General features: G+C 34.0%; 427 protein-coding genes, 12 tRNA genes, 5 rRNA genes, 11 pseudogenes, 6 riboswitches and 2 other annotated features (1 of these 463 running past the window's edge). Of the genes and pseudogenes, 91 read left to right on the top strand and 364 right to left on the bottom strand.

The genetic code is table 11. The features are described 5' to 3' along the window. Positions 1-325: 325 nt before the first annotated feature. Positions 326-886 (top strand): annotated as a pseudogene (locus J0J69_RS11470) (transposase). Positions 887-1,041: 155 nt separating this feature from the next. After that, positions 1,042-1,632, top strand: a pseudogene (locus J0J69_RS11465) (transposase); the annotation flags it as partial. Positions 1,633-1,831: 199 nt separating this feature from the next. On the opposite strand, the gene J0J69_RS11460 reads toward J0J69_RS11465, so the two are convergent. The 4 genes from J0J69_RS11460 to J0J69_RS11445 form a co-directional block, all read right to left on the bottom strand. After that, on the bottom strand, positions 1,832-3,076 hold the full coding sequence (locus J0J69_RS11460) for a conjugated bile salt MFS transporter (protein WP_212726060.1): 1,245 nt from the start codon (positions 3,074-3,076) through the stop codon (positions 1,832-1,834). 78 nt (positions 3,077-3,154) lie between these two features. Next, entirely contained in the window at positions 3,155-4,144 is a 990-nt protein-coding gene (bsh, locus tag J0J69_RS11455) for a choloylglycine hydrolase (protein WP_212724479.1), read from the bottom strand. Between the two features lie 597 nt (positions 4,145-4,741). Further along, positions 4,742-5,938: a DUF927 domain-containing protein gene (locus tag J0J69_RS11450; protein WP_212724480.1), complete on the bottom strand. Its 1,197-nt coding sequence runs from the start codon at positions 5,936-5,938 to the stop codon at positions 4,742-4,744. 12 nt (positions 5,939-5,950) lie between these two features. Continuing rightward, the gene (locus tag J0J69_RS11445) at positions 5,951-6,544 is read right to left on the bottom strand and encodes a hypothetical protein (protein WP_212724481.1); all 594 of its coding nucleotides are present in this window, start codon (positions 6,542-6,544) and stop codon (positions 5,951-5,953) included. Between the two features lie 259 nt (positions 6,545-6,803). On the opposite strand from J0J69_RS11445, the gene J0J69_RS11440 reads away from it, so the two are divergent. Continuing rightward, complete coding sequence (locus tag J0J69_RS11440) at positions 6,804-7,196, top strand: hypothetical protein (RefSeq protein ID WP_212724482.1); 393 nt, start codon at positions 6,804-6,806, stop codon at positions 7,194-7,196. Positions 7,197-7,834: 638 nt separating this feature from the next. On the opposite strand, the gene J0J69_RS11435 is transcribed toward J0J69_RS11440, so the two are convergent. The 7 genes from J0J69_RS11435 to J0J69_RS11405 all read right to left on the bottom strand — a co-directional run bounded on the left by J0J69_RS11435 (position 7,835) and on the right by J0J69_RS11405 (position 10,624). Continuing rightward, complete coding sequence (locus J0J69_RS11435; protein ID WP_006783875.1) at positions 7,835-8,119, bottom strand: DUF960 family protein; 285 nt, start codon at positions 8,117-8,119, stop codon at positions 7,835-7,837. 17 nt (positions 8,120-8,136) lie between these two features. After that, a complete protein-coding gene (locus J0J69_RS11430; RefSeq protein WP_256637876.1) occupies positions 8,137-8,268 on the bottom strand; it encodes a hypothetical protein in 132 nt (43 codons plus the stop codon). A gap of 1 nt (position 8,269) precedes the next feature. Then, positions 8,270-8,632, bottom strand: coding sequence for a hypothetical protein (locus tag J0J69_RS11425; RefSeq protein ID WP_212724483.1), 363 nt, complete (start codon positions 8,630-8,632; stop codon positions 8,270-8,272). A gap of 128 nt (positions 8,633-8,760) precedes the next feature. Beyond that, entirely contained in the window at positions 8,761-9,285 is a 525-nt protein-coding gene (locus J0J69_RS11420; protein ID WP_195985082.1) for a DUF1643 domain-containing protein, read from the bottom strand. 21 nt (positions 9,286-9,306) lie between these two features. Continuing rightward, positions 9,307-9,672 carry a hypothetical protein gene (locus J0J69_RS11415; RefSeq protein WP_212724484.1) on the bottom strand — a complete coding sequence of 122 codons (366 nt, stop codon included), beginning with the start codon at positions 9,670-9,672 and terminating at the stop codon, positions 9,307-9,309. Positions 9,673-9,881: 209 nt separating this feature from the next. Next, positions 9,882-10,055 carry a DpnD/PcfM family protein gene (locus J0J69_RS11410; protein ID WP_212724485.1) on the bottom strand — a complete coding sequence of 58 codons (174 nt, stop codon included), beginning with the start codon at positions 10,053-10,055 and terminating at the stop codon, positions 9,882-9,884. A gap of 62 nt (positions 10,056-10,117) precedes the next feature. Beyond that, positions 10,118-10,624: a JAB domain-containing protein gene (locus tag J0J69_RS11405; protein WP_237252698.1), complete on the bottom strand. Its 507-nt coding sequence runs from the start codon at positions 10,622-10,624 to the stop codon at positions 10,118-10,120. A 119-nt stretch (positions 10,625-10,743) separates the two neighbouring features. Between J0J69_RS11405 and J0J69_RS11400 the strand changes: the two genes are divergently transcribed. Then, positions 10,744-11,472 (top strand): M48 family metallopeptidase, encoded by a 729-nt coding sequence (locus tag J0J69_RS11400; protein WP_006783869.1) that lies wholly within the window; start codon positions 10,744-10,746, stop codon positions 11,470-11,472. Between the two features lie 62 nt (positions 11,473-11,534). Here J0J69_RS11400 and J0J69_RS11395 read toward each other — a convergent pair whose 3' ends face one another. The 4 genes from J0J69_RS11395 to J0J69_RS11380 all read right to left on the bottom strand — a co-directional run bounded on the left by J0J69_RS11395 (position 11,535) and on the right by J0J69_RS11380 (position 18,032). Then, positions 11,535-12,257 (bottom strand): hypothetical protein, encoded by a 723-nt coding sequence (locus J0J69_RS11395; RefSeq protein ID WP_212724486.1) that lies wholly within the window; start codon positions 12,255-12,257, stop codon positions 11,535-11,537. A 60-nt stretch (positions 12,258-12,317) separates the two neighbouring features. Then, entirely contained in the window at positions 12,318-15,248 is a 2,931-nt protein-coding gene (locus J0J69_RS11390; protein WP_212726061.1) for a type I restriction endonuclease subunit R, read from the bottom strand. Positions 15,249-15,325: 77 nt separating this feature from the next. Then, complete coding sequence (locus tag J0J69_RS11385; RefSeq protein WP_212726062.1) at positions 15,326-16,552, bottom strand: restriction endonuclease subunit S; 1,227 nt, start codon at positions 16,550-16,552, stop codon at positions 15,326-15,328. Then, positions 16,545-18,032, bottom strand: a complete 1,488-nt coding sequence (locus tag J0J69_RS11380; RefSeq protein WP_212726063.1) for a type I restriction-modification system subunit M — start codon at positions 18,030-18,032, stop codon at positions 16,545-16,547. Before J0J69_RS11380 ends, J0J69_RS11385 begins: the two co-directional genes overlap by 8 nt. A gap of 255 nt (positions 18,033-18,287) precedes the next feature. Here J0J69_RS11380 and J0J69_RS11375 point away from each other — a divergent pair, with 255 nt between their 5' ends. Beyond that, the gene (locus tag J0J69_RS11375; protein ID WP_212726064.1) at positions 18,288-19,319 is read left to right on the top strand and encodes a hypothetical protein; all 1,032 of its coding nucleotides are present in this window, start codon (positions 18,288-18,290) and stop codon (positions 19,317-19,319) included. 86 nt (positions 19,320-19,405) lie between these two features. Here the strand turns inward: J0J69_RS11375 and J0J69_RS11370 are convergent, their stop codons facing one another. The 5 genes from J0J69_RS11370 to J0J69_RS13560 all read right to left on the bottom strand — a co-directional run bounded on the left by J0J69_RS11370 (position 19,406) and on the right by J0J69_RS13560 (position 22,194). Then, positions 19,406-19,633, bottom strand: coding sequence for a DUF3791 domain-containing protein (locus tag J0J69_RS11370; RefSeq protein ID WP_009606337.1), 228 nt, complete (start codon positions 19,631-19,633; stop codon positions 19,406-19,408). Beyond that, positions 19,633-20,112, bottom strand: a complete 480-nt coding sequence (locus J0J69_RS11365) for a DUF3990 domain-containing protein (RefSeq protein WP_055277130.1) — start codon at positions 20,110-20,112, stop codon at positions 19,633-19,635. The genes J0J69_RS11370 and J0J69_RS11365 overlap by 1 nt, the downstream gene beginning before the upstream one ends. Beyond that, positions 20,112-20,336, bottom strand: a complete 225-nt coding sequence (locus J0J69_RS11360) for a DUF3791 domain-containing protein (RefSeq protein WP_238581308.1) — start codon at positions 20,334-20,336, stop codon at positions 20,112-20,114. Before J0J69_RS11360 ends, J0J69_RS11365 begins: the two co-directional genes overlap by 1 nt. Before the next feature lie 685 nt (positions 20,337-21,021). Then, positions 21,022-21,975, bottom strand: a complete 954-nt coding sequence (locus J0J69_RS11355) for a phosphotransferase (protein WP_212726065.1) — start codon at positions 21,973-21,975, stop codon at positions 21,022-21,024. A 21-nt stretch (positions 21,976-21,996) separates the two neighbouring features. Next, the gene (locus J0J69_RS13560) at positions 21,997-22,194 is read right to left on the bottom strand and encodes a GNAT family N-acetyltransferase (RefSeq protein WP_212726066.1); all 198 of its coding nucleotides are present in this window, start codon (positions 22,192-22,194) and stop codon (positions 21,997-21,999) included. A 374-nt stretch (positions 22,195-22,568) separates the two neighbouring features. Between J0J69_RS13560 and J0J69_RS11350 the strand changes: the two are divergent. Next, a pseudogene (locus J0J69_RS11350) lies at positions 22,569-23,746 on the top strand (IS3 family transposase). 464 nt (positions 23,747-24,210) lie between these two features. Here the strand turns inward: J0J69_RS11350 and J0J69_RS11345 are convergent. The 6 genes and pseudogenes from J0J69_RS11345 to J0J69_RS11320 all read right to left on the bottom strand — a co-directional run. After that, the gene (locus J0J69_RS11345) at positions 24,211-24,513 is read right to left on the bottom strand and encodes a hypothetical protein (protein ID WP_212726067.1); all 303 of its coding nucleotides are present in this window, start codon (positions 24,511-24,513) and stop codon (positions 24,211-24,213) included. 895 nt (positions 24,514-25,408) lie between these two features. Next, complete coding sequence (locus J0J69_RS11340; RefSeq protein WP_256637875.1) at positions 25,409-25,537, bottom strand: JAB domain-containing protein; 129 nt, start codon at positions 25,535-25,537, stop codon at positions 25,409-25,411. Further along, the gene (locus J0J69_RS11335) at positions 25,500-25,652 is read right to left on the bottom strand and encodes a JAB domain-containing protein (RefSeq protein ID WP_256637874.1); all 153 of its coding nucleotides are present in this window, start codon (positions 25,650-25,652) and stop codon (positions 25,500-25,502) included. Before J0J69_RS11335 ends, J0J69_RS11340 begins: the two co-directional genes overlap by 38 nt. Before the next feature lie 193 nt (positions 25,653-25,845). Further along, on the bottom strand, positions 25,846-27,156 hold the full coding sequence (locus J0J69_RS11330) for a conjugated bile salt MFS transporter (protein WP_055243240.1): 1,311 nt from the start codon (positions 27,154-27,156) through the stop codon (positions 25,846-25,848). Positions 27,157-27,502: 346 nt separating this feature from the next. Further along, positions 27,503-28,837: pseudogene (locus tag J0J69_RS11325) on the bottom strand (IS3 family transposase). A gap of 79 nt (positions 28,838-28,916) precedes the next feature. After that, positions 28,917-29,739, bottom strand: a pseudogene (locus J0J69_RS11320) (ABC transporter ATP-binding protein); the annotation flags it as partial. Positions 29,740-30,367: 628 nt separating this feature from the next. Between J0J69_RS11320 and J0J69_RS11315 the strand changes: the two are divergent. After that, positions 30,368-32,347: a penicillin-binding transpeptidase domain-containing protein gene (locus J0J69_RS11315; protein WP_212726068.1), complete on the top strand. Its 1,980-nt coding sequence runs from the start codon at positions 30,368-30,370 to the stop codon at positions 32,345-32,347. A gap of 145 nt (positions 32,348-32,492) precedes the next feature. Here the strand turns inward: J0J69_RS11315 and J0J69_RS11310 are convergent. Continuing rightward, positions 32,493-33,924 (bottom strand): annotated as a pseudogene (locus J0J69_RS11310) (6-phospho-beta-glucosidase). Between the two features lie 451 nt (positions 33,925-34,375). On the opposite strand from J0J69_RS11310, the gene J0J69_RS11305 reads away from it, so the two are divergent. From J0J69_RS11305 to J0J69_RS11290, 4 genes are all read left to right on the top strand, one after another. Further along, positions 34,376-35,560 (top strand): M20 metallopeptidase family protein, encoded by a 1,185-nt coding sequence (locus J0J69_RS11305; RefSeq protein WP_055243252.1) that lies wholly within the window; start codon positions 34,376-34,378, stop codon positions 35,558-35,560. Positions 35,561-35,567: 7 nt separating this feature from the next. Then, a complete protein-coding gene (locus J0J69_RS11300) occupies positions 35,568-36,218 on the top strand; it encodes a helix-turn-helix transcriptional regulator (protein WP_055277248.1) in 651 nt (216 codons plus the stop codon). 368 nt (positions 36,219-36,586) lie between these two features. Continuing rightward, the gene (locus J0J69_RS11295; protein ID WP_212726069.1) at positions 36,587-36,865 is read left to right on the top strand and encodes a CD3324 family protein; all 279 of its coding nucleotides are present in this window, start codon (positions 36,587-36,589) and stop codon (positions 36,863-36,865) included. Positions 36,866-37,001: 136 nt separating this feature from the next. Continuing rightward, positions 37,002-37,652, top strand: coding sequence for a FusB/FusC family EF-G-binding protein (locus tag J0J69_RS11290; protein ID WP_055243255.1), 651 nt, complete (start codon positions 37,002-37,004; stop codon positions 37,650-37,652). A 72-nt stretch (positions 37,653-37,724) separates the two neighbouring features. Here J0J69_RS11290 and J0J69_RS11285 read toward each other — a convergent pair. The 4 genes and pseudogenes from J0J69_RS11285 to J0J69_RS11270 all read right to left on the bottom strand — a co-directional run bounded on the left by J0J69_RS11285 (position 37,725) and on the right by J0J69_RS11270 (position 40,402). After that, a pseudogene (locus J0J69_RS11285) lies at positions 37,725-38,393 on the bottom strand (nitroreductase family protein). A gap of 38 nt (positions 38,394-38,431) precedes the next feature. After that, positions 38,432-39,202: a sulfite exporter TauE/SafE family protein gene (locus J0J69_RS11280; RefSeq protein ID WP_055243256.1), complete on the bottom strand. Its 771-nt coding sequence runs from the start codon at positions 39,200-39,202 to the stop codon at positions 38,432-38,434. Between the two features lie 2 nt (positions 39,203-39,204). Beyond that, positions 39,205-39,570 carry an ArsR/SmtB family transcription factor gene (locus tag J0J69_RS11275; protein WP_055277252.1) on the bottom strand — a complete coding sequence of 122 codons (366 nt, stop codon included), beginning with the start codon at positions 39,568-39,570 and terminating at the stop codon, positions 39,205-39,207. A gap of 10 nt (positions 39,571-39,580) precedes the next feature. Beyond that, positions 39,581-40,402: an N-acyl homoserine lactonase family protein gene (locus tag J0J69_RS11270; RefSeq protein WP_055277255.1), complete on the bottom strand. Its 822-nt coding sequence runs from the start codon at positions 40,400-40,402 to the stop codon at positions 39,581-39,583. Between the two features lie 437 nt (positions 40,403-40,839). Here J0J69_RS11270 and J0J69_RS11265 point away from each other — a divergent pair, with 437 nt between their 5' ends. Then, entirely contained in the window at positions 40,840-41,526 is a 687-nt protein-coding gene (locus J0J69_RS11265) for a GerMN domain-containing protein (protein WP_055277256.1), read from the top strand. Positions 41,527-41,807: 281 nt separating this feature from the next. On the opposite strand, the gene dapF is transcribed toward J0J69_RS11265, so the two are convergent. The 8 genes from dapF to lysA form a co-directional block, all read right to left on the bottom strand. Further along, a complete protein-coding gene (gene dapF / locus J0J69_RS11260) occupies positions 41,808-42,641 on the bottom strand; it encodes a diaminopimelate epimerase (RefSeq protein ID WP_212726089.1) in 834 nt (277 codons plus the stop codon). Positions 42,642-42,822: 181 nt separating this feature from the next. Continuing rightward, on the bottom strand, positions 42,823-43,533 hold the full coding sequence (gene dapD / locus J0J69_RS11255) for a 2,3,4,5-tetrahydropyridine-2,6-dicarboxylate N-acetyltransferase (protein WP_212726090.1): 711 nt from the start codon (positions 43,531-43,533) through the stop codon (positions 42,823-42,825). A gap of 14 nt (positions 43,534-43,547) precedes the next feature. Continuing rightward, complete coding sequence (gene dapB, locus J0J69_RS11250) at positions 43,548-44,309, bottom strand: 4-hydroxy-tetrahydrodipicolinate reductase (protein WP_055243261.1); 762 nt, start codon at positions 44,307-44,309, stop codon at positions 43,548-43,550. Positions 44,310-44,325: 16 nt separating this feature from the next. Beyond that, on the bottom strand, positions 44,326-45,195 hold the full coding sequence (gene dapA, locus J0J69_RS11245; RefSeq protein ID WP_317452382.1) for a 4-hydroxy-tetrahydrodipicolinate synthase: 870 nt from the start codon (positions 45,193-45,195) through the stop codon (positions 44,326-44,328). 12 nt (positions 45,196-45,207) lie between these two features. Next, positions 45,208-46,188 (bottom strand): aspartate-semialdehyde dehydrogenase, encoded by a 981-nt coding sequence (locus J0J69_RS11240; RefSeq protein WP_055243263.1) that lies wholly within the window; start codon positions 46,186-46,188, stop codon positions 45,208-45,210. 12 nt (positions 46,189-46,200) lie between these two features. Beyond that, complete coding sequence (locus J0J69_RS11235) at positions 46,201-47,331, bottom strand: M20 metallopeptidase family protein (RefSeq protein ID WP_055243264.1); 1,131 nt, start codon at positions 47,329-47,331, stop codon at positions 46,201-46,203. A 14-nt stretch (positions 47,332-47,345) separates the two neighbouring features. Next, positions 47,346-48,542 (bottom strand): aspartate kinase, encoded by a 1,197-nt coding sequence (locus J0J69_RS11230; protein WP_055243265.1) that lies wholly within the window; start codon positions 48,540-48,542, stop codon positions 47,346-47,348. Positions 48,543-48,555: 13 nt separating this feature from the next. Next, complete coding sequence (gene lysA, locus J0J69_RS11225) at positions 48,556-49,851, bottom strand: diaminopimelate decarboxylase (protein WP_055243266.1); 1,296 nt, start codon at positions 49,849-49,851, stop codon at positions 48,556-48,558. A gap of 129 nt (positions 49,852-49,980) precedes the next feature. After that, positions 49,981-50,158: riboswitch (Lysine riboswitch) on the bottom strand. Between the two features lie 319 nt (positions 50,159-50,477). Here lysA and J0J69_RS11220 point away from each other — a divergent pair. Next, positions 50,478-50,651, top strand: coding sequence for a hypothetical protein (locus J0J69_RS11220; protein ID WP_156343916.1), 174 nt, complete (start codon positions 50,478-50,480; stop codon positions 50,649-50,651). Between the two features lie 117 nt (positions 50,652-50,768). Here J0J69_RS11220 and J0J69_RS11215 read toward each other — a convergent pair whose 3' ends face one another. Continuing rightward, the gene (locus J0J69_RS11215; protein ID WP_212726091.1) at positions 50,769-51,713 is read right to left on the bottom strand and encodes an L-lactate dehydrogenase; all 945 of its coding nucleotides are present in this window, start codon (positions 51,711-51,713) and stop codon (positions 50,769-50,771) included. 146 nt (positions 51,714-51,859) lie between these two features. Between J0J69_RS11215 and J0J69_RS11210 the strand changes: the two genes are divergently transcribed. After that, complete coding sequence (locus J0J69_RS11210; RefSeq protein WP_055305484.1) at positions 51,860-52,366, top strand: GNAT family N-acetyltransferase; 507 nt, start codon at positions 51,860-51,862, stop codon at positions 52,364-52,366. Positions 52,367-52,413: 47 nt separating this feature from the next. Here J0J69_RS11210 and J0J69_RS11205 read toward each other — a convergent pair whose 3' ends face one another. The 3 genes from J0J69_RS11205 to J0J69_RS11195 form a co-directional block, all read right to left on the bottom strand. After that, entirely contained in the window at positions 52,414-53,010 is a 597-nt protein-coding gene (locus tag J0J69_RS11205) for an ATP/GTP-binding protein (protein ID WP_055243269.1), read from the bottom strand. Positions 53,011-53,175: 165 nt separating this feature from the next. Continuing rightward, positions 53,176-53,691, bottom strand: a complete 516-nt coding sequence (locus tag J0J69_RS11200) for a YehS family protein (RefSeq protein ID WP_055243270.1) — start codon at positions 53,689-53,691, stop codon at positions 53,176-53,178. Positions 53,692-54,031: 340 nt separating this feature from the next. Continuing rightward, a complete protein-coding gene (locus tag J0J69_RS11195; protein ID WP_055243271.1) occupies positions 54,032-54,295 on the bottom strand; it encodes a hypothetical protein in 264 nt (87 codons plus the stop codon). A gap of 188 nt (positions 54,296-54,483) precedes the next feature. Here J0J69_RS11195 and rluF point away from each other — a divergent pair, with 188 nt between their 5' ends. Further along, positions 54,484-55,191, top strand: coding sequence for a 23S rRNA pseudouridine(2604) synthase RluF (gene rluF, locus J0J69_RS11190; protein WP_212725198.1), 708 nt, complete (start codon positions 54,484-54,486; stop codon positions 55,189-55,191). Positions 55,192-55,224: 33 nt separating this feature from the next. On the opposite strand, the gene J0J69_RS11185 is transcribed toward rluF, so the two are convergent. The 5 genes from J0J69_RS11185 to J0J69_RS11165 form a co-directional block, all read right to left on the bottom strand. Next, on the bottom strand, positions 55,225-55,656 hold the full coding sequence (locus tag J0J69_RS11185) for a relaxase/mobilization nuclease domain-containing protein (protein ID WP_172676272.1): 432 nt from the start codon (positions 55,654-55,656) through the stop codon (positions 55,225-55,227). A 106-nt stretch (positions 55,657-55,762) separates the two neighbouring features. After that, positions 55,763-56,452 carry a DNA alkylation repair protein gene (locus tag J0J69_RS11180; protein WP_055243274.1) on the bottom strand — a complete coding sequence of 230 codons (690 nt, stop codon included), beginning with the start codon at positions 56,450-56,452 and terminating at the stop codon, positions 55,763-55,765. Beyond that, complete coding sequence (locus tag J0J69_RS11175) at positions 56,442-56,915, bottom strand: methylated-DNA--[protein]-cysteine S-methyltransferase (RefSeq protein ID WP_212725199.1); 474 nt, start codon at positions 56,913-56,915, stop codon at positions 56,442-56,444. The genes J0J69_RS11180 and J0J69_RS11175 overlap by 11 nt, the downstream gene beginning before the upstream one ends. A 12-nt stretch (positions 56,916-56,927) precedes the next feature. Beyond that, the gene (locus tag J0J69_RS11170; protein WP_055243276.1) at positions 56,928-57,563 is read right to left on the bottom strand and encodes a pentapeptide repeat-containing protein; all 636 of its coding nucleotides are present in this window, start codon (positions 57,561-57,563) and stop codon (positions 56,928-56,930) included. Between the two features lie 676 nt (positions 57,564-58,239). After that, a complete protein-coding gene (locus tag J0J69_RS11165) occupies positions 58,240-58,917 on the bottom strand; it encodes a YybI family spore inner coat protein (protein WP_212725200.1) in 678 nt (225 codons plus the stop codon). Positions 58,918-59,106: 189 nt separating this feature from the next. Between J0J69_RS11165 and J0J69_RS11160 the strand changes: the two genes are divergently transcribed. Next, positions 59,107-59,601, top strand: a complete 495-nt coding sequence (locus J0J69_RS11160; protein WP_055305490.1) for a GNAT family N-acetyltransferase — start codon at positions 59,107-59,109, stop codon at positions 59,599-59,601. A 576-nt stretch (positions 59,602-60,177) separates the two neighbouring features. Here the strand turns inward: J0J69_RS11160 and J0J69_RS11155 are convergent. After that, a complete protein-coding gene (locus J0J69_RS11155; protein ID WP_147614363.1) occupies positions 60,178-60,450 on the bottom strand; it encodes a thioredoxin family protein in 273 nt (90 codons plus the stop codon). Between the two features lie 70 nt (positions 60,451-60,520). On the opposite strand from J0J69_RS11155, the gene J0J69_RS11150 reads away from it, so the two are divergent. Further along, complete coding sequence (locus tag J0J69_RS11150) at positions 60,521-61,435, top strand: glycoside hydrolase family 73 protein (RefSeq protein WP_212726092.1); 915 nt, start codon at positions 60,521-60,523, stop codon at positions 61,433-61,435. A 461-nt stretch (positions 61,436-61,896) separates the two neighbouring features. Here J0J69_RS11150 and J0J69_RS11145 read toward each other — a convergent pair whose 3' ends face one another. Then, a complete protein-coding gene (locus J0J69_RS11145; protein WP_212726093.1) occupies positions 61,897-62,784 on the bottom strand; it encodes a LysR family transcriptional regulator in 888 nt (295 codons plus the stop codon). A gap of 107 nt (positions 62,785-62,891) precedes the next feature. Between J0J69_RS11145 and J0J69_RS11140 the strand changes: the two genes are divergently transcribed. Further along, positions 62,892-63,896, top strand: coding sequence for a YeiH family protein (locus J0J69_RS11140; RefSeq protein WP_055245088.1), 1,005 nt, complete (start codon positions 62,892-62,894; stop codon positions 63,894-63,896). A gap of 528 nt (positions 63,897-64,424) precedes the next feature. Here J0J69_RS11140 and J0J69_RS11135 read toward each other — a convergent pair. From J0J69_RS11135 to J0J69_RS11120, 4 genes are all read right to left on the bottom strand, one after another. Beyond that, positions 64,425-64,763: a four-helix bundle copper-binding protein gene (locus tag J0J69_RS11135; protein WP_055245090.1), complete on the bottom strand. Its 339-nt coding sequence runs from the start codon at positions 64,761-64,763 to the stop codon at positions 64,425-64,427. Positions 64,764-64,891: 128 nt separating this feature from the next. Then, positions 64,892-65,158 (bottom strand): hypothetical protein, encoded by a 267-nt coding sequence (locus J0J69_RS11130; RefSeq protein WP_055245092.1) that lies wholly within the window; start codon positions 65,156-65,158, stop codon positions 64,892-64,894. A gap of 265 nt (positions 65,159-65,423) precedes the next feature. Then, entirely contained in the window at positions 65,424-68,666 is a 3,243-nt protein-coding gene (locus J0J69_RS11125) for an FtsX-like permease family protein (protein WP_070100355.1), read from the bottom strand. 2 nt (positions 68,667-68,668) lie between these two features. Beyond that, positions 68,669-69,373, bottom strand: a complete 705-nt coding sequence (locus tag J0J69_RS11120; RefSeq protein ID WP_055245095.1) for an ABC transporter ATP-binding protein — start codon at positions 69,371-69,373, stop codon at positions 68,669-68,671. Between the two features lie 155 nt (positions 69,374-69,528). On the opposite strand from J0J69_RS11120, the gene J0J69_RS11115 reads away from it, so the two are divergent. Together J0J69_RS11115 and tnpC (J0J69_RS11110) are read left to right on the top strand one after the other, a co-directional pair. Further along, positions 69,529-70,104 carry a TetR/AcrR family transcriptional regulator gene (locus tag J0J69_RS11115; RefSeq protein WP_055245097.1) on the top strand — a complete coding sequence of 192 codons (576 nt, stop codon included), beginning with the start codon at positions 69,529-69,531 and terminating at the stop codon, positions 70,102-70,104. A 770-nt stretch (positions 70,105-70,874) separates the two neighbouring features. After that, a complete protein-coding gene (gene tnpC, locus J0J69_RS11110) occupies positions 70,875-72,284 on the top strand; it encodes an IS66 family transposase (RefSeq protein WP_256637873.1) in 1,410 nt (469 codons plus the stop codon). Between the two features lie 164 nt (positions 72,285-72,448). Here the strand turns inward: tnpC (J0J69_RS11110) and J0J69_RS11105 are convergent, their stop codons facing one another. After that, positions 72,449-72,922: a hypothetical protein gene (locus J0J69_RS11105; protein ID WP_055277460.1), complete on the bottom strand. Its 474-nt coding sequence runs from the start codon at positions 72,920-72,922 to the stop codon at positions 72,449-72,451. Positions 72,923-73,170: 248 nt separating this feature from the next. Here J0J69_RS11105 and J0J69_RS11100 point away from each other — a divergent pair, with 248 nt between their 5' ends. Further along, on the top strand, positions 73,171-73,710 hold the full coding sequence (locus J0J69_RS11100; RefSeq protein WP_212725047.1) for a DNA-3-methyladenine glycosylase I: 540 nt from the start codon (positions 73,171-73,173) through the stop codon (positions 73,708-73,710). Positions 73,711-73,773: 63 nt separating this feature from the next. Next, positions 73,774-74,601 (top strand): AraC family transcriptional regulator, encoded by an 828-nt coding sequence (locus J0J69_RS11095; RefSeq protein WP_055245165.1) that lies wholly within the window; start codon positions 73,774-73,776, stop codon positions 74,599-74,601. Here the strand turns inward: J0J69_RS11095 and J0J69_RS11090 are convergent, their stop codons facing one another. Next, on the bottom strand, positions 74,602-75,222 hold the full coding sequence (locus tag J0J69_RS11090) for a YczE/YyaS/YitT family protein (protein ID WP_055277411.1): 621 nt from the start codon (positions 75,220-75,222) through the stop codon (positions 74,602-74,604). A gap of 325 nt (positions 75,223-75,547) precedes the next feature. Here J0J69_RS11090 and J0J69_RS11085 point away from each other — a divergent pair, with 325 nt between their 5' ends. Further along, positions 75,548-77,362 (top strand): carbohydrate-binding domain-containing protein, encoded by a 1,815-nt coding sequence (locus J0J69_RS11085; protein WP_212725928.1) that lies wholly within the window; start codon positions 75,548-75,550, stop codon positions 77,360-77,362. A gap of 573 nt (positions 77,363-77,935) precedes the next feature. Here J0J69_RS11085 and J0J69_RS11080 read toward each other — a convergent pair. From J0J69_RS11080 to J0J69_RS11040, 9 genes are all read right to left on the bottom strand, one after another. After that, positions 77,936-78,625 (bottom strand): DUF4956 domain-containing protein, encoded by a 690-nt coding sequence (locus tag J0J69_RS11080; protein WP_055305414.1) that lies wholly within the window; start codon positions 78,623-78,625, stop codon positions 77,936-77,938. After that, complete coding sequence (locus tag J0J69_RS11075; protein ID WP_055305415.1) at positions 78,619-79,374, bottom strand: polyphosphate polymerase domain-containing protein; 756 nt, start codon at positions 79,372-79,374, stop codon at positions 78,619-78,621. Before J0J69_RS11075 ends, J0J69_RS11080 begins: the two co-directional genes overlap by 7 nt. A gap of 127 nt (positions 79,375-79,501) precedes the next feature. Then, positions 79,502-79,966 carry a HugZ family pyridoxamine 5'-phosphate oxidase gene (locus J0J69_RS11070; protein WP_212725929.1) on the bottom strand — a complete coding sequence of 155 codons (465 nt, stop codon included), beginning with the start codon at positions 79,964-79,966 and terminating at the stop codon, positions 79,502-79,504. Positions 79,967-79,975: 9 nt separating this feature from the next. Continuing rightward, positions 79,976-81,184, bottom strand: coding sequence for a nitrogenase component 1 (locus tag J0J69_RS11065; RefSeq protein WP_055305417.1), 1,209 nt, complete (start codon positions 81,182-81,184; stop codon positions 79,976-79,978). Then, complete coding sequence (locus tag J0J69_RS11060) at positions 81,171-82,460, bottom strand: nitrogenase component 1 (RefSeq protein ID WP_212725930.1); 1,290 nt, start codon at positions 82,458-82,460, stop codon at positions 81,171-81,173. The genes J0J69_RS11065 and J0J69_RS11060 overlap by 14 nt, the downstream gene beginning before the upstream one ends. Before the next feature lie 10 nt (positions 82,461-82,470). After that, complete coding sequence (locus tag J0J69_RS11055; RefSeq protein ID WP_212725044.1) at positions 82,471-83,256, bottom strand: ABC transporter ATP-binding protein; 786 nt, start codon at positions 83,254-83,256, stop codon at positions 82,471-82,473. A 2-nt stretch (positions 83,257-83,258) separates the two neighbouring features. Next, complete coding sequence (locus tag J0J69_RS11050; RefSeq protein ID WP_212725043.1) at positions 83,259-84,239, bottom strand: FecCD family ABC transporter permease; 981 nt, start codon at positions 84,237-84,239, stop codon at positions 83,259-83,261. 2 nt (positions 84,240-84,241) lie between these two features. Then, positions 84,242-85,165, bottom strand: a complete 924-nt coding sequence (locus J0J69_RS11045; RefSeq protein WP_212725042.1) for a helical backbone metal receptor — start codon at positions 85,163-85,165, stop codon at positions 84,242-84,244. Between the two features lie 29 nt (positions 85,166-85,194). Further along, the gene (locus tag J0J69_RS11040) at positions 85,195-85,938 is read right to left on the bottom strand and encodes a nucleotide-binding protein (RefSeq protein ID WP_212725041.1); all 744 of its coding nucleotides are present in this window, start codon (positions 85,936-85,938) and stop codon (positions 85,195-85,197) included. Between the two features lie 166 nt (positions 85,939-86,104). On the opposite strand from J0J69_RS11040, the gene J0J69_RS11035 reads away from it, so the two are divergent. After that, positions 86,105-86,830, top strand: coding sequence for a helix-turn-helix transcriptional regulator (locus J0J69_RS11035; RefSeq protein ID WP_055305423.1), 726 nt, complete (start codon positions 86,105-86,107; stop codon positions 86,828-86,830). A 26-nt stretch (positions 86,831-86,856) separates the two neighbouring features. Here the strand turns inward: J0J69_RS11035 and J0J69_RS11030 are convergent, their stop codons facing one another. After that, positions 86,857-87,669 carry a DUF4037 domain-containing protein gene (locus J0J69_RS11030; RefSeq protein WP_212725040.1) on the bottom strand — a complete coding sequence of 271 codons (813 nt, stop codon included), beginning with the start codon at positions 87,667-87,669 and terminating at the stop codon, positions 86,857-86,859. A 73-nt stretch (positions 87,670-87,742) separates the two neighbouring features. On the opposite strand from J0J69_RS11030, the gene J0J69_RS11025 reads away from it, so the two are divergent. Further along, the gene (locus J0J69_RS11025) at positions 87,743-88,303 is read left to right on the top strand and encodes a 5-formyltetrahydrofolate cyclo-ligase (RefSeq protein ID WP_055241810.1); all 561 of its coding nucleotides are present in this window, start codon (positions 87,743-87,745) and stop codon (positions 88,301-88,303) included. A gap of 26 nt (positions 88,304-88,329) precedes the next feature. Here J0J69_RS11025 and J0J69_RS11020 read toward each other — a convergent pair whose 3' ends face one another. The 6 genes from J0J69_RS11020 to J0J69_RS10995 form a co-directional block, all read right to left on the bottom strand. After that, entirely contained in the window at positions 88,330-89,124 is a 795-nt protein-coding gene (locus J0J69_RS11020) for an AAC(3) family N-acetyltransferase (protein ID WP_237252620.1), read from the bottom strand. A gap of 164 nt (positions 89,125-89,288) precedes the next feature. Then, positions 89,289-89,771, bottom strand: coding sequence for a HugZ family pyridoxamine 5'-phosphate oxidase (locus J0J69_RS11015; RefSeq protein ID WP_070100313.1), 483 nt, complete (start codon positions 89,769-89,771; stop codon positions 89,289-89,291). A 155-nt stretch (positions 89,772-89,926) separates the two neighbouring features. Next, positions 89,927-90,265, bottom strand: coding sequence for an RpiB/LacA/LacB family sugar-phosphate isomerase (locus J0J69_RS11010; protein WP_237252623.1), 339 nt, complete (start codon positions 90,263-90,265; stop codon positions 89,927-89,929). 101 nt (positions 90,266-90,366) lie between these two features. Next, positions 90,367-90,747 (bottom strand): desulfoferrodoxin family protein, encoded by a 381-nt coding sequence (locus J0J69_RS11005; protein ID WP_055241815.1) that lies wholly within the window; start codon positions 90,745-90,747, stop codon positions 90,367-90,369. A 286-nt stretch (positions 90,748-91,033) separates the two neighbouring features. Then, entirely contained in the window at positions 91,034-92,413 is a 1,380-nt protein-coding gene (locus J0J69_RS11000; protein ID WP_055277399.1) for an MATE family efflux transporter, read from the bottom strand. A 157-nt stretch (positions 92,414-92,570) separates the two neighbouring features. After that, positions 92,571-93,899: an FAD-binding oxidoreductase gene (locus J0J69_RS10995; RefSeq protein WP_212725039.1), complete on the bottom strand. Its 1,329-nt coding sequence runs from the start codon at positions 93,897-93,899 to the stop codon at positions 92,571-92,573. A gap of 443 nt (positions 93,900-94,342) precedes the next feature. On the opposite strand from J0J69_RS10995, the gene J0J69_RS10990 reads away from it, so the two are divergent. Beyond that, the gene (locus J0J69_RS10990) at positions 94,343-95,218 is read left to right on the top strand and encodes an AraC family transcriptional regulator (RefSeq protein ID WP_068759370.1); all 876 of its coding nucleotides are present in this window, start codon (positions 94,343-94,345) and stop codon (positions 95,216-95,218) included. A 26-nt stretch (positions 95,219-95,244) separates the two neighbouring features. Here J0J69_RS10990 and J0J69_RS10985 read toward each other — a convergent pair whose 3' ends face one another. The 11 genes from J0J69_RS10985 to J0J69_RS10935 all read right to left on the bottom strand — a co-directional run bounded on the left by J0J69_RS10985 (position 95,245) and on the right by J0J69_RS10935 (position 107,053). Then, positions 95,245-97,476, bottom strand: coding sequence for an alpha-galactosidase (locus J0J69_RS10985; RefSeq protein WP_055277393.1), 2,232 nt, complete (start codon positions 97,474-97,476; stop codon positions 95,245-95,247). A 390-nt stretch (positions 97,477-97,866) separates the two neighbouring features. Continuing rightward, complete coding sequence (locus J0J69_RS10980) at positions 97,867-98,658, bottom strand: HAD family hydrolase (protein WP_070099787.1); 792 nt, start codon at positions 98,656-98,658, stop codon at positions 97,867-97,869. A gap of 224 nt (positions 98,659-98,882) precedes the next feature. After that, complete coding sequence (locus J0J69_RS10975) at positions 98,883-101,312, bottom strand: glycoside hydrolase family 31 protein (RefSeq protein WP_212725931.1); 2,430 nt, start codon at positions 101,310-101,312, stop codon at positions 98,883-98,885. 611 nt (positions 101,313-101,923) lie between these two features. Continuing rightward, positions 101,924-102,175, bottom strand: a complete 252-nt coding sequence (locus J0J69_RS10970; RefSeq protein ID WP_212725036.1) for a ferritin family protein — start codon at positions 102,173-102,175, stop codon at positions 101,924-101,926. 51 nt (positions 102,176-102,226) lie between these two features. Then, positions 102,227-102,385, bottom strand: a complete 159-nt coding sequence (locus J0J69_RS10965; protein ID WP_212725034.1) for a ferritin family protein — start codon at positions 102,383-102,385, stop codon at positions 102,227-102,229. 165 nt (positions 102,386-102,550) lie between these two features. After that, a complete protein-coding gene (locus tag J0J69_RS10960; protein WP_212725033.1) occupies positions 102,551-103,138 on the bottom strand; it encodes a hypothetical protein in 588 nt (195 codons plus the stop codon). Positions 103,139-103,414: 276 nt separating this feature from the next. After that, positions 103,415-103,792: a VOC family protein gene (locus J0J69_RS10955; RefSeq protein ID WP_212725932.1), complete on the bottom strand. Its 378-nt coding sequence runs from the start codon at positions 103,790-103,792 to the stop codon at positions 103,415-103,417. A gap of 71 nt (positions 103,793-103,863) precedes the next feature. Further along, on the bottom strand, positions 103,864-104,787 hold the full coding sequence (locus J0J69_RS10950; RefSeq protein WP_212725933.1) for a ribonuclease Z: 924 nt from the start codon (positions 104,785-104,787) through the stop codon (positions 103,864-103,866). A 352-nt stretch (positions 104,788-105,139) separates the two neighbouring features. Then, a complete protein-coding gene (locus J0J69_RS10945; RefSeq protein WP_212725934.1) occupies positions 105,140-106,402 on the bottom strand; it encodes a helix-turn-helix transcriptional regulator in 1,263 nt (420 codons plus the stop codon). Positions 106,403-106,597: 195 nt separating this feature from the next. Continuing rightward, positions 106,598-106,861: a spore coat protein gene (locus J0J69_RS10940; RefSeq protein ID WP_055241839.1), complete on the bottom strand. Its 264-nt coding sequence runs from the start codon at positions 106,859-106,861 to the stop codon at positions 106,598-106,600. 12 nt (positions 106,862-106,873) lie between these two features. Next, on the bottom strand, positions 106,874-107,053 hold the full coding sequence (locus J0J69_RS10935; protein WP_055277181.1) for a hypothetical protein: 180 nt from the start codon (positions 107,051-107,053) through the stop codon (positions 106,874-106,876). Positions 107,054-107,211: 158 nt separating this feature from the next. On the opposite strand from J0J69_RS10935, the gene J0J69_RS10930 reads away from it, so the two are divergent. Further along, positions 107,212-107,472 (top strand): alpha-helical endospore appendage domain-containing protein, encoded by a 261-nt coding sequence (locus J0J69_RS10930; RefSeq protein ID WP_055277182.1) that lies wholly within the window; start codon positions 107,212-107,214, stop codon positions 107,470-107,472. A 26-nt stretch (positions 107,473-107,498) separates the two neighbouring features. Here the strand turns inward: J0J69_RS10930 and J0J69_RS10925 are convergent, their stop codons facing one another. From J0J69_RS10925 to J0J69_RS10905, 5 genes are all read right to left on the bottom strand, one after another. Beyond that, positions 107,499-108,299: a sugar phosphate isomerase/epimerase family protein gene (locus J0J69_RS10925; RefSeq protein WP_212725935.1), complete on the bottom strand. Its 801-nt coding sequence runs from the start codon at positions 108,297-108,299 to the stop codon at positions 107,499-107,501. Between the two features lie 27 nt (positions 108,300-108,326). Continuing rightward, positions 108,327-108,797 carry a nucleoside deaminase gene (locus J0J69_RS10920; protein ID WP_272875238.1) on the bottom strand — a complete coding sequence of 157 codons (471 nt, stop codon included), beginning with the start codon at positions 108,795-108,797 and terminating at the stop codon, positions 108,327-108,329. Positions 108,798-109,137: 340 nt separating this feature from the next. Then, complete coding sequence (locus tag J0J69_RS10915) at positions 109,138-109,338, bottom strand: cold-shock protein (protein ID WP_055241847.1); 201 nt, start codon at positions 109,336-109,338, stop codon at positions 109,138-109,140. A 298-nt stretch (positions 109,339-109,636) separates the two neighbouring features. Next, positions 109,637-110,998, bottom strand: a complete 1,362-nt coding sequence (locus tag J0J69_RS10910) for an MATE family efflux transporter (RefSeq protein ID WP_212723854.1) — start codon at positions 110,996-110,998, stop codon at positions 109,637-109,639. Between the two features lie 2 nt (positions 110,999-111,000). Beyond that, entirely contained in the window at positions 111,001-111,459 is a 459-nt protein-coding gene (locus J0J69_RS10905) for a MarR family winged helix-turn-helix transcriptional regulator (RefSeq protein WP_055241850.1), read from the bottom strand. Positions 111,460-111,598: 139 nt separating this feature from the next. On the opposite strand from J0J69_RS10905, the gene J0J69_RS10900 reads away from it, so the two are divergent. The 3 genes from J0J69_RS10900 to J0J69_RS10890 all read left to right on the top strand — a co-directional run bounded on the left by J0J69_RS10900 (position 111,599) and on the right by J0J69_RS10890 (position 113,446). Further along, complete coding sequence (locus J0J69_RS10900; protein ID WP_055277192.1) at positions 111,599-112,354, top strand: threonine/serine exporter family protein; 756 nt, start codon at positions 111,599-111,601, stop codon at positions 112,352-112,354. Positions 112,355-112,364: 10 nt separating this feature from the next. After that, complete coding sequence (locus J0J69_RS10895) at positions 112,365-112,820, top strand: threonine/serine exporter family protein (RefSeq protein ID WP_212725249.1); 456 nt, start codon at positions 112,365-112,367, stop codon at positions 112,818-112,820. A 275-nt stretch (positions 112,821-113,095) separates the two neighbouring features. After that, the gene (locus tag J0J69_RS10890) at positions 113,096-113,446 is read left to right on the top strand and encodes a DUF5658 family protein (RefSeq protein ID WP_055241856.1); all 351 of its coding nucleotides are present in this window, start codon (positions 113,096-113,098) and stop codon (positions 113,444-113,446) included. Between the two features lie 44 nt (positions 113,447-113,490). Here the strand turns inward: J0J69_RS10890 and J0J69_RS10885 are convergent, their stop codons facing one another. The 13 genes and pseudogenes from J0J69_RS10885 to J0J69_RS10825 all read right to left on the bottom strand — a co-directional run bounded on the left by J0J69_RS10885 (position 113,491) and on the right by J0J69_RS10825 (position 130,208). Further along, entirely contained in the window at positions 113,491-113,694 is a 204-nt protein-coding gene (locus J0J69_RS10885) for a heavy-metal-associated domain-containing protein (RefSeq protein WP_055241859.1), read from the bottom strand. A 20-nt stretch (positions 113,695-113,714) separates the two neighbouring features. Beyond that, positions 113,715-116,147 carry a heavy metal translocating P-type ATPase gene (locus J0J69_RS10880; protein ID WP_212725936.1) on the bottom strand — a complete coding sequence of 811 codons (2,433 nt, stop codon included), beginning with the start codon at positions 116,145-116,147 and terminating at the stop codon, positions 113,715-113,717. 16 nt (positions 116,148-116,163) lie between these two features. Further along, entirely contained in the window at positions 116,164-116,430 is a 267-nt protein-coding gene (locus J0J69_RS10875; RefSeq protein ID WP_212725937.1) for a metal-sensing transcriptional repressor, read from the bottom strand. Between the two features lie 122 nt (positions 116,431-116,552). After that, positions 116,553-117,377 (bottom strand): ZIP family metal transporter, encoded by an 825-nt coding sequence (locus J0J69_RS10870; protein ID WP_237252625.1) that lies wholly within the window; start codon positions 117,375-117,377, stop codon positions 116,553-116,555. Between the two features lie 151 nt (positions 117,378-117,528). Continuing rightward, positions 117,529-119,757 (bottom strand): bifunctional diguanylate cyclase/phosphodiesterase, encoded by a 2,229-nt coding sequence (locus J0J69_RS10865; protein ID WP_212725938.1) that lies wholly within the window; start codon positions 119,755-119,757, stop codon positions 117,529-117,531. Positions 119,758-119,815: 58 nt separating this feature from the next. Continuing rightward, the gene (locus J0J69_RS10860; protein ID WP_212725939.1) at positions 119,816-121,102 is read right to left on the bottom strand and encodes an MATE family efflux transporter; all 1,287 of its coding nucleotides are present in this window, start codon (positions 121,100-121,102) and stop codon (positions 119,816-119,818) included. Positions 121,103-121,176: 74 nt separating this feature from the next. Further along, a complete protein-coding gene (locus J0J69_RS10855; protein WP_212723847.1) occupies positions 121,177-121,968 on the bottom strand; it encodes a hypothetical protein in 792 nt (263 codons plus the stop codon). A gap of 66 nt (positions 121,969-122,034) precedes the next feature. Further along, positions 122,035-122,703 carry a DUF2726 domain-containing protein gene (locus J0J69_RS10850; RefSeq protein ID WP_212725940.1) on the bottom strand — a complete coding sequence of 223 codons (669 nt, stop codon included), beginning with the start codon at positions 122,701-122,703 and terminating at the stop codon, positions 122,035-122,037. Positions 122,704-122,779: 76 nt separating this feature from the next. Then, positions 122,780-123,655 (bottom strand): ribokinase, encoded by an 876-nt coding sequence (locus J0J69_RS10845; RefSeq protein ID WP_068759353.1) that lies wholly within the window; start codon positions 123,653-123,655, stop codon positions 122,780-122,782. A gap of 156 nt (positions 123,656-123,811) precedes the next feature. Further along, positions 123,812-126,196 (bottom strand): sensor histidine kinase, encoded by a 2,385-nt coding sequence (locus J0J69_RS10840; protein ID WP_237252627.1) that lies wholly within the window; start codon positions 126,194-126,196, stop codon positions 123,812-123,814. Continuing rightward, positions 126,171-126,870 (bottom strand): annotated as a pseudogene (locus J0J69_RS10835) (response regulator transcription factor). Before J0J69_RS10835 ends, J0J69_RS10840 begins: the two are co-directional and overlap by 26 nt. 189 nt (positions 126,871-127,059) lie before the next feature. Continuing rightward, positions 127,060-129,273, bottom strand: a complete 2,214-nt coding sequence (locus tag J0J69_RS10830; protein ID WP_237252629.1) for a heavy metal translocating P-type ATPase — start codon at positions 129,271-129,273, stop codon at positions 127,060-127,062. A gap of 296 nt (positions 129,274-129,569) precedes the next feature. Further along, positions 129,570-130,208, bottom strand: coding sequence for a Crp/Fnr family transcriptional regulator (locus J0J69_RS10825; protein WP_055305999.1), 639 nt, complete (start codon positions 130,206-130,208; stop codon positions 129,570-129,572). 94 nt (positions 130,209-130,302) lie between these two features. Between J0J69_RS10825 and J0J69_RS10820 the strand changes: the two genes are divergently transcribed. The 4 genes from J0J69_RS10820 to J0J69_RS10805 all read left to right on the top strand — a co-directional run bounded on the left by J0J69_RS10820 (position 130,303) and on the right by J0J69_RS10805 (position 134,313). Then, positions 130,303-131,649 carry an MATE family efflux transporter gene (locus tag J0J69_RS10820; RefSeq protein ID WP_256637872.1) on the top strand — a complete coding sequence of 449 codons (1,347 nt, stop codon included), beginning with the start codon at positions 130,303-130,305 and terminating at the stop codon, positions 131,647-131,649. A gap of 15 nt (positions 131,650-131,664) precedes the next feature. Next, a complete protein-coding gene (locus J0J69_RS10815; RefSeq protein WP_212725192.1) occupies positions 131,665-132,825 on the top strand; it encodes an AI-2E family transporter in 1,161 nt (386 codons plus the stop codon). Positions 132,826-133,049: 224 nt separating this feature from the next. Then, entirely contained in the window at positions 133,050-133,913 is an 864-nt protein-coding gene (gene fba, locus J0J69_RS10810) for a class II fructose-1,6-bisphosphate aldolase (RefSeq protein ID WP_055241894.1), read from the top strand. 121 nt (positions 133,914-134,034) lie between these two features. Then, a complete protein-coding gene (locus tag J0J69_RS10805; RefSeq protein WP_237252631.1) occupies positions 134,035-134,313 on the top strand; it encodes a hypothetical protein in 279 nt (92 codons plus the stop codon). A 215-nt stretch (positions 134,314-134,528) separates the two neighbouring features. On the opposite strand, the gene J0J69_RS10800 is transcribed toward J0J69_RS10805, so the two are convergent. The 3 genes from J0J69_RS10800 to J0J69_RS10790 all read right to left on the bottom strand — a co-directional run bounded on the left by J0J69_RS10800 (position 134,529) and on the right by J0J69_RS10790 (position 138,394). Then, positions 134,529-135,425, bottom strand: coding sequence for a M15 family metallopeptidase (locus J0J69_RS10800; RefSeq protein ID WP_237252633.1), 897 nt, complete (start codon positions 135,423-135,425; stop codon positions 134,529-134,531). Between the two features lie 177 nt (positions 135,426-135,602). Then, complete coding sequence (locus tag J0J69_RS10795) at positions 135,603-137,012, bottom strand: flotillin family protein (protein ID WP_055241898.1); 1,410 nt, start codon at positions 137,010-137,012, stop codon at positions 135,603-135,605. Positions 137,013-137,113: 101 nt separating this feature from the next. Continuing rightward, on the bottom strand, positions 137,114-138,394 hold the full coding sequence (locus J0J69_RS10790; protein ID WP_055241900.1) for an L-cysteine desulfidase family protein: 1,281 nt from the start codon (positions 138,392-138,394) through the stop codon (positions 137,114-137,116). Between the two features lie 377 nt (positions 138,395-138,771). On the opposite strand from J0J69_RS10790, the gene trhA reads away from it, so the two are divergent. Further along, positions 138,772-139,419 (top strand): PAQR family membrane homeostasis protein TrhA, encoded by a 648-nt coding sequence (gene trhA / locus J0J69_RS10785; protein WP_055241902.1) that lies wholly within the window; start codon positions 138,772-138,774, stop codon positions 139,417-139,419. A gap of 259 nt (positions 139,420-139,678) precedes the next feature. Here the strand turns inward: trhA and J0J69_RS10780 are convergent, their stop codons facing one another. The 5 genes from J0J69_RS10780 to pdxS all read right to left on the bottom strand — a co-directional run bounded on the left by J0J69_RS10780 (position 139,679) and on the right by pdxS (position 142,748). Next, on the bottom strand, positions 139,679-140,164 hold the full coding sequence (locus tag J0J69_RS10780; protein ID WP_212725942.1) for a hypothetical protein: 486 nt from the start codon (positions 140,162-140,164) through the stop codon (positions 139,679-139,681). A 41-nt stretch (positions 140,165-140,205) separates the two neighbouring features. Then, the gene (locus J0J69_RS10775; protein ID WP_055241907.1) at positions 140,206-140,493 is read right to left on the bottom strand and encodes a hypothetical protein; all 288 of its coding nucleotides are present in this window, start codon (positions 140,491-140,493) and stop codon (positions 140,206-140,208) included. A gap of 294 nt (positions 140,494-140,787) precedes the next feature. Further along, positions 140,788-141,195 (bottom strand): rhodanese-like domain-containing protein, encoded by a 408-nt coding sequence (locus J0J69_RS10770; protein WP_055304859.1) that lies wholly within the window; start codon positions 141,193-141,195, stop codon positions 140,788-140,790. A gap of 91 nt (positions 141,196-141,286) precedes the next feature. Continuing rightward, positions 141,287-141,868, bottom strand: a complete 582-nt coding sequence (gene pdxT / locus J0J69_RS10765) for a pyridoxal 5'-phosphate synthase glutaminase subunit PdxT (protein WP_055304857.1) — start codon at positions 141,866-141,868, stop codon at positions 141,287-141,289. Position 141,869: 1 nt separating this feature from the next. Continuing rightward, complete coding sequence (gene pdxS, locus J0J69_RS10760) at positions 141,870-142,748, bottom strand: pyridoxal 5'-phosphate synthase lyase subunit PdxS (protein ID WP_055304856.1); 879 nt, start codon at positions 142,746-142,748, stop codon at positions 141,870-141,872. Positions 142,749-142,889: 141 nt separating this feature from the next. On the opposite strand from pdxS, the gene pdxR reads away from it, so the two are divergent. From pdxR to tnpC (J0J69_RS10735), 5 genes are all read left to right on the top strand, one after another. Then, entirely contained in the window at positions 142,890-144,353 is a 1,464-nt protein-coding gene (gene pdxR, locus J0J69_RS10755; RefSeq protein WP_212725943.1) for a MocR-like pyridoxine biosynthesis transcription factor PdxR, read from the top strand. 156 nt (positions 144,354-144,509) lie between these two features. Further along, a complete protein-coding gene (locus J0J69_RS10750) occupies positions 144,510-145,727 on the top strand; it encodes an HD domain-containing phosphohydrolase (protein WP_212725944.1) in 1,218 nt (405 codons plus the stop codon). 122 nt (positions 145,728-145,849) lie between these two features. Next, entirely contained in the window at positions 145,850-146,029 is a 180-nt protein-coding gene (locus J0J69_RS10745) for a hypothetical protein (protein ID WP_212723809.1), read from the top strand. Continuing rightward, the gene (tnpB, locus tag J0J69_RS10740; protein WP_256637871.1) at positions 146,019-146,375 is read left to right on the top strand and encodes an IS66 family insertion sequence element accessory protein TnpB; all 357 of its coding nucleotides are present in this window, start codon (positions 146,019-146,021) and stop codon (positions 146,373-146,375) included. Before J0J69_RS10745 ends, tnpB begins: the two co-directional genes overlap by 11 nt. Positions 146,376-146,438: 63 nt before the next feature. Then, positions 146,439-148,037: an IS66 family transposase gene (tnpC, locus tag J0J69_RS10735; protein WP_256637870.1), complete on the top strand. Its 1,599-nt coding sequence runs from the start codon at positions 146,439-146,441 to the stop codon at positions 148,035-148,037. A 90-nt stretch (positions 148,038-148,127) separates the two neighbouring features. On the opposite strand, the gene surE is transcribed toward tnpC (J0J69_RS10735), so the two are convergent. The 6 genes from surE to J0J69_RS10705 all read right to left on the bottom strand — a co-directional run bounded on the left by surE (position 148,128) and on the right by J0J69_RS10705 (position 154,113). Further along, positions 148,128-148,844 (bottom strand): 5'/3'-nucleotidase SurE, encoded by a 717-nt coding sequence (gene surE / locus J0J69_RS10730; protein ID WP_212726075.1) that lies wholly within the window; start codon positions 148,842-148,844, stop codon positions 148,128-148,130. Positions 148,845-148,855: 11 nt separating this feature from the next. After that, positions 148,856-149,797: a DHH family phosphoesterase gene (locus J0J69_RS10725; protein ID WP_055241928.1), complete on the bottom strand. Its 942-nt coding sequence runs from the start codon at positions 149,795-149,797 to the stop codon at positions 148,856-148,858. A gap of 81 nt (positions 149,798-149,878) precedes the next feature. Beyond that, positions 149,879-151,192, bottom strand: a complete 1,314-nt coding sequence (locus tag J0J69_RS10720) for an ABC transporter substrate-binding protein (RefSeq protein ID WP_055241930.1) — start codon at positions 151,190-151,192, stop codon at positions 149,879-149,881. Between the two features lie 98 nt (positions 151,193-151,290). Next, complete coding sequence (locus J0J69_RS10715) at positions 151,291-152,133, bottom strand: carbohydrate ABC transporter permease (RefSeq protein WP_055241931.1); 843 nt, start codon at positions 152,131-152,133, stop codon at positions 151,291-151,293. Between the two features lie 12 nt (positions 152,134-152,145). Then, the gene (locus J0J69_RS10710; protein WP_055276051.1) at positions 152,146-153,063 is read right to left on the bottom strand and encodes a carbohydrate ABC transporter permease; all 918 of its coding nucleotides are present in this window, start codon (positions 153,061-153,063) and stop codon (positions 152,146-152,148) included. Between the two features lie 9 nt (positions 153,064-153,072). Continuing rightward, complete coding sequence (locus tag J0J69_RS10705; RefSeq protein WP_055304847.1) at positions 153,073-154,113, bottom strand: ABC transporter ATP-binding protein; 1,041 nt, start codon at positions 154,111-154,113, stop codon at positions 153,073-153,075. A 348-nt stretch (positions 154,114-154,461) separates the two neighbouring features. On the opposite strand from J0J69_RS10705, the gene J0J69_RS10700 reads away from it, so the two are divergent. The 3 genes from J0J69_RS10700 to J0J69_RS10690 all read left to right on the top strand — a co-directional run bounded on the left by J0J69_RS10700 (position 154,462) and on the right by J0J69_RS10690 (position 157,177). Beyond that, complete coding sequence (locus tag J0J69_RS10700; protein ID WP_055304845.1) at positions 154,462-155,487, top strand: ABC transporter substrate-binding protein; 1,026 nt, start codon at positions 154,462-154,464, stop codon at positions 155,485-155,487. A 129-nt stretch (positions 155,488-155,616) separates the two neighbouring features. After that, a complete protein-coding gene (locus J0J69_RS10695) occupies positions 155,617-156,375 on the top strand; it encodes an ABC transporter ATP-binding protein (protein WP_055241940.1) in 759 nt (252 codons plus the stop codon). After that, positions 156,359-157,177, top strand: coding sequence for an ABC transporter permease (locus J0J69_RS10690; protein ID WP_082411216.1), 819 nt, complete (start codon positions 156,359-156,361; stop codon positions 157,175-157,177). The genes J0J69_RS10695 and J0J69_RS10690 overlap by 17 nt, the downstream gene beginning before the upstream one ends. A gap of 56 nt (positions 157,178-157,233) precedes the next feature. Here J0J69_RS10690 and J0J69_RS10685 read toward each other — a convergent pair whose 3' ends face one another. The 35 genes from J0J69_RS10685 to J0J69_RS10515 form a co-directional block, all read right to left on the bottom strand. Next, entirely contained in the window at positions 157,234-158,355 is a 1,122-nt protein-coding gene (locus J0J69_RS10685) for a DHHW family protein (protein WP_212726074.1), read from the bottom strand. A gap of 14 nt (positions 158,356-158,369) precedes the next feature. Continuing rightward, on the bottom strand, positions 158,370-159,782 hold the full coding sequence (locus tag J0J69_RS10680; protein WP_212724411.1) for an MBOAT family O-acyltransferase: 1,413 nt from the start codon (positions 159,780-159,782) through the stop codon (positions 158,370-158,372). A 70-nt stretch (positions 159,783-159,852) separates the two neighbouring features. Beyond that, entirely contained in the window at positions 159,853-160,377 is a 525-nt protein-coding gene (locus J0J69_RS10675; RefSeq protein WP_068759335.1) for a DUF4358 domain-containing protein, read from the bottom strand. Between the two features lie 214 nt (positions 160,378-160,591). Next, positions 160,592-160,993 (bottom strand): hypothetical protein, encoded by a 402-nt coding sequence (locus tag J0J69_RS10670; protein ID WP_212724412.1) that lies wholly within the window; start codon positions 160,991-160,993, stop codon positions 160,592-160,594. Between the two features lie 75 nt (positions 160,994-161,068). Continuing rightward, entirely contained in the window at positions 161,069-162,529 is a 1,461-nt protein-coding gene (locus J0J69_RS10665) for a phytoene desaturase family protein (protein ID WP_237252709.1), read from the bottom strand. Between the two features lie 99 nt (positions 162,530-162,628). After that, complete coding sequence (gene smpB, locus J0J69_RS10660; protein ID WP_055241956.1) at positions 162,629-163,096, bottom strand: SsrA-binding protein SmpB; 468 nt, start codon at positions 163,094-163,096, stop codon at positions 162,629-162,631. Positions 163,097-163,119: 23 nt separating this feature from the next. Further along, a complete protein-coding gene (locus J0J69_RS10655; RefSeq protein WP_212724414.1) occupies positions 163,120-164,616 on the bottom strand; it encodes a CapA family protein in 1,497 nt (498 codons plus the stop codon). 29 nt (positions 164,617-164,645) lie between these two features. Then, a complete protein-coding gene (gene rnr, locus J0J69_RS10650; protein ID WP_055276028.1) occupies positions 164,646-166,988 on the bottom strand; it encodes a ribonuclease R in 2,343 nt (780 codons plus the stop codon). 399 nt (positions 166,989-167,387) lie between these two features. Next, positions 167,388-167,618, bottom strand: coding sequence for a preprotein translocase subunit SecG (gene secG / locus J0J69_RS10645; RefSeq protein ID WP_055241961.1), 231 nt, complete (start codon positions 167,616-167,618; stop codon positions 167,388-167,390). 52 nt (positions 167,619-167,670) lie between these two features. Then, positions 167,671-168,642 carry a sodium:calcium antiporter gene (locus tag J0J69_RS10640; protein WP_212724415.1) on the bottom strand — a complete coding sequence of 324 codons (972 nt, stop codon included), beginning with the start codon at positions 168,640-168,642 and terminating at the stop codon, positions 167,671-167,673. Positions 168,643-168,758: 116 nt separating this feature from the next. Beyond that, a complete protein-coding gene (locus J0J69_RS10635) occupies positions 168,759-169,862 on the bottom strand; it encodes an AI-2E family transporter (protein ID WP_212726072.1) in 1,104 nt (367 codons plus the stop codon). Positions 169,863-170,325: 463 nt separating this feature from the next. Beyond that, on the bottom strand, positions 170,326-171,615 hold the full coding sequence (gene eno, locus J0J69_RS10630; RefSeq protein ID WP_006785196.1) for a phosphopyruvate hydratase: 1,290 nt from the start codon (positions 171,613-171,615) through the stop codon (positions 170,326-170,328). A 266-nt stretch (positions 171,616-171,881) separates the two neighbouring features. Further along, positions 171,882-171,955: transfer RNA gene (locus tag J0J69_RS10625), tRNA-Thr, on the bottom strand. A 741-nt stretch (positions 171,956-172,696) separates the two neighbouring features. Beyond that, positions 172,697-174,238 (bottom strand): 2,3-bisphosphoglycerate-independent phosphoglycerate mutase, encoded by a 1,542-nt coding sequence (gpmI, locus tag J0J69_RS10620; protein ID WP_055276022.1) that lies wholly within the window; start codon positions 174,236-174,238, stop codon positions 172,697-172,699. Between the two features lie 247 nt (positions 174,239-174,485). Next, complete coding sequence (whiA, locus tag J0J69_RS10615) at positions 174,486-175,445, bottom strand: DNA-binding protein WhiA (RefSeq protein WP_055276020.1); 960 nt, start codon at positions 175,443-175,445, stop codon at positions 174,486-174,488. A gap of 4 nt (positions 175,446-175,449) precedes the next feature. After that, a complete protein-coding gene (mgfK, locus tag J0J69_RS10610) occupies positions 175,450-176,430 on the bottom strand; it encodes a gluconeogenesis morphogenetic factor MgfK (RefSeq protein WP_055304832.1) in 981 nt (326 codons plus the stop codon). 12 nt (positions 176,431-176,442) lie between these two features. Continuing rightward, entirely contained in the window at positions 176,443-177,312 is an 870-nt protein-coding gene (gene rapZ / locus J0J69_RS10605) for an RNase adapter RapZ (protein WP_055276016.1), read from the bottom strand. A 31-nt stretch (positions 177,313-177,343) separates the two neighbouring features. Further along, positions 177,344-177,817 carry an NUDIX domain-containing protein gene (locus J0J69_RS10600; protein WP_055241975.1) on the bottom strand — a complete coding sequence of 158 codons (474 nt, stop codon included), beginning with the start codon at positions 177,815-177,817 and terminating at the stop codon, positions 177,344-177,346. A 174-nt stretch (positions 177,818-177,991) separates the two neighbouring features. Then, positions 177,992-178,819, bottom strand: coding sequence for a putative manganese transporter (locus tag J0J69_RS10595; protein ID WP_055304830.1), 828 nt, complete (start codon positions 178,817-178,819; stop codon positions 177,992-177,994). A 157-nt stretch (positions 178,820-178,976) separates the two neighbouring features. Next, positions 178,977-179,906 (bottom strand): thioredoxin-disulfide reductase, encoded by a 930-nt coding sequence (gene trxB / locus J0J69_RS10590; protein WP_055241979.1) that lies wholly within the window; start codon positions 179,904-179,906, stop codon positions 178,977-178,979. A gap of 1 nt (position 179,907) precedes the next feature. Next, positions 179,908-180,555 (bottom strand): pyrophosphatase PpaX, encoded by a 648-nt coding sequence (gene ppaX / locus J0J69_RS10585; protein WP_068759330.1) that lies wholly within the window; start codon positions 180,553-180,555, stop codon positions 179,908-179,910. 47 nt (positions 180,556-180,602) lie between these two features. Then, positions 180,603-181,469: a prolipoprotein diacylglyceryl transferase gene (gene lgt / locus J0J69_RS10580; RefSeq protein ID WP_055241983.1), complete on the bottom strand. Its 867-nt coding sequence runs from the start codon at positions 181,467-181,469 to the stop codon at positions 180,603-180,605. Positions 181,470-181,527: 58 nt separating this feature from the next. Continuing rightward, the gene (gene hprK / locus J0J69_RS10575) at positions 181,528-182,466 is read right to left on the bottom strand and encodes an HPr(Ser) kinase/phosphatase (RefSeq protein ID WP_055241985.1); all 939 of its coding nucleotides are present in this window, start codon (positions 182,464-182,466) and stop codon (positions 181,528-181,530) included. Positions 182,467-182,556: 90 nt separating this feature from the next. Beyond that, positions 182,557-183,096, bottom strand: a complete 540-nt coding sequence (locus J0J69_RS10570; RefSeq protein WP_055241987.1) for a phage holin family protein — start codon at positions 183,094-183,096, stop codon at positions 182,557-182,559. Between the two features lie 465 nt (positions 183,097-183,561). Further along, positions 183,562-184,599, bottom strand: coding sequence for a 3D domain-containing protein (locus J0J69_RS10565; protein ID WP_237252705.1), 1,038 nt, complete (start codon positions 184,597-184,599; stop codon positions 183,562-183,564). Between the two features lie 545 nt (positions 184,600-185,144). Then, a protein-coding gene (locus J0J69_RS10560) for an IS3 family transposase (RefSeq protein ID WP_370456843.1) occupies positions 185,145-186,475 on the bottom strand; the annotation gives its coding sequence in 2 pieces (ribosomal slippage) (positions 185,145-186,071 and positions 186,074-186,475; 1,329 coding nt in all). 115 nt (positions 186,476-186,590) lie between these two features. Further along, positions 186,591-189,425, bottom strand: coding sequence for an excinuclease ABC subunit UvrA (uvrA, locus tag J0J69_RS10555; RefSeq protein WP_212726041.1), 2,835 nt, complete (start codon positions 189,423-189,425; stop codon positions 186,591-186,593). A gap of 25 nt (positions 189,426-189,450) precedes the next feature. Further along, positions 189,451-191,331 carry a sensor histidine kinase gene (locus J0J69_RS10550; RefSeq protein WP_212726042.1) on the bottom strand — a complete coding sequence of 627 codons (1,881 nt, stop codon included), beginning with the start codon at positions 191,329-191,331 and terminating at the stop codon, positions 189,451-189,453. Between the two features lie 24 nt (positions 191,332-191,355). Next, a complete protein-coding gene (locus J0J69_RS10545; RefSeq protein WP_055275997.1) occupies positions 191,356-192,543 on the bottom strand; it encodes a CamS family sex pheromone protein in 1,188 nt (395 codons plus the stop codon). Between the two features lie 10 nt (positions 192,544-192,553). Further along, positions 192,554-194,542 (bottom strand): NAD-dependent DNA ligase LigA, encoded by a 1,989-nt coding sequence (gene ligA, locus J0J69_RS10540; RefSeq protein WP_212724420.1) that lies wholly within the window; start codon positions 194,540-194,542, stop codon positions 192,554-192,556. A gap of 30 nt (positions 194,543-194,572) precedes the next feature. Next, entirely contained in the window at positions 194,573-196,792 is a 2,220-nt protein-coding gene (pcrA, locus tag J0J69_RS10535; protein ID WP_068759327.1) for a DNA helicase PcrA, read from the bottom strand. 609 nt (positions 196,793-197,401) lie between these two features. Then, positions 197,402-199,054, bottom strand: coding sequence for a glutamine--tRNA ligase/YqeY domain fusion protein (locus J0J69_RS10530; RefSeq protein WP_055241284.1), 1,653 nt, complete (start codon positions 199,052-199,054; stop codon positions 197,402-197,404). Positions 199,055-199,157: 103 nt separating this feature from the next. Next, complete coding sequence (locus tag J0J69_RS10525; protein WP_055275992.1) at positions 199,158-199,817, bottom strand: B3/B4 domain-containing protein; 660 nt, start codon at positions 199,815-199,817, stop codon at positions 199,158-199,160. Positions 199,818-199,887: 70 nt separating this feature from the next. Then, positions 199,888-200,253, bottom strand: a complete 366-nt coding sequence (locus J0J69_RS10520; protein WP_055241288.1) for a hypothetical protein — start codon at positions 200,251-200,253, stop codon at positions 199,888-199,890. A 229-nt stretch (positions 200,254-200,482) separates the two neighbouring features. Continuing rightward, positions 200,483-202,708: an Ig-like domain-containing protein gene (locus tag J0J69_RS10515; protein ID WP_212726043.1), complete on the bottom strand. Its 2,226-nt coding sequence runs from the start codon at positions 202,706-202,708 to the stop codon at positions 200,483-200,485. 161 nt (positions 202,709-202,869) lie between these two features. On the opposite strand from J0J69_RS10515, the gene J0J69_RS10510 reads away from it, so the two are divergent. Further along, positions 202,870-203,499 carry a VanZ family protein gene (locus tag J0J69_RS10510; protein ID WP_212723575.1) on the top strand — a complete coding sequence of 210 codons (630 nt, stop codon included), beginning with the start codon at positions 202,870-202,872 and terminating at the stop codon, positions 203,497-203,499. A 169-nt stretch (positions 203,500-203,668) separates the two neighbouring features. Here the strand turns inward: J0J69_RS10510 and J0J69_RS10505 are convergent, their stop codons facing one another. The 16 genes from J0J69_RS10505 to J0J69_RS10430 all read right to left on the bottom strand — a co-directional run bounded on the left by J0J69_RS10505 (position 203,669) and on the right by J0J69_RS10430 (position 225,473). Then, on the bottom strand, positions 203,669-204,559 hold the full coding sequence (locus tag J0J69_RS10505) for a diacylglycerol/lipid kinase family protein (RefSeq protein WP_256637869.1): 891 nt from the start codon (positions 204,557-204,559) through the stop codon (positions 203,669-203,671). A gap of 147 nt (positions 204,560-204,706) precedes the next feature. After that, complete coding sequence (gene metK, locus J0J69_RS10500) at positions 204,707-205,897, bottom strand: methionine adenosyltransferase (RefSeq protein WP_055275982.1); 1,191 nt, start codon at positions 205,895-205,897, stop codon at positions 204,707-204,709. A 470-nt stretch (positions 205,898-206,367) separates the two neighbouring features. Continuing rightward, positions 206,368-206,469: riboswitch (SAM riboswitch) on the bottom strand. Positions 206,470-206,542: 73 nt separating this feature from the next. Continuing rightward, positions 206,543-207,724: a DNA recombination protein RmuC gene (locus tag J0J69_RS10495; RefSeq protein WP_055241298.1), complete on the bottom strand. Its 1,182-nt coding sequence runs from the start codon at positions 207,722-207,724 to the stop codon at positions 206,543-206,545. 86 nt (positions 207,725-207,810) lie between these two features. Further along, positions 207,811-209,076 (bottom strand): hemolysin family protein, encoded by a 1,266-nt coding sequence (locus J0J69_RS10490; RefSeq protein ID WP_256637868.1) that lies wholly within the window; start codon positions 209,074-209,076, stop codon positions 207,811-207,813. A 194-nt stretch (positions 209,077-209,270) separates the two neighbouring features. Beyond that, positions 209,271-210,686: a M23 family metallopeptidase gene (locus J0J69_RS10485; RefSeq protein ID WP_237252689.1), complete on the bottom strand. Its 1,416-nt coding sequence runs from the start codon at positions 210,684-210,686 to the stop codon at positions 209,271-209,273. A 340-nt stretch (positions 210,687-211,026) separates the two neighbouring features. Then, a complete protein-coding gene (locus J0J69_RS10480) occupies positions 211,027-212,664 on the bottom strand; it encodes a glycoside hydrolase family 13 protein (protein WP_055241302.1) in 1,638 nt (545 codons plus the stop codon). 147 nt (positions 212,665-212,811) lie between these two features. Continuing rightward, positions 212,812-213,990, bottom strand: coding sequence for a sugar ABC transporter substrate-binding protein (locus J0J69_RS10475; protein WP_212726045.1), 1,179 nt, complete (start codon positions 213,988-213,990; stop codon positions 212,812-212,814). A 218-nt stretch (positions 213,991-214,208) separates the two neighbouring features. Next, on the bottom strand, positions 214,209-214,868 hold the full coding sequence (locus J0J69_RS10470; RefSeq protein WP_212726046.1) for an ECF transporter S component: 660 nt from the start codon (positions 214,866-214,868) through the stop codon (positions 214,209-214,211). A 114-nt stretch (positions 214,869-214,982) separates the two neighbouring features. Next, positions 214,983-215,097, bottom strand: a riboswitch (FMN riboswitch). A 79-nt stretch (positions 215,098-215,176) separates the two neighbouring features. After that, positions 215,177-215,884, bottom strand: a complete 708-nt coding sequence (locus J0J69_RS10465; RefSeq protein ID WP_055304806.1) for a GntR family transcriptional regulator — start codon at positions 215,882-215,884, stop codon at positions 215,177-215,179. A 55-nt stretch (positions 215,885-215,939) separates the two neighbouring features. After that, positions 215,940-216,773, bottom strand: coding sequence for a RecX family transcriptional regulator (locus tag J0J69_RS10460; RefSeq protein WP_237252694.1), 834 nt, complete (start codon positions 216,771-216,773; stop codon positions 215,940-215,942). Further along, positions 216,754-217,890 (bottom strand): MGDG synthase family glycosyltransferase, encoded by a 1,137-nt coding sequence (locus J0J69_RS10455; protein WP_055241311.1) that lies wholly within the window; start codon positions 217,888-217,890, stop codon positions 216,754-216,756. The genes J0J69_RS10460 and J0J69_RS10455 overlap by 20 nt, the downstream gene beginning before the upstream one ends. Positions 217,891-218,460: 570 nt before the next feature. Next, a complete protein-coding gene (locus tag J0J69_RS10450; protein ID WP_055275970.1) occupies positions 218,461-220,350 on the bottom strand; it encodes an N-acetylmuramoyl-L-alanine amidase family protein in 1,890 nt (629 codons plus the stop codon). A gap of 255 nt (positions 220,351-220,605) precedes the next feature. Continuing rightward, a complete protein-coding gene (locus tag J0J69_RS10445; protein WP_055304802.1) occupies positions 220,606-221,766 on the bottom strand; it encodes a pyridoxal phosphate-dependent aminotransferase in 1,161 nt (386 codons plus the stop codon). A gap of 82 nt (positions 221,767-221,848) precedes the next feature. Next, the gene (locus tag J0J69_RS10440) at positions 221,849-223,249 is read right to left on the bottom strand and encodes a sensor histidine kinase (protein ID WP_055241317.1); all 1,401 of its coding nucleotides are present in this window, start codon (positions 223,247-223,249) and stop codon (positions 221,849-221,851) included. A gap of 2 nt (positions 223,250-223,251) precedes the next feature. Next, positions 223,252-223,932 carry a response regulator transcription factor gene (locus J0J69_RS10435; RefSeq protein WP_055241320.1) on the bottom strand — a complete coding sequence of 227 codons (681 nt, stop codon included), beginning with the start codon at positions 223,930-223,932 and terminating at the stop codon, positions 223,252-223,254. A gap of 542 nt (positions 223,933-224,474) precedes the next feature. Beyond that, positions 224,475-225,473 carry a LolA family protein gene (locus tag J0J69_RS10430; RefSeq protein ID WP_055275964.1) on the bottom strand — a complete coding sequence of 333 codons (999 nt, stop codon included), beginning with the start codon at positions 225,471-225,473 and terminating at the stop codon, positions 224,475-224,477. A 134-nt stretch (positions 225,474-225,607) separates the two neighbouring features. On the opposite strand from J0J69_RS10430, the gene J0J69_RS10425 reads away from it, so the two are divergent. Beyond that, positions 225,608-225,811, top strand: a complete 204-nt coding sequence (locus J0J69_RS10425; protein WP_055241323.1) for a DUF378 domain-containing protein — start codon at positions 225,608-225,610, stop codon at positions 225,809-225,811. A 36-nt stretch (positions 225,812-225,847) separates the two neighbouring features. Here J0J69_RS10425 and acpS read toward each other — a convergent pair whose 3' ends face one another. The 8 genes from acpS to J0J69_RS10385 form a co-directional block, all read right to left on the bottom strand. Further along, positions 225,848-226,189 (bottom strand): holo-ACP synthase, encoded by a 342-nt coding sequence (acpS, locus tag J0J69_RS10420; RefSeq protein ID WP_212726047.1) that lies wholly within the window; start codon positions 226,187-226,189, stop codon positions 225,848-225,850. An 86-nt stretch (positions 226,190-226,275) separates the two neighbouring features. Beyond that, positions 226,276-227,895 (bottom strand): chaperonin GroEL, encoded by a 1,620-nt coding sequence (groL, locus tag J0J69_RS10415; protein ID WP_055275962.1) that lies wholly within the window; start codon positions 227,893-227,895, stop codon positions 226,276-226,278. A gap of 51 nt (positions 227,896-227,946) precedes the next feature. Next, the gene (locus J0J69_RS10410) at positions 227,947-228,234 is read right to left on the bottom strand and encodes a co-chaperone GroES (RefSeq protein ID WP_055241328.1); all 288 of its coding nucleotides are present in this window, start codon (positions 228,232-228,234) and stop codon (positions 227,947-227,949) included. A 234-nt stretch (positions 228,235-228,468) separates the two neighbouring features. Then, on the bottom strand, positions 228,469-229,131 hold the full coding sequence (locus J0J69_RS10405) for an ECF transporter S component (RefSeq protein ID WP_055241373.1): 663 nt from the start codon (positions 229,129-229,131) through the stop codon (positions 228,469-228,471). Between the two features lie 249 nt (positions 229,132-229,380). Further along, positions 229,381-230,148, bottom strand: a complete 768-nt coding sequence (locus tag J0J69_RS10400; RefSeq protein WP_055241331.1) for a type III pantothenate kinase — start codon at positions 230,146-230,148, stop codon at positions 229,381-229,383. Continuing rightward, on the bottom strand, positions 230,142-231,353 hold the full coding sequence (coaBC, locus tag J0J69_RS10395; protein WP_212726048.1) for a bifunctional phosphopantothenoylcysteine decarboxylase/phosphopantothenate--cysteine ligase CoaBC: 1,212 nt from the start codon (positions 231,351-231,353) through the stop codon (positions 230,142-230,144). The genes J0J69_RS10400 and coaBC overlap by 7 nt, the downstream gene beginning before the upstream one ends. Then, a complete protein-coding gene (locus J0J69_RS10390) occupies positions 231,354-231,983 on the bottom strand; it encodes an ECF transporter S component (protein ID WP_055241337.1) in 630 nt (209 codons plus the stop codon). Positions 231,984-232,240: 257 nt separating this feature from the next. Beyond that, on the bottom strand, positions 232,241-232,900 hold the full coding sequence (locus J0J69_RS10385; protein WP_055241339.1) for a redox-sensing transcriptional repressor Rex: 660 nt from the start codon (positions 232,898-232,900) through the stop codon (positions 232,241-232,243). 218 nt (positions 232,901-233,118) lie between these two features. Between J0J69_RS10385 and J0J69_RS10380 the strand changes: the two genes are divergently transcribed. Beyond that, positions 233,119-235,032: an ABC-F family ATP-binding cassette domain-containing protein gene (locus J0J69_RS10380; RefSeq protein WP_212726049.1), complete on the top strand. Its 1,914-nt coding sequence runs from the start codon at positions 233,119-233,121 to the stop codon at positions 235,030-235,032. Positions 235,033-235,315: 283 nt separating this feature from the next. Further along, on the top strand, positions 235,316-236,293 hold the full coding sequence (locus J0J69_RS10375) for a GNAT family N-acetyltransferase (RefSeq protein ID WP_212726050.1): 978 nt from the start codon (positions 235,316-235,318) through the stop codon (positions 236,291-236,293). Positions 236,294-236,317: 24 nt separating this feature from the next. Here J0J69_RS10375 and tsaD read toward each other — a convergent pair whose 3' ends face one another. The 11 genes from tsaD to J0J69_RS10320 all read right to left on the bottom strand — a co-directional run bounded on the left by tsaD (position 236,318) and on the right by J0J69_RS10320 (position 244,923). Continuing rightward, positions 236,318-237,337, bottom strand: a complete 1,020-nt coding sequence (tsaD, locus tag J0J69_RS10370) for a tRNA (adenosine(37)-N6)-threonylcarbamoyltransferase complex transferase subunit TsaD (protein ID WP_055277697.1) — start codon at positions 237,335-237,337, stop codon at positions 236,318-236,320. Positions 237,338-237,352: 15 nt separating this feature from the next. Then, a complete protein-coding gene (gene rimI, locus J0J69_RS10365) occupies positions 237,353-237,781 on the bottom strand; it encodes a ribosomal protein S18-alanine N-acetyltransferase (RefSeq protein WP_055277694.1) in 429 nt (142 codons plus the stop codon). Between the two features lie 2 nt (positions 237,782-237,783). Next, the gene (tsaB, locus tag J0J69_RS10360) at positions 237,784-238,482 is read right to left on the bottom strand and encodes a tRNA (adenosine(37)-N6)-threonylcarbamoyltransferase complex dimerization subunit type 1 TsaB (protein WP_055241346.1); all 699 of its coding nucleotides are present in this window, start codon (positions 238,480-238,482) and stop codon (positions 237,784-237,786) included. 2 nt (positions 238,483-238,484) lie between these two features. Beyond that, complete coding sequence (gene tsaE / locus J0J69_RS10355) at positions 238,485-238,931, bottom strand: tRNA (adenosine(37)-N6)-threonylcarbamoyltransferase complex ATPase subunit type 1 TsaE (protein ID WP_055241348.1); 447 nt, start codon at positions 238,929-238,931, stop codon at positions 238,485-238,487. 191 nt (positions 238,932-239,122) lie between these two features. Then, positions 239,123-239,722: a sporulation membrane protein YtaF gene (gene ytaF / locus J0J69_RS10350; RefSeq protein ID WP_055277692.1), complete on the bottom strand. Its 600-nt coding sequence runs from the start codon at positions 239,720-239,722 to the stop codon at positions 239,123-239,125. 108 nt (positions 239,723-239,830) lie between these two features. Further along, a tRNA-Gly gene (locus J0J69_RS10345) sits at positions 239,831-239,904 on the bottom strand. Positions 239,905-239,915: 11 nt separating this feature from the next. Next, positions 239,916-240,024 (bottom strand): 5S ribosomal RNA (gene rrf, locus J0J69_RS10340). A gap of 52 nt (positions 240,025-240,076) precedes the next feature. After that, positions 240,077-242,967 (bottom strand): 23S ribosomal RNA (locus tag J0J69_RS10335). Between the two features lie 108 nt (positions 242,968-243,075). Next, positions 243,076-244,592, bottom strand: a 16S ribosomal RNA gene (locus J0J69_RS10330). The 16S, 23S and 5S rRNA genes sit together here with 3 tRNA genes alongside, the layout of an rRNA operon. A gap of 170 nt (positions 244,593-244,762) precedes the next feature. Beyond that, positions 244,763-244,839, bottom strand: a tRNA-Glu gene (locus tag J0J69_RS10325). An 8-nt stretch (positions 244,840-244,847) separates the two neighbouring features. Beyond that, positions 244,848-244,923, bottom strand: a tRNA-Asp gene (locus tag J0J69_RS10320). Positions 244,924-246,208: 1,285 nt separating this feature from the next. Here J0J69_RS10320 and J0J69_RS10315 point away from each other — a divergent pair. Beyond that, on the top strand, positions 246,209-247,504 hold the full coding sequence (locus tag J0J69_RS10315; protein WP_128446202.1) for an ISL3 family transposase: 1,296 nt from the start codon (positions 246,209-246,211) through the stop codon (positions 247,502-247,504). 235 nt (positions 247,505-247,739) lie between these two features. Here the strand turns inward: J0J69_RS10315 and J0J69_RS10310 are convergent. The 20 genes from J0J69_RS10310 to J0J69_RS10215 form a co-directional block, all read right to left on the bottom strand. Next, positions 247,740-247,816 (bottom strand) — tRNA-Arg (locus tag J0J69_RS10310). A 41-nt stretch (positions 247,817-247,857) separates the two neighbouring features. Beyond that, a tRNA-Leu gene (locus tag J0J69_RS10305) sits at positions 247,858-247,943 on the bottom strand. Positions 247,944-247,979: 36 nt separating this feature from the next. Next, a tRNA-Gly gene (locus J0J69_RS10300) sits at positions 247,980-248,053 on the bottom strand. Between the two features lie 9 nt (positions 248,054-248,062). Beyond that, a tRNA-Pro gene (locus tag J0J69_RS10295) sits at positions 248,063-248,139 on the bottom strand. A 10-nt stretch (positions 248,140-248,149) separates the two neighbouring features. After that, positions 248,150-248,225, bottom strand: a tRNA-Asp gene (locus J0J69_RS10290). A gap of 7 nt (positions 248,226-248,232) precedes the next feature. Then, a tRNA-Glu gene (locus J0J69_RS10285) sits at positions 248,233-248,309 on the bottom strand. Positions 248,310-248,340: 31 nt separating this feature from the next. Next, a tRNA-Ser gene (locus tag J0J69_RS10280) sits at positions 248,341-248,431 on the bottom strand. A 143-nt stretch (positions 248,432-248,574) separates the two neighbouring features. Next, positions 248,575-249,534, bottom strand: coding sequence for a M23 family metallopeptidase (locus J0J69_RS10275; protein ID WP_055244741.1), 960 nt, complete (start codon positions 249,532-249,534; stop codon positions 248,575-248,577). A 67-nt stretch (positions 249,535-249,601) separates the two neighbouring features. Then, the gene (locus tag J0J69_RS10270; RefSeq protein ID WP_212725986.1) at positions 249,602-250,381 is read right to left on the bottom strand and encodes a histidinol-phosphatase; all 780 of its coding nucleotides are present in this window, start codon (positions 250,379-250,381) and stop codon (positions 249,602-249,604) included. A 461-nt stretch (positions 250,382-250,842) separates the two neighbouring features. Then, positions 250,843-251,268, bottom strand: a complete 426-nt coding sequence (fabZ, locus tag J0J69_RS10265) for a 3-hydroxyacyl-ACP dehydratase FabZ (protein ID WP_055244745.1) — start codon at positions 251,266-251,268, stop codon at positions 250,843-250,845. 46 nt (positions 251,269-251,314) lie between these two features. Continuing rightward, complete coding sequence (gene fabF / locus J0J69_RS10260; RefSeq protein ID WP_055277317.1) at positions 251,315-252,553, bottom strand: beta-ketoacyl-ACP synthase II; 1,239 nt, start codon at positions 252,551-252,553, stop codon at positions 251,315-251,317. Between the two features lie 18 nt (positions 252,554-252,571). Further along, positions 252,572-253,315, bottom strand: coding sequence for a 3-oxoacyl-[acyl-carrier-protein] reductase (gene fabG, locus J0J69_RS10255; RefSeq protein WP_055244748.1), 744 nt, complete (start codon positions 253,313-253,315; stop codon positions 252,572-252,574). Between the two features lie 12 nt (positions 253,316-253,327). After that, positions 253,328-254,257 carry an ACP S-malonyltransferase gene (gene fabD, locus J0J69_RS10250; protein ID WP_212724371.1) on the bottom strand — a complete coding sequence of 310 codons (930 nt, stop codon included), beginning with the start codon at positions 254,255-254,257 and terminating at the stop codon, positions 253,328-253,330. A gap of 20 nt (positions 254,258-254,277) precedes the next feature. Continuing rightward, positions 254,278-255,207, bottom strand: a complete 930-nt coding sequence (gene fabK / locus J0J69_RS10245; RefSeq protein ID WP_212725985.1) for an enoyl-[acyl-carrier-protein] reductase FabK — start codon at positions 255,205-255,207, stop codon at positions 254,278-254,280. Between the two features lie 27 nt (positions 255,208-255,234). Continuing rightward, entirely contained in the window at positions 255,235-256,203 is a 969-nt protein-coding gene (locus J0J69_RS10240) for a beta-ketoacyl-ACP synthase III (RefSeq protein ID WP_212724370.1), read from the bottom strand. A 26-nt stretch (positions 256,204-256,229) separates the two neighbouring features. Continuing rightward, the gene (locus tag J0J69_RS10235; protein WP_212724369.1) at positions 256,230-257,168 is read right to left on the bottom strand and encodes an acetyl-CoA carboxylase carboxyltransferase subunit alpha; all 939 of its coding nucleotides are present in this window, start codon (positions 257,166-257,168) and stop codon (positions 256,230-256,232) included. Beyond that, entirely contained in the window at positions 257,168-258,010 is an 843-nt protein-coding gene (gene accD, locus J0J69_RS10230) for an acetyl-CoA carboxylase, carboxyltransferase subunit beta (RefSeq protein WP_212724368.1), read from the bottom strand. Before accD ends, J0J69_RS10235 begins: the two co-directional genes overlap by 1 nt. A 3-nt stretch (positions 258,011-258,013) precedes the next feature. After that, positions 258,014-259,369 carry an acetyl-CoA carboxylase biotin carboxylase subunit gene (locus tag J0J69_RS10225; protein ID WP_212724367.1) on the bottom strand — a complete coding sequence of 452 codons (1,356 nt, stop codon included), beginning with the start codon at positions 259,367-259,369 and terminating at the stop codon, positions 258,014-258,016. Positions 259,370-259,402: 33 nt separating this feature from the next. Beyond that, positions 259,403-259,909 (bottom strand): acetyl-CoA carboxylase biotin carboxyl carrier protein, encoded by a 507-nt coding sequence (gene accB, locus J0J69_RS10220; protein ID WP_055277305.1) that lies wholly within the window; start codon positions 259,907-259,909, stop codon positions 259,403-259,405. Between the two features lie 133 nt (positions 259,910-260,042). Further along, on the bottom strand, positions 260,043-261,110 hold the full coding sequence (locus tag J0J69_RS10215; RefSeq protein ID WP_068759311.1) for an NAD(P)H-dependent flavin oxidoreductase: 1,068 nt from the start codon (positions 261,108-261,110) through the stop codon (positions 260,043-260,045). Positions 261,111-261,411: 301 nt separating this feature from the next. Here J0J69_RS10215 and J0J69_RS10210 point away from each other — a divergent pair, with 301 nt between their 5' ends. From J0J69_RS10210 to J0J69_RS10200, 3 genes are all read left to right on the top strand, one after another. After that, positions 261,412-262,278: a DUF4438 domain-containing protein gene (locus tag J0J69_RS10210; protein ID WP_212725984.1), complete on the top strand. Its 867-nt coding sequence runs from the start codon at positions 261,412-261,414 to the stop codon at positions 262,276-262,278. Positions 262,279-262,403: 125 nt separating this feature from the next. Then, positions 262,404-262,625, top strand: coding sequence for a hypothetical protein (locus J0J69_RS10205; RefSeq protein WP_055244773.1), 222 nt, complete (start codon positions 262,404-262,406; stop codon positions 262,623-262,625). Between the two features lie 80 nt (positions 262,626-262,705). Beyond that, positions 262,706-263,320, top strand: coding sequence for a sugar O-acetyltransferase (locus J0J69_RS10200; RefSeq protein WP_055244776.1), 615 nt, complete (start codon positions 262,706-262,708; stop codon positions 263,318-263,320). A 27-nt stretch (positions 263,321-263,347) separates the two neighbouring features. Here the strand turns inward: J0J69_RS10200 and J0J69_RS10195 are convergent, their stop codons facing one another. Then, entirely contained in the window at positions 263,348-263,962 is a 615-nt protein-coding gene (locus tag J0J69_RS10195) for a PH domain-containing protein (protein WP_212724365.1), read from the bottom strand. A 253-nt stretch (positions 263,963-264,215) separates the two neighbouring features. Further along, positions 264,216-264,719 (bottom strand): annotated as a pseudogene (locus tag J0J69_RS10190) (Pr6Pr family membrane protein); the annotation flags it as partial. Positions 264,720-264,888: 169 nt separating this feature from the next. Here J0J69_RS10190 and J0J69_RS10185 point away from each other — a divergent pair. Together J0J69_RS10185 and J0J69_RS13555 are read left to right on the top strand one after the other, a co-directional pair. After that, positions 264,889-265,632 carry a hypothetical protein gene (locus J0J69_RS10185; protein WP_055305311.1) on the top strand — a complete coding sequence of 248 codons (744 nt, stop codon included), beginning with the start codon at positions 264,889-264,891 and terminating at the stop codon, positions 265,630-265,632. Between the two features lie 114 nt (positions 265,633-265,746). Next, on the top strand, positions 265,747-265,986 hold the full coding sequence (locus J0J69_RS13555; protein WP_212725987.1) for a GNAT family N-acetyltransferase: 240 nt from the start codon (positions 265,747-265,749) through the stop codon (positions 265,984-265,986). 88 nt (positions 265,987-266,074) lie between these two features. Here J0J69_RS13555 and J0J69_RS10180 read toward each other — a convergent pair whose 3' ends face one another. The 10 genes from J0J69_RS10180 to J0J69_RS10135 all read right to left on the bottom strand — a co-directional run bounded on the left by J0J69_RS10180 (position 266,075) and on the right by J0J69_RS10135 (position 278,032). Continuing rightward, positions 266,075-267,448, bottom strand: coding sequence for an immunoglobulin-like domain-containing protein (locus tag J0J69_RS10180; RefSeq protein ID WP_212724362.1), 1,374 nt, complete (start codon positions 267,446-267,448; stop codon positions 266,075-266,077). Between the two features lie 99 nt (positions 267,449-267,547). Next, positions 267,548-268,147: a sugar O-acetyltransferase gene (locus tag J0J69_RS10175; RefSeq protein ID WP_212724361.1), complete on the bottom strand. Its 600-nt coding sequence runs from the start codon at positions 268,145-268,147 to the stop codon at positions 267,548-267,550. A gap of 132 nt (positions 268,148-268,279) precedes the next feature. Beyond that, on the bottom strand, positions 268,280-269,446 hold the full coding sequence (locus J0J69_RS10170; RefSeq protein WP_212724360.1) for an AI-2E family transporter: 1,167 nt from the start codon (positions 269,444-269,446) through the stop codon (positions 268,280-268,282). Positions 269,447-269,594: 148 nt separating this feature from the next. Beyond that, positions 269,595-270,725 (bottom strand): M20 family metallopeptidase, encoded by a 1,131-nt coding sequence (locus tag J0J69_RS10165; protein ID WP_212725983.1) that lies wholly within the window; start codon positions 270,723-270,725, stop codon positions 269,595-269,597. A 12-nt stretch (positions 270,726-270,737) separates the two neighbouring features. Then, complete coding sequence (locus J0J69_RS10160; RefSeq protein WP_055305307.1) at positions 270,738-272,165, bottom strand: YfcC family protein; 1,428 nt, start codon at positions 272,163-272,165, stop codon at positions 270,738-270,740. A 243-nt stretch (positions 272,166-272,408) separates the two neighbouring features. Further along, a riboswitch (Lysine riboswitch) is annotated at positions 272,409-272,583 on the bottom strand. A gap of 442 nt (positions 272,584-273,025) precedes the next feature. Next, positions 273,026-273,232: a hypothetical protein gene (locus J0J69_RS10155; protein WP_055277279.1), complete on the bottom strand. Its 207-nt coding sequence runs from the start codon at positions 273,230-273,232 to the stop codon at positions 273,026-273,028. Between the two features lie 97 nt (positions 273,233-273,329). Beyond that, entirely contained in the window at positions 273,330-274,577 is a 1,248-nt protein-coding gene (locus tag J0J69_RS10150) for a helix-turn-helix domain-containing protein (protein WP_212724358.1), read from the bottom strand. A 479-nt stretch (positions 274,578-275,056) separates the two neighbouring features. After that, complete coding sequence (nagA, locus tag J0J69_RS10145; RefSeq protein ID WP_212724357.1) at positions 275,057-276,193, bottom strand: N-acetylglucosamine-6-phosphate deacetylase; 1,137 nt, start codon at positions 276,191-276,193, stop codon at positions 275,057-275,059. Positions 276,194-276,505: 312 nt separating this feature from the next. Further along, positions 276,506-277,714, bottom strand: coding sequence for a TolB family protein (locus J0J69_RS10140; RefSeq protein WP_212724356.1), 1,209 nt, complete (start codon positions 277,712-277,714; stop codon positions 276,506-276,508). A 9-nt stretch (positions 277,715-277,723) separates the two neighbouring features. Continuing rightward, entirely contained in the window at positions 277,724-278,032 is a 309-nt protein-coding gene (locus J0J69_RS10135; protein WP_212724355.1) for a cupin domain-containing protein, read from the bottom strand. Positions 278,033-278,134: 102 nt separating this feature from the next. On the opposite strand from J0J69_RS10135, the gene J0J69_RS10130 reads away from it, so the two are divergent. Beyond that, positions 278,135-278,575, top strand: a complete 441-nt coding sequence (locus J0J69_RS10130; protein ID WP_212724354.1) for a staygreen family protein — start codon at positions 278,135-278,137, stop codon at positions 278,573-278,575. Here J0J69_RS10130 and J0J69_RS10125 read toward each other — a convergent pair. Next, a complete protein-coding gene (locus J0J69_RS10125; RefSeq protein ID WP_055277268.1) occupies positions 278,572-279,144 on the bottom strand; it encodes a GNAT family N-acetyltransferase in 573 nt (190 codons plus the stop codon). The genes J0J69_RS10130 and J0J69_RS10125 overlap by 4 nt on opposite strands. 138 nt (positions 279,145-279,282) lie before the next feature. Further along, positions 279,283-280,632 (bottom strand): branched-chain amino acid transport system II carrier protein, encoded by a 1,350-nt coding sequence (gene brnQ, locus J0J69_RS10120; protein ID WP_212725982.1) that lies wholly within the window; start codon positions 280,630-280,632, stop codon positions 279,283-279,285. 255 nt (positions 280,633-280,887) lie between these two features. Further along, positions 280,888-281,146: a binding site (T-box leader), on the bottom strand. A 321-nt stretch (positions 281,147-281,467) separates the two neighbouring features. Here brnQ and J0J69_RS10115 point away from each other — a divergent pair. From J0J69_RS10115 to J0J69_RS10105, 3 genes are all read left to right on the top strand, one after another. Further along, on the top strand, positions 281,468-282,949 hold the full coding sequence (locus J0J69_RS10115) for a YjjI family glycine radical enzyme (RefSeq protein WP_212724352.1): 1,482 nt from the start codon (positions 281,468-281,470) through the stop codon (positions 282,947-282,949). After that, positions 282,949-283,782, top strand: coding sequence for a YjjW family glycine radical enzyme activase (locus J0J69_RS10110; RefSeq protein ID WP_055305299.1), 834 nt, complete (start codon positions 282,949-282,951; stop codon positions 283,780-283,782). Before J0J69_RS10115 ends, J0J69_RS10110 begins: the two co-directional genes overlap by 1 nt. A 135-nt stretch (positions 283,783-283,917) precedes the next feature. After that, a complete protein-coding gene (locus J0J69_RS10105; RefSeq protein ID WP_212724351.1) occupies positions 283,918-284,301 on the top strand; it encodes a hypothetical protein in 384 nt (127 codons plus the stop codon). Positions 284,302-284,755: 454 nt separating this feature from the next. Here J0J69_RS10105 and thiD read toward each other — a convergent pair. Both thiD and aac(6') read right to left on the bottom strand, forming a co-directional pair. Then, positions 284,756-285,175: pseudogene (thiD, locus tag J0J69_RS10100) on the bottom strand (bifunctional hydroxymethylpyrimidine kinase/phosphomethylpyrimidine kinase). A gap of 21 nt (positions 285,176-285,196) precedes the next feature. Then, positions 285,197-285,649, bottom strand: coding sequence for an aminoglycoside 6'-N-acetyltransferase (gene aac(6') / locus J0J69_RS10095; RefSeq protein ID WP_055245245.1), 453 nt, complete (start codon positions 285,647-285,649; stop codon positions 285,197-285,199). A gap of 327 nt (positions 285,650-285,976) precedes the next feature. On the opposite strand from aac(6'), the gene J0J69_RS10090 reads away from it, so the two are divergent. Beyond that, the gene (locus tag J0J69_RS10090) at positions 285,977-286,807 is read left to right on the top strand and encodes an AraC family transcriptional regulator (RefSeq protein ID WP_055245244.1); all 831 of its coding nucleotides are present in this window, start codon (positions 285,977-285,979) and stop codon (positions 286,805-286,807) included. 13 nt (positions 286,808-286,820) lie between these two features. After that, complete coding sequence (locus tag J0J69_RS10085; RefSeq protein ID WP_055277512.1) at positions 286,821-287,459, top strand: nitroreductase family protein; 639 nt, start codon at positions 286,821-286,823, stop codon at positions 287,457-287,459. Positions 287,460-287,746: 287 nt separating this feature from the next. Here J0J69_RS10085 and J0J69_RS10080 read toward each other — a convergent pair whose 3' ends face one another. Beyond that, positions 287,747-288,331: a helix-turn-helix domain-containing protein gene (locus J0J69_RS10080; protein WP_055245189.1), complete on the bottom strand. Its 585-nt coding sequence runs from the start codon at positions 288,329-288,331 to the stop codon at positions 287,747-287,749. Between the two features lie 546 nt (positions 288,332-288,877). After that, positions 288,878-288,936, top strand: a riboswitch (Fluoride riboswitch). A 39-nt stretch (positions 288,937-288,975) separates the two neighbouring features. Between J0J69_RS10080 and J0J69_RS10075 the strand changes: the two genes are divergently transcribed. Then, positions 288,976-290,208, top strand: a complete 1,233-nt coding sequence (locus J0J69_RS10075) for a cation:proton antiporter domain-containing protein (protein ID WP_256637863.1) — start codon at positions 288,976-288,978, stop codon at positions 290,206-290,208. A 45-nt stretch (positions 290,209-290,253) separates the two neighbouring features. On the opposite strand, the gene J0J69_RS10070 is transcribed toward J0J69_RS10075, so the two are convergent. The 4 genes from J0J69_RS10070 to J0J69_RS10055 all read right to left on the bottom strand — a co-directional run bounded on the left by J0J69_RS10070 (position 290,254) and on the right by J0J69_RS10055 (position 293,620). Further along, positions 290,254-291,228 carry a NupC/NupG family nucleoside CNT transporter gene (locus tag J0J69_RS10070; RefSeq protein WP_212725981.1) on the bottom strand — a complete coding sequence of 325 codons (975 nt, stop codon included), beginning with the start codon at positions 291,226-291,228 and terminating at the stop codon, positions 290,254-290,256. Between the two features lie 18 nt (positions 291,229-291,246). Next, positions 291,247-291,897, bottom strand: a complete 651-nt coding sequence (locus tag J0J69_RS10065; RefSeq protein WP_237252655.1) for a deoxynucleoside kinase — start codon at positions 291,895-291,897, stop codon at positions 291,247-291,249. 883 nt (positions 291,898-292,780) lie between these two features. Then, positions 292,781-293,269 (bottom strand): YbhB/YbcL family Raf kinase inhibitor-like protein, encoded by a 489-nt coding sequence (locus J0J69_RS10060; protein WP_212725980.1) that lies wholly within the window; start codon positions 293,267-293,269, stop codon positions 292,781-292,783. Positions 293,270-293,365: 96 nt separating this feature from the next. Further along, positions 293,366-293,620, bottom strand: a complete 255-nt coding sequence (locus J0J69_RS10055; protein WP_055277502.1) for a hypothetical protein — start codon at positions 293,618-293,620, stop codon at positions 293,366-293,368. Between the two features lie 436 nt (positions 293,621-294,056). On the opposite strand from J0J69_RS10055, the gene J0J69_RS10050 reads away from it, so the two are divergent. Genes J0J69_RS10050 through J0J69_RS10040 form a run of 3 tightly spaced genes read left to right on the top strand, consistent with a single transcriptional unit; the run spans position 294,057 to position 296,681 of the window. Beyond that, positions 294,057-294,749 carry an ABC transporter ATP-binding protein gene (locus J0J69_RS10050; RefSeq protein ID WP_055245238.1) on the top strand — a complete coding sequence of 231 codons (693 nt, stop codon included), beginning with the start codon at positions 294,057-294,059 and terminating at the stop codon, positions 294,747-294,749. Between the two features lie 2 nt (positions 294,750-294,751). After that, positions 294,752-295,558: a hypothetical protein gene (locus J0J69_RS10045; protein WP_212725979.1), complete on the top strand. Its 807-nt coding sequence runs from the start codon at positions 294,752-294,754 to the stop codon at positions 295,556-295,558. Between the two features lie 13 nt (positions 295,559-295,571). Further along, a complete protein-coding gene (locus J0J69_RS10040) occupies positions 295,572-296,681 on the top strand; it encodes a hypothetical protein (protein WP_212725978.1) in 1,110 nt (369 codons plus the stop codon). A gap of 1,206 nt (positions 296,682-297,887) precedes the next feature. Here J0J69_RS10040 and treR read toward each other — a convergent pair. The 4 genes from treR to J0J69_RS10020 all read right to left on the bottom strand — a co-directional run bounded on the left by treR (position 297,888) and on the right by J0J69_RS10020 (position 304,983). After that, entirely contained in the window at positions 297,888-298,643 is a 756-nt protein-coding gene (gene treR / locus J0J69_RS10035; protein ID WP_212725977.1) for a trehalose operon repressor, read from the bottom strand. A 152-nt stretch (positions 298,644-298,795) separates the two neighbouring features. Next, positions 298,796-300,451, bottom strand: a complete 1,656-nt coding sequence (treC, locus tag J0J69_RS10030) for an alpha,alpha-phosphotrehalase (RefSeq protein WP_212725976.1) — start codon at positions 300,449-300,451, stop codon at positions 298,796-298,798. 114 nt (positions 300,452-300,565) lie between these two features. Further along, complete coding sequence (gene treP / locus J0J69_RS10025; protein ID WP_212724342.1) at positions 300,566-301,972, bottom strand: PTS system trehalose-specific EIIBC component; 1,407 nt, start codon at positions 301,970-301,972, stop codon at positions 300,566-300,568. A gap of 779 nt (positions 301,973-302,751) precedes the next feature. Next, on the bottom strand, positions 302,752-304,983 hold the full coding sequence (locus J0J69_RS10020; protein ID WP_212725975.1) for a glycoside hydrolase family 3 C-terminal domain-containing protein: 2,232 nt from the start codon (positions 304,981-304,983) through the stop codon (positions 302,752-302,754). Between the two features lie 278 nt (positions 304,984-305,261). On the opposite strand from J0J69_RS10020, the gene J0J69_RS10015 reads away from it, so the two are divergent. The 5 genes from J0J69_RS10015 to J0J69_RS09995 all read left to right on the top strand — a co-directional run bounded on the left by J0J69_RS10015 (position 305,262) and on the right by J0J69_RS09995 (position 310,833). Then, positions 305,262-306,644: an IS4 family transposase gene (locus tag J0J69_RS10015; RefSeq protein ID WP_370456870.1), complete on the top strand. Its 1,383-nt coding sequence runs from the start codon at positions 305,262-305,264 to the stop codon at positions 306,642-306,644. 40 nt (positions 306,645-306,684) lie between these two features. Beyond that, complete coding sequence (locus J0J69_RS10010) at positions 306,685-307,233, top strand: hypothetical protein (RefSeq protein ID WP_212724340.1); 549 nt, start codon at positions 306,685-306,687, stop codon at positions 307,231-307,233. 277 nt (positions 307,234-307,510) lie between these two features. Further along, positions 307,511-308,446: an aldo/keto reductase gene (locus J0J69_RS10005; protein ID WP_237252495.1), complete on the top strand. Its 936-nt coding sequence runs from the start codon at positions 307,511-307,513 to the stop codon at positions 308,444-308,446. Positions 308,447-308,466: 20 nt separating this feature from the next. Further along, a complete protein-coding gene (locus tag J0J69_RS10000; protein ID WP_212724338.1) occupies positions 308,467-308,955 on the top strand; it encodes an LURP-one-related/scramblase family protein in 489 nt (162 codons plus the stop codon). A gap of 687 nt (positions 308,956-309,642) precedes the next feature. Beyond that, on the top strand, positions 309,643-310,833 hold the full coding sequence (locus J0J69_RS09995; protein WP_055244437.1) for an IS701 family transposase: 1,191 nt from the start codon (positions 309,643-309,645) through the stop codon (positions 310,831-310,833). 382 nt (positions 310,834-311,215) lie between these two features. Here the strand turns inward: J0J69_RS09995 and hflX (J0J69_RS09990) are convergent, their stop codons facing one another. From hflX (J0J69_RS09990) to J0J69_RS09980, 3 genes are all read right to left on the bottom strand, one after another. Further along, positions 311,216-312,460, bottom strand: a complete 1,245-nt coding sequence (gene hflX, locus J0J69_RS09990) for a GTPase HflX (RefSeq protein ID WP_237252498.1) — start codon at positions 312,458-312,460, stop codon at positions 311,216-311,218. Positions 312,461-312,615: 155 nt separating this feature from the next. Then, the gene (locus tag J0J69_RS09985; RefSeq protein WP_068759600.1) at positions 312,616-313,494 is read right to left on the bottom strand and encodes a methyltransferase domain-containing protein; all 879 of its coding nucleotides are present in this window, start codon (positions 313,492-313,494) and stop codon (positions 312,616-312,618) included. Positions 313,495-313,949: 455 nt separating this feature from the next. Further along, positions 313,950-314,996: an IS1595 family transposase gene (locus tag J0J69_RS09980; protein WP_074099375.1), complete on the bottom strand. Its 1,047-nt coding sequence runs from the start codon at positions 314,994-314,996 to the stop codon at positions 313,950-313,952. Between the two features lie 151 nt (positions 314,997-315,147). Between J0J69_RS09980 and J0J69_RS09975 the strand changes: the two genes are divergently transcribed. Continuing rightward, entirely contained in the window at positions 315,148-315,804 is a 657-nt protein-coding gene (locus tag J0J69_RS09975) for an NAD(P)H-dependent oxidoreductase (protein ID WP_212725719.1), read from the top strand. A 26-nt stretch (positions 315,805-315,830) separates the two neighbouring features. On the opposite strand, the gene J0J69_RS09970 is transcribed toward J0J69_RS09975, so the two are convergent. Together J0J69_RS09970 and J0J69_RS09965 are read right to left on the bottom strand one after the other, a co-directional pair. Next, positions 315,831-316,295, bottom strand: coding sequence for a hypothetical protein (locus J0J69_RS09970; RefSeq protein ID WP_212725720.1), 465 nt, complete (start codon positions 316,293-316,295; stop codon positions 315,831-315,833). A 98-nt stretch (positions 316,296-316,393) separates the two neighbouring features. Continuing rightward, complete coding sequence (locus tag J0J69_RS09965; RefSeq protein ID WP_212725721.1) at positions 316,394-316,777, bottom strand: DUF3887 domain-containing protein; 384 nt, start codon at positions 316,775-316,777, stop codon at positions 316,394-316,396. Positions 316,778-317,022: 245 nt separating this feature from the next. Between J0J69_RS09965 and J0J69_RS09960 the strand changes: the two genes are divergently transcribed. Then, complete coding sequence (locus J0J69_RS09960; protein WP_212725722.1) at positions 317,023-317,955, top strand: nucleoside hydrolase; 933 nt, start codon at positions 317,023-317,025, stop codon at positions 317,953-317,955. Positions 317,956-318,247: 292 nt separating this feature from the next. Here J0J69_RS09960 and J0J69_RS09955 read toward each other — a convergent pair whose 3' ends face one another. Continuing rightward, on the bottom strand, positions 318,248-318,415 hold the full coding sequence (locus J0J69_RS09955; protein ID WP_156344108.1) for a hypothetical protein: 168 nt from the start codon (positions 318,413-318,415) through the stop codon (positions 318,248-318,250). A gap of 161 nt (positions 318,416-318,576) precedes the next feature. Here J0J69_RS09955 and J0J69_RS09950 point away from each other — a divergent pair, with 161 nt between their 5' ends. Next, the gene (locus J0J69_RS09950; protein WP_212725723.1) at positions 318,577-319,134 is read left to right on the top strand and encodes a thermonuclease family protein; all 558 of its coding nucleotides are present in this window, start codon (positions 318,577-318,579) and stop codon (positions 319,132-319,134) included. Between the two features lie 35 nt (positions 319,135-319,169). On the opposite strand, the gene J0J69_RS09945 is transcribed toward J0J69_RS09950, so the two are convergent. Together J0J69_RS09945 and J0J69_RS09940 are read right to left on the bottom strand one after the other, a co-directional pair. Then, on the bottom strand, positions 319,170-320,102 hold the full coding sequence (locus J0J69_RS09945; RefSeq protein ID WP_237252500.1) for a patatin-like phospholipase family protein: 933 nt from the start codon (positions 320,100-320,102) through the stop codon (positions 319,170-319,172). Positions 320,103-320,213: 111 nt separating this feature from the next. Continuing rightward, complete coding sequence (locus tag J0J69_RS09940; RefSeq protein ID WP_055305377.1) at positions 320,214-320,876, bottom strand: TIGR01906 family membrane protein; 663 nt, start codon at positions 320,874-320,876, stop codon at positions 320,214-320,216. Between the two features lie 573 nt (positions 320,877-321,449). Between J0J69_RS09940 and J0J69_RS09935 the strand changes: the two genes are divergently transcribed. After that, a complete protein-coding gene (locus J0J69_RS09935; RefSeq protein ID WP_055244223.1) occupies positions 321,450-322,055 on the top strand; it encodes a class I SAM-dependent DNA methyltransferase in 606 nt (201 codons plus the stop codon). Between the two features lie 44 nt (positions 322,056-322,099). Here the strand turns inward: J0J69_RS09935 and J0J69_RS09930 are convergent, their stop codons facing one another. From J0J69_RS09930 to J0J69_RS09905, 6 genes are all read right to left on the bottom strand, one after another. Continuing rightward, positions 322,100-322,879, bottom strand: a complete 780-nt coding sequence (locus J0J69_RS09930) for an alpha/beta hydrolase (RefSeq protein WP_055244226.1) — start codon at positions 322,877-322,879, stop codon at positions 322,100-322,102. Between the two features lie 257 nt (positions 322,880-323,136). After that, on the bottom strand, positions 323,137-324,105 hold the full coding sequence (locus J0J69_RS09925; RefSeq protein ID WP_212725725.1) for a D-alanyl-D-alanine carboxypeptidase family protein: 969 nt from the start codon (positions 324,103-324,105) through the stop codon (positions 323,137-323,139). A 103-nt stretch (positions 324,106-324,208) separates the two neighbouring features. Continuing rightward, positions 324,209-324,655, bottom strand: coding sequence for a MarR family winged helix-turn-helix transcriptional regulator (locus J0J69_RS09920; protein WP_055244234.1), 447 nt, complete (start codon positions 324,653-324,655; stop codon positions 324,209-324,211). Positions 324,656-324,845: 190 nt separating this feature from the next. After that, the gene (acpP, locus tag J0J69_RS09915; RefSeq protein WP_055275572.1) at positions 324,846-325,070 is read right to left on the bottom strand and encodes an acyl carrier protein; all 225 of its coding nucleotides are present in this window, start codon (positions 325,068-325,070) and stop codon (positions 324,846-324,848) included. Between the two features lie 68 nt (positions 325,071-325,138). Further along, complete coding sequence (locus tag J0J69_RS09910) at positions 325,139-325,858, bottom strand: peptidylprolyl isomerase (protein ID WP_336511272.1); 720 nt, start codon at positions 325,856-325,858, stop codon at positions 325,139-325,141. Positions 325,859-326,180: 322 nt separating this feature from the next. Further along, positions 326,181-326,648, bottom strand: a complete 468-nt coding sequence (locus J0J69_RS09905) for a hypothetical protein (RefSeq protein ID WP_212725726.1) — start codon at positions 326,646-326,648, stop codon at positions 326,181-326,183. 106 nt (positions 326,649-326,754) lie between these two features. Between J0J69_RS09905 and J0J69_RS09900 the strand changes: the two genes are divergently transcribed. Next, positions 326,755-326,916, top strand: coding sequence for a hypothetical protein (locus tag J0J69_RS09900; protein ID WP_156344107.1), 162 nt, complete (start codon positions 326,755-326,757; stop codon positions 326,914-326,916). 80 nt (positions 326,917-326,996) lie between these two features. Here the strand turns inward: J0J69_RS09900 and J0J69_RS09895 are convergent, their stop codons facing one another. After that, on the bottom strand, positions 326,997-329,186 hold the full coding sequence (locus tag J0J69_RS09895; RefSeq protein WP_272875218.1) for a Tex family protein: 2,190 nt from the start codon (positions 329,184-329,186) through the stop codon (positions 326,997-326,999). Positions 329,187-329,637: 451 nt separating this feature from the next. On the opposite strand from J0J69_RS09895, the gene J0J69_RS09890 reads away from it, so the two are divergent. Together J0J69_RS09890 and J0J69_RS09885 are read left to right on the top strand one after the other, a co-directional pair. Then, entirely contained in the window at positions 329,638-330,147 is a 510-nt protein-coding gene (locus tag J0J69_RS09890; protein WP_055244245.1) for an NUDIX hydrolase, read from the top strand. A 164-nt stretch (positions 330,148-330,311) separates the two neighbouring features. Continuing rightward, positions 330,312-330,953, top strand: coding sequence for an HAD family hydrolase (locus tag J0J69_RS09885; RefSeq protein ID WP_212725727.1), 642 nt, complete (start codon positions 330,312-330,314; stop codon positions 330,951-330,953). 327 nt (positions 330,954-331,280) lie between these two features. Here the strand turns inward: J0J69_RS09885 and J0J69_RS09880 are convergent, their stop codons facing one another. After that, positions 331,281-332,081 carry a Cof-type HAD-IIB family hydrolase gene (locus tag J0J69_RS09880; protein ID WP_212725728.1) on the bottom strand — a complete coding sequence of 267 codons (801 nt, stop codon included), beginning with the start codon at positions 332,079-332,081 and terminating at the stop codon, positions 331,281-331,283. Between the two features lie 195 nt (positions 332,082-332,276). Here J0J69_RS09880 and J0J69_RS09875 point away from each other — a divergent pair, with 195 nt between their 5' ends. After that, a complete protein-coding gene (locus J0J69_RS09875; RefSeq protein WP_172676264.1) occupies positions 332,277-332,423 on the top strand; it encodes a hypothetical protein in 147 nt (48 codons plus the stop codon). A gap of 69 nt (positions 332,424-332,492) precedes the next feature. Here the strand turns inward: J0J69_RS09875 and J0J69_RS09870 are convergent, their stop codons facing one another. The 7 genes from J0J69_RS09870 to J0J69_RS09840 form a co-directional block, all read right to left on the bottom strand. Further along, complete coding sequence (locus J0J69_RS09870) at positions 332,493-332,843, bottom strand: SdpI family protein (protein ID WP_055243376.1); 351 nt, start codon at positions 332,841-332,843, stop codon at positions 332,493-332,495. 112 nt (positions 332,844-332,955) lie between these two features. Continuing rightward, a complete protein-coding gene (thiT, locus tag J0J69_RS09865) occupies positions 332,956-333,543 on the bottom strand; it encodes an energy-coupled thiamine transporter ThiT (protein ID WP_212724329.1) in 588 nt (195 codons plus the stop codon). A 69-nt stretch (positions 333,544-333,612) separates the two neighbouring features. Beyond that, positions 333,613-333,712, bottom strand: a riboswitch (TPP riboswitch). A 43-nt stretch (positions 333,713-333,755) separates the two neighbouring features. After that, the gene (mutY, locus tag J0J69_RS09860; RefSeq protein ID WP_212724328.1) at positions 333,756-334,835 is read right to left on the bottom strand and encodes an A/G-specific adenine glycosylase; all 1,080 of its coding nucleotides are present in this window, start codon (positions 334,833-334,835) and stop codon (positions 333,756-333,758) included. A 244-nt stretch (positions 334,836-335,079) separates the two neighbouring features. Next, entirely contained in the window at positions 335,080-335,454 is a 375-nt protein-coding gene (locus tag J0J69_RS09855; RefSeq protein WP_055243373.1) for a PH domain-containing protein, read from the bottom strand. A 126-nt stretch (positions 335,455-335,580) separates the two neighbouring features. Further along, a complete protein-coding gene (gene pyrR / locus J0J69_RS09850; protein ID WP_055243372.1) occupies positions 335,581-336,111 on the bottom strand; it encodes a bifunctional pyr operon transcriptional regulator/uracil phosphoribosyltransferase PyrR in 531 nt (176 codons plus the stop codon). A gap of 85 nt (positions 336,112-336,196) precedes the next feature. Beyond that, positions 336,197-338,551, bottom strand: coding sequence for an ABC transporter permease (locus J0J69_RS09845; protein WP_212725729.1), 2,355 nt, complete (start codon positions 338,549-338,551; stop codon positions 336,197-336,199). Further along, the gene (locus J0J69_RS09840) at positions 338,551-339,255 is read right to left on the bottom strand and encodes an ABC transporter ATP-binding protein (protein WP_370456856.1); all 705 of its coding nucleotides are present in this window, start codon (positions 339,253-339,255) and stop codon (positions 338,551-338,553) included. Before J0J69_RS09840 ends, J0J69_RS09845 begins: the two co-directional genes overlap by 1 nt. Positions 339,256-339,459: 204 nt before the next feature. Here J0J69_RS09840 and J0J69_RS09835 point away from each other — a divergent pair, with 204 nt between their 5' ends. The 4 genes from J0J69_RS09835 to J0J69_RS09820 all read left to right on the top strand — a co-directional run bounded on the left by J0J69_RS09835 (position 339,460) and on the right by J0J69_RS09820 (position 346,168). Next, positions 339,460-341,187 (top strand): B12-binding domain-containing radical SAM protein, encoded by a 1,728-nt coding sequence (locus J0J69_RS09835; protein ID WP_055305365.1) that lies wholly within the window; start codon positions 339,460-339,462, stop codon positions 341,185-341,187. Between the two features lie 242 nt (positions 341,188-341,429). Continuing rightward, positions 341,430-342,794 (top strand): TrkH family potassium uptake protein, encoded by a 1,365-nt coding sequence (locus tag J0J69_RS09830; RefSeq protein WP_212723273.1) that lies wholly within the window; start codon positions 341,430-341,432, stop codon positions 342,792-342,794. Positions 342,795-343,284: 490 nt separating this feature from the next. Next, complete coding sequence (locus tag J0J69_RS09825) at positions 343,285-344,013, top strand: GntR family transcriptional regulator (RefSeq protein WP_055243367.1); 729 nt, start codon at positions 343,285-343,287, stop codon at positions 344,011-344,013. Positions 344,014-344,503: 490 nt separating this feature from the next. Beyond that, positions 344,504-346,168 (top strand): ribonuclease J, encoded by a 1,665-nt coding sequence (locus J0J69_RS09820; RefSeq protein WP_212725731.1) that lies wholly within the window; start codon positions 344,504-344,506, stop codon positions 346,166-346,168. Between the two features lie 27 nt (positions 346,169-346,195). On the opposite strand, the gene J0J69_RS09815 is transcribed toward J0J69_RS09820, so the two are convergent. The 6 genes from J0J69_RS09815 to gap form a co-directional block, all read right to left on the bottom strand. Further along, complete coding sequence (locus tag J0J69_RS09815) at positions 346,196-346,987, bottom strand: hypothetical protein (RefSeq protein WP_055243365.1); 792 nt, start codon at positions 346,985-346,987, stop codon at positions 346,196-346,198. A gap of 240 nt (positions 346,988-347,227) precedes the next feature. Then, positions 347,228-350,062, bottom strand: coding sequence for a hypothetical protein (locus J0J69_RS09810; protein ID WP_212725732.1), 2,835 nt, complete (start codon positions 350,060-350,062; stop codon positions 347,228-347,230). Positions 350,063-350,208: 146 nt separating this feature from the next. Next, complete coding sequence (gene tpiA / locus J0J69_RS09805) at positions 350,209-350,955, bottom strand: triose-phosphate isomerase (protein ID WP_055243363.1); 747 nt, start codon at positions 350,953-350,955, stop codon at positions 350,209-350,211. 92 nt (positions 350,956-351,047) lie between these two features. Next, positions 351,048-352,259, bottom strand: coding sequence for a phosphoglycerate kinase (locus J0J69_RS09800; protein ID WP_055243362.1), 1,212 nt, complete (start codon positions 352,257-352,259; stop codon positions 351,048-351,050). A gap of 78 nt (positions 352,260-352,337) precedes the next feature. Continuing rightward, the gene (locus tag J0J69_RS09795) at positions 352,338-353,561 is read right to left on the bottom strand and encodes a competence/damage-inducible protein A (protein ID WP_212725733.1); all 1,224 of its coding nucleotides are present in this window, start codon (positions 353,559-353,561) and stop codon (positions 352,338-352,340) included. A 143-nt stretch (positions 353,562-353,704) separates the two neighbouring features. Then, positions 353,705-354,712, bottom strand: coding sequence for a type I glyceraldehyde-3-phosphate dehydrogenase (gene gap / locus J0J69_RS09790; protein WP_055243360.1), 1,008 nt, complete (start codon positions 354,710-354,712; stop codon positions 353,705-353,707). Between the two features lie 312 nt (positions 354,713-355,024). Between gap and clpP the strand changes: the two genes are divergently transcribed. Next, positions 355,025-355,636, top strand: coding sequence for an ATP-dependent Clp endopeptidase proteolytic subunit ClpP (clpP, locus tag J0J69_RS09785; protein ID WP_055243359.1), 612 nt, complete (start codon positions 355,025-355,027; stop codon positions 355,634-355,636). 187 nt (positions 355,637-355,823) lie between these two features. Here clpP and J0J69_RS13545 read toward each other — a convergent pair. The 7 genes and pseudogenes from J0J69_RS13545 to J0J69_RS09755 all read right to left on the bottom strand — a co-directional run. After that, positions 355,824-355,973 (bottom strand): annotated as a pseudogene (locus tag J0J69_RS13545) (helix-turn-helix domain-containing protein); the annotation flags it as partial. Positions 355,974-356,353: 380 nt separating this feature from the next. Beyond that, positions 356,354-357,565, bottom strand: a complete 1,212-nt coding sequence (locus J0J69_RS09780) for a D-alanine--D-alanine ligase family protein (protein ID WP_055275553.1) — start codon at positions 357,563-357,565, stop codon at positions 356,354-356,356. Positions 357,566-357,684: 119 nt separating this feature from the next. Continuing rightward, positions 357,685-358,287 (bottom strand): NUDIX hydrolase, encoded by a 603-nt coding sequence (locus tag J0J69_RS09775; protein WP_055243357.1) that lies wholly within the window; start codon positions 358,285-358,287, stop codon positions 357,685-357,687. 42 nt (positions 358,288-358,329) lie between these two features. After that, entirely contained in the window at positions 358,330-359,964 is a 1,635-nt protein-coding gene (locus tag J0J69_RS09770; RefSeq protein ID WP_068759276.1) for a UDP-N-acetylmuramoyl-tripeptide--D-alanyl-D-alanine ligase, read from the bottom strand. Between the two features lies 1 nt (position 359,965). Continuing rightward, positions 359,966-360,724: an alpha/beta fold hydrolase gene (locus tag J0J69_RS09765; RefSeq protein ID WP_055243355.1), complete on the bottom strand. Its 759-nt coding sequence runs from the start codon at positions 360,722-360,724 to the stop codon at positions 359,966-359,968. A 212-nt stretch (positions 360,725-360,936) separates the two neighbouring features. After that, a complete protein-coding gene (locus tag J0J69_RS09760) occupies positions 360,937-361,593 on the bottom strand; it encodes an LURP-one-related/scramblase family protein (protein WP_055243354.1) in 657 nt (218 codons plus the stop codon). Between the two features lie 66 nt (positions 361,594-361,659). Continuing rightward, positions 361,660-364,038 carry a YfhO family protein gene (locus J0J69_RS09755; protein ID WP_237252505.1) on the bottom strand — a complete coding sequence of 793 codons (2,379 nt, stop codon included), beginning with the start codon at positions 364,036-364,038 and terminating at the stop codon, positions 361,660-361,662. A gap of 134 nt (positions 364,039-364,172) precedes the next feature. Here J0J69_RS09755 and J0J69_RS09750 point away from each other — a divergent pair, with 134 nt between their 5' ends. After that, on the top strand, positions 364,173-364,862 hold the full coding sequence (locus J0J69_RS09750; RefSeq protein WP_055243351.1) for a radical SAM protein: 690 nt from the start codon (positions 364,173-364,175) through the stop codon (positions 364,860-364,862). 625 nt (positions 364,863-365,487) lie between these two features. Here the strand turns inward: J0J69_RS09750 and J0J69_RS09745 are convergent. From J0J69_RS09745 to ilvA, 58 genes are all read right to left on the bottom strand, one after another. Continuing rightward, positions 365,488-366,069: a DUF2087 domain-containing protein gene (locus J0J69_RS09745; RefSeq protein ID WP_212725734.1), complete on the bottom strand. Its 582-nt coding sequence runs from the start codon at positions 366,067-366,069 to the stop codon at positions 365,488-365,490. A 65-nt stretch (positions 366,070-366,134) separates the two neighbouring features. Next, positions 366,135-366,821, bottom strand: a complete 687-nt coding sequence (locus J0J69_RS09740) for a queuosine precursor transporter (protein WP_055275591.1) — start codon at positions 366,819-366,821, stop codon at positions 366,135-366,137. A 756-nt stretch (positions 366,822-367,577) separates the two neighbouring features. Further along, the gene (locus J0J69_RS09735) at positions 367,578-367,787 is read right to left on the bottom strand and encodes a heavy-metal-associated domain-containing protein (protein ID WP_055275545.1); all 210 of its coding nucleotides are present in this window, start codon (positions 367,785-367,787) and stop codon (positions 367,578-367,580) included. Positions 367,788-367,827: 40 nt separating this feature from the next. After that, a complete protein-coding gene (locus J0J69_RS09730; protein ID WP_055275543.1) occupies positions 367,828-369,237 on the bottom strand; it encodes an MATE family efflux transporter in 1,410 nt (469 codons plus the stop codon). A gap of 70 nt (positions 369,238-369,307) precedes the next feature. Continuing rightward, entirely contained in the window at positions 369,308-369,751 is a 444-nt protein-coding gene (locus J0J69_RS09725; protein ID WP_055305355.1) for a MarR family winged helix-turn-helix transcriptional regulator, read from the bottom strand. A 116-nt stretch (positions 369,752-369,867) separates the two neighbouring features. Further along, the gene (glmS, locus tag J0J69_RS09720) at positions 369,868-371,652 is read right to left on the bottom strand and encodes a glutamine--fructose-6-phosphate transaminase (isomerizing) (RefSeq protein WP_055275542.1); all 1,785 of its coding nucleotides are present in this window, start codon (positions 371,650-371,652) and stop codon (positions 369,868-369,870) included. A gap of 375 nt (positions 371,653-372,027) precedes the next feature. Continuing rightward, positions 372,028-373,365 carry a phosphoglucosamine mutase gene (gene glmM / locus J0J69_RS09715; RefSeq protein ID WP_055242979.1) on the bottom strand — a complete coding sequence of 446 codons (1,338 nt, stop codon included), beginning with the start codon at positions 373,363-373,365 and terminating at the stop codon, positions 372,028-372,030. Positions 373,366-373,382: 17 nt separating this feature from the next. Continuing rightward, the gene (locus J0J69_RS09710; RefSeq protein ID WP_055242981.1) at positions 373,383-374,789 is read right to left on the bottom strand and encodes a CdaR family protein; all 1,407 of its coding nucleotides are present in this window, start codon (positions 374,787-374,789) and stop codon (positions 373,383-373,385) included. 31 nt (positions 374,790-374,820) lie between these two features. Beyond that, a complete protein-coding gene (gene cdaA / locus J0J69_RS09705; RefSeq protein ID WP_237252509.1) occupies positions 374,821-375,600 on the bottom strand; it encodes a diadenylate cyclase CdaA in 780 nt (259 codons plus the stop codon). 486 nt (positions 375,601-376,086) lie between these two features. Continuing rightward, positions 376,087-376,449 carry a 50S ribosomal protein L17 gene (rplQ, locus tag J0J69_RS09700; protein ID WP_055242982.1) on the bottom strand — a complete coding sequence of 121 codons (363 nt, stop codon included), beginning with the start codon at positions 376,447-376,449 and terminating at the stop codon, positions 376,087-376,089. Positions 376,450-376,503: 54 nt separating this feature from the next. Further along, complete coding sequence (locus J0J69_RS09695) at positions 376,504-377,448, bottom strand: DNA-directed RNA polymerase subunit alpha (RefSeq protein ID WP_055242984.1); 945 nt, start codon at positions 377,446-377,448, stop codon at positions 376,504-376,506. 58 nt (positions 377,449-377,506) lie between these two features. After that, entirely contained in the window at positions 377,507-377,896 is a 390-nt protein-coding gene (gene rpsK / locus J0J69_RS09690) for a 30S ribosomal protein S11 (RefSeq protein ID WP_055242986.1), read from the bottom strand. A 16-nt stretch (positions 377,897-377,912) separates the two neighbouring features. After that, on the bottom strand, positions 377,913-378,278 hold the full coding sequence (rpsM, locus tag J0J69_RS09685; protein WP_055242988.1) for a 30S ribosomal protein S13: 366 nt from the start codon (positions 378,276-378,278) through the stop codon (positions 377,913-377,915). A 19-nt stretch (positions 378,279-378,297) separates the two neighbouring features. After that, positions 378,298-378,411: a 50S ribosomal protein L36 gene (gene rpmJ / locus J0J69_RS09680; RefSeq protein WP_006784454.1), complete on the bottom strand. Its 114-nt coding sequence runs from the start codon at positions 378,409-378,411 to the stop codon at positions 378,298-378,300. Between the two features lie 36 nt (positions 378,412-378,447). Further along, positions 378,448-378,666 (bottom strand): translation initiation factor IF-1, encoded by a 219-nt coding sequence (gene infA, locus J0J69_RS09675; protein ID WP_006784453.1) that lies wholly within the window; start codon positions 378,664-378,666, stop codon positions 378,448-378,450. A gap of 19 nt (positions 378,667-378,685) precedes the next feature. Then, the gene (gene map, locus J0J69_RS09670) at positions 378,686-379,432 is read right to left on the bottom strand and encodes a type I methionyl aminopeptidase (protein WP_212725735.1); all 747 of its coding nucleotides are present in this window, start codon (positions 379,430-379,432) and stop codon (positions 378,686-378,688) included. Further along, complete coding sequence (locus J0J69_RS09665) at positions 379,432-380,082, bottom strand: adenylate kinase (protein WP_055242991.1); 651 nt, start codon at positions 380,080-380,082, stop codon at positions 379,432-379,434. Before J0J69_RS09665 ends, map begins: the two co-directional genes overlap by 1 nt. Positions 380,083-380,095: 13 nt before the next feature. Next, the gene (gene secY / locus J0J69_RS09660) at positions 380,096-381,376 is read right to left on the bottom strand and encodes a preprotein translocase subunit SecY (protein WP_055275540.1); all 1,281 of its coding nucleotides are present in this window, start codon (positions 381,374-381,376) and stop codon (positions 380,096-380,098) included. Beyond that, positions 381,376-381,816 (bottom strand): 50S ribosomal protein L15, encoded by a 441-nt coding sequence (gene rplO, locus J0J69_RS09655; RefSeq protein WP_055242995.1) that lies wholly within the window; start codon positions 381,814-381,816, stop codon positions 381,376-381,378. Before rplO ends, secY begins: the two co-directional genes overlap by 1 nt. A gap of 21 nt (positions 381,817-381,837) precedes the next feature. Then, positions 381,838-382,020 (bottom strand): 50S ribosomal protein L30, encoded by a 183-nt coding sequence (gene rpmD, locus J0J69_RS09650; RefSeq protein ID WP_055242997.1) that lies wholly within the window; start codon positions 382,018-382,020, stop codon positions 381,838-381,840. Positions 382,021-382,033: 13 nt separating this feature from the next. Then, entirely contained in the window at positions 382,034-382,537 is a 504-nt protein-coding gene (rpsE, locus tag J0J69_RS09645) for a 30S ribosomal protein S5 (RefSeq protein ID WP_055242999.1), read from the bottom strand. A gap of 20 nt (positions 382,538-382,557) precedes the next feature. Next, on the bottom strand, positions 382,558-382,920 hold the full coding sequence (gene rplR, locus J0J69_RS09640) for a 50S ribosomal protein L18 (RefSeq protein ID WP_055243001.1): 363 nt from the start codon (positions 382,918-382,920) through the stop codon (positions 382,558-382,560). Positions 382,921-382,939: 19 nt separating this feature from the next. Beyond that, entirely contained in the window at positions 382,940-383,482 is a 543-nt protein-coding gene (gene rplF, locus J0J69_RS09635) for a 50S ribosomal protein L6 (RefSeq protein WP_055243003.1), read from the bottom strand. 27 nt (positions 383,483-383,509) lie between these two features. Beyond that, complete coding sequence (gene rpsH / locus J0J69_RS09630) at positions 383,510-383,908, bottom strand: 30S ribosomal protein S8 (protein WP_055243004.1); 399 nt, start codon at positions 383,906-383,908, stop codon at positions 383,510-383,512. 39 nt (positions 383,909-383,947) lie between these two features. Further along, positions 383,948-384,133 carry a type Z 30S ribosomal protein S14 gene (locus J0J69_RS09625; RefSeq protein WP_055243006.1) on the bottom strand — a complete coding sequence of 62 codons (186 nt, stop codon included), beginning with the start codon at positions 384,131-384,133 and terminating at the stop codon, positions 383,948-383,950. A gap of 22 nt (positions 384,134-384,155) precedes the next feature. Continuing rightward, the gene (gene rplE / locus J0J69_RS09620; RefSeq protein WP_055243008.1) at positions 384,156-384,695 is read right to left on the bottom strand and encodes a 50S ribosomal protein L5; all 540 of its coding nucleotides are present in this window, start codon (positions 384,693-384,695) and stop codon (positions 384,156-384,158) included. 32 nt (positions 384,696-384,727) lie between these two features. Continuing rightward, on the bottom strand, positions 384,728-385,033 hold the full coding sequence (rplX, locus tag J0J69_RS09615) for a 50S ribosomal protein L24 (RefSeq protein WP_055243010.1): 306 nt from the start codon (positions 385,031-385,033) through the stop codon (positions 384,728-384,730). 36 nt (positions 385,034-385,069) lie between these two features. Next, positions 385,070-385,438: a 50S ribosomal protein L14 gene (rplN, locus tag J0J69_RS09610; RefSeq protein ID WP_055243011.1), complete on the bottom strand. Its 369-nt coding sequence runs from the start codon at positions 385,436-385,438 to the stop codon at positions 385,070-385,072. Between the two features lie 43 nt (positions 385,439-385,481). Continuing rightward, the gene (gene rpsQ / locus J0J69_RS09605) at positions 385,482-385,739 is read right to left on the bottom strand and encodes a 30S ribosomal protein S17 (RefSeq protein WP_068759272.1); all 258 of its coding nucleotides are present in this window, start codon (positions 385,737-385,739) and stop codon (positions 385,482-385,484) included. 23 nt (positions 385,740-385,762) lie between these two features. Next, entirely contained in the window at positions 385,763-385,957 is a 195-nt protein-coding gene (gene rpmC, locus J0J69_RS09600) for a 50S ribosomal protein L29 (protein ID WP_055243015.1), read from the bottom strand. Continuing rightward, the gene (gene rplP, locus J0J69_RS09595; RefSeq protein WP_055243016.1) at positions 385,947-386,378 is read right to left on the bottom strand and encodes a 50S ribosomal protein L16; all 432 of its coding nucleotides are present in this window, start codon (positions 386,376-386,378) and stop codon (positions 385,947-385,949) included. The genes rpmC and rplP overlap by 11 nt, the downstream gene beginning before the upstream one ends. A gap of 1 nt (position 386,379) precedes the next feature. Continuing rightward, entirely contained in the window at positions 386,380-387,042 is a 663-nt protein-coding gene (gene rpsC / locus J0J69_RS09590) for a 30S ribosomal protein S3 (RefSeq protein WP_055243018.1), read from the bottom strand. An 18-nt stretch (positions 387,043-387,060) separates the two neighbouring features. Beyond that, complete coding sequence (gene rplV / locus J0J69_RS09585) at positions 387,061-387,396, bottom strand: 50S ribosomal protein L22 (protein WP_212725736.1); 336 nt, start codon at positions 387,394-387,396, stop codon at positions 387,061-387,063. A 21-nt stretch (positions 387,397-387,417) separates the two neighbouring features. Next, positions 387,418-387,696 carry a 30S ribosomal protein S19 gene (gene rpsS, locus J0J69_RS09580; RefSeq protein WP_055243022.1) on the bottom strand — a complete coding sequence of 93 codons (279 nt, stop codon included), beginning with the start codon at positions 387,694-387,696 and terminating at the stop codon, positions 387,418-387,420. A 46-nt stretch (positions 387,697-387,742) separates the two neighbouring features. Then, entirely contained in the window at positions 387,743-388,573 is an 831-nt protein-coding gene (gene rplB, locus J0J69_RS09575) for a 50S ribosomal protein L2 (protein ID WP_055275534.1), read from the bottom strand. Between the two features lie 28 nt (positions 388,574-388,601). Beyond that, positions 388,602-388,886 carry a 50S ribosomal protein L23 gene (gene rplW, locus J0J69_RS09570; RefSeq protein ID WP_006784432.1) on the bottom strand — a complete coding sequence of 95 codons (285 nt, stop codon included), beginning with the start codon at positions 388,884-388,886 and terminating at the stop codon, positions 388,602-388,604. Then, entirely contained in the window at positions 388,886-389,509 is a 624-nt protein-coding gene (gene rplD, locus J0J69_RS09565; RefSeq protein ID WP_055243025.1) for a 50S ribosomal protein L4, read from the bottom strand. Before rplD ends, rplW begins: the two co-directional genes overlap by 1 nt. A 29-nt stretch (positions 389,510-389,538) precedes the next feature. Continuing rightward, complete coding sequence (rplC, locus tag J0J69_RS09560) at positions 389,539-390,168, bottom strand: 50S ribosomal protein L3 (protein ID WP_055243027.1); 630 nt, start codon at positions 390,166-390,168, stop codon at positions 389,539-389,541. 26 nt (positions 390,169-390,194) lie between these two features. Next, positions 390,195-390,503: a 30S ribosomal protein S10 gene (gene rpsJ / locus J0J69_RS09555; RefSeq protein ID WP_055243029.1), complete on the bottom strand. Its 309-nt coding sequence runs from the start codon at positions 390,501-390,503 to the stop codon at positions 390,195-390,197. Between the two features lie 1,352 nt (positions 390,504-391,855). Beyond that, positions 391,856-393,040, bottom strand: coding sequence for an elongation factor Tu (gene tuf, locus J0J69_RS09550; protein WP_055275531.1), 1,185 nt, complete (start codon positions 393,038-393,040; stop codon positions 391,856-391,858). 125 nt (positions 393,041-393,165) lie between these two features. Continuing rightward, complete coding sequence (gene fusA, locus J0J69_RS09545) at positions 393,166-395,238, bottom strand: elongation factor G (protein WP_055275529.1); 2,073 nt, start codon at positions 395,236-395,238, stop codon at positions 393,166-393,168. A gap of 80 nt (positions 395,239-395,318) precedes the next feature. Then, on the bottom strand, positions 395,319-395,789 hold the full coding sequence (gene rpsG / locus J0J69_RS09540; RefSeq protein ID WP_006784426.1) for a 30S ribosomal protein S7: 471 nt from the start codon (positions 395,787-395,789) through the stop codon (positions 395,319-395,321). Positions 395,790-395,827: 38 nt separating this feature from the next. After that, positions 395,828-396,250 carry a 30S ribosomal protein S12 gene (gene rpsL / locus J0J69_RS09535; RefSeq protein WP_055243034.1) on the bottom strand — a complete coding sequence of 141 codons (423 nt, stop codon included), beginning with the start codon at positions 396,248-396,250 and terminating at the stop codon, positions 395,828-395,830. A gap of 198 nt (positions 396,251-396,448) precedes the next feature. Further along, entirely contained in the window at positions 396,449-400,174 is a 3,726-nt protein-coding gene (rpoC, locus tag J0J69_RS09530; protein ID WP_055243036.1) for a DNA-directed RNA polymerase subunit beta', read from the bottom strand. Between the two features lie 26 nt (positions 400,175-400,200). After that, entirely contained in the window at positions 400,201-403,731 is a 3,531-nt protein-coding gene (gene rpoB, locus J0J69_RS09525; RefSeq protein ID WP_055305251.1) for a DNA-directed RNA polymerase subunit beta, read from the bottom strand. Positions 403,732-403,866: 135 nt separating this feature from the next. Beyond that, on the bottom strand, positions 403,867-404,460 hold the full coding sequence (locus J0J69_RS09520) for a class I SAM-dependent methyltransferase (RefSeq protein WP_055243040.1): 594 nt from the start codon (positions 404,458-404,460) through the stop codon (positions 403,867-403,869). Between the two features lie 176 nt (positions 404,461-404,636). Then, complete coding sequence (gene rplL / locus J0J69_RS09515) at positions 404,637-405,002, bottom strand: 50S ribosomal protein L7/L12 (protein ID WP_055243042.1); 366 nt, start codon at positions 405,000-405,002, stop codon at positions 404,637-404,639. Positions 405,003-405,065: 63 nt separating this feature from the next. Next, entirely contained in the window at positions 405,066-405,629 is a 564-nt protein-coding gene (gene rplJ, locus J0J69_RS09510) for a 50S ribosomal protein L10 (RefSeq protein ID WP_055305253.1), read from the bottom strand. Positions 405,630-405,653: 24 nt separating this feature from the next. Continuing rightward, positions 405,654-405,801 (bottom strand) — a sequence feature (ribosomal protein L10 leader region). Between the two features lie 11 nt (positions 405,802-405,812). Continuing rightward, entirely contained in the window at positions 405,813-406,508 is a 696-nt protein-coding gene (gene rplA, locus J0J69_RS09505; RefSeq protein WP_055243046.1) for a 50S ribosomal protein L1, read from the bottom strand. Between the two features lie 79 nt (positions 406,509-406,587). Beyond that, entirely contained in the window at positions 406,588-407,013 is a 426-nt protein-coding gene (rplK, locus tag J0J69_RS09500; protein WP_055243048.1) for a 50S ribosomal protein L11, read from the bottom strand. A 122-nt stretch (positions 407,014-407,135) separates the two neighbouring features. After that, positions 407,136-407,672, bottom strand: a complete 537-nt coding sequence (nusG, locus tag J0J69_RS09495) for a transcription termination/antitermination protein NusG (protein WP_055243049.1) — start codon at positions 407,670-407,672, stop codon at positions 407,136-407,138. A 12-nt stretch (positions 407,673-407,684) separates the two neighbouring features. Then, positions 407,685-407,864 (bottom strand): preprotein translocase subunit SecE, encoded by a 180-nt coding sequence (secE, locus tag J0J69_RS09490; RefSeq protein ID WP_055243051.1) that lies wholly within the window; start codon positions 407,862-407,864, stop codon positions 407,685-407,687. A 22-nt stretch (positions 407,865-407,886) separates the two neighbouring features. After that, entirely contained in the window at positions 407,887-408,036 is a 150-nt protein-coding gene (gene rpmG / locus J0J69_RS09485; RefSeq protein WP_081448230.1) for a 50S ribosomal protein L33, read from the bottom strand. A 71-nt stretch (positions 408,037-408,107) separates the two neighbouring features. Then, complete coding sequence (locus J0J69_RS09480; RefSeq protein ID WP_055243052.1) at positions 408,108-408,710, bottom strand: sigma-70 family RNA polymerase sigma factor; 603 nt, start codon at positions 408,708-408,710, stop codon at positions 408,108-408,110. A gap of 18 nt (positions 408,711-408,728) precedes the next feature. Further along, positions 408,729-409,583 (bottom strand): 23S rRNA (guanosine(2251)-2'-O)-methyltransferase RlmB, encoded by an 855-nt coding sequence (gene rlmB, locus J0J69_RS09475; protein ID WP_082417956.1) that lies wholly within the window; start codon positions 409,581-409,583, stop codon positions 408,729-408,731. After that, positions 409,583-409,975 carry a Mini-ribonuclease 3 gene (locus J0J69_RS09470; RefSeq protein ID WP_055243087.1) on the bottom strand — a complete coding sequence of 131 codons (393 nt, stop codon included), beginning with the start codon at positions 409,973-409,975 and terminating at the stop codon, positions 409,583-409,585. Before J0J69_RS09470 ends, rlmB begins: the two co-directional genes overlap by 1 nt. 221 nt (positions 409,976-410,196) lie before the next feature. Continuing rightward, entirely contained in the window at positions 410,197-411,537 is a 1,341-nt protein-coding gene (gene cysS / locus J0J69_RS09465; RefSeq protein ID WP_212725737.1) for a cysteine--tRNA ligase, read from the bottom strand. Between the two features lie 63 nt (positions 411,538-411,600). After that, entirely contained in the window at positions 411,601-412,815 is a 1,215-nt protein-coding gene (gene ilvA / locus J0J69_RS09460) for a threonine ammonia-lyase (RefSeq protein ID WP_082411201.1), read from the bottom strand. A 176-nt stretch (positions 412,816-412,991) separates the two neighbouring features. On the opposite strand from ilvA, the gene J0J69_RS09455 reads away from it, so the two are divergent. After that, on the top strand, positions 412,992-413,366 hold the full coding sequence (locus J0J69_RS09455; RefSeq protein ID WP_055243058.1) for a RidA family protein: 375 nt from the start codon (positions 412,992-412,994) through the stop codon (positions 413,364-413,366). Positions 413,367-413,413: 47 nt separating this feature from the next. Here J0J69_RS09455 and J0J69_RS09450 read toward each other — a convergent pair whose 3' ends face one another. Continuing rightward, positions 413,414-413,554 (bottom strand): hypothetical protein, encoded by a 141-nt coding sequence (locus tag J0J69_RS09450; RefSeq protein WP_172676261.1) that lies wholly within the window; start codon positions 413,552-413,554, stop codon positions 413,414-413,416. Positions 413,555-413,737: 183 nt separating this feature from the next. On the opposite strand from J0J69_RS09450, the gene J0J69_RS09445 reads away from it, so the two are divergent. Continuing rightward, entirely contained in the window at positions 413,738-414,925 is a 1,188-nt protein-coding gene (locus tag J0J69_RS09445; protein ID WP_055243059.1) for an MFS transporter, read from the top strand. Positions 414,926-414,947: 22 nt separating this feature from the next. Here the strand turns inward: J0J69_RS09445 and gltX are convergent, their stop codons facing one another. From gltX to J0J69_RS09420, 5 genes are all read right to left on the bottom strand, one after another. Next, positions 414,948-416,384, bottom strand: a complete 1,437-nt coding sequence (gltX, locus tag J0J69_RS09440) for a glutamate--tRNA ligase (RefSeq protein ID WP_055243062.1) — start codon at positions 416,382-416,384, stop codon at positions 414,948-414,950. A gap of 201 nt (positions 416,385-416,585) precedes the next feature. Beyond that, positions 416,586-417,071: a 2-C-methyl-D-erythritol 2,4-cyclodiphosphate synthase gene (ispF, locus tag J0J69_RS09435; RefSeq protein WP_055275520.1), complete on the bottom strand. Its 486-nt coding sequence runs from the start codon at positions 417,069-417,071 to the stop codon at positions 416,586-416,588. An 18-nt stretch (positions 417,072-417,089) separates the two neighbouring features. Next, on the bottom strand, positions 417,090-417,281 hold the full coding sequence (locus tag J0J69_RS09430; protein ID WP_055243067.1) for a hypothetical protein: 192 nt from the start codon (positions 417,279-417,281) through the stop codon (positions 417,090-417,092). A 17-nt stretch (positions 417,282-417,298) separates the two neighbouring features. Then, positions 417,299-417,796: a DUF1700 domain-containing protein gene (locus tag J0J69_RS09425; RefSeq protein WP_055275518.1), complete on the bottom strand. Its 498-nt coding sequence runs from the start codon at positions 417,794-417,796 to the stop codon at positions 417,299-417,301. A 7-nt stretch (positions 417,797-417,803) separates the two neighbouring features. Next, entirely contained in the window at positions 417,804-418,115 is a 312-nt protein-coding gene (locus J0J69_RS09420) for a PadR family transcriptional regulator (protein ID WP_055243069.1), read from the bottom strand. A 254-nt stretch (positions 418,116-418,369) separates the two neighbouring features. On the opposite strand from J0J69_RS09420, the gene tnpC (J0J69_RS09415) reads away from it, so the two are divergent. Then, the gene (gene tnpC, locus J0J69_RS09415) at positions 418,370-419,800 is read left to right on the top strand and encodes an IS66 family transposase (protein ID WP_256637860.1); all 1,431 of its coding nucleotides are present in this window, start codon (positions 418,370-418,372) and stop codon (positions 419,798-419,800) included. A 113-nt stretch (positions 419,801-419,913) separates the two neighbouring features. Here the strand turns inward: tnpC (J0J69_RS09415) and J0J69_RS09410 are convergent, their stop codons facing one another. The 4 genes from J0J69_RS09410 to J0J69_RS09395 all read right to left on the bottom strand — a co-directional run bounded on the left by J0J69_RS09410 (position 419,914) and on the right by J0J69_RS09395 (position 424,669). Next, the gene (locus tag J0J69_RS09410; RefSeq protein WP_055243070.1) at positions 419,914-420,684 is read right to left on the bottom strand and encodes a PepSY domain-containing protein; all 771 of its coding nucleotides are present in this window, start codon (positions 420,682-420,684) and stop codon (positions 419,914-419,916) included. A 185-nt stretch (positions 420,685-420,869) separates the two neighbouring features. After that, a complete protein-coding gene (gene ispD / locus J0J69_RS09405) occupies positions 420,870-421,547 on the bottom strand; it encodes a 2-C-methyl-D-erythritol 4-phosphate cytidylyltransferase (protein ID WP_055243073.1) in 678 nt (225 codons plus the stop codon). Positions 421,548-421,607: 60 nt separating this feature from the next. Next, positions 421,608-422,618: a class II fructose-bisphosphatase gene (glpX, locus tag J0J69_RS09400; RefSeq protein WP_055243076.1), complete on the bottom strand. Its 1,011-nt coding sequence runs from the start codon at positions 422,616-422,618 to the stop codon at positions 421,608-421,610. A gap of 470 nt (positions 422,619-423,088) precedes the next feature. Then, positions 423,089-424,669 (bottom strand): FUSC family protein, encoded by a 1,581-nt coding sequence (locus J0J69_RS09395; protein ID WP_212726170.1) that lies wholly within the window; start codon positions 424,667-424,669, stop codon positions 423,089-423,091. 269 nt (positions 424,670-424,938) lie between these two features. Here J0J69_RS09395 and J0J69_RS09390 point away from each other — a divergent pair, with 269 nt between their 5' ends. Further along, the gene (locus J0J69_RS09390) at positions 424,939-426,159 is read left to right on the top strand and encodes a cation:proton antiporter (protein ID WP_055305260.1); all 1,221 of its coding nucleotides are present in this window, start codon (positions 424,939-424,941) and stop codon (positions 426,157-426,159) included. 32 nt (positions 426,160-426,191) lie between these two features. Here J0J69_RS09390 and J0J69_RS09385 read toward each other — a convergent pair whose 3' ends face one another. Genes J0J69_RS09385 through radA form a run of 3 tightly spaced genes read right to left on the bottom strand, consistent with a single transcriptional unit; the run spans position 426,192 to position 429,481 of the window. Beyond that, positions 426,192-427,211 (bottom strand): DUF3221 domain-containing protein, encoded by a 1,020-nt coding sequence (locus J0J69_RS09385; RefSeq protein WP_256637859.1) that lies wholly within the window; start codon positions 427,209-427,211, stop codon positions 426,192-426,194. Between the two features lie 15 nt (positions 427,212-427,226). Continuing rightward, positions 427,227-428,060 (bottom strand): DUF4349 domain-containing protein, encoded by an 834-nt coding sequence (locus J0J69_RS09380; protein ID WP_212724562.1) that lies wholly within the window; start codon positions 428,058-428,060, stop codon positions 427,227-427,229. Positions 428,061-428,092: 32 nt separating this feature from the next. After that, on the bottom strand, positions 428,093-429,481 hold the full coding sequence (gene radA / locus J0J69_RS09375) for a DNA repair protein RadA (RefSeq protein ID WP_068759265.1): 1,389 nt from the start codon (positions 429,479-429,481) through the stop codon (positions 428,093-428,095). 232 nt (positions 429,482-429,713) lie between these two features. Here radA and hflX (J0J69_RS09370) point away from each other — a divergent pair, with 232 nt between their 5' ends. Then, positions 429,714-430,979, top strand: a complete 1,266-nt coding sequence (gene hflX / locus J0J69_RS09370) for a GTPase HflX (RefSeq protein ID WP_055275505.1) — start codon at positions 429,714-429,716, stop codon at positions 430,977-430,979. A gap of 39 nt (positions 430,980-431,018) precedes the next feature. Here hflX (J0J69_RS09370) and J0J69_RS09365 read toward each other — a convergent pair whose 3' ends face one another. The 10 genes from J0J69_RS09365 to lysS form a co-directional block, all read right to left on the bottom strand. Further along, a complete protein-coding gene (locus J0J69_RS09365; RefSeq protein ID WP_055275503.1) occupies positions 431,019-431,576 on the bottom strand; it encodes a hypothetical protein in 558 nt (185 codons plus the stop codon). Positions 431,577-431,579: 3 nt separating this feature from the next. After that, positions 431,580-432,089, bottom strand: coding sequence for an RNA polymerase sigma factor (locus J0J69_RS09360; RefSeq protein ID WP_055243497.1), 510 nt, complete (start codon positions 432,087-432,089; stop codon positions 431,580-431,582). A 276-nt stretch (positions 432,090-432,365) separates the two neighbouring features. Further along, complete coding sequence (locus J0J69_RS09355; RefSeq protein WP_055243496.1) at positions 432,366-432,695, bottom strand: hypothetical protein; 330 nt, start codon at positions 432,693-432,695, stop codon at positions 432,366-432,368. Between the two features lie 96 nt (positions 432,696-432,791). Continuing rightward, on the bottom strand, positions 432,792-435,029 hold the full coding sequence (locus J0J69_RS09350) for an EAL domain-containing protein (RefSeq protein ID WP_212724561.1): 2,238 nt from the start codon (positions 435,027-435,029) through the stop codon (positions 432,792-432,794). Positions 435,030-435,574: 545 nt separating this feature from the next. Next, positions 435,575-435,808: an LUD domain-containing protein gene (locus tag J0J69_RS09345; RefSeq protein WP_237252772.1), complete on the bottom strand. Its 234-nt coding sequence runs from the start codon at positions 435,806-435,808 to the stop codon at positions 435,575-435,577. Positions 435,809-435,890: 82 nt separating this feature from the next. Then, a complete protein-coding gene (locus J0J69_RS09340) occupies positions 435,891-436,604 on the bottom strand; it encodes a CBS domain-containing protein (protein ID WP_055243494.1) in 714 nt (237 codons plus the stop codon). A 3-nt stretch (positions 436,605-436,607) separates the two neighbouring features. Further along, entirely contained in the window at positions 436,608-437,144 is a 537-nt protein-coding gene (thpR, locus tag J0J69_RS09335) for an RNA 2',3'-cyclic phosphodiesterase (protein ID WP_212724560.1), read from the bottom strand. Positions 437,145-437,268: 124 nt separating this feature from the next. Next, on the bottom strand, positions 437,269-438,570 hold the full coding sequence (locus tag J0J69_RS09330; RefSeq protein ID WP_212724558.1) for an alpha-amylase family glycosyl hydrolase: 1,302 nt from the start codon (positions 438,568-438,570) through the stop codon (positions 437,269-437,271). 132 nt (positions 438,571-438,702) lie between these two features. Then, positions 438,703-439,074 carry a hypothetical protein gene (locus J0J69_RS09325; RefSeq protein ID WP_212724557.1) on the bottom strand — a complete coding sequence of 124 codons (372 nt, stop codon included), beginning with the start codon at positions 439,072-439,074 and terminating at the stop codon, positions 438,703-438,705. A 239-nt stretch (positions 439,075-439,313) separates the two neighbouring features. Then, positions 439,314-440,801: a lysine--tRNA ligase gene (lysS, locus tag J0J69_RS09320; RefSeq protein ID WP_055305277.1), complete on the bottom strand. Its 1,488-nt coding sequence runs from the start codon at positions 440,799-440,801 to the stop codon at positions 439,314-439,316. Between the two features lie 348 nt (positions 440,802-441,149). On the opposite strand from lysS, the gene J0J69_RS09315 reads away from it, so the two are divergent. After that, entirely contained in the window at positions 441,150-441,398 is a 249-nt protein-coding gene (locus tag J0J69_RS09315; protein ID WP_055305278.1) for a TIGR03905 family TSCPD domain-containing protein, read from the top strand. Between the two features lie 21 nt (positions 441,399-441,419). On the opposite strand, the gene J0J69_RS09310 is transcribed toward J0J69_RS09315, so the two are convergent. Together J0J69_RS09310 and folD are read right to left on the bottom strand one after the other, a co-directional pair. Continuing rightward, positions 441,420-441,608, bottom strand: coding sequence for a hypothetical protein (locus J0J69_RS09310; protein WP_055243488.1), 189 nt, complete (start codon positions 441,606-441,608; stop codon positions 441,420-441,422). A gap of 73 nt (positions 441,609-441,681) precedes the next feature. After that, the gene (folD, locus tag J0J69_RS09305) at positions 441,682-442,530 is read right to left on the bottom strand and encodes a bifunctional methylenetetrahydrofolate dehydrogenase/methenyltetrahydrofolate cyclohydrolase FolD (RefSeq protein WP_212726169.1); all 849 of its coding nucleotides are present in this window, start codon (positions 442,528-442,530) and stop codon (positions 441,682-441,684) included. A gap of 417 nt (positions 442,531-442,947) precedes the next feature. On the opposite strand from folD, the gene J0J69_RS09300 reads away from it, so the two are divergent. Next, entirely contained in the window at positions 442,948-444,189 is a 1,242-nt protein-coding gene (locus J0J69_RS09300; protein WP_212726240.1) for an IS110 family RNA-guided transposase, read from the top strand. Positions 444,190-444,497: 308 nt separating this feature from the next. Here the strand turns inward: J0J69_RS09300 and glyA are convergent, their stop codons facing one another. Further along, the gene (gene glyA / locus J0J69_RS09295; RefSeq protein WP_055243486.1) at positions 444,498-445,730 is read right to left on the bottom strand and encodes a serine hydroxymethyltransferase; all 1,233 of its coding nucleotides are present in this window, start codon (positions 445,728-445,730) and stop codon (positions 444,498-444,500) included. A 335-nt stretch (positions 445,731-446,065) separates the two neighbouring features. Here glyA and J0J69_RS09290 point away from each other — a divergent pair, with 335 nt between their 5' ends. After that, positions 446,066-446,404 (top strand): DUF3784 domain-containing protein, encoded by a 339-nt coding sequence (locus tag J0J69_RS09290; RefSeq protein WP_237252796.1) that lies wholly within the window; start codon positions 446,066-446,068, stop codon positions 446,402-446,404. A 1,013-nt stretch (positions 446,405-447,417) separates the two neighbouring features. Beyond that, the gene (gene rbr, locus J0J69_RS09285) at positions 447,418-447,960 is read left to right on the top strand and encodes a rubrerythrin (RefSeq protein ID WP_212723994.1); all 543 of its coding nucleotides are present in this window, start codon (positions 447,418-447,420) and stop codon (positions 447,958-447,960) included. Positions 447,961-448,344: 384 nt separating this feature from the next. Here rbr and purB read toward each other — a convergent pair whose 3' ends face one another. From purB to J0J69_RS09215, 14 genes are all read right to left on the bottom strand, one after another. Further along, entirely contained in the window at positions 448,345-449,640 is a 1,296-nt protein-coding gene (gene purB, locus J0J69_RS09280; RefSeq protein WP_055305288.1) for an adenylosuccinate lyase, read from the bottom strand. 191 nt (positions 449,641-449,831) lie between these two features. Then, on the bottom strand, positions 449,832-451,139 hold the full coding sequence (locus tag J0J69_RS09275) for a sensor histidine kinase (protein ID WP_256637858.1): 1,308 nt from the start codon (positions 451,137-451,139) through the stop codon (positions 449,832-449,834). Between the two features lie 48 nt (positions 451,140-451,187). Beyond that, the gene (locus J0J69_RS09270; RefSeq protein ID WP_055245009.1) at positions 451,188-451,880 is read right to left on the bottom strand and encodes a response regulator transcription factor; all 693 of its coding nucleotides are present in this window, start codon (positions 451,878-451,880) and stop codon (positions 451,188-451,190) included. 61 nt (positions 451,881-451,941) lie between these two features. Continuing rightward, positions 451,942-452,526 (bottom strand): thioredoxin domain-containing protein, encoded by a 585-nt coding sequence (locus J0J69_RS09265; RefSeq protein WP_055245011.1) that lies wholly within the window; start codon positions 452,524-452,526, stop codon positions 451,942-451,944. 50 nt (positions 452,527-452,576) lie between these two features. Then, a complete protein-coding gene (locus J0J69_RS09260; protein WP_055245012.1) occupies positions 452,577-452,858 on the bottom strand; it encodes a hypothetical protein in 282 nt (93 codons plus the stop codon). 900 nt (positions 452,859-453,758) lie between these two features. Beyond that, positions 453,759-455,039, bottom strand: a complete 1,281-nt coding sequence (locus J0J69_RS09255) for an adenylosuccinate synthase (protein WP_055245016.1) — start codon at positions 455,037-455,039, stop codon at positions 453,759-453,761. A gap of 86 nt (positions 455,040-455,125) precedes the next feature. Further along, positions 455,126-456,541 carry an NAD(P)/FAD-dependent oxidoreductase gene (locus tag J0J69_RS09250; protein ID WP_055245018.1) on the bottom strand — a complete coding sequence of 472 codons (1,416 nt, stop codon included), beginning with the start codon at positions 456,539-456,541 and terminating at the stop codon, positions 455,126-455,128. Between the two features lie 197 nt (positions 456,542-456,738). Next, the gene (locus J0J69_RS09245; protein WP_212726193.1) at positions 456,739-457,440 is read right to left on the bottom strand and encodes a GGDEF domain-containing protein; all 702 of its coding nucleotides are present in this window, start codon (positions 457,438-457,440) and stop codon (positions 456,739-456,741) included. Between the two features lie 131 nt (positions 457,441-457,571). Then, entirely contained in the window at positions 457,572-458,192 is a 621-nt protein-coding gene (locus J0J69_RS09240) for a transporter substrate-binding domain-containing protein (protein ID WP_212726192.1), read from the bottom strand. 24 nt (positions 458,193-458,216) lie between these two features. Continuing rightward, entirely contained in the window at positions 458,217-458,819 is a 603-nt protein-coding gene (locus tag J0J69_RS09235; protein WP_212726191.1) for a transporter substrate-binding domain-containing protein, read from the bottom strand. A gap of 160 nt (positions 458,820-458,979) precedes the next feature. Continuing rightward, positions 458,980-460,584, bottom strand: coding sequence for a CTP synthase (gene pyrG, locus J0J69_RS09230; RefSeq protein WP_212726190.1), 1,605 nt, complete (start codon positions 460,582-460,584; stop codon positions 458,980-458,982). Positions 460,585-460,799: 215 nt separating this feature from the next. Then, positions 460,800-460,873: transfer RNA gene (locus J0J69_RS09225), tRNA-Gly, on the bottom strand. Positions 460,874-460,884: 11 nt separating this feature from the next. Further along, positions 460,885-460,993, bottom strand: a 5S ribosomal RNA gene (rrf, locus tag J0J69_RS09220). A 52-nt stretch (positions 460,994-461,045) separates the two neighbouring features. After that, positions 461,046-461,373: ribosomal RNA gene (locus J0J69_RS09215) — 23S ribosomal RNA — on the bottom strand; it runs 2,563 nt beyond the window's last position.

Raw genomic sequence — 461,373 nt, 5'->3', positions numbered from 1 at the left:
ATAATTCCTGCCTATCGTTTTTACTAGTTTGTATTAATGACTAATACTATAATAAATTCAACATTAATGAGAAGTTATTGAAAATCACTGTACACCTCTAAATATCTGCCTAACAATACTATCTTATACACAAATTCAAGTAAAATTTAATTTAACCTGAATTATTCACCATAAAAATGTAAAAAGCGTTGAGTCCTTAGTGGAATCAACGCTTTTTCTCTATTTTTTATTTCACCTTTTAAGTGAAGCATTTTGCTATGAAAATAACCTCTCATTTGATATCGTTTTAATCGCCAAACCAAAACTAAGGAGAGATTACATTTTTATGATACATCAAGAGCGACTTCATTTCCATAAAAAGATTAAATTTAATTTCGAGGGTGGAGATTTAACATCTGATGCAGGACTTTTATTAATTCAAGAATTTATGCATCACGTGAAGTTTCCAGAACTATTGCAACAACATTTTCATTTAGAAACTGATCAAGCGATTCGAACTCATACGAATCACGACCTTTGTCTCCAACAAATTTAACAAACCATTGCTGGTTATCACTGTGCTGATGATGTGGATGAATGACGAGTTGAACCTTTATTAACAACTTTGCTTGATAAGCCCTCGTTAGCTTCTCAACCGACTTTATCTCGTTTTACTCATCGATTAACGAAGGAAACAAGCAAGCAATTTGAACTCATCCATCAAAAACTACTGTCGCAATTTTATCAAGTCGAAGCTCCTAATCATTTTATTTTTGATATGGATTCCACTCATTTTCAGACATATGGTCATCAATATGGGAATGCCTTTAACACCCACTATCAAGCACAAGGCTTTCACCCTCTCATGGTTTTTTTATGGAATAACTGGAGACGGTTTAAAAGTTGAGCTTCGTGCGGGGAATGTATATACTTCAAGGAATATCGTTTCTTTTATCGGTCCCTTATTATCATGGTATCAAAAGGAGTTTACATCGAGCTATCGACTCGTTCACGGAGGTTGGATTTGCTCATAAGGAACTTTATTAGTTATGCGAAACGTTAAACACAAACTATGTGATTCGTTTAAAGGCAAATTCCACTCTCTATCGTTTAGCTAAAACAGTAACGGATGAGTTTTTAGAAGATTATTCGCTTCAATATTCTCAACAATTCTATGGGGAGTTTACCTATCAAGCAAAGAGTTGGAATCAACCCAGACGTGTCATCGTTCAAGTGAGACGAAAAGCAGGTGAACTTATTCCTAACTATTTATTTTTAGTGATGAACATGGAAACAAGACTAGAGATGGTTATCAGTCTATACGCTAAACGTGGGACGATGAAAAACGATATCAAAGACTGTAAAAATAGATTCAGAATGGATAAAGTCAATCATAAGCACTTGATGACAAATGTTAACCGAATTCAACTGGTCGTGTTAGCCTACAATCTCTTCAATGGATTCAGACGATTAACATTAGCTCATGAGTTTTCTAAGATGCAGATTGAAACCTTACGGACAAAACTCATTAAAATCGCTGCTAAGCAAGTGAAACACTCACGAAGAATCATGTTCAAACTCTGTAGTCACTATCCCTACAAAGAAATTTTCCATCACTGTTTAAAAAGGATTCAGTTGATTCAGTTAGTGTAAGTGACTCGATTCGTTCTTTGAAAATAAGATGTCTTTTAGAGTAACACATCACCGAGGGAGAGTCTACCCTTTTTTAGGGAGTTGAAGCATCGATTGACTCAAATTTAAGATAAAAACGATAAAAAGCTGTGGTTTAGACTAAATCTTAGTCTAAACCACAGCTTTTTTGAATGATCATGAATAATTCAGTTTTATTATACTATGATAAAGATTTATTTTTATATCCTTTAATTCCAGTTAATAGTAAAGAATATCCAACAATTGTACATCCGAGTAAAGTAATCCATGCAGCAGTAAAACCTGATCGATCTACAATCATTCCAAATAAACTTGATCCTGCAGCAAATCCAACCGCAAATGCTAAACTAATAATTCCAAGCTTAACGCTAGCTTCTTTTTTACCAAAGACATCACTTGCCATAAAAGCAGGGGCAGACATATATGAGTAAACATTTAATCCATAACCGATTGAAAATAAGAAAGCTGCCATTGGGATATATTCTGCTAATAACATCGCGAGAATAGCAATAATTTGTAAAAGCATGGCAATAAACATTGTTTTGAAAGTTGCAAATCTATCAAATAAAACTCCACCACCAATATTTCCGATTAAACAACAAGCCGCAAAGACAGAACCAAGTGTTCCAACTAATGTTGGGCTAAAATGTAGTTCTCCTGTAAAGTAAGTCGCATATTGTGTACTTAATGCTGAAATAGCAATCGCCATAATGGCATATCCCACAACAAAAATCCAAAAATATTTACTTTTTCTTACTTCTGCTGCACTTAATCCTTCATCTTCAACTAAAGGATTAACTGCTTCTGTTTCATTTTTAGATTCTTCTACTTCTTTAGGTAAGCGGATAAAGAATAAAATAACAGGTAAGCTAACAATTAAAGAAAGAAGTCCGAACATGATATATGACGCTGAAGGACCTTTAGTCGCTAATGATTGTGAGGTTAATTGTTGTAAAAAGATATTACCGATTGATCCACCAGAGAAGGCAATTCCTAATGCTTTCCCGCGTCCTTTATTTGGAAACCAGTTATTAATAACATAAGGAACTCCTAACCCTGAAAATAGGACACATCCTACTTGTTGAATTCCAGAATATAAATAAAACTCAGGTAGAGTTTTTGCAAAACCAAAACCAACAAAGGCTAAGCTTGATAAAGCTGTCCCGATAATAAATAATAATTTAATATTAACTTTTCCAAATAGTTTCCCTAAAAATGGTGAGAAAATGGCAGCTGCCACTGCACCAAATGTAAAAATTAAACTAAAAGAAGCTAATGAAAAATTAAATTTTTCAACCACATATGGAATAAAAAGTGGTTGAATATTTTGAGCAATTCCAAAAGGAATCGCTTGAATAAACATACAGACAAAAATAATAAAATATTTTTTTCTATCTATTGATGAGTTACTGATTGTTTGTTCCATAAAAATCGACCTTTCTACATGACTAATTAGAGATGCTCCTTAAACTTAAGGAGCATATTTTTGATAAACAAGTTTTTATTAATTTTGTAAAGTCACAGCAAATTCATCATTAAATTTAAATGATTTAATTTCTTTTGCGTCTAAATCTTCATTATGCATATTAATAGCTGAAATCGTATGATTTGTATAAGTATTATAATAATAAATTCCACGTTCTTGATCCATACAAGATGTATATAACGTAATGTCATTTAAATGTTGAGGAGTAACGACTGCTCCTCGAACCATTGCCACTCCATTTAAGATGTGGAAGAATTCACTGATTCCAGAGTAATTAACATTTGCATAATCGATATTATTACGTAAGAAAGCAGCTTTAACAAAGCGTGATGGTGATGAATAATCTCCTGGTAATGAGAAAGCACCAAGCCCTTGTCCTAATGGATGTAATTCTTGTTCTCCGAGTGTTGTATCTTTTGGTTGTGTCGACGTTAATCCCATGTATTGAGTTAAGTTTGTTAAATGCCAATCAAAAGTTGGCGCATTCGTTAAAACTCCTACTTTATTATCCATAACACTTAAACCATTAACTGTTTTTTCTACAACGATACTTTCACCTGTTTTATCACAAATCATCCAGTGTAAAGGAGCAATTGGAGTTTGCTCATTGACAGGAACATCAACTAAAACAACATCTTTTAAAGCTTCTTTTACCTCTTGAACAGTTTCAAAGTTTGCAGTCACCCATAAAACTAAATCATAAGGAGGAATATTTGTTTTTCCTTCGATCGCTTTTTCATCCCAGTGTGCGTAGTTAGGGAAGTTTAATCCCGCTGCTGCTAATCCTTTTTCATTAAAAAGCTCTGCGTAACATGGATGTTCATCAATAATGGTTCCCATTCCAATGACTGCATACTTTGTTTGATTCATTTCACCTGTTGCACGATTTTTATAGTCAAAGCGACGTGGTGTTAATAAAATTGACTGATTAAATGAATATTCAATATCCATATTTCTACCGAATAAATGTGAACCATCTTTTGCTGTTAATGATAATGCTGTACACATATGTTAAGTCTCCTTTCGATCACCTTACAAAGTAATTTGATCTCCTTTTATTTTTGATAATTTTTTTAGAAATGTTGATAGATAATAAAACTAACATTGAAATAAATTATACTAACTAACTAGTTATTAAAAATCTTTATTTCAACCGCTCTAAGTTTCAAAGTAACGGTCTATTCTTATGATGTCTATTTTTTCACGACTTAACCCTATAATCTACTTTGTATCTTTAGTATCTATTGACTCAAGTAACTTATATCTCAAAAACTCATGTCATTATTAGCTAAAAAATTAGATTATTTAAAATGTTTAATCACCATGAAATAAACATATAAATTGATTAAGCCTAAGTCGCTCTTATTTTTACTGTTATGGATTATATTTTTCAATCAGTCTCTTTTTATTCATTATGTCAAAACCTCCTAATGAATTTCACACTTATAGTTTAATCCCATCGCAACCATAAGTAAAATAAATTATTATTATAAAATCTATAATATATACTTATAACAAAATATTAAATCTCTTGCATTAGACAAAAAAAACAATCAATATTTTTCAATCCTAAAAGATAACTTAATAATCAAAAAAAATTTTAATTTAAATCGTTTTATATCGAATTTCACTTCTCCAATGTAATATTCCTTCTACAATATGATTTTTACCACGTCTCAAAAGCTCTTCAGCATACATGTAGCCCGCAAAACCATAATGATTAGATATAATTTGCTTTATTTTTTCAGAATTCTCTGCTGATTTGGTCCAGACAATATGACTCAACTCAATCAATCTTACTTTTAAACCGGAATTATTGTTTGAAGCCTCAAATAAAGATTTTTCCCCGGTAGAAATAATAAGCGTATTCCACACCTTTGATTGCTTGACTACTCCATCCTTCTGCATACGGGCAGTTTCTTTTCCTTCTGCTAAAGAATAAATAGCCTTAGTAAAATCATCATTTCTAGCCATACTTGCTTCATCAAAGACAACGACAACCCCTGTATTTCCTGCTACTTTGTTTTGTAAGGCATTAAATGTAGAATTCCAACTCATGACCAAACCATTATCTTTCAAGATGGGTGAACCAAAGACTGAGGCAGCTAATTGGCAAGCCGTCGTCTTTCCAGTAGAACTATCATTTACTAGATTAACAATTAAGTTTTCAACAGATAATTCTTTTGAGATAAAGCCAATGGTTGCAGAGGCTAATCCCATGATTACTGCAAGTTCAAGAGGCGTATACCCTTGAACTTCTTCCTTAATTAATCTATACCACTCTTGATGAGAACCTTTAGGCTCAATTTTTAATTCACCATTATAGTTAGAAGTCTGCTTTTTACCTAAACTGATGAGTTGATGGTGCTTAAACACCATCTCATTATCAACTAAAACAAATCCTAAATCGGAATGATTGTTAATACATGGTATTGATGCTTTACAATTTCGTAAATGCTTTAATATGTCACCCTTGTTATAGCTATTAATATCAACACCATATAAAGACAAACGTTCAATTTTATTCAAAGTTGCAATTTCATCCCCTGAAACACTTATCTCCTTAAGAGTGTTACAACCTTGGGGTAGGTACTCAATTGTGACTTCATGCTGATTTGTTTCAAGATTTAATGAATGTTCCTTTAAATTGATATAATTTGATATCCAATGATGTTTAGGTTCTTCATCTTTAAGCTCTTCTTTTCTGAAAACACCCCTGCTAGTCAGATAAATATTTGGATATGGCAAGTACGTTTTCTTCTTTTCTTTCTCCATTTGTGGCCTTTTTATTACATTTTTCATTATGTCTCACTCCTAAAACAATTGATTCACTACTTTAGCATAATAAGATTCATCTAACTCATCCCAATCATCAACGTAATCCTCTAATCTAATTGCTTCTAATTGATTAACCTTAGAATTAGGATCTAGTAAATCGCAATCTGCTTTGTCTAATATAGCAGGTTCATCTAACTTTCCTAAATGAGTGACTACTTTATCATTTAAACTAGAATTGTGTCTAATTAACCAGGCATCCATAATAAAACTTTGATTTTCATCAAGCCACGTTACTTCAAAACTTAATTCACAACCTACTAAACGTTCAAATTGTGGAACAAGTGGATCATTAAATGTCATCTCAAGATTTTTTAATAACTTCTTAGTGTATTGATTAGATTGGTCTAAATAAAGTACAAGTGGATGACTTGTCTTTTCATTAAGGAAGTCTTCGCATTCAATTCGAATAATACTTATTGGTATCATTTTTGAATAATCGATATAAAAATCAATTTGATTGACAACCCCTGTATAACGGCTTGGAGTTTCATTATAGTAACAAGGACCAGCATTTATTAATTCATTAATCATCTCTTCATTTAAAACTTCATTCAGATAATTCACACACATTTAAATCACCTCTAAACTAATCTCGTTCCGGAACAATTAGAAGTTTAGCACGGCAATTTATTGATGTCAAAACATCAAAATTCATTAAATTAACTAATTTTATTGACTTTAATATCTATTTTATTGTATTTTATTGACATAACTTAAGTTAGCGGGCCGGCAGGCTACGGTTCAAATTTATACCTGTTTTTTTATCCACTTAAAACCTATAAAATGGATATTATGGTAATTTATTCTTTGTGAGAAATGAGGTTATTTTATGATTAATGAACACCAAACTAAACGTCCAAGAAGACAAAAAGATACTATGAAGAAAGTTCGTCAGACACTTATCAATCTGATACTAGATTCAATTGGTGAAGATGATGGTATCGTATTTGCAGATATCAAATCTGTCTTTGATGAATTTGGTCTAAATCATTTATCAGATGCATCTATCCGACGTGATCTAGAATTAGCTGGTATTGAATATAATGGCCATCACTATGTATTAAAAGGAATGAAAGCTCCTCAACAAACCTCTTTACAGCTATCTAAGCTAATAAAAGATTTCGATATTTTTGAACCAGTTTGTTACCGAAAAGTAAAAAAAAAAAAACTTTATACCTTTATCTTTAGTTCATATATATTTACGACTAAAACCAGATGTTGAATCTGAAAGAATATTACAATTCAAAGAGTTACTTCAAGAATACTTAAATCAGGTGAATAATTTATATATGGAGGAGACTCAAAACTATCCATTAGAACGTTATTTCTTCGATGTTACCGAATCTAATCAAACACTTTGTTTCTTAATCAATAAGAATAATTCTTTGAATCTATTCTATGAGCTACTGACTACAATTAGTGAATGTGATCCAACTAAATCGCATAAACGTGTTAAGCTATTTCATATCCTCCCGGAATAGAATTCCCTCTTCCCTTTACATCTTTTGAGTCTCCCTTTGGATTAGGGAGACTTTTTTTCTTGGTCTTACTTACTTTGAGAGCTACTTTCCCTATTTCCCTCATTTTTTTAAACGTCAATCTTATTTTTATTCATTAGATTTGATTAGATCTTTTATTTATTTTTTATTTCTAAAGGGAAACAGGGAATTTATTTATTTTTTATTGATTTCACTTAGTTTCTACACTCCCTTTTTATCTCCCTCCGTTTTTATTCATATAGGGAAAGAGGGAAAAAAAAGACATAGACCTATTGTTTTAATGGAATTTTATTAATGAATAAATGATTTAAATTCATTAATGAAATTCTAAATTAAATAAGATAGGCTATGTCTTTTTTGATTAATATTCTTCTGCTAACAACATCGTGGCATATTCTCCTTCATCAATGATGAAGATCTTCTGCTCGATTGGATTAATTGACTTTAGTTGATAAACTTGATTGTATTCTGGTACTTCTTGTCTATGTTCAATTTGTTGTGTATCTTCTCCAACCGTTTTCAATTCAAACACTTGTAGGTAGTCGTATTTACCTGTCGCTTTAACTACCTCATAGCAGTACCAGCAAAACAGTTGTATGTCTATTGAGATTTGTTCATTGACTCCACTTGTTATGTATCGTTGCATTGTTTCCTCCTCCTTTATTACATCCAACGTTTGATTTCTTCTGGATCTAGTCCTAATCGTTCAGCCACTCGATGGATAACTTCTCCTTGACTCAAACCTTCCATGATAAGTTCTAGAACTAATGCAATGACTTTTAACCAATACAACATCCTACTCACCTCCTTCTAATGCTTCATACTGTTTAACTAATGCGGGATAATCTTGATCCAATGTTTCTTTTAACAAGTAAAGTACGACATGATCATCACTTGATAACATAAACAGGACTTCCACATATTGATTTGAATCTCGACCTTCAAAGGATTCAATGTATTCAGGAATTAATGTTGAATGTTGATTAATGAATGTATGAATTTCTTCTATATCCAACAAGATATAGCCACCTAAATCGGTCACTAATCTGTCATCCCCATAATGAACATTTAAAACTTTGAGAATCTCTTCTGCCTTCGCTAAGACCATTTCATCTACCTTCGGTTGTTGCTTTAATTGTTCTAATTTCCAAATTTTCATTGCTTATTTCATCCTTTCTTTGTTCCTATGTAAAAGACCTAGCCTTGTTGGCTAGGTCTTCTAATGGATTGGTTTAAGTATTAAATCATAATTAATACTAATTGAATTTAATTTTGAATAATTAATGATTACTCCTTATACATCTTAACTAAACGCCACTGATTCTTAATTCGTGGACATAAGGGATGCATCGGAATACTCCGATAAGGATCACAGATAACATACATCTTATTTCTAAATGGTTTTAGTTTCTCCAGTAACTCTTCTTGTCGGCCTGTAATTTTCTTACTTCCTTCTCCTATAGAACCCCAAGCAATGATAACTATATCTGACTTTAAACATGACTTCTCTATATAGACATCATTTTCCTCCTCAACTAATTCACCAATTGATTTTCTGTAACTTATCTTAGGGCAAATCAATGAGAATAAGTTAGTAATATCTACAGCTCCATACTCTAATCGATTCAGATTATTAATCACATTCATAGTGGTATGATCAATTTCTACTTCATTAGCACTTGATGGATTAATCATGATAATGGTAGCTTTAGGTTTATTTTTATCCCACTCTTTCCTTATTATATAGCGATGTTTCATATCATCACTATATACCACCTCTGTTCTTAGACTCATTCTATTTACAATTGCCATCTTTAAACCTCCTTCATTTGTTTAACGATAATAAACAAAGATATGACTATATTCACCTCTTACAGGTTTTAAGCGAATGAAGAAATTGAAATCACTTGTTTCAACTTTGAATGTCTGTTCATAACTATATCCTTCACCTCCACATTGTTCGATGACTTGATTAAATACATTTAATTGATTAAAGATTAATTCATTTAACCCTTCTTGTAACGATTGAATAGAGATATCATATTTTGTGATAACTTCATCAAACTGTTGTGATGGATACCACTGATTACAAACTTCATCTATCCTTGATCCTGACCAATCTAATCTCATAATTCCTAATGACTTTGATTCATCTAAATGCAATCTCTTAAGTTCCTTCACATTAATACACTTTAACATTTCAAATTCCTCCTATTAACAAGGTAAATAAAAAGAACCAAGCAAACTCTATGTTCACTTGGTTCTTCTATCTACTTAATTCAATTTTATCATCGAGTAACTACGTCACTCATCATCTTCTTCATAATAAACATCAAACATTGTATATACCTCCATAATTCTTGTTGCCACTTAATTATGGAATATATTGTCGGTTGATGTCAACTAAATCATTCACGTATTCTAAATTCAGTATCAACCAAATCTGATGAATCTAAGATGATTTCTTCATCAAGATATTGTTGTCTGATATATTCAATCGGATCATAATTAATGTCATCACCCTCTACTTCAATCAGACGTTCCAATGTTTCAGTAATACAAATCGTTAATTTATGGCTCATAAATTTATCCTCCTTATTAAATTACGACATAATAAAAAGAGCTAAGCGACTTTAATGCTCACTTAGCTCCTTATAAATAACCTTTTTCTTTTAATGATGTAAATGTTCCATACCCTAGCAGCGGAGGATTGTTCGCTTTGCTCACTGCCAGGGGACCCATCTCCGATAATGAGATGATCTAACAACTTGATACCGAGTAACTCGCCCGCTTCATATAAGCGGTTGGTTAATTGAATATCTTGTTGTGATGGCATTATTTCTCCTGATGGATGATTATGAAATGCCATAATACTCGCTGCATTCGATAGGATTGCTGTTTTAAAGACTTCCCTTGGATGAACGATAGCCTTATTTAATGAACCAACTGATACCACTGTGATATTAGTTGGTTCATTCTTTGTATTCAAACAAGCAATAATGAATTGCTCCCGATCCAATCCTTCTAGTTGTTCTTTAATCATTTCATAGGCATCCTTAGGTGATGAAATCGTACGTGTTTGATAAAGGAAGCTAGCTTCCTTTATCATTTTAATCGATACAATATTAATACGTTTTGCGACATTCGACATGTATATTACCTCCTGAGTAACTATTCAAGGAAATAATATATGTTTATAATTTACTTTAAAACGATCATATGTTTGTTATAATGGTTATATTCAATTCATTTATAAAGGCGGTATTAAAGATGCCAAGTATTCAATATGGAACAACGGTGATTGATTACCAAATTACTTACAAAGAAGGTAAGAAAGATATTTCAATCTTAATCGAATATCAAATAGGTGTAACTGTTGTAGCACCACCTCATACAAACGATGAACAAATTGCTGCTATTATAAAAAAGAAAGCTCCTGCTATCCACAAGCAACTTAGAAAGTTAGCTGAAATTAAATCAGAAGAAAGTTCACGTCAATTTAAGAGTGGAGAAAAGATTCCATACTTAGGTCGTCAGTATCGTTTAAAAGTCATCAAAGATGACTCTTTAACAGATTGTCAGATTCAATTCCATCAAGGTAAATTTACAGCCAAAGTACCTACTCATTTCAATGACACTGAGCGTATACAATCTCTCAATCATTTATTTAAGAAATGGTATATTGAAATGGGGTCTAAAAAATTAAAACAACGTCTTAAACTTTATGAGAACAAACTTAATCTATCACCTAGTCAATTAACCGTCAAAGAACAAGAAAAATCATGGGGGACATGTACGCCATCAGGAAATATTCATATTAATTGGCGTATCTTCACTGCTCCTATGCGATATGTGGACTATATCCTTGTTCACGAACTCTGTCATTTGAAATACATGGATCATAGTGATGACTTTTGGAATCTCATCAGCAGCTTACTCCCCGACTATGAAGATCGTAAAGAGTGGTTACGAATTCATGGTCCAAATTTAAAACTATAACAAAAGGAGCTTTGATAAGCTCCTTTTCATTTCTCTAATACTTTTCATCTTTATTTTCATCATTAATGTAATTCTGAATAATCTGCTCTTAAATAAATTTTATAACTGTTCATTGGAATTTTATATTGTTTTAAGACTTTTATAAGTAGGTTTCGAATTCCATTTGCACTTAAGTTTGTTTCCACGTAAATATCTGTACCTTCAATTTTCATTGGCTTTCTCATTTTGGAATTCTGATGTTTAGAGAAGTATGGGACTTTCTTCCCCTGCATTTCAGGTAACGTTGTAAACATATCTAAAGTTTTAATATCTTTTTTAGCAACAACAGCTAATGTTTTAAGTAAGACTTCTTTCCAATCTTTTGCTAACTCTTTTTCATTATTTAGCTTGAAAGCTGCTGGACGCTTATGTGTAAAATCGTCATATAATGAATACTCAATATTTTGATCTACGTAATAATCTCGATAATTAGGAACTTCTCGCTCTATTTTTTCAACTTCAGCATCACTTTCCATCATCTCAATGTTTTCGCAATGATCTAAGACTTCATCTAATTGTGTCACCATCATTTGAATCTGTGTGTCAATTTCTTTTATTTTTTTACTTTGTTGACTAATTTCGATGGAACGCTCAAAATCTGCATTGTTATGTGCCTTTAGTATTTGTTCTCCTAGCTGCTCTAAACACATATGAATTGAACTGGATAATAAATCTAATGATTCTTTAATATCACTTGCTGTATTCGGCACTTCTTTTCCGATAAATGTTAACAATTCCATGTCCATAAATATCCCCCCTAGTTTTGATTATGCTCTAAATTGAATCATCTCTGTAACTCTGATTCTCTAATTCCCATAATGAACTTCTGCTAGTTCCGCTAATCCTTGGACGGTTTTCTTGAATGGACCACGTGCATTAAGTGTGTCATTGATTTCACGTCGAATGGCTAGTCGCATCTCTCGTTTCGTATCTTCCTTTTTCGTCCACTCGACAATCTGTGCATACTCTTCAATGACTTTTGTGACATTGATGGTTAATTGCTCAATGAGTTTCTTATCTTCAATTAACGCTTCGATGGCTTCATCTTGTTCTAAGAAACGATAGAATGGCATTTGTTTTGCATCTAAGCTTCCTTTCGTTTGCTTTCCAACTTGACTGGCTTGTTTAATTAAAGAACCTAGCTCTTCCATATATTCAGCAATTTGCAATTGATGTTCACGTCGTCTTCGGATTAACTCTTCTAATCGTTCCATTAACGTTTGATAAATGGGATCACTTCCTAATTTGACACGAATTTCATGTTTTAGAGCATGTTCCATTTCGGCCGCTTTCGTTTCTGGTGTCTTAGCTGCCTCTAATCGTTCATTGAAATAATCCGACATTAAGTTAATCGGTTCATGTAAGACTTCAATATGATTAACTACTAAGAAATCTTCGACGACTTTTCGGACTTTCTCCCCGTAATCGGAGATATCCATTCCAGGATCACGATATAGATTTTTGGCAGCTTGTCTAATCTTTCCAAACTTCTTCAAATCTGAGATGTAAGGATTCGCTTTTGGATTCGGCATCACCATATCCATGTCTTTCACAAATCGTTTAAACTTTTCTTCAAAGATTTGTCGAGTATCTTCTGGCTCTAAAACTTTCACACAGGCATCAAAATCATCTAAACTAACGGTATGAAAAACATTTAAAACGGCTTGATGATGCATTTGAAGTCTTGGAATCACCGAATCAATATCACTTAATGCTCCTTCAACATCGGTATTACTGAACTTTTCTAACGCTTCATCTAAGAAACGAGATACTCCAAAATAGTCCACTAATAAACCATAAGTCTTCTTATCATAGGTACGATTCGTACGAGCAATCGCTTGAAGTAAGTTATGTTCCTTAATTGGTTTATCTAAATACATGACCTGTTCAATGGGAGCATCAAACCCTGTTAGTAATTTATCCACGACGATAATGAAGCTTAATGGATCATTTGGATCTTTAAATCGTTTAATGATTTCTTTTTCCTGTTCTTCCTCTAAACGATACTTCCAAATCAGTTCATTATCTTTATCTTTGGCTGAGGTTGAAAAGACAACCGCAGATTCTAAATCCGTAAATTGGTCAATGTATTCTTTATACATCACAGCAGCACGACGATTAATCGCAACGACCTGTGCTTTAAATCCATTGGGTTTAATATATTCTTCATAATGCTTCACGATATCCATCGCAATATGTTGAATTCGTTTTGGAGTGGCAACAATAAGTTGATCATTGACATACTTCTTCTTCGCACGTTCTCTTGCTTCATCATCAAGTTCACGTGTCACCATATTGAACATTTCTTCAAGTGATCCTCCTTGAATTTGGACATCTGGTAAACGTGACTCATAGAAAATTGGAACCGTTGCTCCATCTTTGACTGCTTCTTCAATCGTATACGTATCAATGTAAGTCCCGAATGTTTTCGTCGTATGTTTATCATCTTTATCAATTGGCGTTCCAGTAAATCCTAAGTAAATGGCATTGGGTAAAGCCGTTCTCATATTCACACTCAAAGTCCCATACTGTGTTCGATGAGCCTCATCGACCATGACAATAATGTTTGATGCTTCTGAAAGAAGTGGGAATGATTTTTCTTCTTCACTTGTTTGGAATTTATGAACTAAGGTCATCACCGTTTCACCGACGGCATTGTTTAATAACTGACGCAAATCTGAGACAGATGTCGCTTGTTTTGGATTAGGGAAGCCACATCTTCTAAAGGTGGCTGTAATTTGATCATCTAAATCTTTTCGATCAGTTACCACAACAATCGTCGGATTTTCTAATTGTTTTAATCGTCTTAATTTGACAGCTAAAAAAACCATAGAAATGGACTTACCACTACCTTGTGTCGCCCAAATGACACCACCACGTTCGGTATCATATTTTGCATTCTTAATTCGATCAATGGCTTTATTAACGGCACGAAATTGTTGATATCGAGCCACCTTTTTAATGATTCGTTGTCCTTCACCTTCAAAGACAATAAACGTTTGAATTAAATCCAGCAAATTCGAACGACTTAACATTCCAAGTGTTAAAATTTGTTGAGGTTCCATCCCCTCTTCTAATGGATAGGGATAAGGATCTTTCCATGCACTGTAATGTTGTGGACGTGCTCCAATGGTTCCGACCTTTGCTTGATACCAACTGGCTGCAATACAAAGTTGATTATAGTGGAATAAAGTCTCAACATCCTTTTGATAACGTAACATTTGATGAATCGCTTGCCCCATTTGTTCATCTGGGTTTAACATCGGACTTTTACATTCAATCACAACAAGTGGTAAACCATTCACATAAAGAACTAAATCAGGACGAATAGTTGCTTTAGCCGTCTTAATAATTAATTGTTCAACTACTAAAAACTCATTGGCTTCCATATCCTCAAAATCAATTAATTTGACCGTTTGATGTTTCTTTCCTTTTCCTAGATCTTGTTGAACTGAAATCATATTCACTAAGTAACTATAAAACTCTTGGTTCGCTTCCATTAAAGACGTTGCAGAAATATGTGATACCTTACGAATGACTTGGGTAACATTACTTTCATTAATCCAAGGATTCAGTCGAATAATTGCCGATTCTAATCGTTGTTTTAATAATACATCAGATTCTAATCGCTCATTTACAAGATCAGAACCAATCACATGGGTATAACCTAACCCAACTAATTGCTCAATCAAACGATTCTCAACTAACTCCTTCTCGTTCCAAGCCTCATGACTCATTTAAACACCCCATTTCTCCTAAATCATAAATTTATCATTTTATAAAATAGTATCTCCTAATGAGATACTATTTCCATTTAATCCACTTTCACTCGTGTTTTTCCTGTTAATAAGTGTTGCATAAGACCTGTTTTCACAGCATTAAGTTTAGAATATTTAATTTTTTCAGTATGTATCTTATTCTCTATATTCCTAATTATCTTGACTATTTCCATTTGTTCTTCTAATTGTGGAAGAGGGAAACCAAAATTGTTCAAAGCTTCCATATCTATCCCCGTTTGGCCAGAACTGCGCTGAGATAAATGATCAATTAAATTAAATAAATCTTGACGTTGTAAAAAGTAATATAAGTAATCTTTATTTAAATATATTTCATCTGGGATAGCTTTAATTAAAGCTACATTATAAGCTCCCTCAATTCCTCTTAGAATCTGAAAGATTGGAGGACCATATCTCCCAATCATAATATCTGTTGCGTCACATAATTTTTTTGCTAATTCTTTTGGAATATATGTTGCATACTTATCATTTTTATAATCTCGAATTTGTATTAAACGTATGTATCCCTCTCTAGGTTCAAAAACAAACTCCTTACGTGGTGGTTGCGCCCCTCCAGAGAAGCTTACTAAATCTTTAATACGTTTAACAGACCATGCAATAGGGATTTCTCCTATTTCCGTTTGTTTAAATTCTGTATGACCAATCCCTTTAGTAAGGAGTTGTTGCATTAATCCTTTTTTGACTTCCTCTGTTTTAGCAATCACTTGTTCTGTCTTTTCAATCACTGCATCAACAGATGAAAGAATATCCGCAATTTTTTGCTGTTCTTTTATAGCAGGAATAAGTACACTAACTTCTCTAAGAGATTTAATAGGTAATTGTTTTAATGCCGTCCCCGTTTGTTTTTCGTTAAATTGTTTTATAACATTGGGAGTATTCAGACTATAAAATAAAAACTTGTTATCTAGCTTACTCCTATCATAAACTCTTAATAGAGCAATCTGGGCATTTATATTAGCGTCAATGAAATCTCTTGGCACGATCGATAACTTCCCAATATCCCCTCGAACAGTAATCAAAACATCCCCTTCTTCCAGATGTCCTTTTTGAAGTTCTTCATGTTTTTCTGAAGAAATATATTTCATATCTTCCCAAATTACTGTTCCATTTTTTAAATTATTTGCTCTAATAAATGGAACACCATGAGATACCATTTCATCAGCACGGGGATATTTACTAGAGTAATTACCGTCTGATATATGCAAAGGTAAATCAGAGATTTTAATATTTTTAAAATTATTCACAATATCCCAACTCCTTTAAGAAGCTGTACATCGTGGCTTCGATTTCATTACGTTCAAGTTCTAATTGTTTTAGTTCTTGGATGGCTTGTGTCACATCAATTTGCTCTTCCTCTTCAGTTGTATCAATATAGCGTGAGATATTTAAGTTATAATCATTTTCTTTAATTTCATCTAATGTGACAATACGTGAATACTTTTCAATTTCTTCATAATTATCAAAGGTTGAAACGATTTTTTCTACATCTTCATCACGTAACACATTTTGGTTTTTCCCTTCTTGGAAATCACGTGAGGCATCAATAAAGAAGATCTTATTTTGACGTGCTTCTTCTTTATCCTTATTATATAGGATAATCGTGGCTGGAATTCCAGTTCCATAGAATAAGTTAGAAGGTAAACCAATAATAGCTTCAATTAAGTCTTCCTTCACTAATCCCTGACGAATCTTTCCTTCTGCTCCACCACGGAACAAAATCCCATGAGGTAAGACAACTCCTGCTTTCCCTGTATGATTTAACGTCGCTAACATATGTTGAACAAACGCATAGTCCCCTGCATTCGCAGGTGGTAAGCCAAAACAGAAACGTCCAAATTCATCAGCACTTGCCTCTTCACGTCCCCAATTTTTTAAACTATACGGAGGATTTGCAATCACTCGATCAAATAACATTAATTCTCCATTTTCCGTTAACTTTGGATCACGAATCGTATCTCCTTTTTCAATACGGTGGTCACTTAATCCATGTAACAATAGGTTCATCTTACAAATGGCCCATGTATTTAAGTTTTTCTCTTGTCCATATAGTGATAAGTTATTCGGATTTCCACCTTTTGATTTAATGTAATCGACCGATTGAATGAGCATCCCACCTGATCCTGATGTTGGGTCGCAGATTCGCATGCCTTCTTCTGGTTTGATTAATTTAACAAGTAATTCAACGACTTTCGTTGGCGTATAGAATTCTCCACCTTTTTTACCTGCATCATCGGCAAATTGTTTAATCAGATACTCATAAGCACGACCTAACATATCAGGTTCTTCTAATGACTTATTACTTAAATTAATTTTTGAGAAATGTTGAATTAATTGAATTAATAATGTATCTGGTAACTTTTCTTTATCATTAAAATCAATTTGCTTAAATACACCTTCTAATGATCCATTCTCTTCTTCTAAACGTTCAAACGCATGATTTAAAGCAGGTCCAATATCAGTCGTTAATGATTGTAAATAAGACCAACGAGCTTCCTTTGGTACAAAGAACTGATACTCATCACGTTCTTCTTCTGCATCTTCTAAATCCCATCCTTCATCATCAACTAAATGATGACAAATCTCTTCAAATACATCATTGACACGCTTTAAGAAAAGTAATCCAAAAATATAATTTTTATAATCAGATGAATCAATCGATCCACGTAAGATATTAGCTGATTCCCATAAATGTGATTCTAACTCTTGTAACGTAATGCTACTCATCATCATTTCCTCCTAAGACACTTTTTTACAATATATAATTCTATTTTAGCCTTATTAATATAGAAAGACAAACAAAAAAAAATACACTGAAACAAGTTACTTCTTGTATGACACAGACTAAGTATCAAGATATCCTTCTGTATAAATTTATAGCTATTAACCATCTAAAATTCATACATTATAACATCAGGTTATCTACTTCTTCTATCAATCTCCTGATATAATGGAATCATCTAATCATTTAGGGGGATAGATATGGCTGACATTCATTATTTTCCAAGGTATTCTCAAAAAGAGAATATGGTGACTAATAATACGTTACTATTATTTAATCGACTTTATCAACATCATACACATCGATTTAAGCAGTTTATTAATCTAATTTTAGAGGATTCAGATTTAGAGTTAGATACAACAGTGAAGTTTTCTCAACAAGTAAAAGCGACTGGTAGTATTCCTGATGCTGTTGTTGAACAAGAAAGCTTTAAAATCGTGATTGAAACAAAACTTTATGGTCAACAAAACCTTCCACAATTAATGGGACATCTTACTTCATTCTCTGATGAAGATAAACAAATCTTACTCTGGATCAATACTGATCCAATTAGTCAGATGTATCGTGAAGAAATCGAAAAGGAAATTAATATTTATAATCGGGCTCACAAAACTTCGATTCAGTTTGCCTTTACAACATTTAAAGAGATTGGTAAGAAATTCAAAGAAGTTCTTAATCCGTATGAAGTTGAAATGATCGATCTCATTAATGACTTTGAAGCGTTCTGTTACGATGCTAATTTAATTCCACATCATGAAAGTTTGATGCGATCACTTTTAACTAGTAAAACATTAGAACGAAACTTTAAATATAATCTATACTACGCACCTCGTACACGTAACTACCGACTGCATAAATATATCGGTCTATATGGAGCAAAAGCGATTCGTGGAATTGGTGAAATTAGTTGTATCATTGATGCCGATTTTAATCAGGATACACAAGAACTTGATATCATCAATACCTTACAAGGTCATCTAACACCACAACAAAAACAAAATATCATTGATGTCATCAAAGAAGTTTTAGAAACTGAAGGACAGGACTTAGGGGGTGGAGATCAAAGATTCTTCCTTGTAAAACAATTCATTCCATGTGAATTCAAAAAAATTACTAAAGGAGCTCCTCAAGGAACTCGTTATTTTGATTTAACACAATTCATCGAAAACTTCACTGATGAAATGTCAATTGAAGAAATCGCCCAACAATTAAATCAAGCTACATGGAATTAAAAAGAAGCTAGCCACTATCTATGGCTAGCTTCTTTCATCATCATTCAATATAATGCTTTATTATATTGAATCTTACCATTTCATCTTTAATAATAACCAATATCTTTTTTCAGATGATATTCTAACATAAGTTCATCTACTAAATATCCATCAGCATAACAATGTAAATCACTAATTCCTTGTGAAATTAGTTGATATGTTTTTGATGTATAGAACAATCCCATTGCTTCTTCTTCAGTTATATGAGCCTCTTTAGCTAAGCTTTCAATAATTCTTGCAAATTTCCGTTGTAATAAAATTTTATTAGCTTCCATTAAACATCTCTACTTTCTTTATATGTCAAATAGTTATCAATGACTTCTTGATTAACGATACAGATTTGAAAGTTTGGTTTATAATATTTTAATCTTCCTAGAGCCTCTTCTTTACTAATTAACTGATCCAAGTAAAGCTCAACCGTATTAAACACTTTATCATCTGCAATACCGCCTGCTATAACATCATAATCCTGATAAATCAATTCACCATTGCGACACTTAATAATAAAATCTAACCACTCAGTGTTATACTCCTCAAATATCAGGATACGTAAATCTTGCTTTACTTTCTCAAAATCAAACTCATACACATTAACAATACCTGGTTTTCCTAATCTCTTAAATCTGGATACCCAACTAACCGCTTGTTCTTCAATTGGCGTGACATAAAACCCTTTTCCAAAATCTAATTTATTTCTTGAATATTTAATATCTGGATTTACAATTTCACAATAAGAACCATGATAAACTAGCATTAGATCAACTCCTTCTGCTTCATCATATCTACAATCTCATTTATAATATATTCCTTACTTTGTGTATGTAATGGCTCATAAGACGGCACAATATAGTCAAATAATAACCTACTTTTAACACCTAGTAATTGATAAATATCCTGTGCATTCATCTTTAAATAATCAGCAATGTTTTCCACACAAAATACAGCAAACTCAATTTCTTTTTGGCTCAAACAAAACACCTCCAAATTACAATTTATATCTATCATTATACTCCTAAATCTCTTTAAACTCTTTACTTACATTATAAATTATTTTTCACTCACAATCTATATTATAAGGATAATACAATAGTTATATCCTCTAATCGCTTGATTGTGAGACGTGGATACTAACCGGTACGCCCCATCTCCACCAAAAAATTCTCTTACGCAATATTTATGAAAAAAAGAATTATCTGAGTTCAGTTAAAACTGAGTTGAGATAATTCTTTTTTTATTAACTTCAAAAATGACCCTACTAGTGGAGGATAGCTAAGAGTTCGTGACCTCACTACTTAGCGCAGGGAACCCATATCTAATTACAGAAGTTGATTCTGATTTTAGATATGTTTTTTTGTTTATTATCAATGGTTTCAAGCATTTTTATAAAATATTTGATTGATATAAACTCCTACTATAAAATGTAATCTTATGATGAATGGTGTCCATGGTGGCAGTCACCTCCACCATGAGCACAATGATTATTAAAATTAGCAAAAAAAGAGCTAAGTGACTTTAATCATAATCACTTAGCTACTTATAAATAACCTTTTCCTTTTAATGTGGTAAATGTATCATACCTTACCAGTGGAAGATACTTGCTTCGCAAGGCAGGGATCCCATATCCACCATAAAATTCTCGTACGTAATAATTAAAATCAACCTTTTAGTTTTCCCAAACAGAGTTTATATAATTAACCATTTTAATATTGGTATTCGCTATTTCTGGATAACCTTCTCTAGCAAAATACGCAATCATAATCATTTCTATCGCGTACATCATATACTTGAGACTTTGCTTTTCCTCAAATGTTAGGATACCTTTACTATCATATCCTTTAATAACAGATTTGAAAAACAGTAACCAAAGTTTCCTCTTTCCTACTTCATTAAAGATAGTGGCTAGAGACCCTGTTCCTAAATAACATAGATCGAAGATTCTTGCGTTAACTTGGCTTAGATCAAAATCAATATATCCCACGAGCTTATTCTCATTAAATATCATATTTTCACCATGGACATCTCGATGAATCACTTGCTTAGGTAATTTATCATAAAGTACTGGAAAATGATATTCTAAGTCATATTTGACATGTACGAAATCCTCAATTTCGTGCTGATTTAGATTACAATTTGGTAAGTAATTAGTAATTTCATCCTCTACCCACCCGAATAATTCTTCAATCATATTATTGTTCCAAATGTTATAGTTTTCTTTTAATTCCTCTGTAATTTTTTTCAATCCATCATGTAAATTAGCAATGCATTGTCCTAAATAAAAGCCTCTATCTAAATAATTACCTTCGTAATAATCTTTTAAAACTACACCTTTAATCTTTGTAAATAAACCATAATATTTGTTATCTATTTGAACATAACTTGTTTTGTCTAAAGTATAGACAACCTGTTGAACTGGTATACTCGCCTTATGTAGTAAATTTAAAAGACAAATATTGTTTACCATTTCTTCTTTTGTATACGTCATTTTCAAGAGATAATCTTCATTGATTGTCCAAATATGAGACTCACGATTTGGTTCATATGAGATATCTTCTACTTTAACATCTAAATTTTCAATAAATCCCCAATGAGATAAAATAGATTTTAATTGCTCTCTCACCTTTAATTTCCCTCCCCCTAATCAAGCATAACTTCTAGTAAATCCTGTATTGGAAAATCCAGTCTTTTGATAGTATATTTGCGCAATATCATTATTATGAGCAGTATGTAAATCTATTCGCTTATACCCTCTTTCATTCAGAAGGTGACAAATAAGTTTCATATATTTTGTTCCTAATCCTTTATAAGCATGATTTTGATCAATCCAAATGATTTTCATATAAATCAGTTTAAATTAATCAAAATATCAAAACTTATCCCCCTACAACTTTCATCATATGTAGCTGAATAATTTCTTTCTAGCAATCTTTGCTCTTTTTATATAATTTCGATATTCTTTAATTCCATCAATCAACTCTTTAATATTATTGAATGTATAACTGATTGTACCAACAATAACTACTAATATTAAAATTATTTTCCACCATGAAAATCGATAAAAAATTATTATTACTAAAGATGCTCGAGGGTGATAAAGAACAATTCCTAACATTACACACAAAAAGCATGAAATTGGATAGGTTACAATTAATTAGACAGTTTTTTTAAGGTCATGTAGAATTATAAATAATATCAATCTAAAGGAGCTTTAACATGACCCAAACTAAAACTCGTAGAACTCGCCGTACATATACGGATGAATTTAAAAACCAATTAGTCCAACTTTATTTAAATGGTAAACGTAAATGTAATATTGTTCGTGAATACGATCTCTCATCGTCTTTACTCGATAAATGGATTAAACAGTCAACTTCTACCGGTTCTTTTAAGGAGAAAGATAACCGCTCAGAAGAAGAACAGGAGCTAATCCAACTTCGTAAAAAAGTTAAGCAATTAGAAATGGGTCACCTAGCATGCGAAGCATAAATCCTCCACTGCTAGGGAATGGAAAATGATATTTTAAAGCAAGCTGCGCTGATCTTAGGACGAAGATAAATGTGATTAAAAACAATACCCACAAATATTCAGTTTCAGCGATGTGCAAAGTCCTTAATGTGTCTCGTAGCACTTATTATTACGAATCTAAACCGAAGAAAGATGAGACTCAACTAGTCACTGATATCGTTGAGATTTTTCGTCGAAGCCGAAACAATTACGGAACTCGAAAAATTAAACACGAATTAAACAAAATGGGGCAACAAGTCTCACGCCGTCGCATTGGTCGTATCATGAAACAAGAAGGTCTAGTATCAAATTATACGGTCGCTCAATTTAAGCCACATACAGCTAAATGTAACGAAGATAAAATTGAAAATATCGTGGATCGTAAATTTGATGAACAGCCCTATTTAAACGTGGTCGTCAGTGATTTAACGTACGTACGAGTTGGTCATCGATGGCATTATATCTGTGTCCTTGTAGACCTGTTTAATCGTGAAATTATTGGTTATAGTTCAGGGTCAAATAAGGATGCAGCATTAGTTAAGAAGGCATTCAGCACGGTCCAAACTAACCTAAGTCAAATCAAGATTTTCCACACGGACCGTGGGAACGAATTTAAGAATCAAGTGATTGATGAAATCTTAGAGGCATTCAATATTAAACGATCTTTAAGTATGAAAGGATGTCCCTATGATAACGCAGTAGCTGAAGCGACTTATAAAGTCATTAAAACTGAATTTGTAAAGAATCAAAGGTTTGAAACACACGAACAATTAGGCTATGAATTAGCTGATTATGTGAACTGGTATAACAACCATCGAATTCACTCTTCACTAGGGTATTTATCCCCAGTTGAATATCGTCAAAATACCCTTAAAAAAGTTGTTTAGTTTAGTGTTGACAATCCAAATTATAGTTTTGATAGTATGGCTGATAATTATGTTTTTGAAATTATTCAATTCAGTATGTGATTCTAATTCCTTCTTTATTTCATTAATCCGATTGTGTAATTTATTATGAACTTTTGAAATAATATCTTTATTTACATTATAAATTATCTTTTACTCACAATCTATATTATAAGGATACTACAACAGTTATAACCTCTAATCGCTTCATTTTGAGACGTGGATACTAACCAGAACGCCCCCTACTCTACAAAGGATGATTAGATTTCCTTTAACAATCTGCCAGGGAAGCCATCTCCACCATAATATCCCCTAACAAGCACAGGCTTGCATCGACAACTATTACAGAGAAATTGGGCAAAATAAAAACCATTATCTGAGTTCAGATTAAATCTGATTTGAGATAATGGTTTTTGTATATTAGGAACTACGGAAATTTATTATGTTTAGTAATATCCTTTTTCACATAATAATTCATAACAATAATTAACTTGTTCATCAGTGAATAATTCGGCATATTCACCTTTAACAATCGTCGCCTCCATCGTCAATTCAAGATGTCCAGCTTCTGCTAATTTATTAAAACAATCCGATGTTCTACCTTTTCTAAAAATTTCTTGTGCCGTTCTAACGATTCCAAATCTCTCTATAGTTTGTAGAAATCTTGTCATTTTGCATCCATACTCTTTTTCGGCTAGTTCACAGTTTCTAATAACTTCCTGTTGTAGTTTTTTCTCTAATGCTATCATTTTTACACTCCAGTATTATTATCTGATTTGAGATAATGGTTTTATTTTATTATGAACTGTTAAAGTCATTTATTTCAATTTTGTGACATACCTTTTTAACATTAATCACTTTAAATAGTAATACTAAAAGTATTATATCATAAATATGACTATCTATTTATCAGATAAATGGCTATTTACTAACCTATTTGACCTATTCCCTAACGTGTATACTAATAGGAACGCCCCATACCCTACCAGTGGAGGATAGCTAAGAGTTCGTAAACTCACTACTTAGCGCAGGGGACCCATACCCTACCAGTGGAGGATAGCTAAGAGTTCGTAAACTCACTACTTAGCGCAGGGGACCCATACCCTACCAGTGGAGGATAGCTAAGAGTTCGTAAACTCACTACTTAGCGCAGGGGACCCATACCCTACCAGTGGAGGATAGCTAAGAGTTCGTAAACTCACTACTTAGCGCAGGGGACCCATACCCTACCAGTGGAGGATAGCTAAGAGTTCGTAAACTCACTACTTAGCGCAGGGGACCCATACCCTACCAGTGGAGGATAGCTAAGAGTTCGTAAACTCACTACTTAGCGCAGGGGACCCATACCCTACCAGTGGAGGATAGCTAAGAGTTCGTAAACTCACTACTTAGCGCAGGGGACCCATACCCTACCAATAGAGGATAATTGCTTCGCAAGGCAGGGAACCCACCTCAACCAAAAAATTCTCGTACGTAATATTTAAAAAGAACAGACATATCTAAGGGCAGAAATTAATTCTGAGTTTAGATATGTTTGTTTATTATCAATGGTTTCAAGCATTTTTATAAAATATTTCATTTATATATTCGCCTACTATAAAATTAGCAAAAAAGAGCTAAGCACCTTGAATCATACTTAGCTCCTTATAAATATCCTTTTTCTTTTAGTGAAACGAGGCAACCATCCCCAATAATAAGGTAATCTAATACTTTGATATCTAATGACTGACCAGCTTCATATAGACTGACTACCTTGTTCAGATGGTGTAACATCACTGCTTGAATGATTATGAAAAGGCATAATACTGCAAGCATTTGATAGGATTGCTGTTTTAAAGATTTCTCTTGGATGTACGATAGCTTTATTGAGTATTCCTACTGATACCACTATGATATTATTCAGTTCATTTTTAGTATTCAAACAAGCAATGATAAATTGCTCACGATCTAATCCTTATTTTACATATTTCAATTCAATAAATGAATATTCACTTTATTTAGAATATTATTCCAGATAGCACAATAGATTAATTACTTAAAAAAATGGGTTATTGATTCATAACAGCCCATTTTTTATATTATTAAGAAATCCTTTTAGTTTCTTGAACATTGTTTTCTTTATTCATTTTAAGGATAGATAAAGAAGCAGTTAATAAACCTGCGTAAGCAATGACAGCAAATATTACCGAAGATGTCCACGCCATTGCCCATCCTGCTTTTTCTAAAATAAGACTGAATATTGGCGTCCCGATAGCAAATCCTGCAGCAAAGAATAATTGGATAAAACCAAGAATTGCTCCATAGTCTCTATCGCCAAATAGGGCCCCTGTCATATAAGATGGCCCCATGACATAAGAGAACATTGAGATACCAAAAGCAACAGTGAATACATATCCAAGTACATTTATCTTACCGACAAATAATAAACATAAACCTGCTAAAACAACTAAAATTCCAGCTAGAATAAATGATTTTGATAATCCTAGTTTATCGAAAAGAACTCCACCAAATACGTTACCAAAGATTGAAAACAATCCAAACATTGATGCTAATGTTGCTGATGAAATTAATAATATTTTTTGTTGTTCTAAGCTTTGGAAATATGGTATAAACTGTAGCGCAAATCCACTAACGTAGAATCCGATGAATATAAATGACGCCGCTATTAGCCAAAATTGAGGCATTTTAGTTGTTTCACCCATTGTATATCCCCAACTTACGTGATGAGCTACATCTTCTTGTCCTTCTAACTTTTTCTTAGGCTTATTTGCTGCTAACTCATCCGCTGATTTTGGTAATCTTACAAGGAATATTGCGATTAATAATGTTCCAATTAATGCAATTAGACCAAATCTAAAATAGGCTCCTTTATATCCGATATTAGGATCTGTTAACCATTTACCAGCTAACGTTTGAAGAATTATATTCCCTATTCCTCCTCCACAGAAGGCAATACCTAGAGCTATCCCTTTATTAAACTTAAACCAAGCATTTATAAGTGTCGGCACTCCTATTGCTGAAACAATTGCATTCCCTACTTGAACAAGGGCAGCAATTATATAATAAGCAAATAACTTATTCCCTGCTAGTGAATACAACATGAATCCACCACCGACCAATATTGCACCAATGATAAATAATAATTTAACATTTACCTTAGTAAATATTTTCCCAATAAAGGGAGAACAAACAGCAGACACAATAGTACCTATAGTGAATATAAGTGTAAATGACGCATAACTAAAACCTTCTCCATTTACAACATAGTTTGTAAAGGTAGGTGGTAAATTCGCTGCTACTCCAAACGGTATGGCTTGAATAAGTAAACACGCTGCAACAATTACCCACCCATAAAAAAATTTATTTTGTTTGTTGTTATTAGGTGTACTCATAACTTAATTTCCTCCTTAATTTAAACTGACATACTTTTCATGAAGTAAATATGATATCTATTGAAACATTTATTACATGAATAAATTATTTCAATTACATATAGGTTTAACAATAATAGTAAAAAAAATGTATTTTTAATGGACAGATTGTATTATTAAGTTCGAAACATAAAAAAAATCATAAATAGAAGCTTTGCTATAGAATAAAGTTACCACACTAAATTCTTAACAAGGAAATCTATTTATGAGTTATAACCGTCTGAGTACATTTAAACATACACGTATAAAAATTATTCAAAAATAGCCGATTCGCTCAACAATTAAATCATGGATTGTCAACACTAAACTAAACAACTTTTTTAAGGGTATTTTGACGATACTCAACTGGGGATAAATACCCTAGTGAAGAGTGAATTCGATGGTTGTTATACCCATTCCCTAGCAATTGAGGACGGTGCTTCGCACTGCTAGGGGACCCGTTAACATAATCAGCTAATTCCCTAATTGTTCGTGTGTTTCAAACCTTTGATTCTTTACAAATTCAGTTTTAATGACTTTATAAGTCGCTTCAGCTACTGCATTATCATAGGGACATCCTTTCATACTTAAAGATCGTTCAATGTTGAATGCCTCTAAGATCTCATCAATCACTTGATTCTTAAATTCATTCCCTACCAGAGGAGGATACATTTACTTCTTAAATGGCAGGTGACCCATTCCCACGATCCGTGTGGAATATTTTGATTTGACTTAGGTTAGTTTGGACCGTGCTAAATGCCTTCTTAACTAATGCTGCATCCTTATTAGGCCCAGAGCTATAACCGATAATTTCACGATTAAACAGGTCTACAAGGACACAGATATAATGCCATCGATGACCAACTCGTACGTACGTTAAATCACTGACAACAACGTTTAAATATGGCTGTTCATTAAAGTTACGATCCACGATATTTTCAATTTTATCATCGTTACATTTAACAACATGTGGCTTAAATTGAGCGACCGTATAACTTGATACTAGACCTTCTTGTTTCATGATACGACCAATGCGACGACGTGAAACTTGTTGCCCCATTTTATTTAATTCGTGTTTAATTTTTCGAGTCAACTGCCCATCAAAGGAGGATACCTTTCCTTCGGAAAGGACGGGGACCCTATAGTTATTACGGCTTGACGAAAAACCTCAACGATATCAGTAACAAGTTGAGACTCATTTTTCTTCGGTTTAGATTCGTAATAATAAGTGCTACGAGACACGTTAAGGACTTGGCACATCGCTGAAACTGAATATTTGTGGGTATTGTTTTTAATCACATTTATCTTCGTCCTAAGATCAGCGCAGCTTGCTTCGGCGTACCCCTTGCGGGTATAAAATATCATTTTCCATTCCCTAGCAGTGGAGGATTTATGCTTCGCATGCTAGGTGACCCATTTCTAATTGCTTAACTTTTTTACGAAGTTGGATTAGCTCCTGTTCTTCTTCTGAGCGGTTATCTTTCTCCTTAAAAGAACCGGTAGAAGTTGACTGTTTAATCCATTTATCGAGTAAAGACGATGAGAGATCGTATTCACGAACAATATTACATTTACGTTTACCATTTAAATAAAGTTGGACTAATTGGTTTTTAAATTCATCCGTATATGTACGGCGAGTTCTACGAGTTTTAGTTTGGGTCATGTTAAAGCTCCTTTAGATTGATATTATTTATAATTCTACATGACCTTAAAAAAACTGTCTAATTAATTGTAACCTATCCAAGATCAATCCCTTGTTGAGAAATGGTAATAGGATAAGATGCTAAAGTATCCTCCTCAACACTAGAAATATATTCTTGCATCCCACTTGATAAAGATAAGATTAATGCAATTCCAATACTACTCGCAAATACAGTTAAAATCGTACGTCCTTTTTTTGTTCTAAGATTATTAAAACTTAAAGATAATGCTGTTAAGAATGACATCGAAACTTATTTTGTTTTTCCTTGTTCTATTTTTGTTAAAGATTCTTCAGCTACGACAAGTGGACGTGTATCATCTTGAATTTTTCCATCTAATAACTTGATGATTCGTGTTGAATATTGCTCAGCCACCTCTGGATTATGAGTAACCATAATCACTAACTTTTCTTTTGCAATTTCTTTTAATAAATTTATCACCTGTATACTTGTCTCAGTATCAAGTGCTCCTGTTGGTTCATCTGCAAGTAAAATATCGGGATTATTAATTAAGGCACGTGCAATAGCTACCCTTTGCATCTGTCAACCTGACATTTGATTAGGTTTCTTATATAAATGATCTTCAAGTCCTACTTTTTTTAATACGGAAATCGCACGATTTTTTCTTTCCTTTTTAGAAACACCCGCTAACGTTAACGCAAGTTCAACATTCGCCAACACCGTTTGATGTGGAATAGTGATCTAATCCTCCAATAATATTAAGAAGTGTTGTCTTTCCTGAACCACTAGGTCCTAAAATCGAGACAAACTCATTTTCACGGAAATTAATATTCACTCCTTTTAAAACATGTTGTTCAATATCACCTATCACATAATTTTTAAAGATACTTTTTAACTGTAACATTTTCCTCCTATTCGTTATGAAGAGATTCTAACATATGAAAATAAACTACAGGTAAACTCGACAAAACTTTCTATTATATGACATATTGTTACGTTTAAATCGATTTATAATGATGTAACTACATTACTCTATAAACATACAATAAATGAAATGTGAGTCAGTCATTTTGCTTAATTTTTTTTCTGGGATGAATCATGTATTAGACAACTATCCTGATAAGATTCTCCATCTCTATAGGAATAAAAAAGTATTTTATAATATTTGAATGCCCCCAGTATCTAAGCCTCTTTAGTACTAATGACAACTATAGTCCAAGGGTCACCTACCATTTCCAACGGAAATTTATCCTCCACCGGCAGAGCTTTAATTTTCAATTGTGAAAAACTTATCTGGACTTATATCTACTAAAATTCCCTTTAAAAATTGTTTAGTTTAGTATGAACCACTCGAGTCATAAATAGGACTATTCCTCTAAAAAATCATATCGTTCTGAATAGGAATAAAATGTATGTATTATAAATACCTTTATATAAGATTAGGAAGATGATTAAGTAAATATCGTTTAATTCCTTTTCTAAAAATGGTATAACTTTACATAATAAAGAAAATTAACAAAAGGAGGATTATAATGAGAGTTCTAGGAATTATAGCATTTTGTGCCTTACTCTTAACCGGTTGTTCATCAGATGCTGAAAAATTGTTATTTGAAAGCTTTGAAGAAAAATTGGTAAATGAAGATTATGAAGGTTTATATCTTTTATTAAGCAGTGAGTCACAACAAGCAATAACAAAAGAAGATTTTATAACTAGATATACAAATATTTATTCAGGAATTAAGGCCTGCAACATTGACCTTGAAATGGGAGAAATTGATACTGAAAATAAGGTGATTCCTTTCTCATTAACAATGGATACTGTTGCAGGAGAAGTCAATCGTTCTGATTTTGAACTTCCTTTTATAAAAGAGGATAAAGAGTTAAAAGTCATTTGGTCAGAGAGCTTAATTTTCCCGATGATGGAAAGTGGTGATAAGGTCAGAGTCAGCACTCAAACTGCAAATCGCGGAAGCATCCTTGATCGAAATGGAGAAGCACTCGCATCAGATGGCACACTGATTACAATTGGAATCCATCCTGCTATTTTTGATGAGGAGAACAGAGATAATAAAATTAAAGAGTTGGCTAATGTATTAGATATTAGCGAAGAGACCATTACAAAAAAATTAGCTGCGAATTCAAATCCAGACTATTTTGTCCCTATTGTGGATTTACTTCCAGATTCCCCTAAATTACAATCATTAGAAAATCGTCGTACAGAAGGAATCTTAACGCAGAGCAAGCAAGGTCGAGTCTATAAAAATGATGAAGCATTCGGACGACTATTAGGATATATTCGACCGATTAGCGAAGAAGAACTAACAGCTGATGAAGAGGGTATCTATACGATGACCTCAATGGTTGGAAAAGCCGGACTTGAACAAGTATATGAAAAAACACTAAGAGGAATTAACGGGGTTGAAATTTATATTGAACGAGATGGCACCAAGATTGAAACCCTTGCCTTAAAAGAAGCACAACATGGTGAAGATATCACACTTTCAATCGATTCTCATTTACAAACAATTGTGTATGAGAAAATGAATGGTGAAAAAGGTTCAGCAACAGCAGTAGATCCAACAACCGGTGATATTTTAGCCTTAGTTAGCTCACCGTCTTATAATTCCAATTGGTTTACAACTTATATGACAAAGAGTGAACAACAACATCGTGAAGATATCGAGTTTGCCGATGAAAAAAATCGTTTCGCAAGCTTATATTCACCAGGTTCGACATTTAAACTAATCACAGCAGCAACAGGACTTGAAAATGGAACACTCAATCCAAACGAAGTGAAAACAATCAATGGGATGGAGTGGCAAAAAGATAGCTCCTGGGGAAATTATCATATTAGACGAATTAATGCTCAGACAAACGTTGCTTTAAAAGAAGCTGTTAAATACTCAGACAATATTTATTTCGCGATGAATGCTCTTGAAATGGGAAGCGATACACTGATTAAAGGAGCTGAGCAATTTACAATTGGAACAGACTTAACGATTGGCTATCCAATCAAACAGAGTCAAATTTCTAATAATGGAACGCTTAATCGTGATATTTTACTTGCAGATACGGGCTATGGACAAGGAGAAATCATGGTCTCGACGTTAAATATGGCGCTTGCTTACAGTGCTTTATCAAATAACGGAAATATCATGAACCCAACTCTTATTTTAACCGATAGTTACCAGGCAAGTGTTCTTAAAGAGTCAGTCATTTCAACACAAAATCTTTCTATCCTACAAGATGCCTTTAGTGCAGTTGTTGAAGATAGTGATGGAACTGGACATTTAGCTAAAATTGATGGAATTAAATTAGCTGGAAAAACAGGAACAGCTGAGATCAAATCATCTCAAGGTGAAACAGGAAGCGAAAATGGATGGTTTATTGCAACAGATTTAGATTCATCTAACGTATCCATTGCTATGGTTGTAGAAGATGTCCAAGAAGGACTTGGAACACTCGGCGTTGTCTCAATGGTTAAAGAAGTCCTTGTCGATTATTTAAAATAAATGGTTTTTGATACATAAAAAGGGCTACCTCATTTTTAAAAGAGGTAGCCCTTTTCCCTTATTCTAGGTAATTTTATTATTTCAAGCTAAAATTATAATGAATGATTTTTATTTTTCATGGTTTATGGTTAATTAGGTTAATAAATTATAATTCTTCGCCATTTGTTTCAATAACTTTTTTGTACCAATTAAAACTTTTCTTTTTCATACGTTTCATCGTTCCTGTCCCATCATCATGTTTATCAACATAAATGAATCCGTAACGTTTTTTATACTCACCTGTTGTGAATGAGACGCAATCAATACATCCCCAAGGTGTATATCCCATTAGGTCTACACCATCTAATACTACTGCCTTTTTCATTTCCTCAATATGAGCTCTTAAGTAATCAATACGATAGTCATCATTAATTGAACCATCTTCTTCAACTGTATCGATAGCTCCAAACCCATTTTCTACAATAAATAAAGGCTTTTGATAACGTTCATATAATAAGTTTAACGCATATCTTAATCCAATCGGGTCAATTTGCCATCCCCAATCCGATGATTTAACATGTGGGTTTGGTACACTTCCTGGGAATCCAGATAATCCATTTCCTTCTACGACATTGTCCGCTTTAACTGCATTTGTCATATAATAGCTTAATCCAATATAATCTACTGTTCCATTTTTAAGGATTTCTTTATCTTCTGGTTCCATATGAATATTAAATCCTTTACGTTCCCACTCCTTAATTGCATAAGTCGGATACTCACCACGTACATGAACATCACTAAATAAATAACGATCATGCATTGATTCAACAGAATACATCATATCTTCTGGTTTACAAGAGTATGGATATAATGGAACACACGCCATCATACATCCAATTTGGAAGTCTGAATTAATTTGATGTCCTAATGCTACGACTTTAGCACTTGCCACTAGTTGATGATGAACGACTTGATACATACATTGTTCAGGATTCTCATCATGATTAAAAATAACTCCAGAACATGTGTAACCGAATAATGGATACTTATAATTTTTTTGATTATTAATTTCATTAAATGTCATCCAATATTTAACTTTATCTTTATAACGTTTCATCACGACTTCACTGTAACGAACAAAGAAATCAATAACCTTACGATTTTTCCATCCCCCATATTCTTTAACTAAGTGATATGGCATTTCAAAGTGAGATAACGTAATAACGGGTTCAATATTGTATTTTAATAACTCATCAAATAAGTCATCATAGAATTTTAATCCTTCTTCATTAGGTTCTAATTCGTCACCTTTCGGAAAAATTCGTGTCCATGCAATAGATGTTCTAAAGCACTTAAATCCTAATTCAGCAAATAGTGCAATATCTTCCTTATAATGACCATAAAAATCAACGGCTTCATGATTAGGATAATATTTACCTTCTTCAATTGAATCGGTAATCACTCGATCGACACCGTGAGCTCCACCTGTTAAAACATCGACGATACTGATTCCTTTACCACCTTTATTATAACCTCCCTCTACTTGGTGAGCTGCAACAGCCCCCCCCCCATAAAAACCCCTTAGGTAATTGATTCATAGCAGGACCTCCTAATCTAATTTTTTTAATAATTTTCTGTTTCAAAATGGTAAAGAAGCAATGAGTCGATCATTGCTCTTTAACTCCACTATCTATAAACAGTTAAGTATTCTACATCTAAGGTAGCAAATAAAAAAAATACTGATTTCTTTTAGCTATCGAGACATCCTATAGTCCAGGGATTTACTAGCATTTTTGAAGAATATTTATTCTCAACTGCTAGGGAATAGGTTACCTGCAAATCTCTCAAAGAAATCTAATCCCACGCTACTAAGGCATTTAAAATTTTTACGATGTAAAAAAACTTATCTGGGCTTATATTCTAAAAAAACAAAGAAAAAAATTTTTTATTATGTATAAAAAATAATTTTAATGTAGACTATATATGTCCTATTTATTTGTTATGATAGACATTAATTAAATAAAATTTAGAAAGTAAAGAGGGATAATTATGAATCCATTTATTGAACAAGCCTTATTAATCAAAGATGAATTAATTAATTACAGACGAATCATTCACGAAAACCCTGAAGTCGGAGCTGTTCTTCCAAAAACAAAAGCATTTGTTATGGATAAATTAAAAGAGTTTGGATATGAACCAACAGAAATTTGTGAGAGTGGAATTGTTGCGACAATTTCAGGTGAAAAACCAGGAAAAACATTCTTATTAAGAGCAGATATGGATGCTTTACCGATGAAAGAAGAAACAAGTTGTGATTTTAAATCAACGAATGGATGCATGCATTCTTGTGGACATGATATGCACACAGCCATGTTACTTGGTGCTGCTAAGTTATTAAAACAAAATCAAAGTCAAATTGAAGGAACGATTAAACTTGTTTTCCAACCTGATGAAGAAGGTTTTACTGGTGCTAAAAAGATGATCGCAGCTGGTGTCCTTGAAAATCCTAAAGTAGATGCAGCAATGGCGATGCATGTCCATTCTGGAACACCTTCAAACCTTGTCTTATGTGGATTAGGAACGACTATTGCAGGGTGCAATCGTTTTAGAATCGTCGTTAACGGACAGGGATGTCATGGAGCAATGCCGGAAACAGGTGTCGATCCAATCAATATTGCCGCACACATTTATATTTCTTTACAAGAAATTATTGCCCGAGAAATTGCTACTACTCAGCCAGCCGTTGTAACTATCGGTAAATTTGTAGGTGGAGATGCTCCTAATATCATTCCTGGACAAGTGATTATGGAAGGAACTATCCGAAGCTTAGATAAAGAGGTTGGAGAATTTATTTTTAATCGCATCAACGATATCGTTGTATCCACAGCAAAAATGTTTAGAGGAGAAGCCGAATTAATTGAGTTATCATCAACTCCACCACTAGCTAATGACAATAAACTTGCGCACGAAGTAACTTCATATGTAAAAGATTTAGTAGGCGAACAAGCAGTTATTTTATTCGAGCAAGGTGGTATGGGATCAGAAGACTTTGCCTCTTACTCTTATGAAGTACCAAGTGTTTATTTAATGTTAGGCGCTGGTACAAAGAATGAAAATCCTTTATTTGGTCAACCAATGCACAATGAAAAGGTACAATTTAATGAGGATATTCTTGTAACAGGTGCCGCTATGCATGCCTATAGCGCTATTATGTGGTTAAAAAATAATAAATAACAGTAGCATGAGATTATTAGATTTAATATTTTATCTATTAAAATGCAGCTCAAAAGTGACAATCAAAGAGCTAGCTAAAACGTTCAATGTATCGACCAAAACAATTCAACGAGATTTGGATAAATTATCTATTTTAGGTATTCCTATTATTATTTATCGTGGAAAAGATGGTGGCGTTGAAATAGATAAAAACTATATTATTGCTAAACAAGTTCTTAAACAGAGTGATTACTGTGCGTTAATCACCTCCTTGTATATTGGAGAACATCTCAGTGAAAGTATTCATGAAGCTTCTTTGATCGATAAATTTCGACTCATGGACCCTAATAAATGCTCGGACATCATCAATCATCTTCAAAAACATTTAATTATTGACTTACCTTCTCCTACTTTTGATTTAGAAACCGAACTCTGTCAAACAATCAATCAGGCTCTAGACAATCAAGTCTTCATTAAATTAAAGATAAATCATGAAGTGATGGAGGTCCTTCCAATCTCCTATGTTTTAAAACCTGAAGGGTTATGTCTATATTGCTATACAGGTGAATATTTCCTAATCCAATTAGCTCAAATCTGTGAAGCGAATCTTTCACCTAAAGTTTGCACCGATATCATCATTGATTACAATGATAATAAAGAAAAAATAAAATTCATTTAATTTAAAAAGTCATTGAAATAGCATACAACTATTCAATGACTTTTTTTATTGAACTTTTTCGCTTAATACCTAACAAAACTAGTATTCATTACGCTGCTATTTTAAACTATATTTGAGCCTACTATTATATGCTATAATAACTCTATCTTTTTATCTTTTGGGAGGTGATTTTTTTGAAAGTTTTAGATACCTTCAACTTTATTTCGACTTGCTCCTTGCGAAGAACCTCAGAATCAGCTATGCTTTGTTTGGAGCCTAATCAATTAATCAAATAGCTGAGAAATGGACATGATTTGGCTCTGTAACACATGCTTTCTGAGAATTCTTCGCTTTACGACTTAAATTTTTAATCGTAAAGGAGTAAGAAAATGAGGTATGTAAAAGAACAAGATGTGTTACCAGAAGACATTTTAAAACTGATTCAAGAATATGTGGATGGCGAATATCTTTATGTTCCTAGAAAAAAAGGTAATCAAAAATCTTGGGGTGAAAAAAGCGGAATCAAACGCACCCTCCAAGTTAGAAATCAAGAGATTTATCAAAGGTATTTAAATGGAATAACTATCCCTATCCTAGCTGAAGAATATTATTTATCAGAAAAAAGCATTCGACGAATTATTAGTGAACAAAAGCGTCAATGCTCATAATTAATATAGAATTATTTATTGGATTGCAGTCAGGTTTTTCCCCATGCTAAACTGTTAATAAATCCAATGCCATTGGATGATTATATTGGATATAATCATCTTTTTTATAGAAACAAATAGAAAGGAGATTCTTGTCATGAATGCATTCTTAAAGAAAGAAGAATTTAATTATATTAATAAACGTCTACAAGACTTAAGCAGTGCGCTTCGTAATTGCAACGATTACAATACTCGCGATGCTAGCCGTGACTATATTCAAGATAAAATTCTCAGCCACCTAAGTCATTTATCATCAGAGGAGAAACTGTTACTAGATATTAAAGATTTAAAGGATTCAAAACAGATTAATAAATTTTTAGAAGAACTTGAAAATTACGTTTATGGTATGCAACCTGTATCAAATGCAGAAATTAGTAAACTCTTTAAAAAAGAGAAAAAATTAAAATTACCTCCTGCAGAGGCTCAAGACACCCCCTTAGTGTATCTTGGCTGGTTTGATCAGGCTACAAAAAAATTATTTGTTATCTATCCATTAAACGGCAAGTTACTCGGTATGTCTTGTCGTTTAACTGAAGCAAAAGTTAAACAAACGAATATTTGTGCTCTTTGTAATCACATAGGACCTAAAAATGAAGTAGCTTTCGTTTCTCCAATCTGTAAACGAAAAGATACTTATCGCTCAATCGGTTTTTATATGTGTTTAGATAGTAATAAGTGCAATGAACGCATCACTTCAACAAAGAAACTTGAAAGTATTTTAAAAGACGTTAATAATATTAAATCTTAATCTTCTAAAACATCGCTTTTCTATAAGATAAAACCCCATTCTAAAAAAGATGGGGTTTTATCTTATATTCTATTATTTTTTCCACTGCCACCCGGCACCCTGTGCACCAATTTTAAAATGAGCTTTTACAATTTCAAAATCAAGTTTCGTATAAAATCCTAGTCCTGCTTTCGCTATGACTGTATTCCCCTCTAAATTGAAAAAGAATTTTTGTTGATTCAAAGAAGTAGGAGCTAAAAGTGCTGCTTCCATTCCTTTTTAAAACCAATCTAGCATGGGTTTATCTGTTTTACATAGACTTTCCATTGGTTTATTTTTATGAGGAACTCCTTGTGTCTCACCATAACCAAGTGCAATAACACAACATAATTTTTCACCTTTTTCCACCTGATAGACAGTTTTTCCTTTACTGAATGTTAACGCAACCCAACAAGTATTAAGCCCAAGCTGTGTTGCTTTTAAAACAACTTTCTCACCCCAATAGCCACACTGCTCCTCAAAATCTTTCCCCTTTTTACCCACAATCGCAATATAGTTTTTAACATTTTTAAATGAGCCGTAGTGTGCCATAAAGCTATCAAAAGCATTTGGTTCATCTAGACATAACTGAATATGCATTCCGCTTTTTTGATTACACTCCTCAATATAAGCTAATAATTCATTAGCAATAGAGTCTTCAATCTTCTTATCTACATAACGACGTACTGAATGACGTTTTTTCATTGCTTCAAAAATATCCATGATCATCTCTCCTTTTTAATATTTATTTTATTCTTTTCTTAATTTAATAAATCCATGATAATCATTAGTCCACTGATGATAGTCAAGACAACTCCTAGTGTTCGATTTAAAACCTTAGCTGATGCCTTATTCGCAAATCTTGCTGAAACCCTTGCTCCAACCAATGTAAAGAGCATACATAAAAATAAGATTTCCAAATTAGGGATACCACCAATAACAAAATGTGAGACCCCTCCTGTTAAGGCAGTAAAAGTCATAATAAAAACACTGGTTCCAACAGCTGTTTTTAATTCATAGCCGAGCACACTCGTTAAAATTAAAAGCAACATCATTCCGCCACCGGCACCCACAAATCCACAAATAAACCCGACTAGTACGCCACATAAAATAGACTGAATAATTTTTGTACGCGTAGGCTTTTCTTCTACTACATCTGGAGCTGTCATAATCGGCCTAACTATAAATTTAATTCCCACAAGAAGGGTCATATACATTGAAAAATTCCCCATCATTTGATTTGGGACCAATTTTGAAAGATAACTTCCAATCATGGTAAAGATTAAAACACTTCCCATCATAACTAAGCCATTCTTGATATCAAGCTTTTTATTTTTTCCATACGTATACGCTGAAATGGCACTGGCTAATACATCTGAAGAGAGAGCAATTCCAACAGCTTGATAAGCTGGCACTCCAAGAAAACTAATTAACATCGGTGAAATCACTGCTGCTGCACTCAATCCTGCTAACCCAGTTCCAATCCCTGCCCCTAAACCAGCAATTAAACAAACTAATAACTTAACTAACAATACTAATCATCTCCCTTCCTTGTATCAATGGGTGCGAAATCCTTTACCACCTCGTAAATATGATTTACAAGTTGGGCAATCTGCCCCCATTGAGTTTCATTCGCATCCATATAATAATAATTTTTCGTTCCCTCCCTTCTCATATTAATCATCCCTGCTTCTTTTAAAATCTTTAAATGATGAGAAACAGCAGGTCTGGAAAGATGCGTTTTCTCTGTAATTTCACCGACACGAATTCCATTACAATCACTTTCTAAAAGCGTCATAATAATAAGTTGCCTCGTTTCATCACCAATAGCTACTAGCGCATCATGGCAAACTTCAAATTCTTTTATAATACGCTTAAGCCTATATTGACACTCCTTCATCTCAGACCTCCTACAATTCAATAACGTGAGGGATAACCTCTGGATCATGCGTCGCTAAAACTTCCACACATCCTTCTTTTTTTGACATTTCCTGAACCCATTTTAATGTCTTTCTCATCTTTTCTTTATCATCAACAGGCCCCGGAAGACGAAGCTCTTCCCATGACTCTTTAGCATAGCCCGTATCTCCTGTTAATAAAACAAATTGTCCTTGATTCTGAACCATTACTAGACTTGTCCCTTTTGTATGTCCTGCTACATCAATAAGTAAGACACTTTCATCACCAAACACATCATAGCTTCTACCAAATGGACCATAACTTGAAACTTTCATCTCAAATGGTTCTAAATTAACACCATTCCAAAAGCGATCTGAATATCGAATATCACCTTTTTGAGCTGCTTCTAGTTCTTCTTTACTTGTCATAATATGCTTAGCCTCTTTCACTAGTTCAAGTCCACTTGCATGATCAACATCTAAATGAGTTAAAAATACATAGTCTAAATCTCTTGGTTTAATTCCTAGCTTTCCAAATTGTTCATCAATTGCCTCTCCTTCAGGTAATCTTGCCTTGCTTGCAAAATTTAATTTCCAAGACATATGCTTTATTTGATCAATTCTAACATCACGATGCCACCCTGTATCAATTAAGACCAATCCTTTCGGATGTTCAATTAAATAAGCAGATACAGGAAGCAAAATTCTCCTTTTTTTACTTCGAAATAACCCTGTATAGGCAATTGGATTACGAGAAACATCTCTAAATGGAACCGCAGGATCAACCCCTACTTCTCCGGTGTGAAACACATGAATTTTAATCTTCTTTTCCATCGCTTAATCACCTCTTTTAGTTTTTATATTCTCTATTAGTTAATTTCATTATTCGTTTATTCTTTTAAACCATGACTAATATAACACATCAAATGTTACATAGTTCAATGGTAAAGAAAATCGAGACCATTAAAAACACTTATTGTCTTAAGCATAAAACCTAATACTAATAAGTGGCATTTAACTTCATTATGACCAAACATCTTCTATATCATTAGACACTTAAATACTTATATTTGCGATATCAGAATGATGTCCTCTTACAAAAAAGGCAATCATAATCAATTTAATCCTATCTTTCTCCACCTCTGTTCATTAATTATAATTATCACCCGCACAAAACTTTTTATAATTATTTTAACCCTACCATAATACATCATTTTTTTACATTTCTTCTTGTTATAATACTATCGAATCGAATTATTAGGAGGGGTCTTATGAAGAAATTTATTGTAGCAATGATGACATGTTTGTTTATGGTTTTTAGTTTATTTGGCTGTTCACCAGCAAATGAACAGGAATCAGATAGCAATCAAGCAGCACAATCTGAAAACGATTCTTCTACAAGTGATCAAGAAGAGAACCAAACTTCCATACCTGAAGATAATAATTCCGATTCTAACACTGATTCAACTAATAAAACTGAATCTGATGATTCTAATCAAGACGATAATTCAGATTCAAATCAAACACCTAACACTCAACAACGGATAAGTCGACTTTATTACTATGATATAGAACAGAATCAAATGTTTTATGTCGATAAGGAAGTAGACGTCATCGAAAATGCCTATGTTAATGCTTTAACTGAAGCACTTAAAGAGAACCAAGACAATAAAGACTTTGTAACAATAAATGAAGATACCTTTGTTACCTCAGCCACACTCGATGAGGAAAGTGGTATCTTAAATATTTATTTTAACGAAAGCTTTCATCTCTCAACTAATCTTGGTTCAGGTATTGAAGCAGGCTTCATTGATGCTTTAGTTAATACATATGGCTACAACTACAATGTCGATAAAGTCGCCATTTATGTACAAAACAAGCTTTACGAAGACCAACGTGGCCCAATGCCAGATGGTTATTTCAAAGTAACAGCAGAAGACGCTGTAAAATATGAATAAAAAGGATACTTGATGTATCCTTTTTTCTTACTCTTGTCTATTCTTTTGTTCCTCAATTCTCCTTCCTTCATATATTATTAATGAAGATAGCAATTAACATTTCATCTATTTAACGTGCTATCTTAACTTAATACTAGGGAGACCTAGTTTGATCGAATAGATAAAATTAATTAAACCTTCTAAAGTGAGCTCGCAAACCTAAGTACTTTAGAAGGTTTTTTCTATGTTATAAGTATATCTCAGAATCAGTCTTTTTGATAGAAAGACCAACTATAGTAGCGCTAATTATATAGGTACTGTCCTTTACAAATCAATGTTGCCGGTCCCGTCATATATATTTCCTCACCTACTCGTTCCATAAGTAAGTTACCACCTTTAACATGAACGGTAACGCTAGTTTCGCAATCATAAAGATCTTGACTTAATAAGGCGCAAGCCGCTGATCCAGTTCCACAAGCGAGTGTAATTCCAACCCCCTTCTCCCATGTTAAAACATCGATATTTTTCGAGTCTACTACCTTACATAAATTTACATTCGTTTTGTTCGGATATAGTGGATGATTTTCAATGGCTGCTCCTATTCGTGCCGCCGCCTCTTCATCAATGTTATCCATAAATAATACGGTATGAATCGTTCCCATGACTAAACTACTCACAGTATACGGTACTCCATCAACTTCAAGCATTTGATTAATAAACTTATCTCCGTCACCTGGGAGCGGAACTGATTCATGTTGATAAATAGCACTTCCCATATTTACACGCACTAAACTAGTTAAATCATCACTTTCAATTATTTCAAGTGTCAAAATGCCAGCTAATGTTTCTACCGTAAAAACTTTCGTTTTAACTAACTCATGATCAGTGGCATACTTTGCAAAACAGCGAATCCCATTTCCACACATCGTCGCTATACTTCCATCTGCATTATAAAAAATCATTTGCATTGTAGCTACTTTAGAAGGCGCAACAACAATCATTCCATCTGCACCAATTCCAAAACGTCGATTACAAACCTTTTGTGCTAGTAGAGAATGTTGCAAACCATCTAACTCAGACATCTCAAAAATAACAAAATCATTCCCCGTTCCTTGGTATTTTTCAAACCTTAACATTAAAAATCCCCCTTTATTAAAAAAGGCATATCTAGTTGATATACCTCTTTTTCTTATTCTCTAACAACATTCGCATCATCTTCATAAACTCTGAGCCACTCGCCCTACCAGTGGAGGAAAGCTACGACTTTAATCTTTCGATTAAATCACGTAGCGCAGGGGTCCACTGTTGTTTTTCTTACTATCTTAAATCTTTTAAAATTTGCGTTTTGTCAGCTGTTTGTTCGTCTTTTTCTTTAATGACACGGGCTGGCATTCCAGCAACAACTGTATTGGGTGCAACATCTTGTGTAACAACAGCTCCAGCTGCAACAACGGCACCCTCTCCAACACGAACACCTTCTAAAATAACCGCATTCGCCCCAATCATCACGTTATCTTCAATAATAACTGGTGTTTTGCTAGGTGGTTCTAACACACCTGCAATAACCGATCCTGCTCCAATATGAACATTTTTTCCAATCGTTCCACGTGCACCAACAACGGCATTCATATCAATCATTGTATTCTCACCGATTTCAGCACCAATATTGATAACCGCCCCCATCATAATAACTGCATTTTCACCAATGCTAACTTTATCACGAATAATTGCTCCAGGTTCAATCCGAGCTTTAATTTGTTTTAAATCAAGCATCGGAATGGCTGAATTACGACGATCATTTTCGATTTCATAATACTCAATTCGCCCTTTATTTTCAGCAAGTACCGATTGAATTTCAGTATACTCACCAAAAACAACTAAAGAACGGCCTTCCCCAAACACACGACAATTTGGAAATTGTACACCGTCTAAATCTCCTTTAACATAAACTTTAACAGGTGTACTCTTTTTTGCTTCTTTAATATATCGTGCAATCTCATATGGATCTGTTAAACTAATTTCACTCATTTCTCTTTTCCCCCTTAATTTGCATGCATCATATCACTCATGTTATATAACTTCGCTTCTTTATGTGTAATAAATTCTGCTGCTTTAATGGCTTGCTCGGCAAAAATCTTTTTCGATAACGCCGTATGCTTAATTTCAATCATCTCATCCGGTCCTGCAAAAATAACCGTGTGCTCACCTGGAATCGTTCCTCCCCGAACAGAATGAATCCCAATCTCTTTTTCATTTCGTTTCATATGATTACCTTGACGACCATAATTATAATCCATCGCTTGATTAAGCTCCTCATTAATTGAGTTAGCAATCATAAAAGCTGTTCCGCTTGGGGCGTCCACCTTTTTATTATGATGCTTTTCAATAACCTCAATATCAAAGTTATCATTCAATAAACGCGTTGCTGTTTTTACTAAGTCAAGCAATACATTGACTCCAAGTGATGTATTACTTGAACGGAAGATTGGAATCTTATGCGAAGCTTCAATAATTTTGGCTTCCTGTGCTTCGCTAAGTCCAGTCGTAGCAATCACAACTGCTGTCTCATGATTCACACAATAATCTAATAAATGATCAATATTTTCTGGCTTTGAAAAATCAATAATCACATCACAATCTACATTAATTTCATATGGATCTGTGAATACTGGATAATCATTCTCATAGCGTTCCGGCTCAATATCAATCCCAAAAACGACTTGAACATTTTCTTGTTCTAATAATAAATCATGGATGATTCGTCCCATCGTTCCATTACATCCACTTAGACCTACATTCAACATCTGATATCACCTCGTGCTATAATCCGTACTTCGTTAGTTCGTCTTGTAAAATTGCTAAATTTTCTGCTGCCATTTCTGTTAAAGGAAGGCGGAGGTTTCCTACATTCATCCCCATGAGATTCATGGCTGTTTTAACTGGAATTGGATTTACCTCAATAAATAAAGTATGCACAAGTCCATTCACACTTAGTTGTAAATCACGTGCTTTATTTACTTCGCCCTCTAAATAGCTACTTACTAAATCATGTGTAACTTTTGGTAAAATATTCGCTAAAACTGAAATTACTCCTTTTCCACCAAGTGATAAAACTGGAATAATGATATCATCATTTCCACTATAAATTGAAAAATCTGTTCCACATAAGCGAGCTATTTCGGCCACTTGTGAAATATCACCACTTGCTTCCTTAATCCCAATAATATTCGAAATCTTTGCTAACTTTGCAACCATCTTTGGTGTTAAATTTACCCCTGTACGTCCCGGCACATTATATAAAATAATTGGTAAATTGACATGACTTGCAATCAACTCATAATAATTCAAAAGCCCCTTCTCTGTTGCTTTATTATAATAAGGCGTTACAACTAACAAGCCATCGACACCAACCGATTCACAATATTGACTCAATTCAACCGCATACGCCGCATTATTACTTCCACTTCCTGCAATGACAGGAATCCGTTTATTAACAACCTCAACCGTGAACTTAATAACCGATTTTCGTTCAGCATCACTCATCGTTGCAGATTCACCCGTTGTTCCACAAATAATAATCGCATCTGTCTCATTAGCAATTTGCCACTCTAGCAGTTCTCGTAATTTTTCATAATCAACTCGATCATTTTTAAATGGTGTTATAATCGCTACTCCTGATCCACTAAACATCTTTCCCATCTCCTACAAATAATCTAACAGTAATTCAGCAATCTGAACGGTATTCGTTGCTGCACCTTTCCTAATGTTATCGGCAACCACCCATAAATTTAAACCTGAATCGACACTAAAATCACGTCTAATTCGGCCAACATGAACTTCATTATGCCCTTCAACATCAATAGGCATTGGATAATCGAGCGAATTTTCGTGACCATGTACTACTAAGCCATCCACGCTTTGTAGTAGCCTATAAACCTCTTCTAACTCAAACTCACGCTCAAACTCCAAATTCATCGAAACAGAATGTCCATACTTAACAGGCACTCGTACTGTTGTTGCTGTTACTTTAATATTTTGATCTCCTAAAATTTTTTTCGTTTCCTCAATCATTTTAACTTCTTCTTTTGTATAACCATTGTCTAAAAAGACATCGATATGGGGTAAGCAATTTCCAACAATCGGATACGGATAAAACTCAGTTGTTCCCGCTTCTAAATCATGAAGCCCCTTCACCCCTGAGCCAGATACAGCCTGATAAGTCGAATACACAATGCGTTTAATTCCAAATGCCTCATGTAACACTTTTAATGGAACGACGGATTGAATCGTTGAACAATTTGGATTCGAAATAATGTAGTCATTATGACTTAAAACATGAGGATTCACCTCTGGTACAATAAGTGGAATTTCGGCTTCCATGCGCCAAGCGCTAGAATTATCTACTACTCGTACTCCTTTACTAGCCGCAATCGGAGCAAACTTCTTACTAATTCCACCGCCTGCTGAAAATAAAGCAATATCAATTTCTCGATCAAAAGATTGTTCTGTTAATTCTTCAACAACATAAGTTTTTCCTTTAAACTCAATCGTTTTTCCAGCTGAGCGACTTGATGCAAAGCAATATAACTCCTTAATTGGAAAATTTCGTTCCTCAAGTACTTTTAAAAAGGTTTGTCCCACTAAACCAGTAGCCCCTACAATTGCAACATTAATCCCATTCATTTTACACACTCCCTAATAAACATTTAATAAACGACACATTTCATCATACAGTTCAACGCCATTTAATAAAACATTGTCACTAAAATTAAATTTCGAATGATGCAGTGGATTTGTAAAACCAAGCGCATCATTACGAGATCCTAGCATAAAGAATAATCCTGGAACCTCTTTTTGATAATAAGAGAAATCTTCTGCAATCATCATCGGATCAATTTCAATCATTTTCTCACCGAGTGTTGAGTGACACACTAACTCAAATAATGATTTATCATTCACAATACATGGATACATATCAATAAATTGCGTCTTTACTTTGGCATTAAACATCGTCTCAAGTCCAGTATTGATCTCTACAATACGTCGCTTAATCGTTTCATAAACTTCTTCACTAAATGCGCGAATCGTTCCTGTCAGTTCTACTTTTTCAGCAATAATATTTCGACGCTCTCCACCATGAATCGTACCAATGGTAAGAACGCCCCCATCAATTGGATTCAAATTTCGACTCACAATGCTTTGATAACTATTGATTAACTGAGCCATTATAATGAGCGCATCATTTGCTTTATGAGGAATCGCTCCATGCCCACCTTGACCTTGAATGACAATATCAACCTCTCCAGTTTGAGCTGTCATCACACCTGATCGAAGCCCAAACTTTCCCTCCTCAATCTCTGGATATAAATGTAGACCAAATATAAACTTCACCTTATATTTTTTTAATACTCCTTCTTTGACAATAACCTCAGCTCCGCCTGGACCTTCTTCTGCCGGTTGTAAAATGAATAATACGCTCTTTTTTAACGGTTCAATCTTTGATAAATGAGTCGCAAATCCAAGTAAAATAGCCATGTGACCATCATGACCACATCCATGCATTTTTCCCTGATGTTTAGATGTAAATGCAACGCCAGTCTCTTCTGCTAAACTCAATCCATCCATATCTGAGCGAAAAGCAATACATTCATCACTTTCACCTTTTCGATAAGCTAACAATCCTGTTTTTGCGGTTGATTCAACCTTGTATCCTAAAAGTTCTAATTGTTCTTTTAAATATGCTGATGTTTTAAACTCACAAAATCCAAGTTCGGGAATTTGATGTAAATACTCTCGATGCGTTGTTAAAATTTCTTTTAAATCCATACGCCGTTCCCCCTTTATAAATTCAACTCATTCGATAAGGCACGAACCGCTTTTTCTTTATCTTTTTTATCAATTGTGTATGAAATACTAATTTCTGATGTTGTCACTTGCCTAAAGGAAATCCCGTTATCCGCTAAAATTCTAAATAAGCGACCACTTACTCCACTTTGATTTCTCATTCCAATTCCAACGACTGAAATTTTTGTAATTTCATCCTCTATACTAATCTCAACTCTACCCTCTAGATCCCCCATCACCTTTTCAATTACAAATAAATCATCTTTTGGTGCAGTAAAAGAAACATTAATATACCCATCAACTGGTGCTGTTTGACTAATCATATCCACATTTACATTTTCAATCGCTAGTTTTTCAAATAAAGTCGCAACATGATCTAAGTTATATAAAATATGACTAACTGTTACCATTAAAATATCATCACAAACACTTAACCCCGTTACTATATTCGCTTCCATTTTCTCATCATACTCCTTAATATAAGTTCCACCCACATCATTTATACTTGAAGCTACATAAATTGGAATATTATATTTACATCCAATTTCAATAGCACGTGGTTCCATCACACCTGCACCAAGGCTTGCCATCTCCATCATCTCTTCATAACTAATAACATCAAGTTTTTTCGCCTCTTTATACAGTCGTGGATCGACGGAATAAATGCCATCAACATCTGTATAAATATGACATGGACAACCAAGTTTCGCTGCTATAGCAACTGCTGTTGTATCTGACCCTCCTCGACCAAGTGTTGTAATATCGCCATTTTCATTCACCCCTTGAAACCCAGCAACAACTACAACTTTCCCTTCTTTTAAATAATTCTTAATTTTCTCATCATCAATATCCAAAATTTTATTTTTAGTATGCGGTCCATATGTTTTAATTCCAGCTTGAAACCCAGTTAGAGCAATAGCGTCATATCCAAATTCCTGAAAGGCCATCGACAACAACGCAATGGACACTTGTTCTCCAGTGGATAAAATCAAATCCATTTCTCGTTTATTGGGATTTATCGCAATCTCTTTTGACATCTCCACTAAATGATCCGTCGTTTTCCCCATCGCCGATACGACAACCACCATATCATTTCCCTTTTCCTTTTCCGCAATGACTCGTTTTGCAATCCGTTTAATCTTCTCAGTTGTTCCAACTGATGTCCCACCATACTTATGAACCAAAATCCCCATATTCTCATTCCCCCTATAAAACTTCTAAAGCTAGTAATTCCTCTAACGTTTGTCGTTTACAAATCACTCGACTTTTTCCATTTTGAACCGAAACAACCGCAGCCTTCGGAATCTTGTTATAATTTGATGACATCGAATATCCATACGCACCGGTTGAGGCAATAATCAAGATATCACCTGTTTCAATACCCTTAATATCAACATCTGTGATAAGAATATCACCACTTTCACAACATTTTCCTGCGATCGTTACTTGCTTTTGATCCCCTGTTCTCATTTTATTCACAATCGCACACTCATAACGTGCTTGATATAACGAAGGTCTGATATTATCAGTCATTCCACCATCTACACTGACATAGGTTCGAACATCTTTAATATCTTTCATCGATCCAACTGTATATAGCGTACTTCCAGCATTTGCGACAATGGAACGTCCTGGTTCAACGATTAACGTCGGTACGTTAATCCCTAATTTCTGACAAGATTTTTCTACTTTTTCAATCATAGCTTCACAAAATTGTTGAATGGTTTTTGGTTGATCATTTTTCGTATAATAAACGCCAACTCCTCCTCCTAAATCAACTTCTCTAATTTGAATGCCGTATGTTTCCTTAATCTCCTTAACTAAACTCATCATAATATCTACTTCATCTAAAAAAGGTTCTACATCAAAAATTTGTGATCCAATATGTGCATGTAATCCAACCAGTTGTAGATGCTCATATCGATGAAAACTGGCTAAACACTCATATAAATCCCCATTAGTCAAAGTAAATCCAAATTTCGAATCAATTTGTCCCGTTTTTATATAATCATGTGTATGTGCTTCTATACCAGGTGTAATTCTCAAATAAATCGCTTGCGATGTGCCTCTTTCTTTACAGAACTGTTCTAGCAAATCAAGTTCATAATAGTTATCAACAACAAATCGACCTACTCCTAACTCAAGACCCATTTTAATTTCATCAATGGTCTTATTATTTCCGTGAAACAGTACATTTTCCATTGGGAACTGAGCTTTATGCGCCGTGTATAATTCCCCACCAGATACCACATCTAAATATAATCCTTCTTCTTTAATGAGTTGACACATATGAAGGGGTAAAAAGGCCTTCCCAGCATAAGCGACTCGATTTCGATGTTCTTTCACTTTGAAATGTTTCACATATTCGCGGCAATTCTCTCGAGCAAGTTGTTCATCAAAGACATATAAAGGGGTTTTATACGTCTTAGCAAGTTCTAAACAACTAATTCCTCCGATATAAAGTTCATCATTTTTTACTGACATCGTTCCTTGTAATTTCATTTTGTCGTCCTTCCTTTTCGTCATAAAGAGGCTCACATTTACAAATAAAAGCTCCCTCATTTGAATCATACTAAGGGAGCTTCGAAAAATACTATCCTAAAATAGATGATAACAGGATAGTCTCTATTTCTTAAATGTAGCTCAACACAAATTTGCATTTGTGACAGTGATGCATATCTTCTATACACCCCCAGGTCTATAACCTTAAAGCTTCAGTTATAGCCTTCGGCGGTTATTCCTTTCTTCATACTTCATTGCGCTTACCTCATTATGAATACTCTTAAGAACCGCAGCCTCTACCTTAATTATTTTTTATTAAGTTATTAATCATTTTAAAATATTTTCCATTATTTGTAAATAAATTCAAACAAACTTAGTATATTCAAATCATTTAACCTAATATTTCACTAACTCTACAATTAAAACTATATTCAATACCTAATAAATTTATACGGTACATTTCAGTTTTAATTAATTATTTATTACTAACCCAATCAGCCTATCTCATATTATATTAAACCCTAGGTTCTTTTGATTAAGGTTATTAGGGATTTTATTTTGTCGTTGATTAAGATATGATATAAATGATATAGTCATTTTTATCTATAAAGAAATGAGGTGACAAGATGTTTGAAGAGTTTGTGATGCAACCTTTATCTATGCTTTATGAAGATGGAACTTACGATGAAATCCCTTATTGTGCGAATTGTAATCTAGAAGTTGGACCAGGTGGGCGTGTCGATTCACGTTTCCCAATGCAGGATGATTATAATCGTTGTCGTGAATGTGTAGGGAAATAATAAAAACCACTTGCCGCCCTTGAAACGGTAAGTGGTTTTTTTTGTTATGACAGATTGTAATATGAAGTGCGATACATAAAAAAACCTCAATACTAGATTGAGGTTTCTTTTATTCAATTAACGCACGGTATCTAATGTTTCTTTTAAAATTGAGACGGATTTAGTTAATTGTTCGAGTTCTTCTGAACTAATATTTAAGTTAAAGACTTCGCGAATTCCGTTACGATTGACAATCGCAGGCACACCGGTAAAGATATCATGAAGACCATATTCACCATCTAAATAAGCTGACACTGGTAAGACTGAGTTTTCGTCATTTAGGATGGCTTTAACAATACGCGTGATACACATCCCAATTCCGTAATAAGTGGCACGTTTACGTTCAATAATATGATAAGCAGCATCACGGACGTTGACATAGATTTCTTCTAAATCTTCTCTTTTGTATTCTGGATGATCTTTAATAATATCGAAGATTGGTTTGACACCGACGCTTGTATGTGACCATAATGGCGTTTCAGTATCACCATGCTCACCGACAATATAACCGTGAACGTTACGAGGATCGACGTCTAAATATTTACCCATTTGGTATCTTAAACGAGCGGTATCAAGTGTTGTTCCGGTCCCAATGACACGATGTTTTGGTAAACCTGATTCTTGCCAAGCAATATAAGTTAAGACATCAACAGGGTTACTTGCAATTAACAGAATTCCATTAAATCCTGATTGCATAACATTTTTAATAACATCACGCATGATTTTCGCATTTCGTTCAACTAAGGCTAAGCGTGTTTCTCCGGGTTGTTGATTAACACCAGCTGTCACAACAACGATATCGGCTGTTTTACAGTCTGAGTAATCTCCAGCCCAGATTTCAATTTTTTCTGGGCCAAATGGAATCCCGTGATTTAAGTCCATGGCTTCACCAACAGCTTTTTCATGATTAACGTCAATTAGAACTAACTCCTCAGCTCCACCTTGGTTTACCATTGAATACGCAAAGCTCATTCCAACAAATCCTGTACCAACTAATACAACACGTCTAGTTCCAGTCTGCATAGCGACTACCTCCTTTAGTTTTACTTCATTAGTATGTACGAATTAGTCATTTCTAATCGCGAAATTCGTCGAAAACATTAGAGTTATGTTATAGAACTTGGTGATATAATGATTAATAATTATCCACTTTTGAAAGGAGAATAAAGATGTTAGCATTAAGATATACTAAACTAGAAGATATTGAACGTGTCATGGAGATTATTAAACAAGCTCAACAATATTTCAAAGAAAAGGGAATCAATCAATGGCAAAATGGTTATCCAAATGCTAAAGTCATTGAAAATGATATTAAAAATGGACATAGTTTTGTCTTAATAAAAAATAATGAGATTGTTGGAACCATCGCTATTTCTTTTGAAGGAGAAGCTACTTATAATAAAATTTTTGAAGGGGATTGGAAAAGTAATGATAACTATGCCGTCATCCATCGGATTGCAGTTGATCATGAGTTAAAAGGAATCGGGCTCTCATCTGAAATGATTAAACAAACTGAATTAATGTGTAATAAAAAAAGTGTTGGTAGCATTAAAGTCGATACACATGAGGATAACCAAGCGATGCAACGCTCTCTTATAAAAAATGGATTTGATTATTGCGGTGTCATTTATCTAGCTGATGGCAGTAAACGTGTAGCTTTTGAAAAATGTTTATAATGAAATAAAGCCTATATCGAAAATTGATATAGGCTTTATTTTATTTATTATTCAGCTAATTCTTCTACTGGTTGCGGTTTAACAATTTCTTTTTCAATTCCAACAATATTTAAGATTTTTTCTGAGCGTTCTCGCGTTGAACCTGTGATAACTTCATACTTCACATTCTCTGCATTTAAGAAGTTTAAGATTGCATCATCCACCATTTGAGCAACTTCTTCATCCTGCCAACGAACTCCATCTTTTTTATATCCAAATTCACGAGGTACAAAGAAGATATAGTCGTACTGAGGTAAGTCACGAATTGCTAAACTATATAAGTCATTTAAAATCTCAATTTCTTTTTTAGTACGTTTTTTATCTCCAAGCATTAAGCGTCCATAAATATATGGAACAAATGTTGCGTAATCCGTAACTGCATATTCATGTCCATCTAATGCTTTTTCTAAATGTAATTGTCCTAAATAAATTCCGTATTGCTCTGAAATTGATTCGATCATTCCTTTATCACGTAAATAATCGGTACTATATTCAGTCGCAACCCCGACATTAATATCACGGATTTTCATATCCACATATAATTGTTGAATTAACGTTGTTTTACCACATCTTGGTCCACCTAGAATTGCAATTCTTACTGTCATTTTTCACTTCTCCAATGTATAGAAATTTTTCATCATAAGCAGCTCTTTTGAAGTTAAATTATATCAATAAATGAAACTTTTTTCAACGACAATTTGTTTCAAATTAAGACATAATATACCAATTAAAAAGTAAAAAACCTTATCATAAGGATAAGGCTTTATTTATTATTTTTGCGTTGTACGGTATTGAATGGCTAATCCTTTTAAGAAATTACGTAAGTAACGATCGCCACACTCTTTATAATTTTTATGTCCTTCTTTACGAAGTACGGCACTTAATTCGCCCTTTGAAATTTTAACACCCGCTAATCCTAAAATATCAATAACTTCCTCTGACGTTAAAGATAGTGCAATTTTTAATTTCTTTAGTACGATATTATTAATGTTATTACGTCTTGTAATACTAACTGGATTTTCAGGTTGTCCAGATTTCTTTTCTTGTGGACCACGTTTAAACGTAATTAATCCATTTAAGAATGCATCTAACATTTTATTGTTACATGGTAAGGTTTCATTACTGTCAGCATCTTGAAAACCAAATTCTTCTTTTACTTTGGTTAACATTTTTTTTACTTCTTCCTCTGTGACTTCTACTCCACCAAGTTTGAAAATTTTAACCATTTGTCCATCTTTTAAGTTTAGTGCATATCGAATACGAATTAAGATATCGTTATTATTCATGTTAGAACCTCCGTTTTTTGATACATCTTTTTTATTATACCAAATTATCTATATAGAAACAGAAATGTATTTTATAATTCTACATTGGTCTCAATTAGAGGCATCTGTTTATTATTTTGAATCATACTAATACTAAATCTATACCTTTCGAAATTCGTTAATTTAATCCCATATTATTTGTAATACTTTTTTAATTTATCGTCCCCTGTTAAAAAATTAATATTCCCCCTAATATAAATAGCTTCTTCTAGCTGCTATATAAAATAAAAAAAGTTATTATAGCCTATTAATGATTCTTTGGACAGTAAAAAGCACTTATCTTTTAGATAAGTGCTTTTTACTATAATGATTTTGGTGTGACTAATTCTAAATGATAGAAATCTTCATAACCATAATCTCCAACATGATTTAAGTAAACACGAATAATGGCACGAATATTTGTACCACAGCTACGAAGTTCATCCTCTAATTCATCACTGTTATGATAGTCAATTAAACGATCTACCACTTCAGCAATTGTTGAGCGATCCAGCTCTAAAAGCTCCACATTAGACTCAATATAACTTCCTTCACGTAAGAACATCACTAAATAATGTTGATCCATCTTCTAAACCTCCTGCTGTCATATTTCCTTTATTATATCATAACTCATATTTTCTTAATCAGTTGAACAATATATTAATGAAACGACTTTTTTCGACACTATTTTCTCTTTTTAGTCGACAAGTTATGTAAATCACAGTATACTTAGAAAGATTTGCAACAAGAAATCTCGCTAAAGGGTGTGAAAATATGCGCTTAAATAAATTTATTAGTGAATCTAGAAAAGCTTCTCGACGTGGAGCTGATAAACTAATTGAAGAAGGACGCGTGAAAATTAACGGTCGTAAAGCTAAAATCGGTGATCAAGTGAAGCCAGGTGATGAGGTTATGGTTAATGGGCAACGTATTCGTTTGGCACGTAACAATGTCTATCTTGCTTTAAATAAACCTGTTGGAATTACATGTACTACTGAGAAAAATGTTAAAGGAAATATCGTTGACTTAGTTAACCACCCATTACGCGTGTTTAATATCGGTCGTTTAGATAAAGATTCAGATGGTTTAATTTTATTAACAAATGATGGTGATATTGTTAATAAAATTTTACGTGCTGAAAACAATCATGAAAAGGAATATATTGTATCTGTTGATAAGCCAATCACACCTGAATTCGTTGAAAAAATGTCTAAAGGCGTTCGTATCCTTGGAACAAAAACATTACCATGTAAAGTTGAACAACTTTCAAAATATGAATTTAAAATTATCTTAACTCAAGGATTAAATCGTCAAATTCGTCGTATGTGTGAAGCATTAGGATATGAAGTTTATCGTCTTCAGCGTGTTCGAATCATGAATATTCACTTAGGTAACTTACCCGTTGGACAATGGCGTGACTTAACTAAGAAAGAAAAAACACGTTTATTCCAAGACTTAAATTATACACCGCAAGAATGGTAGTAAAAACTCGCACCTAATATTAGGTGCGAGTTTTTATTTATATTGAATTGTTGATAGCCCATGCTTAGCACAACAATCATTAGTAATCTTAACGACAAGTTGATGAAGTTTTTCTTCATATAGCTTACGATACATTTCATCTTCTTTCATTGAACTTGAAACAAAAATAATGTGATTATGTAAAACCTTTGAATGTGTGTGTGTAGCAACCACATAATCAGAGTAGTCTTTTAAAAATTGAGTGGCAAACTCGATTCCAATTTGGTGAGCTACCTCTGGTTTAACATACTCATCAACAGGAAATCGTTGCATAATATGATAAGCTGACTCTAGTTGATGAATAGGTTCATTTGTCGTTGTGAATTTATAAATAAGTTCACTATCCCCAGTTTTTTTCTTATCTATGATGGCATCAATTTTCTTATGGTAGTCTTTGGTGATCTTATAAATCTTGATGAATGCCATAGGCTCACTCCCTTTATCAACATGATACATACTTCTACATTATAATACTCCTAAAATTTCTAATTTTCAAACAAATTACGACTTTTTCTCCACTTCGTGTTATTTTTTAATCTGCTTCATTTCGCTTCATTTGTTTCATTAATTCTTTTGTTTTTATATCGCTTTTCATCGATTCACTAATTTTTTGTAAAGCTTTATTGTAAGTAAATGTATCCAGTTGTGTCTGCTTTAAATAACTTAAAGTTAGATGAGGATAACTCACATAGCAAGCGGATATTGCCCATGCGATTGCCATACGAACGTAGTACCCTGAATGCTGAACCTGATCTAATTCCCGAAGAACATCTGTTACATATTGGTTATCTACATAGTAAATTAACAGCATAACAACAGCAAATCTCACTTCAAACTCTTGATCCGACGAAAGATAAGAGGTAATCATAGGCCAAAATTGTTTTTGATACTGCTTCGTAATCTTGAGTCCAGAACAAAAACTATCACAAACAGACCAATTATTAATCTGAGGCACAAAAATTTGAATGTGCTTCATCACTTCATGAATAGAAATATCTTTAATATAGCCAATGACCATCCCTCTTAGCATAATTTCTTCAAAGTAAATATCATCATTTTGGTTCAAAAATTCACGCCAATTTTCTTTTGCAATTTGCTTTGCCATTTTGCGTAAAATTGGTAAACGGACACCTAAAATATCCGGTGTTCCTGGAAGCAAACGAGATGAAAACTGCTGATAGCTTGGTTCTGCTAATTCTAAAAGTTGTGCTTTAACATTCATATGAAGTCCCCTCTAAAGTTAGTAAATGCTTTTTAACCTCTAGCCCCGCTGCAAAACCGACGAGTTTTCCATTGCCACCAATCACACGATGACAAGGGATGAGAAGTAAAATAGGATTTTTATTATTCGCCATTCCTATCGCACGCGAAGCTTTTGGGTTGTCAATCTGTTCTGCGATTTGTTTATAACTATAAGTTTTTCCACAAGGAATATTTCGAAGGGCTTGCCAAACTTTCTGTTGAAAATGAGTTCCTGCTAGAGCTAATGGTAAGTCGAAAGATTGGCGCAGTCCATTGAAGTATTCATCAAGCTGCTTGACTGCTTCTTTAATTAAGTCCGTCTCTTCTTGAATGGCATTTTCAATTTGTAAAAGATGTGCTAAGTATAAATTTGTAATTCCTCGATCATTGTGTACAATAACTAATTTTCCGATTGGACTTTCATAATAGTGATAATACTTCATTTCTTTCACCTCTTATACAATCTTTAATCCCAAGAGTTGTGCTAATTGAACAGCTTGTTCTGTTGAGACAGTTAACCCCTTTAACTGTTCCATCGGAATGATGACTTGATGAATCTCACACGTCGAGAAATCTAAAGTAGCTAATGAGGTATTAATAAATTCACTTTCAGATAAATTACAAGTATCATAACTTACCTTCCTGTAACTACACTCATTAAAACTACTATTCATCATTTGATTATTAATAAAATTCACCGACTTAAATTTACTGTATGAGAAGTTTGCATAACGTGCAGTATTATCCTTAAATAATGTATTCTGAATACTACTATTTGAAAAATCACTTCCAGTTAAACGACAATTAATAAACTCACAACGATGAATTGTTCCATCCATCAATTTAAGATGAGATAAATCACAGTTATCAAATGTCGTATCTGTTAAATCAATTCGGTCGAATTGACAACTTTCAAAGATTACATTTTTAAAATAACATTTATTTAAATACAATCGATCAATACATTGATCTGTAATCATTGTATTTTCAAATAGAGCTCCTTCAAGATACGGATCATCCATGATGGCTTCCTCAAAAATCAAATCTTCTTTGGAATATTTCATTCGCTTTGGCTTCTGAATTTTTTGCATACTTTCCTTTTCCCCTATGTTATTGTTTATTCCATCATACCATGCACTATCATGATAAAGAAGAAATTCTTTTTTAAAGACAAATTTATCTTTTCCCACACAGTATATCAGTCATTTTCTTTATAAAAATCCGTGCATATTATCTCCTCTAATATAACAGATTTTTTATACCCTCATATTTTCTATATTTACTATTACAAACTAAATGTTTGAAGTTTTTATCATTCCCCCTCCTATAGTCTCAGTAAATTTTTTGTAATGAACAAAATTTACTAAGATTTACATCTTTCTGATTGTTGAATGTTTACAGATTGATTTTCTGCTATACTAATTAAAAAATTAACTCCTTTTTGCGATTATGAGTTAGCTTATATTGTATATCTGCTTTAAAATCACTGAATAACATAACATTCAATCCCTTTTCTTAAAAAAATCCTCTCAATACTGATTGTTCCATCCTTTCATCTCGCCTCTCCTATCTGTTAAAACAATGACATTTACCACATTATAGAATCTATGACAACTTATTTTATTGAATATCTTCCCCGTATCCACTGCCATTATTAAATGATGATTGTACACAATAAAAGGGGTTATCTGTAAATAACTAAATCTATCTAGTTATTTTTAAGATAACCCCTCTATTTCAAGCCTGTATCAAAATTAAATAATTATTTTATGTATTTGGAAACTTAACAAGTGCCTGACTTTTTATCATTGGAGCTTCCTGTGTTACCTGAATAACCGATTGTATCAATCCTAATAAATCAGCATTGTTGACTCCAATGATTCGTTGTTGAATTTGCAGACTATAATAGTTTTCGTAAGGCTGTTGAATCGGATAAATGGTATTAACAGCTGTAATCATTGGTTGAATTGGATCTTGTCGCATACCAGCATACGGATTAAAATGTCCTCGACTTTCTAGCATAAATGTTTGCCCCGTGGCAGGACACGTCACACCCAATGTTCCGTTCATATTAATATATCCTGCTTGACAGGTTAGTTTTCTTGAGAGGTCTTCTTCATCTAAAATGAGTTTAAGTTTGTTATTTTCTAAGTTATAAAGACGAGCAATGGCATAGTCTCCACTTCCGCCTGTCCGTCCCGTAATAAGAATTTGACTATGATTTGTTTTTAAAAAATCTCCTAAAAATAAGCGAATATCATATCCCGTTAAATCTAATTGAAATCTCAATTTTCTATCATCCATATAATGAATCAACAATTCCAATTGTTGAATGTAAGATTGACTTGGACTATAAGGTGTCCCAAATAAAACGACTTTTTCACAATTATAATCCCCATCTACATCACCATATTGAATACTAATTACAGTTTGGTCAACTTGCATATCCCCCATTCCTCCTCTCATATCTTTAAATTATATGACAGGATTTTGAGAAACATGTTATAATGTGAAAAAATCCATATAAAAGGAGTTGTTTGTTTGAAGCAAACATTATTACTGCAATCCGTCCAATAAGGGAGGATTGACATGCATCCTCCCAGACCTATAACTAATTAGTAGGAGGAACTGAAAATGACATTAATCATTAAATGTGAAGAAAAAACTGAATTTGAAATGATTTATCACTTTATAAAAGAAGCTTTTGAAACAGCGGCTGTTTCTGACGGTACTGAACAAGACTTCGTTAACATGCTTCGCGTGAGTGAAAACTATATTCCTGAACTAGCATTAGTCGCAACAGACAACAAACAATTAATTGGACATATCATGCTTACAAAATTTGCGTTTAAGGGAATGCTTCTTTTAGCCCCACTCACTGTTAAATTAGATTATCGCCATCAAGGAGTTGGAACAAAACTCGTTCAAAAAGCTTTTGAGTTAGCAAAGGAAATGAACTATACGTCAGTCGTTGTATTAGGTGATCCTGATTATTATGGTCGATTTGGATTCAAACCTTCTGTGAACTTTGGTATTACTTGTACAAATGAGATTCCTTCAGAGTATGTTCAAATCGTTGAACTACAAGAAGGAGCACTAGATTCGGTTAATGGAACAATTTCATTCTAAACACGAGAAAAGGGAAATCAATATGATTTCCCTTTATATATATTTTGGATTAATTAAACTACTCGGCTGTTGAATGAACTTTTAATTAAATCTTTGATTTGAACTCCACCATTGGATTTTCTAAATGCTGATTTACAATATAGCCTCCTTCTTCATTTGGCTTTGAAGATATCGCTTTAATACAATATACTCATCCTCTTTTTAAAATCTCAACTCTATTTTAAAAAAGTTATTCACCGTAGCCCATCTCTACGACAAATAACTTTTACTCATATACTATGATTAAAAAAACGATCCACTTGTATTAGACATACACTTCCCACTTAGAGAGTAGTAATTTAGAATAGAACCATTCATCAATGAATGTGAATGTTAGGGTACATCGGGTAATGTACATTCATATCATTTAAAAATAGTAATCTATTCTATATTCACTCTCTCTAGTTACAGTATATCGAACACTGTCGAATTATCCAAGTGTGCAAACGCACACAATGAGATGAATTATCGATATAAGAATCCATTATCGCATACTTCTAAGATTTAAGCTATATTTTTTGCTAATTTTTGCTATAATTAATAGAATAAATGATATAAACGATGTATCTTTTCATCTAATGTTTGAACACTAAAGATCCCTGCTTCTTTAATATATGGTTTTTCATCAATCGTTACCACGATAGCTGGAACAGAAAAAATATTAAAAGATGCTGCAAGTTCTGCTTGTGTATCTACATTAATGAGATGAAGTTTAATTTCAGGATACTGTTTTAATAATTGTTCCACTTTAGGAAATAGTGCAAGACATGCACTACACCTAGAACTTTTAAAATAGTGCAGAGTCATCATAAAATCATCCTTTCTTTTTAAATTTATGCTATCAATTTCTAGTGTTATTAATATCAAATGGGGGACCTGTATGAAAGTCAAATATTTAATCATTGCTGCCATTACAACTTTTTTAATTATTAAATTACCACTCAAGCCATATGTTATTGTTCACCAATATGATAATTATCTTGACATAGCACTAGAACATATCGATTTAACTGGGGTGGATATTCCTTTCATAGTAGAGACAGTTGATACTGCAGGTGGATATGAGGTTCAACTCAACTGGAAAGAGGTTTTAACACTAATTGCGATTAATCGAGAGAATAATTTATATAATCTTGATGAAACGATAATCAAAACAGCAGCTTCTCGATTCATTGATGGAGAGAGAGTAAAATCCCTAGATGAAGTGTTAGTCGATTCTCTTTACACGAATGAAGAACGTGAGCGTGCTAAGACATATATGGAGGACTTAAAATATGAAGGTTATACCCCTCATAAATTACAGCCTTCTGCGAAGGAAACTTTATTTATTAATCAGTTAGTTAATCCCGCTAAAATCAATTATAGAAAAACAGGGATTTTACCGTCAATTACAATTGCTCAAGCTATTCTAGAATCTAACTGGGGCCAATCTGAATTAAGTCGTAATGAGTATAACCTCTTCGGAATTAAAGCGGATGATTCTTGGGATGGAGATTATGCTACTTACACAACGACAGAGTATGATAATGAAGTAATTGATGCAGTTTTCCGTGAATATGATAATTGGCTGGCTTCAATCGAGGACCATGCGAACTTCTTATTAAATAATGAATGTTATCATGAAGCAGGTGTATTTGATGCCAAAAATTATCGCATTCAAGCTAAAGCAATTGAAGTGGGGGGATATAGTACAGCTGTGGACATCGCTGGAAATCCTGAGTATGCAAAACGACTTTGCGAACTAATCCGTCAATATAACTTACAACTTCTTGATCATGAAGTTATGCATGATTAAATGTATCGATTATTTATTACAGGAGATGTTTAGTCGACTGATTATTAATTACTTTTCCTATTTCAATGAAATTTTTTAAAGCAAAAAAGGAACCGATTTTTAAATCAGTTCCTTTTTTTGCTTTAGTCGCTAAATACAAACAGAAATAATTTCTACATTTACGATAGCAATCTAAATATTTGATAGTTATACCCCTCAAGTCAGACTATAGCCTGGGGGCCACCTATGCTACGGAGTAAGTTTACGAACTCGTAGCTTTCCTCCCCTGATAGGGCTTGGGTCACCTAGCGATTTCTGAAAGAAATCTAATCCTCCACTACTAGGGCTTTAGTTTTTATCGTGCAAAAAACTTAAATAGACTTATATAAATTATTTTTCGTTTTATATATAAATCGCTTTTGATAAGATGAGACACTTTTAAAATCCTACTTTGCACCAGTGATATTTTTATGTTTAAATAGTTACTCCCCTATTTGACTCTTAGCAAATTTTAAAAAGTTTAAATATTTTTCTTTTTGTAAAGATGATTTTAAATAGATAAAATTGAATTCGCGATTGAGATTAATTCCTTCAACTTGAATTTGTTTTAATTCTTTTCTTTCTAATTCCTCTTTAACGGCTTCTTTATAAATAAACGTCACACCATGATTTTGTTTGATTAGATACTTCAAAAGTTTTAAATTTCCAATTTCATCAAGCTGTTTAAATTGGTTAAGTGAACTATTCGTATTAGCTAGCAATTTCTCTAAGATGTCTCGACTTCCTGATCCAACCTCACGGATAATGAGTCGTTGCTTTTTTAATTCCTCTAGTGTGATGACTTCATCTAAGGGGCTATTAGCTGATGCAACTAAAATAAAATCATCCTTCTTAAGTAAATGATGCTCGAATTGCTCTTTATCAAAATATCCTTCGATAAAGGCAAATTCTATTTTACCTTTTAAAAGAGCATCGATTAAATGAGTTGTATTTTGAACTTTAAAGTTAAGTTGAATATCTGGAAACCTCTTTAGATAAGCATCTAAGATGGTCGGCATGACATAGTCTGCTATCGTTAAGGTTGCCCCAAAATTAAGTCGCACTTGTTTTGTTTTTAATTCATACATCTCTGTTTCGGTTGATTTTAATAAAGCCTGTGTTTTTAATGCATACTGTAAAAGAACCTGTGCTGATTCTGTAAGTCGCATCTTCTTCCCTTCATAAACTAATAATTTAGTATTATACGTTTCTTCTAAATATTTAATATGCTGGGTTACTGCGGGTTGGGTTAAACAAAGATACTGTGCTGTTTTCGTTAAACTTCTTGTTTCGCACACATCAATAAATGTGAGCAATCGATAATCAATCATACTCCACCTACTATAAGAAATATTTATATTTGTATAAAAATGTATAATTTTTATTATATCAATTTACATGGTATTGTAAAGATACAATAAAAATTAGGAGGAGTTTTATGAAAAAAATTTTACCTGGTGTACTTCTTTCATTAGCAATTGCAATTATTGCAACGATTTTAAATCAATATGTTCATATCATTGGGGCGAGTGTATTTGCACTTTTAATGGGGATGGCTATTAACTTTTTCATGAAAGACACTACGACATACAAAGCTGGAATTACTTTTAGCTCAAAAAAACTTTTAAAAGTTGCCATTGTCTTATTAGGAACAAGCTTAAGTGTTAGCCAAATTATTCATGTTGGTAAATACTCACTTGTTGTTATGGTCTTCACTTTAGCGGCAGCATTTGGATTCGGTTATCTATTCGGAAAACTATTTAAAATGGACTGGAAACTTAGTTCATTAATTTCAGCTGGAACGGGAATTTGTGGTGGAACAGCAGTTGCCACTTTATCACAAGTTATTGATGCAGATGATTCAGACGTCGCATATGCTATTTCTGCAACATTTATTTTTGATGTTGTCATGGTTATCTTATTCCCTATTATGGGTGCGGCTCTTGGGCTAAGTGATATGGCCTTTGGATTATGGGCTGGTACAGCCGTAAATGATACATCTTCAGTTGTTGCAGCGGGATATGCCTATAGTGATGCAGCGGGTGATTTCGCAACGATCGTAAAATTAACACGTACGTTATCAATTATTCCTGTCGTATTAGCATTCTCATATTTAAATGAAAAATTAAAAATGAAACAAAATGCAGGTGCAGCAGTTGAGCAAAAGAAAGTTAACCTCAAAAAGATTTTCCCTTGGTTCATTTTATTATTCTTAGGAGCTGCTTTATTAAATAGTGTTGGTATTATTCCAGCAGCATTAAGTTCAACTCTTTCAACATTAAGTAAATTCTTTATGGTTATGGCATTAGCTGCAATCGGATTAAAAACAGATATTCGTGATGTAACAAAATCTGGTTTCCTTCCTATGCTTCATGGATTCATTATTTCAGCCATTGTTGTAATTGTGGCATTATTAGTTCAAGTTTTATTAGGACAAGTCTAATAACATAATTTAAAACCTCACTGATAGTATTCTGATTTTCACATTCAGTACTATCTTGTGAGGCTTTTTTTATTATTTGAGGTAATCTATTTTACAATTGATCTAAACTCTTCTATGCTATTAACCATCTCAACTGAAATATGAGCAGAGCAGAATACAGATAAATCCATTTTCACCCTCACTCATTCAAATCACTTTTTCTGATAGTCAATTAAAATAATCCGCTAATTATTTAACAGGCTTCCCATGCGAATTTCCTTGTTTCATCATTTCAAAATGATCATACTAAGAAAAAACAATCTTAGGATTAAAGAAACTAATTTTTTATTTAATTTTTCACTTCAGTGATTTTCATATATCCTAATCAATACAAACACCTTAAAAGATTCACCTTTACATGACTCTAATTTCTCCATCAAATGACTACTTCCTAAACGAACCTTTTCTTCCTCAATTAACTTCTTATTGAATACTTTATAATTTTTTGTCTCTGATAGCTCTTTTATTTAAAAATTCATCTGACACAAATCAATAAACCTCTAGTACTTTATCGCAAGCAATAGCACATGATTCACAAGCTTGTGCACAACGTAAACAATGTTGATAAGTATGTGCATGTTTCATACATTCGACACTACAAACACGACAGATCTCTGCGCACACTTGACAAAGTTGATTCTTAAAGTTTGTTTGTGACGATAAAGCTTTTGCAACAAAAGAACAAATATCAGCACAATCTTTTGTTAAATGAATACAATGAGCAAAAGGCTCCATATGATCATCAATTAAACACGCATTAAAACAAAAGTTACACGCCTTCATACATGCTAAACATTCATCTACACATTCTTGATAACGAGTTGACATTTGATTTCCTCCGCACTCAAACAATTTTCTGTTATTTTAGTATGTGCGACTCTCTACAATCTCTATACGCAAAATTAAATGTTAATCATACAGTCTTTGCTGATTTAGTCACCTAACTATATTTAATACTAAATAAAATCTAGCTTTAAAAGCTCATGATCTTTTCTAATTTTAGTGAAGTATATATTAAGCAATTGAGGATATTTAACCTGAATAATCGCTTGAATTAATGCCTTTATGTCGACGTTTGGTATCGGTGGCATAGTTACCCTAATGACAATAGAATTTGGTTTAGGAATGGCAAGACTCACCATAGCAAGAATAGTTGCTGTAATCTTTTTCTGATCAACTTCTAACATTTGATTATTTTTTACTACTAAATAGCAGATTTTCACTTTTATCGCCCCTGTTCTTCAATTTACCTTTAGAATTAAATGACACTATTTATTATCATTCTATTAACTATCCCTTTGTCTGTTTATATGAAAAGTTTATGTTCTTAATAAACAATTATGCTGATAAAACTACAATCAATTGGATTTAATACGTTTTCTTTCCAAAAACAGATAAATTGTATTATATACCGGCAAAATAGTTCGATAAAATTAGTCGGCATAAAAAAGAGAGCCTATATTTTTATAAGCTCTCTTTCTTATTCAATTAATCCACTGATTTTAGGGACTCAACCATTTCTACTCGTTTTAATTTATAATACATCGCGAAGTTAACAAGTGCAGCAAATACAAAGGTTAATCCCGCTGCATACACATAACTTAATCCACGAATTTGGCGACCAAACATCATCATATCCATTTCAACTGTTGTCATAACAAATAGATGTAGCAACACCCCTAATCCAAGCCCAACGAACGTTCCAATTAAGGTTAAAATAATGTTCTCACGATAAATATAAGCAGATACTTCATTATCATAAAATCCTAACACTTTAATTGTGGCAATTTCGCGCATACGCTCAGAAATGTTGACATTCGTTAAGTTGTATAATACGACAAAAGCTAAAGCTCCAGCTGAGACAATCAATAAGATAATGACGTAGTTCAAGTTGTGAATCATATCATTAAAGCTTGATTTTAACGTTGAAACCCAACTAATACCGCTGACTTCCTCTAAAGCCATTAGCTCACTTGAAAGATCAGATTGTATAGCCTCATCCTCTAGAGAAGAAATAGCAACTAACTGATTAAAGCTTAATTGTTTATCAAATAATTGCTCATAATATGATTTTGATAAATAAATGTAATGAGAAATATAGTTCTCAGTAATTCCTGAAATTAAAACCTCGACTTTTTTTCCATCAGCATTTTCAAGTGTAATGTGATCGCCAACTTTAACATTTAACTGTTTGGCTATCTTTTCTGTCAAAATAGCTCCTTCATCAGTTAAACTAAAATCCATCGCTGTTTTACGATTTTGGAAATGAATAAACTGACTTAAGTCATCCAAATTCTCAGGAATAAAAATCGTAATATCTTTTTCTTCATCGTTGGCCAATAGTTTACCATTTTCACTCGTTGTTAAAAGTGACCCGACAATGCGTTCATCCTTGTTTAAAGAGCTTACTACATTAGCTTGATCCTCTTCCGTACTTTCACGATTAAACGTTAATGTCATATCATATAGGAATAACGTTCCAAATTGTTTATCCACAATCGTACGAATCGAGTCTTTTAGACCAAATCCTGTTAATAATAGAGCTGTACATCCTGCAATTCCAAACACTGTCATAAAGAAACGTTTTTTATAACGGAAAATATTTCGAACCGTTACCTTTCCAATAAAGCTCAGGCGATTCCAAATAAATGGAATACGTTCAAGTAAAATACGTTTCCCCTCTTTTGGAGCTTTTGGCCTCATTAAGATAGATGGGGTTTCAACAAGTTCTGAATTGACAGCAAAATAAGCTGATAAGGTTGTGACTCCAACTGCAATTAACAATGCTGTTAAAATAAGTGACCAACTAAAGACAATAATCGTTTCTGGTAACACATACATCATTGAATACGCATCAATTACAACAGTTGGAAAAACATAGTTTCCAACAACTGCTCCAATGATACTTCCGGTTACACTTGCTAAACCAGCATAAATTAAAAACTTAGAAGCAATTTTCCACTTACCATATCCTAATGCTTTTAACGTTCCAATATTCATTCGTTGCTCATCAACCATTCGTGTCATCGTTGTTAAACAAACGAGCGCAGCAACCATAAAGAAGAAAACTGGAAACACTTGAGAAATAGCATGGATACTTTCAGCTGCTCCTTTATAATCAACAAAAGAATAATGTTTATTACGGTCTAAAACATACCATTCAGGATGAGCAATATCTTCAATCTGTTGCTTGGCATCAGCTAACTTTTCTTCAGCTTCGGCAAATCCTGCTTCAGCCTCTGCTTTAGCTTCCTCATACTGTTTCTGACCTTCAGCTAAGTCAGCTTCTCCTTTTGTAAGCTCCGCTTCAGCCTTGTCAAATTGTTGATTCGCTTTAGCTATTTCATCTTCAAGATTAGCTTTTTGCGTATTTAATTCCTGACGAGAAGCCACAAGTGTTTGCTTCGTTGTCAACAACTGTTGTTCCCCGTTAATTAAAGCTTGTTCATTTTGCTCAAGTTCTGCTTTTCCAGCTGCTAACGCAGTTATTCCACTTTGATACTGTTCTTCAAGTGGCGTTAATTGAGCCTGAATACCAGCCTTTTGTTCTTCAGTGAGCATCGGACTTTCTAAACTAGCTTTCATTTGATCAATGGCTGTTTTTAATTGATTTAATTGTTCTTCACGTTGACTAATTTCTTGTTTGGCTTCCTCAATTTTTGCCCAAGCACTCTCCTTATTGGCATAAAACTCATTATAAGCTTGATTAAATTCAGTTTCACCTTTTATTAACTGCGCTTCTCCATTGGCGATTTGTTTTTTAGCGTCAGCAATGGTTTGTTCAAATTCTGCTTTCTTTAAAGCAAGTTCCGATTTTCCTGACTCAATCGTTGTTTTAGCTTCCTCTAACTCATTAGCAGCTTTTTGTAATTGTTCTAAAGCCTCTGATTTTTTCTCTTCATATTCTTGACGATTTTTATCTAATTCCTCATTAGCCTCAGTAAAAACTTCATCGTAACGTTTTTGAGTTTGCGTATCTGCTAATGTTTCAATAGAAGAAATAAGTGGTTTCAGCGCCTCCTCATATTTCTTACTAAATGTATCAAGTGCTAAAACATCACTTGCTGTGACAAAGATTTCAGTATAAATATCTAATTTAAAATCTTCCTGTGGAATCATAATGAAACTTGAGATCTCACCATTTCCGATTGTCGTACTTCCTTTATCAAATGATAAATAATAGGGCGTCTCAACAATTCCGACAACGGTATATTCTGTTGTTTTCAAGTTATCACTTAATGCTGTGTCTGTTCCTGATTCAAGGGTAATGGTTGAACCAATCTCGATTGATTCAAAATAGGCATTTCGTTCAACAACCGCCTCTCCTGATTTCTCAGGTAGTCGCCCTTCAATGACACGGACTTGATTAATATAATTCGGATCATCTAAACTTAAGTCAATTGGCAATGCATGAACTTTTAAAACTAACTCTTGATTATGATAGTTCGTTAATACATCTTGTGAATAAGTTGGAAAAATCCCTTCAATTCCTTCTAACTTGGCAAGGGCATTGACATCTTCTTGTGTAAAACCAAAGGTTGAAACAAGTCTTAAATCCATCATATTATAGTCATCATAATATTGATCAACCGTCTTTTCCATAGATAGCGGTGATGATTTAATTCCCACGAAAAAGGCAACCCCTAAGGCACAAATCATGAGAATAGATAAGAAACGACCTATCGATTTCTTAATATCACGAATGGTATCTTTTGTTAAACTCTTACTCATGATTACCACTCAATCCTTTCGACTGGAGTTGGATTTTCATTGATTTCAATACTTGAGACTTTTCCATTTCGAACATGGATTACTTTATCTCCCATTGGTGCGATGGCTAAGTTATGGGTAATCATCACAACGGTCATCCCCATATTACGACATGTATCCTGTAATAATTTCAAAATTGCTTTCCCGGTATTATAGTCTAATGCACCTGTTGGTTCATCACACAGTAATAATTTTGGATTTTTAGCGAGTGCCCGTGCAATTGCGACACGTTGTTGTTCTCCACCTGACATTTGTGCGGGGAAATTATTTTTACGATGACCAAGCCCAACTGCTTCTAATACTTCATGCACATCTAATGGATTTTCACAAATTTGTGTTGCTAACTCGACATTCTCAATCGCGGTTAAGTTTTGAACTAAGTTATAGAACTGAAAAACGAATCCAATATCATGACGACGATAAGTGATTAACTCTTTATTATTATAATTACTTATCTCATTCCCACCGACTGAAATTGTCCCACTACTTGCAGTGTCCATTCCACCTAAAATATTAAGTACCGTACTTTTACCGGCTCCGCTGGCTCCAGCAACAACGACGAATTCACCTTTATCGATTGAAAAATTAACACCACTTAAGGCTTCAATCTCAACCTCGCCCATCTTATAAACTTTCTTTACATCTTTAAAAGTAATATAGTTCTTCATCTCACCCACTCCTCTTTGTTGATTGACTTTTATCATTAACTCTATTATGATGGACTTCAAAGTGAGATACAATACTCAATGTTCATTTTCGTGTCGATTAATCAACAATAAGGCAGAATCTGTTGATTAATATTATTGGGAGGAAGGATTGAAGCATGAAATTAGAAGATCGCCGTGTACGTCGCACAAAGCAATTAATTAAACAAAGCTTAATTGAGTTGATGCACGAAAAACCATTTAAAGATATCACCGTTAAAGATATCACAGAACGAGCAGACTTAAATCGAGGAACCTTTTATTTACATTATGTTGATATCTACGATCTCCTTTCTAAAATTGAAGACGAAACATTACAAGCCATTGAAGAGATGATGCTAGATTATCGATGCAAAATCAATATGCCATCCTGTTATGAATTATTAGATGAATTATTCTCATATATTGAAGATAACCGTGACTTATTTGAAGTTTTATTACACTCACAATCAGAAGGAATTTTTCTCAATAAACTTCAATATTTAATTAAAACAATGGGACTTGATTTAATGAATATGATTTATAAGGACACTTCACGTCCTCATTACTGTTACTTTTTATCATTCGTTTTAAATGGTGTTTTAGGGGTAACTGAACAGTGGTTTAATAATGGAATGGATATGAGTTCAACTGAAATGGCAACCATGATTGATCATTTCATCATGGATGGAATTTCTATTTTAGCCAAATTATAATTTTTTCATTTTTTATATTGTTTAATCTATCAAAACATGATATTCTATTCACTCAACCCCTTGCGTTAAGACAAGGAATGTTTCGAGGTTGAAGGAAAGAACAATTTCCACGTACTGTTCTTTATGTGTTGTTAAGATTATCGTCGGGAATGATAATCGCCGGAAGCATTCACAAAAAGAAAGTAATTACCATATAAGTTAATTACGAGCGCTTTTTCATAAATAGAGCTCAGATTGCAAACATAAATGATGAGATAAAACTCTTCACAGAAACCAATATGAAGGCTAATTTCTCACCTTAATGAGAAAACGCGGCCACTAGGCTCTGTTTATTTTTCTTGTTTAAACGCAATATGCGTTTTATAGGAAGAAGGCCTGTAAAACCTTTGGGGTTTAATAAACACCAAAGGAGGAATTTGAAATGAAACAAATTCAAATGTTAAAAGATGCAACAAAAGGATTAGTAATTGGAACAGCTTTATTCTACATTACCCCTCAAGTCATCGAAGTCATTGCACACATGACTGCTGTTAAATAATAAAATAAAAACCTGATGAATTCATCAGGTTTTTATTTTCCCCCTCTCTTTAAATTTTTAAAGAAAAAAATTTAGTTATAGTTCATTTGTAACTATTCAGCCACCAAGTAAACGAATTCCGTTTCTTGGTGTTTTTGTTAATGATATGTAGCTCTCGTGAATAACTTACCTATTTGTAAGATTTACGTTATAATATCCTTACTATTCCAACTTTAGAAGAAGGTGTCATCTCATGTCAGAATCTGAAATCATCAAAGTTTATCAGGAGGGGATTCAATCCGTTATTAGTTTAGTTCAAGGACTTTCCACTCAAATCTCTGAGTTATCTCAGACTGTTTCAGATTTAGATGCTCGCCTTAAGAAACTTGAAAAACAATCAAATCAAACCAGTCAAAATAGTAGCTTACCTCCGTCAACCGATGGTTTTAAAAAGACAAAAAGTTTGCGTCAACCTTCAAATAAAAAAACGGGTGGTCAAGTCGGGCATCAAGGTTCAACCTTAAAAATGGTAAAAGATCCGGATCTTGTCGTCACACATCATCCGAAAACTTGCCAAGGGTGTGGGTGTTGTTTAGAAAACGTTGAACCTCAAAAAACGATTCGACGTCAAGTTTTTGATTTACCGAGCTTAAGGCTTCAAGTGACTGAGCATCAATCCCAAATTAAAGTCTGTCCTAACTGTCACTTTAAAAATGAAGGACTATTTCCGAAACATGTCACACAACCGACACAATATGGGCCACATTTAACAAGTGTATTAACTTATTTCAGTCACTATCAATTGATTCCTTTCAACCGTCTGAAACAATTGACTCAAGATATTTTCAAAGCGACCATCAGCCAAGGAACACTGGTGAATATGACGAAACGATGTGATGAGTTATTAGAAACGACTGAAGCTTCAATCAAAGAAAATCTTTTGGCATCAAATCATCTTCATTTAGATGAAACAGGCTGTTATGTCAATGGAAAGAGACACTGGCTTCACGTGACTTCAAATCAAAAATTCACGCATTACTTTGTTCATGAAAAGCGTGGCTCTCAAGCAATTGAAGCCAATGGCATTCTTCCCTCTTTCAAAGGAACCGTCATCCATGACCATTGGACCCCGTATTTTAAATATGATGATTGTACGCATGCTTTATGTAACGTTCATCATTTAAGAGAGTTTAAAGGAATCATCGATTTTGAGAACCAACAGTGGGCAAAAAACATGACGAAATTATTACTTGAAGCTAAAACTTATTCAGAAGAGACGGAATATCCTTTACCCTTATCTAAAATACAGGAGTTTGAGAAACGATACCAACAAATCATCGAAGAGGGTTACCGTGAGAATCCTTTAAAACTGCATGAAAAGAATACGGATTCCGTTCGATTACTCAATCGTTTATCGAAACGACAAGAAGAAGTATTAGAATTTCTGTATCAAGTTGAAGTTCCGTTTGATAATAATTTAGCTGAGCGTGATGTCCGAATGACTAAAACTAAACAAAAAATATCCGGATGTTTCCGAACAGAAAAAGGTGCTCATTGTTTCGCCCGAATCAGAGGTTTCATCTCTACTTGTCAAAAGCAAGGATTAAATATTATCGAAAGTATTAAAACCATTTTAATGGGAAATACGATTCAATTTTCATAACATTCACAAGGAGTACTTCACTAAATGAGCACTCCTTTTTGTGATACTCTTTTCTACTAGGCTGAATAGTTACGTTCATTTTACTAAAATAGATTTTTTATCAGAAAAAATCACTATTTTTACGATAAAAGTAAAAGGCTACCGCTTTGCGATAGCCTTTTTTACTATTGTTCAAGATGATCATTTGGGTGTCGGATTTCATCAACAAATTCTTTTGCTTTATCAACAATTTTTTTTGCTCCATGTTCAATTTTTTCACCGACATGTTCAATACCTTCTGCTGTTTCATGGATTACTTTTTCAGTGCCCTCAGCAACATTTTTCATTCCTTTAGCAATACCATGAGCCACATCTTCTGCCACATCTTCTGCACCATTAACTACTTTTTTAGCACCATGAGCAATATCTTCTGCAACGTTTTTAACTCCATGTGCTGTTGCATGAACTGCTTTATTCGCACCATATTCCACATCTTTAGCTACATTTTCCACACCATGAGCCACTTTTTTTGCTCCGTGTTCAACATCTTCTGCTATGTCTTTGACTTCATGTGCCATTTTATGTGCAACATGTTCGGTACCTTTAACAACTTCTTCACCAAACTCTTCTTGATGAGTTGATTTATTATAGGTAGACATCTTAAATACCTCCTTTAAATCTCAACAATTGTTTCAACTTAATGAAACCAATATTAGTATTCTCAAATTCTCATCAAAATACATTCATTATAGATTTTTCTTCCAAAAATCAATCTTTATTAAAATACATTCCTAAAACTACTATCTTTACTAATCTTTCGTTCCAATTTATCCTTACCTCAAACTTCAGAGACATTCATTTTCATCAAATTGAAGATAATAAGAGAAAATCAAACTAGGTGATATTTATGCGTCAATGTACAGGATGTAAAAAAGAATTGTATCAATTATCTCGTGAATCATCATTTGGAACTCCAATTTATGATGATGAGCAGCTATTCAGAGTTCTTTGTTATAAAATTTTACAAACAGGGCTCAATGAAAAAGTGATTGCTAATAAAAAACGTGAGATAGAAAAAGCTTTTGATCAATTTAATATTAAAAAAATCGCTCAATATGATGAGTCTAAAATCTTAGAGTTATTAAATAACAAAAATATGATTCGCCATGAAGGAAAGATACGCGCAATCATTCATAATGCGAACCAAATCATCCGTCTTCAAAATAATTATCAAAGCTTTTCGACTTACTTATGGCAGTTTAGTAAGAATCAAACGTTAAATTATGATATAGACGCTCATTTATTATCGCCATTACAATTTGCTACGATGATTTCTAATGCTTTAAAAAAAGAAAGCTTTAAGTTTGTCGGTCCTAAAACGATCCTAAGCTTCATCCATGAAATAGGAATTATTTATGCTAAAAAAGTTTGTATTTATAAAGAATAGATGTTTTTCATGCGCTTTCAAATGTGTTATAATAACATACATAAGGCATTGGGGGATATTTTTATGTCACATATTAGTTTAGAAGTTAACCATAAACATTTTCGTGATTTATATTTATGTTTTTGTGGAATTCATGATTGCGAACCTTCTCACTCATTTGGTCCTGCCATTCGACCTAATTATTTACTTCACTTCGTTATTAAAGGAAAAGGAAATTATTATTTAAATGATAATTGTTATGAAGTAAAGGAAAATGAATGTTTTTTAATTCGGCCAAATGAACTCACTTTTTACCAAGCAGATAAAGATGACCCTTGGACTTATGTTTGGGTTGGTTTTGATGGGGAAATGGCTCAGAAATATTTAGAGGCAGCAGGTTTTTGTGACGATCGATTAGTTCGCCAATATGAACACTGTGAGGAACTCAAAGACTATGTGACACAAATGCTAAGTTATAATAGTTTAACTCAAGCTAATGAATTAAAATATCAAGGATTATTATATTTATTTTTAGCTAAGTTAGCCGAGTCATCAGATATTAAAGTAACAACCGAGCATAAAAATGAAAATCATTATATTAGTAAAGCGATCGAATTTATTCAAAATAACTATTCTAACTATATTAAAGTAAGTGATATTTCTAATTATTTATGTTTAAATCGTACGTATTTAACATCATTATTTCAAAAATATTTAGGAATGTCTCCCCAACAATTTTTAATTCAATTCCGTATTACGAAAGCGGCTCAGTTACTAGTTGAAACTAATCTTTCAGTTGCTGATATTTCTCGATCTTGTGGATATAATGATTCACTTGCTTTTTCAAAATCATTTAAGAAAATTAAATCATTATCTCCAACAGATTTTCGTCTTCAAATGAAAAAAGTGTAGCTAGACTACACTTTTTTCATTTGAAGACGAAGCACATTTATCAATTAATGAATTAGCTAGATTCACAGCTGGTCCTATTAATACCGTCATTAAAATAGTTCCAATTCCAATTGGTCCTTTTAATAATAGAGCTATAATAATAGCTATTAGATCAATTAAAAGTTTAGCCGTCCCAATTTTCAGTTTAAAAACCTCATTTAAAGCAACGGTAATATCATCATTTGGATTAGCTGGAAATTTCGGTCTTAAATAAATAGCAATTCCAACCGAAGCACAAAAAATGGCTACAGTAAAAATAATAATTTGATGAACAATTGTATCTACAGTAATCATATCTACGACTTTTACCCATCCCTCAGTAAAAATCGCCATAAATATAGCAGTCATTAATGGTTTGAAATTCGGTTTTCCACGACGAATAACTGTTGAAATTATAATAGCCACAAACGCCATGAGAAGAATAATAATCGATAAATTTAATCCTGTACGATCAGCTAAAGCAAAGTTAATAGAGTCTAACGATCCTGTTCCTAATCCTGCCTTTGAACTAAAAGCAACCCCTAGTGTTAATAACACAATACCTCCAACATATTGAACATAATCCATTTTATTTCGTTTCACATCTACACCTTCTTCTTTCCTTTTTATCTATTGTCATTATAAGTCCTGAGCCGAATATAATACATTTCATGATGTTAGATAGGTATGGTTAAATGTCTGTTTTTTAATATCATTTATAAAGCATGTTACTTTCATTACCTTTAGAAATTTAAGGATATTTTAAGAATCACTTGTTATATTAATCTCAGATAAGGCAATCATTAGCGTAGAGATCGTGTCCCCATTCCTAAAAGCTATCATTTAGGCGTTTTCTACCTAGGTTTGTCTTATCTTCTTTATATTAAAAATCAAAAAAAGAGAGAAAATTAAACAGGAGGCGTTTACAATGAAAAAGCAACTGACTTTTTTCATTTCAGCTTTATCAATTTATAGTACATTAATCGGGTGCTCTAAGCAGCAACCTAACACCTCTGATGAGGCAATACAAGAAAATATCGTTGAATCAACGAATCAAGATCATTCAGCTGCCGATACAACGATTGAATTTGGATCAAGTATTACAGTCAATGGAACTGGTGTGACAGTCGATGAAAACATAGTCACTATCACTCAAGGCGGGACTTATAGTTTAAGTGGAACACTAGATGACGGGCAAGTTATTGTGAATGCCGGTGATTTAGATCAAGTTGAAATCTTATTAAATGGTGTTCATTTAACGTCTTCAACAAGTGCTCCTATTTACGTTATGAATGCTGATAAAACGACTTTAACATTAGTTGAAGGAACAGAAAGTGTCATAACGGATGCAGAATCATATGTTTATGAAGATGCAACAGTGGATGAACCAAATGCCGCTATTTTTAGCAAAGATGATTTAAAAATTAATGGAACAGGTTCTTTAATTGTGAATGCAAACTATAACAATGGAATAGCGAGTAAAGATGACTTAGATATCAAAAATGGAGATATTACAATTAACGCTGTTAACAATGGATTAAAAGGAAAAGATTCTATTGAAATTGATAACGGAACCTTTGTGATTAACAGCGGTGGTGACGCTATTAAATCAGATAATACAACAGATACAACTAAAGGATGGATTACAATCAATAATGGAACCTTTAATCTAACTGCAACAGGTGATGGTATTCAAGCTGAAACAGATTTATTAATTAATAGTGGAACTTTTACTATCGAAACAGGTGGTGGTAGTGAAAACAGTAGTTCGAAATCATCGAGTTGGGGCGTTTGGGGAATACCCGGACATGCTCAAACTTCATCTTCTAGTAGTGAAGAAACAACAAGTGCAAAAGCATTAAAAGCAGGTGTTAACTTAACGGTTGAAGATGGAAGCTTTAATATTGACTCTTCCGATGATTCAATTCATACAAACGATAGTATCGTCATTAATGGTGGATCATTCACTATAGCTAGTGGCGATGATGGGATTCATGCGGATACAACACTAGACATTAATGGTGGAACAATCGATATTACAAAATCATATGAAGGATTAGAAAGTACAACGATTACGATAAACGATGGAACAATTCATCTCATCGCAAGTGATGATGGAATTAATGCAGCGGGTGGAAATGATGGTTCTGCCATGAATGGACGTCCTGGACAAAATAACTTCTCATCGACTTCAGGTATGATTTACTTTAATGGTGGATATGTCTATGTCAATGCTTCTGGTGATGGACTTGATGCAAATGGATCGATTGAAATGTCAGGTGGAACCGTTATTGTTGATGGACCAACTGATGGCGGAAATGGTGCATTAGACTATGACGCAACGTTTAATATTAGTGGGGGATTATTAATTGCATCCGGAAGTAATGCTATGCTTCAAACCCCAAGTTCATCATCTAGCCAAAATACAATCGTCGTGAGCAGTAATACTTCAAGTCATACATTGGTTAATATTCAAGACAGTACGGGAACAGATTTGATTACTTATGCACCTTCTAAATCATCACAAGTTATTATGATTAGTTCTCCTGAATTTAAAACAGGTGAAACATACACGATTTCAACGGGTGGTACTTCAACTGGAACAGAAATAGATGGCTTATACAAAGGCGGATCATATAGTGGGGGCTCAAATGTAGCGACCTTAACTATCTCAAGCTCTATCACAAGCAATGGAAATTTAAATAATGGTATGGGTGGTCCTGGTGGTATGGGGAGACCTTAAATAACCTTCAAGCAATTAATTAATAAAAAAAGGGTATGAAATCTAGATTTCATACCCTTTTTATTTTGAAGATTTGGATTGCATAAGAAAAGTATCTCATAATAAATATTAAAGCAGTTGTATCAGAGAACGTGTTCTCACCTTCATTTTTATCTACTAAAGAGTTACTGCATTCAGGAACCTTACTCTTCATTTAAAGATGAGATGAATAAATACTAATGATATCAATTATAACTAGAAAAAGATAAGCCAATAACAAACAAACTAAAACAACAAAAAAACTTTTATTAAAAACTCTAATAGTCCCCCCTCAAAAAGTAACAGTGGCTTATAATTTATAATAACAAAGCTACATTATCGAAAACTGTTAAAACCAAGAGGCTTCTTAGAATCATATTTCAGCACCTGAAATGACGCCCCCTTTGGGTATATCTTAAATCTCATAAATGAGTAGGACTGATTGTTTAGTTAGGAATAAACAGCTTGAAGAATTTATGTTATTCTCTCTTAGTCAACAGCCACTTAATTACATAGTAAAAGCCAGCAAATTTTCAGAACTTGCTGGCTATATTTTTAAACATATACTTTTTCATTTTGAGCATTTAAAGTTAATGTAATATTTAAGTTTCCATTTCTACATCTTAATTCATCAATTAATTGTTTTTGATTCGCTCCTTCAAGCAATTGAATTGAATAATTTAGTTCAAAAAGAGCACCAAAATCACGAGTACGAATTGTTTCAATATGATAGTTGCTTGAATATTTATTTAAAACTTCATCAAAAATACCTTCATAATTTAAATCTTCTGGGACAATAATTTTTAAATTCATAGCTTTTGTTTTAGGCATTGCAAATTTTGTAGCATCTAATATTAGCATAACTAGTGATAAACAGATAGTAAAAATAACGGCGTATCCAATATAGCCCATCCCACAACATAAACCTACTGCTAAAGTAAAGAAAACATATGCAATATCTTTTGGTTCCCCAGGGGCACTTCTAAATCGAATTAATGAAAAGGCTCCTGCTAAACTAAATGCCCGAGCAACATTATTACCAACTAATAAAATAATGATTGAAATAATAACTGGCAACATAATCAAAGTAATCGTAAAGCTTGGGCTATATCCAGCTTTTTTAGTTGTCCTCATATAAACTAAACTGATCACGAACCCTAAAATGATTGCAGCTGCAATGACAATTAACGTATTAAGTAATGTAAATGAACTTCCATCTGTTGATTGAATAATTGTTTCTAACATGCGATATCTCTCCATTTCTCTTCTATTTCATCCTTATCTTGGGCACAATACTTCATAAATTCTTGACCGTATTTTGAAAAATGAGTATTGTAAATCTCTAATTCTGATAAAATCTTCGTAAACCAAACCGGGATGGCACCTAAAATTTTAACTTCCATTAAATATTGATTTTCTTCAAGAATATCATCCCCATAATATCCCCCTTCAAGTGTTAAATTTTCACGTCTTGTCAGTATTTTTGAATCAAAGGTTAAACGAAATTCCGGATCATCTTTAGCAAAAAATGCTTTACGAGTATAGCCAATATAAACAGATGGCTTTACAGATTCATGACTCAAATAATAAGCTATTTCATTGATGACTTGTTCACTCATATAGTCACATGTTTCAGGTCGTATTCCTTGCTCAACAAAATCTCTTGCTTCCTCTAAAGTTAAAATCACACGGCGTTTATTGACGATTCCATTAATCTTTTTCTTTAATTCTAGAAAAACTTTATCTGTTGGCTTTTTAGGAATTTTATAACTTCTCAACCTTAGCTTTTCCTTATAATAAGGTTTTGAAATTGAATGACGAATGACATCAGAATGAATCGTATCGTAATAAATGTTATAGATGCTGTAGTTCTTTCCATCTAAACAGTGATGATCCGGTTCCATGTAATCTAACAACTTAGGAATTAGTGCATCATATTGTTGATTCGTTAATAAAAATTTTTTCTCATACCGTTTAAATGATTTAATCGCCATTATAATAACCTCCAATTAGATTGAATAAATATCTTATACTTCCATTATATTGATACACCTTAAACCAATCTTAAGGATTGTTAACTTTTTGTTAATTTTAAAAAAATCACCAGTTAAACTGGTGATTTTATTTCATCTTATGTCCCATGACAGATCCTTCACTAATTATTAATTGATCGTCACAAATAGTAATATCATATGCTTTTCCAAATCCTTTAACTAATCGTCCAGACTGGATATTTAATTTAAATATATCAAAATCTAGTTTCTTTAAAATACTCATTATTGATGCCCCATGGCTAGCATCAAATTTTTTAAAGATATCCTCCTCTACTTCTTTCATCAAATCTACCTTACAATTAAAAGAAAGTCGTTCCCTCGCAAAAATATTTTTCGCATCTTTTTCATCTTCAATCAGCATAACTGAACAGTTTGGATTCATTAATAAATGGTGATAATGAGCAGCAGCCTTACTTATATAGATATACAAATCAATTCCATCTCTTATAAATGGTGCATAGCTGATTTCCGGTAATAATTGATGATTTAATGAACTAATCATGAGACTTTTTTGTTCTAATAACTTCTCCATTTTAAGCTCCTATAAACTAATATTTAAAATTTTCTCTATCCAATACAACATCCCTCTAAATCCAATAAAAGGCGTATATGGATAAATCATTATATGATGTAAATTAGGATTGCTTACTTGATGACTAGATTTAGCGGTATAATCCATCTCAATTGTTGCGCCATCACCTAATAGCAGCAATAAAGATTCTTGCTTTAAATACTTCATTCGGTCAAATTCAGTCCCACCTGCTACTAATGGTTCCTCTACCTCTGTCTGATATAAAATCTCAGCTCGATTAACTTCTAATCCTAACTCTTCAAGTAGTTGCTTCATTCCGACTGCAGTATCATAATCACCAAAGACAGCACATTTTTTTGTTTCTTTATAGAAAAAGAATTTTCGTTTCACTGTAAACATTTGTTGTTTAATTTGAGTAACTTCTTCTTCATATTTTTCTTCATTTAATTCATATCCCTCAAATATAGCTAGTTTTTGAATAAATTTCATCGTATTCTCTAACCCATGTAATGAATGATAAATATACGGAATTCCATATGTTTTTTCTAAATACTGTGCAGCCTTTAATGCTTCGCGTCGGACAACAATATTTAAACTAGCGGTTGCAGCATTCTCTAAATCCTCAACGCTAGTTTCACAAGTAAAAACAGCGTTTAATTGTTTATTAAAAAATAAAGTCATCATACGCTTTAGTTCTTCTACATCAGATAAATAATTATATCTATCCATTGTAAATCCTAGAATATTGTATTTCATTGGATCTTTTTGAGCAGGCTTGACTAAATTCTTAACAAGTAATAACAATGTTTGTTCAACACCAATATGATAATGGTGTTTTAATCCCCCTGTTGTTATTGGAATTAATTGAGCACTAACTTTAGACTCTAATTCAAAACAAACACTTTCTACATCTGCTCCAATAATAGATGAAATTGAAGAAGCCATAACAAAAATATATTTTGGTTTAATATTTTCATCAACTTCCATAATTGCTTGTTCGAGACGATCATACTTTCCAAAAGTCACATCACTTTGATCCATATGAGTGGAATAGATATTAGCTTCATGTTTTCCATTTAAACTTCCAATTCCTTCAATTGCATAATGAGTAGTTCCGGCCGGTCCAAATTCAATAACACATGCTCCTTTAATAGATGCCAGTGTCCAAATTGCTCCCATCCGATCATTAGCGATAGGATAATATTTACATAGCTGCATGTATCATTCCTCCCATTGGCATTGATTCCATTTCAAATAACTTAATCATATCCTTCATCATTCCAATTGAAAGTTCATATCCAATTTTTTGTGCATGAACATCAAACGTTATTTGTAACATACCTTTTTGCTTTAATAACATTGGACTTTCATGACCAACATATAAGTCTGCGCTAATCGTGTCATATAGCTTACGTAATGGGGCAATATTTGCAATACGACTAATATATGGATCATATCCTTTACTTAAAAGATTGTCTTTAAATTTAATATCTTGATCATATAATTTACGTAATTGAACAAATACAGGAACTAGCCCTAAATCACTTAAGAAATCTACTGTTTCAAATGCCATCATTGGCGTATTCCCATAAATTAATTTCTTCCCTGTTAACAGTGTCTGACATCGATTAAACAATTGATGATATTCTAACTTAACCTGCTCTAGATCTTCTTGTAATGAGATTCCAAATAATCCTTCAATTTGTTTATAATTTTCATCAATAATCTTATGATTTAAGTGTTTATCAAAATAAATATAATCAATATTAAAGCGATGCTTCATTTCTTTTGCTAGGTCAAGAGCAATCATATCAGTCACAATATTTAATTTTGCACGAGGTGCTTCTTTAATTTGTTCAATTGTACATTTTGATGGAATAACTGTATTAATCGTGATTCCATGCTTAGTTAATAACTGCACTAACTCTGTTTCATCTACTTTATCTTGTCGATGTCCTAAAATATTGATACTATCATTTTGAGCACATGGCTGCATTGCTTGTGCAAATGATTTGAGCGTTCGCGACATTCCTGGAATATGAGAATTACATTTAAAATGTTCGGTTTGTACAACAAAAATAGGAATATTACCCTCCTGCTCTAAACTGTACTTAACTCCTGTATAATCTTCTCCAATTAATTCTGGAACACACGTTGTTACTAACATAATCGCATCTGGATTTTCAATTTCAATAATTTCTTTAATTGCTTTTTCAACTTGATTTACTGCACCAAATACAACTTCGTTATCGTCAAGAACTAATGAATAAACACTATCCTTTCCCTTTTGGCGATGATAAGCAAAGTTTTTTGTATAATAAGTGCATTCACTTGTTCCTATAACAACGATTATCATATTTTGAATATATGAGGCAGTTAAAGCAACGCCAAATAGTGGACAATGTGTTCCTGGAAAGATTGCATGTGATAAACTTTTAATATCTTGGTCACTTTGAATCTCACTCAGGCGATTTAAAGTTTCTAATGTATACATACCTTACCCCCTATGCACTTTTAATTGTTTGAATTGGGTGAATACGTGGTTTATTCGAAATAGGATCTAAATCAATCTCACATTGAATTTGATAAACTGATTCAATTGTTTGTTGGTCAATAATTTCATTCGGTGCCCCATCTGAAATAATGGTCCCTTGTTTCATAATAATAAGTCGATCACTGTAGCGACTCGCTTGATTTAATTCATGTAAAACCATCACAACTGTAATATTTAATTTTTTATTAATCTCTTGAATGAGTTCCATTAATTCTAATTGATATGAAATATCTAAATAGGTTGTTGGTTCATCTAGTAATAAAATCGTTGGTTTTTGACATAAAGCTTGTGCAATATAGGCACGTTGTCTCTCTCCACCAGATAATGACCCAATCGGTTTATCTTTATATCGTGTTAACCCTGTTTGTTCAATAGCCCAATCAATAAATAATTTATCCTCTTCACTTTTATGTTCATACCATTTTTTGTGTGGTAGACGTCCATAATAAACAAGTTGTTCAACAGTTAAATCATTTGGTGCCTGATTATGTTGAGATAATAAACAAATTTTTTGAGAAATCAATTTATTTTTTAAATATTTTAATTCAGTTCCTTCTAAATACACCTTACCAGATATCGGACTAATCATACGAGATAATGTTTTTAATAGTGTTGATTTTCCACATCCATTAGGACCAATAATCGAAACAATTTCACCTTGTTTAATTGATAAATTTAAGTTATCAATGATAATTCTATCCTCATATCCTACTTTTAAATCCTTTGCACAAAGCATGACTAGTTCCCTCTCTTTCTTAATAAATATAAGAAAAATGGTCCACCTACAATTGATGTAATAACACCAACTGGGATTTCAATCGATCCCCCAATAGTTCTTGCTAATGTATCTGCAATTAATAAAACAATAGCTCCTAGTACCATACTAAAAGGAATTGTGTATTTATGATCACTTCCCATTAGCAGACGTGCAATGTGAGGAACAATTAATCCAATAAAGCTAATAATTCCAACAACAGCTGTTGAAATAGCTGCTAAAAAAACAGCCACTGCAGAAATAACAAGCCTTGTACGACTTACATTAAATCCTAGATTTTTTGCTGATTCATCACCAAGTTGTAAGACGTTCGCACTACGAATCAAAAATAATGAAAGTCCTAGACCAATTAATGAATAGAGAAACAGCATATCTACGTGTGACCATGTTTTAGTTGCAAGACTTCCGTTTAACCATAAAATCGCACTCTGAATTCTGTCACTAAATAGAGTTGATAATAAAGAAATAAATCCACCTAAAATTGTGTTAATCGCAACACCAGCTAAAACAATGCGCTCTGGTCTTAAACCATTTTTCCACGCCATTATAAATACAAGTGCACATGCAATTGCTCCTCCAACGAAGGCGAATAAGGGTAAAGCGCCTGAAAGTTGAGGCATTAATAACAAAATAATAATTGCTGCCACACTAGCTCCACTTGAAACCCCGGTAATTCCAGGGTCAGCAAGTGGATTTTTCATAACAGATTGTAATAAAACACCAGATACGGCTAAATTAGCGCCAATCAAAACCGCTAAAATATTTCGTGGTAGTCGCATTTTGTAGACAATTGTCATGACCATACTATTATCTTGATGAATTAGCGGACTAATAATTTCACCTAAACTTAAGTTAACACTTCCAATAGTTGAAAATAATACCACCAAAATTACTAAAACAAGTGCTGTTCCTCCAATAATAAGATATTTTCTATCTAAACTCATGATTAGTTACCATAAAAAATTTCTCCAAGTGTTTCAATTGCCGTTGTAATTTCTAAATTCGCTGATACATTAAAAACTGATGGATCTAAATCATAAACTTTTCCACTCTTTACAGCATCTAATTCTTGATAAGCGTCATTAGCATCAAATGCTTCATCAAACATTTTTTTTGTTTGTTCAATATTTCCGTGTGCAAAACGTAGAACATAATCAGGATTCTCAGCTAAAATTTGTTCTAAACTAAATTGAACATAGCCTGAACTCATATCTCCATCAAGTTTCGATGTAATATTTGTTGCACCTAATGTCTTCACTAAATCTCCTAAATACGAAGTATCTGTTGCTAGCATAAAGTTCTCACCTGCTCCAAAAATTACAGCCACTGTTGGCGATTGATCTCCTTTTTTCTCTAAAGCTTTTGTAACTGATGCTTCAATTTCACTAACTAGCTTTTTAGCCTCATCCTCACGGTTAATTTCTACTCCTAATTGTTTAATACTGTTTACAAAATCAGAATAACTTCCTGTCTCAAAAAAGAAAGTATTTAATCCATATTGTGATAAACTCTCTTCTACACTAGCTTGAAAATTAGAATCCATAATAAATAAATCTGGCTCTAATGAAGCAACTATTTCTAAATCTGGACTCATTGCTTGACCAACCTCTGGTAAATCAGCATATTGTGCCGGTAAGGTTTGTGTTGTGGTTGGTACCCCTACTACCTCAGCATCTAATTTCGCTAATACATTCGTTGCAGATACAGTTGCAGATACAACTTTTACCTCCTCAACTAGAGTTTCTTCTTGAACTGCTTGATCTGGTTGTGGATTTTCTGTTGATTGATCAACGTCTTGCCCGTCATTTTGACATCCAACTAACATCATCCCTGCTACTAAAATCATACTTAATAAATTTTTAACTTTCATTTTCTCTTCCTCCTACTTTTTTTACTTAACTAAGCAATTATTTTCTTTGCTAACTCTAAATATACATTTGCCATCTCACAGCTACTCTCTTTTTCAATAACAGTTTTTCCATCATTTTCGGATAATTGTACGACTTTATCACGTGGAATATAATGATAAATTGTTGAATTTATTTCAGTAGCTAATTTTTGAACAAGTTCATATTCATTCTCCACATTTTTAGCATTTAAAATCAAACCTTTTAAAGAGGCATATCCTCGATTTTTAAATTGATTAACTGCTGTTGAAATATTACTTGCGGCATACATTGACATCATTTCCCCCGAAGTCACAATATAAACCTCATCAGCATATCCATTACGAATTGGCATCGAGAATCCACCACAAACAACATCACCTAGCACATCATAAATAACGATATCTGGCTGGTAAACTTCAAATGCATTTAATTCAGCTAATTTTTCAAAGGCAGCAATAATTCCTCTTCCTGCACAACCAACCCCTGGAGTAGGTCCGCCAGCTTCAACACATAACACCCCATTAAATCCTTCAAAAACAATATCTTCTAATGTAATGTTATCCCCTTTTTTATTCATTACTTCTAAAACAGTTGGTATAAAATTTCCTCCCATTAAATTTTTAGTTGAATCTGCTTTGGGATCACATCCAATCTGCATAACTTTGAGCCCCAACATAGATAATGCAGCCGATAAGTTAGATGTCGTTGTTGACTTTCCAATCCCACCTTTTCCGTAAATTGCTAATTTTCTCATTGCTTTTCTCCTTTATTTGTAACATAATAGAGTTATCAATTGATAACCATTATCAATGGGTATATTATAGTCAATAATGAAACTGAATGCTTAAACTATATATTGTTTTTCTATAACGATATTCGCTTCCTTCACTAAATCTATTTCAATACAGGAGATGAAATTTATGAAATCAATTGAAAATGTATTACTAGATTTTTATACTTGTGTCCACATCCCCGTACAATTTCTCGATCAAACCTTTAACTCTATTTTTAATATTGATATTCAGGAGTCTATAAAAGATTTTATTAACTCAACTTCTTTGTACCACGATCTCAAACAAGGAATAGATGCTTTAACCACACTGACTTATTTTGAAAATATCCATTTTATTGTTCTTCCTTTGCAAAATTATCGCCAACTAACAGGTTATTTTATTGCGGGTCCTTTTCAATCTATTAATCTAGGTAAGGACAATCAATTCGCTTATAAACCTTTTGATTGCCTCTCTTATCTTGGAAAGCTATTTGAAAATATTATGAGGCAACATTTATTTTCAGCCCCTAAATTTAACACCTATGTTCGAGAAGGAATTTACTATATTCATAAAAATTATGACAAAAACATTACACTGACAGATGTATGTAAAGATTTAAACGTAAATAAAAGTTATTTTTGTTGTATTTTTAAAAACGAGACAGGAATGACCTTCTCAAAATTTTTGAATCGACTACGCATCGAAAAAAGTAAGCAATATCTAATTCAAAATAATGAGTCGATTTTATCAATTGCACTTGCTGTTGGATTTAATAACCACAACTACTATACAATGATGTTTAAAAAATTAACGGGATTTACTCCAATTGAATTTCGTCAACAACATCAAATAAAAAAAGAAGCTCTCTCCTAATAGAAGCTTCTTTTTTTGCATCTTCATTACTGTCTATTATCTAACAATTCATTGGGTAACATGTTTTGTAGTTCATCTACTAACTGATTCATTGTCTTTAATACAACTTCATCATTAATTCCTATATTTCTAATTAATTGCTCAATTTGTTTCTGAGCGTCAGGTGGATAAATAGGACAAGAATGCTCAATAATTGACAGTAATCGTTTCTCACCCGGATGCAGCATTTCATTAATTGCGAATATAATATCATAATAGCTAGCTAAAAATGCAGTCACTCGGTGATTCAGACTATTTAAATCTTGTCGCTTAATCGCCTTTTCGACTTGATGATAGTAAGATGAAAAAGCATCTCTTAAAATCGGATAATTCATGTTAATAATATTTTGTTTGAGTTGATGTGGATAGCGTCGATGATACTCTTTTTGTAACTGTTTGAGTAAGCCATTACGATCATATAAAAGCTTAGCATTAACAACATTATGAACAAAACAAGTTGTATACCCTGTACTAGCATGATACTCATTCATCACCGAATGAAGGTTATTCACAATGTCTTCTAAATTAAATAGACAAATATCTATATCAATGTTAAAATCTCTTAAAATATATTCATCAGAACTTCCAAAAAACTCATTTCCAATTTCCATTTGATCAGCAAATTTTAATGCGATGCTACGACGTTTCTCAATTGAAATTGGGCATGTAATAAATAAATCCAGATCAATATCAGATTGCTGATCATTTCGGCCTGTTGCTCGTGAACCAGCTAATGTAATGGCCTCCACTTCATCAAGTTTCTTATATTCTGAAATAATTTCCTTTATTATCTCTTCCATCCTATCCCTCCTACTTACATTATACGAACTGATTGAACATAAAATGAGCATAATCAATTTTTGAGGTGAGAATATGAAAAGTAAAAAGCAACTACGCCAAGAAATTATCTCTCAACGTCTCCAATTAAGTGCAACTGAAATCTTAGAAAAAAGTAAACAAATCCAACAAAAGGTCTGCCATCATCCTTCTTTTTTGAATGCACCAATCGTTTATACTTACATCGATTATCGTCATGAAGTATCCACAAGATTAATCATCGAAACAGCCTGGAAATTGAATAAAATCATTGCTGTCCCTAAAATTATTGAAGGTGAAATGAAATTTTATCAGATTCACACCTTTGATGATTTAGCAACTGGTACATTTGGAATATTAGAGCCTGTGACGAATGAGTGTATCTCTAATAACGAGGGTCTTATGATTATGCCAGGTGTCGTATTTGATATTAATTGTCATCGAATTGGTTATGGAAAAGGTTTTTATGATCGTTATTTAAATCGTTATCCTACTTTAGATAAAATCGCACTAGCATTTGATTTACAAATCGTTGATCAAATAGAAACCGAATCACACGATGTAAATCCGCAATTTGTCATAACAGAATCACAAATTTATTATAAAAAAAAGGAGTAAGACATTTCATGTCCTACTCCCTAATTTTAATTTAATTTTAAATAATCCGTAGCAAAGTCTATCAATGATCGATAATCTAGTAAGAAGCAACTTCCTCCACCAACTGAATACTTTTGTACATTAGTTATTTTTTCATAAGCCGCTCCTAGCTCATTAAATTGACTAGAATCTAACGCTAAATCTTCAAACTCTACTAATGCACGTTTTCCATTTTCAAGAATTACTGCTTCATGAGTTGTTTTTGTACGACAATTAGCTAAATATTCAGCTAAATGAAGTGCTGTTAACTGAGTATAATCTACACCTAAACATAAAATTTTGGCATCTTGTGCATATAATTTTTGTAACGGTGAATTTTCCCCAAACATTGATTGTAATTGATGATTAGCCATAAACCAATCTGCTTTTCTTCCTGACGCTAAATAAGAAGCAATTGGATGTTCACTTCGACAAACGTTTCGATTTCTTGCGAAAGTTTCTGAAACATCTCCTGCTAAAATCGGTGACACTTCCGAATCAAAGGCTGGTGTGTGTTTATAAATAGTCGATTTCCATTTCTTTGGTAATGATTCATCAAAGAAAGTTGGACATGTTTGGTTAATTGAATGAGCCGGCATAATAATCGTTGTATGATAACCTGCCACCTCATAAATTGCTTCGATAATGGTTTGTGCTCCACCAATAACGTAATCAAATGATTTTAAATCTGTATAAACAATTAATAACTCTTCACTAGCAAGATTTAATTGTTTTAAAAGCTTTAACCAATCTGCCTTTGTCACTGGCTTTGTTGTTTTACTAATTACGTCTATCGATTTCATGATGACTCCATCCTTCCCTTGTGATGATATGATTAAAATACCATCACCTTTAATTCTCTTCTCTTCTAAATCTTAATCCATCGATAAGTTTAGCTAATACCCCACTGCTAACTTATTACTGTTATTTTACATAAAAAATTTTTAATTGAAAAGAGTCTAATTACTCACAATTTTTGGAGATGTACTTGATGAGCGGTCCCTTCTCCACCGACTGGACTTAAACTTGGGATACCATTTGAATAATTAATATCAAAAGCTTGTCCAAATCCTTTGACTAATCGCCCTTTTTTTAATGTTAATTTGAAGAATCCAAAATCCATGGTACGAAGACGCTCAATCATTTTATGATCATGGGCTTCTTTAAACCATTCATAAACTTCCTCCTCCTCTTCTACTAAAGTTGCAGAAGCAACAAAAGAGACGCGTTGTCTTGCAAAAATAGTTTTTGCCTCATGTTCATCTTCGATAATCATAATAGCGCAGGCTGGATTAGCCACTAGATTATGATAATGTTCTGCTGTTTGACTAATATAGATGTAGATATCATGGCCTCTCATAATATAGGGCGCATAACTAATGAATGGACTGTGATTACTCGTTAATGTACTTAACATTAATGTCTTTTGACGTGCTAATAATTCTTCCATTTAATTATCACCTTTCTTTAGTTCATCACTTCTTATTAGCCTCGCACATGTTTTTGATTAATCTGGATGACTTTCTCCACACGTGTTGTATATTTTTTGATGTTCGATAAATAGTCAGTAGAGAGCTAGGTCTTAACAATCTCGAGAGCAAGGGCCTAGCTAATAAATTTACCATCAAGGCAAATAACGTTGGGATTTGAATGCGAACGTGCCAAGCTCGTACAAAAGGGATCTTGGCAGACAGCTGCAAAAATTCCAGGAAGTTTATTTACAATCATTGCACTTCCATAGCCTAAGCCGTCTACTAAAATTTTACGCTCTACTTGCCCTTCACTAACAGCCACTGAAGCGGGATAAACGTAATCTGGTAAATCACATGATTCTTCATGATTCGTTTCAAAATCAATAACCTCATGTCCTTCATTTTGTAAATAGATTTTAATCTCTTCTTTTAATTCGATACCTGCATGATCACAGGCCATCCCTATCTTCATAAAAACACCTCACTTTAATTTCTGTCTTAGACTTTGTATTTTACAAACTTTTATACAAAAAAAGAGCCGGATTCAATCCGACTCTCATCTATTCATGAAAATTATAATGTGATTGTAGCTTTCCAGATTCCGTGTAAATTACACCAAGCGTAAACTTCAACTTCTCCTTTGAAATCTCCTAATGGGAAGATTGCTTCTGGTTTTTCAGTTGCGTTGATTGAGCGACGTAATACTAAATCTCCAGCTTTAACAGCTACAAATGGGATCCAGTGTTTTTCGATACTTGGGTGTTCAACTTCACCAACACATACTTTTAATACTCCATTTTCAGCTGATAAAACTGGCATGTGTTTTTCAACAGCAGCATTAGTTGAGTTTGGTACTAACTCTTCCATTGGTTTTCCATCACAAGTTAACGGTGCAGGTTGTCCCGCTACTACTTCAACAACTGTTTGACTTTCAGGGCAAATATAAAATTTCATTGTTATTCCTCCATTCAATTTTGAAACTCTAAATATACTTATATTATAACCATTAACTATCTCTTCTTCAAACATAATGCACTTTATTTTCCAATCTAATAGTCAGGGATTCACGAAAGTTTAAATCATGAATATATAAATCATGGTTTATTATTGGAATCATCTGTTTACTTTTATCCATTTAAATAATAAATCACATCATATTTAGGTTTCCTTTTTTATTATAAACATTTACCTTAGAAAAAATCCAACTTCGAAATAAGAAGCTGGACTTACATCTATTTTATTAACTGTTCTCTAATTTCAATTCTTTTAATTCTATTGATTGAGCGGCATGTTTAGCTTGCAGCTTTGGCATCGTTTTAAAGTATGACCATAGTAACCAAACAGTGGCTCCTATCCATGCGAATGGACTAGCCAAACAAACCCCTTGATAACCTAATAATCCTGGTAAAGTAAAGGCGACTAATGTACGCATAATTAATTCCATGACCCCTGCAAACATTGGAACAACGGTATTCCCAATTCCTTGTAATGTAAAACGATACAAGAATAATAATCCTAAAATTGGGAAGAAAATCGAAACAGTGTTTAAATATTGTTGTGATAATGGGAGGGCATCCATATTTTCAGATGGGATAAATAATTGGACGATATAACTACCAAATAAAACAACGATTACCCCAGCTAAAGCATTTGTAATTAAGGTAATCCATGTACATTGGCGAACTCCTTGACGAACACGTTCAATTTGTCGTGCTCCTAAGTTTTGCGCTGAATATGTTGCCATTGTCATTCCCAGTGCAATCCCTGGTTGAACAACTAACTGCTCCACTTTACTTGCTGCCGTAAAAGCTGCTACTGTTGTTGATCCAAAACTATTCACAGCAACTTGTAAAATCATTACTCCAATCGCTGTAATCGAGTATTGAAGTGCCATTGGTAATGATACAAACATTAGCTCTTTGACAAGTAATGGATCATATTTAAAGTGTTCTTTTTTCAATGCCAAAATGTCAAATTTCTTTAACATGTAGAGATAGCATAAAAAGCCGGATAGTCCTTGTGAGACAACAGTCGCAATGGCAGCTCCAGCTACTCCCATCTTAAAATTAATAATTAAGATAAGGTCTAAAACAATATTGGTAATTGATGCTAAGATTAAAAAATAAAGCGGCGTTTTACTATCTCCAAATGCACGTAATAATGAAGCTAGTAAGTTATAAACAATCGTCGCTACTAATCCCCCAAAGAAAATGATGACATATAATGAGGCCTCGTCCATAATATCGGCTGGCGTATTCATCAACTGTAAAATAGACTTAGCCCCAAGTACACAAATAATCGTTAAAACAACAGTTGCAATAGCCGATAAATAAATCGACGTTGCTGTTGCTTTTTTTATTCCTTCTTCATCATTCGCTCCATATCGTTGAGAAACAATCACTGAGAATCCATGGGTTAATCCATTAACAAATCCTTGTACTAAAAAAATTAACCCGCCTGTTGATCCAACAGCTGCTAAAGCCTGCACCCCCACAAACTGCCCAACAATCGCTGTATCAACCATACTATAAAGTTGTTGAAATAAGTTCCCAATTAAAATAGGAACCGTAAAAGCAAGAATTAACTTTGTTGCATTTCCTTTAGTCATATCCGTCATCATGACATTTATCTCTCCTTTTTAGCGTTAAAATGATTAAACTTTACACTTCAAAATTCCTTATCATCTTATCAGTCCAAGGGATGAGTGTCAATGTGATTTTGTCTTATTTTAAAACTATCATTTTGACTCAAAAAAAGCGGATACTTTATCCGCTTTTTTATGGTTTTATGGCTTGTTCAAAGTTAAAAATCCCTTCAGGATCATACTTTCTTTTAACTGCTTTTAAAGCTTCTAAATTATCTCCATAATAGTTCTTTTCATAATCACCCGGTTGCACAATCGGGAAGTTAATGAATGATCCTCGTGTATAGGTTGCTAATACATTAAAACGTTCTAATACCCATTCATTATTAATAGCTCGGTACTTTGGATCTTCCCATACCGATTGGAAACCAAGAATAAAGGAAGCATCACGATAATAAAAAGCTGTCTCATCTTTTTCTATATCAGCAATGGCACCACCTAATCCATAGAACGTAATTGCTGTATATAATGAACCTTGTGCACGTTCATCAATTAAATCTAACATGGTTAATAATTCATCGGCACTATAATCACGATGAATAAAACGTCCACCTGAACGGTACATTTCAAACTCTGGATGGCTATCTTGAATCTCACGATTCGCTTGTAAAACAGTCATATAGTCAAAATCAAAATCAGTAGCATCTTGGAATAAGGATAGCAAGTCTTGAGCTTCTTCTTTTGAACCATAGAAAAGTCCTGTTAACTTTACGCCTTTTCCTTTCGTTTCAGAATTATACATCGCCATCTTTAAATTCAAACGACGATCTAAATTTTTAAAGAATCGTTGATAACGAAGCGCGACATCAACCACTTTGGCAAATCCAACGTGTTTATAATCAATATTGATTAATGTTGCCATTTCTATTTTTTCTGGTAAGCGATACGTTAATGACGTCACCACTCCAAAGTTTCCGCCACCGCTACCGCGAAGCGCCCAAAATAAATCTTCATGTTGATTAGCATTTGCCACGATTAATTGCCCTTCTGCAGTAATAACCTCAGCTTCAATTAATTGGTCACAGCCTAATCCAAATAATCGGCTAGAATATCCCCAGCCACCACCAAGTGTATAGCCAGCAACTCCTACCGTTGGACACCCACCACCTGGAAAAGGATAACCCGCTCCACAAACAGCCTCATACAATTCACGATTACGAACGCCACCTTGAACTTTAACGGTTGTTTCATTTAACTCAATGCGGTTCATACAACTAACATCAATGACTAATAATTGATCCCCTGTTGAATAACCTTCATAATGATGAGTTCCTGAACGAATTCGAAATGGAACTCCGTATTGCTTTGCCCACTTGATTGCCTGAATAACATCTTGATTCTCTTGGCAGTACACAATAACTAATGGGTGTTTCTCAATCGCACGATTCCAAGATAAACAACATTCTTCATAATTAGGACTTTCCTTAGTGACAACGACTCCACTCAATGCATTAAAATCCATATTTAATACCTCTCTTTAACTATGTTATAAGATTCTAATAATCATTACTCTAATTAACGTAATTAAACTTAAAATCTATATACAAACAAAAATAAAATCTACATTTACTACGACAACCTAAATATTTCATAGTTCTGCCGTGGGTACCCTGCCATGCGAAGCATGTTTCCTCCACTAGTAGGGCTTGGGTCACCTGCCATGTGAAGCATGTTTCCTCCGCTAGTAGGGCTTGGGTCACCTAGTGATTTCTGAAAGAAATCTATTCCTCCACTGCTAGGGGGTTAACTTTTTGCAATGTAAAAAACTTAGATGAACTTATATATCTTTGTTAAGCATATCATAATCATATTTTTTTCTCCAATTTTATTGTTATTTTTTATCTATTTACCATCTTTTACGCTATAATCTTAGTAAAGATGTCTTAGTAATTATGAGGGGATTGTATGTCACTAAGTTATTCATTTTTAAAATTTAAGGATCAAACATTTGAAGATTTCTATTTATTATATTGTGGACATCAAGAGTGTCCATCTTCTTATTCTTTTGGACCGGCAGTTCGACCTAATTATCTCATTCATTATGTATTGAAAGGAAAAGGCTATTACTATGTAAATGAGCGTAAGTATACGATTGAGGAAAATCAAGGATTTTTAATTCGACCAAAGGAGTTAACATTTTATCAAGCGGATGAAGAGGAGCCATGGACTTATTTATGGATTGGATTTGATGGTAGTAAAGCTGAAACGTATCTAAAATATAGTGGATTGGACGAAAAGACTTATACTTTCTCTTGCAATGATTCTGATTTGTTAAAGTCTTATCTCGATCAAATGATGAGGCACGATACATTGAGCCACTATAATGAATTTTCCTTACAAGGATTATTATTTTTATTCTTTGCTGCTCTTGCCAAATCAGCTGAAATTCCATACGAAGAAGATGTAGAAATTGATAATCTCTATATTAGTAAAGCCATTGAATACATTCAAAAAAATTATCAGAACCCTATTTTAGTTGCAGATATCGCAAATTATGTTTCACTTAGTCGAACCTATTTAACAACCATTTTTCAACAAACGATGCATCTGTCACCTCAACAATTTCTACTTAAATTTCGTATTACGAAAGCTTCCGAATTATTAATGAATACGACTCTTTCAATTAATACTATTGCTCATTCTTGTGGATACACAGACCCACTTGCTTTTTCAAAAACTTTCAAAAAAGTGACTGGCTTAACGCCAACTCAATATCGGAAATCTAATACCGAAAACTATTATAAACGAGATACAGATCCTCACCAAAAAGAAAAGATGTAGAAAGTAAATCCTTCTACATCTTTTTATTATTCCGCTGTTAAAACGTAGATACGTGATTGGTAGTCTCCATTTGTCCCATCGTATGGATTTTTATTTTCACCACATGAACCATCTGATGTAATTAAACCAGCATTCATTAACTCATCACCGTAGTGAGTTGTCTCATTAATTGAAACATGGTATTTAAAGTCAGGATTTAATCCTTGTAATTTCACACGACGGAATCCAACATTCACTTCATTTAGTGGACGATAATATCCAACTAATGCTGTTTTTTGGTCTGGTGAAACCATCATCCAGCATGTTTCATTACCTTCAAACGGACTTACTAAGCGATAGAATGTTCCATTGAAGATTGTTTCCCGGTATTCTTTAAAGAATTTAATTTGTTCTTTTACTTCTTCTTTTTCTACATCTGTTAACTTATTTAAGTCTAACTCATATCCGAATGTTCCAAAGTAAGCGACATTTGCACGCGTCGATAATGGTGCATGACGATATAATTGGTGGTTCGGAATAGCTGACACGTGTGATCCCATACTGCTGATTGGGTATACCATTGATGTTCCGTATTGGATTTTTAAACGTTCAATCGCATCTGTGTCATCACTTGTCCAAGTTTGTGGTGCATAGTATAACATACCTGGATCAAAACGTGACCCTCCGCTTGCACATGATTCAAATAAAATTTCAGGGAATTTTGTCGTTAAACGATCATATAAATCATATACTCCTAAAATATATTTGTGGAATACTTTCCCTTGATCGGCAGCATTAGCTACTGCTGAGAAACATTCTGTAATGTTACGGTTCATATCCCATTTTACATACGAAATTGGAGCTTCCCCTAATACCTTTGCCATGGCTTCATAGATATAGTCTACAACTTCTTGACGTGAAAAATCTAAAACGTATTGGTTACGTCCATGACAGGCACGACGGTTTGGTGTTGTTAAAATCCAATCTGGATGGGCACGATATAAGTCACTATCTTTATTTACCATTTCTGGCTCAAACCATAATCCGAATTTGATCCCTAATTCAGTGACACGATTTGCAAGTCCCGTGATTCCGTTAGGTAACTTTTCAAAATTTTTAACGTACCAGTCACCTAATCCTACTGTATCATCTTCACGGTTACCAAACCATCCATCATCTAAGACGAATAATTCAATCCCTAAATCTTTTGCATCTTTGGCAATTGACACAATTTTATCTTCATTGAAATCGAAATATGTGGCTTCCCAGTTATTCACTAGAATTGGACGCACACGATCTCGCCAATATCCACGGCATAAACGTGTACGATATAACTCATGATAAGTTTGACTCATTCCATTTAAACCATTTTCACTATATACCATGACAACTTCTGGTGTTTGAAACTCTTCACCTTGACTTAGTACCCAGTTAAAACGATTTGGATGTAATCCCATCATTACACGAGTTGTGCCATATGTATGAACTTCTGCTTGTGCTAAGAAGTTTCCACTATAAACTAAGCTAAACCCATAAACTTCTCCATCAAATTCAGTTGTATGTGGACGTTTTAAGGCTAGAAATGGATTATAGTTTGAACTACTAGCTCCACGCATACTATACACAGCTTGGATTCCATGTTCTAATTTACGATTTTTAACATAACGCTCTCTTGACCATGCCCCTGTTAATTCAATCATTTCATAATCATAGTCTGGTAAATCAACAGATGCGCTCATCGCACTTGTTAATGTGATTTGCTCTTCTCCTAAATGTTTGAAGCGGGCATTACGAGTAATAACCGGACGTGTTTCGTAAATAGTATAAGTTAATACTAATTTAGTTTGAATTAGTTCATCTTTTAATGTAACTTCTACTGTTGTTGCTTCTTCATCAACTTCAACATATGTTGCAGGTAATTTATCTGAAAGTCTTGGTTTTCCATTATAAATACAGTGTGAAACATATTCAAAGTTTGTAATGTCACTTCCGTTTTGTTGTAAGATTTCATAGGCAGGATATTTGAAATCACCTGTTCCATAGCAAGGATACTCTTGTTTAATATGCTCCATTGAGAAGCTCATATTTCCTTCGAACGCACAGGCTGATAATGGACGTGGACGTTCTTCTAATAAATGTGCAAATGAGTCATTATGACGAATTTTTTTACCGTAGTATAATTGCCCTAATTGGTGATTTGGTAAGATATTCATGATATAGCTTACTTCATCATTGTATAAATGAAACTCTTTCGTTTGCTCGTTAAATAAAATCGGCATGGTTCCCTCTCCTTATTCTTCATTCATCTAATCTTTCAGATTGTCCTGAACATGCCTTCATTATAAACGAGGAACCGTTTTCTTACCATGTTTAGATGTTATAGATATATGGTTAAATGTATGGTCTTTTATAGTAAAATTTACTTTTTTACACAATTCCAAGCCAATATCTTTAAGAACAAAAAAAGATCCAGTTACAAAAGGTAACCGGATCAAGTTTTTGAGGTTATTAATAATTATTTGAGGGGGTAATTATTAAATACTCTTGAGGGGATAAATTACTGTTTAAAAAAAGTCTTGGCAAGGACTTTATTGTATTGTTTTACAGTTGTCTCTCTGAGACATTTTCATTATCTCACACGACTTTTTTTTAGACAAATAATATGCTTTTTATTTTTTTAAAAAATGTTCTATTGTCGTAATCACTCCAAATTCATCATTGGATGGGGCATTGAAATTACAAATAGCTTTTAAATCTTCATGGGCATTTTCCATAGCATAACTATAATAACAAGTTTGCATCATCTCATAATCATTTAAGTAATCTCCAAAAGCCATTGTCTCATCATAAGAGATATTATATTTCTTTTGGATTAGACGCATGGCTTCACCTTTATTAACCGTCGGATTCATAATATCTACCCATTGATGTCCTGATAGCGAAACTTTAAAGCTATCATTCAAATGTTTAACATGCATGTAAGTATTTATTTGCGCATCCTCTGTATCAAAAATAGCTATTTTACAAATTCTATCTCTCTTTGCAGCTTCAAGTAAATCATCCACACGTTCACAACGAGCATAATACATATCTGCATTTTCATTAAATTCTTCATGAGTATCCTCAATATAAGCTGATTCTACTCCACATAGAATTGGATAAGCATTTTTGATTTGACGAATCATTTCAATCAATTTCACAATATCTTCATATGCCATTGCATCACAGAAAATATTTTCTCCTTTATCAAAGACAAGCGCTCCATTCTCACAAATAAATGTTACTTCATCTTTTACAGACTCGAAATCTTTTAATAACGTATAGTATTGACGTCCACTAGCTACCGCAAATTTAATCTCACGTTCATGCAACTGATCAATTATATTAAACATATGTGGAGGAAACTTCTTTTCACTTGTTAATAATGTTCCATCCATGTCTGTCGCAATTAATTTAATCATTCTTATTCTCTCCTTTTTTATGAATCCTTCTCAATCAAACTGTATACCCTTTCTCTTTATACCATTTTTTTATAACGAATTGTCAAGATAAATGCGACAGTTTTTGCGATAGTTATACATGAAATTAAAGTCTCATGCTATTTTAGAGGGAAAAACACCACAATTTAATCGTGAAATCAAAAAACCTTAGAAATGAATTTCACTTCATCTCTAAGGTTTTAATCTTATTTTTCGTCATCCATTTTTGCTTTCAATAAGATAGATAGTACAGCTTGTTTGACTTCTTCATGAATTGGCATAGCTAGTGTACGTATCATTCGTTCATTGATCGTCAAGTTCTCATCTAAAATTCCGTAGAAATATGGTTCAAACTTTTGTTTATCCGTCATTGGGATCGTTGAATCTTGAACTAGCTCAATAATTGCTTCATTCACATCATGATGATAACCATATAAATCTTCACTTGTGATGAAAACTTCAACTACATCCGTATACGAATAATTTGGTAACTCTACACTTAGTGTTGAAGTGACTTTATCGTAAGAGGCTTCCGCCTTGATGATTTCATCATTGATCTTAACGACAATATCTGCCTCTTGACTCACACCTCTAAATTTTAAACAATATTCACGCTGTGTTGGTAAAACGGATACGTCTCCCGCTACCGGTAAGATCTTAAATGTTAAATCATTTCCTTTTGCATCCACAGCAAACGTTGTCATTGCATAAGCCCCTTGTTCGTATTCACGACTTTCTCCATCATCTTCATATAAGTTAAATGAATTTTGACCTTTTCCAAAAATTAAGATATCCATCTTAGCTGGATTTTCAATGGAATTATCATCATGTTTTGCTAACGGAATAATCGCTCCTGCTTTCGCAAATACAGGCATCTCCTCTAATTTCCCATACATCGGATAAATATTATTTCCTTTATAAGGCTCTCCTGTAAAGAAGTTAAAATATTCTCCACTTGGTAACCAAACTTCTGTATAACTACGATTTGTCACATTTGAGCGTTTTGTTAAGTGTGGAGCTACTAATAACTCACTACCAAAGTAATACTCATTTTTATAATCATATGCTTTTTGCTCATGTGGATGATCGTAATAAAGTGGTGTAACTAATGGAAGACCTTCTTGTTCATTTCGCCAAGCCATTGAATAAAGATACGGCACTAATTGATGACGTAGATTTAAATACTGTTTAGCCGTCTTGAATGCTTCATGAGAATGTTTCCATGGTTCACGGCGATTGAAAATCCCACTTGACGTATGCAGGCGGTTAATTGGACTAAAGACTCCATATTGAACCCAACGCGCATAAAGTTCAGAATCATCTAACCCTTGCATATGTCCACCAATATCATGACTCCACCAACCGTAACCTACATTAGCAGCGGTTGCTGTAAAGTATGGCTGATATTGAAGAGATTCCCATGTTACAATCGTATCGCCTGAAAACCCAATGGGATAACGGTGTCCACCAAGACCTGGCCAACGTGAAAAAGTAAAACCACGTTTAGATTGGTTACGTCCTAAATCAAGATAATGTAAATGATTTAAAAAGAACAGTGGATCTAACCCTTTCATACTTGAATTTTGACCTTGTTGCCAGTCAATCCACCAAAAATCAACACCATCGGCTTCCATTGGTTGATGAACTTTATCAAAGTAAGCTTTCATAAACTTTGGACTTGAAATATCAAACTGAACGGCTTGTTCTTCCTCAACATTCACGCCCATAAATTCAGCCACATCTTTATAACAATCTTCATGGCCTCGAATTCCATCGGCTGGATGTAAATTAAGAGACGTTTTTAACTTTTTATCATGTAATTGTTTTAAAAATTGCGTTGGATTTTTAAATAAGTCACGATTCCATGAATAACCGGTCCAGCCACTTCCGTATTTCGGATCAATGGCAACTTGATGCCAATCCATGTCGATAATACAAACCGACAATGGAATTTCTTCCGTTTCAAAGCGAGTCATTAATTGTAATAACTCTTCATCAGAATAACGCCAATAACGACTCCACCAGTTTCCAAGTGCAAAACGTGGAATTAAAGGAGTTTTTCCTGAAACTTTGGCATAATCTTTTAGACATCCTTTAAAATCTGTTCCGTATCCAAAGAAATAACAATCAACTCCTGATGCGGTGCGTGGCTGTAGCCAACCTGATTCGTTAAAAACAAGTGATTTTGAATCATCAATGATGACATAACCATCTCTTGACATTAACCCTTTTTCAAGTTGTAACATCCCGTTCACTTCATCTAATGTTCGAGCCGTTCCTTTTAAATTTTGACCTTCTTCCGTTCCATAACGCCAAATTTTACATGAATATTTTAACTCAATTGATAAAGTATCCCCGCTAAAAGGTTGATTTTTCACATATCGTAAACGTAAATGTTCAGTTGATGCTTCAATGATATCTTCTGTTTCTTTAATCTTTAATGTTGGTACCTCTTGTTCACGATACCAAAACGCTTGACTGGCATGATTTTCAAAACATCCATTCTCCTCATATTCTAATCGAACTAAACGCGAGGTTAAAAAAGAAATTCGATATCGCTCTCCTGCGATGACTGCCCCTGAATTTGCCATCGGTTTAAACGTCACTCTGAACTGCTCACTAATGTACTGTTCCATTTTTACTCTCCATTCTTTATATTCAATCTCTCTTATTTAACAGCTAATACCGCTATCCCTCAAATAAATTGTTGTAGTAATAAGTCGTCACATGATCTATTTTTTATCGTTCATTAACTAATCGAATTGCAATATTTTTCTTCAGTATTCCATAAAGATGTTTATCAATGATGATTATATCAACGACTTAAGGTAATAAATCCTTCTTTAAATCTTAATTTATTTATCCCCTCCGATTTCATCCTAATTAAAGTTTAATACCATACCTAATAATATCATTTAGTCTAACTTTTGCAAATAGCGCTTTCGAAAAATTTTCCACTTAACACCTAGCTTATATTATTGAGTTACATTAGCATTAAAAGTATTTTCTAACAATAAAAAGACATCGATGCTCCCCCTCATTCATTATCAACTAAACGAAAGGGGGAACATCCATGTCTTAACCTCATCTTAACTTATGAAAGATAGATACAATTACTCATAAAAAATGAAATAATAATAAACTGCTTTAGGAAACTATCAACTAAAACAACTGTAAAAAGTAACGTGATGAGATGCTTTGGGTTCAATGAGTTCGTTTACAATAAATTAACATATAAAACTAAAGCTTATTTTTCTAGAGAGCTTCTTAAGAAATATAGAACTTTATCATAGTAAACCACCTGTGCAGTAAAAACATCAACAATATCCCAATATTTATTTTCATCGGCATAAGTAATAATATTATTTGTAAATGCTTTTAAATACTCAAGATTCGAAATTGTAATAGTAATCGCTTCTTGGCTAGAATAAGTACGATTTGAGTCAACTCTATTTAAACGAGTATGGGAATTAGCCTCTTGTAATGTTCCTTCGGGCAATGCTTCTTGAAAACGGATTTGTTCAGCGGTAATATCAATATACTCAAAAATTTAATTATAAACATCCCCCAAATAAGGATGTAAATAGATAAAACCTTCAGCAATTAAGTTCCAGTGAAGAATATGAATATTTCGCTCTGCCACAGTTAAATCTTGTAACAGTTGATTCAGTGCACGATAAAGATTTTGATCTATTTTAAATCCCTCCATCTAATCAATTAAATAACCCAATTTATCTTATGTTTAAAAGTAAATTTGGTGATTCTCAATATATTTACCCAGTTAAATGAGCTTTTTTATGTGTTACATTTAATATTACAATCTATCCTATAAAAAAGCTATTTTGATTGTTATCATCAAAATAGCTTTTTATTTCTACTGAACTTCACGAAGTAGATGTTCGAATGTAATCTCATCAGATTGATATCCCATAACCGCTTTAAAAAAAGCTTCATTATCCTCTAGTACCCAAATTCCGTCTTGTTTATGAAGTGTTAGTTCAATATCTTGGCTGACATATTCTTTTTTAATCGATGGATCATCAATTAGATTAACTAATAAACTAATCTCAAAGTCATCAATCTGTGCAGTTGACTGTAAATTTTGATCTTGCACAGGTTTCAATGTTTGTTTAACTAAACTAGCTTGATAATCATTAAGCAGATGATCCAAATTAATATTACTTATTTGTAGAGAAACGATTGCTGTATCTCCATCAACATGACTCTCTAAAATTTTATAGTTCATGTTTGGTAACACTTTATTTAAAAGAACTGTTTCAACTGATGAATCAGTAGATAATCTAATTGCAACATTTTCTGAATCATAGTGTAATGATTTATAATTATCCAATAACTGCATTACATTTCTTTGTGGAAGATAATTTTGATAAGTAGTAGTAAATAAAACAAATAATACTGCTGGTACAATAATAGCACTAATAAGTCGCACTTTTTTTTCCATATAATCTACCTCCTCAAACGATACCTTATTAGAATTACCAACTTATCTACTTATATTCCAAATACTAAAAATATATTATGCTTTTCTCCTAACAAATTGTAAGAAAATAAAAAAGACTAGCACCCTTTAAGATAACTATATACAAACAGAAATGTTTTCTACGTTTAATACAGCAACCGAAATATGGGATGATCATGCCGTTCAAGGCAGACTATAGTCCAGCTAAAAGTTTTTACGATGTAAAAAACTTATCTAGACTTATATAGTCTATATAAATTATTTATCTTCACGAAGTAAATAAGTATTCCCATCTTGATCTTTAAATGAGAACATTTTACCATATGGCATGACTTGTAATTCACCGACTTCTACTCCATTTTCTTTCATTTGGTCATAAGCTTTTTCAATCTCTTGAGTGCTTAAAATAACATTTGGATGTCCTACGTTAGCAGTTGGATTTTGTTTTTGCATTAATTCTTTTTCATAAATAATGAATGATGTAAATGCTCCTTCATTTGGACGAACTTCCATCCATTTGAAATTAGGCCCCATTGGTTGTTCATGACAAACAAATCCCATCTTCTCTGTCCAAAATTGCTTTGCTTCTTCTTGATTGCTTACATAGATTGTAACTTTTCCAATATAATTAATCATTAATCTAACCTCCATCATTTGGAATATCTATTATTTTACCATATTTATTTCAGAAGAAACAAACAGATGTTCTAGTTTTTGAAATTTAATTGTATGGAGTAGTGATCTTCTCCTATAATGGTTTGTTCAAAAATTGAAGTCGCATTTTCTTTGTAATCCGCCGGATCAGTCATAGCAGCGCCAAAGTGTGTCAGTAATAGTTGATCAACTTCCGCTTTTTTAGCTAAAGTTGCCGCTTCTTCAAAAGTCATATGCTTATTTTTAATGGCTTTATCAATATCTGTTAAACTTCCATATGTTCCTTCACAAATGAATAAGTCACTTTTTTGGATAAAAGGAATAATTTGATTAATTGGACGAGTATCAGTAACTACTGTCACTTGAATGCCTTTTCGTTGTTTACCTAGCACCATCTCTTTAACATAAGTTACTCCTTCATATTCAATCATCGCTTCCCCTTTCTGAAGCCGATTCCATAATAGACGAGGAACTTGATTCTTTATTGCCTTTTCGACATCAAACTTTGGCTGTCTTTTAATATAAATTTTATAAGCTAAACATGGAGAAGAATGTTCAACTTCTAGTGTTTCAATGATCACTTGTCCCTTCAATTGATCTGTTAATCCTTCAATAGATGTTTGAGGATTTTCAATTACGATGACTTCATAAGGTAAATATTTAGCAATAACTCTCGCTGCTGCAACAGCTTCTTTAATTCCCTCTGGTCCAATAATATATAATGGTTGTTGACGACCACTATTTCCAATCGTACCCAATATCCCAGGAAGACCAATTATATGATCACCATGAATATGCGTAATACAAATAATATCTATTGATTTAAAACCACTATTAATTTCTCGCATTGATACTTGTGTACCTTCTCCACAGTCAATTAAAATCTTTCTTCCTTTATATTGAAGCAATATTGCTGATAAATATCGAGTTGGTAAAGGCATTCCTCCTCCACAGCCTAACAGTGTCACCTCAAGCATAGTCGCCCTCCAAAATCAATCTAAAAGTTGTTAATCATATATAGTTTCTCCTTTAAAATAAAAAAAATCCGTTTAATTCCCACATTAAACGGATTTTTAGATTCAACCAACGTACCCCTACGATGATTTAAATTTTATAAAAAGAATGAGAACAATCTCTACCCATATATAACTTATTTAAAATTCCCACCTTTTAAATAAGTCTACTTATCTAAGCTATTTACTCCCAAATTAAATAACTCAGAATTAGTCCCTGTGTACATTACCCTTTGTACATGTCTATAATACTATATAACTATAGTAAAAGAAACAAAAAAAATATCACATAATTATGTGATATTTTGTGATATTTTTAAGGGGCAAAGAAATTATATAAAAAAAGATATTCTTCTCTTCGAAGGGGTGATAACCCTTCAAATCTTTTATACATACTTGTCTTTAGCTCATATAACATTGATTCTGGAAACTTATCAATATCTACTAAGGACTTTAACTCAATAAACAATTCTTTAACTTGATGGATTTGATTTAGTTTGCAATATAAATCTAATTGTTCATCTATCCATAATCGCTTCGTACGAAGACTTTCTGATAGTAGAATAGTCTCTTTCGTTTCACTATAATATTTTTGTGCTTCTTCATACTGACCTATTTCAAAGTAAATACGACCAATTAATAAAGTTGTTATGGCCTTATCTAATTGTTTAGGCCGCAACGGTAATGCTTTTTGCAAAGCCTCCAATGCTTTCTCATATTTTTGAGACTCAAGATAATTCCATCCTAAACTATGATACACATAATGAGAGAAACTAGGAAATTGATTTAGTATATCAGAATCTAATAACTCATATAAGTATTTTCTTGATTTTTCTGCACCTTCTAAACGTCTCATACATAACTCTTTAACAATCAAAGTTCCTACATATCGACCTTCTTTTAAATTATCTTTATTCTTCAATAACTCATTAACAACTTCAAGTCCTAATCGGTATTCTTTGAGGCGATGATATGTTAGAGCTAAATAAATGTGTGCATCACAAACTAACACAGAATCCTCAGTTAATTCTTTCGCTGTTGTACATGCTAAACATAAATTCACTACAGCTTCATCATACTTTCCAATCTTTCTTAGACATCTTCCGAATTTGAAATATAAAGAAGCTGGATTTTGTCTAAACTTTAATGAATTACCAATTGCACGGCGATAATAATAGGCCATCATTGAATAATCTTGGGCTTTAAAATAATATTCACCCATTCGCTCATCAATAAATATCATATACTCGCCTAATGAATATTTTTCAACAATTAGCATAAGTTCTTCATACCTTTGTGGTAATGTTTCTGAATTCAATTGTTGATCTAACCAACGGCTAACTTGTAGTTCAATAGGTAAACAAAATTCTTCAAAGGTATAAAAAGATTCTATTTCACCGTTCGTTAAATTGATGAAAGCATCATAGATATCCCTTAGCGTCTGCTCTGGTGCTTGACGCTTATTTGTTTCAATCATGCTCAAATAATGTTGCGTAATCCCAAAATTACGAAAGCTCCCCTGTTTCAAATTAAATTGTTGTCTAGCTTGACGTATTTTTTCTCCAACTGTTAAGAACAACGAATTCACTCCTAAACTATTTAATTTTTCACTAGGTTGTTTCTATATCATTAATAAAAATAACATACTTTCTAAATTTTTACCAACAATTATTCTTATATTTCCATTTTATTAGACAATATAAATAATCAGATTAAAACTATTATTTACTCTTTATGAAAAAAAGATTCATCTTAATTCGATGAATCTTTTTTATTAATTTTGACCTTGTCCAGCAGCTTGAGCATATTTTTGTTTAACTTGATCAATTTGTTGTTGCTCAGCAGATTGTGTCGGATACCAACCCTTTTGTGCCATTAAGTTATAAATTTCATTTTGCATACATAATGTATCATTTAAAACTTTTTCGAATGTTGAATGAACATTTAATGTTGATGACTCAATTGTTCCGTGTAAATAAAGGTCAGCTGCACCCTTTACGACTAAAAGTACATCTTCCATTAAATCACGATCGTTCATACTAATCCCTCCTTACTGATTTAATAGTTGATAAAATTGATCAAAGATCATTTTATGTTTATTAGCTAAACGCTCTACTACTACTTTTAACTCTTCATCTTGAATTTGAGTCGCACATTGACGACATTTTTTCTCCATATGCTGAGCATGTCCTAACGCATCTTGAATATATAAAAGTTCTTTTGGACTCATTGTTTCACCTCCTCATGGATTATCTTCAGTATTTATCAAATAACTCTAGTTATACGCGATAAAATCATTGTCTTTCAATAACACCTTAGATTCTCCTCGCATAACATAAAATATAAGTATCTTTAATTTTTAACAATCGTAATAAGGAGGAAATTTATATGTTATCGTCTGATCAATCAAATCACAATCAAGCAATTAATAATTTGATTGCCTCTATCGCTTTACAAGAATCCTTTTTTTCAGATGTCATTTATAATGAATCACAACGATTAAATAATATCGTTAATTCCCAGGGGATAACCCCAGATGAGTTATACAATGCAAAACTTTGCTTAGATGAGATTTCTCAAGCAATTTCGGGACTTGAACGAATTTTACAAGCTAAAATCGAATTTTTTGAATCAGAATTTTCACAATGAAAAAAACCTCCAATATGGAGGTTTTATTATTTAAAAATATGCTTTTCTTTTAACTTCGCCACTGAATGAATTAATGACTCTTTTGTCTTAACCTCGATTAAAACACTTGCCTGATTTTCACTCGCTATTTGTAATTTTTCATTTAAATCAACTTCTCCTGTATAAAGTTCTAAGTGATCATTTCTCCCTTTTGCGTCATGAAGATGAATATGCTTAATAGATGAACGATGATTTAACATAAATTCTCGATCCGCGTGTGATGAAATATAATCATGACCCACATCCCATGTTAAACAAAAACGCCCGCTTTTAAGCAATTGATTGACAGCTGTTTGAATGTGAGGCCGATGTAACAAACCGGTATTCTCAATTGAGATATGAACGCCTGTTCCCCCTAGCCAAATATCAATCAATTCTAGACTAGATTTAATATTAGATAAATATTGCTGTTGATATTTACCGTATAACTCAATTTTTTCTGTTGGAAGTGTAAAATGGACGCCTGGATTCATATGAATATTTAAAATTTTACATCCTAAGCGATCAGCAACCCCAATCGCCTCCTCTAAAACTTTCAAATGGGCTTCACGGACATGACGATTAAAATGTCCTAAGTCTAAATCTTCAGGTAAATGCAGAGTAAACTCTATCCCATACTGATCTTTCAATAAGTTTAGATAATGAACATTCATCGTTTCAGGTTGGCACGATGGTAAATTACAATTTAACTCAATAAAATCAAGCCCCAATTGTGAGCAAAGTCGAACATTTTCTTCAACCCAGTTTAACTCGATGAGTTGGGGCATACCATAACTCACCCTTTGCATAAGATAGCTCCCCTCCTTTATACCTCCTTAATAGGGCACTTTATCTTCTTTTTGATACCAAATTTTAAAGGCTTCTAGTGCTTCATCTCTTAATAATTCTTCAAGAATAATAGGTGGTTCAGTTAGTGATTTATTTTTTAGATAATGATAAATAAATTCATCTGCGAATCCTATTTCTTTTGCGTCATGAACATTACATCCGTAATATACCTTTTTAATTCCTGCCCACATAATAGCAGATAAACACATCGGACACGGCTCTGATGAGGTAACTAAAATACAATCACTTAAATCAAACCTTTGTAGTTTTTGTGAAGCTTGACGAATCGCATTGATTTCAGCATGTGCCGTTGGATCATTTGTTTTTATGACCGTATTATGAGCGACTGCTATCAGTTCGCCATCTTTTAAAATAACGGCACCAAATGGACCTCCTTCACCTTGATTAACGCCGTTCACCGCTTCTTGAATACATAATCTCATAATATTTTTCATCATTTTCTCTGTTCCTTTAATACATAGACATCTCTATTTATCGAAAGTTGTCACTAGTAGCCCTTTACAAGTTAACGATTCACTTATTCAGCTCATTTAAAAGAGTTTATTTCCCTTTCGTCAATCATCAAGGAACAGCCCCTCCCCTCTCTTTGTTATCTTATATAATGAAAATAAAGCTCCATTATTTTCAATCCCATCAAATCTTCCAATATCTATCACTGTATTTATTGCCCTATATTAAATATATACACATAACTCCAATTTTAGACTAACCAAATCAAATAAAAAAAGGCTGTGAATAGATTCTCTATTCACAGCCTTTAAGCTAATGAGTTAAAAATTATAATTTAACGATGTTAGCTGCTTGAGGTCCACGGTCACCTTCAACGATTTCGAAAGAAACTTTTTGACCTTCTTCTAAAGTTTTGAATCCTTCACCTTGGATAGCTGAGAAGTGAGCGAATACATCGTTTCCACCTTCAACAGTGATGAATCCGAAACCTTTTTCTGAGTTAAACCATTTTACTGTACCTGTAGTCATAGTCAAGTACCTCCTGAGATATTTTATTTCTTAATGCCATATTTCAAAAAATTTCAATCAATGTTCGAGTTCAACACTACCACAGTGGTTCAAATTTAAATAAAAAAAGACTATTAAGTTAAATTAATTGTATCATACACAGAAAAAATAAGCAATCTAAAAAGATTTCCTCAACAATAAAGCGACCGTCATTTTTCGACAACGGTCGCTTTTAATTAATCTCTTATCCACTTTATATATTCTATATATTATATGTCCATTCAACTGATTGGTACCTATAACACTCACAAGCTTAATCTTAAGATTGCCCTGATTCTTGTTGATCTAACTCTTTAAACGTTGCTCTTAAAAGAATAGTTGACATCAGTAAAGTAATTAGATCACTAATAGGTTGAGCAAAGAAAATCCCTTCTACTCCAAAGAAAATTGGTAATATAATAATAAATGGAACTAAAGCAATCACTTGTCTTACAAGCGTTAAAATAATAGAAGGTTTAGCTTTTCCAATCGCTTGGAAAAAGGTGATGCATAAGAGCACAAATCCCACAATCGGAATCAAACTAAAGTTCACTCTCAAGGCTGTTACCCCTAAAGACATTAAATCTTCATTTTGTCCACCACCAAATAAATAAACAAGTTGAGATGGGAACAGTTGAACCAGTATCCAAATAATCGTTGTAATAACGATGGAAATTAAGCACCCTGTTTTCATCATATATTTGACACGAGGATATAATTTAGCTCCATAACAATATCCTAGAATCGGTTGCATCCCTTGACTTAGTCCACTCGCTGGCATAAGAACGAAAGTCATAATACTTGAGATAATCGCGTAAACAGAAATGGCTAAATCTCCGCCATACTTTCCAAGATACACATTATAAATTAAACTAATGAATCCAAAGGCAAACTGTGCAATGAATAAAGCAACCCCTAATTTCGTAATTTCTTGAATGATTGACGGATCTAATTTAAAATCATTTTTTTTCGGCTTTAAAATCGTCTTTCTTCCAAAGATGACCCATAATCCAATTAAAGTCGAGATAACTTGTCCAATGACCGTTGCTAATGCAGCGCCTTGAACACCCCATCCAAAACCAATAACGAAAATCGCATCTAGAATAATATTAACAATCGCGCCACTTCCAGTAATCAATAAGGCTAAAAAAACTTTTCCTGAAACACGAGTAAAATCATTCAATACAAATGTTAATCCTTGAAAAACAGACCCAAAGACAACAATGTCATAGTATTGTTTAGCCATTGGGTACACAACATCACTTGCACCAAGTAGTCGTAAAAATTTTTGACCTATTAAAAGTAATAAAACAGTCACAACTAATTCTAAGATTAACACATAGCTAAAGGCATTTCCAAATGCTCGATTTGCCCCTTCCATATCTTTTTCTCCAAGTTTTAAAGCAAACAATGTTCCACCACCGGCACTTGCTAAAAGTCCAATTCCAATCATAATAAAAGTTATCGGAAAACAAACTGATAAGGCGGCTAAACCTAAATCTCCAACATAATTTCCAACAAACATTCGATCGACAATGTTATAAATCGCACTAATCAATAATGCAATAATAGCTGGTGTAGAATAAGTCATAATAAGAGGAAATGCTTTACTTTCCTCCATCGGATTATTCATTACCTTCATTTTTATTCCTCCCCAAATTTAATTGAAGCTTGCTTCATTTCTTTTGATATTTCCTTCATGGTTTCAATCGTTAATTGACAACGTTCAGCTCCAACCTTCTCAATCAATTGATCCAAGTGCTGATGATAATTCATCACATAATGTGTCAATGTCTCCTTCCCTCTTTCCGTTAAGTCAACTTGAACAATACGTTTGTCTTTTAGAGATGGACATTTAGTTACCATGTTCATTTCCTGAAGCTCATTCACCAATTTCGTAATATTAGGTGAACTAATCTTTAATCGCTTACTTATATCAGTTACTTTGACTTCCTCCTGAGTGACTTTTAACTTTTCAATCATTTGTAAAACTTGCAAATGACTTTTTCGAAGAGTTCCTGGTAACGTTGGTAAATACTCAACAATTTTTTTAGCTTCGAAAAACATATCAACTAAATCACTGATTAACTGTTCATTTCTCATCAAGTTTCTCCTATTTTATTTAATCTAAATATATATGTAACATATATATTTTATATAATTAATTACTAGATTTGTCAATTTCAAAGATTTTTGTCATTATTTCGTTTGCTTGTGTTATACTTTCCGTGAGGTGTTAAATATGGATTTTAATAAATTATTAAATGTAAGTACTCAATTAGGAAAAATGCTTCTTGAAAATGGAGCTGAAATATATCGCGTCGAAGAATCGATTCAACGGATGGGACTAGCTTACGGTGCTAAAGAGGTCGATGTCTACGCTGTGCCAACGACCATCATTATCACGATTACAACGCCAGAAAATATTAATATTACAAAGACAAAAAGGATTCATGATCGCTCAACTAACTTAGATAAAGTTGAACGATTAAACAATTTATGTCGACAAATTTGTCAAACAACACCAGAGTTGAAATTAGTTAGAGAAGAATTAGAAGTCATTGCAAATCGTCCTATTTATAGCTTCAGAGTTCAATTATTAGCCTATGCCATCACGTGCTCAACTTTTACCCTCTTTTTCGGTGGAACACTTCTGGACGCTTGTTGTGCACTTTTAATTGGACCGCTCATTAAGATTGTTTCATCTCATCTGAGTCGATTCCGAACAAATCCATTTTTCATTACCATCTTGTGTAGTTTAATGTGCGCTTTTTTAACAACATTTGCTTGTGATCTTGGAATAGGACAACAAGTGGATAAGATTATTATCGGTCTTGTCATGACATTAGTTCCGGGAGTAGCGATTACTAATTCAGTTCGTGACGTCATTGCAGGTGACTTTATTGCTGGCCAAACAAAAATGACAGAAGCGTTACTAACAGCTACCTCTATTGCACTCGGAACTGGGATCGCTTTATCTTTAGCATCATACTTCTAGGAGGAATTCGATGAAAATCTTGCTATCTTGTTTATATTCATTCATAGCTACCATTGGTTTTTGTGTCATCTTTAATATTCGTGGAAAAATGGTCTTCTTTGCCTCATTTGGTGCAGCTTTAGGGTGGCTTGCGTTTGAGCTATCAGCATTTTTTGGAACTGATTTAAGTCAATATTTCATCGCAACCGTTGTAATTGCTCTTTATGCTGAAATTATGGCTCGTCTGCATAAAGTACCTGTCACAGTTTACTTAATTGCCGCATTAATTCCACTCGTTCCAGGTAGCGGAATTTATTATACAATGGAACACTTTATTGATGGAAACATTGACGCCTTTTTATCCACATTTGTCCACACGATTGCTATTGCAGGATGTTTAGCCTTTGGTATTCTACTCGTATCATCACTCGTTCGTCTAACTAATCGAATCAAATTAGATAAAAACAAAAGAAAAGTCGCTCGTTAATTTAACGGCGACTTTTTTTCGTATTTAATAAAATTACATGTTTTTTTATATATAAGAAGGTGTCATTATTTAACATAACACAATACTAAAGAGAGAATCTAATCGTTTTCAAATAGTTAAATCAAATGGTTATCTAAATTTAAAAAAGGTGAATTTATTCAAAGGTAAATCATATATACACTTACTTCAAATTATTATAAATAACTTATCTCCCAGAATAATATACTGATTTATAACCCAAAACAAAGAAAATAATAAAAAATAGGTGATTAATCATGTTTAACTTTATTCGGCGATACCAACTCTCAAATTTAAAAATCAAACTCCTACTTCTGTATCTTCTGAATATTAGTGATATTAGCTTAACAATTATTCTGGTCAATACGGGGCTCATTATTGAAGCCAATCCATTAATGGCAAATATTATTACGAATTCTATAGCCACATTTTTTATTAAGGTTCTTTTACCTGCGGTCCTATTTATATATCTTTACATTCGTTTAAAAACAGCAACAGTAAAAATGATTAAACTTACTAACTACTGTCTCATTGGCTTACTTGGATTTTATCTCATTATTAATGTTCTTCATTTAGTTTGGTTTCTGATGTTACCTTTCTTTGTATAAAAAACAAAGCTATCTCATTCGAGATAGCTCATCAGTTTCTTCTATTAGTCAATTCCAAGTACTGTATATCCAGCTTCATCAATGGCTTGTCTGATTAATTCATCAGTTGCACCTGTCTCAACTAAAACAGATTGAGTTCCTAAATCAACTTGGATATCTGTTGTATTTTCTAATGCTTCTAAAGTCTCTTTAACATGTGCGACACAATGGCCACAACTCATACCTTCTAATTGAATTCTCTTTTTCATTTAAATACCTCCTTTTAAGTTTATGCTTTAAATCGGCGTAATCGTAAAGCATTTAATAAAACAGAAACTGAGCTTAAGCTCATGGCAGCTGCTGCAATCATTGGATTTAATAATGGGCCACCAAATAAGTGTAATACTCCCATCGCAACTGGAATTCCTAATACATTATAAGCAAATGCCCAGAATAAATTCTCTTTAATATTACGAATCGTTGCTTTACTTAACTTAATAGCTGTTGAGACATCCATTAAATCACTCTTCATTAAAACAATATCAGCTGATTCAATCGCAACATCTGTTCCACTACCAATGGCGATTCCAATATCAGCTTGTGCTAAGGCTGGCGCATCGTTAATTCCATCTCCAACCATTCCGACTTTCACACCAGTTTCTTGTAACTTTTTCACTTCATTTGCTTTATCAGCGGGTAAAACTTCTGCTAAAACTAAATCTATTCCAACTTGACGTGCAATAGCATCTGCTGTTTTTTGATTATCACCAGTAATCATAGCAACTTTAATTCCCATTTGATGTAGCGTTTCAATTGCTTTTTTACTGCTCTCTTTTACTGTATCTGCCACTGCAATAATTCCTGCTAACTGACCATCGATTGCCATATACATTGGTGTTTTCCCATCATAAGCAAGCTGATCTGACGTTTCACTTAATGAGGATACATCAATAGTCTTTTCAATCATTAACTTTTTATTACCAAGTAACATCTGTTTACCTTGGATACTCACTTCAATCCCATGTCCAGGGATTGCATTGAATGATTCTAATTCACATAGTTGATATCCACGATCAATAGCTGCACGTACAATTGCTTCTCCAAGTGGATGTTCAGAACCCTTTTCAGCACTCGCCGCATAAATTAATAACTGTTCTTCTGAAAGATTTGTGGTCACGATATCCGTTACCTTCGGTTTCCCTTCTGTGATTGTGCCTGTTTTATCAAAAATGAGTTTTGATAATTTATGAGTCGTTTCTAACGCTTCTCCACCTTTAATTAAAACACCATATTCAGCACCTTTTCCTGTCCCAACCATAATGGCTGTAGGAGTTGCTAATCCTAACGCGCATGGACAAGCGATGACTAATACCGAAATAAAAATCGATAAGGCAAAGACACCTGTTTCACCAGCTAATAACCATGCAACGGATGAAAGAATTGCTAACCCAATAACAATCGGTACAAAGTAAGCTGAAATAATATCAGCCATTTTTGCAATCGGTGCTTTTGAACCTTGAGCATCTTCTACTAACTTGACGATTTGTGATAAAGCTGTATCACGTCCCACTTTAGTCGCTTTATATTTAATAAATCCAGTTTTATTAATACTTGCTCCAATAACTACGCTACCAACTGTTTTCTCAACTGGAATGCTTTCTCCCGTTAACATTGATTCATCAATCGCTGTACTTCCTTCAATAACTTCACCATCAACCGGTAACTTTTCACCTGGTTTCACTAAAACAAGGTCCCCCACCACCACTTCTTCAATTGGAACTTCTAACTCACGACCATTTCGCTCAATCGTGGCTGTTTTTGGTGCTAATCCCATTAAAGCTTTAATGGCTTGTGAAGTTTTACCTTTTGAGACCGCCTCTAAGTATTTTCCTAGTGTGATTAAGGTAAGAATAACAGCAGCTGATTCAAAGTATAAATGCATCGCATAGCTTGCATCACCTTGTGTAATCTTATAAATTCCAAACACACTGTAGAAAAAGGCAGTTAGTGTTCCAATGGCAATTAACGAATCCATATTTGGACTTAGTTGAATTAAATTTTTAATTCCAACTTGATAAAACTTATAGCCTGCCATAACAACTGGTAAAGTTAAAATCAATTGCACTATCCCAAAGTTAAATGGATTCATCATTGGATCAATCAAATGAGGAAGTGGCATTCCGACCATATGTCCCATCGAAATAATTAAAAGTGGTACAGCAAAAATTAATGAAATGATAAAGCGTATTAGTAACTTTGAAGCTTCATCATGCTTTTTCTCTTCTCCTTTAATCGTATCTTCTTCTGAAACTAATTGAAAGCCAGCCTTTTCAACTGCTGCTTTCACTTGCCCATAACTCGCTACATCTGCATCTAACTTAATGGTTAATTTTTCAGTCGCAAAATTAACAACAGCTAATTCAACACCCTCAATTTTTTGTGTCACTCTCTCCACTCGATTAGCACAAGCTGAACAGGTCATTCCTTCAACTTTGAAGGTATAATCTTTTATATTTTTCTTCACTTTAAAACCTGCTTTTTCAATAGCCGCCTCTACTTGTCCTAACTCAACCGCTGATTCATCATATTCAAGGGCTAACGTTTCTGCCGCAAAGTTCACTGCGCCTTTTTCGACTCCATCAAGCTTATTAACGATACGCTCAATGCGGTTCGCACAAGCAGAACAGCTCATTCCTTCGATTTTCATCGACACTTTCTTCATTCTAAAACCTCCCTTTCTATTTACTCATTGCTTTTTCTAAAATTGCCATAATCTCATCAATCTTCTCTTCACTTCCACCATTTAAACAAGCCTGTGTAACGCAATGATTTAAATGCTGCTTTAAAATTAATAAATTCGCACGTTTTAAAAGAGCTTGTGAAGCGACAATTTGATTTGAAATATCCATACAATATCGTTCATCTTCTATCATTTTTACAATCCCATCAATTTGTCCTCTGGCTGTTTTTAATGATTGTAATGATTTTTTTCGTTCTTCATTCATATAGTCATACCTCCTGCCCCCCGAGGGGGGGTGTATAAGGATATTATAGTCGTAATTTTAGTGTTGTCAATTATCCTCTTTTTACAAATTCAAAAAAAACTTGATTTATTCAATCAAGTTTTCTAACCTAAAGCAATATCTAAAATCATCATAATAAGAAATCCTATCATAACCCCTAATGTTCCTGAATCCGAGTGTTCTCCTAATTGAGCTTCTGGAATTAATTCCTCAACTACAACATAAATCATTGCACCTGCGGCAAAAGCTAAGAACCATGGCATAATACTAATAATTGATCCAACTAAAATAGCACCTAATACCCCCGCAATCGGTTCTACAATTCCTGATAAGGCACCAAAGGCAAAAGCTTTTTGACTACTAACTCCTTGTTTACGCAATGGCAAAGAAATAGCAGCCCCCTCAGGTAAGTTCTGTAAGCCAATTCCAATCGCCAAAACAAGTGCCGCACTTAAACTAAGTGAGCTTCCTTCTCTAGCGGCTAAAGCAAATGATAGACCAACAGCTAACCCCTCTGGAATATTATGTAAGGTCACAGCTAAAAATAATAGCGTCGATTTCTTTAATTGAGTCGAGGGACCTTCTGTTAATTCACTCATTAGATGCAAATGAGGTAACATTTTATCTAATATATATAAAAATAACCCACCTAAAATAAAACCACCCGCTGCAGGAATCCATCCAATCTTTCCCTGTTCTTCAGCCATTTCAATCGCAGGAATCAAAAGTGACCATACTGAAGCAGCAATCATCACCCCAGCAGCAAAACCTAAACAAATTCGTTGATAAAACGGACTAATTCCATTTCTAAAAAAGAAAACAAAAGCTGAACCTATTACTGTAGCTAAGAATGTAATCATTGTCCCTATAAAAGCTAATAAGATAGGATTCATTTTCTTATCTCCCTCCTCTTCAACTACAGTTCGCATATACTAGCTACTTATTTTTATCATAGCAGATGATTATTAGATCCACAACCGCAACAGGAATAAAATGGTAACTATTACTTTAAAAAATCCTTAGAAAAGTAAGCAGCATTAACTTACCTCTCTAAGGATTAGTAATTATAAACGTTGATTCTTAAAGAAAATCATCTCGTTGGATTTTATCTTCAAATTCTGATCTTGGCATTGGCTTAGCATAAACATATCCTTGAATGAGGTCACAACGCATTTCTTTGAGAATCTTAACTTGTTCTTGAACTTCTACTCCCTCACAGACAACAGCAACACCAATTCGCTTAGCTAAATCAATGATTCCATGAACCAATTCCTTACTTTTAAAGTTCGTCTCAATATCACATAAAAATGATCGATCAATTTTTAAAATATCAATATCAACCTGCTTTAGGTTACTAAACGTTGAACTTCCAGTTCCAAAGTCATCCATTGATACTTTCATACCAAGTTCATGAATAGCTTTAATTTTTTCATTAATTAATTCTACATCATTTAATGCAGTTGTTTCTGTAATTTCAACTTCAATTAAACATGGATCGATTTGATAACGAGAAATGACTGATTTTAAAAATAAAATTAAATCCGACTGATATAACTCGACACGAGATAAATTAATTGAAATAGGAATACTCTCAATACCTTTTTGCTTTTGTTCAGCTAACATCGAGCACACTTCATTAAACACCCATCTTCCAACAGTAATAATATCTCCCGTTTTTTCAGCAATAGGAATAAACAATGCTGGACTAATAAATCCCCGATCTGGATGGAACCAACGAACTAGTGCTTCAGCACCTACGATTTCCTCTGTACAAGGATTTACTTTAGGTTGATAAAATACTTGGAAATGTTTAGAAATTAATGAAGGTTTTATCTCTTGCTCAATTAATTTTAAATCCATTTTATTTTTAAATAATTTATCATCAAATAAGTAGTAACGCTTAGATAAACTTTTCTTAGCATGTAAACGTGCCATATCTGCATGGTCAATTGCACGCTGGATATTTAATTCACTATTATCAAAATAATACATCCCTATACTTGCATTCAATGGATTCTCTATAATCTGTTGACTTGCTAAATTAACAATACTTTGAATTGTAGCTGGAATTAATTTCTCTTCATATTTAATTCTTGTATCAAGCATTAAAATAAAAACATCATTAGATAATCGTCCAAAAATAGTTGATGGATGAAATTCCGCCTTTAACCGAAAAGCAATTTCTTTTAAAAGTTGATCCCCTTTACTATAGCCATAAATTTCATTGATTAATTTAAAAGATTCTAAATCAAACACCACTAATGAATAATACGTTTGGTTTGAACGCTTTAGCACAGATTCAACTTTCTTCATAAACCCATTGTTATTTAATAATCCTGTCACTGAATCATAAAATGCTAACCGTTTAATATACTCTAAGTTATCTTTCTTGATCTTTATAACATAATAATAAATACATAAAAATAATATATTAATTAAAATGACGACACACCATGTCAGTTGTTTCATGTGTTGAATCTTAGTAGCCAATACTTCTGAATTAGCCGTCGTTAAAATATACCAATCACTTACATTATCAATTTTCTGATAATTAATATAGCTAGTGTTTCCATAATTATCTTCCCACTCAATACTTTGACTATGATTAGTCGACAGAATATACTGTGAATTACTAGGAGCAGGTAAATTAATATAATAGTCATTAAAGGAATTTACAACAAAATTATTATTATAATTATTAGAAAGAATAACTTCACCGTTATCACCCACAACATAAACGTCCGTACTTGATCCATACATTTGACTTAAAATAATTTTATTTAATTCTTCAACTGTATTTCTTCCACATAAAACTCCAATGACTTGATTATCTTTTTGAATAGGAACGGCATAGACAATGATTCGCTTACTGTCAAATTGACTAGTAATTGGGTTTGAAATATTACTTCTTCCACTCATTGCAAGTCGGAAAAAGCTTCGATCACCGTAATTTCTCTCTATTCCATCCGTTGATCGAACAGTTCCATCAGCCTTAGCTAAATATAAAGCATTAAATATTTCTGAACTTAAATCTTGATTTAAAATATCAAACTCAAATGTTGAATCATCTCCAACCTTTTCAACTACAACACCTGCTAAAAACTCTAGCTCTTTTATCTTCGAAGTTAAATGTTCGTCAATTGCCTTTGCCATATGACTTGAAACTTCAAGGCTTTCTTTTCGATAATCACTAACTAGCATCTCTTCAAAATATCGCTCAATAGTTGCTCCTATTAAGCTAATTATCGTCATTACAAGAATAACAACAATGATAAAATTTTTCTTTACTGATTTATAACTCTGACCCACTTCTTATCATCCACCTAGCTACCAAAATCAAAAACCTTCATACCTGGTTCCTATTTTACTATAAACATGGTGGAATTTGGAGATATTTGTCTAGATTTATTTTAAGTTTTAGTTTCATGATCCTTGATAATATAAAATAAATCATAGCAAGGATCACGTAAACAATCCATAAAGATTTATACAATTGAGCAAACAAATAGATAAGTAGATATCCTATACTATAAATAAGTAATGTAGTTTTTAAAATCCCCTTCTGTTCTCCTAAAGTCTGAAGTGTATATTGATAAATTGTTAACATATTATTAAAAATAAAAAGAATAATAACCATTGGAAAGTACTTACAAAAATACTCTAATAATAATTTTTGATTAGTAATTAAATTAATAATAAAATTCTGATTTAAAACAAGAAAAACTGAAATTAAAGCATATAATCGAATGGACCTAGTAATCGCTTGCTGATGAATTGGAACAATGCATTTTGGATTCTCACTGACAATCGTCAAGGTTGCCTGTGCATAAGCATACATTGGCATCCATGAAATCTGTAATAAATTATTAATTAGTTGATAAACCGAGACCTCAAGAAGCCCAATACGTGAGATTAACGCTCCTAATACTACAATTAAAATGGTATTTTCTAAAAATTCTTGAACCATCATTGGAAAGGCATATTGAAGATTTTCTTTAATTAAAGAAAATCTAAATAATGGTACCTCCCATCTGATTTCACATTTCAATAAAACAAGGTATATAATAAGATTTAAAATGAGTGCTAAAACAGATCCAACTGCATTTCCAATCATCCCCAAACCTAAACCATAAACAAAGAGCAAATCAAGAATAACATTACTGATTGTGGCGACTGTATTCCCAATTAAAATATATTTAGTTCGATTTATTATTTTTAAATAGCTTGAACAAGTGAATAATAACAGATTTAATCCAATAGAACTACTGAATATATACGCATAGTTCAATGATTCTTCTAGCACTTGCGCATTTAATTGATAAATCTGTTGAAAGATAAACTTTCCACCAAAGGTTATAAATCCAAAACCTAGTAGTCCTATTAATAAACTTAATATGACCTGAGTTTCAAGATATTTTCGAAACAATGATTGATTCTGATAAACTCGTGCTCCTAAAATATTGAAGCTAATTGATGTTGCACCTAATACCCCTGTCACACTATTAATAAATCCAGCTACAATTCCAACTGCAGCAAAACTTGTTATTGATAAATGGCCCATAACAGCTTGATCACAAAGACTAATAACTAGTGATACAACATTACTTAAGATTAATGGTAAAGCTAATTGATTTAATTGATCTTTCTTAAACATATAAGTCCCCTTCTTTTCAATTTTCTAGAAAAGAAGGGTTAATTCATCCAGCAAATTCATTTTAATCCGCCTCCTTAATGATGTTTACTGTACTCCAGAAAACTTCGACTCATTTCAATGACTAAACTAACAACAGAGATAACGATTAACACTCGACTCGATACATACCAATCGATTGTCCAGTTTGAATGACTAAAAGAAAATAACGTTGTAAAGAATCGTTCATTAAATAGCGTTTGATTTAACATCATCATACAAAATAAGAAACAGGCTGACACTTTATACACTAATTGAAATATAAGCAGTTTGAATGACCATCGTCCTAACATTAACTTACACCAATAATAAAGTAGACCAAATCCATAAATAATAAAAATTAACGGGTGATAGCCCCTTAAAACAGAGACATTGAATAATGGCTCCATTATTTGTAGCTGTCCGTCCAAAACATGATAACTCGCAATCCATTGAGGTTGAAAACAGATGAGCCAAATCAAAAAGACAATTCCAATCATGTTAAAAAGACAATCACTTTTAGAAATATATCCATGATTTTTATCCCTTTTTAGGACGAGATTTTCTAATGAATCAATATCAATCCCATCAATCGGAAATGAGCAGATCTTCAGCAAAAAGAAAACAACAGTTACCCAAATAAATGAGATGATAAGCGCATGAATTAAAGCTATTAATATGTGAATACATAGACCTATGATTTGAGAGAAAATCCCTTCCAATCCAAGCTCAAAATGAGCTAATTGAACAAAGAAAGTAATCGTCACCAGTACAGTTGGTACTATCGTTAATACAAGCTTCAAAATCACTTTATACAAACGATACAACTGCTCTCCTAAGAACTCCTTCATTTAAAGTATCCCCCTTCATCGTATGATGACTTCATTTAATACTATATGAAGAGAGTTATTTAATTATTATAAGAAAGGTTCTGTTTGTTTACAACGAGGATAATTCACACAACCATAGAACTTTTGTCCTTTATTCATTCCTCTCCTAGTTTTACGAACTACCATCTCTATTTGGCACTTCGGACAAACTGGAACACTCTCATTAACCTTTGATACCTTTTTAGACTCATCTGCTTGATTAAGATATTTTTTTAATTCCTCCTGTAATGTTGAAATAATATACGACTGACTGACCTTAATATGTATAAGTGGCAATTTTGCTGCTGTGAAAATCTGATTAACAAACTCATCTCTCAGTTGTCGATTTTCTCGTGCATGTGTCGAATCATCTAATTCAATTGCTACAATTGGTTTTAGTGTATCGCGATCACAAATTAAGAAATCAACATGCTTACGATTAATTTTATTCCAATATTTCGTTCTTTCTTTATAATCTCTAATATTCACAAAAAACAAATCCCCTAAAGATACCTTTGTAAAAACTGTAACTGATTCATTCTCTAAAACTAACATAAGTACTTTATAAAATGATAATTCTGCAGATGATAAAAAATCGTCCCTTAACCGATAAGGTAGCTTTATCTCACTTGCCTGCCTCATTTGTGGACTAACCTCTTTAGGTAAAATCCCAAATATCCGTAGTATACTTCCTAAACATCCTATATTTTGATTCATCACATATCTCCTCTCTTCTTGAATAGAATCTTACATTTTTTTACATATCATTGCAATAAAAGACCATGATGGTCTTTTATTTTGCAACTTCCTCTATTGTTGGAATTGATGATGATGATCCTTTACGAGTGACTGTAATCGATGAGGCACGAGAAGCTAACTTTAAAGTCTCTTCCATATCTAATCCTCGAACGAGCCCTGAAATAAAATACCCGATAAATGTATCGCCAGCTGCCGTTGTGTCAACTGCTTCCACCTTATATGCTGGTTGCTCAATCATTACCTCCTGATAAGTATATAAAACACCTTTACTCCCTCGCGTTAATAAGATATGTGTATTTGGATAATTAACTTTTAATGCCTCTAACACTTTGAAATCATTTGTTTCTTTTGTTAAATCTTGTCCTTCAATCTCATTTAAAATTAAATAATCCACAAGGTGTAATGGAATATCTTTAATTTGTTCATTAAATGGTGCTGGATTAATAGCGATTTGAAGTCCACGTTCATGAGCCTTCTTCACAATTAACGGCATCTCATTAACTTCATTTTGAAGTAATAATAAATCTCCTGATTCAAAGTGGCTTAAAATCTCATCAATTCGTGCTTCATTAAACTGATGGTTCGCACCTGGATAAACAAGAATACAGTTTTCTCCATGAGCATCAATTTGTATAATCGCATGACCACTTGGTCCTTCTACTTCGTATAAATAATCGGTCTTAGCTCCATGTATTTCTAAGGCCTGACGAAGAATCATCCCATCTTTTCCAATTAATCCTGCATGATAAACTTCCACGCCTGCTTTAGCTAAGGCAATCGATTGATTTAGCCCTTTTCCACCACTAACGATTTCTAAATTATGAACCGTTTGGGTTTCACCAGGTCGCACCATATGGTCGACATCATAAATATAATCAATATTACATGAACCAATATTTAAAACTTTCATCTTTTCACTTCCTATATTAGCGACATATTCGTTTTATTCTAATAGTTGAAACAATACTTCATCATCTCAATTATAAAGGTCTCATCATTTATTAATCAATAACTTTTACCAACTATTATGCACGTAAAAAGCACTGAAAAATCAGTGCTTTTTAGATTATTTATTAAACGTTAAAATAACTTTAAATAAGTCTCCATCAATGTGAATATCTAATGTTCCACCTTGAAGTTCAACAAAGCTTTTTGCAATCGCTAATCCTAATCCAGAACCTTCTGTATGACGGGCTTGATCGCCGCGCACAAAGCGTTCTGTTAACTCATCAACGTCTACATTGATTTCATCGGCTGACATGTTTCTAAATATAATTTGAACCGATTGTTCTAGATCAACAATATCAATATAGGCACGCGTATGTGGCATTGCATATTTTGTCATGTTTAAAATTAGGTTATCAAACACTCGGAATGTCCGCTCACTATCAAGCATCAATAGTACTTTATGTTCTGGGAAATTCGAACGAATCATTAAATTTGCTTCTTCAATTTTATCTTCAAGCTCCAACAACGTTTGCTTCATAAGAGAAGTGAGTTCAACTTCTTGTAAATTCATCGTAATATTCCCGCTACTTGCTTTACTCATCTCAAATAAATCTTCAATTAAAACTTTTAAGCGTTGTGCTTTTTGATCAAGTGTTTCTAAATATTGTGCTCGCTTTTCTTTGTCTAAATCTTCATCTTTTAATAAATCGGTGTATGTGATAATAGACGTTAACGGTGTTTTTAAATCATGTGAGACATTGGCAATTAAGTCTGTCTTCATTCGCTGACTGCGCACCTCAGCCTCAACTGCCTTTTTGAATCCACCTTGAATATGCATCACTTCCTCTTTAAACGCATTGAAGATTCCAAGATCTTCATCAATTTCAACCTCAAGATTTCCCTCTGCTAATTGTTCAGTCATTTCAAATAATTGTACATAATCTTTTTGCGTCTTCATGAGGTATTTGCGAAGTAGCACATATAAAACAATACTGTAAATAAATACTCCTATAATTCCGAAGAACCACCCTAAACAGAATAATGATAGTAGTATACATTGAATGCCTACTAAGAAGAATAATTTCTTTGTATTTTTCTCTTTCAAATCGACTTTTAAGAACTTTCTTAATTTTCTAAATAAGAAGCGGCATCCACGGTACGTCCAACATCTTTCTGTAAACATCACTTTCCATCCTTGTTTAAATAGGCTTTTAATATATAGGAACAAAATGAACATCCACGTAAACACTGCAAACCACACCACAAGATTGAATGTAACGGTAAAGATAGCTTGAGCTTGCTCTGGAATACCAGTAACCAATCGATTCTCAATGGTTGAATAGATTATGCTTGGAAGTAGCTCAATGAAAAATGCGAATGGAATACTGGCCGTTAATAATAACGATTCAATTGGCCATTTAAGAATTCGCTTAATGAATTTAACATTTGAAATAGATTTTAAAGGGATGATTAAGGCAAACAGGGCTAAAGCTACAAGAGCAATACCATCATAGAAGAAGCTCATTTCTTGAATGTTATAAAAAGTCATCACATAATCGTCTCGATAAATATCATCATGATACAATAACTGCGCTGGAACACCGTAAACAAAGGTCATATTTTTAATGGGTGCAAATGCAACAACTTGATTATATCCTAAACTTCCTGAATCCAGCCTAATTGAAACTTCTTTTTCAGCATTAATGGTAGATAAATCTCCAGATGTAGAATATCGCGATGTGAAATTCACTCCATAAAGATTAGAAACGGTTAAATCTCCCTCTGCATCATAATCTAAGACAACAAAATATTGATAGTCTTCTTTTAACTGAGCGAGTGTGTCTTCCGTTGAATTATTTAACAACAAAGATAACTCTGATAATTGAGGACCGGAATAGCCGCTATATGAATATGTTTGATTGTTCGTTTGATCTACAGCAAAGTAATATAAATTTTCAAGGTTATATTCATATCTGAGCTCATCAATATCACTCGGCATGAATTCGACTAATAAGTCTTTAATTGCTGCTAGTTGTTGTTCATGACTTAATTGTGAAAACTTCATACTTTGCTCTACTTGTGAATTATTTTCAGAAGCTGCATTTAAACTAGTACTCGTTTCAACTGTGACTCCATTCAGAATAGAAAATGAAACATTTTGTTCTACATCATCATACTCTTCATCATAGCCATATCTATCATAATACTGATTTAATAAGTCTTTATAAATGCTTTCGAAGTCTTTGGTTGGAACATCATATAATTTCTCAACGATATTTAACGAATCACTATTTTCATTTTCAAGTGCTTCAACATATGTTAAATACATTTGGTATCGCATTTGTTCATAAAAAGAATAAGACTCCAAATAATTATCTTTATTTTTTTCCACGTATGCTTCAATATTAGGATAAGTCATATACATTCCGACTGATAATCCGACTAACACTAAACATGAGATTATCGTTACAAGGAGTTTATTGTTTTTCAATTTTGTAGCCAACGCCCCACACCACCTTTAGATATTTTGGATTTTTTGGATTAATTTCAATTTTTTCTCGAATGTTACGGATATGAACCATGATAGTGTCCGTATTCACCGCATTTTCATTCCAAATGCGTTCATAAATTTCTTCAGCAGGAAAGACCCTTCCCGGATGTTTCATAAGTAAATTTAAAATTTTGTACTCAATTGGCGTTAACTTGACTGGTATTTCATCTACCGTAAATTCTTTTGTTTCGGTATTCATCTCAAGCCCCCCCAATTGTCATGAGATGATGATTCTCTTCTTGCTTGATGGCGGAAAATCTTTTATAGCGTCTAAGTTGAGAGTTAACGCGTGCTAATAATTCAAGTGGACGAAAAGGCTTAGTCACATAGTCATCCGCTCCCATATTTAACCCCATAATTTGATCTACCTCTTCCGATTTAGCAGATAACATAATGACTGGAAAGTGATAATTTTCTCTTAATTTCATTGTAAATGTAATCCCATCCATCTTCGGCATCATCACATCGACAATGGCTAAATCAATAATAGTTGATTCAACAATCTCTAATGCTTCAATGCCATTTCCGGCAATACTTACTTTATACCCCTGATTACTTAAATACGCTTCAATGGCAACTGCGATATCTCTTTCATCTTCAACGACTAAAATATGTGATTGATTCATAACATCCATCTCCCTAAGCTGATATTTGCTACTATTATACCATTTAGGAATAACTCACCCCACTCTCTTTGATTTCATATTGCTATCATAGCAACAATTCCTAAAGGAAAAATTGAAATAAAACTTAAGATTTTCTAAAGAAATGAAAAAGGATCTCTTCATAAACTGAAGACATCCTTTTAACATTTTTTATTTTTTAGATTTTAAAGCACGTGTACTATTCATAACAGCTAGAATTGTCACACCAACATCAGCAAAGACTGCTGCCCACATGGTTGCTAGTCCACATGCAACTAAAATCATGACTAAGATTTTAACGCCTAAGGCAAAGATAATATTTTGATATAAAATCGTACTTGTTTGTTTGGCTTTGTTAATCGCTTTAACTAGTGCCATTGGATCATCTTCCATTAAAACGACATCAGCTGCTTCAATCGCCGCATCCGATCCGATACCACCCATTGCAACACCGATATCCGCACGAGCAAGAACTGGTGCATCATTCATTCCATCCCCAACAAAGACTACATTTTTATCTTTTGTTTTATGTGCTAATATCTCTTCGACATGTTCAACTTTTTGATGAGGTAATAACCCAGCGTAAACTTCATCCACCCCAAGCTCTGCTGCCACTTTTTTAGCAACCCCTTCGTGATCACCCGTTAACATCACAACTTTTGAAACACCATGTTGCTTTAATTTTGCAATGGCAGCTTTTGAATTTTCTTTGATTTCATCCGCAATAACCATATATCCAACATATTGTTGATTCACAACCATATGAATAATCGTTCCGATGGCGTCAACCTCAGCTACATTTAAATTTGCACGTTGCATCAGTTTTACATTTCCGATAAGTACTTCTTTATCCCCAACAAATACTTTTATCCCATGCCCTGCTATTTCTTCATATTGTGATAAAACCGTTGTATCTATCACTTGAGTATAAGCATCGACAATTGATTTTGCAATTGGGTGCGTTGACTGACTCTCTGCATAAGCTGCTAATTCAATGAACTCTGATTCATTCATATTCACAGGTTTGATTTGGCTTACTTTAAATACCCCTTTTGTTAATGTTCCTGTTTTATCAAATACCACCGTTTCAACATGATTTAAAGCTTCTAAGTAGTTTCCACCTTTAACTAACACCCCTTGTTTGGATGCGCCACCAAGACCAGCAAAGAATCCAAGTGGAATAGAAACAACTAAAGCACAAGGACAAGACACGACTAAGAAACTAAGCGAGCGATATAGCCAAGTTGAGAAATTCACTTGGAATACGAATGGAGGGATGATGGCAATAAGCACCGCTAATAAAACAACAATCGGTGTATAGACACGAGCGAATTTCGTAATAAATTTTTCAGTTTGTGCTTTCTTAGATGAAGCATTTTCGACTAATTCTAGAATACGCGCGACTGTTGACTCTCCCGCTACTTTAGTGACACGAACTTTAACTAACGCATTCGTATTAATACATCCGGCTAAAATTTCTTCTCCTACAGAAATAAGACGTGGTATTGATTCACCTGTTAACGCTGATGTATCTAAATAACATTCTCCTTCAATGATTTCCCCATCAAGTGGAACACGTTCACCAGGTTTAATCACAATCAAATCACCAATTGAAACAGCTTCTGGGGCAACTTCTTTTGTTCCTGATTCAGTGACTAAGTTCGCATGATCGGCACGAATATCAAGTAGACTACTAATAGATTTACGTGAACGATTAACGGCATAACTTTGGAATAGTTCACCGATTTCATAAAATAACATCACGGCAATTGCCTCTGGATACTCACCAATGGCGAATGCTCCCACTGTTGCCACCATCATTAAAAAGTTTTCATCAAAGATTTCACCACGCGTAATGTTACGAAAGGCGGTTAATAATACTTTTCCACCAATCAATAAATAGCTGACTCCATATAAAACAACTTCTAATATCCCTACTGGTTTAAAGGTATGAATAGCTAAGAAAATAATGACACCAAGTAATAACCAAGCATTTTCTTTAATAAAACTAAACACTTTCGATGAAGATTCATTATCTAACGTTTTATGGGAATGTTCATGACTATGTCCTGCTTGACCATGATGAGACTCTGTATGTGAAGAACAACTTCCTCCACAACAGCTACTTTTATGAACGACCTGTGTTGAGACACGTTCTTCAACAACAACATGTGGCTCTAATTGCTTCACAATACGCTTAATTTCAGTGATGACATCTGTTTTAAGCGCTGATTCTTTTATTAATACTGTTAACTGACTCGTTGAAAAATTGAGATTAGCTTCTTCAACTAATTCTAGACGATTGACACGATCTTCAATTTTATTGGCACAATTGGCACAATCTAAACCAGATAAAGTTAATTTAAATGTTCTATCATTCCCCATAAGGTTCGCCTCCCATCTATCATATGAATGATTATTCATATATTCATATTATCAGTATATGCTTAAGGGGAATAATTGTCAACTCAATTGCCTACTTAAAATACTACTTTCTTCCTGTCTATATATACAAAGTAAAAAGTACTCTATCTATCTCAATTCACCCTTAATTCTTAAAATACTTTGATAGTGGGTTCCCTACGCTAAATAGTGAGTTTACGAACTCTTAGCTATCCTCCACTGATAGGGTAAGGCCAAATAGAGTCACTATAAATTTTCTCTCTAGAAATTTATCGTGACTAACATAATTCGTACTGACTCATCATCGTCAAGACTAAATTAAGATCTTCAATTTTTATCTTACCACTCAGATTAATAATAATTCCTTCTTCAGCTAATTGTTTTAAAATGCGATTAATACTTCGAATATTGGATCCTAATTCCTCAACAATTAACACTTTTGGAATACAGTTATTCTTATATTGGCTAACATATTTCCAAATATAAAGTAACACTTGGTATTTTAATGGATAACTAACTGCCGATCGCATCTTAATACCCGTATTAATCAATTTTTCAGCTAATTGTCTGACAATATATAATGAAATATTGAAGTCATGTTCCATCCATTTTAAAAAATGCTCACGTTTAATCACATACATTTCCCCATCTTCCATCGCTTCTACAAAACAAATTACTACACTATCAGTGAACACTTCAACATCACCAAGCAATCCTCCTGCTTCGTAAATTCGCATTAAATGTTTTGCCCCATTTTCTGATAAGGAATAGGTCTTCAACTTTCCGCTCTTTAAAATAATAATCGAATCTAGCCGATCCTCTGCATTTAAAATAATCTCCTCTTTTCGAAATGATTTCACTTCATACTTACCTCTTAAAAATGAACTCGTTTCGAGTTCTTTCATCAATAATGACACGTCCTGCCTCCTTCTTAAACTAAACTGGACAAATGTCCTCGCTCCTTAAGATTTATTTTGTTATTATAGTCTACAATATTAATCTAAACAAGGAGTGTTAATTTTGAACGATTCATTACAAACATCCCCTATTCACAAATTATTACTAAAATATTGTATCCCAGCCATCGTCAGCATGATGACTGTTTCACTCTACAATACGGTTGATCGTGTTTTCATTGGTCACATTCCTAATATTGGATCACTCGCTTTAACCAGCCTCGGAACAGTGATGCCATTTATTACGATTATTTTAGCTTGTGAGCTTTTAATTACTTATGGAGCCATTGCTAATCTTTCAATTAAACTAGGAGAGAAAAATCAACTAATGGCAGAAAAAATATTAAATCAAGTCCCTGGTCTTGGAGTAATGATAAGTTTACTTCTCATGATTATCTTCTTTATCTTTAAAACACCACTTCTAGAACTCTTTGGAGCAAATAAAATCATCTTACCACTAGCATCAGAATATTTAAATGTGATAATTCTCGGAATCCCATTCTATATTATTGGTTTTTCTTTAATGGCTACGATTCGATCAGAAGGTAACCCAAAAAGAGCAGCTCTCATTCTAATAATGAGTTGTGTCATTAACATTGTTCTAGATCCTATCTTTATCTTTGGGCTAGGATTAGGAATTAAGGGGGCTGCTATTGCTACCGTCCTCTCCTATCTTGCTGTTTTTATTTATGTCTTTTACTACTATAGTATTGGAAAGTCAAATTTAAAGTTAAAATGGGCTTACTTAAAACCTGAATTATCACTTATCAAGCCTATCTTACTATTTGGGTTATCTACTTCTCTTGTTCAGTTAATAACAGCTTTAATTCAAGTTTTATTTAATCGTTCATTAGCCTATTACGGTACACCTTTATCTATCGGTGCGTTTACGACGGTAACAACGATTACAAATTTAGCGCTAATGCCTGCTGTTGGAATTAATCAAGGGTCAGTTCCTATTATCGGTTATAACTACGGTCAGAAACGTTATGATCGTGTAAAATTAACATTTATTCAAGGAACTTTAGCAGCGACTGTTATTTTTACGATTGGATTTATTTTAATTCAACTGATTCCAGATATTTTAATTCGTTTCTTTAATTCAGATGACTCACTGCTACCCTCTACATCTGAGGGACTTAAACTTTACTTATTTAGTCTGCCTCTTTGTGCGTTAACAACAACCGCACCAAACTTCTTTCAAGCAATTGGACAATCTAAACTTTCGATTTGGCTTGTTATTCTTAGACAGATTATCTTACTAATTCCACTAATTTTAATTTTACCCAAATTTATAGGGTTAAATGGGGTCTGGTTAGCACAACCTATTACTGATTTAATAATTGCCATCATTTCTTTCTATCTAATTAGAAAGGAGTTTAAGCGATACTCAAGTGTTTAAGGAGTGACCCTTTGAATGTTCGATAAATTAAAAATCAATAAAAAATATCTTAATATAGGTCTAATTACGCTAATGATTGGAGTCCTTTTACTGTTCGTTTATCAAGTCTCCCGTCATTCAGTCGATATCTTTCTATTTTTTAAAAATTTATTTTTTAATTTTTTAGCTGTCATTTCTCCAATTATATACGCCTTTATTATTTCTTATATTTTATATCGTCCCCTATTATTTATCGAACATTACTTTAAAAAACTATGGGATAGATGGACAAAGGTTAGCTTATCATCTAAGACCTATCGCTTAATCAGCCTTCTTATCCTTGTCATTGTAGTATTTGGAACAATTACTTTATTGATAAAATCTATCGTACCACCATTATTCCAAAATCTCCTGACTATTGGAGAAGATATTCCAAATTTTCAAACAATTTTAACAGAATGGCTTTCAAAGTTAGCACCTTACTTTAAATTGATTCATATTACAGAGAATCAAATTCATCAATTAACGACTTATATTACGGGCTTTTTGAGTGGATTTTTAACTAAAATTTTTGCCTCAGGAACAGGGATGGTCACAAATGTTGCTACCTTTTTTATTAATCTTTTTGCGACACTCATCTTAACTTTTTATTTTCTAAAAGATAAGGAGTCCATTTTTATCGCCATTGATAAAATTGCAACTGTGACTCTTTCAATCAATACCAAACTTAAAATAAAGAGATTTCTGAAGGATGTCCATGAAATATTTGGCGGCTTTATTTTAGGTCAACTATTAGATGCTCTGATTGTTGGTATTGCTTCAACGATTCTTCTTTTAATTATTGGGCATCCATTTGCTTTATTAATTGGATTCATCGCTGGTATTACAAACGTGATTCCGTATATTGGTCCTATTATTGGTGCTGTTTTAGCCTTCATCTTAGGATTATTTACAAGTGTTAAGCTGGGACTTTTAGGTGCTCTGTTATTAATTATCTACCAACAGATTGATGGAAACTTTGTACAACCTAAAATTCTTGGGGAAAGCGTCGGACTAGCGCCAGTATGGATTTTCATGGCGATTTTAATTGGAGGAAATTACTTAGGTGCTTTTGGGATGATTTTAGCAGTTCCGATTGTCGCCTTACTAAAACTTTACATTGAAAGACGTCTTGTTAAACTTCAGGGTAAGAATTAAATTCCCTATCAAAAAGGCTACCAAATGGCAGCCTTTTCATTTAAATAATCTGAAATATATGACTTTAAGACAATTGTTTCTCTTCATTCGTCAATTGGAAAATGAAACATTTTTATTTATTTTTTTCACAAATTCCGTTATAATTACTGTGAGGAAGAGAAGACTAAGCAAGAATTTGCAGAGTTCTCAATCCAATAATTTAATAATACAATGGAGGTAACAACATGTTAGTTTCTGCTAAAGATATGTTACAAAAAGCCTATGAAGGTAAATACGCTGTTGGTCAATTCAACATCAACAACTTAGAGTGGACTAAAGCTATCTTATTAACTGCTCAAGAAAACAACTCACCAGTTATCTTAGGTGTTTCTGAAGGTGCTGCAAAATATATGTGCGGTTACGAAACAATCGTAGGTATGGTTAACGGAATGATGAAAGAATTAAACATCACTGTTCCTGTTGCATTACACTTAGACCACGGAAGCTACCAAGGTGCTTTAGACGCTATGGCAGCTGGATTCTCTTCAATCATGTTCGATGGTTCTCACTATGCAATCGAAGAGAACATCGCTAAAACAACTGAAATGGTTAAATTAACTGCTGAAAAAGGATTATCTTTAGAAGCTGAAGTTGGATCAATCGGTGGAGAAGAAGACGGTGTAGTTGGTAAAGGTGAAGTTGCTGACCCAGCTGAATGTAAACAAATCGCTGACTTAGGAGTAACTATGTTAGCTGCTGGTATCGGAAATATCCACGGTAAATACCCAGAAAACTGGGCTGGATTAGCATTCGATGCTTTAGAAGCAATCAACGCTTCAACTGGAAATACTCCATTAGTATTACACGGTGGAACAGGAATCCCAGAAGAAATGATCAAAAAAGCAATCTCTTTAGGTGTTGCTAAAATCAACGTTAACACTGAATGCCAATTAGCATTCCAAGAAGCTACTCGTAAATACATCGAAGCTGGAAAAGATTTAGAAGGTAAAGGATTCGACCCTCGTAAATTATTAAACCCAGGATTCGAAGCGATCAAAGCTACAGTTAAAGAAAAAATGGAATTATTCGGATCAATTAACAAAGCTTAATTATCTGTTCCATCTTAAAAACGTCTACGAAAGGTAGACGTTTTTTTATTTATTCTTCATAAATTCATAACTAACGTTTAAATTAATAAAGTAAACATCTTTATGATAGGAAAGTTATGTTATGAAAAAGAAAATAACTATTCTAACACTTTTGACATTAATAGCTTTAGTTAGTACTTGTAGTCATAAAAATACTAATATGACTAATCAGTCTCTTGATAAAGTAGTAAAAGAAAGCTGGATTGTTATCATTACTAAAGATTTAAAAACTGATCGTGAATTAGTCTTTGAAGGTGCATTTAAAAAAGGTGATGAAGTGGTTCCACGTCTACTGGCTTTATATAACCAAGATGAAAATCATGTTAAAACTACTTCTTACACTTTAACGCCTCCTAACTAAAGCTACATTCAAACAAGATGGCTCTCGCATCAAAGGTGAAACATTCAAAGGAGATGTTTACGTGGAATATAATAACTTTGAATTAGTTGATGGAAATATCTACTTCAAAACACAACAAGCTAAAGATAGTCTTAAGCTAGATAATACATCAAAAGTAATGGGTAATACAGAAGTTAAATAATCATAAATAAAAGAGCTATGAAAAAATAGCTCTTTTATTTATTTAAGTATTGTTCTAAAATCCAATTATTTTCATAAATTTCCGTTGCAGCTTCAACACCAACATAACGAATATGCCAAGGTTCATACTGATATCCAGTTTCAGATTCTCGCCCTTCTAAATAGCGAATAATATAGCCAAATCGATGTGCATTGTCTTTTAGCCAAATTCCCTCAGCTGTTTTACCAAATTCCGTTGTTAATTGTCCATTGACACTATCAGCTGTCACATCAATCGCTAAACCTGTTTGATGCTCGCTATGACCTGCTCTTGCACTAAAACGATCCGCAGCTTCTTGCCCATTTTGATCAACATATCGTTGATATAATGAAACTTGTGTTTCGTATGAACGATAACCACTTCGTGCTAAAAAGATTAATCCCGCTTCTTGTTCTGCTGCACTGAATAATTGTTCAAGATGTTGTGATGCTTCTTCACGTAAATAAATAGTTTTATTTTGTTCATGCCCAAGTGCCAAAACATTTGGGAGCACTAAGTCACTTGGAGCATAACTTGAATCTAATGCATAATTTTTATTCACTAATACGAGTTTTGAATCTCCATTTGAGACTGTTATAACATTTTCATAAAACGAACTTTCCAAGTCTAACTTAGCCTGTTGTTGTGCTAGTCGTTCCTCTTGTCGTTTTTCCTCGGCTAAACGTTCTTCTTCTAAAAGCTTTTCTTTAGCCAGTTGATCTAAGTGTGCTACAGTTGCTGCCTGATTCGTTTGATAGAACGATTGTGAGTATAATTGTTTTCCGACTGAATCTTGACGACTTTGTCCAGAAATCGTCATGTTCTTACTTAGACTTATTCCAATTGTAATAATAAACAATCCCAAAAGAGATCCAAATTTAATCATTTTTTTCTTCAACTTCATACGCTCCATGAATTAATAACCCTATCCCATATATATTTTATATAATTTTAGTATATCACAATTCTGTTTAAATCGTTCAAATTATCCAATAATCAGACAATTATTCAGAGCGAATTTCGATAAAAATATCGTTTGATATCGTTCTATCGACATTGCATCATAAAAAGGGAGCTATATTAGCTCCTTTTAGTTCAGATTATTTTCTTCAATCTGATCTTCATTAGTCGATGGTTTTTGTAAAGAAGAAATTAAATCAATTAAATTAATTCCTGTTAAAGATTCTACCACCTCTGGAACTTCTGAGATCATCTTAGTTACATTTTGAGTCACTTTGGCTGCTCCGTGCCCCCCACCATTATCAATGATGACCATCTTCTCAGTTTGCGATAATGGATCTGCGATATTTTTTGCAATATCAGGTAACTTCTCAACAATCATCTGTACAATTGCTGCTTCTCCATATTGTTTATAAGCTTCAGCTTTTTCACGCATGGCCTCTGCCTCTGCTTTCATCGCTTCCGCAAGTGCCTGACCTTTTACACGAGTCGCTTCTGCTTCAGCAGCACCTTTAATTCGAATTGATTCTGCCTCCGCTTCTGCATTTTTGATGATAGCATAACGTTGTGCATCCGCTTCTTGTTGTTCTTTATATTTTTGAGCCTCTGCAACTTTTTTAACAGTTGCTTCAAGTTCTTTTTCTTGTTTGATTGCTTGTTGCATCGCGATTTCCGTTTGACGTTGCTCTTCAAATAACTGTGTATTTTTTAATGCTTCAATGACGCTCTTTTTCACAATATTTTGTTCCACTTCATAAGCATAATCAGCTTTCGCTTGGGCTTTTTGCTCCTCTTCTTTATAAGCTTGGACACGTAATTCTTTTTCTTTTTTTGCTAATGCAATCTCAGTTTCAGCTTTTAATTGTGCCTCAGTCCCTAGTCGTTTTGCTTCTGATGTTTTTTGCATACGATCTCGTTCAGCCTCTGCTTCAGCAATCGCTGCATTTTTCTTCACTTCAGCAATTTGTTTTGCTCCTAATGCTGTTAAATATCCTTTGGTATCATCAATGTCACGGATTGTAAATGTTTTAATCTCAAGCCCCATCTTATCGAGATCAGCCTTGGCAACATTCTCCACTTCATTTGCAAACATTTCGCGATCTTTATAAATTTCCTCAATCGTCATTTTAGAGACAATTTCACGTAGTTTTCCCTCTAATACATCTTGTACCGTTTCTTTAATGACATTAATCGTTTCTTTTTCACGACCCGTGTTAAACTGCTCTACGGCTAATAAAACACTTTTAGGATCCGAATTGACTTTAATAATAGCGACCCCATCTGTATCAATTGGAACCCCATTACTATCTAATGATTCATGTGTTTTAACTTCTACCTTAATATTTTCTAAAGAAATACGTGACGTTTGTTCAAGATAAGGAATGACAATTCCTCCACTCCCACTAATCACACGACGCTTTAATCCAGTGACAACAATCGCTTTATCCTGTGGTGCCTTTTTCCACAACATCAATAAAATAATGATAGCTACAGCTGCTAGCACAATCCACCCGATATAAGGTAATAAGGCATTTAACATTATATGTCCCCCTCCTATATGTCCTTACAATAATCATATGACTTTTTTACTTAAATAGAACAAAAGGACACTAAACTTATTATTTAGTGTCCTTTTCTTATTTATTTTTCTAGCATGATATTTAATACTTCAATATCCGTTTGTTTCATTCCTTCTCGTCCTAAACGTCCATATGCTTCAATGGTTTGTTCAATTGTTGATTGAACCATTCCACATTTCTCATCAAAAGCAACCCCACGCATTGCTAAATAATGGCCCATAATTGCAGCATCTAAACTTGAGGCAATTTTAGCTGCGCATGAAGCCTTAGCCCCATCACAAACAATTCCTGCGATATTCGCTAATGTATTTGTAATCGTATTTTCGATTTGTTCAAGTGTTCCACCTTTCATGTATGTTAAAGCCGCGCCACTTCCACAAGCTGCACTTACAGCGCCACAATAGGCGGATAAACGACCAATAAATGTTTTTTGATGAATGGTTACTAAACTCGCTAAAATTAATGCACGATACATCTCATCCTCTGTTAATCCTTTATCCTTAGCATAAATGATTGTTGGTAAGGAAGCTGTCATTCCTTGATTTCCACTTCCTGATGTCGTCATAACTGGTAAACTACATCCACACATACGAGCATCTGATCCCGCTGCCGCATAAGCTTTCATTTTAGATTTGACGTCATCACCGTAGCAATCTAAAATCATTTGCCCCACATTGACACCATATTCATTTTTTAATCCTTCTTCAGCAATCGCTAAATTATAGTTAATTTGTTGTTCTAACATATCCTTTAAGTCTGTTAAATCAACGGTTTGCGCAAATTCTAAAATATCTGCAATATTTAAAACGGAACGGTCAGCTAAGGCAGAATTAAAATCTTCTTTATTAAAAGATTTTTCTAGTAAGACTTCTCCATTTTTCTCTAAACGACTAATATTAGTATGCGTATGAATTAACTCAACTAATGACGACTGATCGCCGTTTATCATCTTTACAATAATATGTAAATTTGCATCATTTTCAATTAATTTAACTTTACATAACTTAGCTTCTAATAGTGATGCAACTTGTTTAATTTGTTCTTCATTAACATTTTCAATAACTTCTAATCCTTTTGATGAATCTCCAGCAACTGCGCCGGTAATGGCACTTGCTTCAATCCCTGTTAAGTTTCCGGTATTTGGTACGACAACTGATCTAGCATTTTTAATTATATTCCCACTACATTCAATAATAATCTGCTCTGGGAAATCACCTAAAATTTCTCTTGCTTTTGCACTGGCATAAGCAATTGCAATCGGCTCTGTACAACCTAAAGCAGGAACTAATTCTTCTTTTAAAATTGTAAAATATGCTTGATAAGTTTCCTTTGTTACGGCCATAGAATCCTCCACTCCTACCTATTAGGTATTATGTCTAAAAGTCTACCCTACTCCCCCATTTTATCAAATTATCCTTTTATTCTCCACTTATAAATCACAGGACTTTCGCTAAAAACGGTACTATTTTTCCAAATAAATGTATTCACATTTTTTGCTTATAATACTTTGATTCTTTGTAAAAATTATGATTAATATTTCCCTTTTCATCGGTCATTCTTTTGCCTATGAGATTATGAAATGAACAATTAATAAATCAATTACTTCTCTTTAAATATTTCATACGAAAGATTGTTGACACCCCTTTAAGTTAGGCATATAATTTTAATATCTCATTATCTAGTTTGAAATACTATATAATACAGTTTGGAGGATTAGTTATGAACAATTTCATTAGGGAGCCAATTAATGGATTGACCCATTTAGCAGGAGCTATTTTATCTTTGATCGCCTTAATTGCGATGATTGTTAAGGTCGCATTGGATAATCCAACCGTTATTGGATTAATCGCGGTTACCATTTTTGGGGTTAGTATGATTTTACTTTATGCAACATCAGCTACTTATCATATGGTCATCTCTTCAGATACAGTCATTAACTTTTTACAAAGGCTTGACCACAGTATGATCTTTGTTTTAATTGCTGGTTCATATACTCCTTTTTGCTTAATTGCATTGAATGGGAAATCAGGATGGATTCTATTCAGTATTGTCACTTTAATTGCGATTTGTGGGATTATTTTCAAGCTTGCTTGGTTTAATTGTCCTCGTACACTATCCACATCTATCTATATTGTTATGGGATGGCTAGCTGTATTTGTATTTAAGCCGCTGCTTACTTCATTAAGTGGTCCTGGCCTATTCCTCTTAATTATTGGAGGCGTTCTATATACGATTGGCGGAATCATCTATGCCATTAAACCAAAATGTCTTACTTTTAAGCATTTAGGTTTCCACGAGATTTTTCATATTTTCATCTTGCTCGGTAGTCTCTATCATTTCCTTTGCATTTATCTATATGTTATCTAGCAAATGGGGATTCCATTTGCTTTTTTTATTAGGAAGATAAATTTAATACTATCTATATAGAAACAGATGAATAGCTTCCATTTACCACATCAGAATTAAAAAATTTACACAGTCTCACAATAAAACCAACCAATTTTTCAAAATGGAAAAAATTGATCCTTGCTTATATATTAATCAAACCAAATGAATGACTTTTTAATTAAACAAAAGAAAAGACTGAACCGAGTCGGTCCAGTCTTAAATTGAATAAGAGAGCAGATTATTCGCAATCACAATCGTCTTTACGATCGTATTCGCGTTCACGTTCACGGCCACATCCAGCAAGTTTACACCAGTCTTCATTGCGACGACCATGATCATAACGATTTTTTTCTTTAATAACTTTTTTCTCAATTACATATTCATGATCAAAATGATGATTTTCAACTTCTTTGCAAACAACTGGTACAATGTGTTTTACACAATGACGGAAAGATTTTTCTTCTTTGCAATAAACAGTCGGTTCAACAACAACTTTGCATCTTTCTTTGCGTTCGCATTCTTTTTCACGACGTTGTTTTTTGCATTGACATTTTTCTTCTTCGAAGTAGTCATCTTCTTTGTCAAAGCATTTTTCTTTTTTATCAAAACATTTTTCTTTTTTATCGAAGTAGTCATCGTCTTTTTCGAAGTATCTATCTTCTTTTTCTTCTGGATACCATTTTTCTTCTTTATCCATGCAACGTGAATAACCATATTGTTTCATAATTTATGTCTCCTTTAATGTCAATAATATATTTTCTGCGATTATTGCTCATCAATAAATTGACCTTTCTGACAAAGATTTTTCATTTGCCGTTGACCATGATGATAATAATGTACCTCTCTTTGTTTGATTGGTTTGTAAATATACTGATGATAGTAATAATGATGTTCAACTCTTGTTACGATAACTGGAATGTCACATCTTATAGAGTCAGAATGTTTGACTTCTAGTAATTCATTCTGAGTAGGCTCAAATGTTTGAACGGAAGGATCAAATGTTTTGATTTCGTTCACATTATTTTCTACATTATAAGAATTCCATCTTTCCATTTCACCGCCTCCTTTCCTTTTCCTTTGAGCTTACAGTATAATATATTAATAACTTCAAATTTTGTTAGGGTTATTTTCTTATTTTATTTAAAAAGTTAAAACCTAAAAAAAGCACCTCTTACATAGAGGATGATGCCAAAGAGTATACCATTAAGTTTTCATCTTAAAAATCATAAAAACATAAAAAAACCTGAGTAAAAAACACCAAAGTGGCCTATTTTCTCAGGTTTTTTTAGTCTTTTAAATTCGATAAGAATTACCTCTTCAATCCCTTCTTTAAACAAAGAGATACTTTTATCCAATACCATCCTCTATAACATATAACCTTTTAAAGCCTAAAGCTTCTAATTGAATGGCTACAGTTTTACTACGATAACCTTTATCACAATAAATAACAATAGGTTTATCTTTATACTTTTCCAATTCAGGAAGGTGCTCATTAAGTTCTCGCATTGGAATATTAACTGCATTTTCTAAATGAGATTGAATGTATTCCGTATTATTTCTAACATCAATAATGACAATCCCTTTTGTCTTAGTAATTAACTGTTCAGCCTCTTTTTGAGAAATATACTGGATTGAAGGAAATTCTGAAACAGCCTGACTCATAACCGGTTGAATCGCTTCATGTTCTAAAATAGCTAATATCATTAAAAAAATAAAAACTAAACAAAACGCAAGCTTCCCAACAAATTGTCTCATATTTGTCACTTACTTTCTTTATAGATATTATTAGTATTTAGTTATCTTTCAAATCTATTCTCCAATCTAAAAAAGCCTAAAGATTATTTCTCTAGGCTTTTTGCTTAATCATATTTATAAAATAGCGATGAAAACTTGTATCTTTTGTTAACTCTGGATGAAATGAAGTTGCTAACATTTGCTTTTGTTGACAAGCTACAATATGATCATTGACTTCTAATAAAATGTCAACATCAGATTTTACCTGAGTAACATATGGCGCTCGAATAAAAACTAAAGGGATTTTATTCGAAGAAATCTTTTCTATCTCAACTTCTGTTGTAAAGCTTCCTAATTGTCTTCCATACGCGTTTCGCTCAACAGTAATATCCATGACTCCAAGATGAACGGTCGGGTCATTTTCTAAAGATTTAGCCAATAAAATCATTCCCGCACATGTTCCCCACACAGGCATTCCATTTAGTATTCGCTCCTTTAATGGTTGTAATAAGTTAAAATCTCTTAATAACCGTCCAATAGCCGTACTTTCTCCACCTGGAATAATTAAGCCATCGATTTCATTAAGTTCATCAAGGTATTTAACTTCCTGAGCACATACATCTGGGATTTGATTTAATAACTCGAGATGCTCAGCAACAGCCCCTTGAATTGCTAATACTCCTACCTTTATCATCTTACCATCCTCGTTTTGCATATTGCTCATGTTCTGGTAATTGACGAACATCAATTCCACTCATTGCTTCTCCTAAACCTTCTGAAACCTCTGCAATCACTTTAGGATCATTATAGTAGGTTGTTGCTTTCACAATTGCCTCTGCACGTTTTTGTGGATTATCAGATTTAAAAATCCCAGACCCTACAAAGACACCGTCACATCCTAATTGCATCATTAATGCTGCATCGGCAGGTGTCGCGATTCCTCCCGCTGCAAAGTTTACAACTGGTAACTTTCCATGTTCATGAACGTAGCAAACTAAATCATATGGTGTCCCCATATTTTTAGCAATAGTCATTAATTCTTGCTTACTAGCTGCTTGAATTTCACGAATTTCTTTATTCATTGTACGCATATGACGAACCGCTTCAACAACATTTCCTGTTCCAGCCTCACCTTTTGTACGAATCATTGACGCACCTTCCCCAATACGTCGTAATGCTTCTCCTAAGTTTTTAGCTCCACAAACAAATGGAACATCGAATTCAGTTTTATCAATATGGAATTCATCATCTGCTGGTGTTAAAACTTCACTTTCATCAATATAGTCAATTTCTAACGCTTCTAAAATTTGCGCCTCAACCAAATGGCCAATACGTACTTTCGCCATAACAGGAATACTAACTGCTTCCTGAATTTCACGAATCATTTTAGGATCTGACATTCGTGCAACTCCACCTTGTTTACGAATATCAGATGGAACTCGTTCTAAAGCCATAACAGCCACTGCTCCTGCTGCCTCAGCAATTTTTGCTTCTTCAACATTTACAACATCCATGATAACTCCACCCTTTAACATCTGAGCCAAGTTTTTATTTAATTGATAACGATCATTCATTTTTCAAACCCCTTTACATTATGTTTACTATCTCCTATAATAACTGTATCGAAACAATTTCGAATAACGTTAGATAGTTCACTTAATTTATACCAATTTTATCCTATTAGTGTCAATATAAAATAAAAAGGAATGATAACAATGTTCCCTGTACCGATACACTTAGATAAAAATAATGCTAATCCAATGTATATGCAATTAGCTAATCAAATAACTCAAATGATTCATCAAAAACAACTAGTTGCTAATACTCCACTCCCTTCAATTAGAAAACTGGCTTCTCACTTAGGCGTTAATACAGTTACGATCGTCTCTGCCTATAAACAGTTAGAAACGAACGGTCTAGTTCAGGCTAAAAAGGGAAGTGGCTACTTCATCATTGAAAAAGCACCCAAAACTTCAACTCATGTTCTAGATATACCAATGAAACAAATGACTCAGCAACAGATTCATTTACGTGCAAATGAAATTAACTTTGCAAGCGCCACCCCAGATCCAAGTATCTTCCCTATTACTGCTTTTAAAAATTATTTAAATATTGTTTTAGATCGTGATCAAGGTTATGCCTTTGGGTATCATGAAAGTAATGGATATGAACCATTACGAGAAAGCTTAAGTCATTACATGAAACGCCATCATATGATTAATATTGCTCCTGAATATATTCAGATTGTATCTGGAGCGCAACAAGGAATTGATATCATCGGGAAAGTGTTATTAAATGCTGGTGATACTATTATCGTTGAAAATCCAACCTATACAGGAGCCCTTGCTGCTTTTAAATCACGAGGTGTTCTAATCAAAGAAGTCTCTCTTGAACAGGATGGATTAAATCTTGAAGAACTTGAACACCTTCTTCAAACACATCATCCTAAATTACTCTACCTGATGAGTAAGTTTCAAAATCCATCGACTATTTCCTACTCTGAAGAAAAGCTTAGACGAATTATTAAACTAGCTGAACAATATGATTTCTATATTGTTGAAGATGATTCAATGGCTGAAATCTGCTATGATTCATCTATAGCTAAACCCAACTTTATATCACTTGATACTTATCATCGAGTAGTTTATATTAAAAGCTTTTCTAAACTCATGATGCCCGGCCTTCGAATTGGGTTTATCGCAGTTCCACCTCAATTATCCACATTGATTATGAATGCTAAACATCATACCGACATTTCATCATCTGGTTTAATTCAGAGAACTGTTGATTTATATTTACGCGAGGGAGATTGGGATCAACACATTGAACAAATGAAAGCAATTTACAAAAGAAAATATACACTTATGTTAAACGGTTTAAATTCATTAAAAAAATATGGGATTAGTTTTTTAGAACCAAATGGTGGCTTACATTTTTGGATCAAATTACCTTCTTATATTCAATCAAAAGATTTTTGTAAAGCCTGTCAAAGGCAATCTTTATTAATTATGCCAGGCTCTATTTTCAACGCTAGTCAAGACACTTCAACCGAACAGTATATTCGTTTAAGTTTTGCTGCCTGTAGTGAAGAACAGATTGTGCAAGGAATATCTATCTTGGAGCAGATTCTTGATTCATTCAATTTACCTAAAAAGATGACAATTCTTCCTCTAATATAATTTCTTATAAAGTGATGACACTTTTCTTTATTGACAACACATTAAATTATTGTAATAACAAAAAACAGATACTTTTATTACAATAATTGGATTTATCATCAACATATCTCATTCGTTTCGTATTAATATATAAGAAAAACACTATGAGGTATAGTTATGAATCAAATTACACTTGAAAATATTATGTTAATCTGTCAAAAATGTTTTTCCTACCTAGATGCTAGAATAGATGATCACCCGTCTCAAGTAGCCTATTTATATTGGCGATTACTAGATAATAGAGGGACTTATTCTAAAAAAGAATTATATGATCTAGTTACCATTGCTTTACTTCATGACATTGGTTCTTATAAAACCAAAGATTTTGATAAATTTCTAAATATTGATTCACCTTCATATGATCATGCTATTTATGGAGCATTATTCATTAAACATTTTTCCCCCATCTCGCATTTATCTGATATAATTTTATATCATCATTCAGATTACGAGAGCTACGAATCTCCATATAAACCTGAAACATCCCTTCTTTATTTTATCGATCGAATGAGTATTTTCTTTAATTATAGCTGGCAAATTGAAGATTTCTTTCTCTCACTAAATACAGAAATCGATAGTCAATTCATTTCAGAATTTCACGAAATTAATCGAAAGGAAAACTTAATAGACAATATTCAAACAGGTTATTTTAAACAATTGCTTCGTAATTTTTTTGCTAAGTCAATTCAATCACCCGAAAATGCCATTAAATATTTATCTATGATTAGTTATACGATTGATTTACGTAGTGAGTGTACGGTCTTACATACGATTATGGTATCAGCTATTTCAAATTTTTTAGCCCAAAAGATGAATTATAATCATAGTATGGTTCAAAAAATTTCATTAGCAGCAATGCTTCATGATATTGGAAATATTTCTACACCAATTAATATTCTCGAGAAACCAGGAAAGTTAACTAATGAAGAAATGGAGATTATGCGAGAACACGTTACTATTACGTACGAGATTTTGGAAAATTTAGGAATCCAAGAGGTTCAAGAATATGCCTCTTATCATCATGAAAAATTAGATGGGACAGGCTATCCTTTTGGTTTAAAAAAAGACCAACTATCTATTCCAGCTAGAATTATTATTGTTGCTGATATTATGGGAGCATTAATGGCCGCTAGAAGTTATAAAGAAAGCTTCCCAAAGGATAAAATTATTAATATATTATCTGAATTAGCAGCTCAATCAAAGATTGATCAATCGTTAGTCGATCTTGTAATTGATAAATATGACGATTTTTGTCAATATCTCTCATCTCTGTCGAATCCATATCACAAATTCAAAAATGAGTATATGAGCATCGTTACAAAGATGTCCCCATAAAAAAATTCCCGGAGAATTATTTCCCGGGAATTTTTTGTAAGCGGGTAATATAAACCTGTCTATTTTGACCTCCAACTTTGAGCTAAAATGAAGCTATCAAAGAAAAGGAGGTCAATTTTTTTATGAAAGAAAATCCGATCATTGTTCCTGTTCAGTTGAATCAACCTTCATCTGATCAGCGCTATACCGATATCCCTTCATGTTACTTCAAAATAAACGGTGCTGAAGCGACGTTTTATAACGGAGTTGATAAACATATCTTACATGCCGTTTTAGCGGAGATGTCTAAATATGCTCGTTAATTTCTCGAATGTTCAAAACATATTTATCGTTTGCGGTCACACCGATATGCGCTGTGGCATTGATGGACTAGCAGGTATCATTACGAACAAGTATAATCTTGATTTATTTAACGATGCCCTTTTCCTATTTTGTGGACGAAAAAAAGATCGATTCAAAGCCCTTTATTGGGATAAAGACGGTTTTATCTTATTATATAAACGGATTGAGAAGGGTAACCTTCAATGGCCACGAAACCAAGAAGAAGTCAAAAAATTAACGAGTCAGGAGCTTCGTTGGCTACTTGAAGGCTTATCTATCCAACAACCTAAAGCCATTAAACCAGCTCAAACAGGATGTCTGATTTAAATCATTATAAAATGGTAATAAAACCTGTATTTTCTATCTACTTTTGGGCATACTAAGCCTAACATGAATCATTTAGAAAAAGAGGTGGCACCGTTGAGTACGTTTGAATCAAAACTAATCAAAGAAAATCAGAACTTATTAAAAAAACTGGATCAACAAACTCAACGAATCACTCAACAAGATCAACAAATCACTGAGCAGACTCTAAAAATTCAACAATTAACGGAACAAGTAGAATTTCTAACAAAAAAGCTTTTTGGATCCTCAAGCGAGAAAACTAAAGTTGATCCCAATCAACTCTCACTTTTTGAGGATCCTCATTTAGAAAACCACGAAACAAAGACTGAACCCACAGAAGAAATCACGTATCGTCGACGTAAGGTATCCGGTCGTAAAGCCGAGTTAACCAAAGATTTACCGATTGAAGAAGTTCACTGTGAGTTACACGATGAAGCTTGCCAATGTGAGTCTTGTGGTGAAAAGATGAAACCGATAGGAAAGAAAATTATTCGTGAAGAGGTTTGTTTTATCCCAGCCAAGTTATATAAAAAAGTGTACTATTCACACGCTTATAAGTGTGATTGTCATGATGATTTCTATGAACCACAGCCCATTCAATGTGCTGAAGTCCCTAAAGGACCGATCCAAAGGAGCTTAGCTGGGCCTAGTGTTCTAGCCTGGATGATTCATCAAAAGTATGAATTAAGCCTCCCCCTTTATCGTCAAGAGAAAGAATGGAAGACGTATGGTTTAGAATTAAGTCGACGCACCATGGCGAACTGGATGATCAAAGTCGCCAATGATTGGTTACGCCCACTTTACGATTATTTCGCCAAAATCTTAGTAAAAGAAGAAGTTCTTCATGCCGATGAAACACACTATCAAGTGTTAAATCGAACGGATGGACGTGACCCAACCTCTCAAGCACGAATCTGGTTAATTCAAACAGGTAAAGAATGCGAAACACCCATCGTTTATTATCACGCAGATTTAACTCGTGCAAGAGTCGTCGCTGAACAATTACTCGATGGATTTAAAGGCTACCTGCATTGTGATGGTTATTCCGGATATAAGAACTTACCGAATATTGAATTAGTGGGATGTTGGGCGCATGCCCGTCGCAAGTTCAAGGATGTGCCAGGGAAGAATGGGAAAGCAAAACAAGCCATTGACTACTGTAACCAAATTTTTAAGATTGAACGAGAACTCCAGGAATTATCGCCTGAGGAGCGTTATGAGCAACGTCAGTTACAGGTCAAGCCAGTGATCGAAGCTTTTTATGACTTTCTAGGGAGCTTCATTCCCATGAAAGGTAAGTTACAAACTGCGGTTCACTATGTTTTAAATCAAAAGAAAGAACTGATGGCATTTTTGAAAGATGGACGATTAGAAGTATCGAATAATCGTGCCGAACGTGCCATCAAAACCGTGGTGATTGGACGGAAAAATTACTTATTTTCAACAAGCTTATCAGGGGCTGAAGCCAATACGATCATTTATAGCGTCATCGAAACGGCTAAGGAACATGGCTTAAATGTCTATAAGTATTTAACTTATTTATTTGAACACCTACCAAATGTTGAGTTTTTAATGAAACCAAAGCTCTTGGAGGACTTTTTACCATGGGCAAAAAATGTTCAAGAATATTGTAAAGGAATCTAAAAGAAAAGAGACCTCATCTGTACTTTCAGTCTACAGGTGAGGTCTTCTTTTTTCTATACGTGTTATTATTACCCGCTTACAATTTTTTTATTAAAATAACTTACTTAATTCAAAAATTTTATCGTCATCATATAATTTAAATTTTAATGGTGTAATCGTAATATAACCATTCTTAATCGATTTAACATCAGTCTCTTCTGGTTGATCAATATCGATTAATGGACCTGATAAACGATGTCCTCCTTGTTCTTCGACATAACACTCATCATAACGACTAATACCAACAGTTGCAACTTTGATCCCTTTAGGTTCTTCTAATGAGGGAAAATTAATATTAATTGTCGTATCTGTTAATAATGTTTGTGATAATAACTTTTCAAAAATGGCTGGAAAATATGACTTCACAATATCAAAATTTGAGTTAGTTGTTGAAATTGCCATGGCAGGATAACCACATAAATTAGCTTCAATAGCACCTGAGACCGTTCCAGAATATAAAACATCTGTCCCCACATTTCGCTCATCATTAATTCCTGATAAAATTAAATCAGGCTTTATTTTTAAATGTGCTAAAGCATACTTTACACAATCAGCAGGCGTACCATCTACACCAATCGCTAAAGTAGCTCCTTTAATCGAATCAGGATAAGACTTTAATGGGCGACGCATTGTGATTCCATGACCAACAGCACTATTATTAGTATGTGGAGCTACAATATAAACCTCACCATAATTAGAAACAATTTGTGCTAATGTATGAATTCCTGGAGCTTTAATACCATCATCATTTGTAATTAAAATCTTCATTTTATCATTCCTTAATGTTTTTTTGCCAATTCATCTAAGTCTTGAATCATTTGATCAATCATATCCCAACTATTTACACGAGCACCAGCGGCTTGAACATGGCCACCTCCACCATATTTTTTTGCAACCTCATTTACAGCAGCTCCACTCGAACGTAAATTTACTCGAATATCATTATTTTCTTTATCTTCTACAAAGAATGCCCAAATTTTTATTCCCTCAATATTCGCTAGTGTATTAACTTGTGAAGAAGCTGAATTTTCATCTATATTAAGTTCTCTTAATTTTTCATCTGTTAATTTAAGATAACCAACACCCTTATCTGTTTCTTCAAAGTTTAATAAAGCATACCCTTTAAAACGTACCATCGACTTAGATTGTGTGTACATATTTGAATATAAGTCAATCATATCAAAATCATATTTTAATAGTTGTGCTGCATAACGTAAAGTTTGCTCACTTACTCCACGGAATAAGAAGCGCCCTGTATCCGAAACAATTCCATTAAATAGGCAACGTGCCCCATTATCATTAATTTCTAAATTATTTTCAATTAATAAGCTTGTAATCATCTCACAAGTTGATGTATATGATGTATCAATCCATTCAATATCTGCATATTCATCTGAGAATGGATGATGGTCAATCTTAATCTTAAATGCTCCTAACTTCCAACGTTCATCTGAAATGCGTGCTGCATTTGATGTATCAGTAATAATAACTAATGAACCCTCATAAACTGAATCTTCAATCTTATCTGTTGTCCCTACATATTTTAGGTAATCTAATTCTTCACCAACTACATATACCTTTTTTTCTGGAAAACTTGTGCGAATTAATTCCGCTAATCCAAATGATGAACCATATGCATCTCCATCAGGAATAACATGACGATGAATAATAATTGTATCAAATTCTTCAATTTTCTTAATAATTTGTTGTTGAATTGTCATAGTTTTAATCCTCCTTATTTTAAATTATAAAGAAAAATAGAGGTAGAAGTCCACCTCTATTTTGTGCATTAAAAATAGTAATTATTTCAAAGAGTTAACAGCTTCTTGAATCGCTTGTTCTGGAGATACTCCACTTAATACAACCGCTTCAACAGCTTTTTCAGCTGCTGTACGAACATTGTATGAAGAATATGTATCTTTGAAGAATGAAGGATCATAGAAGTAATAATCAGCTTGTTCTGGTCCAACTACTTTTGTTTGATCATTAGATTCAGCTACGTATTTTTGATATGCATCAGAAGCAATAACTGATTCACGAATTGGTAAATAAGAAGTTGCTGTTGCAAATGCTAAGTTTCCTTCATATGAAGATAAGAATTTAGCAAACTCATATGCTGCATAAACCTCTTCTTGTGATTTATTTTGATTGAAAACAACAACATTTGTACCTTGTTGGATAACCGCACCTGTTTCTTTAGAGATTTGAGGAATTGGAGCAATACCAACTTCAAAGTCAGCTGTTGCAATATGTGAGTATCCAGCAGATGATCCAGTGTACATATAAAGCAATTCACTCATGAATGGTCCTGAAAGATATTTATCTTCACCTGGTAAACGCCAGTAACCAGCATCAGCATTACGTTTTAATAACTCTAAAGCTTCAATCGCGTATTTAGCTCCATCTTCAGCGAATAAGATGTCTCCATTAGAGTTTGTATACTGTCCACCGAATTGTTGTACCATTGTAATGAAGTAGTTTGCTGGTGCATCAATACCAAATGCAGTTTTTCCAGTTAATTCTTTGATTTTAGCAGAAACTTCTTCTACCTCATCCCAAGTTGTTGGTACTGTTAAGTTATTTTGATCAAAGAATGTTTTATTGTAGTATAGAACTTCTGTTGATTTATTGAATGGTAAAGAGTAGAACTTTCCACCTTCATATTGGCTATTTTCATCACGATAAGATTTAATGATATCATCAAAATCATTAATTCCAACTTCTTCATTTAAGATATAAGGATCTAATTCTACTACATTTCCTGATTGTAAATACTCAGCAACCCAGTCAGGATATGCTTGAGCAATAGCTGGAGCTGAACCTGATTTTAAAGCAGCTGTTGTTTTCGTTTTTAAATCTGTGTATTGACCTTGATATACAGGTTTAACAGTAATTCCTTTATCAGCCCCAATTGTTGTATTGAACTGATTTACTAACGCATCAACAGCTTCTTGATTTGTTCCTGCCATAGCATGCCAAAATTCGATTGTTACAGGACTTTCAATTGTTGTTACAATCTCAGTTGATGATGGTGCCTGTTCTTTTTTATCACTTGAACAAGCTGCTAATGTTGTTACACCAGCAACAAGTGATAAAGATGTCATTAATTTCTTCACTTTTTAGTCCTCCTATTCAATTAGCATTGAATTATGTATGTATAAAAGGATTATTTCCTTTAATACCCGCTATTAGCTCTTTTTTTCTTAGCATATCATTACCCTTTTAATCCTCCACGAGTAACTCCACTAATGATATATTTCTGTAAGAATAAATAAATGATGACAACTGGAATAATGATAATTGTCGCTGCTGCCATTTGTAAATGAACTTGTGAACCAGATTCATTCGTAAAGTGAGTTAATCCAATAGTTAAGACACGCATTTTATCATTATTTGTAATTAATAATGGCCATAAGAATGCATTCCAACTTGCAATGAAGTTTAAAATTGCAATTGTTACAATCGCACTAATGGTATTTGGAATCATGATTTTCCATAAGTATTTCCAATCACTACATCCATCAATCTTCGCTGCTTTATATAGCTGTTCCGGAATTTGCATAAAATATTGTCTTAATAAGAAGATATAAAAGACATTTGCAATATAAGGAATAATTAATCCTTGGAACGTATCAATCCATCCAAAAGCTGATACCGTTTGATAGTTTTGAATAATTAACATTTCACCTGGTACCATCATTGTTGCTAACAATAACGTAAAGATTGTATTACTTCCATAGAATTTATAACGAGTAAATGCAAAAGCTGCAAAGATCGTAACAAATAATGTTAAAACTGTATTTCCAACAGCTGAAATAACTGTATTTTTGAAATAAATATCAAATGGAGCCATCTCCATTGCTATTTTATAGTTTTCAAACTGAGCCACATTTGGTAATAACTTTGGTGGCACAGCGATTGATTCTGAATAAGTTTTTAAAGACGTTAAAATCATGAAAATAAATGGGAAAAGCATAATAATTGCTCCAAGTGATAGCGCAACGTAAATTAACACTTTAGCCCATACTGATGTAACCTTTTTTGTATTACTTTCCATTGAGCACACTCCCTATTTATAATGAACTAATTTTTTACTTACTAACATCTGAATTCCTGTGATAATTAAAATAATCACAAATAAGATGATAGATGCAGCGGCTGCTTTATGAACTTGAGATGATCCGTAGAACATGTCATAAATGTAATATACAACGGTCATACAGCTGTTAGCAGGTCCTGGCTTCCCACCGAATAAAGCGAATACTTCATTGTAAACTTTAAAACTTCCGATAACTGATGTAATCGTTAAGAAGAATACTGTTGGTGATAATAAAGGTAAGGTAATACGAGTGAACACTTTCCATTTTGGTGTCCCATCGATTTGAGCCGCTTTATAATATTGTGGATCGATATTTTGTAAACCTGATAGGAAAATAACGATTTTAAATGCTAGTCCACTCCAAATATTAAAGATAATTAATGCCCAAATCGCCATGTTTGGATCATTTAGCCATTGAATAGGCTCTATACCAAACATACTTAAAAATTGATTAATATAACCAAAATCACTATGGAATAGCCAACTCCATACAATCCCAATTGCAATTACTGATGTGACATAAGGTAAGAAATAAATCGCTTGGAAGAACTTACTTGCCTTAATCCCAGAATTTAATAATAAAGCAATAGCCAATGCAATAACCATTGATACTGGTACGGCAATAACAACAATTAAAAAAGTATTCAATAATGCTTTTTGGAAGTTTGGATCAGATAATACAAACTTGAAGGTTGATAATCCGAATCCAGTTCCTTCATCTGTATAATAGTTATATTTTTCATAGAATCCCATACGGAATGACATTATTAATGGATAAACTACGAAAATCAAAGTAATGACTAAAGTTGGTAATAAATATAAATACCCTAAGAAATTTTGTTTAATCGTAGTTTTAGTCGCATTTGATAGATTGGTTTTATTTTTCATAATTTCCACCTACCCTAAACGATGACCTGAAGTTGTATCAAATACATGGATTGCTTGTGGTTTCACAGTTAATTTTACAACATCTGAAACATTAACTTCATTATCAGAATCAATTAAGCAACGGACACTTTGTCCCTCGATGTCAACTGTCATTAACTTATCGCGTCCAATAACTTCTACCATTTTCACTGTTGCATTAATTCCTTCTTCTTGTGATAGGCGCCATGATTCTGGACGAACTCCGACAACTACATCTCCATTAGCTACTTCAGCGTCTCCTAAGATTGACGATCCAATGAATACCTTTCCATTTTCAACTTTTCCATTCATGAATCCCATAGGTGGTGTTCCCATAAACGATGCCACGAATTGGTTAGCTGGTTTACGATACATTTCTTGTGGAGCTTCTTTTTGCTGTAATACTCCATCTTTCATTAAAACAATGGCATCTGTAATACTCATTGCTTCTTCTTGATCGTGTGTTACGAAGATAGTCGTGATTCCTGTTTCTTGTTGGATACGACGAATTTCTTCACGTGTTTCTAAACGTAAGCGAGCATCTAAGTTAGATAATGGCTCATCTAATAGTAAAACGCGTGGTTTTTTTGCAATAGCACGAGCAATAGCAACACGTTGTTGTTGTCCACCAGATAACTCTCCTGGCTTACGATCCATTAAATGTCCGATTTGTACTAAATCAGCCATTTCCTGTGCAATCTTTAATGCTTCAGCTTTAGGAACTTTGGCATTCTCTAATGGGAACATAATATTTTGACGTACTGTCATGTGTGGATATAAAGCATAGTTTTGGAATACTAAACCAATTCCACGTTTTTCAGCTGGTAAATCTGTAACATCTTCATCACCAAAATAAATACGACCACTTGTTGGTTTTTCTAATCCCGCGATCATATAAAGTGTTGTAGATTTCCCACACCCAGATGGTCCTAAAAGTCCTGCCAGTGTACCATCTTCAATTGTAACATTCAAATTGTTAACTGCTGTAAAATCGCCAAAGCTTTTCGTAATGCCCTCTAATCTTACTTCCATCGAACTAACCTCCAAAAATTATGCATCCTTTTACGACTCATTTTATAGGGATACGTTTAAAATTTTATTGTTTTTTTGCATGATAGATTTTTTTGCATTCATTTAGTATTCTAAAGAATAATGTTAGTTTAAGTCAATGAAATTCCGGTGAAAAATTAAGATATTCATCAACTCCTGTCGAATTCTGTTAACTAATACCACTTTCTCTTACAATTATGTCCAATATCTCGATTATTATGAGGTTAGCAAAAAATTTTATTAACTCTTTTTCAAGACTCACACTTTCGCCTAAAAGTAATAGGATATCTTAGACCGAGAATTAATAATTCGGCGATAAGGAGGTTTCCTATGAAAAGTTTTAAACGCTTGTTTACATTTTTTAGTTTAGTGTTTTTATTCACTGGTGTTCTAGTTGGGTGTCAGCAATCATCGGAAGAATTAACAAAAATAAAAGTAGCCGAAGTCACTCATTCTGTTTTCTATGCTCCACATTATGTCGCTATTAGCGAAGGATTCTTCGAAGAAGAAGGACTTGAAATTGAATTAATCAATGCTGGCGGGGCAGATAAAGCAATGGCAGCTCTAATTTCTGGTGAAGTACAAGTTGGATTTATGGGGCCTGAAGCTACTATTTATGTTTATAATGAAGGCGGAAAAGATCAACCGATTAACTTTGCTCAAGTGACTCAACGAGACGGTAGTTTCCTAGTTTCCAAAAATCCAAATCCTGATTTTAAATTTAGTGATTTATCCGGTTCTGAAATTATCGGTGGACGTAAAGGTGGCGTTCCCGAAATGACACTTGAATATGTGCTTAAAGCAAACGGTCTTGATGCACGTCCGGATGATGAAACGGCAGAAGTCAATGTTCGTACAGATATTTCATTTGATGCTATGGCAGGTGCATTTACAGGTCTTGATGCTGAATACGTTACTTTATTTGAACCATTAGCTACAACAATGGAGCAACAAGGTAAAGGTTATATCGTTGCTTCAATCGGTGAACAAACTGATAACATTCCTTACACTTGCTATAGTGCAACTACGTCTTATATCGAGGCAAACAGCGACACAATCCAGGCTTTTACTAACGCTATTTATAAAGGTCAACAATGGGTAGCCTCTCATACAAGTGAAGAAATCGCCGAATCAATTCATGAATTTTTCCCTGATATGGAACTAAAAGATTTGGTCACTGTAGTTGAACGTTATCGTTCAATTGACGCTTGGGCTGAGGATCCTGTTTTAGCAGAAGAGAGTCTTAATAACTTAATGGACATTATGCAACTTGCAGGACAATTAGATAATCGTGCACCTTATGAAGCAATCGTGGATACGAGCTACGCTGAAAATGCTATTGCCAACATAAAATAATAATTTAGTAAAAGATTTAGTTCTTACTATACAGAGCTAAATCTTTTTATTTTACCGGCATTAGGTACAGTTTCTTAGTAGATTAATATTATATAGTATGACATATACGCAAAATGGAGGTGGCTTTATATGTCAACGATATTGGATATGAATCATGTGTATAAGGATTTTTATTCATTAGATGAAGAACGACAAATTCTTAAAGATATTAATTTCTCTGTGGAAGAAGGAGAAATCTTAGTTTTACTTGGACCTTCAGGATGCGGGAAATCAACGATCTTAAATATCATTTCTGGTTTACTTGAACCAACTCAAGGTTCAGTTGATACTCATGGAAAAAAAATCGGATATATGTTTCAAAAGGATCATTTATTCGAATGGCGGACTATCATGAAAAACATCACATTAGGACTTGAAATTCAACATAAATTAACCAATGAAGCACAGGAAGAAATTAAACGACTATTAGAGATTTATGACTTATGGGATTTTAGAAACAACTTTCCAAGAGAACTTTCGGGAGGAATGAAGCAGCGGGTTGCTTTAATTCGGACACTTGCGTTAAATCCAGACATCCTATTGTTAGACGAATCATTTTCTGGTCTGGATTATCAGACACGTCTAATTGTGACCGATGATATTTATAAAATTATTAAAAATGAAAATAAAACAGCAATCTTAGTGACACATGATATTTCAGAAGCCATTTCTTTAGCCGATACAGTTGCTGTTCTAAGTCATCGTCCAACAACGATACAAAGCGTCCACAAAATTACTTTAACCCTTGAAGGGGATAAAACACCTTTAACAGCAAGATTAGCTCCTGAATTTAAAGATTACTTCGACTTGTTCTGGAAGGAGTTGCAAAATGATGAAGAAAGAATTTAAAGGATCTCCTGGATATCTTAATTATTTAAAAGGAATAAAAAAAGAAGCGTGGCACATTCACTTGCTTCAAGTCTTATTTTGTATTGGTTTTTTAATCTTATGGGAGCTTTTAGCGAGCTACGGATTTATCGATGACTTCTTTTTTAGTAAACCATCAGCTATTTGGAACTTACTAATTAAGTATATCGAGAATGGAGAAATCTTTAGACACTTAGGAATCTCATTATATGAAACACTCGTTGGATTAATAATAGGGACACTTGGTGGACTATTTATTGCCATTTGTCTCTGGTGGTCTGACAAATTAGCAAAGGTTCTTGATCCATTTCTCGTTGTCTTAAACGCTCTTCCTAAAACTGCCCTTGCTCCTATTCTAATTGTTTGGGTTGGGGCCAGTGTAAAAGGGATTGTTGTGATTGCCGTAATTACTTCAATTACAGTTACCATTATGTCTGCTTATAATTACTTTACAACTGTTGACGAAGAAAAGATCAGATTAATGAAAAGTTTTGGTGCAAACAAGTGGCAAATTCTAACTAAACTCGTTCTTCCTGCTAACGGTATCAATATGATTAATCTTCTTAAAATTAACATTGGGATGACTTGGGTTGGGGTGATTGTTGGGGAATTTATCGCCTCACGTGCCGGAATTGGTTACTTAATTGTTTATGGTGGACAAGTCTTCAAACTTGATATTGTTATGATGGGAGTATTCGTTTTAGCTATCTTTACACTCATTATGTACCAAGGTGTTAGTATGCTAGAAAACTATTTAAGAAAAAAACAAAGTGCTAAGAAATAACTAAAAGGGTGATTCCCTATACTGAATCACCCTTTTTATTAACGAACTTAAAATTACTACTTAAAGGCTTTTAATTTAACAAAAGTAGAATCCGTTCCGAATGTTGATAAGTTATATAAAAACAAAGCACGATCAAAATCATGTTCACGAATATACTCGTATGGATTCATATTAAAGTATCTTAAATCAATAAGATGGATTTCTTCAAAGTTCATCGCTAGAAATGGAATAAAGTTATGAGCATATGAATCTTTAAAAACAATGAGTTTCTTTCCATTTTTTATACTACTTTTTACAATAGTCAATGGATGATTACCATTGATAAACATTGAATACTTATCTTTCTGGTTTAAGTAATCATAGTTGTACAATCCATCTAAAACTTCATTTTGAGTATCCCAAGTAACGGAGAACTCAACTTCATCGTTTGGAATATAAAGCTGAATTGTATCAGGTTTTAAATGATGATTATTAGCTTTTGAGTAATATGTTCCGTAAAACTCAGTTGACACTGTTTCAACTCGATAATCTAAATAAGGGGTCATTCCCCACTCATTCATGAGTTGTTGATACACATAATAAGCACCTAGGGTTGTCCAATGATGATCGGTTTTATAATAGATATACTCATTTCTATGCTCATTTAACACATTATATGCATTCATAAAGTCAATGGTTAACTCATTTTTTGCGGTTTCTAACATCCTGGCTTGATCAAACGTTGGAGCAAATAAAGGAAGCTTATCCTCATATATTTTCACCGCAGTAGGAACTAAAAGAGCCGTTGTGTTTAAGTTAGGCATCTTATCATGAAAGATATTAATCGCTTGTAAATTCTTTTCAAAGTATGAACCCTCCTGCTTAAAAGCTTCTAATAAATAACCATCCTTTCCAAAGTAAACTCCATTATTCTCACCCTTTTGTAATAAACGTTCCATATCAGACTTTAGTCCAACCCACTCATCCTTCATGACAAATTGATCAGTCATATACTTATCAAACTTCTGTGTATAGCTTCCCGATAATAAGCTTTCAAAAGAAAACTGTGGGAACTGTTGAAGGGGGCGATTTTCAGTTTCAGAAATCTCACGATCTTTATCAACCACGTTTGCGATTGATAAACCAAAAATAAAGATTAAAAATATGCTAATCATAACTTTATTTTTTATAGCTTCCATCTCACCTACCTCCTTTAAAACCTAAAATATAAAAATGGATTATACGATGAATCTACTAAATATGCTGTGGAAAGAGTTAAAATTAAGAGACATGCCATTGGAATAATAATTAATTCAATAACCGAAGAGTATTTAGAGCGAATTAATTTATAATAAATCACTTTTAATAATGGAGTTGAAGCAATAACTAAAATAATCAATAAAATCATATTTGAGGTGAAATAGTAAAGTGTCGTTTGATTATACAGTGCGACATCTTCTAGGCTAAACATGACCTTGAAATAGGCCTTTAAGTGTGTAAAGTTATCAAATGCAAATAACCCCCAACCGATCAGTAATAAAAATAACGTATAAATATGTCGGATGATTGTTGGAAACTGATTTAACCACTTCATTAAAAAGGCTTTTTCAAGCGTAATAATCACACCAAAGTAAAGTCCCCATAAAACAAAATTCCAACTTGCGCCATGCCATAATCCAGTTAAAAACCAAACAATAAAGACATTAAAATAAGTGCGCCACTTCCCTTTTCGATTGCCACCTAATGGGATATAAACATAATCTCTAAACCATGTACCAAGGGAAATATGCCAACGACGCCAAAACTCAGTAATACTTTGTGAAATATACGGATAATTAAAATTTTCTAATAGTTCAAATCCAAACATCTTTCCAAGTCCAATAGCCATATCTGAATAGCCACTAAAGTCGAAATAAATTTGAAGTCCAAAGGCAATCACACCAAGCCACGACGTTAAAACTGAAAGATTTGACGTCTCTGTTGATGAAATTTGATCCCACAACAAACCAATATTATTTGCTAACAAAACCTTCTTTCCAAGTCCAATGATAAATCGTTGAACCCCATCAGCAAATCGGGCTTGAGTCTCTACTCGATTGTTTAATTGATCGGCAACAGTCTGATATCGAACAATCGGTCCTGCAATTAACTGTGGAAACATCGTCACATAGGCGCCTAAGCTAATAATATTTCGCTGCGCTGGTGCATCCTTTCTAAAAATATCGATAGTATACGACATTGTCTGAAATGTATAAAAGGAAATTCCAATTGGTAGAGCAATAGAAGGAATATTAAACTGTGCCCCTAATAATTGATTAATATTAGAAATAATAAAGCCTGAGTATTTAAAAAACATAAGCAATCCTAAGTTAATAAATACTGATGATAAAACAACCCGCTTTGCTTTCTTTGGTTGATCAGCATAATATTCAACCAATAATCCATGAATAAAGTCCACCACCGTAGAAAATAACATTAATAAAATATAGATAGGTTCTCCCCAAGCATAAAAGATGAGGCTCACTATTAATAAAATAAAATTACGACAGTTACGTGGAACAATAAAGTATAAGACTAATGTTAAAGGTAAAAAAACAAATAAGAAAACTAAACTACTAAAAACCAATGATTCTCATCTCCTCTCCTATTATATAAAAAGAAGATTGAGCAAAACCCAATCTACTTTTCTTTATTTATTATTTTACTTGCTCTTCGAAAACCTTAACAATTTCTTCCACTTGTTCACTTGTTACGTATAACACATAATTTCCTTGAGTTTGAATCTTATTTGCTTTTACTAACTCATATTGATCTGGTAAATAACGAGACCACATTTCATCTTGATCTGATAAAACTTTTTCATATGAAGCCTTAATATTTTCAGTTGACTCAGCATCTTTAGCTTCTGCAACAATGATTAATTCAGACTTAACATTCATCATAGGCTGTAAAATATATCCTGACTTGATATCTTCTGAATTAAAAATCCCTTCATACATTAACATTTCTTCTTCATTTGTCATGTCAGTTAAAAAATATCCAGATAATACCCCATCTTCTAAAGGCATATCATAAGCTTTTGATAATGTTTCTTGAATTTTTGTTATGATTTGTTTTGGTGATGTTTCACCTGTTTCTCCACCTTGTTCTGAACCTTTACTACATCCAACAGCTAAAACTGTGATTAATAAAGTCATCATTAATAATTTAATCTTTTTCATTTTAACTTCCTCCATTATTTAGTTCGTTTTTACTTAGAAACTTTTCTTCGTTTACATTAAATTAGACGACTGTCTTATGTATATTGTTCCATAATTTCATAAAATAATTAAATTTATGATTAAATAGTAACTTAAAACCTCTAGCTATGTTAAAAATATGACGTATAAAAGAGACTCCTTCATGAACAATTAGAGTCTCTTCCTGATGAGATTATTAAATTTGATAGGTCTTTAAAGCCTGGGCTAACCTAATAGGGCTAACACTTTGTTCATCCCCATCGACATAATATTCATAATTTTTAAAAAGCCTTAATAGATTAAAAAATAAATCTAAATCATCATCCAAGACATAAGTCGAATATAATTCACCATTAACTTTCACAGTAATTCTTTGGCGAACTAGATGTGTAATTTTAGCATCAGCAACCTCATAATATAGCTCAATCGTTTCGAACTGTTCCGGTAAGCTTTTAAGGAAACTAATTAATTTCAAGGCATCTTCATCATAAGGTTGTGATTCATTCGAATTAATGACAATAGTATATCTGATTAAAACTGGCTTTTTTAGCTGACCATTATTAAATTCGATAATGTTAAGTGTTTCAGTTTTTAACATATTATCCCCCCTTAATTTCTGACGATGCACAATCAATCATAGGCACTACCTCAAAAAGTATATGTTCGATGATTTTCAGATATGCTTACATATTTGTTTAGAAAGTTGTCTTGCAGATTTTAAAACGAGGGAAATTCCAGTTCCGGGATGTGTACAATCACCTACAAAATATAATCCCTTTAAATCATCACTTTGATGGTGGGGTCTAAAGTAATTCGTTTGAGTTAAATCATGACTCAATCCAAATGCAATCCCTTCATAACAATTAAAGTGTGTGGCTAAATCTACTGGGGTTAAGTATTTTTCTACTTCTACTAACTCTTTAAAATGTTCAATCTTTGTTACCTGAGCTAAAGCTTTATAAATTTGTTCTTTTAATAACAAGATAGTCTGCTCATTCCACTCAACATTTTGTGCCTTTAAGTTAGGCACTCGAATAATAACATTAATCACCTCACCATTAGTTGGAGCCATCCCTTCATCCATACGACTTGGAACATAAAAATAAAAAGAGGATTCTTTTGGTAACTTTCCATCAAAAGCAGATTGAATATTTTCTTTAAATGCTTGATTAATATAAATATTATGAATATTTAACATGGGAAGCCTTTGTTTAAGTCCTAAGTATAAGATAAAAGCAGAACATGATAAATGATATTCTTTTGGACGTATAATTGACTGTAATTCATGCATCACATAAGGTACCTGTGCATTGGCAATAATATAATCTCCTTTATCAATTCGATCAGATAACTGTATACCCAAAACACATTTATCTTCAATTACTAAACTTTCAACAAGTGAATTCGTATGAATAATTCCTCCCCACTCTTTAATCAGTTGCTCCATGACTTCCACAAGACGATACATCCCTCCCTTTAAATGCGGTAATCCATAAAATTGTGACACACCTGGTAATAAAGTATAAATAATTGAACAATCATAGGGCGACATTCCAATATACATTGTTTGAAAGCAGATATACTCTTTTAATTTTTCATCCTTAATAAATTTAGAAACATAATCATAAACATTACTCAATGGTTCTAACTTAAAAATTTCTTTTAAATGTTTAAATGTAAAAAATGATGAAGCTTGATCACACGATTGACTTAAAAACGCTTGATTAGCAAGTTGATATTTCTCATAAATATCACTCATTAATTGAAAATAGCCTACTGCATCTTTAGTAGAAATAGATTCTAATTGCCTATTTAATTTAATTAAATCAGTAGAAAAATCATAATAGGTTCCATCTTTAAAAAAGGTATAATATAGCGATTTAGGATAGCTTATTTCTATATAGTCTTCTAATCTCAATCCTAACTCTTCAAAAAGCAAATAAAACTCTTGAGGCATCATAGAAATCGTGGCGGTTAAATCAAATGTATATCCCTTTTCCTGAATACGATTAACTCTTCCTCCTACCTTATCTTCTTTTTCATATATAACTACTTCATATCCAGCATTTAATAATCTCAAAGCAGTGGCTAATCCTCCAATCCCTGCCCCAATAATAATGACTTTTTCCTTCATTAAAATCACATCCTATTTTTATTAGCAACAAACACCCATTAATATATCCCTAAGCAAAAAAGGTAATACATCGGAATCCAATGTATTACCTTTTTAAAATTAATATTTTTGACGATCACGTAATGCTTTTTCAATTTGACGATTAGCATCTTTTGCTTTTAAATCTTGGCGCTTATCATAATTTTTCTTACCTTTAGCAATCCCGAATAATAGCTTCGCATAACCATCTTTAATGTATAACTTTAATGGGATTAAAGAGTATCCTCCCATTTTTTGAACTCCAATTAAACGAGCAATTTCACGTTTATGAAGTAATAACTTTCTTGTACGAAGTGGATCGTGATTAAATCTATTTCCTTGCTCATAATGAGAAATATGCATATTGTGAACAAAAGCCTCATTACGCTCAATTCGAACGAATGAATCACGTAAATTAACTTTCCCCGCGCGAATTGACTTAATCTCTGTTCCCTGAAGAACTAATCCCGCTTCAAAGGTATCTTCGATGAAATAATCATGCCCAGCTTTTTTATTTTGAGCAATTGTTGATCCCACACCTTTTGGCATCTCTTCACCACCTTTTAAAAACTTTATTTTTCTAATTCACCATAAGTAATATAGTCAACAACATCGACATTTGGTGAGTAAGTCTCCATTAACGCTTTGATAGATTCAAAATACTCTGCTTGTGCAGAGTCAATCAATGGTACTAATCGATAACCTTTAGTTGAAGCTTCAGCATAATTATAAGTCGGCATAAACTGAGGTTGACCTATTTCAATTTTGACCCCATCACCAATTGTTGTTTTCTTAATATCAATCTTCATGATACCACCTACTAGGCGTTCAAGTCCAACCTGACCTGAAATAAAATTACCTAATGAATAAGCAACAACTGTTTCATTTCCATCTTTCCCAATTAAACGATCCATCGGTTGTAACACATGAGGATGGCTTCCGATAATCACATGAACACCTTGATCGGCTAGCCATTGAGCTTGTTCAATTTGTGCTTCACTTGGAGTATTTGAATATTCCACTCCCCAATGCATCGAAACGACAATCACATCAGAGACACTTTTTGCTTTTTCAATATCAATCGCAGCTTGTTCATAATCAAACTCATTCGCTAAATAAGATTTATCGTCTGGGACACGATAACCATTAAATCCATAAGAATAGGCCAATAAAGCTAATTTAATTCCGTTCTTTTCAATGACAGAAATCTGATCACGTTTTTCTTTAGAATCAGTTGATCCAGCCGTAATAATTCCCTCGAACATTTCCCAATTTTTCTCGGCAGCTAAAACTCCAGATTCCCCTTTATCTAACGTATGATTATTAGCACGAGCAAACATATTGAATCCAACATTAATTAAATCTCTTGCAATTTCATAAGGACTGTTAAAATTAGGATAAGAAGATAATCCAACTTCAACACCTCCAATATTTGTTTCTTGATTGGCAAACCCAAAATCTGCTGGCTCAATATATGGTTTTACATTTTCCAATAACGGGCTGAAATCGAAGGTATCTTCTTCTAAGCGAAAATCATTATAAACTGTGTCATGAAGCAAGATATCACCAACTGCTACCATTGTTGCATCATAGACGTGAATTTCTGGCCCTTGTGAAAAAGTAATTTCAATGATACCTTCATAAGGATTAGCATCATAACTGATAGGATAGCCTTGATTCACATCATTTGAATATTGTGGCTCATTATACACAATTTCTTTAGGATTAATTAGTTGTTCTTCCACTAACTGATTTAAGTAAGCTTTAATCTCAGATTCCGATTGACTTGAAACATCTTCTCCTTTAGAGAATGTTAAAACGACATCACACTCTTCGTTTTTATTACATTTTTCCTGGTTGGCAACAGTACCATATGGTACTGTGTCAGAGTAGACATTCTGATAAACAATTGTAATATCGTTGCCTGCCTCATAGTGCTTGACACGGTCAACATTCCATCCAATCATATCCGGTAGAACAAATGATTGAGCTAATACCAATAAACCAACCATGACGAATAAGAACAAAATGACATTACGCCACTTAATTGATTTTAGTTTCTTCATCATGACTTCCTTGCTCCCTTTCAGCATTTAAACTATTTTTTATTTTTCCCTTGCCCTACTGGCTTAGATCCTTTTGATTTTTTACGTTTTGGTTTAGGATTCTTAAACGTACTGTCCGATGGTTTCGATGATTTACGAGAACGCACTGGACGATAATCTTTTGTATTCCCTTTTCTATCTTTCGAACGATCTTTAGAGCGATTATTTCTTGAAGATGACGTTCCACGCGTATCAATACGTTTGAATCCACGTCTTTGACGACTTTTACTCATTCCAACTAATTGGAAATCAATCGTACGCTCCTCTTTGCTTGCTGCTGCAACGACAACTTTAACAATATCGCCTATTTTATAAATGGCCTTTGTACGGCGTCCAATTAATGCTAAGTTATCCTCGTCAAATTCATAGTAGTCATCCGTTAAATCATTCACATGAACAAGCCCTTCAATGGTATTCGGTAATTCAACGTACATTCCCCATTTCGTTACCGATGAAACAACACCTTCAAACTCTTCGTCAATAAATTGAGTCATATACTCTGCTTTTTTCATATCTTCTACTTCACGCTCTGCGTCGATAGCATCACGTTCACGTTTTGAGGTTTGTTCACCAATCTCTGGCATGATTGCAGTGTAATAATCTAATGTTTCTTTTGATAAATCTTGATCAAATAAATAGCGACGGATTAAACGGTGAACAATTAAGTCTGGATAACGTCGAATAGGTGATGTAAAGTGAGTATAAAACTCCGCTGCCAATCCAAAGTGTCCTAAACTTTCTTCACTATAGCGAGCTTTTTGTAAAGAACGTAGCATCATGGTATTAATCGCGGCATGTTCTGGTTTTCCATGAACAGCTTCTGTAATCATTTGAAGTGCTTTAGGATGAACATGATCTTTTGTTCCTTTAATTTCATAACCTAAAGCGCGAGCTAATTTGTAGAAACGTTCTAGCTTCTCTGGTTTTGGATGCTCATGGATACGATAAATAAAAGGGACGTCCATCCAGTGGAAATGTTCAGCCACTGTTTCATTTGCTGCTAACATAAAGTCCTCTATAATACGTTCTGCAATTTCACGTTGGCGTAATACCACATCAATTGGGAATCCATACTCATCGACAAGAATTTTTGACTCTTCTAAATCAAAGTCAATTGATCCGCGGTCATGACGTTTTTCGCGTAATATTTTTGAAAGATCATACATTAATTTAAACGTTGGAACTAATGTAGCATAACGTTCACATAATTCTGGATCTTCATCAATTAAAATACGATTCACATGATTATACGTCATACGCTCCGTTGTTTTAATAATTGATGGGAAGATTTCATGACTTACCACTTCACCTTTTGGTGAAATCTCCATTTCACATGTAATTGTCAAACGATCCACTTGTGGATTTAGTGAACAAATCCCATTTGATAAACGGTGAGGAATCATTGGAATTACACGATCAACTAAATAAACACTCGTTCCACGGAAGAAGGCTTCTCGATCTAATGGTGATCCTTCTGTGACGTAATAAGAAACGTCAGCAATCGATACCCCTAATAAATAGTTTCCATTATCAAGCATACGAACATGAACAGCATCATCTAAGTCTTTAGCATCATCACCATCAATTGTTACAATGGTTTCACCACGTAAATCACGACGCCCTTTATAACTTTCTGGGTCTGGTTCATTTGGAATTTCAGCTGCTTGTTGTAATGCTTCCGGACTAAATTCAGGCACGATATCATACTTATATACAACTGATAAAATATCAATTCCTGGATCATTTTTATGACCTAAAATCTCAGTAACTTCCGCTTTAACAACATTGTTTTCTAAATAATCCACAATGCGAACACGAACTTTATGATCCTTTACTGCGCCTTTCGTTTTATTCTTTGGAATGGCTACCACTGCATGATAACGTGAATTATCTGGTTTAACATAACCGACCTGCTTGATTTCATAATACGTCCCAATGAAATCTTTCATTCCACGTTCGAGAACTTGAGCGATTTCACCTTCTAGACTATCTCCTTTAGAAGAAGGTAAGATTTTAACTAAAACTGTATCTTTATGTAAAGCACCATTTAAATCTTCACTACGAACATATACATCATCCATGTCATCAATTTCAACAAATCCAAAACCTTTTGGATGAATGGAAATAATTCCTTTATAATATCCTAAATCACGCGCCAAATCATAGCGATCATTTTTAGAACGAACAACAATCCCTTCATCTTCAAGGGCAACCATTAATTTAACAAATTGCTTAAACGCATCTGTTCCTTCAATTTGTAAATATTCTACTAATTCATCAATCGTCATCGCCTCATACTGGCTTGACCCTAATAATTCTAATACTGTATTGCGCAAGTAGCACACCTCCAACTCATAACTTCTATTCTATCATAACTAAACAAACATTTAACCATTTTTTACTACAATAAGATAAAGTACATCATCTTACTTATCTATCACTAGTTTATACAAATGTGCTTATTTTATATCACTATTATCATCTCTATATGATAAAAATAACCAATATTTACGAAAAGTGACTAATCTCATTACTTAAAATCATTCTGATATAGGGAATTAAATGTAGGCTAAGATCATAGAAATATTAAATCAAAACAATAAAGAACGGCTGAATGATCATCATTTAAACGCTCCTCAAATATACCTTTTATATCTCTTAGACCCTACATAACCTTTATTAAAAATAGACTAAAAATAAAAAAACTCATATTCTAATTGAATATGAGTCATCTATTACTTCATAAAAATAATTAATCCTAAGATTAAGAAAATCACTGAACAGATATATGTCGCACGAACAATATAAGCTTCTGCTCCACGTTCTTTTTGATTTTTAAACAATTCACTATTGCCACCAGAAAGAGAATCACTTAACCCTTGTTTAGAACTTTGTAAGGCTACTAAAATAATTAGGATTACAGAGACAATCATAAATAAAACATCTACAACACCGTATTGAAACATCCTAAACCCTCCTTAGACTATAACAAAACTGTACCATATCCTACATACAATTTCAACCATTATTTAAGGATGCGACAATATAATAGAAATATATTCCAATAATCATTAAAGAAGGTAAAGCGTATAAAATTAAATTCTTAACTTCTTTTCTGACCAGCATATAAGTTAAAATAATCGACTCACTTAATCCAACAATCACAAGTAATGTATTAGAAGTATCCGCAATTTCAAAAATACTCCCCGATAAATAGAATAAATCAGTCAAAGCAATAATGGCGAAATTAAATAAATTACTTCCTACAATATTCCCAACTGCTAAATCATAATTCTTTAAACGAATTAGACTAATCAAGCTTGTCATTTCCGGCAAGGATGTTGCAACTCCTAAGAACATCGCTCCAATAAACGAGGATCCAATTCCCGTTGATTGAGCAATTTTATCTGTTGTAATAGAAATGAACAGACTCGAAAATACAAGAACGATAGCCCAAAAAATAAATTGAAAAATCAATAGAGGTAAAGAACAACATGATTGATCACAGCTACTATTGGCGTCTTCTTCATCTGAGATTAATCTTAAATTAATATAATATAAGATACCGATAAAGATGGATGAAATACCTACATGACCAATGCGCCCCATCGTCAAACTATAAAAACTAAATAAAATAATGAGGTAAATAACCGTACTAATAATATTTGTTTTTGTATTCGATTTTCCAGTATGATTAAATAGCATAGCTTTTATAAAAAACAAATTCCCAACTGCTAAGATAAAAATATTAAATGTATTACTTCCTAAAATATTACCAAATGCTAAATCGGGATTATTTAACATCGTTGTGGAGGAAATACTAGTAATTAACTCAGGAAGCGATGTCACCCCTGCTAATAAAATTCCACCTATTAACGCCCCACCCATTTTTGTTTGTTTATCCAACTCATCCACACAGGATGAGATGCGAATGGATGATACAACAACTATGATTGATAAAACTAAGTATTGTAATAATAATACTCCCATATAACAGATCCCCCTACTACAACTATAATCCTTTTAATGTCTTTAAACTGTATGATAAGGATTCTGACGATATGTAGCCTTCTCATTTATTCTAAATACTCGACAAAAAAAGTTCGCTATACGCGAACTTTTTGCTTCCATTCCTTTAACGCTTCAAATGAATAACGACAAACAATCTTTAAAATCCCTGCAATCGGGATAATAAAAATCATTCCAACGACTCCAAAAATTTGTCCTCCAATAATAATAAGTGTTAATAAGATAATTGGATGGAAATCAATAGATTTTGAAAAGACAAAGGGTTTAATAAAATTCCCTTCAATAAAATTCAAGGCCATCACTCCAAGAACAACATAAACAGGTGTCCAAACTGAAACCATTAATCCAAAGATAGCAGCTGGAATCGTTCCAATAATTTGACCGACATAAGGGATAATATTCAAAAAACCGATTAATGTTCCAAATACGATGGCATTATCTAATCCTATAATTGAAAAATAAATCGAAGCAATGATTGATAAGGCTAATGAAACTAACAATGTCCCAGAAACATAGCCTTTAACTACTTCTTCTGATTCTTTTAATACTTCAAAAACTTTATTCCATTTCTGCTTAATTAAAAAAATCTTAATCTGATCTCGAATCTCATAAAAATTCTTTAAAATATAATATAAAACAACTGGAACTAAAAAAATCATTCCTAGTACTAAGGTAAAACTACTACTAAATGAAGATATCCAATTCCCCATCTGATTTAAGACCTTAGAAAAAATTTCAAATAATTGAGAGTTTTGAGAAAAGAGTTTGCTAAAATCGTACTCATAAAGATTCATATAATCAAATTGCCACGTATCAAGTAATGTCTGAACCTTTTCCATTAATGCTGGAATTCGATTCATCACCTCTTGAGTGTTAATCACTAAATAAGGAATGAGACTAAAAATAGCATAGATAATTGCACCAATAATTGAAATAAATGTAATCAAGATCGAATAAGAACGTTTAATTTTTAACCGGCAAAAGAAATCAACGAGTGGATTTAATAGATAGGCAAAACAAATTGCAATTAAAAATGGGCAAATAATCATATTCAACATTGAAAAAACAGGTTTAAGAATTGGGAAAATTAATTTAATAATATGGATAACGACTAGTACACCAATCAAAATAATTAAATAATTAATCCATTTATAATTTAAAGATTCATGTGATGGTTTCATCAGACTCCCCCTTGTTTTAACTATGACTAGTTTATCATACTCTAAATATAATTGTATTATTTTGGATAAAAAATAAGAATATATTTTAAGATAGAACTTCATATATATAGAAACAGAAATGTATTTCATCATTCTATATCAGTCTTAGTTAATCGATTGCTTTAATACTAAGACAGACTATAGTCCAGCTAAAAGTTTTCCGATATGAAAAACTTATCTGGACTTATATATATCTATGAGGTGAAATCTATGTCGCATTTCTAGGATTAACCTTAGCTATCAAAAACTCCGGTACTAAGACATCCATCATACAGATCGATAATAATAGCAGTCAATTTTTTATACTTTCCAAAAATAATTACCTATTATCTAAGACAATAAGATACTTTTATACATAAAAAAACCTCTCTTCGTCGGAGGAAGAGAGGTTTTGATAGAGTCATTCTCTTAAAAAATAATTAAATTATTTTTTTAAGTTGTAGAATGATTTAACTCCGTTGTAAACAGCTTGTTGTCCTAATTCGTCTTCGATACGTAATAATTGGTTGTATTTTGCAATACGGTCTGTACGAGACATAGAACCTGTTTTAATTTGTCCAGCGTTTGTAGCAACTGCGATGTCAGCGATTGTAGCATCTTCAGTTTCTCCAGAACGGTGAGATACAACTGCAGTGTATCCAGCTTTCTTAGCCATTTCAATAGCTTCGAAAGTTTCAGTTAATGTACCGATTTGGTTAACTTTGATTAAGATAGAGTTTGCAACGTTTTTCTCGATACCTTCAGCTAAACGCTCAGTGTTAGTTACGAAGAAATCGTCTCCAACTAATTGCACTTTATCTCCGATTTTCTTAGTTAAGTAATCCCATCCAGCCCAGTCGTCTTGGTCTAAACCGTCTTCGATTGAGATGATTGGATATTTTTCGCATAATTCAGCGTAGAAGTCACATAATTCTTCAGATGTGAATACTTTTCCACCTTCACCAGCTAAAACGTATTTTCCATCTTTGTAGAACTCAGAAGAAGCAACGTCCATAGCGATCATAACGTCTTTACCTGGAACATATCCAGCTTTTTCGATAGCTTCTAAGATAACTTTGATAGCAGCTTCATTTGATTCTAAGTTTGGAGCGAATCCACCCTCATCACCAACTGCAGTGTTTAATCCCATACCGTGTAATACTGATTTTAATGCATGGAATACTTCAGCTCCCATACGGATAGCTTCTTTGAATGTTGGAGCTCCAACTGGCATGATCATGAACTCTTGGAAGTCGATGTTGTTGTCAGCGTGCTCTCCACCGTTGATGATGTTCATCATTGGAGTTGGTAATTCTTTAGAGTTGAATCCACCTAAGTAACGGTATAATGGTAATCCAACGAAATCAGCAGCAGCATGAGCAACAGCCATAGATACACCTAAGATTGCGTTAGCTCCTAATTTTCCTTTGTTTTTAGTTCCATCTAATGCGATCATTAAACGGTCGATTCCACATTGGTCAGTAACATCCATACCAACTAATTCAGGAGCGATGATGTCGTTAACGTTTTTAACAGCGTTTAAAACACCTTTTCCTAAGTAACGAGATTTATCTCCATCACGTAATTCAACTGCTTCGTAGATTCCTGTAGAAGCTCCAGATGGTACTAAAGCACGTCCGAATGATCCACTTTCAGTTGTTACTTCTACTTCAACAGTAGGATTTCCGCGAGAATCTAATACTTCGCGAGCATATACATCAACAATATAAGGCATGTATGACATCTCCTTCTTTTCTAAAATTTTCACACTTCTTATTATAATACATTTTTTTGCATATTAAAGACATTTTTACTTTGTAAACGCTATTTTTTATAAATTAAACCAATCTAATCTATTCCAAATAACGTTCACATCAGTGATTATGAAAACGAATGTTTTATTTATATGCCGTGAATAATATGAACTAAATAAGCAACTTTTATGCTTCAAATTAAAAAAATAAAAAAATCCAGCATACGCTGGACTCAATTATTCTAAAATGGTGCCGAGTGCGAGAATCGAACTCGCGACGACGCATTACCATTGCGTTATTTTACCACTAAACTAACTTGGCTTTTTACAATTACATTTTAACACATTTTACCTATTTTTAAAATAAAAATACTACTTTAACTTAAAATAACTGGCTCTCTTAAATCAAAAGATTAAGATTAAATCATTTAAAGTGCTAGCATAATGAAAGAAACAACTTATTAAATTAGATATCTCATCGGTAAAAACATTTTTCTTATTAGGAAAAATAGCTAATAAATTAAGGAAGGCTCTTATTTAACTCCTATAAACGATATATAATGTCTTTAACACCTAGTCTTTATTTGGTTATGAAGGTAATCAACTGCAGATACGATTCAACTCGACGCTAATATTATTACTTATAAAGACTTAAACGATTTAGAAGTCCTCTACGATTAGTTTGATGGAGAGGTTCGTAAAGAAGAACTTTTTTATAAAGAGATTGGTTACGGATGAAGTCTTATAAATCTTTAAAGAGCTTTATCCTCTTTCCAAATTAAAAAATGAAAATGATTAATCACTATAATAACTCAGATGAGTGATAAATATATACTAACAATAAAAGGCCTTATTTTTAAAAAAATTACAAATTAAGGTTCTGTTTTAAAAGAGTGTTGATATTTCTTTAAAACATACTAATTTACTTAGATCATTGTTCGATAACTACAAGATACAGTAGTTAATATCAATGTTTTTAAATATCAACATTTGTCTAAAACACAGGATAAATTAAAAAGGACGCTGCTCATTAGCAACGTCCTTTTATAACTTATTAAATCAATTATTTAATAATTGATTTTCCTGTCATTTCAACTGGTTGTTCTACACCTAATAACTGTAACATTGTAGGAGCTAAATCTCCTAAGTTTCCACCGTCGCGTAATTCGATTCCTTCTTTAGTTACGATTACTGGAACAGGATTAGATGTATGAGCTGTGTAAGCTCCACCATTTTCATCTTCTAATTTTTCAGCGTTTCCATGGTCAGCAGTGATGATTGCAACTCCACCTTTAGCGATGATTGCATCTACTACTTTACCTAAACACTCATCTACAGCTTCTAATGCTTTAACTGTTGCATCGAATACTCCAGTGTGTCCAACCATGTCTGGATTAGCAAAGTTTAAAATGATTGTATCATGAATATCTTTGTTGATTTCAGCAACACAAGCGTCTGCTACTTCGTAAGCTGACATTTCAGGTTTTAAATCATAAGTTGCAACTTTTGGCGAGTTAATTAATACACGAGTTGCTCCTTCGATTTCTTTATCTACTCCACCGTCGAAGAAGAATGTTACGTGAGCGTATTTTTCAGTTTCAGCGATACGTAATTGTTTTAATCCGTTTGCTGAGATAACTTCTCCGTAAGTGTTAGCTAAATCTTGTAATCCGAAGACAACTGGTCCTTTAACAGCATCTCCATAAGACATCATTGAGATGAAGTAAACATCTTTAGGTCCTTTAGATGGATCTAATGCTGGCTTACCTTCTTTAGCATAGTTCGCTACGTTTTCTGGATTTGATAAAGCGATTGCGATTTGTTGTGCACGGTCAGGACGGAAGTTAGCGAAGATTACTGTATCTCCATCTTGAATTAATCCATTTGCATCAACAACGAATGGAACAACGAATTCATCTAAGATATCGTTTTTGTAAGAAGCTTCCACACCAGCTTTAGCTGATTCGAATTTTTCACCTGTTCCTTGAGTCATTGCATCGTAAGCTAATTGAGTACGATCATAGTTTTTATCGCGGTCCATTGAATAGTAACGTCCTGAAACAGTTGCTACTTTTCCAATTCCGATTTCAGCTAATTTAGCTTCTAAAGCTTCTACGTATTCTAAAGCTGATTTTGGAGCAGTGTCACGCCCATCTAAGAATGCATGTACATAAACTTCTTTTGCACCTTGAGCTTTTGCAGCTTCAACTAATGCATAGATATGTTCATTGTGAGAATGAATTCCACCTGGAGATAATAATCCCATCACGTGAACTTTTTTATCATTTTCTAATGCATGCTTGCATCCTTCAGCGATAACTGGATCATTCTTTAACTCACCGTTTTTAACTGCTAAGTTAATGCGAGTTAATGATTGATAAACAATACGTCCAGCACCTAAGTTTAAGTGACCTACTTCTGAGTTACCCATTTGTCCTTCTGGTAATCCAACACCTAATCCAGACGCCTCTAATGTATTATGAGGGTATGTATTGAATAAACGATCTAAGTTTGGCATTTTAGCTGCTTTAACTGCATTTCCAGCTGTTTCATCGCGTAAACCAAAACCGTCTAAAATAATTAATGCTACAGGTTTTTTAGTCATAATGTTACCTCCTTCATCTTATCTAATTTATAGTATACTAAACTTTAATTCACAAGTACAAGATTATCACTAATGTAAGCGGTTGTTATTTTTGTGCAAAATCATCTTTAGTATGAGCGAATTATATTATTATATGCAGTTATCATTGTATATAATAAAAACCTTATCCATAATTAAATATTACAAATAAGGCTTAATCTTCTGTTTCTAAGTTGAAACGATTAATAAGAATCATCTCGCTTTAGTTTTAATTTTCTTCTGAACGTTTTTGTTGATTTTCACGAATTTCCTCAGCCATTTCTGATAATTTACGCATACGGTGATTGATCCCTGACTTAGTCAACTTCATCCCGCGTTCCGTAGCAATTTCACTCAAATAACTTAAGTTTTCCTCAGGAAACTCTAATCGCAAATTGGCGACATACTGCAAACGTTCTGGTAACGAATTTATTCCATAAACAAGGTCAATTAGTTCAATATTATCAATTTGACGCTGAGCAGCTGCAATGGTTTTAGTTTCATTCGCAATTTCACAATTATTGAGACGATTCTCTGAATTACGAATATCTCTAAAAATTCGAACATCTTCAAAGTTTAACACTGCATTATACGCTTCAATTGCACGTAAGAAATCACTAATTTTTTCTGCTTCTTTAATATAAGTGATGTATCCTTTTTTACGTTGCAACACACGCGCATTCAAATCAAACACATTTAACAAGTCTTTCAAATCCTCTGCATGCTCTTCATCTAGTGTAAAAATTTCAAAATGGTATGAAGACGTTTCAGGATTATTAACAGAACCACCTGCTAAAAAAGCTCCACGCATATACGCTCGCTTACAACAATCATACTCAATTAAATTTTTAGCAATGCCTAAAACAAATCCCGTATCAGACATAATTCCTAATTCAGTTGCAATGTCACGAGCATTTTTCTTAATGCGAATAATATAAACATTATTCTTCTTAAGTTGCATCTTCTTTCTCGATAATAAGTCAACCTCAGTATCAAATAATTGCTTAATTAATTGTAACGTTCGACGTGCAATAGCTGCATTTTCTGTTGCGAAATCAAGAACTAAACCTTTATTTGATAATGAAATAACTCCATTCATTCGAATAAGGGCTGATAATTCTGCTTTCGCACAACAATCGTCTGACTGGATTTGAACTAATTCTTTTTTCGTTTCAGAAGCGAATGACATTGTATCACCCCTCCCTTTTTTCCTCTATATCTAATAATAACGAAAAGATAGTCGCTGCTACTTTTTTCGTATTATGACGAACTTCACCTACATTATTGTAAGAAACTAAACGACTTTTAATAACTTCAATATTCATTTTATGTAATTTTTTTTCATCTATTAAAACGACATCAGAATGTTGATCACAATAACGCTCATAAGTTTCATCATCAATTTCTTCATCATTCACAATGATTTTATCAATAAATGCATGTCCTGCATGCTCATGAAGTGCAAGCACATGATCAGATGCACTATATCCTGTCGTTTCTCCAGGCTGAGTCATGATATTACAACAATACACGCATTCTGCGGATGTTTTTACAAGTGCTTCCGAAATTTCAACTAGTAACAAGTTTGGAATAATACTCGTATATAAACTTCCTGGTCCTAATAAGACTAAATCGGCTTCCATAATAGCCTCCACAGCCTCATCAAGAGCTCTTGCATCTTCTTTTGTATAATAAACGCGTTTAATTTTTTTTTCGATTGTAGGAATGAGCGATTCGCCTTGAATGATTGTACCATCATCATACTCGGCACACAAGCACAATGGAGTGTTACATACTGGTAACACACGCCCTCTAACTTTTAAAACCTCACTTAATTTTTGAATAGCCGAAGCAAAATCTCCTGTAATATTCGTCATCGCTGCAATTAATAGGTTTCCAGTTGGATGCCCTGCTAAATCTGTCTCTCCCGTAAAACGATACTGAAATAACTCTTGTACAAGCGGTTCAACTTCAGATAAAGCAACTAAAACATTTCGAATATCTCCTGGGGGGGGAACATCAAAATCAGTTCTTAAACTACCCGAACTTCCTCCATCATCCGCTACTGTTACAATTGCGGTTATATCGATAGGGTATCTTTTTAATCCTCTTAAAATAGTTGATAAACCGGTTCCTCCACCAATGACCGCTACTTTTAAATCATATTCTGCCATACTTATTCCCCCCTACTTTTTATGCGCACGGTGAATATCGCGGTGTGTTGCATTTGTTTTATAATCATTTTCAAATGCATGTGATAAATATTCCGCAATTGCTACCGAACGATGTTGTCCTCCTGTACATCCTATTCCAATAATCACTTGCGACTTCCCTTCAGCTTTATACTTAGGAATTAAAAATTGTAACAAATCAATTAGCTTGGCTAAAAACGTCGTTGTTTCCTCAAAGCTCATAACATATTCATAAACACTTTCATCTAACCCTGTTTGTGGACGCATTGATTCAATATAAAATGGATTCGGTAAGAATCGAACATCGAACATAATATCCGTGTCAATTGGTGTTCCGTGTTTAAATCCAAATGACATGAAAGTCACACTGAAATAATCATTATCAATATTTCCATACTTTGTAATAATTTGTTGTTTTAAATCTTTAGCTGCTACTCCTGTTGTATCAATCTTGAAATCTGAAATATCTAAGATCGGCTTTAATAATTCTCGTTCAGTATGAATACCATCTAATAAATTTGTATCACGTGATAATGGGTGTGTGCGTCTTGTTTCTTTATAACGCTTGACTAAAGTTGCATCATCAGCATCTAAATATAAAACATGAACATTAACAAAATGACTATCTTGTAAAAAGTATAACATCTCATCAATGGAATCAAAATCTAATGATCTTAAATCAATAACCACAGCTAAATTAACGTCATGCTCACTTGTTCCCATAATCAAATCAGTTAACTTAGGTAACAATTTAGGTGGAAAATTATCAATACAATGATATCCAACATCTTCTAGACTATTTAATACAACACTTTTTCCAGCGCCACTCATTCCAGTTACAATTAATAAATTAATCTTTTTCATCTAGATATACCCTTTCCTCTATTGAAAATATTTAAATCGCTGCTTCTACCGTAACATCATAACTTGATATAATTTTAATTAAATCATACGAAGGTGTGTAAAATTGTGTTGATACCATCGGCCCATTATGACTAATTAAATGCTTAATAATGAAACGATCACCTTCAAACATCGGTAACTCATCAATTTTATCAATATCGTGCCACTCTAACGTTCCCTCACGATTTACCTTATTCAACACGCCAGTTGCATCTGTTCCTTTAATCGTATACAACATCCATTCTTTTTGATTAGATTCTTCTTCAACAACAACTGTTGTCACAGCCCCTAGCTCCACATTCTGTAACTTTAATCCTGTCTCTTCAAAAAATTCACGGCAACCTGTCTGAAGCACATTTTCACTAAACTCAGCTTTTCCACCTGGTAAAAACCACTTTTGTCGACTTTGTTTAAATAAAAGAAGTATCTTATCATCTTTCAATAATAAACTATTTGCTACACGCATCGTTTCACCCTCTTTCATTATGAATATTATAACATATAAATAAGAAAATAGAAAAAATGATAGTGGACTCAAGTGAATGGTATACTTCTCTGTACTATTTACATGTGATTAGAAAAATAATCATACTAAAACAACTATACATTATATGTTAAAATTAATACAATGATTATTCTTTTAACTCAATATCACTAAACAATTTAATATCACTCCAATAACCACACTCAATACGTATAACACGCAAACAATCTTTAAATTTTCCGAGATCGGTCTATTTTCCTTAAATAAAACTAATAAACCTGCTCCTGCCCCTGTACAGAGTCCCGCGACAACTGCTCCAAAACTAATCATCCCTTCAAGGTAAAGCTGCGTAATCAAGATAGATGAAACACAATTAGGAACTAAACCAATAGCTGCTGAAATAAAAGGTTGCCATTTATATGCTCTCAACAACCACTGCTCAAGCACATTCTCTCCAATAACCCAAATAACTACATTCATCAAACAAGTCATAATAAATAAAAAGACAACTACTTTTAATGAACGACGGATCGCACTCATAACTATATTAGATTCATGACAATCACATGCCTTTGAACACTTTAATAAGCTATACGTATTTCTCTTCGGTTTGACATCAAAAACTTTATCCACAAAGCTACCAATCAAAATAGCATAAATAATCTTTACCACTAACAATAAAATAATAAACGCCCCTTGATCCCGATACGTTAACATTAGCGGAATGGCCTCATCAGAAGTTGAAATAAAAACGGATAATAACGTTCCAAGCGTAATGCTCCCAGCTGCATATAAACTTGAAGCGGCTACTGAAGCCCCACATTGAGGAATACATCCACCAATAGCTCCAAGTACCGGACCAAGACGATGATTTTTTAAATACGTTGTTCGTTGATTTCCCATAAATTCAAAAACAACATAAACTATAACCAATAACGGCCATATTTTTAGCGCATCGATGAATGCATCCAATACAAATTCCACTTTATCACTCCTCTTTATCAAAAAATAAAAAAGAAAACTTAGTAATCAAATGAATAGTGATTATAAGTTTTCTTTTTATTACTTTTATTAATTTCTTAATATAAAGGATACATTTAATTTTGCGATGTGTTTGTTAGTTATTAATAATCTCTAATTACTATCGAAGATTTGTTTCAATATATTTGAAAGCAGACTGAGCTGCAATTGCACCGTCATTAACAGCAGTTACTACTTGGCGAAGTTCTTTACTAATAACATCTCCCGCTGCAAATACTCCAGGAACAGGCGTCATCATTGCATGATCAACTGTGATATATCCAGCCTCATCTGTTACTTCTAATTCTTTAATCATATCTGTAATTGGATCTAATCCAATATAAATGAAGGCACCCTCTGCTTCAATATCAGAAACTTCATCTGTTTTAACATTCTTAACTTTTACTGCTCCTAATTTCCCATTCGTTTCTTCAAATGACTCAACAACTGAATCCCAAACAAATTCAATCTTATCATCAGCAAAAGCACGCTCTTGTAAGATTTTTTGAGCACGTAATTCATCACGACGGTGGATAACTGTTACCTTCTCTACTAATCCAGCTAAATAAATAGCTTCTTCAACAGCCGAATCTCCCCCACCAATCACAACAACTTTTTTCCCACGGAAGAATGCTCCATCACAGACAGCACACCAAGAAATTCCACGTCCAGATAACTCACTTTCACCTGGGACATTTAATAAGCGATGTTTTGTTCCTGTTGCAACGATAATTGTTTTCGCACGAACTGTATGGTCACCACAATCAATAATTTTTGTTCCGTCCTCAGCAACTGTAACATTTTCTACATTTCCATATGCATATTCTGCCCCTGCCGCTTGAGCATGTTCAAACATTTTCATCGATAAATCTGGACCCGAAATTTTTTCAAATCCTGTATAGTTTTCAATCTCAAATGTATTCACCATTTGGCCACCTGGTGCTCCACGTTCAATCATCACAACAGATAAACTAGCACGAGCTGCATAAATAGCTGCTGTCATTCCTGCAGGACCAGCGCCGATAATCGCTAAATCATAAATCTTTTCCATTCTAAACACCTTCCTTTTTCACAACATTTAGTAAGTCTTTTGCTTCATTTATTATATAAGTAGGATTATAGGTTTTCAAATAATCTGCACCTCGCATCGCCCACCCAACTGCAACACTTTTAACTCCTGCGTGGTTCGCACATTCAATATCATGTGAATTATCGCCAACCATCAAACATTCATCTCGATTTAAATGATAATATTTTAAAACTGTTTCAATCGGTTCAGGATGTGGTTTTGGATGAAGAATATCGTCAGATGAAACAATTAAATCAAAGTAATCAAACATCTTCAGGCATTTTAATCCTTTAAGCGTCATATCACGCTTCTTTGAGGTGACGATGACTAATCTTAATCCTAATCCTTTTAAAGCCTGTAGCATTTCAATAATACCTGGAAAGACTTCAATCATCTCATCATGATTATTTTGATAATATTTACGATAACATTCAACAAACTTTTCTGGATTTTCTGGACAATATTTTTCACCTGTCTGTTGAAGCGTTGGACCAATACAATCGATAATCTCATCATCACTCAACGTGCGATCAGAAAGGAGTTCCTCAAACGCTTGGCGAAAAGAATTAAAAATAAGATTATTCGTATTTAATATCGTTCCATCTAAATCAAACAAAATAGCTTTTAGCATTTGTTCCTCCTCGATTATTAATCTCTATCTTATCATATTTTATTTTTCTACTCTTTATGACTGTTTTTCACATAGAAACTTTGATATGTTATTAAGTTCTTCTTAGCAAGGCGTCTATATATGACAAGAATCAGAACTAATACAATAGTTGTAATTGAAATAAATTGGGCCATACGAATTGATTCTGTTAACATTAGGCTGTCAGTACGCATCCCTTCAACCATATATCGTCCAATGGAATACCAGACCGCATAAAAAGCTGCAATTTCTCCCACTAATAATTTCGGTAACTTTCTTAAAACAAAGACAATAAATAAGAATCCGACCATATTCCATAACGATTCATATAAGAAGGTTGGATGATAATAGGCTTCATTAATATACATATTATTTACAATAAAATCTGGAATAAACAAAGATTGTAAAAATTCACGTTGAGCATCTAAGGTAGCCCCAGGAACAACACCACCATGTGCCTCTTGATTCATAAAGTTTCCCCAGCGACCAATTGCTTGTGCAATGATAAAGCTAACTGAAGCAATATCTGCCACTAGCCAAAAAGAAACTTTACGTTTTTTACAGAAGAAATATCCAAAGATAAAGGCTGCAATAATGGCTCCATGAATCGCAATTCCACCTTGCCAAATCTTAATAATATCTTCTGGATGTGACGAATAGTAATCCCAGCTAAAAGCAACATAATAAATTCGTGCTCCTATAATAGAAATAGGTAACCCGTAAGTAACCAAATCATAAAAGAATTCTGAGTTAATTCCCATTTTCTTTCCTTCTCTAATAGCTAAGAAAAGACCTAAAGCTACGCCGGACATAATGAATACGGCATACCAGTAAATTGTTATTGGCCCTAGTTGTAAAAACACACGATTTAAAGGTTCAATCGTTGAATGATCCACACCTATCTCCTCCATTTTTAATTAGTTTAAAAGTGAGGCTCCTATGTCCTCACCTGAACTAACTATTACTCTTGGTTTGTATATATTGATTTAATTGATTTGTAAATGCTTCTGCTGCGTTATACCCCATGACTTTTAAGCGATGATTCATTGCTGCTACTTCAATTAATGAAGCAATTGAACGTCCTGGGCGTACTGGAATTGTAATCTTTGTAATATCAGTATTAAACAGACGTGTTGTTTCATCTGATAATCCAATACGATTATAGATTTTCTCGTTATTCCAGTCCTCTAATTCAATCATTAATGTTACACGCTTTTTATGACGGTAAGCACGAGCTCCAAACATTTCTACAACATTAATAATCCCAATCCCACGTACTTCGATGAATTGTTGTAATAACTCTGGGGCTCGTCCAACAACAAGTCCTGGCTCTTTCTCAAAGATATCTACACGGTCATCAGCAATTAATTGATGTCCACGATGAATTAATTCTAAAGCTGTCTCACTCTTCCCGATACTACTTTTTCCTGTAATTAATACCCCAATCCCATTTACATCGACTAATACACCATGTACTGATTCAATTGGAGATAAAGCTTCTTCTAAATAGTTTGAGATTGCTGTGAATAATACTGTTGTTTCCTTCTCACTTCGTAATAAAGGAACTTTCGTTTGTTCTGATAGTTCAATCATCTCTTGCGGGATCTCAAAGTTTTTAGAAAAGATAATAACTGGCGTTTCATCTGTAAACAATACACGAGCTCGTTCACGACGAACCTCACTCTCTAGTGATTGAAGATATAACCACTCCTTTGTCCCAATAATTTGAACACGACGTTTAGCACTATCTCGGAAGTACTCAACAACACCTGTTAACTCCATCCCAGGACGAGATAACATTTGTTCTGTGATTGGACGATCTAACGAAAGATTTTCCGTTACAACCTCTAATTTTAATTCTTGTACTAAATCCTGAACTGTTACTACATTCATAACTTATTCACCACCAAAATTTGATTACATGTCTAATGACTATTAGAGAATTCCGTCTAATCATAACATGTGTTGATAATTCATGTGTGACTAGATATTAATTTTTAAAGAATCTTCCTTTAAAATATAGTGATTAATTCCCATTCGTAACAATGAAATAAAGACTGAAGCTAAAATAGCTAGCCCAAAAGAATTAATCTCAAATGAAGGTCCCATTAAATAATCTGCAACCCAGAGTAAAAATCCATTCACCACAACATAAAATAGTCCAAAGGTCATGATGGTTAATGGTAAAGTTAAAATGACAATAATCGGCTTTAAAATAATATTTAAAACGGTCATAACTATCGCTGTATTTAAGGCATCCCAAAAACTAGCAATATAAAACCCTTGAAACCATCCACTCGTTACCATTAAAACTAATGTATAAACAATTAGATTAATGCCAATTGACCTCATATCAAAACAGCCAACCTGTTTTGTATAAATAACTTGGGGTTGCTTTATATCTTCAGGACCCTTTTGTTTTTGACTATTACTTTGCTTAGCATTTCCATCTAAAAGATTTTCAATCACTTCTTGTTCATCAATTATTTCATGATTTGAATTTAGATCCTTCTTTTGATCCATGCTACACCCTCCTCAATCTAGCCAACTCTATTGTATCATAAGTCAACTCTATCACAACATTTTTAGTAATTGTTGTAAATTGAATTCATATTTAAGGATTTCATTAATATGAATTATTCACTCAATATTTTGGTAACTATATAGAAATAGAAATGTATTTTATAATTCTACACTAGCCTTAGTTAGTGAATTACTTTAATACAAAAGCATCCTATAGTCCAGATAAAAGTTTTTATGATCTGAAAAACTTATCTGGACTTATATATATAAAAAAGCCCGCTAACTTTAACCGATCGTCGTTAAAGTCAGCGGACTTTTTCAGAATATTTACGAAAACACGTATTCACCTTTTATAGCTTCAGCTAATGACCTAAATTATTGATTGTCGTAAGAACTTTCACTAACTGTCCATCCCTCTATAAGCATATAAAATTTAAACGGCTACTACGCTCCGTAAACGAAAGATTACCAGCCCAATCTGAGGACTTTAGTTTGTTTGTACTTTCGGCCAAAATCCCATGGATTTGTGTTGACCAGTAAATCTAAATCATTTCCAGTAATGGCACTTCCGCGATCTAAAACAATCGCTTTACCAATACCATCAATATCTACAATTGTTCCACATGGATAATCTTGTCCAGCGGCAACAATACGAACTGAACCATATGTACTATCATTATAGTAAATGGTTGAGCTAATATCTGGGTATGGTTTACACGCAACTCGTGTTCCACATCCTGCACAGTTTGTATCATATGCAGTCATATTAGCAACGAAAGATGTAATTGGACCCGTTCCAATTGCAATCGTTTTAGTTTGACCTTCGTCAACTACATTCGCCTTTACTTCAGTTTCTTCGACCTGTTCTCCATTCTTATAAACCTTTTCGATGACGTGTTCGACTACTTTTGGCGAACCTTCATTCCATACTTCTTGTTCCCCTTGTGGAATGTCGTCTGTGTAAACATACTCTGTATCTAAATTTATTTCTTCAAACACTGATTCGTATGCTTTTTCTACACGTGTAATTTCAATCTCCATATCTCCTTCAACTAAAGAAGTTTTAGCGACTGAAATCTCATCATTTGAACTTAGTTCAATACTACGTTGTTTTAATACATCGTCTACTGTTGATTCTGTTGTCATGACTAAAGTTTTGATTCCGCCATCATTAATAACTACGGATTGTGCACGATTAATCTCGATGTCCATTCCATCGTAGACTTGATCGTCAAAACTTACATTCATATCATCGAAATTTCCAACTCTTATTCCTTGCTCTTTAAGCAAGCCATCCACCGTTTGCTGATATGTGGTGAATGTATTCAGCTCTCCATTATCATTGATGTTTACTTCCTTCAAGTTGGATTGCATGACAGCGTAGATTCCAACTACAATTACGCATAATGACATAATAAATGCAATTAGATCTCGTTTCATCTCATGCGCCTGTTGCCTAAAATAACTACCATACCATTCATATGGGGGTGAGCCTTTTAGCAACAGTTCACCTCCTTCTTTACGTCCGATAAACAAGCAAGTAATCTTTCTAGAGTGAGCTTACGACGTGCTTATCATAGCACGTGGGCAAAAAGAAGGTCAACCGCCAAGCCAGTCTAAAGTTCAGTTTAATACATTTTTTATACATAAAGAACATATTTTTAAGGCAAAAAAACACAATTTGTTCGTTTTTCGCTATTTTCCCTTATTTTGTTAAACAAGTTTGTCAAATCAAGAAAAAACTAGATCCTTCTATTAGCTCTATATTATGGTATTAAAACATATATCCTTATACAATGAAAATCTCCCAAATTATATGGATTACTTGTTCAAGATATAATTAAATATTCAAGCTTTTATACATTGATAAATGATTGATATCAATCCCGTCATAATTAAAGTATGAATACAGAATAACTATAGAAGCAGTAACATTTGTTACAATATAAAAAATGACTACCCCTATCTAGTAATTGAGTATTTCTATAAACTAATAAAAACCCTATCTATTTTAATCTGTACCCTTTGTCAAGGACAAAGAAAAAAAACTAAGCAACTTGAAGCTGATTTCTGTATCCTACAGGAGTCAGCTTATTTAAATTCCATTGATATCTAAAGTTGTTATGGTAATCCATATAATCTTCAATTTCAATGAGTAAATCATCAAATGTCAGTTGATTTGTTATATCTGCTTCATCTTTTAGATGCCCAAAAAATGATTCTTGTGGAGCGTTATCCCAACAATTACCCTTTCTAGACATCGATTGTTGAATTCCCAATTCCTTTAATTGATTCGAAAATTGTGGACTCGTATAGTGCACTCCCTGATCGGAGTGAATAATCGTTTCTTTCGTTAATTGGACAGTCGGATTTTCTTCAAGTTGGTTCAGTGTTTGGAGAACAAAATCTATCTTTAAATTATCACTTAATTGAAAAGCTAAAACTTCATTCGTTGCACTATCTAAAATGGTCGAGAGATAGGCAGTCTGACCCTTTCCATATTTTAAATAAGTGATATCGGTTAATAGAACTTTGTAAGGTTCTGATGGCCTAAATTGACGGTTAACAAGATTTGGACAGACGCGATGTGCTTGCGTCGCTTTAGCGAGTTTACGATAGGGATTGCTGCGACGAACTTGACTCAATAATCCATATTTTTTCATGATTCGATGAATAGATTTTAGGTTAAAGGCGATGTTGAATTCTCCTTTAAGAACCATCGCTACTTGGCGAATTCCCTTGTTTTTTCGTCCCTTGAAATGAATGGCCTGTTGAATAACTTCTAAACGTTGTTGTTCCTCTTTTAATCGCTTTAAACGTGCTTCTTCAGCACATGACGAAAAATAACGATAATAACCTGATCTTGAAACACCAAGACTATCGCATAAATGAGAAATTAAAGAGTTAAATTTAGTTGATGTCTGACTCACTACTTGATGAATCATTTGAAACTTTACTTCTTTAGAGACTATTCGAGCATTTTTCTCATGAGTCTCAACTTTTTTAATAATTCGTTCTCAATCTTTAAAACTTCTAATTCAGCTTGCGTACGTAATAATTGTTCTTCTATCGTTAACTCTCGTTTTAGAGGCCTTCCAGAATTCTTGGTACGACTATCATCCAATCCTAATGGCCCCTGAGTTTTAAAGGCTTGTTTCCAACGTTTAGCTGCAGAATTCACACGCTGCATGCCAAGCATCGCAACATTAAATCCATAGTATTCGAATATCTCTCGTGGAAACTTTCCTTTCTCGCTCATCATAATAAAGTTCTCCTTAAATTCTTTCGTATAAGTAATCCCTTTTTCAGACACTGACTTAACATATTCATTTTGTTTGAGTTGTTCAATCTCTTGTGGTGTAAATAACTTCTTGCTCATCTAAAATCCTCCCAAAATCTAATAGTTTATATTATACCAAAAAGACCCTAGAGGGTAGACTTTTTTTATCTGTCTACTCTCTAGGGTACATTTTATTTAATAGATAGGGTTTTTATTAGTTCATCTGACGCTTTCGATCGCGAGTTAAAATTTTATTTAAATACTTTCCTGTATAAGAACCTTCTACATTAGCAACTTCCTCAGGTGTTCCCTTCGCAACAATTGTTCCTCCGCGTGTTCCACCTTCAGGTCCTAAATCAATAATATAATCTGCCATTTTAATCACATCTAAATTATGCTCAATAATGATGATTGTTGCTCCTTCTTCAACCATACGATTTAGAACTTTTAACAATCGTTTAACATCTTCAATATGTAAACCAGTCGTTGGCTCATCTAAAATATAAACAGTTTTATCCGTAATACGTCGATGTAATTCTGAAGCTAATTTAACACGCTGTGCCTCTCCTCCAGATAGCGTTGACGCTGGTTGACCTAATTTTAAATACCCAAGCCCTACATCACATAATGTTTTTAATTTACGTGCAATTTTAGGGTGATGTTCAAAGAATTCATAAGCATCTTCCACGGTCATGTCTAAAACATCAGCAATATTTTTACCACGATATGTGACCATTAATGTTTCGCGATTATATCGCTTTCCATGACAAACTTCGCACGGAACATAGACATCCGGTAAGAAGTGCATTTCAATCTTTAACACTCCATCTCCTCGACAAGACTCACAACGTCCACCTTTAACATTAAACGAAAATCGACCTTTTTGATACCCACGAACCTTCGCTTCATTTGTTGAAGCAAATAAATCTCGAATATCATCAAACACACCAGTATATGTGGCAGGATTTGAACGTGGTGTACGACCAATTGGTGATTGGTCAATATCGATAATTTTCTCAATATACTCCATTCCCTTTAACTCTTTATGTTGTCCTGGCTTATCTTTTGTACGATAAAGTTTCGAAGCAATTGAACGATATAAAATATCATTAATCAACGTTGATTTCCCCGAACCTGAAACTCCAGTTACAACATTCATCACACCCATTGGAATAGATAAATTCACATTCTTTAAGTTATTTTCTTTAGCTCCCTTAACTTCAATAAAGTTACCATTTCCTTTTCGTCGTTCTTTCGGTAAGTAGATTTGTTTCTTTCCACTTAAATATTGACCAGTAATCGAGTTTTCATTTTGCATCACTTCTTCTGGTGTTCCTTGTGCCACAATTTGACCACCATGTATACCAGCACCCGGGCCAATATCAATTAAATAATCGCAAGCCATCATCGTATCCTCATCATGCTCCACAACAATCAATGTATTTCCTAAATCTCGCATTGATTTAAGTGTTTCAATTAAGCGGTCATTATCACGTTGATGTAATCCAATTGAAGGTTCATCTAAAACATACAAGACACCTGATAAACGTGACCCAATTTGAGTAGCCAATCGGATACGCTGTGCTTCTCCACCTGAAAGCGAACCTGCCGAACGATTTAAGGTTAAGTAATCTAACCCTACATTAACTAAAAAACTTAGACGCTCTTTAATTTCCTTTAAGATTAAATTTGCAATTACTTTATCTTTTTCACTTAAATTTAAGTTTTCAATAAACTCTAATGCTTCTTGAATAGATAAATCAGTAAAATCATTAATATTCTTTCCATCAATCAAAACAGATAAAGCTTGTTCAGAAAGACGTTTTCCATGACATTTGTTACATGTTAAATCGGACATAAAACCTTCAATCCATTCACGCATAAACGAAGAGCTTGTCTCCATATAACGTCTCTCTAAGTTGTTAATAACTCCTTCATACGTATCGACTTTTTCTTGTTTAATTCCACTTTCAGACTGTAGCTGAAAATGAATAGGTTCATTTGTTCCATATAAGATAATATTCTTCTCTTTATCTGTTAATTGCTCGAATGGTTTATCTAAATCAATACTATAATGTCGACAAACAGTATCTAATAATTTTCGACTATAATTCTCTTCTTTTTCCCATCCACGAATAGCACCCTGTGCAATTGATAGCTTTGGATCGGGAATTAATAAGTCAACATCAATTTTCTTTTGGACACCTAATCCACCACATTCAGAACAAGCCCCAAATGGTGAATTAAATGAAAACATACGTGGCTCTAACTCTCCAACTGAGAAATCGCAATATGGACAAGAAAAATGTTCACTAAAGATTAACTCTTCTTCACCAATTACATCAACCAGTACTTTTCCACTTCCAAGTTTTAAAGCTGTTTCAAGTGAATCAGCTATCCTTGCACTTGCATCTGGTTTTAATGCAATACGGTCAACGATTACTTCAATCGTATGCTTTTTGTTCTTATTTAAATTTATTTCCTCATCTAGATCGAGCATCTCACCATCGACTCGAACACGTACATATCCATCTTTCTTTAACTGCTCAAATACTTTGGCATGTGTTCCTTTTTTTCCAACAATCATTGGAGCTAAAATTTGCATACGTGTACGCTCAGGATATTGATACAAGCGATCAACCATCTGTTCAACTGATTGTGCCTGAATTTCAATCCCATGTACAGGACACACAGGCTTCCCTATTCGAGCAAATAATAAACGTAAGTAATCGTAAATTTCAGTTACAGTTCCAACCGTTGAACGTGGATTACGATTAGTTGTTTTTTGATCAATTGAAATAGCTGGAGATAATCCTTCAATCGAGTCGACATCTGGTTTCTCCATATTCCCTAAAAACTGACGGGCATAGGCTGATAAACTTTCTACATAACGTCGTTGCCCTTCCGCATAAATTGTTTCAAAAGCAAGTGATGACTTCCCTGAACCTGATAATCCTGTCAAAACAACTAATTGATTTCGTGGAATTTCAACATCAATATTTTTCAAGTTCTGTTCTCTTGCACCTTTCACGATAATTTTATCGTTCATTTTAATTCACCTCATGACTTCTGAGTTAAGATTCATCTTCTTCAGCTAAATATTTTGAAAATGGTAAAAATAATGTAAATGTCGATCCGACATCGACTACACTTTCTACTGTTAATCTCCCACCCATTGCTTCAGCTAAACGTTTAGAAATACTAAGCCCTAATCCTGTTCCTCCAAAACGTCTTGAAATCGTATTATTTTCCTGCGTAAATGCCTCAAAAATAGATTCTAACTTATGGGATGCAATCCCCTTACCTGTATCTTGAACTTTAATACTTAAATAAGCATCTGTTTCGTTTTGATAATCTAATTCAAAGATAACTCTAATTTCTCCACTTTCAGTAAATTTAATCGCATTTGAAACTAGATTAATAATAATCTGCTTAATACGACCCTCATCACCATATAATTCATGAGGAATTTTTCCATCTACAATAAGATTAAAATCAATCCCTTTATTGGCCGCTTCAACAAGAAATAACTCTTCAACTTTATCAGCAGTTTGGAAAATATCAATCTTCTCAATACCTAATTTAACTTTCCCATCTTCAATCATTGAGAAATCTAATAACTCATTAACATGCCTTAACAATAAATCACTCGAGTATTCAATAATCTCTAATTGCTTTCTTTGTTTAGGTTGATCAATACTTAGCTTTAAAAGTTGAATGTATCCTTTTATTGCGTTTAATGGTGTCTTTAACTCATGTGAAACCTTAGCTAAAAAGAGAGTTTTAGCCTGGCTTGCTACAAGTGCACGCTTCCAAGCAAATTCTAATTCTTGGCTCTGTTTATCTTTTACATTTAATAACCGCTCATTTTCTAAATAAGCATTTCGCACCATCAAAAATGAAGGTTTCCAAATTGAACTTAGATTACGTGGTACAGTGTAATCTCCTTCTCCACAACGTTTTACATACTCAATCAACAAATAACAAGGTCTAATAATGACCACAAATAAGATATAAGAAACAAGTAAAAATAAAAAAATCAATAGAATGGTACTAAATTCAAATAAACTAATCGTCTCTTCAAGGACTGACCAAGTTAAAGAGCGATTCAGTTGATAGTAAATCATTTTTACATTATTATTCTCAGAAATATACCGATTAATATAATATCCTTCATCTTTCAAAATTTGAGAAGCTTGCTCAAAATCTGCACTCTCTAACTTTTGCTGAATCTCAAAAGGGAGATTATTTTCATTATATAAATGATTACCTATATAGTACAAACTTCGAGTAAAACGCTCTTCTTGAGAAACGAATTGTTCTGATGTTAAAGTCTCGTAAGAAAAACGAATATACCCTAATATTTGATCGTTGTATTGTACTAGTTGATAGACTGACCAAGTAGTATTTTGACCATCTTCCTCATTTACAAGATATAAATTTTCGTCCATCTTAACTATATCTAATGTGTTTAATTTTTGCTGTAACCTCTCCCTGTTACATTCATGACAATAGAATGGAATAAATTTAAAATCGATAATCTTATAATCTTCTCGATAAAGTTTCTTAGTTTGATCCAAGGTATCATTGATGATGTCTATTGTTTTTAAGTATGCAAGATAGAAGGCTCTATCTTCTTGTAGCGGGATTGAAGCACCAACTCCAAGTTCATCAATTAAACGTTCAATATCATCATTATTTAATGATTCAATCAACTGTAAGTTTTCTTTAAGAATCTTTAATAATTTATACTCTTCAGATTTTACTAATCGGATATATTCTCTAGTATTAGCATCCATTTCCATTCCAATACGATTTACATCTTGATCAATCTCAAAAAGTCGTTGAGAATAATTCTTTTCATAATTCAAATAAAAAGTTAAAGCAAACGAGAGTATTACAACACAAAATATAGTCCAAAACATCATGGTTAAACGCCAAAATAATCTTTTCATTTCATCCTCTTCCCGTATAACTTCCTATTCCCAACTTGTTAATTTTAAAGTAACTTCTCTTTCATTAGCTGGACGCTTTAAAACACCATAAATTTCTTCACTTGAACGAATAACAACATCAATATTATATTCAGGTGAAAATGATTCTGGAATTAACTGTGCTAACAATTGGTGGAAAGATAGCTTTTCAGCTAACCCATAAAAATCGATATTTACCGTAATTTCTAAATTTGTTAACTTATCATCCATAAAATGAGCAATCCCGATAATTCCATAATAATGTGGATAATATTCTTTAATCACTTGCTTAAAGGCACTAAATTGGTTTGATAAATTTGAATCAAAAGCTAATGTATTGTTATCTGGCAATAAATAATACTTCTCATTAACTTTTTCCCAATTCTTAATTTGTGAATTTTTTTCCCCAACCAATGTTTTGGCTACCATATGTCCTGGAGTCACGGCACTTTCTTCTTGCACAATATATAATCCAATCATAATTGGAACGGTTTCAAATTGCTCTTGTGTTCTTAAAATATCAATCACACGTTGAGCAATCTCTTTTCCCTTTTCAATTAATGTATTCTCATCCAAGACAATCGTTTGATCATATCCCAACTCATTTTTCCATGTTTGATATGGATTCAATGCCAACCCTATGGTTACCCCTTCTAGAACTGTCTCATCTTCACTTTGAACCACATAGTTTTGTTCTAATAAATAAGCTAGATAGACTGGATTAACATCTATCCCGTCGATATTAATGATTTCATCGTTGGCTGGATTTAAACCAATATCCACATAGTCTGGATCTAATTCCAATTCTTTTTCTAACTCAACTGCCGTCATCTTCTTTGCCAATAGCTGTTGAACAATTGGCTTCGTTAAAATTTGCCCTTCTTGGAAGTAAACCTCTTTTGGATCAAAATAAGATTGAGATTCACGCATTAAGGCTAAATCAAACGTATCAATATCATAACGGTTCTTCATTTTTGAATATCTTGAATAAACTAATCCACGCGTTGGACTCGTCTTATAAGGAAGCATCGTACGATAATACTCACTTGTTGCTTCATTTGATAACAACTGCTTTGTTAACATTTCTTCTTCAGTCGTATTTTCTTGAACAGGTGGTACAGGAGGAGCAGAACACCCTATTAACACCACTAAACTGCATAGAAAGCTAACCATCAACACATAAATACGCTTCATTGAAACCCTCCTATTCACCAAGCATTTTTAACATCATTTCTTCATCAATCACTGTCACACCAAGTTCTTGTGCTTTTTTAAGTTTTGATCCACTCTTTTCTCCAGCAACCAAGAAATCCGTTTTAGCACTCACACTTCCTGAAACTTTAGCACCTAAAGCCTCTAATTTTACACCCGCTTCTTTACGAGATAATGTTGCTAACGTTCCTGTTAAAACAACTGTTTTTCCATAAAATTCATTTGCTTCATTAGCAGTAGAAACCTTAACACCTGTATAACTCATATTCAATCCTAACGCTTTTAATTCATTAATTAATTGAACATTAGCGTCCTGCGTGAAATAGTGAACAATACTATTAGCAATTACATCTCCAATTTCAGCAATTCCTTTGAAATCATCAAACGTTGCTTGCATTAAAGCATCAATCGTTTCAAAATGAGCAGCTAATACTTTTGCCGTCTTACTTCCAACATGACGAACACCTAAACCAAATAATAATCTTTCTAAACTATTCTGTTTACTATTTTCAATAGCAGTTAATAAATTCGTTACCTTCTTCTCTCCCATACGTTCAAGAGGTAATAGTTGTTCTTTTTGTAATTTATAAATGTCAGCTACATTTTCAATTAACTGGTTATCATATAGTTGTTCAACCACTTTCACACCTAAACCATCAATATTCATAGCATCACGAGAAACAAAATGACATAAACTCTCAACAATACGTGCAGGACAATCAATATTTAAACAGTAGTAATCCGCCTCTCCTGCTTCACGAATCAGCTCACTACCACAACGCGGACAGTCTTGAATCATTTCAAATGGTGCTTCATCTCCATGACGCGCATCAATAACCGGTTTAACAACCTCTGGTATAATTTCTCCTGCTTTCCGAATAATGACACGGTCATTAATACGAATATCGCGCTCCTTAACATAGTCCTCATTATGTAACGTCGCACGACTGACACGTGTTCCAGCAACACGAACAGGTTCTAATACTGCATTAGGCGTTACCATTCCTGTACGACCAACAGTAAAAATAATATCTTTCAGAATAGTCTCCACTTCTTCTGCTGGGAATTTATACGCAATCGCCCAACGTGGACTTTTCACTGTTGATCCTAACTTTTGTTGTTCATTTAATTGATTGACTTTAATCACAATACCATCAATTTCGTACGGTAAATCAAAGCGATTAGTTGACCACTTTTCAATATAAGCTAATACGCCATCAATTGAGTCACAAACTTCACGGTTAGGATTCACATTAAACCCTAACTCTTCAATCTTTTGTAAGCTCTCATCATGCGTCTGACACCCTAACTCTTCAGCACTCGGGACAGCATAGCAAAACATCGCTAATTCACGTTTTGCTGCAATACGAGAGTCTAATTGACGTAATGATCCTGCTGCCGCATTACGAGGATTCGCAAATAATTCTTCTCCTTTTTCAGCACGTTGTTTATTTAACTTATCAAGTGTTGCCTTTGACATATAAACTTCCCCACGTACCTCTAGAGGATCTTTATATGGAATATGTAGAGGAATCGTTTGAATTGTTTTTAAGTTTTCAGAGATATCTTCTCCTACCACTCCATCTCCTCGCGTTGCTCCTTTAACAAACTGTCCATCACGATAGTGTAACGTAACAGCTAATCCATCAATTTTTAATTCACATACATAAGAAATATTAGGTGATACTTTTCGAATACGTGCATCAAAATCACGTAAATCACCTTCATTAAACGCATTCCCTAATGAAAGCATCGGTTTTTCGTGTTGAACTTTATTAAATCCTTCTAATATCGCTCCTCCAACACGAACAGTTGGAGAAGTTGATGATTTTAATTCTGGATATTGTGCTTCCAATTCTATTAACTCTTGCATTAATCGATCATACTCACGATCACTTACGCTTGGCTTATCAAGCACATAGTATTCTTTATTGTATTGATTTAACAACTTCGTTAATTCTTCGACACGTTGTTTAGACATAACGACATCCTCCTTTTACCACTCATTTCATTATGAACGTTTCTTTAATGCTGGATGTGATCCCATTAACTTCTTAATTCCATGTGGAGCACTAAAGGCAATTGAAATCACTTCACCTTTCACTCCAACGACGACACCTTCACCAAATGTGTCATGCTCGACCTTATCTCCACTATTCCAAGACGATCCTGAATTTAAACTAACTGTTTTAATCTGACGTTTTGGTGCTTTTGATTCCATCGCTTCTTTTAAAGTAAATGAAGGACGTGGACGTGATTCAATTCCTGTCTTATTTAAATAGGTTTCTGAAATTTCACGAATGAACATGGACTCAGGATTGGCTGAACGCATTCCGTATTGATAGCGACTTTGTGCATTTGTAATGAATAAAAGATCTTCTGCACGAGTAATCGCAACATATGCTAAACGACGTTCTTCTTCTAAATCATCCGCTCCTTGTTCAATCGCTGAACGAAGTGGGAAGATTCCATCTTCAAATCCACAAATAAAGACAACTGGGAACTCTAACCCTTTAGCCGCATGAATGGTCATGAGTGTCACTTTTGACTCATTGGCTTCTTCTTCAGTTTCTGTATCAGTTTGTAACATTAAGTCATTTAATAAAATAATTAACTTGGTCATCGTCGGAAGATCGTCTGCACGCTCTTCACTTTCTTCTTCTGCTAAAATTTCATCTAAATCAACATCTTCAAATTGCGTAGCCATTGATTTAAACTCACCTAAGTTATCAATTCGACTGTCTGCTTCAATCGTATTTTCATTCTCTAACATTTCTAAATATCCTGTTTGACTTAACACTAAATCAATAAAACTTGCTAACGAATGATCCTCAATTTGTGCACGAAGCATATAAATCATTGTTTTGAAATCCATTAATTTATTTAACGTTGCTTTAGCAACTACACCCGTTGCATCTTGAATAGATGACATCAGTGATAACTCTGACTCCGCTGCAAAATGTGATAATTTATCAATTGAGGCTGCTCCAATTCCACGCTTTGGTTCATTAACGACACGAACAAACGATAAATCATCATCTGGATTACAAATTAAACGTAAATACGCCATTAAATCTTTAATCTCTTTACGCTTAAAGTAACTCTGTCCACCAACTAATCGATATGGAATATTTTGACGGAGCAATGCCTGCTCAATCGCACGTGATTGAGAATTCGTACGATACAAAACAGCAAAATCATGATAATCATAAGCATCACGTCGCATATATGCAATCTTATCTGCAATATAATTTGCTTCAACATCTCCATCAGAGGCACGATGATATTCAATGGCTTCGCCTTCTCCACGATCAGACCATAACTGCTTATCACGACGGCCACTATTATTTTTAATCACATCATTTGCAGCATTTAGAATCATTTGTTTTGAACGATAGTTTTGTTCTAATAACACAACTGATGCATCTGGATAATCACTTTCAAATGATAAAATATTTTCAATATTCGCTCCACGCCAACTATAAATAGACTGATCCGAGTCACCAACGACACAAATATTACGGAACTTCTCAGCTAATAATGTAACAATCTTATACTGAGCATGGTTCGTATCTTGATACTCATCGATGTGAATATATTGGAACTTATTTTGATAGAATGATAAAACTTCAGGATGTTTTTCAAATAAATGAACTGTTAGCATTAATAAGTCATCAAAATCAACACGATTATTTTTAAATAATGTTTGCTGATATTTTTCATAAACACGAATCACATCTTCATTTTCAAACTCTTTATTTAAATCACTTGGTGTCTTCAGTTCATTTTTAGCATTACTAATTTGCGATAAAAAATATTTTGGTGATTGACGTTTTGGATCTAAATTTAAGTCTTCCATCACTGTCTTAATAACACTTAATTGATCGGCATCATCTAAAATACCGAAATTCAAATCATAACCAATTAAATCAATATCACGTCTTAAAATACGAACACACATTGAGTGAAACGTTGAAATCCAAACATCTTTTCCACGCTCACCAATTAACTTTTCAACACGCTCTTTCATTTCGCGAGCAGCTTTATTTGTAAACGTAATTGCAAGAATATTATACGGCGATACTTGCTTTTCAGACATTAAATATGCAATACGATGGGTTAATACACGTGTCTTCCCTGAACCTGCCCCCGCCATTACTAATAATGGACCTTCAGTGGTTAGAATAGCCTCCTTTTGTTGGGGATTCATTTTATCTAATAATTGACTCATCATCTCACCTCTATAAAAAATTTCATCTATATAGATACAGAAATATATTTTACAATTTTGTATCTATCTTAATTCATTAACCGCTCTGATATTAAAGCAGCCTATAGTCCAGATAAAAGTTTTTACACTATAAAAAACTCATCTGGACTTATATACAGAAATGTTTTCTACATTCACTGTTGCAAACTAAATGTTTAAAGCTCATGCCATTCAAGGCATCCTATAATCTCAGTGGGTCCCTGCCATTCGAAGTATTAATCCTCAACTGCTAGGCCCTAAAAATTTTGTGATACATAAAATTTACTGAGACTTATCTATCTCATTTTTAATTTTACTAATGATAAATACAATCTGTTTTATTATAGCAATTTTATAGCCTAAATTAAACAAACATTCGTTTGTTATCAGCCATTTTTTGAGAATATTATCATAAAACAGACATATTTATTAGTCTAGCAAAAATAAAGTAAGCTTATGCAATTTTTGCACTTTACTTTTTCTTCATCAAAATACTACAAAAAAACTTAATTTACTTCTTAACATAAAAAACTCGCAGATTAATATAACACATTAATCTACGAGTTTTAGTTATATACGCAGTTATATCAATTAGATACGGAAGCTTGATTTTAATGAAACAATACGATTAAATGATAACTTACCATCTTTTGTACGCTTTGGATCAACATTAAAGTATCCGTGACGGAAGAATTGGAATTTGTCATGTGCTTGAACATCTTTCATATTTTCTTCTACGAATCCTTGAACAACTTCTTCAGAGTTTTTATTGATACGCTCTAAGAATGGTAATCCTTCAGTTTCTTCATTTTCAATTAATAACGGTTCATATAAATGGAAATCAGCTGGAATATTATGTGTTGCATCTACCCAGTGAATCGTTCCTTTTACTTTACGTCCTGTAAATCCTGATCCTGATTTCGTTTCTGGATCATATGTTGCATGAATTTCAACGATATTTCCTTCTTCATCTTTAATGACATCAGTACATTTAATGAAGTAAGCATGTTTTAAACGAACTTCGTTTCCAGGGAATAAGCGGAAGTATTTCGGAACTGGATTTTCCATGAAATCTTCTTGCTCAATATAGATTTCACGAGAGAACGGGATTTGACGAGTTCCCATTTCTGGCACTTCTGGATTGATTTCAGCATCTAAATATTCAACTTGTCCTTCTGGATAGTTAGTAATAACAACTTTTAATGGACGTAAAACAGCCATTGTACGAGGAGCTTTTAATTTTAAATCTTCACGAATGAAGTGTTCTAACATTTGTGGATCAACTGTACTTACAGCTTTTGATAATCCAACTTCTTGGATAAAGTTTGTAATTGCTTCTGGTGTATAACCACGACGGCGTAATCCCGCTACCGTTGGCATACGTGGGTCATCCCATCCATCAACAACACCTTCATCCACTAATTGTTTTAAATAACGTTTCGACATGATTGTATTCTTCATGTTTAAGCGAGCGAATTCAATTTGGCGAGGTTTTGCTTCTGTTTCACAGTTTTCAATTACCCAATCATATAGTGGACGGTGATCTTCGTACTCTAATGAACATAATGAGTGAGTAATTCCTTCAAATGCATCTTCTAATGGATGAGCATAGTCGTACATTGGATAGATACACCATTTATCACCTGTATTATGGTGAGTTGTATGTAAAATACGATATAATGCAGGGTCACGTAAGTTCATATTAGGAGAAGCCATATCGATTTTAGCACGTAATACTTTTTCTCCATCTTTGTAAACACCTTTACGCATGTTTTCGAATAACTCTAAGTTTTCTTCAACAGAGCGATTACGATAAGGTGATTCAACACCAGGTTGAGTTAATGTCCCGCGGTTTTCACGCATTTCCTCAGGTGTTTGATCATCAACATATGCCTTACCTTTTTTGATTAATTCAACAGCATGCTCATACATTTTCTCGAATGTATCAGATGCGAATAATAATTCGTTATATTCAACACCTAACCATTTAATATCATTGATAATCCCTTGAACAAATTCTTCATCTTCCTTAACGGGATTCGTATCGTCAAAGCGAAGGTTCATTTTTCCACCGAACTCTTTAGCTAATAAATAGTTTGTTAAAATGGCTTTCGCGTGACCAATATGTAAATAACCATTTGGTTCTGGAGGGAAGCGTGTAATAATTTCTTTGTGCTTACCACTCTCTAAGTCTTCTTTCATAATCGTCTTAATGAAGTTTGAATTTTCATTGACCATTTCCATAAAAAACACCTCGCTAAAATTCAAAACTAATGCAAATATTGCGCCTTTAATATATAAAAATCTATTTTTAGATTATATCACAAGTCTAGAATACATAGTAACATTATTCCACTATTTCCAGTGAAAAATTCGTCATTTGACCAAATCTTGAGAATAAGTCTTTAGCTAATTCAACATCTTGTAATAAACCATCCGTCCCATTAAATGATGTAATGAATAATAAAATAGTTTTCGTCTCTTCTGTAATACGAGTTCGAGGTGTATCGGATGTCGGTGTTCCAAATGGACCTACTTCGTCACAATACACTGGGATATTTTCAATATTAATATTTCCACGACCAATTCCTTCATAAGGTTCATCCTGGCCAATACGAATCAAAATATCTCCTTGAATCTTATCTTCATCTAATACAGCCACACTACGTTGCGTTCGAGCTGATAAAACATTTCCAATATCCACAGCATTATTAACAAAGTAAAGCCCATTACCTTTAATTAAACGACGAAGTAAAGCTTCTGTTGATAGACGATAACGTGACGGATCCTTCCCTAATGCTTTATATCCGGCACGAGCTGCCGCAATACGTGGTTGTTTTAACAGCGTCTCTAGCGTTAATTGTTCCATCATCTCTTTTTCTAGCTGTTCCATCTCTTGTTTTAATGACTCCTGTGTTGGTGTCACTTCTGTATCAAAAGACATGATGGCTAAACAGTAACCAGGAACTTTCTCCTTTAATTGTTTATCAAGTGTAATCTTCTTCATAAAAAACCTCCGATAATGTAACTTTAATTACCATTATACAATTTAAAAAAGATAGTTTAAAACTATCTTTTTATTCTTTTTTAAAAGATTCAGCTTCTCGATCCTGTTCTTCCTTCTTCAACAGTGCGTAAGCAATAGCCAATTCTTTTAATTTATTTTCTCTCTCTTTATCAATACAGTATTGATGAACATAAATCATCATGCCAAAAGAAATGATAATTAGAACGCTTAAGTTCACGACATCTACTAATAAATAATTCATTCGCTCAAAATAATATTGATTCGAAGATAAAACATAATAAACAATCAAACATAGTCCATACCACTTCAGCCAAGAAAATAGATGCTCTGGTGAAATCTGAGTGATACGTAGTTGATTAATAAAAAATAATAAGAGAATGGATATCGATAGCAATAAGAATAAATTAACAACCACTTTGATCACCTCAGACAACTAACAGTTACTAATAGCATTGACCATTTTTTGAGTTTTTATTCTTTCACTATAAAGTGTTCTAAATCTTCTATCGTTAAAGCTTTTGAATGGTAAAGATATAGCCTACAAACTAATCCTATTTTCTTTATTCATGTATAATTCCTTCGACTCAAAATGTTCATTTCATTATAACAGATCGTTTGTAAGGCTTATACAAAACCTGCTTCTACTATTTAATCTTTAAACGAATTTGATCGATCCGCTCTCCATCATCACTTAAAATCGAAATCACAACCTCTCCTTCAGCAATTCCTTGAACCGTACCACCTTGTGTAACTGTTGCCACCCCTTCATCACTACTTAACCACAAAACATTCTGATGACTTGCATCTAATGGCAAAAGTTCATAATCTAATGTAACAGATTCCCCTACCTTCAATGACCTCACTTCTGTTTTAATCTTTAGCTTTTCAACTGGAATCACGACTCTGACATCAAAATCAATCTCACTATTTTTGGATGATAAAATTCGAGTAATTCCCGATGAATTAGCAATAAGCTTATCTTGTTTAATGACTGCTATCGACTCATCCGTGCTTTCAAATTCGAGTGTGGATAACTCTAATTGAGATCCCCCTAATAATTGAGTCAATTCTACTTCATCTCCTACCGAAAGAGTGACATACGTGATCACCTCGTTCGGGCGATTAGATGTCTCTTCATTTAATAACATAAAATCATCTCTTGAAACATAAGCCTCACTCGTCTCAAAATTATACGTTATATCAGATTCTATCACTTCTTGTTCTGAAATTGGCATATCACTTTGAATTTTGAGCTGATCCTCCATTTGAGCTAACACTAAAACAGGATAGTTACGAATGCCCGTACTTTGTTGTTGATTTGAAGTTAAATAAGCAAGATTCCCCTCTGAATCCAAATGAACAGGAATCACTTGATTATTCTGTTTAATCGCAAGTTGATAATAATTATAATCCTTACCACCTAATGCTTTATCCATACGATAGTAATGCCCCGCAATTTTTTCACCCCAGTAAGGGTCAGAGGCATATTTAACATTCATCCCACTTCCTTTATTCCCAACGTGTGGACCATAGTATCTAAAATCCGAAACAGCATCAGTATATCCCCAAGATACATAGCGTTCTGCATGATAGAATACACCGTTACGGATACTCGTAAACTGTGTGGCATTCCCATATGGATTTTGATCCGTCGCATTCATCCCAAACGTATTATTCTTGTCAATCGCAATCTTACTTCGACCATAACCACTTTCATGTAAAGCCATTGAAAACTCTAATCCCCCATTAATCCCAAATAATTCTTGGGCTTCTAAAAAGCTTTCTCCCTCATCTACTAACTGACTCTCACCTTCAGTTGGTGGATAAGTAACAGCCTTTTGTGTATAACCTAACTGATTTAAATAAGTATTCAACTCATCATACGTATAATTTGTTTTTGAACGATACGGGAGGTATTGAAAATAATTATAGAAGGGTTCACTACTATTTATTGCTCCTACCCCATCAACTGAAATCGATTGCCAATCATCATAAAAATAAATCCCATCATAACTATAATAACTTTTTCCTTCTTCCATCCAGTGCGGTGCTTTACCGATAATCAAAGGTGTCTTTGCTAAAGCATCTCGAACATCTTGTGCTAAATAATGAATGAGATCTTCACCTTCTTTGGTATAGTACGAAATATTTTGAACTTGATTACTCGGAATAATACTGACCCATGTTTCAGTACTTGCCGAAGCATCATACACCGCATGACGATCAACCCAACCATCATAACCTGACATATAAATTTTAAACCCCTCTTTTGTTTCATCAACTAATAAGGCCTCATCAATATAACAGGCATTAATATACGTATCTAGTGTTTCAGAATTCGTTAAATTATGATTAGCTCCACAAGTCGTCGTTTTAAATTGAACAATAGTTGGGTCCATCGAAATCACAATCATGCCATCATTCAAAACGACTAAAACTCCATCATCAAACGTCAAGCCTTGAACCTTAGACTTTAATTCCTTTGCTTCTTCAAACGTTTGTAAACAAGCAACATGTTCATAACTTCCATCAGACTTTGCCATCACTACTTCATAATAATAAGGATCACAATAGGCACTAACAATCTTTGTACGTGTAGTTTCTGTTGTATTACTCATATTTGTATTAATACTGTAGTAATAATACGGGTTAAATAAATCAGACAAAGATTGAATCGAAAATAACTGATCAACGACTTGTATATAATTAACTAATCCACTGGGATTATAAGATCGAAGTTTTTCTAAAGTACTCTCTACCGTGGAAAAATCCTGATAATCACCTGAACCTAAATCATCATCTGCTAATATCTTTATTTGTGCCGATAATAAGCACAACAAACACACTACTAATATACATAATCTCTTCATCCTTCTAGCTCCTATATAAAAAATTACATGAAACTCATTAAAAATCTGATTTCTTAGTATGTCTCCTAAAATAAGATTCATACTTCGTTATACAAAAAAGCTCTAGCAATCAAAAGGAAAATATTGTATAATACTTAAAATCTTAATGATGGAGGTGTGATATGAAACGAGAACATTTAAAGAAAGGATTATTTCTCTTGATTGGACTGATGACAATCTATTGTTTTATGAAGTTAATCTATAGCCTATCCGCTCAAACCGGTCGAGAGTCTGGCTCCCTCTCAAATAGTTTATATTTATTCCTCAGTCAATTTGAATTCTTAAATAACTTTTTACGTCAATGGGATCAATTTGTTATTAAAGTACTTTATAAATTAAACTTAGAAGAACTTTATCCTTTTATCTTCTCTACCTATAGTAATTGGAGCTTTATCATTCGTAAATGGGCACATTTTGGGATTTATATGATACTTGGGATACTTTCAATGGGGGTCTTTACTTACGCCTTTAACTTCTATAAAGCCTTCTTAATTACATTTTATTGTGGATCACTCTTTGCCTTTACTGATGAAATCCATCAACTCTTTGTCGAGGGAAGAACAGGACAGATTAGTGATTTTGAAATTGATGTTTTAGGCCTAGTGACCGGCATGACCTTCTGTCTTTTTATCTTTGTGATTGTAAATTTGATCCAATTTATTAATAAACATCTCAGTAACAATAACTCAAAACAGCAATATTCTAAAGAGAAACCAATTATTGAACGAACCCCCTTTACATTAGACGATTAACAAACCAAACTAATAATATTAACCCTTCTAATGATATAAAAATACCCCCATAATAGAATTTAAAGTGATTCTTTATCAGAGATAGAATCACTTTTTTCATCTACTATAGAGGTGCTATCCATTTCATTTAACACCAGCTGTTCTTTCTAATTATAAGAATAGCTGATGTCTACATTTTTAAAGATAGAATTTGTACTCGTCGTTGTAAACTTCTAATATTAACACTTTTTAAAATCCCACCATCTTCACCATCTAATGTCCACTTAACATCTTGCTCACTCTCAACAGTCATACGATCCGTCTTAAATGTCACTACATATTCTGAATCATATTGAGTATTTAAAAAGTCATTTAAGATTCGATGAATATCAATCAGATTTTTCGGAGCACGAATTAACGTCACTTCAAATAAACCATCACTTAAATCAGCCTGATTTCCAAATGCATTTTTTATACCTGCGACAGAATCTGAGTTAGAAATCATTCCAAAAATATAATCCCCTTCAATCACACCATCACGGTGAGTAATCTTACACTTATACGATTGAATGGTAGGTAACTTTAATAATCCCTCAATTAAGTAGGCTAATCCGCCTAACATATTTTTTCGTGGTTGTGGCGTCTCATAAGCGACATCAGTAAAGGCTCCAAACGCAGCAACATAAGTAAAATATCGACTACCAAACTGTCCAATATCAATTGGCATCTGTTTCCCTTGAATACATAAATCTAACGCTTTAGGGATATTTTTAGGAATTCCAAGTGTGGTAGCAAAATCATTGGTCGTTCCAGTTGGAATGTACGCAATTGGTGTATTCGCATTTGCTTGGATTAACCCTGTGATGACTTCATTTAAGGTTCCATCGCCTCCACTTGCAACGACTAAATCATAATTTCTAGCCTCTTTCATTTTCTCCACTGCATCATATTTAGCTTTAGTGGGATACACGACCACCTCATATCCAGCTAAGCTCAATTGGCTAATAATCAGTAATAAATAGTCCTTTATTATCCCACGTCCTGAAGTTGGATTAATAATAAGTAATAACTTCTTACGCACAGAGGCACTTCCTTTCAAAAATTTAAACTTTAATTTTACATTATATTATATCACCTATTGTCAAAAAAAATGTCGTTTATGATTGTAGAGATTCTAAGTACACAAATAAAAGCCTGATTCAAAAATTAGAACCAGGCTTTTATTTTATTAAAATTGTGATTTTAAAGCTTCAACTTTATCTAAACGTTCCCATGGTAAATCAACATCTGTACGTCCAAAGTGTCCGTAAGCAGCTGTTTGTTTATAAATCGGCTTACGTAAATCTAACATTTGGATGATTCCTGCTGGACGTAAGTCGAAGTTTTGACGAATAACTTCTACAATCTTGGCATTTGATACTTTTCCTGTTCCAAATGTATCAACCATGATTGAAGTTGGCTGAGCAACACCGATGGCATATGATAATTGAATTTCAATTTTATCAGCATATCCCGCTGCAACTAAGTTTTTAGCAACATAACGAGCTGCATAAGCCGCTGAACGGTCTACTTTAGTTGCATCTTTTCCAGAGAATGCTCCACCACCATGACGTGCATATCCTCCGTATGTATCAACGATAATTTTACGTCCTGTTAATCCAGCATCTCCGTGTGGTCCACCAATGACAAAGCGTCCTGTTGGATTAACTAAGTAGCGAGTATTTTCTGTTACTAAGTTTTGTGGTAACACTGCATCAAAGACATGTTTTTTAATATCTGCTTCGATTTGTTCGTGACTTACTTCTGGTGAATGTTGTGTTGAAAGTAAAACAGTATCGATTGCAACTGGTTTTCCTGCCTCATCATATTCAACTGTTACCTGTGTTTTACCATCTGGACGTAAGTAATCTAAGGTTCCATTTTTACGAACTTCAGTTAAACGACGAGATAATTTATGTGCTAATGAGATTGGTAAAGGCATATATTCTTCAGTTTCATTTGTGGCGAAACCAAACATTAATCCTTGATCCCCTGCACCAATTGCTTCAATTTGCTCATCAGTCATAATTCCTGTACGAGCTTCTAATGCTTGATCAACCCCCATTGCAATATCTACAGATTGTTCATCAATAGCTGTTAACACAGCACAAGTATCTGCATCAAACCCATATTTCGCACGGTTATATCCAATTTCACGAATTGTTTCACGAACAACCTTTTGGATATCAACATATGAAGAAGTAGTAATTTCTCCAAATACTAAGACTAATCCTGTTGTCACAGACGTTTCACAAGCAACGCGTGCCATAGGATCTTTTGCTAAGATAGCATCTAAAATTGAATCTGAGATTTGATCTGCAATCTTATCTGGATGCCCTTCTGTTACAGATTCTGATGTAAATAATCGACGTTCTGACATACTAATGTCCTCCTTCTAATTACACTAAGAAATACTCTATATTATTAAGTTCCTGACGAGAGATAATAGCTCGGGCCGGTTAATATTTAAAAATCATTAACAAAATCAATCATTCATACCTATAATGGACAATTTAAGAAAAATAATCCACCTTTTCTAAGTAATTCTTTTTTCTTTAACAAACTAGTACATATAATCTATCGCTGGCCGCTCAGATCATGAGCATACTAGCGGATAACATGGAAAGAACAACTTATAGTTTCACCTACGGTGTACAGTTTATCTAACTTTTACTCTGTTTAAAGAGATAAGCTTACATATAGCTCATCTAATGCGGTAAAACCACAAAGGCTGGTCGGATTCACTACTGCTCATCACTCCTTAGCACTTGAGTGGATAACCCCGAAGTTGTCCCTTTAGGCTAACAAAAAAAGTCCGCTATAAGCGGACTTGAATGACTGATTCAAACCCTCTTATTGCTCGAGTTAAACTCGCTTGGGTCGGCACCTTCCTATTCAAGGAGGTTGCCGCGACTTCATAGGCCCCTATGCCTCCATCGCTCTTAATAAGAGTATATTATTATATTTATTTTTAATTTCATTATTCATTATAAGAAAAAACTCGTAACTTGTCAATTATTAACGGTTATTCTTTAAAATCTAATTCAACATTTGAAATCGAATCAAAGCGAGTTCCAATTTTTTCAGTCGTAATATGAATCTCTTTGACATCTTTTGAAACTGTATCAATGTGTTTACTTAATTTATCCCAACGTTCCTTATATCGCTTAAATTCATCTCCTAATTTATTTAACTCTTGTTGAATGACTAAAGCATGACGATCGCGTTCAAGATTATTTATAATGACTTGAATCGTTGTTAAAGTCGACATTAAAGTTGTTGGAGAAACTAACCAAACTCGTCTTTGTTGAGCATATTCAATTAAATCAATATGGTAAGCATTAATCTCTGCAAAAATGGCCTCTGCTGGCAAAAATAAAATCGCCTGATCCGATGTTTCCTCCGGTGTAATATACTTCATGGCAATATCATCAATATGCTTTTTCACATCTTGTTTAAACTGCTTGGTGGCAATTTTACGTTCTACATCAGGTAAGTTACGATCCATCATTCGCTGATAGTTTTCCAATGGGAATTTCGAATCAATCGGTAAATTTCCTAATGGGGCTGGTGCAAATAAAATCGCATCAACCATCGTTCCATTTGAAACCTTATATTGAGTCTGATACAAACGGTCATTTTTCTCTCCAAATACTGAAGCCAAAATTTGATACAACTGAACCTCCCCATATGTTCCACGGCTTTTCTTATCTGTTAACAACGTCTGCAATGAAACAATATCTGTTGATAAACTTTCAATCTTCTTTTGCGCCTCATCTATCTTCGCTAATCGAACTAAAATACTCTGAAACGTCTCATTTGTTTTATTAAACGACTGATCTAAACGCTCATTCACCTTATCATTAATACGCATCAAATTCACTTCCATGCGCTCATTTAACTTTTCAAAATCACGCTGTAGCTGTTCCGTCACCACCGTACTATGTTGAAGTAACTGTCCACGAATCGTACGCTCAAATTGGCCATAACGATCGAGCACTCGCTCATTATTTTGTCCAACGGTATCTAACATTTGAAAATTAGTTTGTTGCAACCTTTTTTCCATTCGCTGTTGTTCATCAATCACCTGTTTAATTTGCTGTTCAAGTAATGAATGTTGGCGTCTTCCACTACTTGGATTCTGCCTGATTAGTACTAATAACACTAAAACAATTAACATGATTAATAATAAATATACACCTATCATACCATCCCCTCTTTCAACACTTCTTTATTTTACCATAAATGAACAAAAAAAGAGGCTTGAAGATTTAATCTTCAAGCCCTTCTAAATTATTCAGTTTCCGTTTCTGATGAATCCATAACTTCAATTTTAACGCGTTTAATACGGCGATCTTCCACTTCAATAATGGTGAAAACTAAATTATGATATTGATACATATCACCGATATCCGGGATATCTTCAATTTTTGAGTACATCCAACTTCCTAATGAATAAGCATCTTCCGGAATATCTAAATCAATACCCATAATATCAAATAATTCATCTAATTCGATGTCTGCTTTTACTTCATATAACGTATCACTTTTCTTAGTAAAGAACTGTTCTTCCTCATCATGCTCATCATAAATTTCACCAACAACTTCTTCAAGAACGTCTTCCATTGTGACAAGTCCAGCAGTTCCACCATATTCATCTGCAACAATCGCTAAATGTTGCTTTTCTAATTGTAGACGAGTTAATAAGTCAGAAACACGCATTGTATATGAAACATACATCGGATCACGCATAATATCTGCAATCACGATATCTTCAGTCGATCCTCTTTCAATAATAGCAGAGAATAAATCACGCTCATATAAAATTCCTACAATATTATCTCGTGATTCATCATAAACAGGGATACGCGAATACTTTTCTTCTAAAAAGACATTTTTAATATGTTCAGTAGAATCGTGAACGTCTACAGCAATGACATCAACTCGAGGTGTCATAATATCCTTAACAAAAGTTTCACTTAAATCTAGGACACTTTGAAGCATCTCAACCTCATCTTGCTGTAATACCCCCTCTTCTTCCATTGTATCAATGATTACGTTTAATTCATCCTCAGTGACTGATGGTTCATCATCTTTTTTACGATATAACTTAGCAACAAAGTCTTTTAAAACCATAAAGATCTTAATTAAAGGCTTCATAATAATAATCATATAATAATAAATTGTCCCGATAGCTAAGGCTAAAGACTCTGAATTTTCTTTGGCATATGATTTAGGTAAGATTTCACCAAAGATAATAATAAGTATAGTCATAACAGCTGTGGCAATTGGGGCACCAGATGCACCTAAGTGTAAAACCTCCGTTGCTACAATGGTTGCCAGTGACGCTGATGCTAAGTTAACAATATTATTTCCAATTAAGATAGCTAATAAAACTTCATCAAATCGCTCGGCTACATTCAGCGCTTTTTTAGCACCTGGACGACCATCTTCCGCATATTGACGTAAACGAATTAAGTTTACGCTCGAAAAAGCAGTCTCAGAAGCACTAAAGAATGCTGATAAAATAATCATGATAACAAGTATTAAATAATACATGGACGGGTCCAAAACAATTCACACTCCTATAATTTACTATTTTTGTATGTAGATTAATATATCAAGTTCATAGTTATTTGTCAATAAGTCGACTGAGTTTATACAATTTCACTACAAAAACAACGATAAAAAAATAAACCTCTAACCGAGTATACTTTATAGTATACTAATCGCTAGAGGTTTCATGCTTTTAATTAATAAAAATCTAATGGATTTGGTGCATAACTTGGTTGGCTACCTGTATTCGTACGAATCTCGAAATGTAAATGAGGTCCCGTTGAATTTCCGGTATTTCCAGCTTCTCCAATTGTTTGACCGCCTTGAACCGTATCACCTGCTGATACACTTAAAGAGTTTAAATGTGCATATCGTGTGTAATATCCATTTTTATGGTTAATTAAAATATTATAACCATATGCACCACTATATCCGGCACTTACAACAACTCCATTGTCAGCTGCATAAACTGGTTGTCCAATATAAGCTTGAATATCGATGGCATAATGACCACTATAACATAAATATCCACATGTGACACTACGATTTGTTGTTGGCCAAACCCAACTTCCATTTCCAACACCTGAGACAACTTTTGTTCCACGCACAACAACCTTGTTCACAGGTTCTGATAATTGTTTTTCTTCAACAACTTCTAATGAAGCTTGTGAGCCATTTTCATAAACAATTTTTGTACGTTTTAAAGACTCACCATTTTGACCTTCTTGTTGAATCTTCGTTTGTCCTTTGACCATCGTATCATCATCAATATACTCTGTTTCATAAGCAATTGTTGAAATATCTACTTTTTCTTTTTCTGTTTCAACAGTAATCATTGGATTTAATGGCGTGACATCTAACTCCATTCCTAATAGCTCTGACCACTTTAAACCTTTAACCTGAGGATTTAATAAAATCAACTCTTCTTCAGTCATTCCATGGTCATTAGCGATGTACCACAATGATGAATCTTCATCAAAAATGACAGTTTCTTTTGGTTTAGCTTCACCGTATAATACCATGCGACGTGTCTCTTCTGGTGTTAAAATTTCATCTGGATTAGCATAAGCTGTATCAACTTTAACTGCTTCTACCACTTTAGCCCCAATATATTGAGATCCTGATTCCATTAAAGGTTCAATTGGATTTTCAATATCCATAATCTTCTGTATATCCTCTTCACCTGTATAATAAGCCATTAATTCTAATAATGTATTAGAAACAACATTAGCATCTTGTACAACAAAGGTTGATTCATCAATTGAAATCTTATAAGCCGATGCTTGGAAATTTGCTTTCTTAGCTACCGTTTTTAAAACAGCTTGATTATCAATTGTCGTAAGTGGTAATAAAGTTACCTCTTCTTCTAGACGAACATTTGTCGGTGACTTAATAACCACTTGTTCAGGATATTGCTTCGATAACTCTTTTTTCTGTTGAACTACAAATTCTTCATATTCTTCTTTATCTGTGATAAGTCCTACCACTTCATCATCTATATATACTCGATAAACAACATTCTGTGTTGCTAATGGCGATGCCTCTGCTACTTTTTGATGATTCCCTGTTAACATCATCGTAGCGATTAATACTCCTACAATTTTTTTCTTCATATCATTACGACCTCCATGCTTTATTACTAGTTGTAATAAAGTAGCTTTCTAGTCTTGGTGACTGTTTAGAATCTATAAATTTGTTTTACTTTATATCATTCTCTCTGTTCTTACTTTAATTGTTCCATATAATTATGTCCAAAATGTGTCCTAAAAGAGAATTTGTTCCCAAAATAAGCATAAACGAATGATTTTATCAGATTTTATACCTTTTTTCCATAAAAATGTTCCGAATTCTTCATATTTTTTATTTTACTTTTTGTATCCGCTTCCAATTGTTGTTTTTTGACTCATTGCAAAAAAAAGGCACCGCTTCAACAAAAACGGTGCCTTTTAGTCATTATTTTTTTAATTCAAAGATTACTGTTTCATAAGGTCGTAATTTAAGAGATGAAAGATTATAATCTGTTGCATCATAATTTGACAGAATCACTTGATTCACTTCTCCTTCAATAGCTCTTGTTACCTCTTCTTCACTGAAGTTTGCCACTAATAATAATTTATAGTTCTCATCTTCACGAATATAAGCAAAAATTTGCTCATCATCTGGTAGTAATAACTTATATTCTCCATAAATAATCGTATCACTATATTCACTATTTTTTCGTAAATCAATTAATTTCTTATAATGATAGAAAATAGAATCTTTATTATCTAATGCATTAGATACATTAATTGATTCATAGTTTGGATTAACTTGTAGCCAAGGTTGACCTGTTGTAAATCCGGCATGTTCTGATCCATCCCATTGCATTGGTGTACGCGCATTATCACGGCCATTTTTCCAAATAGCATCCATCATCTGCTCATGTGTATAACCTTTTTTCAAATTATCTCGATAAAATTGTAATGTCTCAATATCGTTATATTGATCAAGTGATTCGAAATGAACATTCGTCATCCCAATTTCTTCACCTTGATAAATATAAGGCGTTCCTTGCATTAAATGTAAGATTGAGGCAAACATTTTAGCGGTTTCCACACGATATTCTTTATCATTTCCCCAACGAGAAACAATACGTGGTAAATCGTGATTATTCCAAAACAATGAATTCCAACCTTCACCATTCAACGATGTTTGCCATTTACTCATAATTTCTTTAAATTTGATAAAATCAAATGTTGTTGGACGCCATTTTCCTTCTTGTGGATCCCAGTCAATAGAGGCATGTTCAAATTGGAAAACCATCGATAACTCATGACGTTTTGGATCAGAGTATAATTTGGCAATTTCAGGGGTTGCTCCCCATGTTTCACCAACAGTTAATACATCATAATTTCCAAAAGACTTATGATTCATCTCTTGTAAAAATGGATGAAGTTGTGGACCATTTCCTGTAATCTTACGATCAACCTCTTTTCCAATTAAATCGATTACATCCATACGGAAGCCACCAATGCCCTTTTCAAGCCAAAAATTCATCATTTGATGAACTTCTTCTCGTACTTTTGGATTTTCCCAGTTTAAATCTGGTTGACGTTTACTAAATAAATGGAAATAATACTGACCAGTTGTCTCGTCATATTCCCAGGCTGGCCCTGAGAACGTTGAGCCTAAATCGTTTGGTACTCCACCATCTTCTGCAGGATCACGCCAAATATAATAATCACGATATGGATTATCTTTTGATTTTTTTGCCTCTAAAAACCAAGGATGTTCATCACTTGTATGATTAACAACTAAATCCATCACCAAGCGAATCCCACGAGCATTTGCTTCTTCAATTAATTCATCCATATCTGCCATCGTTCCGAACTCCGGTGCGATATCTTGATAATCAGAAATATCGTACCCATTATCATCCATCGGTGATTTATAAACGGGGGATAGCCAAATCACATCAATCCCAAGCTCTTTTAAATAATCTAATTTTTCAATAATTCCTCTTAAATCTCCTACACCATTTCCACTCGTATCTTTAAAACTTCTTGGATAAATCTGATACACGACTGAACGATGCCACCATTTTTTCTCCATAAATATATCCCCCTTTTCATAACACTAATTAAAGCGCTTCAAGTCATACTCTTATTATATCTACCCTTACCTAGAAACACAATGAACAACTTCCTAAAACCGATTACCTATTTAAATAAAAAAAGCAGGAATATTTAATCCTACTCTTTATTGAATGACACTTTCTAATTCATCATTAATACAACCAACAGCCTCATCCATAATGGATTGAATCCGATCAGGCATCATTAAAAATTGTTGTGCAGCTTGCTGAAATGGTAAATAAACATAACTAAATTCAACTAGATTCGGAAGAGGCACTGAACGGTGTAATTGTTTTTTTATCACCGTATAATAAGCATCCTGTGAAATCAAATTCTCATAATCTACAGGGGCAATTGCACGATTCATTTCATAACGAGCTGCTGCAACCTCATCAGTTAACAAGAATTTTAAGTACTCAATAGCTAACTCTTTATCTTGACTCAAACGTGTCACTTGATACGTATCAATCCTCATATAAGTATACGGCAAAATTTCCTCCACAAAGTTCGGAATCGCTTGATATCCTAAGTTGGGATAAACCGTCTCTAAGGACGGAATTAAAGATGCTGGAGCGATCATTAAATCAGTTATATGATTAATAAATGACTGATATACATCAAACTCATCATTGTAAAGGAGTTTCTTATCAAGCAAATGAAGCATAGCGGTTAGCCCTTGTATCGATTCTTCCTTGTTTAGTCCAATATCATAAAAATTTGTATCACCAAAATTATCAATCCCAACCGTGTATCCTCCAAATCCAGTAATAAATGGATTAATATGATAAATACTCTGATAATCAATCGCTAAAGATACATCGGTATAATCATTTAATTGAGCAAAGGAGCTAATACCATCTTCAAATATTTCTTTATTATAAAATAGAATATCTGTTTGAGCATTATATGGAATCCCATAGTACTCACCTTTTACCTTAAATCCTGATTTAACAGTGGGTAGTATATTGAATGTTTCAAACACTTCACTAATTGGACTAATGGCATTCATCGCAACTAAATCCGAAATCAATGTGTGGGAAGCTGTAATAATATCAGGGGATTCAGATGAAGTAATATACAAAGGAAGTGTAGAGAGAACTTGTTCAGATGTGACAATTTTCATCTGTACATCTACATCGTACATTGATTCAAATCTTGGATTCAAATCTTTTAACACTTCGTATTCTTCACTGCTCACCCATACATGTAACACTTTTTCTGAACCTAATGTCAATTCATTTACATGGCGATATAAACCGATAGATACTAAGATAAATAAAATAACATATATAATCTTTTTCATCTGATTCCCCTTCGATTTTTATTAGTCTCTATATAAAATTTGATAAATAATTTACATCAACTACGAAAAAGTTCAAGAATTTAAACGTTAGACATATAAGCTATCTGTAGCAATAATAACTTTATGCTATGTGAAAACTTTACTATTTCTTATATCATTCATTATATCAAAAAAAGAGGAGGTAAACACCTCCTCCCTAAATTACATCATAATTTGTTTTATTCTGACACCACTGGTGATAATTTCAGGTTTTTTAAAATCTTTTGAAGTGCGACTAATAAGCGCGGTGCAATCATTTCATATATACCTAAAACAAGTAATCCTTTAATTGCATTGAATGGGAGATAAACAAATGCAATCGCCGCTCCATATCCTAAATCAAATGGTAATCCTGGAATAAATGATTCTAGCGTTACCCAACCAATTACATCTGTAAACCATAATCCACCGAAGTAAATTGGTGTAATAAATAAGTAGTTACAAAGTGTTAAAATAGAAGAAAATCCAGTAATCACTAATAAAAAACGTAATGATTTGTTTACGACTGTAGTTCCAGAAAGATATTTTTTTACAAGTACGTATAAACAAGCCATTGTTGTTGAGGCAATGAATGCTGTAATGGATCCAATATGCATAGGTGTTGCACTCATTCCTAACATAATATTTACAATTGATTTAGCAGCCGCGACAATAATAGCCGGAACTAACCCAAATACCTCAACTGTTAATAAAACAATTAACTCACTTAAATCAAATTTTAAAAATGGAACGGGTGGATAAGGGATTTCAATTAACATTAAAATAGCCCCTAACGCAATAAAAACTCCTAATAAAACAAGACTTTTTGTGTTACTTAATAAATTTTTAGAGTTATTCATATACTCTCCTCCTAAATTAAGATATTTTTGTAAATAAAAACTTTTTGTGAAATGCAAAAAGATCTCACGTTAATAAATCTTCGTGAGATATATCTAAAAAAGAGTATATCAAAAACGAATCTTCTCCCATCCAGACTATAACTGTCGGCTCTGGAATTTAACCAGATCAACCATACGGCTTGCGGGCTATACCGCCGGTAGGGACTTACACCCTGCCTCGAAGATTTATTAAATGAATTCAATTTACAGTGTCATTTTAGCTCTTAGTCATATATTTGTCAACTCTGATATTGATTTTTTTCTTATTATTACCATTTTCGACGTGAGTGAATCATGACCTTGTAATTTTGAGGATTTGCATAAGTCTCAACAAATTCAAGCACTTGGCCATTCATTAAAATAGACGTTAACTCTAAATAAATGAGTGGATCATGCAATGGCAGTTCTAATAATTCCGATACCTGTTCATCTGCTTTGATAGCCGAAACCATCTGAGAACCAGAAGCAATTTTAACATTCAATTCTTGATCCAGAAACGCATAAATTGAACTATGAATCACTGACTCTGGTAATTCTTTCACAACCGATAATGGAATATAAGTATGCTCAAGCGTCATTGGTCTATCATCTGCCATTCGCAGCCTTAATAAACTATGAACACGATCATTCACTTTAATTTCTAGATGCTTAGCTATCCGTTCGTCAGCTTCAATAATTTCATAATTCACAACCTTTGTATGAGGCCGCATCCCTTTACTACTAATTTCTGAAGTGAATCCAACTAACTCTGCAACCGGTTCATGTAGCTTATCATCAGCTACAAAAGTTCCAACCTTATCCTTACGATATAATTTACCTTCTCTTATTAGTGCTTCAATAGCTTTTCTAGCTGTCATTCGAGATACTTCATATTTAATAGCTAAATCTCGTTCTGATTGAATCATTGCATTAGGAACTAGCTGTTTAATATCGTCTTCAATTAATTGCTTAACTTTCAAATAGATTGGTTGTGACATTAAAAATTCTCCTTCTATCGAATTGAAAAGAGGCCCTAAAGAGCCCCCTCTCTTATTATTCATCTTCTAACTCTTCACAAATACGTTCATAAACAGTTGAAATATCATCGTAGCTAAATCCCTTTCGCATTAGCGACTGAACCACTTTTGTCTTTTTCTCATATCCCATAAGACGGTGATGCTTACGATAAAGTTTTTCAATTTCCTTAACCAAAATTGGGTTCTCTTCCTCACTATCTTCTACAAGTTTAATATTTTCAATTGCCTTGTCAATGACAGATCGATTAAATCCTTTGGTCATTAAATGTTGACAAATCTTTTGTTTAATAAAGTGAGGCCCGTATTTTGTATTCATACGAACGACCTGATTAGCAAGTTTTGTTGCATGCTCAATCTGTATTTCTTCTTCATAAACTGGCATGTATTGATTAATCAAACGATCAGAAATTCCTTTTTGTAACAATTCTTGTTTGACTTTATTAGGACCTTTCTTTCCCATAATCACCTGATGATTAATATAAGAACTGGTATATTGTTCATCATTCAATAATCCCACATCAACTAAACGTTTTAAAACTTCTTGGATAATTTCAATCTCATACTCTTTAGCCTCTAGTTTCTCATAAATTTGTGCTGTCGTATAAGATTTTCGAGATAATAAATTTAGAGCATATTGATAAGCACGCCCTAAATCTAGCTTTCCATTTAGTTCTGTAATTTGACATTCATCTAATTCTTTACCTTCAACCAGACGGAACTTTAAAACTAATTCCTCATGAACAGGCAATAAAACAACATGTTGATTCGGTGTTTGAATCGCTACTTCATAATCTTGAGCTTTTAAGTGTGTTAATTTTAACACTTTATAACTACTGCTTGTAATATTCATCACTATCTTTTAACACATCCTCAACAATTGTTTTTGCAGAATATTCACGAGATAATTGCTTAATATTATTTTTCATCTCATCAAGAAGTCCTTCTTCATTTAAAATAATTAACACATGATAAATCAATTCTGACTCACTTGAAACAATGACTGCTGCATTTTTATCTGAGAAGTATTTAGCATTTTCAAGTTCTTGTCCATATACTGGATTGTATAAAATAACTGGAACACCTTTAACCGCTGCCTCCGTTAATGAAATCCCACCTGGTTTTGTCACCATTAAGTCTGCAATTTCCAATAACTCATGCATTTCCGTACAATATCCTAGCACCTTTAAATTATGATAATCTTTTGACAATTGGACTATTTGGTCATATAACTTCGTGTTATTCCCACATACCACTACGACTTGAATTTCAGGTTGTGAAGCTAAACGTTCGGCAATATCATCTACATGTGAGACAACACCATGTGCTCCAGCAGCTACTAACACTGTTCGTTTAGCTGGATCTAAATCATATTTTCTGTATAGCTCTTGACGATTTAACTCTTTATAAAATTTCCCGTGAATCGGAATTCCTGTTAACATAAATTGATTTTGAGTAAGCCCATTTGCGACTCCCCAAGCAACCATACGATTATTAGCTACATAATGACGACGAGCCCCTTTATATAGCCATAATCCACTCGCATAATAATCTGTAATCACCGTATAAATAGGAATTTTAAATCCCTTTTCCTCTAACGTATATAAAGAAGTCACTGGAAAGACACTAATAATTGCATCTGGTTCAAACGAACGAATCTTATTACGTAATGAACGAATTCCAAATTCTAAGTATGGTTTTAATATCTTAGCTTGGAATGAATCATGAACTGCATAGCTTGATCCGTAATAAAGCATACGATAAACATCTTTTCCAATCGGTTTATAAGTTTTTAAATATGCTTTTTGTAAAGTTTTAGATAGGGTCGGAAATTCTTCAGAGTATAAATCATATTCCTCAACAACCACATTATTATGCTTTAAAAATTCCTCCGTTAATGAACTAGAGACTTGTAAGTGTCCGCTACCAAAAGGAGCAGTTAATATTAATACTTTCTTTGGATTTTCCATTATTTCCTCTCCTTTTTAATGAGTTTCTACTAATATAAAATGTTAAAAATCTAAACAATATGATAACATAAAATACATTTTGTATCCATTATTATTCAGAGACACTTTTAAAAAATTCTGTGACTTATATACCATCAGTTTCACCAAATTCCATTCAACTTATTTTTATTTTGCTCCCCCAAAAAGTGTATATTCTATCTATAATGTATAAAAAGTAGTCACCGTTTACACGAAAAAATTTTACGAATACTACGTTAGCTTGTATTTATGATGTTTTAACATTTTAATTTTAGACAACTTAATATAAATGATTTATCACCTTTTATACAGAAACAGAAGTATATTTTACAATTTCTAATCAGTCTTAGTTCATTAACTGCTAGAGGATGGGTTGCCTCCGCTACGGAGTGAGTTAATGAACTCGTAACTTTCCTCGACTACTAGAGCTTGAGTAACCTACCATTTTCAAACAAAATTTATTTACCGTTGGTAGGCCCCTCAAAGTTTTTACGTTGTGAAAAACTTCGAAAGGACTTACATAAAGTAAAAAGAGTGGATTAACCACTCTTTTTACTTTTGATATTTAATACCTAGATATTCGACAGTTGCCTTAACAACTGCTTCTCCCCACGCTTGCCAATTTTCAATCCACTCTTTATAATCTTTTGAATTATCTAAATAAGCATACTCAATTAAAATTGTTTCTGCACCATAGTTCGGAATCATTGTGTAATTCTCATTATAGTCTAATAGTGCTGAAGACTGTGAAAGACGACCACCTGTCTCACGAATGATATATAAAAAATCCATATAATCACTAGCACAACCATATTCAATTTCATAAGTTGTTCCTGTACATAAATAATACTTCTTATACGATCCTTCTGATACTCTAAACTCATTTTTTTCAGCATCACGAGGATCTTGTCCAGCCTTTGTTAAACTAGTTGCGATTCTTGAAGCCCAATCATTATCGGCAACAACTGAACTATAAATCTCAAACCCTTCTAACGACTTATCAAAAGAGTTTAAATGATTCGATAACATATATTTTGTTTGATAACGATAAACTTGTTCCACACGACCTTCATCAAAGAAGGGAGATTTCCCATAATCAAAATTTCCTGGACCCGCCGGATCTAAATCATCGGTACGCGTTAATTTGACCTTTAATCCATGATCCTCTAAACGCTTTGCAAGATACTTCGATAACTTGAGCGCTTCCTCTGCCTCCGTTAAATCACCCGCCACTGTTCCACCGTCTAAACCACCATGTCCTGGATCAATCAAAATATCATAAACATTCTCAGGTAACTCATCTACTTTCTCGACTTTAAGCGATAACTGACCATTTTTTGGTTGAAGTGTCACTTGATTAGCCTTTTCATTTCTCGTAACGGTATACCACGTTTCACATAAAGAGTCAGTCACATATACGGGTAGATTATTAATTTTTATAATATATTGATCCTCCGCTAAATGGGATAACTCAATCCCTTGATTTCCTTGAGATGAATAAGGCTCATCCACAACAACACGTCCTGAGGAATTAACGAGTTGATACGTTGAAATCTCCTCTTTTAAATCTAATTTTAAATGAAGTGATTCCGCATAAAAATCATGGTCGGCATAATTATAATGTTCTAAATTATTGTTAATCAAAATCAAATCCTGTTCTTCAAATACCAAATTAAATGGTTCAACATTTACTTGATTCACTTGAAGATCTGTATCTTTAACTGACGTTGACAAAAGAAGTTTATTAACGATAGTATCCATCTTTATTGAAACCGTTGGACTATCCTTGAACTTCTCCATTGGAATTGAGACCTCAAGAATAACGGAATCCTGATTTTGACTGATGATTTCTGTTCTTCCTTGCGAACTGATTTGATTAACTAAATCAACGGCCTCATACATTATTGATTTTGTATTAAATTCTATGTTCGAATTTTTTTGAATTTCATGTTCAAATGATAAGATATCATTTTCAATCTTTAAATTAGAGACCGATTGTTCTAACGTATCATTATCTGAAAATGTATTAATAACCTTTTTGACTGTATTTGAAAAAACTAGCCCCTTCTTCTTCGCTTTAAATGTTACCTCATAAGCTTCATTTGGTTCAGTTAATTCAACCTCAAACTTATTTGAACCCGATTCTAACACATATTTCTTATCATTTACTGTAATTTGAATATCTTTATACTTATCGGCAGCTAAGGATTCCCATGTTAATGATAATTTATACATGCTCTCTCCCTCAACCGGATTTAAATCATCCGTCAGTCCGATATTTACTTCTACTTTATCTGTCAGTAATACTTTAATTCCAAAACCAATCCCAAAAAGAATAGTCAAGCAACTAAGAACAAAGATGGTAAATCGTATCTTATTAATTCTGATTCTTTTTCTACGCTGATTTGGACGATAACTATATCCTTTATTATTTTTTTTCATTGCCATCTCTCTTTCAACTAAGCATTTCTTAATCTATCGTTTAAGATGCCTCATTTCAATAGATTATCAACTTGAATTCTCTCCATTTTCAAGTCTTCTATATAGAAGCAGATCCATCATTGACATGACTTACATCCAAGTTAATGCCTTAAAACATGATGGACACAGACTATCTATAGAAGCTATAATCATCTAAACTCAATAGATATAAATTCTGACAGTATTTTATCATAAATAGTTAGCTTAGTTATCATTTTACAAACTTTTTCTAAAATTTTGTATACGGGCAATTCCTTCTTTTAAAACTTCAAAATCACAACAATAAGACAAACGAACATATCCAGAATCCTGCGCTTCAAATGCAACACTCGGAACAACTGCTACTCGTTGTTCTTTTAATAATTCAATAGCGAACTCATATGAACTTAAGCCATAATTACTAGCATCTAGGTATAAATAAAAAGCACCTTCTGGTAAAACAACCTGTTTAAAATATGGTTTTAATTGTTCATATACATAATTACGATTACGCTCATAAAGAGAGCAAATGTTTTTAGTTAATTCCGGATGTTTCAAAGCTTCTAACGTCGCATACTGAGAAATCGTTGAAGCTGAAGCTACAAAGTTTTGATGAACAACTGCAACAATCTGAATGTATTCTTTTGGTCCTAATACGTAACCAATACGCCATCCAGTCATGGCGAATGATTTAGAAACTCCATTTAAAATAAACATACGATCTCTTAAATCCTGATAATCTGATAAAGAAGGACATTCAACTCCATCAAATACAATCTCACGATAAATTTCATCACTAATCACAAAAATAGGATGATCCTTAATACATTCATAAATAGCTTCATTATCTTCCTTAGAAAAAACTTTACCTGTTGGATTACAAGGTGAATTTACTAGAATCGCTTTTGTTTTTGGTGTAATCAGCTCACTTAATACATCTGATTTTACCTTCATCTCATTGGCAATCATATCATATAAAACAACTTTTCCTCCGTACATCTTAACATTACTGTTATACAGTGTGAATGATGGTGAGAAGATAATCACTTCGTCACCTTCTTCTAAAATTGTTTTAAGCACCGCACTGATTGGCTCCGATACCCCCGTTGTCACAACAATTTCACTTTTAGGATCGTAATCTTGATTGTAATGGGTTTGACAATACTCTGCGATAGCTTCTCTTAATTCTAAAACGCCGTATTGATGTGAATAACCGATTGGGCTTCTCATGATACGTTGATGTAATCCCTCATGAATTGTTTCATAAGTATGGTGTGATATATGGGGTTCCCCTAGCGTAAAGTCAATCACATTTTTATAACTATCAGCTAATACTTTCATTTCCCTAATAATTGATGGCTTAACTGTTGTTGCATGACTATTAATTTTAATCTTCATGTCATTCTCCCCTTTTTCTCACTCTATATTTAGTTAATAAAATAGCCATTTGGCTAAGCAAATGACTACTTTACATCCCTACTTATTCATCAAAGTCTGGATCAATATTTAAATCGAAGTAAAACTTCACCCCACGATCAGTATTCATGACTCCATACTTACTGTGATGCATCTTTAAAATTTTACTTGTAATTAATAACCCAAGACCTGTTCCTCCACTATCTCGGTTTCGTGACTTTTCAAGACGATAGAATGGTTCCCAAATACGATCGATTTCAGCTTCTGGAATAAAAATCCCTGTATTTTCAATCTCAAATCGAACTTTATCATCATAACGTTTCAGTGTCACATATATATGGTCTCCATCTGGAGTATAGCGAATTGCATTTGAATATAAGTTTGTTACAACTGTCATAATTTGCTCTGAATCTGCCTCAACATAAACATCATCTAAATCTAAATGAATATGTAGATGTTTCTCGCCCATTAGATGTTCCACTTTCTTATTTAAATGCTCAACCAGCATCTTCAAATTGAAACTACTATATTCTAAAAAATCTTCTGGATTTTCCATCTTCATATAATTTAATGTATCTTGAACCATCATCGTCATTCGATCAACCTCTTCAATGATCGATTCTAGCTGTAATTTCACATCATCCTGTGACATAGGTTTTGATTTTACTCGTGTTGCAATCCCTTTAATAATGGTTAACGGTGTTTTTAATTCATGAGAAATCGTTGAAAAGAAATTTGAACGCATTTGTTCAAACTCACGCTCACGTGCAATATCATCTTGTAAACGCTCATTCGCAACCTTTAACTTCGTTAACGTATTATTTAAATTATCACTCATTATATTAATATTCGTTGCCAGCTCTTTTAATTCATCATCAGATGTCACTTCACATTTTTCTGTAAAATTGATATTTGCTATATTTTCTGTTACCCGCTTCATATGAAGTAGCGGTTTTGTAATATGTTCGGTCAGCCAAATGGCAAAAAACAGAACTAAAATCGCGAGAATCATAAAAATGAAAATATAGTAATTCGTGAAAACTGATAACATTTCCCCTAAGACCTGCAAAGAATAAGAAACCTCAATAATCCATTGCTCTCCACCCTTAAACGTAATCTTCGTATAATAGTGATATGTTGTCACATTTTCTTCATTCTTGGATTCAAAGAAAATATCATTATCAGTTAAACGATCTAAATTTAACTGCGAAGTATTTGAACTATGAAGCTTGTATTGAACTAAATACTCGCTTTTAAGCTCATTCATATACGAAAAAAAGTCATTGGTGTGTCGCTCAAAATTGGGGACTTCTTCTTTTATATCGTAAACGAGCTGATAAATTTGATTTTGTTTATAACTTGGATAAGCAAAATCATAAAAATAATATTGGGCTGCGATGTCTAAACTAATCGTTGCAAAAAACAAGCCAAAAAGTAATAAAAAAATCTTGGTAGCTAAGCGCAACTTTAGATCACCTCAAATTTATATCCAACTCCAAATACCGTATGAATGTACTTCGCGTATGTTCCTAATTTTTTACGGATTTTTTTAATATGTGTATCCACGACTCGGGTATCACCGAAATAATCAATTCCCCATACCGCATCTAGAATACGATCACGATCTAAAGCAATACGGTGATTTTCAATTAAAAAGACTAATAAATCAAATTCTTTTGGTCTAAAATCGATTAATTCATTATCAATACGAACCGTACGTGATAATTTATTCACAACTAACCCATCAAAAGCAAGCTCATAGGTTTCTACTTCATCTTCTTCATTCACACGAGCTAATAGACGATTGATTTTTGCTACTAAAACTTTATTATCAAATGGTTTTGTAACATAATCATCCACTTTTAAATCATAACCTTTAACTTGATCTTCCACACTAGAGCGCGCTGTTAAAATCATGACTGGCACCTTAGACACTGAGCGAATCTCCTTTAAAACAGAAAACCCATCTCTTCCTGGCATCATTAAATCCAAGAGCACTAAATCAATTTGTTGTGAATGGAATAAACGTAGTGCTTCCTCCCCATCTTTAGCTTCAATCACTTCATAATAATCCGTTAAAAAATCCACTAAAATCTCTCTAATTTTCACTTCATCTTCCGCCACTAATACTTTATATCTTGTACTCATCCTAACACTCTCCAATAGTGAAAAAATATCTATTTAAAATTTAACATAAATGAATACATTTTGTACACACGAAAAACATAGTTTTTTTAATATAAACTAAAGAGTTTCTTTTCAGATAGGGGAGGTTTCCATGAAGCAGATGAGTCATCATAAAATAATCTCACTGATTATAATAAGCTCTTTAGTCATTGTCATCAGTTTACTGTGTTTAACTATAACCAAATCCATTATATCTTCTAATATCCTATCAGAATCTCCCACTCGTTATACTGAAAAATTACGATTCCTGGGACATAGTCAAATAGTAAGTGAAAAGTGTGAAATTATCATTACATTCGATGATAAAAATTATATTAATCAACTCAAATTAAATTATTCCAATTGTAAGATCATAAAAAATCAAAGTTTTATCCATTTAATCTGATCTATCAACTATTACATTTTTTTGACTAACATAAAAAAGAGAAGCAATCTTTAACTTAGATTACTTCTCTTACTATTAATTTTTATCTACTATTAAAGGTTATCGTCTTTTTTATCTCTTATTTTTCAGCAAGATTTGAAACTGATGCTGCAACTGAAACTAATTGTTCTGTATCCAATGTCTCAGAAACTAAGAAACACTCAACTCCACCTTCAACCCATGTAATTGAATTTTCACTTAACGCACCAATTGTTCCATTAATCATTACAGGTTGACCTGCAACAGATTCCACACCTACTGAATCATTATATGTAACAGGCTCTTGAATCATTGTGAAATCTTGATCACCACTAAATGTCATAATAATACGTTGACCTTCCTCAATGTCAATCGCTTGTTTATTAACTAACGTTGTTCCTTCCGGTAAATAAGCTGGGTATAACTCATCATCTAACACATTGATAACACCTTCACCCATTGTTTCTTGTGAATACTCCATTGTTTGTTGACAATCAAAGTATCCATCTGCAAGTTTTTCATCAAAATTAAATGAAGAGAATTTCATTGAAATACGAGGTTCTCCCTCACTATCAACTACGTAAACTTCTGCTGGAGTTAATGATTTTTTATCAAACGTAATTTTTTGAGAAACTAAATCACGATTTCCATGATAATTCGCTTTAGCTTCAAATGTATAATTCTCTTCTCCAGATTCAAACTTTACTTCAGCATCGTTTAAAATATCAGTCATTAATGATTGATATAAATAAACTTGTGAACTTGATAATGGCCAATCACTTTGGAACTTAAATTGCTTATTTAACGCAGGTGTTAATACAAAGACACCTTCGTCATTCTTTAGTATGATTTGCTCATTGTTTGTTGTTTCATTTTTTAACGTAACTTTGTAATTCTCTGGTTTTTGATAAGCTACCTCAACATTATACTGATACACTTGGCCATTATTATCAACTTCCATCACACCTGTTGCATAATATGACTTAGCATCTTCTAAGTTGCTCGTGAGCTTGTCAACAACGTCTTGCTGAGACATTTCTCCACATGCAGCTAATAGCACGGTAAGCACTACTGCGAACATTAAACATAATTTCTTCATCGCTATCCACCTCTTTATTAAGTTCAATTTCAATTAATACTATGAAATATTAAATTAATTTATGCTTTCTAATACATAAAACTCCCTTATTAATTAAATACTATAAATATCCAAAATAGGAAGGAGCGAAAACTATGTCGTTAATTCAACGTATTGCTTTGATTTTAACGGTAATTGGTGCAATTAACTGGGGTCTTATTGGATTCTTCCAATTCGATCTTGTTGCATTCTTATTTGGCGGACAAGATGCAATCATCTCACGCGTTGTTTACGCCTTAGTAGGAATTGCCGGACTTATTAATATTGGTTTACTATTTGCACCAGATAGACGTTACTAATTCAATAAAAAAATCAGCTAAATTTAGCTGATTTTTTTATGCCCAGATGACAAATGCAACCGCATAATTCTCACAGTGACTAATACTAATATGAACGCTTTCGATCGTTGGGCTTAATAAATAAGGCTTTCCTCGTTCATCATTCATAATACTAAAGTCTTTATATGATTTTCCATCACAATAGGATCCTAACGCTTTATATAAAGCTTCTTTGGCTGCCCAACGTCCTGCTAAAAATTCATTCTGCCTTTTTTCATGCTGGAAGGATTGATATAACCTAAACTCTTCTTCACTTAATAATTTATGGATAAAGCGTTCACGGTGGTTTAATTGTTTAATACGTTTAATCTCGATAATATCTGTTCCGATTCCCTTCATAAAAACCTCCAATAGTTATCTTCTTTATTATAACTTATCTTATTTCATCATAAAAAAAATCTCTAGATAAATCTAGAGATTTTTTATTACATCATTCCCATTCCACCCATATCACTTGGGGCTTGAACTGCTTGTGGCTTTTCAATTTCGACAACAGCTGCTTCAGCAGTTAAGAATGAAGCTGAAATACTCGCTGCATTTTGTAAAGCAGAACGAGTGACTTTCGTTGGATCCACAATACCTGATTTAAACATATCCACAAACTCATCAGTCGCTGCATTATATCCAAATCCAGGATCTAACTCTTTTAATTTATAAACAATAATTGAACCTTCAATTCCAGCATTTTCAGCAATTTGGCGAATTGGGGCTTCTAAAGCTTTTAAAACGATTTGAACCCCAGTTGCCTCATCGCCGATTGCTTCAATTTTAGCGACATCATTGTAAATATTCATATAAGCTGTTCCACCACCAGCAACAATCCCTTCTTGAACCGCTGCACGTGTCGCATTTAAAGCATCTTCAATACGTAATTTACGTTCTTTTAATTCAGTTTCAGTCGCTGCCCCAACCTTAATCACGGCAACTCCTCCACTTAATTTTGCTAAACGTTCTAATAATTTTTCTTTATCAAATTCTGAAGTCGTATTTTCTAACTCTGCACGAATTTGAGCAATACGAGCTTGAATATCAATTTGTGAACCAGTTCCTTCAACAATGGTTGTATGATCTTTTGTTACAATCACACGTCCAGCGCGGCCACATTGATCTAATGTTGTATTTTTAAGGTCTAATCCTAACTCCTCAGTAATTAATTGAGCACCAGTTAAAATTGAGATATCTTCAAGCATACGTTTACGACGATCACCAAATCCAGGTGCTTTAACAGCTACCACATTGAATGTTCCACGTAATTTATTAACAACTAATGCTGCTAATGCTTCATTTTCAATATCATCAGCAATGATAATCATTGGACGTCCTGTTTGAACTAACTGCTCAAGAATTGGTAAGATGTCTTGTAACGTACCAACTTTAGAATCTGTGACTAAAATGTATGGATTATCTAAAACAGCTTCCATTTTATCTGTATCTGTCACCATATAAGATGATAAATATCCACGATCAAATTGCATTCCTTCAACAATATCCATTGTTGTTTCAAAGCCTTTAGACTCTTCTAAAGTAATCACTCCATCATTACCAACACGTTCCATAGCTTCAGCAATTAATTTCCCGATTTCTTCATCTGCAGCAGAAATCGCAGCTACGTTAGCAATTGATTCTTTTCCTTCGATCGGCTTAGAATTAGCCTTTAATGCTTCAACAGCCACTTTCACAGCACGCTCGATTCCACGACGAATCGTTATTGGATTAGCTCCCGCTACAATATTTTTATTTCCTTCACGAATCATCGCTTGAGCTAAAACCGTTGCCGTTGTTGTTCCATCTCCAGCTACATCATTCGTACGGCTTGCAACTTGAGCTACTAAACGAGCTCCCATATTTTCAAACTTATCTTCTAATTCAATTTCTTTTGCAATTGAAACCCCATCATTAATAATTTGAGGCGCTCCAAACTTTTGCTCTAAAATGACATTTCGACCTTTTGGTCCTAAAGTTACTTTTACTGTATCCGCTAATTTATCCACTCCACGAATCATCGCACGACGTGCATCTTCAGCAAATAAAATTTCTTTTGCCATAATATTAAATCCTCCCTTAAATCAAAATTAATATATTAAACTAAATTTAACTTACTCAACAATTGCTAAAATATCATCTTGGGATAAAATAACTAATTCTTTTCCTTGATGTGAGACCTTTGTTCCACCAAATCCGTTATAGATAACACGTTGCCCCACCTCAACAGTTATTGGATGACGTTTCCCATTATCTAATAACTTTCCATCACCAATGGCAACTACAACTCCTTCTGAATGTTTTGGTTTTGAAGCTTCTCCCGAAAGAATGATTCCACTAGCTGTTGTCTTTTCAACCTCAACAATCTCAAGTACAACATTATTGTTTAATGGTTTTAACATGTATGTCCCTCCTCGTTTTAGCACTCTACCTATATGAGTGCTATTAAATAAATTATACAAAGATGAATAAATAATGGCAATACTTTAAACCAAAATCCTTTTTATTATAGTCTACCTAATGATTAATATGCTTAATATTAACATTTATTCCTATTCTTCTATCAAAATCACCTACTAAAATCAATTATTTGACGAATCAAAAAAAGCTAGGAAAATTACTCCTAGCTTAAAGCTCTAGCGTTCAACTTTATTTAACTTTATATTCATATGAGTTAAGCCCATTTTTTGAGCCATTGGCTCTAGTACTTTTACTAATGGTACAATTACAACTGTAGCTACACAGGCTTCTAAAAGACCATTTGTAAATACCAATCCAATTAAGGCCATTAATAACTGTGTTGTATCTAACCCTTGAGCAGCTGCATAACTTGGTCCAAAAAAGATATAAATCATTCCTAATACCATCGCCGTATGTAGAACTGTACACAATAGTGCTGTTACGCCTCCGCCAATCATATTTTTATCTCGATTTTTAAACCAACTATAAATTAAACCACCTAATACGCCTAACAATACACGAGGTACAATAGCAATAACTAAGCTCATGAAATTTCCGTGATACTCGCCAAGCGAATAAAAAGGCGTAAATACAAATGATAAAATCGTTGGATTAATCGTGGCATTGACAACACTCGAAATCCCAAAGACAAGACCAGTAATTGCACCCCCTTTGATTCCTAATAAAATCCCTGCTAAAATAACCGGAATATGCATGGTTGTGGCCTTCATCGGCCCAATTGGAATAAATCCAAGAGGGGTAAACATCAATAATACCTCAATACTACAAAACATGGTGACTAAAACTAAATACTTGGTTTTCTTACTTGATTGATTCATTTCTTTCTCCTCCACTGTCGCTTCTTCTGAATGCAACGTCTTGAATAATATTTTTAATCCCCCTAACGCTTTACTTAATTGATGTCAACTGATCATCATTAAGTCTCATTAGTAGAATTACTTCTCCTATTATATTTAAATCTGTGATTACTATCAATAACAAATCCATAATTTTCCTTTTATTTTGCCTGAACATAAAAAAAGAACCAAATACATTTGATTCCTTTTTATCAACGATCAATAATCTTCTTATCCCTTTGTTTTATGATAAATAACTTTCATTCCTTTAAAAGCTAAATCTGGATCATAAATATCAATCATATCAGTTTCATTATAAATGATACGCCCAAGTCCACCAGTCGCTACCACTTTAATGTCTTTACCAACAGCTTCCTTTACTTTTTTGATAATGTATTCCGTTTGACCGATATAACCATAAACTAATCCACCTTGCATACTCGTAATCGTATTACGACACATAATCGTCGCAGGCTTTTTAATTTCAATTTCAGGTAACTTTGCAGCTTGTGTCCATAAAGCTTGAGCAGAAATCTCAATTCCTGGTGACGTGACCCCAAACTCAAACTCACCATTTTCATTGACATAATCATAGGTTGTTGCCGTCCCAAAATCAATAACAAGCGCTGGACCACCATAAATATGATATGCTGCTGCAATATCAACAATACGATCAGCTCCCACCTCTCTTGGATTTTCAGTTTTCACACTAATACCGGTCTTAATACCTGGGCCGACAATGATTGGTTCAATATTAAAATACTTACGAATAGCATTTGTTAAAGAATGCATAATCTTAGGCACAACGCTAGAGATTAAAACATCCTCAACCCCCTTTGGATCAATATTCTTTGTTTGGAAGAATGAAAATAACGTAATTCCAAATTCATCTGATGTTCGTTGCAATTTAGTCGTTAGCCGAAAATTTGCAATTAATTCATCCTGGTCATAAACTCCTAGTGTAATATTCGTATTTCCTACATCAATAACGACTAACATACTATCCCTCTTTTCTTCACTAAAATCTGTAATAAACGATTCATAATCTCATAACCAAGTGCTTCTTTAGACATGACATCTAACTTCGTTATCCCCTCACCCGTTAAAATCGTCACCACATTCGTATCCTTTTTGAATCCCGCTGCATCTTCATTTAACTGATTTGCAACAATCAAGTCAGCACCTTTATTCACTAACTTCTTCGTAGCATTCTCAACTAAATCTTGAGTCTCCATAGCAAACCCACAAACAACTTGATTCGCCTTTTTTAGCTGCCCCATATGAGCTAAGATATCTGGATTGGTTACAAAATCAATCGTCAACTGATTACCTTGCTTTTTCATTTTATGATCACTCACACGCTCCACTCGGTAATCTGAAACGGCTGCTGACTTCACTAAAATATCATACTCATCTTTTAGAGCCTCAACTGCTTCAAACATTTGAATTGCTGTTCTAACCTCAACAACATCCATGAAAACTGGCTTTCTTAATGAAACAGGCCCAGTTACTAACGTCACATCCGCACCTAAATTACGAGCAGCACGTGCCACTGCATACCCCATCTTCCCACTTGAATGATTCGTCATGAAACGAACTGGATCTAAATCTTCTTGAGTGGGTCCTGCGGTTACGACAACTTTCATTCCTTTTAAAGGCTTGTCCTTAACTAATAAACTTTCAATCGCATCTTCAATATCCTCGATTTCTGCCAAACGACCTTTCCCAACATCTCCACATGCTAAATAACCACTATCTGATTCAACAAAAGTCATTCCATATTTTTTACAAATCTCAATATTATGCTGTGTGATTGGATTATTTAACATTCCTGTATTCATTGCAGGTGCAATGAGTTTTGGGCAAGACGCGGCTAAAAACGTTGTCGTCAACATATCATCCGCTAATCCATGAGCAAACTTCGCAATACAATTTGCTGAAGCTGGAGCCACAACAAATAAATCTGCGCGCTTAGCTAATGAAATATGATTCACATCATACTGGAAATTGCGATCAAACGTTCCAACAGATACACGATTATGAGTTAATGTTTCAAATGTCATCGGTGTAATAAATTCTGTAGCATTTTTCGTCATAATGACATGAACATCATAACCTTTTTTATATAGACTACTTGCAAGTTGTGCACTTTTATAAGCTGCAATTCCCCCACAAACTCCCAATACAATAGTCTTTTTGTTCAACTAAATCACCTTCTTCGTAATTGGTTCTAACACCTTCGTTAATGGTGCAATAATTAATGTAGCTAAGATGGCTTCCAGTACACTATTTGTCGTAATGATTCCTAGTAATAAGCCAAATAAAGCTGAAACTTCAACTCCTTTGGCTGCTGCATAACTTGGACCAAAGAATAAGTAGATCATTCCAAGCACTAAAATGGAGTGAATTAACGTACAAACTAAAGCCGTAACTCCACTACCGAATAATCTCATTTTATTATTTTTATTTTTAAACCAATGATAAATCACTGCAGCTAATACCCCAAGTAAGACACGTGGACCAATAGCAATAACTAAACTCATGAAGTTTCCATGATATTCACCTAATGAATAAAATGGGGTAAATACAAATGATGTAATCGTTGGGGTAATCGTATTAATAATCACACTACTCAATCCAAAAACTAATCCTGTAATAGCTCCACCTTTGACTCCCAATAAAATTCCTGCTAAAATAACTGGAATATGCATGGTTGTGGCACGAACTGGGCCTAATGGAATATATCCAAGTGGTGTTAACATTAAAACAACTTGAATACTACAAAACATCGTTAGTAAAACTAAAAACTTGGTTTTCTTTCTTGATTGATTCATTTTTCTTCTCCTCCACTGTCGCTTCTTTCGAATGCAACGTCTTGAATATTATATTTGACATCGTTAGTATGACCTTAATTGATGTTATAAAATCACCATTAAGTTTGACAAACGCTATCATCGCTCATAATTATACTGATGTATTGAATAGTTTTCAATAAAATAACATTATTTTACCATTATTCATCGCCTGTAAAAAGAAAAAAAGCTTATAATCAATTGATTATAAGCTTATAACGGACGAAATTTAAAAAGTACTAATGTTTTGCTTGTTCTTTTTGAAAAACATAGAAGAATAATGTCTCTAACTCCATATTTAAATCTACTTCATGAACGGTAATGTCTTCACTCACATTAATCACTGTAGAAGATAAATTTAAAATACCTTTAATACCTAACCCTTCTAATGATGTTGCAACACTTTGAGCAACTGTCGGTGGTACTGTTAAAATAACATAAGTAACACGGTGTTCTTCAATATACGATTTTAAATCATTTAAATGATAAAGAGGCAATTCACCTACACATTGTCCAACTAAGCTTTCATCTGTATCAAACCCTGCAATTAAGTTAACTGGTGTTCTAAATACACGTTTCTTAAACTTATCTGAGCTAAAATACTTTAATAGTGCACGCCCTAAGTTTCCGACCCCAATTAAAACACAGCTCTGTGCATCCTCTGTTTTCAATAAATTATTAAATGCCTCTAAAACAACGCGTACCTCATATCCATATCCTTGACGACCTAATTCACCTAAATATGAAAAATCACGTCGAATAGTAGCAGAATCAATCCCTATTTTTTGGCTTAATTCACCTGACTGAATTCGTTTAACGCCCATTTCATCTAATTCAACGAAACAGCGACGATAAAGTGCTAACCTTTTAATCGTTGCATTTGGAATATTTGATAACATAGAAAACCTCCTTTACCATATTTCAATAATAACATGAAAATAATTCAATGTGAATACTGTCAGAAGCATAAAACATCTATATGTTAAATTGTTTTAAAATTCGACTATTATTTCATCCAGTGTCCGTTGCTTATCTCTTCTTTAAGCATTATACTTATAAATAAATACAATAAAATCCGAATATCTACTGATAAGTTAATATATAAAGGAGAAACAAAATGATCTTATTACAAACTAGCAAATTGACAAAGCTCTATTCAGGAACTCCCATTCTTGAAAATGTGCAATTTGAAGTCAAAAAAGGGGAGCGTATTGCCGTTGTTGGACGTAATGGTGCCGGTAAATCAACACTATTAAAAATGATTGCTGATGAAATCGACTTCGATAGTGGAGAAATCCACAAGCCACAAAGTGTCGTCCTAGGCTATTTTGCCCAATCAAGCCACGTTAATTCAAATGACACCATCTATAATGAAATGTTAAGCGTCTTCGCTGAAACAATCAAACTAAAAGGCCAGCTTGAAGAGCTAAGCCTTAAAATGGCTGAAGAAGACCCAAGCAGCGAACAATACTTAAGAATTATTGAACAATATCAAAACTTAAATCATCGCTTTGAATTAATGAGTGGTTATACTTACGAATCTGAAATCAATAATATTCTCAATCGATTTAAATTCAATGAGATTGGCTTTGACCAAAAAATCTCAAACTTAAGTGGAGGACAAAAAACAAGATTGGCTCTTGCCAAACTCCTTCTTCAAAAACCAGATGTTCTAATTCTCGATGAGCCTACTAACCACTTAGACATCGATACAATCGAATGGTTGGAAGGATACCTAAAAAAATATTCAGGTGCCGTAGTTATCGTCTCACATGACCGCTATTTTATCGATCAGATTGCAACAACGGTCTATGAAATTGAGTATCGAAAATGTACGAAGTACAAAGGAAACTACTCAGATTATATAGATCAAAAGGCAGTTTCCTATGCATCCCTCATGAAGCAATACGAAAAACAACAAAAAGAGATTTCAAAAATGGAAGACTTCATTAGTCGAAACATCGTCCGTGCCTCAACAACAAAACGTGCTCAATCACGCCGTAAGCTATTAGATAAAATGGAGCGTATTGAAATCCCTAAAATCAACGATAAATCAATCGGTATTACATTTGAAATTGACCGCCGAAGCGGAAATGACGTCCTAAAAGTAGAAGATTTAACAGTTGGATACCCAGATCAAATCATCTCAGATCATCTAGACTTCCAAATTAATCGTCTAGATCGTGTGGCTTTAATTGGGCCAAATGGAATCGGAAAATCTACCATCCTTAAAACAGTAGCAGGTGACTTACCAAAGTTAGGGGGAGAAGTTTACTACGGTAAAAGCCTAGACATGGGATACTTTGATCAAGAGCAAGCAAACCTAACTTCTAATAACACCGTCTTAAATGAAGTTTGGAACTACTTCCCGACGCGACTAGAAAAAGATATTCGTACATTACTTGGAAACTTCCTGTTTACAGGAGATGACGTCTTTAAGACAGTTAACCAACTGTCTGGTGGTGAAAAGGTTCGACTAACACTTTGTAAACTCATGCTTCAAAAAAATAACTTCTTACTTCTAGATGAGCCAACTAATCACTTAGATATTGATAGTAAAGAAATGCTAGAACTTTCACTAGAAGACTATGAAGGAACAGTCTTCTTCATCTCCCATGACCGTTACTTCATCGATAAAATCGCAACCCGCATTTTAGAAGTTACTCCACATGGTGTAGTATCATACTTAGGAAACTACTCAGATTATATGGAGAAGAAACAACAATTGGCTGAGCTAGAAGCAGCTAAATTAGCTGAGGAGTCAAATACAACAACAACTAACAATGTAACAGATTACCAAAAACAAAAAGAACAGCGACGATTAGAACAACAGCGTAAACGTCAACTAGAGGACATCGAATCAAAAATCGCCGCCTATGAAGAAGAACTTGAATATAAAAAAGCTGAGCTTTTCCAAGAAGAAGTCTACCTGGACACACAAAAATCAGCACAGGTTCAAGCTCGAATCGAAGAACTTGAAGAGTTAATCATGGAATCTATGGAAACTTGGGAAGAATTAAGCTTATCATAAAAAAGTCGTCCAAATGGACGACTTTTTGAATATCCACAATATGTAGTGAATATCATGTAACAAAAGGAGGAATTTTCAAAAAAAGAGTCAAAAAATCTTGTTCACTAGCTAGGCAAATCAGATTAAACACAACGAAGGGGGAGTTAATCAAATCGCCTACCAATAAAATCTCTAGCTCTATCTCATATAAGATAGAGCTTTTTCATATACTTAAACATCACTTGAACCTCCCATGACTAAAGTCACGAGTGTTCTGTTGACATTCATAAAATGGAGGAATACTATGAAAACAAAAAGACTAACCTTAAGAAACGTTGAAATTACTGATGCAAAACTTCTAGCCCAATGGAAGAATGATCCTGATCTGCAAGAGATGTCCACAGGTCAAAAAGAGTTCACCACAGAAACTGAACAAACAGATATTACTAACAATCATGACCCCTACTACATTCTCGTAATCAATGAAACCAATGAGCCTATCGGATATATCCGTATCAATTGGTTAGATGAACATGCAACTTGTGCCTGGCTTAGATTTGGGCTCGGCTCACACCGAGGGCAAGGTTACATGAAAGAAGCACTTGAAACATTAATAACTACCTTATTTAACCAAGGTGTTCATCGAATCGAATCAGAAATATATGATTATAATACACCTAGCCAAAAACTACTCCAATCACTCAACTTTGAACATGAAGGCACACGTCGCCAAGCCTACTATCAAAACGGAACTTATCACGATGTTCATCTTTTTGGACGAATCAAACGTATCCCTAGTACAAATCTCCAAGATTATCTCACTTATGTAATTCCTTACTATCCACAACCTGAATCTCTTAACTGTATCGTCAAAAATCTTAATTTCTTTGACACCAAAACATTAAACCTTTCTAAACTTTATTTCCTAGCAACCTTCTCTGGATTACTCACTAAACTTCAAACAGATTCTAAATTTATGGCACAAACTTTATCACAACTTGTCTCCTTAAATTGGGATCCTGATCAAATAAAAGATGGTCTTTATAGCTTAGAACGTCAATTACACTCACCTCTGACAGAAGAAGAAAAAATCGTTCATGACCTCTATACCTTAGAACAGATTGGAGCTCCAGAAATAGCTAGAGCACTTTCACTCGAAGGAACACAACACCAACTCTTTGATAATATTCGACAAAATAAATTCGAATTTTTCACCACAATTGGGAAAGAAATAGGCGAAGAAAGACTAGCCTATACAAAAAAATTTCTACAACAACTATAAAAAAGTAGCCTTACGGCTACTTTTTTATAATGAAGTTAACTCCATTCCTGATAATCCATTCATATCCATTCCACTACGATGCCCTTTTAAATAAGCCATCGTTCCTGCAGCACCAATCATCGCTGCATTATCTGTACAAAGTGATAATGGAGGAACCGTTAATTTAATATGGCCATCTTTCGCAACAGCTTCTTCTAAACCTTTACGAAGTCCTTTATTGGCTGATACTCCACCAGCGACAATAATTTGTTTTACGTTATATTCACGTGCCGCACGCATCGTTTTTTCCACAAGAACTTCCACCACGCTCGCTTGGAAACTTGCCGCTAAATTTTCAGGAACAATCTCCTCACCACGTTGTTTTGCATTATGTACGGTATTAATAACTGCTGATTTTAACCCAGAGAAACTAAAATCGTAAGACTCTTTATCTAACCAAACACGAGGTAACTTATAAGTATCTTCACCAACAGCGGCTAAACGGTCAATATGTGGACCACCTGGATACGGTAAACTTAACGTACGAGCCACCTTATCATAAGCCTCTCCTACTGCATCATCTAACGTCTCACCAATCACTTCAAACTGATAGTGATCCTTCATATAAACTAACTCCGTATGGCCACCTGAAACGACTAATGCTAACAATGGAAACTCTAAAGGTTCCACTAATTGATTCGCATAAATATGCCCCGCAATATGATGCACACCAACTAATGGAATATCATGAGCAAATGCTAAAGCTTTTGCTGCATTAATCCCAATTAATAATGATCCAATTAAACCTGGCCCCTCGGTCACCGTAATCGCATCAATATCATCCCAAGTTACATTTGCTACCTTTAAAGCCTCTTCAAAAACAAGCGTCACACTCTCAACATGATGACGACTTGCCACCTCAGGAACAACCCCACCAAAACGTTTATGACTCTCAATCTGAGATGCAACTACATTCGATAAAATCTCAGTTCCATTTTTAATAACCGCAACACTCGTCTCATCACAGCTACTCTCAACCGCTAATACTAAAATATCTTTTTCCATGACTATCACCAACTTCTATCTAAAATTACGAGTCATTAATAATGCATCTTCACCATCTGCATAATACCTTGCACGAGTTCCAACCGAAATGAACCCACACTTCTCATATAAACGAATCGCTGTGTGATTACTCATACGAACTTCTAATGACATCGTATCACCTTCGTTTTTACACGCATCTTGGATAAATTGTTCAACAAGCAATCTTCCATAACCTTTTGATCGGTAATCAGGATTTACAGCAACATAATATAAATCTGACATTTCAAAAATAATCTGACCTACTAAATAACCAACAATTTGATGATCGATTTCAATAACAATCCCATAATGAAACATCTTCTCTTGCACATAATCTTCAAAATTAAAAGATTGTTTAAATAATACATCATGTAACGATGTAACCTGAAATAAATCTTCTTCTCTCATTAAACGAATATTCATCATTATAATCCCTTATTTTTTTGTTCTAACATCCAATTCATTTCTGCTTCTGGTAAACGATGATACTTCGGCGTAAAATGATGAATATTATCTACAGGAGTCTTTTCTAATGCTAAATTTGCTAAAACAGAGGCATGTGGCATATTTAAATTTTCATCTTCCACCTTAATTACCTTATCACCTAGAACAGACTCAATTAAATCCCAGTACCTTGCAACATCATTACCAAGGAAATACATTTTTTTCTCACTTTTTGATAAATTGTCTAATAAACCTTGTAATTCATAGTGTCCATCTGAAATAACGACATTCGATGACGCTCCTTCATAAACTCCAGCAAACACCGTTTGACGACGCGCGTCAAATAAAGGAATAATGTACGCGTCTTCTTTGATATTACGAGCTAAAATTTCTAAACTAGAAACACCTACTAACGGTTTATTTAATGTCCACGCTAACGTCTTAGCAACAGTCACTCCAATACGAACACCCGTATATGAACCTGGCCCCTCTGCAACAGCAATTAAGTCAAGCTCTTTAGGGGTACGATTAACTTTTTTAAATAAGGCTTCAATCGTCGGCATCAAACGCTTTGAATGATCATTTTTAGTAGCCTCAACGACTTCAATTAATATCTCATTATTCTCAACAAGAGCAACCGATAAAGTAGTATTTGATGTATCAATAGCTAAAACAAACATTTTTATAACACCTCACGAATTGATTCATAAAATTCCCCTACAGGAGTTAATTCAATACGGCGATCGTTCTCACCTTCACGATATACTTTAATATCTAGACGTTCTTTAGGAAGGATATCTTCAATCATACTAGCCCACTCAACAACACAAACACCATCACCAAATAAGTAATCATCTAATCCCATATCCTCAGCACCATTTTCTAAACGATACACATCCATATGATAAAGTGGTAAACGTCCTTGGTATTCCTTAATAATGGTAAACGTCGGGCTATTTACATTTCGTTTAATATCAAGACCTTTTGCAAATCCCTTCGTAAAAGTTGTCTTCCCTGCACCAAGATCACCTTCTAAAGTCAAAATCATACCAGGTTGAACCCAACCACCAATCTTCTCAGCAAGTAACTGAGTTTCTTCAACAGAATTTGTTTTAATTATATATGTCATACTATCACCTATAAGTTCTAAATAAAGATTATGAATTATTATGGATAAATTTTATCATAAATATCTTAATAAATTAGAAAGTTTATTCTAACTTTATTATAACATATCTCAGTAAACAGATTAGTACTAATACGACAATAAAATACAAAAGGATGAAGACTACGCTTCATCCTTTTGTATCCTGACCTAAACTAAAAGAACAATTGGTAAATAGCCAGTAACATAATAATCACACTAGCAATATACTCTGCATACTTCACAGTACTGTAACTTAAAAAATTATATGTTAAACGACATCCAAATTCAATAAATAAGATACTTAAAATTAAACAAGTTACTGATGTAATATAAATATTAAGCCCTGTTAAAGCAGCACCAATACCTAAACCCAAATTATTCAAACATAAAAATAAACCTAACATACAAGCTTCTCTAATATCAATAGATTTTGAATGGTCCTTATCAAAATTCTCTGCTAAATCAGCAGCATCATTAATAATCTTCACATCACTATTAGCTTTTATTTGCTTATATAGGGCCTGATAAAACATATAAAATCCAAATAAAAATAACAGTGCACTCCCTATCCATTGCGTAATTGAACCAATCAAAAAACCATTAAATATATTACCTATATACATACCTAGCATAGTACCCAGGCAAGAAATGAGACCAACAATTAAATTACTTGTAAAACAAATTTTTATTTTTCTTGCACCATAGCTCAAACCTATAATAAGACTATCGCAAGTAGCAGATGCAGAGAATAGTAGAATAGCTAAAAAGTTCATGTTTTATCCCTACCTTTAGTTTATTACGAGATACTATATGTAATAAACCTGGTAGAGGTTCTATCTATAAACACAAAAAAAGCACTCTAAGAGTGCGACTATTCGAATTGGAGCGGGTGAAGAGAATCGAACTCTCACAGTCAGCTTGGAAGGCTGAAGTTCTACCATTAAACTACACCCGCATATAGGTTTGGCCCAGCGACGTCCTACTCTCGCACTTGCGTACTACCCTCGGCGCTAAGGAGCTTAACTTCTGTGTTCGGTATGGGAACAGGTGTGCCCTCCTTGCCATCATCACTAGACCATTGAAAGATGTTGTTAATCTTCCAAAACTAGATATCTTCTTCAGTTTCTTTGGTTAAGTCCTCGATCGATTAGTATCAGTCCGCTCCATGTGTCACCACACTTCCACTCCTGACCTATCAACCTCGTCGTCTTCAAGGGATCTTACTTCTTTCGAATGGGAAATCTCATCTTGAGGGGGGCTTCACGCTTAGATGCTTTCAGCGTTTATCCCGTCCACACGTAGCTACCCAGCTATGCTCCTGGCAGAACAACTGGTACACCAGCGGTGTGTCCATCCCGGTCCTCTCGTACTAAGGACAGCTCCTCTCAAATTTCCTACGCCCACGACGGATAGGGACCGAACTGTCTCACGACGTTCTGAACCCAGCTCGCGTACCGCTTTAATGGGCGAACAGCCCAACCCTTGGGACCGACTACAGCCCCAGGATGCGATGAGCCGACATCGAGGTGCCAAACCTCCCCGTCGATGTGAACTCTTGGGGGAGATCAGCCTGTTATCCCCGGGGTAGCTTTTATCCGTTGAGCGACGGCCCTTCCATTCGGTACCGCCGGATCACTAAGCCCGACTTTCGTCCCTGCTCGACTTGTAGGTCTCGCAGTCAAGCTCCCTTCTGCCTTTACACTCTTCGAATGATTTCCAACCATTCTGAGGGAACCTTTGGGCGCCTCCGTTACTCTTTGGGAGGCGACCGCCCCAGTCAAACTGCCCACCTGACACTGTTCCCTGACCCGATAAGGGCCACGGGTTAGAACCCCAGTGACACAAGGGTAGTATCCCAACAGCGACTCCACCAAGACTGGCGTCCTGGTTTCTTCGTCTCCTACCTATCCTGTACATGTGCCACCAGTGCTCAATATCAAGCTACAGTAAAGCTCCACGGGGTCTTTCCGTCCTGTCGCGGGTAACCTGCATCTTCACAGGTACTATGATTTCACCGAGTCTCTTGTTGAGACAGCGCCCAGATCGTTACGCCTTTCGTGCGGGTCGGAACTTACCCGACAAGGAATTTCGCTACCTTAGGACCGTTATAGTTACGGCCGCCGTTTACTGGGGCTTCAATTCAAAGCTTCGCTTGCGCTAACCTCTCCTCTTAACCTTCCAGCACCGGGCAGGCGTCAGCCCCTATACATCACCTTGCGGTTTAGCAGAGACCTGTGTTTTTGATAAACAGTCGCCTGGGCCTATTCACTGCGGCTTGCTTTCACAAGCACCCCTTCTCCCGAAGTTACGGGGTCATTTTGCCGAGTTCCTTAACAAGAGTTCTCTCGCTCATCTTAGGATTCTCTCCTCGCCTACCTGTGTCGGTTATCGGTACGGGCACTTATTAAATTAACCCTAGAAGCTTTTCTTGGAAGCGTGACGTCAGTTGACTTCGCCATTCGGCTTCGGCATCACAGCTCAATGTTATGCCATGCGGATTTGCCTACATGACCACCTCACTGCTTACACGTGAATCCAATCACACGCTCAACTTAGCCTTCTCCGTCACTCCATCAGTTTAATAAGTGGTACAGGAATATCAACCTGTTGTCCATCGGCTACGCCTTTCGGCCTCACCTTAGGTCCCGACTTACCCAGGGCGGACGAGCCTTCCCCTGGAAACCTTAGGCTTTCGATGGATAGGATTCTCACCTATCTTTCGCTACTCACACCGGCATTCTCACTTCTAACCGCTCCACAGCTCCTTCCGGTACTGCTTCACCGCTGTTAGAACGCTCTCCTACCACTGACTCTAAAGTCAATCCGCAGCTTCGGCGGTCCGTTTAGCCCCGGTACATTTTCGGCGCAGAGTCACTCGACTAGTGAGCTATTACGCACTCTTTAAAGGATGGCTGCTTCTAAGCCAACCTCCTAGTTGTCTGTGCATCTCCACATCCTTTTCCACTTAACGGACACTTGGGGGCCTTAGCTGGCGGTCTGGGCTCTTTCCCTTTTGACCATGGACCTTATCACCCACAGTCTGACTCCCGATTATATCTATCTGGCATTCGGAGTTTGATTGAGATCAGTACCCCGAGGTGGGGCCATCACCCATTCAGTGCTCTACCTCCAGTAGACTTAACATCGAGGCTAGCCCTAAAGCTATTTCGGAGAGAACCAGCTATATCCGTGTTCGATTGGAATTTCACCCCTAGCCACAAGTCATCCAAGCACTTTTCAACGTGCCCTGGTTCGGCCCTCCAGTCAGTGTTACCTGACCTTCAGCCTGCTCATGGCTAGCTCACACGGTTTCGGGTCTACAACATCGTACTCTTCGCCCTATTCAGACTCGCTTTCGCTACGGCTCCGCATCTTCTGCTTAACCTCGCACGATATCGTAACTCGCCGGTTCATTCTACAAAAGGCACGCCATCACCCATTAACGGGCTCTGACTATTTGTAGGCACACGGTTTCAGGTTCTCTTTCACTCCCCTTCCGGGGTTCTTTTCACCTTTCCCTCACGGTACTGGTTCACTATCGGTCACTAGGTAGTATTTAGCCTTACGAGATGGTCCTCGTTGATTCCGACGGGATTCCACGTGTCCCGCCGTACTCAGGATTCCTTCCATGCATCTCACAATTTCACCTACGGGACTCTCACCCCCTACGGTTGGCCTTCCCAGACCATTCGGCTATCATGATTTGTCAATTATGAAGGTCCTACAACCCCGGATAAATCCGGTTTGGGCTCTTCCCACTTCGCTCGCCGCTACTACGGGAATCGATTTTTCTTTCTTTTCCTCCAGGTACTTAGATGTTTCAGTTCCCTGGGTCTGTCTCCTATATGGCTATGTATTCACCATATGGTGCTAGCGTATAACCACTAGCGGGTTTCCCCATTCGGATACCCCCGGATCAATGCTCACTTACAGCTCCCCGAGGCGTTTCGCCGTTTGTCGCGTCCTTCTTCGACTCCTAGTGCCAAGGCATCCTCCGTGCGCCCTTATTCACTTAACCTAAATCAAATCTATTGTTTGTTTCTTCTGAATGAAGATATCTAGTTTTCAAAGATCAACTTTGGAAGAAATTCTTCCAAAACTAAACAGAACGTCTCTTTCTCCATAGAAAGGAGGTGATCCATCCCCACCTTCCGGTAGGGATACCTTGTTACGACTTCACCCCAATCATCTACCCCACCTTAGGCAGCTCCCTCCTTGCGGTTAGGCCACTGACTTCGGGTGTTGTAAACTCTCGTGGTGTGACGGGCGGTGTGTACAAGACCCGGGAACGTATTCACCGCGACATTCTGATTCGCGATTACTAGCGATTCCAACTTCATGTAGGCGAGTTGCAGCCTACAATCCGAACTGAGATTGGCTTTATGAGGTTTGCTCCACGTCACCGCTTCGCTTCTCTTTGTACCAACCATTGTAGCACGTGTGTAGCCCAGGTCATAAGGGGCATGATGATTTGACGTCATCCCCACCTTCCTCCAGTTTGTCACTGGCAGTCTCGTTAGAGTCCCCAACTGAATGCTGGCAACTAACGACAGGGGTTGCGCTCGTTGCGGGACTTAACCCAACATCTCACGACACGAGCTGACGACAACCATGCACCACCTGTATCCATTGTCCCCGAAGGGAAAATCCTATCTCTAGAACGGTCAATGGTATGTCAAGACCTGGTAAGGTTCTTCGCGTTGCTTCGAATTAAACCACATGCTCCACCGCTTGTGCGGGTCCCCGTCAATTCCTTTGAGTTTCAGTCTTGCGACCGTACTCCCCAGGCGGAGTGCTTAATGCGTTAACTTCAGCACTGAGGTTCGACCCCCAACACTTAGCACTCATCGTTTACGGCGTGGACTACCAGGGTATCTAATCCTGTTTGCTCCCCACGCTTTCGCGCCTCAGTGTCAGTTACAGACCAGGAAGCCGCCTTCGCCACTGGTGTTCCTCCATATCTCTACGCATTTCACCGCTACACATGGAATTCCACTTCCCTCTTCTGCACTCAAGTCGACCAGTTTCCAATGACCCTCCACGGTTAAGCCGTGGGCTTTCACATCAGACTTAATCAACCACCTGCGCGCTCTTTACGCCCAATAATTCCGGATAACGCTCGCCACCTACGTATTACCGCGGCTGCTGGCACGTAGTTAGCCGTGGCTTTCTCATAAGGTACCGTCACACTCTAGCCATTTCCTACTAAAGTCGTTCTTCCCTTATAACAGAATTTTACAACCCGAAGGCCTTCATCATTCACGCGGCGTTGCTCGGTCAGGCTTTCGCCCATTGCCGAAGATTCCCTACTGCTGCCTCCCGTAGGAGTCTGGGCCGTGTCTCAGTCCCAGTGTGGCCGTTCACCCTCTCAGGTCGGCTACGCATCGTCGCCTTGGTAGGCCTTTACCCTACCAACTAGCTAATGCGCCGCAGGCTCATCCATCAGCGGTGCCAGAAGCACCTTTAAACTTTCGTCCTATCCGGTATTAGCGATCGTTTCCAATCGTTGTCCCCGTCTGATGGGCAGATCACCTACGTGTTACTCACCCGTTCGCCGCTCACCACCGAAGTGGTTCGCTCGACTTGCATGTATTAGGCACGCCGCCAGCGTTCATCCTGAGCCAGGATCAAACTCTCCATAATTAAATGTTTGTTTTTATCCTAAGCTTCCTTAAGAAACTTAATTCTTAAATAAATGTTTGTTGACGTTCTGTTTAGTTTTCAAAGAACTTCGTGTCACCTTGTTTTGGCGACTTTATTAGTTTATCATGTCTGTCTCTTTCTGTCAAACACTTTTTAAACTTTTTTAGTAATGGTGACCCGTACGGGATTCGAACCCGTGTATGCATGCGTGAAAGGCATGTGTGTTAAACCGCTTCACCAACGGGCCATTAAAAATGGCGGTCCAGACGGGAATCGAACCCGCGATCTCCTGCGTGACAGGCAGGCATGTTAACCGCTACACCACTGGACCTTTTTTCGACTTTCTAAGTTTATCATCGGTGCTGTTTTTTGTCAACACCCTTTTTGAAATATAGAATAAAACCTCAATTTGATTAATTCCTCTGTCTTTCGACTTCTATATAATATCACCGCTGTCGAAACCTGTCAACACTTTCTTGTTTTTTTTGAAATTAATTATAATAAATAGTTTCTTTGCCTTTTGTTGCTATATGTATTCGAATGATTCATTTTTATATAACACAAATTATAATATTAAGTATGACATATAAAAAAAGCTCATGGTTGTAGAATGAAGTTACCACACCAAATTCTTAAAAAGGATATCTATCCATGAGTTATTCCCATGTTAACATATTCGAACCTCGATTCATCAACGTCCAAAAGAAGTAAAAAGACGTGAAACGTTTGGACATGTGCTCCCCCCTTCATAGAAGATGAATAAATCCTCCACTGGTAGGGAACGGGGAGTAGGATTCTCATCTCTGTTGGTAACAACAAGGTATTTTCCTTTGAGGAGCAGTAGATACCACTATTTCGAGTCGTAGTAAAATTAACAGTTGTTTACCTACCTTTGTTGAACGTCAAACACGTTTTTATACGGCCATTAAAATAGAAATTCCCTCTGCTCAAACTAAACACATAAATATATTAGTCTATTTACTATAAGATATATAGTTGATCGCTATAATAATTGTTTACACTTTCTTAAATTATAAAAGAAAACTAATCCTAGTTTGGGTTTTATAGTATTGACTGTTACTAGATAAGTACCACCTTCCTTTCATATTATCAAAAAAAGATGTTAAGTCTCTCCTGTTACAATATCAGTAACTAAGAAATCCATAGAAAAATAATCATTTTAGAGGTCACTATTGATTACTTTTAAACTCTGCTCACTATCTCAATACACAACTTATTACTTCGTTTAGTGTTTCAAACATCTGATGTTTCAAATTAATTTCTCTGAACTTCAAGCTACTCTTCAAATTTTGAAAACTAAGCTGCTATTTTTAACACACATAATAAGTTCGTATACTATTATTCCTATTGAAAAAGAATTAATAATAAAATATAGCATTTAACGAAATCCCTTGAGATATTGTAACTTTTATCGCTTCAAATCACTTAGCTCATAATTCAAAACTAATTAAATTTAAAAGGTTCTATAATATTTGGTGTGGGTGATTCCCACACTTCTTTTATTTGGAATAAAAAATAAGTATAAAAAAAGAGACATCACGTCCCAAATTCTATACCATGTAATTGACCAAAAAAAACACGAAAGGATTGGGTTTATGTCTCACAATAATTGTATCTTAACTTTACTCGATTTAAAAGATAAAAATATTACTTTTTCAGAAAATTGGATGGAAGATGTTCAGATTAACGGGATCCGCTCTAAGGTCATTTCTGGTATCCTCTCTTTTCAACCGACCCATTGTTACAACTGTGGTCATCTCTTTGACTCACAAATCATTAAACACGGCTTCAAAACCTCTCGTATTAAGATGATGAAACTCTCTGGCTTTGATACCTATCTCGATTTAAAAAAGCAACGCTATAAATGCCGTCATTGTGATCGTACCTTTACGCTTAAAACCTCTCTCGTAGAATCTAATTGTTACCTTTCTAATCCCCTTAAACAAGCCATTTTCCTAGAGGCTAGCCATAAAAAATCCGAGTCAGATATTGCCCGTGAACTCAACGTATCCCATTCAACGGTCAATCGGATCATTCATACATCGTACGAGGAACAACCCCTTCATTTTAACTCTCTTCCAAAGGTGCTTTGTTTTGATGAGTTTAAGTCGGTCAAATCAGCGGAAGGGGCTATGTCATTCATTTTTTGTGATGCTTCTAATGGGAAGTTAATTGATATCGTTGAAGACCGTCGTCTAAGCACTTTAAAACCTTATTTCATGCGATTTTCTAAGGAGGCCCGTGAAGGTGTAACTCACGTTGTTATTGATATGTATGCTCCGTATATGACACTCATTAAAGAGGTGTTTCCCAACGCTAAAATTGTTTTAGATAAGTTCCACGTCGTTCAACTTTTATCTCGTGCCCTCAATAAAACTCGTATTCGCTTCATGAACCAAAACAAAGAATTCTACAATAAATTCAAACATTATTGGCGCCTTTTATTAAAAGCCCAAGAGGATATCCATTCTACCCACTACTTCTATTCTAACTGTTTCAAAAAGCAGATTTCTCAACAAGAAATCATCGACTTTTTACTCGCTTTAGATCCGGAATTAAAAGCCACTTATGACTTCTATCAAACCATCAAACAGGCCATCAAACTTCGCAACTTTGATGCTTTTCATCATGCCATTCAAAACCCCTCTGACTTACTTTCACCTGAAATGAAAACAGCTTTAAAAACATTAACTAACTACCAAGATTATATCAAAAATACGATTGAAACATCTTATACCAATGGAGTGCTTGAAGGGATTAATAACAAGATTAAAGTGATTAAACGCATGGCCTTTGGATACCGTAGTTTCTATCATTTCAAAGCTAGAATTTTGATTATCCATAAGTACACCTTTGAACAAAAAAATAAAAGGAATCAAACTGCTCAATGAGCAGCTTAATCCCTCACGATTACAGGTATAAAATTTCTTCACCCACACCAGTTGACAAAGAGCCATTTAAAAAACCCTAGTAGCTTAGGCTACTAGGATTTAAAATCAATGACATATTATAGATAAATTGTATTTTTAAGTAAACATAATAAATAAAAACGACTACCTAAATGTTATACATTCGTATACAAGAAATAAAAAAGAGTTCCTTCGAACTCATTATTATCTGTTATTATGGCGCGCCCAAGAGGAGTCGAACCCCTAACCTTTTGATCCGTAGTCAAACGCTCTATCCAATTGAGCTATGGGCGCTTTTTATGCTATTCTTGATGATGTTGATTAGACATTCATTATGGTGCGGCCGAGAGGACTCGAACCTCCACAGGATTGCTCCTACCAGCCCCTCAAGCTGGCGCGTCTACCATTCCGCCACGACCGCATACAGCTTATTCATGGCACATCACAATGAAATTAATGGAGCGGGTGAAGAGAATCGAACTCTCACAGTCAGCTTGGAAGGCTGAAGTTCTACCATTAAACTACACCCGCTTATTCGAATGGTCGGGAAGACAGGATTCGAACCTGCGACCCCCTGGTCCCAAACCAGGTGCTCTACCAAGCTGAGCCACTTCCCGTTTTTTAAAATGGCGGTCCAGACGGGAATCGAACCCGCGATCTCCTGCGTGACAGGCAGGCATGTTAACCGCTACACCACTGGACCTTTTGAATGGTGACCCGTACGGGATTCGAACCCGTGTATGCATGCGTGAAAGGCATGTGTGTTAAACCGCTTCACCAACGGGCCATACTTTTAATTCACCAATTCATTTTTATAATGGCGGAGCAGGAGGGATTTGAACCCTCGCGCCGGTTGCCCGACCTATACCCTTAGCAGGGGCACCTCTTCAGCCACTTGAGTACTGCTCCATTTTGTTTTTTTCTTGTCGTCCCTGACGACTTCTATATAATATCATGCTCTACAAATAGAGTCAACACTTTTTATAAACTTTTTTTATTTTTTTTATTTTATTAAAAAAAGCAGTAATATACACATATTACTGCCCTCTTTATTATTGTTTTTCTTTTTCCCAACGTCTTAGATGTGGGTAAGGATTAAAGGCCCATTCGCAACGTCCGTCATATTTATATAGACCAAAATGTAAATGTGGTGGGAACTTTCCGCTTGTCCCCTCCTTACCATAACCTGTACTTCCTACATATCCGATGACTTGTCCAGGTTCTACAATATCTCCTTCTTTTAAATCTCCTTCGAAACCTTGTAGGTGGGCATAGTATTGATAAGTATTATAAATATCTCTAATCCCAATTCGGTATCCGCCATAATCATTCCATCCCATTATTTCTACTACGCCATATGCAGTCGATAAAACAGGAGTTGAATAACATGCAAAGATATCTATTCCTTCATGGGATCTTGCTCCACCCCAGCTTCGAGCAGCTCCGTAGTTATCTTGAAAACTATAACTATAACGCTTTGAAACTGGTAATGATCGCTTATCTAACACTATCGTATCAAAATGTTCAAATAAACTAGCAATTTCTTTGATGACCATAACTGCTTGTTCTTTTTGATAGTAGGCTTCTATTGCACCTTCAAAGTCATCGAATGATCTTAAGTATTCGACCATCGTATACATAACATCATGTTCATTATTAATATCTGCTACACCATCTCCATCACCATCTTTAGCAATTCCACCAAAAAGGTTAATTGTATAGCTGTCATTATCATAATAATATGGATTCTCAGGTCCTGACCAGCGTTCATTAATCATACAGATGGAAATAGTATCGTACTTTAAATCCTTGCATTCTTCTCTAAATTTATAAATATTTCTTTCATACTGATCAACTGCAGCAATTTCATACCAGGGAACTCCCGAGGCTAATTCATAGTCTTTATACATTTTCATTCTAGCTTCATGATTACTATCATCCGCATTAGCAATGATACTAGGTAATACTATCATGACAAGTGATAAACTCATTATTAGAAATCTACGTTTCATGTCGTCCACCCATTTCTAGCCTTAATTTAAAGTACATTAATAAAAAGGGGCCGACTCGAAGTTAAGATTATTGATAATCACTAATTATGTTTAAGTTTAAGTTGATTGCCATTTGGCTTGCATTAGAAACATATTCATCATTAATATTTGATGGATGATAGGCATCTGAGTTAATCAATACAGGTATTTGTTTATCAGCAACTAGCTTCCAAAATTTCATATGTGGATAAGGGTATCTTTTTCCATCACTGTATTCTTGAATTCCTCGGCGTAAACCGTTGGCATTAAATTCGAGGGGCGTCTGGTATCTGTTCGCTGCCTCAATAATGATGTTACTAGCTTGTTCACAATTATCATCCCATTCCATATTATTAAGAAACATTAAATCTGGGTGTGCGACAAAAGCGAAATAGCCAGTAGCTAGTGCCTGTTCAATTGATTTAGCATATTCGATATACTGGATTGTATTTTCAAGGAAGTATGTATTAATATATTTTTTTTGGTCAGATACATAAATGTGTTGTCCTAATACAAGATAGTCAATTCCCTTTTCATTAATTAACTGTTCATAGTATGCTGATTTTCGAGAATCGTATTCAATTTCTAGTCCAATACGTAGTTGAATTTGATTTTTAAATTGTTCTTTTAATTTTTTCATTGTTTCGATGTATTCATCTAATTCAGAATATTTCATTCTTAATCCAAAGCGATCATCTGGATATGGCGCATGATCTGAAAATCCTAATGTACTAAATCCTGCATTAATAGCTTCTTGGATATATTCAATATCTTCGCCACCTGCATGTTGGCAACGTTTTGTATGTGTGTGAAAGTTGGTTTTAATCATATTTTATCCCCCCCCGAAATATTTTTAATATGATGTTCCGTAAATCCAAAGTTGTAAAATTAAGAAGATACATAGGAAAAATGTACAGAATGATGTTCCTATGAATCCTAGTTTTTCATGGTTATTACCATATAGGTAGTAACAAAGTGCACTAATGATTAGCCAAAAGAGAATGAAATACATTGTCATCCCTAATCCACTAATAATTAATAATATGATTGTAATGACAATATTAATCGCTAATTCAGCCTGAAGTATTCTTTTTTTATTTTTAAAGTTTATTTTTTTTGATTGGATCAGGAAAAAGAATATTCCTATAAATATAACTAATATTAATAATAGTCCTAGTAAGAATGGCATTTTAACACCTACTTTTTTTAGATTTTATTTTATTATAGCAATAATGTTTGTTCAATAATTAAAAAGGGTGTAGAAATTTTAAGTTTTCTACACCCTTTTCATTATCCAATCGCAAAGGTAAGTTCAGCTTCAACGGCTACTTTATCTCCCAGTTTAGCCACTGCTTTACCAACTCCAATACTTCCTTTAACTTTGATGAGTTCAGTTTCTAATGTGAGAACATCGCCTGGAATGACTTTTTGACGGAATTTTGCTGATTTGATTCCAGCAAAGTATGCGATTTTTCCCTTGTTATCTTCTAAGCTTAAAATAGCGACTGCTCCGACTTGTGCTAAGGCTTCAATAATGAGTACGCCCGGCATGACGTGTTGTTGTGGAAAGTGTCCCATGAATTGCATCTCATTAGCTGAAACACATTTAACTCCTAAAGCACGTTTTCCTGGTTCTAGTTCATCGATTCGATCGATAAGTAAGAATGGATAACGGTGTGGGATAATTTCTTGAATTTGATTGCTATTTAAGACCATTTCTTCACCTTCTTATTTTCTTATATAATATAGAAAGAGTTTTTGATTATCCAGCGTATTTTTTAAGGACGATGCATGCATTATGACCACCAAATCCTAATGAGTTAGACATGGCATATTGAATGTCTTGTTTACGTCCTTGATTAGGGACGATATCTAAATTACATTCAGGATCTGGTTGTGAATAGTTAATCGTTCCTGGAACAAATCCATCTTGTAATGATTTAACGGTAATAATAGCTTCAACTGCCCCCGCTGCTCCTAGGAGATGACCTGTGTTTCCTTTAGTTGAACTTAGCATGACTTTTGTATCTTCACCAAAGACTTTCTTAACCCCTAATGTTTCTAGTTTATCGTTTAATGGTGTTGATGTACCATGGGCGTTAATGTAGTCAATGTCATCTGCTGATATTTGGGCGTCATTAAGTGCCATTTTAAAGCAGGCAGCTGCTCCGTTTGCTTCAGCATCAGGTGCTGTCATATGGAAGGCATCACAGCTTACTCCATATCCGATGATTTCAGCGTAAATAGTTGCTCCGCGTTTCTTAGCATGCTCATATTCTTCTAATACTAAAGCTCCAGCACCTTCTCCCATAACAAATCCATTACGTTCTGCGTCAAATGGGATTGAGGCACGGTTTTTATCAGTTGCTGTTGATAAAGCTTTCATCGATGAGAATCCACCAATTCCGAGTGGTGTAATTGACGCTTCGGCTCCACCTGTTAACATAATGTCTGCATAACCATCACGAACGTATTTGAATGCTTCTCCAATTGAGTTTGTACCCGCTGCACAGGCTGTCACAATATCTAAACATGCCCCTTTAGCACCTAACATGATAGCCACGTTACCAGCTGCTAAGTTTCCAATTGCCATTGGGATGAAAAATGGAGAGACGCGTTCATATCCCTTTTTAAGACCTTTTTCTTTTTCATTTTCGATGGTTTCTAACCCACCAATTCCTGAACTTAAGATGACTCCAAAACGGTTAGCATCGATTTCTTCCGGGTTAAGTCTTGCATCTTCGTATGCTTGTTTCGAGGCAATCATCGCTAATTGGCTAAAACGATCTAAACGTTTTGCTTCTTTTTTATTAATATAATCCTCTACATTAAGGTTTTTAATTTCCCCAGCTAATTTGACTTTGAAGTCCGTTGTATCAAAATGAGTAATTTCATCGATTCCACAAACTCCGTTTTTAATGTTTTCCCACATCGTTTCAACATCATTTCCAACTGGACAAACAGTTCCTAATCCAGTAACTACGACTCTACGTTTACTCATTAATTACACCTTCCTTATTTAAATTGCCATTCCACCGTCAACAACTAAAACTTGACCGGTAATATAGCGCGCTTCATCACTTACTAAAAATGCGACTGCATTGGCGATATCTTCTACTTCCCCTAGTTGTCCTAACGGGATATTTTCTAATACTTTTTCTGTAATTTCTTCTGATAATTTAGCAGTCATATCTGATTTTACATAACCAGGGGCAACAGCATTTACACGAATATTGCGTGATGCAAATTCTTTTGCTAGTGATTTCGTTAATCCGATGACTCCTGCTTTAGAAGCTGCATAGTTAACTTGTCCCACATTCCCGTTGATTCCAACAACTGATGATAAGTTAATAATCACGCCTGAACGCTGTTTTAGAATTGGACGTGTAATACTCTTACATACATTCCATGTTCCTTTTAAGTTCACATCAATAACAGAATCAAATGAATCTTGATCCATTCTCATCATTAGATTATCTGACGTAATTCCGGCATTGTTAATAATGATATCTAAATGACCGAAGTCTTTAATAATTTGTTTTGTCATTGCTTCGACTTCTTCGTAGTTAGCGACGTTTGCTTGATAGATTTGTGCATTCACGCCATATGCTTTCACTGAATTTAATGTTTCTTCTGCTTTTTGGATATTTCCAGCATAGTTAATCGCAACATCGCAACCAAGTGAGGCAAGTTTTGAAGCAATAGCTGCTCCAATTCCACGCGAAGCTCCTGTGACAAGGGCTACTTTTCCGTTTAATTTCATCTGATTCTCCTCCTAGCTATTTAATGCAGCAAGTGTTTTCTGTAATGAATCCATATCTTCAACGTTTAAGATTTTTACACTTCGATCAATTTTTTTAACAAATCCACTTAATGTTTTTCCAGGACCAATTTCGATGAAGGTATCAACACCGTTTGCTATCATTTGACGAATACTCGCTTCCCATTTCACGCTAGTGGCCATTTGTTGAACCATTAATTCTTTTAAGTTTAAGTCTGTCTGATAATAATCACCAAGTACATTTAAAACAATTGGGGTTTGAGGTTCTTTTAACTCTTTTGATTCTAGTAATTGCCCAAAAGTTTGAGCTGTTTCTTTTAATAAAGACGTATGGAATGGCCCACTTACAGGTAAAACTAAAGCACGTTTTGCTCCATGATTTTTAGCAATTTCACAAGCATACGTCACGGCTTGTGCTTCCCCACCGATGACAATTTGTCCTGGACAGTTTAAGTTAGCGAGCTCAACGATTCCTTTAGATGATGCTTCATCACAGACGGCTTGTGCTTTTTGTAGATCTAATCCTAATAAAGCTGCCATTTTTCCGTTATTTGAAGCAGTCCCCATCAATTCTCCCCTCTTCGCCACAAGTGAAACACCCTCTGTAAAATTGAAGACATGAGCTGCACATAAAGCTGAATATTCTCCTAAGCTAAATCCAGCTACAACATCGGCTTTAATTCCAGCTTCCTTTAATAGAGCTAATGCCATTTGAGAGACAACAAAGATAGCGGGTTGTGTATAAGTGGTTTGATTAATTAACTCTTTTGAATCTTCAAAGCAGATTTCTTTTAAATCGAATGGTAGTAAAGTATTAGCTTCGTCCATTAATCGACGTGCTGTTTCACTTGATTCATAAAATGATTGTCCCATTCCTACAAATTGTGACCCTTGTCCTGAAAACAGAAATGCGATTTTTGACATAATCAATTCTCCCTTTATCATTAACCAATTTTTAGATTTTGACTAACTGTTGACGCATGATTGTAGATATCTTCTATAATTTCAGAAACAGTTTGAACTTGTGAAAGCATTCCTGCCACTTGGCCAACCATTACCGAACCACCTTTTGTATCACCTTCAAGGACTGCTTTACGAAGTGAGCCTAAGGTTAAATATTCAAGTTCCTCCGCTGACACTCCTTGTTTTTCAAGCGCAATATATTCACGAGTCATTGAATTTTTTAAACAACGTACTGGAACTCCAACACTACGTCCCGTTACGACGGTATCTGTATCTTTTGCTTTGAGTATTGCTTGTTTGTAGTTATCATGCACTGGGCATTCTTTAGCTGTTAAGAAGCGGGTTCCAATTTGAACACCACATGCACCTAATGCCATAGCAGCAATGAATCCACGTCCATCAGCAATTCCACCTGCAGCGATCACCGGTAAATCAACGGCGTCTACAACTTGGGGAAGAAGTGCCATTGTTGTTAATTCACCTACGTGCCCACCTGATTCGTTTCCTTCGGCAATAATTGCATCAACTCCTAGACGAGCCATACGTTTAGCTAGTGCAACTGAAGGAACAACTGGAATTATTTTAATTCCTGCTTCTTTGAACATAGTGATATATGGACCAGGACTTCCAGCCCCAGTTGTAACAACTTTTACTCCTTCTTCAACGATGACTTTAGCTAAATCATCACAATGTGGATTCATTAGCATTAAGTTAACACCAAAAGGTTTATCTGTTAGTTCTTTACATTTTCTAATTTCACTTTTTAAGCGATCGGCATCCCAACCACCAGAACCAATAATTCCAAGTCCACCTGCATTTGAAACGGCAGCAGCAAGTTCGGCTAAAGAGATGTTCGCCATCCCCCCTTGGATAATTGGATATTTTATATTTAATAAAGTTGTCAAAGACATCTTTTTATCCTCCTTTATAATTGAAGTCTAAATAGAGACGATACATCCTCCCCATGTTAATCCGCCACCAAATCCGATGAGCATGATTTGATCGCCATTTTTAATTTGTTGTTTTGTGATGGCATCATTTAATGCGATTGGTATACTTGCTGCTGATGTATTTCCATAATCCGAGACATTTAAAAAGAACTGCTCGCTTGAAGCTTTTAAATCTTTAACAACTTTATCAATGATTCGTTTATTGGCTTGATGTGGGATAACTAAATTAATATCATCTAATGAAAGATTATTTTGTGTTAATAAGGTTGTTAAGGTTTCTTTTATTGCGGTCACAGCAAATTTAAACACTTGTTGTCCATTCATATAAAAATGAATAGGTTCAATTTCTTCTTGATGTAACGGGTTATTAACTGAAAGTTTAGTTGTTTTTAAAGCCCCTTGTTCATCACCTGATGAATTCAAATAAAAACTATGTTCAATACTATCGTCATATTCTACAACAGCCGCTCCTGCTCCATCTCCAAATAAAACACACGTTGAACGGTCTTCCCAATCCATAATTTTTGATAAAACCTCTGAGCCGATAACTAATGCTTTTTTGACTGTTTTGGCTTTGAGAAATTGTTCAGCAATACTTAAGGCATAAACGAACCCAGTACAAGCAGCATTAATATCAAAGGCAATCATTTGTTGATGATTCAATCTAAGTCTTGATTGAACGAGACAAGCCGTTGAGGGGGTTAATTGTTCCGGTGTGAATGTTGCAACAATAATTAACCCAATTTCTGAAGGATCGACATTACCGTGTTCGATGGCACGTTTAGCTGATTCATAAGCTAAATCAACGGTATTTTCGCTTGAAACAATATGACGATTAGCGATCCCTGTTCGGGTTGAAATCCACTCATCGGTTGTTTCAACAATTGACTCAAGTTGTTTATTGCTAAGCTTTGAAGTTGGAACATAAAGACCACTTCCAACAATTTTAATCCCCACTAAACTCACCTCAACTTTCTGATAAATTAACGATTGAACTGATCATATTCTCCAATCGAACGATATTTTCGATAACGTTTAGCTAGTAATTGCTTTGTAGATAATTTTTGTGTTTGAGTTAAATATTCTTCTAATTGAGGTTTTAATTGATCAAAAACATATTGTGGAAATTGATGAGCTCCACCAATTGGTTCCTTGATGATACGTTCAATAATCCCCATTTCTAAGTAATGATTAGCTGTCAGCTTCATGACTTCAGCCGCTTCCTTGGCACGTGAACCATCTTTATATAAAATCGAAGCAAATCCCTCAGGTGATAGAATTGAGTAGATGGCATATTGTAACATCCAAATTTGGTCACTAACACCAAGTGCTAATGCTCCACCACTTCCACCTTCTCCAATAACGATTGAAAGAGTTGGAACTTTTAAGCTCGACATATCTCGTAAACACTCTGCAATTGCATGACCTTGCCCACGCTCTTCCGCTTCTGGCCCAGGATAAGCACCTGGCGTATCAATAAAAGTAATCACTGGACGATTAAATTTTTCAGCTTGTTTCATTAAACGTAACGCTTTTCGATACCCTTCTGGATGGGGCATTCCGAAGTTACATTTAATGTTTTCAGCCGTCGTATTCCCTTTTTGATGAGCAATAACAGTCACGACTTGATTGCCTAGCTTTGCGATTCCGCCAATAATAGCTTCATCATCACGATATAAACGATCGCCATGTAATTCGATAAACGAATCAAAAATGTAATCGATGTAATCACGAGCTTTGGGGCGTTTTGGATGACGTGCTAATGTGACATGGTCCCAGGCTGTTAAATTTTCATAGGCACGAGTTTTATAAAGGCGTAATTGCTGTTGTAGTTCTTCAACTTCTGCATGATTTTCAATAGAAATCTCATCAAGACGAGCTTGAATTTCTGCGATTTTAGCTTCAAGATCTAGAATTGACATTACGCGTCACTCCCTTCATGTAATTCAACGAGTTCTGAGATTGTTTGCTTTAACTTTTGACGGCTAACAACGATGTCAACAAGTCCTTTTTCTTGTAAAAATTCTGCTGTTTGGAAGTGATCTGGTAGTGATTGTTTAATCGTCTGTTCAACAACACGGCGCCCTGCGAATCCAATCGCAGCTCCCTTTTCAGCAATAATAATATCTCCAAGTGTTGCAAATGAAGCCGTTACTCCTCCCATGGTTGGTTGAGTTAACACACTTAGGTAAAGCAAACCTGCCTGATGATGCTTCGCAATGGCTGCCGATGTTTTAGCCATCTGCATCAATGAATAGATACCTTCTTGCATACGAGCTCCACCTGAAGCACAGACAAGAATTAGTGGTAACTTTCGTGAGATAGATACTTCGATTAAACGAGTAATCTTTTCCCCAACAACAGATCCCATACTTGCCATTAAAAAATAACTATCCATTACACCAATCGCTACTGTTTGACCATTTATTTTTCCAATCCCTGTGATAACGGCCTCATTAATTCCGTTGTCTTCCATCAACTTTTGAATTTTCTTTTCATAGCCTGGAAAGTTAAGTGGATTAACCGTAAATAGTCGGTGATTAATTTCCTTAAATGTCCCCTCATCAACAAGACTTTCAAGACGTTTAGCTGCGGACATTCGATGATGAAAGCCACAACTTGGGCAAACCTCTAAATTTGAATTCAGTTGCCTGACAGCTAAAACTTCTTTACAAGACTCACATTTTGTATAAATCCCATCATTAATATCTCGTTTAGGTGTAGATGGTTTTACCTTCTTTTGACGTTGTAAAAAGAATCCCATGTTCTAACTCACCTCCAATTCATGCATATGTTTCTGAATAAAACTCGTATCATAATCACTTTCAATAAAGTTGGGATGTTCCATGATGGCATACTGGAAATCAATATTTGTTTCAATTCCTTCAACAACTAATTCTTCTAATGATCGTTTCATCTTAGCAATGGCTTCTTCGCGATCATCGCCGTGAACGATTAATTTTCCAACCATTGAATCATAAAAAGGGGGAATATGATATCCCTGATAAACAGATGTATCTACACGAACTCCAAATCCACTTGGAAGATTCAACGTCATCACTTGACCTGGTGATGGTTTGAAATTTTGAGATGGATTTTCAGCATTGATACGACACTCGATGGCATGCCCTGTCACTTTAATATCTTCTTGCTTGAAAGATAAAGGTAAGTTAGATGCAATCTTAATTTGTTCTTTAATTAAATCAATCCCCGTAATCATTTCTGTGATTGGGTGCTCAACCTGAATACGAGTATTCATTTCGATAAAATAAAAGTTATTGTGTTTATCTAATAAAAATTCAATCGTTCCTGCATTTTCATATCCAACTGTTTGGGCTGCACGAACAGCCATTTCCCCCATTTTCTTACGTGTTTCATCATCTAAAACGGGAGAGGGTGCTTCTTCAATGACTTTTTGATTACGACGTTGAACTGAACAATCGCGATCGTATAAGTGAACAACATTTCCAAAGTGATCAGCTAAAATTTGAAATTCAATATGGCGTGGATTTTCAACGAATTTTTCCATGTAAATTGAATCATCCCCAAATGCCATTTTTGCTTCTAACTTTGCCGTTTGAAATAAGTCTTCAAATTCACCTTCATTGTGGATAATACGCATTCCGCGTCCCCCACCACCAGCTGATGCTTTAACTAAAACTGGATAACCAATTTGAAGAGCGATCTCTTTTCCTTGATCAACTGTTTCAATTAATCCATCCGAACCTGGTACAACGGGAACACCGGCTTCAATCATCATTTCACGAGCCTTTGATTTATTTCCCATATTATCAATGACTGAACCTTTTGGTCCGATAAATTTTAATCCTAACTCTTCTGTTAATGCAGCAAAAGTACTATTTTCAGATAAGAAACCAAAGCCAGGATGAATGGCATCACATCCAGTGGCTACTGCTGCACTCAAAATATTATTCATATTTAAGTAGCTATCTTGAATTTTGGTTGGTCCCACACAGATCGCCTCATCAGCTAAGTCCACATGTAGCCCTCTATCATCTGCTGTTGAATAAATTGCAACAGTTTCGATCCCCATTTCTTTACATGCACGGATAATTCGGACTGCAATTTCGCCACGATTAGCAATTAATATCTTGTGTAGCATATTGACACCTCACCTTTTTACGAACTTCATATACTATTCAATAACCATTAAAATTTGATCAAAGCCAACTGCTTCTTCATTTTGTACTTTAATTTCTTTAATCACACCATCATATGGCGATTCAATTTCATTCATCACCTTCATGGCTTCAATAATACAGAGTGGTTGCCCCTTCTTAACAGTGTCCCCTACCGATACAAAAGGTTTTCCACCAGGTTCATTTGAACTATAAAACGTTCCAACTAATGGTGCTTTTACTTCCTTTCCACCCGTAGAGGAACTCACTTCAATTGTTTCATTATTCACAGCGACAATTTGAGTTTGAGTCACTGGTACAACTTCCGCTACTTTAGGTTGCGTCTGAGTCACTGTTTGAATAATTTCTTTTACTTCACGTTGAAGTGAAATTTTAAACCCTTCTACTTCGACTTGAAGTTGGGTCATATCACTATCCGAGAAGCGATCCATGAGTTGTAACACTTGATCCATATAATCAGGTTTCTTTTTATCTTTAGTAGATGGATTAGTTGTCGGGTTCATCTCAATTCCTCCATTAGTTTCAAATTCAAATACTTTATTTTTCAAATAGTTTGATTTTCAAATATAATATTTAATATAAAGGACAGATTAAACTCTGTCAATGATTTCCATAATATTCATTTGAAATTTTTATCTAGATAGCTAAGATTTCATTTTTTAAAGTTTGCATTAATTCATCTACTGTTGTTAATTCATTGACTCGGTAAGCATTCGACCCACAGAATAATAGGGCATCATCCACTTCACCTCGAACCGCATGAAGTAAAGCTTTACTAATACAATAAACTGTAGTTGCTGGATTACATGGTTTAACGCAGTTATAACATTTTTTGATTTTCTCACGTTGAATCCCATATTTAGCGCTAAAAGGATTACGAATCGCACGTCCTGGCATCCCAACTGGGCTCTTAACTAAAATGATATCTTCTTCTTTTGCATCGATAATAGCTTGTTTGAAATTTGGATGAGCATCACACTCCTCAGTTGCAATAAATCGAGTAGCCATTTGAACACCAGAGGCTCCTAATTCTAAGTAATGAGCAATATCTGCCCCATCAAAGACACCGCCGGCAACGATTATTGGAATTTCCTTATTGTATTTTTCAGCATATGGCACTGAAACTTCAATGACATCTCTGACAATTTGATCTAAATCAATCGTATCATTCTCAATATCTTCAGCTTTAAATCCTAAATGTCCACCAGCTTTTGGACCTTCAATAACGATCATGTCAGGAGCTACCTGATATTTACGATCATAATTTTTGAGTAAAGCTTTTGCTGCACGACCGCTTGAAACGATAGGTGCAAACATCGTTTGACTTCCTTTTAAGTGAGCGGGTAATGTTAAAGGTAAACCGGCACCAGAAATAATAATATCTACTCCTGCCTCAACGGCTGCTTCAACATGTTCTTCATAATGTTCCATCGCCACCATGAGGTTAATTCCTATCATCTTTCCCTTTGCTACTGCTTTTGCTTTTTGGATATGTTTTTTAATCGCTCTTAAATTCGCTTGTAATGTATTCGTTTCAAAATCTGGTTCATCATGACCAATTTGTGCACCTGATAAAACTCCAAGTCCTCCACTATTTGAAACAGCTGCTGCTAAGTTTGAACGCGAAATTCCAATCCCCATTCCACCTTGGATAATTGGAAGCTCAAGTGTAAATTTTCCGATTTTCAATGGTTTAATATCCATTTAACTCACCACCTATAATTATTTAGTATTTAAAACTACATAACATATTACATTTAACTGTTTATAAAACTATGTGAAGGATTATAACATAACTTTTTAGAAAAAGTGAATATTTTTTTGATAATCAAAATAAAAATTTAGATTTTCAAAGTTATTTCTCCATCATATAGAAGACTAATTTTATTCTTTTCACTTTAACGGTCGAGAAAAGGACAGTGAGCGTTAATCGGTATTTTCGATAAAAATAACGTCTATCTTTTTAGAATAAACAATATGCTTTATCAAAAGGAAGGTGTTATAAATGCTAAGAACAAATCGTGATCGTGTCGTAAAATGGTCAGTCCAGGGAAAGGTTCATCATCCAACTGGAGGGGGATATCGAATTACTCATGAAGGAATTCCGATGGTTTTACCGGCTACTGGGGGGATTTCTTATAATGTTCACATTGGAGATCTTGCTTTTGGATGGGCCGGTGATCATGTTGAGCCTGGTGTCTCTATCCGAAATGAAGATAAAAATGAAAATGCTGCATTAACGACATTTGCATGTATTGGGAATAAAGCAAAAATTATTAGTGGAGATGCAAAAGGTAAACTAGGTTATGTCACTGGTACTCATGGTGGAATCGAGCATACGATGATTCATTTTGATGAATGTATTTTAGAAGACTTATGTATCGATGATAAAATCATAATTCAAGCCTATGGACAAGGTTTACAATTACTTGATTATCTAGACATCAAAGTTATGAATATCGATCCCGATTTATTTGAACAACTCGAAATTGCAGAGTGCGACGGTAAAATTCATGTACCTGTTGTTGCTATCGTTCCACCCTATTTAATGGGATCAGGCATCGGTGCTGCTAGTTCATATACAGGCGACTACGATATCATGACAGCTGATGTGGATGAAATTAAACGGCTTCATCTTGATAAATTAAAGTTCGGTGACTTTGTCTTACTTCAAGATTGTGATAATACTTATGGACGCGGCTATTTAAAAGGTGCTGTTAGTATTGGAGTTGTTGTACATAGTGATTGTGTAAAAATGGGTCATGGGCCTGGCATTACAACAATCATGACTTGTAAGAAATCACTGATTGACCCTATTATCGATCATAATGCTAATATCACTCATTATATGAAGAAGTTAAGTCGCTCATGATAATAGGTGATTTCAATGAGTAAGATTGTCTTTTTCAGTATTCCGGCTGATGGTCATACCAATCCAACTATTGAGGTCGTGCGTGAGTTATCCGGAAAAGGCCATGAGGTAAAGAAGGTGATTAGATGAAAAATAATGTCTCCTGCCCTAAATGTGGAGGTACAGAAATTATAAAAATACCTGGAAAAGCAGGCGCTTATGGTAGCGGAAATAATATTATGATTGGAATGACTATTTTTAGTGCCATTCTTGTTAATCGATATGTTTGTAGTGACTGTGGATATTCTGAAGAATGGATCGATACTAAAGATTTAGAAAAATTAAAAAAGTATTATGCATCTAATTAATAAAGTTTCCCACATTGAATTTCCTATTATCCCCATGATAAGATAACATCTGAAAGCATTATCAAAAAGGGGGAATAGATATGAACTTCAAAGAAACATTAGAGCGTATGCATCATCAAAAATTATATTATTGCAATAATGAAGAACTCATGGCAAAGCAAGAGAAATGTTTAGATTGTCTATACGACTTCAACCAAACACGTCCAACCGAACTTCAAAAACGAACAGAGTTATTAAAAGAAATGTTCGCTGAAGTGGGAGAAGGATGCTATATTGAACCTCCACTTCATGCAAATTGGGGAGGACATCACGTTCACTTTGGAAATGGGGTTTATGCTAACTTCAATTTAACCCTTGTAGACGATACACATATTTATGTTGGAAACAATGTTATGTTCGGACCTAATGTTACCTTAGCAACAGCTGCTCACCCTATCCACCCTGAACTTCGAAGAAAACAAGCTCAATTCAATTCTCCGATTACGATTGGAAATAATGTATGGATTGGTGCAGGTGCTGTCGTTCTTCCTGGTGTAACGATTGGGGATAATACGGTGATTGGTGCAGGAAGTATTGTAACAAAAGATATCCCTGCTAATGTTGTTGCCGTAGGAAATCCATGTAAAGTAATTCGTGAAATCAGTCAACGTGATTTTGAATATTATAATGGTGATTTAAAAATTGATATTGAATAAAAAAAGAGAGCTCAAGGCTCTCTTTTTTTAGTTATTAATATAATTTTTAAAAACATCTGTAAAATCTTTTTGAATATATGTTTCACGTGCTTTATAAATCCAGTTAAATGAATATTCATTAACATTCGCGAAGACTTGAGATAGATCTCCTGTTTCAAATCGTTGTGAGCCACAAGCTTGTGCAGCTAAGTTTAGTGTTTGTTGAGATTTCTCTAGTAAAATATTATTTTCTTCTACGATATGAGCAATTTTAATTAATGCCTTATAAATATCTTTTAATTGTTCTAGCTGATTACGATTGACATCAATTGAAAAGTCAACGTTCCCCATTGTAAACTTTAACTCACAGTCTAAATCGACAGTTCCAGCCGTTTCAATCATGACATGTTTAATATCATTTTTATAGTAATCATATCGTTTCACTAAACGTTTTTTACTAACTGCTGCTGTTCCATCAACATGAATTAAAGCCAAGTTGGTAAAGCAGTACTCATCTGTTCGTGATTTAATTAAGAAAAAGATTTTCTCTTCATCCTCATGCATAATAAAATCATCAGCATCGACTTTATCATAGTCACTCGGACTAATAATTCTCCCAATATCACTTAATCCTAATGCGTCTGAAGCTAACTTCTTTAACATCTTATCCACCTCTATTATATAATTGCCCTATTCACAGATAGGTTAAAGATATTATAGCATAGGGAGCCCACAAATCAACCATCGTGTTTTTACTCTCTTCCTCTCTCAAACTTGTGTTATAAATCCCCATAAAGGAGTGAGAAAATGAAAGGAACATTTTTAACTTTAGTGTCAATGCATTTGAATAATCGGAATAATGGACATTCGTAACTATTTAAACGCGAAATGATAGACTGAAAAATAAAAGCTCACCTTAATGAAGGTGAGATTTTATTTGATTTATTATTAAAACGAAGTATCCTGCTACTAAGAAGATGAGCGTAATCCCAATAATGTTGTGGATAAAATTTTGAATCCCAATATCGGTAATATCTAAAAAGAAATAAAGATAAGGATGCTCGGGTTCTGGAACAGGTCGGTGAAAGAATGTACGACCAACAATATAAAAGAAATAGATGATGGGAATTAATAACCACTGAAATGGTATATACCAAGAGTAATCTTGATTCTTATCAAATAAAATCATGTCCATCACTACAAGAAATGGAGAGAGGTAATGAACAGCAATATCTGTTGAAGAAAATAACTGATGCATTGAGCCATATTTTAAACAGTAAGGAAGGATGATGAATTGGTATAATATAAAAGTAACGATAATCGCTGCCGTAATCCCACCTTTTATCCATGGTCTTTTTCTATTTGTCATCATTAAATATAAAAAGAAGAGACAGCACCAAAGGTTACTTTGTGTGGTGTAGTATAATAAGAAGCCTAAGTTTGGTTAATCAGCCGCCATATAAACACCCCCATAAATACCATAAGAAGTACTGATAAGTATTAGAATTCTCCAAATGAATTTAAACATGAAACTCCCTCCCCATCCCAAGTATATGAGTAAGGATTTCGAAAAATGTGAGGTTAAACTAATGAAACAACATCTAGAAGATTATATTGAAGTGATTAAACAACTCCCCCTAAAAAAGAAGTACACAAAAGATGAATTATTAATTCCTGAACTTTTGGTTGAAAAGTATGGTGATATTGAAATTTATTATGCTCCCCATAATGAGTATTTAAATCCAAAAGCAAAGATTTTCATTGTTGGGATTACACCTGGCTTTGAGCAAATGAGTACGGCAATAGCAGAAGCTCGTATAAGGATTGAAGAAGGCCTTTCACTAGATGAAATAAAATATCATTGTAAGGTAGCGGGACGTTTTAGTGGAAGTTTACGTCAAAATCTATTAGCTTTATTGAATCGATTAAATTTAAACGACTACCTAGGGTTAAAAGATGCCAATGAGTTATTCAATGAACATGATGACTTATTACATACCGTTTCACTTATCCCCTACCCTGTCTTTGTAAAAGGGAAGAATTATACAGGGCATACCCCAAAGTTATTAAAAACGCCTATACTTCTTCGTTATATCACAGATCACTTTGTGGATGAATTATCTAAATTAGATGATGTCTTGATTATCCCACTTGGTAAAGGTGTTGAAGAAGTACTTCTTTATTTATCAAATAAAAACTTGATTAATGAGCATCAAATATTAAAAGGGTTCCCTCATCCTTCTGGTGCAAATGCACATCGATTTAAACAATTTGAAGAACATCAAGAATCAATGAAATTACAGATTGAGTATTGGTTTAAAAAAGAGAATTAATTTGATTAGAAAAATGAAAGTTGAAGATATGGAGTCTCTTATAATTATATGCTTTTCTAGTACGGGGGTGGCACATCGCTTCATTCCGCTAGACTAGGAGAAAAAAATTATAATATCGTTAAACACATTTATTCATCAAATACTAAAACTTGTGTTTGTGAAGAAGATGCAGTGATTAAAGGATTCATCAGTATTAGTGATGATTCCTTTATCGGTACCTTATTTGTGGATAGTGCTTATCAAGGTCAAGAAATTGGTCAGGTATTAATAAACACTACCCTAAATCAGTATAAATTGTTAAGCTTAGCAGTTTATAAATATAAGGTGAATTCCATTTACTTCTATAAAAAGTAAGAATTTAAGATTATTTGTGAACAGTTCAAGGAAGATTGATAATATATAGAAGATATTTTACAAAAATAGGACCTCATTTGAGGTCCTTTTAATTAAACAGTGACAGTCCAGTTTGCGGAATATCACGTACTTGAACAGTAATCAAGCGTGTTGCCTTAGCTCCCTGACTATCCATCACTTCATATATGACTTGATACGTGCCTACATGATTGGTATTCACATTATTATGAATGACTTTAATTTGATTCGTAATATCTCCATCTTCTACATCATAAGCTTGAACACCTTCAAGCGGATCAAAGTTTGTTCCTTTTTTAACAATTCGATCATTTACTTCTATAGTTGGTATTTGATTAATGCTAGACGCCGGCAATTCAACCGTAATTATACGTGTTGCTGTCGTCGTTTGATTTTCCGAATCTGTGACCTGATAAACGAGTTCATATGTTCCAGGTGTGAAAATATCAACTTTGCCTTCAACAATAATTTGATCGGTAATATCACCATCTTCAGCATCATAAGCTTGAACACCTTGTAAAGGATTAAATTCTTCACCAAAAGGAATAGTTAAGTCGTCAACTCCACTCAGAATTGGTGGTTCTCCTAGAATGACTACATCAACAAAGACAGTTCCTGAAAACTCAATCATTCCACCATATTTCAGGTAATCAATAGTCTTCGTAAATTGATAAGATAAGGTTTGGTTAGTTGTGATGTTTTCCCATATAATTTGATTCGTTGATTCATCGTATGATCCACCATTAACAACAATATCTTTAACAATTCCATCTTCAGCTTTTATTGGATTAGTAACGACAACAGATTCACCTTTTTTTATAGTTTGTGACGGAAGATAAATGGCCTGGCTATTGATATCTCCATAGTGTAGTTCTGTGAGATTATTAATACTACTAATATCAGAGATCTGATTAAAAGAATAATCAAAAAAATCAAGCTCTTTAAAGTGGTCAAGTGGGGTAATATCATTAACCTTATTATGAGAAATATATAAATAGTGCATATGTGGTATGTTTTTTAACATCTGTAAATTAGTTACTTGATTATTATTTAAATTCAATAGTGTTACATTTTTTAAATTAGCCAGTGGTGCAATATCTTCTATGACGTTATCATTTAATAATAATATCTTTAACTTAGTTAAGTTACTCAGGGGAGTTAAATCCTGAATATTATTTTCATGTAACTTTAAGAATGTGACATTTTTAAAATACTGTATTCCTTCTAAATTACTAATACCCGCCTGACTTAAATCAAGGGTTTGGGGTGCATTCTCAGCTTCTGCTATGGAAATCTCATCATTTGGTGATTTTTCTAATTGACGTAAAAGAGCAACTTTTAAATCTGAGTCTGGAAATTGAATGACATCACTAGCTTGAATACTGAAAGAAAAAATTAACAATAGACTAAAAATACTTATCATAGTAGATATTTTTTTCAACATGTATTGTTCCTACCCTTCACAAGAATGTTATTTTTAATATGTTAATTTTAAAGTAACCTTATGAATGAATTTAAAAAAAGGAGTCAAAAATGACTCCTTTTATGCTTCAATTCTTAAATTCTTATGGTAATATTTTTTATCCTCATCTGTAATTTCACGAAGAACACGACATGGATTTCCAACTGCGATTGAATTAGCTGGAATATCTTTTGTAACAACACTTCCTGAACCAATGACACAGTTATCCCCAATTTTAACACCTGGATTAACAACTGTATTCCCACCAATCCAAACATTATTTCCGATCGTAATTGGTAAAGCATATTCATATTCTTGATTACGAGGCTCATGATGAATCGGGTGACCAGCTGTAAATAAGCTAACATTCGGAGCAATAAATACGTTATCCCCAATTTTAACTTTGGCACAATCCAGAATCGTTAAATTATAGTTCGAGTAAAAGTTATTTCCGATTTCAATGTTATATCCATAATCACAGCGAAATGGCGGTTCAAAGTAGAAATTTTCCTTTGTTTGACCTAATAGCTCGCGTAACAAGTTATGACGCTCTTCAACGAGCATTGGATCCATATTATTAAATTTGAACAAGACTTGCTTTGTATATTGGCGCTCTTTTACTAATTGCTCTTCACCTGCTAAGTATGCTTTTCCAGCTAACATTTTATCTTTTTCAGTCATCTGTCTTCCCCTCCAATGGTAGTGCCTAACTACATGAATTTCATCATAACATATCCCTATATATGCAACAATAGTTGCTGTAAAATCAGTAACCCGATACAGAAAAAGGCACCCTAATAGGGGTACCTTGAATTAATCCATATAATTATTTGTTTCAGTGGGTAAACCTTTATATCGTAAACGTGATTCAATAATATCTTTAATAATTGAATAAATGACTGCAAACATCGGAACTCCAATGATCATTCCTACTAATCCAAACAGTTTTCCTGCAACTAAAATTGCGAATAAAATCCAGAAGGCTGAAATTCCAATTGAATCTCCTAAGATTTTAGGTCCAATAATATTTCCATCGACTTGTTGAATCACAAGAACAATGACTAAGAACCACAATGCTTGGATTGGAGATACGAATAAAATGATAATGGCTGATGGGATTGCACCAATAAATGGTCCGAAAAATGGGATAATATTCGTAATCCCAATAATCACTGAAATTAATAAGACATACGGCATCTTAAAAATAGCTAAGATGATAAAGGTTAAAATCCCAATAATCAATGAATCAACAATTTTTCCACCGATGAACTTACCAAATGTTAAGTTGGTACGATTCGCCAAGTCTAGAATAATTGTTGTATGCTTTTCATTAAATAACGATGTCACAACTTTTTTTCCTAGTCCAAAGAATTTTTCCTTGTCCATTAATAAGTAAATAGAAATGATAATACCTAAGACAATGTTCCAAATACTTGAGGCAATAGACATCACAGCATTTCCGACAATCGGTAAAACGTTTGTTAACAACTGAATTACCCAGTTTGTAATCTCTGCGAATTTTTCACTAATGAGTGTCATATATTCTTGATTAATATTCATTTCTTGCAACTGCGTATCAACAATAATAGTTAGCTCTTTAACATATCGTGGAATATCGTTAATTAATCCACGGACACTTTCAATTAATTGTGGAAGAACAAATTGCATAAAGACATATAATATAATTCCTGCGGTAATATAAGAGAGTAAAATCCCTAGACCTCTTATCGATGACTTTTTAACTTTATTTAGCCCTCTCATTTTAAATACTTTATTTTCATAAAACTTAAGAATAAAGTTTAATAAATACGCAATAATGAATCCGATAATGAAGGGTTGAAAAATACCCATAATTTCATTTAACTTGCCTGCGAAGCTTTCAAGCTTTGAGATAATATTATAAAAAATAATACTTAAACTCACAACAATAAACGCATATACTGCAATCGTGTTATATTTCTTATTCCAGTTGAATTTCATATGTCCTCCTTATGACTTTTTAATTAGTCTTCCTAATCCGCTATCTAATTATAATTATATATCATAAATAAGGTAAAACTTATACCTATGTTCCTATATTTCTACTATTTTTCTATATATGTAAAAAACCACCCGAAGGTGGTTTTTATTATTTCAATTTAATAGCTCCAGATAATACATCATATCCTGTATAAGCTAAAGCAACTGCAGCTGTTATTAAACGATCATGAGCCAAATCTGTTACCGTTGCATCAACCATTTGTTGAGAATGTCCTGTAATTTCACAATCAGCAATTCCGATATACGGATGAATAGTTGGACATACATTACTAATGTTTCCAATGTCTACTGATCCTGTTCCTTTACGATGTTTATGAATCTCTGTAATTCCTAATGAACGAAGGTTTTCGTTAAATGTCTCTGAAAGCACAGCATTTGTTTTTAAATCATCATATGATAACTCATAGTTACTTACTTCTAAAGTTGCTCCTGTCATTAAAGCGGCTCCTTGAGCAATACCTAACACTTTTTCCTTAACAACTGCTACATATTCTTTAGTTGCTGCGCGGATATAAAACTGTGCTGTTGCATGTTCAGGTACGATATTGGCAGCAACCCCACCATTAGTAATAATTCCATGCATTCTTACATCTGGTGTCACATGCTGACGTAAAGCATCTACTCCATTAAATAATTGAATCACTGCATTTAAAGCATTAATCCCATTTTCAGGAGATGCAGCTGCATGAGACGGACGACCTGTATAATCAAACTGTAAAGCTTCCATCGCTAAAGATGTTCCACTTTCTGTCGTAAATCCCGAAGGGTGCACCATCATAACAGCATCCATCTTGTTAAACAGTCCAGCCTCTGTCATAGTCACTTTTGCTCCATTTGTTTCTTCGGCAGGTGTTCCGAACACATAGACTTTTCCACCGATTTCATCGATAACTTTACTTAAGGCAACTCCAGCCCCGGCACTGATTACACCAATCATATTATGACCGCATCCATGTCCTAGTTCAGGTAAGGCATCGTATTCACAAAGGTATGCCACTGATAAACCTGGTTTCCCACTATCGTATACAGCCTCAAATGCAGTGTCTAACCCTGCCACTGGGCATTTAATTTCGAAATCATGTTCTTTTAAAAAGGTTGTTAATTTTTCAACTGCTTTGTATTCTTGATTCCCTAATTCCGGATTATCATGAATAAAGCGATTCATGTCTACTAAACGTTCTTTTAATGATTCCCCGATTGATAATAATTCTTTTTTCATTATACTGTCTCCTTATGACCATCCCATTAAGATGGCAATTGTAATAAAGATAATTGCTAATCCACCAAAAATTAATTGAACTGGCCAAACCCATTTAATCCATTTTGCCCATGGAATTCCCGCTACACCTAAACAAGCCATTAAAACAGCACTTGTTGGGAAGATAGCATTTGAGAATCCATCACCAAATTGGAAAATTAAAATTGAAGTTTGTGGTGTAATACCAACTAACTCACCAAGCGGTGCCATGATTGGCATCGTTAAAGCAGCTTGTCCTGATCCCGATGAGATAAAGAAATTGATAAACATTTGAACAAAGAACATCACATATCCAGCAACTAACGATGGCAATTGTCCAATGAAGTTTGATAAGTTATAAAGAATCGTATCAATAATTTGTCCGTCTTGAGCAATGATAACAATTGCACGTGCAAATCCAACCACTACTGCTGCACTAATCATATCTTTTGCTCCGTGAATGAATGAATTGGCCATATCATCTAAACTTAAACGCCCAATGAATCCACAGATAATTCCCGTTGCAAAGAAGATAGCCGCAATTTCTGGAATTCCAAATCCAAATTGTAAAACACCTATAACGATAGCAGCTAAACATACTAAGATAGATGCTAAAATAACTTTATGTTTGAATGTGAATGGTAAATGTTCAGATTCTGCGTCTTCTAACTCCTGACGACGTACCTGATCAATTTCGTAAACTGGACTTAATTGTGGATTACGTTTAATACGGCGTCCATACCACATTAAATATAAAATTGAAGCTACTGTTGTAACCGCCCAGATGATCGTTCGGAATCCAACCCCTGTTCCTGCTGGCACCTGTGCGATACTTTGAGCAATTCCTACCGAGAATGGATTTAACATGGCTGTTGCGAATCCAACAATACATCCCATATAAGAAATTGCCATCGCCATAATACTATCGTATCCTAAGGCTAAACATAAAGGAATAAGCATCGCAATAAATGGAATAGCTTCTTCCGTCATTCCGAAGATGGCCCCACCTAATGAGAATAATCCCATAATAACCGGAATCATTAACATTTCTTTTCCTTTAAATGATTTAACGGCATTTGTAATTCCAGCATCAATAGCACGTGTTTTTGTAATAATTGCAATTGATCCGCTAACTACAAATAAGAAAGCAATAATTTCTGCCGCTCCTACAATTCCATGAATTGGGGCTTGTAATACACTAAATAATCCTTGTGGGGTTTGATCAACATAAGCGAATGAACCATCAACAACGACTGTTTTCCCTGCATCATTGACGATACGCTCATATGTTCCTGCAGGTAAAATCCATGTTGCTAATGCTACGATAACTAAAATAAATGTAACAATGACTAAAGTATGAGGGACTTTAAATTCTTTTGTCTCCTCTTTACCATCAACTCTTGGTTTTCTTAAACTAAGCATATTTTTTTCTCCCTCTTATTTTAAATTTTAAATAGTGTTTAGTTGAAAGAGGCAAATAAAAAAAGCCTTGAGCCATTCACTCAAGACCTTCAGAAAAGAACAATAGATCATCCTTATTTCCGATTCTCAAATGATAGCTCTCCACGATTATTGGGACGACTCTAATCAAAACATTCAAAAAGTCCTGAGGCCATTCTCAAGACTTTTATCATATAACCGTACTAAGTTAGGATGATTTAAATCCGGAATGATAGCCCTCCACAATAATAAATTGTGACAATGTTAAATATCTTCTACTTAACACCAGCTCTATAACCTTAAAGTATCAGTTATAGGCTTCGGCGAGAATCCCTTTCCTATCGCGTCAACATCTTCACTCTTCGATAGTACTCTTAATTACCGCACCTCTATCTAAAACCTATTTAATTTACAATGTCATCTTATCTTATTTTATACTCAAAAACAACATTTTTTTATTAAATAGTATAAGAAACACTTATTTTTTATTATTAAAACATTAAAATTTTATATAAATTAGTTATAAATACCATATAATGTCGAAATTAGCATTTTGTTGTTTGATGCTTGTTTTATCATTCTCTATTTTATAATCATATAGTTTAAAAGAAGACTATTTCGTTTATTTTTTAAATATTAATGTGTATTCATGATGATTTAAGGCTTTATTTTTTTGAATATTTTTAATGAAACATAAAAAGCTGTTGCTACCCCTAACAACAGCTTTCTACGTACCCTTGTAATGATGAACGACACTAACCTTAATTAGAGTGCATAACACTCTCCCTAATTAATGATAGATATAGAAACTTATTTTATATCGATTTTATTTGTAAGACATTTCAAATATGATGTGATTCTTCCAAGATTTCATCTAAATTGACTAAGTCAATTGGATAATCTTCTAAACTAATTTTATTATTAGTTGAGTTATTCGGAGTATCATTTACTTTCGTATCCGGAATGTACTTATTCTTTTGATCGATACAAAATGATAATCGTAATAAATAAATCATCCGATGCATTTGATAATCGTTAAATTTATTCACTACTACGTCCTCCTGTTTCCATAACTATTATAAGTAGTTATTTATTGTGGAATAAAGAAAAAAGAGGTCACAGATTTATTGAAAAATCTGTGACCTTTTACGTAATAGCATCAAGTAAAATACGGTATTCATTTAAATCTTTCTGTTGACCAAGAACATCATTCATAATCCTTTTATATAATCGATTTTGAAATTTCGTATAAATAAACTCATCTAATATCTCTTTATCAACTAATTTTTGAATATCCTCTAACAAAATCAACATGGACTCAAAGTCTTGAGTTTCCAAATATAAATCTAATCCCCACTCTAAAGTCGCCTCTTGTTGTTCAAGAGAACCTTTATGAAAAATAATATCTTTAACCTCGACTAATAAACTATGAGCTTTTTCATAATTGCCTATTCTAAAATAAACTTCGCCCATCAAACATTTGGTAATCGAGCGTTGCTTAACTGTTTCACGGAGAGGGAGTGCTATCTTCAAACAATCAAGTGCTTGTTGATATAGTCCTGAGTCTTTAAAGCTACAGCCTAAATTATGATAAGCATAACCCAAATAATCTTCATAAAAAGGATTATTAATCAATTCGAGTAATAACTCTCTTCCTAACTCATCTCGACCTTGTCTTTTTAAAATAGTCGATTTAATTAAATAAGCTGCCGCTTTAGGCTGTAGATATTCACTTTGTTCTAATACCGGAGTAATCCACTCTAAACTTTTTTCATACTTGCCTTCATTTAAATAACAAAGAGAAATATAATATCGAATGCGATTAATATTTTGCCCCCTATCCCCCTCCTGACAATTAATAGACAGTTGTAAGATAGAAATAGCTTCTTGATATTGCCCTAATGTAATATAATTAGTTCCTACTACCTCATATAAAGAAGCAGGATTTTTAGCAACCTGGATACAGTATCCAATTGCCTTTAATAAATGAGCATTGGCTACTAATAACTCATCATTTTTAACATAGTGTAATCCAAGTAATGTTTCTATTTTAATTTTATATTCAATTAACTCAAAATCTGATGCAATCTTATTAAAAGTTTCATATTGATTTAAGGCATCTTGAAGATTACAATGCTGCTCTAGCCATTCTCTTGCTTGTTCAACAGGTGATTTTATAAACTCAGTATAGGAATAGTCTTGCTGATAGTGACAATTACTTAATTCACAAATTGCATCATAAACATTTCTTAGCATATTTTCATTTAAGGAGCGCTTCTCTGTCTCAATCATACTAATATAATTACGTGAGAATCCATAAGATTCAAATGCAATTTGCTTCAACCCGTACTTATCTCTTGCCTGACGAATCTTTTCTCCTATTGTTAAAAACATTTTATCACACCTAAACTATAATGATACTCTTATTAGATTAAAAACTAATCCAATGGATAATTATAACTTTTTTATATTTATTTTACCACTCATTTAAATGTTAATACTTTTCGAGTATTCAATAAATTTTAAATCCATCTGTCTAACAAAGCTGTTATATTCTTGAATAATTGTACTATGAATTGATATCAGCTGACATATTTTCATTTACTATATACATACAGAAATATTTTGTATAGCAATCTAAATGTTTAATATTTATGCCGTCCAGGACAGACTATAGTCTGGAGCCAGCCTGACATCTTCGAAGAAAATGTATCCTCAGCTGCTAGGGCTTGGGTCACCTGCCATTTCCAACGGAAATGTATCCTCCACTGGCAGGGCTTGGGTCACCTAGCAATTTCTGAAAGAAATCTATTCCTCAATTGCTAGGGCTTTAAAAGTTTTTACGATGTAAAAAACTTATGGGAGCTTATATCTTAATCAAGTTGGTTATAAACCTCGCGACCTTCAACGATGGATAAATAACAATTCATTTCCTCGTCAAAGATTGCAATATCTGCATCTTTTCCGATTTCTAAACTTCCTTTACGATTGGAAACTCCAATGGATGTCGCTGGATTTAATGAAGCCATGTGAATAACTTCGGCAACAGTAGCATTTGTATTTTGCAAGAAGTTATAGATGGCTTTGTTTAATGTTAAGACACTTCCCGCTAAGTTTCCACTTTCTAATCGGGCAGCTCCATCTTTAACAACTACCGGCTGTCCACCAAGATCATATTGCCCATCCTTCATGCATCCTGCGCGCATACTATCTGTAATTAAAACAATCTTTTCTTTTCCTTTATTGTCTAATACGAATTGAAACAATTGTTTATTCACATGAATCGTGTCAGCGATTAACTCAGTAAAAACATCACTAGTTAAAGAGGCTCCGACTACACCTGGCTCACGATGATTTAATGGTGTCATTGCATTAAATAAATGTGTCACATGCGAACATCCTAAAGAAAAGGCTTCTTTGGCTTGGTCATATGTTGCATTTGTATGTCCAATCGACAACGTAATATCTGTTTTTTCTTTCACATCTTTTGTGAATGAATAATCTTCATCCATTTCAGGTGCATATGAAACTAATCTAATCACATCTGTATAGTCTTTGATAAATTCATAACTCGGTTTAATAACATATTGTTCCGGTTGAGCCCCTTTATAAATCCTATTGATAAAGGGGCCTTCCATGTGAGCACCTAATACTTTCGCCCCGTTTAATAATTGTCCCATACATTCACGAACCACATCTAAAGCACCATAAATATCTTTAGGACTCATCGTCATCGTTGTTGGTAAAAATGATGTTACCCCATTCTTAGCAATACCTGCACTCATTAATTTAATCGCTTCCGTTGTTTGATCCATCGTATCTGCTCCGCAGCTTCCATGGACATGAACATCGATTAATCCTGGAGCAATATACATACCCTTAGCATCAATCACATCACAATCGATTGGCACTTCTGTTTGAATATGCTGAATTATTTCATTAAAAACTAAAACTTTATTTTCAATAACCCCATTTAGTGTTACTAATTTCCCATTAATAATTGCTTTCATACTCCACCTCATCCTATTAATCTTTGTTTAAAACAAACTCAAAATTATCATTATTACACCTCCCCTATCTTCCATGACTGTTTTTTCTACAATCAATCGATAACGATTTATTCATGACAGTAATCCCCGTTAAGCTGGATAAATTCCTTTCTTTAGTTAAGAAAAGAAATGTTTAACATTTTGTTATTTCGTTCCTTTACGAACAAAATTGTTCTATAACTAAACTATAGTTGAAAATGATATTTTTCAAGTAGTAAAAAAGACTTTTCTAGCTATTTTAATGTGTGAAAAGTCTTTTTTTATTCCATCAATTTAGTATTTAACACTCAAAATTTGATAGCTATCTAGGTGGCCATAGACTTCAAAATTAGTCGTTAATAAGTTAGTTAGGATAATACTTTCCTCACCCTTATTTTCTCTTCTCACTAAACTTAACTGGTGATCTTTATCAAATCTTAAAAATAGTAATTCTTCATTTTCAATTTCTTGTGGATAGAAATCAAAACCAGTTAGATCATTGGTTAGCTTCTCGGTCTTTTTCGTGTTTAAATCATACACGTAAATTTGATTGCTTCCTGGTACAAAGGTAGTATATTGATCTTTCACTTCTATACCAGCTGAATAATAGAGCCTCGTTCCGTCCTGTGAAAAGGATGGACTCATGGCTACGATACCTGGTTTTGTTATATTCTCGATTTGCTCATTCATCGGATTAAATAATTGTAACTGCTTATTCTCATTCATCATACGCCATGTTCCATTAATAACTGCAATGAGATCATCGTTAGTTGGATGAATGGCTAAATTATCGGGATACACCAACATCTTAATTTGATTAAACGTTTTAAACTCTTTTATCTTCACATCATAAACACATAATGGAACACCATCCATTCGTTGCGAAGCTGAATTAGGTTCACACCAGATATATAACAGCTCACCATTTGTCGATAATTTAGCAATAGAAGGGTCCATTCCAATGTCGTCTTTTGTAATGGGAATATAATCAATAATTAAAGACTCCGTTTTCTTATTTAAATCATATTGAATGATTCCTAAAGGTGAGTATTCTCGAATTAGATATTTCTTCGCAAATAAAAGTCCTTGAGAATTAATCGTTAATTCATCATAATAATACTTTGACTTCTCAATTAAAGAGATGACTTTGTTTTTACTCATATCGTATAAAAATATGCCACCTTCTGATTTAGAGAAGATAAGGTTATTACCATATAAAGTGTACGACTTAACATCAGACATTTGAAATATTGTATCAAATGGATCATTTAACTTTGATAGATAGACGTTTGATTTTAAATCTTGGTAAGCAACAAACTGTTTATTATCAAAGATTTTAGGATTGAAAAAATCCTCACCTTTATTCAAAGTTATTACTTTATTATTTTGCTCCAAATGAATCGCCACAATTTCGTTCTCTTTAATCGCCACAACTGAAGAAGCAGCGAAGACGGAAGTGGATGGTAGCATAAATAAAATGAATAATAAAATAACTTTTTTCATGATAGCAACTTAATCTAATGACTCTGAAATGGTCACTAATATTTCACTTTCTAATGTAGCAAGGACATCATGTTCTACCCTAGCATCAAAGGATAAAAAATCTCCAGTTAATAACTCATAGCTTTGACCATCACTAAAACTCATTCCTATTTCGCCTTTAATCACATAAATGGTCGCATATCCATTATGACTATGTTTCGGTAATCCTCGCCCAACATCAAAATTAAAATAAACGGTACGGATTTTAGAATCACTTGCGATGACTCGTTGATCTTCATTTAAACTTTTCAACTTATAAAATTGATTTTGTTCACTCATAATAGACCTCCATTTCATCAACCTTAGTATGCTTCATGACCATCGTGTTATGAATGACCAAAATTAGGCAACCATCATACAATAGACTAAGGAGGAGATGATATGAGTACTTTTAACCCAAATAAATTGTGGATTAACTATCGCTTGTCTAATCTAAATCAAATTCAACCAAGACGATATACGTTAACACATTCCGATCAGACAGGTGAATTATTTTTAGTCATTGGACCTGATTTTGCTTACGAGAAGTTCACAACAATGCGAGATGAGGTGGCGGCAGAGTGGATGACGAATAGCTCAGGTCAATATTATTTTTATGTTTACATTCGTGTAGATGGAATTGATGGCACCAAATCGTCAACTAAACGAAATGAAATTTTTATGAAAGAACTCCCTTTAGCATTGAGTGCTATTAAACATGGAGATCCTCATTTGTTTCATCTTTATCCACAATTTGAAAATGCCCCTATCTATGTCTTCTTTCAATCACAGGATTCAAAATTAAATCGAACCGAATGCTTTGGTTCTTTTAAAGACTATTAAAGCATTTTAACGAACCCAGTACACTCGTGAACTCGTTTGTATCTTTTTTTGATCATGTCCCAATCCGTCCCTGTATATTGGCAGAATGACTGGACTGGAATCAGTCCTGAAACTTGTGATCGAATCCCATTATTTCCATTTACATAGACGTGTAAATATGTACTTAATTTCATAAATTGTTGCTTTAGGTACCAACGTTGCACCCATTTGTCATCACGGGTCCATGCTTCAAGATAAGTAATCTGTTTTTCCTTTAATCTTTTTTGTGCCTCATTCAACAAAGAAGTGCCAATTCCTTTACGGCGATAATCTGGATGTACAGCTAAATGCCAAATCATAGCCCCTAACGTCTCATGTGCTGTGCAAATAGCATTTGGTTCTTCTTCACACTCAATATCAAGCAATCCTATAACAACTCCGTTTTCTACTGCGACCAATTCAATAGACGGATGTTGATATCTTTCCTTCTCTCTTGCCACAATGTCATAATAAGCCGTATCTAAAAAAGATAACACGCGACAACGTACCCAACTGGTTTCATCTTCTATTTGATAATCCCTAATTTCCATTTAGCTCTCCCCTATCTATATAAAAAACATTAGAATCTCTAGATACTACATATACTTTCATTATACTCACTTGCATCATGAATCATGTTTTTCTTTCCATATATAAAAGAGGTATCGCTAACGATACCTCTTTTCATTTTACTCTTCTACACATTTAACTGTTGTGGTTTGGTTTGATGTTGATAACTGGAAGACTTTATCCATGACAACTGTCACAACAATAGCTCCGAGAGCCAACGTTACCCATCCTAATCCTTGTTTATATAATGGAAGGTATTCACACCATGTTGTTAAAGCTCCTAAACGAACATTTACTTGATTTAAGGCATCTACCACACTTATGATTCCAGTGACTAAGATTGTTACACTATAAACTAAACGACTTTCATTGATAAATCGATTCATCATCGCTAAAACGATTAACATGATTGCCACTGGATAGATGGCATTTAAGATTGGAACTGAAATTGAGAGGATTTGATTTAATCCCATATTAGCTAAAGTAAAACTTGCAAAAGCCAACACCGTAGCCCATACTTTGTAGCTCATTTTTGGAGTTAATGAAGCAAAATATTGTCCACAAGATGTGATTAAACCAACACATGTTGTTAAACATGCTAATGTGAAAACAACTGCTAGTAGGATAGCCCCTGGAGTTCCGAAGATATCAGTCATAACATGCGTTAACGTTTGCGCGCCATTTTCAGTAGCTCCGTAAACAGCTCCGCTCATTGCCCCTAAATGTCCCAAAATCGAATAGATAGCGACTAATAATCCCCCTGCAATTAACCCGGCTTTAACGGTCGTGCTAACAACTCCTTTTTCTTCTTCTAATCCTTTAGTTTTGATTGCTAAAGCAATGACAATTCCAAAGTTTAAAGCTGCAATTGTATCCATTGTTAAATATCCCTCTAAAAATCCTTTAACAAATGGCGTCGTTGCATAATCTCCTGTTGGTTCTCCATAACCACCTAGTGGTTTAATAAGTGATCCTACAAAGATAACTGCAATTAAAGTTAAAAGAGTTGGGGTTAACACCTTTCCCATGCGATCGACTAATTTAGTTGGCGCTAAAGCTAACCAATAAGCCACACAGAAAAAAACAGCTGTAAATAAGAAACGTGCTAAAGTTACTGAAAATTCTGCTGGTAAATAAGGAGCGACTGCCATTTCAAATGGTAAACTTCCTGCACGAGGAATTCCAAGCCCTGGTCCAATTGATAAATAAATTAAGACGGTAAATACAGAAGCAAAGACCGGATTCACACGGTTAGCTAGATTATATAACCCCTTTGACTTAGCAACAGCAACAACTCCAAGTACGGGAAATCCAACCGCTGTAATAAAAAATCCTAACATTGAAACCCACATCTCTGTTCCTGCACTTTGTCCAAGAAACGGTGGGAAGATTAAATTTCCTGCCCCGAAAAACAATGAGAATAACATTAAACTAACTAATAATAAATCTTTTCTTGATAATTTATTCATGAAAATGCCTCCCTTGTGGATTAATCTTTGTTCCCCCAAAAACTAATCTCTAACTTTGATTTTCTAGATTTCACTCAATAATATCACCTAAAATATCAGACTCCAATTGAATCACTCCCTCCAAATACTTAACAACCTTTGAATCAAAAACTTTTCTCATTGCTAAAACATCCGCATAGTAAGTAGTAAAGATCTTCACCTTCCTCAATCAATGAGATAATTTCAGAGAATAAAAAAATCCCATGAATATAACATTCATGGGACGAAAGTTCTCCGTGGTACCACCCAAATTCTATAAGCTAAAAAAGCCTATAGCACTCTACACGTCTCACCTATTTAAAGGTTTTAACGGCTTTTTTTGATAACGGGAAAAGACGCCCGGAAAGACTTACTCTTGATTCAGCCTTACTTCTCAGAGATGATTTTCAGTTAATCCGTGACCATCGACTCTCAGCAAATGTCGACTCTCTGTGGGGTATTAAACTAACTTACTCTTTCTCTTCAACGAATTTGATTTCTTGTTGTGATTATCTTAGCACCTCATAGACACGAAGTCAACACAATATTTACATTTTATTCCATTTATTTGTTAAATTACTAATAACCTACTCTGATTAAAACGTGTCTATAAAAAGAATACTTTCTACATGAAATAACTCAAAAGATATTCCTCTACTTAACATAACTACTATTGACAAATAGATCCTATCAATTATTAGCCTTTATATGGATTTTTTTTCGTATAGTGAATATCTAGCGTGAAATGTTATAATGTAATCTTACCCTGCGGTCGTTAACACCCTGGGTTTTGAATATTAACTATGAGGTGAGATTTATGACTGGTGTTGAACAAATTGTTAAGGATACAACTTTAACATTTGAACAGAAAGTCGTAGCATTAGCACGTTATGCTGAAAATAGTGTTCAAGTCTTAAATATTTCAGAAGAAACACAAGCGTTACGTGATGCGGGAATTATTTGTGATTTATTTGAGGGAAATGTCCCATATCGTCCACGCTATATTCTTCCTAACTATGAGAAATTCATGAAAGAAGGATGCCAATTCTTACAACTAGATCCCCCTAAAAACATTTGGGAAGCAACAAACTACTTATTAATTTTCTATAAGCATGTTCCTTCGATTACAACAATGCCTGTATATATTGGAAACATTGATTACTTATTAGAACCATTCATTACAGATGAAGAAGAGGCTAAATTGGCAATTCGTTTATTCTTCACACAATTAGATCGCACAATTACAGACTCATTCTGTCATGCTAACTTAGGTCCAAAACCGACAAAAGCAGCTAAGATTATTTTAGAAGTGGAACGCGAACTAGAAAACGCCATTCCTAATTTAACGTTAAAATATAATGAAGAAACACCAGACGATTTAGCTATTGAAGCGATTAAAACTGCTTTAGTAACAGCTAAACCAAGTTTCGCTAACCATGCGATGTTCACTGAAGATTTAGGTGATTACGGAATTGCAAGTTGTTATAACGGTCTTCATGTTGGTGGAGGGGCCCACACATTAGTACGTATGCGCCTTTCAAAACTAGCGGAAACAGCAACTGATATCGATGATTTCTTCAACAATAAATTACCTCATGCCATGACTTGTATGGCAAACTATATCAATGAGCGCATTCGATACATCGTTGAAGAAAGTACATTCTTTGAAACAAACTTCTTAGTTAAAGAAGGATTCATTTCAAAAGATCGTTTTACTTCAATGTTTGGATTAGTAGGACTTGCTGAGTGTGTGAATACTTTATTAAAAGCGGAAAAATTAGAAGATAAATTTGGTCATTCACAGATTGCAGATGATTTAGGTGTGCGTATCATGGATGCCATGGAAGACTTCATCAATAACTTTGAAAGTAAACATTGTACTGTGACAAATGAGCGCTTATTATTACATGCTCAAGTTGGAATCGGTGATGACATTAATACAAGCCCAGGTTCTCGTATCCCAATTGGAGAAGAACCAGAGTTGTGGAAACATTTAAAACAAACGGCTCGTTTCCACAAATACTTCCCATCAGGGGTTGGGGATATCTTCCCATTCGAATTAAATGCAGCCAATAATCCTGAATTTATTTTAAATATCATTCAAGGGGCATTTAAAGAAGGAATGCGTTACTTCTCACTTTACTCATCAGATGCAGATGTGATTCGTATTACAGGATACCTTGTTAAACGTAGCGAAATTGCAAAATTAGATCAAGGAATTGCTACACTTCAAGATACCGTTGTGCTTGGACAAGGACAAGTTCGTAATGGAAAAGTGTACGAGCGAAAAGTACGCTAATGAACGGTTATTTAAATAAAATCATTCCTTTCAGTTCTGTTGACGGCCCTGGAAATCGTACCGCCATCTTTTTACAAGGATGTAATTTTGACTGCGTCTACTGCCATAACCCTGAAACCATTAATCATTGTATTAACTGTAGTTTCTGCGTCAGTTTCTGCCCGGTTGAAGCACTATCTGTCAATCGTGAAGAACGACGTGTTCTTTTCAATCCAGCACTTTGTGTTGAGTGCGATGCCTGCACGAAAAAATGTCATCGTAACAGTACTCCTAAATATAAAGTCCAATCAGCCGATGACATCATGAAAGAAATTGAAAACTATCGTCCATTTATTCAAGGGATTACTGTTTCTGGCGGTGAGTGTACACTACAAGCTCCATTTTTAATTGAGCTTTTCACCAAAGCAAAAGAAATTGGATTAACATGCTTCATTGATACCAATGGATCAACGGATTTAAGGGAGCATCCTGAACTAATGGCTTTGACAGATGGGATTATGCTTGATATAAAAGTATGGGATAAAGAAACTCATCGAAAATATATAAAAGCTGATAACGATATGGTCCTTAAAAATTTAGACTACCTTGTGGATTGTGGAAAACTTTATGAAGTTCGTACGGTTATTGTGCCTGAACTCTTTAATAATGAGGAAACCATTCGTGAAGTCTCTAAAAAAATTAGTGGACATAATATTCGTTATAAGCTGATTAAATATCGTCATCTCGGTGTTCGGAAAAATCATTTAAATATGCAAACCCCAACGGATGATGACATGAAAAAATTAGAATCTATCGCTCATAACTTAGGCGTTTTAAATACAATTATTGTTTAACTTAAAACGGAAGTAAGCCTAATTGCTTACTTCTGTTTTTTTTATCTTTTTAAAAGCTCTTAGTGAAGGCTTTTTATGATGACCTATCTTTTTATAGTAAATTTGTAGTATAATGCTTTAAAAGGTGGTGCTATCATGACAATCCGTATTCAAAAATTAACCTTTTGGTTTTACATTTGGTTCTTCTGTTCATTATCTTATTTATCTAATTTAGGAATCTCTTTAAATCAACCCAGTATCATAATCCTAACACAGCTTCTTTTATTCCTGATTTTCTTAGGAATTTCATTAGTTGTGCTTTCTAAACGCCAAAAAGAAATTAAAGAGTTAACAAAAGCTCCTTCATTTCAAGCTCTTTATCGTCGTGAAATAATAACAGCTTGCGTTATTGCATTCAGTAGTGTGATTGATATCTTTTTCTTAACTAATATTTCTAAACTTATTTACTTAATTGCAGTATTTTATCACTTATATTGGTTTATTAAAAATTATTCATTATCAACAACTACCAACAAGTAAAATAAACCTCTATCAACTATCGATAGAGGTTTATTTATTATCCATCAGTCACTCTCAGATTAATTTATTTCGTTTAACGACAAACAAAATTAAAGGTGTGAATTTAAAATAGTTACCTTATTATAAGTCCCCTAGTCATAATCCCCACTTATAATGATAGCCGTTCTAAGTATGTACTGACTTTATGTTACAATTTAATTAAATGTATTGTCACTACTCTTGACTTATATGCCTGTCATTTCCTTATCCCTCAGTGCATATCATTTATATTGGATATATATAAATACTTGAATCTATCATCATGAATCTTTATAAAAGGAAGTGGTATTATGGGGTGGTTTAATGGAAGAACAGCCGCAATCTGCATTATTCTATTTATTGTATTCGCCCTACTATACACAGACTTCTTCGATGACATAAAAAGATGAGACTAAAACTGGTCTCATCTTTTTTACTATTTAATAATATACGTATGATCAAGTGGGCCATTCCCTTGGCCTAAATCTAATCCTTGTTTCAATGCCCCTGTAATATAATCTTTCGCAAATTTAACACTATCTTGTAGTGAACATCCCGCTGCTAAATGGCATGCAATGGCCGATGATAAGGTGCATCCTGTCCCATGTGTATTTTCAGTCAACACACGTTCACTATTGAATCAATACTCTTGTTCATTAGCATAGAGTAAATCATCCGCATCACTCACAGAGTGTCCACCTTTAACTGAAACGCCTCCGTTTAATTGGCCTGAAATAGTTTTTGCTGCATTTATCATGTCTGCTTTTGAAGTGATTTTAAATCCGCATAACACCTCAGCCTCTAAAAGGTTAGGTGTTATAATTGTGGCTAACGGGAGAAGTTGATGAATGAGCACATCCGTGGTATTTAATAAAAATTAATACGATTCGCCTTTTAATGGTTTTGTAAAACAGATAATACGATTCGCTTCTTCAAACCCAACACAACGATGAAAGTTTAGGCTTTCTTCACTAGATAATTCACAGTCACTTGCTAATTCTTCACATCCTTGTTCACGTGCCCATTTTTCACATGCAGCTAATAATTGTTTTGCACCACCTTGTTGACGATAATTCTCAACAACGAAGATTCCTTCTAAGTATCCAACTGGACTACTATGTGTCCCTTCTACATAATCATGTCTTAAATTAACCTGAGCAAAACCAATGGTTTCATTTTTATCAAGTGCTAAAAAGTAGGCTCCTTTATTCTCTTGTATTGTTTCTGAAATTTTTAGTGCCATAGCGTGCATTGAGTGATGGGGCCATAAAACTAACGCTAATCTCGCTACATCTAATACATCATTTAAATTTGCTTGTTTAATGTTCATAAAGTCTCCCTCCTAACCCTTTCAAGACTACTCTCGTTGTGGTCTGTTTTAATATGATTTATACAATTTATCTCTTTAAAATTGTATAAATTATCAATCTTAACCATAAAGTTATACAAATAAAAATCTCATACAGTTTTGTTACTACTAATATTACAATATCTACTTCCTCTATATGTAATCGATTACACACTTAATTAATATAAAAACGCATCCACTAATAACAGTCAATATTATACAATATATATAAAAGTGCTTTCAATCAATATACATAAAGCCATTAAATTATGATATAATGACTTCAGATATGGAGGGGGGATATTTAAAATGTATTGTTTTAAACCAAAAGCGGATTATTCTAGATTAGATTTTATGCTTTATCACTGTGGTAACAATGATTGTGAAAAGAACCAATCATGGGGGCCTGGAATTCGTGATTATTATAGCCTATATTATGTAACAGAGGGGTCAGGCTTTTTAACGATCGATGGACAGGATTATACAATCGTAGAAGGAACTTGCTTTCTAATTCCACCACAAGTTATTGTTAGTTACAGACCAGATTTATTGAATCCATGGTCCTATCATTTTATTGGATTTAATGGTCAAGCCGTGGATGATTACTTAGCACGTATTGGATTATCTGTCTCATCTCCTATTTCAAATTGTGAGAATGGTAAGAAAGTTGAAGCTTGTTTTGAGTACATTCTCGAATCAGTTAACCATCCAAAGAGTGCAGATTTACAAGCTATTAGCGGATTCTATGCTTTAATTGGAACACTCTGTGATCATACTGAACCACAAATCCCTAGAATTCAAACAATCAGTCGCCAAGCTGACTATATTCGTCAAGCTATTGAATATATTGAAACAAATTATTCACGTCAAATTACAGTTGAGGAAATCTCAAATCATGTTGGAATCAACCGAAAGTACTTAACTAAATTATTCAATGAGAAAATGGATAATTCTCCAAAGAATTATCTCATTCAATATCGAATTAATAAAGCTTGTCGTCTATTAAAACAATCAACATTAAGTATTCAAGAAGTTTCGCACTCTGTTGGATATACAGATGCACTTGTATTCTCAAAAATCTTCAAAAAAGTTGTAGGAACTTGCCCACGAGAATACCGTAGTGCGAACTTTACATCTTAACAAAGGAGTCGTTATGGCAAACTTAGATTTTATTTATAAGCGTAAAAGTATTCGTAAATTTAAAAATCAATCCATTCCAAAAGAAGATATCTTAACTTTATTAGATGCAGCTACTCATGCTCCATCACCAAAGAATCAACAGAATTGGCACTTCGTTGTGTTACAAAATCGTGACATTATCAAAAAACTCACTGAAATCGTCTCTGAAAGTCATATTGCTATTGCTGAAATAGCTCGTTCTGAAACAGAAAAAACACACTATATGAAATTATTAAAATACTATACTCTATTTCAACATGCACCTGTTGTTATTATCGTGTACGCTAATGACTATGACATGATTGAGTATGATATTTTAAAAGCAAATGGAGCCAGTGAACAACGCTTAGCTGAAATCATGGCACCTCAATCAGCAGCTCAAGGAATTGGAGCGGCTGTTGAAAACTTCTTATTAGCTGCTACAGAAATGGGATATGGAGCTTGTTACATGACGGGCCCAACACACGCTAAAAATAGAATTGAAACATTAATTAATTTTAACAAGCCTGGTTATCATCTTATGTCTTTAATTGCTTTAGGCGTTCCTGAGGAAAATACGCCCCCTGCACCTAAACGTAAACCACTTGAAGAAGTAGTAACCTTCATTGACTAATAAAAAAAGATGACTTGATGTCATCTTTTTTTGTTAGTATTATTTAAAAATGCTAGCATTTCATTTTATTGTTCTAATACAAAGATAGCAGCTTATAAATCTCTCCTCTGTTCAAAATACATTTCAAATTGAGCATGGTCACCTATGCTATGTAGTGGGTTTACAAACTCATAGCTTTCTTCCGCTGATAGGGAATGGGTCACCTACCATTTTCGAAAAAAATGTATCCTCAATTACTAGGGCTTTAAAGCTTTCGCTATATTAAAAACTTATCTGGAGTTATATAGCTAAATAACCTGATAAAATAAACCGTGTTTTTTACAATAGAAATAAAGCTTCCCATGTTTACGTTTTTGGAATCTAAATTGCATATGCCACTCAGGGTATTGTTTACTCATTAAGATAGTGTCTCCTGTAACAAAAGCGGTGAAGGTAATGTAGTGCTCTTTTGTCATTTCATGATTGGATGTAACGTATAATTCTCCATCGATTTCTTCAATGTTTAGTTCATGTCCAGCTTCTACTTTTTTTGGTACTAATGATTGTAATGTTTTTCCACAGCAAGATAAACTTGCTTCTGCTGTTGCTGTCATTAAATTTCCACACTGTGGACATTCATAAAATTTTAAGTTTCTCATATTTCCTCCTATTTGTTCATTAATTTTCAACTCTCCAGCTAATAGATGATCGACACTGACTCCAAAAATAGTTGCAAGTTCAGGTAATAATGAGACGTCTGGACAGCCTAGTCCTCGTTCCCATTTACTAATCGTTTTATCACTTATATTCATTAATTGGGCCACTTGCTTTTGGGTCATATTTTTTTCTTTTCGTAATTCATAAATCAACACACCAATTTTTTGATAATCCATCATTCTAGCCTCCTTTCAATTCTTATCAAAAACTAAAGCACACCCTATATCATTTTAACAACTTTTATGTCTTATTCAATAAACGCTTCGTAGAGTTAAGGATAATCAAAGAAACTAGCCCAACTGTAAAACTATTTTTTAGTCGGAATCAATGAAATAACCTAATTACTTTTGGCGTCTAGGTTAGGATTAAATATTTTAAAGTCACCTATTCATCCTTTCCCAAGCACTGTTAAATGAAAATGACAAAGCGCAATTTCTAAATCAATATACTAATACACCTTCTGCTTCTAATACAGTTAGCGGTGGATTAAAGTCTTGGTTAAAAAATAGCTTGGAGAACTCTAATCCCGGTATAAATTTTGATCAATTGATTCAAAATATAATCTCCCCCAATACAGTATTTGATTTCCTTGAAAACTTATCATATATCATACAACCATTCAAAGCTCTAATAAAGTGATCAGACTAATAATTGATTAATTTTAATTCTATCCTCTTTTTATTTTTTATTTACATTTTAATAGTCACATCATATAATAAGAGTATTGAATAGGCGATGGAGTTCGCCATTAACCGCGAAAGCTAATGACTCCTACTCTTTAATTCTTTTTATTGTGGATTAAAGAGTAGGAGTCTTTTTTGTGAGTTATCAGTTAGGAGGTAAAGATATGACACTTATCATTGTATTAATTAGCTTATTGATTATCGGAATATTGGCTCATTATAGTGGGAAACTTATTGAATATATTAAGTTACCCTCTTTAATTGGAATGATGCTTATTGGGATGTTAATTGGTCCATCATTCCTAAACTTAGTACCAGATGCCACACTAACTATTGCACCAACACTAAAAGATATTGCCCTAGTAACCGTGCTATTTATTGGAGGGTTAGGGATTAGTGTAGCCCAAATGAAACAAATCGGTCGCCCTGCCATCTTATTAAGTGCTATTCCAGCAACACTCGAAGGGTTTACAATCGCATTAATGGCTATGTTATTTCTTAAATTTAGTTTTATTCAGGGAGCTATTTTAGGATTTATTATTGCAGCTGTAAGTCCAGCTGTTTTAATTCCATCAATGATTGATTTAATTAATCGTAAAGTTGGCCAGGATAAAGCTATTCCTCAAATGCTTCTCGTTGGCGCAAGTGCAGACGATACCATTGCTATTACTTTGTTCACTACTTTTTTAGGTATTTATATGCAAACAACAAGTGGTGAAGCTATTTCTGTTCCGATGCAACTGTTAATGATTCCATTAACCATCATCATCAGTGTAGCAGCTGGATTTATCGTATATAAGCTTTCAAAACCAATCATTGAAAAGATTTCTTCATCGATTGGGAAAGTCATCGTCGCGTTTGGATTATGTTTATTGATGCGAGCCATAGAAAAATATTTTCATCTTGAAATCTTTAACTCATTATTAACTGTCATGCTTTATGGGTTCTTTATTCGTAACTATGTTGTGGATAGTTCCCAAATGATTCTTAATCAAATGAATCGTATTTGGAAAACTGGTAAACTTTATTTATTTGCCTTTGTAGGAATGGCAATTAATCCAACATTAGTTGGAGAGTTTTTCTTGATTGGATGTGGAATTCTAGCTATCTCATTAAGTGTACGCTCAATTGGTGTGTTAATCTCATTAATCGGGACTAACTTATCATTTAAAGAACGTATCTTTTGTGTCATTGCTTACCTCCCTAAAGCAACGGTTCAATCCGCCAAAGCTGCCATTCCAATGCAAATGGGAGTTGCTGGTGGAGAAATTATGCAGGCTATCGCTATTTTAAGTGTGTTAATTACTGCCCCAATTGGTGCTATTGGAATTAAATTAACAAGTGACCGTTTACTTCAAACAGAAAATTAAAAAGGGTTAACGATTTATCATCGTTAACCCTTTTTCTTATTTATTTTATAAAAAGATTCCTAAAATAGCGCCTGTTAATAAAGTTGAAATTGTTCCACAAATTAATGCTTTAATTCCTAGTGTTGCAACCTCACCTTTACGTTCAGGTGTTAGTGACGCAAATGCACCGACTTGAATTCCAATAACTGAGAAGTTCGCGAAGTTACACAATACGACCGATAAGATTGCAATCGTTCGAGGGGATAACACGTTTATAACATCAACCATTTCTCCATAAGCAACAAATTCATTTATACTTAGCTTCGTTCCAATTAATGAAGCAAAAGTAAATGCCTCGTCTGGTGGAATATGAAATAAGTAAGCAACTGGTAAAAAGACGTAACCGAATAATGTTGATAGACTTACCCCAAATAATCCTAAAAAGGCATTCACGATGGCAATAAGTCCAACAAAGGCAATTAAACTTGCACCAACATTAAGAGCTAATCCAAGTCCATTACTCGTTCCTTCTGAAATAGCATCAAACAATGTTTCAGCTTCAGAACCAACAATTTCAGTATTTGCTGTTTTTGACGTTTCTGTTTCAGGCAACATCATTTTTGAAATCATTAAGGTACTAAATGGAACAGTAAAGACTGCGATTAATAAATATTTGATATCAATTCCCATCATACTATATCCACCTAAAATACTCGCTGAGGCGGAACCAAAACCACCGACCATGACAGCAAATAGTTCTGATTTTGTTAACTTCGGTAAATAAGGTTTAATGACTAATGGCGCCTCTGTTCCACCTAAAAAACTATTAGCTACTGCACAAAAAGTTTCAACTTCTGTAGTCTTCATTAAACGTGCAATAAACTTCCCAACATATTTCACTAAAAATGGGATGATTTTTAAAAAGTATAATACTGAAATTAATGCTGACGTAAAAACGATAAGCGATAAAACATTAATAGCAAACACATATCCTTCAGCAATTCCTCCAATAACTGCAATTAAACTAAAGATGCTATTCATGCTGCACGCTACTTTCTATTAACGGTTGCGAATCTCGTTTAATTTTTCTTCAATCATTGATAAAACTTTTTTCTTATCTTCTTCATTATTAACATAATCAATTTCATCAATATTGATGACAAGTACTTCGCTAGCATCGTAATGTTGCTCAATCCAGTTGTCGTATCCTTTCCATAACTCATAGTAATAAGATACTAATCCTTCATCTAATTCATATTCACGTCCACGTTTTTTGATACGTTCAATAATTGTTTCAAAGCTTCCTGATAAATAAATCATTAAGTCTGGCGCTTTTTTGGGTAATCCTTTTAATTCCTCCATCATGTTGTCTAAAAGGGATTCATATAAACTAAATTCTAATTCTGAAATACGACCTAGTTCTTTATTAACTTTAGCAAAATACCAATCTTCATAAATACTACGATCTAGTACATTATTATCATGAACTAAAGCTTCTTTAATACTTTTAAAACGGGTATTTAAAAACCATAATTGTAATAAAAACGGATAACGTTTCGCTTGGATTTCCTCTTCTGATGCTGTATAAAATAACGGTAAAATTGGATTATCATCCACACTCTCATAAAATACTTCTGAATTAAAATGCTCTGCAACAAGTTCTGCTAAACTTGTTTTCCCAGCTCCAATCATAGCTCCAATTGTAATCAACATTCTTCACCCTTACCTTTCATAAACTTACTTAAAAATACAATAGTTTTTTTGAGATAGCAACTCTTAGATAACGCCCCTCAAAAAATAGCACGGTTTAAATCATAGCACAAAAAAACAACAAAATCACACATAATATTCTGTCCAAATTTCACCATAATTTTTTATCCACAAGTTATTTTTTGACAAAAAAATCATCTTCCCTTTCGCAAAGAAAACGATTACAAACCGCGTTTTTCAATCTCCTATTTTGTCAAGAAAAAATTAAAATTTACTCTTTTTTAAACGACCAATTTAAAATAAAATTTTATTTATCCACAAGCAAAAAAATTAAATAAAGCTGTGTTTCATCGACAATTTTATAGATAGATGATTTGTTAAAATTCATGTTATTCAATAACTATTAATGGAAAGGGAGAACATGATTATGTATCAACTATTAAAAACTCTTAGATTTATTAGTATTATCGGTAGCATTACTAATATTTTTCTCTTATTATTGAATCTGTCGATTATTCTTATCTTTAATTCACTCGAACATATTTTAGCTCTTTCTTGGAAAAGCTTTTTTATTATTACAATGATAACTTTAATATCTTCTATCCTAGGATACTTCTTACACGGACAAAAAATAAAGATAAAGAAAAGAGTCCATAATGAATAACCCAGTTGCCTAAAAACTTAATTAAATAATACATAGCCTCTCTTGTATGACGTCTGCTTCTTGTTGTATTCCAGTATTTAAAAAAGTTGTATTCATAAATTCTCTCCTAAATAGATAATAAACACCCCTTGGATACATTTGACTAATTGTTAAATAATTTTATTTTTTCTATTAAGATTATAAAAAGCTCCTAGAGATTATCTTTTAGGAGCTTTTACGTTAATTCTTATAAATACCTTTTAAAGTGCCTTGATCTAAAATATGCCCATCCATTTGATGATACAACTCGTTATAGTTGAATCCTTGTTTTAAATCAAGCATTGTGTCTAACGCATAGACATGAATTTCATAAACATGAGGTGCATCTGGTGGCGCCATTCCACCGTAATAACTACAGGCTTCTACTGGGGTACCGTCACTTATCCAGCTATTAACACCTTGAATAAAATCAGTCGCACTTTGGCTTTCATTTTCTTGAAGTTGTGTTTTTGTAATATTGGCAGCTGTCCAATGAATCCATGAGAAACCACAGACTGGAAAGGCATCCTTATCTTCTAAAACTAATGCATACGAAACGGTATTAGCCGGTGCATCTTCAATTTTTAAAGGTAACGAAACAGTCGGCATCTCATACTCATTCATTGGTCCACGTTTCCCGTAACGATCATGAATGACACCATTAACAATACCTTGACTACTTAACTTCATTAAATCATCTCCTTTCAACACTGTCTTTATTATACCTAACGCTGAATTAAATTAATACTTCATCGTAAAAAAAGTCACTCAGGAAGAGTGACTTAATTAATCTTTAAGAATCCAAACTTTTTCATAAACTTGACCAAATTCAATGTCACAAATAAAGCCATTACGGTCACATAAATAAAGTTTATTTGTAATTGGATCTTTTTTTAATTGACCTGAAAGAAAAACCATCTCATCATAACACTCGACTTGAAGTTTTTCCCCTAATTTTACACGTTCAATAAATTCACGAGTAAAATAGTCATGAATGTGTAACTCATCATTATTCACAACAAATAAAACATCATTAAACATTAAACAACACCTCTGCTATTGTCAAAAATATTTCTTTATAAAACAAGTTATCATTTCTTCTTCACCTGAAATTAAAACTTGGTATTACCTAATTCATAACTATAACACATAGTAAAATACAAATTAAGCAATATGCTAAGCAAATAGATTTCATGAAAAAAGCTAAGTCAGTTTTTTACTGACTTAGCTTTTTGTTTAAAGGAATGAAAAAACTCTCTACTACAGGTACTTAAGTTTATAATTATAATATTTACCTCAACAGAATCACTCAAAGATTTTATTTAAGGTATTCTCTTTCTTTAACGTATATTTTCTCCTATTCCCCCCATTAAGAAATTCTTAAGATTTTCTTCATAATTTTGTTACGTATTTCTTAATATTTACACTTTATACTGAGTTTAGGATTTAATTGTGAGAATTAAAAAGGAGGATCTTCATGCTAGAGCTGAAAAATGTAACGAAGCGTTATGGAAGAAAAGTTGTACTTGATGACGTTTCAATAGAGTTTAAAAAGGGATATATTACTTGTTTACTTGGTTTAAATGGGGTTGGAAAAAGTACAACAATGAAATCAATTATGAGATTAATTCCAATTAATAAAGGTGAAATTTTAGTTGATGGAGAGAAAATTACTCAAAAAAATATTAATAAAATAGCATACGTGCCTGATATTCCAATTCATGATCTAGGATGGACAGTTCCACAAAACTTAGAGTTTGCTAAAGTCTTTTATCCAGGATTTGATACCGAAAAAGCTGAACGTATGATTCAATTGTTTAAAGTCCCAACAGATAAAAAACTAAAGGAATTATCTAAAGGAAATTTAGCCCGTTTTAATATTATTGTAGGAATGTGTCAAAAAGCACCTTATATTTTATTAGATGAGCCATTTAGTGGAATCGACGTTTTTACACGTCAATCATTCATTAGTATGTTAAAGTCTGAATTTTTAGATGAAGGTCAAACCGTCGTAATTACTACTCATGAAATCGATGAAGTTCAAGATATAGCAGACTATGTTGTTTTATTAGAAGAAGGTCAAGTCTTTGCTAATTTCTCTAAGGCTGATGCACAAGCTGAAGGGTTAACTATCGTTGAAAAAATGAGAACTTTATATTGTGAGGTGTAATAATGAAATTTCTAACATTAATCGAAATTGAAATTAAAAAAATCCTACCTTGGTTGGGCACTTTATTTATCGGACTAACAGCTTTATCAACTGGAATGTTCTATCGCTCGATTGGTAATTACAAAAATGAGATGCTACCTGAAATCATGAGTAGCTCAGTTTCAGAATATGTACAATCTAATGGAAAGCTAAGCTTAGTTCAAATTTTTGATAGTACAGCTTTCTTGCCCTTATCCTATATTTTTGCTGCTATCCTTTTAGTTTGTGTTGCCTTCTACTTATGGTATAAAGAATGGTTTGGAGCATCTAAACGTATTTATATGCTTCTTTCTTTAAAAGGACAACGTTTCTCAATTTTCTTATCTAAGTTAGTCATTATCCTACTGTCTGTTTTTTGTTTTTATGGGGTAATCTTGATTAACTTAGGTATTGGCGCTTTGTTGATGAATGCTTTACTGCTTGATGGAACGGTAGCTAATCAATTAATGACAACGATGTTACAAAAATCTTATTTTATTGGGATGATATTACCACTCTCTATCAGTGATTTTATCTATAAGATAGCGTTTATTATCTTAATGTTTAGTCTCATTTCAGTTTTTGTCTTATGCGATCGTTCAAAAAAAATCTTTGGATTAATTGCTGGGGCTATTTTTGGCATCGCTAATATCGCCTTGTTTATTTATACAAAAACATTGTATTTATATATCGATGAGCGATTTTTTGTTGATTATGGATTTGTCTTTGGAATGAGTACCGTTAGTATTTTAATTTGCGCATGGCTTTTAAATAAAAAAGTTTCAATTTAGGTGAGGTGAAAATATGAAGTTATATCATATTATTGGATTAAGTACAGCTAGTTTATTATCATTAGGTGCTCTAGGATTGATGGTACAAACTGAAGCGACACCATATAATACAGATTTCCGTTTAGAAACATTAAGTGGGAATGTTACAGCATTAAATGGAATTCAATTAGAAAATATTACAAAAACAGGACCTAATCAGTTTTCTAAAGTCATTATTACAGGAGAGAATGCTTCATTGACACCAACTAAATATGATACGTTTCATGGAGTCGGAGAAGATGTATTAGAAAATCGAGAATTATACCGTCACTTAACATGGCCGGAAACATTAGAAAATGATAATTATTTGATAACGGCCAACTTTAATTACTCTTACCTCTATACGAATACTGAGCCTGTTCTTCGAATTCGTTCAAAAAACAAGGACACAGGACAAATTAATATCCAAGAAGTTTCACTAGATCAGCTGCTATACGGTGAAAATATCATGACTGAATTTCTAACTGAGAATAACGGAAAATACTACTACATTGCGAAGGTTTATGATCAACGTGGGAATAAAAATGACCGTATTCTCACTTATGAAATTGATCCAACCACATTAAAATTAAGCCTAAAGTATGAAGAAGAACTTTCTGAATGGTCGTCAATATATGTTCACAATGGCGTGATTTATAGAAATCCTAATGAATCAAATCATTTAATGATAACAACACTCGAGACTAACGAAACAAAAACTTATAAAATGAACGGAGTTGATGAATACGTCTATATTGAAAATATTACTACAGTGAATAATGAACTATTTTTCCTAATTGATTCAGTTATTATGAAAGCATCTTTTAATGATGACAATCAGGAAATCAATTTAACTCCAACTCAAACACCAAGCTTTATTGAATCATCAACAAATGAATTTGAATCAATATATCCACAGAGTCTCACTGAAAATAATGATTTAGTTTATACAATGTATGAATCATACAATACTAATTCAAGTACACAGTACTTATCAGTGCTAGATCCTTCAACCGATAAAATTATTTATGAAGGAAAAATCATGATTCGTCCTGATCAAGGGTTAGTTAATAATTATCAATTAAAAACTGTAAATCAAGACTAATCAATCTCCTTCCCCACCCTTTAACATAATCATAATAAAAACACGACTTCTATGTCGTGTTTTTATGTTATAACATATGAAAAAGAAGCCATCACAACACAAAAGGTGTCTAGATGGCTTCTTTTCCCGGGTTCTCATATCTTATTTATTAAAGACGTTTTGGGTATCTTTTACTTTAAAATACCATTATATATGTAATGATATTTTAGTACTTATGGGAGTTTCGTTCAAAAATAATCTAAAATTGGGTAGTCTTTCAGATTATTTATACTAAGTAAGAAATAATATGAGTTGGGAGCTCTTATTCCCTACCTATTGTGCATAACATACCCTATTAAAATTAGGAATGATAATAGAATCTTGTACTGTATAATTGATATAAATACCTGATCCATGTTCACAATGTTAGAATCAATTAGAGAAAATAAAACGGCTACTTTATATCCGATTATCTTATCATATAGTGTATTGATTCTATTAAAATTATAATACATTTTGCATCATATTGTCAATTAATGCCGAAAATAAATAAAGTTATCTTATCAGTAACCAATCATTTAATTATACGTTGCTAAATACTGTAGCTTATTGATTAAAAGATAAAAGAATTATTGAATGTGTATAATTACATAAAAAAAACAAGTCTGATTTTATATTATGACCATTGAAAAAACAAAACATAGATTACCCCCCTGTCGTAAATACGTTGCATTAATTAATGAATCACTTTCTAAAAAATTTCAAAACTTATCTATTGGATGACATGTCTGCTGAGGAAATTTTCATTCTTCATAATTCTTATCAGGTAATTATGATTCTGCAGCAAAGATTTATTCCCTGAAACTACAATTGATGCCTTCTTCTTAGAATATCATAACAATCATAAGGGTGATTTTATTTCACTACATCAAAAATCAAGTTGTTATTATTGGTTTAATTACTTGCAATTGCGCTAAATTAGAAGATGAAAACGCAATCATATCGAAGTAATAGCCCAATAGGTTACTATTCATTAATTATGTTAAAAAACAACAATTTTTTTCGAATTTATAAATAATTTGTCGGATTCGGTAGAAACTATTACTGGTTATTAGTTAACCAAACATCTAACTAGAGTTCCTCCTTTTATCTGATTTCACGCTCCTATTCAAAAAGTCCATGCTAATTGATTATTAGCATGGACTTTTATTGATGAAAAATATAAAACTACAGCTGTTTATTTAACATCAATTCAACTGGTAATAAGTTAGGATTTGTTCGTACTGCAAATTCAACAAACTTAAATCGGTCAGCACGATGCTTAGATATTGTGTATTGAAATAAACGACCATCTGACAAGTAAGTATAACTTTTAACAACAACAATCATTTCATCATCTTTAATATCTAAGTATTTGCGATCAAGCTCCGATACTTTTTGTACTGTAATTTCTTTCTTAGCATAGCCAATTTGAATATTTAATTCCTGCTCGATGTATTTATAGATAGAATCTGTACAAATTTCTTCTGTTAAGCCATCAACGATATCACGTCTGATATAGTCCTGATCTAGGATTACACGTTCCCCATCAATTCGACGTGTTCTTAAAATATTCCAAACTTCTTGTTCCTCTGTTAAATTAAGCTTATCCATAATATATTTATTATTTTTAACGACTTGAAATTCTTCAAGAATAGTTTGACTTTCCATATGCTCTTGTTGCGAAAGTTCAGAGAAACTTGTAATTTTTGCAATTGGGAAATTTAGTTTATGAATATCACTTACAGTTGCTAATTTTCCACGTGCCTTTGTAATGTATCCATTTGTTACAAGCATATTTAACGATTTACGAATCGTATCACGTGACACCTCGTATTCTTTCATTAAATCAGCTTCTGATGGTAAACAATCTCCAACCTTATAAATATTATTCTCTATTTTATTTAAAATATCATCATATATTTTAACGTATTTACTTTTCATTATTAATCACCTTATTTATTCTATCATGTGCCCTATTATATCTCAATATACAAAAAGGACCGCACCATTATGATGAAGTCCCCTTTATTGTTATACACCTTCAAACTTTTTATTTTTCTATTTTGAAAAGATTTGATGCTTTAGTATAACTATTATTTAGTTTTTTTATAGAAAATAATTGATTCATATGGACGAAGCGTCATTTGATTAGTTAAATTTTGTGATTCATAATTAGAAAGTAAACAAGTATAATCATCAAAATCTTCGATATTTAATGTTACTGTTGTATCTTTTCCATAGAAATTATTTAAAACAATTAAAACTTCATTATCTAATAAACGGCGATATGCATAAACAGCTTCATGATCAACTAACATTGGCTCATATATTCCATCTGCAATGACATTGTACTGTTTTCTTAATTGGATTAATTTTTTATAGTGGTTATAGATTGAATTCTCATCAGATAAGTTACGTTCAACGTTAATTGTTTCATAATTATCAATGACTCCTATCCATGGTGTTCCTTCACTAAACCCTGCATTGACATTGCTATTCCATTGCATTGGTGTACGTGAGTTATCACGAGAACGAGCCATGATAATATCGTATGTTTCTTCTTCTGTATGTCCTTGCTCTCTTAAGATATTATAATAATTTAAGCTTTCAACATCACGATATTTATTAATATCATTAAAGTAAGGATTTGTCATTCCAATCTCTTCACCTTGGTAAATATACGGTGTTCCACGTAAACAATGAATAGCTGTTGCTAACATTTTTGCTGATTGTTTATGATAGTTTTTATCATCTCCTAAACGTGAAACAATACGTGGTTGATCGTGGTTACACCAGAAGACTGCATTCCATCCATTCCCCTCCATCATACTTGTTTGCCAGGTGTTAAGTAAGTCTTTTAATTCAGCAAAATCAAATTCTTTTAGCTTCCACTTATCTCCATCCTTATAATCTACTTTTAAGTGATGAAAATTAAACACCATGCTTAATTCTTTTTCATCTGGATTTGAGTATTTTAAACAGTTTTCAATTGTTGTTGAAGACATTTCTCCTACAGTAATAATATCCTCATGCTTACCGAATGTATTTTCATTTAATTCTTTTAAATATTGGTGAATACGTGGTCCATCTGTATAGAAGCGACGCCCATCACCAATATAATCATTTTCAAGAAGATCTGGTTTGGAAATTAAGTTAATAACATCTAATCGGAATCCTTTAACTCCTTTTTCAATCCAGAAGTTTACAACATTATAAACTTCTTGACGTAATTCAGGGTTCTCCCAGTTTAAATCAGCTTGAGTTACATCAAATAAATGTAAATAATATTCATCAAACTGTTCAACATATTCCCATGCGTTTCCACCAAATTTAGAAACCCAGTTTGTTGGCGGATTCCCATTTTCACCTTTTCTGAAAATATAATAATTTTTATATTTTGGATCTCCTTGTAAAGCTTTTTGGAACCAAACATGATGAGTAGATGTATGATTAAACACCATATCTAACATGATTTTGATATTACGTTTTGTTGCCCCTTCAACTAAAGCTTCAAAATCTTCCATTGTTCCATAAGCAGGATCAATATTATAGTAATCTGCAATATCATATCCATTATCATTTTGTGGAGAAACAAAGAATGGTGTTAACCAAATATAATCAACGCCTAATCCTTCTAAGTAATCTAATTTTTCTACGACTCCACGTAAATCACCTAATCCATCATTATTCGAATCATTAAAAGACTTTGGATAAATTTGATAAACAACACTATTCTTAAAATCTTTCATACTATAAACTCCTTCTTTATTGCACGAAATGGATAATACAGACTCCCCTTTTTCCCTCAAGAGGAGAATGAAATTAGGTATTACTATAATATCCATGTACTATTTATTTTTAAATTATTTTAATTTCTTTTTAGCAAATACAATTGTTAAAATGAATGGGATAACAACTGCTGCAAGCATCGCAACTGCGAACATTAACATATGTTGTGGTTGAATTGATAAGATTCCTGGTAATCCACCAATTCCTACTGAGTTAGCCATAACTCCTGTTCCGACTGAAATAACTGCTGCTACTGCAGAACCAATCATACCAGCTAAGAATGGGAATCCATACTTCATATTGATACCGAAGATTGCTGGTTCAGTTACACCTAAATAAGCTGAGATACAAGCTGGGATAGAAACTTGTTTTTCTTCCTCATTTTTACGGTTAACATAAATCATCCCTAATACTGCTGAACCTTGTGCAATATTTGATAAAGCGATCATTGGCCATAACATTGTTCCACCAAATTCAGCTACTAATTGTAAATCGATTGCATTTGTCATATGGTGTAATCCTGTAATTACTAATGGTGCATAAGCAAATCCAAATACTCCAGCAAATAACCAAGAGAATGTTGATGTTAATCCTGCATAAACAACATTAGAAATCCAAGAACCAATTGCCCATCCAACTGGACCTAAAACTGTATGTGCTAATAAAACAGTTGGCACTAAAGCAAAGAATGGAACAATAATCATTGAAATTGCATTTGGAGTAATCTTTTTGAAGAATCTCTCTAAGTAAACTAATGTAAATCCGGCTAACATTGCTGGAATTACTTGAGCCTGATATCCAATCATATCAACTTTTGCAAATCCAAAATCCCAAAATGGAGCAACTGCATCTCCACCTACTGCATAAGCATTTAATAACTGTGGAGAAACTAATGTAATCCCTAGTACAATCCCTAGAATTTGAGTTCCACCCATTTTTCTTGTTACTGCCCATGTAATACCTACAGGTAAGAAGTGGAAGATTGCTTCGCCAATTAACCATAAGAAACTATGTGTTCCTGCCCAGAATTGTGAAACTTCGATTAAGCTCTTCGTTCCATCTTCAAACATTTTGATATCACCAATGACATTACGGAATCCTAAAATTAAACCTCCGATAATAATCGCTGGAATTAATGGTGAGAAGATTTCAGCTAAGTTTGCCATTAAACGTTGAATCCAACTCATATTTGATTTAGCAGCTTCTTTTACATCTTCTTTACTTGCCTCTTCAATACCAGCAATACTTGTAAACTCATTATAGAATGTAGAAACTTCATTTCCAATAATAACTTGGAATTGACCTGCTTGTGTAAATGTTCCTTTAACTAATTTTAATGCTTCAATTTTTTCAACATCTGCACGTGATGGATCAACTAAAACAAATCGCATACGTGTTACACAGTGTGTTACCATTGAAATATTATCTTTACCGCCAACAAATTCTAATAATTGTTGTGCTTCTACTTGATATTTCCCCATAGTAGACCTCCTAAGTATTTAATCAATTTCCAAAACCTTTTGCAACATATACGTATATGAATACGTTTTATTAAGGGTATTTTCTGCTATATATACGTATTTGTTTACTACTTTATCGCGCTTTCATTTTATCTTATACGTATACCTTTTGTCAACAATCGTTTTTGCAACGTTTTCATCCTTTTATTTCCATACGAAGGGTTATAGATACATTTTATTAACTTATTAGAAAAAAGGCAGATGTGATAAGATGACCTTTTATTGTTCAATAAGATTATAAAATTGCTCGATTCCATTACATAGCAAACATATTTTAAAGTTCATAAATAACTGGTTGCAATTTTAAGCTGATTTCGTTATTAACTTGGCCTTGCTGATTATAAAATTAATTTAACTTTCATATTGTAGTCTTAACTATAATCAGAAAAATGATTTAGTAAAATTTTCTTTAGTTTTCCATATATAATCTAACTTTGATAAAATGCCATATCTGTCATTGAGTTCGATTACATTCAAATAAAAACAAAAAACCAATGCCAAATTGACATTGGTTTTGTATTGCACTTAATTAAAGAAAGCTACTCATAAATTCATTAACTAACATGTGTTTTAGATTTCGCATTATCTTTATACACAGTAGTTTTAGTTAATGCACTACAGCGTTTCCTATGTAATTCATTAAGACTGTGTAACTGAGCAGGTGCTAATTTCATAACACTCGCCTCCTTTAAGATTAAGTTACACACTTAATATTCCAGAAGTTCATTTATTTTATGCACTTATTTAAGCAGCTGATTTAACGTCGTAATTAAGCTTTCAATAGTGGTATTATCAACACCTTGGAAGCTACGTAATGCACGAAGAGGTATTTCTTTAACCATCTCTAACTGGGCTTCTTTATCTACATTTTCTTCTCCAATAACCCCAAGTAACTCATAAATAACTGGTCTTAGCTGAGGGTGTGAAACTAACTCGTTAAATGTTGTATTCCATGTCACCTTAAACGGTAAGTCTATTGTACTTGTCACAGTAATCGTCTCTTCTAATTTTATATCCCTTGAAGATTTAGCAATCAAAATACGATATTGTCCTGTTGGTACATACCAGTCTGAAATTCCCGTATGATAATAAGCAAAATCACGTTTTGTTAAAGTAAATGAAACAGTTTGAGTTTCACCTGGTTGTAAGGCTACTTTTTCAAATTGTCTCAACTCTTTTACTGGACGGATGGCTGTTTGTGTTAAATCTTGTACATATAATTGAACAACCTCTTTACCAAAGACTTTTCCTGTATTCGTGATATCGACACTTACTATTAATGATTCATCATCACGAATATGATCTTGATTAACCACTAAATGACTGTATTCAAATGTGGTATAGCTGCATCCGTGACCAAATGGAAATAGAACTGGTATTTCCTTTGTATCATAATAGCGATAACCAACAAATACTTTTTCATCATAGTAAATTTTATTATCAACGACTTTATATGAAAGATATGATGGGTTGTCTTCTAAGCGAATTGGGAACGTTTCAGCTAGTTTTCCAGATGGATTCACAACACCAAATAATAAATCCACCGTTGCCTCTCCAACGGCTTGTCCGCCAAGATACATCTCTAAAATCGCAGGCACTTCATCTACCCACGGCATCTCTACTGGCGATCCATTGTGTAAGACGACAACCGTGTTCGGTTGAACGGCTGCCACTTGTTTAATCAACTCATTTTGACAGTTTGGTAACTTCATATGAGTTCGGTCATAAAACTCTGACTCTGATGAATCTGGTAATCCTGCGAAAATAACAGCCACTTCACTCGACTTTGCAAGCTCGATAGCTTCATTTAATAAATCTTCTCTTGTCTCATCAACATCAGTCACAAAACCTTGAGCAAAATGAATATGCTCCATTCCCTCTACAGCATCAAGCGCACTACTTACTTTAAAAGAATTAATATGTGAGCTTCCCCCTCCTTGATAACGAGGTTCTTTAGCAAAGGCACCAATAAATGCAATCTTAGTATCAGTCGCTTTAAGTGGTAATACATCATCATTCTTCAATAAGACGGCACTCTCTGTTGCAATATGGCGCGCTAATCGATGATGTTCTTCTTTATCAAAAATGGCTGGTTTTCGATTATCCACAAATTCAAAAATCTTACGTAAAATACGTTCAACACTTTTATTTAATACTTCTTCACTTAATGTTCCATCTTTAACAGCTTGCAATAATAATTGATCATTTGTTCCGTTGCTACCCGGCATTTCTAGATCCATTCCTGCTTTTAATCCCTTTACTCGATTATTAACTGCTCCCCAATCACTCATGACATAACCATCAAAGCCCCATTCATTTCTTAAAATATCGGTTAATAAATAATGAGATTCAGATGTAAATTCCCCATTCAAACGATTATATGAGGTCATTACAGTCCAAGGTTTTGCTGATTTTACCGCTCGTTCAAATCCGGGTAAGTAGATTTCCCGTAATGTTCGTTCATCAACCTCTGCACTTGCTGTCATTCGATAACTCTCTTGATTATTACAAGCAAAATGTTTAAGGCTTGTCCCAACATGTTGACTTTGAACACCTGTAATATGAGATGCTGCCATCTCCCCTGTTAAATAAGGATCCTCTGAAAAGTATTCAAAATTTCGTCCACCTAAAGGAGAACGCTTAATATTAATCGCCGGTCCTAAAAGAACAGCTACATTTTCTGCCTGACATTCTTCTCCTAAGGCACATCCTAATGTTTTTAATAAATTTCGATCAAATGAACAAGCAGTCGTTGCTCCTGTTGGAAAACAAACCGCTTTAATACTATTGTTGATATCTGAAAAATCTGCTTCGTCCGATTGTTTTCTTAATCCATGTGGTCCATCACTCACCATGACAGTTGGAATACCGAGATGTTCAACTGATTTTAATCGCCAAAAATCTGCTCCTGAGCACATCCACACTTTCTCTTCAAGCGTCATCTGACTAATGATTGTTTTAATAAATCTCATTCTTAATCTCCCCCCTATTACAAAACATTATATTCAGTAGTTAATTAACTTATTTACATTAATAAAATTTCCATACACAATTTAACCAACTTGTAACTTTAGAAATGATATCTCAACTTTCTCAGTTGAAAAATAATCATACCTCCTTAATCTTCTAAGGGAGGGCATCTATCGAGTATCGCTCTTGACAATTTATTCTTTTTACTGGATGACATAAAAAAAGACATCCTTTCTGGAAATACTAATGGTAACCAGCCAATAGAAAGGATGTCATCATTATGTTACCACCATTTAAAAAATTTATGCTTTTACCCAAAGAAATGCAAGCAACTTTTTCTGAACTAAAAATCAGTTCCCATTTACGCCAAGCTAACATTAAAAAATCTAAGGGGTTCTCTTGTCTTTACCTCTTTACGTTGATTTTTCTATTAACTTTTCATCATAGAACGTGGTTTCAATCTAAATTCTGTGATCGTAAAGCTTCTGATTTACCAGGAAAAGATGTGGTCTACCGCTTTTTAAGTACCTCTACTTACAATTGGCGTCGCTTCTTGCTTTCTTTAAGCTCTTACGTGATTTCACTTTGTACGAAACTCACAACGGATGATCGTGTTAATGTTTTAATTGTAGATGACTCTTTATTTGAACGTCATCGTAGTAAAAAAGTAGAGCTACTTTCAACGGTTTATGATCATGTCAGTCATAAGTATCTCAAAGGATTTCAACTGTTAACGCTTGGATGGTCGGATGGATATTCATTTATCCCTTGTAATTTTTCATTAATGGTAAGTGCCAAGAAGTTACTAGTCAATCTTTCATCAGAGATCGATAAACGCAGTAGTGGGTATAAGCGTCGTATAGAAGCACTGATCGATAAACCCACTGCCACTCTAAACTTGGTGAAACAAACTTTATCTCAAGGCATAGCAGCTGATTACCTCTTAATGGATTCGTGGTTCACAGAAGCTCCCTTAATTAAAGAAGTGATGAATGAGGGGCTTGATGTCATTGGGATGGTTAAAAAGACTTCTAAACGATTTTATCAGTATAAAGGAAAGAAATTCCCACTTCAAACATTGATAACACACTGTAACGTCAATCAAAAGATATTTTCTCATCAAGAGGGAAGTCTAGGATCCATTCAAGTTAAATTAAATAACGGCATTCCAGTTAAGATCGTCTTCATTCGTCATCGAAAATATAAAACAGAGTGGTTAGCGATTTTAAGTACAAACACAAGTTTAAGTGATGAAGAAATCATTAGGATCTATGGTTACCGTTGGGACATTGAAGTGTTTTTTAAGTGCAATAAATCTCACTTAAAATTGAATAAAGAATTTCAATGTCGTTCATATGACTCAATGATTGGACATACAACGATTGTTTTTACACGTTATATCTTTTTAGCGTGGGAGAATCGTAAAACGAATGACCCTAAAACATTAGGAATGATTTTTTATGACTACTGTTCAGAAGTCAAAGATGTGGATTTAGAAACAGCATTAAAAGGACTTTTAACGATGGTTCAAGAAATCATCGACCTAGGAGAAAGAGAAATTACAATTAACACAGAAGTAGTGAAAAAACAACTAGACAATTGGATGATGACTTTACCTAATTACATCAAGGGGTTATTAGGCTTTTCGTTGTGCGAAAGTTGAGATGATATACTAAATTCAACAAATCATTGGAGGGATTTTAATGGAAATGACTAAAAAAGACACAGACTTAAATGAAAGTTCATTAGATTCAAGGATGAGTGATAAACAAGCAGAATCAACGATTGAAGAAAGCTTTCATGAAGAAAAAGCTGAAACAAATGAGTCAGAAACTAAAACAAAACCTTCTTTACTGGACTCAATTGTTCAGTCATGCAAAGCATATATAAATAACTTGTTAACTAACTTACGACATGATAATCGTTCATTGGTTACGGGATTAGCTGTTGTCAGTGCGATTTCATGTTTCTTAACCGCCTCTTTTGCCTACTTCACTCAAAATCATCCTACATCACAAAACACTTATTTATATGACCAATCCCCATCTAATACTGCAGATTTTTACTATCAATATTCCATCGAACCTTATGGAAATTATCCACAACCTTTTTATTTTGAATCAAACAGTTATCCAACCATTATTGATGAGATTCAAAACATCTTTGATGAATTATTTGGCGAATCATCTCATCATTTTTTTCAATCTTCTAACGAATCAAATTTTCCAAATAGTAAGTTGCAAGAATTTTAACTAATAACTCCTTATTAATCAGCAAATTCAAAGCATTGAGACTTTATATAAGCTTAATGCTTTTTACTTTTTTAGGGTATATACCATTTTGATTATCATTCAAATAAAAAGCCACCTTGACCTAATCATGCCTAAATTCACTTAAAAAGATAATCTATCATTTGTAAAAAAATAAGATTCATATTATATTTGAAAATTAATAGACAATATAATTTTCTTTACTATAATCTCAAAAAATGCCATACTTTTAAGTAACAAAACTTGAAGGAGTGAGATGATGCAACGCATTCAGATTAAAGATACAGAACTTTCGTTGTGCCCTATTGGATTTGGAACAGCTAATGCAGGTGTGGCCTGGGATCATGAAGATGCATTTAAAATGTTAGATCTGTACGTAAGTCTTGGAGGAAATGTTATTGATACCGCACGAATCTATAATGATTGGGTTGAAGGAGAAATCGGTCGTTCAGAGCGAGTGATTGGAGATTGGATTCAGTATCGAGGTGGACATGATGATTTAGTCATCATTACAAAAGGTGGACACCCAGCTCTTAATACGATGCATGAAAGTCGATTAAGTAAAGAAAACATGAGAATCGACTTAGAGAAAAGCTTGAAGGCTCTTCGCATTGACTGTATTGATATTTACTTCTATCATCGTGATGACTTGAATCGACCCGTTTCAGAATTGATTGAGACAATGGAAGATTTCGTACGTGAAGGAAAAATTAAATACTATGGATGCTCAAACTGGACAACCGCTCGTATGAAAGAAGCAATGGCTTATTGCAAAGAAAAAGGATATCGTGGATTTGTTGCAAACCAAGCCTTATATAATATTGCATCAAGCCAAATGAAACCCTATCCAGATGAGACAATGGTAACCATGGATGAAGAAATGTTAAAATTCCATCAAGAGTCAAACATACTAGCCATGCCTTATTTTAGTTTATGTAGTGGATTCTTTACGAAATTAGCAGCCGGGGTTGATGTAACAACTAGTCCTTACTATACAGAGGAAAATATAAAATTAGCTGAACACTTACAGGTGTTAACATCGAAATACAAGGCGAGCTTAACACAGATTATTATGGGATTCTTCTTTGTCCAAGATATGCCGATGTGTGCTTTAGCTGGAGCGAGCCGCGAAGATCAATTGATTGATTTCATGGAAACTCTAAACAAACAATTTAACTCAAAAGATTTTCAATAATTCCTAGAGGGGATGAGAGGATGAGAACCTTTTATATTAAACAAAAGATTTTTACACTAAGAGATCGTTATTATGTTTATGACGTGGACGAACAGCCGGTCTATGAGGTAACCGGAAAATTTTTCTCGATTGGGGATGAATTAACCATCAGCGACTTAAATGGAAAACCATTATTTCGTATCAAACAACGCGTCATGTCTTTCTTTGGGGCATATGACGTATATCAAAATGACATTCTTTGTGCGACCATTAAACGTCGTGCAACATTCTTCAGACCAAAGCTTGATGTTGAAAGTAATTATGGTAATTTCGAAATTCATGGGGACTTTTGGGATTATGATTTCTCGATTACGAAAGATGGTCATACGATGGGAACCATCGAAAAAGAATGGTTCACATTCGGTGATAGCTATAAATTAACAGTGACTCATGGAGAAAATGAGACCTTCTTCATCGCCATGGTCATTGCAATTGACAACTGTCTTCATAACGAGAAAAATAACAACTAATTAGAATAAGAGTAAGGAAAATGGATAACATAATAATTGGCTACATGTTTTAATATGCTAAGTAATTCTATAGCCTTCTTTCTACTTCCTAAATCCTCAAAAGTCCACGAGACCTTAACTCGTGGACTTTTATTGTATGATTTACATTTATTTAGAACAGATAAAATAATTGTAATTGACATAGAAACTATTATAATAAATAGGAAATCCTCATTTAAAAGGAATAATAAAGACCTATATTAAAGGAAAGTCCGAACTCTTTGACTTTAAAAATTCACCTAAAGATATACAGTTAATCCATTCATTAAATAAAGAAGACCATAGTGATTGAGATCCTAACCATATTACCTTCTAATTTTTAGTCTACAATCTAAAAAGCTTGCATATAATGTATGGTACTCTTTGTACATATCACTATTTTTTAATATAAAATCTCCTTTTTTAAAATTTTTATTTTTGGAAATTTCCTTTATCTTTCAAACCAAGAAGAGTTTTTCTTCTTGGTTTTTTAGTTTAAACATACAGACATATGATGCAAATTTTTATCATAAAAATTACTATTAATGTGCAAAACTACTTCCAATTAATTTCCAGTTATAAAATACCAATGCAAAAAGAAAAAACATTAACTCAAATCCTTGTATAATTAAGTCTCGCACAACCAATTAACAAGGGGGAATTGAGTTAATGTTCATGGACAGTATTATATCAGATTCAAATTCAATTTTCAAATTTCTAAAACAGCTTGACTTAGATTTATTTTTATCTAAACCTCAGTTTAATCATCTTAACCAGTTTCTAAACGTGATGATTCAGGAAAATTATCAGGGGAAAATCTCTGCCGTTAAGCATTGTCATCGGACAACTTTTGGACGATTTTTAAATGATAGTCCCTGGGATGATGGGGCGATTTCTAATCAAATTCAAGCCTATCTTCTCTCTTGCCTTTACAATCGTTCACATCAAACAGGAAAACCTATTTACGTATTAGTAGATGATACAACATGTGTTAAAACGAAGCCTTCGTCACAGGCGACTTATCCTATTCAAGGATGTGATTGGCACTACTCTCATCTTCATCATCAATCCGTTTATGGTCATCAATTTGTTACTGTGATGCTTCAATGTGATGATGTCATCTTACCGTATCAAATCATTCCGTATGAGAAAGATAAACAGAGTAAAATTGAACTCGTTAAAGAGATTCTCACCACTTTACCTAAACCACCTCATAAAGGATACATCCTAGCTGATAGTTGGTATTCGTGTGAAGCCTTATTCCAAATCGCTAATCAATTAGGCTTTTATTACTTAGGAGGTATCAAAACGAATCGAATCATTCTGCCTAAAGGCTATCGTCCGAAAGGGATTCAACTGAAACAATTTGCGAACACCTTATCCCTCAAAGATCTCGACTTAGTGACTGTCGGATCTGAGCGTTATTATACTTATCTATATCAAGGAAGGATAAGAGGGGGACATGTCGTTCAAATCATTTTAAGTTGGCCTCACACGGCTCCTTTGGAAGAAAAAGCTTTACGTTGTTTTGTGAGTCATGATCTAAAAATGTCTGCCAAGCAACTGCTTAAACACTATACTAAACGTTGGCCCATTGAAATCTTTTTCCGAGAAGTGAAGCAAAATTTTGGAATGGGACAGTATCAGATTCGAGCCTTGAAAGGAATTAAACGATTGATGTTAATGATTCAATTCGTTTACCTTTATTTAAAGCGCATGACTCCGAACAACAGTTGTCTGGGTGAAAGTTTACGCCAATGTCAACGAAAACAAAAGCAAGAATTAGTAAAAATAATTTATCGTAAAGCCCAAAATGGAGTGGCATTAAAAACCATTTTTGAAGAGTTGAAAATTGCGTAGGATCAGTGTATTTTCATATGATGGAAAATTTTTCTTTAAAATTGCACATTAATAGAAAATTAGATAAAATAAATTACTATTCACACAATATAAGTATGTAGAAGGAAACAAAACTAATAACGATAAGATATATGAACCAGAAAATACTCTAACTCATTTCTAAAAAATTGTTAATTTAATCCTTTAAATAATAGGCTATGTTAGCTTTCTTCGTGATAAATATGGCATAAAAATAACCACACATTAGTATTTTCAATATATTGAATTCTAAGATGTGGTTATTTTTATAGATTGCTTCAAATTGTTCGTGCTTTATTAATTTTGTAATTTAATTAATTCTCAACTATAGTAATATACTTTATATCATATATCTAAGTTAATGCTAAATTATGTATTGTTTATATTTAACATACTCTTTTTCACTAAATTCAATATTGAATATTACTCCATCCTCTATATATTCAGAGTCTAAGATAGTTGCATTCTCCATTATATTAGATATCATCTTTCCTTCTGAATATGGAATTTTTAACTTAAATCTTATATAATCTTCAAATACTTTTTCACAAATAGATTCTATTAATCTATCTATTCCTATATCTCTTTTAGCTGAAATTAATATTTTATTATTATCTAATTTATCTAAATCAATTAAATCAATCTTATTATATACATAAATCATAGGAATATTATCAGCTCCTATTTGGCTTAATGTTTCATTAGTAACATCTATCTGATTTTTATAATTAGGATTAGATATATCTATAATATGAACTAATAAGTCTGCATCGCAAACCTCCTCCAGTGTTGATCTAAAAGCTTTAACTAAGTTATGAGGCAAATCGCCTACAAATCCAACTGTATCATACAGTAAAAAAGATTTGTTATTATGTAGTTTAATATTTCTAACATAAGTCTCCAATGTTGCAAATAGCATGTTTTTTTCAAATACTTTTTTATCTTCTTTATTAATAAACTTTTCAACTAATACATTCATAACTGACGATTTACCTGCATTAGTATATCCTACTAGTGCTACATTAGGTATGCTAGATTTTTTTCTTTTGTTTTTTTGAGTATTTCTTTGATACTTCAATATTTCTAATTCCTTGTTTAAACTAGCTATTCTATCTTCTATACGTCTACGGTCTAGTTCTAACTTCGTTTCTCCTGCTCCCCTATTTTTAGTACCAACTCCACCACTTTGACGACCTAGGTTTTCATTGGCACCAATTAACCTTGGGAGTTCATACTGAAGCCTTGCAACCTCTACTTGCAACTTAGCTTCTCTTGTTTTTGCTCTATTTGCAAATATATCTAGTATTAAAGCTGTCCTATCTATAATACTACACTTTACTTCTTCTTCAATATTTTTTATCTGTGATGCAGATAATTCATTATTAAATACTATTATTTCAGCATTCATCTCTTCGATTAAATCTCGTAATTCTTCAATTTTACCACTACCCATATAGAAAGTTGGATTTATCTTCTTTAAATTTTGCTCCATTTCTCCAACTATTTCTATATCACAAGCTATACATAAATTCTTAAGTTCTATTATAGATTCCTCAAAATTATTTTTGTTATTTATATTAATTCCTACAATTATTCCTCTTTTTCTCATTTTCATAATCTCCTATAATTTTATATTTAAACTTAAATATTTAAATATCACGGGATTATGACTTTTAATTATGTTAAGACAATAGCCACAACCCGTGCCTTATCCTCTTAATCTTATTGAATGTATACATCCACGTATATTCATTTTATTACCTCCTAACTTTTACCTACTTTACCGACTATAATTTTTAAATCAATCGTTATATTTTCTATATCACATTTAGTTAATTCATTTATTTGTTCTTTGCTCAAACCAGATGTTAATGGCGTCATTTTTATAAAATCTTCTAAATTATATATATTTGTTTTATAAGTGATTCTTTTATCATAGACGATTTCCAAGTTATCTTTAAATGAATTTATAACATTTTTATTAGAGTAAGTGTCTTTTTTTATTTTATCTTTTATTTTAGACCTTATCTCTTTTAAGTAGTGTTCATCTGGAATTACTTTTATTACAACTCCACCTTTGTTTAAAACTCTAGTAAATTCACTATAATTCGATGGTGAAAGTATATCTATTATTATATCAAATTTACCATTTTCAAATGGTAGATTTGATAAGTCTGAGACACTCCATAGTATGCTATTTTCGTATCTTGTAGCAAGTGAAATTCCTTCTCTTGATATATCTATTCCAAATAATTTACACTTACTATTTATTTTTTCATCTGAATATAGTTGATTTAAATAATACCCTTCTCCGCAACCAACATCTAGTACAAAATTAGCATTCTTTTTTGACGTATATTTATCCACTATATCCATTATCTCTTTAGAAAGCTCGTCATATATACCATATTCATATATTTTACTTCTAGATTCAAATAATTTTTTATCATATATTGTCTTAGCATTATTCTTTACTAAATTAACATATCCTTTTTTAGATATATTAAAGCAATGGTTATTTTCACATAATACACTACTTTCTTTTATAGATTTTATAGATTTTTTACACACTGGACATCTAAGTATTGATATATTTTCATTAAGTAATTCTCTTAAAACTTCAATCTTTTTTAATTTTCTCATTGTTCATAACCTTCCTATTTCTATTATTCATATAAAATAGCACGAAGTTATGACATTTTATTAAATTTGTTTAACGATAGCCACAACTCGTGCGCTATCCTCTTAATCTGATATATGCAAGCATTATAGCCACCTCCTTATTTTAGTTAATAAAAAAATCCGCTTGAATATAATTAAATACTCCAGCAGATATATGTCTTAAATATATTTATATAATATATATGTAGGAGTTATATCTATTATTTTTAATTTATTAATCATTCTATATAAATTTATCATAAATCTAACTCCTTTCTTGTTTTATCAAATTTAATAGTAACATAAATAATATTCACTGTAAAGTATATCGAAGTTCACAATATATAACAATTACGAACCTTATTATATTGTACAAAATATTCTATTATTTTCCAATCGCAAAATAGTTTTATTAATATGGAGTAAAGTTTCTTATTTTAAGTTAACTCAATAAATCTATTTCTAATAGTAGTTCTAGTTATACATGTATCCTTAGTCGCTACATTCACTAACATGTCTTTAATTCGGTCATTCTTCTTATTTTTTTTACTTAGTTGCAAAAATTTAAACCACGCTAAATAATTATTGATATATTTTGTAGATACACCATTAAAAGTCATTAACCATCTCTTAAAGCTACTGTGAAGAGCATTTATATGCTGTAAATGATAAACAGTATCTATCATTGATTTTCCTCTAGGAACTTGCTTTAATTCTACGTTTAACTTATCCTTTATTCCCACATATGATTTATGTGAATCTACACAAAAAGTAGCCCCTTCGCATACTTTATTGTCAAAAAAGTTAACTATTTGATTTGTTGTAATTCTACCATTACAAACAGCACCCATAAGGATATTTCCTTTTCTATCAATTGCGGTCTCTATACAAATCTGCTCTTTTGATATTCCTCTTTTCTTCTTATCATTTTTACCTTTACCTCTTTTTCTAGGGTTTCTAGGCATTACAAATGTAGTACTTTTAGAATGATTACCCTTAAAAGACTCTCGAATAAAGCATTCATCTACTTCTACTATGCCTTCAACTTTATCATTTTTTAATGATAGATTGATTACATCAAGTATTCTATGACGCATATAGAAAGAGGTTTTAACACCTACACCAACTTCTTCAGCACATTTTCTTACAGAAAGCCCTAATATCATTAACTCACAGTATTTTAACCATTTATCTAAACCTAATTTTGTATTAGAAAATGGAGACATAGTAAACTCATCAAAACTTGTACGACAATGTTTACAGATATATCTTTGTCTTCCGTTAGACTTCCCATTTTTATTTACATCTTTACATTGACATTTTGGACATTCATATCCCTTGGAAAATCTACTTTCTTTAACATTCTCTCTAATTTCAGAAGAATTAAATAAAGTACTTAATACTTCTTGTGCTACTGAAATTAATTCTGTAAGTTCATTCTTTTTTAAGTCTTTTATTATAGCTTTTATATCCTTTTTTGACATAATATTAGATATCCTTTCTGTAAATTAACTGAAGTGTAGTTTATGTCCATATTATAATCTATTTTCCATATAATTAATCACAAAGTTAGCTAACATAGCCAAATAATAAAATATTTTTCGTTATAAACTGTAACTATATAGGAGGTTCTTTATGACTCATGAACAAATCTTAGAAATCTTAAATTTCCGTCATGCCTGCAAAGAATTTGATTCGTCGAAAAAGATTTCAGACTCAGATTTTGAAATTATCTTAAAAGGTGGTCAATTATCACCAAGTTCAATGGGAATTGAACCATGGAAGTTTCTTGTCATTCAAAACGAATCGTTACGAGAAGAGTTAGCTACTGTTTCATGGGGTGGAAAAAAACAAATCCCTTCCTGTTCACATTTAGTGATTTTATTAAGTCGTATGCCTAAAGAATTAAAACATGATTCTTCATACATTCATCATTTATTAACAGATGTTAAACAAATGCCTCAGGAAGCTATTGAAAACTTCAAAGGGGTTATTAAAATGATTGAAGATACACGTTTTCAAAACAATGAGCAAGCCCTCTTAAATTATTCATGTTTACAAACATACATAGCCGCAGCAAATATGATGACAGTATCAGCTATGCAACAAATTGATTCTTGTGCAATGGGGGGTTACGATCAAGAAGCCGTTGAAGAGATATTAATTAAGCACAACTTATTAAATAAAGACGAGTTTTATCTAACATTAATGATAGCCTTCGGTTATCGCATCAACGAGCCTACACCCAAAACACGTCAATCGCTAAATGATTTAGTAGTTTGGGTAAAATAAAAGGACTGATTATTCAGTCCTTTTATTTATAAGTAAATTGACATTAAGATAACAATCCCCAGATTTAAAAATGGAATCATATGATCGACAATATAATCAACCATAAAATATCCTTTTTTCTCAATACCCGCTAAAATTTGTTCTAAGCAATAATTCCCAACTAAATAGGCCATCGATAATCCAAAGGCTACTAAAGTTAACAATGGTTTATGATAAACAAATGCCCCAACAACAGGATGAAAAACAAAAAGAACGCCTGTTAAGATTCTTAAATTATTAATTAAGACACTTGCATCAACCATCTTACCGGCTTCATCGTACATTTGAGTTACTTCTTGAACCATATCAATATTAATTTCATTCACCGCTTGCTTAACATGTCCTACATATTTTGAATAGGAAACAAATCGCTTACGCTTAATAATAGATTGAACATTTTGAACCATAAAAAAAATAAAACTAAATAAAATAATTGATTTTAAAATAAACATACGCTTCCCTTTTCCCTCTATCAGTCAAATTTCGATAATATACATCTATCATAAAAAATTAATTTCAGATAATCAAGTCTCAAGCTAATTTTTATTCATTATTTCATATAGAGTCCGACTAGTTCCATCTGTGGATTATAACTTAACGTAAGTTGTAATGTCCCCTTTTCATATTTGGCTAATACAACAACTACAGCATACTCCTCTTTTCCAGCGATAATATAATTAGAAATAGCATCAAAAGTTCCTAACTTTTCATATAATGGAATCCATGCCTGTTTAATAACATCGGCACTTAAATCATTTTGTAAATCTAAACTTACCGAATCTGTGATTGCTTGATACTCGCCTGCATTTAACTGTTCTAGAACCTTCTGTGCTGATGACTTTAAAGTGGCTTCATCGTAATCGTCACTTAATACTGAATTAGAACACCCAACTACCCCTAGCACCAAAACAAATAAACAAAGGATTTTTTTCAACCTAATCCCCTCCCCCCTTCAATCTTATGATTAAAATGAAGATATAATTAAATAAATTTTATAATCTTTACAAACAAATCCATCATATTTATAACTATTTTCCAAGCTAAAATCTTAAAACATCCTAAATATAAGCCTCCTATAAAAGCCATAAAGTTTTTATGCTGTAAAAAATGGATTACTTCTTAGCTAATTTTGTCGAATTTATGATACACTAGCGCTAGAAGTTATTTGGAGGAGATTATATGAGAAAGTTTATTATTGATACGGATACCGCATCAGATGACGTGATTGCAATTATTACTGCACTTCGTGAACCAAGTATTGAGGTTTTAGCATTAACCGTTGTTGCTGGAAACGTTGGCTTAGAACAATCAATTCAAAACGCTCTAACAGCCATTAAGGTGGCTGATACTTATCAACCTGCTGTTTATGGTGGGATGAGCAAACCATTATTCCGTAATTTATTCACAGCAGCTGATGTTCACGGTGAAGATGGTCTTGGAAATATGTTTTTACCGAAATCAAATATTCCAATCGAATCTGAACATGCTATGGATGCCCTAATTCGTTTAATTGAAGAACATCCATATGAAATTGAATTAATTACGCTTGGCCCATTAACAAATATTGCAATGGCTGCCTTAAAGGCACCAGAAACAATGAATAAATTAAAATCGATTACGTTAATGGCAGGAACAGGACTAGGACCTGGTAATACAACTGAAACTGCTGAATTCAATGTCTATGTCGATGCAGAGGCACTTTCAATCGTATTAGGACTAGATGTTCCAAAACTATTTGTCGGTTGGGATGTCATTGAAAAAAGAGCATTCATTACTGAAGATGATTTAGCCTATTTAGAGAATAGTGATTCTCCAATTGCGAAATTCGCTGTTCGCTGTACAAAATCACTTCATGACTTCTGTAAAGGACTTGGTCTAAATGGATTTGAATTAGCAGATCCAACCGCAATGATTTGTGCGATTTGGCCAGAGGTCATGACCAACTGTATTGAAGCTCACGCAACTGTGGAAACAAAAAAAGAAGAGAACTACGGACAAATTTTCTTAGACCAAGAATCAGCGACACCCAACTCTACTACTTGTATCGACCTTGATGGTGAGCTATTAAAAACATATCTATTTAATACTTTATTAATGAAGGAAAACAAATAAAGAAAAATTTAAAAGAATAGATTTTAATCAAAAGCTCAACCATTATGAGAGACTATGGTGTTTTTACAAAACATAGTTCCTCGCTTTTTTGATAATAAATTATATCAGTCTAGATAAGTTTTTTACATCGTAAAAACTTTTAGCTGGACTATAGTCTGCCTTGCACGGCATAGCCATTCCATATTTCGGTTGCTGTATTAAATGTAGAAAACATTTCTGTTTATATATAGATTTTTACTTTCATAAAAAGCGATAGCCTCATGACTATCGCTTTAATTTATGAACTGATAACTTACAAGGCAGAATATCTAAAAGGCCTTGTAACGAATCGAACTAACTTATAAATGATGTACGCTGGAACCCCATATTGAAGCCCAATCACTACAACAAAGAATGATAATTTAACAATAAAGATTAAAAGCATAAATAAGCTAACTAATAAGCTAATTAAAGCACTCATCATTGAGCCCTCCTATAATGAAGTTATATCCTATCTATACTATGCAGATAAATATGAACGTGTGCTATCTTTTTTTATATTACCCTCGCTTTTAAAATCACTAACTCTTTGTTAAAATGAATTGATAAACATTAGCGCATTAAAGAGAGGAAGTAGATTTTATGAAACATAGACACTTAAATAAATGGATTAAACAGCTACCAACGCCTGCTAAAGCTCTCGTTATTATCGGTTTAATTATTTTAACAATAGTATTCGGTGAACCTGCGATCGATAAAATCGAGCAACTATTTAATAATAGTAATATTCAATTAGAAACTGTGACATTAAAACGCGTTGTTGATGGTGATACAATTATCGTCACTAATCAAGCAGGCTCTGATCTTCGTGTAAGACTGATTGGTATAGATACGCCTGAGAGTGTTCATCCAGATGCAAATAAAAATACTGCTGAAGGTCAACTTGCGAGTGATTATACAAAAGAACAACTTAAAAAAAATCAAACATTATATTTAGAATATGATGAAGAACTTCATGATCAATATGGACGAACATTAGCTTATGTATGGTTAACTAATAACGTTGATTCAAATGATATTGAGGATATCTCAAATTATATGTATAATGCTAAATTAATCATTGATGGATACGCTGTTGCAAAGAAATTCCCACCAAATATAAAATATGCCGAAATCTTTAAGCAATTAGAAACTAAATAATAATAAAAGGACAGATTAAAATTGAGTCTGTCCTTTTACTTTCGATATTTTTTTAAAAACTGATCATTCCATTTCATATGATGGCGAATATAAGGACTCATACTTTTCCCTTTTAAATTAGCAATTAACATAGGTGTTAAAGAAACTAGAGCATCTCGGTACCCTATTTGAATCTTTTCAGTGATAGAGGCTTGATTAAAATTCAATGTTCCAGATCCATTAATTAACTCAAGTGATGATGATGGATAGATTTCTATAATGTTAAACTGTTGATATAAACGCTTATCAACTTGATCAGTATAGTTTAAGTGAACAACAATAATCAAATCTAAATCATGATTCATTAATGGAGAAATAGGAACATTATCAGCATTTGCAGAAGAATAAAGTGGATTATTAATTCCTCCATCAGCATATTGCTTCCCCTTGAAGGAAACAGGTGGGAAAATATATGGAACTGCACATGAACCGAGCGTAATATCAATAATCTCCTCTTCAGAATAATCATTTAATCGAAAATATTCTGGATGCCCATCTGTCACATTATAAGCACAGCTATATACATCGATATTGGTTTGATGTAAGATACCAACATCAACAAATTCCTTAATATAATCCCTAATTCCTTTTTGAGAGATCAGACCTAATGCACCTAAATCAATACTATCAACTATTGGCTCTCCCTTATGAATTGTAATTTTTTTAATTAAATCACCAATATCACTGATCTTAAGTCCATCCCCTTTAGTTACAATTTTTGAATAAGAGAGCGACTTCCAACTTTGATCAATCAAATCGCGATTTTTCATGCATAAACAAAGAGCATTTAATGTTCCAATAGACACGCCTGATACGACATCGATATTATCAATTAAGTCTAAATCCCATAATGCACGAATTACCCCCGCTTGATAAGCTCCTTTAGCCCCTCCACCTGCTAGCACTAATCCAACCTTTAATCTAAACAACTGCCGCCCTCGAAATATCATTACTAACACCTCACATTTATTGTTATTATAGTGTATGTAGGTGTTTGCCATCTAATATATAAATTTGATGAATTGATAAAAAAAGTCTAACTAGTTGTTAGACTTTTTCATTTTATAATAAGTATATTTAATTAATCCACAGACTACAAATAAAAAGACAATAATAATGATACTTAACAGCATAAACAATTGTTCTGGTAATGCTAGGATAACAGGATCTGTTCGATAATCAAATACCCAGTAATCATTTCTAAAAAAAATCTTATGGAACATTGTAAATGTATTAGAGAAATTAAACGTAATTAAACAAATTAATACTCCAAAAACAATGAAGACTAGATTAGCTCCTTGATTGAAAATTGATAAAATACATTTATCTTTATGCTGATGCTTCATAACAATAAAGATTCCCAGGGCAACAATAAATAATAATACAATGATATATAAAGCTAGAAAAATATTTTTAACATCTGCGAAATGAATCATTCCCGCTTCACTCATTACGAAATCTGGTAATTCTAAATAACCTCCGCTTGGCCTTTGTAAGTAAGAAATAATACTTTTATAGTTTAACATTAACTTTTCTGCTGATAGACCTGTGATTAGCGATAATTGATACTTATCAATCACATATTGATAAATTGGAGTACAATTTAATACGATCAAAACAATTGTTGATACGAGCGCTAGAAAGAACCAAATGGCACCTACCCCTTCTACAACTATTTGTTTGATTGTCTTCCTCTTTAACATTTTTCAACGTCTCCCTTTTTTTAACAATAAAATTCCGATACATCACACAAGTGGAAAGATGATTGCTACTCCTCACCTAACCTTTAATCCAACTTGTTCTGATGTTAAGTTTACCATCTTTTTACTAATATCGTCTATACAGAAACAGATGAATAGCGTACATTGGCTACACCAGGTTTAAGCTTATTAAACAACTTTAATAAAGATTTCTACTTCTTATACAACATATTATTAATCACTTACTTTAATAATGCTTAATTTTTGTGATAGTTTTATTCAATAGATGATCGTGAGTATAGACACCCTATCGCTAATAAATCATTGGTTTATTCCTGAATCGTTCATCTAAATTAAGTAAACATTTATCAAAAATTAACTAACTGATATCCTAATATAGAGCAATCACTCATACAACTTCTCATTTGTATCTTTTATGTTTTACAGATAGTGTAAATATATGTCAATTAATGTAGAGTGGTATTCTATTAGAAAACATGTCAAATAGCTTGAAATATGATAAAATAATACTATTATCGCTAAATGCTTAAATTGTTTCAAAAGGGAGTGGTGAATTTGGATTTCAACCAACTAGCATCAACTTTGGATACCGATATCCGCATCAAGCGTGCTCAAGCAGTGAGTATTGAAATTGAAAGTTATATCGGTCATGGACCGCTTGAAGTGATGGAATTCGGATGTGGAACAGGTCTAATCTCCTTAAATCTAAAAAAGAAAATTTCAGAAGGGTTAATGGTGGATAGCTCTAGCAAAATGATTAAAGAGCTTGAACAAAAACTAGTCGACCAAAATATAACTAATATACAAACTTATACAGGGGATATCTTAGAATCAGACTTTGATCGAAAATTTGATATCATCTATAGTTCCATGGTGATGCATCATATCAAAGATTTTCAATCGGTCATTAAGAAATTAGTTAGCTATTTAAAAACAAATGGAAAGCTGATTATTGTCGATTTACTTCCTGATAACGGGGAATTTCATCGTGAGCATGAAAACTTTGAGGGACACCATGGATTTACGATTAATGAAATGGTTAGTGCCTTAACAGAAGCAGGACTAAAAGAAGTTAGTGGACGTAAATTCTATTCAAGTTATAAACCAGTTGAAAATAAAAAGCATCCCTATAGTTTATTCAGCGTTGTAGGCATTAAATAATCACATACAAAAGGCGTCGTTTTTAAAAACGACGCCTTTTGTATTTAGTTATCAACTTTAAACTGTGTTACAAACTTAAGAATGGCTTGTTCTAATGTTTGACTTTCATCTCCTCTATAATAGAAATGTCCTGATTTACAAAGTTCAATCAATTCATAATTATCGCCCGTTAATTTCTTTTTCAAAATTTTCGTTGTTCTATTTCTAACAAATTCATCACATTGACAGTGAATGAATAATAACGGCTTTTTAATCATAGGTAATTGTTTTTTCGTCTCATATATTAAGTGGAATAAATCTAAATATCTTGGAATCCATTTAAGATAATCCCCCCACGTTCCTTTTGAAATACTCCAAGCCCGATAACTGGCTAATACATATTCATCATCTTGACTATAATGTCCTGTTAATACCTTAAGTGAACAAACAAATCCTTTTAAGCTAACCTTAACCGATAACGGAGTTGCCAAACAGACAACCCCAACGACAGCCTCATGCTTTTCACATACTAATAATGATAATAACGTCCCCATTGAATGTCCCACAAGAATAATCTGTGGATATTTCTTTGAAATCTCTTCAATCTGGCAGTTAACGTACTTTATCCACTGCTTACGATGACTTTTAGCAAACTCTCGTGCACTGCCACCATGTCCAGGGAGTAAAATTCCGAAAGATGACATTCCTTGATCTAAAATCTTTTCAGCTAATCCATGAAATTGATACGGTCCTTCTAAAATCCCATGAATAAAAATCACTGCTGTTGTTGCTCCTTCTAATTCACATGAAAATGGTTGATGAGCTACCTTCTTTTTTAAATTCATAATATCATTCCCTCTTTAATCTACCCTTAGTCTTACAATTTTTCTCAATAATTATTCTTAATTTTGTTACATTATGAACAACATTACCACTTTAAAAAGAGCATAAGTGATATAACAAGGGGATTATATCACTTATGCTCTTTAAATCATTTGTAATTTCTTTGATACAATCTTCTGCTTGTGGATAAAGTCCTGACTTTTGAACTACTCACGACTAAGGTTACGGGTATATAGGGGCTATTTAATCAATTGATTCTCTAATTCAAAAAATAATCATAACCTTCTAACGCATCCAGCACGTGATATTGTGGTGTATACGGACTCCCATTAGCATGTGTTGTCACTAATGCATATTCGTTCTTGCCATCCGTAGCATAGCTAGCTAAACATAGGGCAGCTTCTTCCGTATAACCTGTTTTTCCACCTAAGACTTCTCCTCCATCAAAAACCGGATCTCCCATACGATCAAACATACGGCTCGTAAAAGTTAATCGGCTCGAACTTGTAGTTGTATAAGATTTAGCAGAAAAAATCTCTCTAAACTCATCATTCTTTAAAGCAACTTTCTCTAAAATAGCTAAGTCCCATGGTGTTGAGTAATGATTATCGTCATGAAGGCCTACGACATTTGTGAAATGAGTATCTTCCATTCCCAATTCTTGAGCTTTCTCGTTCATCAGTGCGACGAATCCTTCCTCTGAACCAGCGACTACTTTTGCAATCATAAGTGCCGCATCCGCTCCAGAAGGTAGCATCGTTCCATATAATAAATCGTCATACGAGACGCTTTCTCCATTTACGAATCCTGCAATCGCGGCTCCCTCTTCTGCAAGCGTATTATAATCGATATCAATAGTAATCGGTCCATCTGGTCTATGTTCGATACCCACTAAGACAGTCATCATCTTCGTCAATGAAGCTGGGTAAGTTCTTTGGTAAGCATTTTTCTCATAGATAACCTCATTGGTCGTTAAATTAACAAGTAGCGCATAATCACTCACAAGATTTAAGTCAATATCTGAAGCGGTTAACACGTGATTAGTCTTAAATCCATACCCATGATAAAGCATAAATAATAGCTCCTCATGATTGAGACCATAAAATAAATTATAATGATTATATAAATTAACGTCCTCTGCTATTGGGGCGGCACTTACTTTCAATAAGAAGCCCCCCACTAATAAACTGGCAATGACTAGCGTTTTTGATATAACTGATTTAAACATAAAAAAAAATCAACTCCTCTTATATGACTATTAAACCATATAATTGAAATTGATTCCTTATGAATTTTTTGTAATTATCTTACTTAATTCGCCAATAAGAGCGTTATTGATGCTTTTCTTGTAATTTTTTAAAGAAACGATAAATACTCTCTAAGGCTTGAACTAAATCTTCACGGAATTCTAAATCTTTTAATGCCGCGTTGACTAATTCCTCATGGAATTCTTCATGAATTTCAAAAACCTTTTGCCCTTTTTCAGTTAAATCTAGCAAAACAACACGACGATCATTGACATCACGCTTACGTGTCACATAACCTTTTTCAACTAAACGGTTAACTGAAGTTGTTAAAGTTCCCATCGTAATCATTAAACGTTTAGAAACTGTCCCCATTGTGGCTGGTTCACACTTACGGATGGCTTCAATAACATGAATCTCCGTCATTGTCACATCGACCGCATCGTGCTCAGTTAAGTTACGTTCTTCTAAAATTAAAATTTGGTTAAAAACATCTGTTAATAAATCATTAACTACTTTTCTTGAACGTTCCACCCTTGCACCTCCTAATTTAAAGTCAAGCGAAATCGCTCATATTTTTTATATTTCCAAGCAAAACACAACCGCTTACATTATATCATCTATAAATTTAGATTGAGCGAAATTAAATGAATTATGACCGTTTTTTTATTTTGTTTAAAAAACTAGGAGAATGGGTTTAATCACTCTCCTAGTTAAGCTCAAATTATTGATGGCTTTCGATATATTCAACGATATTTTTTACGCTTTTCATTGATTTTGCATCTTCTTCAGCGATTTCTAAATCGTATTCTTCTTCTAATGCCATGATTAATTCTACAGCGTCTAATGAGTCAGCTCCTAAATCTTCTAACGTTGATTCAATTGATACTGCTGCCTCATCTACACCTAATTCATCTACAATAATTTCTTTAACGCGATCAAATACCATTTTAACTTCCTCCTTCATCTAACTATAGTATTATTATAAATAGTTTGAAATACAAAGTAAATACTTTTTTAAGCTTTTTCTACTGTATATTTAGATTTTAATCCTTGAGTGAAGTTAGAGTACATTTCGTTTTGTTTTTTAGATGTTAAGTATTGTTGAATTTGACCTTTTACATCAGTGAATGGAACAATATCTTTTTTATCTAATAATTTGATTAAGTGGTAACCGAATTGTGTTTTAACCACTCCTGAGATTTCTCCGATATTTAAAGCGAATGCTGCTTGCTCGAATTCAGGAACCATTTGTCCACGACCGAAATCTCCTAAATCTCCACCACGTGATCCAGATGGACATTTAGAGTTTGCGCTTGCTAATTCATGGAAGTCTGCTCCACCTTCGATTGCTGCTAATAATTCATTAGCTTGCTCCTCTTCTTCAACTAAGATATGAGCCGCACGAATCATTTCTTCTTTGAATTGTTCTTTATTTTCGTTGTAGTATGCTTCACATTCTTCATCTGTTACATTGATTGTTTTAAACATTTGTCCAATGCTGTGTTGGAAAACAAATTCACGATATAATTTTTGGAATTCTTCTGTTTGTGTTAATCCTGACTCAATTGCATCTTCAACAACTAATTGACGTGCAATTAATTCGTCTAATAAATCTTGTTTTTGTTCTTCTGATGTAATATTAATATTTTGTTGAGTACGTAATGCTTCAACTGTTTCATTTAACATTTCTTCAGTGATAGCATAATCTTTAACTTTTGCTAATACTTTTGACATGATCGTAACATCCTTTCGGGTTCTTTTTATAGACCTATTGTATTATTTATTTCAACTTTAGTAAATATATATACCAAATTATTCATCGGTATTTCAATATTATCCACAATTCCCTATATATAAATAGGAATAACACCTTTTTAACATCCAAACATTTCATAGCATTAGTGTAATAAACTAATCCCATCATGTTCGCACTTAATATTACAATCTGTGAATAAAAAAGAACGCTCGATTCTTTGGTCAAAATTATGAGAGCTATAATAAAGATAAAAAACTTTCATCTATTGTACTTATACTCGATAATAACTATTATCTGTTTTTAGTTCTTTATAAATAAGGCACTCGTTTTATTTTGATGCTTTAGCATGGTATCGAGATGTTGAATCGTAAGATCTTGTAAATTGATAGTTTTTACAATCGGCTTTTCAAGTTCGCTCACCCAAATCTTCCAAAGTTCAACTGTTGTTCCAGGCTTCATATTTTGATAAAGATAACAAAGTAAGGCCTCATAGTGACACTCACATGACCCTAAATGAACATCATTCAGATAAGATTTTTTCGTATGAGTGCGAACTACTTTATCATTAATAAAATCACTAGAATGGATCATGAGCTCATCAAACTCTTCCTCTGTTTCATAGATTAAAACTTCTGAATCTAAAGGTAAATCATATTCATTCATCATCAGCCCTCTATCAACTGCTTCTTTAACCATCATTCGATGCTTATCTGTATTATCCACACCTGGCATTTCATAATCTGAAGCAATGAAGTTAAAATAACTCATCAAACTCTCCTCTCATGATTAAAAATCACCTTACCGTTACATCGATATTGTAACATTTTTTTCCATTTGTGTGATATACTATGCCTAAAGAAAGGAGCAGAATAACATGGAAATAGTAGGAGAAACAAACTTTATGATGAGTTTCTTTTCTTCCATCTTATTTAGATTACCTAATCTATTAAACTTGATTAGTTACTTCTTAGTTATTTATGCACTCATTCTATTGATTAAATGTTTAAAAATTTATATCAAAAATAATTCGAATTAATCTAAAGCCAAGGTGCAGTAAATAAACAAAGAGGGATTACGTCTAGTTAGACATAGTCCCTCTTTGTTTATCTAAAAATATTATTGTGCTTCTGGAGCAATCATAGTCAGAGCTAATCGTTTACGTTGTAAATCGACTGAGTCTACCCACACTTTAACGATATCTCCAACTGAAACAACATCCATTGGATGTTTAACGAATTGCTTGCGCATTTTTGATAAGTGAACGAGTCCATCTTCTTTTACTCCACAGTCAACAAAGACTCCAAAGTCTACGACGTTACGCACTGTTCCTTGTAATTCCATTCCTGGTTTTAAATCTTCTAATTTTAAAACATCAGAGCGTAAAAGTGGTGCTTCAATATCATCACGAGGATCACGGTTTGGTGCGACGAATGCATCTAAAATATCATTTAATGTATGCTCCCCTACTCCTAATGTTTGAACTAAATCCTGACGATCTGCTTTCTCAACCGCAGACTTTAATGCAGGAGTTCCTAAATCATCTTTCGTAAATCCTAACGTTTCAAGCACTTGTTCTGCTACTTTATAACTTTCAGGGTGAATTCCTGTTTTATCAAGTGGATTCACTCCATCAATGATACGTAAGAATCCAATCGCTTGCTCATACGTTTTCGCCCCTAAACGAGCTACTTTCTTTAATTCTTCACGCTTTGTAAACTTCCCAACCTCATCACGGTGTTTAACAATATTATTCGCGATAGTTGCTGAAAGTCCCGCTACATATTTTAATAACGCAGGTGATGCCGTATTAACATTAACCCCTACCTGGTTAACCGTTGTTTCAACGACGAAGTTTAACGAATCATTTAATTTTGATTGCGTCACATCATGCTGATACTGTCCAACCCCAATTGATTTTGGATCAATCTTAACAAGTTCGGCTAATGGATCTTGTAAACGACGTGCGATCGATACCGCTGAACGTTCTTCGACCTGTAAATCAGGAAACTCTTTTCGTGCCAATTCTGAAGCAGAATAAACCGATGCCCCCGCTTCATTTGTAATAATATAATAAATTGGATGTTTAATTTCTTTCAAAACATCAACGATAAAGCTTTCTGTCTCGCGTGAAGCTGTTCCATTTCCGATAGAAACAATCTCAACTTGATACTTATTAATTTTATCAATGACCTTCGCACGAGCTGCCGCCACTAACTTTGGATCAGCCGTTGAACCTTTAGATTTTTCATGTGGATAAATCACATCAATATCTAAAACTTTTCCTGTTTCATCAACAACAGCTAATTTACATCCGGTACGGAATGCAGGGTCCACTCCTAAAACCACTTTTCCTTTCATTGGTGGTTGTAATAATAATTGGCGCACGTTTTCTGAGAAGATATGAATCGCTTGGTTTTCAGCCACTTCTTTTAAATTGGCACGAATTTCACGTTCAATCGATGGTTTAATTAAACGCTTATAAGCATCTTCAATCGCTAATTTCACTTGTTTTGTTGATTCTGTCACTTCGCGAACAGGAATCACTTCTTTTACTAAGTAACGATGTACCCCTTCTGCATCATCTAAAATAGAGATACGTAAAATTTTCTCTGATTCTCCACGGTTCATCGCTAAAATACGGTGAGGAACAATACGTGAGATGGGTTCACTGTAATCATAATATTGTTCATAAACTTTACGCTCATCTAATGATTCATCACGTACTTTCGATTGAATCTCACCTTTTTTCGTCATATACTCACGAATCCATTTACGATAATCAGCGTTATCGGCAATAATTTCAGCAATAATATCACGTGCCCCTTGTAAAGCCTCATCAACGCTTTTAATTTCTTCATTGATATATTTTTCAGCCTCAGCTTCAACACCGCTTACTGGATATGTTAATAAATAGTGTGCTAATGGCTCTAACCCTTTTGCTTTCGCCATCGTTGCACGCGTTTTTTTCTTCTCTTTAAATGGACGGTATAGATCCTCAATTTCTGTTAACTTCTCTGCTTTTAAAATTTGTTTCTTTAATTCAGGTGTTAACATCCCTTTTTCATCAATTAAACGAATGACATCATCTTTACGTTGTTGTAAGTTTACCCCGTACTCATACGTTTTAGAAATTTCACGGATTTGTTCTTCATCAAGGGCCCCTGTTACCTCTTTACGATAACGAGCAATGAATGGAACCGTCGATCCCTCTTCTAATAATTTAAGTACTGCATTAATTTGGTTCGTTGTAATATTTAATTGTTTCGCAATTTGCTTATATAAATCATTCATAAATTGTTGTTCCATAGAAGAAAAGCCCCTCCTTTTTATATACGCATCAGTTGATAATTATTTAAAACTTTAAGCGTAATGCTATAAATATAAACTTTCATTTGTTTTCCTAAACAAGGACGTAAAATATTGTATCATAAAAATGAGACCTTCTTCACATTTTAAGAAAAATATTCCAAACATAGTAACGAAGAAAGACAAATCTACTATACGATAAAAACAATAATTAATAAATGACATACTACAAATAGTAAAGTTAACTTTAGATTTTTGATTGACCTGTTAAAAAGGAGTGCATTTCTATCAAGATTAATAAATAATGAAGAGCACCATATTGAAAAAATAGAAATAAATGACGAAATAAACACAATAGCAATTCTATTTGTAAACTTAATCGTATTAAAATATGTACACTATAAAATTGAAAAAGAAATGTAATATTTGAAATAAAGTGAGGGATTAAACGATGATTGAATACTGGGACATTTATGATGAAAACAGAAATAAAACAGGGCGAATTTACCGTCGAGGTGATGAGATGCAATCAGGTGATTATCATCTCGTTATCCATGTCTGCATTTTTAACAGTAAAAATGAACTCTTAATTCAAAGACGTCATCCTGATAAAATTGGTTGGCCGGGAATATGGGATATTTCTGCAGCAGGTTCAGCACTACAAGATGAGGATAGTCGCATGGCAGCCATCCGCGAAGTCAAAGAAGAACTAGGAATTGAGATTAATCTTGATGGCTTACGTCCTCATTTTACGATCAACTTTGACCAAGGATTTGATGATTATTGGTTCATTGAACAAGAGATTGATCTTAAAGATATCACACTCCAACCTGAAGAAGTAGTCGATGCTAAATGGGTTCAAGAAGATGAACTGATAAAGCTACTTGAAGCTGGTCAATTCATTCCTTACTGGTTTGGAGCAAATATTTTCAAAATTAGAAAATTAAACGGATCATTCTAATACTGAAGGTAATTTAATGAAAAAAAACTGATAAATAGACTTATTTAGCACTTTCTTTTTAGGTTTTATTTATATTGATTTTTATAATTCAAAGTAAACGATTGCTTTCTATTCTTTAGGTTGTTATAATGCAGACATAATTTGAATTAAGATGAGGGATAGAGATGAAAAAAGCTGTTATTTTTGATATGGATGGATTAATGATTGATAGTGAACGAGTGACTTACGAGGAATACTGTCGTAAGCTAGAACAATTAGAGTATCACTTTGATGAAAACATGTATCGCCGTTGTTTAGGCAAAAATAAACAAAGTGTCTATCAAGTATTTATCGATCACTATGGAGAAGATTTCCCAATCACTGAAGTTTGGAACGATGTTCATGTATCTTTAGATCATCGACTACAACAAAGTGTGCCACTTAAAACAGGAATTTTTGAATTACTAACATTCTTAAAAGAAAATGGATATAAAACAATTGTTGCCACAAGTAGTTCTCGCGCGCGTGCTAATATGATCTTACAAGCAGCTAATATCGGCCATTATTTTGATGATACAATCTGTGGCGATGAAGTCAGAAATGGAAAGCCAAATCCAGAAATCTTCTTAACTGCTTGTGAAAAATTAGGTATTACACCAGAAGAAGCCTTAGTGTTAGAAGATAGTGAGGCGGGAATTACAGCTGCTCATGCTGGAAACATCGATGTCATCTGTGTACCAGATATGAAATATCCAGCAGAAGAGTTCGCCTCTAAAACACTAAAAATCGTAGACTCATTATTAGACGTTATCGAACATTTAAAATAAATAATAAAAAAGCTGTTATCGTATCAGATAACAGCTTTTTTATAGTGATGGTTTAAACATACTCTCCCAATATAAATAAAGGCAACGAGCATTTGCCTAGTATTAAGTTTAACACTCATCTATCATACAAAAATAGTTTGTAGAAATTATGTGGATAATGACGAATTATTGTAGAAACCTCCAAATTCCTTCTATTACTTTAATGATTAGCTCCCCATTCCACGCTCCCAACTCAATAAACGATTATCTTCAAATTCCCTCTCATATGGATTTTTTTGAATTTTAACATAAAAAGCCACTGAAACAACAACTTCAGTGACTTTCATATTAAATTAGTCCTAAATCTTTACAAGCGTTATAAATCCCATCTTCATACACTGGTTTTGCCACGTAATCAGCATGTTTTTTTAATTCTTCGTGGGCATTTCCCATTGCGACTCCACACCCAACTGTTTGTAACATTTCAATATCATTCAATCCATCTCCAAAAGCAACGGCATTCTCAGGTTTTAATCCTAATTTGTCTAAAATAACTTCAATGGCTGTTGCTTTTGATCCAACCTTCGGTAATAAGTCAATTCCATTTGGTTGCCAGCGAACAATACGAACCTCCTCAATTGGTTCAAAGATATGTTCATTTTCCTTTGTTACTCCCGCTACCATTTGATAAATTTTATAATTCGGTTTCTCTAAATTTGTTTCAATGATTGGATAAGGTAAGTTCATATTATCAAGTGCCTCGAGTAATACTTCTTGATTTTCCCCGGATAACACATAATGATGAGTCGGCATCCATAGTAATGGCACATGATTTTCTTTTGCCACTGCTACAATTTCATCTAATAACGCTTGACTATATGGCGCTTCATACATGACACGGCCATTCATCACTGCATACTGACCATTTGTACAAATAAAACTATCAATCTCTAGTCCCTTTAATAATTCCTCAATCATGAACGGTGAACGTCCTGTTGCAATAAATGGTGTAATTCCATTCTCTTTTAATAAACGAATTGCCTCAACCGTTGAAGCTGGCACTAACTCCATATCAGACGACTGATTTTTCTTTGAATGATTATCCACAATTGTCCCATCTACATCAAAAAATGCAACCTTAATATCCATCTTCAAACCTCCTATGTCTCAATATCCATAGAATACTACAAAAACACACCGAAATCCACCAAATAAAATACAGAAACAACAGAATTCTTCCTTATTTTTAATCTATTTTACTTAGTAAAATGAGAAAAATATCAGGCAGATGTATGAATGATCATCTGTTTACTTATACTGAATTGTAAAGGAGGAGAATATTATATGCCAGTAGAATCAGTTAATACGCCATTACAAGCACTTACCTATATTGCTAGCAATCTCGTTATCTTACTTTCCGTCGTATCAGTTTTGACGTATCTCTTCTTAAAAGGATATGACTTCGTAATGAAAAACAATTCATCTAAATAAAAAAAGGCCTACGTTTAATTAATTGTTAATTAAGCGTAGGCCTTAAGTTTTTAAATTGTTCGTTCATAATTACTTACGATTACCTTCTTTATCAAATGACATATGAACACGCCATTCTGTCAATCCTACAACTAATAGCGCCATAACAATAATCTCAACTAAATTTATGATGATTAATTCCCAAATAGCTAATGTTCTAAAATAAGAATTTAAAAACACACCAATAACTAATAAGATACCACCAACAATCAATAATAACTTTGCGGCAAACTTATTAGATACTCGCCATGTCTCAACTGTTTGTTTAACTGATAACACACGATAACCAAGCCTTCGATGCGGTAAATCAGATTCAAGATAAGTCACAAGTCCAAAGAACATAAACAACAACGGCGCAATAAATATACTAAACTCTTGCATTCTAACTCCCCCTTATAATTATAATTCCTCCTATATTATACCATATTTATATTATATTTAGGCAGAGCTCTAAAGTGCACAAAAAAATCCGACAAATTTGTCGGATTTTTCATTAAATCGTCTTAACAGTTTGATTCACTGAATCTTTTAATACTAACTGTGAAGAGTATCCTTGATATAAGATCGTTAACAGTAATGCACTCACAATATATGAAGCAATAATATAAGGAGCATTATAAACAATTGAATACACCCATGGATTTTGAGATCCGGCATATTCAGAGAAGAAGACTACACCAGAAATAACATGACATACAAATCTAGCAAATGAAGCAACACCAGTTGCTACCCAAATATAAATCATACGTTTCGATCCTGTTGTGTGATTGACCTTTGAAGCAAAGAACCCAACAAAACCTAACACAGCATATGGTAATGGATAATCAAATAATAATTGAACTGGGTGAATAACATAAGCACCCGTTAATAATTGCAATAATCCCATCACAAATCCACCTGTAAATCCTGCAACCCATCCATAACGGAATGCAATAATGGCGAGTGGAACTAATGAGATAGAAATTGAGCCTCCATTTGGCCAAAACCATCCCATAAAAAGATTAGCCAAGTAATCAAGAACAAAAGCTAAGGCTACTAGAATACTAATCTCTACTAATTTTTTTGTTTGTGAATTTCTCATAAAAAAATCCTCCCTATAATCAGGAGGCTTTACGGCATAATTTAAAGTATAAGAATATCCTTTTATCATCAAAAGGCTCGTCTACTTCCCTCCGCTAGTCCTAACTAGTTCAGGTTCAAAGGGTTATGCAATTTGCACTCTCAGCCGTAAGGCACCCCTAGTAATCTATTTCATAATAAATTTAACATATTTTTCCTAAATAATCAAATAATTTACTTCTCATATTCCTTTAATATTTTTTGATGAGCAGCAACTAGTGGATATTCATATAGATTCTGCTCATTAATCCACAGATTTGAATCTTCAGCAATTTCATCACTATATCCTGTTTGTACATTCACACAGTAACTTTCCATTTCCCAAATACGATGAGAAAACACATGAGTAAAGGTTCCGATTGGTTCAATGCAGTCGATTTCTTTACAAATTGGGGATAACTTTTCTAACAAAAATTCTCTTGGTTCTTTCTGTCCTGTATATTCAAAACTTAAAAACTCGTAAAAATTAGCAAGTAATCCCGTTTCAGGACGTTTATTCACTAAATATTCACCTTGTTGATTTTTAACGATTGCTACAACAAGTTTTGTTTTTGTTTGAGCATTTACTTTTGTTTTAACAGGTAATAAATCATCAATTCCCTGTTTAAATGCCTGACAATGTTTTTGTACAGGACAGTCTAAACATTTTGGAGATTTTGGTGTACAAATTGTTGCTCCTAATTCCATTAATCCTTGATTAAAAGCACTCGGATCTTCATGGGAAATAACTTCTGAAACAACAGCTTCAAAAATCTTTCTCGTTTTCGCTTTAGCGATATCTTCAAAAATACAACACACACGACTCATCACACGAAAGACATTTCCATCAACGGCTGGCGCTGGAATTCCAAAAGCAATACTGCTAACAGCACCTGCTGTATAAGGTCCAACCCCTTTTAACTTAAGTATTTCTTCATGAGTTGTAGGGAATCCTCCCATCTCTTCAATCATTCGTGCACTTTCTCGTAGATTGCGAGCACGCGAGTAATAACCAAGACCTTCCCATGCTTTTAATAACGTTTGATCATCAGCTTCGGCTAGTTCTCTTGTCGTTGGAAATAGCTTCATAAAACGTTCATAGTAAGGAATAACCGTCACAACTTGTGTTTGTTGTAACATAATTTCTGATACTAAAATACGATAAGGGTCACGATTGATACGCCAAGGCAGATCACGCTTAACTTTATAATACCAATTAATTAAATCATCTTGAAATGCTTTTATATTTAAATGCTCAGTATAATTCTCAAGCAATATGTTCACCTACTTTTCTTCATAATCCTAGTCTAACAGATATCAGATTAAATTAAACGCAAAATACTACAAAATTCTTACGTTCAACAAAAATAAAAAGCACCCGCAGGACACATAGTACATTTCGGTGCTTTTCATTTAAAACTAACGTTTAATTGGTGAAATTATAGTTTTTAAACCCCTTCTATAATTTCATCTTAATAAGTATTATACTCGTCTATTCACTAAAATGCTAGTGGTATTATCAACCACACAATTGTTCGTTTAATACTTTTGCAAGTGGTCGAATATCAGTCCCTTTTAAAAACTGAAACTCAACCTGATTAATAGCAGATGCCCATACTTTTAGTTCCGCATCCATGTCAAAGGTTCCTGCACTTTCACAAGAAAAACCAGTTAACTTAGAATAAGGTAAAACCATGTACTCTTTCTTACGACCAGTTACACCTTGAACATCAATAATTAATAATTTCTTATTCGTTACAATTAATCGATCTCGAACTGATTTATAAGAAAGTAATACTTCCTCATTACTACCAATTAAAAACTCAAACATACCTAACCCATCATCTAATTTAGTAGACATAAGACCGACAATCTTAGGGGATAGTTCTGGCATCAATGATTCCTCCTTTATACTCGATAAATCAATAATTTATTAAATTACTCTACATCATTATATTGTATTTTAAATCTTTTTATTCAATAGACTATACATTAAAAGGTGCCTTATGGCACCTTTTAATTATTCTTTAGATAAAACAACAGCATCTTGTTTATCTAATTCTGTTAAATAAACGTTAACAACTTCTTTTTGAGACGTTGGAATGTTCTTTCCAACATAATCCGCGCGAATTGGTAATTCACGATGACCGCGATCAATTAACGTGGCTAATTGAATGTTTTTGGGACGACCATACTCAAGTACTGCTTCTAAAGCGGCACGTACAGTACGTCCTGTATATAAAACATCATCAACCAAAATAACAGTCTTCCCGTTTAATGTCATCGGTACTGTACTCTGGTTTACAATAACTTCTTTCATTTCACGTGTAATATCATCTCGATATTTTGTAATATCTAACTCTCCTAACGGAACAGTAACACCTTCAAATACTTCAATTAAACGAACAAGACGTTCAGCTAAATATGAACCACGCGTCTTGATTCCAATAATAACAACATCATTTAAATTATCATTTTTCTCTAAAATTTCATGAGCAATCCTTTTTAATGAACGTGTAATCGTATCTTGGTCAAATAACACTTTTTCCATTTGAATTACAAGACCCCTTTCTTTTATGACATAGGTTGTCTTTAGAATATCACAAAACATATAGATTTTGAATATGAAATACAAACTAATACTTTAAAACCTCATGTAATGAAATTTTATCAAGCTGAACTTTTGAACACTTCATGGCAATCAAGTAAGTCATCATAACCGTAAGTCCCCCAATAATAGTTTGAGCCATTGTAAAATCCGTTGGAATTGCCATTGGAAGTTCGGAAGCAATCAGCGTCATAATATAATCGACTCCTGCTCTAGTTAGGGGAATACTCAATAAATAAGCTATCATCACAAAGGGGAAATAGATCGTTAACACCATTTTCGAAATCTCATTCTCACAGTATCCCATCACTTTAAGAATCGAAATCTGTTTCTGATTTTCATCAATAATGAAGGTTGTAATCAATATCATCATAATGCTACCCAAAATAACAGCAACAACTACCATAATCATTAACGAGACTTGAATCATGTCCATCCCAACTTCTATATTTCTCGCTAGATCATCGATGGAAAAAATATAAGAAAGGTTTTTATCACTATCCGGTCGATCATTACTCCATTTTCCATTATAAACACCCGCTTCAAGATCTAGATTTCTAATTAAGCCATTAAGACTTGTATAGAGCATCGGACCATTGTAGTGATTAACAATCCCAACCACCGGATAACTGAGCACCTTTCCTTTAACTTGAAGAGACAGTTCATCACCTATTTGTAATGAATAGGCACGAGCAATAAACTCGTTAATAATCACACCATCTTTCGCCAAAGAGGTAATTTCTTCGCCCGCCGCATTATAAAGCGGATTGATAAAGTTATAAGGATCGATACCGTACAAACAGAAAGCTGTATTTTTCTCATCTAAAATCGGTTCTACCATATATTCTAAAAATGGAGTTTCTGTCTCAGTAAATGGTTTGTTAATTAACTTGTTGTACTTAATTTGATAACTGTAATTAACGTTTTTAAACGCCTTATCCACAATATTCTCTACTGACTTAAAAGCGATTGAGGAAAAAACAAGGAAACTACTTGCTACTAGCACAATACTAAACAATGAAAGTATTTTTCCAATATTCCTAAAAGCCAATGAATATTTAAATCTTGTTTCAAAATCAAATGGCTTTAAAAACTTCATTAACCATTTAGAAACTGTTGAAATTTTCAAGTAACTACTTTCTCTCATTAACTTCAATGGTTCATCTTTAAGTAAAACTAATAAGATTACAAAACTTGCAAATCCAACAACAATCATCGGATAGATAATACCGCCTAACACTAACTCTTTCTTAAAATAAAAGCGAATCAATGGAACAATATAACTTGTCATATAAGTATTGGTCAACATAGCTGCTACACCTATCCCCAAAAAGAAACCGATTAAACTACCAATGATGGTAGCAAGGAGCGGATAGGTGACATAACTGACTGCAATCTGAAATGAACTATATCCTATGGCTTTTAAAACACCAATTTGAACACGTTCTGCATTAATTCTCTTTTTCATGACTAGCACAATGACAATGACAGACATCATCAATAATAATCCTGTAAAGGTCATTGATAATAATTGATTACTACTTAAATGAGCATTAACAGTACTAATTCTAACATTAATATCTTTGCTCATCGCATAAGACACTCCTTGAGTATCTGAAATTTGAGAGACAACAGATTCTAAGTCATCTACATCATGATTGAAATAACCACTATATAAGACCCATTGCTTTTCATTAAAGGCTTCATAAGCTGTTTCTGTCACAATCGCAATCGTCTCACGGGCTGGCTCATACAAAGGGTTGTCATAATTAAAAATAGGATAAATATAATCAGGAACGGCAACAAAAGCTGAAATGACAAATGATTTATCATTTAATAAGATTGAATCACCAATACTTAATCCATTAGAATCCGCATACGTTTTAAAAATAGCTACTTCATCGTTTTTGATTGGTAACTCTCCATCTAATATATACGTTAGATTAACTGAATCAGTCTGCTTAATGACACGATAATCATACGTTTGTCCATTGACCTCTGTTATCACATCACGATAAAATCGACCTTCAAAGGTCACATCAAACTCATTACTTAAAATCTCTAATTGATCATCATAATAATCAATTAACGTATATTCATATTCTTTCATTAACTGACTTTTGGATTGATCAGCTAAAGCAGAGACACTAATCCCCTTCCTTGAAATCATCTCTTTAATATCGTTAGTTGTTGGAGCAGATAAGACAACAAAGAAATCTTCCTGATTCATTTTCTGAGTATAGTCAGTTAAGAAATAACTAACTGATGAGATTGATCCCTGTAAAGCGACATAAATAAAAGAGGCCATCATAATTAAGGCAACAATAGATAAGAATTGAAAAGGTTTCTGACGAATAGTTCGTAATAGATTCTTTGATAACATTAAGCCCAACTCACTTCAGAGGCACGCTTTTTATGAGTATTATGTCTAACTTCAACAATCTCACCTGACTTCATGCGGACCACTTTATCTGCCATATCTGCAATTCCTAAATTATGAGTAATTAAAAAGATAGTCGTCTGAAACTCTTCATTAATACGCTGTAATACTTCAAGCACTGTTTTACCTGTTTCCTCATCTAATGCCCCAGTTGGCTCATCACAAAATAAAATCGATGGATTTTTAGCAATCGCTCGTGCAATTGCCACCCGTTGCTGCTGTCCCCCCGATAATTGATACGGAAACTGACTAAATAAATCATCAAGCATCACTTCTTGTAACACCTTTTCAACATCTAATGGATGATGACTTAAACGGGCTCCTACTTCTACATTCTCAAACACAGTCATATTCGGCATAAGATTATACTGTTGAAAAATAAACCCTAATTCTTTTCGTCGAAAATTTGTTAGTTGAGAGCCTTTCATCTTTGTAATCTCTTCTCCATTAACAATAATCGTCCCATCATTCACATCATCAAGACCTCCACTAACATGAAGAAGTGTTGATTTCCCTGAACCCGAAGGACCTAATACAACCACAAACTCCCCTTTATTAACTTCTAAATTGATATCTTTTAAAGCAGCTGTTTCAATATCACCTGCTCGATAGTTTTTGCATACGTTTTGAATAGAAATTAACATCATCTCACCTACCTCATCTAAAGACATTCTAGATTCAGTATTAACATAAAAAGGAATTTTATACCTTTTATAACCATAAATATTTTATTTTTCAATGATCATTTCATTCTTGTCTACCGCTCCATTTTAAAAGGCTATAAAAAGATATAGGTTTCTAAAGTTCGTTTATGCTAAAATGAAAAGGATAAAAAGATGAGGTGTTACATAATGTCCATTATATTAACTACGCTAAATTCAAAATATATTCATACTAACTTAGCCATTCGTTATTTAAAAGCAAATGCTCCAGAATTCGATATCACACTAAGAGAATATACACTGAAAGATACACTCGAAAATATTCTTGAAGATTTATTATCACGTAAACCAAAAATCATTGGATTCAGTGTTTATATTTGGAACGTAGAAAAAACGTTACAATTAATTAAGCTTTTAAAAGAAAAAGATCCCACGTTAACTATCTTCATGGGAGGTCCGGAAGTTTCTTATGATTTCGATGTTTGGTTCTCAAGAAGCCCAATTGATTACATTATTTATGGTGAAGGTGAGCTCTCATTTAAAGAATTAATGGAAGCTTTACACGGAAGACGTGAGGTGTCAGAGGTACGAGGAATTGTCTATCGTAATCTGGTGACAAATGAGCCTGTGCAAAACCCAGCTGCACCAATTCTTGATCCGAAAGAAATATTATCACCATTTTATTTTGAAGAAGATATCCCACACTTACCAAATCGTATTCAATATATTGAAACGTCTCGTGGATGTCCTTACTCATGTCAATATTGTTTAGCTTCTGTGGATAACAAAGTTCGTTATTTTGATATGGAAAAAGTCAAAGATGAAATCCGTTATTTAATGAAAAATGGCGCAAAAACATTCAAATTCTTAGATCGTACCTTCAATATTAATAAAAAATATGCACTAGAGATGTTTAATTTTATCATCGAAGAGCATTTACCAGGAACACAATTCCAATTCGAAATAACGGCTGATATCATGCCAACTGAATTAATTGACTATTTAAATGAGCATGCTCCTGCTGGATTATTCCGTTTTGAAATTGGAATTCAATCTACTTATGAACTCACGAACCAATTAGTTAAACGTCGCCAAAACTTCGATAAACTGACAACAAATATTTTACGTATTAAAGAAGGTGAAAAGATTATTCTTCACCTCGATTTAATCGCCGGATTACCAGAAGAGCCTTACGATCGTTTCGAACAATCATTTAACGATGTTTTCGACTTACGTCCAGAAGAATTACAACTTGGTTTCTTAAAAATGTTACGTGGAACAGGGCTTCGTAAACAGGCCAATGAATTTGGATATGAATATGATGAATTCGCTCCATATGAAATGAAACGAAATAATGCATTATCAGAAGAAGACGTCCATAACATACATTTAGCAGAAGAAATTTTAGAGCGATACTGGAATGCACATCGCATGGATTATACAATAGCTTACTTAGTAGATGGACCATTTAAGGCTTCGCCTTTTGCATTCATGCAACAATTTGGAGCCTATTGGGAAAATCGATATTCTTGGATTAAATATCAACTAAGTGATTTATTTATACGATTATACGATTACTTAGAAAGTATCTCTTACGAAGAGTTACAAACCGTTCTTTCATACATGAAACTTGATTATTTAGCACAAAGTAAAATCAAACCAAAAATTTGGTGGGAAGATCGTCTAAACAAACAAGAACGTCGTCAAATTGTTAATCGTCTAGCTGAAAAATCGGAAAAAATGATTGATTTACTTAAACATCACCAAATTAACTTACCGGATATGTTCAAATATGCCGTTGTTGAACCGATTTATTTAGATGAAACTTTAAAACCAACAGATGAACTTCACTATCTAATCGTCGTTTACTTACCAAATCATCCGACTTACTATTATATTATCAAAGAAGTAATTTAGATAGATTAATGCTCTTCATTAAACACAATAGACTTAAAATTATCCAACGTCCTTCATACAGGCTGATATAAACCTTAAATTTTTTACGATGGGCAAAAATGACAATTTCTTATATGGATAATAACGTTTTAAACCGCAATAATTGTTAAATTTTACACATCTTTAAATTTATTAATGATATAATCATGTTTGAATAAATTAATATCTCGTTATGCTTTTCAACTATTAAAGGGAGTGCAACCATGTTTATCTTTAAAAAGATTAGAAATCTACTTCATTCCACCCCGACACGTTTAATTGCTGGATACTATTTCTTATTCACGGTCGGGTTTGCCATCTTACTTTGGCTACCATTTAGTCTTCAAGAAGGAGCGTCAATATCCTTTCTCGATGCCCTCTTCGTTTCAACGAGTGGACTTAGCAATACTGGATTATCACCTATCTCTACAGTTGAAACATTTAGTCTTCCAGGAATCTTAATTCTTGCATTAAATCTCCAAATTGGAGGACTTGGACTTATGATGATTTCAACAGCTATTTGGTTATTAGCTGGTCATAAAATTTCAACTCGGGAACGAGCACTTATCATGACTGATCAAAATCAAATCAATCTAAGTGGGGTTGTCAAACTCGTTAAATCGGTTTTAATCTCATTCTTAGTGATTGAATTTATCTTTATGATTATACTCGGAAATTACTTTTACTTTGCAGGATATTACCCCGTTTACTGGATAGCCATGCTTGAAGGATTCTTCACAACTGTTTCATCGATTACGAACTCAGGATTTGACATTACAGGAGCGTCATTAATTCCTTTCCAAAATGATTATTTTGTTCAAACTTTACTTATGTTTTTAATGTTCTTTGGCGCAATGGGATTCCCAGTTATTCTAGATATTCAAAAATACTTCAACTGTAAAAAAACAAAGCAACGATTTAAATTCTCAATTTATACTAAACTAACAATGATTACAACGATTATTTTATGGATTGTTGGAATTATCGGATTCTACATTTTTGAATACAATCATTTCTTGGCAGATAAGGGGCTTATTGAAGGATTCTTCTATGCGACATTCAATTCATTAAGTACTCGTAATGCTGGATTTGCAACGTTTGATATGAATGCTTTCTCAACTGCTACTTTAACAATGTTCTGTGGTTTAATGTTTATCGGTTCTTCTCCAAACTCATCAGGTGGGGGAATTCGTACCACAACATTCGCTTTAATGGTTTTAGCTATTTTATCATTTGCTCGCGGAAAACAATATGTTAATATATATGGAAGAGAAATTGAGACACAGACCGTTTATAAATCATTCATGATTTATATTGTTGCTACTTTAATTGTTTGTCTCTCGACACTTCTTATCTGTGCAAGTGATTCATTCTCATTAATGGAAATCTTCTTCGAAGTCTGCTCAGCCTTCGGTACAACAGGATTATCAATGGGAATCACAGGTAGCTTAACGGTATTTGCTAAAATTGTCCTTATCGCCACTATGTTCATCGGACGTATTGGAATCATTACTTTCTTAATGATCTTCCGTGCAAATGCTCATCCAGCTAAAGTTCGTTATCCAAAAGCAGACATAATAATTGGATAATTTATGAATTTGAACATTTTTGTACAATGAAAGTACTTTCATATGGTAAATTAAAGGTAGGAGCTCATTTGATTGAGTGACTACCTTTTTTTATTACTTCCATTATTCAAGTATGAAAAATTAACAGTGCTTATCTTTTTTTCTTTGAAGCAATATATAATTAGATTTAAAGTTAGGTTATACAGTAAATGATTAGATTAATTTATGCTAACCAGCTAAAATGAAGTTAGTAGGTTATTTCTTATCCTAATCTCCATGATTACGATTTATTTACCTAGTAGCATGATTAAAAAGTAAGCAAATTAGCTCATACTTTTAATAATAAATTATATTAAGTAGATTCATTTAGTAATACTTCAATCAAGTGATATAACATAGAGAAACATCCATCTGTTTTAATTTTAAGTTATTTAAATTATTGATAAATAACACTAAAAACATTATGATATTATTAAATGATACCGTTTTTACAAAAATAGGAGGAGATAACATGGTACTTGATCGTTCAAAAGATTCTAAACCATTGTACTTACAAATTAAAGATATCTTAAAACACAAGATTATCAATAATGAATATGCTGTCGGAAGTACAATTCCATCAGAGAATGAATTAGAGGATATGTTTGGGGTAAGCCGTATGACGATTCGTCAAGCTGTTAATGAATTAGTTAACGAAGGTCTTTTAAGAAAAGAACGCGGACGCGGAAAAGGAACCGTCGTACTATCAAATGCAATTGCTGATAAATTATCAACAGTAAAAAGTTTTACTCAAAAAATGCAAGAACAAGGATTAGTATTAAAAAATAAGCAAATTAATATTTCATTAGTCACACCAGATGAAACAGTTGCTGCTGCATTAAATATTGATCCGAGTGAACAAGTTTTACGATTAAGCCGTATTCGTATGGTTAATAACGATATTATTATGTTCTCCATCTCTTATATTCCAGGATTTTTAAATTTACCATTCGATGCTGAATTATATGGATCACTTTATCAATTACTATCGGCACAAAACATTCAAATTTCTCATGCTGAAGAATATATCGAGGCCATGCTTGCTGATGACTTAATTAGCCAAGCACTAGAAATTTCATTAAACGATGCAGTACTAAAACGCACTCGTATTAGCCAAGACCAATATAATCGTAATATCGAATACACAACAACATATTACCGCTCAGATAAATATAAATACGTCGTTGAATTAACAGTCTAACTAAAAGTCATCTCTGAAGAGATGACTTTTTTATTTGATTTAAAATCAGTCAATGACCCGCTTCACAATCATCGTGACCAATGAAGTCATATCCATATCCTTATACGTTTCATCAATACGCTCTTTCCAAGATTGAACATGGATCTCGTGATCACTCTCTCTTACTTCTATCCAACCTTCTCCTCCTGTGTGAAGAACCAATATAAATACATCCTATCCTCTTCGACTTCTCCAAAGATATTTTCAGTATACATTTTTAACTTTCTATTGTCTCTAATCCTTCATCCATTCTTAAATTCAAAAGTTTCATCTACTCCTTGTCTCGATTCTCATCCCTTTTCTAACTCTAAAATGTATTAACTCCACTTTCATACTATCACCTCTTAAAATACATTTTTCACCATACTTATGCCATATCTTCAGTTTGGTATACGATCTCCGAATGCAATCATACTAATAGTAGCAACTCAAATTAAAGAAGGTGTTAAAATTGGAAGAAACTCAAAAACTTAAAGTCATCCCACTTGGTGGTCTTGGTGAGATTGGTAAAAATATGACTGCTATTGAATATGATGACGAACTCATTGTCATTGATTGCGGAATCGCCTTTCCTGATGAAGATATGTATGGAGTTGATTTAATCATTCCAGATATCTCATACCTTATTGAAAATGAATCGAAACTTAAGGGAATCTTCATCACACATGGTCATGAAGATCATATTGGAGCTATTCCCTTCATCTTAAAACAAGTCAATATCCCCATCTATGGAACACGACTAACCATTGGTTTGATTGAAAATAAACTAAAAGAGCACGGATTACTAGCTACAACCTCACTAAATATCATTAAACCTCGTGAAAGTGCTAAGTTTAATCATTTAGAAGTGGAATTTATTCGTAACACCCATAGTATCGCAGATTCTTGTTCACTAGCCATTCATACCCCTGTCGGAATCATCTTCCATACTGGGGATTTCAAAGTTGACTTAACTCCAATTGATAATGAGCCGATGGATTTTGAACGTATCTCTGAACTTGCTAAAGAAGGAATTCTTCTTCTGATGTCGGATAGTACAAACGTTGAGCGTAAAGGCTATACGATGTCCGAACGTGTAATCAGTGAGACTTTTACAAAACTCTTTGAACATGCCACAGGTCGTATTATTGTCGCCACGTTTGCATCAAATATTCATCGTATGCAACAAATCATTGATGCATCTAAACGATATAACCGTAAAGTTGCTTTTAGTGGACGTAGCATGGAAAATATCTCTAAAGTCGCCACTGAACTGGGCTATCTTCATATCGATGATGACCAACTTGTTAATATCCATAATATTAATAGTGTAGCAGATGATGAATTAACGTTAATTGTGACAGGTAGTCAAGGCGAACCAATGGGCGCTTTAGCACGTATTGCTTTCTCTAATCATCGCCACATTAAGTTAAAACCAAATGACCTATTCATTATTTCAGCTTCACCAATTCCGGGAAATGACAAATTAATTGGACGTGTCATCAATGAGCTCTATCGTAAAGGATGTAACGTCATCTACAAAGATTTAGAAGCTGTTCACGTATCAGGTCATGCCTGCCAAGAAGAACTCAAACTAATACTTAGACTAACCCATCCGAAATTCTTTATGCCGGTTCACGGAGAATACCGACATCTTGTTCATCATAAAAATCTTGCTGAAAAGGTTGGAATTCCGAAAGACAACATTCTTGTCTTATCCACAGGTCAAGTTCTTGAGCTAACACCTTACAGTGCTGAAGTTAATGGGCGTGTTCGTACAGGAGCTATCTTCGTGGATGGAATCGGTGTTGGAGATGTTGGAAATGTTGTCTTACGCGACCGCCGAATGCTTGCCGAAGGTGGAATGTTAATCGTTGTCGCCACAATTGATAAAGAATCAAAAACATTAGTCAGTGAGCCTTATATTGTAACACGTGGATTTGTTTATGTTAAAGAATCAGAAGATTTAATGAACGAAGTCAAACAAATTACTCAAACCGAAATTGAAATGCTTCTTGAAAATGAAACAAATGAAATTCTCGTGATGAAAAACCGTATTAAAAAAGCACTCGAACGTTACTTGTATGAAAAAACAAAACGTCGTCCAAGTATCTTCCCAATTATCATGGAAGTCTGACATAAAAAAAGGTATCTGAATTTATTATCAGATACCTTTTTCTATGATTTCTAGTAAAGCATTAGGTCCTTTATCGAGTAATTCTTCAAGTTTTCCGCCTTGTTCACAATATGAAATTACAGCGAACATTCCTGAGATTGAGGCATACTTGTCCCAGAATGAACCTGTATTTGCTTTCGAGAATGCTTCGGGAGTTAAGGCATATTCTTGTGTTAAGTAATAGCGTAATTTTTGATACACTGACTCACGTCTATTGTTCATTTTGTCTGTATGCCAATCTAATGATAAGACATCCTCTTTATATGATAGGAAATGTGCAATTCCTTCATCAAAGACAAGTTGTTTTAAGACATTAACCTTTGGTAAATGCTTAGAGTATGGATATCTTTGGCTCATTAAGACATGTGAAAGCTCATGCGTTAGAAAATCAGCTGCAATGAAATCAAGTTCCTCTAAACTATCAGCATACGTACATAAACGGACTAAATCTAAAATAATGCAACGCATTCCAGACTGATCTTCCCTGACGACTCCATCATAAGGTTTCGGTGATCCAGCAATTAAATAAATTGCAGTTGTATCTGGAATTTGCATATCACCAAATACTTGGTGCCATAATGCTTCATTTAATGGTTTGAAATTATATAATCTATTTTGAATAGTCTCATATAAATGAACTAATAGCTCTTTATTCACATATGATGGTTCTTCAAATGTATATTGTCCAGGTACAATTGTATGATAAATCCAATGTTCCTTTACTGCATCTAAATTTCCATGTTCTAAAAATGAATCAATAATCTCAGTTTTAATAATCATTAAGGCTCCACCCCCTCTATTATTTTACCATAATTTTATACCCAACAGGGTCCACTCGATAAACCTCTACAAAATTTATCCAAAATTATTAGTACATAGGGAATCATGTTCCTAAATACCTATCATAAATAAGGTTTAAAATAATACTACATAAAAAATGTTTACTACTAAAATCACAACTAGCATTTGACATAATAAAAAAAGGACCCCTGAAATCAATTCAAGAATCCTTTCTACTTCTTAAGAATTTTTATTAAGATTAACACAGATGGCTATCACACTTAGGATAGCTATTGTACCAATCGCAATTAGCTCGATCCAATTTTTTGAATACTCTAAGCGTAAATAATCAATCTTCACTTCAGAACCATACTCACCATTTGAGATAATCCAAAACTGAAGATTTAACTTACTTTCTAATTCTTCTTTTGATAATGCCTTCTCTAAAGTTTTATTAATATCGTAAGTAAATGTACTTGTCTTATTTGTTGGATATTGTAAATAATAACCTCGATCACTGCTTTCAACATAAACAAGCAATGACCATAATTGATCAGCTTCTTCGACCTTTATTTTGAACTGAGGTTTTTTACTCAAGTCAACCTCGAAGTAACTCGTCTGCATTCCTCCGTTACCATTAGGATTTAAATTAAGCACATTAGCTGTTCCTTGATAATAATTAATTTTTGCCAGAGCATTAAGTCGTGATTGCCAGTGTGTAATTTTTTGAGTCGTAAATGATGATTTCCATTCACGTTCTTTAAGAGGTTGTAATCCCTGATTAAAAATACGAACACTATTAACTGTAACATCTGAATCATCACTATCTCCAACAATCGCTAACTGCACCTCATGTTTCCCTAATAAACTAAACCTTCCTGAATTTAATTTATTTAAAGCGTAGCTCATACTTGTAATAATATGTCCAGATTCAGTACTATCCTTTAACAAATAAAACTCTTGATCTGTGGATACATCTTTCAAAATCAATGACCATGTTCCTGTGAATCCTTCAACTTGTAAATCTAGCATTGGGACTTGGCTAAAGTCAATCTCAAAGGGTTCGCTAATTGCACCACCATTACTTTTACGACCAATTACAACCTCTTTATATTCCTCACGTAATTGAATAGACCCCTCTTTATAAGATGTCCAATTTGCAAGATCGTGAGCATGAGCATTAATTAAATAGGGATTTTCCTCTTTCTGAATAAAGATTCGAGCATATGAATAATCTTTAACACCTGTATTCGTTGTTACCTTTGCTTCAAGTAAATGATAACCATTAACTAATTCATCGACTTTAACTACATAAGGTTGTGTATAAGTCACATTTTTAAAGACAGGTCGACCATCAATATAAATCGTAATATCCGAAACAGCTGCATCATCCGTTGATTTAATTTCTAAATCAATTGGATAATTATCAGAAATCGGTTCGTACTGTGAGATTCCCACAATATTTGTTGCTACAGGCACATTAGCAGTGACACTATGTTCGACTTTACGATCAATTTTGTACTGATTATCTCCTTCGTCTACTGGAATTTCAAGCACAATAACTGCTTCAGTTGACTTAATTTGAATCTCTGTTTCTTTCGTTACATTTTGTTCAATAAATGTATGACTGACTAAATCATATAAATCAACAGTTCCGTCAGTTGTAACTCGGTAATTAACGACCTTTTCTTCATCATGAGGGTTAAATAATAAAAATAGTGGATTTTGTTTTTCCTTATCGACATAATACTCATTTGTATTTAAATCGGTCTTTAAAATTCCTTCTACATTTGTCGGTTCAATCATCGCAGCTAATAGCCCTAAATAAGCACCACTTAAAACAGATAATCTTTGATTGGCTGTTTCATTATCTTTTTGTACTTTTTCCATCGGAATTAAATTACCGTAAACGGGATCATCTACATCATAAAAAAGGTTTAGATTTTGAGTCACTTGTAATAAGTAACGACCAACTTCAACAGCGTAGCGTTGATCATACTTTAACATAGGTACTAAGGCTGTTGCTCCGACAATACTTTGAAACGAATATGGTGTTCCTCCATACTGTGTACGCTCCCCGATTAATCCTGTTGCAAAATCTCCATTAAATGTTCCATATTCATGGCGATAGTCACTTTCAGTGAAGAAAAATTCCATATATTTCGCGGTATTAAAATGATATTCTTCAACTGAATTCAAACGTGCTGATAAATATGGAAGATATAAATAAAGCAGTTCATAGCCAGGATTTCGTTGGAATTCGTCCATATAATTCATACACAGCGTTGCTGCTTTAATATACTTTCGATCATTAAACTTCTCAAATGCATAATATTGAAGTAAAGCAATTCCTGCTGCAGCATCCGGTTCTATCCATTCACCGTTATCAAAAGGACATTTATTTTTAAAGTCATATCCCGTATATCCAAAATCAACAATTCCATCTGAGCCACCTAAATCCATCACGACTTCATACCATGTATCCGCAATATTTCGAAGCATTGCATCGGAATCTACAGTCGCCTCATAACGATCCATTAACATGAAGTAAGCTAGGGCAGGATAGATTTGTTGCCAAAAACTCAACTCCGTACTATCCATATTTTGATAATTCAATAGAGTTCCTTCACCATTTTCAATATTGTAGTAAGACTCAACAAACTGAACTAAATTATTTAATTGCTCCTCACCAATTCTCTCCTTATTAAGCTTCTCTGCTGATAATAAAGCACCTATTAAGGTTAAAGCTTGTGTATATTCACCTTTTCTTTCTTCATCTGTGTAACTCACAATCCCAATGGATTCTCGCCCCGTATTCTTAGATTCTTTTTCAAGAAACATCAGATTATAGTCCTTCATATTAAATAACATCTCGTTAAACTTTGTCGCTCGTTCACGCCAATCTGTATACTGATAGCTAACTGGTAGATATGGAATATCATGTGTTGCCTGAATATATTTATAAAGAGTTTCTGACTTTGTTTCTTGTGCACTTACGGTTTGAGATCCAAAAGCAACCGTCATTATAAAACAAATAGCAGATAATCCAAATAAAAAAAGTCGCTTCAACTTCATCCCAATCACCTCAAATAATTGTTAATTTACTTCAATTAGTATTTACGATTATAAACTAATTATGTAGAAATTGGGCGAACTAACAAATCAAGAAATCAAAAAAGCCATCTTCTAAAAGAAGATGACTTTTATCTATCAAGTTAATATTAGAATTCTAATAATCCTAAGAATGATTCAACATCTAAAGAAGCTCCACCAACTAAAGCTCCATCGATTTCTGGTTGAGCCATTAAACCAGCAACTGTGCTAGGTTTAACTGATCCACCGTATTGGATACGGATAGCATCAGCAGCTTCTTGACCATGTTCGCGAGCTACAACTGAACGGATGTATCCGATAGTTTCGTTAGCTTGCTCGTTAGTAGCAGTTAATCCAGTTCCGATAGCCCAGATTGGTTCATATGCGATAACTGTTTCTTTAACTTGCTCTAATGATAATCCTTCTAAAGCGCGTTTGATTTGAGAATCAACTACTTGGTTAGTTGTTCCATTTTCACGCTCTTCTAAAGATTCCCCACAGCAAACGATTGGAACTAATCCGTTAGCAAATGCTGCATGAGTTTTTTTGTTAACTGTTTCATCAGTTTCGTTGAACATTTCACGACGCTCACTGTGTCCTAAGATAACATAAGTTACTCCTAAGTCTTTTAACATACCTGGAGCGATTTCTCCAGTGAATGCACCGTTAGCTTCGAAGTGCATATTTTGAGCACCAATACGTAAGTTTTCTCCTTGATGTTCAACTAATGAACGTAAGTATAATGCTGGAGCACAGATAGCAGTTTCTACTTTATCTGAGCTTGGCACTTTATCTGCTACAGCTTTGATGAATTCTACAGCTTCATCATAGTTTTTGTTCATTTTCCAGTTTCCTGCGATGATTGGTTTTCTCATGAAACTCACCTCTATTAAATATTTTAGTATGTATCTTGTCGGAAAAAAGGAATTCACAAAAAGGTGAATTCCTTTGAGTTTAGTTTAAAAAATTATTTACATCCGCATCCACAGCATTTATCGCTTAATGAAGCAACACCTGGTAATTCTTTACCTTCTAAATACTCTAAAGAAGCTCCTCCACCTGTTGAGATGTGAGAGAATTTGTCAGCGTATCCTAATTGCATTGCAGCAGCAGCTGAATCTCCACCACCGATGATTGTGATAGCACCTTCTAAGTTAGCGATAGCTTCACATACACCGATAGTTCCTTTAGCGAAGTTAGACATTTCGAATACACCCATTGGTCCATTCCATACAACTGTTTTAGCATCTTTTAATACATTAGAGAATAACTCAACAGTAGCAGGTCCAACATCTAATCCCATTTCGTCATCAGCTAATGCATCAACTGAAACTACGCGGAACTCAGTATCGTTAGAGAATTCTTTAGCAGCAACTGTATCGATAGGTAAAACTAATTTGTCTCCACCTTTTTCTAGTAAAGCTTTTGCTAATTCTAATTTATCTTCTTCACATAAAGATTTACCAATGTTTTTACCTTGAGCTTTAAGGAATGTGAACATCATTCCTCCACCAACTAATACTTTGTCAGCTTTATCTAATAAGTTTTCGATAACTCCGATTTTATCAGATACTTTAGCTCCACCTAAGATAGCAACCATTGGACGTTGAGGCGCATCAACAGCTCCACCGATAAATTCGATTTCTTTTTCTAATAAGAATCCAGCTACAGCTTCTAAGTTAGCAGAGATTCCAACGTTTGATGCATGAGCACGGTGTGCAGTACCGAATGCGTCATTTACGAAGATATCTCCTAAAGAAGCCCAGTATTTACCTAACTCAGGATCATTTTTAGATTCTTTTTTACCATCTAAATCTTCGAAACGAGTGTTTTCGAACATTAAAACTTCTCCATCTTTTAACTCAGCGATAGCAGCCTCTAATTCAGCTCCACGAGTTTCAGGGATGAATTTAACGTCTTGTCCTAATAACTCAGCTAAACGCTCAGCAGCTGGACGTAATGATTTAGATGCTTTATCTTCTTCAGATTTGATTTTTCCTAAGTGAGAGAATAAAATAGCACGTCCACCATTTTCTAAGATGTATTTGATTGTAGGTAATGCAGCTACAATACGGTTGTCATTTGTAATTTTTCCGTCTTTCATTGGTACGTTGAAGTCTACACGTACAAGGACTTTCTTTCCATTTAACTCAACATCTTTAACAGTTTTTTTGTTCATGTGATGAGTCCTCCTTAAATTATTTTTCACAATATTATTTTAACGCTTTTTTACATATAATTCAAACATTACCTTCTATTAAAGCGCTTTTATATAATGGTGAAGCCAATATAAAGCTTCCGCTACTGTGCGCTGTCTTATTTTTTCACGATTTCCATTAAAAATGTATGATTTTAAGAAAATTTGACCGCATACATTAATCGCGATATAAACTAGACCAACTGGTTTTAACTCACTTCCACCACCTGGTCCTGCAATTCCAGTTACACCAACTGTGATATCAGCACCCGTTAACTTTTCTAAATTGAATGCCATATCGTGTGCAATCTCCTCAGAAACTGCGCCAAACTCCATTAAACGATTCACATCAATGTTTAAACGATTTAATTTTGACTCATAACTATATGTCACGATTCCTTCTAAAAAGACGCTAGATGCTCCTGAAACGTTCACAAGAGTCGATGAAAGAAGACCACCACTGCAACTTTCAGCCGTTGCTATTTTTAATTGCTTTTCCTTAAGCAAGCGCACAATTTCTGTTGCAAGATCTGTATTTTGATCTCCAATATAGTAATCCTTCATAATTTCTTTAAACTCTTCATCAAAGGCTCTTAAATCCTCTTCATAAGCATCCACTGTAGAAACAATATAATCTACTTTATCAGGAGCACAATAAGGTGCAATATTTAGATGAGGGTAACGTCCATATAAGTGTAAAATCATTTCTTCTGCATAAGACTCTCCAATTCCACATAAACGGTAGCTATTACTAATCTTACGCTCCTTAATCTGATCAATAAAATAAGGTCTTACACTCTCTGAAAACATTAATTCAAGCTCTGCTGGAGGTCCAGGTAATAGGAAAACTGATTTATTATCCTGCTTTAAAAATAATCCCGGTGCTGTTCCATTATTATTGGGTAAAACTAGTCCTTCTTTAAACTTATAAGCTTGACGATGATTATTATTTGGAATTTCTCTATTGCTACGTCTGAAATACTCACAAATACCTTCATAAATCTCATCGTCATAAACTAGTTCTGTTTTAAAATACTTTGCAACCCCTTCACGTGATAAATCATCTACCGTTGGTCCTAATCCACCAATAGTAATCACTAAATCCGCATAGGTATATGCAATCTCTAACCCTCGAGCAATTTCATCCTCTAGATCAGGAACTACTTGTTGATGAGTTACTTTTCCACCTAACTGTTCTACTTGTTTTGCAATAAAAGCACTATTCGTATTAATCGTTTTACCAGACAGCACTTCATTACCAATCGCTAAAATCGCAACATTCACACCGCTCACCTCTTGTTTAACATGACCTATTTCAGTTTTTTTATTCTAACTTAGAAAAATCCATCTAACTCTATTCTAATGAAAATAATAAAAAAAGCTATCCCGAAATGGGATAGCTTTCCAAAAATATCGCTTAACTAAAATTATTTAATTAAAGAAGCGAAGTATCCTAAAGTACGGATTAATTGGTTAGTGTAAGACATTTCGTTGTCATACCAAGCAGCAACTTTAACTAATTGCTCTCCGTTAACTTCCATAACTTTAGTTTGAGTAGCATCGAATAATGATCCGTAAGAAATTCCGATTACGTCAGCTGAAACGATTTCATCTTCAGTGTATCCGAATGATTCGTTAGCAGCAGCTTTCATTGCTTCGTTGATTTCAGCAGCAGTTACTTTAGTGTTTAAAGTACATACTAACTCAGTTAATGAACCAGTGATTACTGGAACACGTTGAGCTCCACCGTCTAATTTTCCGTTTAATTCAGGAATTACTAAACCGATAGCTTTAGCAGCTCCTGTTGAGTTTGGAACGATTGATGCAGCAGCTGCACGTCCACGACGTAAGTCACCTTTTCCGTGAGGAGCATCTAATGTATTTTGGTCATTAGTGTAAGCATGGATTGTAGTCATGAATCCTTTTTGTACACCATATTTGTCGTTTAATACTTTAGCCATTGGAGCTAAACAGTTAGTTGTACAAGAAGCTCCTGAGATAACTGTTTCAGTTCCGTCTAAGATATCTTGGTTTACATTGTAAACTACAGTTTTGATATCTCCTGTAGCTGGTGCAGAGATAACTACTTTTTTAGCTCCTGCTTCTAAGTGTAATCCAGCTTTTTCTTGAGAAGTGAAGAATCCAGTACATTCTAATACTACGTCTACTCCTAATTCTCCCCAAGGTAAGTCTGCAGGGTTACGCTCAGCAGTTACTTTGATTTCTTTACCGTTAACAACGAAAGCACCTTCTTTAACTTCGATTTCTCCGTTGAAACGTCCTTGAGCTGAATCATATTTGAATAAATGAGCTAATGTTTTAGCATCAGTTAAGTCGTTGATTGCAACTACTTCGAAGTCATTGTTTTCGATCATTAAACGTAAAGCTAAGCGTCCGATACGCCCGAATCCATTAATCGCTACTTTAACAGCCATGTGAAGATTCCTCCTAAGATATTATAAAATTGGTCATTTTTCACATTACGTGTATTTTAACACACATAATATATTGTGAAAAATTACTACATTTTTATTCTAACAATTTGTACCATGATAATCAAGTTATAAACTAATGTAAGCGTTTATAATAACAAATGCTTAACAAAAATGTTTAAGAATTTTTACTTAAAAATGAATATATTACCACTCACAACATTAAAATAGAGTATGGCCGACGCAATGCTATATTTTTTTGTCCAGTTGTGGTAAAATGTGCTATAGAAATTTTTATAAAAAGAGGGGTGCCTTATGAGTAGTTATTTAGTACCGACAGTCATTGAACAAACAGCTCACGGTGAGCGTGCATATGATATTTATTCTCGCTTATTAAAAGATCGTATCATCATGTTAAGTGGTGAAATTAACGATTATACAGCAAACATCGTTGTTGCTCAACTTTTATTCTTAGCTGCAGAAGATCCAGATAAAGATATCAACCTTTATATTAATAGTCCTGGTGGATCAGTTACAGCAGGATTTGCTATCTTTGATACAATGAACTACATCAAATGTGATGTATCAACAATCTGCGTTGGGATGGCAGCGTCAATGGGTGCTTTCTTACTTTCAGCGGGTGCTAAAGGTAAACGCTATGCTTTACCTAACAGCGAAGTCATGATTCATCAACCACTTGGTGGAGCACAAGGACAAGCCACTGAAATTGCCATTGCTGCAAAACACATTTTAAAAACTCGTGATAAATTAAATAACATCTTATCTGCTCAAACAGGTCAACCACTTGAAAAAATCGAGCAAGATACTGAACGAGATAACTTCATGTCAGCTGAAGAAGCTGTAGCTTACGGTTTAGTTGACCAAGTTGTTGTTCGTCCAGTGGACATTTCAGCAGATAATAAATAATTCAAAAAGTAGAGATTAAATTCTCTACTTTTTTTGCTAGAAAGCTAAAATATAGACTCTAAACAAGATAAAATAAATCTAAGTAATAATAACCCAATCATAACATCAAAAAATATACTAAACATATCTATTTTCTTCAATTTTTTCATTCTATCTCTTAACTGATTAAAGTTGACTTTAAGCAATTTTAAAGATGAGATATTACAATTTGTTCTCCTTTCATGAATCCATCTAATGAAACATTAAAGAAATCACTGAAAAGAATTAAACGATGAAAATCAGGATAAGAAATGCTATTTTCCCACTTAGAAATAGTTTGTCTCGATGTATTTAAAAGTTCCCCTAATTCATCCTACGATAATCCTCTTCACTTCGTTAAATCCAATAACCTATCATTAAACTTCAATAGGAATCCCTCATTTCTAAAAATTGTTGATACAGCAATAACATTCATCTTAGCTCCCCCTCCATCAATAGTTATTTACAATCTTTCAATTTTTTAACCATTATATATTTTCCATCTAAAAAAAGAGATTTCATAAGTGAAATCTCTTTTTCATGGCTATATTTTAAGAAGTATTGTCATTAAACAAGGAAATCCAAACGTTAACTAGCGTAAGGAATTCTTAATCTATTAAGTTGTTTAAACAACCTCTGTCTCCAAATCAACATTTGTCTAAAACATAGCTTTTTCATTTTTAATAGTTAAGTTACCGCTTAGGCTTTTGTTCCTTTCGCTCCTTTTGTTCCTGCACCCTGTAAAGCAAGAACGTTAGATTCGAATGAGAATGTTAAGCTTTCACGTTCACGTTGACGTTTTAATGCTAATTCCACTAAGCTAGTCATTAATTCTGTGAAGTTACGGTCTGTTTTTTCCCATAAGTAGAATGATAATGATCCTGGAATTGTATTAATTTCGTTAACATATACTTCATTATTTTCAGCATTGATTAAGAAGTCGATACGAGCAACCCCTGCACTTCCTAACACGCGGAATGTTTGTACCGCAAGATCTTGAACGTATTTTGTTCCTTCATCCGTTAAACGAGCAGGGATAATACGATTTGTACTTGCCATCCCTTGAGATTTAGTTCCTCCAGTTTTAGCACCTTTAGAACCTCCTCCCCCCTCATATTTATCACGGAAGCTTAAAAATTCATCAGAACCCATAACTTCTTCTAAAACAGAAGGTTTAGCAGAAGAGAAATCTCCGATAACCGAACAGTTAACCTCAACTAATTGAGTAACCATTTCTTCAACGATGAATTTTTTATCATAGCTAATTGCTTCTGTAATTCCTTCTTCTAATGACGCACGGTCATTTGCTTTAGAAATTCCAACACTTGAACCTAAGCTAGCAGGTTTAATCATAACTGGATATGTTAATTTTTCTTCAATAGCATCTAAACAAGCTTCTTGGTCAGCAAACCAATCTGATGAATAATACCACACATAGTTTGTAATCGGTAATCCTGAATCACGTAAAATGTTTTTCATAAACACTTTATCTTGACCAACAGCAGCGGCAGCTACCTCACATCCCGAATAAGGAATTCCGTTTAATTCAAAGAATCCTTGTAAGGCTCCATCCTCACCATTTGTTCCGTGAATAACTGGAATCGCAACATCGATTGTATTTACAACATTGTTTCCGAATTTTTTAGCAGGATAACGTTCAATTTGAATTTTACCATTATTAGGAACAATGACAATACGTTGACATTTTTTTAATAATGCATCCAAATTTTTATATTCTTTCACATCAAATAATGCTTCACCTGTGTACCATTCGCGTTTTTTAGATAAATAAACTGGTACGACATCATATTTTGTTTTATCGATGGCATGCATTGCTTGGTTAGCAGAAATAATTGAAATTTCGTGCTCTACCGATTCACCACCGAAAAATACACCAACTTTTAACTTCATGAGGAAGCCCCCTTTAATCTAAGTTTAGTATCTTCTTCAAGTATACCGTATCTGAACGCAAATACATACGTCTATTTTATCAAGAAATCACTGTCATAAGAAACAATTTTTTGCTTTAATTACTCAAAATATGTTTCTAAATCTTCCGTATAAACTTTATACGCCTTTTCAATCTCTTCGATTGAATTCTTTCGAGACAATGGCGGTAGTTCTGAAATATCAAACCATCCAATATCCTCCGTCTCATGATTACATTTTGCCTCTCCCGCTACGACATTCCCCAGGAAATATAGACAATATACATCATATAATGATTTTTTAATATAATGTCGTCTGTCAAACACCGCTAACAGTTTCGTACAATCAATTACATAACCAGATTCCTCGAACGTTTCCTTAATAGCTGTTTCCTTCGGTGTGCAATCAATATCACACCATCCACCTGGTAGTGACCAAAGACCACTATCTTTCTCTTTAACGAGTAATAGCTGATGATTTTTAATAACCATTGAACGAACGGCAGGTTGTGGGGTTGGATATATGAAATCTTTATATAAGTTGCATTCATTCATTGGTAATGATGTATAATCGTGTAACATCTTCACACTAATCTTCTTTAACTCTTCATAATTATCCACTGCATACGGATCTGTTGAAAATGATAATCCAATTTGTGCAATTGACTGAACTTTTTTAATAAACTCTAAAAATTGATTATCCATCCCGCTTCCCTACTTTCTATATGAAAATAAATAACGAACTGACTATTCAGCGAATAATTCAGGCAAATCATTTTCAATTAAGACAAACGCTCCTGGTTCAACGACTTCATACATTACTTTGAATGCTTCTGTTAAATTCTCAGCTACTGTTACACGCTCTTCTGGGAATCCAACTTCTTTTAAACCTTCTTGAATTGGTTCTGTTTGTTTTTTACCAACTAGAATAACATGATCACATGTATCTTTCATATATGTTCCAAAAGCTTTATTTAACTCATATTGTGCTGTTCCTAAATCGACCATCCCTGGTGTTAGCACAATGCGTTTACCATTCATTTGTCCTAACACTTCAAGTGCCATCTTAGATCCAACTGGATTTGAATTAAAAGCATCATCAATAATCGTAAAGTTCCCATTACGACGTAACTCTAAACGATGAGTCACAGGTTTCATTTTACGAACAGCGACTTTCATTTTTTCAACTGGAATTCCCAACTCATTCCCTAAAGCAATACTCGCTACCGTATTATAAATATTATGACGACCTAATAATTTCGTTTGGAACTGATGAACACTTCCATCACGGAATGTCACATTAAACGTGGTTCCTTTTTCACTAACAACAATATCACCTGCTCGATAATCTGCTTCACGTTCGATTCCATAAGTGTAGACCGTACATTTTCCCGAAAACTTATTCTCATAGTAATCACGAATATTTTCATCATCAATATTAATAAATCCAATTCCGTCCTCAGGTAAGTACTCAATTAACTCAAACTTAGTTTGTTTCACATTATCAATTGTTTTAAATGTTTCTAAGTGCTGTGGACCTACTGATGTTAAAACTCCATACTTAGGATATGCAATTTCACATAACTCGTTAATCTCTCCGACTTTGTAAGCACCCATTTCGGCAATGAACTTACTATGAATTGGTTTTAAATAATTACGAATTGTAATCGTAATTCCCATTGGAGTATTATAACTTTCAGGCGTCATTAACGTATTAAATTGCTCTGATAAAATCGCATTTAATGCATGTTTTGTACTTGTTTTACCATAGCTTCCTGTTACACCAATCACATCTAATGAAGGAGACTCTTTCACAATACGACGCGCATCATTAATAAATCCTAAACGGATACTATTCTCCATTGGCTTATTAATCTCATTCGCAAGTAGCATTACTACATAAGCGAATAAATTAAACGTTAATAACCAGCCAGCGATTTGTGAAAGTAGCATTAAGCCATTCGCTCCAAGGAAGAATGAACCTAAGCCAGCGATTAATAACATTAAAATAGATCCCGTTGCAATAATACGCCAAACACGAGCTGTAATTTTCAACGGTTTTTTTGATTCTTTTGAAACACCACTACTAATCTTAATAATTCCAAGACCTAAGACTCCAATCACAACTGTGCCAATTGTTAAAATAGAACCTGGCATTGGGAATAAAAAGCTCACCACTACTAAAACCCAATATGCAATAACTAACACAGATAACGGGACAGGTAACGCCACTAAACGATGCCCGGCAATCCAAGTTGTAAAGCGATCATTCATATAATGACATTGTTGTAACATCTGAAGGGCATGAGCCATACGCCCCCATAACGTCCAAAGTAAAAATAAACTTAAAACTCCTAATAAAACTGCCATAATAATACCCATCTTATTCACCTCTTTCTTTCTCTAAGAAGACATCAATCACACGTAAAAATTGTCCTAAACAATCTAAATAAGAGTAGTGTCCCGCTCCAGGGAAAACAACAAGTCCCGCTCCAGGAATCTTTTTCTCCATAATCTTTGCATCACTTAATGGCGTTGCATCGTCTAAATCGCCCCAAACAAGTAATGTTTCTACTTGGATTGAAGGCATTAAATGTTGTAAATCTTCATTAACTACCTTACTCATGATTTGACGCATCATAGGGGTTGCATTCTTATAATCCGATGATCCCGCATTCTCCATCATTTTCTCTTTATAAGCACGTAATCCCGGTAAGCTTAAAACCTTTTTACCTAACTTATACGTATAAACACGAGCATAATAGTCGAATCCACGCTTTGGTTTAATTCCAGCACTATCAACTAAAACTAACTTATTTAAATCATTTTGGCGCCCAGCATAAATAATCCCAACACGTCCACCAAAAGAATGTCCGAAAATTGTTGGGCTCTTAATCTCAAGCTGTTTTATAAATTTCTCTACCATATCGGCATAATCATAGACAGACCATACAGTTTTTGGTTCATCACTTTGACCAAAACCAGGAAAATCTAAACTATATACCTGAAAATTTTGTTTCAAATAATCAAATACTGGCTTAAATGCAGCAACACTTTGCCCCCATCCATGTAATAACAAAATCGGGTGGCCTTGCCCCTCTACTTCATAATAAATATTTAAATCATCTATCTTAATGAACATGGTTCATCACTCCTCAACTATAGTCTTTACTATTATATGACAATCGTCCATAAAATTTAAGGGTATATCAAAAAAAAACTAAGATTTACATTTATTAATAAGATCTTACAAGATTTGTGCTAATACTAGACACTTTTTTTTGCTAAATTTAACTTAATTTCCTCAAAGTTATCATACGCAATTAAAAAGGAAGAATCGTACCATTCTTCCTTTTATTCAGTATCTTTATCTGATTCATTAATTGAATTCAAAATAACGGTTAAAAACAATGTCTGCTCAACGGGTAAAACATTTGGATTATAAACCGTAATTTCATAAGTTGTTCTAAATAATGAGAACTTTTTCTTTACCTTATACAACTTTTCACCCGTCAAATCCTCAATCACATACTCAGGGAAAATATGAAAAATTTTCTGCTTTGATACTGCAATCTCTCCACGATTAACATCATAAAAATGAAACGTCTTTCCAAAGCGAAAGAAGTCACGAACAACCTGTTCCCCTATAAAGCCAACCGTTTCATCCGCTCCATTATAGACTTGCGCCAAGCGATTCAACCTGACATTCCACCGCTTAATCTGTTGTTCTGACGCATACACCTCACCATCAAGGTCTTTAAGTATGAGTCGCTCACCTAAAATATTGAAATAAAGCCCCTGAATTTCGCCTACTTTTTCACCATCGATATAAACCTGATAATTTTTATTAAATGAAAACCAACTCTTTTTCACCATAATGGTTGATGCCTCGTTTAACTGGACGAGTAAATCTGTAGAGATATCACTACTTTCGGCTCGACAGTTTAAAATACTTCCACAAAACAGAAGTACCATGATTAAACAACTAATCCACTTACGACTTAATTTCATAATATTCACCCTTATTTTTCAAACTACTTTTAGTATACACACTCTTTTATAAAAAATTGCCTCAAATTACTTTGAGGCAACTTTGCGACGAACTTCATAACTACGATAAAAACTTGATACAATAATTAAACTTGTAATAGCTGAAACCGAGAATCCAAGATCAAAGCCTGGCGAACGATACGTTAATTCAATCTCATACTTACCAGCTGTTTCAATCCCCACACCAATAAAACCATCATTCACTTCATAAATTGGAACTTCTTTGCCATTAGCATAGGCCCTCCACCCTTTATTATAAGGAATGGCATACGTAATCAATTGTGGTGAGCTAGTCACGTATTGGTGTGTAATCGTATTCTGAGCATATTCAACCGCTTCAACACCAAAACTTTGACGTAACTGAGCGGCTTCAAAATATTGAATTTCACCCGGTTGCTCAGGAAGCTCTGTTGTATTAAACGGCTGCAGATGATAAATATCCGCCAAACTTTCGTTCTCTAAAACAATACATTTTAAAAACACGTAATGTTGCTGTGCTCGATTAAGTTTTTTAAAATCTGACTCAAGTATATAATACGGACTACTCGTTCCAACAGGAACAAAATAATTATTCTTAAAAATCGTGATTCCCTCAATTCGATCATAATATTGATAGCCTGGAAGCGGCACCTCATAATCCGGTGTAAAATAATACTTTGCAGATAATGCTGTCGTTAACATATAATCAGTGGTTGCAATAGATAAACTATTCTCAACCTGTTCATTCAGCATCCATGATACATCTTGCGAAGATAAAACGAGATATGGATTCGCAATTGAGAATCCATTATAACCTTGATACAATGGCTCATTGTATTGAATTTCATAACTATTAATAATTCGATAAAACTCTGGATCCATCGTTTGCAAATAATCCGCCACTGCACCAGTGTTATTACTAATCGATTCTTGATCTATCATATAGTTTTCCACTAAGATAGAGCGTTCACTATTCGTTGCAAAATAGATGTAAGACACTATCATGCACTCTAACATTAAGATGAAAAAAATTGTCTTTGAACTAAGTGATTCATCTTCTTTAGCTATTCGAATTAAAAGAAAGCGATAAAAAGATATCGTCAAAATCATTATTAAATAAAGCATCAAATAAGGCGATAAGATAATCAGCTCATCCACTACTTTCGCTACGGTCCATTGCGAAATTTCCCCATATTTCATATGTAACTCAAAAAGTAATACGAAGCCTAATACCGAAAATAATAAACATTTAAACGTGATACAAGTTTGTTTTAATAACTTCGTATCCATTAAGCGGACATCATTTAAGGAATAAGCCGTCATTAACGCATTAAATAAAATTAATAAGATGGAAATAACATTCGTATTTAATGGTGCTAGTGAGGTAATATTGACAAGTTCAAGTGACTGAGTGATAAACACAGTAAACAGGATGACACTATAAGAAAAAATGATTAATTTTCTTTCCCTCTTACCTATCAATTTCACAAACTGTGGAAGCATTAATACAACTAGTACTGATTGATAAAGCGCCACAACATTCACATTCTTTGGAAATAACTGTAGTGATCCTAGAAAATTTTCATGAAGAGGTGGGAATAATCCTTTAAGACAAAGGGCTAATAAAGAGGATAGCGTCATTCCCTCCTGCAGTTCAATCGACATAGCATTTGACGCGAATAAAAGCGGTAAAATGAAGACCATATTAATGCCGATAATCAATACAATTGAAACTAAAAACTTCTTTGTATCATCGATAAAGCACGCTCGATTCTCCTGTCGAACTCTATAAAGTCGAATCATAATATAAGCCACCAAAAAGCCTAAGAATAACACGGTAAACGTAAAATGCGAAATAAGCAGCAATGAAAAAGTTGCTACAAAGTATCGTTTCCGTCCTGATGAAAGAAGCTTCTCGACGCCATAAAGTACAAGAGGAACAAAAAATAGAAGCTCAATCGTAACAAACTCACTGAGGTTACTCAGATACCATCCATTAAAGAGATATAAAATACTTGCGATAATAAGAGTATGAGATTTAAACCACTTCGTCTCTTTCATATAGAGATAGAGTGCCCCAGTAGCTAACATTGTCTTTAAAAATAGGAGGGGAAAGTATAATTTAGGAAGCAAACTACTTGGAAACAATAACGTTAATAAAAAAAATGGATTATATAAAGAGTAAACATTTTGTGCTCCTAAAAAGTTGCCTCCTAAGAAGAAGTTAAAAGACCACATGGGGATTTCTTTTTGTAACAACAAATCATGAGCATTTGCATAAATGGACAAATAATTCTCAACGTACTGCCCTGTCACAGAATAAATAAAGTTACCTGAAAAAATAAAGCCAAAGAACACAATGATAAAAATTAAAGCTATATATTGAAACGTTTTCCGTCTATATTCTGAATGATTTAACACTAACATCCCACCTTACTATCAATGAATAATTTCATTTTACCATAAAAATAAATAGTACTTGCCAAAAAATAACTATAAAATTAAGACACATTACAAGCCAGCATTCCCTATATTTGATATACTAAGGACAGGTGATAGTAATGGAAAGATATAATATTATAACAGAAAAATTTCCTCGCGAAATCGTTCTTTTAAAAAGTCGTCCATGTGCATATGGTAAATGCACATTCTGTGATTACATTGGTGACAACTCAACAAATATTGCAGAAATGAATCAATTAAATAAAGAAGTCTTATCAAATGTTAAAGGATTATATGACACATTTGAAGTCATCAACTCTGGAAACATCTTTGATTTACCAAAAGAAACATTAGAAATGATCAAATTAAAACTTAGTGAACATGAGTTTAAAAAACTATTTGCCGAAGCTCATTGGATCTTCCGTGACCACCTAGATAAGATGCGTCAACGTCTAGACATTGATATTATGTTCAAAACAGGGGTAGAATCATTCGATTATGACTTCCGTGAAAAAGTTTTAAAAAAGGGGGCGCCGTTCCAAAGTGTTGAAGAATTAAAAAAATACTTTGATTCACCATGTATCATGGTTGGAATTAAGGGACAAACAAAAGATATGATCAGACGTGACATCGATATCGTCCTTAATCAATTCAATCATGCCACAGTCAATGTCTACTGTGAAAATACAACCATCATCAAACCAGATGGACAGCTAAAAGAATGGTTCTACGATGAATACAAATGGCTAGACGATGTCAAGCATTTAGAAGTCTTATGGAATAAAACTGACTTTGGAGTCGGAGATTAAAAAAGCAAGAACTGAACCAGTTCTTGCTTTTTCTATGTCAGTAATAAAACTAATTTGGTAAAAATGAGAAGGTTAACTTAGCTATTTCAAAAAAATTAAAAATAAAGGTATCTATTGATTTAATATTCTTTCTTTAACTTCGTCTGTACACCCTATTTTATATCTGATTGTTATTTTACTAAGTTTCACTAATGAGTCCGACACATTAATTCCTCTTTTTTCGTCTGTATAGGCTAATGTATATCTAAACTTACACTAGCCCGCTAATTTACTCGTTTTAAGTCGATAACCTCTCTCTCCCCATTCCACTCAATTATTAGTTGTACCTTTTTATCCTCCATTTGCTCAAATACTTCAGCACTAAATCGAGTCGTTATATGAAAAGACCCATCGCCTTGTAAATTTTAAGGGAACGAGCTAAAAATTGTAAATAATCGACCTTCCAAACGATAATCTAATATTGGAAACTCATGACCATATAAATATTAAATCATAAACCCTATCTTCAATTAATGAAGGTGAATAAGTAGCTAACCATGATTCATCGTAACCCGTATACACAATAATATCCTCTCTTTTAGAGCATCTTCCCAACGCAAAAACGATTAAAACACTACTAAAAAGCTTACATTATTTTCTCATAAGTGCCTCCGTCTAAGCTTCGTGTTAAATAATTAAAATCAAATAAATCACGACGAAGCGTCACATAATCTTGAAAACTAATATGAGCTTTTAAAACCTCATTTACTTCACGCTCACTATAAAAACGTCCCGCTTCAAAAAACTGAGACAAATAGTTTAAAACAATCTGTTTCTCACTCACTTTAATTGGATATCGCTCAACTAAGCCTGATTCATCTAAAAACGAATCCTCTAAATGCTCACTTCGTACATATCTCCCCTCTACAAAACCAAATCCCCGCAAATCAATTCCATCGACCTCACAAATAAGATCTTTATTTTTATACTTCTGCTTCACTAAACGAATAACGATTGGTAATAAATTTTCATCTTTAATGGCTAACGCCTTAATCACAACAACTTTTGTAATATCTAAAACAACCATGGCTTTCAACGTATCTTCTTTCACCTGTGCAAAAATGATATGCTTCCCTAAACAAGTACTAATGGCTTTAAGAACCTCCTCATAATCCTTTTCATCTGAAAACCAATGCTTTTGAATCTCTTCTGCTTTTATAAATTTCATCCCTATCATCTCCTTTTATTTTCTATTATAGCAAAAAAGACCAGCTTGTATAGCCGGTCTATATTCTATAAATCCATTGGATTGACTTTCTTTAATAAATAAACAAATGGTGTATCTGAAATACTTAAAATGACTTTAAATAAATAAGTTACGAAGAAAATGTCTACTGCAATCTCCATCTCCCATAATCCAAACATCACAACAACTGCCGTGAAGATGAACGTATCAACAAATTGGCTAATTAATGTACTTCCATTATTACGCAACCATAACCACTTATCTTCTGGAAATCTCTTTTTAATGAAGTGGAAAACAAACACGTCAATATTTTGTGACACCATGAACGAGATTAACCCCGCAATCGTGAACACAGGTAAAGCTAGACTAAATAAACCTTCCATATGTGGTTGTGCCCAATCTGATGCATCTGGTTTAAACCATAATGAAAATTGAGTCACAATTAAAAAAGATAACTGCGTAAAGAAGCCGATAAATACTGCTGTCATCGCAGCCTTCTTCCCATACTTTTCACTTAATAAATCGGTCGCTAAGAAGATTCCACTAAACATCGTATTCCCAAGCGTTGTAACAATACCGAAAATCGTCGTTGTTTTAGCAACTTGGATATTCGCTGCGATTACACTCATCGTGATGTATGCGTATAATCCCTTTCGACCAAATAATTTATAACTTAAGACAACTAATCCAAAGTTAACAATAATGAATAATACTGCAATTAATTCATTTGCCACAATAATCACCCTTATCTTCTAATTTATAACAATAAAAAAACTCCTAATAAAAACAGGAGCAGATAAGATCATGATTAAACAAACGCATAATAAAATAAGCCTACGTTTGCTAAACTAGACCTCCTATTTTTGATAACGCTGGATTCTGCCAACAGCATGAGGATTTTATTCATGTTATAATACAGTATTATATCATGAAAATATGCGAAAAAATACCCTATTTTTCTCAGTGGTTATAGCAAAAAAACTCCTTAATCTTGAATTGATAAACTATGGGATGTTTTTATAACCAAGAGGTTTAATAACTTTATTTAGCAAAATTCTATCTTGAAAACAAAAGCTATAAATAGTGCCTTGAGATTACATGGAAAGGACTAGAACTATCTCATTATAAATTTATTTATATATATGCCCGTGACTTACATGCAACAAAAAAGGGAACAGGCCTTTATCATCTAGGCAATGAAAATGAGGTAACCTTCCATTTCAAACACGCCTATGAATTTTACTGTCTTCTTCGTTGTCTGCGCACTACAAAAGCATTAGATGAACACATAATCAGACTGAGTATCAATCTTCATACAATTACCTCCGATGTGAATTAAACGTAATTTTAGAAAAAGAAAAAACATCTTTAAAAAAGAAAGATGTTTTTTCAGTCCCTGTTTTATAAGAGAAGTCATCCCAAATAACCTTATCCTCACTTAAATTATAGATAATTTCAAAAAAAATAAAAGTGTGCAATTGCACACTTTTTTATAATTGAACATCAAATCCTTGATCTTCAATACATTCTACTATTAATAATTCATTCGTAAATGATTGGTCATATTCAACTTCAACTAATTTTGATTTTAAATCAACCTTAACTTGCTTAACCCCAACAATTTGGGCCACTGCATCATGAATTGAATTTACACAATGTTGACAGCTCATCCCATTAACTTTTAATACAACAGATTTCATTTCATCTTCGCCCCTTTCAATCCTATCGTAGCACACGAGATTAGACTTTTAAAGGACTTTCTTGATGAAGAGAAGCCATTTCTTTATCACAATCATTAACCTTATTTTCTTTTAATTTTCGAAGTGAACCAAAGAAAACTACTCCAGTAATAATTGAAGCTAATCCATCAGCAACTGGCCCTGCTAACCAAACTCCCATTAATCCCAGTCCACCGACACGCGGTAAAACAATTAAACAAGGAATTAATAAAATGACTTGACGTAATAAACTTAAGAACATTGAGACTTTAGCTTGTCCAATTGATTGGAAGTAGTTAGAACTAATTGTTTGGAAACCAAGAACAGGTAACATAAATAAGAATGTACGTAATCCTGTTTTAGCCATTTCAAGTAATGACTCATCACTACTAAATGCTCGAATTAAAAGCTCTGGTGCAAATTGAATTAATAACCATCCTACTGAAACAATAAGTGTTGCGACAATAACAGGGATTTTAACCGCATCTTTAACACGATGATACTTTTTAGCTCCATAATTATAACCAATGATTGGCTGTGATCCTTGGTTTAGACCAAACAGTGGCATCATAAAAATCATCGAAATACTACTGATAATTGTCATTGCGCCAATCGCTAAATCTCCGCCATATTCTTTTAAAGCATTATTCGCTAATACTTGTACGAGACTTTGAGCAATCTGCATAGCAAAGGGGCTCATCCCGATAGAGAAAATACTGATGATGACTGCTTTTTTTAATTTAACATTATGACGTGAAATCTTAATTGAACCCTTACCTTTTGTAAAGTAATATAAAATCCAAATGGTCGATGCAATTTGAGAAATTACAGTAGCAATCGCTGCCCCTCGAACCCCAAGACCTAGTGCAAAAATAAAGATTGGGTCTAAAAGAATATTTGTTCCTGCACCAATTAACATAGAGAACATCGCAATTTTAGGATTTCCATCACTACGAATAGAATGATTCAATCCAAAGCTAAGCATATTAAAGATTGTCCCAATAAAGATAATCTGCATATATTGAGAAGCATAAATCTCTGTGTCTTGACTAGCCCCAAAGATTTGAAGAAGTGGCTTCATAAATGTTAATCCAAGTACTGTGATTAAAATACTAATTAATAAAATAAGTGTAAATGCATTACCAAGATGCTGCTCTGCTTCATCTCGTTTATGCTCACCAAGTTTCAAGGAAATACGTGCACTTGTTCCGATTCCAACTAACATCCCAAATGCTAAAATTATAGTCATAATCGGCATCGTAATTCCAACACCCGTTAACGCTAATCCCCCTACTTCAGGAATATTTCCAATATACATACGGTCAACAATGTTATATAACGTATTAACCATCATCCCGATAATAGCAGGAACTGAAAACTGCATTAATAATTTTGAGATTTTCTCTTCTCCTAAAAGCTTCTGTCTATTCATTCACTTTATCCTCCTTATATGATATATTTGCAACTATTTTAACTCAAATAGTTATTAACTTCATAAGTGGTCATTTCTCATTTCTTAACTTTTCAACAGCTTTAATTGAATTATTCAACATAGTATCTAAACATTTTAAGAAATGATCCTTCTCTTCCTCTATTAACCCTTCAATAAGATCATCTGTAATTTCTACTAAAATTGACATAATAATAGGCATCATTTCATGACCTTTTTCTGTTAAAAAAAGTTGATTATATCGACGATCTCCTTCATCACATTGACGATAGATATAGCCATTCTCTTCTAATTTTTTTAAGGCTTTTGCTGTCGTTGCCTTATCGATTTTCACTAAATTCGTTAAATCTTTTTGATTAATCCCCTCATGTCTAGCAATATTAATTAAAAAGATATGCTGGCCACTCCCAAGCCCATAAGGTCTTAGTTTATGATTTATAATAATCTGGCGATATCGATATAAAATTGACATTGTTTTTCCAATTACTTCATTCATGAAACCACCACTTACTATTAGATTTAATAACAAGCATATATTACTGTAAATAGAATGTATTTGCAACTATTTTAACTCAAATAAAAACACTCTCATAAAATGAGAGTGTTTTTATTTTATTCTACTGTAACTGACTTCGCTAAGTTACGTGGTTTATCAATATCGAATCCACGTTGTAAGGCTGCATAGTAAGAAATTAATTGAGTTGGAACTACTGTTACTAATGGTGTTAATAATGGATGAACATCATCAATCACAATTTGATCCGTTTCAGAACTTAATGAACGTAATGAAATAATCACAGTATTAGCTCCACGCGCTTTAACTTCTTTTACATTTGAACGCGTATTTAAATTCACTGATTCTTGAGAAACAATGGCGATAACTGGTGTTCCTTTTTCAATTAATGCAATCGTTCCATGCTTTAACTCACCAGCTGCGAATCCTTCTGTTTGAATATAAGAAATTTCTTTTAATTTTAAAGCCGCTTCTAAGGCCACATAATAATCAACATGGCGCCCGATATAGAAACAGTTACGTTGTGTTAAATAATCTTTGGCAATGGCTTCGTATTGCTCTTTATGATCTGTAATACTTTCCATCACATTGGCAACGATCGCTAATTCACGAGATAAATCTAAATCTGTTTTTCCAGCCACTTTAGCTGCTAAAACTGCTTGAACCGCAACTTGAGCTGTGTAAGCTTTTGTTGAAGCTACTGCAATCTCAGGTCCTGCATATAATAATAACGTATGATCGGCTTCACGAGATAACGTTGAACCTGGTACGTTTGTAATGGTTAATGATGGATATCCTAATTGTTTAATTTTAACTAATACGGCACGGCTATCTGCTGTTTCTCCTGATTGAGAAATGAAGATGAATAATGGTTTTTTACTAATCACTGGTGTATTGTAAACGAACTCAGATGAAATATGAACTTCAGTTGGAATTCCAGCTAATTGTTCAAACATTTGCTTTCCAACGAATCCAGCATGCATACTCGTTCCTGCAGCAATGATATATAAACGATCCGCTTCCTTCACAGCCTTCACGATCTCTTGATCGATTTTAATGTCTCCATCTTCGAAGTATTGCTCCACGATACGGCGAATCACGTAGGGTTGCTCATCAATTTCTTTTAACATGTAGTGAGGATATGTTCCTTTTTCGATATCAGAAGCATCTAACTCAGCTGTGAATGGATCACGTTTAACTGTCACTCCTAATAAGTTATAGATCGTTACCCCTTCACGTGTTAACTTAATGAACTCTTCATCTTCGATTTCAACGAATTGATTGGTACACTGTAACATGGCCATCGCATCAGATCCAATCATATTGAATCCTTCACCTAAACCAATTAACATGGGTGATTTATTTTTAGCTGCATATAGCACTTCAGGATTATTAGCATCAATAACTCCCAATGCATAAGATCCGTGTAATAAACTCATCACATGACGAATCGCTAATTCCACATCTTCTTTTTCTAACACAAAGTGCTCAATTAATGCTGCAATAACTTCTGTATCTGTATCTGAAATGAAGTTGTAATTTGGCAAAAATTCTTGACGTAACTCTAATTCATTTTCAATAACCCCATTATGAACAATCGTAAAACGACCTGTACTTGATTGATGAGGATGTGAGTTACGTTGATTAGGTGCCCCATGAGTCGCCCAACGTGTATGTCCAATCCCTACTGTTGATAAAACTGTTTCATCAACAACAGTACGTAAGTGAGCAATACGTCCTTTATCTTTAAAAATATGAACTCCCGCTTCATTGACTACTGCAATCCCTGCTGAATCATATCCACGGTACTCTAATTTTTCTAATCCGTTTAATAAAATATCTTTAACATCTTGTTGTCCAATATATCCAACGATTCCACACATACGTGTAACAACTCCTTTTTTCAATAAACTAATTTCTAAAATAGAGCTGCTTTCCTATTTACCTTTTCTCCAATTTTGTCGTAAGAGTTACCTCTTAGTTTTGTTTGAAGACTACGACTGAGGTATACAGCCGGAAGGCATCCGCCGAATAATCGATTAACCTTCACCTCGTCAGCTGTCATCTTTAGTTAACAGCTCTGGCGCTTATACTTGAATAGAAATAACTTATCTACTCTACTATCCTCCTTTCCCCCTTTAGAAAGCAACACATTCATTATATCATATGCAGAGAAAATTAAAATGATGTTTTTAAATTGTGAGTCAAAAATAACCATTTTAATCAAAAAAAGAGGTGAACGTCACCTCTTTTAATTCTTATTTTAACTCTTGTTCAACAACTGCTAAAATACGATTAACATATTCTTCACATAATTCTTCAGTTTTAGCTTCTACCATGACACGAACTAAAGGTTCTGTTCCCGAAGGACGAACTAACACACGTCCCTCTCCATTCATTTCGGCTTCAACCTCAGCAATTGATGCTAAAATATTTTCATTTGTCATCATTGCATTTTTGTCTTCAACACGAAGGTTTTTTAATAATTGTGGATATTTAGGCATTTCTTTTGCTAAATCGGCTAAAGATTGTTCCTTCTCAACAACAATCTTAGCTAATTGAACGGCACTTAACATTCCATCTCCAGTTGTTCCATAATCTAAGAAGATTAAATGACCTGATTGTTCTCCCCCAAAGTTATAATCATTCTTTAACATTTCTTCTAAAACATAACGATCTCCAACTTTTGTTTGAACACTACGTAAACCATTTGCTTCAACTGCATTATAGAAACCTAAGTTACTCATAACTGTTGAAACAACAGTTCCTTGTTTTAGTAATCCTTTTTCATTTAAGTAACGTCCAACGATGAACATAATATAATCTCCATCGATAATAGCTCCCGTATGATCTACTGCAATTAAACGATCACAATCACCATCAAATGCAAACCCTAAATCAGCCTCATGTTTAACAACTTCTTTGGCTAATGCTTCTGGATGAGTTGATCCACAGTTATGGTTAATATTAACTCCATCTGGATTTGATGAAACAGTCACAATATCTGCATCTAAATCAGCAAATAATTGAGGGGCTAATGCTGAACTTGCTCCATTTGCACAATCTAATACGATTTTTAATCCCGTTAATTTTTGTCCTACTGTTCCTTTAATAAAGTTCACATATTTTTGTGATCCCATTTGGAAGTCTTCCACGCGCCCAATCTCACCAGCGATTGGGCGTGGTAATTCATCAGCTGTATCGATTAAACTTTCAATTTCCTCTTCTTCTTGATCACTTAATTTGTAACCACTATGGCTAAAGATTTTAATTCCATTATCTTGAACTGGGTTATGAGACGCTGAAATCATAATTCCTGCATCTACATCTAAGCTTTTAGTTAAATAAGCAACACCTGGAGTTGTAATGACTCCAAGGGTTAATACATCGGCACCCGATGAGATTAATCCAGCAATTAATGCACTTTCTAATAACTCACCTGAAATACGAGTGTCGCGTCCAATTAATACTTTAGGACGTGTATTTTTAGACTTTAAATGATGACCTAAAATACGTCCTAATTTTAATGTAAATTCTGGAGTTAGCTCAGTATTTGCGACTCCTCTAATTCCATCCGTTCCAAAGTATTTTCCCATATATACTAACCTCACTTTTATTCTGTAATAATAACATTTACTTTTGCTCGACTCGGATCAATCAACACACCAGTAATAGATTCCACCGTAATCGGAACTTGATATTCACCAGGAGTATATCCTAATAAATCAATCCAAACCTTCACATCATCTGCAGAAATTGAGTTTAACTTTGTAGTTGATCCCTTCAATGTTAAATTAATGACTGCATCACTCAGAGACTTAGCCTTAACACTATACTTCGCATCTAAGTTTTTGAAATCAACAGAAATATTTTCTAAAACTTTTGTTTGGGTTTCTTCAAATGTTACTTTTACTTTGATTGTGTCTGTATCCATTTTATGAATATTTTCTGGTTTATCTAATTTTACAATAAGTTCATTATTATCGTCTAGTTGATATAAATCAACTTGGACTTGTAACTTATCATAGGACTCTAATGCAGTTGTTTCACCGTATAACTTGACTTCAGATGGGGTTAAGGTTAGATTACCTACACTATGCCCTTCTGGAGCATTTCCAGTTACAACAGCCTCTACTGGTACAACCTTACTTGGAGTAGTTACCTGAGTAGAAGTAATCAACTTATCTGGTTTAATTTCAACATCTAATTTATTACCAAGCTTATCATACGCAAACACTGGTGCCTCATAATCAGAAAGCTTAGATAAATCAGATACATCAATAATTGCCTTTACACTTGCTACTTGATTAACTACTGTTTGTGGACCTTTAATTTTAACAGTATTTAAGGCCAACTGCGGCTCACTCAACACATACATCTCATCAATTTGATCTAAGTTTACAAAATCAGCTTGTACTGGCTTATCAATTTCAGTCAATGCCATAATTGTCACAACAATTGTACTGGGATCAATCTTAACATCTAACTTATTACCAAGTTTACTATACTCTAGATTAACCTTATGTGTTCCAGGTGGCAAATCCTTTAAATCTGCATAAATCTCAAAGTTAGCTTTAGCTTTAGCAATATCTACTTGACTCTTATCTCCAACTAATGTGACATCTACTGTATCTGGTAACCCTTCAACTACTATTCGTTCTTTATTATAATAAGAAGTTAAAGGGTAACTATTAATATCCACAGAATAACGCTCTTTTACACTGGGAGCATATCTTATATTAAACGCAAATCCAATAGCTACTACCAACGCTAGTATCTTCATCAACTTTTCATTTCGAAGAAAACTTTCGTAAACGTGGTCCAATTTTTGAAACTTGAAAATTCCTAAAATCATACCTGGTGTCGTTAAAAACTTCCAGATACCTTTAAAGAAATTTGCAATTCTTTGAAAAAACTTTTCTGTATCTTTAATTGTCTCAATTGCTATTTGTCTTGCTATTTCATTTGAGTCCACATTATTATTGTTTTTTTGAGTCTTATTTTGTTTAGATTTTTTCATACGACACCACCTTCATCATCAGTCAATTCAATCAACTAAGATATTGCTGTAAGTCAGTTTTAAATGAATCAATGACATCATAAACTTTTAACTCACCTTTGTAGGCAATTGAATAACGACCTGTTTCTTCAGATACCACAAGTGTTATACTATCAGAAATTTCACTGATTCCAATAGCAGCACGGTGACGTGTACCAAAAGCCTTATTGATATCTTCTCGTCTTGTTGAAGGAAGATATGCGCCAGCACAATATAATTTTCCTTCTCGAATCATTACTGCTCCATCATGTAAAGGCGTCGTCGGAACAAAAATTGTAGTTAATAACTCCTGTGAAATTTCACCCGAAATAATAGTAGACGGGGTAATAAACTCATCAAGCTTAACCCCACGTTCAATAACTATTAATGCTCCTATACGTCGTTTAGCTAGAAATTCAACGGAATTAGCTAAAATACTAATCACATCATGTTCTGCAAGAACATTACGTTCACGATTCATTGTACTATTTCGTCCAATCTGTTCAAGTCCGCTACGGATTTCAGGTTGGAAAATGATAATAACAGCAAGTAACCCCCAATCGATAACATTCCCAATCAAGGCATTCAGCGTATATAGATCAAAAATTTGACTTACAATGTCAATGAGATAAATCAAAATGACACCTTTTAAAATTTGAACGGCACGGACATTTGATTTAATCAGTTTTAAAATATAATAAATAATCAACCATACAAAGTATACATCTAAACATACTAATAACAGATCAAAAAATGAAATGTTTTCTACTGCATTAATTACTGTATTAATCAAACTGTCGGCCTCCTTTTTATAACATTTTTATTATATCATAACTCACTAAAATATAAATAAATGGATAAGAAATTAAGTAATTATAAAACATTTTTTACCAAATAGATTAAATCTAAAATTGCTTAATGCAGGTAATACAATTAAATAAATTAATAGCGATAATAATCAAGATAACTTATTGATAAATATTTTTCAGAAAATAATAGTAACACTTTTTAGTATATACTAGACCATTCATTATATCATCGTGTTTATTATTTTATGACGTATTTCAAAAAATCACCTAAACCTTTGTGAGATTTGAAAATAAAAGGGTGTATTAGACAATCTTGTTGATAAGCAATTGTTTGATATCAACGACTGTTGACTGTCGATTTTAAAGATTTGATCCCTTTTAAATAGACAAACACCCAATAACAACATTTTCGTCTAACAGATTCAAATAAAAAAAACCATAGAAGATAAAATCTTCTATGGTTTGAAAAATTATACTAACTCGATAACTACCATATCAGCTGCATCCCCACGACGAGGTCCAACTTTTAAGATACGAGTGTATCCACCATTACGCTCAGCGTAACGAGGTGCGATATCAGAGAATAATTTTTGAACAGCTGTTGCTCCAGTTTCATCGTTAGCAACCTCTGCACGTACATATGCAGCTGCTTGACGACGAGCGTGTAAGTCTCCACGTTTACCTAAAGTAATTAATTTCTCAACTACTGAACGTAATTCTTTTGCACGAGCTTCAGTTGTTACAATGCGTTCGTTGATGATTAAATCTGTTGATAAATCACGTAACATTGCTTTACGTTGATGACTAAGACGTCCTAATTTTCTGTAAGCCACTTAAAATTCCTCCTTCCATATGAAAATGGAATTATAACATTATATATAAATCAATTATTTAGTGCAACCTAAGCTTAATCCTAATTCGTCAAGTTTATCCTTAACTTCTTTTAATGATTTTTTACCTAAGTTACGAACTTTCATCATATCTTCTTCAGAATGACGAGCTAATTCTTCAACTGTATTGATTCCAGCACGGCGTAAACAGTTGTAAGAACGAACAGATAAGTCTAACTCTTCAATTGGCATTTCTAATACTTTGTTTTTCTCTTCATCTTCACGTTCAACGATGAATGATGCAAGTTGCCCTGCTTCATTTAAGTTAACTAGAATGCTGAAGTGTTCAACTAAGATTTTAGATGCTAAAGAGATAGCTTCTTGTGGGTTAACACTTCCGTTTGTCCAAACTTCTAATGTTAATTTATCGTATGATGCATCTTGACCAACACGAGTCTTTTCAACATCATAAGATACGCGAGTTACTGGTGTGTAGATAGAGTCGATAGCGATCTCTCCTGCACTCTCAAGTAATTTTTTATTATCATCCGCACCAACATAACCATTACCACGACGAGCTTTCATAGTCATTCGTAAACGACCTGTAGCTGATAAAGTAGCAATGTGTAAGTCAGGATTGATAATTTCTACTTGTTCGTCACATTCGATATCTGCAGCCGTAACTGCACCTTCTCTAGCAACATCAATACGTAATTCCTTAACCTCTTCTGAATCAATAGATAAGATTAAGTTTTTTAAATTTAAAATAATTTGTGTTACATCTTCAACTACACCATCGATAGAAGTGAATTCGTGTTGAACTCCCTCTATAGAGATAGATGTTACTGCAGCTCCAGGAAGTGATGATAGTAATACTCGACGTAAGGAATTCCCTAACGTAGTACCATATCCACGTTTTAGAGGCTCAATAACAAATTTCCCATAGAATTCATCTTTGATGTATTCTTCAACTTCAATTCTTGGTTTTTCGATTTCTAACATCGATTTCCCTCCTCAGGATCGCTTAATAGTAGGGTACTACTTTCAAATAACTTCCTGATTAACCACGTGGGTGTTTTGGTGGACGGCATCCGTTATGAGGAACTGGAGTAACGTCTTTGATAGCTGTTACATCTAATCCTGCAGCTTGTAAAGCACGAATAGCTGCTTCACGACCAGGACCAGGACCTTTAACTGATACGTCTACACTTTTCATTCCGTGATCCATTGCAGCTTTAGCAGCAGCTTCTGATGCCATTTGAGCAGCGAATGGAGTTGATTTACGAGATCCTTTGAATCCTAATGCACCTGCACTTGACCATGAGATTGCATTACCATGAGGATCAGTAATCGTAACAATTGTATTATTGAAAGTCGAGTGGATATGTGCTACACCTGTAGCAATATTCTTTTTAACACGACGTTTACGACTAACTTGTTTACGTGCCATATGATGACCCTCCTAACTATTTTTTCTTATTAGCAACTGTTTTACGTGGACCTTTACGAGTACGGGCATTGTTTTTAGTGTTTTGTCCGCGTACTGGTAAACTTCTACGGTGACGGATACCACGGAATGAAGCGATCTCCATTAAACGTTTGATGTTTAATGAAACTTCACGACGTAAGTCTCCTTCTACTTTTAATTTATCTACTTCTGCACGGATACGGTTTAACTCATCTTCAGTTAAATCACGTACACGTGTATCTTCTGATACACCAGCAGCAGCTAAGATTTGTTGAGCTGTTGGTTTACCAATTCCATAGATATATGTTAATGAAATTACAACGCGTTTGTCGCGAGGAATATCTACACCAGCAATACGTGCCATACATTGCACCTCCTAAAGCTTATCCTTGTTTTTGTTTATGTTTTGGATTTTCACAAATTACCATTACTTTCCCTTTACGGCGAATAACTTTACATTTATCGCAGATAGGTTTTACAGATGGTCTTACTTTCATGAATTAAAACCTCCTCATTTTTCAGTATATCGGAGTCTATTTGTGACGATATGTAATACGCCCACGTGTTAAATCATAAGGAGATAATTCTACTGTTACTTTATCACCTGGTAAAATACGAATGAAGTTCATACGGATTTTACCAGAAACGTGAGCAATTAATTGATGACCATTTTCTAATTCTACTTTAAACATAGCGTTTGGCAAATTATCGATAACGGTAGCTTCTACTTCAATAACGTCTTGCTTAGCCATTGATTATGCCTCCTTATCTTTATAACTTAGTTAATATTTCATATCCATTGTCAGTGATGACAACAGTATGTTCGAAATGAGCACAGAGAGCTTTATCACGAGTAACTACAGTCCAATTATCAGCTAAAGTACGAACGTATCTCTCACCATAATTAACCATAGGTTCGATTGCTAAAGTCATACCTGTTTTCAATCTTGGTCCTCGTCCAGGAGGTCCATAGTGTGGAATTGAAGGATCTTCATGTAGATCTTGACCGACACCATGCCCAGCGTACTCACGGACAATCGAGAAATTATGAGATTCTACATACACTTGAATAGCGTGTGAGATATCTGATAAACGATTTCCCGCTTTAGCCTGTTCTAAACCGACAAATAATGATTGTTTAGTTACATCAAGTAATAGTTGAGCTTCATCTGAGATTTTCCCTACTGGGTAAGTCCAAGCTGAATCACCATGATATCCATTATATTTCGCGCCGATATCGATTGAGATAATATCTCCATCTTTTAAGACACGATTTCCTGGAATACCGTGAACAAGTTCATCGTTTACTGATGCACAAATACTTGCAGGGAATCCATGATAACCTTTAAAAGAAGGTATTGCGCCTTGACTACGAATTACATCTTCTACAATTTTATCTAACTGCTTCGTTGTAACGCCAGGTTTAATGTGCTTTTGAACCTCTTGATGAGCTAAAGCAACAATACGACCGGCTTCTCGCATAATATCAATTTCGCGTGGAGTCTTACAAATAATCATTATTTATTGCCTCCAAGTACATCTTGGATTTCTGCAAATACAAGATCAATTGATTGTTGACCATTAATATTAACAAGATTTCCTGCTAAAGAGTAATAATCTAATAAAGGCTTAGTTTGACTAACGTAAACATCTAAGCGATTACCAACCGTTTCTTCATTATCATCTTTACGTTGATATAATTCTCCACCACACTTGTCACAAGTACCAGCAACTGCAGGAGGATTGAAGATCATGTGATAAGTTGCCCCACATGAACGACAAATACGACGTCCAGTTAAGCGCTCTTTAAGAATGTCTAAATCAACATCAATATTAATTACATAATCAATCTTCGAATCAAGAGAAGTCAGTATTTCATCTAAGGCTTTTGCCTGATCTACTGTTCGTGGAAAACCATCTAACAGGAATCCCGACTTGCAATCTGATTCAGACAAGCGATCCTTTACAATACCAATTGTAACATGGTCAGGTACTAATGCACCTTGATCCATGTAACGCTTAGCTTCCATACCTAATTCAGTTTGGTCTTTTATCGCCTTCCTAAACATATCTCCAGTTGAGATATGTGGAATTTGATAGTTTTCAATAATTTTTTCAGCCTGAGTACCTTTACCAGCACCCGGAGGCCCCATAAATACGATTTTCATCATATCACCTCAATTATTTGATGAATCCTTTATATTTTTGATCCATTGTTTTTGTTTGGATTTGCTTAGCAGTTTCGATTGCTACACCTACAACAATTAATAAGCTTGTACCACCAATTTCAACACTACTTGGTAAATCAGTGATTGCGCCAAATACAATTGGTAAGCCCGCAATGACTACTAAATAAATAGCTCCAATAAAAGTGATACGAGATAAAACTTTTGATAAATATTCTTCAGTATCAACACCCGGTCTTACACCTGGAATGTATGATCCTTGTTTTTTAAGGTTTTCTGCTACTTTTTCTGGACTTACTTGTACGAAAGCATAGAAGTAAGTGAAAGCAACGATTAATACAACATATAAAATAAACCCAATTGGTTGTTGGTAATTAAAGATAGCTTTAATTACATTAGTTACACCTGATTCAGGCAAGAAATTTACTACAGTTAACGGTAAGCTCACAAGTGAAGCTGCAAAGATTACTGGAATTACCCCAGCTGAATTTAACTTCAGCGGAATAAATGAATCTTTACGTCCCGATAACTGAGCAGAATTATGTCTATTGGCATATTGAATTGGTAATTTTCTAGTTGCGCTTTGTAAATAGATAACAGCAATAATTGTCAGAGCTAACAATGCTAACACTGAAATAAATGCTAACACGTTAGATACTGTTATATTTACCAAGTATTTCGTGTATAAATCGTTTAGCATATATGGAACACGAGATAAAATACCTGCTACGATAATCATTGATGTACCATTACCAATTCCCTTGCTAGTAATTTGATCAGCAAGGAAAATCATAACAGCCGTACCTGCTGTCATAGTTAATGCAATATAAAGATAAGTGATTACTGAATGACTTTCCAGTAAAATCCCTTGATATCCTAAATCGAAACCAATTGACATTGCAATGGCTTGAACAAATGCAAGAACTAAAGTGACATAACGAGTTAATTGATTTAACTTACGTTTACCAGTTTCACCTTCTTTTGCCCATTCAGACAAAATCGGTACAACATCCATTTGAAGCAACTGGATAACAATTGATGCAGTAATATAAGGAGAGATAGACATCGCAAACAATGAAAATCGTTTCAATGCCCCTCCACTTAATGTATCAAAGAATCCAAGCATCGGAGTTTGCGCGGAAGCTTCTAAAACAGATGTATTGATGGTTGGCACAGGAATATAAGATCCAATACGATAGACAACAAAGATCATCAACGTGAATAGGATCTTTTTACGTAAATCAGCGTTCTTCCATATCTTACTGAAAGTAGCCATTATACCACCTCGATTGATCCACCTTGAGCCGCAATTTGTTCTTCTGCTGTTTTTGAGAATTTAGCTGCTTTAACAGTTAATTTCTTCTCTAGTTGTCCTTGTCCTAAAACTTTAAGCCCAGAGTGTAATTTTTTAATTACTCCAGTTTCTAATAAAAGTTCTGCAGTAACAACTGTTCCATCTTCGAATTTATTTAATTGATCTAAATTAACGATAGCGTATTCTTTACGGTTGATGTTAGTAAATCCACGTTTTGGTAAACGACGGAATAAAGGAGTTTGACCACCTTCGAATCCTAAACGAACTCCACCACCTGAACGAGCGTTTTGTCCTTTGTGTCCTTTACCTGCAGTTTTACCTTGACCTGAACCGTGTCCACGACCGATACGTTTTCTATCTTTACGAGACCCTTCAGTATATGTTAACTCATGTAATTTCACCGAAAGTCACCTCCTCTTTGATTATTTCTCTACTACAGTCAATAAATGAGATACTTTATTAATCATACCGCGAACAGCTACATTGTCAGCTTTAACAACTGTTTGGTTTAATTTTTTTAAACCTAATGCTTGAACTGTTGCACGTTGAGATTCATTTTGACCGATTACACTACGTGTTAAAGTAATGTGTAATTCTTTAGCCATTGGAGTTCCCTCCTTATCCTAAGATTTCTTCAACAGTTTTCCCACGTAATTCAGCTACGCGCTCAACTGTTTTTAAATTTTCTAAACCATTGATTGTTGCACGAACCATGTTAATTGGTGTGTTTGATCCTAAAGATTTTGATAAGATATCTTGTACTCCAGCTAACTCTAATACGGCACGTACTGGTCCACCTGCGATAACTCCTGTACCGGCAGAAGCAGGTTTTAATAATACGCTACCTGAACCGAATTCTCCAACGATTTGGTGAGGAATTGTAGTTCCAACTGTAGGTACATAGATTAAGTTCTTTTTAGCACTTTCAACTGCTTTTTTGATTGCTTCAGGTACCTCTTGAGCTTTACCAGTACCGAAACCAACGTGACCATTTTTGTCACCGACAACAACTAATGCAGCAAAACGGAAACGACGTCCACCTTTTACTACCTTCGTTACACGATTAATAGTAACTACACGTTCTTCAAGTGTTAAGTTACTAGGGTCAATGATTTGACGCATCTTTGTCCCTCCTTCTTTAATTAGAATTGTAATCCATTTTCACGAGCTGCTTCAGCTAATGCTGCAACACGTCCGTGATAGATATATCCTCCACGGTCGAAAACAACTGATGTGATATTTTTTTCTAAAGCGCGTTTAGCAACTGCTGCACCTACTGCTTTAGCTGCTTCAACGTTACCTGTAGAAGCGATGTTTAAATCTTTATCTAAAGTTGATGCACTAACTAATGTAGTACCAGTTACATCATCAATGATTTGCGCATAAATGTGTTTGCTAGAGCGGAATACATTTAAGCGTGGGCGCTCTGCAGTTCCTGTAACTTTAGCACGTACACGGTAATGTCTTTGTTTACGTAACTCATTACGTGATACTTTTTTAATCATTCAGGCCACCCCTTTCGAATTATTTTTTAGCTTTTTTACCTTCTTTACGACGAACATGTTCACCTTTGTAACGGATTCCTTTTCCTTTGTATGGTTCAGGAGCACGTACAGCGCGAATGTTAGCAGCGAATTCTCCAACTACTTGTTTGTCGATCCCTTTTACTACTACAGTAGTATTGTTAGGTACTTCGATAGTTACACCTGCAGGTGCATCCATCTCAACTGGGTGAGAGTATCCAGCGTTTAATACAAGTTTTTCTCCTTGTTTTTGTGCACGGTATCCAACCCCGATGATTTCTAACTCACGAGTAAACCCTTCAGATACACCAACAACCATGTTGTTTAATAAAGCACGTGTTGTTCCGTGTAACATTTTGTTTTCCTTGTTATCGTTAGGACGAACTACAGTTAATTCGTTTCCTTCAACTGTAATTTGCATATTTGCATTAAATGTACGAGAAAGTTCCCCTTTAGGTCCCTTCACAGTAACTAAGTTATTTTCAGCAACAATCACTTCAACACCAGAAGGTAATGCTACTGGTTTATTACCAATACGAGACATTTATGTGACACCTCCTGTCTTTATTTATTACCAAACGTAAGCTAATACTTCTCCACCAACTTGTTGTTGACGAGCTTCTTTATCAGCCATAATTCCTTTAGAAGTAGATAAGATAGCGATACCTAATCCGTTTAATACTTTAGGAACTTCTGTATTTTTAACGTATACACGTAAACCTGGTTTAGAGATACGTTTTAAACCTGTGATAACACGTTCGTTGTTTTTACCGTATTTTAAAGCAACACGTAAAACACCTTGTTTGTTATCTTCAATATATTCTACATCGCGAATGAAACCTTCACGTTTTAATAATTCTAATACTTCACGTTTCATTTTAGAAGCTGGCATTTCAACCACTTCATGACGCATTTGGTTTGCGTTACGAATACGTGTTAACATATCTGCAATAGGATCTGTCATTACCATTTATTTTTCCTCCTTCCCGTTTAAAGAGAATTAAGTTTATTACCAGCTTGCTTTTTTAACACCTGGGATTTGTCCTTTATATGCTAATTCACGGAAGCAAATACGGCATAATTTGAATTTGCGTAAGACAGAGTGTGGACGACCACAACGCTCGCAACGTGTATATTCACGAACTGCGAATTTTTGTTTACGCTGTTGTTTGATAATCATAGATTTTTTAGCCATGAGTGACGCCTCCTTTCATCAATTATTTTTGAAATGGCATCCCTAATTGAGTTAACAACTCACGAGCTTCTTCATCTGTGTTAGCAGTTGTAACTACAACGATATCCATTCCTCGAACTTTATTTACTTTATCGAAGTCGATTTCTGGGAAAATTAATTGTTCTTTAACACCTAATGTGTAGTTTCCACGTCCATCGAATGATTTTTTAGAAACTCCGCGGAAGTCGCGTACACGTGGTAAAGAAACTGATACTAATTTATCTAAGAAATCATACATACGCTCACCACGTAATGTAACTTTACATCCGATTGGCATTCCTTCACGAAGACGGAAACCAGCGATAGATTTCTTAGCACGTGTGATAACTGGTTTTTGACCAGTGATTAAAGCTAATTCAGCTACAGCCTCATCTAAAACTTTAGAGTTGCTTACAGCATCTCCGATACCCATGTTGATAACGATTTTATCAATTGTTGGGATTTGCATTACAGATTTATATCCGAATTTTTCAACCATTTGGTTTTTTACTTCATTTTCGTATTTTTGACGTAAACGATTCATGCAGGTTTACCTCCCTTCGTTGTTAAACTATATTATAATACTTCACCTGATTTTTTAGCGAAGCGTACTTTTTTACCGTCAACGAATTTATATCCTACGCGTGTTGGTTTACCACTCTTTGGATCTACAATCATAACGTTAGATGCATGGATCGGTGCTTCAAATTCAACGATTCCACCATCTGGATTCATTTGAGAAGGGCGTACGTGTTTTTTAACAACATTTACACCTTCAACAACCACCTTGTTTTTAGATGGGTTTGCTGAAAGAACAACACCTTCTTTACCTTTATCTTTACCTGAAATGATAACTACTTTATCTCCAGTTTTAATTTGCATATCGTGCACCTCCTAATCTTAAGGATTAAGTGTTAATTAAAGTACTTCTGGAGCTAATGAAACAATACGCATAAAATCTTTATCGCGTAATTCACGAGCTACTGGTCCGAAGATACGAGTACCACGTGGAGATTTATCGTCTTTAATAATAACCGCTGCGTTTTCATCAAATTTAATGTATGATCCATCAGCACGACGAGCTCCAGTTTTCGTACGGACGATTACTGCTTTAACAACATCACCTTTTTTAACAACTCCACCTGGCGCTGCTGACTTAACTGTAGCAACAATAACATCACCGATGTTACCAGTTTTTTTGTGAGAACCACCTAAAATTTTAATTGCTAATAATTCTTTTGCACCAGAGTTATCAGCAACTCTTAAACGTGTTTCTTGTTGAATCATGATTGGACCTCCTTTCAAGACTCCAGTATTTCAATAAAATTAATTAAATAATAACTGCTTTTTCAACAATTTCAACTAAACGGAATTTTTTTGTTTTTGACATAGGACGGCATTCTTCAATGCGAACTAAATCTCCAACTTTTGCTTCATTTAACTCATCGTGAGCTGCATATTTTTTTGAATATTTAACTCGTTTACCGTATAGAGGATGTACTTTGTAAGATTCGATAAGTACTGTAATTGTTTTATCTGTTTTATCTGAAACTACACGTCCAGTAAAAGTTTTTTTAGTACGTTCCATAAGTGAACCTCCTCTCAAGCTCATTATTTATTGTTTTCGCGTTCGCTAATGATCGTTTTCATACGTGCAATACCTTTACGTACTTCACGAATACGACCAGTGTTTTCTAATTGTCCTGTAGCTAATTGGAAACGAAGGTTGAATAACTCATCTTTTAATTCGTTAATTTTAGCTTCGATTTCTGTAGTGGTTAAATTACGGATTTCATTAGCTTTCATTACTATCACCACCGTCTACACGTTTTACAAACTTAGTTTGAACTGGTAATTTGTGAGAAGCTAAACGTAATGCTTCACGAGCGATCTCTTCAGATACACCACCAATTTCAAACATAACTTTTCCAGGTTTTACTACTGCAACCCATCCGTCTGGAGCCCCTTTACCTGATCCCATGCGGACTTCTAAAGGTTTAGCAGTTTTAGCTTGATGAGGGAAGATTTTAATCCATACACGTCCGCTACGTTTCATATAACGAGTCATAGCGATACGAGCTGCTTCGATTTGACGGTTAGTTACCCAAGCACCAGTTGTTGCTTGTAAACCATACTCACCAAATACTACAGTTGTTCCACCTTTTGCACGTCCTTCATAAGACAAGCGGTGAGGGCGACGATATTTTGTACGTTTAGGTACTAACATATTATTTACCCTCCTTTGCTACTTGACGGTTTTTTGTAGGTAATACTTCACCTTTGTAGATCCATACTTTAATACCTAATTTACCGTAAGTTGTATCTGCTTCTGCTGTAGCGTAGTCGATATCAGCACGTAATGTATGTAAAGGTACATTTCCTTCACTATATCCTTCAGCACGAGCCATATCTGCTCCACCTAAACGTCCTGATACTTGAGTTTTAATCCCTTTAGCACCAAATTTAATAGCACGTTGGATTGCAACTTTTTGTACACGACGGAAAGAAGCACGATTTTCTAATTGTTCTGCGATTGAGTTTGCAACTAATTGAGCATCAACTTCAGGACGTTTGATTTCAACGATACGGATGAAAACACGTTTACCTGTCATTTTTTCTAATTGAGCAACAGCTGCATCTTTTTCTGATCCACCACGACCGATTACCATACCTGGTTTAGCCGTATGAACGATAATATTAACACGGTTTTTTGCACGTTCGATTTCAACGCGTGATACCGAAGCTCTTTTGAATTTGTTATTAATGTAATCACGGATTTTTAAGTCTTCGTGTAATAAAGTAGCGAAGTCTTTATCGTTTGCATACCAACGAGCATCCCAATCACGGATTACACCAACACGTAAACCAATTGGACTAACTTTTTGACCCACTTCGTATCCCTCCTTTAATTATTTTTTCTCAGCTACCACGATAGTGATGTGAGATGTTCTTTTGTTGATTTGTGATGCACGACCTTGTGCACGTGGACGGAATCGTTTTAATGTTGCACCTTCATTCACATATGCTTCCTTAACATATAATGAATTGATATCTAAGTTTAAGTTGTGTTCAGCATTTGCGATAGCTGATTTTAAAACTTTCTCAACAATCGGAGATGCCGCTTTAGGAGTGTGTTTTAAAATTGCGTATGCTTCGCCTACTTGTTTTCCTCGAATTAAGTCAATCACTAAGCGTGCTTTACGAGGAGCAATGCGAACTGTTCTAGCCATAGCTTTAGCTTCCATAGCCATGTCCTCCTCTCAATATTAACGTCTAGTTTTTTTGTCTTCTTTGATGTGTCCTTTATAAGTACGAGTTGGCGCGAATTCACCTAATTTGTGTCCTACCATATCTTCAGTAACATATACAGGAACATGCTTGCGTCCATCATAAACAGCAATTGTATGTCCTACAAACTGTGGGAAAATTGTTGAACGACGTGACCAAGTTTGAATGATTTTTTTGTCTCCGCTTTCGTTAGCAGCTACAACTTTTTTCATTAAATGATCGTCACAGAAAGGTCCCTTTTTTAAACTACGTCCCATTCTAAATTTCCTCCTTTCGAACATTTACATTTAGCATATATCTTTATTATTTGTTGCGTCCGCGAACAATTAATTTACTTGATGCTTTTTTCTTGTTACGAGTTTTTAAACCAAGAGCTGGTTTACCCCATGGTGTAACTGGAGATTTACGTCCGATTGGAGTACGTCCTTCCCCACCACCGTGTGGATGGTCATTAGGGTTCATTACAGAACCGCGAACAGTTGGACGAGTACCTAACCAACGTGTACGACCTGCTTTACCGATGTTTACTAATTCGTGGTCAGCATTACCAACTTCACCGATTGTTGCACGGCAAGTTCCTAATACTTTACGAACTTCACCTGAAGCTAAACGAACTAATACGTAACGCTCTTCACGCCCTAAGATTTGAGCAGAAGTTCCTGCTGAACGTACTAATTGCCCACCTTTACCAGGTTTTAACTCGATGTTGTGGATTAATGTACCAACTGGGATGTTCATGATTGGTAATGCATTACCAATTTTGATATCCGCATTAGCACCTGATTCAATTTGCATTCCAACTTTTAATCCTTTAGGAGCGATAATGTATCGTTTTTCTCCATCAGCGTAGTTGATTAATGCGATGTTTGCTGAACGGTTTGGATCGTATTCGATTGTAGCAACACGTCCTGGAATACCGTCTTTTGTACGTTTAAAGTCGATGATACGGTATTTACGTTTGTGTCCACCACCGTGATGACGTACTGTGATTTGACCATGATTATTACGCCCTGCTTTTTTGCTTAAAGGAGCTAATAATGATTTCTCTGGTTTATTAGTCGTAATTTCGTCAAATGTTAAAACTGACATGTTACGACGACCATTCGTGGTAGGTTTATACTTTTTAATAGCCATCTTGTTCCCTCCTTTTACGACTTATTAATTATACTTCAAACTTTTCGATTGTTTGTCCTTCAGCTAATGTTACGATAGCTTTTTTCATTGAAGGCTTGAATCCTTCATAACGTCCAACACGACGTTTTTTAGGACGAACGTTAACGATGTTTACTTTCTCAACTTTTACATTGAATAAAGCTTCACAAGCTTGTTTAACTTCGATTTTGTTTGCTTTTTTATCAACTTCGAAAGTGAATTTACCTTCGTTCATTAAATCATAAGATTTTTCAGTGATAATTGGGCGCTTAACGATATCTCTAGCATCTTTCATTATGCAAGCACCTCCTCAATCTTTTTAACTGCATCTTGAGTAATAACTAACTTAGTTGCATCTAAAAGATCTAATACATTTAATTGAGCTACTGATAATACTTTAACACCTGGGATGTTACGAGTTGATAATTCAACTGTTGTATTTTCTTCAGCAGTTACAACTAATGCTTTAGATGTGATGTTTAAAGCACCTAAAACAGAGATCATTTCTTTTGTTTTTGGAGCTTCGAATGCTAATGCATCTAAAACTACGATTTCATTTTCAACAACTTTAGTTGATAACGCAGATTTTAAAGCTAAGCGACGAACTTTTTTGTTTAATTTGTATGCATAGCTACGTGGAACTGGTCCGAATACGATTCCTCCACCACGCCATTGAGGTGCACGAATAGATCCTTGACGAGCACGTCCAGTACCTTTTTGTTTCCAAGGTTTACGTCCACCACCACGTACCTCAGTACGAGTTTTAGTTTTGTGCGTTCCTTGACGCATTGATGCACGTTGCATAATTACAGCATCGAACATTGCTTGTTTATGAGGCTCAATACCGAAGATTGTTTCGTTTAACACGATTTCTCCAACTTGAGCACCTTGTTGGTTATATAATGCTACTTGTGGCATTATGAATCCTCCTTTCCTACTGTACTAAACTATTTTGCTTTAACAGCAGAACGAACCATAACTAAAGATTTTTTAGCTCCTGGTACATTTCCTTTGATTAATAAAACGTTACGTTCTGTATCAACTTTAACTACTTCAAGGTTTTGAACAGTTACGATGTTTCCACCAGTTTGTCCAGGTAATTTTTTACCTTTTAAAACGCGGTTAGCAGCAATCGATCCCATTGAACCTGGACGACGATGGTAACGAGAACCGTGAGCCATAGGTCCACGAGATTGTCCATGACGTTTAATAACACCTTGGAATCCTTTACCTTTAGTCTTACCAGTTACGTCAACAACTTCTCCTTCAGCAAAAGTGTCAACTTTGATCTCTTGACCAACTTGATATTCCGCTACATTTACGTTACGGAATTCACGAACGAAGCGCTTAGGCGCTGTTTCAGCTTTAGCAACGTGTCCCATTTCAGGTTTGTTAGCTAATTTTTCGCGTTTATTTTCAAATCCAACTTGGATAGCTTCGTATCCATCAGTTTCGTTTGTTTTAACTTGTAAAACAACGTTAGGTGTTGCTTGCACAACAGTTACAGGAATTAATTTCCCTTCTTCAGTGAAAATTTGAGTCATACCAATTTTTCTACCTAAGATTCCTTTGGCCATGAGTTACACCTCCTATTTCGTATATATTATAATTTGATTTCGATGTCTACACCAGATGGTAAATCTAAGCGCATTAATGAATCAACAGTTTGAGCAGTTGGTTCAACAATGTCAATCAGACGTTTGTGAGTGCGCATTTCAAATTGCTCACGAGAATCTTTGTATTTATGTACCGCACGTAAGATCGTGTAAACTTGCTTTTCAGTTGGAAGTGGGATTGGTCCTGCCACTTTAGCTCCTGTTTTCTTAGCACTTTCAACGATTTTTTCTGCAGATTGATCTAAAATTCTGTGATCATAAGCTTTTAAACGGATTCTGATTTTTTGTTTTGCCATTTTATTTCCTCCCTTCGCCTATTTTTAGGAATAGACTAGCTCCACGAAAATTACCTGCCACATTGCCATGGCAAATCGGCCGGGTGTGTCAGCAACCTTTCGCTTCAACGCTCAAGTCAACATATCTATTATACATGAAAAAACTAAATAAATCAAATATTTTTTTATTTTTTATTCATTGATGTATATTTCGACAGTGACTCATCTCTTCGCAGTTTTCGGACTAATTTACATAAACAAATTTAACATATCTTAAACGAACAATCAAACATTTATGACAAGTAAATATTGTATTTTATTTAAAAATAAAATTTAACACTAGACTACTATCCAACTAAATTTTTAGAAATGTAGCTATTATTGATTTTAAAATAATTAATTATTGAATATTTATGAATAACATTTTAGTTATGTTTAATACATTTATTATCCTAAAGATAATATTATTATCTAAAACATTTTTTAATGTCGTCCTTAAGTCATTAAAGTCTTGTATATTCTAAATCATTGTGGAGCCATAGCTCTTCTTTGGATTTTGAGATACTAAGTATTATTTAAGACTTTACTTAATAATACGTATTTCTAGGAATACATAAAATCTCACAACACTATTCAGTCTTATATTCTTAAAGATAAAATGATTGATAAACTCGCATCATTAGAATGACTTTGTTTCTGATGAATACATTATCTATAGGAGTTATTCCCTCCTTAGTGATAGACATATCTCCTGATAGTAGTCAAAAATAATGTACTCCATCACTAATTATAAAAAACGATCATAATCTTTCCCTAAAGAAGAAGTGAACCTATAGGTTTTAGATTGTTAAATTCTCTAATAAAGTTTGATTTTACTCTTATAGATATATTATTTATTTCTACATATGTTTAACTTCCTCTATTGTAATATTAGCCTCATTAACTGAAGCAATAAGAAAATCGTTTAACTCATTGCCAATTAGTGTTCACAAACCGTTATTGCAAAATAGGAAATAATTACTTCATATTTAGTATATTTATAATTAATTTGTTTTACATTACACCTAAACATTTAAAATCCAGGAGTGAATAATTTAAATATATAATTATTTTTTATATCAATAAATCTATTTATCGTTAATTGATTATACCAACCAACTACATAAAAATACTAAAACTATATCTTATTAATATTTTTTATAACTCCACTAATGTCTTCCATATACAATATTAATAACATTATTATGGTTAACTTATATAATGATTTTATTCTATTAAGCACTACAGAGAGCAAGGATAACATATATTTAAAAATAAAAAAGTCCTAGAGAATATATCTCTAGGACAAAAAGATTCAAATATTAGAATATCGATTATTCGATGATGTCTACTACTGAACCAGCACCTACTGTACGTCCACCTTCACGGATAGAGAACTTAGTTCCTTTTTCAACAGCGATTGGCGCGATTAATTCTACAGTCATAGCAACGTTGTCACCTGGCATAACCATTTCTACACCTTCTGGTAATTGAATAACTCCAGTTACGTCAGTTGTACGGAAGTAGAATTGAGGACGGTAGTTTCCGAAGAATGGAGTATGACGTCCACCTTCTTCTTTAGATAATACGTAAACCTCAGCAGTGAATTTTGTATGAGGTTTTACTGATCCTGGTTTAGCTAATACTTGTCCACGTTGGATTTCTTCACGAGAAATACCACGTAATAAAGCTCCGATGTTATCTCCAGCTTCAGCTTGGTCTAATAATTTACGGAACATTTCAACACCTGTTACAGTAGTTGATTTTGTTTCATGGTAACCGATGATTTCAACAACGTCACCAACTTTAACAACCCCACGCTCAACGCGTCCAGTTGCTACAGTACCACGTCCAGTGATTGAGAATACGTCCTCTACTGGCATTAAGAATGGTAAATCAGTTTGACGAGCTGGAGTTGGGATGTACTCATCTACAGCAGCCATTAATTCGTTGATTTTTGCTTCCCATTCAGGTTGTCCTTGTAATGCTAATAATGCAGATCCGTGGATTACTGGAACTTCATCACCTGGGAAATCGTACTCAGATAATAAGTCACGAACTTCCATTTCAACTAATTCTAATAATTCTTCGTCGTCTACCATGTCACATTTGTTTAAGAAAACAACTAAACGAGGTACACCAACTTGGCGAGATAATAAGATGTGCTCACGAGTTTGTGGCATTGGTCCATCAGCAGCAGATACTACTAAGATACCACCGTCCATTTGAGCAGCACCAGTGATCATGTTTTTAACGTAGTCAGCATGTCCTGGGCAGTCAACGTGTGCGTAGTGACGGTTGTCAGTTTCGTACTCAACGTGTGCAGTTGAGATAGTGATTCCACGTTCACGCTCTTCTGGAGCACCATCGATTTGGTCGTAAGCGCGAGCTTCTGCTTTACCTGATTTAGATAATACAGTTGTGATAGCAGCTGTTAATGTAGTTTTTCCGTGGTCAACGTGACCGATTGTACCGATGTTAACATGCGGTTTAGTACGTTCGAATTTAGCTTTTGCCATGCTAATATCCTCCTCTAAGTTACATTTTTTGTATTCAACATTTTTATTTTACAATACCGCTAATAAGAATGCAAGTATTACATTCTTATTAGCAGCGGATATATGAACACATCAATTAACAACGATTATCCACGATGTTTTTTGATGACTTCATCAGCGATTGATTTTGGAACTTGCTCATAGTGATCCATTTCCATTGAGTAGTTTCCGCGTCCTTGTGTGTTAGAACGTAATGCAGTTGCATATCCGAACATTTCAGATAATGGAACATATGCACGGATAACTTGCGCGTTACCACGAGCTTCCATTCCGTCTAAGCGTCCACGACGTGAAGTGATATCTCCCATTACGTCTCCTAAGTACTCATCTGGGATAACAACTTCTACTTTCATAACTGGTTCTAAAAGAACTGGTTTACATTTGTCATAAGCATTTTTTAATGCCATAGAAGCTGCGATTTTGTATGCCATCTCACTTGAATCGACATCATGGTAAGAACCATCGAATAATGTAGCTTTAACGTCAACTACAGGGAATCCTGATAATTGTCCATTTTGTAATGCATCTTTTAATCCTGCATCTACAGATCCGATGTATTCACGAGGTACAACCCCACCAACTACAGCGTCCACGAACTCGTATCCAGCACCTGGTTCTTGTGGTTCAAATTTGATCCATACGTGTCCGTATTGTCCACGTCCACCAGACTGACGTACGAATTTACCTTCAACGTCTGCAGCTTGAGTGAATGTTTCACGGTAAGCTACTTGAGGAGCACCAATGTTAGCTTCAACTTTGAATTCACGACGCATACGGTCAACGATGATGTCTAAGTGTAACTCACCCATACCTGAGATGATAGTTTCACCAGTTTCTTCGTCTGTATGAGTACGGAAAGTTGGATCCTCTTCAGCTAATTTTTGTAAAGCGATACCCATTTTATCTTGGTCTGCTTTTGATTTTGGCTCAACTGATAAAGAGATAACTGGTTCAGGGAATACCATTGATTCTAAGATAACTTCGTGATCTGGATCACATAAAGTATCTCCAGTTGTAGTATCTTTTAAACCTACAGCTGCAGCGATATCTCCTGCGTATACTTCAGAGATTTCTTGACGGCTGTTAGCGTGCATTTGTAATAAACGTCCAACACGCTCACGTTTACCTTTAGTTGAGTTTAATACGTAAGTTCCTGATTGGATTGTTCCTGAGTAAACACGGAAGAATGTTAACTTACCTACGAATGGGTCAGTCATAACTTTGAATGCTAATGCTGCGAATGGTTCTTCATCAGAAGCATGACGCTCAACTTCAGTTCCATCTTCTAATGTTCCTTTGATTGCAGGAATATCCGTTGGAGCTGGTAAGTAGTCAATTACAGCATCTAACATTAACTGAACACCTTTGTTTTTGAAGGCTGATCCACATAATACTGGGAATAATTCAACGTTGATTGTAGCACGACGGATCGCAGCTTTTAATTCTTCGATTGAAATTTCTTCACCTTCTAAGTATTTCATCATTAACTCTTCATCTAAGTTAGATACTGCTTCGATTAATTGATCACGATACATTTCTGCATCTTCTAAGTGAGCTGCATCGATTTCTCCAACTTGGATGTCAGTTCCTAAGTCATTTGTATACATGTATTGTTTCATTTCAACTAAGTCAATGATACCTTCGAAATCATCTTCAGCACCGATTGGTAATTGAATTGGAAGAGCGTTAGCTCCTAAACGATCATGTAATGTTTTTACAGAGTATAAGAAATCTGCACCTGTTTTATCCATTTTATTTACGAATACAATACGTGGAACTCCGTAAGTAGTAGCTTGGCGCCAAACTGTTTCAGTTTGAGGCTCAACTCCTGATTGCGCATCTAATACTGCTACCGCACCATCTAATACACGTAATGAACGTTCAACTTCTACTGTGAAGTCTACGTGACCTGGTGTATCGATGATGTTTACACGGTGACCATTCCAAGCAGCTGTTGTTGCAGCTGAAGTGATTGTGATACCACGCTCTTGCTCTTGAGCCATCCAGTCCATTTGAGAAGCACCATCGTGAGTTTCTCCGATTTTGTGGATACGACCAGTGTAGTATAAGATACGTTCTGTAGTTGTCGTTTTACCAGCATCGATGTGTGCCATGATACCGATGTTACGAGTGTGATTTAAAGAGAATTCTCTTGCCATGTTCCGTTACTCCTCTCATAGTGAAATACTAAACTTTTAGGATTACTAGAAATCCAGTAATCCTAAAGTTATTTAAAATATTACCAACGGTAATGAGCGAATGCTTTGTTAGCTTCAGCCATTTTGTGAGTATCCTCACGTTTCTTAACAGATGCACCTGTGTTGTTAGCTGCATCGATAATTTCGTTAGCTAAGCGTTGCTCCATAGTTTTTTCTCCGCGAGAGCGAGAGTATTGAACTAACCAGCGTAATCCTAAAGTGATTCGGCGCTCAGGACGAACCTCTACTGGTACTTGGTAGTTTGCCCCACCGATACGGCGAGCTTTAACCTCTAATACAGGCATGATGTTTTCGATAGCTTCTTCGAATACTTCCATTGGTTCACGACCAGTTTTCTCAGCAATGATATCGAATGCATTATATAAAATAGTTTGTGCAGTACCTTTTTTACCATCTTGCATGATGTTGTTGATTAAACGAGATACTAATTTAGAGTTATAAATTGGATCTGGCAAAACGTCGCGTTTTGCTACATGTCCTTTACGTGGCATAATTTAGCCTCCCTTCCATTTTATCGAAAAAAGTTAGATTATTTTTTAGCTGCTTTTGGTTTTTTTGTTCCGTATTTAGAACGACCTTGCATACGTCCATCTACACCTGTAGCATCTAAAGTACCACGAACGATATGATAACGTACCCCTGGTAAGTCTTTTACACGTCCACCGCGAATTAAAACAACGCTGTGCTCTTGTAATTTGTGTCCAATACCAGGAATGTATGCTGTTACTTCTAAACCATTTGTTAAACGTACACGGGCATATTTACGTAAAGCCGAGTTTGGTTTTTTAGGTGTCATTGTAGCAACACGAGTACATACCCCACGTTTTTGTGGAGAGTATAAGTTAGTTTGTTCTTTCTTTAAACTATTGTACCCTACATTTAAATGACGAGATTTAGATTTTGTTTCTTTACTTTGACGTCCTTTACGAACTAATTGGTTAATAGTTGGCATATTAGTCCTCCTCTCATAAACTTAGTCCACTTATCCAGGTGGTTCATTTTAGTTAGAAAAAGTAAGCTTTGCCCGAAAGCAAAACTCACTTTGTTTTTTTAAAAGCCTTTATTAATCTAACATTTTTTTAGAATAATGTCAACAGTTCAAAAAAGTTTTTAATATTTTTCAACAGTATTATTGGCTTTTTTTGATATCTTATTCATCTTCAGCGTCTAAAAAATCAGTTTCATCGAAATCTAATTCGATATCTAATTCATCTAAATCGTCTTCTAATGAAAGATTTACTAAATCATTTGATACTTTTGAATCCGAAGTTAAATCGAATGGTAAAATATCCTCTTCAACTTCATCTTCAATCTTATGTACCGGTTGAATATGATCTTCTCTTAAAACACCTGTTCCGGCTGGGATTAACTTACCAATGATAACATTTTCTTTTAATCCGATTAATTCATCCACTTTACCTTTGATTGCAGCATCTGTAAGAACGCGAGTTGTTTCCTGGAATGATGCAGCAGATAAGAATGATTCTGTTTCAAGAGATGCTTTTGTGATACCTAAGATTGTTGGAATACCTACTGCAGGGCGTTTCCCACGCATGATTGCAGCAGCATTTACACGCGTATAATGAGTCATATCAATTAATGATCCTGGTAAAATGTCAGTATCTCCACCGTCGATAACTTTAACTTTTTTCATCATTTGATGAACCATGATCTCAATATGCTTATCTGATAATTCTACCCCTTGTGCACGGTATACATTTTGTACTTCTTTTAAGATGTATGCTTGTACAGCGGCAACATCTTTAACACGTAATAATTCTTTAGGATCGATTGACCCTTCAGTTAACATGTCTCCAGCTAATACTTCATCACCTTCAGCTACTAATGGTTGTACCCCGTAAGGTAATAAGTAGTTACGGCTTTCTAATTTATTTGTTAATGTAATTTCATAACGGTTTTTAGTATTTGCCTTAATTGTAGTAATTACACCATCGATTTCAGCAATGATTGCACGTCCTTTTGGATTACGCGCTTCGAATAACTCTTGGATACGAGGTAAACCTTGTGTAATATCGGCTCCGGCTACCCCACCTGTATGGAATGTACGCATCGTTAACTGAGTACCTGGCTCACCGATTGATTGAGCAGCCATGATACCAACAGCTTCCCCAACTTCAACCTCTTTACCAGTTGCTAAGTTTTGACCATAACATTTTTTACATACACCTTTTTGAGCATTACATGAGTAAATAGTACGGATATCTACTCCTTCAATACCAGCATCGATGATAGCTTTACCTAATTCATCTGTAATATATACATTGCGTTCTGCAATCTTTTCTTTTGTTACCGGATGATAGATAGGTTTTGCTGTATAACGTCCAACGATACGATCAAATAATGTTTCTACTGTTTGACCACGTTGTTTTAATTCAGTGATATATTGTCCTTTATCTGTACCACAGTCATCTTCACGAACGATTACATCTTGTGCTACGTCTACTAAACGACGAGTTAAGTAACCTGAATCGGCTGTTTTTAAGGCTGTATCGGCTAATCCTTTACGGGCACCATGGGTAGAGATGAAGAACTCAGTTACTGTTAAACCTTCACGGAATGAAGATTTGATTGGTAACTCAATTGTTTTACCAGATGGGTTGGCCATTAATCCACGCATACCGGCTAACTGCGTAAAGTTCGATGCATTACCACGGGCTCCTGAATCACTCATCATGTAAATGTGGTTATCAGCAGGTAACTCATTCATTAATACGTGTTGAATTTCATCTTTTACTTTCGCCCAAACATCGATAACTAAACGATAACGCTCATCATCAGTTAATAAACCACGGTTATAGAACTCTTGGATTTGAGCAACTTTATCGTCACCTTGTTTTAATAAATCCTTTTTCTTAGAAGATACGACTACGTCAGCAACCCCTACAGAAATTCCGGCAACAGTAGAATACTTAAATCCTAAGTCTTTTAAGCGGTCTAACATACGTGATGTTTCAGTTGTTTTATAAATACGGAATACTTCAGAAATGATATCTCCTAAGAATTTTTTCTTGAATGGAGAAACAATTTTAACATCCGCTAAGTGTGCTTTAATATCTGTTCCCTTTTCAACGAAGTACTTAGTTGGTGTAGCACCTTGTAAGTTCGTCATTGTTGGCTCATTTAAGTAAGGGAATGTTTTAGGTAAAATACCATTGAAGATAACTTTTCCTAAAGTTGTGATGATATATTTGCTATTTTGCTCTTCAGTGAAAGTCATGTTATTTAATGCTTTAGCATCTAATGCAATACGAGAGTGTAATGTTACATATCCGTTTGCATAAGCCATCATTAATTCATTTGTATCTTTATAGATATTACCTTCACCAATTGCTCCTGCTTCCTCCATCGTTAAGTAGTAGTTTCCTAATACCATATCCTGAGATGGAGTAACGACTGGTTTACCATCTTTCGGGTTTAAGATGTTGTTTGCAGCAAGCATTAATAAACGAGCTTCAGCTTGTGCTTCTTGAGATAAAGGAACGTGAACCGCCATCTGGTCACCATCGAAGTCGGCATTGAATGCTGTCGTTACAAGAGGGTGAAGACGAATTGCGCGTCCTTCTACAATTTTAGGTTCGAACGCTTGGATACCTAAACGGTGTAATGTTGGGGCACGGTTTAATAATACTGGATGCTCACGAATTACGTCTTCTACAACGTCCCATAATGCATCATCCATGCGCTCAATCATTTTCTTAGCACTCTTAATATTTTGTGCTAAATCACGTTCTACTAATTCTTTCATAACGAATGGTTTGAATAACTCAAGAGCCATTTCTTTTGGTAATCCACATTGATACATCTTTAAGTCTGGTCCTACTACGATTACAGAACGTCCAGAGTAGTCAACACGTTTACCTAATAAGTTTTGACGGAAACGACCTTGTTTACCTTTTAACATGTGAGAAAGTGATTTTAATGGACGGTTTCCTGGACCGGTAACTGGACGTCCACGACGACCATTATCAATTAAAGCATCTACTGCTTCTTGAATCATACGTTTCTCATTGTTAATGATAATATTAGGCGCACCGATTTCTAAATAACGAATTAAACGGTTATTACGGTTAATAACACGACGATATAAGTCATTTAAGTCAGATGTTGCAAAACGTCCACCATCTAATTGAACCATTGGACGTAATTCTGGTGGAATTACCGGTAATACGTCTAAGATCATCCAATCAGGACGGTTTCCTGAATTACGGAATGATTCCACAACTTCTAAACGTTTGATAACTTTCCCACGTTTTTGACCTTGTGCAATTTTTAATTCAGAACGTAATTCTTTCGCTAATTTATCTAAATCTAATGATTCTAATAACTTTTTAATGGCTTCAGCACCCATACCTACTTGGAATGCATTCCCCCATTTTTCATATGCTTCACGATATTCTTTTTCAGTTAATACTTTTTGTTTAATTAAATCAGTTTTACCTGGGTCAATTACAACATAGTTTACAAAGTAGATAACTTCTTCAAGCTCACGAGGAGACATATTTAATAATAGTCCCATGCGGCTTGGAATACCTTTTACATACCAAATATGTGCAACAGGTGCAGCAAGTTCGATGTGACCCATACGTTCACGACGAACTTTTGCTACTGTTACTTCTACACCACAGCGATCACAAACGATCCCTTCGTGGCGAATACGTTTATATTTACCACAAGCACACTCACAGTCTTTTTGTGGACCGAAGATACGCTCACAGAATAATCCATCTTTTTCAGGTTTTAATGTACGATAGTTGATTGTCTCAGATTTTTTAACTTCACCATAAGACCATTTACGGATTGTATCTGAAGATGCTAAACCGATCTTCATATACTTAAACTTGTTAACATCTACCAAGGCGATTCCCTCCTTGCGTCTAATTATTATTCAACTGTTTCTGGAACAACGATTTGATGAGTTTTTACATTCTCAAGATCGCGGATTTCAATTTCATCTTTGTCATCAGATAAGATTTTAACATCCATACCTAATGATTGTAACTCTTTAACTAATACTCGGAATGATTCAGGGATACCTGGTTCAGGAACATTTTCTCCACGTACGATAGCTTCGTATGTTTTAACACGTCCTGTGATATCATCTGACTTAACTGTTAAGATTTCTTGTAATGTGTATGCCGCACCGTATGCTTCAAGTGCCCATACCTCCATCTCACCGAAACGTTGTCCACCGAATTGAGCTTTACCTCCAAGCGGCTGTTGAGTTACTAATGAGTAAGGTCCAATTGAACGGGCATGTAATTTGTCATCAACCATGTGGGCAAGTTTAATCATATACATAACCCCAACTGAAATTCGGTTATCGAATTTTTCACCTGTACGTCCATCATATAATACAGTCTTCGCATCTGGGTCCATACCAGCTTCTGCGATGATTGCTTCTAAGTCTTCAGTTTTAACACCATCGAATACTGGAGTTGCAACGTGAATTCCTAATTTTTTAGCAGCCATACCTAAGTGAATTTCTAAGATCTGACCGATGTTCATACGTGATGGTACCCCTAATGGGTTTAACATGATATCCACTGGTGTTCCATCTGGCATATATGGCATATCTTCTTGAGGTAAGATTTTAGAGATAACCCCTTTATTACCATGGCGTCCGGCCATTTTATCTCCCTCAGAGATTTTACGTTTTTGAACAATGTAAATACGAATTACTTCGTTTACACCTGGTGATAAGTCATCACCGTTACGACGAGAGAAGTATTTAACGTCATGCACAATTCCGTCTCCACCGTGTGGTACACGTAATGATGTATCACGAACTTCACGTGCTTTCTCACCGAAGATAGCATGTAATAAACGTTCTTCTGCAGTTAATTCAGTCTGACCTTTAGCAGTTACTTTACCTACTAAGATGTCATCTTCTTTAACTTCAGCACCGATACGGATAATTCCACGCTCATCTAAGTTTTTAAGAGCGTCTTCCCCAACACCTGGGATATCACGTGTAATTTCTTCTGGGCCTAACTTAGTGTCACGAGCTTCTAATTCATATTCTTCAATGTGAATTGATGTATACACATCATCTTTTACTAAGCGTTCACTCATGATGATGGCATCCTCATAGTTATATCCGTTCCATGTCATGAATGCTACAACGACGTTACGTCCTAAAGCTAATTCTCCGCTTTCCATTGATGAACTATCTGCTAATACTTCACCAGCATTAATATGATCACCTAGGCGAACGATTGGACGTTGGTTTAATACAGTACTTGAGTTTGAACGAACAAACTTAATTAATGGATAACGATCTAATCCTCCATCAGCATCACGACGAACACGGATTTGTTTTGAATCAACGTATTCTACTGTTCCGCTGTTGTGAGCAACTACTGCTTGCCCTGAGTCTTTTGCCGCTACATATTCCATACCTGTACCAACGAATGGGGCTTCAGGAATTAATAAAGGAATGGCCTGACGTTGCATGTTGGCTCCCATTAATGCACGGTTGGCATCATCGTGCTCTAAGAACGGGATACATGCTGTGGCAACAGATACAATCTGTTTTGGTGATACGTCCACGAAGTCAACACGTTCAGCAGGAACGATTAAGTTTTCACCACGATGACGAACAATTACTTTTTCAGGTAAGCAATCATTTGCATCTAAATCTAATCCAGCTTGTGCTACTACATAACGATCTTCTTCGTCAGCAGTTAAATAACGGATTTCCCCAGTTACTTGCATTTTTGTTTCTCCAGTTGCTTCATCAATAACTGGGATAACTTTACGATATGGAGTCTCAATGAATCCAAATTCGTTAACTTTTGCATAAGATGATAAAGAGTTGATTAACCCGATGTTTGGTCCCTCAGGCGTTTCGATAGGACACATACGACCGTAATGAGAGTAGTGAACGTCACGTACTTCCATTCCAGCACGTTCACGTGTTAAACCACCTGGCCCTAAAGCAGATAAACGACGTTTGTGCGTTAACTCTGATAATGGGTTAGTTTGATCCATGAACTGTGATAACTGTGAGCTACCGAAGAACTCTTTAATTGCAGCTGTTACAGGACGAATGTTAATTAAGCTTGATGGTGTGATTCCTTCACTTTCTTGAATTGACATTCTTTCTTTAACAACACGCTCCATACGAGATAACCCGATACGGAATTGGTTTTGTAATAATTCACCTACTAGACGTAAACGACGGTTTCCTAAGTGATCGATATCATCTAAGTAACCTACTGAATCTAATAAGTTGAAGAAGTAACTTACAGATGCAAAGATATCTGAAGTAGTAATGTGTTTACACTCATCTTCTACATTTCCGATAATTTTTACAACTTGATCCCCTTCATTTACTCGTTGTGAATAAACTTCGAATTCTTGAACATAAGTTTGTGTTTCTTCTAAAGGATTCACTAATTCGACTTTTTTAATATTTAAACGATCAATTTTATCAGCTAATACTTCTTCAAAGATACGACGAGTAATTACTGTACCTTCTTCTACTAGTACTTCACCTGTCTCTGAATCAAAGATATCACTAGCTAATTTTTGATTTAATAAACGTTCTTGTGCACTTAATTTTTTGTTGAATTTATAACGTCCAACATGAGCTAAGTCGTATCGTTTAGGATCAAAGAAACGAGAAACGAATAAAGTTCGAGCACCATCGATCGTAGCATGCTCACCTTGACGAAGTTTTTGGAAGATTTCCATTAATGCTTCATCAGAGTTAACAGTTTGGTCTTTTTCTAACGTATTTAAGATATACTGATTTTCACCAAACATTTCGATGATTTGTTCTTTTGTTGAAAGTCCTAATGCACGTAATAAAACTGTAATTGGAATTTTACGCGTTCTATCGACACGAACATAAACAATGTCTTTTGCATCAAGTTCATACTCTAACCATGCACCACGGTTAGGAATTACTTGTGCAGCATATTTTTCTTTACCGCTCTTTTTATCAGTCTCTTTATTGTAGTAAACACCTGATGAACGGACTAATTGTGATACGATTACACGTTCAGAACCATTGATAACAAATGTTCCTGTTGGGGTCATTAAAGGGAAGTCCCCCATGTATACTTCGCTTTCCTTCACTTCCTTAATTGCGTGTGTTTCTTCGTCTTTAATGTGTAAACGAACCTTAACACGTAAAGGGGCAGCATAGTTAGCATCGCGTTCTTTAGCTTCTAAAACAGAATATTTTGGTTCTCCTAAGCTATATCCAACGAATTCAAGCGCTAAATTACCGTTATTGTCTTCAATTGGAGAAATGTCTTTGAACATTTCACGAATACCTTCATCAAGGAACCACTGATAAGAAGCAGTTTGAATTTCAATTAAGTTAGGGAGTTCGAGTGCAACATCAATTCTTGAGTAATTACGACGTTGTCTCTTTTTACCATATTGAACAATTTTCCCTGCCACGCGTTTCACCTCTTTGTTTGTTTATGTAAACTTTTGTTGTTTTTTTTATTCAACACCTAATGTATTTGACTTAGCACATGTAAAATACAAGCAGTATTAGGCATTTTATAATAATATCAAATTTTTTCAATAGTGTCAACGTCTGATAGACTTTAATATAAAATATCCTTTATCTTTGTCGACAACTTCACAATTCCCATAGACTTCTTCCATTTTCGCTTTAGCAGATGGAGCGCCTTGTTTTTTCTGTATTACTATCCAAAGTTCACCATTCTCAACCAAATATTCTTTAGCTTCTTCAATAATAGCGTGAACAACTTTTTTCCCTGCACGGATTGGAGGATTCGATAAAATAGCCGCGAATTCACCTTCTACACCATCATAGCAAAAGCTTTCATACATTGTTGCATTTGAAATTCCATTATCCTGTGCATTCTTTTTTGATAGTTCTAACGCTCGTTGATTAACATCTACCATATGAATATTTCGATTTACATAACTTTTAGCTAAACTCAAACCGATAGGTCCGTAACCACAGCCAACATCTAAAATATTCCCATCTACTTCTGGAACAGTAAAGCTTTCTACTAAAAGTCTAGAACCAAAGTCAACATCTCTCTTCGAAAAGACCCCAATATCTGTTGTGAATTTGAGTTTATGCCCTCTAAGTGTGTAAGCAAAGTCCTTTTCGTCCGAACGAGCATTAACATTGTTAGTATAATAATGCATGATCACAACCCCTTTTGATTTTACCTAAAAATTAGAGAATATGAACATTTTTACATGCTCTATTATTGCCATGTTAAAGTAAATTATTACATTATATGTTTATGAAATAAAAACCTGAGGCGATAAACACACTCAGGTTTTTATTTATATTTCAGCGAAACTTATATTAAAGTTAATTATTTAACTTCAACAGTAGCTCCAGCTTCTTCTAATTTAGCTTTTAATTCTTCAGCTTCTTCTGGAGAAACTTTTTCTTTGATTGGAGCAGGAGTTCCGTCTACTAATTCTTTAGCTTCTTTTAATCCTAATCCAGTGATTTCACGAACTACTTTGATAACACCGATTTTTTTAGCTCCAGCGTTTGTTAAGATTACATCTACTTCAGATGGTCCAGCAGCAGCTTCAGCTCCACCAACAACAGCTACAGGAGCAGCAGCAGTTACACCAAATTCTTCTTCGATAGCTTTAACTAATTCGTTTAATTCTAAAACTGACATTTCTTTGATCGCTTCGATCATTTCAGCAGCAGTTAATTTTGCCATTTTATTTTCCTCCTTCAAATTAGGGATTTTTCCCTTTTAGGTTAATTGTTTAAATTTCAAAAATTATTCAGCAGCAGCTTCTTCAGCCACTTCAGTTGTTTCAGCAGCAGCCTCAGCTACAGGTGCTTCAACACCAGCTTCTTTTTGTTCAGAAACAGCTTTAACAACACATGCCATATTGCGCATTGGAGCTTGTAATACAGAAAGTAACATAGATAATAAACCTTCGCGGTTTGGTAATTTAGCTAATTCCATAACTTGCTCTAATGAAGCAACAGATCCTTCGATTAAACCAGCTTTTAATTCTAAAGCTTGGTGTTCTTTAGCGAAGTTGTATAATACGCGTGCAGGTGCAACAACGTCTTCTTTAGAGAATGCAACAGCAGTTGGACCAACGAATGCTTCACCTAAACCTTCGAATCCAGCTTCAGTCACAGCACGACGAGAGATATTGTTTTTTAATACTTTAAATTCAACACCTTCAGCACGTAATTGTTGACGTAATTCAGTTACTTCAGCAACAGTTAATCCGCGGTAATCAACAACTACTAAAGAAGCTGATTCTTTGAATTGCGCTGCATACTCAGCAACTAATTGAGATTTCATTTCGATTGCAGTAGCGCTCATTATTCACACCTCCTATGTTCGTCTAAGTCCGTAGAAAAACCCTTTTACCCACTAAAATGTGGACAGAAGGGTGTAACTAAGGCATGAAAATAAATAATATATATATCCAAAACCTCGGTAGGATCATTAAGCCAAAGGCCCCTACTGTCTACGGTAATTCTATTCAATTATCAATAAGAAAAATTATTTTTCTAATGATTCAGATGCAACTTTGATACCAGGTCCCATAGTTGAAGAAACAGCGATGTTTTTCACGTAAGTTCCTTTAGCTGCAGATGGTTTAGCTTTTAAAATAGTATCGAAGATAGCTTTGAAGTTTTCAACTAATTTTTGGTCTTCGAAAGATACTTTTCCGATTGGAACATGTACGTTACCAGCTTTATCAACGCGGTATTCTACTTTACCAGCTTTGATTTCATTAACAGCTTTAGTAACATCCATTGTTACAGTACCAGTTTTAGGGTTTGGCATTAAACCACGTGGTCCTAAAACGCGTCCTAATTTACCAACTTCAGCCATCATATCTGGAGTAGCTACAACTACATCGAACTCCATCCAACCTTGTTGGATTTTGTTGATCATATCGCTATCTCCTACGAAATCTGCTCCAGCCGCTTCAGCTTCTTTAGCTTTTTCACCTTTAGCGAATACTAATACTGAACGAACTTTCCCAGTTCCGTGAGGTAATACCATAGCTCCACGAATTTGTTGATCCGCTTTACGTGGGTCAACTCCTAAACGGAAAGCTACATCTACAGTTGCATCAAATTTAGCAACATTAGTTTTCTTAACTAATTCAACAGCTTCTTCTACAGAGTATAAAGTAGTAGAATCAACTAATTTTTTGGCTTCGATGAATTTTTTACCTTTTTTAGCCATTCTAAGTACCTCCTAAATTGTGGTTAACGGAATCTCCTCCCACAGATTTAGGTTGTAATCTACAACCTAAAACGGTAGATTAGTCTTCTACAACGATTCCCATTTGTCTTGCAGAACCTTCAATAATACGCATTGCAGCTTCTACTGTATTCGCGTTTAAGTCTGGCATTTTTTGCTCAGCGATAGCACGAATTTGATCTTTAGTTAAAGTAGCAACTTTTTCCTTGTGAGGTAAAGATGATCCACTTTGAATTCCAGCAGCTTTCTTTAATAAGTCTGATGCTGGTGGAGTTTTTGTAATGAATGTAAATGAACGATCTTCATAAACTGTGATTACTACTGGGATAATACTTCCCATTTGTTCACGTGTACGTTCATTGAATTCTTGACAGAATCCTTGAATGTTCGCACCTGCTTGTCCTAATGCTGGACCTACTGGTGGAGCTGGATTTGCTTTTCCTGCAGGAATTTGTAATTTAACAATACTTTTTACTGCTTTTGCCACGCGACACACCTCCTCTAAGTCCGTGATGTGGTTATTTGGGTGTTTCACCCTCCCACTTGATATGAATCTCATATCAACTACGATAGTTTATCACCTTTTTTTATATTAGGCAAGATTTTTTTTTATTCGACTTCACAAATTTGTCCGAAATCTAATTCGACTGGTGTTTCGCGTCCAAATAAATCCACTAACACACTAACTTTACCATGTTCTTTGTCGATTGATTCGATTTTTCCAACTTGTCCTGAGAATGGACCAGCTGCAACCAATACTTGTTGTCCAACTTCGATATCTAATGATACTTCGACACTTGTAACACCCATCTTCTTAAGAATTGGCATAATTTCTTCTGTTGGAAGCGGAACTGGACGAGTTCCTTTACCACTTGATCCTAAGAATCCAGTTACACCTGGTGTGTTACGAACCATGTACCAAGAATCATCTGTATCGATCATTTCTACTAAGACGTAACCAGGGAAAGTTTTCTTTAACTTTTCTTTACGTACACCGTCTTTGATTGTTACTTCTTTTTCTTCCGGAATCAATACTCGGAAGATTTTGTCTTGCATATTCATTGTTTCAATACGTTTTAATAAGTTAGTCATTACTTTATTTTCATAACCAGCATACGTTTGAACAACATACCAACGTTTTTCCACTATCATGACCTCCTACCCTAGTAAACTCATTACTTGGGAAATCACTAAGTCAACAGCAAAGAAGAAGATTGATAATACAACTACGAAGATTAATACTTGTAATGTATATGTTTTCATCTCTTTTTCTGTTGGCCAAGCAATCTTCTTTAATTCAGCAGACACACCTTTAAAAAACCCTTTTACCTGACTCATCATGTAGCCCCCTATACTATTCTTATTTTGTTTCCTTATGCATTGTATGTTTTCCACAACGCTTGCAGAATTTTTTAACTACAAGACGCTCGCTGTGTGTTTGTTTATTTTTAACCGTTGAATAGTTGCGACTTAAACATTCGTCACAAGCTAAAATTACTTTTGTGCGCATTATTTGACCTCACAATTTTTATATCTTAACTTCATCTACTCTATCAAAAACAACCATCATTGTCAATAAAGCTAGCAACATTGCCCAGAAGATGAGTTTATTTTATTTAAATTTTTTAACTTACTTTTGCATCGACTCAAAGCATTATCTACTTTTTTAGGGGGCACACTCAGAATCGTTGCTATCTCAATATAATTATTATCTAATAAATAGTATTTCAAACACGTTTTTTCAAATTCAGATAAAATCCCCTTTTCTCTTAAAGCAAATTCGAGAAGTAGACGTTCATTCAAGGTGTTATGGTCTCTATCTAAATAATAATAGACTTGTGCCTCAGAAGCTATTGGTAAAACCGGATCACTATAATCAGTTAACAAATCTAAACCAGCGCTTCGTTTAGCTTTACGATATGCAGTCGTAATCGCATTTCGTACACATGTCATCGAATAAGAATAAAAACTAGCAATGGATGTTTCATCAAATGTATAAATCGATTTGATAAATGCCATTCGTCCTTCTTGAAAAAAGTCCTCGTAATCGAATCCAACTCCATAATAAGAAGAGGCGATTTTTCCAATTAGCGGCGAATATTTCTGGATGAGGATATCTAAAGCTGCTTCATTTTGTTCACGAACTAAGTATACCAACTCATAATCATTATATTCAACCTTCACCGTATTCCTCCTAAGACACTATTTAATAGGATTGCGTTTATTATAAATTTCGTACATTAATAAGGCAGCTGCCACTGATGCATTTAACGAAGTAACGTGACCACGCATTGGAAGATAAACTTTGAAATCACACGCTTCACGTACTAAACGACTCATTCCTTTTCCTTCACTCCCGATGACTAAACCTAACGGTAAACTAGCATCTAGTGTGCGGTAATCTTGTGCTTCACTCGCATCAGTTCCAGCAATCCAAAGTCCCGCTTCCTTTAACTGGTTAATTGCTACTGTTAAGTTAGCCACACAAGCCACTGGGACGTGCTCAATAGCACCCGTTGATAATTTAGCAACAGTGCTTGTTAATCCAACTGAACGGTCTTTACGAATAATAATTCCATCTACACCTGATGCATCAGCCGTACGTAAAATCGCTCCTAAGTTATGTGGATCCTCAAGACCATCTAAAATCAGAATGAACGCGGGTTCTTCTTTTTGAGTGGCCTTTTTGATTAAATCATTTAAAGGCATGTATGCATATGGCTCAACGATTGCTAAGACACCTTGATGATTTCCTTTAACATCATATTTATCTTTAGCCATTTGCTCAAACTTTTGCTTAGGTAATACTTTGCAAGAAATGTTTTGTTTCTCCACTAATTCCATTAATCCCGCATCATGTTGAGCAACCGCATCAGTAACAATCACTTCAAAGACTTTGCGTTTTGATTCTAATACTTCATTCACCGTATTTTTTCCGTAAATAACTTCACGATTGCTATCTTTTTTAGAAATAGCTTTTCCTTCTTTTTTAGGAGCTTGTTTGTAATCACGTTTTGATGCTTTATCTTTTTTCGCACCTTTTACTGGTTTCGCCATTAGTTTGTCACCCCATCTTTAAATTCGATACTATAAGACACGATTTCATCTAATCGTTGTGCTTGTTCCGTTAAATATAAATACCCAATTAACGCTTCAAACGCTGTTGAATGGGTATAAGTTAACACATCCGTATTTTTAGGAACGGAACGACTTTTCGTATTACGTCCTTTTTTAACCACTTCTAATTCCTTCTCTGTTAAGAGATTTTGTTCTATTAAATAAGCTAAAGTCGTGGCTTGTGCATGAGCAGAAACATATTTGACTGCTAATTGATGCAGACGATTTGGTTTATTAATCCCACGTCTACAAAGCATCTCACGAACTTTTAAGTCATAGTACGAATCTCCAACAAAGGCTAACATCGTACTATTCATTTGATTTACTTCCATCTTCTCACGCGCCTTTTCTAATATCGTCATTATTATACACTAAATCATTATCTTTTAACGAAAAAGCCAATTCAAACCGTGACTTTCACGAATTCGAGTCATTTCTACGAAAAACTCTAATCTTCTCTTCTAATAAATGGCACTAAACATGAACTCTTTTCTTAAATTCAATAAAAAAGACTCCATCCTTTCGAATGGAATCCTTATTATCATATCTCATTTTATAAAACATTTAAAGCCTGTAATTGTGCTCTTAGCTCATCTGCTTTCGTAAAGTCTTTCGCTTTGCGTGCTTCTTCCCAAGCTTTCATTAACTTGCGCTCTTCTAAAGTTAAACGTTTCTTACTTAAATCAAATCCAAAAATATAAGCCATATTTTGAAGTGTCATTAAGGCATATTTACAAGCTGCATCACTTGCTTTTGCACGTGTCATTTTATTAATTTCTTTAATCACACCGTATAAACTTGTAATCGCATTTGATGTATTGAAGTCATCTTCAAGTGCTGCTGTAAATTGTTGCATTAAATCTTCAATCTCAGGAACGACCTCTCCTTCCACCTCTAATGCTTCGGCTAAATCAAGTTTTAAGTGTAATTGTTCAAACGTTGATTTAATTTTTTGCCACTCTTTCACTGCTAACTGAATATTTTCTTCTGTGTAGTTAATTGGTTGACGATAATGAACCGATAACATGAATAAACGGAAGGCATTCGCATCAATTGCTTCAATTAAATCTTTAACATTAATCACATTTCCTAAAGACTTACTCATTTTTTCGTTATTTAAACCTAAACGTCCCACATGCATCCAGTAATTTGCTAAGCTATGACCATTCATACAGATTGATTGAGCAATTTCATTTTCATGATGAGGGAATTGAAGGTCTGTTCCGCCACCATGAATATCAATCTTACCGCCAAATTCTTTTCCGATCATAACCACACATTCCGTATGCCAACCTGGGCGTCCCGCACCCCAAGGCGAATCCCATGTGATTCCTTTATCAGTTTTTTTCCATAACACAAAGTCTAATGGGTTCTCTTTTTTAGAATCTTCTGCGATACGAGCTCCAACTTCTAACTCTTCAATTTTCTTTCCTGATAATTGACCATACTCACGTACTTTATCAATACGGAAGTACACATCTCCATCAACCGCATAAGCAAATCCACGCTCAACTAATTCATGAATGAACTGAATCATCTCATCCATATTTTCAGTTACTTTTGGCATTGAAGTGAATGGTAAAGCATTTAATAGCTGATTACATTCTAAAAAGTAATTTAAATATTTTTCAGCAATCTCTGCTTCAGTTACTTCTTCTTCAATGGCACGGTTAATAATTTTATCATCCACGTCTGTTACGTTTGAAACAAACTCAACCTCATATCCTAAATATTTAAAATAACGATGAACTAAGTCGAAAAATAATACAGGACGTGCATTTCCAATGTGAATATAGTTATACACGGTTGGTCCACAAATATACATTTTTACCTTATTTTCTTCAATCGGTTTAAATTCTTCTTTCTCACGCGTATACGTATTATAAATTAACATTGTGAGTCCAACTCCTATCTTTCTAGATGTTATCTTCATTTTAATATATTTCGATTAAAATGGCTAGTTAGTATACTCAATCTCATATCCTGTTTCAATCAGTTTTTGAATTAAGCGTTGTTTATGCTCAACATCTAGTGTTTCAACAACAACTGTCACTTCTAAGTCATACATTGATACACCTTCTCGATGACGACTTTGACGAATGACTACCACATTCCCTAATTCTTCGGCGATTGTGTTTAAAAAGGCACTTAATTCTCCGGGCTTATGATTAATGGACACTTTAATTTCTGTTCGTCGTCCAGTCGCAATCATTGCATGATTAATGATACTTTCAATTAGGTTAATATCAATATTTCCTCCAGAAAGAACAGCACCCACTTTCTGACCTTTAAGATCTAACTGACCTGAAAGCATAGCAGCAACTGAAACAGCACCCGCTCCTTCACAAACAAGGTTACAATTCTCGAGTAACAATAAAAAGGCTTGCGAAATTTCTGTTTCTGATACAGTCACAATCTCATCAACGTATTGTTGAATTAAAGGAAACGTTAAATCACCGGGTCTCCCAACCGCAATCCCATCTGCAATCGTCTTATTTACAGGAATTGATTCAATATGACCACTTCGAACTGACTCATACATTGAAGGGGCATTCTTTGTTTGAACGCCAATGACTTTAATATTTGGATTAATGCTCTTAACGGCTAAAGCAATCCCTGACGCAATCCCTCCCCCACCAATTGGTACTAAAATAACATCTAAATCAGGTTGCTCCTTTAAAAGTTCAAGTCCAATCGTTCCTTGACCTGCAATAACATAAGGATCATTAAAGGGATGAACAAACGTTGCCCCAGTTGCTTCTTTAATTTCTAATGCTTTTTGATAAGCCTCATCGTAAACTTCTCCTTCTAAAACAACCTCACCCCCGTATTTACGTGTCGCATAAATTTTTGCAAATGGCGCACTCTTAGGCATGACAATCGTTGATTTAATTCCTAGCTTAGTTGCACTAATCGCAACACCTTGTGCGTGATTACCCGCACTTGACGCAACAACTCCACAAGCTTTTTCTTCATCTGATAAATGAATCATTTTATTATAAGCGCCTCGAATTTTAAATGATCCTGATTGTTGAAGATTTTCTAATTTTAAATAAACTTCTCCTCCTGTTAAATCGCTTAAAGATTCAGAGTAACAAAAATCAGTCTCTTTAATAATATTTCTAAAGTTTCTTGCCGCCTCTACTATCATTTGAAATGTTACAGTTTCCACTTCAATTCCCTCCATTAAACCACTTATCATTCATCCTATATTTTCCACTTATAATTTATCTTTATTGTATCACACAATATATCGAATCATAACTCTTAAAACCATTATATGGATATGTTATAATGAAAATGATAAGTGCATTTAAAAATCCCAATCATACTCAAGGAGGAAATCAAATGAAAGTTATTGCAACACCAAATGCCCCTCAAGCCATTGGACCTTACTCTCAAGCCATTGAAGCAAATGGAACATTATATATCTCTGGTCAAATCCCACTTGATCCACAAACGATGGAATTTGTATCTGATGAGATCGAAGCTCAAGCACATCAATGTTTAAAAAATATTCAAGCGATTCTAACAGAAGCGGGATATGGTTTAGAAAATGTTGTGAAATGCGGAATCTTCTTAGCAGATATGAATGATTTCGCTGTGGTTAACACGGTTTATGGGCAATATTTCTCTGAACATAAACCTGCTCGTGCTTGTGTGCAAGTGGCTCGTTTACCACGTGATGCCAAAATCGAAATTGAAGCAATTGCTGTTAAATAATTTAAAAGGAACCGTCAAACGGTTCCTTTTTTGGTTCTGTGGATAACTTATTTATTCTTTTCAATATATAGTTTTAATGCTTGATTAGCTCTGACTAAAGCAGTAAAGACTAACACCCAAAACCAAACAATCAAACCTAATACTCCTAATCCAATGATAGAGGTAAACAGTCCACCTATTAAATTCATCTTATTCTCTCCCCTCAATTTTTTTAAAACTACCTCATATATACTCACCCTTCTAATAAGATATTCACTTTTGATAAATTAAAAAAGAATTTTCAATGACATCCCTTACTTTTAGATGTTTTCTACATAAATTCCCTCCAAGAATCTAATCCTAATGAAGACACTAGATTTGGAGGTTAATATATGTCAAATAGACTTAAATTTCGTAAATATCTAGTCTTAGCCGCTTGTTTTTTAATCATGGCTGTTTCATTCAGTATTATCAATAACATTACGTCTTTATTTATCGATCCTGTGACGAAGCATTTAAGACTTTCGATTTCATCGTTTTCCTTTGTGTTTACGATTGGTGCCATTACAACAGCCTTGATGTCTCCTATCATTGGTCAACTAATTTCGAAAGTTCCACTTAAAGCTATCATGTCACTAGGTGCGATTCTAGCCGGTGGCGGCTTTTTCTGTTATTCGTTGGCCACTCAGATTTGGATGTTCTATGTGATTGCTGTTATTGTTGGAATCGGAACATCGTGTTTAACAGTCATTCCTATTTCGACTGCTATAACACACTGGTTTGAAGATAAAAAAGGGATGGCACTTGGAATTGCGATGGCAGGTGCGGGAACAGGATCATTCATTTGGATGCAAATTGTTTCAAGAATGCTAACTGATCTTTCTTATCAAGAAACTTATGCCATCTTAGGTTTGATTATTTTAGTTGTTTGTCTCCCACTTACCCTTTTTGTGATGAAAATGCCCCCTGATACAACGATAGAAGCTAAAAAGAAAGAGAAAATCTCCTATAAGGATATTCACTGGAGCATGCAATTGATTCTATTCGCTTTGGGCTTATTTTTACTTGGCGTCAATATTTCAGGAACTAAAATGCATATCCAACCTTATTTAACTCACCTCGGTCACCCCTTAACGTTTAATGCAAATGTCGGTTCAACACAAGCCATTTTTGCTTTATTAGGCAACTTAATTGGCGGGTATGTTTTCGATAAATTAAACTTACGCAACTCTATTATCATTTTTGTATCAATGAGTCTTTTGAGTTACATTTGTTTAATTTATGGTGCATTCGCACCTTTATTGTTTGTTTTCGCAGCTTTGTTTGGACTGTGCTTATGCCTTCCCTCAATGCTTCCATCTTATGGAACCAGTGCTTTGTTTGGTAAAGAGCACTATGCGATGCATCTAGGATTTATTAATATGATTTTCACATTTGGTGGCGCACTAGGGCCAATGATTTCAGGATTTATTGCTGATCACTTAAACTATACCTTAGTTTGGGTAACGTACTTTGCTTTAACCGTTCTCTATTCGATTTTCTTATTAATTTCTTTAAGGTCAAAAAAACCTCAGACTTAATCTGAGGTTTTTTTGTCTTATATTAGATAAATTTCTCAATACGAGAAATAACTGTGTCTTTTCCTAATAAGGCTAAAGCTTTTGGTAAATCTGGACCATGCATTTGTCCTGTTGTTGCAATACGGCAAGGCATGAATAACATTTTCCCTTTAGCTCCGCTTGCTTTTCCAGCTGCTTTAACAGCTGCTTGGATTCCTTCAGCAGTGAAATCTTCTAAAGCTTCTAATTGTTCTTTGAATGCTTTTAATGTATCAGCAACACCTTCTTGAGCAATAAATGCTTGTGCTTCTTCATCTAATGTTAATTCTTCTGAGAAGAATTCATCGTATAAGTCAACGATTTCAGCACCGTATGATAAACGATCGTGGAATAAAGAAACTAATTCAACAGCCCATTGATGTGTGCGTCCTTCTAAAATTCCCGCTTCAACTAAGTGAGGCATACATAATTCTAATAACTCTTCCGCTTCTAAAGCTTTGATATAACGGTTATTGATGTAAGCTAATTTAGCTTTATCAAATGTTGAAGGTGATTTAGATAAACGTTTTTCATCGAATAATTCGATTAATTGTTCATGAGATAAAATTTCTTCTTCGATTCCTGGAGACCATCCTAATAAAGCAATGAAGTTGAATAATGCTTCTGGTAAGTATCCCATGTTTGCATATTGCTCAATGAATTGAACAGTATCTTTATCACGTTTTGATAATTTCTTACCATTTTCATTAACGATTAATGTCATGTGAGCAAATGTTGGTACATCCCATCCAAAAGCACGATAAACCATCATTTGTTTGGGTGTATTTGTAATATGTTCTTCTCCACGGAACACGTGAGTGATTTTCATTAAATAGTCATCCACAACAACGGCAAAGTTGTAAGTTGGGATTCCATTACTTTTCATAATGACCCAGTCACCGAAGTCTTCTGAGTTGAATGAGATTTCACCACGAACGATATCATTGAACGTATAAACTTCATTTTCAGGAACTTTAATACGAACAACATATTCTCCACGTGCCTCTAACTCAGCTAATTCTTCACCTGTTGCATTTAAACAACGACGAGAGTAATGAATATTATCATGGCCATGAGTTGACATTGCTTCGCGTTCTGCCTCAAGCTCCTCACTTGTACAATAGCATTTATAAGCTAATCCTTTTTCGATTAACTCATCTACATATTTACGGTAAATATCTAAACGCTCTAATTGGCGATATGGTCCATACTCCCCACCAACATCAAATGATTCATCCCATTCAATACCTAACCAACGTAAGTAGTTCATTTGAGATTCTTCTCCACCTTCTACGTTACGTTCAATGTCAGTATCCTCAATACGTAAGATAAAATCTCCACCGTGGTGTTTAGCAAATAAATAATTGTATAATGCCGTTCTAGCATTTCCGATATGTAAAAATCCTGTTGGACTTGGTGCATAACGAACACGAACTGTCATAATCTTGCCTCCTAATTAAAATACTACTTTTATTCTTTTCATATTATATACGATTGAAACAAAATATTAAATATTTTCACAGAAAAAAAGCTAAAGTCAACCTTTAGCTTTCAATCTCTTATAAGGAGTTTCACCTCTTTAGTATAACAGGCACTAAACATTAAAAAATGAAGTTCTTGTTAAAATCATGTTAAACCTTGATTAATTGGCACCTTTTTTAAATAATAAGACCACGCATTCAGCTGCAATTCCCTCTTCACGCCCAACGAAGCCTAATTTCTCACCACGAGTTGCTTTAACATTGACTTGATCCAAATTAGCGTCTAAATCTATTGCCAAATTTGCACGCATCGCATCAATGTGTGGTCGCATTTTAGGGCGCTCTGCATAAATCGTTGCATCTAAGTTCCCAAGAACATATCCAGCTTCATCCATCATCGCTTTCGCCCCGCGAAGTAAGACACGTGAATCAGCTCCTTTATATTGTGGGTCAGTATCTGGAAAATGCGCACCGATATCACCTCTCGCTAAAGCACCAATAATGGCTTCTGTTACCGCATGACAAAGCGCATCTGCATCACTATGACCTAGAAGTCCTTTCGTATGCTCAATTTCAACTCCACCTAAAATTAGCTTTCGTCCTTCGACTAGTTGATGAATATCCGTTGAATGTCCAATTCGAATCATCCTTATCTCTCCTTCCTGTTAATCAAATAAATCCTCTAAATCAATTAAACCTAGTGAATATTGTTCAATTAACTCAGAAACAGCCCCATATTGAAGACTTTGTTTAATTGTTGGATTATAAAAAGTGGCTGATACAAAGCTAACTACAATAATCACAATAGATGCAATACTAGAAATAATTAAATAACGTTCTAAACCCTTCTTTCGCATGTAAGTCACCAACTTTCTTAATCTAATTTTTCACTAATTCGCTTATATCCCAAGTAACCAATATAGATTGAGGCAATTCCAATATTTAAAAACAATAAACCTAATCCTAATATCGCAATCATAAGTCCTGCCGATAACTGGAATAGTAAAAAACCTCCAATAATTAAGCGAAGAGCAGTAATTAAAAAGAATAGTGAGACAAACAATGAGATAATGCAAACAACAATAAAAATTGCCTTTTTAATTACATCATCGTTTGTTTTCTCTCTTATATTAAAAACAATCTGCTTGTTTTGTGCGGATACAGTCTCTGTATCAGTAAATGATTGTTTAATCTCCTGTGCAACTTTTTTAGGTGACCCTAGTTTAGATAAGATTTCACGTTCATTGATCTTTAAGTCAATCATTTCATTAATTTGTTCCTCGTAAGATTCTAAAATATCTTTACGATCATCTTCTGAAATTCCCTGTAACTCTTGATATAACTCTTCTAACCATTGATTAAGAACATTCATTAATTAATCACACTCCTTTCAATAAACGTTGAACAGAATCTACCATCTGATCCCATTCTCTTATTAATGTTGCCAAATAAACTTCCCCTTCAACTGTCATTGAATAATATTTACGTGGAGGGCCTTCATTCGATTCTCTATTATACGTACTTAAATATCCTTCTTTCGTTAATCTTCTTAACAATGGATATATCGTACTTTCTGTGACCTCTATATAAAATGAAACTTTCTGAACTGTTTCATAACCATATAAATCATCTTGTTGAATTAATTTTAAAACACATAGCTCTAAAACACCCTTCTTATACTGTGCATTCATAATCCATCTCCTAACAACAATAAGCTGCTATTCTAACCTCCCTTTGAATAAGTTATCTATCAAAAAGACTTGTGATATGATAACACAAGTCCATTAAATTTAAAATATTTGTAACTATTCAGCCACCAAGTAAACGAATTCCGTTTATTGGTGGTTTTGTTAATGATATGTAGCTCTCGTGAATAACTTACCTATTTATAAGATTTACGTTATAATATCCTTACTATTCCAACTTTAGAAGAAGGTGTCATCTTATGTCAGAATCTGAAATCATCAAAGTTTATCATGAAGGAATTCAATCCGTCATTACTTTAGTTCAAGGACTTTCCACTCAAATCTCTGATTTATCTCAAACGATTGAGAAACAAAATAAAATCATTTCAGATTTAGATGCTCGCCTTAAAAAACTTGAAAAACAATCAAATAAAACAAGTCAAAACAGTAGTTTGCCTCCCTCAACCGATGGTTTTAAAAAGACAAAAAGTTTGCGTCAACCTTCAAATAAAAAACCGGGTGGTCAAGTCGGACATCAAGGTTCAACCTTAAAAATGATAAAAGATCCGGATCATGTCGTCACACATCATCCGAAAATTTGCCGAGGGTGTGGGTGTTGTTTAGAAAACGTTGAACCTCAAAAAACGATTCGACGTCAAGTTTTTGATTTACCGAGATTAAGGCTTCAAGTCACTGAGCATCAATCTCAAATTAAAGTATGTCCTAACTGTCACTTTAAAAATGAAGGACTATTTCCGAAACATGTCACACAACCGACACAATATGGGCCACATTTAACAAGTGTATTAACTTATTTCAGTCACTATCAATTGATTCCTTTCAACCGTCTGAAACAATTGACTCAAGATATTTTCAAAGCGACCATCAGCCAAGGAACACTGGTGAATATGACGAAACGATGTGATGAGTTATTAGAAACGACTGAAGCTTCAATCAAAGAAAATCTTTTGGCATCAAATCATCTTCATTTAGATGAAACAGGCTGTTATGTCAATGGAAAGAGACACTGGCTTCACGTGACTTCAAATCAAAAATTCACGCATTACTTTGTTCATGAAAAGCGTGGCTCTCAAGCAATTGAAGCCAATGGCATTCTTCCCTCTTTCAAAGGAACCGTCATCCATGACCATTGGACCCCGTATTTTAAATATGATGATTGTACGCATGCTTTATGTAACGTTCATCATTTAAGAGAGTTTAAAGGAATCATCGATTTTGAGAACCAACAGTGGGCAAAAAACATGACGAAATTATTACTTGAAGCTAAAACTTATTCAGAAGAGACGGAATATCCTTTACCCTTATCTAAAATACAGGAGTTTGAGAAACGATACCAACAAATCATCGAAGAGGGTTACCGTGAGAATCCTTTAAAACTGCATGAAAAGAATACGGATTCCGTTCGATTACTCAATCGTTTATCGAAACGACAAGAAGAAGTATTAGAATTTCTGTATCAAGTTGAAGTTCCGTTTGATAATAATTTAGCTGAGCGTGATGTCCGAATGACTAAAACTAAACAAAAAATATCCGGATGTTTCCGAACAGAAAAAGGTGCTCATTGTTTCGCCCGAATCAGAGGTTTCATCTCTACTTGTCAAAAGCAAGGATTAAATATTATCGAAAGTATTGAAACCATTTTAATGGGAAATACGATTCAATTTTCATAACATTCACAAGGAGTACTTCACTAAATGAGCACTCCTTTTTGTGATACTCTTTTCTACTAGGCTGAATAGTTACAAATATTTTTTCATTTTTATATCATTATTTTATATATTTATTAGTCTAATGTTGAATCCATACTTCTTGAAATAATACTTCCATCAACACCACTGATTTCAAAATCATATTCTGTTGTTCCTTCAACAACCGTCACATCATACACTAAAACACCCATTTCATAGTCAAATGAAATTTCAATAATAGTTCCATTTGGGACTTGACTTAAAGCAATTTCTCTCGCTTTCGCTTCATCAATTGTTACTCCTTGCGTATTCGTTGAATTAGAAACTTGGTTAATTAACTCTTTATCTTGACTTACAATACTACCATCAACAGCACTAATTTCAAAGTCATACTTATATGTCTCATCAACTACTGTCACATCATAAACTAAGCGAGCATCATCGTGATCTAGTTTGATACTAACAATTGTTCCTTTTACTTGATTATTTACAATTTCTTTAACCTTTGCTTCATCAATTGTCACCGTGTTCGTTCCTGTTGGATGATTTTCTAAACTTCTTTTTAAGATACTTCCGTCAACAGCGCTAATTTCATATTCATATTCAGTCGTTCCATTAAGAACCGTAATATCATAATTAGGCGTATAATCATCCATATCATATGAAAATTCAGTGACTTGACCGCCACCGGCTTCTTTTAATGCGATTTCTTTTGCTTGTTGTTCATCAATTTTTGCTTGATTCGTTGTATTAATATTCGTATTAGGATTTGAATTTGTTGTTGGATTAACCGGTTGGTTGTTTGCTGAGCATCCAAATAAAACAAATCCAGTTAATAACATTGAATATAACGCTGTCTTTCTCATAACAGTCCTCCTTATAAATTGAATTATTATTATTTTTATAAAATTTACCTTTTTTATGTATTAAATAGTTATGTATTTTATAATTTATCCTCTAATTATAAATTAACTATTATGCATTATACACTAGTAGTATAACAAACACTACTGTATATTGTCTAGTAGTGTGTTAAAAAAAGTAGCTGTATCTATTCAGCTACTAATAATTGTTCAGCCATTAATAAATCTTCTGGTGTCGTTAACTTAATATTTGTATAAGCACCTTTAACGACACAAACTGGTATATCCGTATACTTTTCGATTAAACTCGCTTCATCTGTTCCTAAGAAATGTGTTTTTTTTGCAGCTTCATGAGCCTTTTTTAGTAACTCAGTCGGTGCGGCTTGAGGCGTTTGAACACTGTACATCTCATCACGATTTGGCGTTTCAACAACTACTCCATTTACGACACGCTTCATCGTATCTTTTACTGGAACAGCAACAATTGAAGGATGACCCTTTTTCGCTAATTCAAAGCATTCTGAAATCATTTGTTGTGTCACAAATGGACGTGCTCCATCATGAACTAACACCACTTCTTCACGAACAACCTGTAATCCATGATAGACACTATATTGTCGTTCTGACCCACCTGATACGATTTCAATACGAGGGTTCTTTACCCCGGCATCACTTAAAAGTTGTTGCATCGTTTCAATTTCTAATTCATTGACAACTAAAACAACTTGTCCACATGTTACATCATTTAAAAACTTTTTTATCGTATGAACAACAACTGGTTGTCCTTTGATTTGATGTAACATTTTATTATATCCAAGTCCCATACGACTTCCAATTCCCGCTGCTAAGACTATTGCACTATACATCTTTACACCTCTGATAATAAATAAGCCCCCATTTCAGTGGGAGCTCTTTCATTTTAAAAATTATAAAATAATCTCTTTAATTTGATCATCTTTACGATCTAAATAGTGAACTGATTGAATACGACGAACAGTACGAGATTTCCCACGAATTAATAATGTTTCTGTTGTTGCCATTCCATCTTCACAAATAATTCCTTCTAATAAATCACCTTTTGTGATTCCTGTTGCTGAGAACATCACGTTATCGCTCTTTGCCATATCTTCTAATTTTAAAATTTGACCTGGTTTAACACCCATTTCATCGCAACGACGTGCTTCATCTTTACTCATACGAATATTTTCTTCTGTTTCACCTTTAACATCTTTACGTAAAACTAAACGTCCTTGCATATCTCCATCTAAAGCACGAATAACAGCAGCTGAAACAACACCTTCTGGTGCTCCACCAATTCCATAAACCATATCAACTTCACTAAATGGCATACAAGTTAAGATTGAAGCAGCAACATCTCCATCTGGAATCGCAAACACACGTACACCTAAAGCTTGCATTTGTTTAATTTGCTCATCATGACGTGGTTTAGCAAGTGTCATCACTGTCAAAGCTGATAATGGCTTGTTTACTGCCTCTGCTACACGACGAATATTTTCTTCTAATGATAAATTTAAATCAATAACACCTTTTGCTTTTGGACCAACAATGAGTTTTTCCATGTACATATCTGGTGCTTTTAAGAATGACCCTTTCTCTCCAACGGCTAACGTTGTCATCGCATTTGCTTGTCCCATTGCTGTCATACGTGTTCCTTCAATTGGGTCTACTGCGATATCGACATCATCACCAAATCCAGTTCCAACACGCTCTCCGATATATAACATTGGCGCTTCATCGATTTCACCTTCACCAATGACAATCTCACCGCGAATATTAATCTCATTTAATACGTGACGCATCGCAAGTACGGCAGCTCCATCTGCTGCGTTCTTATCTCCGCGTCCTAACCATTTATACCCTGCTAAAGCAGCTGCCTCAGTGGCACGAGAAAACTCAATTGCTAATTCACGTCTCATGTTGAAACCCTCCTAAATGATAAATTTCCTCTCTCATTATATCAAAAAATGTTAATTATTGCTGAACTTTCGATGATTTCTGAAACAATTTTCACTATCTTACCGCAGTCATCTTATCCATCAAAAACACTAAACTGTCTTACAAATGGCTGACCTTCGCAACTACTTAAAATTTCCTCATTTTATAGAAGCCTAATTAATTTTCGCTTCCTAAAACATTTAGCAAAACTTTAATCTATCAGATGTAGCCATAGAGAATATCTTTTTAACAAACTAGTAGAACACTATTTATCTAGTTTTTAACGAATCAAAGATATCTGTTACGGCATATAGAACCTCTTTTAAAAAATTCAGACAATTAAAATTTATGCTAAAAAGGTGAAAAAATGATCAGTTTCTATATAACTTTTACTTCTTCCCTATCTTTCATACAAAAAAATCACCTCTAATAAATTAAGAGGTGATTTTTTTTAAATAGCTTTAGCTAATGCATCAAAACTAATCGTTAACCATTCTTGGTATTTTTCTTTTTCTATTTGTCCCACTTGTAGAAAATGATAAGCTTCAACAATCATTGAATGAGGATAATCTTTTGGATCAAGTAATAAATGCTTTTTATCTTTTTCATATAAGTCCAAATAATGTTGACTAACTTCCTGTTCACGAATAGTAAACAAGAATTTATTTCCGATATATGCCACAAAAGCCCCAATGATAAGATAAAAAACACGATTTCCAATCACAATAGATCCTGTTGTTCCAATAATAGCAGCCCCTAAAGCTTGAACGGTTATAAAAATCATCTTCAAATCATAACGATTCATATACGTCCCAATATAAGAAGCACCCAAAACAATCATTGCTAGCTGGGAATCATTTTTAAATACGCTAATTAAAATAATAAATAAAATAACACCAACAAAGGTCCCAAGGAATCGATAAATTGTTTTCTGACGACTCTCCTCGAATCCTGGCTGAACAAGGGCAAGAATAGTAAAACAAAACCAACGTCCATAAGTCAGATTAAATAATTGAACAATAAATAACGAAAGTCCAACTAAAATAGCTAATCGAAGTGAAAATTTATAAGCATATGACTCTTTATCAATTCCCTTGACAAATTGTTTTAATAATCCCTGCTTATAAAGAGGATATTCTTGCTTTTTGGCACCCTGTAACACTTGAACTGCTTTTTTAAAATTAATGATTGAAACGGGCATTGCGTCCTTTTCCCACTTACTAATTAATTTGTTGGCATCTGATAAATCTCCTTCTTGTAGGTCTTTAATAAAGGTATAAAGTTCATTAAGCACTGTTTTATCAATATGCCCTGCTTTATAATCTTGGGCTACATCGTCTAATAAATAATACATTTTTTCAAATGCAATTATTTCAGTTATGCGATACATACTTTCTGGCGTTAACGGCCCTTTAAAACTTCGTCTATCGTATGTTACTTTCATAAATTGACTGACTCCATCTTGAAGCGACATCGCCTCTTCTGGATAGCTACGATTATCTCCTGCAACGATTCGTTCCATTCGCTGATGCAAACAGGTTAGTACCCTATCTAATTGTGTATTTAAAATGTTAGTGTAAGTATTTCGATTAAATACCCATTGTAATCCAACAATCATAAACGTCCCGCCAGTTAATGCAACTAGACGTCCAGGTAATTCACTTAATGTTGGAGGAGAATTCAGGGTTAAAAATAAATAACCTAAAATAAAAGAAAAATGATACGGCTTTTTATTTCCTGCTACGGTACCGTAAGTCACATAAAAAATAAAGAAGAAATTAATTACTAATCCTAGAATAGGATTTAATAAGGTTAAATAACTTAAAATTCCCATCAATAAATTAATGATCAATAATTCAATAGTTAACACGCCTAAGTTTTGTGTTAAGTCTTTTTCAGTAATAGCTAATCCAATGATTAAAACAACAATTCCAACCATCTTATTAGTCACTCCAAAAATATTTTGAAAAAACATGACAAAGACCAAATTTAAAATAAACATAATTGTCTTTGAAATAAATTTTTGTTTCACTAGACCACCTTCCCCCAAAAAATTTAATATTGAATAATTTAACAGACAACAATTAGAAAGTCAAATCATTTTTAAACTCTGAAAATTAATGGTTCGCCTATTTTTTATTTTTTCATAAAAATTATAATCATTAAAGCAAAAATTAATTATATTGAATAACGGTAAAATTTTCAAAATAAAACCGCTTTTAATTTGTCTTTTTAATTGTAAATTATTGTATATAAGAGTATAATTTGTCAATGTGAAAAAACTAGGAGGGAGTAGAAACAATGTTGTCTTACGAATTTCTATTTGACATTGCTTTAATTTTAATGAGTACAAAGCTACTCGGATTACTAACTAAAAAAATTCAATTACCACAGGTTGTAGGTGCCTTGTTGGCAGGATTATTACTCGGCCCGGCTTGTTTAAACATTTTACATGAAACAGACTTTATTCTCCAAGTTGCTGAACTAGGCGTGATTGTTTTAATGTTTACGGCAGGGCTCGAAACAGATATTAAAGAATTGAAAAAGACAGGAAAAGCTTCGATTGTGATTGCTATCCTAGGGATGATTATTCCCCTAGCTGGTGGATTCGCTCTTGCTTCAATATTTAATAAAGGCGGAATCTCAGATGCAACTGCTGCACCGCTATTACAAAATATCTTTATCGGAATTATTCTTACTGCGACATCGGTGAGTATTACGGTTGAAACATTAAAAGAACTCGGAAAATTAAATACTCGTGCTGGTAATGCAATTTTAGGTGCCGCCATCATCGATGATATTTTAGGAGTCATCGCCTTAACTGTCGTAACAAGTTCAACAAGTACAGATGTGAGTATCGGACTTGTATTGATTAAAATCGTATTATTCTTTATTGTGGGTGGATTTGCCGGATTCTTATTCTCTAGAGCAATGGAACACAGCATGAACCGATATAATATGGATCTCAGACGATTCGTTGTTTTATCATTCGTCTTCTGTTTATTATTATCATTCTGTGCTGAACATTTCTTCGGAGTAGCTGATATTACTGGAGCATTCATGGCAGGGTTAGTTTTATCAAACACACCTCGTAAACATTACATCATGAATCGTTTTGAAACGACGGCTTATATGTTATTATCACCTATCTTCTTCGCAAGTATCGGAATTAAAGTTGTTATTCCAGAAATGACACCGGCTTTAGTCGCCTTCTCAGTTGCTTTAGTTATCATGGCTATCTTAACAAAAATATTAGGTTGTGGACTTGGTGCTAAGCTGTGTCGCTATACTACTAAAGAAGCCATTCAAATTGGAACAGGAATGGTTTCAAGGGGAGAAGTTGCCCTCATCGTGGCTAGTAAAGGTTCAGCCTTTGGATTAATGGGAACTGTCTTCTTTGGACCAATCGTAATTATGGTTGTTGTGACAACAGTTATTACTCCCGTCCTACTTAAAATAGTCTTTTCTAAAAAATCTAGTGTCATTAACAACGAACCAGCTTTTGAACAGACGATTGCTTAATCAAAAACGACCAAGGTCACTTGGTCGTTTTTTTATTCTTCAATAATAATATTTTCAGCCGATAATGAATAACCAAAAAGATATAAATCTTCTGCCTGCTCGAAATCTTCATCATCCGTGCCTGTTGATTCAAATGCAAAGAAACTACTAAACGAGGTCATCCCGCTACCGGTAGTAAATACTCGAGTTTCTTTATAACATCCATTATAATCTCCCTCTATACCTGCTACGGTTGTCAATGTTTCATACGTTAATTTTCCATCTTCATTCGTGTCAATCCGAACAATCTCTGTCATTGCTGTATACTCTTTCTCCTGATAACTGAATTTTTCTGTCCAACTATTTCCGACTTCAAGCGGTAATTTTAATAAAACTTTATTAGGTATAATCGAATTTAATAGTCTTTCATCTTTTAGCTGATTATACGGATCTTCATTATAAATATGTTCAATAACGGCTTGATTGGTAATTTCATAAGTTAATTGGAATACTCGAGATTCGCTTTCTCCATACCCATCCGTCATCATCCCATCAAATATGATCTGAAAGACAGAACCACATTCTTGAGCTGTTTTCAGTGTTTGAAAGTGGCCATATTCCGCATATCCATTAAATAATTGATACATATCGACCATTTTAGGAAAAATATCAAGTAACTCTTGATTATACGGATTTTCTGGAGCCATGATCATCTCATCAGATTCATCTGTCGGAATTTGAAGCTGATTTAAAATCTCATATGATTTAGCTTGGGTCTGGGCTGGATAACTTGTTGTCATCGTCTCTTCAATAATCACACGTAATATCATTCCAACTTCAACACCTTCGACATTTGAAACAAAAATGACATCATAGTCCCCATCCATCCATTCCTCATACGTCTTTACTAAGTCTTCTGAGCTAATCTCCTTTTTTTGAGATAATAATACCGAATTTGGGTCAACTTGAAGAACCAATCCCTCTATCGTCATAGAATGTTTACCTTGCCAGATTTGTAAACATCCAAATAAGATGATGAGTAGTACACACCCACTAACCAACCATTTCTTCACTCTTTACCACCTCTTTCATGGTTTTCGTTTACGCCCCTTAAATAAACATCGCATGATAAGGATCAACACGAATAAAATGACGCCATACGGAACTAGCCCAAGTAATTTAACTACTAGCCATCGTGTCACTTGAATAATTCGATTTAATTGAACCGAAAGCTCATTTTGAATCATAACTCCCCATCTTGAATCATCATAGATTTCTCCCTCTTTCAGTTCAAAGACTATCGTCACCTTATTTCTCGCAACTTCATCTTGAGCTTTCAAGGCAGACCATTTATCCATCTCTACTTGAACTCGTGCTAATTCTTCTTCCAGTTTGATAATGTCGCTAACGGTCTCTGCCTCCAAAAGGAGTGTCTGATATTTTGATTGCTGCATACTTAAATTTGACAACCAACTGTCTATATCTTCCGTTACTAAGACTTCACTATTAGTATATGTCTCCATCTGAGTAATTTGCCCTATGAGCTCAACCTGCTGTAAAAATTCTTCCACCTCTGTTGACTCAATTTCTAAGATACATGAACCCATGTAGCTTTCCAACATTTGATCTATTGCTACTAAACTAGATGACATCACCGTCCCCGATCCCTGTTGAACTAATACATTTAATTGTGATAAACTCTCACTAATTTGTGAAACATTCATTTTAATTGAAATATTAAAATACGTCTGAGATGACTCATCATTGATTAATGACGACGAAAGCGATGGGATTACCTCATCGCTTTCGTCACTTTCTATTCTTTCCTTAAATGATAATGGAATTAAACTAACAAGAATAAGTACCATAATTGCTGTTATCATCAACCAAAAGACACGCTTTAAAAAATTCCATACTCCCAAATCCGTCGCCCCCTTCAATAAGCTGGCTACGACTAGAACTTCAAATCATCTTTAAACATTGCTTTAAGTGCATCCGAAATGGTATCAACCCCAACAATCTCCATTCCTTTTGGAGCTGTCCATCCACCTATATTTTTCTTTGGAATAATTGCGCGCGTAAACCCAAGTTTTTTCGCTTCTTTCACACGCTCTTCAATACGAGACACACGTCGAATTTCACCCGTTAATCCAACCTCTCCCATATATACATCGCCACTTGGCGTCATCTTATCTTTATAACTTGAAACAATACTTGCCACAATCGCTAAATCGACAGCCGGTTCATCTAACTTTACACCACCAGTTACTTTTACATATGTATCTTGATTTTGTAAGAAGAATCCCATACGTTTTTCAAGCACAGCTAAAATCAAAGATACACGATTATGATCCACTCCAGATGCCATTCGTTTTGGATTACCAAATGAAGTCGGCGTTAATAATGATTGAATCTCAACTAAGATTGGACGTGTTCCTTCAATTGAGGCCATAATCGCCGTTCCTGGTAATCCTTTCGTGCGATCTTCTAAGAAGACCTCTGAGGCATTCGTCACTTCATCAAGCCCCTCTTCTTTCATATCAAAGATTCCAATCTCATTCGTTGAACCGAATCGGTTTTTAACCGCTCGTAAAATACGATACGTATGATGACGATCTCCTTCAAAATATAAGACAGTATCCACCATATGCTCGAGTAAACGTGGCCCAGCGATATTTCCATCTTTCGTCACATGTCCGACAATAAAGACTGAAATTCCACCAATTTTAGCAATTTTCATCAATTGGGCCGTACATTCACGAACTTGCGAGACACTCCCAGGTGCCGATGTTACCTCTGGCATATGAATCGTCTGAATCGAGTCGATAATGACAAACTCTGGTTTTAACTGTTGAATTTGACGTTCAATTAAAGTTAAATCTGTTTCTGCGTAAATATATAAGTGCTCGCTACTTACTCCTAAACGCTCAGCACGAAGTTTAATTTGACGAGCAGATTCTTCTCCTGAAACATATAATACTTGAACATTTTTATGCGCTAAATCTTGTGCCGTTTGTAAAAGTAGTGTTGATTTCCCAATCCCAGGCTCACCCCCACACAGAACAAGTGATCCACGAACAATTCCACCACCAAGAACACGGTTAAGCTCACTCATTGATGTCTGAATACGTGCTTCCTCTTTTGTTTCTATCTCTTGTAGACGTTGAGGTTTTGCCATACTTTCACTTGCTACAAAGCCACGGCGCTGTTCTGCCTTTGTGGGCTTTAATTCCTCCACCATCGTATTCCATTCGCCACAACCTGGACATCTTCCGACCCATTTTAAACTTTCTGTCCCACATTGCTGACAGAAAAATGATGTTTTTGTTCTTGCTTTCGCCATAAAATGCCCTCCTTATAAACTATATTAATTTCTATCTTTAATTATCACATAACTCAATCAGATATCCTAGCAAGAGATAAATCTTTTTCATCCAAACGCATACAATATAATAGAGCGATATCAAACTATATGAGGACTAGTAAACTCACTTAAATTTACGATAATATTTCTATTTTACCTTTTTTCTAGTAAACTTATAGTAGTTTTTGAAAATATGACCTGAGGTGATGAAATGGAAGAAATCATTCAACGCGCCATCTTAGTTGGAGTCGATTTAAATAATGATAAAAATTTCGACTATAGCGTGGAAGAATTAAAAAATCTAGCTGAAGCATGCTCCGTTCAAGTCGTTGGCGTTCTAACGCAAAAACTTGAACGTGTGAACCCAGCTTGCTATATTGGAACAGGAAAAGTTGACGAGGTTGCTTTACTTGTTGAACAAAATGATGCTAATCTTGTCATCTTTAATGATGAATTATCCCCATCGCAAATTCGTAACCTTGAGCATGGACTACAATGTAAAGTCATTGACCGTACAATTTTAATTTTAGATATCTTCGCAAGCCGTGCTAAAACGCGTGAAGCACAACTTCAAGTTGAAGTGGCTCAGCTTAAATATATGATGCCTCGTTTAATTGGACTTAATGCTTCCTTATCGAGACAAGCCGGTGGAATCGGATCAAAAGGGCCAGGGGAAAAGAAATTAGAACTTGATCGTCGTCGTATTGAAGAACAAGTTCATAAACTAAACAAAGAATTAGACTCTCTCGTTCTTGCCCGTCAAAATCAACGTAAACTTCGTAAACGCAACTCAACGCCAGTCGTTGCTTTAGTTGGTTATACGAATGCCGGTAAGTCAACAACAATGAATGCTTTACTGACTGTTTCAAATGCTCAATCAGAAAAATCTGTTTTCGAGAAAAACATGCTGTTCGCGACACTTGAAACATCAACTCGACACATTCAACTACCAGATAATAAACAATTTTTATTAACAGATACGGTTGGATTCGTTAGTAAACTGCCTCACCAGTTAGTCAAAGCATTCCGTTCAACACTAGAAGAGGTAACAGAAGCTGACTTATTACTTCACGTGGTAGACTTATCACATCCAGAGTTCCAAACTCAGATTGAAATCACGAATAAAGTGCTTGATGAATTAGGAGTTAAAGAAACTCCAATGGTATATGTCTACAATAAGGCTGATCTTGTCGAAGATGAATTCACACCTAGTACAAAAGAGGCCGTTCGTATTTCAGCTAAAAACTTAACGAATATTGATACCTTAATCGATTGTATTAAATCACACATTTTCCAACACTATGTAAAAGCTAGCTTTTTAATTCCTTACGATCGCGGAAATCTCGTTTCTTACCTAAATGAACATGCGAATGTTTTTGACACAGAGTATTTAGAAAATGGAACGTTAATTACCGTTGAATGTTCTGAGCATGATGCACATCGCTTAGCTGAATATAAAGTAAAACCACTCAACTAGTTGAGTGGTTTTTTTGCTCTTGTGGATTTGTGGATAACCCTATCTACAAAGAATGGTGTAATTTGCTATTAATGATTCAACCAGTTCATCCTGCATATCAGCATACAAGAATAAACTTTTTTCACCTAATCGAATGACTTGCAATGAAGTTTGAGAACACACATCAAAGTTATCCACAGTTGTGGATAATTCAACATAGTAACCTTTAACATCATCCACGATGATTGGTGTTACGGTATAAGATGTTTCAATATGAGGGGTTCCAATCCTATAAGTTAGATTTAGTTGATCCATAACCATTTTTAGTGTGTCAAGTGGAGTTTCTACCTGACGAGTATTGACACTCAAGTCATCATTTAAGGTAGAAATAAGGTTTAATGAATGATTGGTTGATTCCACTTTTGGAATTAAAATAAATGCCATCAAACAAACAGCAACGAATCCTAATCCACTATTCATCCATCTCCAGCTTAATCGAGACGTTAGCATTGGTTTCTCATTCATAATATAACGCAACGTCTTTTCTTTTAGTTGTTTATCCATTTCAAGTGAATCGAGTTGTAACTTCATCGCTGATTTAATCTTCTGATCATCCATACCTCACACCTCACTTTCATTCATCATTTTTTTTAATTTTTGACGTGCTCGAGATAAACGACTACGTACTGTTCCTTCAGGAATTTTTAATATTTCAGAAATCTCTTCATATGATAACTCTTTATAATAAAACAATAAAATAACTTCTTTATATTTTGATGGTAGTTTTTGAATTAATTCATATAACTCTCGATTCGTCTCTTGTTGCGCTATATCAAAAGGTTTTTCGTAATCATTCTTCGAATCTTGATAAACTCCAAAGGTGGTGACTCGCTTAATCCAACTCGTTCTCAACATATCTTTACACGTATTGATTGTAATTCGAATGAGCCATGTTTTTTCACTGCTTTGATGTTGAAATTTATCATAATTTTTCATGACCTTATAAAAGACTTCTTGAAAAACATCTTCTGCTAATTGCGTATTTTTCATATAGAAATATGCAATTTTATAAACTTCTTGCCCGTATGTTTCAATAAGTCGTTCCACTGGTTCATGGGTGCTTAAACTCACTCATTTCACCTCTTTCATATATTAGACGTTTCATCCTATGATTTCATTCCCATATGACTGAATAAATTATAACTAAAAAAACGACAAAAAAAATATTTTTTTGTCGTTTTTACTACTTTTACTCATTTTAAAAGCGACTCCCAAGAGTCGCTTAATTTAGATAGAAATGGATAAAAACTTTAAATAAACGTCTTAATCGACCTTGAAAACAGGCTAGTAATAAAAACGGTCAAATGTTAACAGTACAAAAAATCACTGCTTCTTATCTAGTTAAAATTATGATAACAATGTAGAATCTACATCAACTAAGTGATCCTTATCTTTATCTTTTTGTTTTCGATCACGTTTCCCATCCATAACCACTTGAATGACAGCTGGTCCCCCATCAGTTGGTAAGGCCATATTATCAGCCCCAACTAATTGTTCAATTAATTCTTTGAAAAAACTAAACTTATGATCCTCATATTTTGAAAGAATTTGAACTAATAATTCACTCGTTAAATGAATGCCTTCCCCTTCTAAATGTTCACATAGTTCTTCAATAAAATCAGAGTCTGGTTCTAAAAATGACTCAATTCCTAAGTCCATATTCATATCCTGCTTCATCTCGTGTCACCTCTTCATACTAAAGATTAACATTTCGTGCGTATTGAATTATCGCCTACTCGTTTTATAATCTCTATTATGACGCATTTCATTTAATTAAACAACTAATTTTCTTTGATAATAGCTTCCACTCACAACATCAATTCCAAAATCCCTAATCAAATGAAGACTAGATTCATTTTCAATTTCTGAACAACAAATCTTTACATCTTTACTCATACAAACATTAATTAACGAATTCATCATACTTAAACAATTTTTCGAAGACTTAAGATATTGAATAAAACATGAACTAATTCTTAAATAATCAATACTTAAATTACGAATAGACCCTGTTAAAGCACCAGCACCATATTCATCTAATGCAATATTAACGCCAAATTCACGTAATCGTTTAATTGCCTTTTGAATTAAAACATTTTGTTCAAATAAGATATCCTCATTCACACTAATAATCACTTGATTTGGATCAATGCCATCTTCTTTTAAATGAGTTAAAATACGAGAACACAAACATTTATTTAAGAGTGTTTGACGGGAAAACTTAATAAATAGTGATAATTTAACTGAATTTTTTTCATCGTAATCCTTTAAATAATCACAACCTAATTTAAATAAATAAATCTCTTTTTCAATATTTAAAAAAGGTGATGCCTCTTCACGCTCTTCGACAGGTAATTGATTTAAAATACTATAATCATCTAAAATATTGTGGCACTCAATACCAAATAACTGATGTCCATCTCGATAATATAGAGGACTATAATTTAACGTAAATTCACCTATGTGATTAGCCTTCTCTAATAATTGATGAATTTTAACTGAAAAATTATACCGTGTGAATTTTTCCTGACAAAAGTTAACTTCATATGAGAGTTTAGACCTTGATTTTAAAATCATTCCATAAAAACTAGATTTAACGCGTTCAATAGTTTCTTCAAATGAATCTGTCGTTGATTGGGGTAAACAAAAAGTAACAAAATAAGACTGCCCAAGCTTTTCATACCATCGTTCGACTAAGCGATTGAGCTTTCTCTTAAGTTTGATTTCACTACAACACGCTTTAAAATAAAACCATAATCCTTCTTTCTCTACTGAAAAAGTAATACTTTCTCCAATAAACTCATCAATCATTTCAATCACTTGTTTCAAAAGGGATGTGTTGAAGTCACTATAGAAACAATGATCTAATTTAAAATAACCAACGACAGTTTTAGACGTATACTCGTATCGATAAGAAATAGGAAGTTGCTTCCAACTAACTACTTTATATTTTCGTTTATTTCGAATTAAATGAATCCCGTTATAATATTGTCGATAGTTATGATATATCCCTTGCATTCGATGTTTTAATCTTTGTTCTTGATAAGAAACTTGTTGAGTTAGCTTATTTAAACTATCTTGAAATTCACTCCCCTCTACTTCATTTAGTTTACCTTCACAAGATTGAGATAAAAATTGATAAACAAATCTCAACCAACCATTTTGTTGTTTATCCTTTAAATTATTGGACAGTTTTGTAATATAATCATATAATTGCTCATCATTATCATGAACGAGATGATAAGTTAAATGATAAATTAAGCAATAAACATCAGATTGTTGAGAGGCCACCAACTCTAGAAGGTTCAAATCCCACTCAATCTCATCACTACGATTTAATTGAAATAACGAATGAGCGCATATTGCCTTTTTCATTAACAAGGTATTCTCTTGAGTTTCATCCACTGGTTCTATATTTAAAATAATCTCCTCATAATTTTCAGATAGATATAACCTTAATAATTCAATTTGATATTTTAAATAATCTGAAATATCCTGATTTTGATAATCAGCAGTAAATGTTTGAAACCTCTCGATGCTTTTACGGTGACATGAAACTAGAATAATATAAATTAACCGTTCCAAAGCATACGTCGTTAATAAAGGAATCTTTTTATCACTACCAAAAGAAGCTGCCGACATATAATAAAAGTCTGCCTCTTTAAATACACCTTTCGTTTCATAAATATAGCCTAACTCAGCAAAAATGTAACCTTTTAAGAGATTATCAGTTTCTAAATTTTCTAAAATACACTCACATTCAATTAGATACTTAAGTGCCACATTATTGGCTTTCTGTTGAGAATAATAACGTGAAGCAAAAATCAACATCGGAATTAACCATTCAAAACTTTGATTTTCCCGATAATCATTTAGTATATTCTCTAATTCTAACTCATCCTTTTCTATCTGCTCATATAATATTCCCTCGACTTTTCTGTAGTTTTCTAACAGATAACATGAATCAATAAAAAAACTTAGTAACGCATCTCTTGTTACTTTCTCGGCCATCTATAGCCCCCCTCTATATTTGTTAACCGTTTTCACATAACAATAATTATACTAACTCGTTATAAAAAAATACATAGGATAAATTGTGAGATTAAGACGAATCATTGATAGTCCATATAAAAGTACATCACTGTCCTAAATACAACTCTTTTATCTTAAAAACCTAGCTCATCATTTACTAAAATAATATTAATTTATTCTTGATCAGCTTGTGGCCACATAACAACATAATTGCAATAAATACAATCTGGACTCTTACAATCACAACATTTTAACGTCTTTGTGCAAGGCATTTTTTATTTAGACGAAGTGTATTAGCAGGAGCTACAACTTCCCCATTTCACTTAATCAGCTCATCTAAATCACGAACAATCTTATTAATTACCGCTACAATCATAACCAGATTAGCCCCCTATAACAATAATGCTATTCGATTGTTACAACCATCTAAATTATATAAATCCCCATGTTCAGTAATCAAATAAACATCCGCAAAAATATTCTCGGTATAATTAATGACACTCACTCTGTGTCAACCCTTCCACCTATGTTTGAATGAAACGATAGTCATCCTTTTGAAATTCATCTAATAACCTAACTTCTTTGAACGTCATTGAACCACCAACTCCGATTAGCTTTCCCTTCTGAACTAATGATGTAACAAGGGAAAATGCGTCTTCCTTAGAATTGGCAAATGTCGCATTAAATCCATGGCGTTTCAAGGCTTCCACTGTACGTTCTACTTTTTTATTGATGACCGTCTTCACATACTCCCTCATCTTACACTCCCCCTCAATGGACACTATTACTCCTAACATATTCACTAAGTGCTAGAATAGCAACTCAAAATTTTAAAAGTCTTTAATTAAAAACATATTGATCGTGCGTATAAATATACTTCAAAAGATCGTCATATGTAATAACAGCTTCTATCACGTCCTCTTGACGGCCACTTTCAGTTAACAATAACGCATCTAATTTTTTAGGTGACGCTTGAAAGAGATGCCAAGCCTCATAAACCGTCATCGATGAAGCGATAAATTCATACTGTGATTTTTTTTCAAAGTCTAATAAATCTTTTACTGTCCCTGAAAGCTCAATTGTATTATTTTGAATATGTTTTTGTAACCATTTCGCAATCGCTCTTGAAGTAACTAACCCTATAAACTTATTATTCTCGTAAATAGGAAGTTTCAAAATTTCCTTTTCTCCAGAAAGTTTTAAAACATCTTCAATAGAATCAGTAGCATTAAATTTTATCACTTCCGCTTTAAATACACCTACTGTCGATGGGTCCACTAATTGTTGTTCAATAAATTTAATTCGTTCGACCACTTCATCACTTGGTGTTGCAATCAATTGCTCAAAGTCATCGGTTTGATGCACAATAATATTTCGTAACTTACGGAATAAATGTAACTCATCTAAATAAAGATGAATCATGGGATGCGCCTTTGCCTTATAAAGTAAATCGCTAAACGACACATTGTCATCTGAGTCCGTATATTTCTTCAGATATTTATGTATATGATTAAATGATTCAATGAATACTAGATATCCTTCTTGTTCTACCATTTTTTACACCTCCCGAATATACAACGGTTGATAAGTTAGCACTCCGTTAATATTCGTACTTTCATATAATGTAATATTATCAAGCATCATTTCCTTTTGAATATCAATCCCTCGAGATAAATCAACTGATGGAACTAACAACTTTGCATTTCGACAAAGTGTCACATGAGGCGTATAAATAAACTCCTCTTGAGTCACTAAACGGGCTTCAACTAAAGCATCATGCAAATCCATTGCCACTTTCGTCAACGCTTCATTCGGATGCGTTCCCATATAAATAACGTAACGATTTTTCTTTTTAAAGAAGCCAATATGATCAAGCATCAAGATTATTTTCTCAACATCAATTGAATTGATGATTTCGATCAACTGATTGACACTCGCCTCCTCCATCATCCCTAGAAACTTGAGCGTCAGATGAAAATTATCATAACTCGTATACTTTGCTACTTCACAATATTTCTCCACCATTAACTGAGCATGTTTAAAATAATCTTTTAGCTCCGTGGAAAAACTAATACCAATAAACAATTGTTTCATAACTTCACCTAATTATCTTGTTTTTTATTAGGATACACTAAATCAACTAAAACTATTTGTCATTTTTGCACCAATCTACACTTTCTTTACAAAATTAAAAAAATCTACTTATAAAAAGTAGACTTTATTGATTCGCTTCAAAAACAATAGGTTCTGCTATTAGCATAACTTTCCCAGCTTTCACTCGAATAACTTCATTGGTTAGTAAATTTTTATATTCACCATCCACTGTATCAACAGAAACCTCTCCTGACTTTAAACCAAAATTAAAAATTGCAATTCGTTTTTTCACCTTTGTCTGATACATTAATCGAACCGTATCTAAGACTTCCCCTAATTCAATCGTATAAAATCCATCACGCATAATATCATCTTTTTTTAAAGAAGCTAACTGACACATTAAATCAGCCATTCCTGCTTCATTATAACGTAACCAATCCACCTTATCGATATCAAACAAACTTGGAGTATGCGTACAAAGTGCCTCTTGTCCCGCATAAATCATCGTGGCCCCTTTTTGTAGATACACAAATGCGGTCCACATTTTTAATTGCTCTACCGATTTAACTAGCGAAGCGATCCGTGCCTGATCATGATTCTCTAAGCAACGCAACTTCACATAATTCCCCGGATAAATAACCTCCTGCATTTGCACGCGCTTAATATATTCCCCTAATGGGGCACGTCCAAGTAAATAATCCTTATAGAAAGCAAACACATCATAATCATAACAAATATCAAACGCCTGATACATCTCACAATCACTATGCACCTCAAAACCTTGCGAACGAATATAATTAATAAATCCACCATCGACACTTTCTGCTAGCCAAATGAAGTCGGGATTAATCTCTGCAACCTCACGTCTAGCTCTTAGCCAAAACTCTACTGGTACAAACGATGCCACATCACATCGATATCCATCTACACCCAGTGCTGCCCAGTATTTTAAAGTCTCAATTAATTCATCCCATAACGCGACATCCTTAGAATAATCCAAATCGGTAATATCAGACCAATCACCCACACGGTTTGCGAATTGCCCGTCCTTATTAAAATAGAACCATTCAGGATGCTGGTTTAATAAATAAGAATCTCGAGACGTATGATTATAAACGACATCAATCATTAATTTCATTCCTTGTTTATACGTTGCTTCAATTAACGCCTTGAAATCTTCAAGTGTTCCATACTCAGGATTAACCTCACGGTAGTTTTGAATCGAATACGGACAACCTAACTCACCTTTCTTATCTTTCTTGCCAATCGGATGAATCGGTAACAAATATAAAATATCTACTCCTAATTGCTTAATTCGCTCTAAATCTCCAATCAGTTCACGAAACGTTCCACTTTCATTATGATTACGATTATATACTTGATAAATCACCGACTGACGTAAAGATAAATTTGTATCCTTTGCCATCTTCTATATCCCTCCTATCATTAACTACTTCTAATTTATTCTCTCGAAAGTCCTTCATGTAAAAAAACATTCGACTTCTTTATGAAGAATAACTCATAAAATATAAAAAAACTCAGGAAAAGTCCTGAGTTTCTAATAAATTAACGTTAAGATATATTGAATTGAAAAACAAGCTGTCATCATCACACAAATTAATGCCACCATCGTAATCCCACGACCTATTCCACCAGCGATTGGAAATCGATTATTAAACCATCCATAAATATTTTGCGTCAATAATCCAACAAATGCAAATGCTAAATAAATTCCCACATGTAAAAGTGCCATTTGTACAAAAAAAGGAATCGTCATAAATAAAGTTGCACCATTTGCCACCACTAAAGCAATCATCGCAGCTATCATATTAAAAAAAACAAACTCCGCAGGCTTATAATATGGACGAAACACCTTAAATAAAAAACCGATCATAAAAAATAACATTGGAAAAATCACTAATCCTAACATAAATCTCATCCCCCATAAAATCAATAAACTTTATTCCATCATATCATAACGTCTTCCAAAATAAAAGGGCTACCAAAAAAGGTAACCCGTTAACTAATTGTTATAAAATATAAAATTGTGGATAAGTAAAACATTATTTACAAAGAAAGATCTAACTATTTAAGCTATCGTAAAAATATACTTTTCTCATTAATTGATGCTATAAAAAATCCCGCTATGTGTAGCGGGATTCTCATTTATTATTTTTTACGCATTGTTGGGAATAATAATACGTCACGGATTGTTGGAGAGTTAGTTAATAACATAACTAAACGGTCAATACCAATTCCAAGTCCTCCTGCTGGTGGCATACCATATTCTAATGCTTCGATGTAGTCAATATCCATTTCAGATGCTTCATCGTTTCCTAATGCTTTCTCAGCAAGTTGTGCTTCGAAACGTTCTTTTTGATCGATTGGATCATTTAACTCAGTGAAGGCATTTGCGTACTCACGAGCATCGATGAATAACTCGAAACGATCAGTGAAACGAGGATCTTGAGCATTTTTCTTCGCAAGTGGAGAAACTTCTACTGGATGTCCATAAATGAATGTTGGTTGAACGATTTTTTCTTCAACGAATGTTTCGAAGAATTCGTTGATGATATGTCCAACACCTGTGAAGTGAGCAGGCACTTCTACATTATGTTCTTTAGCGATGGCTTTAGCTTCTTCAAATGTCATTTCTTTGAAGAAATCAACACCTGTAATTTCTTTAATAGCTTCAACCATGTGCCAACGTTTCCATCCAACTGCTAAGTTGATTTCATGTCCACCGTAAGGCACAGTCGTTGTTCCTAAAACTTCTTGTGCGATATGAGCAATCATATTTTCAGTTAAATCCATCATTGTTTCCATATCACCGTAAGCTTCATATAACTCAATTGAAGTGAACTCAGGGTTATGACGAACTGAAATCCCTTCATTACGGAAGATACGTCCGATTTCATAAACTTTTTCTAATCCACCAACTAATAAACGTTTTAAATGTAACTCAGTTGCAATACGTAAATATAAATCCATATCTAATGTATTATGGTGAGTTTCGAATGGACGAGCTGCAGCTCCACCTAATGTGGTATGTAAAATTGGAGTTTCAACTTCTAAATATCCTAAATTATCTAAATAACGGCGCATTGCAGTAATTACACGAGTACGTGTAATGAACGTTTGTTTACTTTCTTCGTTCATGATTAAATCAACATAACGACGACGGTAACGCTCTTCAACGTCAGTTAATCCATGATATTTTTCTGGTAATGGGCGTAACGCTTTTGTTAATGGTGTATATTCTTTAACTTTAATTGATAACTCACCAACTTTAGTTTTGAATACAACTCCGCGTACCCCGACAATATCACCTAAGTCAGCTTTTGTGAAGAAATTATAAGCTTCTTCACCAACTGCATCTTGGCGTACATAAATTTGAACTTGACCTTTAACGTCTTGGATATGAGCAAAACCAGCTTTCCCTTTTCCGCGTTTTGTACGGATACGTCCAGCGATTGCTACTTCAATTTCTTTTTCTTCTAATTCTTCTTTAGAGAACGCCCCAAACTCTTCAACTAACTCTGAAGATAAATGAGTACGATCGAATCGTTGTCCAAATGGATCAATTCCGTTTTGACGTAAATCTTCCATTTTGTCACGTCTAACTTGTAATTGATCGTTGATTTCAGTTGTCGACATCTGAATCACTCCATCTATATAACTATTTTTTCATTTTTTCATTATAACATGTTAAAGCACATTTTGTCTTAATTATTGTCTATTTAGGCAAAAAATATTCAGTTCATATTAAAAAGGCAGTGTCAAATACTGACACTACCTACTCCTCAAATAAATAACCACTTAACCTCAAAAAATCGACACCCTCAATAATCGAATATCACATGGTTATTCAACCTCCATTATAAAACTAAATATCTAAAAAAACAACCCCAAACAGGAAGCGTTTACCAAAAATAGCAAACTTGTTTTAGAGTAGGTGAGCTGCTATAATACTTGTAATAAAATGGTAATTCAGGAGGTTGTTTAATGGAAACATACAAAACAACAGGCGTCTGTGCCAAAGAAATTCAATTTGAAGTTGAAGATAACAAAATCAAAAGTGTTAACTTTATCGGGGGATGTCCAGGAAATTTAATTGGAATCTCACACCTTGTAAAAGGAATGGAAGTGGAGGAAGCAATTAATAAGCTAAAAGGCATTCCATGCCGTACAAAAGAGACATCATGTCCAGATCAACTTGCACAAGCCTTAGAAAACTATTTACAACAAAAATAAAACCAGTCTCTAGGACTGGTTTTATTTTTGTTTCTTTTTCTCAAAGTAATTAATCATTTGAAATGAAACAAACATAGAAAGAATAACTCCAAAAAACAGGACATTATTTCGCGCTAAATTAATTACCCCATTAATATCAAGTACAACAATAACAATAGAAGCAACTAACCAAAATAACGCTAAAATCCCCTTCATCCTTTTAAAACTCATCTTCACATCCCCCCTTTTCCTTATTATATCAACTTAAAAAAGGTGAGACTATTAGAAGTTACTTTTTTTACAATTATTTTAAACGTTTAGCAGCCTCTAATGTATTACGAAGTAACATTGTAATTGTCATTGGTCCAACTCCACCTGGAACAGGCGTAATATAACTAACTTTTGGTTCTACTTCATCAAAAGCTACATCACCCACAAGTTTTCCAGTTTCTAATCGATTAATTCCAACATCAATGACAACTGCTCCATCTTTGACCATATCCGCTGTGATAAAGTTCGGACGTCCAATAGCCACAATGAGAAGATCAGCTGATTTCGTAAATTGAGCTAACTCTTGTGTGCGAGAATGACAAACCGTGACCGTTGCATTTTCATCTAAAAGTAATTGAATAAGAGGTTTCCCAACAATATGACTACGCCCAACAATAACCGCATGACGTCCTGTCATCTCAATATTATAAGCTTTTAATAATTCAATCACACCAGATGGTGTACATGGCTTTAAGCAATCTAGACCCGAAGCTAAAGCTCCTACCTGATACGGATGGAATCCATCAACATCTTTTTTCACTGAAATCGTTGCAATGACCTTTTCCTCACTAATATGTTTAGGGAGTGGTAACTGAACTAAAATCCCATGAACAGATGGATCTTCATTTAATTCCTTAATTTTTGTCAATAACTCCGACTCAGTTGTTTCAACAGGTAATTCAATCACCGTTGACTTAAATCCAACCTCTTCACAAGATTTTTTCTTATTTCTAACATAAGTCATTGATGCAGGATTATTACCTACAATAATCACAACTAAATGAGGTTGAATCCCTGTTTTCTCAATGAATTCTGCCGTTTCCTGGGAAATTTTATCTCTAATTTGAGAGGAAACTTTTTTCCCATCAATCAATGTTGTCATCACGATTCCTCCTCGTATAATAAGTTTAAGCCCTTCATTTAGGGCATGAATTGTTCTTTGAAAACTGAATGAGTTTTCTTTACCTAAATGATTCATTTAGTGATCTCTTTTTGTCTCAGATACCCTCGGACGTTCCATCATATAGGTAATGGAATTGGATCCATCAGGAATATACTTTTTCCTCCTGTAGTTCGACTACATTTGAAGACTGTGACCCAGACCCAAACTGTTCGACAGACGCACAAGCTGTATCGACTCTTTCTATGTTCCTCTTCTTAACAGGGTTGAGGGCAGCACTCATAGCTAAAGTCTTTAGAATACTTATACGCGAGGTTGTCGCCACGTTTGGGACCCTAGGGATGTCCAGCCGTATCCGAGTTTATTCCAAATTCATTCAAAAGAAAGGAGGTCCCTTCCATGAAATTATTTGTCGGTATTGATGTTAGCTCTGAAAAACTTGATGTTTGTTTTCTTGATAGTTCAGACACGACGTTAAAAGAAGTTACCCTTCCTAATAACATTAACGGTGCCTCTTCTATCAAAGAAGATGTTCTCCAGTTTCACCAATCATTTAACTATGAAAAAATCGTGATTGGAATGGAGTCTACTTCGATTTACAGTTTTCATCCTGCAACTTTTTTATCTGAAGATCTTGAACTAAAATCCTTAGGTCTCGTTGAAGTCGTTATCCAAAACCCTAAGTCCATTCATCGTTATAAAGGGCTTTTTGAAGAAGATAAAAACGATCGAATGGATGCCTTTCGTATTGCCGACTTCTTACGTATTGAACGATTTAATAAGACAGTTTTAAAAGAGGAACGCTATGTCGCTCTTCAACGTCTGACTCGTTCGAGATATCAAATGGTTCATCAACTCACCGAATGTAAACAGCACTTTCTTGAGAACCTTTACTACAAGTGTAATACCCTCTCTAAAGAGCTCGATACCTCTGTTTTTGGTGCGACCATGCTCGATCTTCTTTCTGATGCACTAACCCTCGATGAAATGGCCGAAATGGAGTTAGAAGATTTAGCTAACCTTCTACAAGAAAAAGGTCGAGGTCGTTTTAGTGATCCACAGAAATTAGCTAAAACCATTAAAAAAGCTATTCGTGATTCTTATCGATTGGGTAAAGTCGTTCAAGAATCAGTAGACATGGTTTTAGCGACTTATGCACGATTAATCCAAACGTTGAAAAAACAGATTAAAGATTTAGAAAAAAGCATTGTGGCGCTCTTTGAAATTGTAACAGAAGCCCAATGTTTAAAAAGTATTCCAGGTATCGGTATTGTTTATGCCGCCGGTATTGTCGCTGAAATCGGTCAAATTGAACGTTTTGAAAATGAAGCCCAATTAGCCAAATATTGCGGTCTCTACTGGAAAAAAAATCAGTCTGGAAACTTTGAATCGGAACGTACACCACTGACACGAACAGGCAACCAATATCTTCGGTATTATATGGTTGAAGCTGCCAACTCTATCAGACGACACGAAGATACTTACCGCTTGTATTACCAGAAAAAATACGATGAAGTTCCGAAATTTAAACACAAACGAGCCCTCGTCCTAACCGCTAGAAAATTAGTGCGTTTGGTGGATACGCTGTTACGTAACCACCAACTCTACACGCCGGAAAGGAGCGTATCACTCAAAAGCTAACTGATTGCTTTTGAATCCTTTCTGTCTGGCGCTAGGCTAAATTTTTAAAAAATTAGCCGAGGGTCTAGTTCAGTGCGCCCAACTTTTAAAAATCTTTATCTATTTTTTTCAATCATATACTTGACTTAATACCACAAGTCTACTTACAAACTTTATCTTTAAGTTTCTTCATTATAACACAAAATACCCTATAAAATAACATATGCCTCATCTATTTAATGTATGCTTAGCTCGCCACTACTATTTATACATAGCTAAGATTATCATTAAAAATCCCTTGCCTCACGCAAGGGATTTCTTATTTTTAATTATCGATTTTCATATAAAGGGAAACGTCCAGTTAATCCTAAGACTGATTGACGAATTTGAGCTAATTTTTCTTCATCCTCATGATATTTTAACGCTTCAGCAATATAACCTGCTAACTCAATCATTTCTGCTTCTTTAAATCCACGAGTTGTGACGGCAGGCGTTCCTAAACGAATTCCACTCGTAACGAATGGTTTTTCTGTATCAAATGGAATCGTATTTTTATTACACGTAATCGCCACTCGATCTAAGACAGCTTCAGCGACTTTTCCAGTTAAGCCAAATGTCGATTTCACATCAACAAGCATCAAATGATTATCTGTTCCACCTGACACAATACGTAAACCATGCTTCGCTAATTCTTCAGCTAACACTTTCGCATTTTTAATCACTTGTTTTTGATACTCTACAAAATCAGGGGTTAAAGCTTCTCCAAACGCAACAGCTTTTGCGCCAATAACATGCATTAAAGGCCCGCCTTGAATACCAGGGAATACAACTTTATCTAATTTTGTCGCAATTTCTTCATCATTCGTTAAAACCATTCCACCACGTGGCCCACGTAATGTTTTATGAGTCGTTGTTGTCACAATATGAGCATAATCCATTGGATTTTGATGTAATCCCGCTGCGACTAATCCCGCAATATGCGCCATATCTACCATTAAATAAGCCCCTACTTCATCTGCAATTTCACGGAATTTTTTGAAATCAATAGCACGTGGATAAGCAGATGCCCCTGCTACAATTAAAGCTGGCTTAACTTCAAGAGCAATTTGACGAACAACTTCATAATCAATCGTTTCAGTTTCATCACTTACTCCATATTCATAAAACTCATAATCTTTTCCTGAGAAGTTTAACGGATGACCATGAGTTAAATGTCCCCCGTGACTTAAATTCATTCCTAATACTTTTGCTCCTGGCTCTAACACTGCACGATAAGCTCCCATATTGGCTTGAGAACCCGAATGAGGTTGAACATTCGCAAATTTTGCTCCAAATAATTGTTTGGCACGATTACGTGCAATATCTTCAATCGTATCTACAAATTCACATCCACCATAATAACGTTTATTTGGATACCCTTCTGCATATTTATTTGTTAAAATAGATCCTTGAACCGCCATAACTTCTTCTGATACATAATTCTCAGACGCAATTAATTCCACATTTTCACGTTGACGCTTTAACTCTAATTGTAGCGCCTCAAAAATAGCCGTATCTTTCATCAAAAAATCACTCCTAACAAAAACTTCTATCGTCATTTTCACATAAACCTATCGAATAGCCAACTTATATGCTCTTTACTTATACTTCTAGTATATAAGTAAAGTAGTTCGCAGGTGTGTTTTTTAACCAAAAAACAAAAAAAAGTGCCTTATCATAGAAACTATTTTCTATCACAAGACACTTTATTGCAGAGTTTCTAACATTTAGCATTCACTAAATCTTATCCAGATACTTCACGGCTATCCGATAACCCTTACGCAAAACTCTACAAATTAATTATTTCCCTTGTATCAAAAAATATTCACTCATATAATAAAATAAAGGAGGAATGAATATGGAAAATATGCCCTTAACCATTTTCACTCTAATAATGGCAATATTTTTTTTCATTTTTGCCACTATTTTTGCTTTATTAAAAGAAAAAGCATGTCTCTTAATTTCAGGTTATAACTTCAAATCGAAAAAAGAACGTCTTAAATATGATGAGAAACGCCTGAGCCTGGACATGAGAAATAATTTTATCACTTACGGCATTATTTTTGTCATTGGCTCAATCCCAACTTATTTCTTCGGAATGTGGTGCTTCATTCTTACCATCATTATTTGGCTCATTTACTTTTTCAAAAATGTTCACCTAGATGATAAAAAAGCTTTCGACAAATATAAAAAATAAAAAAGTGCCTCATTATAGGAACATCTTCCTACAATAAGACACTTAACCTGTAGAGTCCATCTAATATCGAGTTTCACAACTGAATATTAGTCAGATAATATTCTTTATAATGGGCTATCTGCTACTCCATTCTAAGGCTAAATTTCTTTTTTATGTGGGAACATCAGCGAAGACCACCTTTGACTCTACACTAATAGGATATGTAGATTCAAAATTTTTATCCTTAATTCCGACATATTTTTAAATATATTTCTCATATAATAAAGTATTAATTCATCAAAACAGGGGGGAAAAATGGATTTTATAGATAATTTAATTCAAACCTTATTTGATATAATTGATAACTTATTTTGGTTTAGTCCCGGTATAGGGCCAAGAAAAATAAAGAAGCTAAATGTATTTATTGCTAGTTTTGCGATGGTCGTTTTCATTTGCTTCATCTATCAACTTATCTTATAAAACAGAGTGACTTAAATTAATAGTACTTTTTTTGGTCCGCTAATAACAAAAAATAAAAAGTGTCTTGCATAGAAACATTTTTCTAAAACAAGACACTTTTTTCTGAGAGTTTTAAAGTCTAATAACGGTATTCATTAAACTTTTTCAGATTATTACTATTTATCGTGGGCTATCCACAAACGCCACGCAACGGCCGATTCTACTAATTATAGTGGGATGATCGACAAACACCACTGCAACTCTCATTAATAGAATAACTCATTAACAAAAAAATATACAAAAAAGATGCGCTAAGCGCATCTTTTTTAATTGGAAGTAGATAAACTACTTACTTTATACTGATCTCACTATTATGATATCTAAAATTTATCCTATAAGCAATTTTTTATTACCTTAAATGATAATTAATATCAAAAATATAATAATATCAATTATTTTAAATAAATTTAAGAATTATTATTGATTTTAATCTAAAGCTAATATAAACTAGTAATAGTTACTATTTACTTTAAAAAGTCTAATTAGAGATAACGAGAATAAAGGAGAATTGAATTATGAATAACTTAAAAGGCTCTAAAACTGAAGCAAATTTAATGCATGCATTCGCTGGTGAATCAATGGCACGTAACAAATATACTTATTATGCTGCAAAAGCTCAAGAAGAAGGATATGAACAAATCTCAAACATCTTCTTAGAAACAGCTCGTAACGAAATGGAACATGCAAAATTATGGTTCAAATTATTACATGAAGGTGAAATCGCAGATACAATGACAAATTTAAAAGATGCTGCAGCTGGAGAGAACGATGAGTGGACTGACATGTATGCAACATTCGCACAACAAGCTCGCGAAGAAGGGTTCAATCGTATTGCAGCCTTATTCGAAATGGTTGGAAAAATCGAAAAACACCACGAAGAGCGTTATATACAATTATTAAAAAATATTGAAGAAGGTCAAGTATTTGAACGTGAAGAAGAAGTTGCTTGGGTATGCCAAGAATGTGGACACATTCATTTCGGGAAAAAGGCGCCGAAAGTATGTCCAGTTTGCTCATACGATCAAGCACACTTCGAAATCCGTTCAGAAAACTACTAATATCTCAAAGAGCCGAATGGCTCTTTTTTTGCTCAAAAACAAAAATGTGGATAACTTCAAATGAAGTTATCCACAACACGATTAAATTGAATATGGCCAATCAAATTAATCTAAAATATTTAACTACCTTTCCTCATCTAAGGTAGTACATTTAACTAAAATTTATTTCCCTACTTAACTCAGAGAACGCAAAATTCCCGCTACTTTTTGGCCCATCTAATTCATTTGAATTTAAATATTCTTATCCTTTAGGGCAACTTTTATTCAATCCAGTTTCAAATGACAACCTTCCTATCAAGTCTCCTCCGATCACTAAACTCAAACTTCGAGTTTAGACCCCCGAAATCCGACCTGTACGGAAAGCTCAACGTCATTTTTAACCTTTTAGTTTAATCCAAGGCGCTCGAAGATTCCGTCTACTGCTTTTAAGTGATATGTATGATCGAAGCAATCATCTAAATCTTCCATTGTTAAATGGCTCATGACTGTTTCATCTGCTTCTAATAATTGACGGAATGATTGACGGTTTTCCCAAGCTTGCATTGCCTTAGGTTGAACTAAATCGTAAGCTTGCTCACGAACAAATCCTTTTTCGATTAATTTTAACATCACACGTTGAGAGAAAATAACACCATGAGTTTTGTTGATATTTTCTAACATGTTTTCTTCATAAACAGTTAAATTATCGATAAGGTTAGTAAAACGATTTAACATATAATCTAATAAAATTGTTGCATCTGGCATAATAATACGCTCTGCAGATGAATGTGAAATATCACGTTCATGCCATAAAGCAATATTGTCATATGCCGTCACCATATATCCACGTAACACACGTGCGCACCCTGCCATGTTCTCAGAACCGATTGGGTTACGTTTATGTGGCATAGCTGAAGAACCTTTTTGTCCTTTACGGAAGAACTCCTCTGCCTCACGAACCTCAGTACGTTGTAAGTGACGAACTTCAACACCCATTTTCTCGATAGATGCTCCAACTAACGCGATAGCTGCCATATAAGCGGCATGACGGTCACGTTGTAACGTTTGAGTTGAAATCTTAGCAGATTCAATTCCTAACTTCTCACAAGTGTAATCTTGAACGAAGAATGGAATATTCGCGTGCGTTCCAACGGCACCAGAAATTTTTCCACACTCAACCGCACGAGCAGCTTCCTCGAAACGAGCTTGATTACGTTTCATCTCTTCATACCATAACGCTAACTTTAATCCAAACGTCGTGATTTCAGCATGAACCCCGTGTGTACGACCCATTTGCACTGTATGTTTATATTTTTTAGCTTTCTCACCTAAAACATCAATAAAACGTTGAATATCAGCACGTAAAATATCATTCGCTTGTTTTAATAAATATCCATTTGCTGTATCTACAACATCCGTTGACGTTAATCCATAATGTACCCACTTCTTCTCATCACCGCAAGTTTCACTTACCGCACGTGTAAAAGCTACAACATCATGGCGAGTTTCTCGCTCAATTTCATAAATACGATTCAGATCAAATGAAGCATTTTTCCATAACTTTTCAACATCTTCCATTGGAATGTGTCCTAAATGAGCCCAAGCTTCACAAGCTAAAATCTCAACTTTTAAGTATGCTTCAAACTTATTTTGTTCTGTCCAAATAGCTGCCATCTCAGGGCGCGAATAACGCTCAATCATGTCTACTTTCCCACCTTATCCTATTTTACTTTACCTATTTATTTTAACTTAAATTGCCCATTCTAACAAATCTTTCTTTTAAATTTTTGACATCATTTGTCGCAATAAAAAAAATGATAAACTACCGAAACGCTAACAAATGATTAATCCACTTTCATTTCAAATAAAAAAGGTTAAATCAGTTTATTGATTTAACCTTTTTTCATCTCATTTAATCGACGTTTACTAGAAGATGCCACATAAGGTAACTTAACACTCATACATACACCACCCTCAACATTTAGCGCCTCAACCGTACCATGATGTGTTGTCATAATACTTTGAACAATCGCTAAACCAAGACCTGACTGACCTTTATCCCCTTTATAAAAACGATCAAAAAGATAAGGTAAATCCGCCTCAGCAATTTGTGGTCCATCATTAAATAAACGAATCTCCACAACATTATTCTCAACAATCGTCTCAATCGAAATCACTGTCTTCGCATAACGAACTGCATTCGTAATAATATTCGATAACGCACGAATCATCTTATCATCATCCATTTTAACTTGAACTGATTTATCCAAATTCAACTGAAATTCAAGATTCTTATCTGCTACTAAACCCGCCATCTTATGATAGAAGCCATCTAAAAATTGATTTAAATCAACCAACTGAAGTTGATAACGATCGTGCGTCGCATCTTCAAGTTTAGATAAATATAAAATAGACTCAACTAACGTTCGAAGGGACTCACTCTCCTGAGCAATGACTTCAGCAGCCTCATCGATTGAAAAAATACCATCCTTTAATCCTTCCGCATAACCGCGAATATTCATTAAGGGGGTCTTTAATTCATGAGACGTATTTTCGAAGAACGCCTTGCGCTTACGATCATTATTAACAATCGATGTCGCCATACGAACAATATCTTCATCTAATTCTTGGATCTCATCACCTGTATAAATCGTTACCTCAGGCGCCTCCATACTTTCTTGGAAACCTCGAACCTTATTTTTCAGTAAATGAATTGGTCTTGAAATATTATTTTGAACATAGACGCCAAAAAACGCAGCAATTAACATACTGACCAGTGAAGTAATAAATAGGATACTTAAATTTAGTTGATTTAATTCACTAATCATCCCTTTTTCACTCAATAAGATAATATCAAACTTCGTATATCCAATATTCGTTTCACCTGAAACAGTTAAATAATGTTTATTTAGATAAGAAATATCCCCTTTATGAACCTGTAATTCATCATAAAGATCCTGACTATTTGTAAAAGCTAGTGTATTATCCTGGATAATAATCAAGTTAGATTGAACTAATTGCATAATATGATCTCTAATGACAGATCCTGAGTGAAAATAATCCGTATTATAAATCATCAAGTTTTCCTTAATTAAATCTAGCTCTTTTTTCATACTATCCATTAAACGATAAGTTAAAAATTGATTAGAGGCCACTGTAAATAGTGTAAATGACGTGGAGATCGCGATTAAAATAATCACAATATAACTCCAAAACAACTTGCGATCAAGTCTCATATCAACACCTAATTATAAATTATCATCGATTCGGTATCCATAACCCCAAACCGTTGTAATCTCAACCTGTGCATTCATCGCTTTTAATTTTTTACGAAGACGTTTCACTAAATCATCAATCATTCGTGATTCTCCGACATAATCATAACCCCAAATATTTTGAATTAAATTTTCGCGAGTAAATGAAATATTTTTGTTCTTTACTAAATAAGATAATAACATATACTCATTATTTGTTAATGACATCTCAGCACCATTCACTGTGCAGACACGTTTTGAATCATCAATTTTTACATCGTTAATTTGATAAAGAGTTGTCTCTTGTTCAGTTGCCATGACGGGTTCAATACGGCGGAAAATAATTTTCAAACGTACTAACAACTCGCGAGGACTAAATGGTTTTGATAAATAATCATCCGCTCCAAGCTCTAAACCAATAATACGATCCACCGCTTCATCTTTCGCTGATACGAAAATAATTGGAACTTGACTGACCGTACGAATCTTTTTACATAAATCAAGCCCATCCATTGTACCTGGCATCATAATATCTAAAACAAGGGCATCTGGTTGCATCACATTAAATGCCTCTAACACTGAATCTGCATTTTCAAATGTTGTAACCTTATATCCTTCCTTTTCTAAATATCTTAAAATTAATTGTCTAATATTTGCATCATCATCAATTACGAAAATATGTTTCATATCTATCACCTCATATTAATCTGTTAAAAAATCTTGCTCGTTAAAGCAAGATTTTTTTAAATTATTGTCCATAAGTCTCCAATAAAGCACGGTCTTGATCGATCCCTTCACCATACCCCGCTAACTTCCCATCTTTAACTTTAATTAACGCTGGTGTACCAGAAATCTCAATTTCTTCTGCGGTTTGTGGTGAACGGTTATTAAAAGCATCTTTATGATAAGCAACAAGCTCATTATTTTTATTTGTAGAAATTGTCCATCCTTCATTCGATGGATACTTCGCACTCGATTCTCCTTCATTGAAAACCTGTACCCCATTCTCAACTTTACCAATCACTTTTGTATATTTTTTATCATGAGCAGCCCAATCATACCAAGCCGCTTTATTTTCTGTTGCCGCAGCATCAACCACATAAATCGGAACATCCTTCTCATTATACGCAGCCACTAGCTCTGGACTAAACTGCAAACAGAGTGGGCAAGTTTCCTGATAAAAATAAACGTAATACTCTGACTCCTTTTGATCAAAAGTCTCTGTATAGTTAATATGTTTAAAATCAGTCAGCGAATTAACCGAAGGGAATAGGAAATTTGCTCCTACTGCAATAACAATAACTGCAACTAAGGCTATTAAAATTTTCTTCATAACTATTGCTCCTTTACATCCATTATTATAACTTAAAATAACCTCTTATATTAGAAAAAACTGTGAAATATATGTGAAAGGTTAAAAAGATTAGCAAGCTCTGCTGGTAACTCAATATAACCTGATGACACTAAAAACACTAAAATACCACACACAATAGCGATAAAAATAATCGTCTTCGTCACTACCTTAAACACCAGCTTACATAAAAATGCAATCGTTAACCCAACCAATACTCCTTCAATTAAACCATATACTTCTACATAAGACTTAAATGCTTGATTAAAAACAAATAAACAAACTAAAAAAATTGCATAATACCATTTCTTCATCCAAATCACGCCCCTTTAACATCACTATTTTACATGATTTAGAAAAAAAAGCAACGCAAATTGCGTTGCCTATCTATATAAAAATTCCCACCTTGACCTTCTTAGCCTACTCCTAAAAAATAAAACAAACGTTCCTTCCACCCATTAATAACTTCCCCATTATTAATAAGCACCTTCCATCTACCATCCACTTCAAAATTCTAACTCTCACTACTACTCTTATTCAATTAAATTCTGTTTTCTCACTAAAACCTAGTAGAAGTTTCCCCGCTTCTAATAGGTTGCTCTTACTCAAATAAACATAACTTCTCAGCTATATTCAAATTATATTAGTAGAAACTTCCCCATTTCTATTAAAACCTCTCACTCATAAATCCATCACCATCGTTTCCTCACGATAATGATACGCTAAATTATAGCAGAAGCTTCCCCACTTCCACTAAAGTCATCTATTCAATAACCATAAACCTGACTTCCCCATCAGATTCATGACTTTTTCTTACTGATTAATCTTAGTAGAGATTTCCCCTTCTCTACTCAAATCACTCACTTTACTGACATTTATAACAGCTTTCTCCACCGCTATCTCAGAATATATATAAGTAGCGATAAGTTTTTCATAGCTGAAAAAATTTTAGCGCTACTATAGTTAGCCTGGCTACCATCAAAACGAATGTACTAAGCTTATTTCGTAAAATGTGAAATCTTTTTCACTATGTATGTATCTAAATAAATTCTCATTTCTAATTCAAAAGTTTCACTCGATTAAGAAAACTCTCGCTTCTAATAATCCTCTTGTAGTAGTCGTGCTTACTTCGTTTCTCACGACTTTCACAAAAAAGGATAACTCCGCTTGTTGCGGAGTCAAGAACAACTAACTGCACATAGTGCAGAGTTGTTCTAGAATAACGCTTTTAATAAGATTGTTTGTTCGCGGTCTGGACCAACGCTGAAGATGGCTACTTTTGCACCGATTAATTCTTCAATACGACGTAAGTAGTTTTGTGCAGCGACTGGTAATTCTTCAAATGAAGTTACTCCAGTAATATCTTCTTGCCATCCTGGCATTTCTTCATAAACTGGTGTACAACGTTCAAATTCTTTGATTGTTGATGGAACGTATTTAATCACTTGCCCATCTAATTCATAAGCTGTACAGATTTTTAGTGTCTCTAATCCTGATAATACATCTAATAAGTTAACTGAAATTCCAGTTAATCCACTTACACGACGAGTATGAGAAACAACAACACTATCGAACCATCCGATACGACGAGGACGACCTGTTACCGTTCCGTACTCACGACCGATTTCACGAATACGATTTGCAATTTCTCCTTCAATTTCAGTTGGGAACGCACCTTCACCAACACGAGTTGAATATGCTTTAACAACCCCGATAACTTCTTCAATCTTAGTTGGACCAACACCTAAACCAGTTGTTACCGCACCAGCTGATGGATTTGAAGACGTTACGAATGGATAAGTTCCGTGGTCGATATCTAACATAACCCCTTGAGCACCTTCGAATAAGACTTTTTTGTCTTCATTGAATGCTTCATCTAATTCATAAGAAGTATCCGTTACATAAGGACGAATCACGTCAGCATACTCACAATATTTTGTATAGATTTCTTCGAATGAGAATGTTGGTTTTCCGTATTTGGCTAAAATTTCATTTTTATCAGCTAATTGTTCTTTTAAACGAGTAGCAAATACTTCTTTATCCATCAACTCACCCATACGGATTCCAACACGTGCATATTTATCTGTATAACAAGGACCGATTCCACGTTTAGTTGTTCCAACTTTTTGATCTCCTTTTAACTCTTCTTGAAGACCATCTAACTCAATATGATAAGGGAAAATCACATGAGCACGATTTGAAATACGAATATGATCTGTTGAAATTCCCCCTTCATTTAAGTAAGCAATCTCCTCAAGTAATGACTCAGGATTAATAACCATTCCATTTCCTAAAATTACTTTTTCAGAATTAAAAATTCCAGAAGGAATTAAGCGTAACTTAAACTGTTGTCCATTGAACTCAATCGTATGTCCAGCATTATTTCCACCTTGGTAACGAGCTACGATATCTGCTTGTTGAGCTAAATAATCGGTAATTTTACCTTTTCCTTCATCTCCCCATTGTGTTCCTACAACTACAACTGTTTTTGCCATTAAAACTCTCCACCTTTTCTGTCAAAATGAAATTTAAATTTTTCTAGTATCTAAATGAATTGATTAGCGAAAACAATTCATCAATTTTACGCCTCATAGCGCTCTAAAATTTGACGAGCCACCCAAACTCCGCTTGCTCCAGCTTGCGCAAGTCCGCGTGTTACACCCGCTCCATCTCCACCAACGAATAAGCCCTTAACTTTTGTTTCAAACTTATCGTCAATCTCAGGACGAGCTGAATAGAATTTCGCTTCTACACCATAGAACAACGTATGCTCCGCTGCAATACCTGGTGTTACATGATCTAACGCTTCCGTCATCTCAATTAATGACTTCATCGTATTATAAGGCAGTACTAACCCTAAATCTCCAGGAACCGCCTCTTTTAATGTTGGTTCTACGAATCCTTCTTTTAAACGTTTAGCCGTCGTACGACGCCCTCTTAAAATATCTCCATATTTTTGAACAATTATTGATCCATTTGATAATTTGTTTGCTAAATGTGAAACTTCATGAGCAAACTCATTTGGTTGATCAAATGGTTCTTCAAACGTATGAGAAACAAGTAAAGCAAAGTTCGTATTCTTACTTCCTAACTTTGGATCCTTATAAGCATGACCATTTGCCAACATCGTTCCTGAATGATTTTCAACAACAACATGACCTGAAGGATTTGAACAGAACGTACGAACAACAGTCCCTACACTCGTGCGATAGACGAACTTTCCTTCATATAAATGCTCATTGATTTCTTGCATGACAATATCAGAAGTTTCCACGCGTACTCCAATGTCAACTTGTAAATTCTTCATCGGAATATTTTGACCTTTCATCACGTCTTTTAACCATACTGATCCATCACGACCTGGTGCTAAAAAGACTTGATTAGCCTTCATTGTCTCTCCATTAGCAAGTAATAACCCTTTTACTTCATTATCTTCGACGATAACATCTTTTACTTCAGTTTTAAAGTGATAATCCACACGGTCTTTCATTGCTTCATAAATGCTTTTTAAAATTTCTAAGTTTTGTTCTGTTCCTAAATGACGAACTTTTGCACGAAGTAATTTTAATCCTACCGCATATCCACGTTTCTCAATCTCACGAACCTTATCCGTCGTTGGGTCCGTAATATCAGTCGTTGCCCCATGTTCTAAATTAATTTCATCAACATAACTAATTAAATCCTCTACTACACCATTTGATAAATAATCTGTCATCCATCCACCAAACTCATGTGTAATATTAAACTTTCCATCCGAATAAGCACCAGCTCCACCAAACCCATTCGTAATTGAACAAGCAGGCATACAACCTACATGGTCCTTGATTACTGGACATTTTTTAATTTTATGTTCAAGAATTGGACATCTACGTTTATAAATATCTAACCCCTTATCTACTAAAGCCACCTTTAAATCCTTATTTTTCTTTGATAACTCATATGCAGCAAAAATCCCTGCAGGTCCTGCCCCAACAATAACAACATCGTAATTACTCATTGCTCTCTACTCCTTTAAACAAATCTGGTATATACCAACAAAAAAGCACCCTATGCGAACATAGAGTGCTAGATACTTAAAATATATATGAAATTTGTCAATTTAGTTTCCAAATTTGTTAGTTTCATTATTTTGTCACCTTTTTATATAGGATTTAACGTTACTATTATATCAAAGAAATCTCAATATGCAATCCCCTAATTTTGAAAAATTTGATATTGATTCCGACCATTTTTCTTACTTTCATACAAAGCATGATCAGCCTGCTGATAAAGCTTTTCTAAATCAACGGCCTCCCCTCTATAAAAAGAAATCCCCATTGAAACGGTCACTTCAAAATATTCACTATAACCTTTCAAATCTTCTCTAATACTTTCTACAACTGAAATAGCAACTTCCTTACTATGATCTCTAATACAAATCACAAACTCATCACCACCTAATCGACAAATCACACTATTCTGTGGACAACATTTCTTCAACACATTCGCCACATAAGTAATAACTTGATCGCCAACTAAATGACCATACGTATCATTAATTGACTTAAAATGATCAATATCCATAATGGCAAAAGTAAACGGCTCACCCTTATTCATCATCTTATCCATCTGATTCATATAACCTAATCGATTCAAAAGTCCTGTCGCATAATCCGTATATTTCAAATGCTCCGTCTTCTTATCCAAATAACGCATACGTCCCAACACCAAAATAATAGATGTACATAGAATAGTCCCTCCAGCAAACAAAAATTGTTGCTGATGCATCAAATATAAATCATGCTTCAATGAAGACATCTCAAACAAGTACATTTCACTTGAAAGGACCATCTCATACTTCAATCGCACCTCATCATCTTCAAAATCATGTACTTTAATCGCATCAAATAATATCATAAAATTTTGATTATCTCTAACCATTAAAGAGAAAATATACTTACCAATTTTTCCTTTATACGACAAATTGTACTGTTCAAAATAATCTAAATAAACAGGATCTAGTAATAAATAATCAATCTTTCTTTCAACTAGCCCTCATGTAACTTACTAATCGAATCTTCAACTCGAACATTCATCTCACTTCTTAAAAATCCTTCACTGGATACACTTCCTAGCACTGTATTAAGATTAGTACCCACCGCCTCTTGAAACATCACTTGATTAAATAGCCCATACGCATTTATCTGACCTTGATAAATCTCATAATTATTTCCCTCTAAAAATAATTTCTCATTAGACTCCATCTCAAAAACAGGTAATATATCAATCACACCCTGTTGATAAGCCCCTACTAACTCTTCATAATCACCAAAAACAAACTCAAACTTGACACCAAAATTGTTATGAATCTGCTTCAAAACATAATCTAACATCCCAGATAACGTATCCTCATCCTCATTATAATACATAAAAGGTGGTACATCATAAATCCCAACCTTTATCACAGGTTGCCGATAAAATAACCATTCATATGTCGATTTATCTAAATTATATAGCTTCCCAATTAATGCATTCTGATGGTTGAAGAAATAATCCGCATGCTTTTCCATCGTCTGCATCTTAGACATAATCCTATCTATAATTGAGATTAAATTAGGTTCATCTGAAATAAAATACCATGCTGATGACAAATATTCCGTTGATTTCACCTCTCGTAACTCATGCACTAAACTTTAATACTGAAACAAATCTCTCGGTACAAAAATCGCATCAATCTCACCATTATTAAGACCAGCATATAGAGCCATATAATTTGGATAACTAATAATATCTTTAAAAGATAATAAATACTTTTCAATCTTATCATCATTATTAACAATCCCAATTTTATACTTCATCAAGTCTTCTGTATTTTTCGCATTATTTCCTTGATTCACATAAAAAGTATACTCGAATTCATGAATAGGGGAGCTATAATAAAACTCCTTATATGCCTCCATCTTACCTGATACAAATAAATCGATAATCCCATATTTTAATAAACTTTCATTTTCTGCAATATCTGAAATTAAATATGAAGATAAATTCTTATCAGTTAAATTAGAAAATTCTTGAGAAATATCATTAATAACTCCCTTTAACGAACTATAAAAATAGTAATAATTTAATGGTGTAATAGAAGAAGGGTACCCTATCTTAAACTTACTCTGACTTTTTTCTAATAACCATTCCTCATCAGAATTATTGAAAACACTAGACGCTTCTATACAAAAATCATCCCCACTATTTATCATCGAACATATAGCGATTAAAAAAATAAACAAGTAATTCTTCATCCTACCCATCCTCAACTCTGAATTCGTTTTCACACATAATTATATCATATTTTTACCAATAAAATAAAAAAAGTAGTTAGATCTCGAGCCCACTTTTTAATTCTAAAAAGCTCTTACTCTCAATCCAACTACAAATCTATAAACTAAATATTATACTAAACTATTCTAAACTAAATTCCATAGCTGCTTTCACAAAATCACGGAATAAAGGCTGTGGTTTTTGTGGACGTGATAAGAATTCTGGATGGAATTGTCCTGCCACAAACCAACGATGTCCAGGAATTTCGATAATTTCTACTAATCCGGTTTGAGGATTAATTCCTGAGAATTCTAATCCTGCATTTTCTAAAATCGTTTTATATTGATTATTGAACTCATAACGGTGACGATGACGTTCCCTAACATTTACTGATTGATAAGCATCATATGCTTTAGTTCCTTCTTTAACATAACAATCATATAAACCTAAACGTAACGTTCCCCCCATTTTAATACCTTCATATTGATCTGGTAAATAATCAAAAATAGCATGAGGTGTATTTTCATCAAACTCAGTAGAGTTAGCACCTTCTAATTTTGCAACATTACGAGCATATTCAATCGCAGCAATTTGCATACCTAAACAAATTCCAAAATAGGGAATATTTTTAGTGCGCGCATATTGACAAGATAAAATCTTACCTTCTACACCTCGATTACCAAATCCACCTGGTACTAAGATTCCATCTACATCAGCAAAGATTTCATTAACTGTTTCTTCTGTAACTCTCTCAGAATCAATCCATTTAATCTTAACCTTTTTACCAAAATGGTAACCAGCATGTTTTAATGCCTCAACTACTGATAAATAAGCATCTGGTAATGCAACATATTTACCAACTAAGGCAATTGATACTTCACCATCTAAATTACGAACAGTATCAATTAACTCCTGCCATTTTGTCATATCTGCTTCCGGCGCTTCAATACCAAAATGTTTACATACATAATCATCTAATCCTTGAGCTTTTAAATGCATAGGAACTTCATATAAAATATCAGCATCAATTGCTTGAACAACAGCCTCTTTAGGTACGTTACAGAATGAAGAAATCTTCTCTTTAACATGATCTTCAATATCAACTTCAGTACGTAAAACAATAACATCTGGTTGAATTCCTAATGAAAGTAATTCTTTAACACTATGCTGTGTTGGTTTTGTTTTAATTTCACCAGCTGCTTTTAAATATGGTACTAAAGTATTATGAATATATAATGTATTATTATATCCAAAATCTTTACGTGCCTGGCGAATGGCTTCTAAAAAAGGTAAAGATTCAATATCACCAACAGTACCACCAATTTCAGTAATGATAACATCAGCATCACTATCTTGAGCGGCAGCAACTAATTTTGATTTAATTTCATTAGTAATATGAGGAATAACTTGAACCGTAGCACCTAGATATTCCCCGCGACGTTCTTTTTCAATAACATTAGAATAAACGCGACCTGTAGTAATATTTGAATTTTGCGATAAGTTTTCGTCGATAAAACGTTCATAATGACCTAAATCTAAATCCGTTTCGGCCCCATCATCCGTAACAAAAACCTCACCATGTTGATATGGACTCATTGTACCTGGATCAACATTGATATAAGGGTCAAATTTTTGCATAAAAACTTTAAGACCTCTATTTTTTAATAATCGGCCAAGAGAAGAAGCTGTAATTCCTTTTCCTAATGATGAAACAACTCCACCCGTAACAAAAATATATTTTGTCATGTATTTTTCCTCCATTAATAAGTTTCTGTTTTTAGATAAAAAAAAATATGCTCTCCATTATGGAGAGCATTTTTTAGGGCTCTTGAATATATTATCAGATATAATTTAATAATACAATAATAAATATTAATAAAGTCGGATATAAACGAAATTTTTGGAAAATTATATTCTCACAAGGGATAAAAAAAGCACTCTAAGAGTGCGACTATTCGAATTGGAGCGGGTGAAGAGAATCGAACTCTCACAGTCAGCTTGGAAGGCTGAAGTTCTACCATTAAACTACACCCGCATATAGGTTTGGCCCAGCGACGTCCTACTCTCGCACTTGCGTACTACCCTCGGCGCTAAGGAGCTTAACTTCTGTGTTCGGTATGGGAACAGGTGTGCCCTCCTTGCCATCATCACTAGACCATTGAAAGATGTTGTTAATCTTCCAAAACTAGATATCTTCTTCAGTTTCTTTGGTTAAGTCCTCGATCGATTAGTATCAGTCCGCTCCATGTGTCACCACACTTCCACTCCTGACCTATCAACCTCGTCGTCTTCAAGGGATCTTACTTCTTTCGAATGGGAAATCTCATCTTGAGGGGGGCTTCACGCTTAGATGCTTTCAGCGTTTATCCCGTCCACACGTAGCTACCCAGCTATGCTCCTGGCAGAACAACTGGTACACCAGCGGTGTGTCCATCCCGGTCCTCTCGTACTAAGGACAGCTCCTCTCAAATTTCCTACGCCCACGACGGATAGGGACCGAACTGTCTCACGACGTTCTGAACCCAGCTCGCGTAC

The sequence above is a fragment of the Turicibacter bilis genome, assembly GCF_024499055.1.
Taxonomy (GTDB): domain Bacteria; phylum Bacillota_I; class Bacilli_A; order MOL361; family Turicibacteraceae; genus Turicibacter; species Turicibacter bilis.
This window is presented reverse-complemented; position numbering and strand designations above follow the sequence as displayed.

Coding starts and splice junctions, on each gene's coding strand:
- J0J69_RS11460 (WP_212726060.1), bottom strand. CDS start 3,076: ATGGAACAAACAATCAGTAACTCATCAATAGATAGAAAAAAATATTTT.
- bsh (WP_212724479.1), bottom strand. CDS start 4,144: ATGTGTACAGCATTATCATTAACAGCAAAAGATGGTTCACATTTATTC.
- J0J69_RS11450 (WP_212724480.1), bottom strand. CDS start 5,938: ATGAAAAATGTAATAAAAAGGCCACAAATGGAGAAAGAAAAGAAGAAA.
- J0J69_RS11445 (WP_212724481.1), bottom strand. CDS start 6,544: ATGTGTGTGAATTATCTGAATGAAGTTTTAAATGAAGAGATGATTAAT.
- J0J69_RS11440 (WP_212724482.1), top strand. CDS start 6,804: ATGATTAATGAACACCAAACTAAACGTCCAAGAAGACAAAAAGATACT.
- J0J69_RS11435 (WP_006783875.1), bottom strand. CDS start 8,119: ATGCAACGATACATAACAAGTGGAGTCAATGAACAAATCTCAATAGAC.
- J0J69_RS11430 (WP_256637876.1), bottom strand. CDS start 8,268: ATGTTGTATTGGTTAAAAGTCATTGCATTAGTTCTAGAACTTATCATG.
- J0J69_RS11425 (WP_212724483.1), bottom strand. CDS start 8,632: ATGAAAATTTGGAAATTAGAACAATTAAAGCAACAACCGAAGGTAGAT.
- J0J69_RS11420 (WP_195985082.1), bottom strand. CDS start 9,285: ATGGCAATTGTAAATAGAATGAGTCTAAGAACAGAGGTGGTATATAGT.
- J0J69_RS11415 (WP_212724484.1), bottom strand. CDS start 9,672: ATGTTAAAGTGTATTAATGTGAAGGAACTTAAGAGATTGCATTTAGAT.
- J0J69_RS11410 (WP_212724485.1), bottom strand. CDS start 10,055: ATGAGCCATAAATTAACGATTTGTATTACTGAAACATTGGAACGTCTG.
- J0J69_RS11405 (WP_237252698.1), bottom strand. CDS start 10,624: ATGTCGAATGTCGCAAAACGTATTAATATTGTATCGATTAAAATGATA.
- J0J69_RS11400 (WP_006783869.1), top strand. CDS start 10,744: ATGCCAAGTATTCAATATGGAACAACGGTGATTGATTACCAAATTACT.
- J0J69_RS11395 (WP_212724486.1), bottom strand. CDS start 12,257: ATGGACATGGAATTGTTAACATTTATCGGAAAAGAAGTGCCGAATACA.
- J0J69_RS11390 (WP_212726061.1), bottom strand. CDS start 15,248: ATGAGTCATGAGGCTTGGAACGAGAAGGAGTTAGTTGAGAATCGTTTG.
- J0J69_RS11380 (WP_212726063.1), bottom strand. CDS start 18,032: ATGAGTAGCATTACGTTACAAGAGTTAGAATCACATTTATGGGAATCA.
- J0J69_RS11375 (WP_212726064.1), top strand. CDS start 18,288: ATGGCTGACATTCATTATTTTCCAAGGTATTCTCAAAAAGAGAATATG.
- J0J69_RS11370 (WP_009606337.1), bottom strand. CDS start 19,633: ATGGAAGCTAATAAAATTTTATTACAACGGAAATTTGCAAGAATTATT.
- J0J69_RS11365 (WP_055277130.1), bottom strand. CDS start 20,112: ATGCTAGTTTATCATGGTTCTTATTGTGAAATTGTAAATCCAGATATT.
- J0J69_RS13560 (WP_212726066.1), bottom strand. CDS start 22,194: ATGAAAATCATTTGGATTGATCAAAATCATGCTTATAAAGGATTAGGA.
- J0J69_RS11345 (WP_212726067.1), bottom strand. CDS start 24,513: ATGATAGCATTAGAGAAAAAACTACAACAGGAAGTTATTAGAAACTGT.
- J0J69_RS11340 (WP_256637875.1), bottom strand. CDS start 25,537: ATGTTACACCATCTGAACAAGGTAGTCAGTCTATATGAAGCTGGTCAG.
- J0J69_RS11330 (WP_055243240.1), bottom strand. CDS start 27,156: ATGAGTACACCTAATAACAACAAACAAAATAAATTTTTTTATGGGTGG.
- J0J69_RS11315 (WP_212726068.1), top strand. CDS start 30,368: ATGAGAGTTCTAGGAATTATAGCATTTTGTGCCTTACTCTTAACCGGT.
- J0J69_RS11305 (WP_055243252.1), top strand. CDS start 34,376: ATGAATCCATTTATTGAACAAGCCTTATTAATCAAAGATGAATTAATT.
- J0J69_RS11300 (WP_055277248.1), top strand. CDS start 35,568: ATGAGATTATTAGATTTAATATTTTATCTATTAAAATGCAGCTCAAAA.
- J0J69_RS11295 (WP_212726069.1), top strand. CDS start 36,587: ATGAGGTATGTAAAAGAACAAGATGTGTTACCAGAAGACATTTTAAAA.
- J0J69_RS11290 (WP_055243255.1), top strand. CDS start 37,002: ATGAATGCATTCTTAAAGAAAGAAGAATTTAATTATATTAATAAACGT.
- J0J69_RS11275 (WP_055277252.1), bottom strand. CDS start 39,570: ATGAAGGAGTGTCAATATAGGCTTAAGCGTATTATAAAAGAATTTGAA.
- J0J69_RS11270 (WP_055277255.1), bottom strand. CDS start 40,402: ATGGAAAAGAAGATTAAAATTCATGTGTTTCACACCGGAGAAGTAGGG.
- J0J69_RS11265 (WP_055277256.1), top strand. CDS start 40,840: ATGAAGAAATTTATTGTAGCAATGATGACATGTTTGTTTATGGTTTTT.
- dapF (WP_212726089.1), bottom strand. CDS start 42,641: ATGTTAAGGTTTGAAAAATACCAAGGAACGGGGAATGATTTTGTTATT.
- dapD (WP_212726090.1), bottom strand. CDS start 43,533: ATGAGTGAAATTAGTTTAACAGATCCATATGAGATTGCACGATATATT.
- dapB (WP_055243261.1), bottom strand. CDS start 44,309: ATGTTGAATGTAGGTCTAAGTGGATGTAATGGAACGATGGGACGAATC.
- dapA (WP_317452382.1), bottom strand. CDS start 45,195: ATGTTTAGTGGATCAGGAGTAGCGATTATAACACCATTTAAAAATGAT.
- J0J69_RS11240 (WP_055243263.1), bottom strand. CDS start 46,188: ATGAATGGGATTAATGTTGCAATTGTAGGGGCTACTGGTTTAGTGGGA.
- J0J69_RS11235 (WP_055243264.1), bottom strand. CDS start 47,331: ATGGATTTAAAAGAAATTTTAACAACGCATCGAGAGTATTTACATCAA.
- J0J69_RS11230 (WP_055243265.1), bottom strand. CDS start 48,542: ATGGGGATTTTGGTTCATAAGTATGGTGGGACATCAGTTGGAACAACT.
- lysA (WP_055243266.1), bottom strand. CDS start 49,851: ATGAAATTACAAGGAACGATGTCAGTAAAAAATGATGAACTTTATATC.
- J0J69_RS11220 (WP_156343916.1), top strand. CDS start 50,478: ATGTTTGAAGAGTTTGTGATGCAACCTTTATCTATGCTTTATGAAGAT.
- J0J69_RS11215 (WP_212726091.1), bottom strand. CDS start 51,713: ATGCAGACTGGAACTAGACGTGTTGTATTAGTTGGTACAGGATTTGTT.
- J0J69_RS11210 (WP_055305484.1), top strand. CDS start 51,860: ATGTTAGCATTAAGATATACTAAACTAGAAGATATTGAACGTGTCATG.
- J0J69_RS11205 (WP_055243269.1), bottom strand. CDS start 53,010: ATGACAGTAAGAATTGCAATTCTAGGTGGACCAAGATGTGGTAAAACA.
- J0J69_RS11200 (WP_055243270.1), bottom strand. CDS start 53,691: ATGAATAATAACGATATCTTAATTCGTATTCGATATGCACTAAACTTA.
- J0J69_RS11195 (WP_055243271.1), bottom strand. CDS start 54,295: ATGGATCAACATTATTTAGTGATGTTCTTACGTGAAGGAAGTTATATT.
- rluF (WP_212725198.1), top strand. CDS start 54,484: ATGCGCTTAAATAAATTTATTAGTGAATCTAGAAAAGCTTCTCGACGT.
- J0J69_RS11185 (WP_172676272.1), bottom strand. CDS start 55,656: ATGGCATTCATCAAGATTTATAAGATCACCAAAGACTACCATAAGAAA.
- J0J69_RS11180 (WP_055243274.1), bottom strand. CDS start 56,452: ATGAATGTTAAAGCACAACTTTTAGAATTAGCAGAACCAAGCTATCAG.
- J0J69_RS11175 (WP_212725199.1), bottom strand. CDS start 56,915: ATGAAGTATTATCACTATTATGAAAGTCCAATCGGAAAATTAGTTATT.
- J0J69_RS11170 (WP_055243276.1), bottom strand. CDS start 57,563: ATGCAAAAAATTCAGAAGCCAAAGCGAATGAAATATTCCAAAGAAGAT.
- J0J69_RS11165 (WP_212725200.1), bottom strand. CDS start 58,917: ATGCAAGTTGACCAAACTGTAATTAGTATTCAATATGGTGATGTAGAT.
- J0J69_RS11160 (WP_055305490.1), top strand. CDS start 59,107: ATGACATTAATCATTAAATGTGAAGAAAAAACTGAATTTGAAATGATT.
- J0J69_RS11155 (WP_147614363.1), bottom strand. CDS start 60,450: ATGATGACTCTGCACTATTTTAAAAGTTCTAGGTGTAGTGCATGTCTT.
- J0J69_RS11150 (WP_212726092.1), top strand. CDS start 60,521: ATGAAAGTCAAATATTTAATCATTGCTGCCATTACAACTTTTTTAATT.
- J0J69_RS11145 (WP_212726093.1), bottom strand. CDS start 62,784: ATGATTGATTATCGATTGCTCACATTTATTGATGTGTGCGAAACAAGA.
- J0J69_RS11140 (WP_055245088.1), top strand. CDS start 62,892: ATGAAAAAAATTTTACCTGGTGTACTTCTTTCATTAGCAATTGCAATT.
- J0J69_RS11135 (WP_055245090.1), bottom strand. CDS start 64,763: ATGTCAACTCGTTATCAAGAATGTGTAGATGAATGTTTAGCATGTATG.
- J0J69_RS11125 (WP_070100355.1), bottom strand. CDS start 68,666: ATGAGTAAGAGTTTAACAAAAGATACCATTCGTGATATTAAGAAATCG.
- J0J69_RS11120 (WP_055245095.1), bottom strand. CDS start 69,373: ATGAAGAACTATATTACTTTTAAAGATGTAAAGAAAGTTTATAAGATG.
- J0J69_RS11115 (WP_055245097.1), top strand. CDS start 69,529: ATGAAATTAGAAGATCGCCGTGTACGTCGCACAAAGCAATTAATTAAA.
- tnpC (WP_256637873.1), top strand. CDS start 70,875: ATGTCAGAATCTGAAATCATCAAAGTTTATCAGGAGGGGATTCAATCC.
- J0J69_RS11105 (WP_055277460.1), bottom strand. CDS start 72,922: ATGTCTACCTATAATAAATCAACTCATCAAGAAGAGTTTGGTGAAGAA.
- J0J69_RS11100 (WP_212725047.1), top strand. CDS start 73,171: ATGCGTCAATGTACAGGATGTAAAAAAGAATTGTATCAATTATCTCGT.
- J0J69_RS11095 (WP_055245165.1), top strand. CDS start 73,774: ATGTCACATATTAGTTTAGAAGTTAACCATAAACATTTTCGTGATTTA.
- J0J69_RS11085 (WP_212725928.1), top strand. CDS start 75,548: ATGAAAAAGCAACTGACTTTTTTCATTTCAGCTTTATCAATTTATAGT.
- J0J69_RS11080 (WP_055305414.1), bottom strand. CDS start 78,625: ATGTTAGAAACAATTATTCAATCAACAGATGGAAGTTCATTTACATTA.
- J0J69_RS11075 (WP_055305415.1), bottom strand. CDS start 79,374: ATGGCGATTAAATCATTTAAACGGTATGAGAAAAAATTTTTATTAACG.
- J0J69_RS11070 (WP_212725929.1), bottom strand. CDS start 79,966: ATGGAGAAGTTATTAGAACAAAAAAGTCTCATGATTAGTTCATTAAAT.
- J0J69_RS11065 (WP_055305417.1), bottom strand. CDS start 81,184: ATGCAGCTATGTAAATATTATCCTATCGCTAATGATCGGATGGGAGCA.
- J0J69_RS11060 (WP_212725930.1), bottom strand. CDS start 82,460: ATGTATACATTAGAAACTTTAAATCGCCTGAGTGAGATTCAAAGTGAC.
- J0J69_RS11055 (WP_212725044.1), bottom strand. CDS start 83,256: ATGCTTTGTGCAAAGGATTTAAAAGTAGGATATGAGGATAGAATTATC.
- J0J69_RS11050 (WP_212725043.1), bottom strand. CDS start 84,239: ATGAGTTTAGATAGAAAATATCTTATTATTGGAGGAACAGCACTTGTT.
- J0J69_RS11045 (WP_212725042.1), bottom strand. CDS start 85,165: ATGAAAGTTAAAAATTTATTAAGTATGATTTTAGTAGCAGGGATGATG.
- J0J69_RS11040 (WP_212725041.1), bottom strand. CDS start 85,938: ATGAGAAAATTAGCAATTTACGGAAAAGGTGGGATTGGAAAGTCAACA.
- J0J69_RS11035 (WP_055305423.1), top strand. CDS start 86,105: ATGAAATCAATTGAAAATGTATTACTAGATTTTTATACTTGTGTCCAC.
- J0J69_RS11030 (WP_212725040.1), bottom strand. CDS start 87,669: ATGGAAGAGATAATAAAGGAAATTATTTCAGAATATAAGAAACTTGAT.
- J0J69_RS11025 (WP_055241810.1), top strand. CDS start 87,743: ATGAAAAGTAAAAAGCAACTACGCCAAGAAATTATCTCTCAACGTCTC.
- J0J69_RS11020 (WP_237252620.1), bottom strand. CDS start 89,124: ATGAAATCGATAGACGTAATTAGTAAAACAACAAAGCCAGTGACAAAG.
- J0J69_RS11015 (WP_070100313.1), bottom strand. CDS start 89,771: ATGGAAGAATTATTAGCACGTCAAAAGACATTAATGTTAAGTACATTA.
- J0J69_RS11010 (WP_237252623.1), bottom strand. CDS start 90,265: ATGAAGATAGGGATGGCCTGTGATCATGCAGGTATCGAATTAAAAGAA.
- J0J69_RS11005 (WP_055241815.1), bottom strand. CDS start 90,747: ATGAAATTTTATATTTGCCCTGAAAGTCAAACAGTTGTTGAAGTAGTA.
- J0J69_RS11000 (WP_055277399.1), bottom strand. CDS start 92,413: ATGATGACGGATATGACTAAAGGAAATGCAACAAAGTTAATTCTTGCT.
- J0J69_RS10995 (WP_212725039.1), bottom strand. CDS start 93,899: ATGGATTTTAATGCATTGAGTGGAGTCGTTGTCACTAAGGAAAGTCCT.
- J0J69_RS10990 (WP_068759370.1), top strand. CDS start 94,343: ATGTCACTAAGTTATTCATTTTTAAAATTTAAGGATCAAACATTTGAA.
- J0J69_RS10985 (WP_055277393.1), bottom strand. CDS start 97,476: ATGCCGATTTTATTTAACGAGCAAACGAAAGAGTTTCATTTATACAAT.
- J0J69_RS10980 (WP_070099787.1), bottom strand. CDS start 98,658: ATGATTAAATTAATTGCGACAGACATGGATGGAACATTATTAACAAGT.
- J0J69_RS10975 (WP_212725931.1), bottom strand. CDS start 101,312: ATGGAACAGTACATTAGTGAGCAGTTCAGAGTGACGTTTAAACCGATG.
- J0J69_RS10965 (WP_212725034.1), bottom strand. CDS start 102,385: ATGGAGGGATTTAAAATAGATCAAAATCTTTATCGTGCACTGAATCAA.
- J0J69_RS10960 (WP_212725033.1), bottom strand. CDS start 103,138: ATGGAAAAAAAAGTGCGACTTATTAGTGCTATTATTGTACCAGCAGTA.
- J0J69_RS10955 (WP_212725932.1), bottom strand. CDS start 103,792: ATGATTAATTATATTGGAAAAGTTACAATCTATGTAAGCAATCAAGAA.
- J0J69_RS10950 (WP_212725933.1), bottom strand. CDS start 104,787: ATGCTTGAGGTGACACTGTTAGGCTGTGGAGGAGGAATGCCTTTACCA.
- J0J69_RS10940 (WP_055241839.1), bottom strand. CDS start 106,861: ATGAACGATCGTGATTTAATGGAAGATGTACTTTTAGTCGTAAAGGGT.
- J0J69_RS10935 (WP_055277181.1), bottom strand. CDS start 107,053: ATGAGTCCAAAAGAACTTTTATATATTCAAGATGCGTTAGGACATGCT.
- J0J69_RS10930 (WP_055277182.1), top strand. CDS start 107,212: ATGTTATCGTCTGATCAATCAAATCACAATCAAGCAATTAATAATTTG.
- J0J69_RS10925 (WP_212725935.1), bottom strand. CDS start 108,299: ATGCAAAGGGTGAGTTATGGTATGCCCCAACTCATCGAGTTAAACTGG.
- J0J69_RS10920 (WP_272875238.1), bottom strand. CDS start 108,797: ATGATGAAAAATATTATGAGATTATGTATTCAAGAAGCGGTGAACGGC.
- J0J69_RS10915 (WP_055241847.1), bottom strand. CDS start 109,338: ATGACTACAGGTACAGTAAAATGGTTTAACTCAGAAAAAGGTTTCGGA.
- J0J69_RS10910 (WP_212723854.1), bottom strand. CDS start 110,998: ATGAAGGTAATGAATAATCCGATGGAGGAAAGTAAAGCATTTCCTCTT.
- J0J69_RS10905 (WP_055241850.1), bottom strand. CDS start 111,459: ATGAGAAATGAACAGTTAATCAGTGATTTAGTTGATATGTTTTTCGAA.
- J0J69_RS10900 (WP_055277192.1), top strand. CDS start 111,599: ATGGATTTTAATAAATTATTAAATGTAAGTACTCAATTAGGAAAAATG.
- J0J69_RS10895 (WP_212725249.1), top strand. CDS start 112,365: ATGAAAATCTTGCTATCTTGTTTATATTCATTCATAGCTACCATTGGT.
- J0J69_RS10890 (WP_055241856.1), top strand. CDS start 113,096: ATGTTTAACTTTATTCGGCGATACCAACTCTCAAATTTAAAAATCAAA.
- J0J69_RS10885 (WP_055241859.1), bottom strand. CDS start 113,694: ATGAAAAAGAGAATTCAATTAGAAGGTATGAGTTGTGGCCATTGTGTC.
- J0J69_RS10880 (WP_212725936.1), bottom strand. CDS start 116,147: ATGAAGAAAGTGTCGATGAAAATCGAAGGAATGAGCTGTTCTGCTTGT.
- J0J69_RS10875 (WP_212725937.1), bottom strand. CDS start 116,430: ATGAATGAAGAACGAAAAAAATCATTACAATCATTAAAAACAGCCAGA.
- J0J69_RS10870 (WP_237252625.1), bottom strand. CDS start 117,377: ATGCGAACTGTAGTTGAAGAGGAGGGAGATAAGAAAATGAATCCTATC.
- J0J69_RS10860 (WP_212725939.1), bottom strand. CDS start 121,102: ATGTTTAAGAAAGATCAATTAAATCAATTAGCTTTACCATTAATCTTA.
- J0J69_RS10855 (WP_212723847.1), bottom strand. CDS start 121,968: ATGAAGGAGTTCTTAGGAGAGCAGTTGTATCGTTTGTATAAAGTGATT.
- J0J69_RS10850 (WP_212725940.1), bottom strand. CDS start 122,703: ATGAATCAAAATATAGGATGTTTAGGAAGTATACTACGGATATTTGGG.
- J0J69_RS10845 (WP_068759353.1), bottom strand. CDS start 123,655: ATGAAAGTTTTAAATATTGGTTCATGTAATATTGATTATATTTATGAT.
- J0J69_RS10830 (WP_237252629.1), bottom strand. CDS start 129,273: ATGGGGAATGATAGAACATTTAAATTAACTTTATCTGGTTTAGATTGT.
- J0J69_RS10815 (WP_212725192.1), top strand. CDS start 131,665: ATGTTCGATAAATTAAAAATCAATAAAAAATATCTTAATATAGGTCTA.
- fba (WP_055241894.1), top strand. CDS start 133,050: ATGTTAGTTTCTGCTAAAGATATGTTACAAAAAGCCTATGAAGGTAAA.
- J0J69_RS10805 (WP_237252631.1), top strand. CDS start 134,035: ATGAAAAAGAAAATAACTATTCTAACACTTTTGACATTAATAGCTTTA.
- J0J69_RS10800 (WP_237252633.1), bottom strand. CDS start 135,425: ATGGAGCGTATGAAGTTGAAGAAAAAAATGATTAAATTTGGATCTCTT.
- J0J69_RS10795 (WP_055241898.1), bottom strand. CDS start 137,012: ATGTTAAATGCCTTATTACCTTATATCGGGTGGATTGTGCTAGCAGCT.
- J0J69_RS10790 (WP_055241900.1), bottom strand. CDS start 138,394: ATGGCCGTAACAAAGGAAACTTATCAAGCATATTTTACAATTTTAAAA.
- trhA (WP_055241902.1), top strand. CDS start 138,772: ATGAACAATTTCATTAGGGAGCCAATTAATGGATTGACCCATTTAGCA.
- J0J69_RS10780 (WP_212725942.1), bottom strand. CDS start 140,164: ATGAAACAATATGGTTATTCACGTTGCATGGATAAAGAAGAAAAATGG.
- J0J69_RS10775 (WP_055241907.1), bottom strand. CDS start 140,493: ATGGAAAGATGGAATTCTTATAATGTAGAAAATAATGTGAACGAAATC.
- J0J69_RS10770 (WP_055304859.1), bottom strand. CDS start 141,195: ATGAGACAATTTGTTGGGAAGCTTGCGTTTTGTTTAGTTTTTATTTTT.
- pdxT (WP_055304857.1), bottom strand. CDS start 141,868: ATGATAAAGGTAGGAGTATTAGCAATTCAAGGGGCTGTTGCTGAGCAT.
- pdxS (WP_055304856.1), bottom strand. CDS start 142,748: ATGAATGATCGTTATCAATTAAATAAAAACTTGGCTCAGATGTTAAAG.
- pdxR (WP_212725943.1), top strand. CDS start 142,890: ATGTTCCCTGTACCGATACACTTAGATAAAAATAATGCTAATCCAATG.
- J0J69_RS10750 (WP_212725944.1), top strand. CDS start 144,510: ATGAATCAAATTACACTTGAAAATATTATGTTAATCTGTCAAAAATGT.
- J0J69_RS10745 (WP_212723809.1), top strand. CDS start 145,850: ATGAAAGAAAATCCGATCATTGTTCCTGTTCAGTTGAATCAACCTTCA.
- tnpB (WP_256637871.1), top strand. CDS start 146,019: ATGCTCGTTAATTTCTCGAATGTTCAAAACATATTTATCGTTTGCGGT.
- tnpC (WP_256637870.1), top strand. CDS start 146,439: ATGAATCATTTAGAAAAAGAGGTGGCACCGTTGAGTACGTTTGAATCA.
- surE (WP_212726075.1), bottom strand. CDS start 148,844: ATGAAGATTTTAATTACAAATGATGATGGTATTAAAGCTCCAGGAATT.
- J0J69_RS10725 (WP_055241928.1), bottom strand. CDS start 149,797: ATGACAATTCAACAACAAATTATTAAGAAAATTGAAGAATTTGATACA.
- J0J69_RS10715 (WP_055241931.1), bottom strand. CDS start 152,133: ATGGAAAGTAATACAAAAAAGGTTACATCAGTATGGGCTAAAGTGTTA.
- J0J69_RS10710 (WP_055276051.1), bottom strand. CDS start 153,063: ATGAAAAATAAAACCAATCTATCAAATGCGACTAAAACTACGATTAAA.
- J0J69_RS10705 (WP_055304847.1), bottom strand. CDS start 154,113: ATGGAAGTAAGATTAGAGGGCATTACGAAAAGCTTTGGCGATTTTACA.
- J0J69_RS10700 (WP_055304845.1), top strand. CDS start 154,462: ATGAAAAGTTTTAAACGCTTGTTTACATTTTTTAGTTTAGTGTTTTTA.
- J0J69_RS10695 (WP_055241940.1), top strand. CDS start 155,617: ATGTCAACGATATTGGATATGAATCATGTGTATAAGGATTTTTATTCA.
- J0J69_RS10690 (WP_082411216.1), top strand. CDS start 156,359: ATGAAGAAAGAATTTAAAGGATCTCCTGGATATCTTAATTATTTAAAA.
- J0J69_RS10685 (WP_212726074.1), bottom strand. CDS start 158,355: ATGGAAGCTATAAAAAATAAAGTTATGATTAGCATATTTTTAATCTTT.
- J0J69_RS10675 (WP_068759335.1), bottom strand. CDS start 160,377: ATGAAAAAGATTAAATTATTAATGATGACTTTATTAATCACAGTTTTA.
- J0J69_RS10670 (WP_212724412.1), bottom strand. CDS start 160,993: ATGTTAAAAACTGAAACACTTAACATTATCGAATTTAATAATGGTCAG.
- J0J69_RS10665 (WP_237252709.1), bottom strand. CDS start 162,529: ATGAAGGAAAAAGTCATTATTATTGGGGCAGGGATTGGAGGATTAGCC.
- smpB (WP_055241956.1), bottom strand. CDS start 163,096: ATGCCAAAAGGTGTGGGATCAACAATTGCTCAAAATAAAAAAGCTGGG.
- J0J69_RS10655 (WP_212724414.1), bottom strand. CDS start 164,616: ATGATGAAGAAACTAAAATCAATTAAGTGGCGTAATGTCATTTTGTTC.
- secG (WP_055241961.1), bottom strand. CDS start 167,618: ATGTTTCAATACGGTGTTGTAGATGTTTTATTTATGATTGTCTCTGTA.
- J0J69_RS10640 (WP_212724415.1), bottom strand. CDS start 168,642: ATGGGAGTATTATTATTACAATACTTAGTTTTATCAATCATAGTTGTT.
- J0J69_RS10635 (WP_212726072.1), bottom strand. CDS start 169,862: ATGAAACCATCACATGAATCTTTAAATTATAAATGGATTAATTATTTA.
- eno (WP_006785196.1), bottom strand. CDS start 171,615: ATGCCTTATATTGTTGATGTATATGCTCGCGAAGTATTAGATTCTCGC.
- gpmI (WP_055276022.1), bottom strand. CDS start 174,238: ATGACTAAAAAACCTGTAGCATTAATTATTTTAGACGGTTTTGGTTTA.
- whiA (WP_055276020.1), bottom strand. CDS start 175,445: ATGTCATTCGCTTCTGAAACGAAAAAAGAATTAGTTCAAATCCAGTCA.
- mgfK (WP_055304832.1), bottom strand. CDS start 176,430: ATGGCAGAATATGATTTAAAAGTAGCGGTCATTGGTGGAGGAACCGGT.
- rapZ (WP_055276016.1), bottom strand. CDS start 177,312: ATGAAAAAGATTAATTTATTAATTGTAACTGGAATGAGTGGCGCTGGA.
- J0J69_RS10600 (WP_055241975.1), bottom strand. CDS start 177,817: ATGCGTGTAGCAAATAGTTTATTATTGAAAGATGATAAGATACTTCTT.
- trxB (WP_055241979.1), bottom strand. CDS start 179,906: ATGGAAAAGATTTATGATTTAGCGATTATCGGCGCTGGTCCTGCAGGA.
- ppaX (WP_068759330.1), bottom strand. CDS start 180,555: ATGCTAAAAGCTATTTTGTTTGATTTAGATGGAACGATATTAAATACG.
- hprK (WP_055241985.1), bottom strand. CDS start 182,466: ATGAATGTAGTAACAGTTCAGGATTTAGTACAAGAATTAAAATTAGAG.
- J0J69_RS10570 (WP_055241987.1), bottom strand. CDS start 183,096: ATGGATCAAAAGAAGGATCTAAATTCAAATCATGAAATAATTGATGAA.
- uvrA (WP_212726041.1), bottom strand. CDS start 189,425: ATGAACGATAAAATTATCGTGAAAGGTGCAAGAGAACAGAACTTGAAA.
- J0J69_RS10550 (WP_212726042.1), bottom strand. CDS start 191,331: ATGAAAAGATTATTTTGGCGTTTAACCATGATGTTTTGGACTATATTT.
- J0J69_RS10545 (WP_055275997.1), bottom strand. CDS start 192,543: ATGAAGCGTATTTATGTGTTGATGGTTAGCTTTCTATGCAGTTTAGTG.
- ligA (WP_212724420.1), bottom strand. CDS start 194,542: ATGTCTAAACAACGTGTCGAAGAATTAACGAAGTTGTTAAATCAATAC.
- pcrA (WP_068759327.1), bottom strand. CDS start 196,792: ATGAGTCAATTATTAGATAAAATGAATCCCCAACAAAAGGAGGCTATT.
- J0J69_RS10530 (WP_055241284.1), bottom strand. CDS start 199,054: ATGGAAATGGTCAATGAAAATTCAAACTTCATTAAGACGATTATGAAA.
- J0J69_RS10525 (WP_055275992.1), bottom strand. CDS start 199,817: ATGAAGAAGATTACACTTGATAAACAATTAAAGGAGAAAGTTCCTGGT.
- J0J69_RS10515 (WP_212726043.1), bottom strand. CDS start 202,708: ATGAAGAGATTATGTATATTAGTAGTGTGTTTGTTGTGCTTATTATCG.
- J0J69_RS10510 (WP_212723575.1), top strand. CDS start 202,870: ATGAAACGAGAACATTTAAAGAAAGGATTATTTCTCTTGATTGGACTG.
- metK (WP_055275982.1), bottom strand. CDS start 205,897: ATGTCAGAACGTCGATTATTTACATCAGAATCTGTAACAGAAGGGCAT.
- J0J69_RS10495 (WP_055241298.1), bottom strand. CDS start 207,724: ATGATAGGTGTATATTTATTATTAATCATGTTAATTGTTTTAGTGTTA.
- J0J69_RS10490 (WP_256637868.1), bottom strand. CDS start 209,076: ATGTATTATTTAATACTTGTTATCATGATTATTTTATCAGCATTCTTT.
- J0J69_RS10485 (WP_237252689.1), bottom strand. CDS start 210,686: ATGAAGAAAAAAATTGTAGGAGTATTAATCGCTACGATGATGTTAACA.
- J0J69_RS10480 (WP_055241302.1), bottom strand. CDS start 212,664: ATGGAGAAAAAATGGTGGCATCGTTCAGTCGTGTATCAGATTTATCCA.
- J0J69_RS10475 (WP_212726045.1), bottom strand. CDS start 213,990: ATGAAAAAGATTATATATGTTATTTTATTTATCTTAGTATCTATCGGT.
- J0J69_RS10470 (WP_212726046.1), bottom strand. CDS start 214,868: ATGAATAACTCTAAAAATTTATTAAGTAACACAAAAAGTCTTGTTTTA.
- J0J69_RS10465 (WP_055304806.1), bottom strand. CDS start 215,884: ATGTCACAACCAATCTATTTGAAAGTTAAGCAATTAATTGAAGACGAT.
- J0J69_RS10460 (WP_237252694.1), bottom strand. CDS start 216,773: ATGAATATTACAAGCAGTAGTTATAAAGTGTTAAAATTAACACACTTA.
- J0J69_RS10455 (WP_055241311.1), bottom strand. CDS start 217,890: ATGGAAAATCCAAAGAAAGTATTAATATTAACTGCTCCTTTTGGTAGC.
- J0J69_RS10450 (WP_055275970.1), bottom strand. CDS start 220,350: ATGAAAAAAAATAATAAAGGATATAGTTATCGTCCAAATCAGCGTAGA.
- J0J69_RS10445 (WP_055304802.1), bottom strand. CDS start 221,766: ATGAAGATTAAAATTAATAGTCATGCAACAACAGTTAAGCCATCAATT.
- J0J69_RS10435 (WP_055241320.1), bottom strand. CDS start 223,932: ATGAGTACAAGATATAAAGTATTAGTGGCGGAAGATGAAGTGAAAATT.
- J0J69_RS10430 (WP_055275964.1), bottom strand. CDS start 225,473: ATGAAGAAATTATGTTTAATGTTCGCAGTAGTGCTTACCGTGCTATTA.
- J0J69_RS10425 (WP_055241323.1), top strand. CDS start 225,608: ATGTCGTTAATTCAACGTATTGCTTTGATTTTAACGGTAATTGGTGCA.
- acpS (WP_212726047.1), bottom strand. CDS start 226,189: ATGAAGGGAATCGGAACAGATATTATCGAGATTAAACGTATTAAACAA.
- groL (WP_055275962.1), bottom strand. CDS start 227,895: ATGGCAAAAGAAATTTTATTTGCTGAAGATGCACGTCGTGCGATGATT.
- J0J69_RS10410 (WP_055241328.1), bottom strand. CDS start 228,234: ATGTTAAAACCATTAAACAATAATGTTGTACTTGAGATTGTTGAGGTT.
- J0J69_RS10405 (WP_055241373.1), bottom strand. CDS start 229,131: ATGAATCAATCAAGTAAGAAAACCAAGTATTTAGTTTTAGTCACCATG.
- J0J69_RS10400 (WP_055241331.1), bottom strand. CDS start 230,148: ATGTTAGTCGTTATTGATGTAGGAAATACGAATATTACACTAGGAGTT.
- J0J69_RS10390 (WP_055241337.1), bottom strand. CDS start 231,983: ATGAATCAATCAAGAAAGAAAACCAAGTTTTTAGTTTTACTAACGATG.
- J0J69_RS10385 (WP_055241339.1), bottom strand. CDS start 232,900: ATGTTATCAAATATTCCAAATGCAACGATTAAAAGGTTAGCACTTTAT.
- J0J69_RS10380 (WP_212726049.1), top strand. CDS start 233,119: ATGATCTTATTACAAACTAGCAAATTGACAAAGCTCTATTCAGGAACT.
- J0J69_RS10375 (WP_212726050.1), top strand. CDS start 235,316: ATGAAAACAAAAAGACTAACCTTAAGAAACGTTGAAATTACTGATGCA.
- tsaD (WP_055277697.1), bottom strand. CDS start 237,337: ATGGAAAAAGATATTTTAGTATTAGCGGTTGAGAGTAGCTGTGATGAG.
- rimI (WP_055277694.1), bottom strand. CDS start 237,781: ATGAATATTCGTTTAATGAGAGAAGAAGATTTATTTCAGGTTACATCG.
- tsaB (WP_055241346.1), bottom strand. CDS start 238,482: ATGTTTGTTTTAGCTATTGATACATCAAATACTACTTTATCGGTTGCT.
- tsaE (WP_055241348.1), bottom strand. CDS start 238,931: ATGACATATATAATTAAAACAAATTCTGTTGAAGAAACTCAGTTACTT.
- ytaF (WP_055277692.1), bottom strand. CDS start 239,722: ATGAACTTTTTAGCTATTCTACTATTCTCTGCATCTGCTACTTGCGAT.
- J0J69_RS10315 (WP_128446202.1), top strand. CDS start 246,209: ATGTCTCACAATAATTGTATCTTAACTTTACTCGATTTAAAAGATAAA.
- J0J69_RS10275 (WP_055244741.1), bottom strand. CDS start 249,534: ATGAAACGTAGATTTCTAATAATGAGTTTATCACTTGTCATGATAGTA.
- J0J69_RS10270 (WP_212725986.1), bottom strand. CDS start 250,381: ATGATTAAAACCAACTTTCACACACATACAAAACGTTGCCAACATGCA.
- fabZ (WP_055244745.1), bottom strand. CDS start 251,268: ATGGTCTTAAATAGCAATCAAATTCAAGAAATTATCCCACACCGTTAT.
- fabF (WP_055277317.1), bottom strand. CDS start 252,553: ATGAGTAAACGTAGAGTCGTAGTTACTGGATTAGGAACTGTTTGTCCA.
- fabG (WP_055244748.1), bottom strand. CDS start 253,315: ATGAAATTAAACGGAAAAGTAGCCCTTGTCACAGGAGCTTCGCGTGGA.
- fabD (WP_212724371.1), bottom strand. CDS start 254,257: ATGTCAAAAATCGCATTTCTGTTTTCAGGACAAGGGTCACAATTTGTA.
- fabK (WP_212725985.1), bottom strand. CDS start 255,207: ATGTCTTTGACAACTTTATTAAATATAAAATATCCAATTATCCAAGGG.
- J0J69_RS10235 (WP_212724369.1), bottom strand. CDS start 257,168: ATGTCAATTCTAGATCTTGAAGCTAAAATCGCAGAAATTCAAGCTCGT.
- accD (WP_212724368.1), bottom strand. CDS start 258,010: ATGGGATTCTTTTTACAACGTCAAAAGAAGGTAAAACCATCTACACCT.
- J0J69_RS10225 (WP_212724367.1), bottom strand. CDS start 259,369: ATGCTACACAAGATATTAATTGCTAATCGTGGCGAAATTGCAGTCCGA.
- accB (WP_055277305.1), bottom strand. CDS start 259,909: ATGAACCCGACAACTAATCCATCTACTAAAGATAAAAAGAAACCTGAT.
- J0J69_RS10215 (WP_068759311.1), bottom strand. CDS start 261,110: ATGGATATTAAACCATTGAAAATCGGAAAATTTACACTTGAGCTTCCA.
- J0J69_RS10210 (WP_212725984.1), top strand. CDS start 261,412: ATGCTAAGAACAAATCGTGATCGTGTCGTAAAATGGTCAGTCCAGGGA.
- J0J69_RS10205 (WP_055244773.1), top strand. CDS start 262,404: ATGAAAAATAATGTCTCCTGCCCTAAATGTGGAGGTACAGAAATTATA.
- J0J69_RS10200 (WP_055244776.1), top strand. CDS start 262,706: ATGAACTTCAAAGAAACATTAGAGCGTATGCATCATCAAAAATTATAT.
- J0J69_RS10195 (WP_212724365.1), bottom strand. CDS start 263,962: ATGTTAAAGAAGTTAGCTTCAGACGCATTAGGATTAAGTGATATTGGG.
- J0J69_RS10185 (WP_055305311.1), top strand. CDS start 264,889: ATGAAACAACATCTAGAAGATTATATTGAAGTGATTAAACAACTCCCC.
- J0J69_RS10180 (WP_212724362.1), bottom strand. CDS start 267,448: ATGTTGAAAAAAATATCTACTATGATAAGTATTTTTAGTCTATTGTTA.
- J0J69_RS10175 (WP_212724361.1), bottom strand. CDS start 268,147: ATGACTGAAAAAGATAAAATGTTAGCTGGAAAAGCATACTTAGCAGGT.
- J0J69_RS10170 (WP_212724360.1), bottom strand. CDS start 269,446: ATGAAATTCAACTGGAATAAGAAATATAACACGATTGCAGTATATGCG.
- J0J69_RS10165 (WP_212725983.1), bottom strand. CDS start 270,725: ATGAAAAAAGAATTATTATCAATCGGGGAATCATTAAAAGAACGTTTA.
- J0J69_RS10160 (WP_055305307.1), bottom strand. CDS start 272,165: ATGCTTAGTTTAAGAAAACCAAGAGTTGATGGTAAAGAGGAGACAAAA.
- J0J69_RS10150 (WP_212724358.1), bottom strand. CDS start 274,577: ATGTTTTTAACAATAGGAGAAAAGATTCGTCAGGCAAGAGATAAGTAC.
- nagA (WP_212724357.1), bottom strand. CDS start 276,193: ATGAAAGCAATTATTAATGGGAAATTAGTAACACTAAATGGGGTTATT.
- J0J69_RS10140 (WP_212724356.1), bottom strand. CDS start 277,714: ATGAAAAAAGTTATTTTATTATTCATTTTATTTATGCTACCATCCACT.
- J0J69_RS10135 (WP_212724355.1), bottom strand. CDS start 278,032: ATGAGTGAACAAAATCAATTTTATAAGTTGAAAAGTTTAAATGAAGAT.
- J0J69_RS10130 (WP_212724354.1), top strand. CDS start 278,135: ATGAGTACTTTTAACCCAAATAAATTGTGGATTAACTATCGCTTGTCT.
- J0J69_RS10125 (WP_055277268.1), bottom strand. CDS start 279,144: ATGGAAATTAGGGATTATCAAATAGAAGATGAAACCAGTTGGGTACGT.
- brnQ (WP_212725982.1), bottom strand. CDS start 280,632: ATGAATAAATTATCAAGAAAAGATTTATTATTAGTTAGTTTAATGTTA.
- J0J69_RS10115 (WP_212724352.1), top strand. CDS start 281,468: ATGACTGGTGTTGAACAAATTGTTAAGGATACAACTTTAACATTTGAA.
- J0J69_RS10110 (WP_055305299.1), top strand. CDS start 282,949: ATGAACGGTTATTTAAATAAAATCATTCCTTTCAGTTCTGTTGACGGC.
- J0J69_RS10105 (WP_212724351.1), top strand. CDS start 283,918: ATGACAATCCGTATTCAAAAATTAACCTTTTGGTTTTACATTTGGTTC.
- J0J69_RS10090 (WP_055245244.1), top strand. CDS start 285,977: ATGTATTGTTTTAAACCAAAAGCGGATTATTCTAGATTAGATTTTATG.
- J0J69_RS10085 (WP_055277512.1), top strand. CDS start 286,821: ATGGCAAACTTAGATTTTATTTATAAGCGTAAAAGTATTCGTAAATTT.
- J0J69_RS10080 (WP_055245189.1), bottom strand. CDS start 288,331: ATGGATTATCAAAAAATTGGTGTGTTGATTTATGAATTACGAAAAGAA.
- J0J69_RS10070 (WP_212725981.1), bottom strand. CDS start 291,228: ATGAATAGCATCTTTAGTTTAATTGCAGTTATTGGAGGAATTGCTGAA.
- J0J69_RS10060 (WP_212725980.1), bottom strand. CDS start 293,269: ATGAAGTTAAGTAGTCAAGGTATTGTTAATGGTGTCATTCATGATCGT.
- J0J69_RS10055 (WP_055277502.1), bottom strand. CDS start 293,620: ATGTTTAATGATGTTTTATTTGTTGTGAATAATGATGAGTTACACATT.
- J0J69_RS10050 (WP_055245238.1), top strand. CDS start 294,057: ATGCTAGAGCTGAAAAATGTAACGAAGCGTTATGGAAGAAAAGTTGTA.
- J0J69_RS10045 (WP_212725979.1), top strand. CDS start 294,752: ATGAAATTTCTAACATTAATCGAAATTGAAATTAAAAAAATCCTACCT.
- J0J69_RS10040 (WP_212725978.1), top strand. CDS start 295,572: ATGAAGTTATATCATATTATTGGATTAAGTACAGCTAGTTTATTATCA.
- treR (WP_212725977.1), bottom strand. CDS start 298,643: ATGAAAAGTAAATACGTTAAAATATATGATGATATTTTAAATAAAATA.
- treC (WP_212725976.1), bottom strand. CDS start 300,451: ATGAAAGATTTTAAGAATAGTGTTGTTTATCAAATTTATCCAAAGTCT.
- treP (WP_212724342.1), bottom strand. CDS start 301,972: ATGGGGAAATATCAAGTAGAAGCACAACAATTATTAGAATTTGTTGGC.
- J0J69_RS10020 (WP_212725975.1), bottom strand. CDS start 304,983: ATGAGATTTATTAAAACAATCATTAGTCAGATGACGCTTGAAGAGAAA.
- J0J69_RS10015 (WP_370456870.1), top strand. CDS start 305,262: ATGTTACCACCATTTAAAAAATTTATGCTTTTACCCAAAGAAATGCAA.
- J0J69_RS10010 (WP_212724340.1), top strand. CDS start 306,685: ATGGAAATGACTAAAAAAGACACAGACTTAAATGAAAGTTCATTAGAT.
- J0J69_RS10005 (WP_237252495.1), top strand. CDS start 307,511: ATGCAACGCATTCAGATTAAAGATACAGAACTTTCGTTGTGCCCTATT.
- J0J69_RS10000 (WP_212724338.1), top strand. CDS start 308,467: ATGAGAACCTTTTATATTAAACAAAAGATTTTTACACTAAGAGATCGT.
- J0J69_RS09995 (WP_055244437.1), top strand. CDS start 309,643: ATGTTCATGGACAGTATTATATCAGATTCAAATTCAATTTTCAAATTT.
- hflX (WP_237252498.1), bottom strand. CDS start 312,460: ATGAGAAAAAGAGGAATAATTGTAGGAATTAATATAAATAACAAAAAT.
- J0J69_RS09985 (WP_068759600.1), bottom strand. CDS start 313,494: ATGAGAAAATTAAAAAAGATTGAAGTTTTAAGAGAATTACTTAATGAA.
- J0J69_RS09980 (WP_074099375.1), bottom strand. CDS start 314,996: ATGTCAAAAAAGGATATAAAAGCTATAATAAAAGACTTAAAAAAGAAT.
- J0J69_RS09975 (WP_212725719.1), top strand. CDS start 315,148: ATGACTCATGAACAAATCTTAGAAATCTTAAATTTCCGTCATGCCTGC.
- J0J69_RS09970 (WP_212725720.1), bottom strand. CDS start 316,295: ATGTTTATTTTAAAATCAATTATTTTATTTAGTTTTATTTTTTTTATG.
- J0J69_RS09960 (WP_212725722.1), top strand. CDS start 317,023: ATGAGAAAGTTTATTATTGATACGGATACCGCATCAGATGACGTGATT.
- J0J69_RS09955 (WP_156344108.1), bottom strand. CDS start 318,415: ATGAGTGCTTTAATTAGCTTATTAGTTAGCTTATTTATGCTTTTAATC.
- J0J69_RS09950 (WP_212725723.1), top strand. CDS start 318,577: ATGAAACATAGACACTTAAATAAATGGATTAAACAGCTACCAACGCCT.
- J0J69_RS09940 (WP_055305377.1), bottom strand. CDS start 320,876: ATGTTAAAGAGGAAGACAATCAAACAAATAGTTGTAGAAGGGGTAGGT.
- J0J69_RS09930 (WP_055244226.1), bottom strand. CDS start 322,879: ATGAATTTAAAAAAGAAGGTAGCTCATCAACCATTTTCATGTGAATTA.
- J0J69_RS09925 (WP_212725725.1), bottom strand. CDS start 324,105: ATGTTTAAATCAGTTATATCAAAAACGCTAGTCATTGCCAGTTTATTA.
- acpP (WP_055275572.1), bottom strand. CDS start 325,070: ATGGTATTTGATCGCGTTAAAGAAATTATTGTAGATGAATTAGGTGTA.
- J0J69_RS09910 (WP_336511272.1), bottom strand. CDS start 325,858: ATGTCAAAAGTATTAGCAAAAGTTAAAGATTATGCTATCACTGAAGAA.
- J0J69_RS09905 (WP_212725726.1), bottom strand. CDS start 326,648: ATGAGTTATTTTAACTTCATTGCTTCAGATTATGAAATGCCAGGTGTG.
- J0J69_RS09900 (WP_156344107.1), top strand. CDS start 326,755: ATGGAAATAGTAGGAGAAACAAACTTTATGATGAGTTTCTTTTCTTCC.
- J0J69_RS09895 (WP_272875218.1), bottom strand. CDS start 329,186: ATGGAACAACAATTTATGAATGATTTATATAAGCAAATTGCGAAACAA.
- J0J69_RS09890 (WP_055244245.1), top strand. CDS start 329,638: ATGATTGAATACTGGGACATTTATGATGAAAACAGAAATAAAACAGGG.
- J0J69_RS09885 (WP_212725727.1), top strand. CDS start 330,312: ATGAAAAAAGCTGTTATTTTTGATATGGATGGATTAATGATTGATAGT.
- J0J69_RS09880 (WP_212725728.1), bottom strand. CDS start 332,081: ATGGATATTAAGGTTGCATTTTTTGATGTAGATGGGACAATTGTGGAT.
- J0J69_RS09875 (WP_172676264.1), top strand. CDS start 332,277: ATGCCAGTAGAATCAGTTAATACGCCATTACAAGCACTTACCTATATT.
- J0J69_RS09870 (WP_055243376.1), bottom strand. CDS start 332,843: ATGCAAGAGTTTAGTATATTTATTGCGCCGTTGTTGTTTATGTTCTTT.
- thiT (WP_212724329.1), bottom strand. CDS start 333,543: ATGAGAAATTCACAAACAAAAAAATTAGTAGAGATTAGTATTCTAGTA.
- J0J69_RS09855 (WP_055243373.1), bottom strand. CDS start 335,454: ATGCCAGAACTATCCCCTAAGATTGTCGGTCTTATGTCTACTAAATTA.
- pyrR (WP_055243372.1), bottom strand. CDS start 336,111: ATGGAAAAAGTGTTATTTGACCAAGATACGATTACACGTTCATTAAAA.
- J0J69_RS09845 (WP_212725729.1), bottom strand. CDS start 338,551: ATGTTATCAAAGAATCTATTACGAACTATTCGTCAGAAACCTTTTCAA.
- J0J69_RS09840 (WP_370456856.1), bottom strand. CDS start 339,255: ATGATGTTAATTTCTATTCAAAACGTATGCAAAAACTATCGAGCAGGT.
- J0J69_RS09835 (WP_055305365.1), top strand. CDS start 339,460: ATGTCCATTATATTAACTACGCTAAATTCAAAATATATTCATACTAAC.
- J0J69_RS09830 (WP_212723273.1), top strand. CDS start 341,430: ATGTTTATCTTTAAAAAGATTAGAAATCTACTTCATTCCACCCCGACA.
- J0J69_RS09825 (WP_055243367.1), top strand. CDS start 343,285: ATGGTACTTGATCGTTCAAAAGATTCTAAACCATTGTACTTACAAATT.
- J0J69_RS09815 (WP_055243365.1), bottom strand. CDS start 346,987: ATGATTATTAAAACTGAGATTATTGATTCATTTTTAGAACATGGAAAT.
- J0J69_RS09810 (WP_212725732.1), bottom strand. CDS start 350,062: ATGAAGTTGAAGCGACTTTTTTTATTTGGATTATCTGCTATTTGTTTT.
- tpiA (WP_055243363.1), bottom strand. CDS start 350,955: ATGAGAAAACCAATCATCGCAGGAAACTGGAAAATGAACAAAAACTAT.
- J0J69_RS09800 (WP_055243362.1), bottom strand. CDS start 352,259: ATGAACAAAAAAACTGTTAAAGATGTTGAGTTAAATGGAAAGAAAGTC.
- gap (WP_055243360.1), bottom strand. CDS start 354,712: ATGGCTGTTAAAGTAGCGATTAATGGATTCGGGCGTATCGGACGCTTA.
- clpP (WP_055243359.1), top strand. CDS start 355,025: ATGAGTAGTTATTTAGTACCGACAGTCATTGAACAAACAGCTCACGGT.
- J0J69_RS09780 (WP_055275553.1), bottom strand. CDS start 357,565: ATGAAGTTAAAAGTTGGTGTATTTTTCGGTGGTGAATCGGTAGAGCAC.
- J0J69_RS09775 (WP_055243357.1), bottom strand. CDS start 358,287: ATGGATAATCAATTTTTAGAGTTTATTAAAAAAGTTCAGTCAATTGCA.
- J0J69_RS09770 (WP_068759276.1), bottom strand. CDS start 359,964: ATGGGTATTATTATGGCAGTTTTATTAGGAGTTTTAAGTTTATTTTTA.
- J0J69_RS09765 (WP_055243355.1), bottom strand. CDS start 360,724: ATGTTCATTAAGATAGATGATTTAAATATTTATTATGAAGTAGAGGGG.
- J0J69_RS09760 (WP_055243354.1), bottom strand. CDS start 361,593: ATGAAATTAAGTCGTAAGTGGATTAGTTGTTTAATCATGGTACTTCTG.
- J0J69_RS09755 (WP_237252505.1), bottom strand. CDS start 364,038: ATGTTAGTGTTAAATCATTCAGAATATAGACGGAAAACGTTTCAATAT.
- J0J69_RS09750 (WP_055243351.1), top strand. CDS start 364,173: ATGGAAAGATATAATATTATAACAGAAAAATTTCCTCGCGAAATCGTT.
- J0J69_RS09745 (WP_212725734.1), bottom strand. CDS start 366,069: ATGAAATTTATAAAAGCAGAAGAGATTCAAAAGCATTGGTTTTCAGAT.
- J0J69_RS09735 (WP_055275545.1), bottom strand. CDS start 367,787: ATGAAATCTGTTGTATTAAAAGTTAATGGGATGAGCTGTCAACATTGT.
- J0J69_RS09730 (WP_055275543.1), bottom strand. CDS start 369,237: ATGAATAGACAGAAGCTTTTAGGAGAAGAGAAAATCTCAAAATTATTA.
- J0J69_RS09725 (WP_055305355.1), bottom strand. CDS start 369,751: ATGAATGAAGTAATTGGAAAAACAATGTCAATTTTATATCGATATCGC.
- glmS (WP_055275542.1), bottom strand. CDS start 371,652: ATGTGTGGAATCGTTGGATATATTGGACAACAAGATGTTAAAGATATT.
- glmM (WP_055242979.1), bottom strand. CDS start 373,365: ATGGGAAAATACTTTGGAACGGATGGAATTAGAGGAGTCGCAAATACT.
- J0J69_RS09710 (WP_055242981.1), bottom strand. CDS start 374,789: ATGAAAAAATCTAAACAAAATAAGACTCAAAAAAACAATAATAATGTG.
- J0J69_RS09695 (WP_055242984.1), bottom strand. CDS start 377,448: ATGTTAGAAATCGAAAAACCAAGAATTGAAGTTGAAGAATACATCAAA.
- rpsK (WP_055242986.1), bottom strand. CDS start 377,896: ATGGCACGTAAACAAGTTAGTCGTAAACGTCGTGTTAAAAAGAATATT.
- rpsM (WP_055242988.1), bottom strand. CDS start 378,278: ATGGCACGTATTGCTGGTGTAGATATTCCTCGCGACAAACGCGTTGTA.
- rpmJ (WP_006784454.1), bottom strand. CDS start 378,411: ATGAAAGTAAGACCATCTGTAAAACCTATCTGCGATAAATGTAAAGTT.
- infA (WP_006784453.1), bottom strand. CDS start 378,666: ATGGCTAAGCAAGACGTTATTGAAGTAGAAGCTACCGTTATCGATAAT.
- map (WP_212725735.1), bottom strand. CDS start 379,432: ATGATTATTTGTAAGACTCCACGCGAAATTGATATTATGCGAGAAGCC.
- J0J69_RS09665 (WP_055242991.1), bottom strand. CDS start 380,082: ATGAAAATCGTATTTATGGGGCCTCCGGGTGCTGGTAAAGGTACTCAG.
- secY (WP_055275540.1), bottom strand. CDS start 381,376: ATGGCTACTTTCAGTAAGATATGGAAGAACGCTGATTTACGTAAAAAG.
- rpmD (WP_055242997.1), bottom strand. CDS start 382,020: ATGGCTAAAGAATTACACATTACTTTAACACGTAGTGTAATCGGTCAA.
- rpsE (WP_055242999.1), bottom strand. CDS start 382,537: ATGCGTCAAATCATTGACCCTAGTAACTTAACACTTGAAGAACGTGTA.
- rplR (WP_055243001.1), bottom strand. CDS start 382,920: ATGATTAAAAAAGTATCACGTAATGAGTTACGTAAACAAAGACATTAC.
- rplF (WP_055243003.1), bottom strand. CDS start 383,482: ATGTCTCGTATTGGTAATAAACCAGTAGCATTACCTTCTGGTGTTGAA.
- rpsH (WP_055243004.1), bottom strand. CDS start 383,908: ATGGTAATGACAGATCCTATTGCAGATATGTTAACACGTATTCGTAAC.
- J0J69_RS09625 (WP_055243006.1), bottom strand. CDS start 384,133: ATGGCTAAAAAATCTATGATTATCAAACAACAGCGTAAACAAAAATTC.
- rplE (WP_055243008.1), bottom strand. CDS start 384,695: ATGAATCGTTTACGTCAAAAATACGAAAATGAAGTAAAAAACCAAATG.
- rplX (WP_055243010.1), bottom strand. CDS start 385,033: ATGCAAATTAAAACTGGAGATAAAGTAGTTATCATTTCAGGTAAAGAT.
- rplN (WP_055243011.1), bottom strand. CDS start 385,438: ATGATTCAACAAGAAACACGTTTAAGAGTTGCTGATAACTCTGGTGCA.
- rpsQ (WP_068759272.1), bottom strand. CDS start 385,739: ATGGAACGTACTAAAAAAACTTTTACTGGACGTGTAGTTTCAGATAAA.
- rpmC (WP_055243015.1), bottom strand. CDS start 385,957: ATGAAAGCTAATGAAATCCGTAATTTAACCACTACAGAAATCGAAGCT.
- rplP (WP_055243016.1), bottom strand. CDS start 386,378: ATGTTAGTACCTAAACGTACAAAATATCGTCGCCCTCACCGCTTGTCT.
- rplV (WP_212725736.1), bottom strand. CDS start 387,396: ATGGAAGCTAAAGCTATGGCTAGAACAGTTCGCATTGCTCCTCGTAAA.
- rpsS (WP_055243022.1), bottom strand. CDS start 387,696: ATGGGACGTAGTTTAAAAAAGGGACCTTTCTGTGACGATCATTTAATG.
- rplB (WP_055275534.1), bottom strand. CDS start 388,573: ATGGCTATTAAAAAGTATAAACCTACCACGAATGGTCGTCGTAACATG.
- rplW (WP_006784432.1), bottom strand. CDS start 388,886: ATGAAAGATGCTAGAGATATCGTTAAGCGCCCAATTATCACTGAAAAA.
- rplD (WP_055243025.1), bottom strand. CDS start 389,509: ATGCCACAAGTAGCATTATATAACCAACAAGGTGCTCAAGTTGGAGAA.
- rplC (WP_055243027.1), bottom strand. CDS start 390,168: ATGGCCAAAGGAATCTTAGGTAGAAAAATTGGTATGACTCAAATTTTC.
- rpsJ (WP_055243029.1), bottom strand. CDS start 390,503: ATGGCAAAACAAAAAATCAGAATCCGTTTAAAAGCTTATGATCACAGA.
- tuf (WP_055275531.1), bottom strand. CDS start 393,040: ATGGCAAAAGCTAAATTCGAACGTACTAAACCGCATGTTAACATCGGT.
- fusA (WP_055275529.1), bottom strand. CDS start 395,238: ATGGCAAGAGAATTCTCTTTAAATCACACTCGTAACATCGGTATCATG.
- rpsG (WP_006784426.1), bottom strand. CDS start 395,789: ATGCCACGTAAAGGACATGTAGCAAAACGCGACGTTTTGCCAGATCCA.
- rpsL (WP_055243034.1), bottom strand. CDS start 396,250: ATGCCAACTATTAACCAATTAGTTCGTAAAGGACGTCAAAGTAAAGAA.
- J0J69_RS09520 (WP_055243040.1), bottom strand. CDS start 404,460: ATGCATTATTATACTAACAATGTTAATGCTCGTTCGGACGAAAAGGAC.
- rplL (WP_055243042.1), bottom strand. CDS start 405,002: ATGGCAAAATTAACTGCTGCTGAAATGATCGAAGCGATCAAAGAAATG.
- rplJ (WP_055305253.1), bottom strand. CDS start 405,629: ATGAGCGCTACTGCAATCGAAATGAAATCTCAATTAGTTGCTGAGTAT.
- rplA (WP_055243046.1), bottom strand. CDS start 406,508: ATGGCTAAAAAAGGTAAAAAATTCATCGAAGCCAAAAAATTAGTTGAT.
- secE (WP_055243051.1), bottom strand. CDS start 407,864: ATGAGTCAGGTAAAAGGGTTTTTTAAAGGTGTGTCTGCTGAATTAAAG.
- rpmG (WP_081448230.1), bottom strand. CDS start 408,036: ATGCGCACAAAAGTAATTTTAGCTTGTGACGAATGTTTAAGTCGCAAC.
- rlmB (WP_082417956.1), bottom strand. CDS start 409,583: ATGGCGAAACCAGTAAAAGGTGCGAAAAAAGATAAAGCATCAAAACGT.
- J0J69_RS09470 (WP_055243087.1), bottom strand. CDS start 409,975: ATGGAAGTAAATCAAATGAATAGTACGATGTTAGCCTTTGTTGGAGAT.
- cysS (WP_212725737.1), bottom strand. CDS start 411,537: ATGTTAATTTATAATACGTATACGCGTGAGAAAGAAGAATTTAAACCG.
- J0J69_RS09455 (WP_055243058.1), top strand. CDS start 412,992: ATGAAAGTTATTGCAACACCAAATGCCCCTCAAGCCATTGGACCTTAC.
- J0J69_RS09450 (WP_172676261.1), bottom strand. CDS start 413,554: ATGAATTTAATAGGTGGACTGTTTACCTCTATCATTGGATTAGGAGTA.
- J0J69_RS09445 (WP_055243059.1), top strand. CDS start 413,738: ATGTCAAATAGACTTAAATTTCGTAAATATCTAGTCTTAGCCGCTTGT.
- gltX (WP_055243062.1), bottom strand. CDS start 416,384: ATGACAGTTCGTGTTCGTTATGCACCAAGTCCAACAGGATTTTTACAT.
- ispF (WP_055275520.1), bottom strand. CDS start 417,071: ATGATTCGAATTGGACATTCAACGGATATTCATCAACTAGTCGAAGGA.
- J0J69_RS09430 (WP_055243067.1), bottom strand. CDS start 417,281: ATGCGAAAGAAGGGTTTAGAACGTTATTTAATTATTTCTAGTATTGCA.
- J0J69_RS09425 (WP_055275518.1), bottom strand. CDS start 417,796: ATGAATGTTCTTAATCAATGGTTAGAAGAGTTATATCAAGAGTTACAG.
- J0J69_RS09420 (WP_055243069.1), bottom strand. CDS start 418,115: ATGAATGCACAGTATAAGAAGGGTGTTTTAGAGCTATGTGTTTTAAAA.
- tnpC (WP_256637860.1), top strand. CDS start 418,370: ATGTCAGAATCTGAAATCATCAAAGTTTATCATGAAGGAATTCAATCC.
- J0J69_RS09410 (WP_055243070.1), bottom strand. CDS start 420,684: ATGAGAAAGACAGCGTTATATTCAATGTTATTAACTGGATTTGTTTTA.
- ispD (WP_055243073.1), bottom strand. CDS start 421,547: ATGTATAGTGCAATAGTCTTAGCAGCGGGAATTGGAAGTCGTATGGGA.
- glpX (WP_055243076.1), bottom strand. CDS start 422,618: ATGAGACGTGAATTAGCAATTGAGTTTTCTCGTGCCACTGAGGCAGCT.
- J0J69_RS09390 (WP_055305260.1), top strand. CDS start 424,939: ATGTTGTCTTACGAATTTCTATTTGACATTGCTTTAATTTTAATGAGT.
- radA (WP_068759265.1), bottom strand. CDS start 429,481: ATGGCGAAAGCAAGAACAAAAACATCATTTTTCTGTCAGCAATGTGGG.
- hflX (WP_055275505.1), top strand. CDS start 429,714: ATGGAAGAAATCATTCAACGCGCCATCTTAGTTGGAGTCGATTTAAAT.
- J0J69_RS09365 (WP_055275503.1), bottom strand. CDS start 431,576: ATGGATGATCAGAAGATTAAATCAGCGATGAAGTTACAACTCGATTCA.
- J0J69_RS09355 (WP_055243496.1), bottom strand. CDS start 432,695: ATGAAGCAGGATATGAATATGGACTTAGGAATTGAGTCATTTTTAGAA.
- J0J69_RS09350 (WP_212724561.1), bottom strand. CDS start 435,029: ATGGCCGAGAAAGTAACAAGAGATGCGTTACTAAGTTTTTTTATTGAT.
- J0J69_RS09345 (WP_237252772.1), bottom strand. CDS start 435,808: ATGAGGGAGTATGTGAAGACGGTCATCAATAAAAAAGTAGAACGTACA.
- J0J69_RS09340 (WP_055243494.1), bottom strand. CDS start 436,604: ATGGTAGAACAAGAAGGATATCTAGTATTCATTGAATCATTTAATCAT.
- thpR (WP_212724560.1), bottom strand. CDS start 437,144: ATGAAACAATTGTTTATTGGTATTAGTTTTTCCACGGAGCTAAAAGAT.
- J0J69_RS09330 (WP_212724558.1), bottom strand. CDS start 438,570: ATGGCAAAGGATACAAATTTATCTTTACGTCAGTCGGTGATTTATCAA.
- J0J69_RS09325 (WP_212724557.1), bottom strand. CDS start 439,074: ATGTTAGGATTAGTGATTTTTCCAATGTTATTTTTTATGATCGGTTTT.
- lysS (WP_055305277.1), bottom strand. CDS start 440,801: ATGTCGACAACTGAAATCAACGATCAATTACAAGTTAGACGTGACAAA.
- J0J69_RS09315 (WP_055305278.1), top strand. CDS start 441,150: ATGGAAACATACAAAACAACAGGCGTCTGTGCCAAAGAAATTCAATTT.
- J0J69_RS09310 (WP_055243488.1), bottom strand. CDS start 441,608: ATGAGTTTTAAAAGGATGAAGGGGATTTTAGCGTTATTTTGGTTAGTT.
- folD (WP_212726169.1), bottom strand. CDS start 442,530: ATGACAACATTGATTGATGGGAAAAAAGTTTCCTCTCAAATTAGAGAT.
- J0J69_RS09300 (WP_212726240.1), top strand. CDS start 442,948: ATGAAATTATTTGTCGGTATTGATGTTAGCTCTGAAAAACTTGATGTT.
- glyA (WP_055243486.1), bottom strand. CDS start 445,730: ATGAAAGATACGGCTATTTTTGAGGCGCTACAATTAGAGTTAAAGCGT.
- J0J69_RS09290 (WP_237252796.1), top strand. CDS start 446,066: ATGGAAAATATGCCCTTAACCATTTTCACTCTAATAATGGCAATATTT.
- rbr (WP_212723994.1), top strand. CDS start 447,418: ATGAATAACTTAAAAGGCTCTAAAACTGAAGCAAATTTAATGCATGCA.
- purB (WP_055305288.1), bottom strand. CDS start 449,640: ATGATTGAGCGTTATTCGCGCCCTGAGATGGCAGCTATTTGGACAGAA.
- J0J69_RS09270 (WP_055245009.1), bottom strand. CDS start 451,880: ATGAAACATATTTTCGTAATTGATGATGATGCAAATATTAGACAATTA.
- J0J69_RS09265 (WP_055245011.1), bottom strand. CDS start 452,526: ATGAAGAAAATTTTAATAGCCTTAGTTGCAGTTATTGTTATTGCAGTA.
- J0J69_RS09260 (WP_055245012.1), bottom strand. CDS start 452,858: ATGAAGAAATGGTATTATGCAATTTTTTTAGTTTGTTTATTTGTTTTT.
- J0J69_RS09255 (WP_055245016.1), bottom strand. CDS start 455,039: ATGGCAAAAACAGTTGTAGTTGTAGGAACACAATGGGGAGATGAAGGA.
- J0J69_RS09250 (WP_055245018.1), bottom strand. CDS start 456,541: ATGAGTAATTACGATGTTGTTATTGTTGGGGCAGGACCTGCAGGGATT.
- J0J69_RS09245 (WP_212726193.1), bottom strand. CDS start 457,440: ATGATATTATTTGATGCGATTAAAGTACATGATTTTGAAGATGATGAG.
- J0J69_RS09235 (WP_212726191.1), bottom strand. CDS start 458,819: ATGAAGAATTACTTGTTTATTTTTTTAATCGCTATATGTTCGATGATA.
- pyrG (WP_212726190.1), bottom strand. CDS start 460,584: ATGACAAAATATATTTTTGTTACGGGTGGAGTTGTTTCATCATTAGGA.